Raw genomic sequence first — 449,437 nt, 5'->3', positions numbered from 1 at the left:
GGCCTTTGTGACCTTCGCCAGCGCCCAGATCCGGCGCCCGGTGAAATGGACCTCCTCTCGCTCCGAGGCCTTCGTGTCGGACGCCCATGGTCGGGACCATGTGACCAAGATCGAACTGGCACTGGACGAGAACAACAAGTTCACCGCCCTGCGCTGCGATACCTACGCCAATATGGGCGCGTATCTGTCGACCTTCGCGCCGTCGATCCCCACATGGCTGCACGGCACACTGCTCGCGGGGAACTACACGACGCCGCTCATCTACACCAACGTCAAGGCCGTCTTCACGACCACGACGCCGGTGGATGCCTATCGCGGGGCCGGTCGCCCCGAGGCCACGTTCCAGCTGGAGCGTGTGGTGGACAAGGCCGCGCGGGAGTTGGGCATTGACCCGGCCGAGCTGCGCCGGATCAACTTCATCAAGCCCGATCAGTTCCCCTATGACACGCCCGTGGCGGTCACCTATGACACCGGGAATTACCACGCGACCCTTGAGAAGGGGCTTGAGATGGCGGGTGTCGACACGTTCGAGGCGCGCCGCGCCGAGAGCGCCAAGAACGGCAAGCTGCGCGGTTTGGGTATCGCCCATTTCATCGAGGCTTGCGGGATCGCTCCGTCGAACCTTGTGGGACAGCTCGGTGCACGCGCCGGTCTTTATGAGAGTGCCACGGTCCGCGTGAACGCCACTGGCTCGATCAGCGTGATGACCGGCTCGCACAGCCACGGGCAGGGGCATGAAACCGCCTTCCCGCAGGTTGTGGCCGAGATGCTGGGCATTGATGAGGGTATGATCGAGGTCGTCCATGGCGACACCGCGAACACGCCCATGGGCATGGGCACCTATGGCTCCCGCTCCATCGCGGTGGGCGGATCGGCCATGGTCCGCGCGACCGAGAAGATCATCAACAAGGCCAAGAAGATCGCCGCCCACCTGCTCGAAGCCGCCGAGGGCGATATCGAGCTCAAGGACGGTGCCTTCACCGTGGCCGGCACGGATAAATCCGTGGCTTGGGGGGATGTGACCCTCGCGGCCTACGTGCCCCATAACTACCCGCTCGAAGATATCGAGCCCGGGCTGGAGGAGACGGCCTTCTACGATCCGTCGAACTTCACCTACCCGTCGGGCGCCTATATCTGCGAGGTCGAAGTGGATGCGGAGACCGGCAAGGTCGATGTGCTCGGCTTCACGGCAGCGGATGATTTCGGCAACGTGATCAACCCGATGATCGTCGAGGGGCAGGTCCATGGCGGCGTGGCGCAAGGCATCGGGCAGGCGCTGCTCGAGAACTGCTCCTATGACGAGGACGGCCAGCTTCTGTCGGGGTCCTACATGGACTACACAATGCCCCGCGCCGATGATGTGCCGATGTTCGAGGTCGACCATTCTTGCATCACGCCCTGCACCCATAACCCGCTCGGGGTGAAGGGCTGCGGCGAGGCCGGGGCCATCGGTTCCCCGCCTGCGGTGGTGAATGCGGTGATCGACGCCCTGCACCGGGCGGGCCACACCCATGTGAGCCATATCGACATGCCGCTGACGCCGAGCCGCGTCTGGGCTGCGATGAACGGCGAGAAAGCCGACGGCTGGGCAGAATAAGCGACGGGCTCTGCCTTCGGGCGGAGCTCCCACAACTGGGAGAATGAAATGCACAATTTCGACTTTGTGAAACCAAGCACCGTCGCGGATGCTGTCTCGGCCCTGTCCTCAGAGGATGCGCAGGCGCTGGGCGGAGGGCAGACCCTGCTTCCGACGATGAAGCAGCGACTGGCCGCGCCGGACACCCTCGTCAGCCTCTCGGGCATTGCCGAGATGAAGGGGATCTGCACCAATGATGCGGGCGAGATCTGCATCGGGGGCGGTACGGTCCACGCGGTGGTCGCCGTTGAGACCGCGTCGAGCTATCCGGGCCTCTCGGCTCTGGCGGGCAAGATCGGCGATCCGGCGGTCCGCAATCGCGGCACGATCGGCGGCAGCCTTGCCAATAACGACCCGGCAGCCTGCTATCCGGCGGCTGCGCTCGGCTCGGGCGCGACCATCGTCACCAATGCGCGGGAGATCGCGGCGGATGACTATTTCCAGGGGATGTTCACCACGGCCCTCGATGAGGGGGAGATCATCACCGAGGTTCGCTTCCCCGTGCCGGAAAAGGCCGCCTGGCAGAAGTTTGTCCAGCCCGCCTCGCGCTTCAGCCTCGTGGGCGTCTTCGTGGCCAAATACGCCGATGGCGTGCGCGTCGCGGTGACCGGAGCTTCTGAGGAGGGCGTGTTCCGCTGGACCGAGGCAGAGGCTGCGCTGAGCAGCAACTTCTCGGCCGATGCGCTCGCGGATCTGTCGGTTTCGGCGGATGGCATGATCAGCGATCTGCACGGCACAGGCGCCTATCGCGCCCATCTGGTCAAGGTTCTGACCGGGCGTGCGGTCGCGGCCGCCTAAGGCCCGCCTGACCAATCAAGCAAAGCCCCGTCCGGACCTCCGGGCGGGGCTTTCGCGTGTCAGGGGCCCTCGTTCCCGGGGGGACCGGCTCTTGTGACATGGCGTCTGGATCGGGCCGGGGGGCTGGCCCTGTTACGGCGTCTTTTCTATGACGGAATGAGGTTTGATTCGTGCGGTGCGTGGGGCCGTTGTCTTGGTTTGGGGGATTGTGATGGGCGAAACGCGAGGATTGACGGGCGCAGCATGTGCGGCGGCGCTTTGTCTGGGGCCGGGGATGGCGGCGGGGTTCGAGCTGGACCCCTCCTGGGAGCGGCATCTGACGTTCTTTGGCGCGTCGATGACCGAAAACACCTCCTTCGAGATCCTGCGTTTTGAAGTGGATTGGGCGGATTCCTATCTGATCGGTCTCGCTTTCGGGCTCGAGCGTCAGATCGGCGCGAGCCGGTTCAGCTGGGGCGTGGAGGGGCAGGTTGTTCGCCATTTCGGAGAGATGGACCATTGGGAATTCAACGTCCCCGTCGTGCTGCGCTACACCCCGCCAAACCCCTGGATCGACAGTTTCGAGAGCTTTGCCTACGGCCTCGGCCTCTCCCACGCGACGGAGGTTCCCAGCGTCGAGGTGGAACGGACAGGCGAGTCCCAGCGCAACTTCTTCTATTGGAAGGCGGAGCTGGAGTTCAATCTGCCGAACCCGGACACGTCGCTCCTCGTGGGGATGCATCACCGCTCGGACGGCTATGGCGTGTTTGACGCCGATAGTGGGTCGACCGCGCTCTCGCTCGGGTTCAAGCGGACTTTCTGAGCACCGACGCTTTCGATGGGGCGGCGAGGCCTGAGCGGCCCCGCACCCCCTGAGATCCAACCCGCAAGCGGGCCCGCGATCAGGCGGCCAGATCCGTCTGGATCTTGTCGCCAATGATCTCGGCCGTTGCGGGCGAGAGGGTCCAGCCCAGATGCCCGTGGCCGGTGTTGTAGTAGACACCCGGGCGTTTGCCCGCATCCACCAGCGGCAGCATGTTCGGCATCATCGGGCGCAGCCCGGCCCAGGGTACCGCATGCTCGGTCTCCACATCCGGGAAGTTCCGCTCCACCCACTTCACCAGGGGGCGCACGCGGTCATCGCGGATATCCAGATTGTAGCCGTTGAACTCCGCCGTCCCCGCAACGCGGAGGCGATCCTTGCCGAAACGGCTGGTCACTACCTTGGCTTCATCATCGAGCAGGCTGATCCACGGCGCGGCGGCCTGGCTCTGTTCGTCGTCGAGCTTGACCGTGATCGAGTAGCCTTTCACCGGATAGATGTTCACCCGGTCGCCCAGGATCCGGCCGAACTTCCGGCTGGAGACACCGGCGCAGACCACGACCCCATCGAACCGCTCTTCGGAGCGCGCGCTATCCTCTTCGGACCATTGGATCATATGGCCGTCCTCGACCATGCGGATCCCGGTGACATCGGCGCGGAAATGGAAAGTCGCACCCTTCTTGCGGCAGGCCTCCGACAGTCCCCGGCTGTAGCGGTGGATGTCGCCGGTCATGTCCGAGGGGGTGAAATAGCCGCCGTAATAGGTGCCCACGGTCGCGGGCTCCAGCGCCTTGATCTCCTCGGGTGTGACCGCCTCGCGTACCAGCCCGCCCTCCGCGAGCATCGCGTTCACCTCGGTGGCGTGGTCGAACTCGTATTTGGTGTTGTAGATGTGCAGGATGCCGCGCTCTTCGACGTCAAAGGTGAACCCTTCCTTCTCGGCGGTCGCCTTGAGGTGTTCGCGCGCGGTGATGGCCATGCGGACCGTGTCCACCGTGTTCTGCCTGTAGTCCGGGATATGGGCCATGAACTCGGCCATCCAGGAGTATTTGTGCCAGCTCGGCTTGGGGTTCACCAGAAGCGGTGCGCCGCGCTTGAACATCCACTTCATGCCCTTGATCACCGTGGACCAGCGGTTCCAGACCTCGGCATTGGACGCCGAAAGCTGCCCGCCATTGGCAAAGGACGTATCCATCGCGGCATAGCGGTTCTGGTCAAAAACAGTGACCTCAAAGCCGCGATTGAGCAGCGCATAAGCAGTGGTAACGCCGGTAACTCCGGCCCCGATAACAGCAATTTTTTTCAACGGGACATCTCCCATGGACAGACCAAGACATGGTGCAGCCGCCTGCACCGCTCATCCCCTCTGTCAGAGTACCTGAGAGCTACGCGAGACCCCCTGAGGTGGCCTGCTTTCTCCGTCGGTGGAACCGTCCGAAGACAGGTCCGCTTTCCAGATTGTCGACTTTCGTGCAGTCCATTTGCCTGAGAGTTTCCGGGGGGTTGCTCCTTCGGCGCCAGCGCGCGGCTGATCTCTCCAACACAAAGTCATTAGCGACACTGGCCGATTAGGACGGGTCTTGATTCGGAGCAAGAAGAAGTTTGGACGGGGCGGGGTTTACGGAATTGTAAGGTTGGGCGCAGGGCGCTGTGAGGCAGCTTGCCTAAATCCGGGGCATCAAACTATCGGAGTGCCCCATGCCCAAGAAAACCCTGTTGATCGTCACCGGTCTGATCGCGGCCCATATCGCGCTTGTCGCGCCCTTCACGCCCCTGGCAAGCATTCTGCCCGCGGCGCTCGGGGCGCTGTCGATGACCGCCATGGCGGCGACGCTGATCCTGGCCGCGCGCTGGCGGGTCGTGGACCGGATCATGGGCGGGCCGGACAAGTCCTATGGCGCCCATCGCTGGCTGGGGATCTGTGCCCTGGGCGGCGCGCTGGGGCATTGGGCGCTGGCGGATTTCTCCGGCGCGGGGCTGGTGCCGTTCCTGGCCGACAGTGCCGAGGGCGCAGGCTCGATCGCGGCGACCGGCCTGATTTTCATGACCGCCGCTGCCATGGTCCGCGTGATCCCGTACCACCTGTGGAAAGCGAGCCATATGCTCATGGGCCCGATCTTTGTGCTGGGGGCATTTCACACGCTTTTTGTCGCGAGCCCGCTGAGCCTTGGGACGCTACCATGGGCGGTGATGGTGGTGACCTCCGTGGCGGGCTGCGTGGCCTGGGGACAGACCCTGCTGCGCAAGGTGACACCGACGCGGCTCGTCACGGTGGCCTCGGTCACGCCCTTTGACGGGGGGGTGGATGTGACCCTGCGCGCCGATGCGCCGCTGCCGCGGTTCCGCCCCGGTCAGTTCTCGACCCTCGCGCAGAACGAGGCGCGGGCCGAGGCACATCCCTTCACCATCGCGGGCGGGACCGAGACCGAGCGGCGCTTTGTGATCCGCGCGGCGGGGGATTGGACCGAGGCGTTCGTCAAGAACGTGACCGTGGGCGATCAGCTGCGGCTCGGGCGTGGCGTTGGACGCTTCCTGCCGCAGACCGGAACCACCCGGAGCGAGCAGGTCTGGGTCGCGGGCGGTGTCGGCATCACGCCCTTCCTCGCCGCGCTGGAGAAGATGGAGCCGGACCATGGCCCGCGCGTGACCCTGATCTATTGCATCCGGTCGCGGGAGAGCGCAGGCGCGCTGGAGGATGTGGAGCGTCGGGTTCTGCAACTGCCGCAGGTTGACCTGCATGTCATCTCCGATTGCGGCGGCGGCAAGCTGACCCCGGCGCGGCTGGCCGAGATCCTGCGCGGGGTCGGGACGAAGGCGCAGGTCTATCTCTGCGGGCCCGAAGGCCTGAAGGAGATGGTCGTGACCCAGTGGGCGGCGACGGGCAAGACCGGGCGCATCCATAGCGAGCGCTTCGACTTCCGCGGGGCCTATTGCCTGTCCGAGCTGATCTATCTCGGCAAGCCGGTCATGGAGGCAGCCAGCGAAATGGTGGCCCGCCAACGCGCAACGGTCGCCGGGCGGTAGGTAAGGACGTCCCCCGCTGAAGGGGGGCAAGGCTAGGGCAGGTGGGCCTCGAGATCGCAGATGTCGATCAGGTCCACCTCCCTGGCCAAGAGGCGTTTATAGGCGATGAGTTGGCTTGCGGGCATCACATCGATGGCGCAGCCCAGCACGTCACAGCGCACCGAGACTTCAAAATCGATGACCTGCGGGATCCATGCGCCCGTGACCTTGTCCTGGATCCGGGTATCCTCCGCCGCGCCGATCTCGATCTTTTGCCCGTGGTAGAGGAGCTTGAGATAGGTGAGATTCCATTGCCTCTCGACCACCGCCTCGGGACCCCAGGTCAGATACGGGGTAATCGCGCGCAGGAACTCCGGCCATTTCGGATGGGCGAAGGGCATATAGAGGTCGATATCGTGGAGCGGGCGGGAGCCGCCCTGGGCCAGCGCCGCGAGCCCGCCGCAGACCTGATAGGGCAGGGCGTGTTGCGCCGCCGTGCCGGTGATCCAGCGCAAGGCCTCTGCCTGCTCAGTGTGGGTGGGGGCGGTCATGGGGGCTCCTGCTCTTGGGGCGCAGGGTTTGCGCGCGGCGTCCGGCTGTCAAGCAAGCGCAAACGAAAACCGCCCCGCCAGAGGGCTGGCAGGGCGGTTCGATGGTTCAGACGGGGCGCTGCCGCCCCAACCGGATCACGCGGCGACGAGGCCCATGGATTCCAGCTTCAGCAGCACCTGCTGGGCGCAGTAATCCACCTCGGTCCCTTCGGTGTCGAGCACCAGCTCGGCTGCCGTGGGCGCCTCATAGGGGTCGGAGATCCCGGTGAATTCCTTGATCTTGCCTTCGCGCGCCAGCTTGTAGAGGCCCTTGCGGTCCCGGCGCTCGCATTCCTCGAGGCTGGTGGCCACGTGGACTTCGACGAAGGCGCCGTAAGCTTCGATCATCTCGCGCACGGCCCGGCGGGTCGCGGTGTAGGGCGCGATGGGTGCGCAGATCGCGATGCCGCCATTCTTGGTGATCTCGGAGGCCACGTAGCCGATCCGGCGGATGTTGATGTCGCGATGCTCTTTCGAGAAGCCCAGCTCGGAGGAGAGGTGTTTCCGCACCACGTCCCCATCGAGCAGGGTGACCGGACGGCCGCCCATCTCCATCAGCTTGACCATCAGCGCGTTGGCCACGGTGGATTTGCCCGAGCCGGAGAGGCCGGTGAGGAAGACGGTGAAGCCCTGCTGGGCGCGCGGCGGCTTGGTCTTGCGCAGCTCGGCGACCACTTCGGGGAAGGAGAACCACTCAGGGATCTCGAGGCCCTCGGCCAGGCGACGGCGCAGCTCGGTGCCCGAGATGTTCAGGATGGTGACGTCATCCTTGTCTTTGATCTCATCCATGGGCTCGTACTGCGCGCGTTCCTGCACCCAGACCATGTGTTTGAAATCGACCATCTCGATGCCCATTTCCTCCTGATGCTCGCGGAAGAGGTCCTGCGCGTCATAGGGGCCGTAGAAATCCTCACCGGCGGAGTTCTTGCCGGGGCCGGCATGGTCGCGACCGACGATGAAATGGGTGCAGCCGTGATTGGCGCGGATCAGACCGTGCCAGACGGCTTCGCGCGGGCCAGCCATGCGCATGGCGAGGTTCAGCAGGCTCATGGAGGTGGTGGAGGCCGGGTACTTGTCGAGCACCGCCTCATAGCAGCGCACGCGGGTGAAGTGGTCCACATCGCCCGGCTTGGTCATGCCCACGATCGGATGGATCAGCAGGTTGGCCTGGGATTCCTTGGCCGCGCGGAAGGTCAGTTCCTGGTGCGCGCGGTGCAGGGGGTTGCGGGTCTGGAAGGCCACGACCTTGCGCCAGCCGAGCTTGCGGAAATAAGCGCGCAACTCGTTCGGCGTATCGCGACGGGCGCGGAAATCATAGTGAATCGGCTGCTGGATGCCGGTGATCGCCCCGCCCAGATAGACCGGACCGGCCACGTGGTGCAGGTAGTTCACCGCCGGGTGGGCCAGATCATCGGCGCCAAACACCATTTCGGCCTCGCGGGCCTTGTTGGGGATGTACTTGTCCGAGATCGACAGGATAGCTAGGATCACGCCTTCCTGGTCGCGCAGGGCGATGTCCTGGCCTTCCTCGATGCTGTCGGCGAAGTCCTGGCTGATATCCAGGGTGATCGGCATGGGCCAGAGGGAGCCGTCCGCGAGGCGCATGTTCTCGACCACGCCTTCGTAGTCGTCCTTGCCCAGAAAGCCCTTGAGCGGGTTGAACCCGCCATTCATCAGCAGCTCGAGGTCGCAGATCTGGCGCGGGGTCAGGTCCCAGGAGGGGAGCGACGCGGCCTCGACCTTGAGCTTCTGGGCGCTGTCCGCGGAGACATAGAGCTCCGGAATGGGGGCGAGATTGTTCTGCATCAGAGTGCTCCTGACATTTTGAGGAAGGGGATAGGCTGCCGAGCCCGTGAGCTCGGCATGAAGGGCGGCGTATTCAGAAAACTTACGCGCGAGAAATCGGTCGGTGAGGCGGGCTTTCTCCGCCGCGCCACGAGCGGTGAGCCCATAGGCGAAGCGCTTGCGCCGGTCGCTGTCATTGCGGTCGCTGACCTCGATCAGGCCTGCTTCGGTCGCGGCGCGGAGCTGGGCGTTGAGTCGTCCAAGAGAGACCCCGATCGCCTGCGCGATGGTGCGCTGGGACGCGTCCGGCGCCTGGTCGAGCTGGCGCAGCAGACGAAACCGCAGGTCTTCGTCGTCATCAGCCGAGATCGGGACGGGGTGGAGGGACATGGGGGACGCGACTCAATGTTTGTTCACGCGTGAACGCTTCGCACTATTTTGCACGCGCAGCAAATCCCATAAATGTCGCAGAGTTTAAGTATCCCGCACTGGGTCCCTCGAGCCACACTGCTGCGTGAGGTGGCTCAGGATCATACAGCTCTAGGGGCCGCGCCTGAGGGCGCGGCGGGGGTGTGGACGCAGCAACGCGCCAAATCGGCTCAGAAAAAAGGTTGCTGTTGCGCGGGTCCGCCCCGTGCGTGTCGCACGGGGCCACCGATCCCGGTGGCGCGGATCAATAGATCCGCGCTTGGCGCGTTGCCCTACTCGGCGGCGACGGGTTCCGCGCCTTCCTGCGCGGCAAGGAAGCGCTCGGCCTCAAGAGCGGCCATACAGCCCATCCCGGCACTGGTCACGGCCTGGCGATACTCGTGGTCCGTCAGGTCTCCGGCGGCGAAGACACCCGGGATCGAGGTCGCGGTGCTGTCGGCTTGTGTGACCACATAGCCGCCCATATGGGTCTCCAGCTGATCGACAACCAGTTCCGAGGCTGGTGCATGGCCGATGGCCACGAAGAACCCGGCGCAGGGCACCGTGCGCGTCTCGCCGCTGGCCACATGCTTGATCACCACGCCTTCGACACCGCGCGGGTTGTCGGCGCCAACGACTTCTTCGACCGTGTGATCCCAAATCACCTCGACCTTGGGGTTCTTGAACAGACGATCCTGCAGGATCTTTTCTGCGCGCAGGCTGTCGCGACGGTGCACGAGCGTCACCTTGGAGGCGAAGTTGGTCAGAAACAGCGCCTCTTCCACGGCGGTGTTGCCGCCGCCGATCACCACGACCTCCTTGCCGCGATAGAAAAACCCGTCGCAGGTGGCACAGGCCGAGACGCCAAACCCTTTGAAATGCTCTTCGGAGGGCAGGCCCAGCCATTTCGCCTGCGCGCCCGTGGCCAGGATCAGCGCGTCCGCCTTGAACACCGTGCCGCTATCGGCATAGGCGGTGAAGGGGCGCGCCGAGAGATCGAGCCGGTTGATATGGTCCGAGACGATCTCGGCCCCCATGGCGCGGGCATGCTCTTCCATCCGCACCATCAGGTCGGGCCCCATGACCATGCTGTCGCCGGGCCAGTTCTCAACCTCGGTGGTGATTGTCAACTGACCACCCGGCTGGATCCCCTGCACGAGCACAGGGTCCAGCATCGCGCGGCTGGCATAGACGGCGGCGGTGTACCCGGCAGGTCCGGAGCCGATGATGAGGACCTTCAGGTGGCGGATGTTCTCGGTCGACATGGGGCAGCTTCCTCGCAAATGGTTCACCGCATATAAAACTCCGACGCCGCGAGGGGAAGGGGCCGAAGACAGTCCGGATCGGACATAAATTTATTGCTCAACGGTGAAATATTATTGCGCAGCTAGAGCGTGTCACGTAAGAAACCCCTATGGGAAGGGGCTGCCATGCATGCATCTAAATTAGATCCGATCGATCGCAAGATCCTGGCGGAGCTTCAGGCCGATGGTCGGATGACCAATGTGGAGCTGGCCAAGCGGGTCGGGATCTCGGCGCCGCCCTGTCTGCGCCGGGTCCGGGCGCTGGAGGATGCGGGCTTCATCCGGGGCTACCACGCGGATGTGGACAGCCGGGCCCTGGGCTTTGAGGTGCAGGTTTTTGCCATGGTCGGCCTGAGCAGTCAGGCCGAATCGGATCTCAGCGCGTTTGAAGCCCGCTGCCGGGAATGGCCGCTGGTCCGTGAGTGCCACATGCTCAATGGCGAGATTGACTTCATCCTGAAATGCGTGGCACCCGACCTGTCCTCCTTCCAGAGCTTCCTGACCGGGCAGCTCACGGCCGCGGAAAACGTGGCGAGCGTAAAGACCTCGCTGGTCATCCGCGGCGCCAAGGACGACCCCGGCGTGCCCTTCGACGTCATGGAAGAGCGGCTGAGCCGCACGGCCTGAACCGGCGGCGCGCGCCAGTTCAGTTGCCGAGACGTGCCTTGCGGAAGGGCGAGGAGGTCACGAACCGCTCCCCCGTTCCGGTCGCCAAACCACCCGGCATCAGCTTGGAAAAGGCGGTGGTCACCAAGCCGCTTTGACGGGCGAGGAACGCATCCGGGTCCAGTGTGCGCACCGGCAAACCATTGGCCGAAACCCAACCCGGCGACTGACAGGCGATCTGGAACAGGCGCACGGGTGTGGGGGGCACCAGCGCGGTGATCATGTCGTCATTCGGGTAGCTTTCCAGCGGGCGTGAGCTCTCGGTGAATGGATCGAGCAGGATCTCAGCCCCGGCGCCCAGGATCACGTCGCTGAGCGGGCGGGCGAAGCCGAAGCGTTCGGGCTGCACCCGGCGCAGCCAGGGGGTTTCGAGCGCATCGGGGCGCAGGGTCACCTCGCCGATCCAGGTGATCGTCATCGGGTTGCCATCGGCTCCGGTGACCTGATCCTCAAGCCCCAGATCCTCGATCGAGACGGTCCCGTCGGGCACGCGCATCTGCGCGCCTTGGGCGAAAATCCCGAAAGCGGGCAAAAGCCGTTGTGTGATCTCGGCATTGCGTGCGCAAAGGCTCCGCTCGCCCATATGAATGCAGCGGCTGGAAAACTTGGCCAAGACCGGCAGTTGTGTCGTCGACGATGTTGGCGTGCCCGACCCAACTTGGGCGGACGGAAAACGAACAGGAGCCATACTCGTTACTCTCGGGTTGCTGTACGGCCCCCACCGCTATCAGCCACCCGACGCTCGTTCGTTTGAGTAAAATTGTCAAAGAATTTAAGACGTAAACCTTAACAACCTGCCCCGTGCGGGGCGGGCTTCCCCTATCCGGCCCGGCGCACGGGCAGCTCTTCGACCTCTGGCGGCAGAGCGCGCAAGGTCGCAGGGCGCCGCGTCTCGCGGGCATAGGGTAGGGGCGGGATCTCGTCTTCGGTGGCGCGGATCATCGCGATCAGCCAGCGTGGCGTGGTGGTCATCATGGGTGTCCCTCCGGACTGTGTACTCATTTCACCAGCCAATACCCCGCAATGCGGCTGATTGTTCACACGGTCGCCCGGGAATAAGGCGCTTTCTGGGCCGATTTCGGACATTTTGAGTCAAATTGTGCCGATGTCGCCCAGGGGGAAACTCGTCGAAATCGCTGTTTTTGAACGGGAAACCGGAAAAACTGAGACAAATGCGCCACGCCTCGCCCCGCGGATGGGGCAGAAATGTGGCGGCAATGTGGTCTCAGAGCCGGATGGTGGAGATCAGGCGGCCATAATCCGCCTCGGATTGGTGAACGCTGCGGCGATAGGAAAAGAATCGCGCCGGGTCCGAATAGGTGCAATGGCCTGTCCAGGCCGCGTGGCCGATCCCGGCGGCTCGCAATCGCGCTACGCCATAGGAAATCAGGTCGAACTGGAACTTTTCACCAAAGCCACTGGCGAAGAACCGGCCGTTTTCGGGATCAGCCTCCAGAAACCTCTCGAGAAATTCGGGCCCGACCTCATAGGCGCTCTGCGATATTGAGGGGCCGATCACCGCTGTGATCGCGTCGCGCGTGGCCCCTGCGGCGACCATTTGGTCGATGGTCGCTTCGAGCACCCCGTCCAATGCGCCCCGCCAGCCCGCATGGGCTGCAGCTATGACGCCAGCCTCCGGATCAGCAAAGAGCACTGGCTGGCAATCGGCGGTCAGGATCCCGAGCACGAGGCCCGGGGTCGCCGTCACCATGGCATCCGCCTTGGGTTTGGGGGCGTCCCCGAGGGGCCCGTCGAGCAAGACGACATCCGCTGAATGGACCTGATGCACTGTCGCCAGATGGGGCAGATCCACCCCCATCGCCGCAGCGACCCGGGCGCGGTTCATTTCGACCGCTTCGGATTGGTCCGAGGATCCGGGCCCGCAATTCAGCCCCTCGAACACCCCGGAAGAGGCCCCGCCCTTCCGGGTGAAAAAGCCATGGGTCACCGACAGCGCCGGAGAAGTCAGGATGTCGAGCGTCATGGATCGGCTCCGGCAGAAAGGTCAGGGGCGCGTCCCGGCGAGGGGCGGCGCGTCCATGGGACTCACGCCGAGCACTTTGAACAGGGTTCCCATTTCATCCGGGTGGGTCAAGCGCCGATGTGCGGCGATGTGGCTGTCGAGAGCCGCTCCGCTCAGCCCTTTGGCAAGGGCCTGGGCGCGGGCCGTAATGCCGAGCTGTTCGAGAAAAACCCCCTGAGACAGCAACCGGGCTGGGCGGGCCCCGGCCTCGGACGCGGCGAGGGTGAGCGGCTCGAAATCCACATGGGCCGTCAGATCTGCCTGGCCGGGATGGGCGAGCACCGGGTCTGGAGCATGGTTGCGCACCGCTTGCAGCGTGTCGCCCAGACTGCGCCAGCCACCATAATCCACGAGGATCGCTGCCCCGCCATGGCGGGCGATGCGCGCGGCAATCTCGGTCATGATCGGCAGGGCAGGGGCGCAGGTTTCCACCAGATCCCCTGGCTCTGTATCCTCGCGCCGTGCGTCCAGTTCCGGCCTCGGGTCCGAGGGGCCCAGACCCAGAGACAGCGCGCCCTCGGACACCCCGACCATGCGCTCGGCCCAACCGGTCTCCGTCCGCTGGAACTGCCGGATCGGCAGGGCATCGAAAAACTCGTTGCCGACCAGAAAGAGCGGTGCCTCAGGCAGATCGCTGACGCTGTCATGCCAGTGGGCATCTGGGACCACCTTGGCTTGGATCTTGCGTAGGGCCGGGCTCGCCTCGACCAAATGGGGGCGCAGGCGCGGCCCTCCCGGGATCTGGGCAAAGACCCGCTGGATATCCGCCATGAGCGTGCCGCGCCCGGGTCCGATCTCGGCAAGGCAGGCCTCAGCCGGTGCGCCCTGATCCATCCAGGCCTGCACAAGGGCGAGGCCCAGCATCTCGCCGAACATCTGGCTGATCTCGGGCGCGGTGGTGAAATCGCCCTTCTGTCCGAAGGGCGTCCGGGTCGTGTAGTAGCCATGCTCGGGATGGAGCAGGCAGTCCGCCATATACTCTGCCACGGTGATCGGACCAGTTGCCGCAATCCGCGCCACCAGCAATTCGGCCAGCGGGGTCATGCCGGGGCTGCCGGGCGCAGGCGTGCCCGCGCGATCAGAACCAGACCCAGGGCAATCATCGGCAGGCTCAGGAGCTGTCCCATGGTGAGCCCCCATTCCCCCAGTTGCAGCGCATAGCCCACAGGGTTGCCCGCGCTGACAAACTGCGCGTCCGGTTGGCGCACCAGCTCGACGACAAAGCGCGCACCGCCATAGCCCGCAAGGAAGGTGCCAAAGATCGCGCCGGTCCGGGCCAGCGCCCCGCGCCGCAGAAGGATCCAGAGCACCAGCCCCAACAGCAACCCCTCAAGCCCGGCCTCATAGAGCTGCGAAGGGTGACGCGCACAGAGTTCCCCCAGAGGTTGACCGCAATCCTGCGCGTTGAGCCCGGGGAAGATCACGCCCCAAGGGGCCTCGGTCGGGCGCCCCCAGAGCTCCGCATTGATGAAATTCGACATCCGCCCGAGAAAGAGGCCCGGCGGCGTGGCCAGCGCCAACGCATCCGCAGTCTGCAAAGGCGGCACGCCTTCGCGCCAGCAAAACAGGGCGACCGCCAGCACGACGCCCGCCAGCCCCCCATGAAAGGCCATGCCGCCTTGCCAGACCATCAGGATCTCGGCCGGGTTTCGCAGGTAGTAATCCGGTTGGTAAAACAGCACAAAACCCAGTCGTCCGCCCAGAACCACACCCAGCACGACCCATGTGAGCAACGCCTCCACCTGCGGCGGGGTCATGGGGGCCGGGCGGGCACCCCACAAAGCGGGCCGCTGCACCAGTCGCGTCACGATCCACCAACCCAGCCCGAGCCCGACAATATAGGCCAGCGCATACCAGCGGAGGGCAAAGGTGAAGGTCCCGATCTCGATGCTGAAGAGCTCGGGCGACAGGGGCGGAAAGGGAATGGCGAAGGGCATGGTTGGCTCCGGCGTCTGGGGCGATCTGTCCGGGCTGACCGCGCGGATGTCAACCTTGAGCTTTGGCGGGGGCGGGGCCATATACATCACAGCACAGAGATCACGGAGCGCCCCATGCAGACGCGAAACAAATTGTTCGACGATATCGGCCAGTTGATGACCAACGCCATGGGCGTGGCCCAAGGGGCCAAGGACGAGGCGGAAACCGCGATGAAGGGCATGATGGACCGCTGGCTCGCGGATCGCGACTTCGTCACGCGCGAGGAATTCGACGCGGTGCGGACCATGGCCCAGAAGGCGCGTGAGGAAAACGAAGCGCTCAAGGCGCGGATCGAAGCACTTGAGGCCAAGGGCTGAGCCCGCGCGCACTGCTTGGCGCGGGCGTCTCGCAGGAGATGCCTGATATTTGAGCATTAATCTTTGAGTCGCCCCGCGAGACCTGTCGCGCGGGGCTGCGCCTATGAAATCAGTGGGCTGGCTGCGCGACGCGGCTGCTGTCTCCCCCAGATTTCTTAAGACTTTCGTGAATTCTGTGGATAAGTCCGGCGCAAATGGCCGCCGCGCGCTCTGCCGCGAAAATTCGTCTTTACAGGACGCCCCAAAGCCGGACACCATATCTTGTAAGACGCGGGCCGCCGCGGTCCGGGTCTTGTAATGACACCCAGCCTATAGTGGGGGATGCCCCTGCGACTGGCAAACGAACGGGGCCACAAATGTCACTCATCGAGCAGCACTATGAAGTCGACGATCTGCATCCGATCGACATTGTCGAGACGATTGCAGAACACAACGACTGGGATTTCGACCGGATCGCCGAAGATCAGATCGCCATGGCCGTCGAGGGCCAGTGGCGGACCTATTCGGCGACCCTCGCCTGGTCGGCCTATGATGAGACATTGCGGCTGGTGATGACCTTTGACATGGAACCGCCTGAGCACCGGGTTGCCGCGCTCCATGAGGTTCTGAATGCCGTGAATGACCAATGCTGGACCGGGGCCTTTACCCATTGGGCCAAGCAACAGCTCATGGTGTATCGCTACGGTCTTGTGCTGAGCGGGGGCGCGATTGCGGGCCCCGAGCAGATCGATCGAATGATGACCACGGCCTTTTTGAACTGCGAGCGCTTCTATCCGGCTTTCCAGCTGGCCACATGGGGCGAGCAGGACCCGCAGGCCGCCATTGATGTGGCCATTGCAGAGGCGTACGGGCGCGCCTAACCTGCCCCCGTTGGACGCGGGGAGAAGTCATGAGTTTGGACGATGTAGGCCGCCGGGGGTTGTTCCTTCTGGGATGCGGAAAGATGGGGTCGGCCATGTTGCAGGGCTGGCTCGCCCAGGGGGTCGCGCCGGGCTCTGTCTGGGTCATGGATCCGAAACCGTCGGCGTGGTTGGCCGGGCTGGCAGAGGAGGGGCTGCACCTGAACGAAGGTGTGCCCGAAGCGCCGGCCATCGCCCTTCTGGCGGTCAAGCCGCAGATGATGGGCGATGCGCTGGGCGCGGTGACGGCGCTGGGCGGGGGCGAGACGCTGATCCTCTCCATCGCGGCAGGCACCTCGATCCGGTATTTCGAAGAGGCCTTTGGCCCGGCCACCCCGATCATCCGCGCCATGCCGAACACGCCTGCGGCCATCGGCAAGGGCATCACTGCGATCACCGGCAATAGGGCAGCGCGCGAGGCGCATCTCGCTTTGGCTGAGGCGCTACTGGCGGCGATTGGCCAGACCGTGCGCCTCGAAGGGGAGCATCAGATGGATGCGGTCACGGCGGTCTCGGGCTCCGGCCCGGCCTATGTATTTCATCTGATCGAGACGATGGCGGCGGCTGGGGAGGCAGAGGGGCTGCCCCGGGACCTCGCCCTGCATCTCGCCAAGGCCACGGTTGCGGGCGCGGGGGCGCTGGCGGAGGCCGCCAGCGAGGACCCGTCCCAATTGCGGGTGAATGTCACAAGCCCCGCGGGCACGACCGCGGCGGCGCTGGAGGTTCTCATGGACGAGGCCGATGGCTTCCCGCCGCTTTTGCGGCGGGCTGTGGCAGCGGCGGCCCAACGGGGCCGCGAGCTCGCGGAGTAGCGCCATGGCGGAGATCACCTTTGACGACTTCCTGAAGCTCGATATCCGCGTGGGCGAGGTGGTGCAGGCCGAGCCCTATCCGGAGGCGCGCAAGCCCGCGATCAAGCTCTGGGTCGATTTCGGGGCGCCGCTGGGCGTCAAGAAGAGCTCGGCCCAGATCACCAAGCACTACACGCCGGAGGCCCTGATCGGGCGGCAGGTGATGGCGGTTGTCAATTTCCCGCCGCGCCAGATCGGCAAATTCATGTCCGAAATCCTCGTGCTCGGGGTGCCGGACGCAGAGGGTGAGGTCGTGCTGCTGGCGCCGGACCTCAAGGTTCCGCTGGGGGGGCGGCTTTACTGATGAAACTACTGATTTCCCGGCCCTTGCCGGAAGCGGTGCTGACCAAGGCATCCGCGCGCTTCGACACGACGATCCGCTCCGAGACGACCCCGATGGGGCCGGAGGAGCTGCGCGCGGCCCTGCGGGACTATGATCTGGTGCTGCCGACCCTCGGGGATCTCTTCTCGGCAGAGGTCTTTGCCGATGTGCCTGAGCCACGGGCCAAGCTGCTGGCGAATTTCGGGGTGGGCTACAACCATATCGATGCCGCGACGGCCAAGGCGGCCGGGATCGCGGTGACCAACACACCCGGTGCGGTGACCGATGCCACGGCGGATACGGCGATGACCCTGATCCTCATGGCCGCGCGCCGGGCCGGTGAGGGTGAGCGCATGGTCCGCGCTGGCGCCTGGGAGGGGTGGCACCCGACCCAGATGCTGGGCCTCCATGTGAGCGGCAAGACCCTCGGCGTGATCGGCATGGGCCGGATCGGGCAGGCCATCGCGGCACGCTGCCATTACGGCTTCGGCATGGATGTGGTGTTCCAGAACCGCTCGCCCAAGACGCTCGACATGCCAGCCACGCAGCTCGGCTCGATCCCGGAGGTGATGGCGGCGGCGGATGTGGTCGTGGTGGCCGTGCCCGGGAGCGCCGAGACCCATCACCTGATCGGGGCGGAGGCGTTCGCCGCCATGCGCCCCCATGGGGTCTTCGTGAATATCGCCCGTGGGGATGTGGTCGATGAAGCTGCCCTGATCGCTGCGCTGGAGGCGGGGCAGATGGGGGCTGCGGGGCTCGACGTCTATGAATTCGAGCCCAAGGTGCCCGAGGCGCTGATCGCGCGGGAGGACGTGGTCCTCTTGCCCCATCTCGGCACCGCTGCCCTGGAGGTGCGCGAAGCGATGGGGTTGATGGCGCTCGACAATGTCATTGCCTTTGCCGAGGGCAAGCCCCTGCCCAACCCGGTTTGATCCCAGTCGGGGCGCCTCAGGCGCCGCGCCAAATCAAAACTTTCTTTTTGCGCCCGGCCCCCCGTAAAGTACCGTCCGAGGAACACGTGGAAAGACATTGATATGGACGTATTAACGGCCGCGGCGGTCTATGAGGATATGCATTTGCCGATCATGGGTGTGGGGGGTGTTGTCTTCCTCCTCATCGTCCTTCTACCAACGGCTGCGGTGGTGGGCCACGCGCTGGGACGTCGGCAGCGGGAGCGGACGCTGGCTGCGGGCAAGGAGGTCGACAAGGTCACCGGAGAGACCTCGCTCGGCGCCATTCTTGGCATTCTCGGTCTTCTGCTGGCCTTCAGCTTTGGCAATGCCCTGTCGCTCGCTCAGACCCGCAAGCTCGCCGTGATTGATGAAGCCGCAGCCCTCGGAACCGCGTTCCTGCGCGCGGATTACCTGGCGGAGCCGGGCCGGACCGAGCTGAAGGAAGCGCTCTACGCCTATACCGAGACGCGGATCGTGCCGCCGGCCAGCAAGATGCATGATGCCGCCGGGGTGCGCGCCTTCCTTGAGACCACGCTGAGCGCGCAAGCGGTGCTGTGGCCGATCACGCTCGAGGCGACGGCGGATCCTGTGCCGCGCCCGATCGCGACCTTTGTGAGCGGCGCGGTGAACGAGGCGCTGGATGCCCATCTTTACCGGATGCAGACCTTCGCGGTTCCGGTGGCCGATATCACCCAGGGCATGGTGCTGGCCGCAGCCCTCGCCTCGCTCTTTCTGTTGGGCAACCGATCGGGGATGCATGCGCGCGCGCTATCCTGGCGCACCTTCATGTTCTCGGGCTTCCTCTTCGTGGTGATGATCACGATTGTCGATGTCCAGCGCAGCTCGGGCGGGTTGGTCACCACGGACCAATCGCCTCTCTTCGTGACCCTGTTCGATATGGAGCAGGCCCTGCGCTAGCCCGGGTCGTGATCGCCCATCGCCTCGCGCCAATGGCGGCGGCAGAGCGAGACATAGGTTTCGTTCCCGCCGATCTGTACCTGATCGCCATCCCGGAGAGGCCGCCCATCGGGGCCCTGCCGGATCACCATGGTCGCCTTGCGCCCGCAATGGCAGATCGTGCGTACCTCGCGCATCTCATCGGCCAGTGCGAGCAGAGTGGCAGAGCCCGGGAAGAGCTGGCCGCGAAAATCCACCCGCAGACCGTAGCACATCACCGGCACACCGAGGTCATCCACGGCGCGGGCCAGTTGCCAAACCTGTTCTTCGGTGAGGAATTGCGCCTCATCCACGAAAACGCAGGCGCAAGGGCCGCCTTTGAGGCGGAGCGTCAGCGCGTCAAAGAGGTTGGTGGTCGGCGCAAAGGTATCCGCCGGGGCAGAGAGGCCGATGCGGCTTCCGATCTGGCCTTCGCCCGCGCGGTTGTCGAAACGTGCGGTCATCAGATGGGTCTGCATCCCGCGCTCGATATAGTTGTGCGAGGCTTGAAGCAGGGCAGTCGATTTGCCCGCATTCATGGTCGAGTAGTGAAAGTAGAGCTTGGCCATGGGCTGGCATAACGCGGGGCGGCCGGGCCCGGCAAGGGGCGGCGCGGTGTCCGTGCGCGGCTGTGTTGATCCGGCCCGTCCTGGCCTATTGCTGGGCGCGTGCAGAGCCCTTGGGGGCGGGCTCGGCCCCTAGCGCTCCCCCCGACGGCGACGCCCCGGACGGGGCATCGGTGGCAGGGGCGCCTCGACCCTTGGGCCCGTAGGACGCTGCATCGGGGCGAAGCCCGGGGCCTCCGCGATCTGGGGCGCGACCGCATCTGGCACTGCTTGCGGCATGGGGGACGCCTGGGGGGCGCTCTGCTCCGTTTGCTCCGCATCCGGCAGCAGGTCGAAGGCCGCGTCGAGAGATCTGTGTACCTCGACCGACGTGGCCTCGGGGGGGAGCTCCACAAGGGGCAGCGCGCCCTTGCGGAAAAGCTCCCGCAAGACGGTTTCGCGCAGAAGTGTCGCCGTATGGATGTCCTCGGCATCGGTCTGCATCAGGCCTGCGACGGGCATGCCGCCGGGTTCGGCCAGCACATAGTCCACCTTGTGGCCGCGCAGCACCTCCGTTGCGGCGCGGCCCGCGTCGCCGGTCGAGGTCACTGCAAAGAGCGCTGCCAGATCCACATGCGCAATCACCCGCAGATCCGGCGCGCCGCGCGCAACGGCCCAGGATTGCAGCATGTCGCGGATCTGCGGATCACCCACCATTGGCAGGGCACGCGGCGCCACTTGCAACTGGTCGAGCCGCTCGGCCTGGCGCGCAAAGCTCACCGCCTTGGACGGCGCCCGTGTTCGTGCCCCGCGCGGGATATGCGCCCGCCGTCTGCGCCGCTTGGACCAGCCCATCTTCTCGGAGAGTTTCGCAAGCACCCAGATCCCGCCCACGACGAGCAAGCCGAAGAGGACGATCGCCACGAACAGGACCAGCACGGAGAGGATGTCCGGCTGGGCAGGGGCCTGGGCAGGGGCGGTGGCAATCCCGGGGGTCATGGGGCAACGATCCGTGTCATGGATCCGGTATCCCACGGCAATTCGGCGTGTTTGTGGCACAGGCCGGGCGGGTTTGGTGCGATTGATCGCGTGCGCACCCGATGCGGTGATGACGCAGCGGTAACGCTCGCAGCGGGACAAGGGGCCAATCTTGATCAAATGGAGTGTCCCATGTTGTTGTTCTGCCGTTCTCTTCTGCCCGCAGCTGCTTTTCTGGCAGCGGGATTGAGCCTTCTGCCTGGCGAGGCTGCGGCGGCGGAGTGCCAGCGCAAGCTGAACTTCCTCGGAGCGAATGCCTCCGATAGCCGCAAGCTCGAGGCGCTTCTGATCTGCGCCGAGGAGACCCGGACGGATATCGCAGATCTGCAGATGCGGCTGAGCGCGGTCGAGCGGGATATCACCGCGCTGGAGCGGGCCGACACGCGGCTGCAGACCTCGCTCGACGGCGTGGATGGCAAGATCTCGCGGGCGATCCAGACGAGTGAGCGCAAGACCAGCGGCGAATTGGCGAGCGAAGCGCGGGAGCTGCGGGCCGAGATCCGCGAGGCGGGCGGGTCAGAGGCCGGTGAGCTGCGGGCCCTGAAGACGCAGATTGCCGCCGCAGAGCGCGCGCTGGGCAAGATCACCGGGCGTGGTTGGGAGGAGTTCGGGGTCGCGCAGCGCGGTGTCGGGCGGACCCAGAGCAACGACAAGGATTACCCGATTGTCGTGGCGGCCACGATCAACGTGGCGGAGTCGAACCGCTGTCACGCGCGGATCAAGGTCAATGGGATGACCGTGGCCGAGACCAAGAACAACAATGACAAGTGGGACAAGGCCTGTTTCGTGACGGCGACAGTGCCGCCGGGAGCAAATTACGTGCTGGAATCCGCACCCCATGGCGGTGGTCGCCCGCGGATCTCGAAATGGACTGAGCTGCGCTGAGCGCTGCTCTCCTGCTGTCCAGCACAAGCGGGCGCGGCAGAGGTCGCGCCCCTTTTGCTATCAGATCAGCGGCACCAGCGGCACGCCCCCGCAGGCGGCGAGCAAGGTCAGGGCAGTCAGGGCGGTGAGCAAGCGCAGCATGGGGTCCTCCGACAGAGCGGCGATGGGGTCAGGGTGAGACCGGCGCGGCGGTCGACGCCACCTCGGTCTCGACAGTGTCAGTTGGCGGCAAGCCGAAGCCCCGGTCAAGCACACGGTAGACCTGCGCCCGTGTGGATTTCGCCCGGATCTCCAGAAAGGGGATCCCGGCTTTGCGGAACACCTCGCGCTTGATCGCGTCGCGGAGCACGGCGTCCTTCTGGAAATGGCCGCTGCCCTGATATTCGATCCCGGCCCGTGGCATCATATCTGCCCCGACGAGCAGGAAATCCACGCGTTTGGAGTTATAGGCGCTGTGCCCGGCGCGTCCGGCGGCGCCGCTTGTCGTGACGCGAAAGATCTCGCCCATGGAGACCTGCGCATGGAGCGACAGGGGCGGCAGATCCCGACTTGCCAGCCAGTCGCGGATCATGTCCTGCAGCGCGGCTTCGCTTCGGTTGAGGAGCGGCTGGGGGCGGATCGCAACGCGGGTCAGGGCATCGGCTTGCTGCATGTGCCAGCCGCCTGTGGGCGGGGCGGAAGAGGTCGCGGTGCGGGCGCGATCTGTCCGCGTTCGGCGCGTTTTGCGCGGGCGCGCCTTCCGAACGAACAGTGTGAGAAGGAGCGCGCCGAGGATGAGCAAAATCCCATGCAAAGGGATCTGATCAAAGAGCCCCGTCGCCAAGGACGACGGGGCGGACGCGAACTGAATATCCGATGCCATGGGCGCCCTCGCGATTGCGCGCCCTCTATGGCGGGGGAATGCGGCGCTTCCATGGCGCCCCTCACGGGCGCCCGCGCCGGTCCCGGATCAGCCCTGCAGCGCGCGCACGCCGATGGCGTCTTCGCGCCGCGCTTTCATCGCTTGGGCGGCGGCATGGCTGGCGGCCAGCGTGGTGAAATAGGGGATCCGGTCATAGAGCGCGACCGAGCGGATCTCGCGGCTGTCATTGACCGCTTGGGTGCCTTCGGTCGTGTTCATCACCAGCGCGATCCGCCCATCCTTGAGCATATCGACCACATCCGGGCGCCCCTCATAGACCTTGTTGACCACGGTGGAGGCGATGCCATGGGCCTTGAGGAAGGCCGCCGTCCCGCGCGTGGCCACGATGTCGAGACCGAGCTCAACGAGCGTCGCGGCGGTGTCGACCAGCATCTCGGTTTTGTCGGCTTCCTTGATCGACAGGAACACGGTGCCTTCGGAGGGCAGCTCGGTGCCCGCGCCCATCTGCGCCTTGAGGAAGGCGCGGGGGAAGGAGCGATCCCAGCCCATCACCTCGCCGGTGGAGCGCATTTCCGGCCCCAGGATCGTGTCCACACCCGGGAAACGGGCGAAGGGCAGAACCGCCTCCTTGACCGAGAACCAGGGCGTGTCCGGATGGGCGAGGGTCATCGGATCGCCGATCGGCAAATGCTGATCCTCCGGCGCGTCATGGGGCAGGCGGTCGCGCAGCGGGAAGTTCGACATCGGCTCCCCGGCCATGAGCCGCGCGGCGATGGAGGCGATCGCGCTATCGGTCGCCTTGGCCACGAAAGGCACCGTCCGCGAGGCGCGGGGGTTTACCTCGATCAGGTAGATCTCGTTGTCCTTGATCGCGAACTGCACATTCATCAGACCCTTCACGCGCAGGGCCTTGGCCAGCGCCTCGGTCTGGACGCGGATCTCGGCGAGGATCTCATCCGAGAGCGAATAGGGCGGCAGGGAACAGGCGCTGTCCCCGGAATGGACGCCCGCCTCTTCGATATGCTGCATGATGCCCGAGACATGGACGTTCTCGCCATCGCAGAGCGCATCCACATCGAGCTCCACCGCGCCGGCGAGATAGCTGTCGAGCAGGACCGGGCTGTCGCCGGAGACCACCACGGCCTCGGAGATATAGCGCTCCAGCTGAGGCAGATCGCGGACGATTTCCATCGCACGGCCCCCCAGCACATAGGAAGGCCGGATCACCAGCGGATAGCCGATCTCACCCGCGGCGGCGAAGGCCTCCGCATCGGTGCTGGCGATGGCGTTCTTGGGCTGCTTCAGGCCAAGCTGATTGACCAGCGCCTGGAAGCGTTCGCGGTCTTCGGCCAGATCGATCGCATCGGGCGTGGTGCCGAGGATCGGGATACCCTCAGCCTCCAGCGCATTGGCGAGCTTCAGGGGCGTCTGGCCACCGAACTGCACGATCACCCCGTGAAGCGTGCCGTTCTCCTGCTCGACACGCAGGATTTCCATCACATGCTCGAAGGTCAGCGGCTCGAAATAGAGCCGGTCCGAGGTGTCGTAATCGGTGGAAACCGTCTCGGGATTGCAGTTGACCATGATGGTTTCATAGCCCGCCTCGGTCAGGGCAAAGCAGGCATGGCAGCAGCAATAGTCGAACTCGATCCCCTGGCCGATCCGGTTCGGACCACCGCCGAGGATGACGACCTTCTTGGCCTCCGAGGGGCGCGCCTCGCATTCGGGCTCGCCCATGACCGGGGTCTCGTAGGTCGAGTACATATAAGGTGTCTGGGCCTCGAACTCGGCGGCACAGGTGTCAATCCGCTTGAACTGCGCGGTCACGCCGAGCCGGGTGCGAGCGCGGCGGACCTGACCCTCTTCGCGGCCGGTGATCTTGGCGAGACGGGCATCGGTGAAGCCCATCATCTTGAGCTTGCGCAGTCCATCCGCATCGAGCGGCAAGCCGTCCTTGCGCACGGTGGCCTCGGTGTCGATGATCTCGCGGATCCGGTCGAGGAACCATGGGTCAAAGGCCGTCGCTGCCTGGATCTCGTCATTGCTGAGCCCATGGCGCATGGCCTGGGCGATCACCCGCAGCCGGTCCGGCGTCTGCTTGCTGAGCGCCTTGACCACGGCGGCCTTGTCCGGCGCGCCGTCGATCTCGATCTCGTCAAACCCGGTCAGGCCCGTCTCCATGGAGGCGAGCGCCTTCTGCACGCTTTCGTGGAAGGTCCGGCCAATGGACATGGCCTCGCCCACGGATTTCATCGCCGTGGTCAGGTTCGGCTCGGAGCCGGGGAACTTCTCAAACGCAAAGCGCGGGATCTTGGTGACCACATAATCGATGGTCGGCTCGAACGAGGCGGGCGTGACCTTGGTGATGTCGTTGTCGAGCTCATCGAGCGTATAGCCCACAGCGAGCTTCGCGGCGATCTTGGCAATCGGGAAGCCCGTCGCCTTGGAGGCCAACGCCGAAGAGCGGGACACGCGCGGGTTCATCTCGATCACGACCATCCGGCCATCGGCGGGGTTCACGGCCCATTGCACGTTGGAGCCGCCGGTCTCGACCCCGATTTCACGCAGCACAGCAATCGAGCCGTTGCGCATGATCTGGTATTCCTTGTCCGTCAGGGTCAGCGCCGGGGCGACCGTGATACTGTCGCCCGTATGGACGCCCATCGGGTCAACATTTTCGATGGAGCAGACGATGATTGCATTGTCCGCCTTGTCGCGGACCACCTCCATCTCGTATTCCTTCCAACCCAGCAGGCTTTCATCGATCAGGATCTGATTGACCGGGGAGGCGTCGAGGCCGGATTTGCAGAAATGCTCGTAATCGTCGCGGTTATAGGCGACGCCGCCGCCGGTCCCGCCAAGGGTAAAGGCCGGGCGGATGATCGCGGGCAGGCCGATATCATCGAGCGCGGCCATGCATTCGTCCATCGTGTTGGCGATGGTGGCGCGGGGGTTTTCGAGGCCGAGCCGGTCCATCGCCTCGCGGAAGAGTTTACGGTCTTCGGCCATCTCGATGGCCGCGCGCTTGGCGCCGATCATCTCGACATTGAACTTGTCCAGAACGCCCATCTCCTCCAGCGCGAGGGAGGTGTTCAGACCGGTCTGCCCACCCATGGTCGGCAAGAGCGCGTCCGGGCGCTCTTTCTCGATGATCTTGGCGACAACCTCGGGCGTGATCGGCTCGATATAGGTGGCGTCCGCCAAACCCGGATCGGTCATGATCGTTGCGGGGTTCGAGTTCACCAGGATGACCCGGTAGCCTTCCTCGCGCAGGGCCTTGCAGGCCTGGGCGCCGGAATAGTCAAACTCGCAGGCCTGGCCGATGATAATGGGTCCCGCCCCGATGATCATGATCGATTTGATATCGGTTCTTTTGGGCATCGGGCAGACTCCAGTGGCGCAAATTGTCGGCGTTATACATGGGGGCTGTCCGGGCGCAAGAGCGTGCGACATGGCATACGACTTTGGAAGCCGTTCGCAGCGTGACGGACGGCCCCAATGCAAAAGACGCGCTCCGATCGAAGCGCGCCCCTATGTCGTGGTCGGCCTCTGGGCCGGGCTCAGCTCTTGCGGCGCCGCCGGGCCAATCCGCCCAGACCCGCGACACCGGCCAGCATCATCAGCGCGCTCGGAGGGAGGGGCACCGGCGCCGGAGTGGTGTCGATCGGCGTGACGTCAAACATGATGTTGTCCACGCCCGAGTTGAAAAACTCCGGTGCGATGGTGATCAGGTAGCCATCCTCGCTCGGGCCAAAGGCGGACAGATCGACCTCGGTGGCCTGGACAACGCTCAGAATGTCGACCGCCAGAGCCGTCTCCGTCGCGCCGCCAACTTCGGTGACCGTGACGCCCGTGGTTTGCGCCGTGTTGGAGAATGGCGCGATGTCCATCTTCACCAGCGACACCTCGAACCCGTCCAGCGGCGTGATCAGGAGCGTCCCGCCCCCTCCGCCAGCATTGCCATAGGCCGCATCGACCAGTTCTTCATATCCCAGATTCCAATAGATCCAGGGTTGGAGACCGTTCACGGATTGGGCGGCATCATAGGTCACCTCGACCTCGCCCGCGATATCTCCGTAATCCTGACTGATCGCCTCTCTGTCGGCATTGCAGAGGCCGTCCGCACAGGCATCGCCGTCGAAGGTGAGGGAAACACTCGTCGCATGCGCCGCGGAGGTCGCGAGGAAAAGGGCCGTGCTGGCCGCCAAAAGCTTTTGCATCATAAAGTCCTGACACTTTGAACGCCTAATAATGGTTAATTTTAAGGCAAAATGCGAATCCGGTCAAACCTGCTGTGTCCCGGAATTGGCCGTCGACGGGCTGTCCTTAATCTCGTCAGATTCCTGTGATTGGATTCTCTTTCAACGGTGGGCCCCGCGCCCCCGGATCGCGTGATAGAGGACGACAGAACCCATGGCTGAACGGATCATCGCGTTTCTTCGCACAGAGGACGGCGCCGTCACCGTCGATTGGGTGGTCCTGACCGCAGCGCTGGTGGGGCTGGCGATTGCCGTGGTGGCTGTGCTGGGCCCGGCGGCGACGACAAATTCCGGATCGCTCAACCGGCAGCTGGAGAACCACCAGATCTCCACCGATTTCGACCATCTGGCGCCGACGGACTGAGCGCGCCGCCATTCCTGTGCTGGCGTTGATGTGTGTCAAGGAAAGTTGACATAAATAATGTCACCCTCCGCGAAAGGCAGTGGAGGGTCTCATGCGCATTGTATTCGTTCATCCCAATTACCATTCCGGCGGGGCCGAGATCGCGGGGAACTGGCCGCCCGCCTGGGTCGCCTATCTCGCCGGGTCGCTGAAGGCTGCGGGCTATGAGGATATCCATTTCCTCGACGCGATGACCAATGACATGCCGGAGGCGGATCTGCGCACCCGGCTGGCGGAATTGCAGCCCGACATCGTGGGGACTACGGCCATTACACCGGCGATCTACGAGGCGGAAAAGGTTCTGAAAATCGCGTCGGAGGCCTGCCCGAAGGCCCTGCGTGTCCTCGGCGGGATCCACGGGACTTTCATGTATAAACAAGTCCTTTCGGAGGCGCCCGAGGTCGACGTGATCGTGCGCGGCGAGGGCGAAGAGATCATGACCGAGCTGGCGCGCTGCGTCGATGACGGGCGCTGGCCGGCGGATCAGCGCAAGATCAAGGGGCTCGCCTTTCGAGAAGGCGATCAGATCGTCGCGACTCAGGCTGCCAGCACGGTCAAGAACCTCGATGGCATCGATCCGGACTGGTCGCTGCTGGAATGGGACAAATACATCTATGTGCCCCTCGGCGTGAAGGTCGCGATTCCCAACATGGCGCGGGGCTGCCCTTTCACCTGCTCCTTCTGCTCGCAATGGAAATTCTGGCGCGACTACCGCGTGCGCGATCCCCTGAAAGTCGTGGATGAGATCGAGCGGCTGGTCGAAGACCACGGCGTTGGCTTCTTCATCCTCGCCGATGAGGAACCCACCATCAATCGCCGCAAGTTCATCCAGTTCTGCGAGGAACTGATCGCCCGGGGCCTGCCTGAAAAAATCCAATGGGGCATCAACACCCGCGTCACGGACATCATGCGCGACAAGGAGCTTCTCCCGCTCTACCGCAAGGCAGGGCTCGTCCATGTGAGCCTCGGGACCGAGGCCGCCGCCCAGCTCAAGCTCGACCAGTTCAACAAGGAAACCAAGGTCTCTGAGAACAAGGAGGCGATCCGCCTGCTGCGCGAGGCCGACATCTTCGTCGAGGCGCAGTTCATCGTCGGGCTCGACAATGAGACACCGGAGACCCTCGAAGAGACTTACCGGATGGCCTGGGATTGGCAGCCGGATCTGGCAAATTGGGCGATGTACACGCCCTGGCCCTTCACGCCGCTTTTTCAGGAGCTGGGCGACAAGGTCGAGATCTTTGACTTCTCGAAGTACAATTTCGTGACCCCGATCATGGCGCCGGACCAGATGACGCGCGGCGAGTTGCTGGATGGCGTCATGAAGAATTACCGGCGATTCTACATGCAAAAGGCGCTGTTCCACTACCCGTGGCGCGGCACGGGCTATCGCCGGAAATACCTGCTCGGCTGCCTCAAGGCGTTCCTGAAGGCCGGGTTTGAACGGAAATTCTACGACCTCGGCAAGGCCAATTACTGGGGCCCGCAATCCAAGGACACGGTCAACTTCAACTTCGACCGGACCCGCAAGATCGCCAAGGCCCAGATGGAGGATTGGGAGGCCGCCGCCGACCGCGCCAGCCAGGCCCGCGCCCGGCGCAAAGCGCTCGATACGTCCTTCAAACTGCCCGAGGGGCAGGAGGCGCGCGCACCGGTCAAAGCCTGCGGGGGCGGAGCCCAACAGATGGAAGATGTGTGATGCCACTTGATACGCGCTTGCATGCGGACTGGGCGCCGCCGGATACCAAGGCGCGGATCGGGCCCAATGCGGTCCATCAGCTCCTCGCCGTGCTTGAGGAGGAGGGCGGCCCAAGGCTCGCCGCCCATATGCTGGCGCTGGCGGGGATGTTCGATGTCCCACCCGAAAGTGGCATGATCGATGAACGCCCTGTGGCCCGCCTGCATCAGGCATTGCGGCGGGATCGCCCCGAGACGGCGCCGCGTCTGGCTTGGGCGGCGGGGGAGGCCACGGCGAATTACATCATCGCCCGGCGCATCCCGACGCCGGTGGTCTGGCTCTTGAAACTGCTGCCCGCGCGCCCCGCCGCGGCGCTTTTGCTGAAATCGATCACCAAACACGCCTGGACCTTCGCGGGCTCCGGTCAATTCCGGGTCGTCTCACCCCAACCGATCCTGGTCGAGATCGCCGACAATCCGATCGTGCGCGGCGAGCATGCCCAAAGCGCGATCTGCTTTTGGCATGTGGCGGTCTTCGAAACTCTGTTCCGCCGCCTCGTCGCCCCGGATTACCGCGCCCGCGAAACCACCTGCTGCGCCTGTGGCGATGCGGCCTGTCGGATCGCGCTGACCCGGTCCGGGATCTGACCCGCCATCTTGGCGCGCCCTATCAACCTTAAGTCTCCAAATATCCCCGCCGGAGGCTCCCGTCCGCGCCACGGGCACGCCGCCCGATCCATAAGGCGCAGCCCGTACCGCTTGACACCCAACCGCCCCTGATATGTATGGCCCCAGACCGCCATTTGAGTTCCGGGGACCCCCATGCACGCCTTTCGTACCCATACCTGCGCCGCCCTCACCAAAGAAGATGTGGGCGCGACTGTGCGCCTCTCGGGCTGGGTCCACCGGGTGCGCGACCATGGCGGCGTGCTCTTCATCGATCTGCGCGACCATTACGGCATGACCCAGGTCCTTTGCGACCCGGACAGCCCGGTCTTCGCCGAGGTGGAAAAGGTCCGCTCCGAATGGTGCATCCGGATCGACGGGACCGTGAAGGCGCGGGACGAAAGCCTGATTAACCCCAAGATCCCCACGGGCGAGATTGAGGTCTTTGTGCGCGACCTCGAAGTGCTGGGCACCGCCGATGAGCTGCCCCTGCCGGTCTTCGGCGATCAGGAATACCCCGAGGAAACGCGCCTGAAATACCGCTTCCTCGACCTGCGCCGAGAGAGCCTGCACGACAACATCATCCTGCGCTCCAACGTGGTGAAGTCGATCCGCAAACGCATGTGGGATATCGATTTCAACGAGTTCCAGACGCCGATCATCACCGCCTCCAGCCCGGAAGGCGCGCGCGATTTTCTCGTGCCCTCGCGCCTGCACCCGGGCAAGTTCTACGCGCTGCCCCAGGCGCCGCAGCAGTTCAAGCAGCTCACCATGGTCGGCGGCTTCGACAAATATTTCCAGATCGCGCCTTGCTTCCGTGACGAGGACCCGCGCGCGGACCGCTCGCCCACGGATTTCTACCAGCTCGACCTGGAGATGAGCTTTGTCGACCAGCAGGACGTGTTCGACACGATCCAGCCAGTGATCGCGGGTCTCTTCGAGGAGTTCGGCGGCGGTCGCAAGGTGGATGCGGAGTGGCCGCAGATCTCCTACCGCGACAGCGCTCTCTGGTATGGCACCGATAAGCCGGACCTGCGCAACCCGATCAAGATGCAGGTCGTGTCCGAGCATTTTGCGGGCTCCGGCTTTGCGATTTTCGCCAAGCTCCTGGAGCAGGACGGCACCGAGATCCGCGCGATCCCGGCCCCCACGGGCGGCTCGCGCAAATTCTGCGACCGGATGAACAAGTTCGCGCAGGAACAAGGCCTGCCCGGCATGGGCTATATCTTCTGGCGCGATCAGGGCAACGGCATGGAGGCTGCAGGTCCGCTCGCCAAAAACATCGGCCCCGAGCGGACCGAAGCGATCCGCCAGCAGCTGGGTCTTGAGGTCGGCGACGCGGCCTTCTTCCTCGGCGGCAAGCCCGCGACCTTCGAAGGGGTGGCTGGCCGTGCCCGCACGGTGATCGGCGAGGAGCTGAACCTCGTGGACAAAGATCGCTTCGCCTTCGCCTGGATCGTGGATTTCCCGATGTATGAGGCCGATGACGAGGGGCGGATCGACTTCTCGCACAACCCGTTCTCCATGCCCCAGGGTGGGATGGACGCGCTGGATGGCGACCCGCTCGAGGTGCTCGGCTATCAGTACGATCTGGCCTGCAACGGCTATGAGCTCGTCTCCGGCGCGATCCGGAACCACAAGCTGGAAATCATGTACAAGGCCTTCGAGATCGCGGGCTATGGCAGCGACGAGGTCGAGAAGCGCTTTGGCGGCATGGTCAATGCGTTCAAATACGGCGCTCCGCCCCACGGGGGCTGTGCGGCGGGGATCGACCGGATCGTGATGCTTTTGGCCGATGAGGCCAATATCCGCGAAGTGATCATGTTCCCCATGAACCAGCGGGCCGAAGACCTGATGATGGGCGCACCGTCCGAGCCCACGGGCGAGCAGCTGCGCGATCTGTCCCTGCGGGTCATCCCGCAGGACTGACGCGACGCGCTGGGCCCCGCGAGGGGCCCATTTCAGATCTTAGTCGGGATTGTGCGGCACAAGCGTGCCCTGCACATCTTCGGTGGCGCCGAGATCCGAGGTGATGGACCGGATCGAAATATCTGAGGTGCCGATCAGGATCGCCGCCAACATGGCGAGACCGAGGATGATATTCGCCCCGACAGTGGCCATGGGCCGCTCTGTCCGGGGCGCTGAACGGGCGGTGTTCCAGCGCTTGGGCATCGGAGTGTTCCCTTATTGACTGCTCGAGGTCGTTGCCTTCGAGCTTTCTGCTTAGCGCCATCAGCTCGAATTGGGACCCGTGAGGCGATGATTGGGCCATCTCGTGACACAGGTGTGTCGCAAGTGTGACAAGTTTGCGCTGTAAGCGCTTGATTGCGAGGCAGGTTCCTAGATGGCCACCCGGGTGGCGATTCGGTCTTCGAGCATGGCGCGCACTGCTGTCAGACTGTCCCGGTCCCCTTGCGCGGCGAGGGTCTTGGCGGCTTCGGCAAGTGGCGTGTCCTTGGCCGCCACGGCCAACCCGTGGAGGAATTGCGCCGAATAAGCCCGCTGGATCGGGTCATCCTCATCCAGCAGCAGGTCCTGCGCATGGGCCAGATCATCCTGCAGGGCCAGTGTGTCCGGGCAGATCTCGGTCTCGGTGATCGCGCGGGGGCCTTTCGGTTGGGCGTCCTTCGGCAGATGGGCCAGCACCGCGGCCTGAAACTCCGCGATCCGGGTCAGGGGCTTGGCGAGAAACCCGTCGGCCCCGGCGGCGATGGCGCAATCCTCGCCGCTGAGATCCCCGCTGAACCCGAGGATCGCGGGCAGGCGCGGCTGGGCCTGCGCAAGCTCTGCGATCAGGTCCTCGCCCGCGCCATCCGGCAGGCCGAGATCCACGATCGCCACGGTGGGGCAATACATCCGCAAATGCCGTCGGGCCGAGGCCAGGCAATCGGCACGCCGCAATCGGGCGCCTGAGCGCAGGCACAAAAGGCGCATCGCTTCGGATGCGTAGCGGCTGTCTTCGACCAGCAGAATGGTCACCCCCAGCAGGGGACGGTTGGCTGTCGGTCGGGGCGCAGCGGAGAGCAGGGCAGCGGTATCGTCCATAGGGTCCTCCGAATCTCCCTAAAGACTGCGTCACCTTCCCTAATGAGTGGTAAACGCGACCCTCTGCGCCTTGCTCACAAGGGGGTGACAGGCCATAACCGCGCCAAACCAGTCACAGTTGGAGCCAGTTATGATCGGTCGCCTGAACCACGTTGCCATCGCCGTCCCGGATCTCGAAGCCGCCTCGGCGCAATACGCCAACACGCTCGGCGCCAAGGTCGGCGCGCCTCAGGATGAGCCCGATCACGGGGTGACCGTGGTCTTCATCGAGCTGCCCAACACCAAGATCGAGCTGCTCTACCCGCTGGGCGAGGCCTCTCCGATCGCGGGCTTTCTCGAAAAGAACCCCTCGGGCGGCATTCACCACATCTGCTACGAGGTGGACGACATCCTCGCGGCCCGCGACAAACTGAGCGCAGAGGGCGCGCGGGTGCTGGGCACGGGGGAGCCGAAGATCGGCGCCCATGGCAAGCCGGTGCTCTTCCTGCATCCCAAGGATTTCAACGGCACCCTGGTCGAGCTGGAGCAGGTCTGAGCCCATGCAAATCACCTCGGCGCTCGTTCTGCTGGCTGTCATCTGGTTCATGACCCTGTTCATCGTCCTGCCGATCCGGATGAGGACCCAGGGCGATGAGGGCAAGGTCACCATGGGCACGCCCGCGGGCGCTCCGGCGCGCATCGACATGCGGCGCAAGGTCAAGATCACCTCGATCGTTGCGGTTCTGCTCTGGATCCCGGCGGTCTATGTGATCGTGGCCGGTTGGATCACGGTGGATGATTTCGACCTGTTCAACCGCTTCGGCGGCGGGTTGGAGCGGCTGGAGTAAGCCAGCCTCCCGGAGACGCGAAAGCCTCGGCACAAATCTGGGCCGAGGCTTATTTCATGGGTTGGGGGCAGGAGGGCTCAGACCTCTTGCGCGGCGAGCCGGTGATAGAGATGGGTGAAAGCCGCAGCCCCGATGACCGGGATGATCAGGTTGATGAGCGGCAGGGAGAGCACCATCGCCATGGGCACCCCGGCGACCCAGATCTTCAGCATATGGCGTTTGCGCATCTGCGCGGCGCCTTCGCGCCCGAGCCGCCGCATGGCAGTGACCTGAAAGTATTCCCGACCGAGCAGGAACCCGTTCAACCCCCAGAAGATCAGGGGCGCGAGCGGGATGAACATCAGATAGAGCGCGAAGGCCGCGAGGTTTGCGACCACCAACACGCCGAGAAAGCCGAATGTATCGCGTAACGCCTCGCCGAAGGGCACCTTGGGCGCGGGGCTGAGGCCGGGATAGTGCCGCGTCTCCACCGCATCGGCGATGTCCTCGAGAAAGAGCCCGGTGAAGGCCGAGGCCACAGGCACCATGAGAAAGACCGACAGGCCCAGCATGCTGAGGATGCCGAGGCCCGAGGCCAGATCGTCCAGCCAGGTGATCTCGCCGATGAAGGGAAGGGTCAAGGCGTCGGGCACGAGCCAGCCGAGCACCAGCGTGAAGATCCATGTGATCGCCACCAAGAGCCCGACGGTCGCCCCGATCCCGATCAGTAGCACCCGCCGAAAGGCCGGATCGGGCAGCTGGCCGATCGCCTTGGAATAGATGAGCGGGATCATGAATCCACCCATTTGGTCAGGGCCGCGATATCCGGGCGCGGGCGCTCCGGTGGGGCGACGGTCTCGGTGCCCAGATGGATGAAGCCTGCGACCCGCTCGGTCGGTGCGAGGCCGAGCCCCTCGATCCCGAATGCGGCATCATGGGCCATGAACCCGGTCAGCCAGTTGGCGCCCCAACCCGAGGCAAGCGCGGCATTGACCAGCGCGAGGCAGGCCGCCCCTGCCGAGAGGTCCTGCTCATAGGCGGGGATCTTTTCCGAGGCTTTCGGCGCCGCGATCACAGCCACCACGCAGCCCGCATCGGCAAAGGCGGCCTTGGCCTTGGCGACCTTTTCGGGCTCCTGCCCCAAAGCGGTGCCCCGGGTCTCGGTCAGAGCGGCCAGCCGGGTCAGCGCCGCAGCCTGCAGCACGATGAACCGCCAGGGCTCCAGCTTGCCATGGTCCGGTGTCCGCGCGGCAGCGGTCAGAAAGGTCTCGACCGTGGCCCGGTCCGGATAGGGCGCGCGCAGGGTCTTGGCCGGGCGCGAGCGGCGGGTCAGCAGAAACTCCATCACGTCGGGGCGCGGGCTCAGCGGAGGCAGGGCAGAACTGGTCATAAAGGGCTTTCTCGGTCGGACTGACGGCTTGGGTGGTGGCGCGGGGGAGGCGCGCTCACTCCTCCGTTACCTCGGGGTTTTCGCGGCGCGCTTCAAGGGGGGCACGCAGAGCCGGGGCCAGAAGCGCCACCAGAAGCCCCAGTGCGAGCAGCAGCAGGAACGCGGTCGGGTAGTCGCTGCGCGCTGCGATGAAGCCGATCAGGGGCGGGCCGAGCAGCAAGCCGCCATACCCGATCAGGGCGACCTGGGCGATGGCGGTTCCCGGGGCAATGCGCGGGTCGGCCGCCGCCCGGGCGAAGGCGAGCGGCATGACGAGGGCCGCGCCGCACCCCATCACCGCGAAGCCCCCAAGCACGGGCAGACTGCCGGTGGCGGCCACCACGATCGCCGTGCCGAAGGCGAGGCAAAGCCCGGAGAGCCGCGTTGCCAGCACCGCCCCCAGCCGCGCGACGATCCAGCCACCGCTGAGCCGCACGATCACCATGGTGGTCGAGAAGGCCGCGAACCCGAGGGCGGCGATGGCTGGCGGGGCCTCGTTGACGATGCGCAGATAAACCGCGCTCCAATCCGCGACGGCGGCTTCGCTGAGCCCGGTGCCCCCGGCGATCAACCCCACCAGCAGGAGCGCGCCCGTGGGCAGGATCGGGCCGCGCGCGGGGGCGGTCCCTTGATCCGTTGCCCCGGTCGCCCGTGGGGTCGCGGGCCCCCGCAGGGCAAAGGGCACCGTCAGGATCCCCAGCGCCACCGCGACCAGCGTGAAATGCGCCAGCGGAGTGAGCCCGGCGGCCACGGCCAGCCCGCCCCCGGCGGCCCCCAGCCCGGCGCCGAGGCTGAACACCGCGTGAAGCTGCGGCAGGAGCGGTTTGCCGCGCGCGGTCTCCACCTCCGCCCCCCAGGCATTCATCGCCACATCCATCGCCCCGAAACAGGCGCCGAACACCAAAAGCGCCACCGCCAGCAAGATCGGATCCGGCGCCGCCGCCAGGGCGGGTAGGGCAAGGCAGTAGGCCACGGCGAGGATTTTGCTGAGCTGTTCCGGCCCCTGCCGGTCGATGATCCGTCCTGCAGCCGGGAAGGCGAGGATGGCGCCCCCAGCGAGACAGAGGAGCAGAACCCCGAGCGCATCGGGGCTCAGGGCGAAACGCTCCTTGAAGGCGGGGATGCGCGCGGCCCAGCTGCCAAAGAGCGCGCCGTTGAGCAGGAACAAGGCCAGGACAGCGTGGAGGGCGGGGCGCATGACAGGGTCTCCGGGACGAGTGTCCGGGACTGTAGGCCGCGCCCCGCGCGCCTTGTCAATTCAGCGCATCACGCCGCTGAAACCTTGCGTCACAACCGGCGTTCCGCGCAGGCTCGCCCCATGTCTCAGCCCGATCTCCGCCATCTCGCCCGGCCCGGCGCTCGCCTGACGGTCAAGGCCGTGCCGCGGTCCAAACGCCCCGGGATCGACCTCGAGGCCGACCCGATCCGCGTGCGGGTGACTGCGGCGCCGGAAAAGGGCCGCGCCACGGCGGCGGTCGCACGGCTGCTGGCTGACTCGCTGGGCATCGCGCCGGGGCGCTTGCGGTTGGTGCAGGGACAAACCCACCGGATCAAAGTGTTCGAAATCGCGCCCGAGTGAGGGCGTCAGGCGTCCTGACGCGTGGTCTCGCTCCGCTTGAGCCGGTACACCCCCTCGGGCAGATCGAGGGCTGCGCCCAGATCGTTCAACTGCGAAATCGACAGGGTGATGCGCAGGGTCTCTTCGGTGCGGGGATCATATTGCTCAATCGTGACGCATTCTTCGAACGCATGGACGATCACGTCTTCGGTCAGGGGCGTTTTGCCCTCATCCACCAAGGTCACGATCGTCGAATCAAAGTCGTGTTCGATTGTAAACATGGCTCAACTCTACTGCTGCACCGGTCCATTTCCAGATTTTTCTGCACCTGCATAACGGTGACGCTGGCGGTGGTACAAAATTGGCGCAAGCAGGCGGTCATAGACCAGGCAAGCGACCTGGCGGATACCGGGCAGGCCCACGACCCGCGCCAGCCAGCGATAGCGGGGCATGTCCTGCCAGAGAACGAGGAAGGCGGGAATGCCGCTGAGCATCTCACCGTTCTTGCGCAGATAGAGCCGTCGGGCAGCCTGATCCTGGGTCAGTCCCCAGGGATTGAGATCCGTCTGGTTCAGGTCCTCAAACTCAATGGGCAGAGAATTGTTCTCAGAGTAGCGCTCGTAATGGATGATCTCGAACCGGCAGACGGCGCATTCCGCGTTGTAAAGGACCGCGGTTTCCGGTGTCTCGTCGACGGGTTTGGGGGCTGGGTCAGGCATCTCGGGATCTCCCTTCGCGGCACGAGCTAGGGCGCGGGCAGCGGCGGCCAAGACCCAGTGACAGGCTTTCCGGGCGCCTGCGCGCGCACCACCGGGAGGACCCGCCTGTCCCGGGTGCAGCTGTGCAAAATGGCCCGAGTCTCGGGGTATTGTTGCCGAATCCCCCGGTTGCTGGGCCTGAATACGAGGCGTAAATCAGCAAGAGCCCGCGCGTCAGGGTTGCACCAGTCTGGCGTTGCGCGATGAAATGCCTATTTAGGCAGACGAGTATCGGTTCGGGAGGCAAGAGTGATGCGCATTTTCGGGATCCTGACGGTTCTGGCCCTCGCCGGGTGCAGCGTCGCTCCCTCAGCGCCCCGTGCCCCCTCTTCCCAGGCTACGGATGCGGCGACCCGTCTTTCGGTGGATCAGGCGGTTGCGAATTTCGATGCGGTTGTGCGCCGGGTGGAACCTGTCGCCGAAGCCCAGTGCCGGAGCCGGACGCGGAACACCAATTGCGATTTCCTGATCCAGGTGGATACCCGCCCGGGCCAGCCGGTCAACGCATTCCATACCCTGGACGCAGAGGGCAATCCGCTGATCGTGTTCACCGTGGCGCTGATCGCAGAGGCCCGCAATCAGGATGAGCTGGCCTTTGTCATGGGCCATGAGGCGGCCCACCATATCGCCGGGCATCTGGCCCAGACCGAGGCGAATGCCGGGCTCGGGGCGATTGTCTTTGGCACGCTTGCCTCGATCGCGACCTCGGGGGCCTCGGATTCCGTGCGCCAGGCGGCGGTTGAACAGGCGACCCAGGCCGGGGCCTTTGTGGGCGCGCGGACCTATAGCAAGCAAAACGAGCTCGAAGCCGATGCGCTCGGCACGGTAATCGCCGATGCGGCGGGCTATGATCCCTTGCGCGGCGCGGTGTTCTTCACCCGCATTCCGGACCCGGGTGATCAGTTTCTGGGCAGTCACCCGCCCAATGCGGCCCGAATTGAGGTCGTCCGGCAGGTCGCAGCCACGCTTTAGGGCAACGGGCGCGGCAGTTTGATCTGGCTCAAGGTCGGCAGCAGCGCGACCGGTCAGACTTCGGTCAGTGACAGGAGTCTGACGACATGCAAAACGATCGCGTTCTTCGCAAACATGCCAGCCTTGTGGACCGGATGTCGGACCATGTGGGCGTCGATCTCGAGGAAGCCGTCCTGCGTGGCGAGGTTTCGCCGGACCTGATCCCGGATCTCGTGCTGCGCTGCACCACCTGCACCAACCCTGAATCCTGTGCGCGTCTTCTGGAGACGACTGCCTCGCTCAAGACCGCGCCCAGCTACTGCAGAAACCGCGAAACCTTCGAGAAACTGCAGTAACGCCGCCAGACTGATCCGTCTCACAGGCGCGCAGACGCCAACCCGGGCTCGCCCGGGCTCGACCCATGGGGACCCGCATATGACCGCTGCTCTGAAACTTGCCCATTCCACCCAGGACTCGCCTTGCCCACAGAAACTGGGCGACACCACCGAGCATTTCTGGCTGATCCAGCGGATGGCCAAGACCTCGGGGCTCGATCTGGCCGAGGCCATGCATCAAGGCGCGCTCGATCAAGACGATTGGGCCGCCATGGTCAATCGCTGCCGCGGCTGCGCCTGGGCCGAGGGCTGCCATCGGTGGCTTGACGTGGTGGACCAGAAATCCGATAGCGCTCCGGAACCCTGCCTGAACCGGGCACGGATGACGGAGCTGAAGACGAAGATCGCCTAGCCGAGGCGGTTTTCGGGTCACCGGGAGGATTGATCATGGCGCCCAACGCGTTCCTGTTTCCGGGCGGCGCGGCTGTCCTCCTGGCGGCTTGCTCGATGCAACCGGCTCCTGTGCCGGACACGGAGCTGCCGCTCTTCGGCGGCTATCGCAGTGCCGAGGACGCCTGCCAGCGGGTGGGCGAGACCGCCGCCACCAACACCTATCTCGATGATGCCGCGGATCTCGTGGGATGCCCTGCGGGCAGCCCGGAGGCCGACAGCTTCGCTGCCGAGACCGGTGGGATCCTCCTGACCACTTTGGACGGCTATACGCTCTTTACCGTACCGCGGCGCTAGTCGCTTGTCTCTGTCCGGACCCAGTCGGCCAGCTCATCCGACATCCCGACCTCGGTCCATGTGATCGCTGGCAGGTCATAGGGATGGCCCTGCGCGATCAGCGCGGTGAGCGCCGGGCGGTGCCGCTCCAGCGTCTTGAAACTCAGGATCGCCTCGCTGTCCTCGCAGAGCGTGCCCTGCCACCAATAGAGGCTCGACAGGCCTGGCAGGATATTGGCGCAGGCCACAAGCCGCGCCGAGAGAGCGCGACGGCCCAGGAGCCGGGCGGTCTCCTCATCCGGGCAGGTCACGGACAGGTGCAGCGGGGTATCGGCGGGTCGTGCAGTCTCCGGCATGGGTGCCTCCGGTCAGGATAAGGCCTCGCGCAGACGCGGGGCAGGTCGGTCGGGGCCGGGGTAGGGGCCTAGATCGGGCGCCCCCAAAGATCATATTCCGAAGCTTCCTCCACCTCGACGGTCAGGATGTCGCCGGGGGAGAGCGCCTCGAACCCTTCGTCTATGAAGAGGTTGCCATCGATTTCCGGAGCATCTGCCTTGGTCCGGCAGGTCGCGGCCTCGGCATCCACCTCATCCACGATCACGTCAAGCGTCTGTCCGACCTTGGCGGCGAGCTTGGCTTCGGAGATGGCTTGCGCCTTCTCCATGAAGCGCTCCCACCGCTCATGCTTGACCTCTGCCGGGACGTGATCGGGCAGGGCGTTGGAGCGCGCGCCATCCACATTCTCGTATTGAAAGCAGCCCACACGGTCGAGCTGCGCCTCGTCGAGCCAGTCGAGCAGGGTTTCGAATTCCGCCTCGGTCTCACCGGGATAGCCGACGATGAAAGTCGAGCGCAGGGTGATCTCCGGGCAGATCTCGCGCCAGGCTGAGATCTCATCCAGAGTGCGGGCCGCCGCCGCTGGCCGGGCCATGCGTCGGAGCGTGTCGGGATGGGCGTGCTGGAAGGGGATGTCGAGATAAGGCAGCACCCGACCCTCGGCCATGAGCGGGATCAGGTCGCGCACATGGGGGTAGGGATAGACGTAATGCAACCGCACCCAGGCCCCGAGCGATCCCAGATCGCGCGCCAGATCGGTGATATGGGCGCGGTGGCCGCGATCCTCCGCATGGCGGATATCGACACCGTAAGCCGAGGTGTCCTGGCTGATCACCAGAAGCTCGCGCACCCCGGCCTCGACCAGCTTCTCCGCCTCGCGCAGCACCGCATGGGCGGGGCGGCTCGCCAGTTTGCCGCGCATATCCGGGATGATGCAGAACTTGCACTTGTGATTGCAGCCTTCGGAGATCTTCAGATAGCTGAAATGGCGCGGTGTCAGGCTGACCCCGGAGGCCGGCAGCAGGTCGATGAACGGGTCCGGGCTGGGTGGGACGGCCTTGTGAACCGCATCGAGCACCTGTTCGTATTGGTGCGGGCCGGTGACGGCGAGCACGCTCGGGTGATGGCCGGTGATATAGTCAGGCTCCGCCCCGAGACAGCCGGTCACGATCACGCGCCCATTTTCATTCAGCGCCTCGCCGATCGCCTCCAGGCTTTCGGCCTTGGCACTGTCCAGAAACCCGCAAGTGTTCACGATCACCGCCTCGGCTCCATTGTAATCCGGGCTGATCGCATAGCCCTCCGCGCGCAGGCGCGTCAGGATCCGTTCGCTATCCACCAAGGCCTTGGGGCAGCCGAGGCTGACCATGCCGATGGTGGGTTGTCCCGGGCGCGCAGCAGCGTCGAGCCGCATGGTCGGGGCGAGGTCCGGGCGAAGATCGGGCGGGTTCTGGGTCATGCGGGGGATATATGCCGGTCCGCGCTGGTCGGGAAGGGCTTGTTGACTGCGGGGGCTTTTCCGTGGTCAGGCGTGTTCTGCCTTACGTTAGGTCATTCCGGATCGCGGGGCCTTTTCTCGGCTTTTATCGTGCCGAGCGCACGGCAATTTGAATTGCGCGAACGGTTTCGTTGAACTTTGCCGATTGTTGCAGGCTGCATCTCCGTCGGAGAGTCAGTGCTGTAATAACGGTGTTAACCAAGAAAAACAAATTATTTTCAATCGCATAGTCGATCTTGGCCGGCTCTCCGCGCCGTTGTTTTGCCCAAAGCCAAGGCAGTCCCTGCACGGGTAACCAATCAACGAATAGTTTATTTTGATTTCTCCGAAAATCCTCATAAAGACAGCAAGTGTAGTATGAGTGGAGACAGTAATGAAATTCCTTGCAACCGCGATTGCCGGTGCCGTTCTGGCGGCCTCCGGCGCCCATGCCGCCAATATCGGCTTCGAAGAGTTCAACGCCGGTGACATCCTCAGCGGTCTGAACACGCTCGAAGTGGATGGGATCGGCTACGACATCAGTGTCAACAGCAATGGCGCCTTCGACATCGCCATGGTCTTTGACACGAACAACGCCTCGGGCGACGATGGCGACCTCGCCGCGCCGTTCAATGACGGCATGGGGGGCGTGAGCAACCCGGGCAATGTGCTGATCATTTCCGAGGATGGCGACAGCTCTGACCCCGATGACGAGGGGGCTGGCGGCTCGATCACCTTCGCTTTTGATTCCGCTGTGAACCTGCTGGGGTTCGAGGCCTATGACGACGTGACCCTGACCGTGTCCACCGATCAGGGCGACAGCGTGATGGTGAATGTGGGGGCGGACAACCAGTTCGCTGAAGTGACGACGAACTTCTTCAACGTCACCGAGATCACGTTTGACTTCGGCAACCAGTCCGGCGCCATCGACAATATCCAGGTCTCTGCCGTGCCGCTTCCGGCGCCCGCGCTGCTCCTGCTGGCCGGGATCGGCGGGCTGGGTGTTGCTGCGCGCCGCCGCAAGGCCGCCTGAGCCAGACCCAAGGTGGCCCACATGGGCCATCGATCACTGCAAAACAAAAGGCGCCTCGTGGGGCGCCTTTTTTCGTGGGTATGGGCTGTGCGCGTCCGCGCCGTCGTGTCAGCGACGGCGATCCCGCCGCGAGGACATGGGCTGGAACGCCACGCCCACATGGGCCTCGCAATAGGGCTTGCCCGCCTGCACCGGCAAGCCGCAGAACCAGAACTCATCCGTGGCCGGATCCCCAATCGGCCATTTGCAGGTCCGCTCGGTCAATTCCATCAGGTTCAGCTTTCGGGCTTTCTTTTCGACCTCGCGCACCGAAGCGAGCGCCTCGGGGCTGATCTCATTGGCCGAAGGTTGCGGCGGCAAGGGCTGGCCCGCGGGCACGATTGTTCGGCGCGGCGGGATCGGCGTTGCGGGAGCTTCGGCCGCCGGGCGCGCGGCAGGCTCCGCCTTGGGCGCAGCATTCGCAGGTTCCGGCGTCGGCGCCTTGGCCGCTGGCTTGGCAGGCTTCGGCGCGGCTTCTGCGGTCTCGCGCGGGGCTGGCTCCGCTGGTTTGCTCGCAGCACTGCCGCCCCCGCCATTGCGATTCGACAGACCCAGCCGGTGCACCTTGCCGATCACCGCATTGCGCGTCACACCGCCCAGCTCTTTTGCGATCTGGCTGGCACTCTTGCCTTCGCCCCACATCGTCTTGAGTATTTCAACGCGCTCGTCAGTCCAGGACATATCCACCTCGGGTATGCACAAAGGACGGGGTCGGGCCGAATGACCCAACCCCGCCCCTTGGAGTTTTCCAATCTCCCTCTATTTTAGCCACCGCATCCGAGGATACAAGGACCCGCGACCTGCAACCGCAACGCGACAGGCCCCTGACGCGCAGAAAGGACCCCGATGAAGACGACACCTGATATGGGGACGCGCCGATTTGGCCGCGTGAACTGGCTCGGCGTGGCCACTCTGGCCGAGCGCGAGATGCGCCGCTTCATGGCCGTCTGGACCCAGACCGTGGCCGGGCCACTGGTCACGGCGGGGCTGTTCATCCTGATCTTCAACCTCGCCATTGGTCCCCGGCGCGGCGAGGTGATGGGCGTGCCCTTCATGCATTTCCTGGCGCCGGGAATCCTGATGATGACGGTGATCCAGAACGCCTTTGCCAACACCTCGAGCTCGATCATGGTGGCCAAGGTGCAGGGCAATATCGTCGACACGCTGATGCCGCCTCTTTCGGCGGCAGAGCTTGTCGCGGGCTATGTCATCGGCGGGATCGGGCGCGGGCTGCTCGTTGGTGTCGTGATCCTTTTGGCCATGGTCCTGCTCCTGGGGATCAGCGTCGCGCATCCCCTTTGGGTCCTGGTCTTTGTCCTGCTCGGAGCGACGGTGCTCGGCGGGCTCGGCATGATCGCGGCGATCTATGCCAACAAATTCGACCAGATGGCGGCAATCACCAATTTCGTCATCACACCGCTCAGCTTCCTCTCTGGCACCTTCTATTCGCTCGAGGCGCTGCCCCCGCTCATGCAGACCCTCAGCCATATCAACCCGATGTTCTATATGATCGACGGGGTGCGCTACGGGGTGCTCGGCGTCTCCGACAGCTCGCCCTGGCTGGGGCTCGCGGTCTGCGCCAGTGTGGCCCTCGCGATTTTGGTGACCTGCTGGGCCTTCTTCCGCTCGGGCTATCGCCTGAAACCGTGATCGCCAGATGATTGAGATTTCCTGCAAATCAAGCTAGTCTTAAGGCTCCGGGAGGTATCAGACCCCCAAGGGCGGCTCCCGGTGCGAGGCAGAGCAACTTAATGGCAGGTGAGCAGAATGCGCACGGCACTATTTGGACTATGCATGACTTTGGCTCTGGGCAGCGTGACAGGCGTCACCGCACTGTCCCTGAGCAGCACAGCGGCACAGGCGGGCTCGATCGAGCGGGCCTGCATGTCGTCGGGACGGCGCGCGGCCAATGGCGCGCTTTGCGGCTGTATCCAGAATATCGCGAATATGACGCTCAGCGGATCTGACCAGCGCAAGGCGGCGAAGTTCTTCGCCGAACCCCATCGCGCGCAGGAGATCCGCCAATCGGATCGCGCCTCGGACGAGAAATTCTGGGATCGTTACCGCGAGTTCGGGGCAGTTGCTCAGAACGCCTGCGGCTAGGCGAGGCGCGCCAGCAACCCGCGCGAGGCGTCCGAGAGCATGTCGAACACCTCCGGGAAGTTGTCCTCGTAATAGGGATCGGGCACCTCATAGGGGCCCGCCCCACTCCGTTCGCTGAGAAAGAGCGCGACGGGCGTTTCATTGCCCGCGGGACGCAGCGCCTCGAGATTGGCGATATTGCTGCGATCCATCCCATAGATCAGGTCAAACCGGGTGAAGTCCTCCGGCGTGACCTGACGAGCGCGCAACCCGCTCAGGTCGATCCCCCGGCGGCGCGCCTCGGCTACGGCCCGGCCATCGGGTGGGCCACCCACATGCCAGTTCGACGTTCCCGCGCTGTCACAGGTGACATCCGCGCCCACCGCCTCGGCCAGATGCCGAAACACTCCCTCGGCTGTGGGCGAGCGGCAGATATTGCCAAGACAAACGAAGAGAATGGAAACACTCATGGACAATCGCGCGCGGCGCCCCTTTGCTAGCTCCCGGAGAGGGTAGCGAAGGGAGCAGCCATGCCCAAGCGGATTGTCATTCTGAGCGGCGCAGGTCTGTCCGCGGAAAGCGGGCTCGGGACCTTTCGCGACAAGGATGGGCTCTGGACCAAATACGACCTCTCCGAAGTGGCCACACCGGAAGGGTTCGCCATGGACCCGGCCAAGGTCCACGGGTTCTACAACGCCCGCCGCGCCAATTGTCTTGAAGCACAGCCCAATGCCGCCCATGAGGCCCTATCCCAGCTTCAGGCGGCCTGGGGCGCCGATCTCACTCTCGTGACCCAAAACGTGGATGACCTCTTGGAACGGGCGGGCGCGCGGGAGGTGATCCACATGCATGGCGAGCTGACCAGCGCGCTCTGCGCTTCCTGCGGCCACCGCTGGACCGCGCCGCGGGCGATGGACCCTGCGGACCCATGTCCGGCCTGTGCCCAGCCCGCCACGCGCCCGGATATCGTCTGGTTTGGCGAGATCCCCTACCACATGGAAGCGATCGAGACCGCCCTCCAAATGGCGGAGCTCTTCGTCTCCATCGGCACGAGCGGTGAGGTCTATCCCGCGGCCGGTTTCGTCCAAGAGGCACGCATCGTGGGCATCCCGACCCTCGAGCTGAACCTCGAACCCTCCTCCGGCAGCGGGCTCTTCACGGATGCCCGCTACGGTCCGGCGACCGAGATCGTCCCGGCCTGGGTCGCGGAGTTGCTGGAGGGGAGCTCGGGCTCCTCTTAAGTCTTCAAATACCCTCGCCGAAGGCAGCGCGCCCCGCGCGCTACTCCGCGCGCGGCAGATCCACCGCGATCCGTTGGAGCAAGGTCCCATCCAAGCTGTCAAAGATCAGGATCTCATCGCCTGCTACCACAGCGGTCCAGCCCTGGCCGAACGTCACCGCCTCCGCTGCCACCCCGTCTGGCAACGCGATCGCACTCGGCAGAACGGGGGCCACGGGCGCTTTCAAACGGATGACAAGCAAGGCAATTACCGTTACGACCCCGGCAATCATCACGACCGTCAAGACGGTCACCAACCGCCGCAGGAACCGCAGATTGGCCGGTTCCGGCAGGTCCGGGCCGGGTTCGGCCCCCGAATTGGACGGGTCATCGCGCATGTCAGGCACCTTTGAGGCCAGCGAGGAAATTACGGTAGAGGTCCAGGCCGACCCGCCGTCCCGACTTGATAAGGCCCTCGCGCGGGATGTGCCAGAGGGGCGCGGCCTGTCGCGCTCGCGTCTCGTCAAGCTGATCGAGGGCGGGGATGTGCGGCGCGGGGCAGAGGTGCTCGCGAGCCCCAAGGCGCGGGTGGCCGAGGGCGATGTGTTGACCCTGCGGCTCGGCGCACCGGAGGAGGTCGCGCTCCTGCCCGAAGCGATCCCGCTCGAGGTGGTCCATGAGGATGCAGAGCTGATCGTGGTCAACAAGCCTGCGGGCGTGGTGGTTCACCCCGCCCCGGGCAGCCCGTCGGGAACGCTGGTCAACGCGCTCTTGCACCATTGCGGCGACAGCCTCTCGGGGATCGGCGGCGAGAAGCGTCCGGGCATCGTCCACCGGATCGACAAGGAGACCTCGGGCCTTCTGGTCGTGGCGAAATCCGACCGCGCCCATCAGGGGCTCGCGGCGCAATTCGCCGCCCATAGCGTGGACCGGATTTATGACGCGCTGGTCTATGGCGTGCCGGAGGCGTCGGACCCCCGCTTGCGCGGTCTGCCCATGGTTCGGTTCGAGCCCGGCGGCGTGATGTGCTTGCGCGCACCCATTGCGCGCCACCGCACAGATCGCCAGAAACAGGCGGTCGTGGCCGAGGGGCAGGGCCGTCACGCGGTCACCCGCGCCCGGGTCGAGGCGCGGTTCGGCGCGCCTGCCGGTGCCGCCCATCTGGCCTGTTGGCTTGAGACCGGGCGCACGCATCAGATCCGCGTTCATCTGGCCCATATCGGCCATGCCCTGATCGGGGATCCGGTCTATGGTGGGCGTAAGCGGCTGTCTACAAAGAGCTTTCAGAAAAGCGCTTTGGAGGCCGTCGACCAATTCCCGCGGCAGGCGCTACATGCGCGAACCCTTGGATTCGTCCACCCTGTCACCGGCGAGACCTTGTCCTTCGCCGCCCCAATGCCCGCAGATATGGCCGATCTCCTGACCGCGCTCAGCGCCTGAATTGCGATTGTTACAGGGCTGCACAAGCCGGTGACATCCGGTTTCATGGGCTCGCCCTGACCCGGTCACCGGGTCATATTGCCTGCCAAGCAAGCGGCGTGCCCCTTGAATAATGTTCACGTCGTTAACATATCACCCTGCAAGCGGGCGGGACCCGCGCTGAGACGACACGGAGGCGACCATGGCATCTTATACCAATCTTCCAGCCCCATCCCCGGAGCAGGGTCTGAACCGTTATTTGCAGGAAATCCGCAAATTCCCGATGCTGGAGCCCGAGCAGGAATACATGCTTGCCAAAAGCTGGGTCGAAAACGAGGACACGGATGCGGCGCACCAGATGGTGACGTCTCACCTGCGTCTCGCGGCCAAGATCGCCATGGGCTATCGCGGCTATGGGCTGCCCCAGGCCGAGGTGATTTCCGAGGCGAATGTGGGCCTGATGCAGGCCGTGAAGCGGTTCGACCCGGAAAAAGGCTTTCGCCTTGCGACCTATGCCATGTGGTGGATCCGCGCCTCGATCCAGGAATACATCCTGCGCTCCTGGTCGCTTGTGAAGCTCGGCACAACCTCGGCCCAGAAGAAGCTCTTCTTCAACCTGCGCAAAGCCAAGAACCGGATCGGCGCGCTGGAGGATGGCGATCTGCGCCCGGAAAACGTCGCCCGCATCGCTAATGACTTGAACGTCACCGAGGACGAGGTGATCTCCATGAACCGGCGTCTGTCCGGGGGCGATGCTTCGCTGAACGCGATGATTGGCTCCGATGGCGAGGGCGCCACCGAGTGGCAGGACTGGCTTGAGGATGAAGACGCGGATCAGGCCGGGGATCTGGCCGAAAAAAACGAGATGACCGTCCGCCGGGAGCTTCTGGCCGAAGCCATGGCCGTGCTCAATGACCGCGAGAAGGACATCCTCATGAAGCGGCGGCTGGAGGATAAACCCTCCACCCTCGAAGAGCTCTCCGAGGTCTATGAGGTCAGCCGCGAGCGGATCCGCCAGATCGAGGTCCGCGCCTTTGAGAAGCTGCAAAAGGCCATGCGTGAGCTGGCCCGTGAAAAAGGCCTGATGGCCGGGGCCGACTGAGCCTTTCCCTCCTGCCATGCCCCGGTTTAGGGTCGCGGCAGGAGGATCACCTATGACGACACCACTCCGCTGGGGCATACTCGGAGCCGCCAATTTCGCGCGCAACCAGATGGGTCCGGCCATCCATGCAGCCAAGGGATCGACTCTGGCCGCTTTGGCCACGCGCGACCCGGCCAAGGCCGCGCCCTTTGCTGCCTTTGCGCCGGGGTTGCGGGTGCATGGCGACTATGACGCCCTGCTCGCCGATCCTGAGATCGACGCGGTCTATATCCCGCTGCCGCACCCGATGCATGTGCCCTGGTCCATCAAGGCGCTGGAGGCGGGCAAGCATGTGCTGGCCGAGAAGCCGATTGCCATGAAAGCCGACGAGATCGATCCGCTGATCGCCTTGCGCGACAAGACCGGGCTCCATTGCGCTGAGGCTTACATGATCGTCCACCACCCGCAGTGGCAGCGGGCCCGTGCGCTCCTGCGGGACGGGGCCATTGGCCAGCTGGTCCATGTGGAGGGGATCTTCACCTATGACAATCGCGGCGATCCCGGGAACATCCGCAACACGGCCGGGCAGGGCGGTGGCGGGATCCCGGATATCGGCGTCTACACTTATGGCTGCACCCGCTGGATGACCGGGCAGGAGCCCGAAGAGATCACCCATGCGGATATCACCTGGGAGAACGGGGTCGACGTCATCGCCCGGGTCTCTGCGCGCTTTGCGGGTTTCACGGCCCATTGGGTCAATTCCATGCGCATGGCGCCGTTTCAGGACATGGTGTTCCATGGGGAAGAGGGGGTTCTGCGCCTGACCGCACCCTTCAACGCCCAGATCTTTGGCGAGGCCCGGCTTGAGCTTCACCGGATGAGCGCGGGCGGCGGAGCAGGCCATTCCGTCACGGTTGAGCGGTTCCCGGCTGCGGCGCAATATGTCGAACAGGTCGAGGCCTTTGGCCGGACCGTGACCGAGGGCGCGGCCTATCCCTGGACGCTCGAGGATGCGCGCGGCACGCAAGCCATGATCGATGCGGTCTACGCCGCGGCGGGCTGAGACGGGCCGGGTGGTGCAGCCGGGCCATGGGGCGTTGACAGCCGCCCCTGGCCTGCGCTCCTCTGGGGCCGAGAAAGAGGACAGAACATGGTCGAGAACACGACGCCGAATGACGAAGACAAGGTAACCGGGCGTCTCCATGGCGAGCAGCCGGATCCGGGCGATCCGGACGGGCTCTTCCTGCGGCTGATTTACATGGTGCTGATCGCGCTGATGATCAGCCTGGCGCAGACGGTGCTGACCTTCGTGACGGTCCTGCAATTCGTGATCCTGCTGGTGAACAACAAGCAGCCGAATGAGCGGATCGCCGAATTCGGTACGGATCTCGGGATCTGGATCGCCAAGGCCGCGCGTTACCAGACGGCGGCCTCCGAGGTGAAGCCCTGGCCCTGGACGGAGCTCGACTGAGTTCGGTCGCTGGCGCGGCCCGGGAGCGCGGTGCGCGGGCTCAGTGCAAGGTGGTACGACCGAATGGAAGGCTCTCCATGCGAGCTCTATGTTCTGTCATGAGTTCGGTCACCCGGTTCGGCATCCAATAGCGCCGGGCAAAGCGAAAGGGACTGCAAATGAAAACAAATCCTCGTTTCTCCGCCGTCCTTGTCGCGCTGGCAATCGGTGTCGTCGCCAGCCCAAGTCAAGCGCAGGATTTTAACAAGGGGCGCGTCGCGGCCCTGAACGGCGACTATGGCATCGCTCTGCAAGAGTGGCGTCCTTTGGCAGAACAAGGCGATGCACAGGCACAATACTTCCTGGCATTACTGTATATCGGCGGCCACGGCGTGCCGCAGGACTATGCAGAGGCAGCGAAATGGTATCGTTTGGCTGCGGACCAGGGCTATTCAGATGCGCAGTACGGTTTGGGGGTTATGCATTACAGGGGCGAAGGTGCCCCGCAAGACTTTGTAGCGGCGGCGCGCTTGTACCTGTCGGCTGCGGAGCAAGGGCATCCATCGGCGCAATACAACCTGGCTCTGATGTTGTCCGAAGGGCGAGGCCTTCCGCGCGATGCATTTCAGGCTTTCACGTGGTGTCGCAAGGCAGCAGAACAGGGCCTTCCCGGAGCGCAAACACGGCTCGCGCTGATGTACTACCACGGCCAAGGTGTCGAGCAGGATTTTGCCGAAGCGTTTCAATGGAACCGCAGGGCTGCGGAAGCTGGTGTGGCCACCGCGCAAAACAATCTCGCCGTTATGTATTCCTACGGGCAGGGCGTCCCGCAGGATCAGGCCGAAGCATTTCGGTGGTACCTTATGGCTGCAGAACAGGGGTTCTCACACGCTCAGTTTGCGCTTGCGCAGATGTATGATCGCGGTGTGGGCGTCATTCAGGACCGCGTTTACGCACATATGTGGACCAGCATCGCGGTGTCCCAAGGCGTCCGTGGCAGTCGGGCATTGGCTGAGCAGTTGGCGCAGCAGATGCTTGCAGAAGACATCTCGAAAGCGGAGCAACTTGCACGAGAGTGCGTTGCCAAAGGCTACAAGGGCTGCTGACAAAGGCGGCGCGCTGCTTTGGAGGCGCGGGGCTCTCGGGCTGTCTCGCCCTCTGAGCACCCGTGCCGGTTGGGCGGGTTGGCTCATCACACTAGGTACCTGCGTAGCAAGCACAGGAGCCAGCCCATGTCCGACACCCCGATCATCGCTCAGAAAGCCCCCTATCCCGTCGAGGTGACCGCCGGGAAGACCTATTTCTGGTGCACCTGCGGCCGCTCGGACAGCCAGCCTTTTTGCGACGGCTCCCACAAGGAGACCGGGTTCGCCCCTATGAAATACGAGGCAGAGGCGGACAAGACGCTGTTCTTTTGCGGTTGCAAGGCGACCGGAAACGCGCCGCTTTGTGACGGGGCCCATAACAAACTCTGACCGGGTTGACGGGGGCGCGCGAAACCGCGTCTGCTTGGCCGTGACCGGATGAAAAACGGCGCCTGCCCCTTGTTCAATGGGGTTTCGGCTGTGGTCGTGCTGCTTCATCCTTGCGCCTTGTGGGACGACCGACAATGAGGCGGCTGCCATCTCCGAGGCCATCGTCACAAGTATGGAGACCGCCGAGATCAATCGCGAGTTCAAGGACAGCCAGGATTTCGACCGCATCGCTGAGGAGGCGGTTGCGGGGATGGACCCCTCTGGCCTTGAAGCACTGACCCAGTAGAGACCGAAAGGGCCCGGGATGGAGAACATGAAGCTGGCCGTGCAAACGGCCCTGTCGAATTACGCCACGTTTACCGGGCGCACCGGGCGTCCGGCGTTTTGGTGGTGGGCCCTGTCAGTCTTCCTGCTTTTCGCGGTGTTGAACTTGCTCGATGCCTATTTCGTCGCGCCGCTGCTCGGGTTTGACGCGGCTGTAGAGAATGCAGTCCATCCCCTCGCATTGCTGGCCAGTCTCGCCCTGTTCCTGCCAAATGTTTCGCTCGGGATGCGGCGGCTCCATGACACCGGGCGGAGCGGTTGGTGGCTCCTGCTCGGCGCCCTCCCGGTGATCGGTGGTCTGGTGTTGATCTATTTCTACGTTCAGCCAAGTGACGAGGGCGAGAATGCCTATGGCCCACAGCCGGTCTGGCCTCCTGCCGCGCCGTGAGCATTAACGCCATGGCATCCTTTCCGCGCGATAAGGGCGCATGGCGGATCCCTACTTCTCCGAGATCAAGTATCTGGGCGGGCGTGACCTCGATTTCATCGAGGTTGCGGTTGATCAGGGTGCGGATATCTCGGAGCTGGTGGTCACGATTTACCTGCCCGATGGCACGATCCGGTCCAGCAACCCGCTAGAGGGGCTTGAGCCGACCCAGAGCGGTGGCAGCGATGTCTATATCATCGATACCACTACGCAGGACACGTTCAACGGGCTGGGCAAGACCAATGCGCTGTCGCTCTCTGACGGGTCGGGGGTGCACGCCTTCTATTCCTTCAATGACCGCTCAAACCCGATCACCGCGGTGGAGGGGCCCGCCGCCGGGATGACCTCGACCCAGATCGGGAAGGCGGGCGGGGGCCACTCGCTGGAGACGGAGGATCGCGGCGCGAGCTATCAGGTGCAGACCGACCCGAACCCGGGCACGATCACCTGCCTGACCCGAGGCACGCGGGTGCAGACACCGGACGGGCCGGTCGCGGTCGAAGACCTCCGCCCGGGGCAGTTGATCTGCGCCTATGGCGGGGGCGCGCAGCCGCTGGTCTCGGTATTGTGCCGGACCGTGTCTGCTGCGCAGATGCGCCGGGCGCCGAACCTCTACCCGGTCCGGATCGCGGCGGGCGCTCTGGGTGCCGGGCGGCCCGAGCGGGACCTTCTCGTGTCGCGCCAACATCGGATGCTGATCGCGTCCCCGATCGTAAAGCGGATGTTCTCCGTGGCGGAGGTGCTTGTGGCGGCGATCCGTCTGATCCGCCTGCCGGGGATTTCTGTGGATAGGTCCCTGCGGGAGGTCACCTATTTCCACCTGCTCTTTGAGCGGCATGAGGTGATCTTTGCCGAAGGCTGCCCAACCGAGAGCCTGTTTCTCGGGCCCGAGGCGCTTAAGGCACTGGATCCCGCAGCGCGCGCCGAATTGCAGGCGCTCTTTCCAGACGCAATGATTGGCACTGGCTGCCCCGGTCGGGTGATCCCTCCCGGGGCGCAGCAGAACCGTCTGATCGCGCGGCACGCGGCGAACCGCAAACCGCTCCTGCAAGGGGAGGAGGGGAGGCTTTAGTCCTCCATCGCCTCCAGCTCGTCGATCATGCCGGAGATCATGCTCAGCCCCTTGTCCCAGAAGGCCGGGTCCGAGGCATCGAGCCCGAAGGGCGCCAGCAGCTCCTTGTGATGCTTGGACCCACCGGCCTTGAGCATCTCGAAATACTTGGCCTGGAACTCGGGATCGCCTTCCTCGTAGACGGCATAGAGCGCGTTCACGAGCCCGTCGCCAAAGGCATAGGCGTAGACATAGAAGGGCGAGTGGACGAAATGGGGGATATAGGCCCAGAAGGTCTCATATCCGTCCATGAACTCGAAGACCGGGCCGAGGCTCTCGCCCTGCACGCTCATCCACAGCTCACCGATTTCCTCGGGCGTCAGCTCGCCGTTCTTGCGCGCATCGTGGAGCTTGCACTCGAAATCATAGAAGGCGATCTGGCGCACGACCGTGTTGATCATGTCCTCGACCTTGCCCGCGAGCAGGGTCTTGCGGGTGGTCTTGTCCGGCGCCGCGTCCAGCAGCTTGCGGAAGGTCAGCATCTCGCCAAAGACCGAGGCGGTCTCCGCCAGGGTCAGAGGCGTGGAGCTCAGCAGCTCCCCCTGACCGGCGGCCAGCACCTGGTGCACCCCATGGCCCAGCTCATGGGCGAGGGTCATGACATCCCGCGGTTTGCCGAGATAGTTCAGCATCACATAGGGGTGCACCTCGGCCACGGTCGGGTGCGCAAAGGCCCCGGGCGCCTTGCCCGGCTTCACGCCCGCATCGATCCAGCCCTTGGTAAAGAACGGCTCGGCGATCCGCGCCATCTCCGGATCAAAGGCGCCATAGGCCTCGAGCACGGTCGACTTCGCCTCGTCCCAATCCACGAGCCGCGTGTCTTCCTGGGGCAGGGGGGCGTTGCGATCCCAGACCTGCATCTTGTCGAGCCCCATCCACTTGGCCTTCAGCGCGTAATAGCGGTGGCTCAGCTTGGGATAGGCGGCAACCACGGCATTGCGCAGCGCCTCGACCACTTCGGGTTCCACATGGTTGCTCAGGTGACGCCCGGCCTGGGGGCTGGGCAGCCCGCGCCAGCGGTCGTTGATCTCTTTCTCCTTGGCGAGCGTATTATGCACCCGGGCGAAGAGCTTGATCTGTCCGCCAAACTGGCTGGCGAGCTCGCGGGCCGCCGCCTCGCGCTTCTCCCGGTCCGGCTCGGACAGGAAGTTCAGCGTGCCCTCGATATTATAAGCCTCGCCATCAACCTCGAACATCATGCCCGCGATGGTCTCGTCAAAGAGCCGGTTCCACGCCGCGGCCCCGACGGTCGAGGTGTCGTGCAGGTATTTCTCCAGCTCATCGCTCAGCTGATAGGGCTTCATGGCGCGCAGACGGTCAAAGATCGGCTTGTAGCGCGCGAGATCCGGGTTCTGGTCAAAGAGCCCGTCGAGCTGCTCATCCGGGATACGGTTGATCTCAAGCGTATAGAACACCAGCGGCGTGGTGAAAGTCGTGATCTTGTCCTGGGCATCGGCCATGAACTTGGCCCGCTCGCCATCGGTGGTGTTCTGGTAGTAGCGCAGACCGGCAAAGGACATGATCCGCCCGGCGACGCTGTCGATCCGCTCGTAGCGCTGCACGCAGGTCAGCAGCCCCGACGCATCGAGATCGGCGAGCTTGCCCTCATAATCCGCCGCAAAGTCGCGGCAGGCGGCTTCGAGCCAGTCCATGTCGCGCTTGAGTTCCGCCGCGTCTTCGGCCGTATAGAGATCGCTCAGATCCCAGACCGGCAGATCCCCGAGGTTCTTGCCTCCGCTCTCGGCTGCGGCATCGCGCAACGGGGTCGGCATCGGGAAGGGAAGGGGCAGGCTCTGCATGGGATGTCCTCTTATCTGGTTGGACAAGAGGTAAGGCGGGAGGGGTGGAGGCTCAAGCCGGGAGGTCGATTTTACGGAGCGCGCGGGGGTAAAGAGACCGGCATCGCGCCGGGCGCGGGGCGGCCGAGGTTGATCAGCCTTCTGCAGGCCCCCGGACAAGGCGGCGCAAGCAGATGTCAAAGGGCCGGGTCAGGACCGGCGGGCCAGCGGAGCGGAGACGCCATAGACGCCCGCGCCGACGGCGGGGTTGCGAATAGTCTCCACGAGGAAGCGCGCGAGGCCGCGCCGCGAGACCGAAGATCCATCCTGGGGCAGGGCCTCCACCGACGCGCGGTAGCCCGTCTCCGCCGCATCGGTCAGGAACCCGCAGCGCGCGATGGTCAGGTCGAGCCCCGCGCGCTGCAAGGTCGCCTCCATGCGGGTGGCGCTTTGCACGACATTGTGGACCAAAGCCGTCAAGAGCCGGTCGATCAGGCGCCCGCTTGGAAAAAGCAGCGCGGTTGAGGTCACCGCGACGCTGGTCAGCCCAGCGGTTTGTGCCGCCTCCACGATCGCCTCGGCGGATCGCCAATAGATCGCAGTGGCATGGCGTGTGGGGCGACGCCCCCCGAGGGTCGAGATCACCGCATCTTGCCCGCGAAAGACCCGCGTCAACACGGTCGGGTCACAGGGGTCGCCGATCACGACGGTCAAACGCTCATGATCGAAGGTCAGGCGGCTGGCCTCTGACCGGACCACGGCGGTCACATGGTCCCCTGCCGCCAGTGCATTGCGCACCACATGTCCTCCGGTTCGGCCATTCGCGCCGAGCACAACAAGCTTCATTCCGGTCCCCTCTTCATAGGTCAGCGGGCCCCATGTCGGGCGCCGATGTCTCTGTCAGAGGTGGATGTAGTTCATACGCATATGCTGGTTAAATTGCGTAAAAGTGTTTCTCAAGCATACGAAAATCGCATACATGAGCCGCCATGGAGTTTGACTGGGATCACGCAAAAACCTTTTTCGCGGTGGTGGAGGAAGGCTCTCTGTCCGGGGCCGCGCGCGCGCTCGGCCAGACGCAACCCACGATCAGCCGCCAGATCGCCGCGTTGGAGGCCGCGCTGAACGCGACCCTCTTCGAGCGGACCGGGCGGTCGGTGATGCTGACACCCTTTGGTGCCGACCTGCTGGACCATGTCCAGGCCATGGCACGGGGGGCGGATCTGGTCTCCCTCGCGGCCATGGGTCAATCCCGCTCGATCGAGGGGCAGGTGCGGATCACCGCAGCCGAGCTGGTCTCGGCGCTGGTTCTGCCTGCGCTTCTGACGGAGATATCCGTGCAAGCGCCGCGTCTGGAGATCGATATCGTGGCGGATAACGGCATCCGCGATCTGGTGCGGCGCGAGGCGGATATCGCGATCCGTCATGCCCGGCCGGAGCAGCCGAACCTCTATGCCAAGCGCCTGCGGGACGAGAGCATGCAGTTCTGCGCCAGTCCGCGCTATCTGGAGAGCGCGGGCCACCCGACGCCGCAGACCCTGTCAGCGCATCAGATTGTCAGCTTCGTGGATGCGGATCGTCTGCTCAGCTATCTGGTGCCGGCGGGGATGCCCCTGTCCCGGGCGAATATCCGCTACACCGCCTCGTCCCAATATGTCGCGCTGGAGATGGCGCGTGCGGGACTGGGGATCGCGATCCTGCCGACACATGCGATCGCCGCCTGCCCGGATCTGCGCCCGGTTCTGACCGAGATCGAGGCGTTCAAGCTGCCGACCTGGCTCGTTACCCATAGCGAGCTGAAAACCAGCCGCCGCATCCGCTTGGTCTTTGACCTGCTGGCCGAGCGGTTGTCGTGATCTCTCGGCCCTAGAACTCGGTCAGAAACCGCTCGACCGACACGCCATTGCCGAAATCGACCGGGCCCCCGTCGAAACGCGAGATCTGTGCGGGTTGCTCGATGAAGCTCAGCACGGCGCCCACGCAGGAGACCAGCACGGAAACCGGTTCGCGCGGGCAGTTCTTGAACCGGGGATCCTTGGCGATCTGCTCTTGCGTGATCTCTCCGCTCTGGATCGCCACGAAGGCGGTTTGCGGTGTGATCGCGGCAATCACGTCGCCCTGGGTCGCGGCGAGCACCGACTGGGGGATATCCTCCCCGAGCCGTTCGCGGAGGGTCTCGTTCGCCCAGTCCCGCGCAGAGGCAATTAGCGGATCGGTGGAGATGAACTCGGGCGTGGATGCCACGGAGAGGGCAAGCTCGAACTCCTTGTCCTGTTGCGCGGCCTCTTGCTGGTAACTGCCGACAAACAGGCCGATCATGCCGACAAGGATTGGCACGAAGAGAAGCTTTCCGATGATCTCCAGCTTGTCCCAAATGTCTTTTTGCGCGCTCATGCTGCCCCCCAATTGCCCGTGCCCCGTCTCGCAGAGCCCGAAGTATAGACGCGGCCTGCCTCGGGCAGAAAGGCCGCTCCGCTCGGACATCTCTGCCGGGCTGCTCGGTGGAGCGAGTGTTGGGTCCAGTCTTCCGATCACAATTTGCCTGAGCCCATCGCGCCGGCGCGGGCATTCGCTAGAGTGCAGGTCTGGAATGGGGAGGGACATATCATGGAGACACGGGAAGTCGGACGGACAGGTCTCAGGATCGACACGTTGGGCGTCGGGGGCGCGCCGCTGGGCGGAAACTTCGTCGATCTCGAGGACAGTCAGGCCGCCGCGCTGATCCGGGCGGCGCGGGATGCAGGGCTCCGCTATTTCGATACGGCGCCGTGGTACGGGTTCGGGCGGTCCGAGCGCGTCATGGGCGATGGCCTGCGCGGCAAGGATTATGTGCTCTCGGACAAGGTCGGTCGGTTGCTGAAGCCGGGGGCGGTCGAGAACCCCATGGAGTTCGGGATGGTCGATCCGCTGCCATTCCACGTGATCTATGATTACAGCTATGACGGCATCATGCGCGCCTTTGAGGACAACCTGCACCGTCTGGGGCTGGATCGCATCGATATCCTGCTGGTGCATGACATCGGCGAGATGACCCATGGCGCGGAGAATGCCCGCCATTTCCGCGACCTCACCGAAAGCGGCTATCGCGCCATGGACGAGTTGCGCGGATCCGGGGCGGTCAAGGCGATCGGGATCGGTGTGAATGAGAACGCCGCCTGCGCCGCCGCGTTGGAGATCGGGTCCTGGGACGTGTTTCTTCTGGCGGGTCGGTACACGCTGCTGGAACAGACGGCGCTCGACACCCTTTTTCCCGCCTGTGAGGCTGCGGGGACAACGATCATCTGCGGCGGGCCGTTCAATTCGGGCATCCTTGCCGGGCGCGATACGTGGAACTATGCCAAGGCTCCGGCGGATGTCATGGCAAAGGCCCGGCGTCTCGCCGATGAGGCCGATGCGTTCGGCATCCCGCTGGCCGCGGCGGCGCTGCAGTTCCCGCTGGGCCATCCGCTTGTGACGTCGGTGATCCCGGGGCCACGGGACGTCACGGAATTGCAGCAGATCATCGCGTGGTTCGACATGCCCATCCCGACGGCCTTCTGGGAGAGTTTGCAGGCCAAGGGGCTTCTGGCCGAAGGCGCGCCAGTGCCCGGGGGCGGGGCCTAGGGACAGGGGGGCGGTCGTGTTCCGCCGGTTTGCGCGGGCGGCCTAATAAACGCCCATGCTGATCCCGGCCCCCATGGCCGCCCCGAGATCCCGGCACAGGGACAGCTCTGCCTCGGGGATGGTTTTCTCTGCAAGAATCGCCTCGGGCGTCTGCGCATGGGTGCAAATGATCAGCGGTGGTTGAACCTCCCGCAGGCGCCACCCTTTGGCAATGCGCGCCGTCTGTCTGGCGGCATTCTCCCCATCGGATCCGGCGCAGACCATCTGCGCATAGGGGCGCCCTTCGATCTCGCCAAGCAGCGGATAGTAGCAGCGGTCGAAGAAGTCCTTCATCACCCCCGAGAGCGCGGCGAGGTTTTCCGGCGCGCAGAACAGAAATCCCGCCGCGTCGCGTAGGTCTTCAGGCTCTGCGGAGGAAGCGGGAATGAGCCGCGTGTCGATCTCGCCGCGGGCGGCCTCTGCCGCCGCCTCGGCCATCTGTCGGCTGCCGCCGGTGCGCGAGTGATAGACAATGATCAAACCAGCCATGGGCCACCTGTAGTTCCACCACTCCGCCGCTGCAATGCGCAGCGGATGTCGCGTCCGGCATGCCGGGTCCGTTCAGCCATAGGTCGCGAGCATCTCCTTGAGATCCTCCAGCGTGTTCGCCTCTTGCAGCGGCTTGTCCTTGCGCCAGCGCGACATGCGGGGAAAGCGCAGGGCGACGCCGGATTTGTGGCGGGGGCTGGCTTGAATACCCTCGAAGGCGATCTCGAAGACATGCTCGGGTGTGACGCGCCGCACAGGGCCGAACCTTTCCAGCGTGTTCTTGCGGACCCAGCCGGTGATCTCGCGAAACTCCCCATCGGTCAGGCCGGAATAGGCCTTGGTGAAGGGCACCAGCTCATTCCCGTCCCAGACCGCGAAAGTGTAGTCCGTAAAGAGGTTCGCGCGTCGCCCGTGCCCGGCCTGCGCGTAGATCATCACCGCGTCGATCACCAGTGGATCGACTTTCCATTTCCACCAATCCCCTTTCTTGCGCCCGGCGAGATAGGGGGAGGCACGGCGTTTCAGCATCACGCCCTCGGCCCCGAGCGCACGGGACCCGTCGCGCTGCTCTGCCAGCGCCTCCCAGCTTTCGAATTGCAGCGCGGGGGAGAGGCGCAGGGGCAGCCCCTCGGGCAGTGCTTCGATCATCGTCTCCAGCCGCGCGCGGCGCTCGGCAAGGGGCCTGTCGCGCAGATCCGTCCCCTCCGCTTCCAGTAAGTCATAGGCGCGCAAGATCACTGGCGCTTCCGTCAGCAGCTTTTTCGGCACCGTCTTGCGCCCGATCCGCTTCTGCAGGGCGTTGAAGGGCAGCGGCGCGTCTTCCGCCCAGGCCAGAAGCTCGCCATCGAGCACGGTGCCCTCGGGCAGGAAATCACGCAGGCTGGCGAGCTCCGGGAAGCGGTCGGTCATCAGCTCCTCGCCCCGGGACCAGACGAAATGCTGTCCGCCCCGCAGGATCACCTGACCGCGGATCCCGTCCCATTTATGCTCGGCCTGCCAGTCGTCCGGATCGCCCAGGGTCTCCGGCGCATCCTCCAGCCCATAGGCGAGGTAGAACGGATAGGGCTTCGACAGATCCGCCGCCGGATCGCGGGTCAGGACAAGCGCCTCGAAACTGGTGGTCTCGGGCGTCCAGTCGCCCATCAGGCGGTGCGCGAGCTCGGCCTCGGGGATCTCCGTGGCCCGGGACAGGGCCCGTGTCATCAGCTTGGTCGAAACGCCCATGCGGAAGCCCCCGGTGATCAGCTTGTTGAAGACGAAGGCTTCGGTTGGGGGCAGGCTGTCCCAGGCCGTCAGGATGAATTCCCGGCGGTCCGACTCCTCCAGCGCGGCGAGGCCACGGATCTCGGTGATCCAGTCGCTCAGGCTGCGGGTGCTGGACTGGCTGGGGGGCGGTAGGACGAGGGCGATTGTCTCGGCCAGATCGCCGACAATCGGATAGGCCTCTTCAAAGAGCCAGAGGGGGATGCCCGCCCGCTCCGCCGCCCATTCCCGCAGCCGCGTCGTGGTGACCGTGCGCTTGGGCCGTCGCCCGGAGAGAAGCGCGATGGTCCAGAGCTTGTCCGCCTCGGGGGCTGCGTGGAAATAGTTCGCGAGGGCCGCGACCTTGGGCGTGATCTTGGTGGTCTGATCGAGCGCCGTGAAGAGGTCCGCAAAGCGCTTCACGTGGGGTCTCCATGGCTGCGGAGGAAGGCCCCGAGACGCGCGATGGCGCGATCGGCACTGTGGGAGCGGCCCGCATGGATCTGCCAGACATGGGGCATGCCGGGATAGACCTCCACCGCGACCTCGGCGCCAGCGGCACGCAGAGCCTCGGCGGAGGCCAGCGCATCCTTGGCTAGCGCCTCCCCCTCGGCATATTGGATCAGCGTGGGCGGGCCTGCGGGCAGGGGCGCCGCAAGAGGCGAGGCATAGGGATCGCTCGGGTCATGTCCGTCGAGATAGGCCCCGACCGTGTAGCGGCCCCAGCGTTCGGGGATCAGGATCTCGGTCTCGAGCCGGGTCAGAAAGCCGCCCGCCTCCAGATCCAGATGCCCGATGGGCGACAGAAGCGCGAGCGCACTGGGTTGCGGCAGCCCGGCCCGCGCGGCCCAGTGGAGCAGGCCCAGAGCGAGGCAGCCGCCCGCGCTGTCGCCCGCCACCATGACCGGTCCCTCGGCGCTAAGGGCTGCATAGGCCTCCAGCACATCCTCGGGGGCGGCGGGGAAGGGGTGCTTCGGGGCGAGCCGGTATTCCGGCAACCATGCGGTGCCCCCGGCGGCCCGGGCGATATGGCTGACCATATGCTGGTGGCTGCGGGCGGATCCGATGGTGAAGCCGCCGCCATGGAGATAGAGCAACCGCCCGCTCCCCGAGCCGTCGGGCTGCAAGGCCAGCGTGGGCACCCCACCCAGCGACACGCGGCGCTGGGTGACACCGGGACAACGCTTTTCCCCCAGAAACACGGTCACGTCAAAGATGGCCCGCAGCAGGGTCTGGGAGGGGGTGAAGGCGAGGGTCGGGCGCTGGACATAGCGCGCATAGAGTGGCCAGAGCCGGTCCCCGATCCCCTGCGGTCCGCTGGGCCCGGTCACGCGGAAGCCTCCTCTGAGGCGGGGGCTTCCGCATCCGGCTCGACGCTTTCGCCTTCGAACTGGGTTTCGACGATCTGGGCGTCATAGCCCTGATCCTCCAGCCATTTGCGAAAGACTGAAGTGTAGCCATGGGTGACAAAGATCCGCTCGGCCCCGGTCTCGGCAATCGCCTTATTGAGGCCCGGCCAATCCGCGTGATCTGACATGACGAACCCCCGGTCCGCGCCGCGCCGCCGCCGGACGCCGCGCATCCGCATCCAGCCGGAGGCAAAGCCCGTTTCCGTCGCGCCAAATCGTTTCATCCAGGGGGTGCCAAGGGCGGAGGGCGTGGCGAGCACCAGCGACCCGGGATGGGTCTTGGCGGTGATCTCGGCAGTGACTTGCACCGTCGGCGGGAGGGCGAGGCCCTGTGCCCGCAGAACGGCATTGGTCGCCTCCACCGCCCCATGGGTGAGGATCGGGCCCTGTTCCGGGTCGAGCTGGGCGAGGATCCGCTGCGCCTTGCCCAGAGCATAAGCGCCGAGCACGGCGGTCTTGCCAGCGGCGGCGCAGGCTGCCCACCAGTCCCGGATGGAGGCCACCACATCCGGCTGCGGATCCCAGCGAAAAACCGGCAGCCCGAAGGTGCATTCGGAGATGAAGGCGTGGCAAGGCACGGGCTCGAAGGGCTCCGACAAGCCGTCCTTCTCGATCTTGTAGTCGCCGGAGACGACCCAAACTTGCCCGCGATGGGCGAGCCGGATCTGGGCCGAGCCCGGCACATGGCCCGCGGGATGAAAGCTGACCTCGACCCCGCCGATCTCGCGCGTCTCGCCATAACGGATGGTCTCAAGCGTGATCGCCCCCAGACGGTGGCGCATGACCGGGGCGGCAGCTTCGGTCGCGAGGTAGTGGGCATGCCCGGGGCGCGCGTGATCCGCATGACCATGGGTGATCAGGGCACGATCCACTGGCCGCCAGGGATCGATATAGAAATCGCCCGCCGGGCAATAGATCCCGCGCTCCGTGAAGGTCAGAAGGTCCTTGGCCATGCTCGAGACCTAGCGCCCCCGCGATGCGCCGCCAAGGGTTGCAGCCTCTGCGCCGCTCTGGTCCAGTGCGCTCAGAGCCAGACCGGGGGAGGGGCGATGACAGAGTTCAGGACAAAGATGGAGGCAGGCGCGCTTTTGGCGGGAACCTTCCTCAAGACGCCAGCGATCGAGATGGTCGAGGTGATGGCGCTCTCGGGGCTGGATTTCGTCTGTCTCGATGCAGAGCATGCGCCCTTTGACCGGGGCCGGATCGATGCCTGCCTCGCCGTGGGGCGCGCGTTGGGCTTTCCCTGCCTCGTGCGGGTGCCCGATGCGTCCCCGCCCACGCTGATGCAGGCACTGGATGCGGGGGCGGCGGGGGTGGTCGTGCCCCATGTGGACAGCGCCGAGAAGGCCGCCGCCATCGCCAAGGCCTGCCGCTATGGCGGGGGCGGGCGCGGCTATGCGGGCTCCACCCGCTCGGCGGGCTATGGCACTCAGGCCATGTCGACAGTGCTGGGATCCAGCGGAGAGCCGATCGTCATCGCCCAGATCGAGGACGCCGAAGGTGTCGAGGCCTGCGAGGGGATCGCGGCGACCGACGGAATCGATGGGGTGTTTCTCGGCCCGGCGGATCTGTCTGTGTCCTACGGCAAGACCGACCAGACCTCCGACGAGCTCATGGCCGCCATCGCCCGGGTGGGCGAGGCCTGCGCGGCCACGGGCAAGCCCTATATGACCTTTGCCGCGAATGCCGAGAAAGCCGCGGCCTGGCGCCGCTATGGGTTCACGGTGTTCTTCGTCGCCTCCGAGCATGCCTGGATGCTACAGGGCGCGCGGGCCACGGCGGAGGGGATCGGCGCGCTCGACTGACGGCGCCCCGATCCTGCGCGGTCAGTGCTTGTGGCCGCTATGGTCGCCATGATCGTGCTTGTGGTCGTGTCCGCCATGGGCGGCCTCACGCTCAAGATCGACCGGGATCTCGAGGGTGACCTCACCTGCTTTCTCGAAGACGAGGGTGACGGACACCATATCGCCCTGGGACCAGCTGTCCTTGAGGCCCATGAACATCACATGGTCGCCGCCGCGCTTGAGCATATAGGTCTCGCCGGCGGCGATCGCGAAGCCGCCTTGGACCTCGCGCATCAGCATCACGCCATTGCCATCATCGATATGGGTGTGCAGCTCGACCCGTGCGGCGGCAGGGGAGGTGGCCGAGACGAGGCGGTCATCCTCGGCGCCGTGGTTCATGATCTGCATGAAGGCCGCGCCGGATTTGGCCACCGGCGAAGAGACGCGGGCATAGGGATCCATGACCATGATGGCCTTGTCCATGGCGGCCGCGGGAAGGGCGACGAGTCCGAGGCTCGCCGCAAGCAGAAGGGATTTCAAAGACATGTCGAGAGTCCTGAGAGAAGGGAACTGAAAGGTGAACGGGTTCAGCTCAGGACAGGTGGCGCGCGCGGGGCGCCGCCGGGCTCGGGCGGTTGCGCCCAGAGGCAGGGCGAACGAGCAGGCGCCAGACTGGCCGCGCCATAGGCCGGAGAGGTCGCAAGATCCGCAGCCAGTGCCAGAGCCGCCAGCCCGGTCAGGGCGCAATCGGGGCAAATATGGCTGGCATGGATAGGATTGCCCTTGGCATCGACCAGGAGCGTATCGGTCTCCGCCCCGACGCAGATCACCACCAGCATGCCGGGCTCGGCGGCCATCTGGCCTCGCGCCACAGCCATCGCCCCGCTGGTCCCCACAAGGGTCAGCGCGAGGCAGATCGCGAGGAGGCGGCGGAGATGCGTCACAAAAGACAGGTAGGCGGAGGTGCCGGGCTTGGACAATGGTCGCTTTGTCGCAGCGGCGGACGACGAAGCGTCAGCTCCGCGGCAGCGCGGCACCCCGGGGCTGAACCGCTCGCCGAGCCCGCCATGAAACGCAAAAACGCCCCGTGCGGATCAACCGCCGGGGCGTTTTCACGAAACCTCGGAAGAATCAGGCGGCTGCCTGGGCCTTTGCGATGTCTTTCTTGATCTTCAGCGCCTTCTCGGAGAGCTCCGCGTCCTTCGCCTTGGCGAGGAAGCCGTCCAGCCCACCGCGATGATCGACCGTGCGCAGTGCCGCCGCCGAGATGCGCAGCTTGAAGCCACGGCCCAGGGTTTCGGACATCAGGGTCACATCGTTCAGGTTCGGCAGGAAGCGCCGCTTGGTCTTGTTGTTGGCGTGGCTGACATTGTTGCCAACCATTACGCCTTTTCCTGTCAGTTCGCAGCGGCGCGACATCGGCTCGCTCCTCGTTATCTAGCGGTTCGGGTCGAAAAGGGGCGCGCACGAGGGGGCCCCGGAAACTTGAAGCTGCCGTCTAAGCCGAATGGGTACGGGCGTCAAGCGATTCATTCGCCCCCGGGCGCAGAACGGTGGGGGTTTTCAGATCCCTATCCGTCCGAGATCCCCGCGCCAAGGCTGTCGAGGATATCCGCCGCCGCCTGGCTGGCCGAGAGCTCCCCTCCGGCCACCGCATCCGAGAGCCGATCCATGGCCGCGCGGGTAGCCTGATCCTCGGTCAGCCGGGCCAGAAGGCCTGCGCGCACCTCGGTCTCGAACCAGCCCCGAGCCTGATCGGCGCGGCGACGGTCCCAATGGCTGTTCTCCTTGCGCCAGCTGGCCAGCGCCTGCATCTCGGACCAGGCCTCGGGCAGGCCGGTCCCCGTGACCGCCGACACCATGAGCGCCTTGGGGAAATCCTCCGGGTCCTCGGGCCGTTTGCGCAAAAGCCGCAGCGCGCCCGCGTAATCCGCGCAGGTGCGCGTCGCTGTGGGTTTGAGGTCGCCATCGGCCTTGTTGATCAGGATGACATCGGCGGTCTCCATGATCCCGCGCTTGACCCCTTGCAGCTCGTCGCCGCCCGCTGGGGCCAGCAGGAGGATGAAGAGGTCCGACATCTCCGCCACCATGGTCTCGGACTGGCCCACGCCGACGGTCTCGATCAGCACCACGTCGAATCCGGCCGCCTCGACCAGCGCCACGGCCTCGCGCGTGCGGCGCGACACCCCACCCAGATGCGACAGCGACGGCGAGGGGCGGATGAACGCCCCCGGCGCGCGGCTCAACCGCTCCATCCGGGTCTTGTCGCCAAGAATCGAGCCGCCCGTGCGCGCGGAGCTGGGATCGACCGCCAGCACCGCGACCTTGAGCCCGGCCTCGATCAGCATCATGCCGAAAGCCTCGATGAAGGTGGACTTGCCCACCCCCGGCGTCCCCGAGAGGCCGATGCGCAGAGCCTGCCGCCCGCCGCCTGCCAGCCTCTGCAGGAGGGCCGTGGCCGTGGCGCGATCCGCCGGACGGGTGCTCTCGATCAGGGTGATGGCCCGGGCAAGCGCGCGTCGCTCTCCGGCAGTGATCCGGTCGGCGAGCGTCTCCAGATCCGGGAGGCGGGCATTGATCCGGTCGGCGGGCGCGGGCGAGGTCTGGTCGGTGGGCACGTGGCGGTCTTTCGCTGGGTCGATCTGACATTCCCGTCAGGGCAATTGACGGCTTCGCGGTTTTCTTGCCTTGTCGTCCTATGTCTTGTCCAGACGACAGCGGCGCGCGCCCGCTGTGACAGGAGGCGAAAGTGACGGTGAGTTCGAGAAATGGCCTGCGCTCGGCGCTGTTCGGGCTGGCTCTGTTTGGGGCGGCGACCCCGGTCTCCGCGACCGAGCAGGGGGTTTTTGATGTCTCGCTTGGCGGCGTGCGGGCTGCGGTTGTGCAATACGCGGCCAATAGCGATGGCACCCGCTATGCGGTGACGGGCAAGGTGCGCACGACGGGATTGCTGGGCGCGGTGGTCAAAGCCTCCTACGAGGCGACGGCGCGCGGGCAGCAGACCGGGCCCAATGCCTATCGACCGAGCTCCTTTGTCGAGACACGCAATGCCAGTGGTGAGCGGTCCGAGGCCGAGATGCTCTATCGCGGCGGGCGTCCGCAGGTGAAGGTCTATGACCCGCCGCGTGAGGCGGATCGCCATGCGGTCGATCCCGCGACCCAAGCGGGCACAGTGGATCCAATGACGGTGATTTATGCGGCGCTGCGGGATCAGCCCGAAGCGCGGGTATGCGATCTGACCTTGCAGGTCTTTGATGGCAAGCGGCGGAGCGAAGTGGTCCTGTCAAACCGTCGCGCCGCCGCGAATGGCGAGATCACCTGTCAGGGCCTCTATCGCCGCATCGCTGGCTGGTCACCGCGCAAGCTGGCCGAAAAGACCCGCTTCACCTTTGAGATGACCTATGCACCCAAGGGCGACGGGGTCTATGAGGTTGCCCGGGTGACGACCGACACGACCTTTGGCCGCGCGGTGCTGAAACGGCGCTAAGCCGGGCGGCGCGCGCCTCTTGACCCCGCAGCGGTCGGATGGTTCGGTCCCGCGCAACCCTGTCCGATGCCCGCAAGGACCGCGCGCCCCATGCCCGCTGCCGATCCGCTTCCCATTGATGAGGCCCTGCCTGATCTGCTCGCCGCCATGGCGGGCGAGGGCGCGGCCGTGCTGCAGGCGCCCCCGGGGGCGGGCAAGACCACGCGGGTGCCGCTCGCGCTGCTCGAGGCCGGGGCCGAGGGCCGGATCATCCTGCTGGAGCCGCGCCGTCTGGCGGCGCGCGCGGCAGCGGAACGCATGGCCGCAACCCTGGGGGAGCCTGTGGGCCAGACCGTCGGTTACCGCATGCGCGGGGCGTCGAAAACCAGTGCGCAGACCCGGATCGAGGTCGTCACCGAGGGCATCCTGACCCGCTGGCTGCAGGCCGATCCCGAGCTGCCGGGAATCGGCACGGTTATCTTCGATGAATTCCACGAGCGCTCCCTGAATGCGGATCTCGGGCTGGCGCTGTGCCTCGAGGTCCGCGCCGCTCTGCGCGACGATCTGCAACTGCTGGTCATGTCGGCGACGCTCGATGCCGCGCCCGTGGCCGCCCTGATGGGCGATGTTCCCGTGATCACCAGCGCGGGGCGCAGCTATCCGGTGACCTCCGTCCATCTCGACCGGCCCCTGCCCAAGACCATGCGCTTTCCCAATGCGGTTGCCGATCTGACCCGCAAGGCGCTGGCCGAGGCCGCGGGCAGCGCGCTGGTCTTTCTGCCTGGCGAGGGCGAGATCCGGCAGGTCGCGCGCCTTCTGGAGCCGGATCTGCCCGCGAACACCGTGCTGCGCCCGCTCTTTGGGGCGATGAAACTCGCCGAGCAGCGCGCGGCGATTGCGCCCGCGCCCGACGGACAGCGCAAGGTGGTGCTGGCCACGTCCATCGCCGAGACTTCCCTGACCATCGAGGATGTCCGCATAGTCGTCGATGGCGGGCGGGCGCGACGGGCACGGTTCGATCCGGATTCGGGCATGTCGCGGCTGGTGACCGAGCCGGTCAGCCGGGCCGAGGCGACCCAGCGCGCGGGCCGCGCCGGGCGGGTGGCGCCGGGTGTCTGCTACAAACTCTGGACCAAAGGGGCAGAGGGCGCGCTCGCGGGGTTTGCACCGCCTGAGATCGCGGTGGCGGATCTGAGCGCGCTGGCACTGGATCTGGCGATCTGGGGCACGGGGCCCGCGGATCTGGCTTTGCTCACGCCGCCGCCCGAGGGGGCCTGGGCCGAGGCACAGGCGCTCTGCCAACTGCTTGGGGCCCTTGATCCGGAGATGCGGATCACCGATCACGGGCGGGCTCTGGCCGCGCTGCCGACCCATCCGCGTCTGGCGCATATGCTGCGCGCGGCCGGGGCGCAGGCCGCGCCACTGGCAGCCCTTCTGGCGGAGCGTGATCTTGACCGCAACGCGGGCGTTGATCTGGCGCGGCGCGTGGCCATCCTGCGGGGCGAGGCCCCATGCCCGGATCCCGGCGCCCGTGCGCGCGTGCGGGAGGAAGCCAAACGCCTCGCCCGTGACCTGCCAAAGCGCGCGCTGCTTAGTTTCGGAGCACAGGCCGCGCTCGCCTATCCCGACCGGATCGGGTTGCGCCGTCCGGGGGAGGATCCACGCTATCTGCTCTCCGGCGGCAAGGGCGCCATGATGGAGCCCGCGGCGAGCCTCGCTGGCGCGTGCCTGATCGTGGCCACGGATCTCGATGGCAACCCGCGGGAGGCGCGAATTCGTCAAGCCGTGGAGTTGATCGAAGGGGAGCTGCGCGCGCTCTATGGGGATCAGATCCATTGGCAAGATCATTGCCATTGGTCGCGCCGTCACCGCAGGGTCGAGGCCCGCCAGCAGGAGCGGTTTGGCGCGCTGGTTCTGGCCGACCGGATCTGGCGTGACGTGCCAGAGGACGCCCGGGCGGTCGCCGCACTCGATGGGGTGCGGGATCTCGGCCTCGATGCGCTGGGGGGCAAGGCGGCCTTCGCCCGCCTTCGGGCCCGGGTGGCGCTCTGCCGGGCGGGGGGCATGGACCTGCCGGAGATGTCTGACGCTGCGCTGCTGGAGGCCGCGGAGGCCTGGCTGCTTCCCTATCTCGGTCAGATCCGGAATGCGGACGATCTGCGCGCCCTCGACCCGCTGGAGCCCCTGCGCGCGTGGCTGGGCTGGGATGCGCTCCAAGCGATTGACGCGCAGGCCCCCGCCGCGATCACCACGCCACTGGGCCGTAGATTGCCCGTGGATTACAGTGGGGATGCGCCCGAGGTGTCCGCCCGGGTGCAGGAGTTCTTTGGTGTGACCCGGCACCCGACCGTGGGCCCTGGACGCGAGCCCTTGCGGATCACGCTGCTCTCGCCCGGTCAGAAACCCGTGGCGGTAACCTCGGATCTGCCCGGGTTCTGGACGGGCGGCTATGCGGATCTGCGCAAGGATATGCGCGGGCGCTACCCCAAGCACCCCTGGCCCGAGGACCCGACTCAGGCGGACCCCACGGTGCGAGCCAAGCCGCGCCGCTGAACGTGCGCGGTGCAGATCCCTTAAGTCACTAAATATCCCCGCCGGAGGCAGCTCTCAGCCCGCGCTGGCCATCGGCGTTCTAGCGCACTCGCTGCCAGGTGTTGCCTCGACAGATCGGCCCGATGCAGCCGGACACTTTCAGCAGATCCCCGTTAAGGGACATCTTGGAGCGATAGGTCTTGTCCGCGCCCGGATCCCAGATCTTGCCCTTGCTGTAGTCGCCATCGCCCTGCGCCTGCATGTCCCAGACGATGTTCTTGCCAATATTGTCGGATGCGATGGGCGTGCCGTTCGAGGTGAAAGAGCGCAGAAGCTTGCCGCAGATCTTGCCGCTGCAATCATAGAATTCCACATGCCCCACATTGCCCTCGTCATTGGGGGCCGTCTGGAACACGCCCTTGACTGCATCGGCCGCCGCGGGGCTCGCAAGCGCCGCGCAGGCGGCCAGGGTCGCGAAAAACGATCTCATGTCTTTGTCCTCCTCATTGGTGGGGCAGAGGCTCGCAAATGGGGGCTGAACGGGGCAAGTGTGACGTAACGCCAGCCTGCAAACTGCCGTTGCGTCTTTGCATTCGGGCCCGGCGCCCGCTAGAGACCCGCAACGATATAAGACAGCCGGAGCGCGCGTGATGATCCTTTACCCCGCAATCGACCTCAAGGACGGCCAGGCCGTGCGGCTCTACAAGGGCGATATGGACAAGGCGACCGTGTTCAATGACAGCCCGGCAGCCCAGGCCAAGGCGTTTCAGGAGGCGGGCTGCGAATGGCTCCATCTCGTGGATCTGAACGGGGCCTTTGCTGGCACGCCGGTCAATGGCGCGGCGGTCGAGGCGATCCTGGCCGAGACCTCGGTGCCCGCGCAGCTTGGCGGCGGGATCCGGGACATGGCGACGATCGAGATGTGGCTGACCAAGGGGATCGCGCGGGTGATCCTCGGGACCGTCGCGGTGGAGGATCCGGATCTGGTGCGCGCGGCCGCCAAGGCGTTCCCGGGCAAGGTGGCTGTGGGGCTCGATGCGCGCAATGGGCGTGTAGCGACCCGTGGTTGGGCCGAGGAAACCGAGTTGATGGTCACGGATCTCGCGCGATCCTTCGAGGATGCGGGGGTGGCGGCGATCATCTACACGGATATTGACCGCGATGGCGCCATGCAGGGCCCGAATGTGGACGCCACGGCAGCTTTGGCGCGGGCGACCTCGATCCCTGTGATTGCCTCTGGCGGCGTGTCCTCGCTGGAGGATCTGCGCGCGCTGAAGGCAACGGGCGCACCGCTCGATGGTGCGATTTCGGGTCGTGCGCTCTATGATGGGGCGATTGATCTGGCGGAGGCTTTGGCCGTTCTGAAGGCCTGATAGACGATGGTGGTTGGTGACGTCGCGGGGGCCAGCCCCCGCACCCCCGGAGTATTTCGGGAACAATGAGGGGCAGGGTCAGGGCAGGGGATCTGTCCGCCAGAGCGTGACCTTGAGCCCGCCCAGCGAGACCGCGGGACCTGCGGGGAGGAAGGGCAGACCGGTGGCTTTGGCCAAGCCGCCATCAGAGGTGATGACGCCCACGCGCCAGCCAGAGAACCCCTCCATCAGGACCTTGCCGAGGCTGCCATAGAGCCCGAAGAGCAGTTTGCGGTTGCCGATCCGCGCGCCATAGGGCGGGTTGACCAGCACGAGGCCGGGGCCGGGGACAGGCGGTATGAGATCGGATATGGGTTGCCGCTCAAACCGCGTTGCTGCGCTCACGCCCGCGCGGTCCGCGTTACTGCGCGCCCCTCTGATCGCCCCGTCATCCCGGTCGAAGCCGAATGCCAACGGCTCAGCGCTTGGCGCGTCCGCCGGGTTGTGCTTGCGCGACCCGGCTATGGTGTCTGGATCCGCTGTGGCCAGCGTTTCGAAGGCGAAGCTGCGATCGCGACCGGGGGGAAAGCCCAGGGCGATCTCTGCCGCCTCGATCACAAAGGTGCCTGAGCCGCACATGGGATCCACCAGAGGCTCGCGACCGTCATAGCCCATCTGCCGCAGAAAGAGGGCGGCAAGCGTTTCGCGCATGGGGGCTTTGCCGACGAATTCCTTGTGTCCGCGCCGGTGAAGCGGCGCGCCGGAGGTGTCGAGGCTAATCTGCACCAGATCGTCCTCGATCCGCACGAGGATCCGGACGGCGTCGTCGCCTTTGCCCTCGGGCGCGCCGAGGGTTTCGGTGATGGCGCGCATCACGCGCTGGGCGGCGGCGCGGTCATGATAGATCTTGGAGCGGCGGCAGGTTGCTTCGACGCGCACAGGGATGTCTGCCCGTAGCACATCGCCCCAGGGGAATTTACGTGCGCGTTTGTCGAGCTGTGCCAGATGGAAGGCGCGAAAGCTGCCAAGGCGGACCAGCACGCGCGCCGCGCCGCGCAGATGCAGGTTTGCGCGCCAGATATCGGGCCAACCGCCCTTGGTCTCGACCCCGCCGGGCACAGCATGGGGGTCGGGAAAGCCGTGCGCGGCAGCCTCTGCGGCCAGAACGGGCTCCAACCCCGGCGGGGCGGCGAGAAAGAGATCAAAGGGCGGTGTCGTCATGGGCCGGGCTTAGCGCGGATCGGGGTCCAGCGCGAGGGGCAAGCAAGCAGGGCGGCTTCGCTCTGGGGCAAGGCTTGTTCCAGCACCCCCGGCGCGCTAAGAGGCCCTGAGCCGACCCGAGGACCCTGCCCATGCTGAAAACCCGTGTCATCCCCTGTCTCGATGTGGCCGATGGCCGGGTCGTCAAAGGCGTGAATTTTGTAGACCTCGTCGATGCGGGCGATCCGGTCGAGAGCGCCAAGGCCTATGACGCGGCGGGCGCGGATGAGCTGTGTTTCCTTGACATTCATGCGACCCATGAGAACCGAGGCACCATGTATGATCTGGCCACGCGCACGGCGGAACAATGCTTCATGCCGCTGACCATCGGGGGCGGCGTGCGCACGAGCGAGGATGTGCGGAACCTGTTGCTTGCGGGGGCGGACAAGGTGTCGTTCAACTCTGCGGCTGTGGCAGATCCGGATGTGATCGCGCGGGCGGCGGACAAGTTCGGCAGCCAGTGCATTGTCTGCGCCATCGATGCCAAGACCGTCAGCCCCGGCAAATGGGAGATTTTCACCCATGGGGGGCGCAAGCCCACGGGGATCGACGCGGTGGCGTTTGCAAAGACCGTGGTGGCCAAGGGGGCAGGGGAGATCCTGCTGACCTCCATGGATCGGGACGGGACAAAGCAAGGGTTCAACCTGCCGCTCACAAGGGCTATTTCCGATGCGGTTGCGGTGCCCGTGATCGCTTCGGGCGGTGTGGGTACGCTGGATCACCTTGTGGACGGCGTGACCGAGGGCGGCGCGAGCGCTGTGCTGGCGGCGTCGATTTTCCATTTCGGGGAATACACGATCCGCGAGGCGAAGGAGCATATGGCGGAGGCGGGCATCCCCGTGCGCCTGTCATGAGCGTTCTGGCGGATCTCGAAGCGGTGATTGCCGCGCGCAAAGGGGCGGACCCCGAAAGCTCCTGGACTGCGAAACTGCTGGCCAAGGGGCCGGAGAAATGCGCCGAGAAGTTTGGCGAGGAGGCGATTGAGGCCATCATTGCCGCCGCCAAGGATGACCGCGAGAACCTGACCTATGAGGCTGCGGACGTGCTCTATCACCTGCTGGTGATGCTGGCGGCCCGGGATGTGGCGTTGGAGGATGTCCTGGCGGAGTTGGCGCGGCGGCAGGGGATTTCGGGCATTGCGGAGAAAGCCTCGCGCTGAGCGGTCCGTTCGGGACCAGTTTCAGGCATGGGCCTTCGGCGAGGACATTTGAAGACTTAAGCGGGCCCGCGCGGGTCAGAGCTTGGAGCTGATCACGCCGGTGGCAAACCCGCCCATGCGCAGCTCGCCATAGAGCCGCTGATACTCGATCTTGGGGCAACGGTTCTGGATCACCGTGAGCCCTGCGGCTTCGGCTTTGGCGGCGGCTTCCGCATGGGTGACGCCGATCTGCATCCAAACTGTCCGCAGGTTTGGCAGATGCTCCATGGCCTCGTCGACAATGGCGGGCACGTGTTCCGGGCGGCGAAAGACATCGACCATATCCACGGGCTCCGTGATCTCCGATAGATCTGCGCGAATGGTTTCGCCCAGCAAGGTCTTGCCCGCATGGACCGGATTAACCGGGATCACACGCTTGCCGCGTAGGCCGAGATAGCGGGCCACGTAGTAGGAAGGGCGTACCGGATTCATGGACACGCCCACGCAGGCCACGACCTTGGTCCGGGTCAGGATCTCGCGCAGCAGGTCGTCACTTGGAGTCTCAGTCATGGAGAGAGCCTAGCGCCCCGGGCGGCGGCTCGGAAGGTCTCTTCTGCCGTTGCTGCGCGCGGGTGCAGGCAAAAAAAACGCCCGGGCCGAGAGGGCCGGGCGTGTAGTAACGGAACGAGGGACAGTGAAGTGAAGCACAGGAGTTCCGAGCCCGGCTTCTATGAGAAGTACGTAGGGGCCGTATTCTGGATTGAAAGGAGGAGATCACGATTCTGTGATCTCCTGTCATATCCCCGGGTGCGACGCGCGGATATTGGCCGAAACGCCCTGCCGGCGGACCAGCAGGGCTGCGGCTTAGCCCAGAACCTTCGGCCAGTTGCCGTTGGCGCGGGTGATGTTGCCGGGGATGTCTTTTTCCCAGCGACGCTGCACGCGCTTGGAGAAGTTCATGTAGAGCTTGCCATCGACGATCTTCCAGGCATCCGGGTCGGTCGAAGCGGTGTAGCCCTCGGCCACGGCCCAGGCGCAGTAGCCGCCATATTGCGGGGCGTAAGCCTCGGGGTTGGCGGCAAAGGAGGCGCGGTGCGCATCGGAATCAAAGCGCCACTCGGCTCCGTTCCAGGTATGGGCGTAGGCCGCGTTGCCCTTTGCGGGCTTGCCGTCCTCGAAATAGGCGACGGGGTCATAGCCGCGAATGGCCAGACCACGCTTGGCGTAGATGGCGGGCTCGGCGGCAAGGGCGGGGGCGGCGAAGGGTGCAGCAGCGGCCAGAGCGCCGGTGCCGACCAGGAAAGTGCGACGTGAAATCATGAGGGGTCTCCTGAAGCGTTGATCTGCTCAGGAGGTGGCAGTTGACGTCAAAACCGACAAGAAAAGTGACGTGCTTGTGAGAGAGATGTCAGTCGAAGATGTCTTCGATGAGGTCGACCGCTTCGCCCAAGGCCTTCTTCCACAAGGGTTTCTTGCGCTTCTTCCGGCGCGGCTGAGCATGGGCGGCGCGCTCGGAGGCGCCGCGAAACCCGGCTCCTGTTTCAGGGCCGTGGACGCCGGGGATATAGCCCGTCTCCTTGCGGCGCTTGCCTTTGCCCTTGGGTTTCTTGCCGGGCTGGGGAGGGACCTTCAGCCACTTCATCTCGTGCAGAGGCGCCCCGCAGGATCCGCAGGCCAGCTCATGCCCGTCCCGGGCCGAGGGCACGAGCATGGTGCGCGCGGAGCAATAGGAACAGGTGGCGACTTTGGTGTATTCGGCCATGGCGGTACCTCTCTGTCCCCTAGATAGGCGCGAGGTGCGGGCTTGTCATCCGCGCGCTGCGCCGGGCGCTAGCCCTGGGGTGTCCGACAGGCATAGAGCGCGACCGCCGCGGCATTCGAGACGTTGAGCGAGCCGAAGGCGCGGGCAAATGGGATCTTCACCAGCAGATCGCAGGTCGCCTTGGTCTTGTCGCGCAGGCCAGGCCCTTCGGCGCCCATGACCAGCGCCAGCGGGCGGTCGCGGCGGGTTGCGAGGGCGGTGTCCAGGCTCTCCTCAGCCTCGCCATCGAGGCCGAGCAGGTCGAACCCCATGGCGCGGAGTTCTTCCATCGTGTCGGCGAGGTTGCGGACGCGCAGATAGGGCTGCCGTTCCAGCGCGCCCGAGGCGGTCTTGGCCAAGGCCCCGGTCTCGGGTGCTGCCGAGCGGGCCGTGGCGATGACGGCCGCCGCGCCGAACACCTCAGCCGAGCGCAAAACCGCGCCGACATTATGGGGGTCCGTCACCCGGTCGAGCAGCACCACGAGAGGGGGGCTATCCGTCGGCCCACCGAGGCAGACCTCCGCCACGGGCCCCCAGCTCAGGGGTTTGACCTCAAGTGCGGCGCCCTGATGCACGGAGCCGGGATCGAGAGGGACGGGAAATTTGCGCGGATCGGCGATTTCGGGCTCCATGCCCGAGGCGGCAATGGCATCGGCGAGCTTGTCGGCCGCGTTCCGCGTGACCACCAGCCGCACCCGGCTGCGCGCCGGGTTTTGCAGGGCATCGCGCACCGCATGCAGCCCGAAAAGCCACAAGGTCTGCGCCGCCGCGGCGCGCTTTGCGCGTTCCTTGTCGATCACCCATGTGGGCTTCTTACCGGCCATGGCCTGTCCTTTCGCGCGGATCAAGGCGCGGGGATAGCCGAGGGGCCGCGCCCGGTCAACGCCGTGTCAGGCTGGGGCCGGGAAGGGCCCGTGGCACGCGGCTAAATTCCCGTCGCGCAGCGCGAGTTTTGGTGTTGACGCCCCAGCCCGGCCCGCGTAATCACGCATCCGTTGGGCGACAGGCCGCAAGGTGTGGCAGGGGACTGTAACTCCCTCGCGGAGACGCACGCCTGGTTCGATTCCAGGGTCGCCCACCACTTTTCCTCCATTGCCAGGCGCAGTTTGCGCCGCCGGATCCCTACGGGGTCTTGGGGATTGTGATGGCTCGTCCGGGACGGAGCTTGGATTATGCCTTGCGGTGGTTCTCGCGCGGCTTAGCATATCCTTATCCGAGAACGCGCCGGGGAGGGGCTGTGATGTCGAGGACAAGTCAAGGCACCCTCCGAGGTTGCCGGTGAGCATCCGGTTTTTCTCTGACGCGACGCGGCCCGTGCATCTCGGTCCCTATCCTTTGGAGCGGCTCGCGCGCGGCGCCATGCCGGATCTGTCGCACGTGCCCGACGACATCCCGCTCAGCTTTGCGCGGCCTGAGGCGCCGGCCTCGATCGTCAACGCTATGGGCGAGTATCAGGCGATGATGGATGCGATCCGCGACGGGCTGGTGAACAAGGCGCGGGCGGAGTGTCCGAGCGACCTGGTGGAGCGGGTCAACCATCTGAAGGCCTTTGGCTATTTCTCAGACGCATCCATGGTCGGGGCCTGCGCGCTGCCGCCTGAGGCTCTGCTGGCGCAGCCGCGCCGGAACCCGGATATCGACAGGCTCGCTCATGAGCTGCGCACGCGGCAGACCAAGACGCTGGCCTCGGGCATCGACATGATTATGGCCGATCTCAAGGAGAGCATGGAGGCGCCGCCCTCCACCATCGTGGATCACACCCATGCCATGGTGTTTCTTTACGAGATGCCGCGCGATCCGCGCCCGGATGAACCGGGGGCGGAATGGATCACCGACGCTCAGGCCCACCGCGCCTGCCTGCGCGCCTCCGAGACGGCGGTGGTGCTGGCCAATTACATCCGGCTGCTGGGCTGGGATGCCAAGGCGCATACGGCAACCTCGACGGATGTGTCGCTGAACAAGCTGACCGTGGCTGCGGGGCTCGCGACGATCGAGAATGGCGTGCTCACGAACCCCTATCTCGGGACGCGGTTCGGGGTGGCGGTGTTGACCACGACGATGGAGCTCGCCCCGGATGCGCCACTCGCCGCCACGCAGCCTTGGATGCGGACCAAGGGGCCGGCCTGGTGGTTGGGCACGGCCTCGGCCAAATCGGCCCTGAATGGTGATCCGTTCAAGTCCCGCGACTTCCGCGATGGTCCGCACCCGTTCGAGACGCTGAAGCGGGTCGAGACCCCGACCACCTATATCGACGCGCCCAATGTGGCGCGGGTGCCGAAGCGGACGGATATGTTTGCCCGCGCCCAGTTTGGGGATATGGGCAAGCCCCTGCAGGAGGGGGCGAAGGGAGGCTACTACGCCCGCAAGGCGGCCCCGTCCATGGCGCAGCGGCGGATGCTCGGGGCTTTTGTTCTTTTGCAGGACGGCGTATCGGAGGCGGATCGTGCCGCCCCGGACCCGCAGACCCATGCGGATGCGATCAAGGCGGCGAGCTATTTCCTCGGCGTGGATGCGGTGGGCATCAGCGCTTGCCCGGACTGGACCTGGTATTCCCATGACGCGCGGGGCGAGGTGCTGAACCCGCCCCATGATCAGGCGATCAGCATGATCATCGATCAGGGCTATGAGACCATGGAGGGCGCCTCCGGCGATGACTGGATCTCGGTCGCGCAGTCCATGCGGGCCTATCTGCGGTTTTCGCTGCTGGGCGGGGTGATTGCCAAGCAGATCCGCAATCTGGGCTATTCGGCCAAGGCGCATACGGTGCTCGATGGCGAGGTGTTGCAGCCGCCGCTCCTGCTGCTTTCAGGGCTGGGCGAGGTGAGCCGGATCGGCGAGGTAATCCTGAACCCGTTCCTCGGGCCGCGGCTGAAATCCGGGGTGGTGACGACGGACCTGCCGCTGGCCCATGACAATCCGATCAATTTCGGGCTGCAGAGCTTTTGCGAGGCCTGCAATAAATGCGCCCGCGAATGCCCGTCCGGGGCGATCACCGCCGGGCCAAAGCTGATGTTCAACGGCTATGAAATCTGGAAATCCGACAGCCAGAAATGCGCGAGCTACCGTATCACGACCCTTGGCGGGGCCATGTGCGGGCGCTGCATGAAGACCTGTCCGTGGAACCTTGAGGGGCTCTTTGCCGAAAAACCCTTCCGCTGGGCGGCGATGAACCTCCCCAAGGCCGCGCCGGTGCTGGCAAAGCTCGATGATGCGGTGGGCAATGGCGGGCTCAATCCGGTCAAGAAATGGTGGTGGGATCTGGAGCTTTTCGAGGATGGCGGATACCGGCCCACGCGCCACCCGGTCAATGCGCGCGACCTGCAGCGGGACCTTGACCTGCGCTATGAGGATCAGACGCTGGCGGTCTATCCCGCGCCCCTTGCGCCGCATCCCTACCCATACCCGTTCCCCATGGATCGTGAGGCCGGGATCGAGGCCTATCAGGCGATGATCACCGCCGAGGAGTATCGCGACCGACTGGCCAAGGGCGATGACAGCGTGATCCACCGGCGCGCGGATGCCGGGGAGAGCCCGGTCCTCCAGGTCGTGGTGACCAAGGCCGAGGTCATGACGCCCGAGGTGACGAAATACGAGTTCCGTCTGCCTTCCGGTGGGGATCTGCCGGAGTGGACCGCAGGCGCGCATCTGGACATCGTGGTCGCGCCGGAGTTTCTGCGCCAATACTCCATGTCCGGGGACCCGGCGGATCGCTCCAAATACCAGATCGGCGTGTTGCGCGAGGAGGGCGGGCGCGGAGGCTCTAAGCTGATGCACCGGATCTTTGCCGAGGGGCGGCGGGTCTTCATCTCGCGCCCGATCAATCACTTCCCCCTGACCGAGGAGGCGCCCATGTCCTATCTCATGGGCGGCGGGATCGGGGTGACGCCGATGATCGCGATGGCGCACCGGCTCCACGCGCTGGGCCGGGACTTCGCGCTGCACTACTCGGTGAGTACACGCGCGGCTGCCGGGTTCCTCGACGATCTTGCGGCGATGCCCTGGGCCGAGAAGCTGCATCTGCATATCTCGGATGAGGGCACGCGCGCGGATCTCGACGCGCTCTTTGCGGGCCATCCGGAGGGGGCGCATGTCTATACTTGCGGGCCCGAGCGCTACATGTCCTCCGTGATGGAGGCCGCCGAGCGGCAGGGTGTGCCGGAGGAGGCGCGGCATCTGGAGTTCTTCTCCGTGCCCGAGGTGCCGGAGTATGAGAACCACCCCTTTACCCTGCGCCTCACGCGGTCCGGGCGGGAATTCCAGATCCCCGCAGACAAGACCGCCACGGATGTGCTGACCGAAGCCGGGATCAAGATCGACGTGAAATGTTCGGACGGGATCTGCGGGGTGTGCAAATGCGGGCTGGTCTCCGGCGAGGTGGAGCACCGAGACTACGTGCTGTCCAAGGCCCAGCGGAAAGACGCGGTTATCCTGTGCCAGTCCCGCGCCGCCGAGAAAGACGGGGTGATCGAGGTCGACCTCTGAGCCGCTTATTGCAGCTCGATCTGGCTCCGCTCGAAATTGGCGGTCTGGGTCGAGCCATCCCCAAAAGTCACGGTCACTTCGACGCTGGTCAGGCTGTCGAGCGGGAAGGCCACGTAAGGCAAGTGACTGTCGAGCTTGAAGGCGTTCGGCGCGGGCGTGCCCTCATAGCAGGGTTCCATGAACTTGAAGAGTTGCTCGGGGTCGCCGTTGACCTTGAAGGCGATCTGCTGGACACCGCAGCGCCAGCTCTCGATCTGGGTGAAATAGAGCAGGTCCTGCCCGTTGAACTTGCGCACCGCGACCCAGCTCGACTGTGTGGCCATGAGGATCGGCTTGACCTCGGCGGCTGTGGTGAAACCGGTGGCCATGGCTGGCGTCGCCGCCAGGAGACCAAGGCAGAGCAGCAGGGGACGCGGCATGAGTCACTCCGAATTCTCTGGGCGGGAACGGGTTGTCCCGCAGCTTGATCCCGGCATACTGCAAAAAACCGGGCAGGCCCAGAGATGACCGACTTCCTTCCATTCTTCGCGCGCGGATGCGCCTGATGCAGCGTCCATGAGGGCAGAGGCGCCCCCGGGCCGTGATGTGCTCGCCGTGTTGCAGGGCGGGCGCTTGGCTTATGAGGCGCTGATCTTTGCGGCGTCGTTCCGGGCGGCCAATCCGGATTACGACGGGCGCCTGATCTTTGCCGAGCCGCAGCCCGGGCCGCTTTGGGGCGAGACCGATCCGACGGCGCCGTCCGAGATTCGCAGCTTTCTGGGCACCGAGTATGGGGCCGAGATCCGGCCCTTCGCCTCCGAGGCGTTCGGCGCGCGCTACCCCCATGGCAACAAGATCGAAGCGCTCAAGGTGCTCGACCGCGACCGGCCCTTCGTCTTCTTCGATACGGACACGCTCTTTCTCGGGCCCCTTTCCGAGGTGCCCTTCGAGGACAGCCGTCCCGGGGCCTCCATGCGCCGGACCGGGACATGGCCGGTGATCGAGCTTTATGGGCCGGGTTATACCCAGACCTGGAAGGCGCTCTATGACCGGTTCGGGCTCGATTTCGAGAGCTCCCTCGATCAAACCCACCCGGACGAGTATTGGGAGCGCTACCTCTATTTCAATGCGGGCTGGTTCTTTGGTGGCTGCCCGCAGGTGTTTCACCGCCGGTTCCTGGAGATCGCGCGCAGCATCTGGGACGACCCGCCGCCCGAGCTGATCTGTCAGCCGCTGGAGCCATGGCTAGACCAGATCGCGCTGCCGCTCGTGATCCACGGGCTCGGCGGGGGGCGGGACGCGGTGCCGCCGGGGCTGCTCGATGGGCGGATCAGCTGTCACTACCGGGTGCTGCCGCTGCTCTATGCGCGTGAGGCCGATGAGGTCGTCGAGGTGTTGGAAAGAGTGACCGCCCCGAACCGGATCAAGAAGCTTCTCAAGGGCTCTGAGGCCGCGAAACGGATGATCTATCAGGGCAAGGGCGCCAAGGCGCGGGCGCTCTTTGATCGGGCGGATCTGCCTCCGAAAGAGCAGACCATCCGCAACACGCTCAAACGCAACAAGCTCTGGCTGCGCTGAGTAGAAGCACTGCCCGCCGGGGGGCGGTTTCTTGATCTAGCTTGTCCGGAGAACTTCAACTGGAGCGGGCGATGAGATTCGAACTCACGACCCTAACCTTGGCAAGGTTATGCTCTACCCCTGAGCTACGCCCGCGTCCGTTGAGTGAGCGTGATGTATCCAGCGGCCCCCTTGGCTGCAAGTGAAAAACGCACCGATTTGCGATTTTTTGCTGCGCCCGCCCGTCGCAGGGGAGGGATCCGTGGTGCCGCCTGCTCCTCAGAGGCTGAAGCCGCCTGAGTGGCAGGGGAGGCGGCGGTAAAACCGCCTCTTACACGCGTCGTCAGGGCAGGAGCGTGATCTCGCCCGGGCGCCATGTCTGGTCGAACCAGGGCTCCAGCGGGCCATAGAGCCGCAGGATCGTGTTCCACCCTTTGCCGGGCACGGTCTGCAGCCAATTGCTCTCATGGCCCTCGGGCGGTTCGGGGCCGAAATAGATATCCGTCGAGCCATCGTCGTTCTGCACCAGCCCGGCATCATTGCTGCCAAGGGCCGGGAACTGCTTGTCCGTTTGCAGCATGGAACGGGTCTGGTTGTCATAGAGCGTGAAGGACCAGAAATCCTTGGCGGGCGGGTCGGCGGGCACGGTCAGCTTGTAGGTCTTGCTGCCATCCAGCGCGTTGCCCGCGGCGTCCCGGTAGGTGAAGGCGTATTGCGAGCCTTTGCCGACGACCTTGAGCGCCATGGCCGGGGTCACACCCGTGGCGTAGAAGTGAAAGGCGCTGCGAAAGTCCTGCAGGGTCACGCCATCCAGCACCCAGGTATAGGCCCCGCCCGGAAAGGCGGTCTGCCAGTAGCTCTCGCCCGGATACCAGTAGACCCGCGGGTCGCGGGGTTTGGAGACCAGCGTCTTGACAGTGACAGCGCCCGCCGCCGCGGCGCGCTTGAGGATGCCCTGCATGCGCTCATCCGGGGCGAAGTCCTGCCCTTTTATGATGCCGATGGCGGCGAGATGACCGAGCAGTTCCGGTTCCTCCCCGCTCAGGGGTTCGGACTGCACCACCGTGTTGATCTCCTCGAACATCCGCTCATCCATCACGTGGATCGTGTTGAATGCCTTGCCGGAGACATTGACGAACGTCATCTCCGGCGGCGCATCTGCGGAGGACAAAGGATACATCCGGAACCGGTCCTGCGTGGCCTGAACGGCCTCGGCCGTGGAGCCGTCCTTCAGGTAGCCGCGCCAGAGCACCCAGTGGCCATAGGTGTCCGTGGGCACAACGGCGGTGTAGCCCTCGGTCGGCACGTCGCCCTCATATCCCGGCGGAATGATGAGGAACTTGCCCCCTTGCCCCTCGTCCGGGCCGAGATTTCCGAAATCCATCACGTATTTGAACCAGGCATTGTTGAGAAACCCGAGCACATTGGGCGGTGTCTCGATAATCATGGGTTCATCGCCGAGCTGCAGCCACGCGGTCTGATAGACGCTGGTGGTGTTCGGCGTCAGGAACAGCGCTTTGGAATCCATCAGATCCGCAAATTGCAGAACGGTCGTGTTGGCGGGACCAAAGGCCTCGATCCCGCGCCGCATCGCGTCCATGGAGGCGATCTTCACCCCATCCAGATAGGCCTGATAGGCATGGGTGAAGTCGAGCAGCGTGTATATCTTGTCCGCAGTCTCCGCATCCGGGACGCCGTCAAAGAAGTTGAGCGCGCCGAGCTGCGTGTCGATATTGTCCGGCGTGGTGATCCCGTCCGGGATCTCCGTGGTCATGGCCATTTGTGGCGGGTCTTGCGCCAAGGCCATTGTCCCAAACAGGAGCCCGCATGCGGCAACTCTGAGTGATTTTGTCATTGATTTTCCTCCCCCCGGTTGTGTTGAGCCTAGGAGGAGGGTTGAGACAAAGCAAATTTGAGCGCGGTCAGCGGTCAGGGCTGCGTGCCGCTACGCCCCTCTGGATCCGCATATTGGATGAGGTCCCAGCGGTTGCCCCAGGGGTCGGCAAAGACCGCGACCGTGCCGTAGGGCTCGTTGCGGGGCGGGCTCTCAAAAGGGACGCCCGCCGTACTCAGCCGCGCGAAATCCGCGGCGAAGTCTTCGGTTTCGAGAAAGAGCCAGACGCGCCCGCCGCCTTGCTGGCCAATCACGGCCACCTGGCTTGGTGTGGCGGCGCGCGCCAGCAGAAACTCGGTCTCCGCCCCGGGGGGCGCCACCCGCACCCAGCGCTTGGTCTCCGACAGGCGCGTATCCTCGCGCAGCTCGAAACCCAGGGTCTGGGTGAAGAAGGCAATCGCCCGGTCGTAATCGTCCACGACCAGGCTGAGGGCGGCGAGCCTGCGCGGCATCAGCTGAGCTCGATCAGCAGGTCCTTGGCGTCGATCTGCGCTGCCGGAGTGACGTGCACCGCCGCCACGACAGCGTCGCGTTCCGCGTGGATGCCGGTCTCCATCTTCATGGCCTCGATGGTCAGCAGGAGGTCGCCTTCCTTGACCTTGGCCCCGGGCTGCACCGCGACCGAGGCTACCACACCGGGCATGGGCGCGCCGATATGGTTCGGATTGCCGAGCTCGGCCTTGGGCATCTTCGCGACCGTGGCCGCCGCCTTGCGGTTCGGCACCCGCACCACGCGGGGCTGCCCGTTCAACTCGAAGAAGACCTTCACCTCGCCGTCCTCGTTGGTCTCGGAGGCGGTCTGCATCCGGATCTCGAGGGTTTTGCCCGGGTCAATCTCGGCTTCGATCTCATCGCCGGGCTGCATGCCGTAGAAGAAGGTCCGCGTGGGCAGGGTCCGGACAGGGCCATACTCGCTGTGGCGGGCCATGTAGTCGGTATAGACCTTGGGATACATCAGGTAGCCGTTGAGATCCTCGTCATCCGCCGGTGCGCCGGTCTGGGCCTCCAGATCCTTGCGCGTCGCTTCCAGATCCACGGGCGGCAGGTGTTTGCCCGGGCGCGCGGTGCTGGGTTTCTCGCCTTTGAGGATCTTGGACATGATCTTCTTCGGGAAGCCGCCCGCAGGCTGGCCGAGATTGCCGCGCATCATGTCGACAACCGAGTCCGGGAAGGCCACGTCGCGGTTCGGGTCCTCGACATCGTCGCGGCTCAGGCCCTGGCTCACCATCAGGAGTGCCATGTCGCCCACAACCTTGGACGAGGGCGTCACCTTCACGATATCCCCGAACATCTGGTTCACATCCGCATAGGTCTGGGCGACCTCGTGCCAGCGCTCTTCGAGCCCGAGGGACCGGGCCTGCGCCTTGAGGTTGGTGAACTGCCCGCCGGGCATCTCGTGGAGATACACCTCCGACGACGGCGCCTGCTGGCCGGTCTCAAAGGCGGCGTATTCACCCCGCACGGCTTCCCAGTAATCCGAGATCTCGCGCACGGCCTTGATGTCGAGCCCGGTGTCGCGATCCGTGTGGCGGAGGGACTCCACGACCGTGCCAAGGGTCGCCTGGCTCGTGTTGCCCGAGAGCGCGTCCATGGCGCAATCCACCGCGTCCACACCGGATTCGGCGGCCGCCACGATGGTGGCGCAGGCGATCCCGGCGGTGTCATGGGTGTGGAAATGGATCGGCAGGCCGACCTCTTCTTTCAGGGCCTTGATCAGCACCCGGGCCGAGGCCGGTTTCAGCAGGCCCGCCATGTCCTTGAGGCCGAGCACATGGGCGCCTGCCGCCTTCAGCTCCAGCCCCATATCCACATAGTATTTCAGGTCGTACTTGGACCGCTCCGGGTTCAGGATGTCGCCCGTGTAGCAGACCGTGCCCTCGCAGACCTTGCCGCTTTCGAGCACCGCATCCATGGCGACGCGCATGTTCTCGACCCAGTTCAGGCTGTCAAAGACGCGGAACACGTCGACACCCGATGCGGCGGCCTGACGCGTGAATTCCTGCACGACGTTGTCGGGGTAATTCGTGTACCCGACCCCGTTCGAGCCGCGCAGCAGCATCTGGGTCATCACATTGGGCAGGCCCGCGCGGATGTCCCGGAGGCGCTGCCAGGGGCATTCCTGCAAGAAGCGGTAGGCGACGTCGAAGGTCGCCCCGCCCCAGCACTCCACCGAGAAGAGCTGCGGCAGGTTCGCGGCATAGCTCGGCGCGACCTTGATCATGTCGATGGAGCGCATGCGCGTGGCCAGCAGGGACTGGTGCCCGTCGCGCATGGTTGTGTCGGTGATCAGCAGTTGCTTCTGCTCAGACATCCAATCCGCAACCGCCTGCGGGCCTTTTTCCTCGAGCAGCGTGCGTGTGCCCGGTGCAGGCGCGGCCTTGGGGGCAGGGGCCTTGAGCGCGCGCGGCGTGGCGGGCGGCAAGGCGCGGCCTTCGGTCTCGGGATGCCCGTTGACCGAGATATCCGCGATGTAGCGCAGGATCCGTGTGGCCCGGTCGCGCCGTTTGGGGAACTCGAAAAGCTCCGCCGTCTCGTCGATGAACTTCGTGGTGTATTGGTTGTTCAGGAAGGTCGGGTGCTTAAGCAGGTTCTCGACAAAGGCGATATTGGTACTGACCCCGCGGATCCGGAACTCGCGCAGGGCGCGGTCCATCCGCGCAATCGCGGCCTCGGGCGTGGGGGCCCAGGCGGTGACCTTCTCCAGAAGGCTGTCGTAGTAGCGGGTGATGACCGCACCGGAATAGGCGGTGCCACCATCGAGGCGGATACCCATGCCCGTGGCACCGCGATAGGCGGTGATGCGACCATAATCGGGGATGAAGTTGTTCTGCGGATCCTCGGTTGTGACCCGGCACTGGATCGCGTGACCGCTCAGCGGCACGTCATACTGGCTGGCCACACCCGTGGCCTCGATCAGGGATTTGCCCTCGGCGATCAGGATCTGGGCGCGGACGATGTCGATCCCGGTGATCTCTTCGGTGACCGTATGCTCGACCTGAACGCGGGGGTTCACCTCGATGAAGTAAAACGCGCCGGTGTCCATATCCATCAGGAACTCGACGGTGCCTGCGCATTCGTAGTTCACATGGGCGCATATCTTGCGGCCAAGCTCACAGATCTGCTCGCGCTGGGCGGAGGAGAGATAGGGTGCGGGTGCGCGCTCCACGACCTTCTGGTTGCGGCGCTGGACCGAGCAGTCCCGCTCCCACAGGTGATAGATGTTGCCCATCGTGTCGCCGAGGATCTGGACCTCTACGTGGCGGGCGCGGGTGATCATCTTCTCCAGATAACCCTCGCCATTGCCAAAGGCGGCTTCGGCCTCGCGGCGACCTTCGCGGACCTTCTCGGCAACCTCATCGGAGCCGAAGATCGGGCGCATGCCGCGACCGCCCCCGCCCCAGGACGCTTTGAGCATAAGGGGATAGCCGATGGTTTCCGCCTCGGCCTTAATCGCCTCCATATCATCACCGAGCACCTCGGTCGCCGGGATGACCGGCACGCCAGCCGCGATGGCCACCTTGCGGGCCGAGGCCTTGTCGCCCAGAGCGCGCATGGTTTCGGCCTTGGGCCCGATGAAGGTGATGCCGTTGGCGGCACAGGCATCCACGAAATCCGGGTTCTCCGACAGCAGGCCATAGCCCGGGTGGATCGCATCCGCGCCGCAAAGCTTGGCAACCCGGATGATCTCGTCAATGCTCAGATAAGCGGCCACAGGGCCCATGCCCTCGCCGATCTTATAGGCCTCATCCGCCTTGAAGCGGTGCAGGCTGAGCTTGTCTTCCTCCGCGTAGACCGCAACCGTCTTCTTGCCGAGTTCGTTGGCGGCTCGCATCACCCGGATGGCAATTTCGCCGCGATTGGCAATCAGGATCTTTTTGAAGTCAGTCATCGGGTCCTCATTGGTAAACTTTATTGTCCATGTACGGCAAACCGCTCCAAACCGGAAGCCCCTAGCGTGTTGGGGCCAATTCGTCGCGGAAATCGGCAAGCGAGGCAAGGCCGCACATTTGCATGTTGGTGGTCAGGTCTTCGGTGAGCAGGTGGATCAGGTGGCGCACGCCACGCGGGCCCAGCCCGGCCAGGGCGAAATGCCAGGCGCGGCCCAACATGACGAAATCCGCGCCCATCCCGACTGCGCGCAGGATGTCGAGACCGCCCTCGATGCCGCTGTCATAAATCAGGGGGTAGTCTGGACCAACCGCGCTCCGGATCTGGGGCAGCTGGGTGATGGCGCTGGGTCCGCCTTCGAACTGCCGCGCAGAGTGATCGGAAACCCAGATCGCATCGACGCCTGCATCTTTCAGACGGGTCGCATCCTCCGGGCGCAGTACGCCTTTGACGATGAAATCCCCGTCCCAACCGGCGCGCAAGGCGTCGAGATAGGCCCAATCCGGCGCGCCCCGGATCGCTTTGCCGGCATGGGCCATGTAGCTCGCCGCCCCGGATTTCTCGACATAGCTTTCCGCCAGTTTCAGCGACGGCCGCCCATGCTGCGCCATGCCAAGGGCCCATCGCGGGTGCAGGGCCATTTGTACCACCATCCGCGCAGTGATCTTGGGCGGGATGGTCAGGTTCGCGCGGCGCTGCCGTTCGCGGCGGCTATCGGCGGGGACATCCACGGTCAGAACCAGCGTCTCAAAACCCGAGGCTTTGGCCCGTGCCAGTATATCGTCGCGGATCGCCGGATCCGCCGGTGGATAGAGCTGAAACCAGCCCATCTTGCCCGCCTTGGGGCCCACACGCTCTGGCACCTGGGTGGCCACGGTTGAGAGGCCATAGGGGATCTGCGCCGTCGCGGCCTCCGCGGCCAGCAAGCGCTCCGCATCGGGCCAGATCAGCCCGGACATCCCCACGGGCGCGATGCCAAAGGGCCGGGCATAGGTCCGGCCCAACAAGGGGGTTTCCAGAACCGGGTCCGTCTCTCCATGGAGGATACTGGGCAGCAGATGGATCGCATCCAGCGCCGCGCGGGTCGTCCGCACCCCCACCTCGCGATCGCCGGTGGCACTGTCGAGATACTCGAAGACGAAGCCGGGAATGCGTCGGCGCGCGGCCCGTCGCAGGTCAGAAATCGCCGGATGGGTCGTGTCCAGATCCATGGGCCCTTGCTAAGCATTTCATCTGATTGCGCAATAGAGGAGTCGCGAACAGATGTGGAACATAGCTTTCCCCCCGTGCTGCTTCGCGCTATGTTTGGCCCCATGAACAGCTTCGACGATAATGACGCCTTCGAGGCGGGGGCGAGCCTGTCGCTCTCGGCCCGGGCCATGGGGGCGCGCCCGACGCCCTATCTCGACACGTTGAACCCCGCGCAGCGCCAAGCGGTCGAGGCGTTGGAGGGGCCGGTCCTGATGCTCGCCGGGGCCGGGACCGGCAAGACCAAGGCGCTCACCTGCCGGATCGCGCATCTGCTGACCACGGGCGTGGCGCGCCCGAACGAGATTCTGGCGGTGACCTTCACCAACAAGGCCGCGCGCGAGATGAAGGATCGGGTTGCCAACCTCATGGGCCAAGCGGTGGAGGGGATGCCCTGGCTCGGGACTTTCCACGCGATTGGTGTGAAGCTCTTGCGCCGCCATGCGGAACTCGTCGGGCTGAAGTCGAACTTCACCATCCTCGATACGGACGACCAGATCCGCCTGCTCAAGCAGCTCATCCTCGCGGAGAACATCGATGAGAAGCGCTGGCCCGCGCGCCAGCTCGCCCATATCATCGACGGCTGGAAGAACCGCGCCTGGGCGCCGGATGCGGTGCCTGCGGCGGAGGCGTCAGCGTTCAACTCCCGTGGGGTCGAGCTTTATGCGGCCTATCAGGAGCGGTTGCGCACCCTGAACGCCACGGATTTCGGGGACCTCCTCCTGCATGTGGTGGGGATCTTCCAGAAGCACGAAGATGTGCTGGCCCAGTATCAGCGCTGGTTCCGCTATATACTTGTGGACGAGTATCAGGACACGAACGTTGCCCAGTATCTCTGGCTGCGGCTCTTGGCCGGTGGGCACAAGAATATCTGCTGCGTGGGCGATGACGACCAGTCGATCTATGGCTGGCGCGGGGCCGAAGTGGGCAACATCCTGCGTTTTGAAAAGGACTTTCCCGGCGCGCTGGTGATCCGGTTGGAGCAGAACTACCGCTCCACCCCGCATATCCTCGCCGCCGCTTCCGGCGTGATCGACGGCAATAAGGGGCGGCTCGGCAAGACCCTCTGGACCGAGGCGAAGGAAGGCGAGAAGGTCCGCCTGATCGGCCATTGGGACGGCGATGAAGAGGCCCGCTGGATCGGGGAAGAGATCGAATCGATGCAAGGCGGCACGCGCGGGATGCGGCCCTTCGAGCTTGATCAGATCGCCATCCTTGTGCGCGCCTCGCACCAGATGCGCGCCTTCGAGGATCGGTTCCTGACCATCGGTCTGCCCTACCGGGTGATCGGCGGTCCGCGTTTTTACGAGCGGATGGAGATCCGCGATGCCATGGCCTATTTCAGGCTCGCTGTAAGTCCAGATGACGATCTTGCAATGGAGCGCATTGTCAATGTGCCTCGACGTGGCGTAGGCGATGTCGCCAAGGGCAAGATTTTCTCCCGTTCTAACGAAGATGGCTTTTCGCTTTGCTCTGCAGTGCGGGCCATGGTCCTAGATGGAAGCATCGCTACGATGGGTGGGAAAGCGCGAACCAAAGTACCACAACTGGTGGACCAGATTGGTCGGTGGCATGAGCTAACACGTGATCCACGTCAGAGCCACGTAGAGCTGGCGCAGGTCATTCTGGATGAAAGCGGCTATACCGCCCATTGGCAGAACGACAAGACGCCGGAGGCACCGGGACGGCTCGAAAACCTCAAGGAACTGGTCAAAGCGCTGGAAGGGTTCGAGAACCTGCAAGGGTTCCTCGAGCATGTGAGTCTGGTGATGGACAATGACACGGGCGCGGCGGGACCGCAGGTCTCGATCATGACGCTCCATGCCGCCAAGGGGCTCGAATTTCCGGCGGTGTTCTTGCCGGGTTGGGAGGACGGGCTCTTCCCATCCCAGCGTTCCATGGACGAATCGGGCCTCAAAGGGCTCGAGGAGGAACGGCGTCTGGCCTATGTGGGCATCACCCGGGCCGAAGAGGTCTGCACGATCTCTTTCGTGGGCAATCGGCGCATCTTTGGGCAGTGGCAATCGGCGCTCCCCTCGCGCTTCATTGACGAGTTGCCTGAGGCCCATGTGGAGGTTCTGACGCCTCCGGGCCTCTATGGCGGCGGCTACGGGGCGGCGGCCCCGGGCGGCGGCTTGCCGGATGGGGTGAGGTATGGCTCGAACCTCGAAGAGAAAGCCGCCGAGGCCAATGTCTATAACTCCCCGGGCTGGCGCCGGATGCAGGCGCGCAGTGCCAGCCGTGGCACCAGTCAGCCGCGCGAAAGCCGCAACATGGTGATCGACGCAACGGCGATCTCAAGCCATGCGCTGGGCGACCGGGTCTTTCATCAGAAATTCGGCTATGGCGCGGTGACGGGGATCGAAGGGGATAAGCTCGAAGTCGCGTTCGAGAAGGCCGGGGTCAAGAAACTGGTGGCGAAGTTCGTGGTGGCCGCGGATCAAGCCGGCGATGTGCCGTTCTAGGCCTCTTGGCGCCCGCTAGAGCGCGAAGACGAGGCTGGCTGCAAGGGTTTGCGCCAGGGCAAGGCCTGTGAAGGTCACGACACTGCGGATCAGGATGAGGCGTGCGCTGGACTGCATGGAAGTCTCCGATCTGGATGAGAGTATTGTGACCGGCCCCGCCCGGATGTGCGTCGCAGGGCGGGGCCGGGTCTGGATCAGCGGGTCAGGTAGCCGCCATTGATCCAGAGCGTCTGGCCATTGACCCATTGGCTCTCGGGGCTTGCGAGAAAGCCAAGCAGGGGGACCAGATCCTCCACCGTGCCAAGGCGCTGTTCGGTCGAGAGGCGCGCAGCATAGGCGGCGGATTGTTCGGTCTCTTCTCCGTGGAAGAACGGCGTGTCGATCGGGCCGGGGGCGATGGAATTCACGGTGATCCGGCGCGGCCCAAGCTCCTTGGCGAGCATGCGCGTGTATTCCTCAACCGGCGCTTTGGTCCCGGAATAGATCGTGTAGCCCGGCGCGGCACCTGCCAGCAGCGACGTGCCCGTGTTGATGATCCGCCCGCCATCCCGCATCCGAAGAGAGGCTTCGCGCAAGCTGTAGAAGAGGCCCCGGTTGTTGATCGCGTCCAACCGCTCAAACTCGGCATCGGTGAACTCGGCCAAGGGCTTCTTCAGAATGGCGCCCGCATTGTTGACCACCAGATCCACGCCACCGAAGCTCTGCTCGGCGACATCATACATGGCGCGGACATTGGCGGCCTGCCCCAGATCCCCCATGGTGAGGGCAGCGCGGGCGCCAGCCGCTTCGACCAGACGGGCGGTTTCTTCGGCCTGATCGCGGGTCTCGGCGCGGTGGTAATGCACCACCACATTCGCCCCCATCTCGCCCAGCTTCACGGCAAAGCCGCGCCCGATATTGTTGCGCGCGCCGGAGACAATGGCGGTCTTGCCCGCGAGGGGGCGGGAGGGGGCGGTCTGCGCGCTGGCAGATGTGGCGGCGGCGGCCATCGCGGCGGCGCCAAAACCGGTCAGGGCCGCGCGGCGGGAAAACTCAGGTCCTTTGGTCATGTCAATCTCTCCTGTTCGGGCTGGGCCCTGTTGCGATGAGGCAGAGGTAGCGAATGCTTTTCCCCGGCAGGAGGCGTGGCATTGACATGTCGCTGTAGACCAACGATCTACAGATTATGCGCAAGGCGAGTGAAATGGCATTCCTCAAGACGGTGGAGCTCGGCTCCATACGGGCCGCCGCGCGCGCCCTCGGGCAGGACCCCACTGGCATCTCTCGCCGGATCACCCAGTTGGAGACGCGGCTCGGGGCGAAGCTGGTGGACCGTTCAGGCGCAGCAACGCGCGCGACGGCTCAGGGGCAGCTCTATTTCGACCGGCTCAAGGGGATTCTGGATCAGCTGGACGCGCTGGAGGCCGAGATTGGCGGCGAGACGCTGCATCCGTCGGGCCTCTTGCGGGTCACGGCGGCGATCGATTTCGGGCAGGAGTTCCTCGCGCCCTGGCTGGTTGCCTTTCGTGATGCTCATCCGGATGTGGAGTTCGACCTCGTCCTCGCCAGCGGCTTTGTGGATCTCAGCCAGAACAACATCGATGTGGCCGTACGCGCCGGGTGTCTGCCCGACTCGAGCCTTGTGGCGCGCAAGCTGGCGGATGTGCCTCGCGTGACCGTGGCCAGCCCGGACTACGTGGCGCGGCGCGGGATGCCGCGCAAACCAGAGGATCTGGCAGCCCATGACTTCGTTTTTTTCTCACCGGCCAATCGCGCGCAGCCGCTGGAATTGACCGGCCCGGATGGCGCGGTTGTCCGCGTTCCGCGCCGCCGCGGGGTGGCGATCAACGCCGTGCGCTCGGTCGTGACAGCGGTTCAGGCAGGGCAGGGCGTGCATACCGGGCCGCGCTGGGCCTTTGCCAAACAACTGGCCAGCGGGGCGGTGCTGGAGCTTCTGCCAGAGTACAAGGCCCCGGGCCTGCCGCTCTATGCGGTGCGCCAGGCTTCGGTTGTGGTTCCGGCGCGGATCACCCATTTCATCGATTTCCTGCAGGCCCGTGTGCAGGAGGTGGACGGCCTTCTCCCGGTGCGGCCCACCGTGCCCTAGCCGAGCAGGATCGGGATCAGTGAGGCCATGAGCAGGATGGCCATGGTCCAGTTGAAGAGCCGCAACCGACCCGGGCTCGACAGCCAGCGGGCGACCTGAGTCCCCATCCAGGCCCAGACCGAGACCGACGGGAAATTCGTGGCGCAAAACGCGACGGCCACGAGTAAGGCGCCCAGGGCCCCCGCGCCGGGCGTGGTGTAGACCGTCACCGCCGTGATCCCCATCACCCAGGCCTTGGGGTTGACCCATTGAAAGGCCGCCGCCTGCAGGAAGGTGAAGGGGCGCCCGGCGGTCTCGGCTCCCTCCGGTGCCGCAGCATGGGCGATCTTCCAGGCGAGCCAGGCCATATAGGCGACACTCGCGATCTTCAGCACGTCATGGAACACAGGCCAGGTCACAAAGACCTGCCCAAGCCCCAGCCCCAGGAGCAGCACCATGAACGCATGGCCGAGGCTGATCCCCAGAAGATGCGGCACAGTGCGGCGAATCCCGAAATTCGCCCCCGAGGCCAAGACCATGAGGTTGTTGGGCCCCGGCGTGATCGAAGAAACGAGGGCGAAGGTCATCAGGGCGAGGAGGGTTTCAAGTGTCATTGCGCAACCCTGCCGCACCTTTCGCCGAATGAGATTGCGAATGCGCGGTGATCGCAGCTATTCTTGCAACTTATGACGAAGCTTGATCCCATTAACGAGAAGATATTGCGCGAGCTAAGCCGCGATGGTCGGCTCAGCAATCTTGATCTGGCGGAGCGGATCGGGCTTTCGCCCTCTGCCTGCCTGCGCCGGGTTCAAGAGCTTGAGAGATCCGGCATCATCCAGGGCTATCGCGCGGTGCTGAACCGATCCGCCCTGGGGCAGGGGTTCACTGTCTATATGGCGGTCGGGCTCTCGGAGCATACAAAGGGCGACCAGCAGGGGTTCGAGCGGGCGGTGGCCAATGCGCCCGAAGTGCGCGAATGCCACAATGTGACCGGGACGGTGGAATACCTGCTCCGGGTGGAGGTAGCGGATCTCGCGGCGTTCAAGACCTTCCACACCGATGTGTTGGGCACGCTCCCTCAGGTGTCGAGCCTGACCTCCTATGTCGTGATGGACAGCCCAAAGGATGAGCGCGCCTGATCAAGGTCATAGCGGTTTGAGGAGCAGCGCTTTGGGCAAAAAAAAGCGGCGACGCTAGGGAGGAGGAAAGCGCCGCCGCATATTACAGAAAACCCAGGGAGGAGGAGGGGTCTTCTGATCTGGTGCGCGAGGTCGGTTCCGTGTAAACCGTGTCTCGCTGGGCGCTTGCAGTGGTGCGTCGCCCTCTGTTGAGATTGAATATAGGCAAATGCTGCGCTGCAACAAGAGCCGTCTTGTCAAAACAGTTATGCATTTCCTGCATTGCGCAAACTGCAAAAGGCCACTTTTCGAAATGCAAGCGCTTTGAGATAGGCCAAAGTGTTGAAATCACGAGAACGTCGCAGCATGGGGTCTTGTCAGGCGCAGCGTTGCGCCCACTTAGAGATCAGGCCGTTTGAGGGGAGCCCATGACGCGCGAAGACATTCTTGCTGCACTCGCAAAGGTTGCTGTGCCCGGTGGCGGGACGCTTGGGTCCCGGGATCTGGTGCGGGCGGTGGCCACGGATAAAGGTCAGGTGCGCTTTGTCATCGAGGCGGCTGATGCCGAGGAGGCGCGCCGGTTTGCCGATTTGCGCGCAGAGGCGGAAGCTGCCGTGCGGGCTTTGCCGGGGGTGACCGGAGTTCAGGCGGTTTTGACGGCCCATGGTCCCGCGGCGAAGGCGCCTGCGGCCCCCCAGGGCGAGCCGCCCAGCCTCAAGATCGGACGTCATCCCACCCCGGATCAGGGCAAAGGCCCGACAAAGATCGCGGGGATCGACCGGATCCTCGCCATCGGGTCGGGCAAGGGCGGGGTTGGCAAATCCACCGTGTCCTCGAATCTCGCTGTGGCCCTGGCCAAGCAGGGGCGCCGGGTGGGGCTTCTCGATGCAGATATTTATGGTCCCAGCCAGCCGCGCATGATGGGCGTGTCCAAACGGCCCGCCTCCCCGGATGGCAAGACGATCCTGCCGCTGACCGCCCATGGCGTGACGATGATGTCCATCGGCCTGATGCTGGACCCGGCCAAGGCCGTGGTCTGGCGCGGCCCGATGCTGATGGGGGCCTTGCAGCAGATGCTGGGGCAGGTGGCCTGGGGTGATCTGGATGTGCTGATCGTCGATTTGCCCCCCGGGACGGGCGATGTGCAGATGACGCTCTGTCAGCGGAGCGCGGTCACCGGGGCCATCGTTGTCTCGACGCCGCAGGATGTGGCGCTGCTCGATGCACGCAAGGCGCTGGACATGTTCGCCACGCTCAAGACGCCGGTTCTGGGCTTGATCGAGAACATGTCGACCTTCTGCTGTCCGGAATGCGGGCATGAGGCCCATATCTTCGGGCGCGGTGGCGTGCGCGACGAGGCGCAGAAGCTCGGTCTGCCCTTCCTTGGGGAGTTGCCGATCAGCCTTGATGTACGGATCGCCGGGGATGCGGGCACGCCCATCGCTGCGGGGGATGGCCCCGAGGCGGCGGCCTATGCCCAGCTTGCCGCCGGTCTGGTCAAGGGCGGGATGGCCTGATCCGTCGACTCTGACATGGGCCCGCCTGTGCCACTGATGTCCCGTTGGATCCCGCGTCATGGGACGCCATGGGACATCTGCGGGAAATGGTGCCGGCTCCGGAGCGATTCCGGCCAAATTCGTTAAAAATAAGTTAAAATCGGGGAATCGCACGCGTTGCCGACGCTTCGCTTCACATGCGATTCGCGGTGTTTGAGCCGCAAAAGACGCTTCTCTTTGCCGATCTGGGAAAAAACTTTGGGCCCAAATGGGGACCCATGGGACGGTATGGGTGCGACTACATCTAGGGGCGCACCTCGCATATGTTGCAAAAATCCCGCGAAATATGGTGGCGACGGGGCCCGTGGGCTTGCACCCGACTCCGCTGTGTGAGACGCTCGATGGGTGTTGTTCCCATTTTTTGGCATTGCTTCCCAAGCTTTCCCATGGCATAAAATCTTCATCGAAAGCGACGGACATCAGCGGCACCCAACGACCGCGACCGACAAAAAGACAGGTTTCATACAGGCCGCGCATTTCGAACGAAGATTGACGCACCACGAGCAGACATCCCCCCAGATGGTGGACGCGTCGGTCATCCCAGTCTCTGGGTCGAGTGCGGCGGATCGTGCTATGGCAGCAGCACGATCCGCCGTTTTCATGTCCGGGCCATCGGCGACCGGAAATCGGCAATCACGGGGGGCAGGCAGAGGAGCGGCCCCCGTTGGCGCGCATGTTCCGAGGTGAAAGCGTCCACAAGGTGGACAGCAAGGGGCGGGTCTCTATACCCGCTGGCTTTCGCCGCGTGCTCGAAGACAACGACCCGCGCTGGACCAAGGACCGCAACCCGGAACTGGTCATTGTCTATGGCGACCACCGCCAGAACTACCTTGAATGCTACACTATAGCGGCGATGGAAGAGGTCGACGCCAAGATCGCGCGTCTGCCACGTGGCTCCAAGCCGCGGCGCATGCTCGAGACGCTCTTTACCGGGCAGGCCCATGAAACCTCTGTCGATGAGACCGGGCGTCTGGTAATCCCGGCCAAGCTGCGCAACAAGATCGGCCTGACCGGCGAGGCGCATTTCATCGCCACGGGCGATACGTTCCAGATCCTGTCGCCCGAGGGCTACGGCGCCAAAATGGGTGAGATGGCCGATTGGCTCGACGATCTGGACGAGGATGTGGACCCGCTCACTTTCCTCGATGCCGGTCCCAGCGGCGGCGAGGTCTGATCATGACCGCGTCGGCGCCAGATCCGTCGGATGCGCCCCATATTCCGGTCCTGCTCGGCCCGATCCTTTCTCATTGCGCGCCGATTACCGGCACGTGGCTCGATGGTACCTTTGGCGCAGGCGGCTATGGCCGGGCATTGCTCGAGGCGGGGGCAGAGGGCTTGATCGGTGTGGATCAGGACCCGCTCGCGCTGGAGATGGCGGCAGCGTGGGCTGCGAATTACGGCGAGCGCCTGCGCCTCGTGGCGGGCAATTTCGAACAACTTGATGCGCTGGCAGGTGTGCCATTGGACGGGGTCGTGCTCGATCTCGGAGTGTCTTCGATGCAGCTCGATCTGGCCGAACGCGGGTTTTCCTTCCTGCGCGACGGGCCGCTCGATATGCGCATGTCGCAAGAGGGGCCGTCGGCGGCTGATCTGGTGGCGGAAGCAGACGAGGCCGTGCTCGCCGACATCCTTTTCCATCTGGGCGAGGAACGTGCCGCCCGCCGGATCGCAAAGGCCATCGTGATCGCCCGCCAGAACGCGCCAATCACCCGGACAGCCGAGCTTGCCGAGATCGTCTCGGCCTGTCTGCCGCGTCCGAAACCGGGGCAAAGCCATCCCGCCACGCGCAGTTTTCAGGCACTGCGCATTGCGGTGAATGACGAGCTGGGTGCGCTTGTCCGGGGGTTGGAGGCCGCCGAGCGCGCACTCCGCCCCGAAGGCTGGCTGGCGGTTGTGACGTTTCATTCGATCGAGGATCGGATCGTGAAGCGGTTTCTGACCCAGGCCTCCGGTGGGGGTGGGCGTGCGAACCGCTATGCGCCCGAAACTGTCGAGATCACCCCTCGGTTCCGGTTGAGCCCGCGCAAGGCCATCGCGCCCGACGAGGCTGAGCTTGCCGCCAATCCACGGGCCCGTTCCGCCCGGTTGCGTCTGGCGCGCCGGACCGAAGCCGAGGCCCGCCCCGCAGATTACACAGGCCTCGGCCTGCCGCGTTTCTATTCGCTGACGGAGACACCATGAGGACGTTGCTCTACTTTCTCGCCATTGGCTCGGTGGTCGGTCTGGCCTATTGGGCCTATGAAGAAAATTTCGAGACACAGCAGTCACTTAAGAGATTGCGCGCGCTTCAGGCGCAGATCGGTGACACGCGGGAGGCACTGGCCGTGCAGCGCGCGGAATGGGCCTATCTCAACCGCCCGGACCGGCTCAGCGATCTGGTGGAGATGAACTTCAAGGGGCTCGAGCTCCTCCCGCTGACGCCCGGCCATTTCGGGGCGTTGGATCAGGTGGCCTATCCGCCGAACCCCTCCCTTGAGGGAGAGTTGGTCGAGACCATCGAGGTTAGCGCAGGCACGGGAGGACGGCCATGACCCGCACTCCGCTCCGCCCGCTTGCCCGGATCCTCCATGCCCGCGAAACCGGGGGCAACCCCGACCTGATCGAGCGCGAGAACATCCGCCGCCGCCATGAGGTGATGCGCGATGAATGGCGCGTGATGGCTGAGCAGCGGCTGCTGCTGGCCGCATTCTGCTGTCTTCTGGTCTTTGGCTTTGTCGGCGTGCGCATGTGGGCGATTGCCTCGACCCCAGTCGCCGAGCCCGTCGCCGCCGTCAGCGATGCCCGGATCGATGCGACGCGGGCCGATATCGTGGATCGGAACGGGCGGGTGCTGGCGACCAATCTGGTGACCCATTCGCTTTATGCGCAGCCGCATCTCATGACCGATCCCGAAGGTTCGGCGCGGGCCTTGGCGGCGCTTTTTCCCGATATGGATGGTGAGCGTCTGCGCGGTTGGTTCACCGGTGATCGCAAGTTCATCTGGCTGAAGCGGCGCATCTCGCCCGAGCAGATGCAGGCGGTCCATGACATCGGCGATCCCGGGCTGCAATTCGGCCCGCGCGAGATGCGGCTCTATCCCAATGGCGCGCTGGCCGCGCATATCCTCGGCGGCACCGGGTTTGGACGCGAAGGTGTGCAATCGGCAGAGCTTCTGGGCGTGGCCGGGGTCGAGAAGGCGATGAATGCCCGTCTCAGCGATCCGGCCACAGCGGGCACGCCGCTCGCGCTGTCGATCGATCTGACCATTCAGGCGGTGATCGAGGATGTGCTCGGCTCGGGCATGCGGCTGATGAATGCCAAGGGGGCGGCGGCGGTGCTGATGCATGCCCAAACGGGCGAGATCCGAGCCATGGCCTCCCTTCCGGATTTCGATCCGAACACGCGCCCGCAACCGCTGGTCGAGGGGGAGGCTGGCGATAGCCCGCTTTTCAATCGGGCGGTGCAGGGGGTCTATGAGCTGGGCTCGTCGTTCAAGATTTTCACGGCCGCACAAGCACTTGAACTGGGTCTTGCGAATCCTGCGACGATGATCGACACGACCAGCCCCATGCGCTGGGGGCGCCACCGGATTGGTGATTTCAAGAATTACGGGCCGGAACTGAGCCTGACAGATGTGATCGTCAAAAGCTCGAATGTGGGCACGGCCCGGCTCGCGCTGGAGATCGGTGGCAAGCGGCAGCGAGAGTTCCTCGATGCGCTCGGTTTCCTCGCGCCAACGCCCGTGGAGATGATCGAAGCGCCCGGGGCGCGGCCGCTCTGGCCCGAAAGCTGGGCGGATATCCACACCATGACCATCAGCTATGGCCACGGGATTTCGACCTCGCCACTGCATCTGGCGGCGGGCTACGCCTCGCTCCTGAATGGCGGGACCAAGGTGACGCCCACGCTCCTGCGGCAGGGCGCCCCTGTGGTTGGGCCGCGCCTTGTCTCTGAGGAGACCTCGGCGGCAGCGCGCGAGATGCTGCATCAGGTGGTGGAGCGTGGCACGGCCAGTTTCGGGCGCATCCCGGGCTACGCCATCGGCGGCAAGACTGGGACCGCGGACAAGCCGCGCGCGGCTGGCGGCGGGTATTATGAGGACAAGGTGATCGCGACCTTTGCGTCGGTCTTTCCTACGGATGATCCGGAATACATCCTGATCGTGACCCTGGACGAGCCCGTCGAGACCTCGGGCACCGAGCCGCGCCGCACGGCCGGTTGGACCGCCGTGCCGGTTTCGGCAGAGATCACACGTCGGATCGTTCCGCTTCTGGGCCTGCGCCCAAGCGTTGAATATCTCGGAGATCCTGAGATAACGCTCGCACGCAACTAAGCAGGGGGTGCGGGTCATGGGGGACCGGCAAGACGGCGCAGGCGACGACGGGTACGGACCAAAATCGCTGACCGAGCTCGGCTTTCCAGGGGGCGGCGAGCCGGTCACGGGACTTGCGCTGGACAGTCGCGAGGTGCGCGACGGGTATCTCTTCGCAGCCCTGCCGGGCAGTCGTGTCCATGGCGGCGAGTTCATTCAATATGCATTGCGTATGGGCGCGGGCGCGATCCTGACGGATGCCGAGGGCGCCGAGATCGCCAAGGCTGAACTGGCAGCGTCCGAAGCGCGCTTGATCGTGGCCGAGGACCCGCGGCAGGCCTTCTCCGCCGCCGCAGCCCTTTGGTATGGCGCGCAGCCCGGGATCATGGTCGGGGTGACCGGCACCAACGGCAAGACGTCGGTGTCCAGTTTTACCCGTCAGCTCTGGCAGGGGCTGGGCCATGCCTCGGCCAATATCGGTACCACCGGGATCGAAGGCGATTTCGAAGCCGACCTTGCCCATACCACACCGGATCCGCTGACCCTGCACCGCGCGCTGGCCGAGATGGCCGCAGCCGGGATCACCCATGCGGCGATGGAGGCCTCGTCCCACGGCCTTGACCAGCGGCGGCTTGACGGCGTGCGGCTTTCGGCGGCGGGGTTCACGAATTTCACCCAGGATCATCTGGACTATCACGAGACCTTCGCGGCCTATTTCGCGGCCAAGGCGGGGCTCTTTACCCGGGTCCTTGGGGATACGGGCGTGGCGGTGATCAATCTCGATGACCCGCGTGGGGCGGATATGATGGCGCTCGCGCATACTTCGGGCGCTGAGCTTCTGACCGTTGGGCAGCACAAGGACGCGATGCTGCGCCTGACCGCTCAACGCTATGACGCGGACGGGCAGGAGATGCGCTTCACCTGGAAAGGCAGCGCGCATCAGGCCCGGCTGGACCTGGTCGGCGGGTTTCAGGCGGCCAATGTGCTGGTGGCCATGGGGCTCGCGATGGCTACGGGTGCGCAGGTCACCGATCTGGTGCCGATCCTGCCGCGGTTGCAGACCGTGCGCGGGCGGATGCAGAAAGTGGCGCGCCGGGCAAATGGCGCGACAATCTTTGTCGATTACGCCCATACCCCGGACGCGCTGAAAACCGCGCTGCGGGCGCTGCGGCCCCATGTTCTGGGTCGGCTGGTGGTGGTCTTTGGCGCAGGCGGCGATCGCGATGCCGGCAAACGTCCCTTAATGGGGCAGGCCGCAGCGTCGGAGGCGGATGTGATCTTCGTGACCGATGACAACCCGCGCTCCGAGGATCCAGCCCTGATCCGCGCCCAGGTCAAGGCGGGGTGCCCGGAGGCGACGGAGGTCGGCGACCGGGCCGAGGCGATCCTGCGCGGGGTCGATGCGCTGGGCCCGGGGGATGTCCTCTTGATCGCGGGCAAGGGGCATGAGACCGGACAGACGGTCGGGGATACGGTCTATCCCTTTGATGATGCTGAACAAGCCAGCGTCGCCGTGGCTGCGCTGGAAGGGCGGCTCGCATGACCGCGCCGCTCTGGACATCTGCCGAGGCGGCAGCGGCAACCGGCGGGACTGCCCATGGGGAGTGGAGCGTATCGGGCGTGTCCATCGACACGCGCGAGATGAGACCCGGGGACCTCTTCGTGGCACTCACAGCCGCGCGCGACGGGCATGATTTCGTGGCCAATGCGCTGGCCGCTGGAGCGGGGGCGGCGCTCGTTTCGCGGATTCCCGAGGGGGTCGCGCCGGATGCTCCGCTTCTGTTGGTTGAGGATGTTCAGACCGCGCTCGAGGCGCTGGGCCGTGCCGGACGGGCGCGGACACAGGCCCGCGTGGTCGCGATCACCGGGTCCGTTGGCAAAACCTCCGCCAAGGAAATGTTGCGCGCAGCACTGGACGCGCAAGGCCGGGTCCACGCGGCCGTGCGGAGTTTCAACAATCATTGGGGCGTTCCGCTCACGCTCGCCCGGATGCCGGTCGAGACCGACTATGCGGTGATCGAGATCGGGATGAACCATCCCGGTGAGATCGCCCCGCTTGCGCGCATGGCCCGCCCTCATGCGGCGCTGATCACGACCATCGCCGCGGCGCATATCGAGGCGCTTGGCTCCCTCGAAGGGATTGCCGAAGAGAAGGCCTCGATCTTCGAGGGGCTTGAGCCGGGTGGGCTTGCCATGATCCCCGGAGACCTGCCGCAAAGCCCGATCCTGAGGACGGCGGCAGAGGCGGCAGGGGCGCGGATCAAAACCTTCGGCACCTCCGAGGCTGTGACGCACCGATTGCAGGACCCTCAGGTTGCCGGAGACTGCGCCGTGGCCCGAGGCAGCCTGTCTGGCACACCCGTGGCTTTGAAGATCGCAACGCCGGGGATGCATTTCCTCGAAACCGGGCTCGGGGTGGTGGCGATCGCCGCCGGGATCGGAGCCGATCCTGCGGAGGCCTTGATCGGTCTTGCGCAATGGGCGCCCCCGGCCGGGCGCGGCACCCGCGAAACCCTGCATCTCGACCCGGCCATCGACACACTGACTGCAGATCTGATTGACGATGCGTTCAACGCCAACCCGACCTCTATGGGCGCGGCGCTGGTGATGCTCGCGGCAAGCCAGCCCGCCCACGACATCGGCCGCATCGCCAAGGGCCGCCGCATCGCGATCCTGGGCGATATGCTGGAGCTTGGCCCGGAAGAGATCGCCGATCACGTGGCGCTGGCTGATCTTGAGGCCATGGGCAGCGTGGATCTTGTCCACTGCGTCGGTCCGCGCATGAAGGCGCTCTATGACGCGCTTCCGGCCAGCCGTCAGGGGAGTTGGGTCGAGACCGCGCCCGAGCTTGCGGCGCGCGCCCATGCCCTGATCGATGCAGGGGATGTGGTGCTGGTCAAAGGCTCCAAGGGAAGTCGCGTCAGCCTGGTTGTTGACGCCCTGCGCAAACTTGGGCATCCCACATCGCGGTATGAGAACGAAGGATCCCCATAGATGTTGTATTGGCTGACCTCGATTTCCGATGGCGGGGACGCCTTCAACCTCTTCCGATACATCACCTTTCGGGCGGGGGGCGCGTTCTTCACAGCGCTGATCTTCGGCTTCATTTTTGGCCGTCCGCTGATCAATCTGCTCCGCAAACGGCAGCGATTCGGCCAGCCGATCCGCGAGGATGGGCCCCAAAGCCATCTGGAGACCAAGCAGGGCACGCCGACCATGGGGGGCCTCTTGATCCTCTCGGCCCTGACCCTGGCGACACTTCTCTGGGCGCGCTGGGACAATGGCTATGTCTGGCTCGTGCTCTTTGTGACCGTGAGTTTTGGTCTCATCGGCTTCATGGATGACTTTCAGAAGGTCACGAAAAACTCCCATGCGGGCGTGTCGGGCCGGGTCCGTCTCGCCATCGGCTTCGGCATCGCGGGGATTGCCGGGGTCGCGGCCCTGCTGCTGCATCCTGAGGAACTCTCGGGGCAGTTGGCGCTGCCGGTCTTCAAGGACACGCTGATCAACCTGTCCCTCCTCTTCATCCCCTTCTGCATGCTGGTCATCGCGGGCTCGGCCAATGCGGTGAACCTGACCGATGGACTCGACGGGCTTGCGATCATGCCGGTGATGATCGCCGCGGGTACGCTGGGCGTGATCGCCTATGCAGTGGGGCGGGTCGACTTTACCTCCTATCTCGACGTGCATTACGTGCCCGGCACGGGGGAGATCTTTGTCTTCACCTCTGCCCTGATCGGCGGCGGCCTCGGATTTCTCTGGTACAACGCCCCGCCCGCAGCTGTCTTCATGGGGGACACAGGCTCGCTCGCGCTCGGCGGAGCCCTTGGGGCCATTGCCGTCGCCACCAAGCACGAGATCGTGCTCGTGGTCGTCGGGGGTCTCTTCGTGGTCGAGGCGCTCTCGGTGATCATTCAGGTCGCCTATTTCAAGAAGACCGGAAAGCGCGTCTTCCTTATGGCGCCTATCCACCACCATTTTGAGAAAAAAGGTTGGCAGGAAAGCCAGATCGTTATCCGCTTCTGGATCATTTCTTTGATCCTCGCGCTGATTGGCCTCGCCACGCTCAAGGTGCGCTGAGCGCCCGGGCCGCTCGCGCGCCCTGCCTGTCTTAAGTCTCCAAATATCCCCGCCGGAGGCTCCCGCCACCGCGGCTCTCTCAAGCGTCGATCATAGGGCACGCCCGCCCCATCTTGCCGCGACCGCGCGCCCGGTGCATCTTGCCGCCAATCGCGAAAGGAGCCGCCATGATCCCCGTCCAAGGCTATACCGGCCAATCCGTCGCCGTGCTGGGATTGGGCCGTTCGGGACTGGCCACCGCGAGGGCGCTCAAGGCCGGGGGGGCGATCCCGCTCTGTTGGGACGACAATGAGGAGGCCCGCGCCCGTGCCGAGGCCGAAGGGTTCGAGACTACGCCGCTCAAACGCCCCGAGGCCTGGAGCGGGATCACCGCGCTGATCACCTCGCCGGGCATCCCGCATCTCTATCCGCAGCCCAACCCTGTGATCGCCCAGGCTCTGGCCCTTGGGATCCCCGTGGACAATGACATTGGGCTCTTTTTTCGATCCTTCGCCACGCGCGACTGGGATCATTTCGATCAGCCCCCGCGCGTGATCGCCGTCACCGGGTCGAACGGCAAGTCCACGACCTCGGCCCTGATCCATCATGTGCTGACCGAGGCAGGGCGCTCGGTCCAACTGGCGGGGAATATCGGGCGCGGTGTGCTCGATATTGACCCGGGTGAGGATGGCAGCGTCGTGGTGCTGGAGCTGTCGAGCTATCAGACTGAGCTTGCGCGCGCACTGACCCCTGATATCGCGGTCTTCACCAATCTCAGTCCCGACCATCTGGATCGCCATGGGGGCATGGGCGGGTATTTTGCGGCCAAGCGGCGTCTCTTCACCATTGGCGGGCCGGACCGGGCGATCATTGGCGTGGATGAGGCCGAGGGGCAGTTCCTCGCAAATCAGCTGACGGTTGCGCCGAGCGACGACCGGGTGATCCGGATCACGAGCGCGAAGCCTTCTGGTCCCGGCTGGCTGGTTAGCACCCGCAAGGGCTTTCTCGCCGAACACCGCAAGGGTCGCCAGGCCGGGGCGATCGATCTGCGCGCGATCCCGGGGCTGCCCGGATCCCATAACCACCAGAATGCGGCCTGCTCCTATGCGGCCTGCCGCAGTCTCGGCCTTGCGCCGCGGATCATCGAGGACGCATTCCAGAACTTCGCCGGTCTGCCCCATCGCAGCCAGATCGTCGGGACACGTAACGGGGTGACCTTCGTCAATGACAGCAAGGCCACCAATGTGGACAGCGCGGCCAAGGCTTTGCAGGCCTTCGGGTCGATCCGCTGGATCGCGGGCGGGCTTGAGAAAGAGGGCGGGCTTGGGGCGCTCACCGACCATCTGGGCTCGGTGCGCAAGGCCTACCTGATCGGACGATCCGCGCGGGAATTCGCGCTGGGGATTTCCGAAACTCCCCATGCGATCTGCGAGACCATGGCGCGGGCGGTGGCCGAAGCGGTGGCCGAGGCCGAGCCGGGCGACACGGTGCTGCTCGCGCCTGCGTCGGCGAGTTTCGATCAGTATGACAGCTTCGAAAAACGGGGCGAGGATTTCATGGCCGAGGTGTCCAAGTACCTCTGAGCCTCAGGCTTGAGCAAGGCGTTCGGCCGTTCGGAGGGCCCCGTCGCGCAGAATATCTGCGAGCGCTGTTTCCACAGCCGCGAGCCAGTCCCTGTCCGCAAATAGCGGCTCAGGAAGCAACCCGGGCACGCTGCGCAGGCCAGCGATCACATCCTTCGCTTCACGCGCGCCTCTCAACCCTTCGGCGATCTCTGTCTCGCGCGGATCGCGTAAGGCGTATTCAGCCCCGTCCTCGGTGCGACCCATCAGGTAGCGCAGCCAGGCCGCCGTCGCGAAGGCGTAGGTGTCCCGTGGCGCGCGGGAAATGCGCGCATCCTCTGCCGGGGCAAAAATGCGCTGTGGCATTTTCTGGCTCCCATCCATCGCGATCTGATAGGTGGAATGGGCGATGCTCGGGTTCTCGAACCGCGAAATCAGCGCACGGCCATAAGCGGCGTAGTCCATGCCGGGCAAGGGCGCGAGACCAGCCGCCACCGCCACGAGATGCCGGGTGAGGCAAGCCTTCAGGAGCGGGCTGCCGAGACAGGCGCTGATCGTCTCCAGACCCGCCACATGACCCGCATAGGCCAGCAGGGAATGAGATCCGTTGAGCATGCGCAGCTTCATATGCTCATAGGGCGTCACATCCGGCGCAAAGATCGCGCCTGCGTGCTCCCAGGCCGGGCGCCCATGGGGGAAGTCATCCTCAAGAACCCACTGGCTGAAGGGCTCGCATTGCACCGGGGTTGCATCTGCAAGACCCGTCAGACGGGCAGCCTCATCGCGGTCCGCTTGCGTGGTTTGCGGGGTGATCCGATCGACCATGGTGGCGGGAAAGCGCACGTGATCCTCGATCCAGCCGCTCAGATCCGGCGCCACCTGCGCCGCGAAATCCTGCACGACGCGGCGCAGGACCTGGCCGTTCTCCGGCAGGTTATCACAGCTCAGCAGGGTGACACTGCCCGCGCCGCTCTCCTGCTTGTGTCTCAGACATTGCACGAGCAGGCCGGGCACGCTTTGGGGGGTGTCGGGCGTCTTTAGATCCTGTGCGATCTCGGGATGGGTGAGGTCCAGCCCACCCGTTTGCGGGTCTTGGCCATAGGCTTTTTCCGTGACCGTCAGACTGATGATCCGCGTGTCCGGCGCAGAGAGCTGGCGCAGGATCTGCGCCCGATCCGTACGCAGGGCGCGCGCGGCGGCGAGGCTGCCAATGATACGCGGACGGATGCCCTCGGCCCCACGCTCCAGCACGGTATAGAGCCCGTCCTGTTCGGCGAGGTCCTGCGCGGTTTCCGTGGACCGCATGCTGACCCCGAGGATCCGCCAATCGCCGCCTGCCGCAGCGAGCGCGGTGTCCGTATAGACCGCCTGATGGGCCCGGTGAAACGCGCCGAGGCCGAGATGGACGATGCCAATTCCGTGGGCGGAGGGGGTGTAACCCGGGTGCGCCACGCCATCGCAAATCCGCGCCAGAGTTCCGGCGCTGAGGCGGTCAGCCATGTCCGGTGGCATGGCGGATCCCCCGGATCACACCGCGCAGTTCCGCCAGCCCCTTGAGCCGACCGATGGCTGGATAGCCCGGCTGGGCCTGCCGCGTGTGGTCGTCGAGAATGTTCTGCCCGTGATCGGGGCGGAAGGGGATCGCGTGGTCTCCACGCCCGGCGAGACGGCGCCGTGCCTCCTCGCGCAGGATCGCGGCGATCAGGGCGGCCATGTCCACATCGCCGTCCAGATGCTCGGATTCATGGAAGGAGCCGAAGAGCCCGTCATGCTCCCGCCGCACATTGCGCAGATGGATGAAATGCACGCGGTCCCCGAGCCGTTCCATCATTCCGGGCAGGTCATTGTCCGAGCGCGCCCCGAGCGAGCCGGAGCAGAGCGTGATCCCGTTTGCAGGCAGGTCCACTGCCTCCAACAGGCGCTGGTAATCGGCCTCGGTCGACATGATCCGCGGCAATCCCAACAGGGACACTGGCGGGTCATCCGGGTGACAACAGAGCCGGAGCCCGAGTTCCTGCGCGAGCGGTGCCACCTCCGCGAGGAAATCCGCCTGATTCCGGGCCAGATCCTCGTGGCTGTGTTCGGCGTAGAGCGCCAGATGCGCTTTGATATCGTCGAGGGTGAAATGGTCTGCCGCGCCGGGCAGGCCGCAGACGATGTTCTCTACAAGCTGCTGTTTGAACCTATCGCTCGTGGTCTCGAAGCGCTGTTTTGCGCCCTCCAGTAGTGGGGCGTCGTAGTCGCCCGAGGCACCGGTCCTTGCCAGCACATGGACGTCGAACATCACATAGTCGGTCAGATCGAAGCGCATGCAGGTCGCGCCCGTCTCCACCCGGTGGCTGAGATCCGTGCGGGTCCAGTCGAGGAGCGGCATGAAATTGTAGCAGACCACGTCGATCCCCGCCGCCGCGAGGTTCCGCAGGCTGGTTTTATAGGCCTCGATATGGCCGCGCCACTCGCCGGTCTGGCGTTTGATATCCTCGGAAACGGGCAGGCTTTCCACCACGCTCCAGCGCAAGGGCGGGGTTAGCGCGCCGGATCCAGTGCGAATGGCCTCCTGCCGTGCGCGGATCTCCTCAAGCGGCCAGACAACGCCCGGGGGCAGGTGATGTAGCGCCGTCACGATCCCGCGGGCTCCGGCCTGAACGACGTCGCTGATCGACACCTGATCCTTTGGCCCGAACCATCGCCACGTCTCCTGCATTGCGTCTATCTCCTGTGCGCTTAGCGTTTGCTTGTCCGTGATCACGGGCTTTCTGTCAACATTCTTGTTGACTTGTATGGAAGAATGCAAGAAACACAGCCAAGGAGGAAATTTTGGTCCATCAGCTTTTTATTGACGACAGGTTCGACCGGGATGCTGCGATCACGCCGCAGATCTATCGGATTCTGCGCGAGCGGATTATCAAGAATAACCTGCCGCCCGGCACCAAACTGTCCGAGCCGGAACTGGCGCGCCAATACGAGGTGAGCCGCCAGCCGATCCGCGAGACCTTCATCAAGCTCGCCGAAGAGGGGCTGATCATTGTGCGGCCCCAACGCAAGACGCTGGTCACCAAGATCGACTTCAAGACGGTGATGCAGTCCCGTTTCGTGCGTGAGGCGGTGGAGGCGGATATCGTCGCCCTGTTGGCGGAGGCCGGGGACGGCGACGTGGTGCGCGAGCTGCGCGCGCAGCTTCAGAACCAGCGCAAGGTCGCCCGGAGCTCGCGGTTCGACTTTATCAATGAGGATCTGAAGTTCCACCGCACCCTCGCCGAGGCCGCAGGCAAGGAAATCGCCTGGAAGTTCATCGAGAGCCTCAACAGCCAGATGGACAGGGTTCGATTCCTGAGCCTCGGGCAGTTTCCCGTCGACCAGCTCGTCGAAGAGCACACGCGCGTCGTCGACCATATCGAACAACAAGAGGTGCCGGAGGCCGTTGCCGCCATGCGCACCCATTTGCAGCGTCTGATCGGGGATCTGCCCCAGATCGTGCGCGAACACGAGGATTTCTTTGATCGGTTCGACCCGGATCTGATCGACACATAACCACCAATAAGGAGGAGAAGATGGTGTTCAAGTTCAAGAAACTGGTGGCCGCAGGGCTTCTGACGCAACTGATCGGGGGGGCTGCCTTCGCGCAGGATATCACCCTGAAACTGGGCCATCTGGCCAATGAACAGAATGCATGGCATCTCGCCTCCGTGAAATTCGCCGAAGAGCTCTCGGGTCTGACCGAGGGCCGCATCGCGGTCGAGATCTTCCCCAATGAATCCCTCGGCAAGGAGATCGACCTGATCAACGGGATGCAGCTCGGCACGGTGGATATGACCATCACCGGGGAAAGCCTGCAGAACTGGGCGCCCATGGCGGCCCTGCTCGCAGTGCCCTATGCCTATGCCTCGACCGAGCATATGGATGAGGTCGCGAGCGGCGAGATCGGCGACAAGATCAAGGCCCAGATCGTCGAGAAGGCGCAGATCCGCCCGATCGCCTATTTTGCGCGGGGGCCACGGAACCTGACCTCGAACCGCCCGATTGCACATCCCGATGACCTGAACGGCCAAAAGATGCGCGTGCCGAATGTGCCGCTCTTTGTGGATGTCTGGAACGCGCTGGGCGCAAACCCGACACCCATGGCCTTCTCCGAGGTCTTCACTTCACTGCAGAACGGCACGATCGGCTCGCAGGAGAACCCGCTCGCCTTGATCCGGTCGGCCAATTTCAACGAGGTGCAGAGCCATGTGAACCTCACGCAGCATGTGCGGTCCTGGATCTATCTGACCATCGCGGAATCCACCTGGCAGAAACTCAGCGCCGAGGATCAGGCCCATGTGATGGAAGCTGCCTCCCGGGCGCAGGCCTTTGAACGCGGGCTTCTGGACAAAAGCCTGGCCGATGACCGCGCCCACCTTGAAGCCAATGGCATGACCTTCGTCGAGGTGGACGGCGCAGCCTATGCGGCGGCGGCCAAGGATGCGGTGCTCGCGAACGTCAATGACGAGATCAAGCCCATCGTCGAAGGCCTCTTCAATAGCCAGAACTAGGCCCCGATGACCCTGCGCCTGCCGCCTCCCTCCCGGGCGGCAGGTGCGCCCTTTCCCAAGTGAGACAAGGACAGGACCTCGTGCTGCGGCGCCTCAATTCCTTCATGACCGGCCTGTGCCGCGCAGGTGCGCTGACAGCCTTCGCCGTTCTGATCTTTGCAGTCCTGTTGCAGGTCGTGGGTCGCACCATCGGCACCTCGCCCGTCTGGACCGAAGAGCTGACCCGTTTTGCCCTGATCTATCTGACCGCCTTTGGCGTGGGCGTGGCCCTGTTGACCGGGGATCTGGTCAATGTGGACGCGTTTTGTGACGCGCTGCCGGGTGAGTGGCCCCGCTATTTGCGGATGTTCGCGTCGGCGGCGACGGCGGTGCTCTGCCTCGCGCTGCTGCCGGGGGCGGGGAAATATGTGAAAATCGGCATGTTGCAGAACTCCCCCGCCATGGCGATGCCCATGGAGTTCATTCATTTCAGCGTCTGGCTTTTGCTGGCCATGCTTGCGGCGTTCGGGATCCTGCGCTTCTGCCTCGACTGGGCGCGGATCGACTACCGCCGCCCCATGACCGGCGAGGAGGAGTGACCATGGAGGTTGCGGTTCTCTTCGCAGTATTCATCGCCGGGCTTTTGATCGGCATCCCGGTGACCATCACGCTCGGCCTGTCCTCCATGGCCTATCTCCTGCTGTCGGATATCCCGCTCGTGGTGATGCCGCAGAAGATCTATGCCGGGATCGATGTGTTCGTGTTGCTGAGTATCCCGGGCTTCATCCTTGCCGGGAACCTGATGAACAATGGCGGGATCACCGAGCGGATCATCCGTTTTGCCAATGCGCTGGTGGGCTGGATCCGGGGCGGGCTGGGCCTGACGAATATCGGAGCGTCCATGCTCTTTGGCGGGATCACGGGCACCGCGGTGGCCGATGCGGCCTCGATCGGCGGCGTGATGATCCCCGGCATGAAGAAAGCAGGCTATCCGGCAGATTTCTCGGCGGCAGTGACGGCGGCATCGTCCACCGTGGGACCGATCATCCCGCCCAGCGTGCCGATGATCATCGTCGGCGCGCTCTCGGGGATCTCCGTGGGCAAGATGTTTCTGGCGGGTGCTGTGCCGGGTATCCTGATGGGGGTCGGCATGATGGTGACCTGCTATGTGGTCTCCGTGCGCAAGAATTTCCCCAAGCAGCAATGGCAGGGCGTGGGTGAGATCGGACGGGCCTTTGGCGGTGCCTTCTGGGCGCTGGCGATGACCGGGATCATCCTTTACGGCCTCCTGAGCGGGATCGCGACGCCGACGGAAACGGCCATCGTGGCCAGTGTCTATGCCTTTATCGTGGGCGCCTTCGTCTATCGCGAGCTGCCCCTTCGTCTTGTGCCCAAGATCATCACCGACAGCGCGGTCTCGGCCGCCGCCATCCTCGCGCTGGTGGGCTTTGCAAATGTCTTCGGCTGGATCCTTGTGTCCGAGCGGATCCCCCAGGCGATCGCCGACGGGGTGCTTTCGATCACGGACAACCCGATCCTCGTGATTCTGATGATCAACATCCTGCTCCTCTTCATCGGCATGTTCATGGAGACGATTGCCGCGTTGATCATCCTCTTCGTGCCCCTTCTGTCCCTCGCGACGGCGGTCGGGGTCGATCCGCTCCATTTCGCGACGTTCGCGGTGCTGAACCTGATGATCGGGCTGACCACGCCGCCCGTGGGCGTCTGCCTCTTTGTCTGCGCGGGGATCGCCAAGCTGCCCCTGACGCCCGTGGTGCGCGCGATCTTCCCCTTCCTCTTGAGCAACCTGATCGTGCTATTGATGGTGTCCTACATCCCGGCGCTGGCGACCTGGCTGCCGAACCAGATCCTGCCCTAGGAGCCGCCCATGACCGCCCGGATTTGCCGTTTGCATGCTGCCCATGACCTGCGGGTGGAGACCGAAGCCGTGGCGGCGCCGGGACCTGAGGAGGTCCAGATCGCGATCGCGGCGGGCGGGATCTGCGGCTCGGATCTGCACTACTACCATGATGGCGGGATCGGACAGATCCGCGTGCGCGAACCGATCATCGTCGGCCACGAGGCCGCTGGGCGGATCCGCAAGCTCGGGTCCGGTGTGCACGGGCTGGCGGTCGGCGATCTGGTGGCCGTAAACCCCAGCCTGCCATGCGGGGCCTGCCGGTTCTGCGATCAAGCGGCCTTCAACCATTGCCTGAACATGCGCTTCATGGGCTCGGCTTATCGCATGCCCCATGAGCAGGGGATGTTCCGCGATGTGATCACGGTGCCCGCCCGGCGCGCCCACCGCTTCGCCAATCCGGTGCCGCCCCGGGCCGCGGCCTGTGCCGAGCCCTTGTCCGTGTGCCTGCACGCGGCCTCTCACGGGGTGGCCTTGGCGGGTCAGCGGGTGCTGATCACCGGGGCAGGGCCGATCGGGTCGCTCATGGCGGCGGTGGCCGCGCGGCGCAAGCCAGCGGAGCTGATCGTGACGGACCTGCACGACTTCCCGCTGAACGTGGCCCGCCGGATGGGGGCCCAGCTGGTGGTCAATGTCCTCCGCGCGCCGGAGGCGCTCGCCTCCCTGCGCGCCGAGAAAGGGCAGGTCGATGTGGTCTTTGAATGCAGCGGCGCGCCCGCCGCCATTCGCGATGCGCTCGAGATGCTGCGCCCGGGCGGGACGATGGTGCTGGTGGGCGTGGCGGGGGAGACGCCGCTGCCCCTGAACGTGCTGGTCAGCAAGGAGATCCGCCTTATCGGCACGCACCGCTTTCACCCGGAATTTGCCGATGCTGTGCGCCTGATTGACAGTGGAGAGATCGACGTCTCCCCGATCCTCAGCCATGCCTTTCCCCTGGGCGACGCGGTCGCCGCCTTCAATCTGGCCGGAGACCGGACGCAAGCGGTCAAGGTCCACCTGACCTTCGATGCTGAGGCGCCCTGATGTCGGGACTGCACATCGCTTGTATCGGCGAGGCGATGCTGGAGCTTCTCGTCTCGGATGTGCCCGGGCCTGCGCGGATCGGTGTGGCGGGAGATGTGTTGAACACCGCGATTTATCTGCGCCGGGGGCTCCCCGCGCCGCACCGGGTGAGCTTTGTCAGCCTTGTGGGCCAGGACCGGTTGTCCGACGGGATGCTACGCTTCATCGAGGAACATGGCGTGGAAACCGATCTGATCGCGCGCGACCCGCAGCGTTTGCCCGGCCTCTATGCGATCTCCACAGATGGGGCTGGGGAGCGCAGCTTCTCTTACTGGCGCAAGGACTCCGCCGCACGCCTTCTCTTTCAGGAGAGCTCTTTGTTTGATGAGCTGACAGCGGCGGATGTGATCTACCTCTCGGGGATCACTCTGGCGATCCTGCCCCCCGAGATCCGGCAGCAGCTTTTCACTTGGATCGACAGCTATCGCGCCAGGGGCGGGCGATTTGCGTTCGACTCCAACTACCGCCCGATCCTGTGGGAACGCCCTTCTGTCGCGCGGGAGGTTATGGCCGCCGCCTGGGCGCGCTGCGATCTGGCCTTGCCTTCGGTGGATGACGAGATGGCGCTTTTTGGGGACGCTTCGCCAGCTGAGGTGTTGGCAAGGCTGGGGGCCTTCGGCTCCATGACAGGCGCCTTGAAGCAGGGGGCGGATGGCCCGGTCTCGATCGGAGAAACAGTACCACCGGAGCACTATGAACCGGCTGTGGCCGTGGTGGACACCACTGCTGCCGGAGACGGGTTCAATGGGGGCTATCTCGCGGCCAGATTGACCGGCGCGAGCCAGGCGACTGCGCTTCATGCGGGCCATTCGCTGGCTTGCCGGATCATCGGCCATCCGGGGGCGATCCTGCCGCAAGAGAGGTGAGCCGCCTCATCTGACAGAAACAGGATGTTGCTTTTTCAGCCCTTTGCGCCGACGCTCTGTGGATACACTTATTCATTCAGGGGCGCATTGTGTCAGACCAAAAAACAGTTCCCTCGCGCCGACAATTTCTCGGCATGGCTTCCAGTGCGGCGCTGATCGCGGGCGCCCCATGGCCCGCCCGGGCCAATATCGATCCCCAGGCTGCCTATGCGCCCGCGCCAAGCGGGGCCAGCGTGTCCAAGGTCCGGATCTATCCGGCGCTGGGCATTTGCCGGGTCGGGGGATCGGAGAAATGGTTTCTCGCCCCCGAAGTGCCCGGCCTCCCGCCCATGCCGGAGGATGGCCAGTTCAAGGACGGGCTTGAGAAGATCAAGAAACAGGTCCAGCGCTTCCGGGTCTATGCGTTCGATGCCGAAGACCGGATCATCGGTGAGGTCACTGGCGATGGCATCACATGGGGCGCTCATCTCGCCAATACCAAGGCCAATTGGTACGGGTTCAACAACCCGCTCGACAATGGGGCTCTGGCGCCGGGACTGCCCTCGCGCAAGCGCAACCAGTATTTCGTGTCCAACGCGGATCGCGAGGCGAACCTGCTGATCGACGGGGGCGCGCGGCAAATCTCCGGCGCGGAGACGAATGCCGATGGCAGCGATCCGGCCTATGCCTTTGAGGGCACCTTCTGGGGCGGTCAGCCCGATGCGATCCAGGTCGGGCTGGGGCAGGTGCGCACAGATGCGGAGGGCCGCCTTCTGGTGGTGCCGCCCGATGGCGTGTCAGATTCCCCGAGCAATGCGGGGATCACCAGTTTCGCCGATAATGACGCCTGGCATGACGATTGGTGCGACGGCCCGGTGACCGCTGAGGTCGAGATCGATGGCGAATCCTTCACGGCAGAGCCCGCCTGGGTGGCCTGCGTCGGGCCGAACTTCGCGCCGGAGATCCCGCCGATCACGACGCTCTATGACGTCATCGCGGATATGAACGTGCAGGAGGGTTGGACCGAGGCGCCCCAGCTGCCGCTTTCCTTCATGACCCATATCTATCCCACCTTCCGGCGCGTGGCCTTGATGGCCTGGGTCACCCAGGCGGCCAATCTGCGACAGGGCTGGATGGCCATCGGCGATCTCGGGGATCCGGCCTATGTGGCCCGCCTCGCGGACCCAGCCCCGGAGAATGCGGCCTTCCGCGAGAGCATCTTCGCGCTCTTCCGGGATCCGGAAAATCTGAGTGAGACGGCCTATGTCGAGGAGCGTCTGAAAATCCCCTACATGCTGGGCGATGGGGTGAATTTCGATGGCAGTCCGCTGCAATGGTTCCAGTTCCCCAAGCTGCAATATGACATGCTGCGCGCATGGGCGGCGGGTGACTTCGTCGACGACTATACGGGGCAAGCAGCAGAGGACGTGGTCAGCGACTACACCAGCTTTGATGAAATCCCGCTGGAGCAGCAGCCGGGGGCACTGACCCAGTCCGCGCTCGAACCCTGTTCGGGCGGGGCGTTCCATCCTGGGGTTGAGCTGACCTACTACCTCCGCCTGAAGGAGATGTATGCCCGCAACTATGACGAGGAGGCGGAGCCCTTCCGCATCGCCCATGGCAACCGACCCAGCCTGAACCAGGACCTCGGGCGTCTGCTGACCCCCGAGATCGCCTTTGAGGGGGGCAACGGTGCGCCCCCAGCCATCGGGCCGCAAATGCCTGGGGATCTGACGCGCTGGATGGGGCTGCCCTGGCAATGCGACGCCTTCAGCTGTCAGCAGGTCCTGATGCAGGACAATTATCCGACCGCCGTCTGGTGGCCCGCGCTCTTGCCGATCGATGTGCTGCCGGAGGCCTATTACACCGCCGGGCTGGATGAGGGCCTCAGCGACGCGGCCCGTGCGAAGTTTCTTTCCAACCGGGTGAGCTGGTCGCGGGGCGTGGCGGGGATCGGGTATCACGCCAATGCCAGCTATTGGGACGGGATCACCAACATGATCACCCTGTGGGAGCGGATGGGCTTTGTCGTGCGCAAACCCACGCCCGCCGGGGATGCTTTCGTGGAAACCCAGCGGGATACGGATCTCGAGGCGCGGTTCGACTGGTCACCTCGTCAGGGGATGCTGCCCAATTGATCCATGAGGTCGCCGTGCTCGGGGGCGGGATCGCCGGGGCGGCGGCGGCTTTGCATCTGGCCCGGGCGGGGAAGCGCCCGGTCTGGATCGCCAAGCGCCGCGCAGACGCGTTCAAGCCGGGGGAGCACCTGAGTGCTGCGGCGATCCCCTTACTCAAGGAGTTGGGCTCGGACGCGCTCTTGCGGGCGGAGGTGCATCGGCTCGCTCATAGCACCTATTCGGCCTGGGGCAGTGCGGCGCTGGTTGCGCGCGATGCCATCCTTCAGTTGGACGGGCCGCCCGTTGTGCTCGACCGGACTGCGTTTGAGGCTGCATTGACCGCTCAGGCCATCGCTGCGGGCGCGCAGCGGATCGATGCGGATGTCTCCGAGCTCGCGGTGGCGGAGGGGCATTGGCGTCTCACCACGCGGGCGGGAGAGACCCGCGCGAGCTTCCTCTTCGACGCCACGGGTCGCAAAGCGCTGGTTGCCGCGCGTTTCGCCCGGCGTTTCGCGGCGGATCGCCTGGGTTGCCAATGCGTGCTCTTCTCCCGGGCCGGGTCCGACGCGCCACGGCCTGTGACCCTGATCGAGGCGGAGGCGCGGGGCTGGTGGTACTTGTCGGCGCTGGCCGATGGCAGGGCAGTGGTGAATTTCTACACGGATACGGATCTGCCTGCTGTTGAGAATGCCGAACTGGCGGCCGAGGCGTTTGCGCGCCCTGCGCTGGGGGCTTATCTGGCGGAATACGGCTTTGCGCCATCCGGCCCGGTCCGCCGGATCGCCACGAACAGCACCTGGATCGCCCCCGCGATCGGGGAGGGGTGGGTGGCCATCGGCGATGCGGCGGCGGCGTTCGATCCGCTCTCCTCCCATGGCATGACCACCGCGCTCTGGTCTGCGCTGCAGGCCGCGTCAGCCTTTGTCGCTCAGGACCGGGCGGCCATGCAGACCTATGCCCAGAGTGTCGCAAAAGGTGTGCAGGACTACCTGAACGCCCGGCGAGAGGTCTATGGGCGCGAGACCCGCTGGCCCGAGAGCCCGTTCTGGGCGCGGCGGCATCTGGAACCCGAAACGGCCCCCTTGGCGCAGGCGCTTTAGGCCAACTGGCAAAGGGCCGCGACAGTTTAAGACAAATCTGCAATGTCTGGCTTTGCGCAGCCGCATCGTGTACGCTTTCGCCCAGACCCGGCAAACGGGCGTTTTGACTGAGGCATAGGCGGTAGTTTCGATGACTGAGATGGTGTACGGCACCGTCCGGCCCAGCGCGCGGGAGCCCATTCTCCCGCGGTGGTGGCGGACCGTGGATAAAGGCGTGCTGCTGGCGATCCTGGGGTTGTTTGCGATCGGGCTGTTGCTCGGTCTCGCGGCCTCTCCGCCCCTGGCGACGCGCAATGGCCAGCCGCCCTTTCACTATGTTCAGCGCCAGATGATCTTCGGGACGGCGGCGCTCAGCATCATGCTGCTTCTGTCGCTTTGTGACCCGAAACAGATCCGGCGCATGGGGAGCCTTCTGTTCCTCGGCGCCTTCGTCGCGTTGGCCTTCCTGCCGCTTTTCGGGACGGATTTCGGCAAGGGGGCGACCCGCTGGTACTCGCTGGGCTTTGCCAGTGTGCAGCCGTCGGAATTTCTCAAGCCCGGCTTCATCATCCTGTCCGCCTGGCTGCTCGCCGCCTCGCAAGAGATCAACGGCCCTCCGGGGCGCAGCCTCTCCCTCGGGATCGCGCTGGCGGTGGTCGGGCTCTTGGTGATCCAGCCGGATTTCGGGCAGGCCTGCCTGATCCTCTTTGGCTGGGCCTCCATGTATTTCGTGGCCGGGGCCTCCATGGTTCTGGTCGTGTCGCTCGTGGCCGCGGTCGGGTTGGGCGGGATTGCCGCCTATAACCTCTCGGAGCATTTCCGGCGCCGGATCGACGGGTTTCTCTCGTCGGATCTCGACCCAACGACCCAGCTTGGCTACGCAACCAACGCGATCCGCGAGGGCGGGTTCTTTGGCGTGGGCGTTGGCGAGGGGCAGGTGAAATGGGTCCTGCCCGATGCCCATACGGATTTCATCATCGCGGTGGCGGCTGAAGAATACGGCGTTCTGCTCGTCATGGTGATCATCGCGCTTTATGCCACGATCGTGCTCCGCAGCCTCTGGCGCCTGATGCGGGAGCGGGATCCTTTCGCGCGTTTGGCTGGCACCGGGCTCACCCTGCTCTTTGCGGCACAAGCGATCATCAATATGGGCGTTGCCGTGCGTATGCTCCCGGCCAAGGGCATGACCCTGCCTCTGGTCAGCTACGGCGGATCGTCGCTTATCGCGACAGGGATCGCGCTGGGCTGCCTTTTGGCCTTTACCCGCAGCCGTCCCCAAGGGCAGATCGAGGACATTCTGATCAAGCGAGGACGATAGGCGATGGGACCGGGGGCACCCCTTTTGGTGATAGCGGCAGGCGGCACAGGCGGGCATATGTTCCCGGCTCAAGCCCTGGCCGAGGCGATGCTGCGCAAGGGCTGGCGGGTCAAGCTGGTCACGGATGCCCGCGGCGCGCGCTACACTGGTGGCTTTCCCCATGTGGTCGAGATTGTCGAGAAGTCCTCGGCCACTTTCGCGCGCGGCGGGGCGCTGGCTAAGGCCATAGTGCCGCTGCGGATTGCCGGGGGCGTGGTCTCGGCCCTGGTCGATATGCTGCGCGACCGCCCCTCCATGGTGGTCGGGTTCGGCGGCTATCCGGCGATCCCGGCCATGGCGGCGGCGACGATCTTGCGCTTGCCGCGGATGATCCATGAGCAAAACGGTGTGCTGGGCCGGGTCAATCAGCTCTTTTCCAAGCGCGTGGATGCGGTGGCCTGCGGGACCTGGCCCACGGATCTGCCCGAGGGGGTCGAGGGGCAGCCCACGGGCAACCCGGTGCGCGGTGCGATCCTTGAGCGGGCCGGCGCGCCCTATATCCCGCCGGGAGACTGGCCGCTGAGCCTTCTGGTGCTGGGCGGCAGTCAAGGGGCGCGGATCCTGTCCGATGTCCTGCCCGAGGCCGTTTCGCATCTGCCCGCTGCCTTGAGGGACCGGATCCGCGTGGCCCATCAGGCCCGGGCCGAAGATCTCGACCGCGTGGTGGAGGCCTATGCGGCGGCGGGCATCAAAGCCGAAGTCAAAACCTTCTTCAATGATGTGCCCACGCGTATGTCCGAGGCGCAGCTTGTCGTCTCCCGTTCCGGCGCCTCGACGGTCGCCGACCTGACCGTGATCGGGCGCCCGTCGATCCTCGTACCCTTTGCCGCCGCCGCCGCGGATCACCAGACGGCCAATGCCCGTGGGCTGGTTGAGGCCGGGGCTGCGATCCTGATCCCCGAGAGCAAGCTCGATCCTGCAACACTTGCCGACCAAATCACCCTGATCCTCGACAATCCCGATGGCGCGGTGCAGATGGCCCATGCCGCGCTGGGCGTGGGCCACCCGGACGCAACTGAACGGCTCGTGGATCTTGTCGACCACCTCGCCACGCCACCCGCTCAGGTCGCCGCCTGAGCCTCCGCAACCGCCAGAGACCCAAGGACCGATGAAAGACAGTTTTGTTATGAACGCCGCCACGAAACTTCCGACCCAGCTTGGGGCCATTCATTTCACCGGCATCGGCGGGATCGGCATGTCCGGGATCGCCGAGGTGCTGTTGACCCATGGCTACACGGTGCAGGGCTCGGACCTGAAACCGTCGAAGATCACCGAGCGGTTGGAGCGTCTGGGCGCGCGGATCTTCATTGGGCAGGTGGCCGAAAACCTCGAGGAGGCTGAGGTCGTGGTGATCTCCTCGGCGATCAAACCGGGCAACCCGGAGTTGGAGACAGCGCGGGCCCGGGGCCTGCCCGTGGTGCGCCGGGCAGAGATGTTGGCTGAGCTCATGCGACTGAAGTCGAACATCGCCATTGCCGGGACCCATGGCAAGACGACGACCACCACGATGGTGGCGACCTTGCTCGACAAGGGCGGGATCGACCCGACGGTAATCAATGGCGGGATCATCCATGCCTATGGCTCCAACGCGCGGGCGGGCGCAGGCGAGTGGATGGTGGTGGAAGCCGACGAATCCGACGGCACCTTCAACCGTCTGCCGGCCACAATCGCCATTGTGACGAATATCGATCCTGAACATATGGAACATTGGGGCAGCTTTGAGCGGCTCAAAGACGGGTTTCATGAGTTCGTTTCGAACATTCCCTTCTATGGGCTCGCGATTTGCTGCACGGACCATCCGGAGGTGCAGGCGCTGGTCGGGCGGATCACGGATCGCCGGGTCATGACCTTTGGCTTCAACACTCAGGCCGATGTCCGGGCGGTCAATCTGACCTACAAGGGCGGGGTCGCGCATTTCGATATCCTGCTGCGCAATGAGGGGCAGGTGATTTCGGGCTGCACCCTGCCGATGCCGGGGGATCACAACGTCTCAAATGCCTTGGCGGCCGTGGCTGTGGCCCGCCATCTGGGCATGAAGATCGACGAGATCCGCGCGGCGCTGGCCGGGTTCGCCGGGGTCAATCGTCGCTTCACCAAGGTTGCCGAGATCAATGGAGTGACCATCATCGACGATTATGGCCACCACCCGGTGGAGATTGCCGCCGTGCTCAAGGCCGCGCGTCAGGCGAGCGAGGGGCGCGTGATCGCCGTGCATCAGCCGCATCGCTATTCGCGTCTCGCGAGCCTCTTCGAGGATTTCTGCACCTGCTTCAACGAGGCGGATGTGGTCGGCATTTCCGAGGTGTTTGCGGCAGGCGAGGATCCGATCCCGGGCGCGTCCCGCGATGATCTGGTGGCCGGGCTGACCGCCCATGGCCACCGACATGCGGTGGCGGTGCCCAACGAGGACGCATTGGAAGAGCTTGTGCGGGCGGAAGCCAAGCCGGGTGACATTGTCGTTTGCCTTGGGGCGGGTACGATTTCCGCCTGGGCCCATAGCCTGCCCAAACGGATGGCCTGACCCCTTGCGCCCACGCCCGGTTTGATGGCCTAAAAGGGCATTCGCGGAGACCTGCTGTGCCCACCGATTTCCCTCTGTCGCTGACGCTATTTTGCGTCTGGATCGTGATTGCCACGGTGATCGCCATGATGCCCGGGCGGTACCACTGGCCCGGGGCCTATGGGCTGATGGCGCTACTGGTGCCCTTGCTCGTCTTCATCTGGATGGATCTGGGGCTCTGGTACGCGCTGGCCGGGCTCGTTGCGGCGGCCTCGGTCCTGCGCTGGCCCGTGCGCTTTGCATTCCGCTGGCTGCGCGCCCGCGTGACAGGAGATCCGAAATGACCGATCTGCGCGGCACCCTGACCGAGAACCGGTCCTTGGCCGACCTGACATGGTTGCGCGTGGGCGGGCCTGCGGATGCGCTTTATCAACCTGCGGATGCCGAGGATCTGGCGGCGTTCCTGCGCAGCGATCTCGCGCGCCCGATCTTTGTCATGGGGGTCGGCTCGAACCTGATCGTGCGCGATGGCGGGATCCGGGCCACGGTGATCCGGCTGGGCCGTGGGTTCAACGGGATTGAGATTGACGGCACCAAGGTCCGGGCCGGAGCCGCGGCACTCGACGCCCATGTGGCGCGCAAGGCCGCCGCAGCTGGGGTGGATCTGACCTTCCTGCGCACCATCCCGGGGAGTATCGGTGGCGCGGTGGCCATGAATGCGGGCTGCTATGGCAGCTATATGGCGGATGTGGTGCGCGAGGTGGAACTGATCACGCGGGAGGGCGCGACCCTGCGCCTTGCGCCCGAGGCCCTGAACTTCCGCTATCGCCAGAGCGATCTGCCCGAGGGCGCGGTGGTGACCGCCGTGACGCTGGAGGGGGCACCGGGCGATCCCGTCACGCTTGAGGCGCGGATGGCGGATCAACTCGCCAAACGCGACGCGACCCAGCCCACGAAGGACCGCACAGCCGGATCCACCTTTCGCAACCCGGCGGGGTTCAGCTCGACCGGGCGGGCCGATGACACCCATGAGGCCAAGGCCTGGGCCGTGATCGATGCGGCGGGCCTGCGCGGCGCCATGCGCGGCGCGGCGCAAATGTCGCCCAAGCACCCGAACTTTCTGGTGAATACCGGAAACGCCACCGCCGCCGAGCTCGAATCCCTCGGCGAAGAAGTGCGAAAAAAGGTTTTCCAAGAGACCGGCCATTCGCTACACTGGGAGGTGATCCGCATCGGAACACCCGGGCGGAGCCACCCCGAAAAATAGCCCATCCAAAAGGGCAGGGGTCCGAGCAGTTCACGAAGCCGCAAGAGCTTCGAAAATATGAGGCGGGACGTGTCGAGCAGGACATCGCCCAATGTCGTGATGCTGATGGGTGGCCCATCGGCCGAGCGCGAGGTTTCCCTCGTCTCGGGTCGGGAATGTGCGGCCGCCTTGCGGGGCGAGGGGTTCGATGTCACCGAGCTGGATGCCGGTCCCGATCTCGTCGCCGATCTCAAATCCCTGAAGCCGGATGTGGTCTTCAACGCGCTCCATGGCCGTTGGGGCGAGGATGGTTGCGTGCAGGGCCTGCTGGAATGGCTGCGGATCCCGTACACCCATTCGGGCGTGCTGGCCTCGGCGCTGGCCATGGATAAGGAGCGTTCGAAGGCGGCCTATGCCACGGCGGGCCTGCCCATCGCGACGAGCGGGCTCTATTCCAAGGCCGAGATTGCGGCAGGCCATGTGATGCCGCCACCTTACGTGATCAAGCCGTTCAACGAGGGCTCGTCGGTGGGCGTGCTGCTGGTCGAGGAAGGGACGGAGACCCCGCCGCCCCTGCCCGAGGACATGCCCGAGATCCTGATGGTTGAAGCGTTCATTCCCGGGCGCGAATTGACCGTGACCGTGCAAGGGGACCGGGCGCTCTGCGTGACCGATATCGTGACCGATGGCTGGTATGACTATGACGCGAAATACGTGCCCGGCGGCTCGCGCCATGTGCTGCCCGCGGATTTGCCGCGGGATGTCTATGACGCCTGCATGTCCCATGCCGAGACCGCGCACCGGGTGCTCGGGTGTCGCGGCGTGACGCGCACGGATTTCCGGTGGGATCCCCGACGCAGCCTCGATGGCCTCGCTTTGCTCGAGACAAACACCCAGCCCGGCATGACGCCCACATCGCTCACGCCCGAGCAGGCCCAGCATGCGGGACTGAACTTCGGGGCCTTCTGCCGTTGGATCCTGGAGGATGCTTCATGCGATCGTTGATCCGCCGCCGCAAGAGCGTTGACCGGCCCGATCCCGCGCCGTCGCGGCTGGCCTACCGGCTGCAACGTCTGTTGCTCACGCCCCTCTTTCACTCCGTGCTGCGGGTCGGCATTCCCGCTTTTCTGCTGGCCTTTGGCGCCGGATGGCTCATGCGCAACGAGGCGCTGCGCGACGATATGATGGGCGAGATCCTGGCGATCCGTACCTCGATCGAGAACCGTCCGGAATTCATGGTCGCGGCCATGGCGATCACCGGCGCCTCGGAAGAGCTGATCGAGGATATCCATGAGGTCGTCCCGATCGACTTCCCGATCACCTCCTTCGCGCTGGATCTTGAGGCCATGCGAGAGGTCGTGCTGGGTCTCGATGCGGTGGCGGAAGTGGATCTCTCGATCCAGGCCTCCGGGATCCTCGCCGTGGATATTGTCGAGCGGACGCCTGCCGTGGTCTGGCAGACCCGCCAGACGCTGGAGATCCTCGATGCCGAAGGTCACCGGGTTGGCCCGATCGACTCCCGCGCCGCCCATGCAGCCCTGCCGCTTGTCGCCGGCGAGGGCGGGGACCGGGCCGTGCCCGAGGCCCTGCGCCTGCTGGCCATGGCCGATGAGCTCGAAGGCCGGGTGATCGGCTTGCAACGCATGGGCGCGCGCCGCTGGGACGTGGTCCTGACCGAGGACCAGCGGATCCTGCTGCCCGAAACCGGGGCCGAGCTGGCGCTTGCGCGGGTCATGGCCCTCGACGCGGCCCAAGAGCTTTTTGAACGCGACATTTCGGCGGTGGATATGCGCCTGCCGGATCGCCCGACCATCCGCCTCAATCCCGACGCGCTCGATGCCCTCTGGGACATCCGCGGCCTGTCTACCATCAGGAGCGACCAATGAGAGACCTGTATTCAGCGCAACGTGCCATGCGGAACATGCGGCAGGTGGCGATGCAGCGGGGCGTCGTCGCAGTGCTTGATATCGGCACCTGGAAGGTTGCCTGTCTGGTGCTCAAGTTCGACGGCCCCGAACCCGATAGCGAAAACGACGGTGTCGGTACCATGGCGGGCCAATCGCGGTTTCGGGTGATAGGCGCGTCCCACACGCGCTCGCGCGGGATCCGGTTCGGCGAGATCGACGGGATGGTCGAGGCTGAACGCGCGATCCGCACCGCCCTGCAGGGCGCGCAGAAGATGGCGCAGGTGCGGGTGGATCACGTGATCGCCAGCTTCTCGGGGGCTGAGCCGCGCTCCTATGGTGTCTCGGGACAGGTCGAGATCGCGGGCGAAGCGGTCTCCGAGCAGGACATCGCCCAGGTGCTGGCGCGCTCGAACCTGCCGGAATTCGGGGACACGCGGGAGGTGCTCCACGCCCAGCCCGTAAATTTCGCGCTCGACCATCGTTCGGGCCTGAACGATCCGCGCGGGCAGATCGGCAACCGGCTGGTAGCGGACATGCATGTTCTGACTGTGGAACAGGCGGCGATCCAGAACCTGCTCTATGCGGTGAAGCGCTGCGATCTGGAGCTCGCGGGGCTTGCGTCGTCCTCCTATGTCTCGGGTGTTTCAGCGCTGGTTGAGGATGAGCGGGAGCTCGGCGCGGCCTGCATCGATCTTGGCGCGGGCAGCACTGGCGTGTCGATTTTCCTCAAGAAACACATGATCTATGCGGACAGTGTGCGGCTGGGCGGCGAGCATATCACCTCGGACATCTCCAAGGGGCTTTCCATCTCTCACAGCTTCGCCGAGCGGCTCAAGACGCTCTATGGCGGCGTGCTGGCCACGGGCATGGACGACCGCGAGCAGATCGAGATTACTGGCGAGACCGGCGATTGGGAACATGACCGCCGCACGGTCAGCCGCTCCGAGTTGATCGGGATTATTCGTCCCCGTGTCGAAGAGATCCTCGAGGATGTCCGCGACCGCCTTGTCGCCGCCGGGTTCGAGCAATTGCCCAGCCAACAGATCGTTCTGACCGGCGGGGGCAGTCAGCTTCAGGGCCTCGACGGGCTTGCGGCCAAGATCCTCGGTCCGCAAGTGAGGGTCGGGCGGCCCTTGCGGGTGCGGGGCCTGCCGCAGAGCACTTGTGGCCCGGAGTTTGCATCCGTGGTCGGGCTCTGCCTCCACGCGGCGCATCCCCAGGATGAGTGGTGGGATTTCGAAATGACCCATGACCGCTACCCGGCCCGCTCCATCAAGCGTGCGGTGCGCTGGGTCCGGGACAACTGGTAGGCGCGATCCGGCGCAGGTCCATTGGGAATGCCCTGGAATATCTATTCTTCGAATTGGTGAATGCCCGATTGCGTTTTGGTAAATAGGGTTGGGCGCAGTCATTCCGCGACCTATCCGAATTGCGCCAATAGCAAAGTCCTCGGAGTGCGTCTCGGCAACGCGTCACCCAGCAGGACATTCCCGTAAGAAACGCGTGACGTCGCGCAATGCCTGCGATAGGCTTACGGTAGAGGTTCGAGAAGAACCCGAGAGAGGCAGAGCAGTCGCCCTCTATATCGTTAGCCCGGTCGCTCGCGCGACGCCCACGGAACTGGTCCATCCGGCTCCGGGATAGGCATGCTTTTAACCAAACACCCCAGATCTGGGGGTTCGGGCAAGATGGGTTAAGAATTGGCAGGAATACGCCCATATTTCGCGTCTTGAACGCAGTTTTCGGGTGACGTCGGCTCCTCCAACAGGTACTATCTTGGGTTAATAGAGCCGTGAGCAGGGTTAACGCGCCCTTAAATAAGCGGCAAAAACAACGCAGGCGGACCTCTTTAATGACCTTGAACCTCACGATCCCCGAGCATTCCGAGCTGAAACCCCGCATCACCGTCTTCGGTGTCGGCGGGGCAGGCGGCAACGCCGTGGACAACATGATCGACAAGCAGCTCGACGGCGTCGAGTTTGTGGTGGCCAATACCGACAGTCAGGCGCTGCAGGGCTCCACGGCCCCGGCCAAGATCCAGATCGGCGCGAAAGTGACCGAAGGGCTCGGCGCAGGCGCGCGGCCCTCCGTGGGTGCTTCGGCCGCCGAAGAGAGCATCGAAGAAATCGTCGATCACCTCGCGGGCGCACATATGTGCTTCATTACCGCGGGCATGGGCGGCGGCACCGGCACAGGTGCTGCGCCGATCATCGCTCAGGCCGCGCGAGAGCTGGGTGTTCTGACCGTGGGTGTCGTGACCAAGCCCTTCCAGTTCGAAGGCGCCAAGCGCATGCGCCAGGCGGAAGAGGGTGTCGAGATCCTGCAAAAGGTCGTCGACACGCTGATCATCATTCCGAACCAGAACCTGTTCCGTCTCGCTAATGAGAAAACGACCTTCACCGAGGCGTTCTCCATGGCCGATGACGTGCTGTATCAGGGTGTGAAGGGCGTGACGGACCTCATGGTTCAGCCGGGCTTGATCAACCTCGACTTTGCCGATGTTCGCGCCGTGATGGACGAGATGGGCAAGGCGATGATGGGCACGGGCGAGGCCACTGGCGAGGACCGCGCCACGCAAGCCGCCGAAAAGGCGATCGCCAACCCGCTCTTGGACGAGATCAGCCTGCGCGGGGCCAAAGGCGTTCTCATCAACATCACCGGTGGCTACGACCTCACCCTGTTCGAGCTGGACGAGGCGGCGAACCGCATCCGCGAGGAAGTGGACCCGGAGGCGAACATCATCGTCGGCTCCACGCTGGATACTTCGATGGAAGGGGCCATGCGCGTCTCCGTCGTGGCGACCGGCATCGACGCGCTCGATGTGCAGCAGGACATCCCGACCCCGCGCCGCCGTATGGCCGAGCCTCTGACCCCGCCCGCCGCTGTGGCAGCGCCCGTGGCGGAGCCTGAGCCCGCCCCGGTCTATCAGCCCGAGGTGGCAGCCGCGCCCGAGCCCGTGGAACTGGTGATCGACGAGGCTGTCGAAGAACCCGCCGCGTATGAACCTGCGGCAGAAGCCGCCGACGAGGCACCGGCTGAAGAGGATCTCTTCGCCGGACTCGAGACCCGTCAGGTCGAGACCTTCCGCGCGCAGCCCGACGCGTATGACCCCAACGGGTTTGAGCCGACCGCGCCTGCGGCGGAGTATGTCGCGCCACAACCGCGCAAGCCCGGCACCCCCACGCCCGAGACGCTGGCCCGTCTGCGCACGGCCGTGAACTCCACCAAAAACGTCGGGGCAGCCCCTGCGCGCCCGGCGGCTGAGACGGGGGATCATGGCGAGCGTCGTGGCTTTGGCATCAACTCCCTGATCAACCGCATGACCGGTCAGGCCGGCGAGGGTGCGCCTGCTACCGCGCCTCAGGCCCGCGCGGTGACGCAGCGTGAGGCCCCTCAAGCGGTGGATCCGGAGCAGGAGAAAGTCGAAATTCCCGCCTTTCTGCGGCGCCAAGCAAACTGATTTCAGTCACATCCGACTCGAGAAAAGGTCGCCAAATGGCGGCCTTTTTTCATTATAAAACAATGAATTACCTCGGTGTCCGCAGCGGCTGAGCGGATTTCTGCCACTGCGAAATTTCAATGTTTCACCTCGTTGCAAAGATTGAGTTGAGATACTCCTGAACCAGACCTTAATACACCTAAGCCGACCGCCAGAGGTGGGCATGCGAGGTGTAGAGATGCAGAAAACGCTGAAATACAAAGTGACATTCGACGGGGTCGGCCTTCATGGCGGCAAGCCCGTGCGGATGACTGTGCATCCTGCCTCCGCCGATTACGGCATCTGGTTCAAGCGCACCGATTGGGTTGGCTCCGACAACATGGTCGCGGCCCGCTGGGATCAGGTGGATCGCACCCCCCTCTGCACCAAGCTGCGCAACGAGGCGGGTATGACTGTCTCCACCATCGAGCATGTGATGGCCGCGCTGGCAGGCTGCGGCGTGCATAACGCGCTGATCGAGCTCACCGGCCCCGAGGTTCCGATCCTCGACGGCAGCTCGGCAGAGTTTGTCAGCGGCTTCCTCGGTGCGGGCATCCGCGACCTGCGGGTGCCCAGCCGCATCCTGCGGGTTATGAAGCCGGTCGAAGTGCGCGATGGTGCAGTGACGGCGCGTCTGGACCCGGCCCCCGGGTTCGAGCTGCGCTTCCATATCGATTTCGAAGACACCGCAATCGGCGATCAATCCAAGAAGCTCTCCATGGCCAATGGTGCCTTCGTGCGCGAGCTCTGCGACAGCCGCACCTTCTGCCGTCAGGCGGATGTGGATGCGATGCACGCGGCAGGTCTGGCCCTGGGCGGCACGCTTCACAATGCCGTGGTTGTCGATGGCGCCGAAGTGCTGAGCCCGGGCGGTTTCCGCCACCGGGACGAGGCCGTGCGCCACAAGATGCTCGACGCCGTTGGCGATCTGGCGCTGGCGGGGGCTCCGATCTTCGGGCGCTACACGGGCGAACGGGCCGGTCACACCATGACCAACACCTTGCTCCGCGCGCTTTTTGCGGATCCGACCAACTATGTGGTCGAAACCTGCAGCGAGAAGATGGCCGCGCGTCTGCCGGGCTCCGGCCTGCACCGCACCGATCTGCGCCTCGTCGCGTAAATCAGGATGGTCCTTGCTAAGGGGCGGGGCGCGCCGGGTGGCTCGATCCTGCCCGACAGGATGTCCCAGCAACTTCCGTTTTTAACTTCCGTCAAACGTGTTAAACACCGCTCAGACGCGACCGCTTGGGCGCGCATGTTCGGAAGGTGAGCCGGGGTCAGGATGACACGCTGGGGCAGACTGCGAATTCCACTGCTGGCTGGGGCCTGTGCCCTCGCGCTGGCAGCTTGCGGACAACAGCAACCGGAATTTCCGGCCTTGGAGGAATCGCCCCCGGACGCGATTTTCAACCGTGCCGAGTTTGAACTGGCGTCGGATAATCTCGATGAGGCGGCCCGCTATTTCGGCGAGGTTGAGCGGCTCTATCCCTATTCCGAGTTCGCCAAGCGCGCGCTCATCATGCAGGCCTTCACCTACCACCGGAACCGCGAATATGAGAGCAGCCGTGCCGCCGCGCAGCGCTACCTCGATTTCTATCCGGCAGATGAGGATGCGGCCTATGCGCAGTATCTGCTGGCGCTGAGCTATTACGATCAGATCGACGAGGTCGGCCGCGATCAGGGCCTGACCTTCCAGGCGTTGCAGGCTTTGCGCGCGGTGATCGAGATCTATCCTGACAGCAGCTATGCCAAATCCTCGATCCTGAAGTTTGATCTCGCCTTCAACCATCTCGCCGCCAAGGAGATGGAGATCGGGCGCTACTACCTCAAGCGCGGGCATTATGCAGCGGCCATCAACCGCTTTCGCGTGGTGGTCGAGGATTTCCAGACCACGACCCACACGCCCGAGGCGTTGTTCCGGCTGGTCGAGGCCTATCTCTCGCTCGGGCTTCAGGATGAAGCCCAGACCGCTGGGGCGATTCTCGGCTTCAACTACCAGTCGACCGATTGGTACGAGGACAGCTTCGCGCTCCTGACCTCGCGTGGATTGTCGCCCGATGCCGAGGGTACGGGTTGGCTCAGCACGATCTATCGCCAGATGCTGCGCGGGACCTGGCTCTGAGCCGGGATTGGGTCCGCTAGGGCGGTCGCGGAGCCTTGCGGCAGCGCGCAAAACACGGCACATCTTGAGGGACCGCGCTGGGCGGACACAAGGACAGGGTATGCTGGCGCGCCTCGACATTCGCGACATCCTCATCATTGATCATCTGGTGCTGGAGTTCCGGGGCGGCTTGAACGTGCTGACCGGCGAGACGGGCGCAGGCAAGTCCATCCTGCTCGATGCGCTGGGTTTCGTGCTGGGATGGCGTGGGCGCGCGGATCTCGTTCGACAAGGGGCAGCGCAAGGGGAGGTCACGGCGCTCTTCGAGCTGCCCGCAGATCACCCGGCTTTTGCGGTGCTGGCCGAGGCGGGGTTCCCGGATCCGGAGGGCGAGCTGATCCTGCGCAGGGTGAATACGCCGGAGGGTCGCAAATCGGCCTATGTGAATGACCGGGCCTGCTCCGGTGCCGTGTTGCGCGCGCTCTCCGATGTACTGGTGGAGCTGCATGGGCAGCAGGATGATCGCGGTCTGCTCGATCCGGCAGGCCACAAGGCCTTGCTCGACGATTTTGCCGGGCATGGGGATTTGCTGGCGGCTGTAGCCAGCGCCTGGCGCGCCCGGGCCGCCGCGCGCCGCGCCTTGACGGAGGCAGAGGCGGAGGTCGCCGCCATCGCCGCGGATGAGGAATTCCTGCGCCATGCCGTGGCGGAGCTCGACGCGCTCGACCCGCAACCGGGCGAAGATGCGGTTCTGGATACCGCCCGCCGCCGCATGCACGCCGCCGAGAAGATCCGTGCCGATGTGGCCCGCGCCTTGCAGGCCCTCTCCGCGCCCGAGGGCGGGGCCGAGAGCCTCGTGACCGACGCGACGCGCTGGCTCGATGGCGCCGCAGAGGATGCGGATGGCGCGCTGGATGATGCTCTTGCAGCCCTGTCGCGGGCCATGGTTGAGCTGGGCGAGGCCTCGGATGCGACCGAACGCGCGCTGGACGGTTTGGGCATCGATCCGCTGGAGCTCGAACGCACCGAGGAACGGCTCTTTGCCCTGCGTGGGCTCGCGCGCAAACACAGTGTCGCGCCCGATGAGCTTGGCGCCTTTGCCGAGACCCTGCGAGAGCGTCTCGGCGCGCTGGATGCCGGGGCGGACCGGCTCGGGGATCTGGAGGCCGCGGTGCGCGAGGCCGATCGCACCTATGACGCTGCCGCCGCCGCGCTCAGCGCGTCCCGCGCTGCGGCCGCCATGCGCCTCGATGGCGCCATGGCGGACGAGCTCGCCCCTCTGAAAATGGAGCGTGCCGTCTTCACCACCGACCTGTCCGAGGCCGCCGCCAGCCAAGACGGTACCGATCACGTGACTTTCCGGGTGGCGACCAACCCTGGCGCTCCTGCGGGAGCTTTGAACAAGATCGCCTCGGGGGGCGAGCTGTCCCGCTTCCTGCTGGCCCTCAAGGTCTGCCTGACCGCCGAGGCGCGCGACCTCACATTGATCTTCGACGAGATCGACCGGGGCGTGGGTGGGGCCACCGCCGACGCCGTAGGTCGCCGCCTGCAATCCCTCGCCGAGGAGGGGCAGGTCCTCGTGGTTACCCACTCGCCGCAAGTCGCGGCCCTGGGCGCCCATCACTGGCGCGTGGAGAAAACCGTCGAGGCCGACACGACCCTGTCGCGCGTCGTTCCGTTGGCCCGCACGGACCGTGTCGATGAGATTGCACGCATGATCTCCGGCGATGTGGTCACCGAGGCCGCCCGCGCCGCTGCCCGCGCCCTCCTGAAGGCCGCTTGACCCACGCCAGCGCGCAGGGCTCTGACACGGAACATTGCGGCTCCGAAACATTGATCACCCTTGCCCGGCGCGACAGGGCGCACCCTTGGTCTCGCGCGCGCCACGGCGTAGCCTAGAGCTGTCGTTTCTCCTGCCCGTCGCAAGGACGGTTGCCCGCGTCCCATGTCGAACCCGCCCCAAGGTTTTCTCGCGCAGCAACGCGCGGCGCTGCGCAGCAGCTGGCAGCGCTTGGTGGCCACGGTGCGCCGCCAGGGACCGAGCCAGATCCAGTTCTGGTTCATCGCCCTTGCGGTCGGGGTCGCGGCGGGCTTCGTGGCACTTCTCTTCCGCAAAGGCATCATCTGGCTCCAGACGCTGATGTATGGCCATGAGGACGTGCGCGCGCTCCTCGCCCATGCGGACGGCTTGCCCTGGTACTGGCTGGTAATCGTGCCCACGCTCGGCGGGCTGGCCGTGGGCCTGCTGCTGCATTTTTTCACCAATGACGGGCGCGTTCGTTCGGTCGCCGATGTGATCGAGGGCGCTGCCCTCCATGAAGGCCGGGTCGAAAAGCGGGCGGGCCTCGCCTCCGCTGTGGCGTCGTGGATCACGCTCTCGACCGGCGGCTCGACCGGGCGAGAGGGGCCAGTCGTCCATCTCGCCGCTGTGATCTCCAGCTGGGTGAGCAACCGGATCCATGCAGACGGGATCACCGGGCGCGACCTGCTCGGATGCGCCGTCGCTGCCGCGGTCTCGGCCTCCTTCAACGCGCCCATCGCGGGCGCGCTCTTCGCGCTTGAGGTCGTGCTGCGCCACTTCGCGGTCCATGCCTTCGCACCCATCGTGATCGCCTCGGTCGCAGGGACGGTGATCAATCGGCTCGAGTTTGGCGATGTCACCGAGTTCTCCCTGCCCGACGCCACCGCGCTGGCCTTCTATATCGAGCTCCCAGCATTTCTGCTGCTCGGGCTCGTCTCTGGGGTGATTGCGGTCATCCTGATGAAATCCGTCTTCTGGACCGAGGATCTGGGCAACTACCTGCAAGCGCGCACGGGCCTGCCACGCTACCTCCGCCCGGCTTGCGCGGGGCTTCTTCTGGGCGGGCTCGCGATCTGGTTTCCGCATATCATCGGCGTTGGCTACGAGACGACGACCAACGCCCTGACCGGGCAGCTTCTGCTCCATGAGGCGATCGTCTTTGCGATCCTCAAGGTGATCGCCGTGGCCATCACCATGGCCGGGCGCATGGGGGGCGGGATCTTCTCGCCCTCGCTGATGGTCGGCGCGTTGACCGGGTTGGCCTTCGGGATGATCGCCACCAGCATCTTCCCGGATGTCTCGGGCTCCGAGGTCCTCTACGCCCTTGCAGGGATGGGCGCCGTCGCTGCCGCCGTGTTGGGCGCGCCGATTTCTACCACGCTGATCGTGTTCGAGCTCACAGGCGACTGGCAGACCGGCCTTGCGGTGATGGTCGCTGTGTCGCTCTCCACAGCGCTGGCGAGCCGAATGGTCGACCGCTCCTTCTTCCTGACTCAACTCGAACGCCGCGACGTCCATCTGGCCGCGGGGCCGCAGGCCTACCTGCTCAGCACCGTGCGGATCATCAAGATCATGCGCCCCATGGGCCATCCCCGCGCCGCCGATGAGGCGACCTGCTGGGATCTGATCGGGGAGGGGGTCTATTTTGACGGCAATGCCAGTCTTGAGACCGCCATGCCGGTCTTTGACCGGGCCAATCACGATTTCATCCCCGTGGTGCGCCTCGGGGGCGAAGACACGCCGCCGGAGCTTCTGGGTGCGCTCTTTCAGGTGGATGCGCTCAAGGCGCTCAACCGGGCCTTGGCCGAGACCGCCGCGGAGGAGCACTCGTAGAAAAGGCGCGCCCCGGGGGACGCGCCTTTGGCCTCTGCGCCGGTGGGGCGGCGGTCACCCCACGTGGAACAGAGTTTGGAAGAGCCGCGGGTCGAGGCTGTCGCTGGCGAAGGTCGGCCCCTCGGTCAGCACGCTCACCGCGTCATGGCTGTGCAGGCTTTCCTGATGGCTGGCCACCACGCGGAAATCCCCGATCCGATCATCGCGCTGCAACGCCTGGCAGAAGCTGCGCGCCGCGTCCTCGACGAAGATCGGGTTGGCGGCGTTGAGCTCGGCAAAGGCCTGCTCGTCCTCGCGCTTGACCATCACCTGCGTCTCGGTGGGGATCGCGTCGCGGCAGAGCTCCACCAGATCCTCGAACCACAGGCAGTCGCAGGTCTCGCAGGTCAGCTCCACTGAGATCCGCGCCACCGAGCGCTGGGAATGCGGCGTCGCAAGCTGGCCCCGGAACTGGCGTGCATGCTCCGACAGCTCCAGCGAGCAGGGGCAGGTGGAGGAATAGACATAGTCGAGATGCATGAACTTGCGGCGCGTGCCGTTCACATCCACTACTTCGAGCGCGATGTCGTAATACTGGTACCCCGACAAGCCCGAGCGCAGGCTCTCGACCTGCATCGGGAAACTGAAGCGCATCTGGATCCGCGCATCGAAGCTTTCGAGGTCGGTCTTGTAGGCGTCCAGCGTCCGCTCGATCACATCGAAGCTGAAGGTCTCGTCCGCCTGCTTGTAGAAGGTCCGCATGATCCGGGACATGTTGATGCCCTTCTTCTCGGCCTCCAGGCTGACGGATCCGGTCACGCTGGTCTCAAGCGTCAGGTCGCCATTGTCCCGCGTGTGGAACTTGATCGGCAGGCGAAAGTTCGAGATCCCTACATGCTGGATCTGCGCCTTCGCGCCACGGATCAGGCTGGAGGGCCCGTTCTGCAGATCGGGCAGGCTGTCCTTATAGGCGCTGTCCACCGCGAAATCCTCCGGATAGGCGCGCGCCAGCGCCGGATAATCCGCGGGATCACCGGGCAACAGACGGGCCACGGAGGGATCGAGCGTCTCGATCTCCGCCGCCGAGGCCCGCTCGGCCCAGGCGCGCAACGTGGCCAGCGCATAGGCGGCTTCGTCGCGGTTCGGCAGTCTGTCGATTTCCGGTGTATGAATATTCATGTGGGCAGCCCCTTCGCATCCCAAGTCACGGCCCGTCATTACATGGGGGCCAGCCACCTGTTTTCCAGCATCTTTATGTCAGATATACGCGACAGGAGCGGGGGCGGATCACATAAATCTCTGAATTCTTTCAAAGATCATGCGCCGCGCCCGGCTGGGGTTTCGCGCTGGCCTTAAATTGCGGCCAGAGCGCCCAGAATGTCCTCTGCCAGATCCTCGGCATCTTCGAGCCCCACGGACAAGCGGATCAATCCGTCAGAGATGCCCAGCTCCGCGCGCTGTTCCACGGACAGGCGCTGATGGGTGGTCGTGGCCGGGTGGGTGGCGATGGATTTCGCATCGCCCAGATTGTTCGAGATCGTCACGATGTCCAGCGCGTTGAGGAAGCGGAACGCCGCCTCCTTGCCCCCGGCCAGATCGAGAGACAGGACCGTGCCGCCCGCATCCATCTGCCGCTTGGCGACGTCATATTGCCGGTGGCTCGGCAGATGCGGATAGAGCACCTGCGCCAGCGCCTCATGCCCCTCGAGCCGCGCCGCAAGGGTCGCGGCGGTCTCCGCCTGGGCCCGCACCCGCAGATCCAGGGTCTCCATGCCCTTGAGCATGACCCAGGCGTTGAACGGGCTGAGCGAGCCGCCCGTATGCTTGAGGTACGGCTCCGCCACCTTGCGCACGAACTCCTTCGTGCCGCAGATCACACCACCGAGGCAGCGCCCCTGTCCGTCGATATGCTTGGTCGCGGAATAGACGACCACATCGGCCCCCTGATCCACCGCGCGGCTGAAGATCGGCGTTGCAAAGACATTGTCGACGATCACCAGCGCGCCCACCGCATGGGCGAGCTTGGAGACAGCTTCGATATCGATCACTTCCAGCGTCGGGTTCGAGATCGTCTCGAAGAACACGGCCTTGGTGTCGGGCCGGATCGCCGCCTCCCAAGCCGCCAGATCGGTGCCGTCGACAAAGGTCACCTCGACGCCGTACCGGGTCAGGATTTCCTCCAGGATATAGAGGCAGGATCCAAAGAGCGCCCGGCCCGAGACCACATGATCGCCCGCCCGCAGCATCGAGGTCAGCGCGCCATTCACCGCCGCCATGCCGCTCGCGGTGGCAAAGGCGTCCTCTGTGCCCTCGACCGCGGCGATCCGGTCCTCGAACATCCGCACGGTCGGGTTGCCGTAGCGGGCATAGATGAACTCGTCCTCACCGGCCTCGATGAACCGGGCCTCTGCGGCCTCCGCGGTGTCGTAGACAAACCCTTGGGTGAGGTAGATCGCCTCGGCCACCTCGCCATACTGGCTCCGCCGGGTGCCGCTATGCACCAGCTTGGTCCGGGTCCTGCGTGTCGTCATTGTCGTCGTCTCCTGTCGCGCCGGCGGTCCTGATCCGGGCACGAAAAACCCCCGCAGCCGGACGGGCTCGGGGGATCCGCGTCCTTTTAGCAGCTTGTTTTACGTGGCCTGCAATCCGGCAACAAATCACCACGGTGTCGCGGGTGTAGGGGCGTTGCGTGTGGCGGTCAAGCACCGTCACGGAAGTCTAACGAAAGTTTCACGCGAGGGTCTTAGTCTGAGGTTACCCGCCGTCCACAACATCTTGTGTATCGCAGAGAGAGGGAGCCCCATGCCCGTTCTCAATCTGACCGTGTCCCGTGATGACATCTCCCCCGCCCAGGGGGGCGCCGGTCTCAACTGTGCCCTGTCCCGCGCGGCAGCGCGTGGTGAGGACAAGGCGCCGATCGTGCTCTTGCTCCATGGCTATCGCTACTCGCCCCTGCGGGGGCCGAGCGATCCCCATGCCAGCCTCTATGCCACCGCGCCCTGCGCCCAGAGCCTGCCGAAGCGCAAGGGATCCTGGCCCATGGCACTGGGGTTTCGCGATGCCGATTGCGACCCGGGGCTCTGCCTGCCCGTGGGCTGGGACGCGCGCGGGCGCTTTGCCGAGGCCTTTGGCGCAGCCGATGACGTTGGCGCCCACGTGGCGCGGCTGATCACGCGGCTGCACCGGCAGTTTCCCAAACGCCCGATCCAGATCATGGCCCATTCCCTCGGCGCGCGGGTGGCCCTGTCGGCGTTGGAACGTCTGGCGGGGCCCATGGTGCGCCGGGTCATCCTGCTCGCGCCCGCCGATCTCGCCACACATGCGGAGACTGTGCTGTCCCGCCCCGGCGCTCAAGGGGTCGAGGTGCTGCAGATCAGCCCGACGGAGAACTGGCTCTTCGACCGGTTGCTGGAACAGGCTCTGCGCGGCCATCCGGAGGCGGGGACCGCGCTCGGGCGCCGACCGCCGGAGGCGGAGCGCTGGGTCTCCCTCAGCCTCGGCACCGATGCGGAACTGGCCAATCTGGCCGCGCTCGGCCATGCGGTGGCGCCGCGCAACCACCGGGTCTGCCATTGGAGCGCCTATCTCCGCGACGGAGCGATGGATCTTTATTCTGCGCTTCTGACCGATCGCGGACCGCGTGCCTTGCGCGAATTGGCGCCGCCCCGGTCCCGCCTCGCACCGTCGGCCTGAGCCCACGCAGCCCTTGCCAGCGGGCCGCCCCCTCGCCACAGTCCCCTGGACTGCCACAGGAGGCCCGCGCCATGACCCAGCCCATCGATCTCTATTTCTGGCCCACGCCGAATGGCTGGAAGGTTTCGATCTGTCTTGAGGAGATGGGCCTGCCCTATGAAACCCATCTGGTGAATATCGGGGCAGGGGACCAGTTCAAACCCGACTTCCTTGCCATCGCGCCGAACAACCGGATGCCTGCGATTGTCGATCCGGAGGGGCCTGATGGCGCGCCGATCTCGATCTTTGAATCCGGGGCAATCCTGCAATACCTCGCGCGCAAGACCGGCCAGTTCGGCGGCCCGACCGAGCGCGACCGGATCGCCGTGGACCAATGGCTCATGTGGCAGATGGGCGGGCTCGGCCCCATGGCCGGGCAGGCCCATCACTTCCTGAAATACGCGCCTGCCATGGAGCCGCCCAATGATCTGCCCTATGCCAAGGATCGCTACCGGGCCGAGACCGGGCGGCTTTACGGCGTGATGGACCGGCAATTGGCCAAGCATGAATACCTCGCGGGCGATTTCTATTCGATTGCGGATATGGCGGCCTGGGGCTGGGCATCTCTGTGGGAAGGCCAGCAGCAGACGCTGGAGGACAAGCCGCATTTCGCCCGCTGGCTCGACACCGTGGGCGCGCGCCCGGGCGTGCAGGCGGGCCGCGCGCTCTATGCCGAGAAGCGGGCCGATTTCCGCAAGGAAAAGGACAGCCACGCCGCGCTCTTCAAGACCAAGAGCTGAGCGAAGCCGTTGACAGCGCGCCCGCGCCCGGCCAAGCCTGCGCCCCATGTTTGATCTGCGCCCCGTTGGATATGTGATCGGCCTGCTGGTGGCCGTGCTCGGGGCGTCCATGCTCCTGCCCATGGCGGCGGACATGCTGGCTGGCAACGACCATTGGCCGGCCTTTCTCGAATCTGCGATCATCTCGGCGCTGTGCGGGGGGCTCATTGCCATTGCCTGCTCGAACGGGGTGGGCGAGCGGCTGAACATCCAGCAGACCTTCCTTCTGACCACCGGCGTCTGGCTCGCCCTGCCGATCTTCGCGGCGCTGCCTTTCATGTTCGGCGCCACCGAGGCCCGCTATGTGGATGCGTTCTTCGAGGCCATGTCCGGCCTGACCACCACAGGCTCCACGGTGTTTTCTGGGTTGGAGGATCTGCCCCCCGGCCTCCTCCTCTGGCGCGGGCTCATGCAGTGGTTCGGCGGGATCGGGATCATCGTCGTGGCCATGGTGTTCCTGCCTGAGCTGCGGATCGGGGGGATGCAGATCTTCCGCTCCGAAGGGTTTGATACCATTGGCAAGATCCTGCCCCGCGCCACGCAGATCGCGAGCCGGATTTCGGTGATCTATCTCGGCCTGACCACCATCTGCGCCTTCACCTATCTGGTGCTCGGCATGTCGGGCTTTGACGCGGTGATCCATGCCATGACCACCGTGGCCACGGGGGGCTTTGCCAATTCCGATGCGAGCTTCGGCGCTTTCAGCGGCCCGATGGAATACGCCGCCGTGATCTTCATGCTGCTCGCGGCACTGCCCTTCGTACGCTATGTCCAGATGCTCAGCGGCACCGCGCGTCCGCTTCTGCAGGACGTGCAGGTCCGCGCATTCTTCATGACGATCACCATCGTGGTTCTGCTGATCGCAGCCTGGAAGATGACCATGATCGACCAGCCCAGCGAGACGAGCTTCCGCGAGGCGACCTTCAACACGGTCTCGATCCTCACGGGCACGGGCTATGCCAGTACCGACTACATGCTTTGGGGAACCTTCCCGGTGGTGATCCTGTTCTTCGCCGGGCTGATCGGCGGCTGCGCGGGCTCGACCGCCTGCTCGATCAAGATCTTCCGCTATCAGCTGCTCTTTGCCTCGATCCTCGCCCAGATCCGCCGGATCCATTCCCCGAACGGCATCTTCACCCCGCGCTATGGCGGCAAGCCGATCTCCGAGGATGTGCTGTCTTCGGTCATGGCGTTTTTCGTGATGTTCACCGTGTCTCTCGGGATCCTGTCGGTGCTTTTGGCGCTGACCGGGCTCGACTTCGTGACCTCCGTTTCCGGCGCAGCCACGGCGCTGGGCAATATCGGCCCGGGCCTCGGGGATGAGATCGGCCCGGCGGGCAATTTCGCCGGGCTGAATGACAGCGCGAAATGGATCCTCTCAGCGGCCATGCTGATCGGGCGGCTCGAACTGATGGTGGTCTTTGCGCTCTTTACCGTGCGGTTTTGGCGCGCCTGAACGGGGTTACTCCCAGCAGGAGACGAGCACCGTCAGGTTGCCTGCGAGCATCGCGAGGCGCTCCGGCGGCAGGGAGGGGCCCGCATCGCCCAGAGCAATCTCGACCCCGGATTGACCGAGCCAGCCCGCGATCGCCTCGGCATCCGTGGCGAAATGCACATCCCCCGGCAGGACCCGGCTGCCCGCCTCAGGACGCGGCAGAAGCAGGCCTAGTACATCGCCGCCCGCCCCCAGAACCGGACCGCCCGCATCACCCGGGGCGACCTCAACGGCCAGCCGGTTGAGCTCGGCCTCGCCCTGCAACCCGCGCAGGTCCGCGATCTTGCCAAAGCTTAAGGTCGGCGCGCCCAGCAGGCCCGCATAGGAATAGCCCGAGACCGCGATCTCAGATTGCAGTCGCGCCTCGCCATCGCGGAACCGCGCCACGCTCATGGGCGCGACCCGCTCGCGGGGGGACAGGACCGCAAGGCCCAAGCCCGCATCGGCAAGCCGGATATCGGCTTCGATCTCATCGCCGATGGTCACTCTTCCGCAGGCGCGCAGGGCCGTGTCCGTGGTCAGGACATCCCCGGCCGCAGTGATGAAAAAGCCCGAAACGGCGCGCAAAGGCTGGCGGATCTCCAGCCCGGAGAGCAGGTCGATGCGCTGTTCGGCCTCCGGATCCCCGGCAGCGGGGTCGAGCACGATCCCGTCCTGCGCGGCAAAGCTGCTGCGCATCATCTGGGCGGCCCGCTCCATCAGACGGGCATCTTCCAGGGGCCAGACCAGGGTGAAGCCCTTGATCGCGCCATCCTCCAGCGCAGCATAGGTATAAGAGGCGATCTCGGCATTCGCGCCTCGGATCTCGAAGGAGCGCTCCCGGCGGGCGCGTTCACCGTTGCGCGGGATGACCTCCAGCGTCTGCATGATCTCGTAAAGCCCGGCGAGACCCGCGGGGGAGCCTTCCTGACTGATCAGTAGCGCCTTGCGCGCGCCGTCTCCTTCGTAATGGACGAAAGGCGGCTCCAGCCGGTCGAAAGCCACCATGCCGAGTGGCATGTCGAGGGCGATCCCCGCCTCGGCGCTGACCACGGGGGCCATGCCGAGCGCGCTCAGATCCGCCTGCCAATCGGCCAGAAGCCGCGCGCGCTGGGCGCTGGTCAGGATGCCCGTGACCTCATCGCCCTGGGCGGTCTGATAGGCGGACATGGCGCGCCGCGTGCCCGGGCCGAAGGCGCCATCAATCGTGGAAGTATAATGGCCGAACCATTGCATGGCCTCCTGCAGACGCTCGCGCGCCGGGCGGTCCAAGGCGCGTTCGCTGGCGCGGGCTTCTGCCGGGGTTTCATCGGCGGGGGGCGCCGTCGGCGTCACGGTCAGAACCGGCGCGGTCGGGGCCTCGCCCGGAATGCCTGCACCGCGCAGTTCCAGCGCACGCAGGGGATCGGCGGTCTGGATCTGCCCCTGGGGCCAGAACGCGTCGCGGAACCGGCTGCCATCGGCGAGAAAGCTGTCATTGGGGACATCGCCAAGCGCGCGCAGACGGGTGAGGGTGGCCGCAGCCTGATCCGGGCCATAGGGTCCAAGCGCGATGGCGTACCAGCCCGATTGCAGGCGGTATCCGGTCACGTCCGGCAACTGGCCCGCATAGCTCCGCGCCCGGTCTTCGGCCGCGCTCAGGGTCGGGCGGGCCTCGATCTGGATCCACACCTGTTCCTGGGCCTGGCTGTCCTGGGGCAAAACCGCCGTCCAGAGCCCCACCAAAATCGCTATCGCCAGAACCATCCGTGTCACGCTGTGCCCCGTCTTTCCTGTTGGATTGTCCACATTGTGGCGACAGCGTTACGCATTTTGCCGCGCGGATGCACGCGGAACCGGGGCGGGCCGCGTTGACCCTGCCCGGGCTGTTGCCTATTGAGAACGCGGTTGAGATCAAAGGCGCTTCCCATGGACACCCCACGCTCGTTTCAGGAGATCATTCTGCGGTTGCAAAACTACTGGGCGGCCAAGGGCTGCGCGGTGCTGCAACCCTATGACATGGAGGTTGGCGCGGGCACGTTTCACCCGGCCACGACCCTGCGCGCGCTCGGCGACCGGGCCTGGGCCGCGGCCTATGTACAGCCCTCGCGCCGTCCGACCGATGGGCGCTATGGCGAGAACCCGAACCGGTTGCAGCATTACTACCAGTACCAGGTGATCATCAAACCGAGCCCGCCCGACCTGCAGGAGCTCTATCTCGGCTCGCTCGAGGCGATCGGGATCGATGCCTCCCTGCACGACATCCGCTTTGTCGAGGATGACTGGGAAAGCCCGACCCTGGGCGCCTGGGGGCTCGGCTGGGAGGTCTGGTGCGATGGCATGGAAGTCAGCCAGTTCACCTATTTCCAGCAGGTCGGCGGCCATGACTGCCGCCCCGTCTCGGGCGAGCTGACCTACGGGCTGGAGCGGCTGGCGATCTACATCCTCGGCGTGGATCACGTCATGGACATGCCCTTCAACGATCCGCAGACGCCGATTCCGCTGACCTATGGCGATGTCTTCCGGCAGACCGAGGCCGAGTACTCCCGCTGGAATTTCGATCAGGCGGACACTGCCGTGCTGTTCAAGCATTTCGAGGAGGCCGAGGCCGAATGCGCCGCGGCCCTGAACGCGGCCTATGACGACCCCAAGACCGGCAAGCGCATCGTCATGGTGCACCCGGCCTATGACCAGTGCATCAAGGCGAGCCACCTCTTCAACCTGCTCGACGCGCGCGGGGTGATCTCGGTCACCGAACGGCAGGCCTATATCGGCCGCGTCCGAGCGCTCGCCAAGGCCTGCGCCGATGCCTTCGTGCAGACCGAGGCCGGGGGCTGGACCCCCGCCGCCTCCGCGTCATGACCGGTGGCAAGCTGGTTGGAGGCGCGCTCGTGGGCTTTGCACTGATCTTCGGCGCGGTGGTCTACTACACCCAGGTCTACGCCTATTACCAAGAGGTTGACGCGGAAGAGGTGACCATCCGGCTCACCCCCCTCGGCGGGCAGGACGCACCCGAAGCGATGCTGGCCGAAGGGATCGAGGCGATCGACGGCTCCTCCAGCCCGCTGCGCTTTCGCGCCTGTTTCCGCACGCCCGAGAGCCTCGCGCTGCTGACCGAAAGCTACGAGATCTATGACGCCGCCGAGCCCCTGGTCGCACCGGGCTGGTTCGAGTGCTTTGACGCCGAGGAGATTGGCGAGGCACTGCGCAACGGCACGGCCATCGCCTTCATGGGCGAAAAGAACATCGATTTCGGCGTCGACCGCATCGTGGCCGTGACCGAGGATGGCCGGGCCTATGCCTGGCATCAGATCAACGATTGCGGCGAGAAGACCTATGACGGCACGCCCGTGGGCGATGCTTGCCCGACCCGCGACTAACCGCACCGACACCTCCCGGGGTTCGAACTGGACCCTTACCCCTGCGGTCGTTAAACCCGCCCCGAACAGCCTTGGACGAGACCTATGCCGGACCTCCTGATCGAGCTTTTTTCCGAAGAAATCCCCGCCCGCATGCAAGCGAAGGCGGCTGAGAACCTGCGCAAGCGCGTTACGGATGGTCTGGTCGAGGCGGGTCTGACCTATGCGGGGGCGCGCGCCTTCGCGACGCCCCGGCGACTGACCCTCGTGGTGTCGGACATGCTGGCCGCCTCTGCGCCCGTGCGCGAAGAACGCAAGGGGCCCAAGGCCGACGCGCCGGACAAGGCGATCGAGGGCTTTCTGCGCTCCACCGGCCTGACCCGCGCGCAGCTCGAGACCCGCGAGACCCCCAAGGGCGAGGTGCTCTTTGCGGTGATGGAAAAGCCGGGTCGCCCGGCGGCCGAGATCATCGCCGAGGTGCTCGAAACCACGATCCGCAGCTTCCCCTGGCCGAAATCCATGCGCTGGGGCGCAGGCTCCTTGCGCTGGGTGCGCCCGCTGCACCGCATCCTCTGCATCCTGCAAGGCGAGGACGGAACCGAAGTCGTGCCCCTGGAGGTGGACGGGATCACGTCCGCCGATCTGACCGAGGGGCATCGCTTCCTCGCGCCGGGGGCCTTCAAGGTCTCCGGCTTCGACGATTATGTTGCCAAGCTGCGCCGCGCCAAGGTGATCCTCGATCCCGAAGAGCGCGCGGGTCACATCTGGGCCGATGCCACGAACCAGGCCTTTGCCTCCGGTCTCGAGGTGGTCGAGGACAAGGGTTTGCTGGCGGAGGTCGCCGGGCTGGTCGAATGGCCCGTGGTTCTGATGGGCGAAATCGGCGAAGAGTTCCTCGAGCTGCCGCCCGAGGTGCTGCAGACCTCAATGAAAGAACATCAAAAGTTTTTCTCGGTTCGCGACCCGAAATCCGGAAAAATTGTTCGATTTGTGACAGTCGCCAACAACGAGGCTGCCGATGGCGGGGCCATGATCCTGGCCGGAAACCGCAAGGTTTTGTCCGCGCGGCTCTCGGATGCGAAGTTCTTCTGGGAGAATGACCTGCGGGTGGCCAAGTCTGGCATGCAGACTTGGCGTGACGCGCTGGGCGCCGTGACGTTCCACAACAAACTCGGCAGTCAGGAGGCGCGGATCGCCCGGATTGCGGACCTGGCCGCGGAGCTCGCGCCCCAGATTGGGGCGGAGGCGGAGGCCGCGCGCCGCGCCGCCGGGATCGCCAAGGCCGATCTCAGCTCCGAAATGGTCTATGAATTCCCCGAGCTGCAGGGCCTGATGGGCCGCTACTATGCCGAAGCTGCCGGGCATCCGGCGGAGGTCGCCGCCGTCGCCGAAGAGCATTACCAGCCCCTCGGCCCCTCGGACGCGGTCCCCACCGCGCCGCTCAGCGTGGCCGTGGCGCTCGCCGACAAACTCGACACGCTGACCGGCTTCTGGGCCATCGACGAAAAACCCACCGGCTCCAAAGACCCCTTCGCCCTCCGCCGCGCCGCGCTGGGGGTGATCCGGATCTTGCTGGAGAATGGGCTAAGGTTGAAACTGTCGAAATACTTTGTGTCAGGTCTTATGCTGGATCCAGAGGCCCAGCGACTTCATCTCGATTGGATGGAAGCAGAGCAGAAACTTCACGAGACAGTACCAGATAGCGAAGAATGGACGCGCCGAAACTTGATCTCCTTAGAGATGAATAAGCGAGAGCATGAATTGCATGACCGAAAGGCATCCGATCTCGTCTCCTTCTTCCACGACCGCCTCAAGGTCTTCTTGCGCGACGAGGGTATCCGCCATGATGTGATCGACGCGTGTCTCGCCATGCCGGGCAATGACGATCTGCTGCTCGTCGTGACCCGGGCGCGGGCGCTGTCCGAGGTGCTCAAGACCGAGGATGGCGAGAACCTGCTCCAGGGCTTCAAGCGCGCCAATAACATCCTGACCCAGGCCGAGGAGGCCGACGGCGTCGAGTATTCCTATGGCGCGGATCCGAAATTTGCCGAGACCGAGGAGGAGAAAGCCCTCTTTGCCGCGCTCGACACGGCCGAAGCGGCGATAACACCGGCGCTCGAGGCCGAGGATTTCGCCGCCGCCATGGCCGCCATGGCCGGGCTGCGCGGGCCGGTGGATGCGTTTTTCGAGGCCGTGCAGGTCAATGCGGAGAACGCCATTCTGCGGCGCAACCGTCTCAACTTGCTGAGCCGGATCCGCACGACCTGCGGCGCGGTGGCCGATCTTACGCGGATCGAGGGTTAAGCAGGCCCTACCGGACCGCGCGCCGGTGCCCGACACTTGCCCGACAGATGTCCGACACCTGTCCGACGGGGCGCCGACGCCGGGTCCGACCCCGTTGGGCCGCGCTGACATGCCCACTTTCGGGTAGTTGCAAATGCAACCACGCTGTCTATCGTAGCGCTAACAGGAGGACGCTGCGGTGCAGAAGAGCGCGCCATTTACCGAGATCACCCGGACTGTTGCGCTATCGGCGGAAACGCATGGCCAGCGCGCAAAATGTGTCCAAAGGCTGATCCGTCTCGACATGCCGGTGCCCCATACGGTGGCGCTGAGCTTTGAGACCGTGCGCGCGATCGCGGCGGGCCAAGTGTTTGATATGTCTGCGCTTCTGTCGAGCTTTGGCGCGGATCCTCTGGTCTCCGTGCGGCCCAGCCCCGAGCTGCAGGAATGGGGCGGTCCGTCCACGGTGCTCGATATCGGCATGAACGATGCGATGCTGCTGAGTCTCTCGGAGGTAATCGGCTCCGAGGCAGCGCGCGCAATCTATCTGCGGTTCATCCAGTCCTTCGCCGTTGAGGTGGCCCGGCTTGATCCGGAGCTTTTTGGCCCGACAGAGCCCACCCGCGACGCCCTGACCGAGGCGCTGGCCGCCTATGAAGACGAGATGGAGGAACCCTTTCCCCAGTCTCCCGCCGACCAGCTCGCCGCGGTCCTCAAGTCCATGGCGCGCGCATGGGAGGGGACGTCGGCGCGGCTCCTGCGGCAGGCCAAAGGGGCGCCGCCCGAGGCGGGGCTGGGCCTTGTGGTGCAGCGCATGGCGCTTGGCCTCGGCGCGCCCGAAAGCGGGTCCGGCGTGATCCAGTTTGTCAGCTCGGAGACCGGGCATCCGCAGATCACCGGACGCTATCTCAGCCAGTCCCAGGGCCGCGATGCGCTCGCCCGCCGCAAGGAGGCGATGTACCTGTCGCGCGACCATCGCGGGCGCTCTCTGGAGGAGGCCTGCCCCGAGGCGTTTGCCGAGCTGCAAGCCCTCAGCGATACCCTGCGCAACGGGCTGCGCGAGGAGATGCAGATCGAGTTCACCCTCGATACCGGGCGGCTCAGCGTTCTGGATGCGGTCCGGGTGCCGCGCACGTCTCGCGCGGCGGTGCGGATTGCCGTGGCGCTGGCCGAAAGCGGGATAATCAGCAAGGAAGACGCGCTGTTGCGGATCGAGCCGCGCGCCCTGCCGGAGCTGCTGCACCGGCAAGTAGCGCTGGATGCGGCGCGGGATGTGATGGCCAAGGGCATGGCCGCGAGCCCCGGGGCGGCGACGGGACAGCTCGTCTTTTCGGCGGCGGCGGCGCAGGCCTGCGAAGCCCAGGAGATCCCCTGCATTCTGGTCCGCACGGAAACCTCGCCCGAGGATATCCGCGGAATGCACGCGGCGGCAGGGGTGCTGACCGAACGGGGTGGCATGACCAGCCATGCGGCGGTGATCGCCCGCGGCCTGGGCAAGCCGTGCGTTGTCGGGACGCGGGACATCACCCTGGATACAAAAGAGAAAAAGCTGATCGCGGCGGATGATCGGGTCTTTGCCGAGGGCGACACGGTCACGCTGGATGGGACCGCCGGGACCTGTCTTGCCGGAGCGCCGCAGCTCATGGAACCATCGCTGGACGGGTCCTTCCGGACGCTGATGGCCTGGGCCGATCAGGCGCGCGATATCGGCATCCGCGCCAATGCGGACACACCCGCGGATGCGGAGGTCGCCCGTCGTTTTGACGCCGAAGGGATCGGCCTCTGCCGCACGGAGCACATGTTCTTCGACGAAGATCGCCTGACCGTGATGCATGAGATGATCTTTGCCGACACGCCCGAGGCGCGGGGCGCGGCCCTCGAACGGCTCTTGCCGATGCAGCGCGAGGATTTTGTCCATCTCTTCGAGATCATGCGCGGCAAGCCCGTGACGATCCGGCTGTTTGATCCGCCCCTGCATGAGTTCCTGCCGACATCGCGAGACGGGATCTGGAACCTCGCCGAGGCGCTGGACCTGCCGGTCTCGACCGTGACCCAGCGGATCGATGCGCTCAGCGAGTACAACCCGATGCTGGGCATGCGAGGCGTGCGGCTCGGGATCGCCGTGCCCGAGATCTATGCCATGCAGGCCCGCGCGATTTTCGAGGCGACGGCGGATGTCAGCCTGAAGGGCGCTATCATCACGCCGGAGATCATGCTGCCGCTGGTATCGGCCCGACGCGAGGTCGAGTTGATCAAGTCCAATATCGATGCGGTGGCCGCCGCCGTGCGCACCGAGCGGGGTACGCGGTTCGGCTACCGGCTTGGCGTGATGGTCGAGACCCCGCGCGCGGCTTTGAAGGCCGGTGAAATCGCCGAGATGACCGATTTCCTCTCCTTCGGGACCAACGATCTGACCCAGATGACCTATGGGCTGAGCCGGGATGATGCGGGCCGCTTCATGGGCACCTATGTGCAGCAGGGCGTCTTCTCCGAGGACCCATTTCATACGCTTGATGCCGATGGTGTGGGCGAATTGCTTAACATCGCCGCCGGGCGGGGCCGCTCCGTAAGATCTGATTTGACCTTGTCCATTTGCGGCGAACACGGGGGCGATCCCGATTCGATCGATTTTTGCCGAAAAGCGGGCTTTAACTACGTTTCCTGCTCACCGTTTCGCGTTCCCGTCGCGCGCATGGCCGCTGCCCATTTGGCGCTGACCGAGGTTCCCGCCGAGAAAAAGCCGCGGCGATTCAACATTTTGGGCAGAGTCCTGCGCAGCGGAGGGTGATGCAAAAAAGGCAAAGAACCGCCGACGTTCTTTGTGCCGCATGACCCTGGGGTAGACGCTGCTTCTCCGATCTCTTAACAAACCGTTCGTCAGTGGGCTCATGCTGCGTGTGCGAAGGTTTTCTGCAACTGCACAATGCGCGAGACGGTCCCCTGTTAACGTTACCGTGCATTTTGGGTCTGCTCCCGGAGTGTTGCGGCGCTGCGGATGAGGTTGGGTATGAAGCGCTTTTTGGATGTGAAACAGCTCGTTGCGACGGGTCTCGTCGCCATGTGCGCAACCGTGGCATCGGCAGATGTCACTGTCTCTACCTCCAACGCGCAGACAGCGACCCTCGATCTGGAGCTGCGGGGCCTACTGGGTACCGAAGAGGGCGGTCTCTCGGCTGTGACCCCCACGCGTCTCGAAGAGCTCGCGGCGCCGGTTGAAGTCAGCCCCATGCCCGCCGAGCGGAAATACAGCCGCGAGTGGATCAACTCCCAGCCCAAGGCTGAGGGTGGTGAAGCCTGGCGCTGCCTGGCCGAAGCGCTCTATTTCGAGGCGCGGGGCGAGAGCATCAAGGGGCAGTTCGCAGTGGCTGAAGTGATCCTGAACCGGGTTGAATCGGCGCGCTATCCGAATTCGGTCTGCGGCGTGATCAATCAGGGCACCGGGCGCAAGTATCAGTGCCAGTTCACCTATACCTGCGACGGGCATCCGGAGCGGATCGGCGAGCCGCGCGCCTGGGAAAGCGTGGGCAAGGTGGCCAAGCTCAGCCTTGAGACCGGCGATCGCTCCCTGACCGATGGCGCGACCCACTACCACACGACGGCAGTGCGCCCGAGCTGGTCCAAGAAGTATATCAAGACTGCCGAGATCGGCGTGCATCGCTTCTATCGCCAGTATTACCCGAACCGGACTGCGTCGCGCTGACCGGGTGAAACGGCGCGTTCGGTCTGTCCCAAGCGGATCGGCCTGTGCTAGCCTTGGGGAGACCCCGAGCGCTTGAGGACGCCCCTTCCATGAATGACGAAACACGGCGCGCCTTTGCGCATCCCGAGATCCGCGCTGCGCATCTCGCGGAAGATGGTCGCGACCGCATCTCGCTGCGGGATTACACCCTCGATGTCGAGATTGGTGCCTTTCAGGTGGAGCGGGGCACGCGGCAGCGGGTGCGTTTCAACGTGGTGGTCGAAGTGCGCATGGCCGCCGAGACCTTGGGCGATGATGTGGACCGGGTGTTGTCCTATGACACGATCACCGAGGCCATCCACGCTTCCCTCGCCGAAGAACGTCTGAACCTGCTGGAAACCCTGGCCGAGCGCGTGGCGGACCGGATCCTCTCCGACCCCAAGGCGGCCAGAGCCTTTGTGCGGATCGAGAAGCTGGATCGCGGCCCATTTGCCCTGGGGGTGGAGATCGTGCGCACGCCGGAGGATGCAGATCGGGTCACGGATCCGGTGCCGCAACCGCGGATCGTGCTGCTCTCTGACGCGATGATCGGGGCCAAAGCGCTGGCGGAGCATCTCGACAAATTAGAGCAGGGGGATGCGCCCGTGGTGCTCTGTGTCGGGCCGACGCCGGGGCCCCGCCCGCAGGCCGATCATCCGGCGGCACAGCGGCGGATCGACCTGCTGGCCATTGAGCAAAATGCCTGGATCCTTGCCGGGCGCGATCCGCGCTGCGTGGTGGTGGACAGCCGGACGGAGATCGATTGGGCGCTCCGCCAGGGCCATATGACGGTCTGGGCCCCGGGCAAGATGTTGCTCGATGCGACGGACGGCCCCGTGCCCGAGGCGACCGATACGCGGGGCATTGCCGAGTGGCTCGCCGCGCGGCTGGACGCTCTGGACGTGGTCGCTCTCGAAACCCCATGAGCCAGCTCTACTACCGTCCGATCCCCACCCTGACCCCGAGCGCGCGCGCGCTCCGGCTTGCGGCGGGATGGGTGTGGTTTGACCGGGTCGAGGTCTTGCAGCGGGGTGGCGTGGCGCGCCAGATCCCGGCGGCGGAGCTGCCGGAGGATGTTCGCGCGCGGCTCTGCGATGCGCGGCCGGATGTCGCCGGGCTCTCCATGGCGCGGCCACAGATCATGGGCATTCTCAACACCACGCCGGACAGTTTCTCCGATGGCGGTCTGTTTGATGCACCCGCAGCCGCGCGGGCTCAGGCCGAGCAGATGGTCGCCGATGGGGCGGATGTCCTTGATATCGGCGGAGAAAGCACGCGTCCCGGCGCCCAGGAAGTGGCCATTGCCGACGAGATCGCGCGCACAGCACCGGTGATCGCGGACCTCCGGGCGCGAGGCGTGAAGCTCCCGATCTCCATCGACACGCGCAAGGCTGCGGTGGCCGAGGCGGCGATCGGGGCAGGCGCCAATCTGATCAATGATGTGGCCGCGTTCAGCTTTGATCCCGAGATGGCGGCGACGGCCCGGCGGCTCGGAGTGCCGGCTTGCCTCATGCATGCCCAGGGCGCGCCCGAGACCATGCAGGACAATCCGCAATATGAGGACGTGCTCTTTGACGTCTATGACGCGTTGGAAGGGCATGTGCAGCGGGCCGAGGCCGCGGGGATCGCGCGCGCAGACCTGCTCGTGGATCCGGGGATCGGGTTCGGCAAGACTTTGGAACATAACCTCGCGCTGCTCCGGGGGCTCAGCCTCTTTCACGGGTTGGGCTGCGGGATCCTGCTCGGGGCGTCGCGCAAGCGGTTCATCGGCACGCTGTCGGACACGCCCGAAGCGCGCGAGCGCGTGGCCGGATCCCTCGCCGTGGCACTGCACGGGGTCGCGCAAGGGGTTCAGGTCCTGCGCGTTCATGATGTAAAGGACACCCATCAGGCGCTCGCGCTGTGGCAGCCACTGGCGCGGGTAGAGACAGGTTGAACCGGCAGGGGCGGTCATGACACGAAAATATTTCGGCACCGATGGCGTGCGCGGCACAGCCAATACAGCCCCCATGACGGCGGAGTTCGCCCTGCGCCTCGGTGCGGCGGCAGGACGCTATTTCCGGCGGGATCAATCAGCCGCGCATCGGGTGGTGATCGGCAAGGACACGCGGCTCTCGGGCTACATGTTCGAGACCGCGCTGACGGCGGGCTTCACCTCCACGGGGATGAATGTGCTCCTGCTCGGGCCGACTCCGACACCTGCGGTTGCCCTTCTGACGCAGTCCATGCGGGCGGATGTGGGCGTGATGATCTCGGCCAGCCACAACCCGGCGGATGACAACGGCATCAAGTTCTTCGGCCCCGACGGGTATAAGCTCAGCGATGAGGCCGAAACCGAGATCGAGGCGATCCTCGGCGGAGAGATCGTCCCGGCCCAGGCCAAGAATATCGGACGCGCCAAGCGGATCGATGACGGGCTCGGGCGCTATATCGAACGGGCCAAGCGGACCTTTCCGGCCCATCTGCGGCTCGATGGGCTCAAGGTGGTGATCGATTGCGCCAATGGCGCGGCCTATAAGGCGGCCCCGGCGGTCCTGTGGGAGCTTGGGGCGACGGTGATCCCCGTGGGCGTGTCCCCCAATGGCCGGAATATCAATCTCGATTGCGGCTCGACCGCGCCACGCTCGGCGGCGGAGGCCGTGGTGGCCCATGGGGCGGATGTGGGGATCTGCCTGGATGGCGATGCGGATCGGGTGATGATCCTCGACGAGAATGGCGATCTGGCCGATGGCGACCAGATCATGGCGCTCTTTGCGACGCGCTGGGCGGCGCAAGGCATGCTGCGGGACAACACGCTCGTGGCCACGGTCATGTCCAATCTCGGGCTGGAGCAATATCTGGAGGCGCTGAACCTGCGCCTCATGCGGACCCCCGTGGGCGACCGCTATGTGGTCGAGGCCATGCGGCGCGGCGGCTGGAACCTCGGGGGGGAGCAATCGGGCCATATCGTCATGACCGATTACGGCACCACCGGGGATGGCCTGATGGCGGGGCTGCAATTCCTCGCCGAGATGGTGCAACAGGGGCGCTCGGCCTCGGAGCTGAAGCAAAGTTTCACGCCAGTGCCGCAGCTTTTGAAGAATGTCCGCTACGGCGCGGGGCAGGATCCGCTGGATGCAGCGCCCGTGAAAAGCGCGATCTCCCAGGCCGAGGCGGCGTTGCAGGGGCAGGGGCGTCTGCTCATCCGCAAATCCGGGACCGAGCCCTTGGTGCGGGTGATGGCCGAGTGCCGGGACGAGGTCCTGCTGGAGACGGTCGTCGGAGACGTGGTTGCGGCGGTCGAAGCCGCGGTCTGACCGCGCCCGCTTGCTCAAAAAATCGGCAAGCGCAGCGGATCTGGGCGGCCTCGCGGTGCGCCTCGGGAATCCCATTTGCGCCTCTCTGCCAAACCTGCGACATTTTGGACGGCGGACCTCGGGGGGAGGCGCTCTCGCTGACCGTCTTCGCAACTGGGTAACAGGGAGATACCGAATGTACTTTATCGGAATTGTGCTGCTATTGGCCTTGCTGGCGCTGAGCGTCCTGATGTTCCTCAAGGAAGGCACGGTGGCCATGCGGAACTCTGCGGCGGAGGCCGAGCCCGAACCGGTGCCGGTTGAGACGAAAGAGGAAGGCGGCGACAAGTAACGCGCCCCTGGATACAGAAAACCCGCCGAGATCGGCGGGTTTTTTTTCGTCCCTATGGGGGCTCGATCAGGCGGCGCGTTTCCGCAAGCGGGCGGCTCCGGCCAAGCCAGCGATCCCCGCCCCCAGGAGCAGGATCGGTGCCGGCAGCGGGACCGGCGCCGGATCGGTGTTGTTGTCCGGGTCGATAATCTGCAGCTGCTGCGTGTTCTGATCATCCACCGGGGAGGTCATGTGCAGGAAGGTCCAGTCGAACTCCGAATGCTCCACGAAGGATTCTGAAATCCCGCGGAAGGAGAAGCTCTCGCCGACGGTGGTCGGGGTCCAGCCCGGGGTGATGCAGCTGCCGTTGAAGCACAGCTCGGGCCCGTTCACGAAGCCAGACGCCGTTCCGGCGCGTGTTCCATCGGGCGTATCTTGAAAGAAGTCAGCGCCTTCCGCGAAGGCCGAGGCAACGCCCATCACGCCCACGCCAATGACGAACCAGTTGAAGCTCATGCCGGGCAGAAAGTCGCCATCGTCAATGGTGGTCCGGACCTCGAAATCATATTCGAACAGGCCGTTATCCAGGGGTGAAACGTCATAATTCAGACGCAGGGGCACTGCGTGGGATGCGGTCGCAAACGAAACCGAAAGCACAAAAACAAGCAAGCGGACCATGAGAATCTCCAGTTATGCTTAATTTGTAGCATGTTTAAGAACAAAAGAGAAAGCCCCGGCGGAACCGGGGCTTTCGCAGTGACAAAGCCGAAGCTGCGTCGAATCAGTTCTTCTCTTGGTCGACCAGTTTGCCGGCAGAGATCCAGGGCATCATGCCGCGCAGCTGCTTGCCGACTTCCTCGATCTGGTGCTCGTCGTTCAGACGACGTGTGCCTTTGAAGAAGGGCTGACCCACGGTGTTTTCCTGCATGAAGTCACGCACGAATTTGCCGGTCTGGATGTCGGTCAGAACCGCTTTCATCCGCGCCTTGGTCTCGTCATAGGGCAGAACCCGCGGGCCCGAGACATACTCGCCATACTCGGCGGTGTTCGAGATCGAGTAGTTCATGTTCGCGATGCCGCCTTCGTAGATCAGGTCCACGATCAGCTTCACCTCGTGCAGGCATTCGAAATAGGCCATCTCGGGCGCGTAGCCCGCTTCGACCAGGGTCTCGAAGCCCATGCGGATCAGCTCAACCAGACCACCGCAAAGCACGGCCTGCTCCCCGAAGAGGTCGGTTTCGCACTCTTCGCGGAAGTTGGTCTCGATGATGCCCGAGCGGCCGCCCCCAATGGCGGAGCAGTAGGACAGACCGATTTCCAGGGCGCGGCCGGTGGCGTCGGTGTCCACGGCCACGAGGCAGGGCACGCCGCCGCCTTTGGTGTATTCGCCGCGTACGGTGTGACCCGGGCCTTTCGGCGCCATCATAATCACGTCCACGCCGGGCTTCGGCTCGATCAGGCCGAAATGCACGTTCAGACCGTGGGCGAAGGCAATCGCCGCGCCTTCGCGAATGTTGTCATGGACGTATTTCTTGTAGGTCTCGGCCTGCAGCTCATCGGGCATGGTGAACATGATCACGTCACACCAGGCGGCGGCTTCGGCAATGCCCATCACCTGCAGCCCTTCGCCTTCGGCTTTCTTGGCCGAGGCCGAACCTTCGCGCAGGGCGACGACGAGGTTCTTGGCGCCGCTGTCGCGCAGGTTCAGCGCATGGGCGTGGCCCTGGGAGCCATAGCCCAGAATGGCGACCTTCTTGTCCTTGATCAGGTTCACATCGCAATCGCGATCATAGTAAACGCGCATGTCTCACGTCCTCGTTGTTATTCGTTCTCCGAGGCGCACCATACGGGCTCTGCCCCGGGATGCGAGCAGGGGGAGCATTGAAAAGCCAGGATTGATGAAATTGCTATTCGCAGATTTGGCTGATAGTGATCTGATCATGCAAATCGATGATGTGGATCGCCGCCTTTTGCGGTTTTTTCAGTCCCAGCCCGGGGCGAGCGCGGCGGAGCTGGCTGCTCTGGTGGGGCTGCCCAAGGCGACCTGCTGGCGGCGGTTGGAACGGCTCGAAGCGGCGGGGGTCATCGCCGGGGTCGAAGCGATCATCGACTGGCGCGCCCTTGGCTTCGCCGTGGAGGTCGCCCTGCGGATCACACTCGACAAGACCGAGCGCAACGCCTTTGACACCTTTCTCGCCGCGGCCCGTGAGGTGCCCGAGGTGACCGAGATCCAGACCTTTCTGGGCCGTGTCGATGTGCGGCTCAACGTGCTGGCTCGGGACATGGCCCATTACCAGGAGATCTATCGCAGCCGGATTCTGAACCTGCCTCATATCCTCGATATCCAGCAGCTCATGCTGATCTCGGATGTGAAAACCGATGAGGCGCTGCCCGTATGACCGATCTCGACCAGACCGACCGGCAGATCCTGCGCGAGTTGAGCCGCGACGCGCGCCAGACCGCCGGGGCGTTGGGCCGCAAGCTTGGGCTCAGCCAGCCTGCAACCTGGCGGCGGATCAAGCGGCTGGAGGAGGCGGGCATCCTGCGCGGACGCCGCGTGCGCCTCAATGCGGAGCCGCTGGGTTTTGGGGTGACGGTCTTTCTTGGCGTCAAGCTCGCGACCAAGGGGCGGGTCAGTGTCGAGGATTTCGAAAGGGCCGTGACCGCCATCCCCGAGGTACAGGTGGTCCAGCACGTGCTCGGCGCCTATGACTACCGCCTGCGCGTGGTGGCCCGGGACATCTCGGATTTCGAGCGGGTCCTGCGGCGCCGGATCATGACCCTGCCCGGCGCTGGTGAGGTCGAGGCAAATGTGCTCTTGTCCGAAGAACGCCGGGCTGGGCCGCTCGGCTGAGCCTCGGGGCGCGCGATGCACTACTACGACCTTTACGCGGATGACACGGGCGAGAGCCACTGGCGCGACGTGCCGGTGGCGCTGGCGGAGAAAACCTTTGCCCCGCCCGCCAAGGCGATTGAGATCTCCGAGATCGCCCCGGCCACGGGCATGCTCTTCCTGCGCTTGCGGGCCGGGTGGAACGAGCCGATCCACCCGACACCTGTGGCCCAGTCGCTCATCTGCCTGCGGGGCCGGGTGCGCGTGACCGCCAGCGATGGCGACACGCGCGAGATCGGCCCGGGCGATGTCTGGCGCATGGCCGACACCCACGGAAAAGGCCACCATACGGAAGTGATCAGCGCTGAAGATTTCGAATGCGTGATCACCCAGCATTGGGACCCCGCGGGCTAGGCGTCGAAGAACTGCTCCGCCGCGCGAACCACAGAGGTGGCATAGGCGCTTTTATTCGCCTGCGCGGTCGCGCAATCGTCCGGATTTGAGCCAAAGAACGGCTCCAGCAGGGTCGCCGGGGCGCGTCCCGCCCGCAGGGAGGTCAGGCCGCGCTGCGCCTTTCCCGAGGCTTGAAACGGGGTGACCACGCCGCCCGTGCCCTTCGGCCAGTCGCGCAAACCCAGCGCGCCGGACATGCCTTCGAAGATATGGCCCGCGAAGCGCTTGCCCTTCTTCGAGCCCGGGAAGTAGAGCACCGCCGATCCTGTCGCCGATTTGCTGTCTGCGGAGTTGAAATGCAGCTCCACCGACAGATCCGCGCCCCAGTCATCCGAGGCGCGATAGGCGCCCGAAATCCCCACATGGTCACGCAGGAACACCTTGCGCTCCACCTCGCTATCGACGGTCAGAATGCGGTCGGCCAGATCCTTGTTCCACGTGTATTCCTGAACATTCATCGGAACCGACAGCGCGCCTTCATCCGCCTCTGTATGCCCCACAATAATTGCGAGCTTCATGGCAATCTCCTCGTTTGAAATGGCAAGTTGAAAATGACTTGGAGGCCCAGTTTAGCGCAGCTTGGCGTTATCGCAAAATCAGCGCGATCAACGCCCGAGGCGCGCCGGAGTTTCCGATGGGCGGCACGGGCGCGGCCTGCGACGGAAAATCCCACAGGAAATCCGCGCCTTTGCTCTAAGTTCCGCGTGACAGGCCGGCCCCGGGAGCGCTAGCCAGATCCGATAACGTGGAGGATGAGATGACCGCTTTGCTTGAAACCGTCGATCCGGATGGCCTGCTGGAATACTCGGTGGTGTTCACCGATCGCTCGCTGAACTCGATGAGCGTCGCGTTTCAGGGTGTGATGCGCGACATCCATGGGATGCTTTGCGAGGTGTATAACGCCGATCACGTGGCCGTTGTGCCTGGGGGCGGGACCTATGGGATGGAGGCGGTCGCGCGCCAGTTTGCCACCGACGCCCATGCGCTGGTGGTCCGGAACGGCTGGTTCTCCTATCGCTGGAGCCAGATTTTCGAGGCGGGGGGCTTCACCTCCGAGACCACCGTGATCAAGGCCCGGCAGGCGGGCAATGGTGCCACCGCGCCCTTCGCCCCTGCACCGATTGAGGATGTGGTCGCCCGGATCCGCGAGACCCAGCCCGATGTGGTCTTCGCGCCCCATGTAGAAACCTCCGCCGGGGTCATTCTGCCGGATACTTACATCACTCAGCTTGCAGCGGCGGCCCATGAGGTGGGCGCGCTCATGGTTCTTGATTGCATCGCCTCGGGCTGTGCCTGGGTGGACATGAAGGCCACCGGCGTCGATGTGCTGATCTCTGCCCCGCAAAAGGGCTGGTCCGCATCCCCATGCGCGGGCCTTGTGATGATGTCCGAGCGTGCCGTGGCGCGGCTGGGCGAGACCCAGTCCAACAGCTTTGCGATCGATCTCAAGAAATGGGTGTCGATCATGGATGCCTATCTCGGAGGCGGTCATGCCTATCACGCGACCATGCCGACCGATGCCCTGCGCGCCTTCCGCGACACGATGCTGGAAACCCGGGAATATGGGTTCTCGCGCCTGAAAGAGGCGCAATGGGCGCTGGGCACGCAAGTCCGCAGCCTGCTGGCGGAGCGCGGCTTCCCGTCGGTGGCTGCCGAAGGCTATGGCGCGCCCGGGGTCGTGGTGGTCTATACGGATGACCCCGCGTTGCAGAACGGCTCGAAATTCGCGGCGCAAGGGGCTCAGATTGCCGCTGGCGTGCCTTTGCAATGCGATGAGCCGCCGGAATTCCGGACCTTCCGCATCGGCCTCTTCGGCCTCGACAAGCTCTATGATGTGGACGGTGCCGTGGCGCGGTTCCGCGAGGTGCTCGACAAAGCGACGGCGCCTTTGGCCGACGCGTAAGCCACGGTTCCCGCGTCGGGGTGTTTCTGACGGTGATAGAACTGCGCGCGCCTCATGTGAGGCGCTGCGCGGCTGTTCCCCCAGGATCAGCCCAATGGGGCCTTTTTGCGCTTGCGGCGCATCCGCGTGACGCCAAAGGCTGACAGAGCGGTGGTGAGCAACAAGGCCGAAGAGGCGGGCAAGGGGATGATCGCCACCGACCATGACCCGGGATCGGCGATGTACTCTGCGTCTCCAACCACAATGCTATCGGTGCTCGGTGTGTTGAAATAGTCGGGCGGACCGTCGAGGGTGGAGAAAGACCAGTCAGAGACGTCGCCCGCATCGTCGAAGGTGAAAGATGCATCGGTGGAGACGGTCGGAATGATCGGGATGGTGAAGGTCCACTCGAGGATGCCAAGCGCTGCCAGATCTGCCGGCGTCGTGGTTGAGGTCGTCGCGAAGTCAACGGTCCCGCCGGGAAACCCTCCGGTGATGCTCGTATCCAGGACGATATGCCCAGAGAGGGGCGCGATGGGAAAAACCTCGGCGCCTGGGAAGAGCGGAAAACCGGTGTATTCGTTGCCGCTATAGGTGAGCTTGATCACGGTCGCATGGACCGGGGCGATGGCGCCGAGCGCTGTGAATGCAAGGGCCGCGATGAGTGTCTTCATGTTGATATCCCCTTTAAATTATAGGCAGAGGATAGCACAATCTTGGTTAATTCCGTAGACTGTATGTTAACAACTATTGCAGGTCGCAGTGCGGATGGTGCGGTGTTCTGCCGGTCAGTTACCGACCTTTGGTTCCCAGCCCAGCCTGCATCAGGGATTTGCGCAGAGGGGTGAGGCCATAGAGCGCCTTGAGCCCTTGCGCCCGCGCGTCCCGCAAGGGTTGCGCCGCGGCCATGGAGGCCCGGTTCAGAATGTCGATCCCGGCGATCCGCGTGCGCACATCCGGATAGCGTTTGCGGTGGTACTCGGCCAGCATTTCGGGGCTGCCGAGTGTCTCACGATTGGCCTCCGCCAGATCCAGCAAGAGCCGCAGGTCCGCCAGCGACATGTTCAAACCCTGTGCGCCGATGGGGGGCACCACATGGGCGGCCTCGGCCATGAGCGCTGTGCGCTCTCCGGCGAAGCGTTCGGCGATCTGGCTGATGATGGGCCAGACGGACCGGCGTGAAACCAGTGTGAGCGGTCCCAGCAAACCGGTAGAGCGGGCGTTCATCTCCCCCTCAAACTCCGGCACGGGCAGGGCGGCGAGGCGCTGGACCTCGGGCCCGCGCTCCATCCAGACGATGGCCGAGCGCGGCTGCCCATCGAGATCCGGGAGTGGCACGAGGGTAAACGGGCCGCCCGAGCGGTGGATCTCGGTCGACACGCTGTCATGGGGCAGGGGATGCGTGACCGCAAAGGCCAGGGCCTTCTGCCCGTAACGCGTGGTCTTTACGTCGATCCCAAGCGCCTCGCGCACGGGCGAATTTCGCCCATCGGCGGCGATGAGCAGTTGCGCCGAAACGGAGCTGCCATCGGTCAGGCGCACCCGCGCCTCGGTCGCCCGGGTCAGGACATCCGCCGTCCCGACGCCCGCGCGGAACGCGACATTCGGCAGCTCGGTGACCCGTGCCAGCATCTCTCGCCGCAAGAGCCAGTTCTGCAGGTTCCAGCCAAAGGGCTCGTCCGAGATATCCTCGGCATCAAAGGCCTTCTGCACTCGGGCCACGGGCTCCGTGCCTCCGGCATCGATGATCTGCATGACCTGAAGTGGGGCTGCGAAGGGCGCAAGACGCTCCCACAGGCCGGCCCGGGCCAGCACATCGCGGGAGGGTTGCAAAAACGCCGTCGTGCGCAGATCCGCATCGGCCGCGTCGCCCTGGGTCACGGGCGGGGCGGGGTCCACCACGACCACGTCAAACCCGGCCGTGCCAAAGGCAGCGGCGGCGGACAAACCTGCCACGCCGCCACCGGAAATCAGAATGTCAGTGCGTGTGGGCTGCATGTCCGGACCTCCGTGGTTGAGATACACCTAGGCGTGTCTCTCCCGAGGGCCAAGCGGCAATTCGCCCCGCTGTGCGGGATCAGCCGCGGCTGATCGTGACCAGCACCGCGTACATGACCGCAACCATGGTCAGCGCGCCGATGATCAGACCCGCATAGCCGAAGATCGCCGTGGCACCGCCCCAGAGCGCGATGATGGTCAGCGCGAGGCCGATTGCCTGAAACTCTTCGTTGGAGACCGAGAAGTCAAAGCGCGAGGCTTTCTTTGCCTTTTGCGTCAGGGGCGTGGCGGTCGAAAGCGGCGCGTCGGTCGAAATCGTCGTCATGTCAGGTCTCCGAAGTGTCAGGGTGCACCGTCTATCGCAAACCATTGCTGCACATGCGAGACGGCGTCTTGCCGCAGCGCAGCAAAACATGATGTATAGATATGAGTTTTATGCCGAGATGCCAGCGCCGGGCGGCCTATTCGCTCAAATGTCGCAGGAAGCCACCCAGATCGCTCGTATGGTGGTGGATATGCTCCGCGGAGACCGGATCAGGGGCCACATGCACCGTCTGCATCCCCATGGCATGGGGCACCTCGAGATTGCGGACATCGTCTTCGAACATCGCCCCACGCTGCGGCTGCACACCATCCTTGGCGAAGATGGTTTCAAAGGCGGAGCGCTCGGGCTTGGGGCGAAAGCCCGCATGTTCCACGCCATAGACCGCGTCGAAAATTCCGCTGAGGCCCCTGTGATGCAGCACCTGCTCGGCATAGGGCGCGGAGCCGTTCGTGTAGACGATCTTGCGCCCCGCGAGCCCGCGCACCTGTGCGGCGAGATGGGGATCAGGCTCCAGCACCGAGAAATCGATATCGTGGACATCGACCAGATAAGGGGCCGGATCCACGTCATGGACATCCATCAACCCGGCCAGCGTGGTGCCAAACCGCGCCCAGTACTCCGCGCGCAGGCGGTCCGCCTCGGCCTCGGCCACATCCAGCACGCGCATGACATAGGCCGTCATCCGCGTCTCGATCTGATCAAAGAGGCGCATATGTGGCGGGTAGAGCGTGTTATCGAGGTCAAACACCCATGTGTCCACATGGGAAAAGCGATCTGCAACCATGCGGGATATCTAGGCTTTCCGGGCTGGCGCGGCAATGGTGGTCTTGATCCCCCGGGCCTCGCGCGGCTACGGTTACGCACGGAGGAGACCGCGATGATAGAGCCCAAGCCGGCCCAGAAAGACGCCTATGACATGATCCTCGAGGCGATTGATGTCGGGGTGTACCGGCCGGGGGATCGTCTGGTGGAAAGCGACCTGGCGGATCGCTTCGGGGTGTCCCGCACGCCGATCCGGGAGGCGTTGCAGCGGCTTGAGACGCAGTCGCTTCTGGCGCGGGATGGCCGGAGCCTGATTGTGGCCTCACTGGATCACAGCCAGATGGCCGAGCTCTATGTGGTGCGCTGCGAGCTGGAAGGGCTGGCGGCGCGACTGGCGGCCCGGCATGCGGCCCATGAAGAAATCAAGGTGCTGGCCGAGATGGTGGATGCAGATGCGGCGCTGCTCGGAGATGCGGCGGCCATGGCACGCGCGAACCGGCGGTTCCACAAGCAGATCCATCTGGCCTCTCATAACCGCTTTCTCGTGCAGCAGCTCGACCTCGTCTACCGCTCCATGGCGCTGATGGCGACCACGTCGCTGGCCGCCAAGGGGCGCGGAGAGGAGGCGCTCGAAGAGCATCGCGCGATCATCGGCGCGATTGCGGATCGGGATGAGGATGCGGCCTATGCGGCGCTCAAGGCTCATATCTCGATCGCCTTCGAGACCCGCCTCAAGAGCGACGCGGAAAGCCTCTAGTCGAGATCCACGGTCTCGACGCCCACGGCGACGCCGTGATCGGTCTTGTCCCAGTAGAACGGATCATGGAGCAGCTCGATCAACGCCTTGAGCGCGGCAACGGTCGACATCAGGAAATAGATATGCAGGAGAGGCACCATGGGCATCAGCTTGCGGTGCCGGGGCGCGCGCACGCCAATGGCCCAGATCAGCAGGTTGATCGCTTCGATCCCGAGCATCGTCGGCCCCAGAACCCAAGGCGCTGGGATCGCCATGCTGTGCAGGACCGGCAGCGGCACACCGAGGGACACGGCCCAGATCGTAAACAGAATGGGCAAGGTCAGCGCCCCGAGGATGGAGCCGAGAAACAGGCACTGCATGGAGGCAAAACCCGCCGGGCCCAGATCGCGCCAGAGCTGCACGGGCGTGCGCATATGGACCACATAGGTCGCCATGTATCCCTTGATCCAGCGGGAGCGCTGCTTGATCCAGGGCCAGACCCGGACATTGGCCTCCTCCTGAGTGACCGTATCGATCAGCTGCACGCGGTAGCCGAAGCGGTAGAACCGCATGCCGAGATCCGCGTCCTCGGTCACGTTATGGGCGTCCCAGGGGCCCGTGCGCTCCAGCGCATCCCGGCGCAGGAAGAGGGTCGTCCCGCCCAAGGGGATCGGTAGCCCTAACCGGTCCAGCCCCTGCAGCATCAACCCGAACCATCCGGCATATTCCGCCGTGAAACAGCGGGCCATGAGGTTGTAGCGCGTGTTGAAGAAGTCGAGCCGCCCTTGCAGGCAGGCCACGTCGGGATCCGCATGGCGGAAGCCCTCGGCGACCTTCAGGAGCTGGTCCGGATCCGGCCGATCCTCGGCGTCATAGATCCCGATGACCTCCCCCTTGCAGAAGGGCAGGGCGAAGTTGAGCGCGCGCGGCTTGGTTTGCACGGTGCCTGCGGGGACTTCGAGCATGCGGAAGCTCTGCGGCAGATGGAGCTGCGACAGAGCGTTCTTGGTCACGTCATCATCGGCTTCCACCACGAAGATCACTTCGAGCAAGGCCCTCGGGTAGCGCAGCCGGTCCAGATTGTTCAGCAGCTTCGCCGCCACCTCGGATTCCCGCAAAAGCGGCACCAGCATGGTCATCCGGGGCAGGGGTTTGCCCGTCCCCTTTGGGGCGCCATCCGCCGGTGGTGGCGGGCGCGCCAAGAGACAGGCGAGGGTCAGGATCAGCTTGAAGGCCATGGTGACGGCCAATGTGCCCAGAGTGACCCAGACAAGCGTCGTGGCCAGAAGCCCCGGCACCAGCATCAGGAGCGCCGCCCCCAGGGCCATGGTCAGCAGCCAGAGCGCCGCTTGCGGTGGTTTCAGGCCACGGCAGCTCCATTTTCGGGGAACGGCGCTTTCCGCCGCCGCGATCAGACGGGGAGCATGGGCGCTGCGGATGGCCTCGATCACCTCCTCCATCGGCGCGACGGCGAGGATCGGGCGACCGGCTGAGGCCGGGAGGCTGTCCTTGAGGGTCTCAAACTCTTCGGGCGCGGCGCAGATAAAGACCGTGGCCCCCGAGAGCCGCCGCCACGGCAGGACGCCATGGGTGATGCACCATTGCAGACCGTAATCGTCGATCAGGGCCGGGTCCGCGGGGGTGCGCTCCGGCACGATCCGCGAGGCTTTCATGAGGGTGCACCGGCCCCAGATCAGCGCGTCCTGGCTGAGCCAGCCTTCGGCCACGAGCACCTCAAGGGGTGTTGCCCCGTGAAGCCGCGCCATATGGCTGGCCTGCACCCGCTCCCCGGACGAGATATGTCCGTGGCTCACCAGCAGGTCGAGCAGAAGATCCCGATGCGCACGCGGTTTGGCCGCGCGCCGGGGGCGCGCAGGCGAATTGGAAATCGGCCCCGGCTCGAAAGCGGGTTGGAGAGGCACGACGGACATAACACTCACTCAGCCGAACAACGGCCCGGCTAAAGTGAGAGTTCAGGGTTAAAAAACCGTAAAAAACAGGGCGCAAGGGCTGGCCCATCTGGCCAGCCGGGCAGGCTCAGTCCGCGGCGACCGCCTGATTTGCCTCGATCGCGGCCACGAAACGCTCGAACAGGTAGTAGCTGTCCTGCGGGCCGGGGCTCGCTTCTGGGTGGTACTGCACCGAAAAGACCGGGCGGTCGGTCATGCGGATCCCGCAATTGGAGCCGTCAAAGAGCGAGCGATGGGTCTCGACCACGCCTTGGGGCAGGCTCTGGCTGTCCACGGTGAAGCCGTGGTTCATGGAGGTGATCTCTACCTTGCCGGTTTCGAGATCCTTCACCGGGTGGTTCGCCCCATGATGGCCGTGGTTCATCTTGACTGTCTGGGCCCCGAGGGCAAGCGCCAGCATCTGGTGGCCGAGGCAGATGCCGAAGACCGGCACGTCGCTTTGTTCCAGCACGCCCTGGATCATCGGCACCGCGTAGGCCCCTGTGGCGGCCGGGTCGCCCGGACCGTTGGACAGGAACACGCCCGCGGGGTTTTGGGCCAGAACCTCCTCCGCGGTGGTGCTGGCTGGCATCACCATCACGTCACAGCCCGCCGAAGCGAGGCAGCGCAGGATGTTGCGCTTGGCGCCATAATCAATCGCCACGACCTTGTGGCCGGGTGTCTCGCGCCGGGAATAGCCTTCGGGCCAGGCCCAGCGTTTCTCATCCCAGAGATAGGATTGCGCGCAGGTCACTTCCTTGGCCAGATCCACCCCTTCGAGCCCGGCAAAGCCCCGGGCCTGTGCCACCAACGCCTCGAGGTCAAACTTGCCCTCGGGGTCATGGGCCAGCGCCACATGGGGTGCGCCTTGCTGGCGGATCTGGCGGGTCAGGCGCCGTGTGTCGATGCCCCCAATCCCGATCCGTCCAGTGCGCGCGAGCCAGTCGGTCAGCTCGCCCTGAGCGCGCCAGTTCGACGGCTCCGTCGGATCCCATTTCACCACCATCCCTGCGGCCACCGGATCGGCGGTCTCGTCATCCTCGGCGGTCACGCCGGTATTGCCGATATGGGGGAAGGTGAAGGTCACGACCTGCCCTGCATAGGAGGGATCGGTCATGATTTCCTGATAGCCGGTCATGGCCGTGTTGAAGCACAGCTCCGCCGAGGTCGTGCCGGTCGCCCCGAACCCGCGCCCGTAAAAGACAGTCCCATCTGCGAGAACAAGGCAGGCGGTCGGCGTGTCGGAGGGGGCGGACATGGGTGACTCCTTGAAGGCGGCAAAATTTGGCGGACCCTAAGGGCGGCGCGGGGCCGGGTCAAGCAACCATAGGGCCTGCCGCGACCCCACGACACCGTGCAACCCAAGGTGGTTGTCATGGGCGGAGGCGGCCCCTAGATTATCGGCTCGAACCGTCACACGGGAACAGGTGATATGGATCTGCGAGACAAGATTTCTGCCGAGCTGAAAACGGCGATGAAAAACAAGGAAGCGGCACGGCTGTCGACCTTGCGCCTCATCAGCGCAGCGATCAAGGACAAGGACATTGCCCTGCGAGGTCAAGGCAAATCCGGCGGCGTGGCCGAAGCGGATATCCTTGCGATCCTTGGTAAAATGGTGAAACAGCGTCAAGAGACCGCACGGACCTATGAAGAGGCCGGACGTCTCGAGCTGGCCGAGCAGGAACTGGGCGAGATCGAGGTGATCGAGGCCTTCCTGCCGACGCCGCTGGACGATGCCGAGATCGATACCGCGATCCAGACCACGATCACCGAGCTCAAGGCCGAGTCGATCCGGGATATGGGGCGCGTCATCGGGGCGCTGAAATCGCGTTATACCGGCCAGATGGATTTTGGCCGCGTCGGTCCCATGGTGAAGGAACGCTTGAGCGCCTGACGATGACCACGACCGACGAGCCCGACCTGCCTGCCTTGGACGCGAAGTATCGCCCGCTTCTGGAGGCGGAACTGCGCGAGCTTGATCAAGCCTCCGAGCATAGCTCGTCGGATCGCAAACCGGTCACTCTGGATCAGCAAAGCGTGGGGCGTCTGTCGCGGATGGACGCCTTGCAGGGTCAGGCCATGGCGGCTGCGCTGGAAGTGCGGCGGCGGGGGCGGCGTGCGCGCATCGTGGCCGCGCTCCATCGGTTGGAGACGGGCGAGTTCGGCTATTGCATCGATTGCGGGGCGTTCACCGGTACGGACCGGTTGGATGCGGATCCGACCTGCGCCCGCTGCAGGGACTGCAAAAGCTAACGGGCGCCTGGGCTTTTGGCCCGGGCACCCGCCGCACTGTCACTCATCACTTGCACAGGGTTGCGATACGCACGCAGTCACATAGTCGGGCTGCATCGAGATCACGCGCAAGGGTGGACGCGTGATCTCGCAGCAGGTCACTAAAAAACTCTCTCCAAGGGTCTCCAGACGTGGCACTGGACCGAAGTCCAAATGCCACGCTGGAGTACTCAAGCACCGTTCACACTGAGACCGACCGGGCGGACCCCCCTGCTTGCGCAGTACACGTGGCCCTAAACCAAAACCGAAAACCGGCCGCTCTCTACGTCGCTCCGACCCCGAAGGACCGGAGGTGCAGCTTGGCCATCACTCCGCACTGCACTGGTCGGCCCGAAATTACGGACCTTTTCTCGTACCGGCGGGCGTTTCAGGAAAACCGAAGGTCTATTTCCATCAAATCTGCCGCTCAGCACATGACCGACATTAGGGATTCGGGGGCGTTGGGTATGTGAACTCCCTCACATTCGCCGAAAAAACAGAAAAAAATCGACCGACCCGGATCAGATCTGGTTGGGCTCGGCCAAGGCGCGCATGGCGCCCCGCTCCAGGATCCGCAGAGCGCCGCGATTGGCCTCGATCACGCGGGCGCGCTTCCATTCACCCAAGGTTTTAGAGACGGCTTCGCGCGTCGCCCCAACGAATTCGGCGAGCTGGGCCTGCGACAGGAAGAGTTCGCCATCGGGATTGGCCTCGGTGAGGTAGAGCAGTTTGCGCGCCAGCCGGGTGGAGAGGGGCAGAAAGGCCTGATCCTCGATCTGCGCGCTCATGCTGCGCATCCGCCGTCCGGCCAGATGGATTAGGTCCACGGCGAGCTCTGGTGATTTGCGAATCGCGTTCATCAGATCCGCGTTCTTGAGCCGCCGCAGCCGGGTCCGCCCCACGGCAATCGCGGTGGCCGTACGCACGCCTGGGTCGAACAGCGCGATCTCGCCCAGAAGCGCGCCGGGCCGCATGATGTCGAGCACCAGCTTGCGCCCATCCGGCGAGAGCACGGAGATTTCCACGATCCCTTCGACCACAGCAAAGAGCGCGTCCCCAGGGTCGCCCTGTTCGAACAGGGTTTCGTCATCCTCCAGAGAGCGATCCTGGGCGATGGATTCGAGGAGTTGGCGCAGCTCTGGCGAGATGTCAGCGAGAAACCCGGAGTCGGGCAGGGGGGGGATCAGGGGGGCTTGCATAGATCAACAATAGGGATTGGGTCAGAGATGAGGAAGCCCTGCCGCGCTCGCTTCGGCTGACAACCGCCTGATCGGGCTCAGTCCGGGCGGCGCAGTTGGTTGAGGCGATCCTGCAGATCCGCGTGCAGATCCAGCCGTTCTTCGGGCGACAGAAACGCGCCGAGCTCGACCTCCCGGTCGCTGCCACGCAGGGTCAGGTAGTTCTCGACAGGTCCCTGTTTCGGGTGGAGGCGCAGCTCGACCCAATAGGGGTTCGCCTCCCAATGCTGGTTGTCGCGGCGGGGATTGTGGCGCGTCAGGACGATCCGGTCCTCGGCGAGCACCAGCACCTCATGCAGGCTCAGATCCCGCTGGTTGCGGCGGATGCCGTACCACACACCGCCCAGCACCAGCAGCATGAAAGGTAATAGCCCCCAGAGCACCGCCGTCCCCAGCACCGCGAAGAGCGGCAGGGAGAGCGCTGTGGCCGTGATCCCGATGAACCAGACAAAGCCCTTGGCGGTCAGGGAGCGGTGCGGCCAGAGATGCAGCTCTGCCACGGGAAAACAGGCCCCGGATTGCTCCGGAGCCTGCTCTGTTCGTGTAATCCACTCAAGCGGCATTGCGGCTTAGTGCGACGCTTGCTTGTCCCACATGTCCCGGGTCGGGAGCTGCTCGAACGTGTGCTCGGGCGGCGGGTTGGGCAGCGTCCATTCCAGCGTGTCCGCGTGCTCGTTCCAGTAGTTCTCTTCCTCGACGCGCTTGCCCTTGGTGATCGTGTAGAACACGACGCCGATGAAGAAGAGGAAGGAGGCGAAGGACAGGAAGGCGCCCCAGCTCGACACGTAGTTCCAGAGCGCGAAGGCATCCGGGTAGTCGATATAGCGGCGCGGCATGCCCTGACGGCCCAGGAAGTGCTGCGGGAAGAAGGTCAGGTTGGCACCCACGAAGAAGGTCCAGAAGTGCAGCTTGCCGGCCCATTCCGGGTACTGGCGGCCGGACATCTTGCCGATCCAGAAGTAGATCCCGGCGAAGATCCCGAATACAGCCCCCAGCGACATCACGTAGTGGAAGTGTGCCACCACATAGTAGGTGTCGTGATAGGCGCGGTCGACGCCCGCCTGGGACAGAACGATGCCCGTCACACCGCCCACGGTGAAGAGGAAGAGGAACCCGATGGCAAAGAGCATCGGCGTCTCGAAGGTGATCGAGCCCTTCCACATGGTGGCGATCCAGCTGAAGATCTTCACCCCTGTCGGCACGGCGATGACCATGGTCGCGAGCATGAAGTAGCTCTGCTGGGTCAGGGACATGCCCACCGTGTACATGTGGTGCGCCCAGACGACGAAGCCGAGGCCGCCAATGGCGATCATGGCCCAGACCATCGGCATGTAGCCAAAGATCGGCTTGCGCGAGAAGGTCCCGATCACGTGGGAGATGATGCCGAAGGCCGGCAGGATCACGATATACACTTCCGGGTGCCCGAAGAACCACAGAATGTGCTGATAGAGGATCGGGTCACCGCCACCGGACGGATCGAAGAAGGTCGTCCCGAAGTTCCGGTCGGTCAGCAACATGGTGATCGCACCCGCCAGAACCGGCAGAGCCAGAAGGATCAGCCAGGCGGTGACGAAGATCGACCAGGCAAAGAGCGGCACCTTGAACAGGGTCATGCCCGGGGCACGCATGTTCAGGAAGGTCGTGATGATGTTGATCGCCCCGAGGATCGATGAGGCGCCCGAGACGTGGACCGCAAAGATCGCGAGGTCCATGGAGAACCCGTCTTCATTGGTCGACAGCGGCGGATAGAGCACCCAGCCCACACCGGACCCGGTCTGGCCATTGCCGCCCGGTGCCAGCACCGAGGCCACGGCGAGCGAGGTGCCCGCCACATAGAGCCAGAAGGACAGGTTGTTCAGACGCGGGAAGGCCATGTCCGGTGCGCCGATGTGCAAGGGCATGAAATAGTTGCCAAAACCACCGAAGAGCGCCGGAATGACCACGAAGAACATCATCAGGATGCCGTGGCCGGTGATCAGCACGTTCCAGAGGTGACCGTTTGGGGTACAGACATCGCCTGCGCCCGCTGCGATCAGCCGCGCGCCCTCTGCACACATGAATTGCACGCCGGGGCTCATCAGCTCCATGCGCATGTAAACGGTGAAGGCGACCGAGATGAACCCGGCAAGACCGGCTACCAGGATATAGAGAATCCCGATATCCTTGTGGTTGGTCGACATGAACCACCGGGTGAAGAACCCGCGGGTGTCTTCGTGACCGTGGCCATGGACGGCTGCATCTGCCATGCTGCGCTCCTGTTTGTCGTTCGTCGCGGGGGAGGCCGGCCGAAAGGTCGTTCAGACGGATCTGTCCCGATGTTTCCTGATCGTGTTCTATCCGCCGCTCCCGAGTGCGGCAATGCCGTACACCATGACATACAACAAAAAACGCATATGTTTTTGGCGATCTGGGCGCAAAGGTCGCATTTTGGGCGGGCCGCACGCGACTTTGGTCTGAAGCCTGCGGGGGCGCGCGGTCTCGACGCGCGAGTCAGTTGCTGCCGGCCGGCTGTGGTCGCGTTTTGTGATCACATGCAGGCGATGGCCCGGTGCCAGTCCCTAGTTCACCGCTCCGTCCGGGCGCGGCCATGTGACGAGGCTGACAGAGTTCGGGGTGAAAGAGCGGGTTTTGCGCACGAAATCAAAATGCGCCCCAACCCGCGTCGCCCACCAGCGCGCCGGGCGCACGGTGCAATGGGCGTTCTCGCCATTGGGCAGGATCTCGGCGGCCTTTACGCAGGAGATATTGAAAAACGCATGGGCAGAGATCCCGCGGATCTCCGCCAGCACCCGGTCCACGTCTTCGAGCGGGATATGCTCCATCACATCGGTGCAGATAACGAGATCCGCGCACACCTCCGGACGCTCCGCATGCGCCGGCAACCCCGGGTCATAGCGATAGGCCTCGGCGTCAAAGATCTTGGCGAGCCAATCCACTGTCCGGGCCTGCCCGCAGCCATAGTCGAAAATCGAACGGGGCGCAGGCAGGAACGCCACCTGTCGCAGGATATACCCCGTCAGCAGCTCCGAGGTCTGGCCATAGACTTTGCCCGCATGGACCTTGCGATATTCGGCGATGAGGTCTTCGGATCTCGACAAGATTTATGCTCCTTCGGGCGTAGCGGAGCCTGCGCCACAGGGAGTTGTTAAGCAATAGGCCGGGGTCAAGGGGCGCTACGCGAGGCCTAGCTGGCCTCGATCGGTCCGAACTCCCGCTCGAACGTGGTGCGCAGGGCGATATCCACATCCTCCATGGTGACCGGAAGGCCGAGATCCACGAGGCTTGTCACCCCGTGCTCGGAGATCCCGCAGGGCACGATGCCCGAGAAATGCGACAGATCCGGTTCCACATTGATCGACAGCCCGTGGAAGCTCACCCATTTGCGCAAGCGCACGCCGATGGCCGCGACCTTGTCCTCCGGGGGCTGGCCGAGCGCGGTCAGTGGCTTGTCCCTGCGCTGGACCCAGACGCCGACACGGCCCTCGCGCCGCTCTCCGGTCACGTTGAACTCCGCGAGGGTCGCGATGACCCAGGCTTCCATTTGCGAGACGAACTTGCGGACATCGCGCCCGCGTTTGCCGAGGTCGAGCATCACATAGACCACGCGCTGTCCCGGCCCGTGATAGGTGTATTGCCCGCCGCGCTTGGCCTCATAGACCGGAAAGCGGTCCGGGTCGGTCAGGTCCTCGATCTTCGCGCTGGTGCCCGCGGTGTAGAGCGGTGGATGCTCCAGCAGCCAGATCATCTCCGGCGCGCGCCCCTCCGCGATGGCCGCCACGCGCTCCTCCATGGTGGCAAGGGCGGTCTCATAGTCCACCAAGCCGTCGCTAATGATCCATTCCATGGGCCTCTCCACCGGTTCAGAAGGGTGGTGCCGCAATCGCGCCGCGCGGGCAAGACGCTGCGCGCGGTGCCATGGGCGAAAAATCCGCGCAGGAGGGTGGTTTTCCCTCTTGGCATTGCCGAACAGTCCCGCTAAACCGCGCTTCATTCCTCAGGACGTGCGGTCGTGGCGGAATTGGTAGACGCGCAGCGTTGAGGTCGCTGTGGGGTAACACCCGTGGAAGTTCGAGTCTTCTCGACCGCACCATTTTTCAAAAAATGTGCCGTTTGTCGTCTCGTTGCCTCTAAGGAGAACGGTGTTCGACTGTTCCAGACCTTTGAGATTGGCCGTATGCGCGGTTGGCTCTGGGGCAACGAAAAAGCATCGGGAACCTCCCGCGAAGGCTTACTAAGTCCTCTCTGTTATTGGCTTGTGACATTCTGGGCGCGAGCTCTGGTTTTGACGCAGTCGGTAAAGGGTATGCCGACCATTCACTGTGCTAGGCCTCGCAACGTGCCAACGCTGTTTTATTCCACGCGATCCCCAACCCGGGTCCGCGGGCCGTGAGGGTTCCGTTCACAACCTCCGAGGGCTCCGCGAGGATTTCGCCTGCGACGTCGAGATACTCCAGAAGGTGGCGGTTGGGAGTTGCCGTGAGCGCGTGGGCGCTGGCTTCCACGAAAATGTGGCTCGACACGGGCATGGAGGCAGCATCGGCGAGGGCAGCAGCGCGCATCCAGCCTGTTACGCCACCGATCTTCATGATGTCGAGCATGGCATGGTCGCTCACCCGGGCGTTGATGGCGCGGGCAGCATCGTCTGGGAGCCACCAGTTCTCGCCAGCTTGCAGCGGTGTTCGGGTCTTCTCGCGCAGGCTACGGTAGCCGGCGTGGTCCTCGGCGGGCAGCGGTTCTTCGATCCAGGCGAGTGCGAAACGGTCCTCCAGGGCGCGGATCCGGCGGATTGCTTCTGGCGTTGTCAGGGATTGGTTGTAGTCGACCATCACCTCGACATCCGGGCCCACGATCTCGGTGATCGCCTCCAGCGCGCGCAGGTCCTCCGCTGCCGATCCTGCGCCGATCTTGACCTTCACGGCCCGGAACCCCTCCGCCAAGGAGCGCTCGAGCAGGGCCACGTCCCGAGAGCTCTCGAAGATCCCGTGACTGTCATAGCAGGGCAGGGGCGTGGGGGTGGCGCCGAGCATTTCGGCCACACTCATACCCCGCGCCTTGCCCGCAGCATCCCAGAACGCCATGTCGAGACCAGCCATCGCCATGGCGACGAGCCCTTGCCGCCCCAGCAATCGGAACATCTGCGACAGCTCCTCGAACCGGTCCGTCGGGGAGACACTCTTGCCCGTCAGGGTCGCGCCGATTTCTTCGATCAGCCGGCACAGAGGCCCCATAGCCATAGGGGTGTAGGTGAAGAGATAGCTGTGACCGACCACGCCCTCGACGGTCTCGACATCGATCAGAACCAGAGGCGCGCGCTCGATGGCGGCAACCGCAGTGGTGATCGGGCGCTTGAGGGGGGCGAGAACGGCGCGGGTCTTGATGGCTTGGATGGTGGGGGCGGGCATGGGGCTCTCCTGATCTGGGTGCCCGATCGCTACCGCGCGCGGCCTCGCGAATACATTCACTGTTGGGTATAGAAACCCCATGCCCCGCTCCGCCGCCCCCACCATTCAACGCATCCTGACCGCTGCTTTCCGGTTGTTCTTTCGGCGTGGCTATTCCCGGGTCAGCATGGATGAGATCGCGATCGAAGCCGGGGTTACCAAGCGGACGCTCTACAATCATTTCTCCAGCAAGGACGCGTTGATCGGCGCGGTGATGGATCGGCAGGCAGATCTGACCTTGGAGACGGTTCAAACCTGGTGCGATCCGGAGGCCGAGACTGCGACGCAGTTTCTGGATGGTTTGCTTGTTAAGCTCGCCGATTGGGCGGGGACGCCGGGCTGGACCGGATCCGGTTTCACCCGCCTGACGCTTGAGCTGAGCGACCTGCCGGGCCATCCCGTGCGCGGCGCGGCGGCGCGGCACAAGAGGATGGTGCAAAGCTGGATCGCCGGAGAGCTCGCGGCTCGTAACGTGGCGCGGCCCGAGGCCTCGGCGGAGATGTTCTGTACGCTGCTCGAGGGGGCGCTGGTCCTGACGCTGATCCACGGGGATGTGGGTCATATCCTGCGGCTGCGCCCTGAGGTTGCCCGCCTGCTCTGACTAAGCTCCGACCATCCGATCTTGCCGGGCCTGCGACGCCAAAGCGGGGACAGCCTGTGTTTCCGGGCGTTGTTCCGCTCTGGCCGAGATGGAGTCTTGCCAATCGGGGGACTTGCCGCGACACCTGCGATACGCCAGCCACGCTCGTGCCAACGGCCCAGAGCAGATGAGGAGACCGGACCATGCTTGAGCGTTTTCACCATGTCGCTCTGATCGTCAGTGACTACGCCCACTCCAAGCGGTTCTATACCGAGGTGCTCGGGTTGTCGGTCATCGCCGAGACCCACAGGGTTGAACGGGACTCCTGGAAGCTGGACCTGCAGATCCCGGGGGGCGGGCAGTTGGAGCTCTTTTCCTTTCCCTCCCCACCGGCGCGCCCCTCCCATCCAGAGGCGTGCGGATTGCGGCATCTGGCCTTTCAGGTGACGGATCTCGACGGTGCCATCGCGCGCCTGACATCCCATGGGGTCGAGGTCGAGCCCGTGCGCGTTGATTCCGTGACCGAGGCGCGCTTCACCTTCTTCAAGGACCCGGACGGTTTACCCATCGAGCTCTACAAGCTTGCCCGGTCCTGAAATCCCTTGAGAATTCGGATCTCTTCTTCGATCTGAACTTTTTTCTTGCGAGATTTGGATCGTTCCAATAAAGATCGGCCCATAAAGTGGAACGTTCCAAAACCTAGGGAGGCGGGGAGAGATGAACTGGACCTTTGTCGGAGCAAGCACCATCGCCTCCCAGCACATGATCGGCGCCGTGCGGGCGCAGGCCGGAGGAGAGGTCACTTGGGTTGTCAGCGGCGCGGCAGAGCGAGCGCAGCGTTGGGCCTCGGATCACGGCATCGCCAAGGCGACACAGGATCTGAGCCAGGCACTCGCGGATCCGGAGGTCGCGGCGGTCTATATCTCTTCGACTAATGAAAAGCATCACGCCCAGACCATGGCGGCCATCGCGGCGGGTAAGCATGTTCTGTGCGAAAAGCCGCTGGGTCTGACCCTGGCGGAGGCCGACGAGATGGTCGCCGCTGCCCGCGATGCGGGTGTGGTTTTTGCCACCAATCATCATCTGCGCTGCTCGGGCTCCCACCGGGCCATGCGCGCGCTGATCGCCGAGGGCGCGGTGGGCCGGGTGCTCTCCCTGCGGATCCATCATGCGGTGCACCTGCCGGAGAACCTGCAAGGCTGGCGGATCAATGACGCCTCTGCCGGGGGCGGTGTGATCCCCGACATCACGGTCCATGACGCGGATGTGGCGCGTTTTCTTCTGGAAGAAGACCCGGTGGATGTGGTCGCGCAATTGGCAAGCTCTGGCATGGGACAGGGGGTTGAAGACAGCTGCATGTCGGTCTGGACCATGCCCTCCGGCGCCATGGTCATGTCCCATGAAAGCTTCACCCACCCCTTTGCGGGCAGCGGGCTGGAGATCCACGGCACCGAAGGCTCGATCTTTGCCCGGGACGTGATGACCCAGATGCCCGTGGGTCAGATCACTTTGCGCTCGGCCAGCGGCGTGCGCGAGATCTCCTATTCCGACCACTCGCTCTATGTGCAGGGCGTCGCGGATTTCTATGCTGCTGTCGCAGGCACCGGGACCCCGGCAGCCAGCGGACCGGACGGGATCAAATCCCTGGCCGTGGCCCTGGCCGTGCGCGAGGCGGCCCAGAGCGGTCGCAAAGTCACCGTCGCCTATGGAGATGTGGCATGAGCAAGATCCTCCCCGTTGCTGAGGCTGTCGCGCGCATTCCAGATGGGGCCGTGGTGTCGGTCTCGTCTTCCTCCACCCTGGGGTGTCCGGACGCGGTTCTCGCGGCAATTGGCGAGCGCTTCGATGCGGAGGGGCATCCGCGCGGGATCACCTCGCTGCATCCGATCGCGGCGGGCGACGTCTATGGCGTCAAGGGGATGGACCATCTGGCCAAGGATGGCCTGCTGACGCGGGTTCTGGCGGGGTCCTATCCCTCCGGGCCCTCCAGCGTGGAGATGCCCGAGATCTGGAAGATGATCGTCGAGGATCGCGTGGCCGCGTACAACGTGCCCTCCGGCATCATGTTCGACATGCATCGCGAGGCCGCGGCCCACCGCCCGGGCGTGCTGACCAAGGTGGGGCTCGACACTTTCGTGGACCCCGTACGGCAGGGCTGCGCCATGAACGACAAGGGGGCCGCGGCGCCGATCGTGGACCGGGTCGGGTTTGGTGGCGAGACCTGGCTGCATTTCCCGAACATCGTGCCGAATGTCGCTGTGATCCGCGCGACCACAGCCGATGAGCGGGGCAACCTGACCTATGAGCATGAGGGCGCCTATCTCGGCGGTCTCGAGCAGGCGATCTGCGTGCGCAACAATGGCGGGCTGGTGATTGCGCAGGTCAAGCGCGTCACCGCCAATGGCAGCCTGCGCCCCCATGATGTTCGCGTTCCGGGTCATCTGGTCGATTGCGTCGTGGTCGATCCGGACCAGAAGCAGACCACCGAGACTGGCTATGATCCCGCGATCTCCGGGCAGGTCATGCGCCCCTGGGACAGTTTCAGCCATGCCGAGCACGGGGTCGAGAAGGTCATCGCCCGCCGCGCCGCGCAAGAGCTGCGCCAGGGCATGACCGCCAATCTCGGCTTCGGGATCAGCGCCATGGTGCCCCGCATCCTGCTCGAAGAGGGCCACCCGGATGCGGTGACTTGGGCCATCGAACAAGGCGCCGTCGGGGGCGTGCCGCTTACGGGCTTCGCCTTTGGCTGCGCCTCCAATGCCGATGCTTACGTGCCCTCACCCCAGCAGTTCATCTATTTCCAGGGCGCGGGGTTCGACATGTCCTTCCTCTCCTTCCTGGAGGTCGATGTGGAGGGCAACGTGAATGTCTCGAAGCTGGGCAAGAAGCCTTACCTCACGGCGGGCTGCGGCGGATTTGTCGACATCACGGCGCGGGCGCGCAACATCGTCTTCTCCGGCTGGTTCGAGGCCGGGGCCAAGATCAACCTGACCGAGGACGGGATCGACATCGCGGCCCCCGGGCGTTTCACCAAGATGGTGGATGAGGTCGAGCATGTCACTTTCTCGGGACGTCGCGCGCGGGAGCAGGGGCAGAATGTCCTCTATGTTACCGAGCGCTGCGTGATCCAGCTCACGGGCAATGGGCTGCTCGCGACCGAGATCATGCCGGGCATCGATCCGCAGGAGCATATCGTCGGCGCCTCCGGAGGACGGGTGCAGGTCGCCGAGAACGCCAAGCTCATGCCGAAATCCCTGCTGGCCGACGCGCCCATGGGGCTCACCCTATGAGCGGGGTAAGCTGCACCACCACCGGCACCACAGCGGTGCTGACGCTCGAGAACGGGGCGAAGCTCAACGCCCTGACCACGGGCATGTTGGAGGCGCTGGCGTCGCATCTGGATGCGCTGGACCGCAATCCGGAGATCCGGGTCGTCATCCTGACCGGGGAGGGGCCGAAGGCATTCTGCTGTGGCGCCGATATCGCCGAATGGGGCGCGCTGGGCCCGGCGGAGTTCGCGCGCTACTGGGTGCGGGATGGCCACCGGGTCTTTGACCGGCTGGCGCGGCTCAGCAAACCGGTGATCGGCGCGCTCAACGGCCATGCCTTTGGCGGCGGGCTGGAGCTTGCCGCCTGTTGCGACATCCGGGTGATGACCCCGCGCGCCACGCTGGCGCTGCCCGAGGCCAAGGTCGGGATCGTGCCCGGCTGGTCGGGAACCCAGCGTCTGACGCGCCTGTTGCCCGAGCCTGTGGTCAAGGAAATGGTCCTCTTTGGCCGTCGCATCCCCGCCGCGCGGGCCGAAGCCTTGGGCTTTGTCGCTGCCATCGCCGAGGACACGCTCACCGCGGCGCATGAGATCGCCGCCGATCTCGGCGATGTCTCGCCCCGGGCCAACGAGCTGGCCAAGGCCATGATCCACGGCGCGGTGGGCGAAGACCGCGCCGCCGCCATCGAGGCTCTGGGCAGTGCCGCTGCCGGGGCCAGCGCCGACCGCGACGAAGGGGTCGCGGCCTTCCTTGAAAAACGCAGCGCACAGTTTGACGGGCTCTGAACAGATGAACGACATGACGATCAACACCGCGATTTCCTACGACCTGCCGCCGGTCTTTACCGGTCGCCATCTGATCGATGGGGCCTGGGTCGAGAGCGCCGAAAGCTTCGAGCGCCGCGCCCCCTCCCATGACACGGTGGTGAGCCGCTCCGCGCTGGGCGGTGAGGCCGAGACGGAGGCCGCGATCGCTGCTGCCCGCCGGGCCTTTGATGCGGGGATCTGGAGCCGCATCTCGGGCAAGGCGCGGGCGGAGGTTCTGCTCAAGGTCGCGGACCTGATCGAGGCCAATGTGGACGAGATCGCCGTGCAGGAGACGCTGGAGAGCGGCAAGCCCATCTCACAGGCCCGAGGCGAAGTGGGCGGGGCGGCGGATCTCTGGCGCTATGCGGCCTCCCTCGCGCGGGCGAGCCATGGAGACAGCCACAACACCCTCGGCGAGGACATGCTTGGCATGGTCCTGAAGGAGCCCATCGGGGTGGTGTCGATCATCACGCCCTGGAATTTCCCCTTCTGGATCCTCAGCCAGAAACTGCCCTTCGCGCTGGCGGCGGGCTGCACGGTGGTGGTCAAACCCTCCGAGATGACGCCGTCCTCGACGGTGATGATGGGCGAGCTGCTGATCCAAGCGGGCCTGCCCGCCGGGGTCTGCAATATCGTGCTGGGCTACGGCCAGCCCGTGGGCAGCCTCATGTCCACCCATCCGGAGGTCGACATGGTGACCTTCACCGGGTCGACAGCGGTAGGCAAGATGATCACCGAAGCCTCCTCCGGCACGCTCAAGAAGGTCGCGCTGGAGCTTGGAGGCAAGAACCCGCAAGTGATCTGCCCCGATGCGGATCTGGAGAGTGCGGCGGATGCGGTGACCTTCGGGATCTATTTCAATGTCGGACAATGCTGCAATTCCTCGAGCCGGATCATCGTCCATGAGGATATCGCCGAGGCCTTCGTGGCGCGTGTGGTGGCGCTCTCCAAACAGGTGCGTTTCGGCGACCCGCTCGACCCCACCACCCAGGTGGGCGCGATTGTCACCGCCGAGCATAATGCCAAGATCGACGGCTATGTGCGCGATGCACGCAATGCGGGAGCGAAGATCGCCCTGGGCGGCGGGCCGCTGCAGGTCGAGGGGCTGGGCCCCCAGTTCTACCAGCCCACGGTGGTCACCGGGGTAACGCCGGACATGGCCATCGCCCGCGAGGAAGTGTTCGGCCCGGTCCTGACCGTGCTGACCTATCGCACGTTTGAAGAGGCCATCGCCCTCACCAATGACAGCGATTATGGCCTCTCGGCAGGGATCTGGAGCGAGAATATTCATACATGTCTTGAGTTTGCCCGCCGCGCCGAGGCTGGGACCGTCTGGACCAACACCTGGATGGATGGCTACCCGGAGCTTGCTTTCGGAGGTGTCAAACAATCTGGCCAAGGCCGCGAGATTGGTCATTATGGCTTTGAAGAATTTCTCGAGGTGAAGTCGGTGGTCATGCGTGTGGGCCGCAGCCGGGCACCTTGGGTGACAACACACGCATAAAGCGTGGGCATAAAACCTGAATGCACAATGGGAGGATACCAAATGCGTTCGATCTTGAAGACCAACACAGCCCTTGCGCTCGTCCTGATGATCAGTGGCGGCGCGGCATCTGCGCAGGACAACGGCGTGGAGGTGTTGCACTGGTGGACCTCGGGCGGGGAAGCGGCGGCGCTGAACGTCCTGAAGGAGGACCTTGAGGGTCAGGGCATCGGCTGGACCGACATGCCGGTCGCCGGCGGTGGCGGCGAGCAGGCGATGACCGTGCTGCGCGCGCGTGTCACGGCGGGCAATGCGCCGACCGCCGTGCAGGGCCTCGGCTTTGACATCGTGGACTGGGCCAAGCAGGGCTCGCTCGCGGATCTGAACACCGTGGCGGCTCAGGAAGGCTGGGACGACGTGGTACCCTCCGCCCTGCAGGAATTTGCCAAGATCGACGGCAAGTGGGTCTCCGCCCCGGTGAATGTGCACTCGACCAACTGGGTCTGGGCCAACAAGGCCGTGCTCGATGCCAACGGGATCGCCGTGCCGACCACCTGGGACGAGTTCACCGCCGCGCTGGAAACCCTGAAAGCGGCGGGCATCACGCCGATCGCCCATGGCGGTCAGGCCTGGCAGGATGCGACGGTCTTTGACGCGGTCGCCATGTCTGTGCTGGGTCCGGACGGTTACCAGGCGGCCTTCATCGATCTCGACGAGGACGTGCTCGGCGGAGCAAAGATGCAGGAAGCCTTTGAGCGCATGGATGTGATCCGCGCCAATGTGGACGAGAACTTCTCGGGCCGCGACTGGAACCTCGCCACGGCCATGGTCATCAATGGCGAAGCCGGTTTCCAGATGATGGGCGACTGGGCCAAGGGTGAGTTCCTGAACGCAGGCAAGGTGCCGGATCAGGACTTCCTCTGCTTCCGCTTCCCGGGCACGGCCGAGCAGGTCACCTTCAACGCGGACCAGTTCATGATGTTCGATCAGGGCGGCGCGGTCTCGGATGAGCAGGCAGCACTGGCCTCGGCCATCCTGTCCCCGTCCTTCCAGTCGGCGTTTAACGTGGTCAAGGGCTCGGTCCCGGCGCGCACGGATGTCTCGGACGAGGCGTTTGATGCGTGCGGCAAGAAAGGCATGGCCGATCTCGCCGCCGCTGCAGCCTCGGGCAACCTTTTTGGCTCCATGGCCCATGGTCACGCGGCCCCGGCCTCGGTGAAAAACGCGGTCTATGACGTGGTGACCGCGCATTTCAACGGTGAGTTCGACAGCGAGGAAGCTGTGGCCGAGCTCGTGGACGCGGTGTCGATCGCGAAGTGATCCTCCCCGATGGGGCGGCCCGGCGGGTCGCTCCATCACCCTGCCGTCCCGGCGGCCCTACTCAACAACTCTAAGATCCAAAGGGGGGTGTGATGGCGTTAGAAGCCAACGCGGATTTCAAGACGCGACTACAGGTCTGGTTGCCCAAGCTGATCCTGTCGCCATCGCTGGCGATGATCCTGGTCTTCGTCTACGGGTTCATTCTCTTTTCGGTCTACCTGTCCTTCACGGACAGTCGCCTGCTGCCCTCCTATGGCTGGGTCGGCTGGGAGAATTACTCCAAGCTCTGGCGCCTCAGCCACTGGGAGATCTCGCTCACCAATATGGGGGTCTTCGCGGCGCTCTATATCGGGATCTGCACCTGCCTCGGGCTGGGCCTGGCGATCTTCCTTGACCAGAAGATCCGCGCCGAGGGCATGCTGCGGACCATCTACCTCTATCCCATGGCGCTGAGCTTCATCGTGACCGGCACCGCGTGGAAATGGTTCCTCGATCCGGGCATCGGGCTCGAGAACGTCATGCAGAGCTGGGGTTGGGAAACCTTCCAGTTCGACTGGATCAAGAACCGCGATTTCGCGATCTATACGGTGGTGCTCGCGGCGGTCTGGCAGACCAGCGGATTTGTCATGGCCATGTTCCTCGCCGGGTTGCGCGGGATCGACAACGAGATCCTCAAGGCCGCGCAGATGGATGGCGCCTCGAACTGGAACCTCTATCGTCGGATCATCATCCCGCAGCTGCGCCCGGCCTTCCTCTCGGCCTTCGTGATCCTGAGCCATCTGGCGATCAAGACCTTTGATCTGGTGATCGCGCTCACGGGTGGCGGGCCCGGGCGGGCCACCGAGCTGCCCGCCACCTTCATGTATTCCTACACCTTCACGCGGAACCAGATGGGGATCGGTGCGGCCTCGGCCGTGATCATGCTGATGACGATTGCCGCCATCATGATCCCCTATCTCTATGCCGAATTGCGGGAGAAGAAGTGATGTCTGTCGCAAGCCAAGACACTGCCATTCGCACGGGCCGCGCGGTTCGCACCCTGATTTACCTCGTCCTGCTGCTCTTTGCGCTGTTCTACCTGCTGCCGCTCTACGTGATGCTGGTGAACTCCGTGAAACCGCTGGAGGAGATCACCGGCGGGGGCATGATGAACCTGCCCCAGGTCTTCACGCTGGAGCCCTGGGCCAAAGCCTGGTCCTCGGCGCAGATCGGCGTCGATCCCACGGGGCTCTCGCCGTACTTCTGGAACTCCATCAAGATGGTGGTGCCGGCGGTGATCGTCTCGACCATCCTCGGGGCGCTGAACGGCTATGTGCTGACCAAGTGGCGGTTCCGCGGGGATACGATCCTCTTTGGGCTGATGCTCTTTGCCTGCTTCATCCCGTTCCAGATCGTGCTGATCCCCATGGCGCGGATGCTGGGCCTGATGGGTCTGGCGGGCACCACCTGGGGTCTGGCGCTGGTGCATGTGGTCTACGGGATCGGGTTCACCACGCTCTATTTCCGCAACTACTACGCTGTCTTCCCGACCGAGTTGGTGCGCGCCGCGCAGATCGACGGCGCCGGGTTCTTCCAGATCTTCTGGCGGATCCTGCTGCCCTCCTCGGGGCCGATCGCCGTGGTCTCGATCATCTGGCAGTTCACCAATATCTGGAACGACTTCCTTTTCGGGGCCTCCTTTGCGGATGCCAACTCACAACCCATGACCGTGGCGCTGAACAACCTCGTGCAGTCTTCCACGGGGGTGAAGGAATACAACGTCCATTTCGCCGGGGCGATCCTCGCGGCGATGCCAACCCTGCTCGTCTATATCGTGGCCGGTCGCTACTTCGTGCGCGGCCTCATGGCGGGCTCAGTGAAAGGATAACGCGTTTTTCGGAGGTCGGGACGCGGGTGGAGCCGCTTCCCGACCATGTCAAGATCGTCAACCGTCGGTGCGCAAGCCGACCTCAACACTTGAGGGACACCACAAATGAACAGAATTGCCAAGCTCTCTGTGACCAGTCTGTTACTTTCCACCGCTCTGGCCCAGGCCGAGCCGAATGTGGAGGTGATGCACTTCTGGACGTCTGGCGGGGAAGCCGCCGCTCTGAACGTGATCAAGGACAAGGTCACCGCGAATGGCGTCGGCTGGGAGGATGCCCCGGTCGCGGGCGGCGGTGGCGATCAGGCCAAGACCGCCCTGCAAGCGCGGATCGCAGCAGGCGATCCCCCGGCAGCCATGCTGATGCTGGGCCAGAATATCATCGATTGGGCCAATGAAGGCATTCTGGGCGATGTGAACGCCGTGGCGGAGGCCGAGGGTTGGGACGCCGTGCTCCCCCAGGCCGTGCAGGATTTCAACAAGATCAACGGGGCCTATGTGGCCGCCCCCACCAATGTGCACCGGACGGATATGATCTGGGCCTCCAAGGCGGCCTTCGACAAGATCGGCGCGGCCTATCCCTCCAGCTGGGAGGAGTTCAACGCGCTCGCGCCGCGTTTTGTCGAGGCAGGCATCGTGCCCATCGCCCATGGCGGGCAGGCTTGGCAGGAAGCCTATATGTTCGAAGCCCTGGCCCTCGGCATCGGCGGCGCGGAGTTCTATCGCAAGGCGCTGGTCGATCTCGATCCCGACGCGCTGCAATCGGACGCCATGAAGGCGGTCTTTGCCCAGATGGCCGCGATCCGCGGCATGGTGGACGACAATTTCTCAGGTCGTGATTGGAACCTGGCCACGGCCATGGTGATCAATGGCGAGGCCGCCATGCAGATCATGGGCGACTGGGCCAAGGGCGAGTTCACCAATGCGGGCAAGCTACCGGGCGAGGATTTCGCCTGTATTCCGGTGCCGAAGACCGCCGAGGGCGGGTTTGTCTATCTGGTGAACTCCCTGAGCTTCTTTACCCAGCCCGATGAGGATGCAGCCTCGGCGCAGGCAACGCTCGCCAGCGCGATCATGGATCCGCAGGTTCAGGTGGCGTTCAATCAGGCCAAGGGTGCGATCCCGGCGCGGGTGGATGCGGATATGTCCGCACTCGACGCCTGCGCTCAGGCCACGGCTGCCGCCTTTGCCGAGACCGATGCGGCGGGTACCGCCGTGCCCACCTTCGCCGGAACCCATGCCGCACAGGCCAGCGTCGTTGGCGCGGTCACCGATGTGGTGACGGAGTTCTTCAACACAGACATGAGCCCGGACGACGCGGTCGAGCAGCTTGCCGAAGCCGTCGAACTGGCCCTCTAACCCCAATGGGGCGCGCCCCGCGTGCGCCCCGTCCCAACCGGAGCGAGAGATATGGGTTTTCTTGATATCGACAACACCACGAAGTCCTATGGCGCGGTCGAGGTTCTGCACAAGGTGGATATCTCGGTGCAGGAGGGCGAGTTTCTTGTCCTTGTGGGGCCGTCGGGTTGCGGAAAATCCACGCTTCTCAACATGATCGCCGGGCTGGAAGAGATCTCCAGCGGCGAGATCCGCATCAAGGATGTGGTGATGAACGGGGTCCATCCGTCCAAGCGTAATATCGCGATGGTGTTCCAGTCCTACGCGCTCTACCCGAATATGACCGTCGGCAAGAACATCACCTTCGGGCTCGAGATGCATGGTGTGCCCAAGGACGAGCGGGACAAGGCGATGAACGAGGTCGCCAAGCTCTTGCAGATCGAACAGCTTCTGGACCGCAAGCCCGGTGCCCTCTCGGGCGGCCAGCGGCAGCGGGTTGCCATGGGGCGCGCCCTGGTGCGGAACCCGGATGTCTTCCTTTTTGACGAGCCTCTCTCGAACCTCGATGCCAAGCTGCGCGTGGATATGCGCACGGAGATCAAGAAGCTTCACCAGAAGCTCGGGACCACCATCGTTTATGTGACTCATGACCAGATCGAGGCGATGACCCTCTCGACCCGGATTGCGGTGATGAATGGGGGCTATGTCCAGCAGCTCGGCACTCCGCAAGAGATCTATGACACGCCCGCCAATATCTTCGTGGCGACCTTCATGGGTTCGCCTGCGATGAATGTGGTGCCGGCCAAGGTAGCCATGGAGAATGGCAAGCCCGTGGCGCAGGTCACGCTCCATGATGGCAGCCTTTGCGCGCTGCCCTTCAGTCAGGACAACATGGCCGCCTGGGACGGGCGGGAGATCCTGCTCGGGATCCGGCCCGAGACGATCACGGACGAGGACGCGGCGGATCGGAAATCCTCCAACATCGCGCAGCTGACGAACCGGATCGTGGTGACGGAGCCTGCGGGGTCGGACACTTTCGTATCGATGATGCTCGGCGGCAAGGATGTGATCGCGCGGATGCGCTCGGATGCCGAGGTCAAGCCGGGAATCGATTTCACTTTCGCGGTGAACATGGAGAAGGCCGTGGCCTTCGATCCTGAAACCGAGAGCCGTATCGCCCCCTGATGCAACCGGATGTGGTCATAATCGGCTCCGGCATGGGCGGCGCGACCCTTGCGGCGGCGCTGGCGCCCAGCGGGCGACGGATCCTGATCCTGGAACGGGGGGAGCACCTGCGCCCGTCGCCCCAGGACCGGGATGCGGGCGCGATCTTTGGGGATGGCCATTTTCGACCGGAAGAACGCTGGCTCGATGGGCAGGACCGGCCTTTCAATCCCGGCAATTTTTACAATGTGGGTGGGAATTCGAAGTTTTATGGCGCGGTTCTGATCCGTTACCGGGCGGAGGATTTCGAGGGGCGCGCCCATCCCGGGGGATCGACCCCCGGATGGCCGCTCGTCTACGGCGATCTGGAGCCCGACTATCAGGCCGCCGAGGCGATGTATCACGTTCGCGGCACCCTGGGCGAGGATCCGACCGAGCCGCCCCATTCCGGAACGTATCCGCACGCGCCTGTGCCGGATGAGCCCGACATCGCGGATTTGCGAACTCGGCTGAGCCGGGTCGGGTTGTCACCGGCGAGCCTGCCTTTGGGGGTCGATCTTGCGACCTGGCGGGCTGCGGGGGACACCACCTGGGACGGCTATCCGGACACTTGCGGCGGCAAGATGGATGCGGAGACCTGCGGTCTCGCCGCAGCGCTGGCCCATCCGAATGTGGAGCTTTGCTGCGGGGCTCGCGTCACCCGGCTCGAAGCTGCGCCGGACGGGCGGATCACCGGAGTGACCTTCGAGCGGGCAGGGCAGGTAGAGAGCCTTGCCCCGGGCCTTGTGGTGCTTGCCTGTGGCGCGGTGCAGAGTGCCGCGCTCCTCCTGGCTTCGGCCAATGACGATTGCCCCACGGGGCTCGCCAACCTGTCTGATCAGGTGGGGCGGAATTTCATGAACCACAACTGCTCGGCGGTGCTCGCCCTGCATCCGCTGCGCCGGAACCGCGCGGTCTATCAGAAGACGTTGATGGTCAATGACTACTATCTCGGTGACGGCCCGGACGCACCACCGCTTGGGAATATCCAGCTCCTCGGCAAGATCACCGGGCCGATCCTTGCGGCCAATTCCAAGCTGCCGCGCTGGTTGGCGGGGGCGGTCGCGGCGCGCAGCGTTGACCTCTATGCCATGTCCGAGGACCTGCCCAATCCCGACAGCCGCGTGACCCTGACGGACGGGCAGATCAAGCTCGACTGGCAGCGCTCCAACTGGGAGGCGCATCTGCAGCTGGTCAAGACCCTCAAGGGCAAGCTGCGGCAGGCAGGTTTCCCGATCGTGCTGTCCCAGGCCTTCGACCGGCGCACGCCGTCGCACCAATGCGGCACGGCGCGGATGGGCCGCGATCCGGAGACCAGCGTCGTGGACGTCTTCTGCCGGAGCCATGACCACAAGAACCTGTTCATCATTGACGCGTCGGTCCTGCCCACATCGGCTGCGGTGAACCCGGCGCTTACCATCGCGGCGCTGGCTTTGCGGGCGGGCCGCCACATTACCGAAACGGAGTTCGCGGCATGAGTGGGGTGGCGCTGATCACGGGCGGGCAGCAGGGGATCGGGCTGGCCATCGCGACCGAGCTTGTAGGGGCGGGCTTTGACATCGCGATTGCCTCGCTCCCCGGTCCAAACGACGCGTCCGTGACGCGCGCCCTTGCGGAGCTCGGAGCCCGGGCGCGTTACTACCAGCATGACATCCGCAAGACAGATGCGGTGCCCGCGCTCCTGGACCGGATCGAGGGGGATCTGGGACCGGTCACCACGCTGATCAACAATGCGGGCATGGGGGCGCCCAAGCGGGGCGACATGCTGGAGATGGCACCCGAGAGCTTCGATCTGGTGATGGATGTGAACTTGCGCGGGGCGTTCTTTCTGACCCAAGAGGTGGCGCGGCGTATGTGCGCCCAGCCTGGCGAGACCTACCGCGCGATCATCTTCATCACCTCGGTCAGTGCCGCCATGGCTTCAGTCGAGCGGGCGGAATACTGCGTCTCCAAGGCGGGCGCTTCGATGATGAGCACGCTCTATGCCCTGCGCCTTGCGCCCGAAGGCATCGGTGTTTTCGAGCTGCGCCCGGGGATCATCGCCACAGACATGACCGCCGGGACCCGAGACAGCTACACGCCCCGGATTGAGAATGGGCTCGTCCCCGCCAGACGCTGGGGAGAGCCCCAGGATATCGGCCAGGTGGTGCTGCCCCTGGTCTCCGGTCAGATGCCCTTTGCCACCGGCGCGGTCATTCCCGTCGATGGTGGGCTGTCCATTGCCAGATTGTGAGGGCCAGACATGGCGCAAGGGTATGATTTCATCGTGATCGGTGGGGGCTCGGCGGGCTCGGTCCTGGCCGCGCGGCTCAGCGAGATCCCGGAGGCCTCGGTCCTGCTGCTCGAGGCCGGGGGCGGCGACCGCCACCCGTTCTTTCACCTGCCTGCGGGCTTTGCGAAGATGACCAAGGGCATCGGCTCCTGGGGGTGGTCGACCACGCCGCAAAGGGCGATGCAGGATCGGGTTTTCACCTATACCCAGGCCAAGGTGATCGGCGGCGGCTCGGCGATCAATGCGCAGATTTACACCCGTGGATCCGCGCAGGATTACGACGAATGGCGGCAGATGGGTTGCGAGGGCTGGAGCTATGCAGAGGTGCTGCCCTATTTCAAGAAATCCGAGGATAACGATACCTATGGGGGCGAGTTCCACGGCAAGGGCGGCCCGCTCGGCGTCTCCATGCCCTCGGCACCCCTGCCGATCTGTGACGCGTTTATCGCAGCGGCTGGCGAGCTCGGGATCCCCAAGACCACCGATGTGAATGGCGCCAAGCCCGACGGGGCGGGGTACTATCAGCTGACCCAGCGCAATGCGCGGCGCTCCTCCGCGGCGATGGCCTTTCTCGGCCCCGCCAAGAAGCGACCGAACCTGACGATCCAGCTGCAGGCGCAGGTGCGTCGGATCACGGTGGAGAACGGGCGGGCCACCGGGGTCGAGATGGCCGATGGCACGAAGATCACCGCGGATCGCGAGGTGATCCTGTCCTCGGGGGCAATCGGGTCGCCCCGGCTCCTGCAGCTTTCGGGGATCGGCCCGGCGGAGGCGCTGCGCCCCTTGGGCATCGATGTGGTCTATGACCAGCCCGGGGTGGGGTCGAACCTGCAGGATCATCTCGATCTCTACGCGATTTGCGAAGTGACAGGCCCTCATACCTATGACCGCTTTGCCAAGCTGCATCTTTCGGCGCTCGCCGGGCTGCAATACCTCCTGACGCGGAAGGGGCCGGTGGCCTCCAGCCTCTTTGAGACGGGCGGCTTCTGGTACGCGGACGAAAACGCGCGCTCGCCGGATATCCAGATGCATCTGGGGCTCGGGACGGGGATCGAGGCGGGGGTCGAGGCGATGCCCAATGGCGGTGTGACGCTGAATGCCTGCCATCTGCGGCCCCGGTCGCGGGGCACGGTCCGCCTGCAGAGCGATAACCCCGCCGATATCCCCCTGATCGACCCGAATTACCTGTCGGACCCCTATGATCGCGAGATGTCGATCCGCGGCCTGAAACTGGTGCAGGAGATCCTCGCCCAGGACGCGCTGAGACCCTTCATCCTGGCCGAACGGCTGCCGGGGCCGGGCGTGCGCACGGATGCGGAGTATTTCGATTTCATCTGCGCCCATTCCAAGACCTCGCACCATTGCGCGGGCACCTGCCGGATGGGCAGCGACGCCGAGGCGGTGCTCGACCCGCGCCTGCGCTTCAACGGGATTGACGGGCTGCGTGTGGCCGATGCCTCGGTCATGCCGCAGGTCAACTCCTCCAACACCAATGCTCCATCGATCATGATCGGCGAGAAGGCCGCGGATATGATCAAGCAAGATCAGGGATTTCTGCAATGATCCGACATATCGTTCTGACCAAGTTCAAACCCGAGACCTCCGAGGAAAAGATCGCCGAGATCTATGGCGGGCTCGCCGCGCTGACCGAGAAACTCCCGGGCGCACAGGGCTTCACCGGCGGGCGCTCCGAAAGCCCCGAGCAGATCGAGCGCGGCTATATGCATGGTTTCGTCATCGATTTCGACAGTTGGGATGCGCTGCAGACCTATGCGGACAATCCCGAGCATCAGGCCCTGGGCGGCCAGCTTGTCGAGAACGCCGTGGGCGGGATCGACGGGCTCTGCGTGCTCGATCTGGATGTGTGAGGCGCGCCGATGCTGACCTTGCCAACCACTGAGGGTGGGCTCGCGGCCTATACCCTGCGCGCCACACCGCTGGAGGCGCGTGCGCCCCGCGTGCCCCTGACCCGCACCGCCTTTGCCGCCGCCCATGTGGTCAGTGACCCGCTGCGCGAGCGCAACCCGTGGGACACGCGCCCGGCGGTGGATTGGGAGGCAACCCTGCAATTTCGCATGGGCCTCTGGGATCAAGGGCTGGGACTGGCCGAGGCCATGGACACTGCGCAGCGCGGCATGGGAGTTGATTGGCTCACCGCGAAGGAGCTGATCGAGCGCACCATGGTCGCCGCCAAGGCCCATCCGCTGCGCCCGCGCGTGGCCTGCGGGGCGGGAACCGACCATTGGGAGCTGTCCGAGCTTGCGACGCCCGAGGCCATTCTTGCCGCCTACCAGGAGCAGGCCGAGGCGATCGAGGCCGCGGGCGGGCAGCTCATCCTCATGGCGTCCAAGGCCTTCACGGCGATCAATGCCGCGCCGGAGGCCTATCACAAGGTGTACCGCGCGCTGATCGATGGCGCGCAAGAGCCGGTTGTCCTCCACTGGCTGGGGGAGATGTTCGATCCCGCGCTTGCGGGCTATTGGGGTCAAAGCGATCTGGAGGCCGCGAACCAGTTCGTGCTCGACCTGATTGCCGAGAACCCGGGGCAGGTGGATGGGATCAAGATCTCCCTGCTCGATCAGGCCCATGAGGAGGCGTTTCGCGCGCGCCTGCCTGAGGGGGTCCGGCTCTATACCGGGGATGATTTCAACTATGCGGATCTGATCGCCGGGGATGGCACCCATTTCAGCCACGCTTTGCTGGGGATCTTCGCGGGGATCGCGCCCGCTGCCTCGCAGGCGCTGGAGGCTCTGGCCGAGGGCGATATGGAGCGCTACCACGCGCTCTTTGCCCCCACGGTCCCGCTCAGCCGCGAGATTTTTCGCGCGCCGACCCGGTTCTACAAGGCCGGGATCGCGTTTCTGGCGTGGCTGAACGGCGCGCAGGGCCATTTCATCATGCCCGGAGGGTTCCAATCCAGCCGCGATATCACGCACTATGCCCAGGTGTTCCGGCTGGTCGATCAGGCCAACCTGCTTTTGCAGCCGGATCTGGCCGAGGCGCGGATGACGTCCCTGCTGGCCATTCATGGGATCGATACCTGAGGAGCTGATGGCCCGCCGACCGACTATCCTGGATGTTGCCAAACAGGCGGGCGTGTCGAAATCCACGGTCAGCCTCGTGTTGCAGGGCAGTGAGACGGTCAAGGACAGCACGCGCGACCGGGTGCGCGCGGCCATGGGCGAGATCGGCTATGTCTATAACCGCTCGGCGGCGACCCTGCGCTCGTCCTCCTCTGGGCTGATCGGGTTGGTCATCAACGATCTGCGCAACCCGTTCTTCACCGAGTTCGCCGCCTCGTTGCAGATGCAGCTCGCCGAGGAAGGCTATGCCACGGTCATCGCCAATACGGATGAAAACCCTGCGCTGCAGATCAAGATGATCGCCTCGCTGGTGGAGCATGGGGTCTCCGGGTTGATCCTGTCCCCGGCCTATGGACAGCAGGCCGAGACCCTCGCCGCCTTGCAGGCCGCGGGCACGCCGACGATCCAGGTCCTGCGGCAGCTGGAAGGATCCTGTGGCAGCGTGCCTTTCATCGCGCCGGATTTTCAGCATGGCAGCGCGCTCGCGACGCGGCATCTGATCGAGGCAGGCTGCCAGCGCATCGCCTTTCTCGGTGGGCTCGAAGGGCGTCCGGTCACCCAAGAGCGGATGAGCGGTTACCTCGAGGTTTTGGCCGCCCATGGGCGCGAACCGGTCATCTTCACCGGGCAGGCGACCCGCGCCTTTGGCCGTGCCATGGCCGCCGAGCTTCGCGATCACCATGGGGAGGTCGATGGGGTGCTTTGCTTCAACGATCTCGTGGCGCTCGGGCTCTTGGCGGGCTGCGCGGAGCATGGGCCCCGGGTGGGGTCCGACCTCCGGGTGATCGGGATCGACGATATCGAGGATTGCCGCGACAGCTTCCCGGCGCTGACCTCGGTCAGTTGCAACATCTCGGAGCTGGCGCGCACCACGGCCCGGACCGCGCTCTCCTGGATCAAGACGGGTCTTGCCCCGGCACCCGTGACGCGCATGCCCGTGGCGCTGGTGCGCCGCGCCTCGAGCGGGTAGGCGGACAAGGCCCGCGCCCGTACGCCCTTGGTGCTACATCTTGCGCACCCGCAAGTGCTTGACCGCGCAAATCCGATGACATACGACCTTCATGCTACGCGGGCGTTGTGTAGTGGTAAGACCTTAGCCTTCCAAGCTAATGACGCGGGTTCGATTCCCGCCGCCCGCTCCAAGCACCCGGCCGGATGCGCCGTCTCTGAGCGGAGACAGGCCCGGGCCGAGACCTGAGACTGCTGGCAGCGCCGGGACAGGAGCCCCGATGTGCCAGTGCGGCGGATCCGCCCCTCGGGCAGGCTGTCGTAAGAGTGACCTTCGGGGGACATGCAGCGGGGCGTGGGGCCGCGCACGTGCTCCGCACAGTGTGAGAGCTGCCGCCGATGGCCAGACAACCCGCGCCGACCGCGCCCAATGCCGCTTCCGAAGAGCGCGAGAAATCCAAGAATATCAGCGCGCTGAAGACGCTGTTCCCGTTCATCGCGCCCTATCGCACGCTGCTGGCTGCGGCGGGCGTCGCGCTGGTGCTGACGGCGTTCCTGTCGCTCCTCTTGCCCATGGCCGTGCGTCGTGTGGTCGACGGGTTTGATGCCCGCGATACGGCCCTGCTCGATCAGTATTTCGGCGCAGCGATCGCCGTGGCGGCTCTGCTCGCGATTGGCACGGGCCTGCGCTATTACCTCGTGACCCGGCTCGGTGAGCGCGTGGTGGCCGATATCCGCAAGGCGGTGTTCGACCGGACCCTTGGGATGAGCCCGGCCTTCTTCGAGAAGATCATGACCGGCGAGGTGCTCAGCCGCCTGACCACGGACACGACGCTGATCCTGTCGGTGATCTCGTCTTCGGTCTCGGTCGCGCTGCGGAACTTCCTCATTCTGCTGGGGGGGATGGTGCTGATGCTGCTGACCTCCAGCAAACTGACGCTTCTGGTCCTCTTGCTGGTTCCCATGGTGCTGATCCCCATCGTCGTTTTGGGCCGCAAGCTGCGCAAGCTCAGCCGCGCGAACCAGGACTGGATCGCGGCAAGCTCGGGCAATGCCTCCGAGGCGCTCTTGTCGGTGCAGACCGTGCAGGCCTTCACCCATGTGCAAGAGAGCCGTGCCGAGTTTGACCGGATGACCGAGGCCTCCTTCGACAGCGCCAAGCGGCGGATCGGTGTGCGTTCGATCATGACGGTGATCGTCATCTTCCTGATCTTCACCGGTATTGTCGGCGTGCTCTGGATGGGCGCGCGGGATGTGCGCGACGAGCTGATGACGCCCGGCGCGCTGGTGCAGTTTGTGATCTACGCGGTGATGGTCGCGGGGTCTGTCGGGGCGCTCTCCGAGATCTGGAGCGAGCTGCAACGCGCGGCCGGGGCCACGGAACGTCTGGTCGAGCTGCTGACCATGAAAGACAGCGTCGAGGATCCCGCCGACCCCAAGACCCTGCCCGGCGAATGCGTCGGCCATATCCAGTTCGACGGGGTGAGCTTCACATACCCGGCCCGACCCGACACGCCCGTGCTTGACGGCATCGATATCGATATCCAGCCGGGGGAAACCGTGGCTCTTGTGGGCCCCTCCGGCGCGGGCAAGTCGACGATCCTGCAGCTGCTGCTGCGCTTCTTCGATCCGTCCGAGGGTACGGTGAAGCTCGACGGGATCGACCTGCGCGAGACCGAGCGAGACGCCTTCCGCCGCAAGTTGGCCTTCGTGCCCCAGGATGCCGTGATCTTTGCCGCCAGCGCGCGGGAAAACATCCGCTTTGGTCGCCCGGACGCCACGGATGCAGAGGTGGAGGCTGCTGCCAAGGCCGCTGCCGCCGATGAGTTCCTCACCCGTCTGCCCGATGGCTATGACACCTATGTGGGCGAGCGCGGCGTGATGCTCAGCGGTGGGCAGAAGCAGCGCATCGCTCTGGCCCGTGCGATCCTGCGGGACGCGCCGGTCCTGCTGCTGGACGAGGCGACCTCGGCGCTGGATGCCGAGTCCGAACTCGCGGTGCAGCGCGCGGTCGAACAGCTCTCTGAAGGGCGCACCACCCTGATCGTGGCCCACCGTTTGGCGACCGTGAAGAAGGCCGACCGCATCCTGGTTTTCGAGGATGGCCGGATCGTCGCCGAAGGCACCCATGATGCGCTGGTTGCTCAAGGCGGCCTCTATGCCCGGCTTGCGCGTTTGCAATTCACCGCAGGGCTCGCCGCCGAATAGGCCCGTTTTCCGGGCCTTTGGGCCCGTTGACGTCGCGGCGCGGGCGTTTGGACGTAACGTTGTCGCCATGCGCTACGGGTTGCGTCACTCTGTCATTCGCGTATCTCTGGATCCCAGATCAGCGCCCGGTTGCGGGCAGAAAACAGGCTGACAGGGAAAAACAGGGGGGAAGGCGCGATGGGAGCTTCCATTTCGACGCTTGCAGACAAGGCCGATCTGGAGGCCGCACATCCGTGGGAAACAGCGCAGCCCGCGCAGACCATTTATGAGCTGCTGACCAAGACCAAGAATGCCCATGGGGACCGCAAGGCGGTGACCTTCACGCTCACCTCCGACGCCAAGGATGCGGGCGAGACCCTGACCTGGCGCGAACTCCATGGCAAGGCGACCCAGGCGGCGAACCTGTTCCGAGCGCTGGGCGTGGGCGAGAATGACGTCGTCGCCTATGTCCTGCCCAACACCTCCGAGACGGTCTGGGCCTATCTCGGCGGGGCCGTGGCCGGGGTGGTCAACCCGATCAACCCGCTGCTCGAGGCCGAGCAGATCGGGGCCATCCTGAACGAGACCAAGGCCAAGGTTGTCGTGACCCTCAAGTCTTTCCTCAAGACCGATGTCGCCCAGAAAACTGCCGAGGCCGTGGCCATGGCACCGGGCGTGACCCATGTGCTTGAGATCGACCTGCTGCGCTATCTCAGCCCGCCCAAGAGCTGGATTGCCGGGCTGCTCCGGCCCAAGAACCCGGTTTCGCATCGCGCGACGGTGCTGAACTTCAACACCGAGATCGCCCGTCAGCCCGCTGATGGCCTGACCTTTCCCGACAGTTTTGAGGATCGCGTCGCGGCCTATTTCCACACGGGTGGCACCACTGGCATGCCCAAGGTGGCACAGCACACCTATTCCGGCATGCTCTATAATGGCTGGCTGGGGGCGGAGCTCCTTTTCACCCATGACGATACGCTGATCTGTCCGCTGCCGCTCTTCCATGTCTTTGCCTGCTATCCGGTTCTGATGTCTGTGCTGACCTCGGGCGGGCATGTGGTCTTCCCCACGCCCCAGGGCTATCGCGGCGAGGGCGTGTTCGACAATTTCTGGAAGCTGATCGAGCGTTGGGACGTGACCTTCATGATCACCGTGCCCACGGCGCTCTCGGCCCTGATGCAGCGTCCGGTGGATGCGGATGTCTCCTCCCTGCGCATTGCGATCTCCGGTTCGGCGCCTCTGCCGCTCGAGCTCTATACGCGGTTCCAGAAGGCCACGGGCGTGAACATCGCCGAGGGCTACGGGCTGACCGAGGCGACCTGCCTTGTCTCCTGCAACCCGATCGATGGGGTGCAGAAGGTCGGCTCCGTGGGTATTCCGCTGCCCCATACGGATGTGCGGATCCTGCATTGCGAAGAGGATGGGAGCATCACCTATGAATGCAGCACCGATGAGGTGGGCGAGATCTGCATCGCCAATCCGGGCGTGAATGAGGGCTCGACCTATACGGAGGCAGGCAAGAATCTCGGGCTTTATGCGGATAAGGTCTATCTTCGGACGGGGGATCTGGGTCGGATTGATGATGAGGGCTATCTCTGGATCACAGGGCGCGCGAAGGACCTCATCATTCGCTCGGGTCACAATATCGACCCGGCGGTGATCGAGGAGGCGCTGATGGCGCATCCCGCCGTGGCCATGGCCGGGGCAATCGGCCAGCCGGATTCCTATGCGGGCGAGCTGCCTGTCGCCTATGTGGAACTGGTCGGCGGCGCCGAAGCGACTGCGGAGGAGCTGATGGCCCATGCCGCCGAGGTTGTGACCGAGCGTGCGGCGCACCCCAAACGGGTCGAGGTGCTGGACGAGCTGCCGAAGACCGCCGTCGGCAAGGTCTTCAAGCCCGATCTGCGCAAGCGCGCGATCAGCCTCGTCTATGACAAGGCGCTGAGCGAGGCGGGCCATACAGCCGAGGTTGCCGAAGTGGTCGAGGACAAGAAGCGTGGTCTGGTCGCGCGGTTGCGCAAGACCGGCGATGTGGATGAAGAGGCGCTGGGCCATACGCTTGGCAACTTCACCCGTCCCTGGGAATGGGCCGAGTGAGCGATCCGAACAATTGAAGGTGTTTCGGGCCTTCCGAAACACCTCTCGTAAACCTTCGTTAAGACTCTGGTAAGATTCGTCACGCTACGGTGAACAGGCACCAGCTTGATGGAGGACAGCATGATCTACGCGCTCACGGGAACGGTTTTCGGCGTTCTGAGTGCGGGCGTGTCCCTGGTGCTTGGGGCGCCGCTGCTGATCGCGGCGCTGATCTATGCGGGCACAGGCGCGGCCTGTCTCGCCTTCGGCTTTGCTGCCGCGGCCTTCTGCATCTGGCGCAACGGGCCCGATGACGGGGCCCTGCCGCTGCAGGCCTGATCCACCGTGTTGGCCTAGGCGGCCTCCTCCACCGGGATCATATCCACCCCTTGCGAACTTGTGCCCTGGGCGGCCGTCCTCAGCACGCCCTTGATCGGCGAGACGTCGGAATAATCGCGCCCATAGGCGACCACGATGTGATCCGTCTCGATCGAGAGGTCATTGGTCGGATCATATTCGATCCAGCCCATATCCGCCCCGCACCAGGCGCTCACCCAGGCATGCATGGCATCGGCGCCCTCAAGTCGTGGTTTGCCCGGGGGCGGCAGGGTGCGCAGGAAGCCCGAGACATAGCGCGCCGGGATCCCGAGGCTCCGCAGGGCCGCGATCAGGATATGGCTGAAATCCTGACACACCCCGTGGCGCTTCTCGAACGCCTCGATCATCGGGGTCTCGACCGTGGTGGCGCTGGCGTCGAACTTCATTTCGCGGTGGAGCGCACGCCCCAGCGCGCGCATCTGCGGCAGTGCCCCGCCGCGTGTCTCGGCAACGATCTGGCGGGCGAAGCTGGCCAACTCGGACCGTGCCGGCACCCGCGGCGAGGGCCCAAGGAAGTGATGTGGCGCGTCGGGGCCGAGGGCGGAGACCTGCGCGATCTCCTGGGCCAGCCGCGCGCGATCCGGCGACATGTCGAGCTGCGCTTCCGGGGCCTCGCAGGCCACCCGCGCCTGCATGGTCACGATCATCTCGTCATGGGGGCGGTCGTGGTAGAACACCGTCGCCTCATTGCCAAAGAAGTCGCGAAAGCTGTGCCGCGTGTCTGCGAGCGGCGCGCAGCTGAGCAGGCTCGTGCGCACCACTTGCCGGCCGGGCAGGGCGGCGGGCACCACCCGGGTCAGATGCCGCGCCCCGCTGGCGCGCCCCGAATAGCTGTGGCTCAGCTCCAGCCGGATGTCATAGAGCATCCCGTCCCTCACCGCATATAGGTCTCGGAGAGCAGATCCGAGAGCGTCCAGATCTGCGCCCGCAACGCGCGCAGCTTGGCGGGATCGAGGCTCTCGGCGCTTTGGACCGCGAGATCCGTATGGGCTTGCAGCATGCAACGCGCCACGGGCGAGAGGGTATCGTCCTGCCGGGTCCGGGGGAGGGCGTCGATATGATGCTTGAGCCGCTCCAGATGATAGAGCACCGAGCGCGGGTTCAGGCTATCCAGCGCAAGGATCTGGGTCAGGCTCTCGGGCGTGGCCGGTTTCATGAACCGCCCGCGATGGGCCATGACGCTGTCCCCAAGCTCCAGTGCCAGATCGAGCGCGCCCTCCGGCGCGTCCGGATCGCCGATCCGCGCCAGCGTGGTGCACATGGCGCTGGCCCGCTCAATCGACATGCCCGCGCTCATGAAGCGCCAGCCGGTGGAGCGGTACATGTTCTCATGGACCAGACCGGAAAAGCCCGTGAGCTTGCGCAGGAGGATCCCGGTTGCGGGCGCGGCCTCCTCGATGGCGATGGGGTTTTCCACCAGTCTTTGCACCGCTTTCGACACATCTTTGAGCGCGAGCAGACCATCCACCGAGATCCGGTCGCGGATCCGCGCGCCACAGGCGAGTGCTGCTTCGAGCGGCTCCTGAAACTGTCGCGCCAGGGTCGTCGGATCGCTGGCACTTTCGCGCAGCAGCTCCGACAGGATAAAGGTCGGCAGCTCGGCCTCGGCCACGACCCCCGCCGATAGAAGCCCGAAAAACGCACGATAAGCGCGCATGGCGCCCTCGGCCCGCTCCACATAGCGGCCAAGCCAGTAAAGGTTATCCGCCGCCCGGCTGGGCAGCGAGGCCGCGTGGCCATCCCCGCTCACCCCCGGCGTCGGCGTGGCGATCATCGAGGGTTTCGGCACCGGTCCGTCACTGACGATCCAGACATCCGACACCGCGCCGCCCGCTTGCATCGCGATGGCCGAGGCGTTGTTTTCCGCCGCCACCCGCGCATAGCCGCCAGGCATGACGCGCCAGCCTGTGGGCGTGCGCGCAAGGAAAACGCGCAGGGACATGGGCCGCGGTGCGAGGCGTCCCTCGTCCCAGACTGGCGTAGTCGAGAGGGTCACGATCTCCTGTCCCACAAGGTCGCGGCCCTTGGTTTGCAGAAGCTCGGCGACCCGATCCCCGCCTTCGCTGCGCAGATCCTCGGGGATGCTCGTGCCGCCCGGATCGTCATAGGGCAGGCGCGTGGCGTAGGCCGAGCTGATCATCATCCGGTCGCGATGGGCCAGCACATGGGCGCGCTCGGCCTCTTGCCCGCACCACCAGGTGGCGATGTTGGGCAGGGTCAGCGGCCCGCCTGTCAGGGCCCGTGAGATCCGGGGCAGGAAGGCGAGCATCGCGCGGGTTTCCAGCACTCCGGCCCCGAGGGCGTTGACGCTCGCCACCTGACCGCGCCGCACCACGTCGACAAGCCCCGGCGTCCCGAGGGTGGAGCTTTCGTTCAGTTCCAGCGGGTCGCAGAACTCTGCATCGAGCCGGCGCCACAGGACCGAGATCGGTCGCAACCCGTCTACGGAGCGGACCTTCAGGCGGCCCTGATCCACCGTCAGGTCCTCGCCCTCCACCAGCAGCATCCCGAGATAGCGGGCGAGATAGGCATGCTCGAAATAGACATCGTTCATCTGCCCCGGCGTCAGCAGGGCGATGGGCTCGTCCCGGTCCCGGCGATGGCCGACCAGCCCCTCGCGGAAAGCCTGGAAAAACCCGGCGAGCCGGTGGACATTGGCCTGCGCATAGAAGTTCGGGAAGATCCGGCTGGTGGCGATCCGGTTCTCCAGCGCAAAGCCCGCCCCCGAGGGCGCATCCGTGCGGTCCCCCAGCACCCACCACTGGCCCGAGGGCGCGCGCCCGACCTCAAAGGCGATGAAGTTCAAAAAATGCCCGGAGGCGGGTTTCACCCCGACCATGGGCCGCAGCCAGGCGGGGTTCTGGGCGATCAGCTCGGCGGGCAGATGCCCTTCGGCGAGCAGGCGGTTCTCGCCATAGAGATCCGCGACCACACGCTCCAGCAGGTCGGCGCGTTCGATCAGGCCGGAGGCGATGCGGGTCCACTCCTCCTGACTGAGCAGGACGGGGATATGGCTCAGGGGCCAGTCCCGTTCACTCGCGGCCTCGGCGCCGTATTTGCGATAGAACACGCCCGCATCGCGCAGATACTGCTCGCCGCGATTGAAACGGTTGGCGATCCCGCTCTCGTCGAGCCGCGCCAGATGGCGGACGAAATCGCGCCAAACCGGGCGGATCTCCCCCGCGCTGTCATAGAGCTCATCGGCCACGCCCGGTTGCGGCGCATAGCCCGACAGCAGCGCCTGCGTCTCGATCGGATCGTCCGCAGGCGCGGCCATTGGGTCAGACATTCGGGGGGCGTCTCAAATCCAGGGTCATGGGGAATTCCGGGTGCGGCGTTTCCGCAATCGGGGCGTAGGTCCCGACACTATGACCCTGGGCTTCGAACCGGGCAAGGCGGCGCGCCTCGGCCTCGTTGCCATTGACCGGGAAGGTGTCGTAATTGCGCCCCCCCGGATGGGCCACGTGATAGCGGCATCCGCCCAGGGACCGCCCGGTCCAGGTGTCGAAGATGTCGAAGGTCAGGGGCGCCTGCACCGGCAGCGTCGGGTGCAGGGACTCTGCCGGTTGCCAGGCTTTGAACCGCACGCCCGCGACGGCTTCTTCGGGCGAGGCAGTGGCGCGCAGGGGCACCTTGCGACCATTGGCGGTCACGACATAGCGGTTGGGATCCGCGCCGCTCAGCTTGACCTGCATCCGTTCCACCGAGCTGTCGGTATAGCGCACGGTGCCGCCGATCGCACCGGTCTCGCCGAGCACATGCCAGGGCTCCAGCGCCTGACGCAACTCCAGGGTCATGCCCTCATAGGTGACCTCGCCGCAGAACGGGAAGCGGAATTCCGACTGCGCCTTGAACCATTCGGGATCCACCGGCAGGCCATGGGCGGCCAGATCGCGGCAGACCTCGGTGAAATCCTCCCACAGGAAATGGGGCAGCATGAACCGATCATGGAGCTGCGTGCCCCAGCGCGTCAGATTGCCGGAAAGCGGGGCGTCCCAGAACCGCGCGATCAGGGCGCGGATCAGCACCTGTTGGGCGAGCGACATGCGCGGGTTCGGCGGCATCTCGAAGCCGCGGAACTCTACCAGCCCGAGCCGCCCGGTGGGCCCGTCGGGCGAATAGAGCTTGTCGATGCAGATTTCCGAGCGGTGCGTGTTGCCCGTCACATCGATCAGCGCATTGCGCAGCAGCCGGTCCACCAGCCACGGGGGCGGGGCCTGTCCGGCGCTCGGATCCGGGATATTGGCCAGCGCGATCTCCAGCTCATAGAGCCCATCATGGCGGGCCTCGTCGATGCGTGGGGCCTGAGAGGTCGGGCCGACAAAGACGCCAGAGAAGAGATAGCTCAGGCTCGGATGCCGGTTCCATTGAAGGATCAGGGATTTCAGCAGATCGGGCCGCCGCAGGAAGGGGCTGTCCTCGGTCGAGGCACCGCCCACCACCACATGGTTGCCGCCGCCTGTCCCCGTGTGCCGTCCGTCCACCATGAACTTGTCGGCGCCGAGCCGGGATTGCCGCGCCTCTTCATAGACGGCCTCGGTGATGGCCACGCAATCGTCCCAGCTATGGGCGGGGTGGATGTTCACCTCGAGCACGCCCGGGTCCGGCGCCACGCGGATCACATTGAGCCGGTCATCGCCCGGAGGGGCGTAGCCTTCGATATGAACCGGTTGCTCCAGCGCCGTCGCCGCCGCCTCGGTCGCGGCGAGCAGCTCGAGGTAGTCCGCAGCACTCTCCACCGGCGGCAGGAAGACACAGAGCTTGCCATCCCGCGGCTCGACGCTGATCGCGGTGCGGACCGGGCCCCCGAGCTCGGTCAGGAATTGCCCGGTCTGGGCCTCGCCGGCAGCAGCCGCCGTGGTCTGTGCCGGAGCAAGCTCGCGCCGGTCGCGCAGGCGCTCGGCCTCCCTGGCCACCAGATCGGGCTCGGGCAGCGGGGCCTTCTCGGCATAGGGATCCGCCGGATAGGTATAGGGATAGGCCGCCGGGCTCACATAGGGCAGGGAGCCGAGGGGCAGGCGGTAGCCCACGGGGCTGTCCCCGGGGGTCAGGAAGAGCTGCCCGCGCCGCAGGCTCCAACGCTCCGAATGCCAGCCCGCGCCCGATTTCGCCTGCCAGCGCTGCACGGGCAGGACATAGCCCGAGGGCGTGGTCAGCCCGCGCTCAAAGACTTTGGCGATGCGGTGTCGCTCTTCGGGATCCTTCAGCTTGGAGTTCTCCGGCGTCACGTTTTCCGGCAGCCTGGCTTCGCGCACGAGCCACTCGGCCGGGTCCTCGAAGGCCGGGGTGACGTTCTCCTCCGGCACCTCCAGAGCGGCGGCGATCGCGCCGAGCAGCGCTTGCGCATCCTCGGGGCCCGGGGTCGCGGCGCTTTCTTCCCGCGCGATCAGGTCGGAGTTCGACCAGAGCGGTTTGCCATCGCCCCGCCAGTAGAGCGAGAAGGTCCAGCGCGGCAGGGTCTCCCCCGGATACCACTTGCCTTGCCCGTAATGCAGAAACCCGCCCGGCGCGAAGCGGTCGCGCAGCTTGCGGATCAGCTCATCCGCCAAGGCGCGTTTGGTGGGGCCGACAGCGGCGGTGTTCCACTCGGCGCTCTCGAAATCATCGATCGACACGAAAGTCGGCTCGCCGCCCATGGTCAGGCGCACATCGCCCGCGGCCAGTTTCTCATCCACCTTGTGCCCCAGCGCGTTGAGCGCGTCCCAGGCCTGATCGGAGAACGGCTTGGTGATGCGCGGATGCTCGGCGGTGCGTGTCACCTGCATGTCGAAATCGAAGGTCACATCCGCAGCGCTCGCCATGCCCGCAATGGGCGCGGCGTTGCGATAATGCGGCGTGGCGGCGAGCGGAATATGGCTCTCACCGGCCAGAAGCCCGCTCGTGGGGTCGAGCCCGATCCAGCCCGCCCCGGGCAGATAGACCTCGGCCCAGGCATGCAGGTCGGTAAAGTCGTGATCCGTGCCAGAGGGGCCATCGAGTGCTTTGAGGTCCGGTTTCAGCTGGATCAGGTAGCCCGAGCAGAACCGCGCCGCAAAGCCCAAGTTCCGCAGGATCTGGATCAGCAACCAGGAGCTGTCGCGGCAGGAGCCCTTGACGCTGGTCAGGGTCTCTTCGGGGGTCTGCACCCCGGGCTCCATCCGGATGACATAGCCAATATCATTGGCGATCTTGGCGTTGAGCTGTACGAGGAAATCCACCGTGCGCTCGGTCTCCCGGGGCAGGGTCTCAAGATAGGCGCGCAGCTTGGGACCCACGGGCTCGGGTGTCTTGTAGATCACCAAATCCGGCGCGAGATCCTCGGGGTAGTCAAAGGGCCACTCCTCCGCCGTTTCCTCCACGAAGAAATCGAACGGATTATAGACGCTCATATCCGCGACCAGATCGACCTCGATCTTCAGTTCGCGCACAGGCTCGGGGAAGACGAACCGCGCCAGCCAGTTGCCATAGGGGTCCTGCTGGTGGTTCACGAAATGCCCGCCGGGCGACACCTTGAGCGCATGGGAGATCACGCGCGTCCGGCTGTGCGGGGCCGGGCGGAGGCGGATGATCTGGGGGCCAAGCGTGACCGGACGGTCATACTGGTAGTGGGTCAAATGATAGATGCTGGCGGTAATGGACATGAGGGAATCTCGACCTGTGCAGGGATCTTTCGGTCCTACCCCATGGGCGCGGTATTGCAAGAGAGTGCGCCACACCCCCGGGGCAGCCGGTCGCAGATGGTGGCAAAAGGGGCAGCCTGAGAACGCGCGAACCGGCTCTGCTGGTTTCTGCAGCACAGCATTTTGCGATTTGCGAGGGCAATCCCGTCGAAAACCGGGCAACTGCCCGAATTTCAGCCCGGAATCGCGCATTTGCGGGCGCAGAAACCGCGCGCTGCTCAATTCCGCCGCTCACATCCCCGTGATCGTCCAATTCCCGATCATCGCCCCGGGAATATGCCGCAGCGCGGCTAATCCCTTGGTTGAACCCCGCTCGGCCATGCTACGCCTCAGGTAACCCCGAGACACAGTCGTCTCTTCATGCGGAGCAAGGACGTTCCGTTTCGACTGGCAGCAATGATGCGCCACACGCCCGCCGTCCCCACGGCGTGGAAGGTTCTCTTGCTGCATGAGGATTGCCCCATTGTCCTTGTCCGATCCCGGATTTCTGACCGACCCTGTTTCTGATCCCGCAACACCCGGCGTGGTGGTGGTGGGCGGTGGCCCGGTCGGGGTGCGCGCCGCCAACGAGATCGCGCGGCGCGGCCAGCCGGTCACCCTGCTGACCGCCGAACCCTATCAGCCTTATAACCGCGTGCGCCTGACCCCGCTTCTGGCGGGCGATGTGCAGTTTGGCGAGATCGAGGTGCCCCAGATGGGCGGCGCCGAAGGCGTGACCTGCCTTACGGGCCTGCCGGTGACGGCCATCGACCGCGAGGCAAACCATGTGCGCACCGCCGATGGCGGGGTCTGGCCCTATGCCAAGCTGGTGCTGGCCACGGGATCGCGCGCCTTCGTGCCCTCGATCCCCGGGGCGGATCTGACCGGGGTCTATACCTTCCGGACAGCGGCGGATGCCTCGGCCCTGCTGGCGCGGAGCTTTTCGGCGCGCAAGGTCGTGGTGATCGGAGGCGGCCTCCTTGGGCTTGAGGCCGCGCGCGGGATGCGCCAGCGGCAGGCCGAGGTCACCGTGATCGAGCATGAGGGACGGGTGATGCCGCGCCAGCTCGATGCGGAAGCGGGCGCGCTGCTGGCCCAGAATATCGAGGCGCTGGGCGTAAAGGTGTTCACCGGGGTCGCGGTCAAGGCGATCACTGGGGAAAACGGCAAGGTCACGGGGCTGACCCTCGCCAATGGGACCGAGATCGAGGCCGATACGGTGATCATCTGCACCGGGGTGCGTGCCAATACGCAGATCGCCCTGGCGGCGGGTCTGCCGGTCGGGCGCGGGGTGATCGTCAATGACGCCATGCAAACTGCGGATCCCGATATCTATGCGATCGGCGAATGTGCCGAGCATCGCGGGCAGGTCTATGGCCTGGTCGGGCCGGGCTATGCCCAGGCGGATGTGGCCGCCGCGGTCCTGAGCGGCGGCAATGCGAGCTATGCGGGCACGGCACCGGCCACCAAGCTCAAGGTCATCGGGGCCGAAGTGTTTTCCGCGGGCGAGGTCGAGCAACTCGATGGGCGTCCGGATGTGCGCAGCCATGTCTGGCGCGGGCCCGAAGGGTATCGCCGGATCTTTCTGGTGCGTGGCAAGCTCAAGGGCGCCATGGCCGTGGGCGGCTGGGCGCAGTCGAGCCGGGTGCAGAATGCGGTGCAGGCCGAGGCGCAGGTCCATCCCTGGCAGATCTGGCGCTTTCGCTCCACGGGTCAGCTGTGGCCAGATGAAGAACTCGGGGTCGCGGACCTGCCGGAGGAAGCCACGGTTTGCAATTGCACCGGGGTGACCGCGGGCCGTCTGCGCGCCTGTCAGGCCGCCGGGGCAGGGGACGCGCCCGCGCTGAGCCTCGCCACAGGCGCCGGCACCGTTTGCGGCAGTTGCGTGCCGCAGCTCGAAGAGCTTGCCGATGCGGGCGGGCCGCCCAAGCCCGTGCGCCTTTTCAAGGCGCTGATCGCGCTCTCGGCAGTGGCAGGGTTTCTGGCGCTTGTGCTCGCGCTCATGCCGCGGGTGCCTTACCCGACGAGCTTTGACGCGGCCTCCCTCCGGGACTGGCTCTGGCGCGATCCGATTGTGAAGCAATGGACCGGCTGGACCCTCTTTGGGATTGCCGTCGCGGCGATGATGGTAGGGCTGCGCAAGCGGTTGCGGATCACCGACAGGCTCGGGGCCTATGACTGGTGGCGGGTGATCCATCTCGGCATCGGATTGCTCGCGGCCATCGCGCTTGTGGTGCATACGGGCCTGCGCCCGGGAGCGAACACCAATCTCGCGCTCTTTGTCGCTTTCACCGCGACGCTGGTCATGGGAGCCGTGGCGGGGCTCGCCACAGGCGGAGACCACGCCCTGCGCGCCCGCCGGATCGGCACTGCGCGCAAACCCGCGCGGGCCTTTCCCACATGGCTCCATATCCTCGCGATCTGGCCCCTTCCGGTCCTGATCCTCGTCCATGTCCTGACCGTCTATGCGTATTGAGGAGGCCGTTCGATGACCCGTACACAGCTCCTCTGGACACTCTGGATCATTGGCACCCTTGCTCTGGCCGGGGTGGCAGGCGCGCGGATTTTCGTGACCGGGGATCGCACGGCCTTTCTGCCGGGGCAGACCACCGGCGTGCATCACCAGCTCGAGATCGCCTGCGAGACCTGTCACACGTCGAAACCCTTCGCCTCGACCACGAAGGTGCGCAAGGACATCAACAAGACCTGCGTGACCTGCCACAAGGACGAGCTCAAAGCCGCCGATGACAGTCACCCGAAGAAGAAATTCACCCCGCCGCGCATGGCGCAGTTCTGGGACAAGGTGGATGGGCGCTTCTGCACCACCTGCCATTCCGAGCACCTGCCCGAGGTGACGCTGGCGGGGATGGTCACGATCCAGGGTGACTATTGCGTGGCCTGCCATTCCGAGGGGGAGCAGGATGTGCGGGTCAACCGCGCGAGCCATGCGGATCTGACCTTTGACACCTGCGCCACGGCAGGGTGCCACAACTATCACGACAACCGCGCGCTTTATGAGGATTTCCTCGTCAAGCACGCGGACAGTCCCTGGGTTGCCGAGGATCCGGTGCATGCCGCTTCTGCTGCCGCGCGCCAGCGGCCCAAGCCCGATGCGGAGGCAATCCGCACCTATCTCGCGGCCCTGCCGCTCGCCCCCGCGCCCCATCCGCAGGACGAGGCCATCGCCCATGACTGGGCGGGCTCGGCCCATGCGGCGGCGGATGTGGGCTGCGCCTCCTGCCACGCGCCGAAATCCGAGAGCGCCGAAGAGATCGCTGCGAACTGGGTTGAAAGCCCGGACCCGCAAGAGATCTGTTCCAGCTGCCACAAGGCCGAGGCCAAGACCTTCCGTTTGGGCCGCCATGGCACGCGCTCCCATCCCAAGCTCGGCAAGCCGCGCAACGCCAAGCACATCACCAAGGATGTGGGCTGGAAAGCGGATAAGGAGCTGCTGGCCCAGCTCGACGCCTATCTCAACGACGCCACGCCACCGCCGCTCATGAGCACGGCCGAGGCCCGCGTGCCGCTCCATGCGGATGCCATGGGGCAGGCGTTGACCTGCACCACCTGCCACGGGCCGCACAAGGTCGATGTGGTGAAGGCGCAGGTGGAAAGCTGTACGAGCTGCCATGCGGACGACCATTCCATGGCCTATGAAGGCAGCCCCCATCACCAGCTCTGGCAGGCGGAGCTCGCGGGCGATCTGCCCCCGGGCAGCGGCGTGACCTGTGCCACCTGCCACATGCCCAAGGAGGAGACCTCCAAAGGCGTGGTTTCCAACCACAACCAGAACGACACCCTGCGACCGAACGAGAAAATGATCCGGCCCATCTGCATGGACTGCCATGGCCTGCGCTTTGCCATCGATGCGCTGGCGGATCCGGATCTCGTGGCGAACAATTTCGCAGGCCAACCTTCCCGCACGATCGAAAGTGTCGATTGGGCGGTCCGTCGCGTGGATCAACCGGACGAAGGCTCCAACCAATGACCCGGCTGCTCCACGCTCACCCCACCTCCCGTAGAAAATGAGGACACTCTCTATGTATACCAAAATGCGCAAGTTCAAAGCCGCCGCCCTGCTTGCGGCCGGTCTGTCGGTCGTGGCGCCCGCCACCCAGGCCGAGGACATGGAATATCAGCAGGTCGCGGATCTGCTGCATCTCGTGATGAGCTCGGACCGCACGGTCTATACCCGCATGATCGTGAACCGCCTGGCGGTGAAGGAAGGCGTGATCAAGGCCTCCGAGCATTTCATGGATGACAAGGCTCTGGTGCTGCCGGCGCAGATGTTCCGCTTTGGCGCCGAGATGGTGGCCGAAGAGACCGACGCGTTCTCCTATTCGCTGCTGTCGCTCTGGCCGATCAACAAGCAGAACGCGCCGACCACGGATCTCGAGAAGGAAGGCCTGCAGTACATCGCTGACAATCCGGGCGAGAATTTCTACGGCGAGGAAGAGCTGGGCGGGACCACCTATTTCACCGCGTTCTACCCGGATATCTCCGTCGCCGAGGCCTGCTCGTCTTGCCATAACGAGCACAAGGACAGCCCGCGCACCGACTTCGAAGGCGGCGACGTGATGGGTGGCGTGGTCATCCGCATCCCCGTCGATTGATGCGGGGCTGGCGATGCCACTGGGTGGTGGCCTGCCTTCTGCTTGTGACTGGCGCACAGGCGGGGGCAGAGGGCGTGGCATCGCCAAAGGGTCTGCCGGGGCTGGTGGCGCTCGATGCGCTGCCGGTCCCGGAGGATCCGGTGCTGGCGCTGGGGCGTGAGCTCTGGGCGGAGCCCTGCATGAATTGCCATAACGGCAACCGCTATACGGGCGCGCCCAAGATCACCGCGACCGAGGCCTGGGCGCCGCGGATCGCCAAGGGTCTGCCGCAGTTGCTGGTCCATGCGACCGAGGGCTTCGTGGGCCCGAAATTCACCGAGATGCCCGCCCGAGGCGGCAATCCCGACCTGACCGACCGGCAGGTCGCGGCCGCCCTGGCCTTCATGGTCTGGGCCAGCGGAGGCGCAGAAGACGCCCTGGCCTATGTCCAATCCACAGACTTTCCGAGGGACTGACATGACACCTGATCAAATCAACCTGGTTCAGACCAGCTTCAAAAGCGTGGCGCCGATTGCCGAGACAGCGGCGGATATCTTTTATGCGCGCCTTTTCGAGATTGCGCCGGAAACGAGGGCGCTCTTTCCCGAGGTGATGACGGATCAGAAGAAAAAGCTGATGCAGATGCTGGCCGTAGCGGTGAATGGCTTGACCAATCTCGACGCGATCGTGCCAGCGGTGCAGGAACTGGGCGCGCGGCATCAAGACTACAAAGTCGAGGATGCCCATTACGACAGTGTCGGCGCCGCACTGCTCTACACGCTCGAAAAAGGGTTGGGCGAGGCCTTCACGCCTGAGGTCGAAGCGGCCTGGGCCGAGACCTATGGCACGCTGGCAAGCGTCATGAAGGACGCACAGAAGGCCGTCGCCTGAGCCCCTTCGAGCGGTGATCCAAAGGCGCGCCTGCGGCGCACTCCACGATGCACTGCGTGCCAGAGGGGGCCCCGCCCCCTCCGACGCCTCAGCGGCGTCGCCCCCGGTGCTCAGAGCCCCGCCTGCCCGCAGGGTTGCGCAGGGGTGCATAGCGGAAGGCGTCGTTCCATCTTAAGTCTGGAAATATCCCGGGGGTGCGGGGGCTGGCCCCCGCGGCGTGACAGAGGCAAACGGGGCTAGACTCCCAGCCAGCGCGCGGCGCCTTCCGATGTCAGATCACCCATGTCCCCGGCCCAGACTGTTTTGCCTCGGGCCAGGATCACGGCTCCATCCGCCACCTGCCGCAGCTCGCGCAGGGACTTGTCCACGAGGATGAGGCTCAAACCGCCTTGCGCGCGCAGCTGGGCGACTGCGGCCCAAATCTCCCGCCGGACGACCGGGGCAAGCCCCTCGGTGGCTTCATCCAGCACCAGCAGGCGCGGATTGGTCATCAGGGCCCGACCGATGGCAAGCATCTGCTGCTCCCCGCCCGAGAGGGAGGCCGCGCGCTGATCCCACCGCTCCGCCAGTCGGGGAAACAGGGACGCAACGCGATCCAGATCCCACGGCCCGGGCCGGGCCGTCGCAGTCAGGTTTTCCGCCACGGTCAGGGGCGTGAAGCAGCGCCGCCCCTCGGGCACGAGCCCGAGACCGCGCCGTGCGATCCGGTGGGCGGGCAGGCCCGTGATCTCGGATCCGGCAAATCGAATGCGACCATCGCTTGGGCGTAGCAGCCCGCAAAGCGTCTTCAACGTCGTGCTCTTGCCCATCCCATTGCGCCCCATCAGGGCCAGAGCACCACCCTCCGGCAGGGTCAGATCCACCCCGAACAGCGCCTGAGAGGCGCCATAGCTGGCGGTCACGCCGCGCATCTCGACCATTGGCGCGTTCATGGGTCCTCCTCCCCCAGATAGGCCAGACGCACGGCTGGGTCCGCGCGGATCTCATCCGGTGTGCCTGAGGCGATCACCGCCCCAGCGACCAGCACGGAAATCCGGTCGGCCAGTGCAAAAACCGCGTCCATGTCATGTTCCACCAGCAGGATCGGCGCCTCCACCCGCAACCCGTCCAGCAGCTCTGTCATCGCGGCAGTCCCCTCGAGGCCCAGACCGGCCATGGGCTCGTCCATGAGGAACAGCTTTGGCGAGAGCGTGAGGGCCACGGCCACCTCCAATTGCCGCCTTTGCCCGTGCGACAGGGTCGCGGTGACGGTCTCGGCCTGCTCGGTCAACCCGACCCGCTGCAACGCCGCCTCTGCCACAGCCCGAAGCCCAGCATCGCGCGCAACCGGGCGCCAAAGCGAGAGGCGCCCGCCGCGGGCCCCTTGTGCGCCAAGCAGCGCGTTTTCGAGCACCGTATGCTCCATGGCCAGCGCCGAGATCTGGAAGGTGCGGCCCAAACCACGCCGGGCGCGGGCGGGCGTGTCGAGCGCGGTCACGTCCTCGCCCGCGAGCCAGACCCGCCCGGCATCAGGGCGCAGAGCTCCTGCGATCTGCGCGATCAGCGTGGATTTTCCTGCCCCGTTGGGCCCGATCAGCGCGTGGATCTCCCCCGGGCGCAGCTCAAGGCTCACCCCATCGCTTGCCACCAGCGCGCCGAAGCGCTTGGTGATCCCCTCAAGCGCGAGAACGCTCATATCCGCCCCCGCACCAGCGTGCCCACGAGTCCGCCTCGGGCAAAGAGCACGACGCCGAGCAGGAGCGCGCCCAGATAGATGTGCCAATAGTCGCTCAGCCCGCCGAGCCAATGCTCGAGCAGGATAAAGAGCGCGGCCCCGGCCACCGGCCCAAAGAGCCGCGCGACCCCGCCAAGGATGACAAAGACCATGATCTCGCCGGAGGTTTGCCAGCTGAACATGGTCGGGCTGACGAAACGGTTGAGATCGGCAAAAAGCGCCCCTGCGAGCCCGGTAATCGCGCCGGAGATCACGAAGGCAATCAGGCGCAGGCGGAAGGGCGAGAAGCCCAGGGTCTCGGCGCGGGCGGGGCTCTGCCGCGCGGTGCTGAGGGCCAGCCCGAAGGGCGAGGCGGCGATCCGGGCGCTCAGGAACAGCGCCAGCAGGAGCAGCCCGTAGCAGATCCCGAAGAACTGGATCGGGTCGAGCGTATTGAGGCCCGGAAACCCGTTGCGGACATAGATCGACAATCCGTCCTCGCCGCCATAGGCGGGCCAGGAGATCGCGAAATAGTAAAACATCTGCCCGAAAGCGAGGGTGATCATGATGAAATAGACGCCCGAGGTGCGCAGCGAGAGTGCCCCGACCGCCAGAGCCGCCAGCGCGCTCGTCACCATGGCCACCAGCCAAATCACCGGCATGGATTTCGTCCCTTCGATCAGGAACGGCGCCTCCATCACGGGCGTGTAGGTCTGGGCGTGATGGGCGAGAATGCCCATGGCATAACCGCCGATCCCGAAAAAGAGCGCATGGCCAAGGCTCACCAGCCCGCCGAGCCCCAGCGCGAGGTTCAGGCCCACGCCTGCCAGCGCGAGGATCGCCACTCGGGTCGCGAGCGTGATGGTGAAGGGTTCATCGGCCCAGAGCGCCCAGAGCGGCACCGCCAGCAAGCCCGCCGCGATAGCGGCGTTCAGCAGAGCTTCGCGCGACATATCAGGCCCGCCCGTAGAGGCCCGTGGGCCGCAGGACCAGCACGCAGGCCATCAGAATGTAGATCGCCATGGAGGCGATGGCCGAGCCGACACTCGTGGCCGCCGACGGCTCTAGGAAAGTGCCGAACAGCACTGGCAAGAGCGTCCGGCCCAGGGTGTCCGTCAGCCCCAGCAGGATCGCGCCCACCAGCGCGCCCTTGATCGAGCCGATGCCTCCGATAACGATCACGACGAAGGCAAGGATCAGAACCGGCTCGCCCATGCCCACCTGCACCGACTGGATCGCGCCGACCAGCGCTCCTGCGAGCCCCGCGAGCGCTGCGCCAAGCGCAAAGACCAGCGTGTAGAGCCGGTTGATGTCCACGCCGAGCGCACCGATCATCTCGCGATCTGCCTCGCCCGCGCGGATCTGCACCCCGATCCGCGTGCGCCCGATCAACCAGAAGAGCCCTGCGGCCACGGCGAGCCCCACGAGGATGATCGCCAGCCGGTAGGCCGGGTACTGGATCCCGCCGGGCAGGGTGACCGGTCCCGAGAGCGCCTCGGGGACGTCGAGGAACAGGGGAAACGAGCCGAAGATCCAGCGCGTCCCTTCGGAGAAGATCAGGATCAGCGCAAAGGTCGCGAGCACCTGATCCAGATGGTCGCGATCATAGAGCCTGCGGATCACCGTCACCTCGATCAGCGCGCCCGCAGCGGCGGCGGCCGCGAGCGCTGCGGCGAGGCCGAGCAGGAAAGACCCGGTCGCCCCGGCCACGGCCGCTGCCGCAAAGGCCCCGACCATATAGAGCGAGCCATGGGCCAGATTGATCAGGCCCATCACCCCGAAGATCAGCGTCAGCCCGGCGGCCATCAGGAACAGCATGATCCCGAATTGCACGCCGTTCAGCACTTGCTCGATCAGCAGAACCGCACTCACCGTCTAGGCCACCCCTGGCAGAGGCCCGACCCGAAGGCCGGGCCGTCGATCACATCTTGCACTCGCCTGCATAGGCGTCCGCATGGTCCGTCAGGGCCGCGCCGAGGGTCTTGTTGGTGAAGACATCGCCCTCCTGAATGACCTCGCGGATATAGATGTCCTGGATCGGGTGATGGTTCGGACCAAAGGCGAAATCCCCCCGTGTGGAGGCGAAGTCCGCCTCTTTCAGGGCCGCGCGGAAGGCGTCTGCATCGGCGACGTCTGCCTTGGCCATGGCGCTGAGCAGCAGGTTCGCCGTGTCAAACCCCTGGCTCGCATAGAGAGAGGGCAGGCGACCATACTCGGCCTGGAAGCTCTCGACAAAGGCCGCATTGGTGGGGTTGTCCAGATCCTTGTTCCACTGGCTGGTGTTCTTCACGCCGAGCGCCGCGTCGCCCACGGCCTGCAGAATGCCCTGATCAAAGCTGAAGGCAGGGCCGACAACCGGCAGGTCCACACCCGAGGCCGCGTATTGCTTGAGGAAGGAAATCCCCATCCCGCCGGGCAGGAAGAAGAAGACGCTATCGGCGCCCGAGGCGCGGATCTGCGCAATCTCGGCGGCGTAGTCGGTCTGACCCAGCTTGGTGTAGATCTCACCCGCCAGATCGCCCTCGTAGAAGCGCTTGTAGCCGGTCAGTGCGTCCTGACCCGCCGGGTAGTTCGGCGCGAGGATGAAGGAGTTCTTCAGCCCGGCCTCATTGGCATAGGCCCCGGCGGCCTCGTGCAGGTTGTCATTCTGCCAGGCCACGTTGAAGTAATTCGGATGACAGCCGCGCCCGGCGAGCGCCGAGGGGCCCGCGTTCGGTGACAGGTAGAACTTGCCCTGGGCCGTGGCCGCCGGGACCACCGCCATGGCGAGGTTGGACCAGATGATGCCCGTCAGCACATCGACCTTCTCGGACTGGATCATCTTGTCGGCCAGCTGCACCGCGATATCCGGCTTGCGCTGATCATCCTCGATCACCACTTCGAGCTGCTTGTTGCCCGCCTGTTTCACCGCCAGCATGAAGCCGTCGCGCACATCGATCCCAAGGCCTGCACCGCCGCCCGAGAGCGTGGTGATCATGCCCACCTTGACCGTGCCGCCATGGCCCTCGGCCAGGCCCATCCCCGCAGTCGTCGCCGCCAGAAGCGCCGCCATCAGCGTTGTTTTCAATGTCATATTCTGTCTCCCGTTGGTCTTCGGCGTTTCTCAGAACGCCTTGAATGTCAGTGTGGTCAGCGTCCGCTCGATCCCGTCGATATCCAGCAGGTTCTCGTTGATGAACCGGCCCACATCCGCATCCTGGGGGATGTAGAGCTTGAGCAGCAGGTCATATTCGCCGCTGGTGGAATAGAGCTCGGAGTGGATCTCGCGCAGGGTGATGTCATCGGCCACGCGGTACGCGGTCCCCGGTCGGCACCTGATCTGAACGAACACACAATTCATCGCTTTCCCTCCATCACCGGCGCGCAGCGCGCCCGGGCCAAACGGAAGCGGGTTTTGCGCCGAAAGGCCAGAGGGATCATGCGTTTGGCCGCGATTTTTCTCTGAGTCTCTGCGCATCGGCGTTTCAAATAATCAGCTAATGTGCGCTGGCGCGCGGAAATACCTCTTAATAATTGGCCAATCGCGGTTAAGTTAGAGAGTCTAACACCACAGATCCGATGACTGGGAGGTCTCGATGGTCAGCTTTACGCTTAATGGCGCGCCAACCACGGTCGATGTCGAAGAGGACATGCCGCTGCTGTGGCTCCTGCGCGACGAACTCAAGATGACGGGGACGAAATTTGGCTGCGGGGTGGCCTCCTGCGGGGCCTGCACCGTGCATGTGGACGGGGTGCCGACGCGCTCCTGTCAGATCGCCGTGGGGGATCTCGAAGGGGCCGCGGTGACCTCGATCGAAGGGGTGGACAGCAAGGCTGCCGCCGCGATCCAGGAGGCCTGGGTCGAGCTGCAGGTGCCTCAATGCGGCTACTGCCAGTCGGGTCAGATCATGTCCGCCACGGCGCTTCTGGCGGAAACGCCGAAGCCCACGGATGAGGACATCGACTTCGCCATGGAAGGCAATGTCTGCCGTTGTGCCACCTATGCCCGGATCCGCAAGGCGATCCATCGCGCATCTGAAATCATGGAGGCCTGAGATGCTGCATTATCTGGAACAGGCCCTCACCGCTCCGGCCCCCTCGCGCCGGACCTTTCTCAAACTCTCCGCCGGCACTCTTGGCGGGCTGCTGATCGGCGCCAGCCTGCCACGCACGGCTGAGGCCATGGGCGAGGGCAGCTTCACGCAACCCTTCGTCCATATCACCCCCGACAGCACCGTGACCGTGCTGGTCAAGCATCTGGACAAGGGGCAGGGGGCCGCGACCGGTCTCGCAACCCTCGTGGCCGAAGAGCTGGACGCCGACCCCGCGCAGGTGGCGGTGGAATTCGCACCCTCCAACCCGCAGGTCTATGCCAATACGGCTTTCGGCGTGCAGGGCACGGGCGGTTCGACCGCCATGGCGAACTCCTTCATGCAGTATCGCGAAGCCGGCGCCGCCGCGCGGGCCATGCTGGTGGCCGCAGCGGCAGAGCTCTGGAAGGTGGCGCCCGACGCGATCTCGGTCTCCAATGGCCGGGTCAGGCATGGGGATGACAGCCTCAAATTTGGCGATCTGGCCGAGGCTGCGGGCCGTCAGGCCGTCCCCGAAAGCGTGACCCTGAAATCCGCCGCGGATTGGACGCTGATCGGCAAGGACATGGCGCGGGTCGAGCTGCCGCTCAAGACCCAAGGGTCTGTCGGCATGTTCGGCATGGATGCCAAACCCGAAGGGATCCTGATCGCCGTGACCGCGCGCCCGCCGAAGTTCGGCGCGACCGTGGCTTCGGTGGATGCAGAGGCCGCACTGGCGATGCCGGGCGTCTCAGCGGTACTGACCATCCCGCAGGGCGTGGCAGTCGTGGCCGACAACACATGGCGCGCGATGATGGCGCGCGACGCGCTGGAGATCGAATGGGACATGTCCGCGGCCGAGACCCGTGGCACCGATGCGCTCACCGCAGAATACGCGGCCTTGTTGGAGACCGAAGGCGCCCCCGCCATGGCGCGGGGCGACGCGGCGGGCAAGCTCGCCGGGGCCGCGCAGGTGGTCGAGGCCAGCTATCACTTCCCCTATCTCGCCCATGCGCCCATGGAGCCGCTCAACATGACCGTGCTCTTTGATGGCGAGACGGCGACCTTCTGGGGCGGCAGTCAGATCCAAACCATCGATCACAATGTGGCCGCCGCCGTGCTCGGCATCCCCTTCGAGAATGTGGCGATCAACACCATGTGGGGCGGCGGATCCTTTGGGCGGCGCGCCACGGCGGATGCCCATCTGGTGGCGGAAACCGCGATGATCGGGGCGGCCTGGTTGGCGGAGACCGGCTCAGCTGCGCCGATCAAACTGGTCTATTCCCGCGAGGATGACATCAAGGGGGGGTACTACCGCCCCCTGACCCTGCACAAGGTTCGTGCGGGCGTGGATGCCGAGGGCAAGATCTCAGGCTGGGAGCATCGCATCGTCGGTCAGGGCATCATGATCGGCACGCCGTTCGAGAGCTTCCTCGTGAAGGACGGGGTGGATCACTCGTCGACCGAAGGGGCCGCGGACACGACCTATAGCCTGCCGGATATGGCCATGGATGTGCATCATCCGAGCGTCGGCGTACCCGTGCTCTGGTGGCGATCCGTGGGCCATACCCACACGGCCTATGTGATGGAGACCATGATGGATCAACTCGCCGAGGCGGCGGGGCAGGATCCGGTGGCCTTCCGTCTGGCCCATCTGGGGGAGGATCCGCGCCTGGCGGGGGTGCTCCGTCTCGCCGCCGAAAAGGCGGGCTGGGACAGCCCTGCGCCCGAGGGCATCCATCGCGGCGTCGCGGTCCACAAGAGCTTCAACAGCTATGTGGCAGAAGTGGCCGAGGTGCGCATGCGCGAGGATGGCACCGTGAAGGTCGAAAAGGTCACCTGCGCCGTGGATTGCGGCGTGGCGGTGAACCCCAACAACATCGTCGCGCAGATCGAAGGCGGGCTGGCCTATGGCCTGTCGGGGATCCTGCGCGAGGAAGTGACCCTGACGGAGGGGGAGGTCGACCAGTTCAACTACCCCGACTACATGCCGCTTCGGATCACGGATATGCCCCTGGTGGAGGTGCATATCGTGCCCTCGACCGAAGCCCCGACCGGGGTGGGCGAGCCGGGAACCCCTCCGATCGGTCCGGCCGTGGCGAATGCGATCGCCAAGGCCACCGGGCAGCGTATTACCGAACTGCCTTTTGCCAAGCACGGGCTCGCCTGAGCCCGCGCCACACCACTCACGAACGGCCCCGTCTCACGACGGGGCCTTTTCATTGGCCGAACGTCTCAGTGCCCTGTTGCCCTACCGCAGAGGCCGAGTAGCGTACCAATGCCTTGGTCATCGCACTTACTGCCCCGCATGCCCGTGATCTTGAAAATGCGGCGGCTTACTTTTTGCAACGTGACTTTAAACCGGTTGGTCGGGCCCGCGCGGCCAAACCGCGCTTGGAGTGGCTCAGTTCCATGCACAGCTCTTGCTGCGTGCTCTGGGACACTGCGGAGGTCTCGGGCTCATCGAACGGTAGCCGAGATGACGGACTTCGCACCCATCTAGAGCCTCGCCCTTGCACGAAGGATACTCCGGTGTGCCCTGTAGGTTCCGGGCCCACGTGACGCGCTGGTAGAGCTGGAGGAGGCGGGCTTGACCCTTTCCTTGGGGCTCGCCACCCTCCCGCCAAACCTTGCAGGAGCATCGCCCATGTCCGCGTCAATGTCCGACCCGCAAACCCAGACAGTCTGGCTCCACGGTGCGGGGCTTTCGGCCCAGACTTGGGAGGGCAAGGCCGAGGGTCTCTGCCTCGACCTGCCGGGCCATGCAGGCACGCCGCGGGTGCGCGAGGCCACTGTGGCCGGGTTCGCCGAGGCGCTCTTGCCGCACTTGTCGCCCCGCTGCGCGCTCGTGGGCCATTCCCTGGGCGGCATGATCGGACTGCATCTGGCCGCGACCCAGCCTGAGCGCATCACCCGGTTTGTCTTTGCCGAGAGCGCCTTCACGATGCAAAGCCGCTGGATCGACCGGAAAGGGGCGAAGTTCGCCAGTTGGCTCACCGCCAAGCTCGGTCCCCGAGGCACGGCCAAGCTCGCGGCCATGGGCGAGAAGGGCGCCGCGAAAAAGGCCTATCTGACCGAGGTGGCGCGGATGGATCCCGCTGGGCTCAACGACGCCATGGCGGCGGCACACAGCTTTGACGGGCGCGACCTGATCGACCGGATCCACTGCCCGGTGCTGATCCTGACCGGGCGCCGGAACCCGCGCACCCATAAACAGGCTCTGGATCTCGCCCGACGCCTGCCCGGGGCCAAACACCGGATGCTCGAAGGCGGCCATATGCTCCATAAGGACGTGCCGGGGGCCTTCTATGGCGCGGTGCAAGCCTTTCTGGCGGAGGAGGCGGGCCGCGCCTGACCATGCTGGACAAACCGGTCCGTGCCGGTCAGATCAAAGGGGCGATCCCAGCCCGCAGAGGTACCCGATGACCCCCGCTGATCCCATGCCTGCCGCCCTGCCGCCCGTAATGCGCCCGCGCCCGCCCAAAACCGCGATCCCTGCGGGGGCCTGCGATGCCCATGTCCACATGGTCGCCGACGATATTCCCCTTTGGGACGGGCGGGTCGAGGATCCGGCGCCCGGGGCTTTGCTGGACTGGGTGGCGCGGCTCGAGACCCATCTCGACACGCTGCAGATGGCGCGGGTCGTGATCGTCCATTCGATCCTCTATGGCGGCGACAACACCGTGACCCGGGCTGCTGTGGCCGCCCTCGGAGATCGGGCGCGCGGGATCGGGCTGGTGCGCGATGGCGCGCCGGATGCGGAGCTGGCTGCCCTCGCCGAGGCGGGGGTGGTCGGTGTGCGCCTGAACTATGTCCATGGCGGGATCCTGTCCTGGGAGGGGGTGCGCGAGATGGCCCCGCGACTTGCGGCCCATGGGCTGCATGTGCAGATGCTCATGAACACCCATAGACACATGATCGAACTGGCGCCGGATGTGCCAGGGCTCGGTGTGCCGGTGGTGTTTGACCATATCGGCTGGCCTGATCTGGCCGCGGGCTCTGCGGAACCCGGCTTTGCCGCGCTCTGCCGTCTGGTGGCGGAGGGGCAGGCCTATGTGAAGCTCTCGGCGCCCTACCGGCTCTGCCCTGCGCCCTATGACGGGGCCGCGGCGGCCATCGCCGCGCTGGTGGAGGCCAACCCAGATCGCTGCCTCTGGGGGAGCGATTGGCCCCACCTGATGCTCGCGGATGCGGCCCAGCCTGATGCGGGGGATCTGCTCAATGCGTTTCTGGATGTGGTCCCATCGGACGACCACCGCCGCCGCATCCTCACGGAGACGCCGGCAGCGCTTTACGGGTTCTGAGGACGGAGCAGGCCGGGGGCTTACTCGGCGGCGACCGGGGCCGCGCGGTAGACCTCGAAGGTCAGGGTCAGGCTGTCGGCCGCGCGCAGGGTGCGGACGCGGGTGACGTATTCCGTCTCGGAGACCTGACTTCCTCGTTCACAGGTCCGGCCGGTGCCGCGCGGCGCGAAGAAGGCCGAAGGCTCGAGCTCTTGCAAATTGCGCGCCACGGCTTCCAGCACATATTCGGCGGGATGCGCGGCCTGGGCCTCGCCCCAGCTCCGCCCGTCTGACGGTGGCCGTCCCTTGGGCGTGGCGCGGTCGCGGCTCTGGCGCAGGGGCACGACGGTGCTGCGATGGGGGTCATGGGTCGGTGCCGGCGGCGCGATATAGGGATCCGAGGCGAGGATCTTTGCGGCGCGGTCATGCCAGATCTGGCGCTCCATCTGCAGCCAGTCCTCGAATTCCTCATCGGCCACATCCATCCCTTCGAGCAGCTCGGTTTCCTCACCGATATGCAGGGCGTGAATTTCCGTGGGATCCTCGCTGACGGCGGTATGGTCGATCCAGATCCGATCGAGCCGCAGGGCGATCGAGGTCCGGTTGATCTCGAGAATTTCATCGGCCAGCGGGCCCAGATCCTTGCGCAGCTCGAAAATGGTCTGGCGCAGGGAAGAGGCGGATTTCTGTTCGTCGCTGGTGCTCCAGAGCTTGTCGCGCAGCCAGACCCGGGTGCGCTGTCCCCGCGGGGCCAGCGCCAATAGCGCGAGCAGCCCTTGGGTTTTCTTGCCGCGGGGGGTCAGGTTCCGCTCATCGGCGGAAAAAAGGCCCAGCGGACCAAGCACATAGAGCTTGGCCAGCTGGGCAAGCCCCGTCTGAGATGCCGCACTCATTTCAGCATCCCCGAGCGGGGGGTGCAGAGAAACGGGGTTGGTTTGGGAATGAACCCGCCGCTCTGTTTCCACCGGGAAGGGTGCATCTGAACAGGAATTGGACACATCGAAGTTGAACTCCACACTTTGGTTCTTCAAACGTATCGGGCGGGAACAGTGCCCTTGATTGAAAAGACTAGCTGCTAAAAAATTGCTTTTTTTCAATTGTTTGAAGCCCATCTTACCTGCGTTGATCGCATCCTGCTCAGATGCCTGCTTACCTTGGGTCATTCGGCGTTAGCGATCTGTTAGTGATTGCCTGTTTTGGCGGGGTCTCTGCAGAAATTCTTAACGTTAACGCGTGTTTTCAAGGGCTTGGCGGATTTCGGCGAATTGCCGATTTTTTGTGCGGGGCGCCGCGCAAGGCCGAGCCTGCGAAAGAACCCGGGCCGGCGCGGGATTTGGGCCAGTTTTCGGAGGAAAACCGCCCCACACCGCCGCCCTCAACCCGGCCTGTCGACCGGTCCGGCGGCACCGCAGGGTCGAGCCGCCTGAATTCCGATCAGGGGGTGTCTGGTGCGACGCGCTTGACGCGGGGGCGGCGCATTTCGGCCTTGCGTTCTGCTGCCGCGCGGTCATTCTTTTTTCCGGCGCCTGTCGAGGCGGTCACACAAGATGGCCCCCGGCAGCCCGGCGGATGGCAACCCATGCCCTGCCCGCCGAACCATAACTGGGAGATACGATCCATGAAAAAAACGACCCTTCTGCTGGCCACATCGGCGCTCGTCCTGACGCCGTTGCTTGCCAGTGCTGAATCCCTCCGCTGGGCGCGGGCTGGTGACAGCCTGACCCTTGACCCGCACGCGCAGAACGAAGGCCCGACCCACGCGCTGGCCCACCAGATCTATGAGCCACTGATCATTCGCGACATGTTCGGTCAGTTCGAAGGGGCGCTCGCCACCGAGTGGGGCCCCAAGGCCGATGACCCGACCGTCTGGGTCTTCAAGCTGCGCGAAGGCGTGAAGTTCCACGATGGCTCGGACATGACCGCCGAGGATGTGGTCTTCTCCTTCGAGCGGGCGAAATCCGAAACCTCGGCCATGAAAGAGCTGCTGACCTCGATCACCGAGGTGCGCGCGGTGGATGACATGACCGTCGAGTTCGTGACCGACGGCCCGAACCCGATCCTGCCGAACAACTTCACCAACCTGTTCATCATGGACAAGGGCTGGACCGAGGCGAATGGCGTCACCAAGGTGCAGGACATCGCCAATGGTGAGACCACTTTCGCGGCCACCAACGCCATGGGCACAGGTCCTTTCACCCTGACCAGCCGCGAGCCCGATGTGCGCACGGTTCTGACCAAGAATGACGGCTATTGGGGCGCGTCGGACTTCCCCATGGAAGTGAGCGAGATCATCTACACCCCGATCCAGAACGCAGCGACCCGCGTGGCCGCGCTGCTGACCGGTGAGGTGGACTTCATCCAGGACGTGCCCGTGCAGGATCTGGAGCGCGTGGCGAGCACCGACGGGCTCGAAGTGAGCACCGCGGCGCAGAACCGCGTGATCTTCTTTGGCATGAATTCCGGTGCCGATGACATCGACAGCGACAATGTGGATGGGGCCAACCCGCTTGCGGATGTGCGCGTGCGCAAGGCCATGAACATGGCGATCAACCGCGATGCGATCAAACAGGTCGTGATGCGCGGCCAGTCCGCCCCCGCGGGCATGATCTCGCCGCCCTTCGTCAATGGCTGGACCGAGGAAATGGACGCGGCCTCCAAGACCGATCTCGATGCGGCCAAGGCACTGATGGAAGAAGCGGGCTATTCCGACGGCTTCTCGATCACCCTCGACTGCCCGAATGATCGCTACATCAATGACGAGGCGATCTGCCAGGCCGCCGTCGGCATGATGGGGCAGATCGGCATCACCGTGAACCTCGACGCCAAACCCAAGGCGCAGCACTTCCCGCTGATCCAGAATGGCGAGACCAACTTCTACATGCTGGGCTGGGGCGTTCCGACCTACGATTCCGAGTACATCTTCAACTTCCTCGTGCATTCGCGCGGCGGCGATCGGGGGTCCTGGAACAACACGGGCTTCGCAGACGCCATGGTTGACGAGAAGATCGTGAGCCTCGCCTCCGAGACCGATCTCTCGGCGCGCAACGCGACCATCGGCGAGATCTGGAGCGTGGTGCAGGACCAGCAGCTCTATCTGCCGGTCCACCACCAGGTGTTGAACTGGGGCAGCAAGCAGTCCGTCGATTTCCCGAATGTGGATCCCGAGGACCAGCCGAAGTTCAAATACTTCACCTTCAACTGATCCCGCCGGACCAGTTCACGCAGATATGCCGGGCCTTCGGGTCCGGCATTTTTTGTGCCAAATCGCGCAAGCCGGGCCAGATTGGCGCGGCTCTGATCGGAATGGGCGCAAATTGACCCGGATGGGCGCAGCTCGGCGCTGGCGGTGGGCGGCGGCATCGGCCTAGTCTCGTCCCATGAGCGCAGATGATCAGGAGACCGCGCCGGGTTTTCACATCCGGCAATACCGCCGGGCGCGGTTCGATCGTCTGATCAGCCCATCACCAGCGGTGATCCGGGTCGAGGCGGGCGAAAAGCGTCTGAGCGCGGACGGCTGCACAACCCGGGTGGAGGCGGGCGCGCTGGTCCTGTTGCCCGAGGCGACGCCACTTCTGGTCGAGAACCTGCCCCTTGGCGGCATGCCTTATGCTGCCACGGTGTTGGCGGTGCCGCGACCTCTCTTCGAGGCGGCCTATGCCCGTCTCGGGGAGGGGGCGGTTCGCAAGACGCCCCCCTTGCAATCCTGCCTCGCAATGGGCGCGGTGGCGCAGGCCTTCATCACGGCTCTGACGGATCTTCGCCGCGCGCCGACCCATCCCCGCTCACAGCTCTCCTGCGAGGCTCTGGCGCTGGAGATGGCGCTCGCCGGGGCCTGGGTGTCGCCCGCGCCTGTGGTGGATCTTGCGGCGCAGCTCCGGACGCTCCTCGCCGCAGATCTTGCTGCGCCCTGGACCGCCGAGACCGCTGCAAGGCGCCTCGGTCTCAGTCCCGCCACCCTGCGCCGCCGACTGCGCGTCGAGGGTCAGAGCTTTCAGGAGATCCTGCGCGAGCTGCGGCTCGCCAGCGGTCTGCACCTGCTGCAAACCACGCGCTGGCCCGTGGCCTCGGTGGCCGAGGCCGTGGGCTATCGCTCCGCCTCGCGCTTTGCCAGCCGCTTTCAGGCGCGCTTTGCCCTGTCGCCGCGCGACTTGCGCCGCCCCGTTTCCATCAAGGAGAGTTCGAATGACCGATGAAACATCCCCCAAACCCCTCGCTGCGCTGGCCACGGAAATCCCCCTGCGGGAGGGGAAATCCTCCTATCCCGCAGCCTTTGCGGCCCGGGTTGAAGGACGGGCCAAACGCCAGCTGGGCAATGCCTTCGGGTTGTCCAATTTCGGCGTGAACCTGACGGATCTCGCCCCGGGCGCGGAATCCGCGCTCCTGCACCGTCACAAGACCCAGGACGAGTTCATCTATATCCTCAGCGGTCATCCGACCCTGAAAACCGATCAGGGGGAGGTGCGGCTCGCCCCCGGCATGTGCGCCGGGTTTCCAGCGGGCGGCGTGGCCCATCACCTCGTGAACGAGACCGCCACCCCGGTCCGCTATCTCGAGATTGGCGACCGCAGCCCGGGAGACAGCGGCACCTATCCAGACGATGATCTGGAGGCCCATCTGATCGAGGGCGCCTATGTCTTCACCAACAAAAAAGGCGAACGCTACGAGAGCTGACAGCCCTCGGGCCCCGGGGCAGGGCGCGGGCAAATCGGGCTATCACAGCCCCGTGATCTGCGCGTTTTCGCGATGACCCTGCGACATTTTGGCGTCATGCTGCGCGGGTTGCTGCATAGACCACATAAGGACAGATCATGACGCGATTGCTGACCTCGACCGCGCTGGCGCTGCTTGTCGCGGTTCCGGCTTCGGCCAACGAGTTCCGCTGGGCCTCGACCACGGATCCGCAGACCATGGACCCCCACGCGGTCAACTCCGCCCCGGTTCTGGGCTTTCTCAACAACGTCTATGAGGGGCTTGTCCGGCGCGGCAAGGACATGGCGATCGAGCCTGCGCTCGCCACCGGGTGGGAGCCGATCGGCGATGGCGAGGGCTGGCGCTTCACCCTGCGCGAGGGCGTGACCTTCCATGATGGCGCGGCCTTCACGGCCGAAGATGTGCTCTTCTCCTATCAGCGGGCGTCGGACGAATCCTCGGATACCCGCAGCTGGTTCGCACCCGTCTCCGAGGTGAAGGTCGTGGATGACTACACGGTCGATATCATGACCTCGGCCCCGAACCCGATCTTCCCGGACAGCATCGCGAACTGGATGATCCTCGACAGTGGCTGGGCCGAGGCCAATGGCGCCGCTCTGCCCGACAAGGAGACCGGGAACTACGCGACGCTGAACGCCAATGGCACCGGGGCCTTCCAGGTGACCGCGCGCGAGCCGGGCCTGCGCACGGTGCTGGAGCCCTTCGCGGGCTGGTGGGGCGAGGCGGAGCACAACATCACTCGCGCCGAGTTCACACCGATCCAGAACCCGGCCACCGCCGTGGCAGCACTGCTGTCGGGCGATATCGACATGATCAACCCTGTGCCGATCCAGGATGCCGCGCGGCTTTCGGGTCAGGCGGGCGTGCAGGTGATCCAGGGGATCGAGGCGCGGGTCATCATGCTGGGCTTCCCCCATGAGGCCGAGAGCCTGAAGTATTCGCAATCCGATGATCCGGGGAACCCGTTCACGGATCTGCGCGTCCGCCAGGCGGTGTCCCAGGCGATCAATGTGCCCGCGATCCTGCAGACGATCATGCGCGGCAATGCGGAGCCTGCGAGCCAGCTCGTCAGCCCGGCCATGCGTGGCTATTCCGCAGGCCTCGCGGACCGTCCCGCCTATGATCCGGAGGCGGCGCGCGCGCTGCTGGCCGAGGCGGGCTATCCCGAGGGCTTCTCCTTCGGGCTGAAATGCCCCAATGATCGCTATCTGAACGATGAGGCCGTGTGCCAGGCGGTCACCTCGATGCTGTCGCAGATCGGCCTCCAGCCGGAGCTCGAGACCATGCCCGTCCGGGGCTACTGGCCGCGCCTGCGCGAGGATGATTTCGACATGTACCTCTTGGGCTGGTCCCCGGGCACCTTTGATGCCGAGCATCCGATCCGCTTCCTTGCCTCGACCCCGAATGCCGAGAAGAAGCTGGGCTCGTGGAACTTCGGCGGCTTCTCGAACGCGCGGGTCGATGAGCTTCTGCCGATGATCCAGTCCGAGATCGACGACACCAAACGTCAGGCCATGCTCGACGAGGTCACCGGGATCCTGCAGGACGAGGCGGCCTATGTGCCCCTCTACGTCCAGCCCCTGGTCTGGGGCGCGCGCGACACGGTCAGCCTGACCCAACGCCCGGACAACTTCTTCATCCTGCGCTGGGTGACGATGAACTAAAGCCACTCGGGCTTTGACGGCCTGAAACGGCGCGGTCTCGAACCGCGCCGTTTTTCGTGTTTGGGGCAAGGCGCAAATGGCACCTTGGCCGCCACGGTCAAAAGGCTGGCATGGCGGGTCAAGACCCTGGCCGCCCGCGCATCCTATTCCTTGGTCATCAACTCTCACCAAGGACTACACAGATGCATCTCTCCCGTTTTCAGAAAATCACGCTTGGTCTCAGCGGTTTCACGGCGTTGGCCATCGGCCTCTCCATCCTGCTCATGCCCCATGCGTTCTATGCGAGCTACGGCATCGCCCTGGATCACTCCCCGAACCTGATGAGCGAATTGCGCGCGCCGGGGGCGGGGCTCGCGAGCTTCGGGGCGATCATGCTCTCTGGCGTATGGCGCGCCACGCTCGCGCCGCTCGCCTTCAAGGTGGCGCTGACGGTCTATCTCAGCTTTCCCGCCGGGCGGGTGGTCAGCCTGCTGGCCGACGGGGTGCCCTCGTCGAGCATTCTCTGGGCGCTGGCCATTGAAGTCGCGCTCGCCGGTCTCCTCCTCGGAGCGTTCGGGTGGCGGTCTTCTCCGGGTGCCGGGGGCGCGCGTCTCGCCGGGTAACCCCCTCTGGCGGCACCGGACCTGCGGTGCCGCGCCTCGCGCCGGACTAGACCGCGAGGATTCCGGCGTATTTCGTGCCGCTGATCGGTTTGCCGTCATTGGCCAGCACAAAGCCCGAGATCACCCGGGTCAGGCCCCAGACCACGAGGAAGATCCAGACGAGAACTCCGATCCCGATGGTGAGCAGGATGACTGCCACGATCCCGATCCCCAGACCGATCCAGAAGGTCCGGATCTGGAACGTGAAATGGCTGTCGGCCACCGGATCGGATCCACGGGTGATATAGGCGTAGATCAGGCCTGCGAGACTCGTGAGCCCTACGAAATACCCCACCGCGTAGAGGCCATAGACGATCTTCACCGGCAGAAGCGGGTCCTTTGAGGCCGGTGTCGGTGCCGGCGGAGGTGTCGGGGTCGGGTCTGTCATACTTGTATCATTGTCTATCCTATGAAAGCCCTGCGCCACTCCCGAAAAGACCGAGCGCCGTTGGGCCTATTCGAACTTCACCGTCAGGCTGGGGTTCCCCGGCAGGCCGAGATATTCGACCTTGGCCATGCCTTTGGCCTTCATGGGCGGCATGAGCGGGCCGATGGATCCGACGGAGATCATGTCCCCCTCCTTGAAGGTGATGCCCGTGCTGCGTAGCCAGATGACCGAGCGCAGGGGGTTGCCCAGAACGGCGGCTCCCGGTGCCTCCGACAGGACGGTGCCCTCGGCATCAGTGACGCGCACCTGCATCTCGGCCAGTAGGTCGATCATCGCGCCACCATCCTCAAACGGGATCGCCGGGCCCAGCACACCCGCGCGTGCGCCCACGCCACCCGCGGTGATCGTGGCGCCGGTCAGGGGCTCATCCTTGGCATACATCAGGTCCGGCAGTTCGATGAAGCCATGGACCGAGGCGATGGCATCCATCACATCCGCACCGGTCTCGGCCTCATTGATCGCGGTACTGCCGACGACCAGAACCAGATCCGCCTCGAAAAGCGGCCGCGCCCCGTGGGGGCCGGTCACGGTCGCGCCATCCTCGAGGAACATGTCGCGATAGAGCACACCGGCCACGGGCTCGGAGACGCCGAACGCCTCCATGGCGCGGTCACTGGTCAACCCGGCCTTGTAGCCCACCACCGGACCCATATGGGGCTCGAGCGCCTTGGCGACTTTCGCCTGGGTGCAGAACGCCTCCTCCATGGTGGCGTTCACGCCGAGCGCTTTGGTCGGGGTCTTGGCGAGGTAATCTTCGACAAAGCTGGCGACCTCCGCATCCGTGGCGCAGGTGGCCAGGCCCGCCGAGGGCAGGGCGACAGCGGCCAGTGCGGCCAAGACGGTCAATCGGGTCATGAAAGGGTCCTCCTGAAAAATGGTCCGGCTGGGGCGGGGCAGGGCGCGGTGGCGGATCGCGCGGCCCCCTGCGCGCGGAGTCTGCTCTGAGCATGCCTCCCGCTTGGGCAGGGGGCAACGGTTTTCGCCCCTTGGCGCGCCAGCTGCTGCTTGCCGCAACGGCGCGGGCCCGGGCAGACGACAGAGCCCTTGACCGCGTCAGCCGGTCGCGGGACAACGGAGAGCAGTTTGGGGAGGGTGCATGCTCGCATTTATCATTCGCCGGGTGGTGCAGTCGCTGGTCGTTCTGCTCATCGTCGGTCTGGTCGCATTCTCGATGTTCCGCTTCGTCGGGGATCCGATCGACAACCTGCTCGGGCAGGAGCGCACGCTGGAGGATATCGAACGTCTGCGCGCGCAGCTTGGTCTCGATGATCCCTTCCTCGTGCAATACTGGAACTTCCTGAGCCGCGCCTTCCAGGGCGATCTGGGGATCTCCTACCGGCAGTCGCGCCCCGTGGCCGAGATCCTGCTGGAGCGCGCCCCTGCAACCCTCGAACTGGCCGCCGTCTCGGGCGTGCTGGCCATCGGGTTCGGCATCATCCTCGGCATTTTCACGGCGATCCGCCGCGACGGCTGGGCCGCGAGCATGGTCATGTCCGTCTCGCTGATCGGGGTGTCCCTGCCGACCTTCCTGATCGGGATCCTCTTGATCTATGTCTTCGCCGTGGAGCTCAACTGGCTCCCAAGTTTCGGACGTGGGGAGGTCGTCGATCTCGGCGGCTGGAGCACGGGGTTCCTCACGGCCTCAGGGCTCAAGGCCTTGATCTTACCGGCAATTACCCTCGGGCTCTATCAGATGACTCTGATCATGCGGCTGGTGCGATCCGAAATGCTCGAAGTGCTCCGACAAGACTATATCCGCTTTGCCCGGGCGCGTGGGCTGACCGAGAAGGCGGTGAATTTCCGCCACGCGCTGAAGAACACGCTGGTCCCGGTGATCACGGTCACGGGCTTGCAACTCGGCTCGATCATCGCCTTCGCGATCATCACCGAGACCGTGTTCCAATGGCCCGGTGTGGGGCTTCTTTTCATCAACGCCATCCAGTTCGTCGATATCCCGGTGATGGCCGCCTACCTGATGCTGATCTCGGTGATGTTCGTGGGCATCAACCTGATCGTGGATCTGCTGTATTTCGCGATTGACCCGCGCCTGCGGGTGGATCGCTCCGGGTCCGGAGGACATTGAGATGACGGATATGCCCAATGAAACACCGACCCCGGTGAAAGAACCTTCGCGCCTCGCCGTGGCCTGGCAATCGGATTTCGCCTGGAAATTCCGCCGCTCGCCTGTGGCGATGATCTCTTTCGCGCTGGTCCTCCTCCTGGTGCTGTCGGCGGTCCTGGCGCCGCTGATTGCCCCCTATGACCCGTTCAACCCCGCCTCCCTGAACCTGATGAACGGGTTCTCGCAGCCGATGCAGCCGAACGCGTTCACCGGCGATGTCTTCTGGCTGGGGACGGATGATCAGGGGCGGGACGTGTTCTCGACGATCCTTTACGGCATGCGGATCTCGCTTTTCGTAGGCTTCGCGGCGGTGCTTTTCGCCATGGTGCTGGGGGTCACACTGGGCCTGATCGCGGGCTATGTGGGCGGCTGGGTCGAGACGCTGATCATGCGCGTGGCGGATGTGCAGCTGACCTTCCCGGCGATCCTCGTGGCCATGCTGATCTTCGGGATCGCCAAGGGCATCACGCCCGTCGAATATCGCGATCAAATGGCGATCTGGGTGCTGATCCTGGCCATCGGCCTGTCGGACTGGGTGCAGTTCGCGCGGGTCGTTCGGGGCGCCACGCTGGTCGAGAAGAACAAGGAATACGTCCAGGCGGCGCGCCTGATCGGGCGGGGCTCCGGCGCGATCATGCTGCGCCACATCCTGCCCAATGTGCTCTCGCCGGTGCTGGTCATCGCGACGATTTCGCTGGCGCTCGCGATCATCGCCGAGGCGACCCTGAGCTTCCTCGGCGTCGGCGCGCCCCCCACCCAGCCGTCACTTGGCACGCTGATCCGGATCGGGCAGGGCTTCCTCTTCTCCGGCGAGTGGTGGATCCTCTTCTTCCCGGCGGTCACGCTTCTGGTGCTCGCGCTCAGTGTGAACCTTCTGGGCGACTGGCTGCGCGACGCCCTGAACCCGAGGCTGCGATGACCGCTCAGTGGACGGGCGAGAACCGCGCCAATCGGTCGAGCTGGGGCGCCATGGTGCACCATTCATCATCGGAGGTGAGCACCCAGTGCACGTCCCCGGTCTCGGCGGCCACGATGATCCGTCCGGGATCGGTGGTCACCAGATCCGAGCCGATGACGTTGAGGAACAGGACGAGGGCTTGGGTTGATAGGCACATATGGGGCACTCCTTCAGCAGTCGTTGCGATGCGTCTTCAGCAGCTGGCCCAGACTATGACCCAGCATCATCAGCGTTGCGTCATTGGTGATGCTGCGACGCAGCATTTGCCGCAGCCCGCAACGCCGCCCGCATCCGATTTGCGCGTTTCCGCGACGCTTTGCCGGGAAATCGGGCGGCTTTTCGGGCCTTTTGAGCTGAAAGAACGGAGGGTTTCATGACGGAGCCGGTTCTCTCCATCCGCAATCTGACCGTGGATATTCCGACCCGCTACGCCGTGCTGCGGCCCGTGGACAACGTGTCCTACGATATCGCACCGGGGGAGATCCTCGGCGTCGTGGGCGAATCCGGAGCCGGGAAATCCATGGCCGGGAACGCCGTGATCGGCCTTCTGAACCCGCCCGCCCATATCTCCAGCGGCGAGGTCTGGCTCAATGGCAAGCGCATCGACCAGCTGGGGATCGATGCCCTGCGCCGGGTGCGCGGCAAGGATATCGGCATGGTCTTTCAGGACCCGCTGACCTCGCTCAACCCGCTCCTGCGGATCGGCGATCAGCTGACCGAGACGATGCTGGCCCATCTGCCGATCTCCCGCGCCGAGGCCGAGGAGCGGGCCATCGCCGCCCTCGAGGAGGTCGGCATTCCCGCCGCCCGCCAGCGGGTAAACAGCTATCCCCACGAGTTCTCGGGCGGGATGCGTCAGCGGGTGGTGATCGCGCTCGCGCTTTGTGCGGAGCCGAGCCTGGTGATCGCCGACGAGCCGACCACGGCCCTCGATGTCTCGGTGCAGGCCCAGATCATCGCGCTCCTGAAGCGGCTCTGCCGGGAGCGCGGGACCGCCGTGATGCTGATCACCCATGATATGGGCGTGATCGCCGAGGCGGCGGACCGGGTCGCGGTGATGTATGCCGGGCGTCTGGCCGAGCTTGGTCCCGTGCGCGACGTGATCACCACGCCCAGCCATCCCTACACCCACGGGCTCATGGGCTCGACGCCGCTTGCCTCCAAGGGGCTGGCGCGTCTGCACCAGATCCCGGGCTCCATGCCCCGGCTCGGGCGGTTGCCCGAGGGCTGTGCATTCAACCCGCGCTGTCCCCGTGCGCAGGCGCGGTGCCGTCAGGACCCGCGCCCGGTGATCGAGGCCGGCGCGCGCGCTGCCTGCCTCTATCCGATGGATGGCGCGGCGCCCGAGGGCGACGCAACACCACCGAACGCAGGTGCCCGACACTTGCCCGACACAAGTCCGACAGGGGGCCGACCCGGGGCCGACGCCGGTCTGCAGGGAGGAAACCCATGACAGCCCTTGTCTCCGTCAAGGACCTGAGCCGCCGCTTTGACGTCTCCAAACCCTGGCTGAACCGGGTGCTGGAACGGCTGCCGAAATCCATCCTGACCGCTGTCTCCGATGTCAGTTTCGATGTGGAGGAACGGACCGTCTACGCCCTTGTGGGCGAGAGCGGATCGGGCAAATCCACCATCGGCAAGATGGTGGTCGGCTTGCTCGGACCCTCCGAAGGCGGTGTTGAAATCAACGGGATAGACCTCGCGCGCGAGACCGATGAGGCGGCGCTGGATGCGGTGCGCTCGGACATCCAGATGATCTTTCAGGACCCGTTTGCGAGCCTGAACCCGCGCTGGCGCGTCCGTGACATCATCGCCGAACCCGTCGCCGCCCGGGGCGGCCAGACCCAGGGCCTTGCTGAGCGGTTGCTGGAGCAGGTGGGTCTTTCGGCCGAGGATGCGGGCAAGTTCCCCCACGAGTTCTCCGGCGGTCAGCGTCAGCGGATCTGCATCGCCCGCGCCCTCGCCTCTGAACCGAAACTGATCGTCTGTGACGAGCCAACTTCGGCCCTCGACGTGTCGGTTCAGGCGCAGGTGCTGAACCTGATGTCCGACCTAAAAGATGAGTTCGGGCTGACTTACCTCTTTATTTCCCATGACTTGACCGTGGTCCAACATATGGCGGACCGGATCGGGGTGCTCTATCTCGGACGGCTGGTGGAGGAGGCGGATCCCGCGACCCTCTTCGACACACCACGTCATCCCTATACCCAGATGCTGCTGGCGGCGGCGCCGAAAATGGATGGGTTCGGACGTGAGGTGGATCCGCCGAAAGGCGAGATCCCGGACCCGATCAACCCGCCCTCGGGCTGTGCCTTTCACCCGCGCTGCCCCATGGCCGAGGCGCGCTGCAGTGCCGAGCGGCCCAAGCTGCGCGAGATCGGCGGGGCGCGGGTCGCCTGCCATCTGGCGGGCTGAGCAGACGGGTTACTCCGCAGCCATGCGCGGGGCCTGCCCGCCGATCCGTGCCGTGACCTCGGCTGCCGCGGCGCGCACAGCTTCGCCGAGACCAGGCAGGGCGGCGGGCGAGAACCGCGCCGAGGGCCCCGAAACCGAGATGCCCGCCACAGGTTCCTGAAAGCTGTCATAGATCGGGGCCGCGACGCAGCACATCCCCTCAAACCGCTCTTCATTGTCGAAGGCCCAGCCGCGCGCGCGGGCCTCGGCCAGATCGCTGAGCAGGGCATCGGGCGCGGTCAGGGTCTTGGGCGAGAACTGCTCCAACCCGGTACGCCGCAACAGTTTTTCCGTATCCCCTTGCGCCATCGCCGCCAGAAGGGCTTTGCCAATCCCCGAGGCATGCATGGGCCCGCGAGAGCCGGGACGGTGAAAGGCGCGGATCGGGTTATGGGTCTCGACCTGCCCGATGAAAACCACATGGTCGCTATCGGCGATCCCCATATTCGCGGTCTCGCCGGTCTGCTCCATCAGGGTCCGCATAGTGCTGCGCCCGACCTCCAGAAGGTTCGTGCGCTGCATGAAGCTGGAGCCGACGCGGAACGCCTCAAGGCCCACGCGCCAGGTCTGCGTCGCCTCGTCCATATCCACATAGCCGTGCTTTTCGAGGGTCGCGAGGACGCGGTGCGCGGTCGAGGCGGGCATGCCCAACCGCATGGAGAGATCCGAGAGCGTCCCACCCCCATCCCGCGCGAGCGCGCTGAGTACAGAGAGCCCGCGATCCAGTGCCTGAATGGTGCTGGCCTGCGTGTCAGAGAAGGGGTTTTTCGGGCGCCCACGGCTGCGTCGCTGGGGGGATGTCGAGTCGGTCATGCTCACTCCGGTCTGGCTGTCTAAGAGTATCTCGCAGTGAAAAATATTTTCAATAGTGCGCACATAACTTTCTTTGGAAATTCAAAAACAGTGTAAAAACAGGCGCTAAACTGTATTTTTCCAAAAACGAAAAATGTTTTCGAAAAAATTGGAAAAATAGATCACCCTGTCTATGGTGCTGCTCAAAGGAGGACTGCACCATGTTTGAGCAAAACCCAGTTTTTATCCCCGGGCCGACCAATGTCCCGGATCGTCTGCGGCGCGCCATGGATGTGCAGACCCGCGATCACCGCTCGCCGGAATTCGGCGCGATGCTTCCAGCGCTGTTCGATGGTGTGCGCAAGATCTTCAACACCAAGAGTGCCGAGATCATCACCTTCCCGGCCAGTGGTACGGGCGGTTGGGAAGCGGCGGTGAGCAACACGCTTTCGCCCGGCGACACGGTGCTGATCGCGCGCTACGGCATGTTCAGCCACCGCTGGATCGACCTTTGCGAGCGTCACGGCCTCAATGTCGAGATCATTGAATGCGCCTGGGGCACGGGCGCGCCGGCGGATCTGTTCGCGGCCAAGCTGGCGGCGGACAAGTCTCACCGGATCAAGGCGGTTCTCGTGACCCATAACGAGACCGCGACCGGCGTGCGCTCGGATATCGGGGCTGTGCGCCGGGCCATGGACAGCGCGGATCATCCGGCGCTCCTGATGGTGGATTGCGTGTCCTCCCTGGCCTCCATGCCTTTCGATTTCGACGGCTGGGGCGTGGATATCGCGATCACCGGTTCGCAGAAGGGCTTCATGCTCTTTACCGGCATGTGCATCGTCGCCGTCAGCCAGAAGGCGCTCGACTATCGCGACACGGCAACCCTGCCGCGCACCTTCTTCAGCTTCGACGACATGCTCGCAGCCAACGGCGCGGGCGGCTATCCCTATACCCCGCCGATCCAGCTCATGTTCGGGCTGGCCGAAAGCCTCAAGATGCTGGCCGAAGAGGGGATGGAGAACGTCTATGCCCGCCATTTCCGCCTTGCCGAGGGGGTGCGCCGCGCGGTCTCGGCCTGGGGTCTGAGCCTCTGTGCCGAGCGGCCCGAGCTTTACTCCGACACGGTAAGCGCCATCTACGTTCCCAAGGGCTTTGACAGCAACGCGCTGACCCAGCACGCTTTCGACACCTATGACATTTCCTTCGGGGTGGGTCTGGGCGAGATGAATGGCCGCGCCTTCCGGATCGGCCATCTGGGCGCGCTGACGGATGTGACCATGCTGTCGGGCCTCGCGACAATCGAGATGGCCATGGCCGATCTCGACTACCCGATCGAGCTGGGCTCCGGTGTCGCCGCCGCCCAGCAGTTCTACCGGACCACGGCGGGCGCAAGCCTCGCCAAAGCAGCGTGAGGACGTGATGAAAGACACGATCGACCCTCCGGTGATCCCGACCTATGAGGACGTGGTCACCGCCCATGAGCGGATCAAACCCTATATCCATCGCACGCCGGTGCTGACCTCGTCCTATTTCAACGAGCTGACGGGCGCGGAGCTGTTCTTCAAATGCGAGAACTTCCAGAAGGCGGGTGCCTTCAAGGTACGCGGCGCCTCGAACGCGGTCTTCGGGCTGAGTGACGAGATGGCGGCCAAGGGCGTGGCGACCCATTCCTCCGGCAACCATGCGCTCTCGTTGAGCTATGCCGCCGGGCGGCGGGGGATCCCCTGCCATGTGGTCATGCCGCGCACAGCCCCGGAGGCCAAGAAGGCCGCCGTGCGGGGCTATGGTGGGATCATCACCGAATGCGAGCCCTCGACCACCTCTCGCGAAGCGGTCTTTGCCGAGGTCCAGGCTGCGACCGGGGCCGAGTTCGTCCATCCCTATAACGATCCGCGGGTCGTGGCGGGGCAGGGGACCTGCTCGCGCGAGTTGATGGAGCAGACCGACGGGCTCGACATGGTGATCGCGCCCATCGGCGGCGGCGGTATGATCTCGGGCTGCTGCCTGACGCTCAGCAACATCGCCCCCGAGGTGCAGATCATCGCCGCCGAGCCCGAGCAGGCCGACGATGCCTATCGCAGCTTCAAGGCCGGTCACATCATCGCCGATGATGCGCCGGTGACGATTGCCGACGGGCTGAAGGTGCCGCTGAAGGATCTGACATGGCATTTCGTGTCCAACCACGTGTCGGACATCCTCACCGCCTCGGAGCAGGAGATCATCGATGCCATGAAGATCACCTGGCAGCGGATGAAGATCGTCATGGAGCCGAGCTGCGCCGTGCCGCTCGCCACCATTCTGAAGAACAAGGAAAAATTCGCCGGCAAGCGCGTCGGTGTCATCGTAACGGGCGGCAATGTCGATCTCGACAAGCTGCCGTGGATCATGGGCTAAGGGGAGCCAAGACATGAACGCAGAAGCGAAATTCGCAGAGCTCGAAGTGGGCTACAACATTCCGGCTGCCATCGGCATGTCCGAGGCTGATATCCAGACCCCCTGCCTCGTCGTCGATCTCGACGCGCTGGAGCGCAACGTGGTCAAGATGGGCAACTTCGCCAAGGAGATGGGGGTTCGCCACCGGGTCCATGGCAAGATGCACAAGTCGGTCGATGTGGCCAAGATGCAGATGGAACTGGGGGGCGCCTGCGGTGTCTGCTGCCAGAAGGTGTCCGAGGCCGAGGCCTTTGCCCGCGGGGGCATCAAGGACGTGCTCGTGTCGAACCAGGTGCGCGACCCGGCCAAGATCGACCGTCTGGCGCGGATCCCGCGTCTGGGCGCGCGCGCCATCTGCTGTGTAGATGACATTGAAAACGTCGCGGACCTCTCGGCTGCGGCTACCAAGCACGGTACCCAGATCGAATGCCTCGTGGAGATCGACTGCGGCGCGGGACGCTGCGGCGTCACCACCACCCCCGCCGTGGTCGAGATCGCCAAGGCCATCGATGCGGCCCCGGGCCTGAAATTCTCGGGCATCCAAGCCTATCAGGGCGCGATGCAGCATCTCGACGACTACAATGAGCGCAAGGCCAAGATCGACATCGCCGTGGCGATGGTGAAGGACGCCGTGGACACGCTGAAAACCGAGGGGCTGGAGTGTGACATCGTCGGCGGCGGCGGCACGGGCTCCTACTATTTCGAGGGCAATTCCGGCGTCTATAACGAGCTCCAATGCGGCTCCTACGCCTTCATGGATGCGGATTATGGCCGGATCCTCGACAAGGATGGCAACCGCATCGACCAGGGCGAGTGGGAAAACGCACTCTTCATCCTGACCTCGGTCATGTCCCACGCCAAGGCGGACAAGGCGATCTGCGATGCGGGCCTCAAGGCGCAATCCGTGGATAGCGGCCTGCCCTTCATCTATGGCCGCGATGATGTGACCTACGTCAAATGCTCCGACGAGCATGGGGTGATCGCGGATCCCGATGCCAAGCTCAAGGTCAATGACAAGCTCAAGCTCGTCCCCGGCCACTGCGACCCGACCTGCAACGTCCATGACTGGTATGTAGGCGTGCGCGGCGGCAAGGTCGAAGCCCTCTGGCCGGTCACGGCCCGCGGCCTGGCCTACTGATCTGGCCCACTGACAAGGGCGGGGGTGGCGCGCACCACCCCCTCATTGTTCCTGAAATACTCCCGCCGGAGGCGTCCCCACGCCCGAGGCGGAGCTGCCATCTGAGGGGAGGCACCCATGCTCAAGAAACTGGATACGGACGGGCTCGTCATCGTCACCGAAGAGGTCTGCCAGAAGGTCATCGACCGCGATCTCGCCTTCACCGCCGTGCGCGATGTGTTCGGCGCCATGGCCCGGGACGACGCGTACAACTTTCCGGTGATCCGCGAGGCGATCGGCCATGAGGACGCGCTTTACGGGTTCAAGTCCGGTTTCGACAAGGCGGGCATGGTGCTGGGCGTCAAGGCGGGGGGCTACTGGCCGAACAACATGGCCAAGGGCATCATCAACCACCAATCCACGGTGTTCCTCTTCGACCCGGATACGGGCAAGCTCAAGGGGCTCGTGGGGGGCAACTACCTGACCGCGATCCGTACGGCGGCCTCCTCGGCGGTTTCCATCGACCAGCTCGCGCGCAAGGACGCCAAGGTGCTCGGCATGGTCGGCGCGGGCCATCAATCCACCTTCCAGCTGCGCGCCGCGGTCGAGCAGCGCGACTTCGAGAAGGTCGTCTGCTGGAACCCCCATCCGGACATGATCCCCAATCTGGGCAAGGTTGCTGACGAGCTTGGGATCCCCTTCGAGGCCGCCAGCCGCGAGGAGCTGGGCGCGCAATCGGACGTGATCATCACCATCACTTCGGCCTTTGAGCCGCTGATCGCGGCGGACTATATCAAGCCCGGCACCCATCTGGCCTGTATGGGCACGGACACGAAGGGAAAGCAGGAGGTCGACGCCGCCCTCGTGGCCAAGGCGACCCTCTTCACCGACGAGGTGGCGCAATCCACCACCATCGGCGAGACCCAGCATGCCATCGCCTCGGGCGCGATCACCGAGGCCGATGTCACGCCGATTGGGCGCGTGATCAATGGCGATCACCCGGGGCGGACCTCCGATGACGAGATCACGCTCTTTGACGGGACCGGTGTCGGGCTGCAGGATCTGGCCGTAGCCGCCGTCGCGGCTGAGCAGGCCGTGGCCACCGGAGCGGCCCAGGTCGTGTCTCTGTAACCAAACTGACAACAATCCCTGGAAAGGCCGCCACAGTGTTGGCGGCCTTTTTGCGTCCGAAGGGGCGTTAACCATGTTTCTTAGCGCCTTCCTACGCGAATCCGGTTCGGGCCTGGCGGAAAGCTCTTGGAAAAGAGTATGGAATAACAGGGGTCTACAGAAATTGCTGCGGCTGCATTGCCCTGTATTTCCAACTCTCAATTAAGTGATCATTAACTTGTTGCTTGACCGAAAAGGGCGCGTGATTAATCTTATCAGAAGTTTCAAGGTGATGGAGGATCGCCGTCGGACTGTGTGTTCTGAAGTAACCTGCCGCATATTCAGCGGCTTCTGTGGTTGTCTTGATGTAAATTGTTAATCGCCCTTTTTGGGTGTCAAGATTTTCTGAATTCGCATGAGCGGCGTTTCCTTTCGACGTGTCGAAAAGGACTGACTGCATGAATACCCCGCTGACTCCCGAAGAAATACTCAATGCGTTTCCGGTTTCTGATCAGGACTTGCCCGCGATAACGACGCTGGCCGATGGCCGCTTCGTGGTGACATGGGAATCCTTCGGACAAGACGGGGATCAAAACGGGATTTATGCGCAGGTCTTTTCTGCCCAGGGTGAGCGGATCGGGCTTGAGTTTCTGGTCAATGATACGCGCAGCGGCGCGCAGAGCGACCCGGCCATCGCGGCCACCGATGATGGCGGCTTTGTCGTCGTCTGGGAGAGCAACGATGGCAGCGGCACGGGCATCTTTTCGCAGCGCTATGATGTGAATGCGGATCCGGTCGGGGGCGAGACCCGGGTCAATGACATCGTCAACAGCTCTCAGTTCGATCCGTCCGTCGTGGGCCTGCCCGGCGGCGGTTATGTTGTCACCTTCTATGACGAGGGCAGCGCGGTCGACTTCTTTGACGACATCCGGGCGCAGGTCTTTGACGCGAATGGTGCGCCTGTGGGGGCCACGTTCCGGGTGAACACGACCGGCGCGCTTTCGGGATCCAACGAGTTCCATGCCGAATTGACCGCGATTCAGCCTTCGGGCGATGCGGGCAACCTGGCTGCGGGTGGATTTGTTGTCACCTATTCCAGCGGCAATCAGTCTTTCCTGCAGGTCTATGACCTCACCGGCAACCCCGTTGGCACCGAAGTTGCACTGGCCTCGCCAGCGGCACCGAGCCCGACGGAACCTGTGGTTGCGGGGCTGATCGGGGGAGGCTTCGTTGCGGTCTTCCGGGACGGGCTCGGCGAGATTTCGGCACAGCTCTATTCCGGCGATGGCACCACCATCGGCGGGACATTCCAGGTCAATACCGAGGTCTCATCCACCCAGTCGCAGCCGGAGGTCATCGGGACACCGGATGGCGGCTTCACGGTCGTTTGGGCCTCCCAGGCCAGTGGGTCGGCCGGGGACGGGAGTGGCTTTGGTGTTATTGCGCGCAGCTTCGACGCGACCGGCACGGCCACCACGGGCGAGTTCATCGTCAATGAGCAAACCCAGAGCACCCAGAACCAGGGGGTTGTAACCGCGCTCCCCGATGGCACGCTGGCCTTTGCCTGGACATCCAACTCCTCCGGGGATGCCGGCGATGGCAGCGGCACGGCTGTGGCTGTGCGCCTCTTTGGCGATCCCCTTGTCTTCGCGGCCCCCTCGGCCTCGCCCGAGATTGAGGCCGTCTCCACCGAGCGCACCATGCTCGAGGCGGATCTCAACGCGGCGCCCCAACTGATCGATATCGAAGGGGCGGCGGCTGTGTCCGATGGGGATTCCACGGATTTCGACGGGGGTCGTCTGCTGGTCGGGCGGATCGCACAATCCGCAGATGAAGATGGCTTCCCGGCACAGGATTCCGAGGCGCAGGACGTGTTCGGCCTCAGCACCGCCGGGGCAGTATCCATCAACGGGTCGGATGTGTCCGTCAACGGGACGGTCGTCGGCACAATCGTGTCCAACGGGCAGGGCGGCGCGCAGCTCGAGATCGCGCTGAACGCCGATGCGGATGCGGCAGCCGTGGAAGTGCTGGTCGAGAACCTGACTTATGCCAATGTCTCTGACGATCCGCTCTCCAGCGTGGTGCTCGGGATCCAGCTTGAGGATGGCGACGGCGCCGCCTCAACCCCTGTGGTGGTGACCATCACCATCGAGCCCGAGATGGATGCCGATCCCAAGATCCGGGGCGAAGTTCAGGTCAACACGGTCTTCTCCAACAATCAGAGCGATTCCGACATCGCGGGGCTGGCCGATGGGGGCTATATCTCCGTCTGGACCTCCACCAATCAGGACAATCCGGGCGATTTCAGCGTCGGGGTCTTTGCACAACGCTATGACGCCAATGGCGCGGTGCTCGGGGATGAATTCCTGGTCAACACCACGGTCACGAACTCACAGTCCGATGCTTCGGTCGCCGGGCTCACCGATGGCGGTTTCGTCATCGTATGGGATGACAATACAATCGACAGCATCCGGTTGAGCCGCTTCGACGCGAATGGTGTCGAGACCATTTCGGAGTTGCAGGTCGCCACAGACCAGAGCGGCTCGCAATTCGAACCCCATGTCACTGCGCTCAGCAATGGCGGCTATGTGGTGACCTGGACCAGCAACGGCTCCGGGGGCGATGGCAACTCCAACGCTGTGAAGGCTCAGGTCTATAACGCGGCTGGCAATGCCGTGGGCGGCGAGATCCTCATCAACGAGTTCACCGACGGGGCTCAGGACTCGTCCCGCGTCGCGGCATTGGACAATGGGCGCTTCGCCGTCGTCTGGGAGCAGAATGACGCCACCGATGGGGATGGCAGCGGTGCCTCCGTGTCGGGCCGCATTTTTGAGGCGAACGCGACCCCAGCCGGGGGCGAGTTCCAGGTCAACACCTTTGTCAACAGCACCCAGAGCCAGCCGGATATCGCGACCCTGTCCAACGGGGATATCGTCGTCGTCTGGCGCTCCGAAGCGCAGGACGGCTCCTCCGGCGGCATCTATGGCCAGCGCTTCACGGATCAGGGCGTCGCCGTGGGCGGCGAATTCCGGATCAACGACTTCACCGCCAGCAATGAGCGCGACCCCAAGGTCATCGGGCTCGATACCGGCGGCTTTGTCGTCGCCTGGGAGGGCGATACGAATGTGGGATCGGGCACGGATGTCATCGCGCAGGTCTTTGACGCCGATGGCACCCGGATTGACGGCGAAGTGCTGGTCAACACGCTTGTGGCCAGCACCCAGGACGAGATCGCGCTGACGGCCCTGCCCAATGGCAATTACGTGGTCCAGTGGACCTCGGACAATGGCGATGGCAGCGGCGATGGGATCTTCCAGCAAATCTTTGGCGATCCGAACGAAATCAGCACCTCCGCCGCACCGGCCATCGAGGGTCTGGCGTCGAATATCGAGCTGACCGAGGCCGAGGCCAATGGGGGCGTGCTGCTCTTCCCAGCGGGGGCGGTGAGCCTGACGGATCTGGACTCCGCGGATCTGGATGGGGGACAGCTGCGGGTGAACCGCATTGTCTCCGACCCGCTGCAGGAGCAGTTCAACGACCCTGACGGGCCCGGTCAAGACGCGCTGACCGTCGCCGTTGGGGGCGATATCACGCAGGCTGGCGCGACCCTGTCCGTAAATGGCACGGCCGTGGCCACGGTGGTGTCCGATGGCACCGATGGCGCGTCCCTCGTTCTGGACTTCCTGCCCGGGGCAAGCGTCGAGGCGGTCGAGACCCTGCTCAGCGCGCTGTCCTATCAGAACTCCTCCGACAATCCGCGGGAGAGCCGCACCTATTCCGTGACCCTACTGGATGGGGATGGCGGCGCCACCACACCTTTCGTGTTCGAGATCGATCTGAGTCAAAGCCCGGATCTCGTCGGGCTCGACAAGGTGGGGTCAGAGACACAGGTCAACAGCTTCATTCCCGGCTCTCAGTCGGATCCCGGCATCGCGGTTCTGGCCGATGGCGGCTGGGTCGTGGTCTGGACCTCCGAAAGTCAGGACGGAGCGAGCAGTGGCATCTATGCGCAGCGCTACGCGGCGGATGGAGCGCGTGTTGGCGGCGAAGTGCAGGTCGCAACGACTTTTGCCGGTGCGCAATCAGATGCGGTGGTCACTAGCCTAAGCAATGGCGGCTACGCGATCTCCTGGGAGGGGAATGGCCCTGGGGATGCTTTCGGTATCTTCACCAAACTGTTCGATGCATCTGGCGTCCCGCTCACCGGGGACATTCTCGTCAATACCAGTGTCAGCAGCACACAAGCCGATCCAGCGATCACCGCCCTCGGCACCGGCTTTGTGGTCAGCTACACGACCTTCAATGTGGACGGCAGCTCGGAAGGCATCGCATTCCAGCGCTTCGACGCAAGCGGGGTCCCGCAAGGCTCGGAAACCGTTGCCAACGAAGAGATATCGAGCAACCAGTTCCAGTCTGATATCGTGCAGTTGGCCGATGGGCGCTTTGTTGTCGTCTGGACGAGTGCCACCTCCGGGAGCGCCGGGGACGGCAGCTCCAACGGGGTGTTCGGTCGGATTTTCAACGCTGATGGCACGGCTGCGACCGGCGAGTTCCTGATCAACGAGATCACCCTGAATGCCCAGGGCACGCCCTCGGTCGTGGGCACACCGGATGGTGGGTTCCTTGTGGCGTTCGAAGATAGCTCGAATGCGCTGGACGGCTCTGGCGTTTCGATTATCGCTCGCAAGTTCGACAATACAGGTGCGCCCGAGGACGACCAGTTTGTCGTCAACAGCTTCACCTCCAGCACGCAGTTCCAGCCGGATATCACCGTGCTCGCCGATGGCCGCTTTGTGGTCAGCTATATGAGCAACGGCAATGACGGGGACCGGAACGGAAACTCCGTCATCGCCCAGGTCTATGCCGCGGATGGCAGCCGGATTGACGAGTCCTTCGTCATCAACTCCGAGACGACCGGCGCGCAGGATCAGGGTCAGGTCGTGGCCTTGCCCGGTGGCGGTTTCGTGGTGGTCTGGTCCTCGGTCACCTCCGGCGATGCCGGGGATGGGAATGACCGGGGCATCTTCCAGCAGATTTACGGTGCTCCGGGTGATTTCAACCTGGACGAGGCGCCGGTCATCGTCGGGCTGACAGGTACGCGCACGATCTCCGAGGCGGAGGCGAATGCGGGTCTTGTGGCCCTCGAAGCGGATCGCGCGATCGCGGTCGGTGATCTGGATGCGGCTGACTATAATGGCGGCGTGCTCCATGTGGAGATCGATCAGGTCGCGAGCCTGCTGGATCAGATCCCGGGCATTGATGGAATTGCTCAGGACGAGCTTGGTCTGCTGACCGACGAGGTTGGCAATGGCGCGGTGTCCCTGTCCGGGACCAATGTTCGGGTGAACGGTGTCACAGTCGGGACCCTGACCAGCGACGGGACCGCCGGGCAGCCTTTGACTATTGAATTCAATGGCAATTCCACGGTGGAATCCGTCGAGGCGGTGATGGGCGCTTTGGCCTATGCGAACGCCTCGGACGGCCCGGCCGCGGATCGTCGGATCAAGATCCAGCTGACCGATCCCCAGGGCAATTCCGCTCCGGATCAGTTCATCGAGCTGACCATTGAGCCGAGCGCGGACGGCACTCTTGTGGCGGGTGACGAAACGCGGGTGAATGCGTTCACCCAGGGAGAGCAATCTATCCCGGTGCTCGCCGAACTGACCGGTGGCGGTCATGTGGTGGTCTGGTCTTCGACCAACCAGGACAACCTGAATGTCGAAGGCAATATTGGCGTCTTCGCTCAGCTTTATGACGCGAACGGCGTGCCCGTGGGACAGGAATTCCAGGTCACTACGGCCGTCGATCAGGCGCAAGCGGATCCCAGCGTTGCGGCAACCGCGGATGGTGGCTTCGTCGTGGTCTGGGAGAGCGTCAATCAGGACCAGCCGGGCTTCTTTGACAATGGTGTCTTCGGGCAGCGCTTTGACGCCAGCGGGATCCAGGTTGGCAGCGAATTCCAGGTCAACACCACGGTCGCCGCGCAGCAGTTCGATGCCTCGGTCGCAGCCTTTGCCGATGGTGGCTTCATCGTGGTCTGGAATGCCGATGCGGGCGATGGCAATGGGGATGCGATCATCTCCCAACGCTATGATGCCACGGGCGCCCCGGTCGGCGGCGAGGTCACGGTCAATGTGGACCAGACCACGAGCAATCAGTTCGATCCCGAAGTTGCAACGCTCGTCACTGCCGGTGGCCAGAATGCCGGGCACGCAGTCGTCTTCACGGGCCCCACATCGGGCCCCGATGGGGACGGGGATCGCACCGGTGTTTACCTGCGCGTCTTTGATGCGAGCGGTGCTGCGCTGGGTGCGGAGACCCTCGTCAATACCACGACATTCGAAGATCAATCCGATGCAGAAATCACGGGGCTGAGCGGGGGCGGATTTGTCGTCACCTGGACCGACGATACGGCGGACGGAAGTGCCCGGGGCATCTATGCCCAAATCTACACGAATGCAGGCGTAAAGGTCGGTGGCGAGTTCCGGGTCAACACCAATACCGGCTCGGATCAGTTCAATTCCTCCGTGACGGCCATGGCCGATGGCGGTTTCGTGGTCACCTGGACCTCCGATACGGGCGACGGGTCGGGGCAGGGCGTCTTTGGCCAGCGCTACGATGCCAATGGCGTGCGCATTGACGGCGAGTTCCAGATCAACCAGGAAGTCTCCAGCACCCAGAGCCAGAGCGCCGCGCTCGGCCTCGCCGATGGCGGGCTCATTGTGACCTGGCGCTCCGAAACCAGCTCCTCGGCGGGCGACGGCTCCGGAGGCGCGATCATTCAGCGGGTGTTTGATGCCACGCCCACGGCGGATACATCGCCGGTTCTGTCCGATGTCGAGCGGCTCATCAATGTCGGCGCCGATGACGTGACCGGCGGGTCGGTCGTCCTGCTGGATGAGGGCATTTCGCTCGTGGATCCCAACGGCGGCGATTTCGATGGTGGCACCCTGCGGATCTACTACACCGCAGGTGAGACCGCGGATGATCAGCTCTCCGTGGTGGACAATGGTGTCGTGACGGTCGCGGGTGCTGTGGTCTCGGTCAACGGGACGGCGATCGGCACGATCAACGGCGCCGAAGACGGCGTGAATGGCGTGGCGCTCGCGATCGATCTGAACGCGAATGCGACCGCGACCGAAGTGGCCCTGCTCTTTGAGGCCATCGGCTTCAGCTTTACCGGGGTTTCCGGTGACATCCAGAATACCGATCGCGGGATCGGCTTTACCCTCACCGATGGGGCCGGCGGGCAGACACAGCCGGATTCCATCTTGTTGAACTTCTTCCAGGGCTCGAACAACCCGTTGTTCTTGCTGACGAATTTCGGTTCGGATGAGACCGGGTTTGGCACGGATATCCTGGGCAGCGTGGAGGAATCCGACCTGCTGACAACGCCCGTCCGCCTCGACGCGGCGGTCAACCTGACCAATACCTCGGGCGTGACCTTTGCCTCGGGGCAGGTCACAGTCAGCAACAGTTCGGGCGGGCTCAGCGTCGATATCCTGTCGGTGGCCGATATCGGCAATGGCGCCGGACAGATCGGCTTCAACGGCTCGGATGTGACCTATGAAGGAACCCTGATCGGGACGGTGAACGGCACCAGCAATGGGCAGAGCGGATCCCCGCTTCGCATTGATCTGAACGCCTCTGCGGATGCCGTGGCCATCGAGGCCCTGATCGAGGCCTTCACCTATGCGACCACGGGCGCGATCAACCGCACCCAGCAGACCTTCAATGTCTCTGTGTCCGGGTCCGGTGGCTCGACCTCCGTATCCGCTGTTCTGCTGATCGATGATGATCTGGTCCTGCCCGCCACGGGCGAAGATGAACAGGTCAACAGCTTCATCACCCGTGACCAGTCCAATCCGGTCATCGCGGATCTCAGCACGGGCGGCTATGTCATCGCCTGGACATCGGAGAACCAGGACAACCCGAACGCGGCCTTTGAAACCGGCATTTTCGCGCAGGTCTACAATGCGAACGGGTCTCCGGTCGGGGTCGAGTTCCAGGTCAATGACATCGCGATCCGCACCCAGAACGAACCGAGCATTACCGGGTTGAGCAACGGCAATTTCGTCGTGACTTTCACGGACACCAATGGCGCGCGGGATGGATCGGGCAGCGCAGTCGTCGCGCAGGTTTTTGACAGCAGCGGAGCGCCCATCGGGGCCAACTTCGTGGTCAATGAAGAGACCTCGAGCGCCCAGGACCTCTCCGAGGTGGTCGCGCTCGACAATGGGCGCTTCATGGTGCTGTGGGATTCCGAGACCTCCGGCAATGCCGGGGACGGCAACCGCGAAGGCATCTTCGGCCGCGTCTTTGCGGCCAATGGCACGCCCGAGGGCGGCGAGTTCCAGATCAACAGCACCACCAACCAGATCCAGCGCGAGGTTTCTGCCGCCGTGCTCGACAATGGCGATGTCATCGTTGTCTGGCAGGACAATGGCGGCGCAGATGGCGATTCCATCGGCGTCTTCTCGCAGCGTCTGGATGACACGGGCACGTTGCTGCTGATCGACGGGTCCGCGCCCGGCGCCGATGAGCAACAAGTCAATGTCGAGACCACCGGAGCCCAAGACCGACCCGATGTGGCTGCGATTCCGCCGGGCGGAACCTTGGCGAACGGTGGCTATGTGGTGGTCTGGCAGGGGGCCAGCCCGAATGGCACCGATATCTTTGGACAGGTCTTTGACGAGGCCGGAAATGGGCTGGGAGAGTTCCAGGTCAATACGAGCGAGCGCTCCACCCAGTCCGACCCGCAAGTGATTGCGCGCCCCGATGGGACCTTCACCGTGGTGTGGACGGATGCTAACTCGCTTGATGGCAGCGGAAATGCGATCATCGCGCAGAACTTCTCGGGCCTTGGCATCCCGCTGGGCGCGTCCTTCATTGTCAATTCCGAGGGGGCCTCGACCCAGACCCAGCCGGACCTTGTGGCACTGCCCGATGGTTCCATCGTCGTGGTCTGGACCAGCCAGACCTCCGGCACGGCCGGGGATGGGGATGGCTTCGGTGTTTTCCAGAAGATCATCGACGCGCCTGCCCCCGCAGCGGGCGCGACGGACCCGGTGATCGAAGGGGTCTCCACCGAGATTTCCTTCGCCGAGGAAGACGTCAATGGTGGCCTGCAACTTCTTGAAATCGATGGGGCATTGACAGTTGTTGATGTGGATTCTCCCGATTTCGACGGCGGTCAGCTCTCTGTTGGGCGGATCGTCGGCACAGGCGACGTACTGGCCGCGCAACTTGGCGCTGGTCTGGGCAATGGGCAGGACCAGTTGGGTCTGGTGACCGGCAATGGCGTGAGCATTGTCGGCAATACGGTGGAGGTGGATTCCGTCTCCGTCGGTGTGATCAGCTCCAATGGCGCGGATGGCGCGCTCTTTGTGGTGGACCTCAACGCGAATGCCACCCCGGAACTGATCGAGCGCGTGATCGCGCAGCTCGGCTATGCCAACACCTCCGGCAACCCCACTGGTGAGCGCGAAATCGCCATTCGGCTGAATGACGGCGATGGCGGTGCCTCCGACACGATCCGCATCAACATCACGGTGGAGCCGTTCACGGATCGCACCCAGGTTGCCGTGGGCTCTGAGGAGCAGGTCAACACCACAAGCGAGAATGCGCAAAACGCGCCGGAAACCTCGAAAGTCTTCGACAGCAACGGGGTGCAGGTCGGCTACGTTGTCGTCTGGGATTCTCTGGATCAGGACCGGGTCGCGGATGCGAGTGCTGGTGTCTTTGCCCAGATCTATGACCTGAATGGCGACCCTGTGGGCGTGGAATTCCAGGTCAATACAGAGACGCAATTCACCCAGGATGACCCCCATGTGGCCGGGGTGCCGACCGGCGGGTTCGTCGTCGGTTGGAGCTCCAGCGCGGACAGCAACAGCTATCTGCGCTTCTTCGAGGCAGATGGCACACCGCGCACGGACGAGATCCGGGTCAATGATGTCACGCCCGGCACGCAGCGCCTGACCGATATCGCGGTGCAGGATGATGGCACGGCGATTGCCGTTTTCACGGATAACAACTCGCGCGATGGCAGCGGTTTCGGTGTCTTCCAGGCTCGCTTTGACGATGCGGGCAATGCCCTCGGGGGCAGCAGCCTCGTGAACACCCAGACCTCCAGCACCCAGGACCAGCCCTCGGTGGCAGTGCTGCTCGATGGTCGCTATGTGGTCACCTGGACCTCTCAGTCCAGCGGCAGCGCGGGTGACGGGTCCGGCCAGGGCGTCTTCGCCCAGCTCTTTGAGGCGAATGGCACTCCGATCGGGGTCGAGTTCGGCGTGCCGACCTTCATCGATGGTGGCCAGTCGGATTCCTCCATCGCGGCATTGGCGGATGGCGGTTTCGTGATCGTCTGGACGGACCAGAACGGGCTCGACGGCAGTGTCTGGAGCACGCAGCTGCAGCGCTATGACGCCACCGGGGCCGAAGTCGGGCCGCAGTTGCGCGTTAACGAAACCACAAGCGGCAGCCAGTTTCAGGCCGAGGTCATCGCCTTGGATACGGGCGGCTGGCTTGTGGTCTGGACGGACGATAGTGGCCTCGATGGCAACGGATCGGGCGTCTTTGCTCAGGTTTACGATGCGACGGGCAACCGGATCGACGGTCAGTTCCAGGTCAATACAGAGGTCTCAAGCACGCAGAGCTTGCCGGTGGCAGTGGCGCTGCCCAACGGGGATTTCACGGTCATCTGGACCTCGAACACCAGCAACTCCGCCGGAGATGGCAGCAGCACAGGGATCTTCCAGCAGGTCTTCAGCTCGGGCGGTGTTGGCGGCTCTGCCGCGCCGATCCTTGTGGGTGTGTCCAGTGCGGTGACCTTCGACGAGGCCGATGTGAACGCGGCGCCGCAGCTTCTGGCGCCGGCCATCGCCCTCGGAGACGCGGATTCCGCGAATTTCGATGGCGGTCACCTGGTGCTCGCCATGCTGCTCAATGCGACGGTGCAGTCGCAGTTTGCCGCGCCGGATGAGGCGTCTCAGGATCAGCTTGCCGTTGATACGAGCGGTTCGGTCTCCGTGGTCGGCCAATCGGTCCGCGTGGACGGGACCGAGATCGGCACGATCGTGAGCGATGGCGTCGATGGCGCCCCGCTGCAGATCGATTTCAACGCCAATGCCACGCCCGAGCGGGTCGAAACCCTTGTCGAAGCGCTGAGCTATGGCAATGTCTCTGATGATCCGGAGGCCGCGCGCAAGATCGCCCTGCAGATCACCGACGGAGCAGGCGGGACTGTCCGCGAGGTCATCGATGTGACCATCACGCCCGAGACCGACGGGCTTGAGGCCATTGGATCCGAGCGTCAGACCAACAGCTTCACGATCAACCAGCAATTCGACAGCCAGATCGCGAGCCTGGCGGATGGCGGCTATGTCATCGTCTGGACCTCCACCAATCAGGACGCCACCGGAGATGGCGATAACGGCGTGTTCCTGCAACGCTACGATGCCGCCGGAGCCCCGGTGGGCGGTGAAATCCAGGTCAACAGCACCGTCCAGAACGCCCAGACAGACCCCGTCGTTGTGGGCCTCGCCAATGGCGGCTTTGCGGTCGCCTATGAGGACAATTCCGGCGTCCTGAGCCCGAACAACGATTTCGAGATCCTGCTGCAGGTCTATGACGCCAATGGGGTCAAGGTCGGTGCCGAAACCGTGGTCAACAGCGCTTCGGTAAGTCAGCCCTTCGATCCAGCCATGGCCGCCTTCGACAATGGCAACTTCGTGGTCGTCGCCGACAGCCGGACCGTTGCGACGTTCCAGGAAACGATCAGTGGCCAGATCTACGATTCCGCCGGAGGTCAAGTCGGCGTCGGGTTCGAGATCCCGACCACTGGCAATGTGATCTTCGCACCGGATGTCGCAACCCAGGCCGATGGCACCTTTGCCGTCGTCTATGTGGCGCGGGGCATCGACAACGCGCCGGCCAATGATGACGGTATCCTGTTCCAGCGCTTTGCTGCGGATGGATCGTTGGTTGGCGGCGCGATTGTGGTCAACACCCGGGTCGAGGGCACCCAAGGCGAGCCGTCGATCACGGCGCTCCAGGGCGGTGGCTATGTGGTGGTCTACACCAGCCCCGGCGATGACACGGGCTCGCAGATTGGCGTCTTTGGACAGATCCTCGCGGCCGATGGCACCAAAATCGGTGGCGAGTTCCTGATCAATGAGGAGGTCAACTTCACCCAGAACGAACCGGATGTGGTCGCGCTGGATGGGGGCGGCTTTGCGGTCTCCTACACCGAAAACAACGGCTCCGATGGCGGTGGCGCCGGCGTCTTCGTTCAGCAATATGACGCTGCGGGCAACCGTGTCGACGGAGCTGTTCAGGTCAATGAAGAGACCGAGAGCACGCAGTTCCAATCCTCCATCGCAGCACTGCCCGGGGGCAATCTCGTGGTGTCCTACACCTCCGAGACCTCCGGCGATGCCGGCGATGGTGACAGTCGTGGCGTTTTCCACCGGATCCTTGGCGATCCGGCGGACTTCTCCTTCGGGTTGGAGCCGGTGCTCGACGGGGTCAATGCCGAGGTCAGCTATATCGAAGACGATGTGAACGGGGTTCCGCAGCTGATCGATGCCAATGGGGCCGTGGCGGTCTCTGACCCGGATTCCGCGGATTTCGATGGTGGCTCGATCCTCGTGTCGAACCTCGTCTCCTCGGCGCCTCTGATCGACCAGATCAACCCGCCCGATGACTTGACCCAGGATCAACTGGGTCTGCGGCAAGCGGATGGGATCACCATTCTCGGTTCGGATGTCTCGGTCAACGGCACCCTCGTGGGCCAGATCGTTCAGGGGGGGCAGAATGGCGCGCCGTTCGAGCTGTCGCTGAATGCCAATGCGGATGCGGCGATTGTCGAGTTGCTGGTCGAGAACCTGACCTATCGCAACATCTCGGATGATCCGCTCGAGGTGCGCCAGCTCCGCGTGCAGATCACCGATGGGGATGGCGGGGCGTCCGAGCCCGTGATCGTGACGGTCAACATCACGGCCTCGCCCGATGGCGCGCAGCCCGTGGGCGGCGAGCGTGTGGTCAACACCTCGACCGGAGCGCAGGACAACCCGGCCGTGGCGGAGCTTCCGGGTACGGGCGGTGACTTCATCGTCGTCTGGGAGAATTTCGGGGCCGATGGCGACCGCGAGGGCATCTACGCGCAGCGCTTTGATGTGCTGGGTAACCCGATCGCGCGCGATGGCACCGGTCTGCCCGACGGGGTGACCGACGAGTTCCTTGTGAACTCCACCACGACGACTGATCAGTTCCAGCCGCAGGTGATCGGCTATGCCGATGGTGGCTGGGTGGTTGTCTGGACCGACGACTCCGAGGACGGCTCCGGCGATGGTGTCTTCCTGCAGCGCTACAATCCGGATGGCACGGTCAATGGGGGCCAGACCCAGGTCAACTCCCTCACCAGCTCGACCCAGAACGATCCGGATGTGGCCGTTCTGACCAATGGCAACACGGTTGTGGTCTTCGACGCGCAGACCTCGGGTGGCTCCGGTGACGGCTCCGGCATTGGGATCTCCGCACGGATCTTCGACACCAATGGCAACCCGCTCGCCGCGGAGTTCGTGGTCAACACGGAAACCAGCGGGTCCCAGTTCTCACCGGAAGTCACGGCGCTGAGCACAGGCGGCTTCCTTGTCACCTATGTCTCGCAAACCTCCGGCACGGCCGGGGATGGCAGCGGTAACGGTGTCTTCGCCCAGGCCTTTGACGCCAATGGCGCCACCGTCGGGTCGGAATTCCAGGTCAACTCGACCACCGTGGGGGCGCAGACCGCACCTCAGGTGGTGGAGCTGGAGAACGGCAATCTGGTCTTTGTCTGGCAGGACGACCGGGCCGATCTGAGCGCTACGGGTGTCTTTGCCCAGATCTACGCAGTGGATGGCTCGCCCATCACCGAGGAGTTCCGGGTCAATGACCGGCGTGTGAATTCCCAGTTCGAGCCGGATATCGCCGCGCTCGACACGGGCGGCTTCGTGATCACCTGGACCGACAATGGCGGCGCAGATGGCAGCTCCAACGGCGTCTTTGCCCAGCAATATGACGCCACCGGTGCGCGGCTCGACAGCCAGATCCTCGTGAACACCACGACATCCGGCAATCAGGACCAGCCCAGTGTTGCGGCCCTGCCCGAGGGCGGGTTTGTCATCACCTTCAACGGCTCCGATGCCGACGGGGAGATCCTGCTTCAGGTCTATGGCAATGACGCGCCCATCGTGTCGCCAGTTGCGGCCAACGGGGATGAGGACACGCCGATCGTGCTCGACGCGGCGATCTTTGACGCCGGTTTCAACGATCCCGATGGCAACAGCCTGCAGGCGATCCGCATCGAGAACTTCCCGACGGATGGCACCCTGACCCTATCGGGCGCACCTGTGAGCGTGGATCAGGTGATCAGCCGTGCGGATCTTCTGGCGGGCAATCTCGTCTATCTCGGCGCGCAGGACTTCAATGGGCTCGACAGCTTCCTGTGGTCCGGGTCTGACGGCATCGTCTTCTCGAATGACGTGGTCGCCGCAGAGATCACTGTGAACCCGGTGAATGACGCGCCGGGCCTCGAGGCCGGATCGGATCAGAATCTCCAGGAAGGGCAGAACCTGAACCGGACGATCACCCTGACCGATCCGGACACGGATAACCGCACCTTCACCATCGATTTCGGCGATGGCGACACGCAGGTCTTCAACTCCACCAATCTGAGCGAGGTGCTGAACAAGACCTATGCCAGCGAAGGCGTCTTTACCGTTACGGTGACCGTGGATGACAATGCGGGGGAGGCGAACTCGGTCGAGGTCGACAGCTTTGTGGTGACGGTCCAGAACGCGCCGCCTCAGGCCGGTAATGACTTCGACACCGTGCGGGAGGATGGCCCCTCGACCATGGGCAATGTCCTGACCAATGACAACGATCCGGGCGGCGATCCGCTGACCGTGACCGAGGTCAATGGCGAGCCCACGGATGTTGGCGTGCAGATCACACTGCCCTCCGGCGCCTTGCTGACGCTGAATGCCGATGGCAGCTATGACTACGATCCCAACGAGGCTTTCGAGAGCCTTGGCCGGTTCCAGAGTACGACGGACAACTTCAACTACACGATTGATGATGGGGATGGCGGCACCAGTGAAGGCAGCGTCACCATCCGGATCGACGGGGACAATGATGCTCCCGAAGGTGTGGATGACACATTCGCCACCAATGACACGGATGTGGTGTCGGGGAATGTCCTGACCAATGACGAGGATATTGACAATGGCGATGTGCTGTCGGTCACCGAGGTCAATGGTTCGGCGGCCAATCTGGGCACGCAGATCACGCTCGCCTCGGGCGCGCTTCTGACGCTGAACGGCGACGGCACCTTCGACTATGATCCGAGCGGGGCGACGATCATCGGCGGCATGGACAGCTTCACCTACACGGTGTCGGATGGCCTGGCCTCCGATGGTGCGACGGTGACTCTGAACATCGTGACCAGCAACCAGTCGCCTGTGGCGCAGGATGACAATGTCTCCGCGTCGGAGGATGGGGTCTCCAACGGCAATCTCTTTGCCGATAATGGAAACGGGGTCGACAGTGACCCGGATGGCGATGCGATCGAGGTCAGCCAGGTCAATGGATCGGCCGCGAATGTGGGCAACCAGATCGCGCTTTCGGGTGGCGGGTTGCTGACCGTGAATGCCGATGGCAGCTACAGCTTTGATGCCAATGGCGCCTATGAGGACCTGGCCTTCGGTGAAAGCACGCAGGAGACCTTTGCCTACACGATCATCGACGGCAATGGCGGCAGCAACGCGGCGCAGGTGATCCTCACGATCAACGGCGCCAATGACCTGCCGGACGCTGATACCGACACGGCCACCACGGATGAGGCCACGGCCATCAATGGCAATGTCCTGACCAATGACGACGATCCGGACACGACGGACGCGCTCGAGGTGATCGAGGTCAATGGCTCCAGTCTTGCCGTGGGCCAGTCGGTCACCGGCAGTGCGGGCGGCACCTTCATCATCCAGACGGACGGGTCCTATACCTATGATCCGGCGGGCGCGCTCGAAGGTCTCGATGACAATGAAAGCACGGTCGATATCGTCACCTACCGGATTTCGGACGGCAATGGCGGTGAGGATACGGCCCAGCTGCGTGTCACGGTGGATGGCCTGAATGACGAGCCGGTGGCGCAGGATGACGATATCACCCTGGGCGAAGACGACACGGTCATGGGGGATGTGAAGGCCGATAACGGCAACGGCCCGGACAGCGATCCGGATCTGAGCGATATCGGTGTGATCACCGCCGTCAATGGCGAGGCGGCCAATGTCGGTTCCCAGATCACGCTGGCCTCCGGTGCGCTGCTGGTGGTGAATGCCTCGGGCACCTTCACCTATGACACCAACGGCGCCTTCTTCGCGCTGTCCACCGGCGATACCGCCACGGAGAGCTTCACCTATACGCTCACTGACGATAGCGGCATCAGCGATACGGCGACCGTCACCTTCACGATTGAGGGCAACTCATCCAACCCGGTGGCTGTCGATGACAGCGTGAGCACCGACGAGGACACTGCGGTCAATGGAGCAGTCCTGCCCAATGACAGCGACGGGGATGGCGATCCGCTGGTCGTGTCCGCGGTCAATGGCAATGCCGCGGATGTGGGCTCGCAGATCACGCTGGCCTCCGGCGCATTGCTGACGCTGAATGCGGATGGCACTTTTGCCTATGATCCGAACGGTCAGTTCGAAGGACTGGCGATCACGGAAAGCGACACGGACAGCTTCACCTACACGATCTCCGATGGAAATGGCGGCAGCGATACTGCAACCGTTACCATCGATATCGACGGGTTGAATGATGCGCCGCGCGCCCGAGCCGACACGCTGGCGACCAATGAGGATCAGGCCCTGACCGACAACCTCTTCTCCAATAACGGAGGGGGTGTTGACCGGGATCCAGATCTTTCGGACACGTTCGAAGTGGTCGAGGTCAATGGCGACGCTGGCAATGTGGGAGGGACGATTGCCCTGCCTTCCGGCGCGTTGCTCACCGTGCTGGCGGATGGGACGGTCGATTACGACCCGAACGGCCAGTTCGAGAGCCTCGCGCTGGGCGAAAGCGACACGGACAGCTTCACTTACCGGATCTCGGACGGCAATGGCGGCTTTGACGGGGCGACCGTCACCGTTCTGATCGCGGGTCAGAATGATGCGCCGGATGCGGTCGATGACGAGGTTGCCACGGCGGTCTCGAATGTGCTGAACGGCAATGTGCTGGCCGATAACGGCAATGGTCCGGACAGCGATATCGATGCGGGCGATACGATCTCGGTGAACGAGGTCAATGGCTCTGCGGCGAATGTCGGCACCCAGATCACGCTCGCCTCGGGCGCGCTGCTGACCCTGAACACCGACGGGACCTTTGCCTATGACGACAATGGCGCCTTCGGGATGCTGGGTGCCGGTCAGAGTGAGACCGACAGTTTCACCTATTCCATCATCGATGGTCTCGGTGCGACGGATACGGCAACGGTGACGGTGACCATTGGGGGCGATAACCTGCCCCCGGCGGCCATCGACGATCCGGTGACCACCGATGAGGACACGGCCGTTCAGGGCAATGTGCTCGGCAATGACACCGACCCGAACGCGGATCCGCTGACGGTGACCGAGGTCAATGGCAATGCCGCCGATGTGGGGATGCAGATCGCGCTGGCCTCCGGGGCGCTGCTCACGCTCAACGCGGATGGGACGTTCGATTACAACCCGAACGGCCAGTTCGAGAGCCTGGCCCTGGGCGAAAGCGACACGGACAGCTTCACCTACACGGTCAGCGACGGAAACGGGGGTACGGATACGGCCACCGTGACGGTGACGATCGATGGGGCGAACGACATGCCTCATGCGCGTCGTGACGACCTGACCACCAATGAGGATCAGGCGCTGGCGGCCAATCTCTTTGCCGATAATGGCAATGGGGCCGACCGCGATCCGGATGCGTCGGACATCCTCGAAGTGGCCGAGGTCAATGGCTCTGCAGCCAATGTCGGGACCCAGATCACCCTGGCCTCCGGCGCGCTGCTCAGGGTGCTGGCGGATGGGTCGGTGGAGTACGATCCCAATGGCCAGTTCGAAGACCTCGCCATCGGCGAAAGCACAACCGACAGCTTCACCTATCGCGTCTCTGACGGGAATGGGGGCTTCGACGGTGCCACCGTCTTCATCCAGATCGATGGGCGCAATGACGCGCCGGTCGCCGAGGATGACGACGTGACCACCAACGAAGACACGGCGCTGATGGGCTCGGTCTTTGCGGATAATGGCTCTGGTGCGGATAGCGACGTGGATGCGTCCGACGTGATCACGGTTTCCGAGGTCAACGGCTCTGCCGCTTCGGTCGGCACCCAGATCACTCTGGCCTCTGGCGCGCTTCTGACGCTGAATGCGGATGGGACCTTCGACTACGATCCGAACGATCAGTTCGAGGCCCTGGCCGTGACCGAAGAGGCGACGGACAGCTTCACCTATACGATCATTGACGGGAATGGCGGATCTGACACGGCCACTGTGACCGTGACGATCGAGGGCGTGAATGATGCACCGGTCGCTGCGGATGACGCTGTCAGTACGGATGAAGACACCGCGCTGAACGGATCGGTTCTCGTGGATAACGGGTCCGGTGCGGATAGCGATGTGGACGCCTCCGACACGCTGATGGTGAGCCAGGTGAATGGCTCCGCCGCCAATGTGGGCACCCAGATCACTCTGGCCTCGGGCGCTCTGCTGACGCTGAACGCGGATGGGACCTTCGACTATGATCCGAATGGTCAGTTCGAGGCCCTGGCCGTGGGCGAAAGCGACACGGACAGCTTCTCCTATACTGTCTCTGACGGGAATGGCGGGAGCGATACCGCAACGGTGACGGTGACGATCAACGGGGCCAATGATGCGCCGGTATTCGTCTCGAGCGATACCTTCTCGCTGCCGGAGAACACCACTTTGGTGGGCACGGTGGAAACCACGGATCTGGATGCGTCTGACGATGTGACCTACGAGATCGTGGGCGGAGCGGATGAGCTTCTGTTCAACATCGACGAGGATACGGGCGAGCTCTCCTTCATCAACGCGCCGGACTTCGAAAACGCAGGCGATGCGGGCGGTGACAACATCTACAATGTGACGGTCTCCGCCTTCGATGGCACCGAGACCGTGACCCAGGATATCACCGTGAATGTCACCGATGTGGACGATACCGGCGCGCCCACGATCCTGACCGGGACCAGCGGGTTCGACGTGCTCTTCGGATCGGGCGATGACGAGATCTTCCGCACCCTCGGCGGACGCATCGACCAGAGCTTCGCCGGCGGCGGCGCGGATGTCTTCGAGTTTGGCGACGAGACCAGCAATGGTCAGCGCGAGTTCGACTTCATCTTCGGTTTCGACGGGGATGACGCGCTGGATCTCGGCGATGCCTCAATTTTGCTCGAAGTGAACCGGCCTTTGGCAACCTATCTGGTTCTGGACGGAGATTTCGACATCGTTGTGCTCTTCGGCACGGCGGACTTTGACGAGACGACCCAACTGCTATGATGACAGGAGAGATTGCATGCCAAGGCATAGAGATAAGCTCCCGGTTGTCCGGGCAGGTATTCAAGGAAGAAGCGCAGGGCTGCGCAGGAGTGTATCATGATTAAATCTTTGTTCGCAGCAGCGGCCCTGGCCCTTGGGCTGTCGGCCACAACCTCGCAGGCGGTGACGCTCGATCTGGGCAATCTCCAGCTCGGGCCGGAAATCGTCAGTGTCACAGGGGCGGCGGATATCATCGGGGGCGGGATGATCCCGGCCTCTTTCCTCGGGATCGGGGCCTCGTTTGGCCCGTTCGAGGTGGTCACCGTCACCGGGTTCGATCCGTTCGACGCCGGAGACTTCTCGGTCACCTATGCCGTGCCGTCCACCACCAGCAGTCTCTCGGGGGTCGCAACGGATCTTGTGACGACCGATACCACCATCGAGCTGCTCTTTGACGTGGCCGCGGGCAATATCGGCATTCCTTCCGGCAAATTCGTTGTGGTGATCGAGGATATCGATCCGGTCAACGACTACGGCGCCGACCCTTTCGGGTTTCTTGGCGCCCCAACCCTGGGACCTGACCCGGTTCTGAGCTCCTTCACACTCACGGCGCTTGTTCCGATCCCTCTGCCCGCGGCGTTCCCGCTGCTGGCGCTGGGCCTCGGGACATTGGTCGCCGCGCGGCGACGCAAATCAGCCTGATCAAACCCGGGGTTTCGGCCTCGGGGGCTGATAGCAAGACAAAAGGCGGCGCAGGGGTCTGCGCCGTTTTGCATGTCAGCGCAGCCAGAGCGGATGAGCCGAGGGGACCGCCCCGGTCACCGCCGCATGGGCGCAATCCGCCAGACTGCCAAAGCGCACATCGCGGCCGCTGAGCCCCGGCGCGTAATGGGCGTATTTCCCGGAATTGGTCATGAGCGTCGTGCTGCGCGGTGGAAAGAGCGGCTCAACGATGGAGCACCAGCAGAGATCCGCGTGAAACCGGACGCCCGCGGTGTTCAGTCGCGCGACCAGCCCTTCGGTCCTGGCCTGCTGGTAGATATCGCGGCCCAGAGTGATGATGACCGACATGTTGGGATCCACCCGTCGCCCCTCCATCAGATCCGCGAAGGTCCGTGTCTCCTCGAGCGAGAAATGCGGGCTGCCAAGCGCGATCAGGTTCACTTGCGCAGGCCCGGAATTCAGCTGAGCCCAAGCCTGCGTGAGGTCCGCTGCGCCGATCCGGATCCGGTCGGCGCCGGGCAATGGAGGCAGGGTGCTCTCTGGCGTGATGCCTGCGATATGCAGCATTGGCGCTGCCGAGGTCGTGCCAAAGGCAGCGCAGATCGCGCGCAGGTCATCGCGGCTGGGCGCGGCCTCTGCCAGCCCGGTCAGGAGCGGGATGCGATCCGGGGACAGCCGCCCGGCGACCCAGCCGATCAGAGGCCAGAGCGCATCATCGTGGGGCGCGGGCAGATCCATCTCGAGGATCCGGCCGGGACGCCGCCCTTCGGTCAAATAGACGCCAGTCTCCGGCGCGCGTCCGGTCATGGCGATAAAGAGGTCGAGGTAATCCGGGTGTTTCGCCGTCCGCGCGCCAAGCACCGTATTGGCAAAGATCACTGCGTTGGATTCCGACCAGCCGATATCCTCGCCAAGCGCCGGGCTGTCCTCCAGAAGGTAAGGCGCACAGGTGAAGGTTGGCCGCGCGCCCATCTCCACATAGGCATCGGCCAGGGCGCTCGCCGCGCGTCTGAAATTCGGGGCGAGGGCGGGCGCCGCGCTCGCGGCCCGGTCCACGGAGACCGCGTTGATCGTGGTCGGCACCCCGACCCGCGCGCCCATCTCCGCCATGGCCCGGGCGAAGGTCAGGTTCGCGGGGTGGGCATAGATGCAGCCGTCGATATGCCCGCGCGTGATGTCGCGCAGCCGGGTCGCCCCCTGAGCCACGGCAATCGTCGTGATCACATGCATGGCCAGCGCGACCGGCGCACCGTGCTCCCCGGCGAGCGTGGCCTGATCCTCGACGCTGAGCGTAAGATCCGTTGCCGAGGTGCGGTGAAGCGCGAGTGTGCTCTCCGGCATGATGAGCTGCGTGCCCGCGATCCGGGCGTGTTGCTGCGCGGCCAGCGTCGCGTAGTCCGCAGGCGGCAAGCGCAGAACCGCCAGGGATTTCTCGAACATCCGATGGGCGATCAGCGCGCCGAGGGTGAGGATCTCCTCCTCCTCGCGGAACACAAGCGCGGCGGGCGCGTGGCCGTTCAAAGCAAGCTCCAGCAACACGCCGCTGCCGGAACAGGAGCCACGGCTCGTGGGCATCAGCACGATCTTGTGGGCCAGGGACTGGCCATGCAGCGCGTGATGCGCGTCGATCACCACCCCGGTCTCGGGATCGACACCGCCCCAGAAACTGAGCCCCTCATCGCAGGTGATCACGTCCCCGGCGACATCGGCAGGCAGGATCAGGCGGGCGAGGGGTTCTGTCATGGCGTGGGGACCTGAATGCGAGGAACAGACCGCGGGATGCGGGCTTGGCGCAGCTTGGCGGAGGCGGGCCGGCCTCGGCAAGCGATGATTTCCGCAGGCCCCCTCGCCAAACCCCGTCCGAGCGCGGATAAATGAGGGCGACACCAGCGGGAGGCGCCCATGCGCAGCAGCAAAACCATCCATGTCGTCTCCTGCCATGCGGAGGGCGAGGTCGGTGATGTGATCGTCGGGGGCGTGGCGCCTCCGCCGGGCGACACGCTCTGGGCGCAGCGCAGCTGGATCGCGCAGGATCAGACCTTGCGCAACTTCGTGCTGAACGAGCCGCGCGGCGGGGTCTTTCGCCATGTGAACCTGCTCGTGCCGCCGAAAAATCCCGAGGCGCAGATGGGTTGGATCATCATGGAGCCGGAGGACACGCCGCCCATGTCCGGCTCGAACTCGATCTGCGTTTCGACGGTGCTGCTCGATAGTGGGATCCTGCCCATGACCGAGCCCGAGACCCAATTGGTGCTCGAGGCGCCGGGCGGGTTGGTGCGGGTGCGGGCCGAATGCGCAGACGGCAAGGCCCAGCGGATCCATGTGCGCAACTTGCCCTCTTTCGTGGCGGAGCAGGGCGTGGCGCTGGACGTACCGGGCTTTGGCCCGCTCACCGTGGACACAGCCTATGGTGGGGACAGTTTTGTGATCGTGGATGGCGCAGCACTGGGGCTGAATTTCGCCCCGGAGGAGGCGGGCAAGCTGGCCGAGTTGGGCGTGCGGATCACCAATGCAGCGAACGCGCAGCTGCGCTTCACCCATCCCGAGAACCCGGATTGGACGCATTTCTCCTTCTGCCTCTTTGCCGGTCCACTGACCGAGGCGGCGGGGCGTTTGACGGCGCCCTCCGCCGTGGCGATCCAGCCGGGCAAGATCGACCGCTCGCCTACGGGCACAGCGGTTTCGGCGCGCATGGCGCTGCTGCATGCGCAGGGGCGGATGGCGCTGGGCGATGCGTTCGAGGCACGCTCCCTGATCGGCTCGACCTTCACGGGCCGAATTGTCGAGGAGGCCATGGTCGGCGGCCTCCCGGCGATCATCCCGGAGATCTCGGGCCGCGCCTGGATCACCGGGACGCACCAGCACATGCTCGATCCCGGGGACCCTTGGCCCGGCGGCTACCGGCTCTCGGACACATGGCCCGGGGCTGGCGGTTAGGGCCTACTGCGCCGCCAGCAGAGAGGCATTGCCACCCGCCGCCGTGGTGTCGATGCAGAGATGCCGCTCATGGGTACAGAGATCGGCCATCTGACTTGTCGCGATCAGGGGCAGTAGCGCGCCCTCCCGCGCCGCCAGCGCCTTGCGCACTGCCGTCAGGTCCGCAGTCTCGGACCAAAGGGCGACCGCTGCAAAGCCCTGCAGCGTCTCAAGGGCCGCGCGGGGGAGGTACCCCGACAGGGTGTCCGGCCCCATTGCGCCTGGCGCGATGCCGAGAACCGGGCAACCCATCCGCTGGGCCGTTTCCATCTGCGCCGCGACATCTTCGGCGCTAGGACCAAGGCAGAGGATTGTGCCGCGAGGATAGAGCGACCAGCGGTTTGACTCGCCCGTGGGCCCGGGCATGTCCCGCGTCTCCAGCGGTGCGTCGCTGCCTGCGCCCAAACGGTCCAGCGCCGCCTGCACCTGTGTGGGGTCCACCTCCGCGCCCGTCTGAGGCCCATGGCAGGGCAGGGGACGCCGCTTGAACCGCTGGACATAGGCCGGGCCACCTGCCTTTGGCCCGGTGCCCGACAGTCCCTCGCCCCCGAAGGGTTGCGATCCGACCACGGCGCCGATCTGGTTGCGGTTCACATAGAGGTTCCCGACATTCAGGCGGCTGGTGATATGCTCGACCCGGTCGTCGATCCGTGTGTGCAGGCCGAAGGTCAGGCCATAGCCGCTGCCATTGATGGCCGCGAGGATGCTATCGATTTCGTCGGCCTCGAAGGTGCAGATATGGAGGACCGGGCCAAACACCTCCCGCTCCAGATCGGCGATCCCACCGACGCGGATCACCGCCGGGCCAAGGAACAGCCCGTCCTGCGGCACGTCGAGCTGTTTCAGCAACCGGCCCTCGCGGCGCGCGGTTTCCACATGGGCGGCGATGCCTTGCCGCGCGGTGTCCGTGATGATCGGACCCAGATCCGAGGACAGGCTCCAGGGGTGGGACACCTCCAGCTCGTCCATGGCGCCATAGAGCATTTCGAGGAACCCCTCGGCGATATCCTTTTGCAGATAGAGCATGCGCAGGGCCGAGCAGCGCTGCCCGCAGGAGCGGAAGGCGGAATCTACGATATCCTTGACTGCCTGTTCGGGCAGGGCGGTGGAATCCACGATCATCGCATTCAGCCCGCCGGTCTCGGCAATGAAGGTCGCATCGGGTTCCAGCATCGCGGCGGCGGCGCGGTTGATGATCTGGGCAACCCCGGTGGAGCCGGTGAAGCAGATGCCGTGGATCCTCGGATCCGTGGTGAGCCGCGTCCCGACGACCGCGCCGGTGCCCGGGATCAGCTGCAATGCGGTCTCCGGCACGCCCGCTGCGCGCATCAGACGAATGCCGATCGTCGCTGTGATCGGTGTTGGGTCCGCGGGCTTGGCGATGACGCCGTTTCCGGCGGCCAATGCAGCGGCGATCTGACCCGAGAAGATCGCCAGGGGGAAGTTCCAGGGGGAGATGCAGGTGATGATCCCGCGCGCCGGTTGATCCCCGTGGCGCAAGGCCTCGGACCCATAGTAGCGCAGGAAATCCACCGCCTCGCGGATCTCGGCGATAGCATCCAGCGCGGTCTTGCCGGCCTCGCGGCAGAGCGCGGCAAAGATCTCGCCCGCGTTCTCCTCATAGAGATCCGCAGCCCGGTTCAGGACCCGGCACCGCTCAGTCGGGGGGGTGTCCTCCCAGGACCGCGCGGCGGCGAGCGCTTGTTCGACCGTCTCCGGCGTGCCGAGAGCGACGGTTCCGAGCCGGTCGGCGGGGTCATTCGGGCTGACAACGTCGCTGGCTGCACCCGCCGCCGCGTCCCCCGCAACCATCGGGCCCACCTGCCAGTGCTGCGCCTTAAACGGATCGCGCGCGGCGTGAAACCGGGTGATGTCATCACGGTTCCGCAGGTCCCAGCCCAGGGAGTTCGGGCGCTCCGGCGCATAGAGATCGCCGGGCTTCAGGACCAGATCGCTGGCCTCGGGGGCCCCATTGAGCAAAGTAAACGGGTCGGTGGCAATCTCGGCCGGGGCCACATCCGCATCCACGATCTGGTTCACGAAAGACGAGTTCGCCCCGTTCTCCAGAAGCCGCCGCACGAGATAGGCCAGCAAGTCGCTATGGGCCCCCACGGGCGCATAGATCCGGCAGCGGGTCCCATGGCGGTCCAGCACGATCTTGTGCAGGGTCTCGCCCATCCCGTGCAGCCGTTGGAACTCATAGGCCTCGCGCGGCGCCCCCATCTCGAGGATCGCGCAGACCGTATGGGCGTTATGGGTGGCGAATTGCGGATAGATCCGGTCCGCATGGTCCAGCAGTTTGCGCGCACAGCAGATATAGGAGACATCCGTCGCCGCTTTCTGGGTGAAGACCGGGAAATCCGGGACGCCATCGACCTGCGCCTGTTTGATCTCCGTGTCCCAATACGCGCCCTTCACGAGCCGCACCATGATCCTGCGATCCAGCTCTGTGGCTAGGGACGCCAGCCAATCGATCACCGCCGACGCGCGCTTGCCATAGGCCTGTACCACCACGCCGAACCCGTCCCAACCCGCCAGTTGCGGGTCGCGCAGCACGGTCTCGATCACGTCGAGGGACAGATCCAGCCGATCCGCTTCCTCCGCGTCGATATTGAGACCCATGCCAGCCGATTTCGCCATGAGCGCCAGCTCGGTTACACGCGGCACCAGCTCGGACATCACCCGGTCGGTCTGGCTCAGCTCGTAGCGTGGGTGCAGCGCCGAAAGCTTGATCGAGATGCCCGGGTTCTGTCGCGTGTCCCCATGGACGGCATGGGCGCCGAGCTGCGTGATCGCATCCGCATAGGAGGCGTAATAGACCTCGGCATCTCGCGCGGTCAGCGCGGCCTCGCCCAGCATGTCATAGGAATAGGTGAAGCCCTTCTTCTCCATCCCCTTGCCCCGAGCGATCGCCTCCTGCGTGGTCTGGCCGAGCACGAACTGATGGCCCATCTCTTTCATGGCGCGCTTGACGGCGGTGCGGATCACCGGCTCGCCCAGGCGTTTGACCGCCGCGCGCAGAGTGTCGGCGAGCCCGTGGGCGCCGGGCTCCTGCAGGACCTTTCCCGTGAGCATCAGCGCCCAGGTGGAGGCATTGACCAGGGACGAGCTCGACTGCCCCAGATGCGCGCCCCAGGCCGACGGCGCGATCTTGTCCTCAATCAGCTCGTCAATCGTGGCGGCATCGGGCACCCGCAGCAGCGCCTCGGCCAGACACATGAGCGCAACGCCTTCGTCGGAGGACAGGCCATACTCGGCCAGAAACACCTCCATAAGCCCCGGCGTCCCGCTGGCACGAATGTCCCGGATCAGGCCCTCTGCCGAGGCGCAGGCGGCCCGGCGTGTGGCAGCATCCGGCCCGTGGGCGGCGGCCAAAGCGGTGAGGGTCGCGGTTTCCTCGGCCCTATGCAGGCGCCGGATCTCGGTGCGGACTTGGGACAGCTGGCTCATATCTGCGCTCCTTGGAGGGTGTTCCGCACAGCATATCACCCTTGCGATAGTCAGTTTCCCTTAGTTCTTGAGTTTTAAGGGGATAATCACCTATTTTTGGATCTGTGAAAATCAGGATGACTTCGGAAATGGCCCAGACGAGTGAACTTGACCAAATGGATCGCAGGATCATTGATGAGTTGTCTGTGGACGGGCGCATGACCGTCACGCAACTGGCGCAGCGGCTGGGCCTGTCCAAGACACCTTGCACGGTGCGGCTCAACCGGCTGATCCGCGATGGGTATATCCTCGGGTTCCGCGCCGTGGTGAACCCGGTGAAGCTCGACCGCAGCCATGTGGCCTTTGTCGAGGTCAAGCTCAGCGACACGAAGGAGGCCGCTCTGCGCGCCTTCAACGACGCGGTGCGCGCCCTGCCGGAGGTGGAGCAATGCCACATGATCGCGGGGCCCTTTGACTATCTGCTCAAGGTCCGCTCGCGGGATATTCTGGAGTATCGCCGGGTGTTGGGGGAGCGGATTTCGACCCTGCCTTATGTGTCCAACTCCTCCACCTATGTGGCCATGGAGTCGGTGAAGGAATCCGGCTCCTGAGCCCCGGATCGCGGCTTTTCTGAGCATAGAGCCGAAGCTTCGACCGCTTCGCGCCTCCAAAATACGCTTCAGATCAGCATGTTGCAGGAATGCTGAGGCGGATTTCTGTTTAACTTGATTTGTCGACAAGCTGTATGCAAGATTTTCCCGACTCGGGAAGGGACACGTCATGGAGCGCACGAAGTATCGGAGAGGGTCGGCCGCGACCGAGATCTGCGATCGCCTGCGCACCGAAATCCTGACCCTTCAGCTTGAACCCGGGAGCCCGCTGGACGAGACCGCCCTGTCCGAGCGTTTCGGGGTGTCGCGCTCGCCCGTGCGGGAGGCGTTGAACCGGCTTTTGGTCGAGCGTCTGGTGCAGACCCTGCCGAACCGCTCCACCGTGGTGGCACCGGTGGACCTGCGCAACTTCCCGCAATTCATTCAGGCCTTCGATGTGCAGCAACGCTTTGCGACCCGGCTCGCGGCGGAGCATCGCACGGAAGAGGATGTGACGCGCCTCCGCGCTCTGGCGACGGCCTATAACGAGCATGCGGTTGCCGGGGGTGGGCTCGCGATCATTCAGGCCAATTACGAGTTCCACGCTGCCGTGGGCGCCGCGAGCAAGAACAAGGTCGTGCAACGGCAATATGGGGAGCTTCTGTCGGAGACACGGCGCCTGCTGCATATCCATATCGACTATCTCGACACCAAGCGGGATCGCTCGCTCTTGCGGGATCAGCATTTCGACATCGTGGACGCGATTGAGGCGCAGGACATCGCGCTCGCCGATCAACTGGCCCATGCCCATACGATGCAGTTCCACGACCGCTTCCTCAAGGCGCTGCACCACCAGCCCGAAGAGCGTCTGATGGCGCTCGACATCTGGCCGGAGGGGGCGAAATGAGCCGCATTACGCGTGTCGAGATCCTCAGCCATTGCAACGCTTTGGGCGGCAAGGTCTGGAACCCGGCGATCCGCTGGTCCGACAAATTCGCCGTGTTCCTCGCGGTCGAGGACGATACGGGGCAGATCGGGATCGGGGAATGCTGGTGCTTTGACGCGGCTCCGGATGCCCTGATCGCTTTCCTGCGGACGGAAGTTGTGCCGCAGTTCCTCGGCGCGCCGCTCGATGCGCTCGAAGAGATTTCCGGGCGGATGCTGGACAAGGCCACCCTGACCGCCCGGCACGGGATCCTTTGCTCGGCCCTCTCGGGGTTTGATCTTGCGGTTTGGGATCTGCGCGCGCGCCAGGCGGGCAAGCCCTTGTGGCAGCTTCTTGATCCGGCGGGGCCGGGGGAGGCGCGGGTCTATGGCAGTGGCGGGCTCTATGGCCTCGACAAGACGGCGGCCCATCTGCGGGACGAGATCGCGGGCATGGTTGCGGATGGGCACGACACGGCCAAGATGAAGATCGGCGCGCTGCCGGCAGCGGATGATGCGGCGCGGGTGCTGGCGGCGCTGCAGGCTTTGCCACCCGGCAAGCGCCTGATTGTCGACGGCGTCTACAGCTATTCCGCGGCAGAAGCGCAGGCGCTCTTTGACCGCCTGCCCGGGGACCGGATCCTCGCGTTTCAATCGCCGGTCCCAGCCTCGGATCTCGCAGGCATGCGCGCGCTGACGGATGCGGGCGTGCCCGTCATGGCCGTGGAGGCGGAGTACCGCCCCGAGTTGCAGACGCAACTGGTGGCCGAGGGCTGTGTGCGTTTCCTGCAGGTCGCGCCCATCGCCGTGGGCGGTGTGTCCCGGATCCGGGCGCTCTGCGATCTTGTGACGGAGACGCCGGTTGAGCTGTCGCTCGAGGTTTCCTCGACCGCCTTCGCGTTCCTCGCGGCAGCCCAGATGGCCGCAGCCTCACCGCAGATTGCCCATGTGGAATACCACTATGTCCATCACGTCTTCTTCGACCGGCTCGAGGCGCGTCCCAGCAAGGGCAGCTTTGCTCTGCCGGACCCACCCGGGATCGGCTTTGAGCTGCCCCATGATCAGCTCACGCGGCTCGCGCGCCTCGCGGTCGAGGACGCGACCCCGCTCACCCATCACCTGCCAAGCATCGACGCATAACAACCTGTCCAACTTCAGGAGGACCAAATGATTGGAAACCTATTCACACGACTGACCGCAACGGCGGCTGTCCTCGGGATGGCCACGGCGGCCCAGGCCGCAGACCCGGGCCCGACGGTCGCCGCGATCAAGGAGCGGGGGACGCTTCTCTGCACCGGCCATAATGGCAGCTATCTGGGCTTTGCCGAGGTGGATGATCAGGGCGAATGGACCGGGTTCGATATCGAGTTCTGCAAGGCGTTGGCCACGACCATTCTCGGCTCGCCGGACGCGCTGCAGATCATCCCGGTGAGCTGGGCTCAACGGTTCCCGGCGCTGCAATCGGGCGATATCGACGTCATCATCAAGGTGACCGGCTGGACCCAGAGCCGCGATACCGAGCTCGGCCTGCAATACGGGCGCACCTATTTCATCGGGCCGACCAACGTTCTCGTACGGTCCGATATCGGGGCGGAGAGCACCGCGGATCTCGAAGGTGGTGTCTTCTGCATCAATGCGGGCACTTCGATCGAACGGATCGTGGCGGACTATATGGGCGCGCGCGGGATCTCCTATGAGGCGCTGAACTTCGAAAAGGGTGAGGAGCTGCGTGCAGCGCTCTATGCCGGGCGTTGCGATGCGCTGGCGGGCTTTGGCCCCTTTCTCGCGGCCACCCGTTTCAACGCGCCCAATGCCGACGACTTCACCATTCTCGACGAGGTTCTGGCGCTGGAGCCCGAGGGGATTGCCGCCCGCGAAGGGGATGACGGCTTCATCGACATCATCAACTGGATGGTTTCGGCCCTCCTGATGGCAGAGCAAAATGGCATCACTATGGCCAATGTGGATGAAATCCGCGCCAACCCGCCTTCGGCCTCCGTCGAGCGTCTGCTGGGCGTCAGCCCGGGCGTGGGCGAGCGGCTCGGCCTGTCCGATGACTGGGCCTACAACATGATCAAGGCCGTCGGAAACTACGGCGAGATCTATGACCGCACGGTGGGCGAGAACAGCCCCTACAAACTGCCGCGCGGCAAGAACCACCTCTGGACCAATGGCGGCATGCTCTATCCGCTGGTCCTCGACTAAGAGAGGTGGGGGCGGGCTGCCTTGCGCGGCCCGCTCCCCTCATGCGCCATGGCCCGAACCGCTCCGACCCGCATCAATGTCAAACACTGGCTGATCCAGGGCACCTTCTTGGTGGTTGTGGTCGGGCTGGTGGTCAGTTTCACCGTGATCGCCCGGGATAACCTTCTGTCCCAAGGTATCGCGACCGGCTTCGGCTTTCTCGAGCGGAGCACGGGCTGGCCCATCAATTTCGCGCTGATCGAGGTGACGGACCGCTCCAGCTATGCGCGGATGCTGACGGCTGGGCTGCTCAACACGCTGGTGGTCGGGCTGCTGGGCCTTTGCTTCGCGACCATTCTGGGGGTCGTGCTGGCCCTTGCGCGGATCTCCAGCAATGCGGTGCTGAACTTGATCGGCACGGTCTATGTGGAGGTGTTCCGCAACGTCCCGCTGATCCTGCAGGCGTTTTTCTGGTACGCGGTGATGACCCATCTGCCGCGCCCGCGCGAGGCGATCTCGCTGGGCGGGCTTGGCTATATCTCGAACCGCGGGATCATGCTGCCGGGGTTGGATTTCGGGCTTTGGGATGTACTGCTCTTGGCGGCGGGGCTGGCTCTGCTCTGGGGGCTCTTGCGTCGGCTGACCCTGCAAGGGCAGCTGCGTGCCAATCTCTTCTGGCCTTGCTTGATCGGGCTGGGGTTCGTGCTTTTTCTGGTGCTGCTCCTGACCGGGCGCACACCGGAGACCGCGCTGGTCTCGATCCCGGAACTCAAAGGCCTGCGCTTTGTCGGGGGCTTTGCGATCAAGCCTGAATTCTCGGCGCTGCTGATTGCCATCACGGTCTTTGGCGCGGCCTATGTGGGCGAGATCTTTCGCGGCGGGTTTCTGTCGGTGGATGTGGGCAAGACCGAAGCCGCCATGGCGCTGGGCCTCAGCCCCTGGCAGGTCAACCGGCTGGTCCGCATCCCGCTGGCGATCCGCGCGGTGCTGCCAGCGCTCTCGAACCAATACATCTGGTTGATGAAGGCCACGACGATCGGCATTGCCATCGGCTTCCCGGATTACTTCATGATCGTCTCCACCTCGATCAACCAGAGCGGCCAGACCATGGAGCTTCTGGGACTTCTGATGGCGGGCTTTTTGCTGATCAACCTCTCCATCGGGACCGTGATGAACATCATCAACAAGCGGCTCGCGATCAAGGGACGGGAGGCAGAGTGATGGCGATGATGACCGACACCCCCGCCGCGCCTCCGGTCCAACTGGGTGCGCTCCGCTGGATCCGCCGCCGCCTCTTCGCGACCTGGTTTGATGGGCTGATCACGCTGATCTTCGGGATCGGGGTGGCCTGGGCCCTCTGGCAAGTGCTCGACTGGGCGCTGGTCGACACGGTCCTTGAGGCCGAGTCCGGTGCCGCCTGCCGCGAGGTGAGCGGGGCCTGCTGGGCGGTGATCAACGCTCGCGGACGGCTGATCCTCTTCGGTCTCTACCCCTACGAAGAGCACTGGCGCTCGGCCCTGGCCTGCCTCGCGATCATCCTCGTGGCGGTCTGTTCCTGCATTCCGTGGTTCTGGAAGATGAGCCGTCTGGCGATCCTCTGGGTGCTGGGCTTCGGCACGTTCCTCGCGCTGATGTATGGCGGGTTTCTGGGGCTTGAAGTGGTCACGACCGAGAAATGGGGCGGGCTGTCCCTCACGGTGCTGCTCTTTGCCTCGGCGTTGGTCTTCGGGATGCCGCTGGCGATCTGTCTCGCACTTCTGCGGCGGTCGAAACTGCCGGTGATCCGCAAGGTCGTGGGCCTCTTCATCGACACGATCCGATCGCTGCCTTTGCTGACCCTGCTCTTTGCCGCCGCGGTTGTGGTGCCCTTCGTGGTGCCGGACTGGGCTCAGGGCGACAAGCTCATGCGTGTGATCATCGCCTTCACGATTTTCTTCTCCGCCTATCAGGCCGAGATCATCCGCGCAGGCCTGCAGGCCATCCCCGAAGGGCAGGAGGAGGCGGGCGCCGCCCTTGGCCTGCACTACTTCGGCGTGGTCTTCCTGATCCTGTTGCCCCAGGCCTTCCGCAACGCGCTGCCGGCGACGATCAATCAGGTGGTGATTACCTTCAAGGAAACCTCCATCGTCACCATCATCGGGTTCTTCGAGATCATGGCCTCGGCCAATGCCGCCATCGGGCGGGGCGATTGGAGTGGACAGTTCATCGAGGTCTATGTGTTTGTGGGCGCGATCTACTTCGCGTTTGCCTTCGGCCTCTCGCGCTATGGCGCCTATCTCGAGCAGCGCGCCAAGCGCGCGGACCGATGATGCGGAGGACCCCGACCCCCATGCGAAACCCTATGACTGAGAAAGACCCGTTCCGATGACCGGAGACACGCACACCACCCACACCGCCGAAGACGATATCCGCAACCGCGATATCAAGATCTATGTGAATGGCGCGCTTTTGCACCGGGATGAGGCCAAGGTCTCGGTCTATGACAGTGGCTTCATGCTGGGCGACGGGATGTGGGAGGGGATGCGCCTCTACAATGGGAAATGGGCGTTCTTCGACGAGCATATGGACCGCTTTTTCAATTCCTGCAAAGCGGTCTCATTGGATGTGGGGATGGATGCGGAGGGGATCCTCGCAGCGCTGACCATGACTGCCGAGGCGAACGGGATGACCGACAATGCCCATTGCCGGATGATGCTGACCCGGGGGATCAAGGACAAACCGTTCCAGCACCCCTCGCTCAGCCGGTCGGGGCCGACGCTGGTCATCATCATGGAGCATTCGCGCCCGGTCGAAGCGCTGCAGACCCGGGGCATCCGGCTCGCCACGGTGCCTCAGGCGCGCGGGCTGCCCATGACCCAGGACGCCAAGTATAACAGCCATTCCAAGCTGAACTGTGTGATCGCCTGCTTGCAGGCCGAGCAGGCCGGGGCGGATGAGGGGCTGATGCTGGACCCCCATGGGTTCGTGAACACCACCAATGCCTGCAACTTCTTCATCGTGCGTCGCGGCGAGGTTTGGACCTCCACCGGGGATTACTGCATGAATGGGGTGACCCGGCAGAAGGTGATCGACCTGTGCCGGGCGGATGGCATTCCGGTCTTCGAGAAGAATTATTCGCTTTACGAAGCCTACGGGGCGGAGGAAGCTTTCCTGACCGGAACCTTCGGGGCGCAAACCCCGGTGAGCGAGATTGATGGCAAGCCCATAGGCACCGGCGCGCGCCCGATGACCGAGCGGATCCGCGCGCTCTACAAGGCCGCCATCCAGGAAAATGTTGGAGCAGTCCCATAGCACCCACGACCGATCTGTCCCTTGAGGATATCCACGCGCTGGTTCTCGCCGTTTTGCAGGCCCATGGCGCCGATGCCGCCAATGCTGCCGCCGTGGCTGAAACCGTCACTAGGGCGGAGCGGGACCGGGCCCTGTCCCACGGCCTCTTCCGGGTGCCGGGATATGTGAAGGCGCTGAAGAGCGGCAAGGTGAAGGGCGATGCGCGCCCCGAGCTGAATGCGACGACACCGGCGGTGATGCGCTGCGATGCGCGCAACGCTTTCGCGCCCATGGCCCACAAGACCTGCCTGCCGGCGCTGATCGAGGCGGCCCAGACCTTTGGTCTTGCCGGTGTCTCGATCCAGCGCTGCCACCATTTCGCAGCGCTCTGGCCCGAGATCGAGACGCTGTCCGAGGCAGGGCTCGTGGGCATCACCTGTGTCTCCTACCTGCCTTGGGTCGCCCCCCATGGAGGGCGGGCGCCGATCTTTGGCACCAACCCGTTCGGCTTTGCCTGGCCGCGCCCGGGGCAGGACCCGATCGTGATCGATATGGCGACGGCGTCCATGGCCATGGGCGAGGTGCAGATTGCGGCGCGCGAAGGCCATGCGGTGCCTTTGGGCACCGGACTTTCGCCCGAGGGCGAGCTCACCACGGATGCGGCCGAGATCGCCAAGGGCGTGCTGCTGCCCTTTGGCGGTCACAAGGGTTCGGCGCTGGCGCTGATGATCGAGCTGCTCGCGGGACCCATGGTGGGGGAGGCGTTCTCCTACGAATCCAAAGAGCGCGACAATGGCGATGGCGGCCCGGCGCAGGGGGGGCAGTTCATTCTCGCGATGTCGCCGGATGTGTTTTCCGGCACGGAATGGGCCGCGCAGACCGAGCGTTTCGTGGATCGCTATGGCGATATCGACGGCGCGCGCTTGCCCGGTGCCAAGCGCCACGCTGCGCGCCGCGATCCGGGGCCACGCTCGGTCAACACACCACTTCTCGAAGAGATCCGCGCGCTTCTGCCCTGAGAGGGTCGGTGAGTGCGCCCCGGAAAGCGGGGCGCCACCGCGCGAGTCACCGCCGCGATGCGAGCGAATAACTAGGAGTCCATCGCTGAATTTCTGCGGGTATGTTCTGCGGAGAGGAAGCGTTTCAGATCAACGCGGTACGATCAAAAAATGGCAGCCCGTAGGGGAATCGAACCCCTCTTTCCAGGTTGAAAACCTGGCGTCCTAACCGATAGACGAACGGGCCACTCAGATCGTGGAGAGGTTACTAGGCAAAGCCTTCGAGACGCGCAAGCGGAAAATGCACGAATTTGCGTGGCAAATTTTGCCGCGCCTCAGGAGGCCGGGGCCGCGTCCTCAATCCGTAGCTGTGGCGTCTGCCGACCACCCCAGCTGTTGATCTCGATCCGGCCCGCAAGGTGCAGCGGCGGCGGGTCCAGCGCCGACAGAAACGGGCCGAGCGGGCTGTCGAACGCCCCGAACGCGATGGCGTTCATCCGCGTGCCGCAAGGCCCGGTAAAGGTGACGCGCAGATGGGTGTCACCCACTCGCTTGGCAAAGCTGATCCGCACATTGGGAAGCGCAAAGCGCGGTGCTGCGGCGGCGGCGCCAAAGGGACCTGCGGCCTCGATCTGGGTGATGAGCTCAGGCGTGATGGCGGCAGGCGCAAGCACACCGTCCAGCTTCAGCGCGCTGGGTCCCAGCGCGTCTGCGCCTTGTTGAGCCAGCAAGGCCGAGAGGCGCGCCATGGCCGGGTCAAGCTGCGCGCGGCTGAGGGACAGCCCGGCAGCCATCTTGTGCCCGCCGCCTTTCTCGATCAGCCCCTCCTGGGCCAGCCGTTGGATCGCCGCGCCGAGATCAATGCCCGGAACCGAGCGGCCCGAGCCCTTGCCGTCATCGCCGTCGAACCCGATCACGACCGAGGGGCGCTGCGCGGTTTCCTTCAGGCGCGAGGCCACGATGCCCACGACGCCCGGATGCCAGCCATCGCCCGCCGCCCAGGCCAGGGGCAGGTCCAGCCCGCGCTCCTCTGCCTGCGCGAGCGCCTGGGCGCGGACACTGGCCTCGATCTCGCGCCGTTCCGTGTTGAGCGCGTCGAGCCGCTCCGCCAAAGCGGCGGCTTCATGGGGATCCGCAGTCGACAGCAGCCGCGCGCCGAGATCCGCTGCGCCGATGCGACCCCCGGCATTCACACGCGGCCCCAGAACGAACCCCAGATGATAGGCCGAGGGCGCCGTGTCGAGCCGGGCGACATCCGCAAGCGCTGTCAGGCCGGGGCGCGCCCGGCGCCCCATCACCGAGAGGCCCTGCCGCACAAAAGCCCGGTTCACCCCGGTCAGGGGGGCCACATCGGCCACGGTGGCGAGGGCCACGAGGTCCAGCAGCCCCATCAGGTCGGGGGTGGGCTCCCCCGCTGCGCGCAACTGCCTGTTGGCCTCCACCAGAGCGAGAAACACCACCGCCGCCGCACAAAGATGGGCGAGCGCGCCATCCTCGTCCTGACGGTTCGGGTTCACCACGGCCAGGGCCTCTGGCAGCTCCTCACCCCCGAGATGGTGGTCGAGCACGATGACATCCGCACCCTCAACCGCCGCAATGGGCTCGAAGGACAGGGTCCCGCAATCGACGCAGAGGATCAGGTCATGACCCGCCGCGAGCTTGGTCATGGCCGGGGTGTTCGGCCCATAGCCCTCGTCAATCCGGTCCGGAATATAGAGCGTCGCATCCCGCCCGCGCGCCCGCAGCCAGGACAACAGGAGGGCGGCGGAGGATCCGCCATCCACGTCATAATCGGCAAAGATCGCGATCCGCTCCGACCGCGTCACGGCGGCGTTGAGCCGTGCGGCGGCGGTCTCCATATCTCGCAGGGCGCGGGGATCCGGCAGCAGATCCCGCAGGGTGGGGGCGAGAAACGCCTCCACCTCCTCCGGGGCGACACCGCGCCGGGCCAGCACCCGGCACAAGGCATCGGGCTGGCCGGTGATCTGCACCAGATGCTCGGCCGCGCGGTCCTGCTCGGCGGACAGACCTGTCCATCGCCGACCAGTGATCGACGCGTGAACCCCCAGAAACGCAGGGGCGTCGGTCATGTCAGGCGGCTGTGGTCGGGTTCCGGTAGATCATGCGACGCACGGACCCGGTCTTGGAACGCATCAGGATCGTCTCGGTCGTCAGATAACCAACCTCGCGCTTGATGCCGGACACGATGGAGCCGTCCGTCACGCCGGTCGCGGCAAAGATCACATCCGCGGTCACCAGCTCGTCGCGGGTATAGACGCGGTCGAGATCCTCGATCCCGGCCTTGCGGGCGCGACCGATCTCATCGTCGTTCCGGAAGAGTAGCTTGCCATACATCTGCCCGCCCATGCATTTCAGGGCCGCAGCGGCCAGAACACCTTCGGGCGCGCCGCCGGAGCCCATATACATGTCGATCCCGGTGATCGCAGCCTCGGCGCAGTGGATGACCCCGGCCACATCGCCATCGGTGATCAGGCGGATCGCGGCGCCGGTCTTGCGGATCTCGGCGATGGTTTCTTCGTGGCGCGGACGCTCCAGAACGCAGACAGTCACGTCCTCGGCGGAGCCACCCTTGGCCTTGGCGAGGGCATGGACCCGCTCGGACGGGCTCATGTCAAGGGTCACGGTGTCGGTCGGATAGCCCGGGCCGATCGCCAGTTTGTCCATATAAACGTCCGGCGCGTGCAGCATCGAGCCGCGCGGCCCCATGGCAATCACGGTCAGGGCGTTGGGCATGTCCTTGGCGGTCAGGGTCGTCCCCTCGAGCGGGTCGAGCGCGATGTCAACGGCCGGGCCGGATCCCGTGCCCACTTCTTCGCCGATATAGAGCATCGGGGCTTCGTCCCGCTCGCCCTCGCCGATCACCACCACACCGTTGATGTCGAGCATGTTGAGCTGGTCGCGCATGGCGTTCACAGCGGCCTGATCCGCCGCTTTCTCATCGCCCCGCCCGATCAGATTCGCGGAGGCGAGAGCAGCCTGCTCGGCGACACGGGCCAGGCCCAGGGAAAGCATACGGTCGTTAAAATCGGCAGCGGCGGTCATAGGGTGTCCTTGTCAGCAAAAAAAGTCGCTGGCGTATGGATACCGATGCTGCACTGCAAAGAAAACCCGTGCGCCCGCAACAGAAGCGGGGAATGGCGCATTCGTCACAGCGGCAAATGGTTCGGTCAGTCCGCCTCGATCCGCAGCGCGACCGGGTCCCCCAGTACCACGCCGGTTTTCGGCAGCGCCTCAAGGGCCGTGTCGATGGCATTGCGGGCCGCCTTGTGGGTCACGATCAGCACGGGCGCCGAGGCATCCTCATGCCCGTATTGCCGCATCCGGTCGATCGAGACCCCGGCATCCCCGAGCACGCTGGCCACTTTGGCAAGCGCGCCGGGTTTGTCCTCGAGCTCCAGCCGCAAGTAATAGGGTGCGGCTACTGCCGATTGCGCGCGGATGGGCGTCACAAGGGACGCGGCGGGTTGGCCAAAGGTCGAGATCCGGTCGCCGCGCGCGATATCCATGATGTCCGAGAGGACCGCCGAGGCGGTGGGTCCTTCGCCCGCACCCGCGCCGCGCAGCACGATCTGGCCGACCTCGTCGCCCTCGATCACGACCATATTCGTGCCGCCTTCAAGCTGACCAAGGGGCGATGTTGCCGGGACCAGACAGGGGCGCATGCGCTGCTCCAGCCCGCGTCCGCTGCGCTGGGCCACGCCGAGCAGCTTGATCCGGAAGCCCATATCTGCTGCGTGCCGGATGTCCTCGAGGGTGACCCGGTCAATCCCTTCAAGCTCGACGCCCTCGAAATCCACCTTGGTGCCAAAGGCGATGGAGGCCAGCAGTGCCAGCTTGTGGCCCGCATCGATCCCGCCCACATCGAGGGTCGGATCCGCCTCGAGATAGCCGAGCTTGCCCGCCTCCTCAAAGAGCACGTTATAACCCAGACCCTCGGCCTCCATCCGGGTAAGGATGTAGTTGCAGGTGCCGTTCATCACGCCCATGACGCGCAGGATGTCATTGCCCGCGAGGCCCTCGGTCAGACCCTTGACCACGGGGATGCCCCCGGCCACGGCGGCCTCGAACCGGATCACATGACCCGCCGCTTCTGCCGTCTCGGCCAGCGCCTGCCCATGGATGGCAAGCATCGCCTTGTTCGCCGTGACGACATCTTTGCCTGCCTTCAGTGCGGCTTCGGTCGCAGCCTTGGCCGCACCCGCCTCGCCGCCCATGAGCTCGACAAAGACATCCACGTCATCGCGGGTCGCCAGGGCTACCGGATCGTCTTCCCAGGCATAGCTGCTCAGATCCACGCCACGGTCCTTGTCGCGGCTGCGCGCGGACACGGCGGTGATCTCGACCGGGCGACCGGCGCGTGCGCTCAGCAGGTCGGCTTTGCCGGCTACGATTTTGACGACGCCGGCACCAACTGTGCCGAGCCCGGCGATGCCTAGGCGAAGAGGGGACGTCATGGGGCTGCCTCCGACGGTGAGCGATGAGCAAACAGAATTGGCGTTCTCGTAATCAATCAAACCGCTGCGTGCAACGCGGTAGCTCTATTGCGATGCCGCAGCCCGCCGTTGCAGCGCGGCCCCGCGGTTCAGCAGGCGCTCGGTTTCCTCGTCCGGCGCGGCCTCCTCGGCGCCGGGCAGGTTGAGGGCGCTGCGCGGCAGGAGCTCCGGCGCCGGGTCATTGCGGCCCGCCTCGGTCACTGCCGGGTCGAGAAAGGTCAGATCCGCACAACCGGCAAGCAGCCACGGAAGGAGCGTGAAAGAAAGGAGGAGGCGCCGCATGGCCACAGCTTATGTCGCGCGCCGGGGGCGCTAAAGCGAAACCTTTGGGCAAAGCGAAAAAAGCCGCTGTCAATTGAACGGGCGTTCACCTAGGCTCAGCCCATGGCGCGGAAAACCGGATCCCATTCTGACATCACCGGACCCAAGGTCCGGGCGGCGGCGCAGCAGCTGATCGCGCGCGATGGCTTCGCGGCGGTGTCCATGCGCCAGATCGCCCGCGAGGTCGGGGTGCAGGCGGGCGCGCTCTATCTCTATACGCCGGACAAGCAGACGCTGCTTTTTGATCTGATGCGCGTGCATATGGAGGAGTTGATGGAGGCGGTCTCTGGAGTCGATCTGAGCGGACCGCCACCCGAGGCGCTCGACACGTTCGCGCGCTTTCACATCACCTTTCATTTGGACCGGGCCGAGGCCGTGTTCATCTCCTATATGGAGCTGCGCAATCTGACGCCCGAGAATTTCGCCCATATCGCGGATTTGCGTCTGCAATATGAGACGCTGCTGGAGACGATTCTGAAACGCGGCAAGGCGGCCGGGTTGTTTGCGGTGCCCGATACCAAGCTTGCCACCATGGCGTTGATCGCGATGCTGACGGGGCTGACCACCTGGTACCGGGATGATGGTCGTCTCGACCGGGCGGAGATCGAGCGGATCTACCTCGCCATGGTGCGCCAGATGGTCTCCGACAGCCAAACCGGTCTGGCCGACAGTCTTGCGGTGCCCCTGTGAGCGCGTCGGAGGAGTTCGACCTGCCGGAGCGACCGGTCCTGCACCTGACCCCGGCGCCGTTCAAACGCGGCGTCTCGGCTGCGATGTTGTTCTTGCTGGCGTTCCTGCTGGGCTATGTGCTCGTGCTGCATCCGCCCGCTGCGATGGGCTGGTTGGTGTTTCTGGGGGTGATGACGGCCGGGGCCGGGTGGTTGGGGATCGCCATGGTGCAGGCGCGTCCACAAGGGTTGGAGCTGCGCGAGGATGGGCTTTACCGCGCCGATGGCGAGGTGATTTGTCTGCTCTCCGAGATCGTGTCGGTGAACCGGGGGGCCTTTGCCTTCAAGCCGTCGAACGGGTTTCTGCTGCGTCTCGCGGAACCGAAGGAGCGGGCTTGGATGCCCGGGCTCTACTGGCGGCTGGGGCGGTTCGTCGGCGTGGGCGGCGTAACCCACAAGGCCCAGGGCGATGTCATTGCCGAGACCATCGCGATGACCCTGTCGGCCCGCGACGGCAGCTAGTTCTGGGGCAAGACCACGCGTGGGGCGAAGCGTGGCGAGGTCACCATGTAATTGTTGAACTGCAAGCCCTGGCTCACCCCGACGGAAAAGAGCGTGTTGTAGGTCGACCAGCTTTCGACCAGCAGCACATGCTCGCCATCCACCAATCGCGGCAGCCGGTCGGTCATGCTGGTCAGGTCCGCTGTGGTCAGGTCACCACGGGTGCCCGTGGCGTAGGACCAGTCGACCTCGTATTGCGAACGCGCATCGACCCATTTCAGGGAGGTATAGCGCAGCTCCGCATCGCTGCCGAACTTGATCAGATACTCATAGAGGCCTTGCAACCCGTCGAGGAAGCTTTCATCGATCTCGACCATCTGCCGGGAGAGGATATCGCCCACCGTGTAGGTCGCCTTGATCGAGGCGTTGTATTGGCGAAACCCGTCGAAGATCGCGAAACTCGCCACATACCACCAGCAGAGCCAGCACATGGCAAAGAGAAACTCGGTGATCACGAGCCCCTGTTCATCGCGGACAAAACGTCGGGCAAGCCGGTCGATGCGGAAAGCGTTCATGCTGCGCCCCTCACGGTTCTGCCACAAAGGCCGAGGCGGTGGTCATCTGGTAGCCGCCGCTTTCATCCTTGGAGAGGGCGAGCCCCAGGCCTGTCAGGGGGAACCAGGGATCCACGATTGTACAGAGCCGCACGAGGACCAGCTTGTTCGCCTGGGCCTGGGTATAGGTCACCACCGGGAGGGTGTCGTTGATCCGGTCGGCGCAGGCCGCCCGGGTCGCGGGCCAAGTCCAAACCGGTGGGTTGATCTCGGTCATCTCCACCACGATCGTCGAGCGGCAATCGGCGATCAGCAGGGTCTCCTGACAGATCATGTCCTTCACATCGCTCTCGCTGAGCGGCGTGTCGGCGTTCAGGCGCAACTCCCGGATAGTCAGGTCCAGCGCACGCTCCATCATCGTGTATTTCGCAGTGAGCATTGCTGCCTCGAAGGTCGACATGAAGACCGCGATGATCAGCGGAAACACGATCACGAACTCGACCGTGGCCGTGCCACGCTCGTCATGACACAGGAATTTCCGCAAGGCCCGTCTCACAAGGACAGCCTCAGCTGCTGGATCGTGTTAGCGATTGAGCTGAACGCCTCGGAAATCTCGACGCCCTTCACGTCGAAATAATGCCCGGACGAGGATGCGCAGTATTTCATCAGGGTCTGACCGCGATCCGGCGCCTCAAACCCGATGGTGAAGATCACCACATCCTTGGCCTTGAGCTTGTCACAGAGCACTTCGGTGTAGTCGTCCGCCGTGCTGTTGCCCGTGTAACGGGTTACCGCGTTGCGGTAATCGTTGCGGATGCTGGACTGGCTGTCATTCTCGACCCGGAAGAAATACTCGGACACATAACGCACGCTGAAGGTGCCGAAGAGTTCCGCATGGCTGAGCTGTCGCGCATCGGGGCGCTCGATCTGGGGGTCCCAATCGCCATCCCCGTATTTCGCGTCATTGCCATTCGTATCGCTTTCCGGGCTACGACCCACATCCCACCAGGGCTGCTTGCCCTGATCGGCGCGGTTCTGGAAATAAACAAAGAACTCGTCACTATCCTCATCCCACCAGACCGGCGACATGGTGCCCTTGAACTTGTTCTTCAGGTCGTATTGCGAGGTGTTTTCCCCGTCGGTCATGAGCACCACGACCTTGATCGTCTCGGTATCCTCATAGGCGACCGGTCGCCCGTCCAATGCCGCATCCAAGTGGCCTTCGTCGATGAGATCGGTCACCACATCCTGGGTGCCCGGATCCAGCAGAGCGGCGGCCCATTTCATGCCCAGATCCGTCGCCGTGTTGCCGCTTGCCCCAAGAGAGGCGACTTTCGCGGTCAGATCGTTGAGATTGGTCGACAGGGGCAGGATGGCGCCATAGTCACCCGTCTGGCACCAGGGCCGCTTGATCTTGCGATCCCCGTTCTGGGTGTAGAGGTTGCTGTTATTGCGGTCGAAATGAGCCAGCCGGTCCAGCGCGTCAGTGGTGCTCAGCGAGATCGACTGGAAATCGCTGGGCGCGAACCGCACGCAATTGGTCACTTCCTGCTGCTTCGAGACATTGTATTTCGCCAGCAGGTAATCCGGCACATTGACCACCGCGTGATAGGGGATGATCGAGACCGAGGTGAGCCCGGTGCCATCCTCGGTGATATTGTCATTGGCCGCCATCATCGTGCGGACGAACTTGTCCGCCGCGGTGCGCAGGTTCTGGATCTTGCTGTTGCTGCCCATGGAGCCGGAGATGTCCACGACAAGCGACACTTCGATGTTCTGGATGCGCTCTTCGGCTTTGCTCCGGGCGAAAGCGTTGAGGGTGTCGATCCCGGACATGTTCATGAACCAGGTCGGGATCTCGGCGCTCACCCGCGCCTCCACTTCCTTGTAGTTCAGGCCCTTGGCGACCTGCACCCCCTCAAGATAATCGGCCATGCCGGCTTTCGCGAAGTAATCCTCAACCACCGCAACGGCATCCGTGGTCTGATCGAGATCGGCCGCAGCCAGCACCGCGCGATCCGACGTGGCCTGCAGCCGTGTGCGCACGGCTTCATAGCGCATGATGTCGATCGTCAGCCCTGCGATCATCATCATCAGGATGAAGATATAGAGAGAGAACCCGGTCAGAACCCCGGATTCGTCTTTCCAGAACTGCACCAAGGCGGTCAGAGGGGTCGCGCGCCCCTTGGGGTCTTCGCCATCGCCCAGTCTCATTGCACACCTACTTTCACACGCCATGCGGAACGCAACTCCGCCCCGCAAGTCTCCGCGATATTGCGGCAGAAATCGGGCAAGCTTGGTCAAGAACCGGGACAAGCCGCTCAAATGCCGCCGGTTTCCTGCGCCGTCATTCTCGGCTTCTCTATGCACGCGGTTGAATGAAGGTCCCGTTAAACCCCTCTGGCCGCGCGCAGACCACGTCCATCAAGGGCGTGCATGGGGCGCAGGCTTTGTTAAGCTGCGCCTCAGATCCCGGTCGCAGCCCGAAAAGGCAGGACGCGCATGCGTTATTCGGCATTCGAAATTCTCAAGCAGGGGCTGCGTGGCAATCGCGGCTGGCCCGCCCTGTGGCGCAGCCCCGCGCCGCAGGCCAGCTATGACGCGCTGATCATTGGGGGCGGAGGTCACGGTTTGGCCACGGCCTACTACCTCGCGCGCAACCACGGGATGACGCGGATCGCCGTGCTGGAGAAAGGTTATCTCGGCGGCGGCAATGTGGGGCGAAACACCACCATCGTGCGGGCGAACTATCTGCTGCCGGGGAATTCGGAGTTCTACTCCCACTCCCTGAAGCTTTGGGAGGGGATGGAGGCAGATCTCAATTTCAACGCCATGCATTCCCAGCGCGGAATCATCAATCTGTTCCACTCGGACGGGCAGCGGGACGCGGCCGCGCGCCGGGGCAATGCGATGATCAACCGGGGGGATGATGCGATCCTTCTGGACCGGGCGGCCTTGCAGCGGATGGTGCCCTATCTCGACTACGAACAAACTCGGTTTCCGATCTATGGCGGGCTCTGGCACAAGCGCGGCGGGACCGCGCGCCATGATGCGGTGGCCTGGGGCTATGCGCGGGCGGCGGACCGGTTGGGCGTGGATCTGATCCAGAATTGCGAGGTCACGGGCTTTCGGATCGAGGGCGGCGCGGTCAAGGGCGTCGAGACAACCCGCGGCCCCATCGCCGCGCCCAAGGTCGCCATGGTCGTTGCCGGACGCTCCAGCCAGGTGGCCGAGATGGCCGGGTTCCGCCTGCCGATCGAGAGCCATGTCCTCCAGGCGTTTGTGACCGAGGGGCTCAAGCCCTGCATCGATCAGGTCATCACCTATGGCATGGGGCATTTCTATATCAGCCAGTCGGACAAGGGCGGGCTCGTCTTTGGCGGGGATCTGGATTTCTACGCCTCCTATGCGCAGCGGGGCAATCTGCCCATGGCCGAGCATGTGGTGGAGGCGGGCATGACCCTGATGCCGATGATCGGAAAGGCGAAGATGCTCCGATCCTGGGGCGGGATCATGGATATGACGCCGGATGGCTCGCCGATCATCGATCACAGCCCGGTCGAGGGCCTCTATGTGAATGCGGGCTGGTGCTATGGCGGGTTCAAGGCGGTACCGGCCTCGGGCTGGTGCCTCGCGCACCTGATGGCGACGGAGACCCCCCATGAGGTCGCCCGGCGCTTCCGGCTCGACCGGTTTCGGAGCGGGCATCTGATCGATGAAGAAGGGACGGGCAGTCAGCACAATTTCCACTAAGCGCTGGTTCGCAGCGCGCAGGATGGCGGCTCTGAGCACGGGTATGTGTCCTGCAAAGGGCGCGGTGGGTCCGTACCGGCGCGCTGCTTGGAGGATCTCAAGCGCGCGGCAAGCCCGTCCTGCAAGTCGCAAATCCTTCCATCGAACGACGCCGATCTGTTGTCAGGTTGCGATCAGGCGGCTTTAGTGGCGGTCAGACACCAGCGAAGAGGCAGCCCGAGTGCGCATTTCCTGTCCCCTCTGCGGCGCGCGTGACCTGCGCGAATTCACCTATCTCGGGGACGACACCTATCTCGCGCGCCCTGAGCTTGGGGATGCGGACGGTTATGACGCCTATCTCCACCTGAGGGACAACCCGGCGGGGGAGACCTTGGAGCTCTGGTATCACGGGCTGGGGTGCGGGGCCTGGCTGCGCGTGCGGCGCGACACCCGCTCCCACGAGATCATCGATGTCGCACTCGCGCGCGCCGAGGGCGCAGCATGAGGCTCGCCCAGGGGGGGCTGATCGATCGTGACCGCCCCGTGCGGTTTCAGTTCGACGATGCCTGGATGGGCGGGTTCGCAGGCGACACGCTCGCCTCGGCCCTGATGGCCAATGACATCCGTGTTGTGGGGCGGTCCTTCAAGTATCACCGCCCGCGCGGGCTCTGGTCTGCCGGGTCGGATGAGCCCAACGCCCTGATGCAGGTCGGCCAGTTCGCCCGTCAGGTGCCGAATGTCCGCGCCACGCAGATTGAGCTTTATCAGGGCCTTTATGCCCGGAGCCAGAACCGCTGGCCCTCCCTGCGCTATGACCTGATGGAAGTGACCGATCTCGCATCGCGCTTTCTGGGGGCGGGGTTCTATTACAAGACGTTCATGTGGCCGCGCCGCTTCTGGGAGCGGGTCTATGAGCCGCTGATCCGTCGCGCCGCCGGGCTGGGCGCGCTGTCGGGGCAGGCCAATAGGGAACCCTATGAAAAGGCCTTCGCCCATTGCGACCTCTTGGTGATCGGCGCGGGTCCGGCAGGGCTGATGGCGGCGCTGACGGCAGCAGAGGCGGGCGCGGATGTGATCCTGGCCGAGGAGGACACCACCTGCGGCGGGCGGCTCCTGTCCGAGCGTGAGACGGTGGACGGCCTGTCAGGCTTGGATTGGGTGGCGGAGATAGTCCGCAAGCTGGAGGCTACGGGCCGGGTGCGTCGCATGATGCGCACAACGGTGACCGGGGCCTATGATGGCGGCGTGTTTGGCGCGCTCGAGCGGGTGGGCCTGCACCTGCCGAACCCGCCCGAGGCACTGCCGCGCGAATGCTTCTGGCGCATCACGGCGCGCCGCGCGATCCTCGCGGCCGGAGCACAGGAACGCCCGATTGCCTTTCCCATGAATGACCGGCCCGGGATCATGTCGGCGGCGGCTTTGCGCAGCTATGCCAACCGCTTTGCTGTGGTGCCTGGGCGGCGCGTGGCGGTGTTCGGCAATAACGATGACGCCCATCGCACCGCCCGTGATCTGCAGGTCCAAGGCCTTGAGGTTGTCGCCATGATCGACACCCGGCCGGACGCGCCGGAGGGCGACTATCCGGTGTTGCGCGGGGCGCAGGTTACCGGCTCCAAGGGGCGCCTCGGGCTGGAGGAGATCATAGTGCAGACCGCCAGCGGAGAGACACAGCTGGCCGTGGACGCCCTGGGGGTCTCCGGTGGCTGGAACCCGGCGGTGCATCTGACATGCCATATGAATGGTCGCCCCGTCTGGGATCCGGACCTCGCCGCGTTTGTCCCGAGACCAGGGGCCGTGCCCGGGCTCTCGGCTGTCGGCGCGGCGGCGGGCGTGTTTTCGACCCATAGCGCCTTGAGATCCGGGGCAGAAGGCGCGCTGCAGGCGCTGTCCGAGCTTGGGACGCGCGCCGCGATGCCGCCGATCCCCGAGGCCGAGGATGCGCCCTATGCCATCGCGCCGATCTATGCCGTGGATGGGCCGCGCCCGGGCAAGGATCGCGCCTGGCTCGATTTTCAGAACGATGTCACCGTCAAGGACGTGCGTCAGGCGGCGGCCGAGAACCTCACCAGCGTCGAGCATATGAAGCGCTACACGACCCAGGGCATGGCCACGGATCAGGGCAAGAGCTCGAACCTTCTTGCGCTCGCGGTGCTGGCCGATGCGACAGGGCGCGGGATCAAGGAGACCGGCACGACCACTTACCGCCCGCCCTATACGCCGGTCACCCTGGCGGCGATGGGGGCAGGGGCGCAGAGCAAAGGGTTCGCGCCCGAGCGGCGCATGACCTCTCACACGGCCACGGTTGCAGCAGGCGCGCCGATGCTGGAGGCCGGGCTCTGGTACCGTCCGAGCCACTATCCCCGCCCGGGGGAGCGGGACTGGCGGATCGCTTGCAACCGGGAGGTCTGCTTCGTGCGCGAGGCTGTCGGGATCTGCGATGTCTCCACCCTCGGCAAGATCGAGCTGCGAGGGCCGGATGCCGGGGCCTTCCTCGATTTCGTCTATGCCAACAGGATCTCGAGCCTGCGCCCCGGGCGGTGCCGCTACGGGATCATGCTGCGCGAGGACGGTCATGTGATGGATGACGGCACGGTCGCCTGCCTCGCGCCTGACCATTTTGTGCTGACGACCACCACGGCGGCGGCGGGGCAGGTGATGCAGCATCTGGATTTCGTGCAGCAATGCCTGCGGCCTGAGCTGCGCCTGCGTTTCCTGTCGGTGACCGAGCATTGGGCGCAGTTTGCGATCGCGGGGCCGCGGGCGCGGGAGCTTTTGTGCGGCGTGCTATCGGAAGCCCCCGAGGCGGCCCGCTTTCCCTTCATGTCCTGCGGCGCAGTGGATCTCGACGGGGTGGCGGGTCGGCTCTTTCGGATCTCCTTCTCCGGGGAGTTGGGGTTCGAGCTGGCCATGCCCGCCCGGTTCGGAGCATCTCTTTATGACAAGTTGGTCCTGCAGGCCGAGGCGCTGGGCGGCGGCGCCTACGGGATGGAGGCGCTGAATGTGCTGCGGATCGAGAAAGGGTTTCTCACCCATGCGGAGATGGATGGCCGGGTGACGGCAGGCGATCTGGGGCTCGACCGGATGGTGGCGAAAGACAAGGACTTCATCGGGGCCACGGCACGCCTGCGCCCGGGACTGGCGGATCCGGATCGCCCCCAACTCGTCGGTCTGCGCCCGCTGGATGGGCGCACGGCGCTTCCGGCAGGGGCGCATCTTTTCCCGGCGGGCGCGGACCTTACCCCCAAGACCAGTCAGGGCCATGTGACGAGCAACTGCGTCTCCCCAAGCCTGGGCACACCCCTGGCCCTCGGGTTTCTGCGCGCAGGACGGGGGCGGCATGGAGAGATCGTGCGCCTCGTGGACCACCTGCGCCGCGTAGAGACGGACTGCCGCGTCACCGATCCTGTGGCCTATGATCCGGACGGAGGGCTGGCCCGTGACTGACCTGATCGCAGAAACGGCGCTGGGATATTTGAAACCGGTGCAGATCGGCCCGTGGATCCTGACGGAGCCCGCGCCGGAGCCGATCCATGCCATCCTGCCTTATCCAGGTCAGCTGGCGCCGGCCTCCGAAGCGATGGAAGCCGCGACGGGGTTGGCGCTCCCCGCGCCTGGTCGCTCCGCCCAATCACCGGATCTGCAGCTCCTCTGGGCCGGGCGAGAACACGTCTTTGCCCTGGGCGCGCTGCCCGATGGCGCCGTTCCCGAAACACTTGCGGCCACCGTCGAGATTTCCGATGGCTGGGCGCGGCTGCGCCTGTCCGGGCCCGGGATCGAGGACGTGTTGGCACGGGGCACACCGCTCGATCTGCGCGCGCAGGTCTTTCCGCCCCATGCCACGGCGCGGACCGAGTGGCACCATATGGCTGTTCTGCTGACCCGGCTGCCCTCGGCGATCGAGATCTGGGTCATGCGCTCCTATGCTGAAACCGCTGTCGCACATCTGCGCAAGGACATGACCCAGCTTGCCGCGCGCCACCAGCTGACGCCGCGCTGAGGCATTCTCTGCGCGCGGGCGCTGGACTTCGCGGGGCAGGGCACCGATATTTCCCAGATGAGTCTGCCACCCGGTTTCCTTGATGAATTGCGCGGTCGCGTGTCCATGACACAGGTGGCTGGGCGCAAGCTTGTCTGGGATATGCGCAAATCCCAGCAGGGCAAGGGCGATATGTGGGCCCCGTGCCCCTTCCACCAGGAAAAGACCGCGTCTTTCCATGTGGATGATCGCAAAGGCTATTATTACTGCTTTGGCTGTCACGCGAAGGGGGATGCGATCTCCTTCGTGCGTGAGACCGAGAATGTGGGCTTCATGGAAGCAGTAGAGATCCTCGCCGCCGAGGCCGGGATGACCATGCCCGCCCGCGATCCAAAAGCGGCGGCCAAAGCGGATCGACGCAGCCAGCTGAGCGATGTGGCTGAGCAGGCGGTGCAGTTTTTCAAGCTGAACCTCAAGACTGGTGCTGCGCGGGAGGCGCGGGCCTATCTCGCGGGGCGGGGCCTGTCCGAGGCTGCTTGCGAGCGCTGGGAGATTGGCTTTGCGCCCGAAGGCTGGCAGCATCTCTGGGACCACCTGCGCGGCAAGGGTGTGGCCGAGGACCTGATCCTCGGAGCCGGGCTCGCCAAACCCTCGCGCAAGGAGGGTGGGCGCCCCTATGACGTCTTCCGCAACCGGATCATGTTCCCGATCCGCGATGCGCGGGGGCGGGCGATTGCCTTTGGCGGGCGGGCCATGGATCCCGAGGACGGGGCGAAATACCTCAACTCGCCGGAGACGGAGCTTTTCGACAAGTCCCGGGTCCTCTTCAACCATGCGCGCGCGCGGGAGGCGGCGGGCAAATCCGACATGCTCGTCGTGGCGGAGGGGTATATGGATGTGATCGCGCTGTCGGAAGCGGGCTTTCCGGCGGCGGTTGCGCCCCTCGGCACGGCGGTCACGGAGCCGCAGCTTGAGCTGCTCTGGCGGATCTCACCTGAGCCGATCTTTGCGCTGGATGGCGACCGCGCCGGGCTGCAGGCCGGACAGAGGGTGGTCGATCTGGCCCTGCCGTTGATCGAGGCGGGGAAATCCCTGCGGTTCTGCATCCTGCCGGAGAAGAAGGACCCCGATGACGTGATCCGTCAGGACGGGGCCGATGCGATGGGCACGCTCCTGCGCGAGGCGCAGCCCATGCTGAACCTGATCTGGCAGCGCGAGACCGAAGGGCGTGCGTTTGACAGCCCCGAGCGCAAGGCTGCCTTGGGCAAGGCGCTGCGCATGTCCGTTGCGAAGATCAAGGACCCCTCGATCAAGCAGCATTACGGGCAAGAGATCAAAGCCCGACTCGACACGCTCTTTGGCTATGGCGGCGGTGAAGCGCCGCGTTCTAGCCCCAGTGGCGGGCGCGGTCCCAGTCGGGGCGGAGGCTGGAAATCCAAGGGGCCGGAGCGGCCGACCGCGAACCTCAAGGCCTCGGCCCTTGTGACCTCGAACGCCGATGAGCAGCTGCAGGAGGCGTTGATCCTCGCCACGCTCTGCACCCATCCCATTCTGATCGACGAGTTCGAAACGGCGCTTCTGGATCACCGCTTTGCCTCGCCCGGGTTCAGTGCGATTGCCATGGCGCTGACCGCGACCGATCCCGAAGCCCGAAGCGCGCGGATCACATTCGAGGACCCCGATTGCCGCGAGACCCTTGATCTCATCCTGCGCGAACGCCATGTGCAGATTGCGCCGTCCCTGCGCCCTGGCTGCGACGAGGATATCGCGCGCCTCTCGGTCGCCGGGGCATTCGCCAAGCTTTCGGCGCAGGCCGGATGGCAACGGGAACTGGATGAGGCGATCGAGGATTTCGACTCCGCCTCGAATGAAGAGATTACATGGCGGCTCGGGCAGGCCGCCGAGGCCCGCAATTCCGCGGGACGCGTCGCCCAGGATGACAAGACCGAATACGATATTGCCGAGAACGGTGCGCGAATCAGTCGAGACGAACGCAGCGCCTTTGACGACTTGCTCAATGGCATCAGCTTTGGCAAAGGACAGACAAACGGGGGCTGACCCCGCACGGAAAGTTAAGTAAACACGGATAAAAGCGGGAAGCGCGAATCACTTACGACCTGATTCGCATACGGGGTGGAACAGAACGATGAACCGGCACGCTCCCCTTTAATCAAGGAAACATGAATGGCCGCCAAAGACACTGACGACCGCAAGACCGACGACCAGGACGCCGAGGCCATGCTCGACATGAGCCAAGCGGCGGTCAAAAAGATGATCGCCGAGGCGCGTGCGCGCGGCTACATCACCTACGATCAACTCAATCAGGTGCTTCCTCCGGACCAGGTCAGCTCCGAACAGATCGAAGACGTGATGTCGATGCTCTCGGAGATGGGGATTAACATCATCGAGGAAGATGAGGCCGAAGAGGGGGAAACCCCGGCCTCAGCCTCTACCCAGGTCGTGGAAGCCTCCGGGTCTCGCGAAGTCGCCGTCTCGACCACCTCGTCGGAAGCGCTGGACCGCACCGATGACCCGGTGCGGATGTATCTGCGCGAAATGGGCTCGGTCGAACTCTTGAGCCGCGAGGGCGAGATTGCCATCGCCAAGCGGATCGAGGCCGGGCGCAACACGATGATCGCCGGTCTCTGCGAGAGCCCGCTGACCTTTCAGGCGATCACGATCTGGCGCGACGAACTTCTCTCCGAAGACATTCTGCTCCGCGATGTGATCGACCTTGAGGCGACCATGGGCGGGGCCATGGACGAGGACGAGGAAAGCTCCTCCGTCGTCGAGATGGCCGCCAACAGCCCCAGCGCCCCCTCGGAAAAGGCCAACGAGCCCGAGCTCGACGCCGATGGCAACCCGATTGCCAAGACCGAGGACGAGGATGACGAGGACGATCAGGCCAACATGTCGCTCGCCGCGATGGAGGCCGCGCTCAAGCCCAAGGTGTTGGAGACGCTGGACCTGATCGCACGGGATTACACCCAGCTCAGCGATATGCAGGATCTGCGGATCTCGGCGACCCTGAACGAGGATGAAAGCTTCTCGATCGAGGATGAGGCGAATTACCAGAAGCTGCGCGCGGAGATCGTGCTGCTGGTCAATGAGCTGCACCTGCATAACAACCGGATCGAGGCGCTGATCGACCAGCTCTACGGTATCAACCGGCGCATCATGTCCATCGACTCGAACATGGTGAAGCTGGCGGATCAGGCGCGGATCAACCGCCGCGAGTTCGTCGAGGCCTATCGCGGTTACGAGCTCGACCCGACCTGGGTGGAGCGGATGTCCGAAAAGCCCGGGCGCGGCTGGCAGGCTTTCATTGAACGCTCCAGCAGCAAGATCGAAGAGCTGCGGGCCGACATGGCTCAGGTCGGCACCTATGTGGGCGTCGACATCACCGAGTTCCGCCGCATCGTGCAGCAGGTCCAGAAGGGCGAGAAAGAAGCCCGGCAGGCCAAGAAAGAGATGGTCGAGGCGAACCTGCGTCTCGTGATCTCGATTGCCAAGAAGTACACGAACCGCGGCCTGCAATTCCTCGACCTCATTCAGGAAGGCAATATCGGCCTGATGAAGGCGGTCGATAAGTTCGAATACCGCCGCGGCTACAAGTTTTCCACCTACGCGACCTGGTGGATCCGTCAGGCGATCACCCGCTCCATTGCGGACCAGGCCCGGACGATCCGGATCCCGGTCCATATGATCGAGACGATTAACAAACTGGTGCGGACTGGTCGGCAGATGCTCCACGAGATCGGCCGCGAGCCGACGCCGGAGGAATTGGCCGAAAAGCTCCAGATGCCGCTGGAGAAGGTCCGCAAGGTGATGAAGATCGCCAAGGAGCCGATCTCTCTCGAGACGCCGATTGGCGACGAGGAAGACAGCCAGCTGGGCGATTTTATCGAGGACAAGAACGCGGTTCTGCCCCTCGACAGCGCGATTCAGGAGAACCTCAAGGAAACCACGACCCGGGTTCTCGCCTCGCTCACCCCGCGCGAAGAGCGCGTGCTGCGCATGCGCTTCGGCATCGGAATGAACACCGACCACACGCTCGAAGAAGTGGGTCAGCAGTTCAGCGTGACCCGCGAGCGGATCCGGCAGATCGAAGCCAAGGCGCTCCGCAAGCTCAAGCATCCGAGCCGCAGCCGCAAGCTGCGCAGCTTCCTCGATCAGTAAGCGCGTCGGGCGTGCCGCGAAGGCGCGCCCGCACCGCCCGATCCAGTCATGAGCAGCAAGTTCATCATTTTCGTCCTCGGCGTCGCGCTGGTTGTGTTCTGCGCCTATGTGTTCCGCGACCGTATCCCGAGCCCGACCGTCACGGCCAAGCGCCCCTATTCCGCGCCGAACGGCCACAAGGTCGCGCCGCTGGAACTGGGTCCGGACCAGTTCGAGGTTTGGGATCGACCGGGGGCCATCGGACGGGACTACTTTTGCGCCGCTGCGAAATATGCCGAGGCGGTCCTGCGGGCCGAGCCCTCGGATCATCTGCGCGTGACAACCGGTTTTGGTCCGAGCCAGGTGCGGGACAACCGCCGGGCCGTTGGGTTCGAACTGGTCCCTGCGTCAGAGCTCGGCGATTCAATTTCGCCCAATAATCGGGCGCCGGTCATCGACACCCCCGGGGAAAGCCGATCGATCCTCGTCTCTCGGCGGTTTTGCGCTTAGCCAGCGGCGCGCTGCGGGAAATCCGGCGGTTTCGCGGTGGTCTCTCCCCCCAGCATGGTTACCATGGGTCAACGATCACGCGGGGGGCGACCATGACACAATCTGTTCGACTGCTATGCCTTGTGGGGGCGTGTATGGTGCTCGTGACCGCGGCGGTCATTCTGCCCTGACATCGCCCACCGGCGCACACTCAACCGTTATTGTGCCTGCCGCCCCGCTGGGGATAGGCTGCGAAGGAGTTGAGTGACATGCGGGCCAATCGCGGGCCCGTTCCCAGTGTGGAGAGGGCGATGAGATCTCAGACAAACCTGTGGCGCGGGTCCTGCACGGCTTGGGCCTTGTGCCTCGGCCTTGCGGCGACCCTGATGAGCTCAGCGGCAGAGGCGCGGAGCCTTTCGGAGCGCTACACCCCGAAATCGCCCTATCGCGCGATCAACGAGTTCGGGGTCATTCCCAGCGCGGAGTCGGGCGCGGTGCTCGAGGTCTATGCCAAGCCGGGCGCATCGGGCATGAAGTATTTCTGCGCGGCGGCGGAATTCGCCCAACGCTTCCTGCGCTCGCAACCCAGCGACCGGCTGGTGATCAGCCGCGCAGAGGGGCCGAGTGCGACACGCGCCGGGTCGACCAGTGTTCTCTTCGACATTGTGCCGCGCGCGCAGGCGCAGGGTCTGCCCTCGGGGGGCGTTACCCTCAGCCCGAACCGGGTAGGGGAGAACCGCAGCGTGAATTCGGGCAAGTCCTTCTGCAAGCCGCCAGACCGGCGGCGCGATGATGATTGACCTAGGCCACTGACAGAGGCGAGCGAGGGGGCGCGCAATGGCATTATTCTCAAAACTCTTCGGCAAATCCGAGCCGACCATGCCCGAAGCCGAACAGCATGAAGGGTTCTCGATCACACCGCAATCGGTGAAGGAGGGCGGGCAATACCGGCTGACCGCCCTGATCGAGAAGGATGGCAAATCCCATATGCTGATCCGCGCGGACCATTTCGCAAGCGCGGACGAGGCGAATGCGGCGGCCGTGGCCAAGGCCAAGATGCTCATCGATCAGCTGGGTGACGGTCTGTTCTGATCCGTTTGGAGCGCGCTTCGCCGCAACGGGGTGGACGGAGCCAAGACGGCGCTCTGGCGAGCATCACGCAATTCCAGGCCAGCGCAGCGTTTTCCCTTGCTGCGCAGGCGCATAGGCGGAACACTCCCGCCATGGCGCATCGTATCCTCACCATCTCAACCACGGGCCCGGGCCTGACCGAGTTCACCCGTGACGTCGCAGCATGGGTCGCGGCCCAGAATATGGCCGAGGGGCTCCTGACCCTGCAGATCCAGCACACTTCCGCGTCCCTGCTGATCCAGGAGAATGCGGATCCGGAGGTGCAGACCGACCTCACGGCGTTTTTTCACCGTCTGGTCCCGCCGACCACCGACCCCTCCATGGCCTATCTCACCCATACCTATGAGGGGCCCGACGATATGCCGGGCCATATCAAGGCGGCACTCCTGCCGACCTCCCTCCAGATCCCCGTGTTGGACGGCCGAATGACCCTCGGCACCTGGCAGGGGATCTATCTGGTCGAGCATCGTGACCGCCCGCATCAACGTCGCGTCACCGCTCTCTTGCGGTGATCGAGGCCGAGTGCGGCATTCCGGACTCAGGTTTGACCCAAGATAAGCCCTGTCCAATTGCCCTCTACCCAAGCCATAGAGAGCTACCTATAGTGCCTGTGGATAACTGGGGGCCAACCCCAAGAGCAGGAACACGAGGGAGCAAGCATGCGCTGCCCATTTTGCGGAAATGTCGATACGCAGGTGAAGGACTCGCGTCCGGCAGAAGACCACGTCGCCATCCGGCGTCGGCGGTTCTGCCCGGCTTGCGGGGGCCGCTTCACCACATATGAACGGGTGCAGCTCAGGGACCTGATCGTCATCAAGTCCTCGGGCAAACGTGAGGATTTCGACCGCGACAAGCTCGAGCGCTCGATCCGCATCGCCATGCAGAAACGCCCCGTCGAACCGGATCGGCTCGACCAGATGATCTCTGGCATCGTGCGGCGGCTCGAGAGCATGGGCGAAACGGACATCCCCTCGGCCACGATCGGCGAGATCGTGATGGAGGCGTTGGCCCGGATTGACACGGTCGGATATGTCCGCTTTGCCAGCGTTTACAAGAACTTCCAGGCGGCGGATGACTTCGACAAATTTGTCAGCGAGCTGCGGCCGCCCACCAGCCCGGACAACTGAGCCATGGAGACAGACCTGCGCTGGATGCAGGTTGCGCTGACGCTGGGGCAGCGGGGGATGGGCCGGACATGGCCCAACCCGTCCGTGGGCTGTGTGCTTGTCAGCCCGGAGGGCCGCGTTGTCGGACGTGGCTGGACCCAACCCGGCGGACGCCCCCATGCGGAGGTCATGGCCTTGCGGATGGCGGGACCTGCGGCACGGGGCGCAACGGCCTACGTTACGCTCGAGCCCTGTTCTCACCATGGAAAAAGCGGGCCCTGTTCCGAGGCCTTGATCTCCGCCGGCGTGGCGCGGGTGGTCTCGGCGTTGCAAGACCCGGATCCCCGGGTTTCGGGCCGGGGGCATGCGATGCTCCGCGCGGCGGGTATTCCGGTGACCGAAGGCGTTGGCGCAGCACAGGCACAGCAAGACCACGTAGGGTTTCTGACCCGCGCGACTGAGGGGCGGCCCATGGTGACTCTCAAGCTTGCCTTGACCCTGGACGGGCGCCTGGCCACGGCCTCGGGCGAGAGCCAGTGGATCACAGGGCCTGAGGCGCGCCGGGTGGGCCATGCCATGCGGGCCCGCCATGACGCGGTGCTGATCGGCGCCGGAACCGCGCGCGCCGATGACCCGACGCTGACCGTGCGCGGGCTTGGCGTCACGCAGCAGCCTGTGCGGATCGTGGCGGCGCGCCGTCTGGATCTCCCCTTTCCCTCCCGGCTGAGCGACACCGCGTCACCCGAGGCTCCGGTCTGGATCTGTCATGGATCGGACGCACCGGCGGACCGGATTGCCGAGGCCACCCGGCTTGGTCTGACCTGCATCGCGGTTCCGGAGGGGGCAGGCGGGCTCGATCCCGCCGCCATGCTGGCCGAGCTCGGGGCGCGCGGTCTTACCCGGATTTATTGCGAGGGGGGCGGGGCGCTTGGCGCGTCGCTCCTGCGGTCAAGCCGGGTGGACAGGCTGGCCGTGTTCCATGCAGGCTGCGCCATTGGCGCCGATGGTCGCGCCGGGCTGGGGGAGATGGGGCTCGAAGCCCTCGGGGACGCGCCGCGCTTCGAACGCATGCGGAGCGTGCCCGTCGGGGCAGATCTGCTCTCGGAATGGGCGCGCCTCTAGCGCCAGAGCCAGGATTGTGACGCGAGCAGCCCCTGCAGTTTGGACAGGATCCTGAGTGGCGGCGCGGGGGCTGGCGCGCCTGCCTCGAGCCGATCGAGGATGACCTCCACCGGGCAGGGCAGGTTGGTGACCGGATCGTGATAACGCGGGTAGTCGATCAGCGCGGCCTCGACGAGTGCTGCGAGATCAGGTCGTGCGGTCCGGCGCGCAAAGGCCGGATTGCTGCGGGGCGCCAGATCCTCTGTCAAACCCCAGCCCGCATAGAAAGGCAGGCCCGCGCAAGTGACCGACCGGCCTCGGATCAGCGCCTCAAACCCCAGTAGAGAGGAGAGCGTCCAAACCTCATCCGCGGCCATCACGCAGGCGATCGGGTCCGCCTCCCGCGCCACCGCATCAATCAGAGGGTTCTCCGTGAGGCCGGAGCGCAGGCCAGCCTCCACATCCGGGTGCGGTTTGTAGATCAGATAGCCTTCCGGATGCGCGGCCCGGGCGGCGGCGACAAGCTGCGGGATATCCGTGATCTCTCCGGCCTGTCCTAGCGCGACCGACGCGTCATCGGCGACCTGCCCGACCACCAGAATGCATTTTTGCCTTTCAGGGGCGGTCGGCGGGGCCTCGGTTCCGGTATTGTATTTCGACAGATCGCCGTGTCGGAGCCGCGACAACAAGGCCTGCCCGCGGGCCGACGCGCCTCGGGTCGCAGCGCGGGTGATCAGGGCCTCGAGATCGCTGGGCTGGTGGGGATCGTAGTAGATGCCCGTCCCGTCCCGCACGAGGGACAAGGGCGGCACCAGCGATGCGCCCAGCCCGTTTGATCGTAGGAACCCGTCCTCGACCCGGTAGAGCTGGGTATCTGCATCCGCAGAGATCTCTGGGCTCGCAGCTTGCGCCCAGCTCAGGATCGGTTTGCCGCCGGCCTTCGCAGCAGGGATCGGTGTCTCGGAGAACGACAGCGACCCGCTGCCAAAGACGCGCCGGATCGTGTCGCGCTTCCAGAGGCGCATTCCGTGGGCCACGTAGCCTTGCTGGTCTTCGCGCCAGGCCCGGGCGCGGCTCGCCAGCTGCGGGATAACCTCTTCGACCTCGCAGAGGCGGTCGCGATAGGGGTCGTACCAGACCGGGTAGAGCGCAAGGGCCCCGAGGGCGAGCTGTGGGGCGCTCAGCCGTCGCTGGCGGCGGGGCAGGGGCGCGCGGTCATCGCTGAGCCCCCAGCCCGCGTAGAAGGGTTGGCCAAAGACCTGGGGGCGGTGGCCCGCGAGGATCGCCTCGAACCCAAGTTGTGAGCTGACGGTGTAGACCGACGACGCGTCTGCGAGCAGGGGCCAGACCGCGCAGGGCCCACAGTCATCGGGGCCGAGATGGCCCGCGCGGTCTCCGCTTGCCGCAGGATGACCCTTGATCAGGATCTCGCGCCCGGGATGCTCTGCGCGGGCGGCGGCGAGCATGGTCTCGAACCGGGCGGCATCCGCGCCCCCGTAGCGGATCGAGGCGTCATCGCGCAGCTGATCCACCACCAGCACATAGCCGGGCGCAAAAGCGGTCTGCGGCGCGGTCACCGCATTGTATTTGCTGAGTCCCGCGTCCTTGAGCGCGGCGATGATCGCCTCCCCCCGTGCGCTGTCCTCGAGCGCGTGCGTGGCGAGCAGCGTCTCCAGATCGCTTGGTCCCGACGCGTCATAATAAGGCCGCTGCCGGTCCAGAGTGATCCCGTGGCGAGGGCCTCCGGCCTTGCCCGGCAGCACCGAGCGGAGGAACGCATCCTCGAGATAGAGCGGGGCCGCCCCGCTGCGGAGGGCCATCGCCTCACCGCGTGCGGCCGTGCGTGCCGAACGCCCCCAGATCGCCACATGGCCGCCGGGCCTGGGCATTCCCAGACGCAGGTCGATCCCTGCCAGAGCCAGGATCCGGCGCAGATTGCGATCGGTCAGGTGACTGAGCGAGGAGAGATGCACCGGGGTGCCGGGATGCAAAAAGGGCGCGCGCGGGTCACCGCGCACGCCCTCTGCTCTGTCGCTGTCCCGCGTCAGTTGCTTGTCAGCGTGTCGATATTGGCTGCGGGCTGTACCACAGAACCCAGCAGCAGGCTGACGGTCTTGTTCCAACGGGCGATCGGCGCTTCGGTCACGTAGATCGTGTCGCTGTCCTTCACGAAGAAGTCCTCAGCGGTGAAGAGCCCGGTCGGTTGGGTGAGGTCGAGGACATACACCATGCGCTGGTCGCCTTGCAGCTCCGGACGGCCAAGAACGCGGCGGGCAACCTCTTCTCTCTCGTCCCGCAGGATGAAGACGCCCGTCGGATCCGCGAGGTTGGGGTCGAGGCCCCCGACCTGCGCCAGCGCTTCGAGCGCCGTGAGATCCTGGGAGTCAAAGCGGACCCGTGTCTGGCCGCGGGTGGCCCCCATCGCGATAAAGCTGCGCGGATCCTGTTCAACCACGATCCGGTCGCCGCCGCGCAGGGCAATGTCGAGCTCTGGATTGCTGTAGAGGTCGGTGAGCCAGATCGTTCCGATCTGACCGCTGCGGATGACGCGCACCAGCACTTGCTCGTAATCGGCGAACTCGGCGTTCACGCCGCCCGCCCGGGCGATCATCGAGGACAGGGTCCGGGTCGGACGCTCGATCGTGTAGACGCCTTGGCCGTTCACATTGCCGACCACAGTGACCGCTGCGCCATCACCTGCGATGCGGCGCACGCTGACCTGGGGGTCGGGTGTCTGGGTCTCTAGCTGCCGGGTGATGATCCCGCGCAGCGCCTCGGGCGTATTGCCCGCCGCCATGATCCGACCCGCATAGGGCACAAAGATGAAGCCGGCGCTGTCCACCTGAACCTGGTCGATCACCGAGGCTGCTGCCCCGCCGCGGGCGAGAAGGCCTTCGACCACGTTTTCCCAGATTGTCAGGCTCAGTGTGTCGCCGGGACGGATGGAATCGGGGCTGACGGTGCCAGCGCCGAGGAAGCTGCTCGAAAACCCGAGCTGATCCCGCAGAACTGTCTGCTGGGCGACCGCATCGTTCACCGGGACGATAAAGGCGTCGCCCTGCTGCGTGACCGATCCGTCAAACAGTTCGTTCTTAACCGGGCCGCTGCGCGGTAGACCACAGGCGGCCACCGCACCGGCGACAACCAGCACCATGCTTGCCCGACCAACCCGGGCAATGAGACTTGTTCTGCCGAACATGATGTTTCTGCTCCTCGAGACGCATTGCGTACATTTTTCCGAAAACCCTAGGTATCTGGTCAGACTTTGAAAAGAAGGAACCCGACCCCTGCGCCAAACAGCAGCAGGACCGTGGTTATTTGACAACGCGTAAGGGGTGGCGACGCCGTGGCGCGCCGGTTTCCAGCGCCTCATAGGGGTCTTTCTTCGACAGGATCATGTCCGCGACCTGACGCAGCAGGTGCTGGCGCCCTTCGGCGGAATAGAACCCGCCCGTGACCTGGCTGCTTTCCAGCAGGAAGTGCCGAAAGTTGCGATAGGCGCGCATGTCGGGCGGGATCGGATCCCGAAAGAACTCGGGCAGGGGCTGTGCGGAGACAAGCTCCGGCTTGTCATAGATCGCCCGCCCGAGGCATTTCACCGGCAGACCACGCCAGAGCGCCTGCTGCGCGGCAGTGGAATTCACCGTGAGGACCGAGCGCGCCTGATCAAGGATCCGCGCCAACTTGCCGCCGGGGACGTAATGCACCCGGTCCGAGACCCCGAAACGCTTGGCAATGCGCGCGATTTCCGCCCGGATCTGGGCGCGGCCATCCTCCAGCGGGTGGGCCTTGAAGACGAGATGGTGGTGACCGGGCGCGGATTGAGCAAAGGCCGCGACCACCTCGGCCAGCACTTCGGCCATGGTTTCATACCCGCTATGGGCCTGAAACGCGCTGTCATGGTCGAGCTGCAGCAGAAAGAGGTGATAGGGAAAGCCGCCCACGCGCACACGCCGGGTCGCCACCCAACGCTCCAGCATTGTGGCAGGAAGCTTCAGCAGCACCTTGAGATACAAGAGAAACTCGCGCCTGACGCTGAGCGCGCGATGGGGCTTGAACGCGGCGTAGTCGCCGTTTCGAAAGAGCACATGGAAATGATAGAGGGCGCCGTAGAACACATGCTGGCGCATGTCGCCCCAGCGCGCCGGCGCCGAAGGCAGCTCGGGCATATGGCCGTTCAGGGCCTCGGTCATCTCGCTGATATCAAGCGACATCAGGCGCGAATACCCGTTCGCGCCGCCCCGTTCATAGGTCACCCAGGAGGGACGCAGATAACCTTCCTCGAACACATGGACGCGTAGCCCGCGCCGCTCCGCCGCGCGGATGGCGCTGCGGTGGATCGCGCGGACATCGCCGTAAAGCACCAGATCCGTGATCGCCCGCTCGGTCAGGATCTGGGCGCAGGTCTGGGGCCAGTCCTCGGGCGATCCGTCATAGGGCAGATAGCGCGCCCTATCGGTCCAGAACCTTGCATCCCCCGCATTGAACCCCACGCGCCAGCAGGTCGCGCCGGACCGGGTCAGCAGGTCCGCGAGCTGGGCAAAGAAGGGGCCATGGGGACCCTGCAGAAACAGGATCCGCCTCTGGCCGGAGGATGTGATCTCGATAGGGTGCACCGGTGTTCCAATCCGTCGCCGCGGTAGGTCGCGTCATATCGTGTCCAAGAAGGAATAGAATGGTTTCCATTAAGTAAACGGCAGCCCGCTCCGGGCGGGGTTTGCAGCGAAGTCTTGCCGGATCCGGCGCTTGCCGCTAGCTGTGCGCTACGCGCAGACCATCGGGAGAGTTGGGTTCATGTTCACAGGCATCATCACGGATATCGGCACGATCCGCGCGCTCGAGCAGGAGGGCGACCTGCGCGCCCGCATTGGCTGCAGCTATGATCCCGCGGGGATCGATCTGGGCGCGTCGATTGCCTGCAACGGCGTGTGCCTGACGGTGATCGAGACCGGGGCGGATGCCGAGACGGGCCCGTGGTTCGATGTGCAGATCAGTGCCGAGAGCGTCGACAAGACCAATATCGGTGACTGGACCCTCGGCCACCGCGTCAATCTCGAACGCGCACTGAAGGTCGGGGATGAGCTGGGCGGGCATATCGTGTCCGGCCATGTGGATGGCGTGGCTGAGATCACCGCCATGCGGGACGAGGGCGACAGCACCCGGGTGACCTTTCGCGCGCCCGACGCGCTGGCGAAATTCGTGGCGCCCAAGGGTTCGGTCGCGCTCGATGGCACCTCCCTGACCGTGAACGAGGTGGACGGTGCAGAATTCGGGATCAACTTCATCCCGCACACCAAATCCGCCACCACCTGGGGCGATGTGGCCGTGGGCGACCGCATCAATCTCGAGATCGACACGCTCGCGCGCTATGTGGCGCGGCTCAAGGAATGGGGCTGAGCGGCGCGCGCGCCCCAAGAGACGTCCGGTCGCTCTGGCGCTTCCCGAACGGCTGAGGTATCTGGCGCGCAGCACGATAGGAGCGGACATGGCCGAGATACTTGAGACGGACTTCTCCGACGCGATTTCCAGCGTTGATGAGATCATCGAAGACGCGCGCAATGGCCGGATGTTTATCCTTGTGGACCATGAGGACCGCGAGAATGAAGGGGATCTGGTGATCCCGGCGCAGATGGCGACGCCCGATGCGGTGAACTTCATGGCGACCTATGGCCGGGGCCTGATCTGCCTGACCCTGACCGGTGAGCGGATCGACCAGCTGGGCCTGCCGCTGATGGCCTCCCACAACTCCTCGCGCCATGAGACCGCCTTCACCGTGTCCATCGAGGCGCGCGAGGGCGTGTCCACGGGCATCTCGGCCGCCGACCGCGCGCTGACCGTGGCCGTGGCGATCGATGCCTCCAAGGGCGCGTCGGATATTGCGACCCCGGGCCATGTCTTCCCCCTGCGCGCCCGCGATGGTGGCGTGCTGGTGCGGGCCGGGCATACAGAGGCTGCCGTGGATGTGAGCCGTCTGGCCGGGCTGAACCCGTCGGGTGTGATCTGCGAGATCATGAACGATGATGGCTCCATGGCGCGCTTGCCGGATCTGGTGGCCTTTGCCCAGCGGCACAACCTCAAGATCGGCACGATCTCGGACCTGATTGCCTATCGTCGCCGCAACGACAATCTCGTGAAGGTGACCAAGGAAAGCACGCTGACCTCCGAGTTCGGAGGCGAGTGGGACCTGCGGATCTATACGGACGAAACCCAAGGGGCCGAGCATATCGCACTGATCAAGGGCGATATCACCACGCCGGAGCCGGTGCTGGTGCGGATGCATGCGCTCGACCCGATGCTCGACATCGTGGGCACCGGCGGGGCTGGCCGCGCCGGCGAGTTCGGCGATGCCATGCGCTGCGTGGCCGAGGAGGGGCGCGGGGTCGTGGTTCTTCTCCGTGACACCACCATGAAGCTCGTGGCCGATGGCGAGGTCTCCCCGCAGACCCTCCGTCAGTATGGGCTCGGGGCGCAGATCCTGTCCTCCCTGGGCCTGTCGGAGCTTATCCTTCTGACCAATTCCCCGTCGCCCAAGGTGATCGGTCTCGAGGCTTACGGCCTCACGATCCTGGGCACCCGCAAAATTCCGATGCAGAGATAACCATGGCCCAGTCTGACGCCCATACCGAGCTGCCCACGCCAAGCTTCGACAAGCCCGTGAAGCTGCTGATCGTGCAATCGCCCTATTACAAGGAGATCGCGGATGGTCTTCTGACCGGCGCGAAGGCCGTGCTCGACGCGGCAGGGGCCAGCTATGACGTGGTCCAGATGCCCGGCGCGCTGGAGATCCCGCCGGCAATCCGGATCGCCCATGTGCAGTCGAACTACGATGGCTATGTGGCGCTGGGCTGCGTGATCCGCGGTGAGACCACCCATTACGAGACCGTCTGCAATGACAGCTCCCACGGGCTGATGCTGCTGGGGCTGCAGGGGGCTTGCCTCGGCAATGGTATCCTGACGGTCGAGAACGAGGCGCAGGCGCTGGTGCGCGCCGATCCCGCAGGTCAGAACAAGGGCGGCGGCGCGGCAGCCGCAGCGCTGCATCTGATCGCCCTCTCGCGCTCCTACGCGCAAGAGACCAAGGGCGTCGGCTTCAAGCCCAAATCCGAGACCATCCTCGTGGCGGGCTCCGATGAAGGGGCCAGCACCGCATGAGCAAGGTACCGGCCAAAGTCGCGGCCAAGCGGCAGGCGAAATCCGCAGCGCGCCTCTATGGTGTGCAGGCGCTCTTTCAGATGGAAGTCTCGGGGCAGATGACCGATGACGTGATCCGCGAGTTCGAGGATCACCGGTTTGGCGCGACCTATGACGAGGTGGAGATGGCCGAGGGCCATGTGGATCTCTTTCGTCGGATCGTGCGCGATGCGGTGAACTTGCAGGCCAAGATCGACCAGATGACCGACCGGGCCCTGGCCGAGGCCTGGCCCATTGACCGGATTGACCCGACCTTGCGCGCGCTGTTCCGCGCCGCAGGGGCGGAGCTGACGGATACGGGCACGCCGCCCAAGGTGGTGATCACCGAATATGTGGATGTGGCGCGCGCCTTCTTTCCCGAAGGCAAGGAGCCGCGTTTCGTCAACGCGGTGCTCGACCATATGGCGCGTGAGGCGCGGCCCGAGGCTTTCGCCTGAGACAGCCGCCCGCGCTCAGAGGGCGCGGGCCTGCCGGAACGACACCAGGCGGCGCGAGTTCTCATCCCAGAGATGGAGCCGCGCGCAGCCAAAACTCTCCCACAAAGTCAGACGACTGATTTCCACCAGCGCCCCGTGATCCCGCAGCACCTCGGTCAACCGATAGAACGGGATCCGGCTGTAGAGATGGTGCACATGGTGGATCCCGATATTGCCGGTCAGCCAGCGCAGAGGAGCGGGCAGGTCATAGTGCGAGCTGCCAGCCAGGGCTGCCTCGTGGAGCTGCCACTCCTCCCCATCTTCCCAATGGGTCGTCTCGAACTGGTGCTGCACATAGAAAAGCCAGACGCCCAGAGCCGCCGCCGCGGCCCCTGTGGGCACATAGATTGCCAGCAGGACCGCCGAACCGCCGAGATACCAGATCGTCGCGATCAGGCAGGCCAGCGCCAGATTGGTGCCCATGGCACTGATCCAATAGCGCGCGCCGGCCCGCATCAGGCCGATGGGCAGACGGTGCTGGATGAAGAACTGATAGATCGGGCCGATGCCGAACAGGGTCAGCGGATGCCGATAGGCGCGGTACTTGAGCTTCCCAAGGGCGCCACGGGCCTTGTACTCCGCCACGGTCAGAGTGGTGACGTCGCCGATCCCGCGCGCGTCCAGATTGCCCGAGGCGCTGTGATGGATCGCATGGGTGCGCCGCCAATAGTCATAGGGCGTCAACGTCAGTACCCCGATGCTGCGCCCGAGCCAGTCGGCGAGCTTGCGGTTCTGGAAATAGGAGCCGTGCCCGCAATCGTGTTGGATAATGAACAGGCGCACCAGAAAGATGCCGTTGATCATCGCAAGCGCCATCGCCAGAAGCACGCTGCTCTGCAGAGCCCAGACCGCCAGCGCCCAGAGGGCCAGAAACCCGCCAAGGGTCACGCCCAGCTCGAAAATGCTCCGGGCGGTGTTCGGGGTGCGATAGGCCGCGAGAATGCGGACCCAGTCCTGTGCGCTACGCTCTACCGGGGCTGGCGACGCCAGTGTTGTCTGAAAAGTCATAGTCCATCCGCGTTTCCTCGCAGACCCGGACTATAGAAAAACCCTGATTGCGCAAGCAGAATGCACCTTGCTCGTGAAATAGTCGCGCTGAAAACGCCCGGTTTGGCCGGGCGCCGCGCTGTGCGGGATCAGCTCAGGCAGCCCGGAACGCGGACCAGAGCGCGGGCGCTGTCGTCGAATGTGCCTTCCAGCACCCCGGCGCCGGACTGAGCGACACGGGCCTTCGCGCCGCGGATCTCGGCGCCCGAGACCACCGTGGGGCGGGTTCCCGCGCTGTCATCCACATCGACCGTGAAGGCCGCGTGCTGCATGGGCATCATCCGGTCAAAACGGATCGTGACACTGCGATCTCCGTCGCGCAATTCGCTGATCCCGGCGATGTCCTCGGCCCCCATGATCACGTCAACCGGTTGAAAAACCTCAACACCTGCGCCGCCCTCGGCCACATCAAAGATCAGCGCTCCGTCCGAGCCTTCGAGATCGACGATCACATCTGTCGGGCCCAGCGGGCAGTCGCCGGTGTAGACGATCATGAAGCGATCCTTGGGCGCGCCCTCGTTGAACGCGATCGAGATATCGGCCTGTGCGAGCGAGCCAGACAAGCTCAGCGCGGCGAGGGCGAGGGTGGCGGTCAGACGGGGCGTGGCATGCAGCATGATCTCGGTCTCCTGTGACTGGGAGACAGCTAGAGCGGGGCCGCTGCGCGTCCATGGGCGCCGGGGGCGGGCAATCTGGGCGCGTCCGGTGATTTCGGCTCAATTCCGCGGCACCCTTGGGCAATTCCCCGCAGGACGGCACGCCGCCTCTGGCAAAGCCGGAGGGCGATGCTATTTCTTGCAGGGAAAGGGAGTGCCCCCATGCCCGAGCTCATTCGTCTTTACATCCGCCAGTGCTTCATCGGCTTTGGGATCGCCATCGCCTTTGTCGGTATGCTCTATCTGTTTGATATCGGCGGGCTCTGGACTCTCGTCTCGAACTCCGACGAGGCCATTCTGGTCACCGCGATGCTCGTTTTCTCGAACGCGGTCGTGTTTTGCGGCGTGCAGTTCGCCATCGCGATCATGCGCATGGCCGAGCCCGAGGATAAGGACCGCCCCTCCGGCGGATCGCGCCCCCGCACACCGCGTCTGCAGCCCAGCCCGATCCCGGTCGTGCGGCGACCGCGCAAGCGCGGGCCGGATCTGCACGAACGGCATCTGGTCTGAGGGGATAGGCGGCGGGACCACCCTGTACCGGGGAGGCGTTGAATTCCCGAGGACCTGTATATACAGGTGGGCGCCAGGTAAGTGGACCACGGTCCAAACAGAGCCAGCTCCCTCGGAGTTGCTTAAGGCCACCGGAATTTGGCCCATGTCGAGTACGGCAGTACCCGCCTTGGACGGTACATAGGGCGTGGATCCGCCCCAAACAAGCGCGAAACGTCTGGACAGATGTTCACGACTTGTTCATATTTTCCCCATGCTCGAAGATCTCCAACCCGGCCAGAAACTGGCCCGCGGTGTCAGTCGCCATCTGCGCAGCCTCGATTTCGCTTGTCTCGAGGAATTTGTGCCCGAACGGGGCCTGCGTGTGGATGTGATGGGGCTGGGACCGAAGGGCGAGCTCTGGGTCGTGGAATGCAAGTCGAGCCGCGCGGATTTCACCTCGGATGCGAAATGGGGCGGTTACCTGGAGTGGTGTGACCGGTACTTCTGGGCCGTGGATGGGGCATTCCCCTGTGAGCTGTTGCCCGAGGATACGGGGCTGATCTTTGCCGATGCCTATGATGCGGAGATCCAGCGCATGCCCGCCGAGCATAAGCTGGCCGGGGCGCGGCGCACGGCCCTGACCCGGCGCTTCGCGCGCACGGCGGCCCTGCGCCTGCATCTGGCGCGGGACCCGGAGATGGCGCTGGCCTGAGGGCGGTTGCGCGGGAGCACATCGCTGTCTAACCCTGTGCCAAGACCTGTTTTAGGAGCCCGTCCGCCCATGTCCTCGCCCAGCCCATCCTATCTTGAGACCTCTCAGGGCCGCCGCCTTGCCTTTCACATCACCGAGGGGGAGGGTCCCATGGTGGTGTTCCTTGGCGGGCTGAAATCGGACATGGAGGGCTCCAAGGCGCTCCATCTCGAGGCCTGGGCCCAACGGACCGGGCGCGCCTATCTGCGCTTTGACTATTCGGGTCACGGGCAGAGCAGCGGTGATTTCGTCGATGGCTGCATCGGTGAGTGGAGCGATGATGCGCTTGAGATGCTGAACAATCGGACCGAGGGGCCACTGGTGCTGGTGGGGTCCTCCATGGGCGGCTGGATTTCCCTGCGGATGGCGAAAGCTCTGTCCGAGCGCGTGGTGGGGCTGGTCACAGTCGCTGCCGCGCCGGACTTCACCGAGGATGAGTGGTGGGACGGCATGTCCGAGGCCGAGAAGGCGCAGTTGGACCGGGATGGCTTCATCGCACGGCCCTCGGAATACGAGGACAGCGACTACATCATTACGCGCAAGTTTATCGAGGATGGTCGCCGCAACCTCGTGCTGCGCGATCCGCTGCCTCTGCCCATGGTGACCCGGTTCCTCCATGGCACGGGCGATGAGACGGTGCCGACGCGGCTGGCTTTGAGACTGCTCGATCATGCGGAGGGGCCGGATATGCACCTGACGCTCGTGGACGGGGCGGATCATCGGTTTTCCGATGACCGCTGCCTTGCCCTGATCGAGACAACGGTCGAGGCGGTCCTTGCTGACGCGGCCCCCTCGTGATCGAGGGACGGTCGTGACGGATACCTCCGATCCCATCGCCGCGTTTCGAGCCGCACTCTATCAGGATCTCGCCCAAGGGGCTGAGGCCGGACGCGCCTGTTTCGCGCCGGATGCCGAGATCCATCTCTGCCACCCGCTCGGCGATCTGAGCGGATGGGATGGGCTCTGGTCCGGCGCGCTTGGCCCATTGGCCGCGGCGATCCCCGATGGGGAGCGGCGGGAGTACATCCAGATCCGTGGGACGGACCATGACGGCGCGGAGTGGATCGGCTGCGGCGGGATGTATCTCGGTACCTTCACGCAGCCCTTGCTCGGCATCCCTCCGACCGGGCGGATTGCCCATATGCGGTTCCACGAGTTCTTTCGCATCAAAGAGGGCCGGATCGTCGAGATGCAGGCGATTTGGGATTTGCCGGAACTGATGATGCAGGCGGGGGTCTGGCCCATGGCCCCCAGCCTCGGGCGCGATTGGTGCGTGCCGGGACCCGCTGATGGTAGTGGGCTCGGGCCGCATGGGACCGAAGGGGCGGCCTCCTGCGCTCATGTCGTTGCCATGCTCAACGCGATGATCCGCCATCCCGGCGAAGGCGGGCCGGAGGTCATGGAGCTTGATCGGTTCTGGCATCCGAAAATGATGTGGTACGGCCCCGCCGGGATCGGCAGTGGGCGCGGTAAGGACGGGTTCCGCCGCCATCACCAGATCCCCTTCCTCAAGGCCATGCCCGATCGTGGCGCCTATCCGGAGCGGACCACCCATCACTTCTTTGGGCAGGGCGCTTATGTGGGCGTCACCGGCTGGCCCAACATGGCCCAGACGATCACCGGCGATGGCTGGCTCGGGATCGCCCCATCGGGGCAGGAGGTGACCCTGCGCTCGCTCGATTTCTGGCGCCTCGAGGGCGGGCGCATACGCGAGAACTGGGTGCTGGTCGATCTGCTCGACCTTTATCGCCAGATCGGCGTGGACGTGATGGCCCGCATGGCGGAGCTGCCGCGCCGGTGCGGGATTTAGCGATTATGGCCTGGGATCCGACCCGCATTCCGCGCAAAAAGCCCGGAACCTATGTCGGATTGGAGGATCTGGGGCGCGTGCGCCTGAGTAGATATTTTGCATTTCGGGATTTCTTGGGCTCTGAAATCGCGAATTTCCATCAGATACCCAACATTCCCGACAATCCCGCCCTTGCGATTGAGGCCGGGCGCGCTTTGGCGGTCAATCTGCTCGATCCGCTTGTGGAGACCTTCGGGCCGATCGACATTCGCTCGGCCTATCGCGCGCCGGAGTTGAACCATTTCGGCGCGACCTCGGTGCGTCCGCAGAAATGCGCGGCCAACCCCAAGAACTATGCAGGTCATATCTGGGACCGGCGGGACGCCAAGGGGCGGATGGGCGCTTGCACCAGCCTCTCGATCCCCTGGTTCGCCCGGCGCTATGCGGAGGGGCGGGACTGGCGCGATCTGGCCTGGTGGCTCTGGGATCACCTCGACTTCCACGAGGTCTATTTCTTTCCCAAAACCGCGGCCTTCAACCTGACTTGGCGGGAGGCGCCGCGCAAACGCATCCTCTCCTATATCAGGCCCAAGGGCTTGCTGGCCTCCGCCCAGCACCCGCCGCCGCCGGATAGGGCGTCGCGCTATGCGGATTTCCCGCCGTTTCGGGCCGTAAAATATCCCGACTGAGCCCTCGACAGGGCGCAGCGCTCAGGCTAGCACTTGGGCTTGCATAGGTTTGCAATGAGCGCCCCCATGACCCTCCCCCGTACCCCTTCGTTCCGCTTGGATGGCCGCCGTGCCCTTGTGACCGGGGCGTCCCGTGGGATCGGCCTGGGCTGTGCTGTGGCCCTGGCCGAGGCCGGGGCCCATGTGGTGCTGGCCGCGCGGGGTACGGATGCGCTGGAGGAGGCCGTGGCAGAGATGCGGGCCGAAGGTTGGTCCGCGGAGGCGCAGGCGCTGGATGTCACGGATCTGGAGGCGCAAGCCGCGTTCTTTGCTGCGCAAGATCCGTTTGATTGTCTCGTGAACTCAGCCGGGCTGGCGCGGCATTCGGCGGCGCTCGACACGGATCCGGGTGATTTCGACGCGGTGATGTCTGTGAACCTGCGGGCGGCCTATTTCCTCGCCACCAATGCGGCACGGGATATGCCCGAGGGAGGCAGCATCGTGCAGATCAGCAGCCAGATGGGCCATGTGGGCGGGCTGGACCGGGCGGTCTATTGCGCCTCGAAACACGGTGTGGAGGGGATGACCAAGGCCATGGCGCAGGAGTTCGGGCCGCGCGGCATCCGCGTGAACAGCCTCTGCCCGACCTTCATCCGGACGCCCCTGACCGAGCCGACCTTTGCGGACCCCGAGAAACGCGCCTGGATCATGAGCAAGATCAAGCTGCCGCGGGTGGCCGAGGTCGAAGACATCATGGGGGCGGTCGTCTTCCTTTGCTCCCCCGCCAGTGCGATGGTCACGGGCACCGGCCTGCTGGTCGATGGCGGCTGGACCAGCGGCTGACCATGGCGCGTGACCGGATCACATCAACGGATGTGGCCCGCGCGGCGGGTGTCAGCCAGTCTGCGGTCAGTCGTGTCTTTACACCCGGGGCCTCGGTCTCGCCCAAGACCGCGCGCAAGGTGCGGGATGCTGCGGACCGGCTGGGCTACCGCCCCAATGTGCTCGCGCGCTCCCTGATCACGGGGCGCTCCAAGATCATTGGCCTCGTGGTCGCCTATCTCGACAACCAGTTCTATCCCGACGCGTTGGAGCGACTGTCCACCGCGCTGCAGGACAAGGGCTATCACATTCTGATCTTCATGGCCTCGGGCACCGGGGCGCAGGTGGATCAGGTGATCGGCGAGCTGCTGGATTACCAGGTAGACGGGATCATCACCGCCTCGGTGGGCATGTCCGATGAGATCACGGCCCGCTGCGAGGCGGCGGGGATCCCGGTCGTGCTGTTCAATCGCGGTCAGGATGACGCCCGGCTGTCCTCGGTCACCTCGGACAATTTCAACGGGGCGCGGGAAGTCGCGCGTTTCCTCGTGGCCGGGGGCCATGAGCGGATCGCCCATATCACGGGCTGGACCGGGTCCAGCACCGGGCGGGACCGCGAGGCGGGTTTCCGGGCCGGGTTGGCGGAGTTCGGGCGCGCCCCTTGCGCCGTGCTCGATGGCCATTACCGGCGCGCTGAAGCGGCGGAGGCCGCCCAGAAGATGTTTGCCGAGGCCGCGCCGCCGGATGCGATCTTTGTCGGCAATGACCATATGGCGTTCTCCGTGCTCGACGCGCTGCGCGGCCCGCTGGGTCTGCGGGTGCCGGAAGATGTCTCTGTGGTGGGCTATGACGATGTGCCCTTGGCCGAATGGGGTGCCTACCAGCTGACCACATGGCGGCAGCCGTCCAACCGCATGGTCTCGGAGGCGGTGGATCTCATGCTCGGCCTGATCGAGGACCCGGACCGCCCCCCGGAAAAGAAAGAAATCAATGGGAGGCTCGTGCTGCGCGCCTCCGCGCGTGTGCCGGAAGGATGGCCAAATGCAGGGCTTTGACCCCAAGTTCCAGGATTTCCCCGACTATATCATCGGGATCACCAAGGAAATCTGGGAGGATCGCGGGATCGCGACGCTCCACCAGTACTACGCGCCGGAAATTGTCGTGCGCTCCCCGGCCTCGGTGGTCACGGGCAATGGCGGTGTGATCGCCGCGACCATGGCAACGCTGGCGGAGTTCCCGGATCGGACGCTTCTGGGCGAGGATGTGATCTGGTCCGGCACGCCGGAGACGGGGATGCTGAGCTCTCACCGGATCCTGAGCACGGCCACGCATCTGGGCGATGGCGCTTATGGTGCTGCGACGGGCAAGCCACTGACCTACCGGATCCTTGCGGACTGCCACGCGCGCGACAACATGATCGATGACGAGTGGCTGATCCGCGATCAGGGCGCGATCGTGCGCCAGATGGGTTGGGATCCCAAGGCCTTTGCCGCCGATCAGATCGCGCGCGAAGGCGGACCAGAGGCCTGCACCCGACCGCTCAGCCCGGCGAATGACATCCCCGGGCCCTATCTCGGGCGGGGCAATGACGATCCCTGGGGCGCGCGGGCGGCGGAGATCCTGACCCGGATCATGGGCGCGGATATGGCCGCGATCCCGGAATGCTATGATCGCGCCTGCCAGGTGGAGTATCCGGGCGGTGTGACCGGCCATTCCCATGGGGCAGTGGACCGGTTCTGGATGCCGCTGCGGGCGGCCTTCCCCTCGGCCACCTTCCAGATCGACCACCAGATCGGGCGCGATGATCCGATGATGCCGCCGCGTGCGGCGCTGCGCTGGTCGCTCCACGGGAAGCATGAGGGCTGGGGCGCGTTCGGTGCGCCAACCGGGGCCGAGGTCTATATCCTCGGCATCACCCATCTGGAGTTCGGCAGCCTGGGCGTCGCCGAGCCTCGGGTGCGCCGGGACTACACGATCTATGATGAGACAGCGGTCTGGAAGCAGATCCTGTTGGCGACGGGCTGAGGGGACAGCCCGCGCGGCCACTTAGGGCCAACACTCTCGAGCGAGGAGGAAAGATGGTGGCGATCAAGACAACGCATGTGGGCAGTCTGCCCCGCAGCCAGGAGGTGGTTGATTTCATCTTCGCGCGCGAGCAGGGCGCGGCCTATGACGCGGATGCATTTGCAGCAACCATGACCCAGGGCAGTGCCGAGACGGTGGCCAAGCAGGTCGCCGCCGGGATCGATATCGTGAGCGATGGCGAGACCTCCAAGATCAGCTACGCGACCTATGTGAAGGACCGCTACACGGGCTTTGCTGGCGACAGCAAACGTAACGCGCCTGCGGACCTGAAGATGTTCCCGGCCTTTCTCGAGCGGCAGAAGGATGATGGCGGCACGCCCACCTATGCGCGGCCCATGTGTGTGGGCGAGGTGCGCTCCAAGGGGCAGGGGGAGCTCGAGACCGATATCGCCAATCTCAAGGCGGCGATGGCAGCGGAAGGGGCTTCCGAGGGGTTCATGAATGCGGCCTCCCCAGGGGTGATCTCGCTCTTTCTGCAGAACGATTTCTACCCAACCCGCGACGCCTATCTCGCAGCGCTTGCCGATGCCATGGCCGAGGAGTATCGCACGATTGTCGACGCGGGGCTCTACCTCCAGCTCGATTGCCCGGATCTTGCTCTGTCGCGGCATATGCTCTTCAACGATCTGTCCGACGAGGCGTTCCTCAAGATCGCCGCGAGCCATGTGGAGGCGCTGAACCACGCGCTCTCCGGCATCGATCCGGCGCGGGTGCGGGTCCATATCTGCTGGGGCAACTACGAGGGGCCCCATGTCTGCGACATCGATATGGACAAGGTGTTCAGCACGCTGATGGGCGTGGGGGCGCAGCAAATCTTGTTTGAAACCTCGAACCCGCGGCACGCCCATGAATGGACCGTGTTTCGGGATCGCAAGGCGGAGATCCCCGAGGACAAGATCCTTGTGCCTGGCGTGGTCGACAGCACCACGAACTTCGTGGAGCACCCGGAATTGGTGGCCCAGCGGATCGAAACCTTTGCCGGGATTGTCGGGGCCGAACGGGTGATCGCGGGCTCCGATTGTGGCTTCGGGACCTTTGCCGGCTACGGGGCGGTGGATCCGGATATCGCCTATGCCAAGCTGGCCTCCCTGTCCGAAGGTGCGAAGCGCGCCTCCGAGCGGTTGGGGTGAGGTGTCACCTTAACTGCACTCCGTAATGCCTTGTTTAAAATAAAAAACACCGCCCGGTCTGGGCGGTGTTTTCGTGTCTGGCTGTGCGCGGATCAGCTTGCGGCTGTCCCTGCATTTGTGTTGGCGGCCTTCGGCTCCAGATCGCTGTTGGCGTCGATGAACTCCAGCACCAGAGGTCGGATGTTGTTCCGCCAGGAGCGGCCCGCGAAGATGCCATAGTGACCGGCGCCGGGCTCCAGATGGCTCGCCTTTTTCGACTGCGGCAGACCGGTGCAGAGGTCGAGCGCGGCGACGCACTGGCCCGGGGCCGAGATGTCGTCATCCATGCCTTCGACCGTTTTCACGGCGACGGTTGTGATCTTGCCCAGATCCACCTGCACCCCGTTCACGGTGAAGATATTCTTGGCGATCTCGCGGTTCTTGAAGATCCGCTCCACGGTCGAGAGGTAGAACTCCGCCGTCATATCCATGACCGCGAGATACTCGTCGTAGAAGCGGTTATGGGCGTCGTGGTCTGTCGCTTCGCCCTTGGCCACGCGGACCACCTGATCGGTGAAGGCTTTGGAGTGGCGCTCGGCGTTCATGGACATGAAGGACGCAAGCTGCAGCAGGCCCGGGTAAACGAGGCGCCCGACGCCTGCATATTTGAAGCCCACGCGCTGGATCATGGTGTGCTCGAGCTGGCCCATGGTCACGCGGTTGCCGAAATCGGTCACTTCCGTCGGGGTGGCGTCCGGGTCGATCGGACCCCCGATCAGAGTGAGGGAGCGGGGCTGAGCGTCCGGCTCTTCGCCTGCCAGGTATGCAGTGGCTGCAAGGGTCAGCGGGGCAGGCTGACAGACCGCGATCACATGGGTGTCGGGGCCCATCTCCTTCATGAAGTCGACGAGGTAGAGGGTATAATCCTCCACGTCGAACTTGCCCTGGGAGACCGGGATGTCACGGGCATTGTGCCAGTCGGTGATATAGACTTCGCAGTCCGGCAGCAGGCTCAACACGGTGGAGCGCAGCAACGTCGCGTAGTGGCCCGACATGGGCGCCACGAGCAGCACCTTGCGACGCTTCTTCGGACGACCTAACACGTTGAAACGAATGAGATCTCCGAAAGGGCGCGGGACCACGATCTCGGTCTCGACCAGGTGATCACGCCCGTCTTCTGCCACCACGGAGCGGATGCCCCAATCGGGCTTTGCGACCATCCGGGCGAAGGTCCGTTCGGTCACTTCACCCCAGCCAGCCATCACTTTGAAGAACGGATTTGGGATCATTCCGGTGGCCGGATAAGAGGCCATTGCACGAGCGGTCGCCCCCAGCCACTCATTCGTATTCCGCGCACTTTCCATCAGATCGTATGTCACGAGGTACTTCACGACGTCTCCTTCACTCCCGGTCGACCGGATCAATTCGTCGCTTTGCCCCCCCGTGCAGGCGACGATAGTCTCAGGTCGCGGAACATACGGGGAAAGTGGTGGTATGACAACCGAGTCGAAGGAGCGCAGCGTCGCAGGCGAAGAAATGGGTGAAAACTTAGAGAAATTGAATGCGAATGTTGCGAAAATGGAAGATCTTGCGCAACGATTGGTCCGAGCCATTTCGCAGCGCGAGTCCCACGATACGGGGCTTCAGGGGCCTGGAACAGACGTCTATATGAAGGCGGCATCGGCCTATGTGTCGGAGGTTCTCAACAACCCCGCCAAGCTGATGGAGCATCAGGTTCAGTATTGGGGCAAGACGCTCAAACATGTGGTGGAGGCCCAGCAGATGCTGGCCCAGGGCAAGCTTGCCGCCCCCCATGACGAGCATACGGGGGATCGCCGGTTCAAGAATCCCCTCTGGGACACACATCCCTATTTTAACTTTGTAAAACAACAATATCTGATTTCTGCCGAAAGCATTGAGAAGGCGGTTTCCGACCTCGATCACCTGGAGCCGAATGACAAGAAACGGGTGGAGTTCTTCTCCAAGCAGATCGTCGATCTCTTCTCACCCGCGAACTTCCTGTCGACCAATCCGGACGCCTTGGAAAAGGCGGTGGAGACCAATGGCGAGTCCCTCGTGCGCGGGATGGAGAACCTGGTCCGCGACATTGAGTCCAATCACGGCGAACATCTGGTGACCCTGTCGGATCCGGAGGCTTTCCATGTGGGCCAGGATCTGGCGACCACCGAAGGGTCGGTTGTCTTTCGCAATCGTATGTTCGAACTGATCCAATACGCGCCCAAAACGGAGACGGTCTGCAAGACGCCGCTGATCCTTTTCCCGCCCTGGATCAACAAATTCTACATCCTCGATCTGAAGCCAAAGAACTCCTTGATCAAATGGATCGTGGAGCAGGGCTATACCCTCTTCGTGGTGAGCTGGGTGAACCCGGATGACCGCTACGCGGATGTGAGCCTCGATACCTATGTGGAAGAAGGCTACCTGACGGCGATCGAAGAGGTGAAGAAGATCACCGGCGAGAAGCAGGTCAACGCGGTGGGCTACTGCATCGCCGGGACGACCCTGACCTCGGTGCTGGCGCTGATGAACAAGCGCGGGGACAAGTCGGTGCGTTCAGCGACCTTCTTTACCACGCTGACGGATTTCGAGGATGCGGGCGAGATGGCCGTGTTCCTCGATGATGACTTCGTGGACGGGATCGAGCGCGAGGTGGCCAATAAGGGCTTCCTGCATTCCTTCTTCATGTCGCGGACCTTCTCCTACCTGCGGGCAAATGATCTGGTCTATGGCCCTGCGATCCGCAGCTACATGATGGGGGAGGCCCCGCCGGCCTTTGACCTGCTCCATTGGAATGGCGACAGCACCAATCTGCCGGGCAAGATGGTGGTGCAGTATCTGCGCGACCTGTGTCAGGGCAACAAGCTGGCGAAGGGCGAGTTTGAGCTGTGTGGCGAGACGCTCTCGCTCAGCGATGTGAAGACCCCGGCCTATGCGATTGCCTGCGAGACCGATCATATCGCCCATTGGAAAGGGGCCTATGCCGGGTTCAAGCAGTTCGGCAGCCGCGACAAGACCTTCGTGGTTTCAGAGTCGGGCCATATCGCCGGGATCGTGAACCCGCCGAGCAAGATGAAATACGGGCATTACACGAATGACGGCCCGATGGGTGAGGATGAGGCCTGGCTGGCCGAGGCCGAGTTCCACGAGGGTTCCTGGTGGCCGCGCTGGTCGGACTGGCTCAAGCGGCGCTCCGGGGCCCAGATCCCGGCGCGTGAGCCTGGCGATGCGACTCACCCTGTTCTTGCTGCGGCGCCGGGAAACTACGTGGTTTCCACGCCAACCGACTGATTATTCGCAATTTAAAAAATACTGCACCGCAGCAATCAGGACTTGATTTGCTGCGGTGCAGCACGTATATATTTGTCCAGACGCAGAAGACACCCGGCGGTCGGGTGGAAGCGCCGAGGAGAGAAACAATGGCTAAAGCTGAAGATTTCACCAAATACATGTCCGACCTGATGGCTTCGTTCCCGATGGACACATCCGCCATGACGGACGCCTTCAAGAACTCCGCTGCTCTGAGCGAAAAGCTGTCCAAAGTGGCTCTGGAAGCTGCTGACAAGTCGACCGAGATCTCCACCAAGTGGACCAAAGAAACCATCTCGAAGCTGGGCGACGTCACCGCCGCCAAGACCGAGCCGACCGACTACACCAAAGCAATGACCGATTTCGCCTCCGCACAGGCCGAAATGGCGTCCGAGAACATGGCTGCCTTCGCTGAAGTTGCCAAGAAAGTTCAGATGGAAACCGTCGAGCTGATGCTGGCCGCTGGCAAGGAAGTCCAGGAAGAGACCACCGCCGCTGTCAAGAAAGCAACTGCTGAAGCTACTTCCGCAGCCAAGAAAGTCGCTGCTGCAAAGTAAGCGCCAGTAACAGAACACCTTCCTCCTCCCAATCAGGTGTTCCGTTAGAAGGGGTGGGCCGCAAGGCTCACCTCTTTTTTTCATAGGGGCTGGGGCATAACGCTGCACTGCAGAAGAAACCTGTTGGAGGATCCCACCGCCTTTCCGTACAGTCCTTGCGCGATCTGTTAGGGTCTACCGGGACACAGCTGAGGAAAAGAATATGGTCAAGAACGACGATTTCACCAAGTACATCACGGACATGCTGTCGGCATACAAAATGGACAACAGCGCCATGACCGGCGCCTTCAAGAACTCCGCCGAGCTGGCCGACAAGATGTCTCAAGTGGCACTGGAAGCTGCCGAGCGCGCCAATGAGGTTTCTGCCCAGTGGGCCAAGGATACGCTTAGCAAGATGGGCGACGTGACCACCACCAAGGCGGATCCGGCCGACTACACCAAAGCCATGAGCGAGTTCGCTGCGGCCCAGGCGGAAATGTCTGCCGAGATGATGTCGGCCTATGCCGAGATCGCCAAGAAGGTGCAGATGGAGACGGTTGAGCTGATGATGGGCGCGACCAAGGACATGCAGGAGGAGTTCGCCTCTGCAGTCAGCACGCCCGCTCCGGCTCCCAAGAAAAAGCCGGCCACGCGCCGGAAGACCAAGTAATCGGACGATTGTTTCCGAATTCGGGGCGCGTTCACCAGCACGCCCCGTGATTGGCTCAGCCCCTCTTTCTTTTTCTGCAGCGCTGCCCTAAGCTTCGCTGCACCGCCAAAAGAAGGAGGGGTCTTGTGGCAGAAACTGAGAAGCCGCTGCTGATCAAGCGTTACGCGAGCCGCCGTCTCTATAACACTGAGACGAGCGACTACGTCACATTGGAAGATATCGCGCGGTTCATTCGGGATGGCCGCGAGGTCCAGATTGTCGACCTCAAGAGCGGCGACAACCTGACCCGTCAGTACCTTCTTCAAATCATTGCGGAACATGAGAGCCGCGGCGAGAATGTCTTGCCGATCTCCGTGCTCACGGATCTGGTGCGCAGCTATGCGGGACAGTCCACATCCGTGGTGCCGCAATTCCTGGCCGCCTCTTTCGAAATGCTGCGCGACAGCCAGGAGAAGATGATCAACAACCTTGGGGGAATGCCCAATCCCATGGCCGCCGTGCCCGGGTTTGATCAGATGCAGAAGCAGCAACGCGCCTTTCTCGAGACGATGATGGGCGGCTGGAAAACCTCCAGCACCATGCCCGCAGCCGATGGAGAAGAGGCGCCGAGCGAAGAAAGCTCGGACATCGACGATATAAAGCGGCAGCTGGCGGATCTGCAGAAAAAGCTCTCTGGCCTGAGCTGAACCGGGCGGGAGGATTTCCCCCGCGCAGCCTGCTCTAGAACGGCAGGCGGTCCCCGAGGGCCGCTGCACTCATCGCCCCCATCAGGAGAGGGCCGCGCAAGGCGGGCCCGCCCGGGAACGCCTTCGCCGGGAGCTCGGCAAACCGGTCGAACCGCTCGGGGTCTCCATCGATCGCTTGGGCCATGGCCCGTCCGAGCCAGAGGGACAGGGCAACCCCATGCCCGGAATACCCGCCCGCGCTCAGCACGCGCGCGCTCGGGCGCGCCGCAAAGGGCAGGCGGGAGCGTGTGAGGCCCAGCGTACCGCCCCAAGAATAGTCGATTTCCACATCCCCAAGCTGCGGAAAAATCTGAGCCAGAGGCCGGCGCACCTTCGCAGCGATGTCCCTGGGGAAGCGGTAGCGATAGCTCTCTCCGCCGCCGAAAAGCAGCCGTCGATCCGGGGACAGGCGGAAATAGTTCACGACAAAGCGGCTATCGGCCACCGCGTGATCCTGAGGAAGGAGCGCGTCGGCCAGATCGCCCAGCGGGGCGGTGGCGATCATGTAGGAGTTGATCGGCATGACATGGGCGGCGGTTCTGGGCTCCAGCTCGCCAAGATACCCATTCCCGGCAAGAACCACCTGCTCGGCGGTGATGCTCCCCTCTGCCGTGGTGATCTGCACATGGGCGCCCGCATCTGCGATCGCGGTCACGCGGCTGCCTTCGCAGATCTGCGCGCCCGCCTCATGGGCCGCTCGCGCGAGCCCAAGCACCAGCTTGAACGGGTTCAGATGCGCGGCGCCCGGATCGAGCACGCCGCAGCGATAGGCGGGACTTTTCACCAGCGCGCGTAGCGCCTCCTGATCCAGAGGCGTGGTCTGGTAGTCGTACTGGGCGGCGAGATGCGCGGCCGTCTCCGCGAAGGAGGCGGCGTCGCCGGTCCGCTCGCTGGCATAGATCACCCCGGGTTTCAGGTCGCATTCCAGGCCCTCGGCCACGAGCTCATCCACGAGCGCGCGGGCTTCCCGGGCGCTGTCCCAGAGGAGCCGGGCACGCTCCGACCCGTAGCGGGTCTCGAGCACGTCTTGATCCAGCCTTTGACCAGAGCCCACTTGCCCGCCATTGCGCCCCGATGCGCCAAAGCCGATGCGCTGCGCTTCGAGCACCAGCACATCATATCCCCGCCGCGCCAGATGCAGCGCCGCCGAGAGCCCGGTATAACCACCGCCGACCACGCAGACATCCGTATGAATGCTGCCCTGCGCCACGGGAAAGGGCGCAAGGGCCGGGCTGGTCTGCGCGTAGTAGCTCCGCGGGTGGGTTCCGGCGGCGTCATTGACGTCGAGCAGGTTCACCTCAGACGTTCAGAAGCAGATGCTCCCGCTCCCATGGTGAGATGACTTGCAGGAACTCGCCATATTCATGGCGTTTGACGATCTCATAGACGCGACAGAACTCGGGCCCGAGCACCTCGCGCAGCTCGCCGGCTTCCGCAAAAAGGTCGAGCGCGGCCCCCAGTTCGGGGGGCAGATCGTCGGCCCCGGAATAGGCGTCGCCGATATATTGCGGCTTTGGGATCGCTTGGGCCACGAGGCCGAGATATCCGCAAGCCAGGGACGCGGCGATGCCAAGATAGGGGTTGCAATCCATGCCTGCCAGCCGGTTCTCGACCCGCCGCGCGGCGGGCGAGGCCACGGGCACGCGCAGCCCAGCGGTCCGGTTGTCCCGCGCCCATTCCAGGTTGATCGGCGCTGCATTGTCCGGGACATAGCGGCGATAACTGTTCACGTAGGGCGCATAAAGCGGCACGACGCTCGCCAGATGCTGCTGCAGCCCGGCGATGAAATGTTGAAAGGCCGGGGTCTCGGAGCCGTCTTCGGCGGTGAAGATGTTCGTGCCTGTCGCGCTGTCGATGACCGAGTGGTGGATATGCATGGCCGAGCCCGGCTCATCCTGGATCGGTTTGGCCATGAAAGTCGCGAAACAATCATGGCGCAGGGCGGCCTCGCGGATCAGGCGTTTGAAGTAGAAGACCTCATCAGCGAGGCGCAGCGGATCGCCATGGCGCAGATTGATCTCGATCTGACCCGCGCCGCCCTCCTGAGTGATGCCATCGATCTCGAGCCCCTGAGCCTCGGCGAAGTCGTAGATATCGTCGATGACGGGCCCGTACTCATCCACAGCGGACATGGAATAGGCCTGCCGCGCAGCGGCTCGGCGGCCCGTACGGCCCATGGGCGGCTGGATCGCGATGGCCGGATCCACGTTGCGCGCGGTGAGGTAGAACTCCATCTCCGGCGCGACCACCGGGGTCCAGCCTCGTGCCTCGTAAAGCCCGATCACACGCTTCAGAACATTGCGCGGGGCCACGGGCATGGGCGCGCCGGTCTGATCCTCGATGTCGTGGATAATCTGCAGGGTCCAATCCGCCGTCCAAGGGGCGGGCATGGCCGTGCTCAGATCCGGTTTCAGCACCATATCCGGCTCGGTGAAGCCGTCCAGCGCGGCCTCGGCCCAGCTGCCGGTGATGGTCTGAAAGAAGATCGAGTTTGGCAGGAAGAAGGACATTTGCCGCGCGAATTTGCCCGCGGGCATCGCCTTGCCCCGTGCCACGCCGGCGAGATCCGAGACGATGCATTCCACCTCGTCCAATCGTCTGCCATCGAGATAGTCCCGGGCCGTCTCAGGGACGGCGGTGAGCATCCGCTCAAGCGGCGTTTCGGCCATGATCCGGGGTCCTGTCCAAATGGAAGAAGGCGGCAATCGCGTCGGCGATCTTTGCATTGTCCACCGGTTGATCCACTTGGAGCGCCGCCGTGTCAAGCTGGCTGGCGGGCACATTGTCGATCGCCCGGCGCGAGGTGATCAGCGTGCTCAGCACCTCCGGCGTGAATTCCGGATGGGCCTGCACGCTCCAGGCGCGGGTGTCATAGACCAGCCCTGCATGGGCGCAGAAGGCGCTGGAGACGAAGGTCTCCGCACTGGGCGGGGCTTCGACCACCTGATCCCGGTGCCAGGCATTGAGATAGAGTGTCCCGAGGCTTTCGGAGTAGTAGCCCTGCCGCCCTACGGCCCAGCCCCCGGCAAAGGGCTCGACCCGACCACCCAGGGCCTGGGCGATGATCTGATGCCCGAAGCAGATCCCGACCAGCGGAATATGGGCCGCATAGGCCGCGCGGATGAACCGCTCCAGTTCGGGGATGAAAGCATGGCTCTCATAGGCGCCGTGGCGAGAGCCCGAGACCAGCCAGCCTTGCTGGTCCGAAGGGCTGGCGGGGAAGCGCATATTCTCCACATCATAAGTCGTGAAACGCATCCCCAATCCGTCAAGCAGAGCGGGGTAAAGGGTCTCGTATCCGCCATGGCGAGACAGCACCTCCTCCGGAGGCTCACCGCATTGCAGAATGCCGATATCCATCGTGACCTAGTGTTTCCCTGCGTCAGCCTAGTCGCATTAATCCTAGTGCCGCAAGCATGGTCGAAAGATTAACGGATAAGCTGTGGGCGATATTTCAGTTTTGGGCGCCTTTGCGGGGCCAGATGCCGGTTGAGACGGCGATTCACGAGGCCAAAGCCCGCAATCACGGCAAGCGTGAGCAGGATGAAGTAGAAGGCCACGATCGGATAGGGGATGAACGGGTTGAAGGTCTTGGTCGCGAAATAGTTCGCGTAATAGAGCGCGTCGCCCCGCTGCTGCCAGGCGGGGAAGCCGGCAAAGAAGACCAGCGTCGTGGCATGGAAGAGGAAGATCGCCTCGTTGGTATAGGACGGCCAGGCGAGCCGCAGCATCGTCGGCCAGGTCACCCGGCGGAACTTGGTCCAGCCCGCAAGCCCATAGGCATCCGCGGCCTCAAGATCGCCCTTGGGCACGGATCGCAGGGCGCCATAGAAGATCTCGCCCGCATAGGCGGAGGTGTTGAAGAAGAGCACCACCAGCGCCCCGGCCCAGGCCGAGGTGAAGGGATCGAAAAAGCCGGACACCGATTTCAGCTGGATGAAGAAGAAATAGGCCAGAAAGAACTGGATGAAGAGCGGCGAGCCCCGGAAGACAAAGACGAACCACTCCGCCGGACGGCGCAGCCAGGGCGTGGTGGAGGCCTTGCCGAGCGCCACCAGCGTCGCAAGAAAGAAGCCGAGCGCCAGGGCGCAGGCCCCGAAATAGATATTCCAGATCAGGCCGGAGCCGATCAGGGTGAACTGCTCGCACAGGGTGAAATCCGAGCGCGGCAGCAGACGCTCGCCATAGCCGATGGAGCGGAACGCGTAGTCCTGGATCGTTTGCCAACAACTCATGCCGGGGCCGCCTTGCGCTGGGCCTCACCGGCCATGGTCGCTTGGCCGTGGCTGAGCTTGTGCATCAGACGGCCAAAGAGCCGCTCTGAGATCGAGGTGAGCAGCAGGTAGAAGACCAGCAACCCGAGGAAGTAGTAGAGCCGCCAATCCCCGTGGGGATAATCCGTGAAGCGCGCGGTTTTGGAGCCACCAAGCTCGCGCGCCCAATAGACGATATCCTCCACCCCCAGCAGGAACAGAAGCGGTGTCGCCTTCACCAGGATCTGCCAGAGGTTCGACAGGCCGGGCAGGGCGAAGAGCCACATCTGCGGGACCATAACGCGCCAGAAGCTCTGGCGCGGGGTCATGCCATAGGCCTCGGCGGTTTCCATCTGGGCGCGCGGCACGGCCTGCATGGCGCCAAAAAGGACATTGGCCGCAAAAGCGCCGAACACGACCGCAAAGGCCAGCACGGCCAGCGAGAAGCCATAGACCTCATGCACCCATTGCGCACTGGTCGAGAGCGGCAGCTTGGCCTCGGCGCAGACCACGAAGTCATTGCCTTGCCGGATCGCCTCGGTCCAGTCGGGGCATTTCGCGTGGTGGCGCAGGTATTCGAGGCCCTGATCCAATGCGATCGGCACAAAGAGGAAGAACGCGATGTCGGGGATCCCCCGCACCATCGCCGTGTAGCCCTTGCCGAACCAGCGCAGGGGCGCGACGGTCGAGCGGGCCGCGACGGCGCCGCCAAATCCAAAGAGCAACGCAGCGGGCGCCGTGACCGCCAGCAAGAGCAGGACCGTGCCGAAGCTCGTGTAAAAGGCCATATGCTTCCCGGTCGTCAGGTAGCAGGACAGCCAGGTCAGTCCGGAAAGGGTGGACGGATCAGTGCAGTAGGAAAACATCAAACCCCGCGCGTTCCGGGGCGCCAAATGCGGCGCCCCGAGCTTCACGATGTTCCAGCTTGGGCGGGATTACAACAAATCCCGTGCTGCTAGCGGCGTTTTCTCCGCAGGACGGCGATCCCTGCCACTCCGCTGAGCAGAAGCAAACCGCCTGCGGGCAGGGGGATCGGCATCGGCGTGGTGTTGGTCAAGAGCGTCGCGCCGGAGATCAGCGCGTCGTCAAACAGGACTTCGGCCAGACCGGTGAAACTGGTAGAGCTCTGAGTTTTTTCGACTTCGAAGAGGACGCTGGTCACATTGCTGACGACCATGTCGAAGGTGAAGGCCTGGGACTTGTCCGTGTCGGGCATAAGCGCGACATCGTCAAAGCTTTCGATCACGGTGTTGCCGTTCAAAAGCGTGAGGTCGAAGACCACCGGCTCGTACCCATCATTATTGGCAATGACGTTGGAGCGGTGGTTCCAGATATAGATCCCGCCCAGATCAGACGGTCCGGCAAAGCTCCATTCGATGGAGGCATCCTCGGGATCCGTGCCGCTCGCCGTGGTCCAATGGTTGGTTCGGTCGTAGTCGCTATGGGTTGCGGCGGGGTCGCCCGCTGTCGACAGGCCTGAGCCATCGATTGTGTTGCCGGCATCGAATGAACCGTTGAACTCGCTCGATGCTGATGCGCCGGTTGCCGAGAATGTGGCGGCGTGGCCGGTCGTGGCCATGGCTGCAAAGAGGCAGCCTAAAACAAGCTTCTTCATGAAAGCCCTCCTCAAATCGTACTCCTGTTAACCAAGGCAGCAAAAAAGGGCGCGACCTGTCAAGTCGCGCCCCGGAATGTGGTTGGATTGTTTCCAATCAGAAGAGGGCGGAGCCCGGCAGCCACTTTTCGATCAGTTTGTTCAAGGATCCGTCATCTTTCATGGACTGGATCGCCGCGTCGAGCTTGGCCTTGAGCTCCGGATCGCTCTCGCGGATGCCGATCCCTATGCCGCCGCCGAGGGAGACGTTGTCGCCGATGAACATCAACTCTGCGGATTCCTCCGCGAAAGGCGTCAGGAAGTCCTTGTCGGCGAGCACAGCGTCCACCTCGCCATTGCGCACGGCGGCAATGGTTTCGTCCGGCGTGGCGAACTCGAGCAGGGTCGCGCCCGATTGCGCCACATGGGCGGCCTGGATCGTGCCGGTCTGCGCTGCGATCACCGCGCTGGAGACATCCAGATCCGCGGAGCTGCTGAGATAGGCGGAGGGCACGGGCGGCACGTAGTTCTGGGTGAAATCGATCACCTCATCCCGCTCGGCCGTGATCGACATGCCCGCGATGATCGTGTCGTAGTTGCCGGACACGAGGTTCGGGATGATGGAATCCCAGTCATTGGTGACCCATTCGCATGTCAGCTCGGCGCGGGCGCAAACCTCATCGCCCACTTCGCGCTCCAGCCCGTCGACCTCACCCGCATCATTGATGAAGTTATACGGAGGATAGGCGCCTTCGGTGCCCATGCGGATGGTTGTGCCATGGCCTGCCGCGAATGCAGCTCCCGCCGAGAACGCGAGAAGAGTGGAACCAAGCAACAGGTGTTTCATTTAAAGTCTCCCCTAGGTGGTTGATTATTATAGGTTGGTTAGTGTGGGACCGTCGCGCTCAAGAACTGCTTGAGCCGCGCGGATTTCGGCGCGCCGAAGAGGGCATCGGGCGGGCCCTCTTCCTCGATCAGACCTTGGTGCAGGAACACCACATGATCCGAGACATCCGCAGCGAGCCGCATGTCATGGGTCACGATGAGCATGGTCCGACCCTCGACGGCCAGATCTTTGATGACCTTGACGACTTCCTGTTCCAGCTCCGGATCCAGCGCCGAGGTCGGTTCATCGAACAAGAGCGCCTTGGGCTCCATCGCCAGCCCCCGGGCAATCGCCGCGCGCTGTTGTTGGCCGCCGGAGAGCTGTGCGGGATAGACCTCGCATTTGTCACCGATCCCGACCTTGTCCAGCAGCATGCGCGCGCGGGCCTCGACCTCGCCCGGGTCCTGACCGAGCACGGTCACAGGCGCCTCCATCACGTTTTGCAGGATGGTCATATGGGACCAGAGGTTGAACTGCTGGAACACCATCGACAGGTTCGTGCGGATGCGGATCACCTGTTTCTTGTCCGCCGGCTGGCGCGCACCGCCCGTGCCAGCCCAGCTGACCGGCTCCCCGCAAAAGTGGATATCGCCCTGTTGGCTATGTTCCAGAAGGTTGCAGCAGCGCAGCAAGGTCGATTTGCCCGAGCCTGAGGACCCGATCAGTGATACCACATCCCCCCGTTCCGCCCGGATACTGACGCCCTTGAGCACTTCGAGTGCGCCATAGGCCTTGTGAAGGTTCCGGATCTCGATCACGGGGGCTGTTGTGTCTGTCACGCCGCGCCTCTCATACAATTTGCAAAAGTAGGGCGAAGAACGCGGCGGAATGCAAGCAGGCGAAAGCGCTGACGTATAGGAAAGCGATGTATTTTGGTGCGAATGCCGTCTTCGCGGGCAAAATCTCGTCCAGGGCCGGGGATTGGCCGATGCTGGGGCGGCCTAACCGCGGGCCTCGACCCGTTGCCGGGCCAGAGCGCTGTCCCGGTCATTCACGCCGAGCAGGTTCGCCGTCAGACGCAGGAGAGAGTTCTCTTCCGGGTCGCGCACGCCATCGGCCAGCACCACGCCCCAGAGCGCCTCGATCACCTCGATCCGCTCCTCATAGACCACGCCATCCTTGATCGCGCGCGTGAAGCGCACCGTGTCGGGGGCCTGCGCCTCCAGCGCCTCGGCATCGCCGCGCATCTTGGCGGCCTCAAACGGGGACAGATTGTGGCGGGTGGCCAGGATCTTGTCGATCCGCGCGATCTCTGCTTCGGCGTAGTCGCCATCCGAGCGTGCGATCCGTACCAGCAGCGCGGCCATGGCCAGTTGCGCATCCGGTTCCGGAAAAGGGTCGGCGGCGGGCGTCGTCAGACGTTTGAGCAGATCAGCAAACATGCAAGGCATATAAACCCGGGCAAGCTGGGAGAAAAGGGCGCGACATCGCTGCGCGCCCGGAACTCTTGGGGGGGTGGCTTACGCCAGAGCGAGGTTCGTTGCGCTCTCCCGGCCGTCGCGGCCAGCTTCGATGTCGAAGGTCACCTTCTGGTTGTCCTTCAGGCCGGTCAGACCGGCGCGCTCGACCGCAGAGATATGCACGAACACATCCTTGCTCGCCCCATCGGGTGCGATAAAGCCGTAGCCCTTCGTTTCGTTGAACCATTTCACGGTGCCAGTGGCCATCCGCTTGTCTCCTTAAAGATCGCTGCCCGCGGATCTGCGGCAGCCTCGGCGTCAGATCGTGCAGGTCGAAACTGAAGCCGGTAGTGGAGACAGTGGGTCGAGTGCGCCTCGTTCGCTCATGACATGTGTGGCCGTCCCGAACAAAAGGCAAGGTGAATTCCTGCGCATTCCGCCATTTCAGCGGCCTATTTTTGGGCAGTTTCCCGGGTTTTGGAAATGGGACGGTGTGTTGTTTGGATCTGGCGGGAATAGATCTGCGCGGGGAGGCTGGCGAGGGCGAGCGCGGCACCGGTGGCCAAAGCGATCCAGCCGAAATACCAAAGCTGCCCTGCAAGCGCGTCCTCTGCATATGAGGCTGCGAACGCGATCCGTCCGTAGGTGGCAGTGCCATAGGCCGCGGCGGAGAGGGCGATCCCGCCGAGCAGGCCAAGCCTGCCATGGCCGCGCAGGGTGGCGAGGAGGGCTAGCAGGAGGCCGATCGGCGCGCCGATCCAGAGAACCTGCGTAGCCCAGAAGGGATGCGCCCCGAGCGTGCGGGGCAGACCGGTTTGATTGGCGAGCGCCAGCGCCGCCACGGCGAGGGTCGCGCCGATCAGAACAGGAGAAAGTCGAGGCATATCAGGGTCCTTCCTGGTGATGGACCCCATATGGGGCGGGCACTCGGCCCGCGCCCGTTTGTGTCGCTGCGGTGACGTGGATGTGAGGTTTATTGGGCCGCTTCGGCGATGGCGTCGCCTGCGTCGGAGAGGTCTTCGCCGACGCCTTCGACGGTGTTGCAGGCGGCCAGAAGGAAGGGCGCGGCGAGGAGGATGGCGAGGAAGGGTTTGATCTTCATGGATTCTTCTCCGAGTTGGTGTTGCGGACATTTAGGCGTGGTTTTGCAGGAGGGGCAAGGGCTGGCCGTCGCGCATCACAGCGCAGAGGGGTGCCCGAAGGGTCTGACCCCCTGTCGGCGGGGCGTCTGCCCCCTGTCGGACATGTGTCGGGCAAGTGTCGGGCACGGGCGCGCGGTGGTCTCAGAAGGTGTTAACCAATCTGGGCGAGTTTGACGGCTGCAGACTTTCCCCCGCACCCCGCCCGGAGCCCGCGCCATGCCCAACCTGCCGCCCCATCCGCTCTGGCACGATGCCAAGGGCGAAACCCGGACCCAGCGCCTCGCGCGGGAACGGCTGACCCTGTCGCTCTATGGTCTGTCGCGGGATGATGACTGGATCGGCGAGATCCAGCGGCTGGTGCCGGAGGCGTGGCACACGCTCGAAGCGGATGTGCCGGTCTACGAGAAGAAGGAGAAGATCACCCTGCGGCTCGATACGAGCGTCGCGCAGTTCTTTCGCGCCATGGGCCCGGGATATCAGACGCGGATCAACCGGCTGCTGGCGACCTATGCCCAGATGCGGATCGCGGAGGTCTATAAACAGGAACGCTTTGCGCGCAGCCGCAAGGAAACCCTCGGGGTCAGGTTGCCGGGGGAGTGAGCAGCGGTTCGGCCAAAGGCCGACAAAAGGTCCGGGGGACCTTTTGAGCTGCGAACGCGCGGAGCGCATGCCGGTCCACCATCGCTGGCGGAACGTCCAGTGGAGGCTCCGAGGTCCGCACGCGCGGGGGTGAGGGCCGGTCCGCATAGCGGCAAACCGTCCGGGGGACGGTTTGAGGCGCGAACGCGCGGAGCGCAGTCCGAACCCTACGTTTCACGTGATCCTGCCGCGTGGGGCGGGGTCGGGGCGGGGTCAGCTGGGCAGGCCTGATGGTTTTTGGTGCTGCGTTCGTGTCGTGTGGGGGCGGCGAGTTATGCGACTGAGGTTAGCCCTATACCCGCCACTTCTCGCGTGCTCTCTTCGCCATCGTCTGCCAATCGGTGCGCCCCTTTTTATGGCCGTCGACCAAATACTCCAACCGGGATGCGTAGCGTTCGTTTGTTCCACCTTTTTCCACCTCGCCTCCAGAGGCGAAGTATCGGAGGGAGTTGCTATAGGTTTCCGGTTCGTCCAAGTGGTGAATAACATCAAGGTATTTCTCTGGCATTCCTGCGTTTTGGAGATACTGCACGTGTTTCAGGATGTCTTCTTTGCGCATGTTGGGTTTCCTTCGTGGCCTTGGCTTGATGGTACCGTCGCGATGACGCCCTTTGCCAGTGGTTTGCAGAAAACAGGCCAGATTTGGGTTTTGCTACGGTCGCGAAACAAATCCAGATGGCGGTATGGGGTTTGAACGGGCGGAGCCCCAGGGAAGCGAATGTCACATGTAGCACGGTCGAACCTATGCCAGCGCCCGGCCCGAGGGTGGGAAGCGAAGCGCCCGCCCTGGGGGGCGGGTCGGGCGCTGCCCGCGCTCTGCGCGGGCGTGGTTAGCTTTAACGCTAGCGAGGGGACGAGCTTATGAATTAAGCTAACTAGCTGCCCCTATCGCCCGCCGGTTCGCATCAAAAAGCAGTCAACTACTCGAAGTCTGAACGCTTTTTCGAAACCAGCGGAGAAAGGCTTTTCTGCAGGGAGTGTTCGCTCAAGTAGGTCACTCAACATGTCACCTTGCGCTTCTCGCTGTGCGAAATCCAACAGAGCTTCGTAAGTGCTCCATTTACGAACGCCCAAGCGCTTCAATGCTTCTCGGTTAAAAGAATCACTAGCAATATAATTTTCAGGATCGCGAAATGCAGAAAGTTTAGAAATGAAAGACATATGCTTCTTTTGTAGTTTCAAAGCTTCTTTGAGGTCCTCTGCGTATTTTTCTGGATCGCTTTGTGATTTGAAGCCGGCAAGATGAACTCTAATTCTTTCTCTGGCTAAAGATTCTTCGCCTTGTAAGACACTATACTCTTTCCAGAATTTCCTAAATCTGCTTTCGTCTAGCAGTACGGGAAGTTCGTTCTCAGATCCACACTCAAAATCCGGTTTCCAGCTGAGCCAATTTGCTCCGGCGCGCCAAACATCGATAGCCTTCGGTGACAGCTTCATATCATTCAGTCCCGGATCATTGCTCTTGAACTTGTGCGCTAATTATAGCGCACGTATTTCGATCTAAACAAATCAAAGCACTGCGGTTCGTCGCCGCAAATGGTTCCGCCTCGCAAGGCCGCTTACATCTCGCACTTAAGCGGACCTACGACACGCTCCCCCTAACGGGTGAACTTCTTATACTTCACTCGCTTGGGCTCCAAAGCATCCGGCCCAAGTCTGCGGGCCTTGTCCTCTTCATAGGCCTCGAAGTTGCCCTCGAACCATTCCACATGGGCGTCGCCTTCGAAGGCGAGGATATGCGTGCAGAGGCGGTCGAGGAAGAAGCGGTCGTGGCTGATGATCACGGCGCAGCCGGCGAAATCCTCAAGCGCGTCTTCGAGGGCGCGGAGGGTTTCGACGTCGAGGTCGTTGGTGGGCTCGTCGAGGAGCAGCACGTTGCCGCCGGATTTCAGCAGTTTCGCCATGTGGACGCGGTTGCGTTCGCCGCCCGACAGGAGGCCGACCTTTTTCTGCTGGTCGCCGCCTTTGAAGTTGAAGGCCGAGCAATAGGCGCGGGAGTTCATCTGGGCGTCGCCGAGCTGGATGATCTCACCGCCATCGGAGATCTCCTCCCAGACGGTTTTGCCGGCGTCGAGCGCGTCGCGGGACTGGTCGACATAGGAGAGCTCGACCGTGTCACCATAGCTGAGGCTGCCGCCATCGGGCTCTTCCTGGCCGGTGAGCATGCGGAAGAGGGTGGATTTGCCCGCGCCGTTCGGGCCGATCACGCCGACGATGCCGCCGGGGGGGAGGGAGAAGGAGAGGTCCTCGATCAGGAGCTTGTCGCCATAGGCCTTGGAGAGGCCGTCGATCTCGATCACCTTCTGGCCGAGGCGGGGGCCGTTGGGGATGATGATCTGGGCGCGGCTGAGTTTCTCGCGCTCGGACTGGCCGGCGAGTTCTTCATAGGCGTTGATCCGGGCTTTCTGCTTGGCCTGGCGGGCCTTGGCGCCGGCGCGGATCCATTCGAGCTCGCGCTCGAGGGTTTTCTGGCGGGACTTGTCTTCCTTGGCTTCGCGTTCGAGGCGTTTGGCCTTCTGTTCGAGCCAGGCGGAGTAGTTGCCCTCGTAGGGGATGCCGCGGCCGCGGTCGAGCTCGAGGATCCAGCCGGTGATGTCGTCGAGGAAGTAGCGGTCGTGGGTGACGATCAGGATGGTGCCCTTGTAGTCGATCAGGTGCTTTTGCAGCCAGGCGATGGTTTCCGCGTCGAGGTGGTTGGTCGGTTCGTCCAGCAGCAGCATGTCGGGCGCTTCGAGCAGGAGCTTGCAGAGCGCGACGCGGCGGCGTTCCCCGCCCGACAGGTTCTCGGGCATGGCCTCGTCGGGAGGGCAGCGCAGGGCTTCCATGGAGACGTCGATCTGGGCGTCGAGATCCCAGAGGTTCTGGGCGTCGATCTCGTCCTGGAGCGTGGCCATCTCCTCGGCGGTCTCGTCGGAGTAGTTCATGGCCAGCTCGTTATAGCGGTCGAGGATGGCCTTCTTCTCGGCCACGCCGAGCATGACGTTCTCGCGGACCGTGAGGCTCTCGTCGAGCTGCGGCTCCTGAGGCAGGTAGCCGACCTTGGCGCCTTCGGCTGCCCAGGCCTCGCCGGAGAAATCCTTGTCGAGCCCGGCCATGATCTTCATCAGGGTCGATTTACCCGCGCCATTGACGCCCACGACGCCGATCTTGACCCCCGGCAGGAAGGACAAACGGATGTTCTCGAAGCATTTCTTGCCGCCGGGATAGGTCTTGGAGACGCCATCCATGTGGTAGACGTATTGATAGGCTGCCATGGGTCACTCCGCCCTGAAGGTTCCGGTTTTCCCGGGTTCTATCCAGTCTCGGCGGGCGGGGCAATGGAGGGTGATGGCAGCGCGCCTGCTGGGGATGCGGCTGCGTTTCCGCCCGGGCGTCTCCATCGCGGATCGGTATCTTTGCCGACATGCGCATAGCCGCGAATACCCGAAAAGGGGACGGGGCCGGTCCCGCGCGCGGCTGGCCCCCTCCTGTCGCCGCGCGGCGTCGATCCGGGGGCGCTGTCGATGCGCTGGCTTTGGGATCGCGTCTGTGTTTCGCTCGGGCGGGCGCTATGCTGTGATGCGGAGCAACTGGGGTCGCGAGAGCCGCCCTTATCAACCGGGTGAGGAAGAAACGCCAATATGTCGCTGATCCCGAACACGCCCTATGAGGTGCTGCGGTTTTCAAACCCTCTGCTGAAGCCGGTCGTGCCTGTTTTGCTTTGGGCGGTGGAGCGGCTGGGGCTCTGGAAAACCCCGAGACAGGGATCCGCCAGCGACATCACGCAAATGGGCGTCCTGGATAACCTCTACTGGGTTCATAAGAGCAAGAACCTCGTTCGGCTGCCAGAGGCGGAGTTGCAGACTTCCGACTTCATAACGGCCGGTCAGGCGCAGATATCCCCCGCCGGTTCCGATGAAGCCCAAACCGTTGCTCTGAGTTTTGTCGGCGATATCCTGAGATGCCACCGGGCCGATGTGGTGCCGGATGAGGTCTATGCCGAGGTCGCGGACCTGCTGTCCGCCAGCGATATCACCATCGCCAATTACGAGTCGCCCGTCACAACGCAGCCTTTGGTGGACGAGGTGATCGGGGATGCCGGACCACCAACGGAATGTGCCTCCGAGGCGCAGTTCGATGCGCTGACCCGCTTTGGCGGGCGGCAGTTCGACCTGTTGAATCTCGCCAACAATCACATCCTGGATATGGGCGCCGAAGGGGTGGAGACGACGCTGTCTGTCCTTGAGGCGCGCGGTATTCAGCAGGTTGGGATCCATGAGGCGCGGGCGGATCCGGTGCGCGTCAAGACGCTGGAGCGGAACGGCATAACGATCGGATTTGCATCTTGTACGTTTGGGACCAACGGGCATTCCCTGCCTGAAAACAGTGCGCGGGAGGTGCTGGTCGCAAACCTGTCCTCCAAGCACGAAGCGCCGGATACGGGCTTGCTCAAGCAGCAAATCACTGAGGCCAGGCAATCCGGCTGTGATCTGATCGTGGCGATCATCCATTGGGGCTACGAGTTCGAGATGTTTCCGCGGCGCGCGCAGCAGGAGGCGGCGCAGGACCTGGCCGAGTTCGGCGCCGATCTGATCATGTGCCACCACCCCCATGTGGCGCAGCCGGTCGAGCTCTACCGGACACGGGAGGGGGATCGTACCGTTCCGATCGCCTATTCGCTCGGCAGCCTGCTCTGGGGGTTCGGGCATGAAGCCATTGCGCGCTCTCTTGTTCTGCAGGTCTCCGTGGAAAAGACGGCGGAGCGGGCCAGGATCACGGATCTTGAGATCGTTCCGGTGCGCGCGCGGGCCTATGCGGTTGACGGGCAGGTCTTTCAGAAGGTCGAGAGGTGTTCGGCGAGTGTCGGGCGGTGATGTTCATCGGTTATGAAGGGCGCCGTGCCCGCAGGGTTGGGCCGCTGCATCCCGGTTGGGATGCGCCCATGTTGCAGGTCGGGGGTCCAGCGGTCCAGGGTGCCAGAGCATGAGGGGAGGCGGGCATGTCTGAGCTTCGCGAAATGATGGCGCGGTCTGCGCAGGCAGGGCGGCTCGACTGGATCGGTCTGCGCCCGGCGCGGCGGGCCGAGATGGCGGTGGTCGAGGCGGTCGAGGTAACGACCGCGGGGCTTGTCGGGGATCGCGCGAAACCGGGAAAGCGCGCGGTGAGTTTGATCCAGGCGGAGCATCTGCCCGCGATCGGCGCCTATCTCGGGCGCGGGGCTGTGCCGCCGGAGATCCTGCGCCGGAACCTTGTGGTCTCGGGTCTCAATCTGCTCTCGCTCAGGGATCGGGAGGTGCGGATCGGGGTCTCGGCGGTGCTGCGGATCAAGGGGATCTGCGCGCCCTGCTCGCGAATGGAGGAGGCCTTTGGCCATGGCGGCTACGCGGCGGTGCGCGGCCATGGGGGCATGGTGGCCGAGGTGCTGGTGGCAGGGCGGATCGCCATCGGGGATCCGGTCGATCTGTTGCCCGTGCCGGGATAGGGCGGAGGCTTGCGCCTCGCGCCCGGTCTGTGTTGCGGCTTGCGCGCAGGTCAGGCGGCGCCCGTGCGCCGGCGGGTTACCCAGCCGAGCCCGCCGAGTGCCAGAAGGCCCAGGGGCAGGCTTGCGGGCAAGGGGACGACCGTGGTCGCGACCTCTTCGAAGCGGACGCAATCGTTGCAGAAGAGGAACTGGGAGCTCAAGGATCCTACGACAGCGAAGGTGTTGTTTGTAGATAAGCGGAGCTCGCCATCCGTGCTTTCGAGATTGAACCCGAACTGGAGCACTTGATTGGCATCGTTGATTTGAATGCGGTCAAGCTGCCCATTCGGGTCCATGTCCGCCAGGTCCCAGGTTTTCGTGCCTGTGGTCAGGCTCAGGGACTGCACGATCGGCTGAAGATCGTAGACGCCCGCGCCGGAAAACCCGGAATCGTCAAAGGTCAATGAGCCGGTGACAGTCTCTCCGAGGGAGAGGCCGAAGGGCAGGGTCGATCCGTCCTTATCGAGGGGGCCAGCTGTGAATTCGAGTTGGCGGGTGGCGGCCGATGCGGCCGTTGCGGCCAAGAGCAGGCAGGCTGTTAAAGCGAAAATTAGGTGTTTCACCGGGGTCTCCTATTACTCGTTAAAACGCTTAAAAGTTGCACAAAATTGTCATTTGAGCAAGTCGGCGGGGGTTTGGGGGGGCGGTCAGCGGCTGCAGATGGGCTTTGGCGCTACTCCGAGAGCTCCGTCAGGCGGGTCAGTTCCGGCCAGATCCGCACGGCGCTGGGCGCGTGGTGGGAGATCCAGAGGCCGAGATCCGTGGAGTCGGTCATGGGCACCCGTTTGCGCCATGTGGGCGTGTAGGTGCCGTGGCGGCGCGGGACGCGCAGGTTTTGCGCTCCGCAGGCAGCGCGGTCGGGGATCCCGCTGGCAAAGAGCACAGCGATCACGTGTTCCTCGGGGCCGTTCGGGCCGTCGATTTTGGCCAGAAGGGGGCTGCCGCTATCGCCGGTGAGGATCCGCTCGCCATTGGGGCGCACGGGCGGGAGGGCGACGAGGTTGCAGCGGGTTTTGCTGAACCCGCGCACGGGCCCGGTCTGGCGTACGGAGCCCTTCAACGAGACGCCCTTGGGGGTGCCCCAGCCCGCATGGCGTAGGGTCATGTCGCGCCAGGGGGGCGGCACCTGGCGGTGGGGCGCGAGCACGAGCACGGGGATCGGGCGGGCCACGGCCTCGGGTACGTCATGGGCCAGGCGCAGAAGCGCCATGTCAGCACAACGGGGCAGGCTATAGGCGTCGGCGCGCATGGAGATCCGGCGCGCCTTGCTGTCGGCGCCAAAGCGGGCCATGGGCGCGGCGCGGGCCTCGAACGCGGTCCACTCGAACGGGTCCTCATGGGGCGACTGCGCGAGCGAGTGCTGGTTGGGCAGGGCGAGACAGCGATCCTGGGCCCGGTCATCGGGAGGCTCTTCGCGCAGGGCGGCGGGGATGCAATGGGCGGCCGTCAGGATCACCCGCGGGGTGATCAGCGTGCCAGTGCAACGGCCCAGCGAGACCACCGCGTTGCGCAGGGCCGTGTTGCGGTCGTTCTGGACCTGGGCCATGGCGGGCGCGCTCAGGACGAGGGCGATGAAGCCACTGACAAGAGCCGATCTTATCCATCTCATGGGGACGAGTTTAGGCTGTCCTGCGGTGCGGTCCAGACACTTGATTTGACTTCCCCGGGATCGGGCCGCTAACAGGCCGGAGGCAAAAGGAGAGCCGGATGCGGTCAGGACAGCCCTGGGCCGGGCAGGGGCAGGTCGTGGGATTGCTGGGCGGATCCTTCGATCCGGCCCATGCGGGCCATGCACATATCACCCGCGAAGCCTTGCGGCGGTTCGGTCTGGATCAGGTCTGGTGGCTGGTGAGCCCGGGCAACCCTCTCAAGCCCGATGCTCCCGCGGCGCTGGAGGCGCGTATGGCGCGGGCGCGGGGTGTGATGGATCACCCTGCGGTCCGGATCACGGATCTCGAGGCGGATCTGGGCACACGCTACACCGCCGAGACCCTGGCCGCCTTGCGGACGCGGATGCCTGCGCTGCGCTTTGTCTGGCTGATGGGCGCGGATAATCTGGCGCAGTTTCACCAGTGGGAGACCTGGCGGGCGATCTTTGCGCAGGTGCCCGTGGGCGTGCTGGCGCGGCCCGGGCAGCGCATGGCGGCGCTCAACTCGCCCGCGGCGCGATGCTTTGCCCATGCGCGGCTGCGCGGGGATCAGATGCATGGGCTGGGACGGTCCGAGACGCCCGCCTGGGCCTTTGCGACGATCCCGATGGATCACAGCTCCTCCTCCGCGATCCGGGCCGCGGGCGATTGGGCGTCGCGGCCCTGAGCCGACCCGGTCCACGCCCACAAAGAAAAAAACGCCGCGACCATGCGCGGCGTTTTCCGGGAAGCCTGGGGCCTTGGGGCGACGGGTCAGACCCGGGCGGATGCGGATCCCTTGGGCCCTGCGACCAGCCAGGCGATGAAACCAAGCACCGGCAGAAGCACGATGACGAGGGTCCAGATCACCTTTTCAACGGTGGAGGCAGCGCTCGTGAGCACGCGGTAGATCGCGTAGATATCCGCGATCAAAATCAGAAGTCCGATCAGGCCATATTCCATGGTCCATTCCTTTGCTGCTTTGCTTCATTTTCTGAAGCATCAACCAGCGAGGTCGGATTTCGTTCCGTCTTTGGCGTTTGCGTGCGTCGGCGCGTGCGGCCCGGTGTCAGTCGAGGGTCCGGTGCCGGGCGCTGGCCCCACGCTCGATCGCGGCGGCGCTCAGCCGGTCGATATTCAGCTCGAAGCGGATTTCCTCGAGAAAGCGCAGCTCGGGCTCGTCCAGCTGCCCATCGGCGGCGGCCACGTCACAGGCCAGTGCATAAGCGGTCTCGTTCAGCTCCGCAGGCAGAGCATCGCGCAGAAGGCCAAAGAGCGCGTCGAGGCCATCCTCCTCCTCGAAGAGGTCAAAGACCAGCCGGGTCAGCACGGGCGTGCGATCCGCGTCAAAAGCCGCGAAGATCGGCAGGTGGTTGATGATCTGGGTGATCTTCACAAGCTCCGAGGTCTGGATATCCTCATTGGAGGCGGAAGCGGCGACCATGAGCGCGACAAGGGCGTCTTGCGGGCTGAGAAGCGGGTTCGCGGTCATCTGTCTGGGTCCTTTCGCAGTGCGTAAGGGCTAGATATTGACCCGAGGCCCTGCCCGCAATAGGCAGCGCGGATGCGGGCGCCGGAATGCCCGCCAAGCAAGGAACCCTGACCCCATGTCCGCTTCTTCTTCTGACACCCGCGATCTTGCCATGTCCTCCAAGGCCTGGCCGTTCGAAGAGGCGCGGCGGCTGCTCAAACGCTATGCCAAGGGCGCGCCGGAGAAGGGGTATGTGCTGTTCCAGACAGGCTACGGGCCGAGCGGTCTGCCCCATATCGGCACCTTTGGCGAGGTGGCGCGCACGACCATGGTGCGCCGGGCCTTCGAGGTGCTGTCGGACATCCCCACAAAGCTGATCTGTTTCTCGGATGACATGGACGGGTTCCGCAAGGTGCCCGGCAATGTGCCCATGCAGGAGGAGCTGGCGCAGGACCTGAACCTGCCGCTGACCAAGGTGCGGGATCCGTTCGGCACCCATGCCGGGTTCGCGCAGCACAACAATGCGCGGCTGTGCGAGTTTCTCGACGGGTTTGGCTTCGAATATGAGTTTGCCAGTGCGACCGAGTATTACACCTCGGGCAAGTTCGACGAGATGCTGCTGACGGCGCTGGAGCGGTTCGACGATATCCAGAAGATCATGCTGCCCACGCTGGGCGCGGATCGTCAGGCGACCTATTCCTGCTTCCTGCCGGTCTCGCCCAAGACCGGCCATGTGCTGCAGGTGCCGACGCTGGAGCGGAACGTGGCCAAGGGCACGATCGTCTATGAGGAACCCGATGGCGAGCGCGTCGAGATCCCGGTCACGGGCGGCAACGTCAAGATGCAGTGGAAGCCCGATTGGGCCATGCGCTGGGCCGCCCTTGGCGTGGATTACGAGATGTCGGGCAAGGACCTGATCGACAGCGTCACGCAATCGAGCAAGATCTGTCGTGCGCTGGGCAAGCGTCCGCCGGAGAGCTTGTCTTATGAGCTCTTCAATGACGAGCAGGGGCAGAAGATCTCGAAATCCAAGGGCAATGGTCTCTCCATGGAGGAATGGCTGACCTATGCCGCCCCCGAGAGCCTGCAGTATTTCATGTACCAGAAGCCGAAGACCGCCAAGCGGCTCTATTTCGACGTGATCCCGAAGGCGGTGGATGAATACCACCAGCAGCTGCGCGGCTATCCGGGGCAGGAGCCCAAGGCTCAGCTGAACAATCCGGTGTTCCATATCCACGGCGCGGATGTGCCGGCCTCGAACCTCGATGTGCCGTTTGCGATGCTCTTGAACCTCGCCAGCGTGGCCTCGGCGGAGGATAAGGGCACGCTCTGGGGCTTCATCCAGCGCTATGCGCCGGAGGCCTCGGCGGAGACCCATCCGGATCTGGATGCGGCGGCGGGGTTTGCGGTGCGCTATTACAATGACTTCGTGAAGCCCACGAAATCCTATCGCGCCCCCACGGATCTGGAGCGCGAGGCGCTGGAGGATCTGCGCGACCGGCTCAAGGCCTGGGAGGGTGGGCTTGATGCGGAGGCGTTGCAATCGGAGGTTTTCGCCTGCGGGCGCGAGCGGTTCGATCCGCTGCGGGGCTGGTTCACGGCGCTTTACGAGGTGCTGCTGGGCGCGTCCCAGGGGCCGCGTTTTGGCGGGTTCATTGCGCTTTACGGTGTGGACGAGACCGTGGCGCTGATCGAGGCGGCGCTGGCCGGGGAATTGACCGCGTAAGGCCGGGGGCTAGATTTCCCGGGGATCAGACCCCGGGAGAGACCCAATGCGACCTATCCTTGCCGGCCTGTTGGCCCCTGTTGTCCTTGCTCTGTTTCTGGCCGGTGGCGCGCCCGCCGCGGCTCAGGAGCGCGCGGGGATCACCGACACGATCCAGAGCCAGATCGACGCGTTCCGCGTGGATGATTTCGCTCAGGCCTTCACCTATGCCTCGCCCAACATTCAGGGCATGTTCGGCAATTCCGAGCGCTTTGGGATGATGGTGCGCAATGGCTACCCGATGGTCTGGCGCCCGGCGGAGGTGCAGTATCTCGAGCTCGAGGATCGGGGTGGGCTGCTCTACCAGAAGGTGATGATCCGCGACGGGCAGGGTGGTTTGCACCTGCTGGAGTATCAGATGGTGCGCAATGGCGGCGATTGGCGGATCAACGGGGTGCAATTGCTGCGTATGCCGGGGGTCGGGGCCTGATCTCCGGCGGGGAGGCTGCCCGCCTGAACTGCGTCAGGCGAGCGGCTGGTTTGGTCAGTCGAGACCGAAGCTCTCCAGCAGGTAGCCATTGTCATAGCTCTTGCTGCTCAGTCGCTTGAAACCGCGCGGTTGCGTTGCGCCAAAGAGCGCCACGCCGCCGCCGTAGCAGCAGGGCGCGCGCTTCAGGATCACACGGTCGATCAGGCCCTGATCCAGCGCCCAGCCCGCAAACGCCCCACCGCCGCAGAGATAGATCGGTTTCGTGGCACGGGCCTTCAGGGCACGTAGACGCGCGGTCCAATCCTCTGCAATCACGGAAATCGCGCTGCCCTCCGGGACGCGCAGGCTGCGCGAGAAGACGAGGGTTTCCATAGTCGGATAGGGATTCTGACCGGCCGCCAGCCCATAGGCATAGCCAAACTCATAGGTCTTTCGCCCCATGATCGCGGTGCCGTAGCCCGCCAGCCGGGCCGCGTAATCCTCGACAACGGGTCCGGTCTGCGCGAACCGGGAAATGTCCCCATCGGGACCGGAAATAAAGCCGTCCAGAGAGACGGCCACATCATAGATGATGGGTTGCATGATGCACTCCTGCAGTAAATCCAAATGCCGCTTGGGCGGTGTCGCGGGGATTTACTTGGTCATTGGCAGGGCACTCCTTGGATGCGTTTGTTTTAGGTCATCACGGCGTCCCGGTCCAGAGGCGTGCGCTGGATTGGGCGAGTGCGCAGAAGGGTGCTTGGGGGGCTCGGTTCTTCGCCTATGAGGGGGTGCGCAGTCGATCTGTGTCACGGAGCAACAAGGGGGCGACACCCCCCCTCGGGGAAGCGGGCTGAGGAGAGCCGCGCGCTCAGCTTTGCCGCCGTGGCAGAGCAAGCAGGCCTGCGCCGAGGATGATGCCGATGCCGATCAGGCCCAACGGGCTCGGCCATTCGGCGAAGAAGACCACGCCCCAGGCGAGGCTGAAGATCAGATAGCTGTAATCGAAGGCCGCAACCGTGGCCGGGGGGCCGTTCTGATAGGCGATGGCGGCGCCGAGGCTACCGATGAGGATCAGCACCGAGAGGACCGCGACGGTGCCCAGAAGCTGCGGCGTCAGGGCTTGCCAGGGGCCCAGCAGGAATGACCCGTCGCGCCCGGCAAAGAGGCCAAGGGCCAGGCCGCAGAGAATGAAGCTCACATTCAGGGAGAGGACCAGGGCGATCGGGTCGTCCTCGCGGCATTTGGCGGCTGTGAGTACCATGGCGCAGGCGTAGAGCGCGGCTGCGAGCACGGGCAGCAGCGTGCCGAGGGCAAAGCCCGATGCATCAGGGCGGATGATCAACAGGACCCCGGCAAATCCTGCGACAATCGCGAGGATCACGCGCCCCGGAGGCCAGCGCCGCGCCACGAGCATCGAGAGCGCGACGATGAAGAGCGGGCCTGTATAGATGGCGGCGGCGGCCAGGGAGAGCGGCATCAGGGGCAGGGCCGCGTAGTAGCTGAGCCACATGAGGACCAGAAGGAGGCTGCGCAGCGCGACCCAGCACAGGTTCGACAGGGGACGCGCGCGCCGTCGCAGGGCGAGAAAGAGAAGGAGCGGCACCACGAGGGCCGAGCGCAGGATCAGCGTTTGCCAGAGGGGCAGGGTGAGGCCCGAGCCTTTGATCAGTGCATCGCCGAGCGACAAGGCCGCAACGGAGAGGATGATGGCGAGCACGGCGCGCCGTGTCTGGTAGCTGGGCTGGATGGGGGCCAAGGTCTCTGACTCCGGGATTTCATTGGGTATGGCATTGAAATCATGTATCTTCACATATGAAAAAGGACTTCTGATCCAATTTGCATGAGTAAATGGAATGGATAATCGCGCATGTCCCTGCCGCCCCTGACCCGACTGAGACCCTTTGAGGCGGCTGCGCGCCATGAGAGCTTTTCGCTGGCGGCGGCGGAGTTGGGCATGACCCAGACCGCCATCAGCAAGCAGATCGCCGCCCTGGAGCGGGAGATCGGGGTGCCTCTGTTTGAGCGGCGCAACCGGGCGGTGTTCCTGACCGAGGCCGGGACCCGTCTGGGCCGGGTGGTGAGTGGGGCGCTGTCGGAGATCACCGAGGAGCTTGCGATCTTGCAGGGGCAGCGGCGGGGCGGGGAACTGGTGCTCCATTGCCAACTTTGCGAGGCGTTTTACTGGCTGATGCCGCGGCTGTCGCGGTTCCATGAGCGTCATCCGGGTACGGAGTTGCGGGTGGTAAGCAGTCTGGTGCCCCTGACCGAGAGCCAGGAGACCTTTGATGTGGCGATGCAGACGACGGGGCGGCCTTCGGGCTCGGCGCGGCTGATGTTCACGGCGTCTGACGAGATCTTTCCGGTGTGCGCGCCTGAGCTTGTGGCGGGGCGGGCGCTGCCGCTTGCGCCGCGCGATCTGTTGGCATTTCCGCTGCTGGCGCATCGGGTGGCGCCGCAGGATTGGATGGATTGGCAGGATTGGTTCAGCCGGGTTGGGGCGGAGATGCCGGGACGCCCGAAGCTGACCGCCTTTGACAGCTATCCGCTGGCCTTGCAGGCGGCGGTCTCGGGGCAGGGCGTGGCGCTGGGCTGGCGGCGGACCACGGAAGGGATGATCGCCGAGGGCAAGCTGATCCGGCCCTGTGAGGCGGAGGTGGCGCGGCCGGCGGAGCTGTCGGTGTTTCGCGGGACGGCGCGGCATCTCCATCCCAAGGCGGAGCAGTTGGTTGCGTGGCTGCGGGGGGAGCTGGACGCCTAGCTGCTGGCCAATCGGCTCCAGCGGAGGACGAGATCGTTTTGCAGCTTGCGGGCGCGGCGGGCCCAGGCGCGGCCGCCATCGGGGCGCTCGCGCTCGGCGCGGGTCAGGCGCGCGCGGCGGTCGAGATCGGCGGAGAAGATCGCGAAGGCCAGGGGGCGGCCCGCAGGCGGGGTGATGTAGCCCGAGAGGCCGGAGACGAAGTTCAGCGTACCGGTCTTGGCGACCACATCGGCCGGTTGGACAGCGAGGGTTTTTCCTTGGCTGTCGCGGGTCAGGTAGGTCTTCAGGTGTGGGGCAAGGGCCGGGGCGCTGCCATGGGTGGCCAGGAGCATCGCCATATCCGCGCTGGAGATCCGGGAGCGCGCGCCCAGGCCCGAATGGTCCACAAAGCCCAGCTCGGAGCTGGTGGGCAGTTGCGCGCGGTGCCAGGCGGACATTTGCGCGCCTGAGGCCACGAGGCTGTCCGGGCGCGCGCCGAGGCTGCGCGAGGTGGCGAGGCCCAGGCATTCTGCCGTGAGGTTGGTGGAGTATTTCAGCATTCCCCGGGCGATGTCGGTCAGGGGCGGGCTGAGATGCTCGGCGAGGGTTTGGGCGCCTTCGGGCAAGCTAGCGCTGGTCGGGCCGAGCTTGAGGCGGAGGCCCTGGGCCCCTGCAAGGGTTTGGAACACGTCGGCGGCGTAGCCCGCGGGGTTGCGCACCGGGAGCCAGCGCCCGCCTTCGACCCCGAGCGCGCCGCGGGCGACGGTCCAGTGATCTTCGCTGCCGCGCTGCTCATAGGTGTAGATCGGGACGTCCCGGGGCTGCACCGACATGGACGAGACGCGGACCTGAGGGCGCAGATCCCCGGCGCGGGCGTCCATGGTCACGGCGTATTCGCTGCCGAGGCGGCGCCACTCAAAGTAGACCCGGTTGAAGTTGAGGTTGAGGCCCGAGATCGCGGGGCTGTAGCCCAGATGGTCGGGCTGGCCCGGATCGATGGTGCGGATGGTGGGTAGGGCGCTGTCCACCACGCGGAGGTGGCCCGTGACCTCGGTGATCCCGGCAGTCTTGAGCTGCGCGGCGAGCGCGCCCAAAGCGGCGGTGTCGAGCACCGGATCGCCGCCGCCGAGCAGATAGAGATCGCCGTCGAGCCGCCCGTTACTGATCGGGCCGTCGGCCATGAGCCGGGTGGCAAAGCGGTGGGACGGGCCGAGCACCCGGAGGGCGTAGAGCGCAGTGGCGGCCTTGGCGACGCTGGCAGGCGGCAGGGCGGTGGTGCTCGCATAACCCTCGAGCGGTTGGCCGGTTTCGAGGTCGATCACGGTCAGGCTGGTCTCGCCGCCAAGTCGGGCCTGCCTGACAAGGGTACCCAGCTCGGCAAGGTTCCGCCGCCAGAGCCCGGCGGGACGCGCGGCCGGGTAGGGTGATGTGGTGAGGCCAAGAGCGGGATGCGCGAGCGTGCTCCCGGCGGCGAGGAGGCCACCGAGCAAGCCGCGTCGTGTCAGGGACGTGTGCGGTCCGGTCATGGCGCAACTAAAGCGCAACCGGACCGTTCGGGCAAGCGACATGACGTCCGCTTGTCGGCGTTAACTCTTTGTGTCCTAAGGCAGGTTCACGCCGGACGCCCCCCCGCGCAGAGAGATCGGAGACCCCCATGGCACGCACTGTCGCCATCATGCTTCTGGCCATGAGCCTGATCCCGTTCGGGGATACGGCGGGGAAGATTCTGGTGGCCTCCGGGGTGTCGCCCTTCTTTGTCGGATGGAGCCGGTTCGCGCTTGGCGCGCTCATGGTCTTGCCGTTTCTGGCCCGCTCGCTGGACCTGCGGCTCTACCGCAATCCGAAGATCTGGCTGCGCGGCGCGCTGATCGCGGGCGGGGTGGCGTGTATCCTGTCGGCCCTGCGGACGGAGCCCTTGGCCAATGTGTTTGGCGCGTTCTTTGTGGGGCCGATCCTGTCCTATTTCCTGTCCGGTTTCCTGCTCGGCGAGCGGTTGAGTGCGGCGCGTACTGTCTTGCTTTTGTTCGGGTTTCTCGGAGTGCTTTTGGTGGTCAAGCCTGGTTTTGGCATGACGCCCGGGCTTGCCTTCGCCGTGGCGGCAGGCGTGTTCTACGGGCTCTTTCTGGTGGCGAGCCGCTGGGTGGCGGGGGTGGCCTCGTCGCCCGCGCTGCTTCTGTCGCAACTGGTGATCGCAGCGCTTCTGCTGGCCCCGCTGGGGCTTGCAACGATCCCGGAGTTCACCGCGCCCGTGGCGGGTTTGGTGATCTGGAGCGCCGGGGGATCAATGCTGGGCAATCTGCTGCTGGTCGTCGCCTTCCAGCGCGCAGAGGCCGGACAGCTCGCCCCCTTTGTCTATTTCCAGCTCATCGCGGCCACGGCGCTTGGGTGGATTTTCTTCGGAGATCTGCCCGATGGCGTGGCCTTGCTGGGTCTCGGATTGTTGATCTCGGCTGGCTTCGGCTCTCTGGTGTTGCGCCGGGCGTAAGCGCGCGCAGGGTTTCGAACTCGTTAACACCGCCCCCGTAATCTGCGCGCAATGCCGGTCTCATCCGGCGCAATTTTCCGACAGAGCACAGCCCTGATGATCCCGGCGCGTGGGCGCGCTGGGCGGTTGCGCCTGTCTGCCATGTGAAAGGGGTTCGGATGAACAAGGCGATCACGGATGGATTGGACCTGATGCCGCCGCAATTCGCGGATGGGCTCGAGGTCTGGTCCCAGGGCAATGGCACACCGGCGACGGCAACTTGGGAGGGGGCTTCCAACGCGGCGCTTGTTCCCGCGGATGCGGATTTTGGCGGTTGCCTCGAGATCCAGAAGCTCAACGATCTGACGCGGGTGCGCTACAAGGGGGAGACGCCAATCCTGCCCGGTTGCTATCTGCGTGTCACCGCGCGGGTGAAGGTTCTGTCGGGCGCGCTGCCGAACGCGCGGATCGGTTCCTGGGCCGGGGGGGCCGGTGGCTCCAGCGTTGGCGGGATCGTCGAGGAGGGGCCGCTGGTGCCGATCGATGCCTATGGTCAGGTCTTCGAGATCAGCGCCATCGTGGGCAGCGGCAGCCGTGGGGGCGTGGATCTGGTCTGGGGCACGACGCCGATCTACGGCCATTTCGGAGTGGATTTCACCGGCCCGAATGGTGGTCTGATCCGCATTGACGACATCCGGATCGAGGATGTGACCACGGTCTATCTCCGCAAGATGATGGATTGGGTCGATGTGAAGGATTATGGCGCGCGCGGCGACGGGGTCACAGATGACGCGGATGCCTTCCGCGCGGCAGATGCGGCGGCCAATGGTCGGCGTGTGCTGGTGCCCGAGGGGATCTACCGGCTTGAGAGCCATGTGACCATGACCGCCGAGACACGCTTCGAGGGCACGGTCACCATGCCCGATGACAAGCGTCTCTCGCTTACGCGGAACTTTGATCTGAACGCCTATTACGATGCGTTTGGGGACGAGGTTCTGGCCTTCAAGAAGGCCGTGCAGTGCTATCTGAACTTCTCGGATCATGACGCGCTGGACCTCTGCGGGCGCTCCATCGAGCTTACCGAGCCGATCGATATTCATGCGGCTGTGGGTAATCAGGACACCTTCACCATTCGTCGCGTGATCCGGAACGGGCAGTTCAACTGCTCGGCCAGTTCCGCCTGGGATACGGTTGTGGCGACGTCTCGCGCGACCTATGCCGCGTCGAACCCGTTCGAGCTGAGCGGGGTTGTGAATGTGGCGCAGATCGCCCCCGGCAGCCTTGTTGAAGGCAATGGCGTGGGCCGCGAGGTCTATGTGCGCGAGGTCAATGTGGGGGCCGGGCGCGTGACCCTGAGCCAGCCTCTCTATGATGCTGAGGGCACCCAGACCTTCACCTTCCGCAAGTTCCAGTATGCGCTGGATTTCAGCGGCTTCTCGCGGCTGGCGAAGTTCACCTTGCAGAATATCGACCTGCGCCTGAACGAGCAGGCCTCGGGCATTCTGCTGGCCCCCGATGGGGATGTATTCGCGGTCGAGGAATGCGATTTCACCAAGCCCAAGGATCGCGGCATCACCTCTCACGGGGTGGGCTGTCAGAACCTGCATGTGGATCGTTGTCAGTTCCTGTCGCCGGAGATCGATCTGGACGTGTCCGAGCGCGCATCGATCGGGATCAATATCAACGCCAATGACGCCAAGATCCGCGACAATCGCGCGGTGCGGTTCAAGCATTTCATGGTCGTTCATGGCGCGGGTCATATCTTTACCGGGAACCATTGGTTCCAGGGGGATGGCACTTCGGACGGTCCGCGCACGGCGGGTGTGGTTCTGACCAATCTCAACGTGAAGACCACCTTCACGGGCAACTATCTGGACAACAGCACGCTGGAATGGACCAACGAGCATGATGCGGAGCCGGATTTCGGCGTCGAGCTGTCCTTTGGTGGGCTGACCATCACCGGCAACATCTTCACCGTGAATGATGCGGGCGCGTGGTTCCGGTTCATCCAGATCAAGCCCTATGGGGCCGGGCATTTCATCCAGGGTCTCAGTGTCTCGGACAATGTGTTCAAGTCGATCAACGGGACGATCGAACGGGTGGACGGGGTCGACAGTTCCATCGCGCCGCTGGATGTGAGCCGGACGCGCAACGTGACCTTCGATGCCAATGCCTATAACGCGATTGACCGCATCACGGTGAACCCGGTGACCCTGCCGCTGGAGCAAAACACCGAAGCGCGGCAATGGGTGCTCTCTACCGACGGGTACCTCCCCTTCGAGGGGCGCGCGCGCTTTGTCACCGGGGTGATTGCCGAGGGCAATATCTCCACCGCGTCGGGGCAGCTCGTCTATGCGATGCCGACCATGAACTTCAACCATGGCCCGGACAAGGATCAGGTGCGGCTCAACTGGCCCGAAGAGTGCAAGGGCACCGTCCATGTGACCGTGCGCGCTGACCGTCCGGTCTAATCCGCGCCTCGAGACTGGTTTCGAAGGGGGGTGTCTGGTACCTTGACTGGTGTCGGCACCCTCCCATCGCGATTGTTTCCATGACTGTCCTTCCGGTTGAGAACGTTCAGGACTACCCGCGCCCGCCTGCTCTTGAGCCGGTGGGCGTTCGGCTGCGTGTGATCCTGTCGGGCACGGTGGTCGCCGAGACGCTGGCGGGGCAGCGGGTGCTGGAGACCCACCACGCGCCGACCTATTACTTTCCGCCAGAAGACATCCGACCCGGAGTACTGCAGCCTGCGCCCGGGCGTTCCTTTTGCGAGTGGAAGGGGACAGCGCAGTACTTCGATGTGGGCGTCAACGGTATGGTCAGCCACAAGGCGGCCTGGGCCTATGCCGCGCCCACTGCGCTGTTCGCGGCGATCAAGGACTATGTCGCCTTCTACCCGGAGCGGATGGAGGCCTGTTTCGTCGGTGATCTGCTGGTCACCGAACAACCCGGCGCGTTTTATGGCGGCTGGGTGACGCCGAACCTGCGCGGGACGGTCAAGGGCGGCCCCGGCACCCAAGGCTGGTAGCGGTCAGTCCGGATCTAGGTTGAGGCCCAGATCCGTGGGTGTCAGGGCAAAGGCCTTGCCGAACCCGCCATTAAGCGCGGCACTCTGCACCTCGAAGAGCGCGAAATGGAAATCCGTGAAATCGATATAGAGCTGCGCCTTGGGGTGGGTGGTCAAGTAGTGCTCACGCAGAGCGGCATATGCGGGCGTCCCGTTTTTCACAAAGCCAGCGCGCATCTGCAGCGTGATGCGGGGATGGGTGAGCGGGTCTCCCTTTGGTCCCGGCTCCCCCAGCAGAAGCGAGCACCGGGGATCCGCGCTCAGCGCCTTGGTGTGCAGCGAGAGCTCGGAGATCAGGGTCAGGGGACGCCCATCCGGCGCCGTCCCCACGGCAACCCGGGTCACCATGGGACCCCCGGTTTCGGGATCCACGGTGCCGAGCGCCCCGAAGCGCGCCTCGGCGATCAGTCCCCGCGCGAGGCGCCGCGCGTCGTCATCGGTGGGGCGGATCGGGTTGATCTTGTCGGCCATCGGCATCTCCGGATGATGATTTCAATCAAGGTGCGAGCGAGTCAGCTTTGGTAAAACAGTCTCGAAAGCCAGAGGATGAGACAAGGAGCGATCCCATGTACAAGAACGTTTTAGTCGCGGTCGATGTGGATCATGCGGAAACCGGGCGCGATGCCTTGGCCTTGGCGCGCGCGCTCTGTGCCGAAGGGGCGGAAATCACCGCGCTCTACGTGCTGGAGGCTTTGCCGAGCTATGCCACGCAGTATCTGCCCGATGATCATGGCAAGGCGCAGGTCAAGGAATACGAGACCGCGCTGGCGGCAGAGCTGGGCATGCCCGATGACATCAAGGTCAAGGTCGTCACCGGCCATTCCGGAGCCACGCTCGTCGACTATGCGATTGCGCAGGGCATTGATTGCATCGTGCTGACCTCGCACAAGCCGGGGATCCAGGACTTTTTCCTGGGGTCTACCGCGGGCCGCGTGGTGCGCCATGCGCCCTGCTCGGTGCATGTGATCCGCTAGGGGCTGGCCCGGCGAGATTCTGTGCTAGGATGGCGGGGGAGGAGACCCCGCCATGCCACAGATTTCCAAAACCACCGACCTGCAAACCGTCGTGACCACCTTCGAGGTCACGCCCGGCACCTGTCAGGACCTGCTTGAAGCGCTGACCGACGCCTATGGCAGCTTCATCTCGAAACAGCCGGGCTTCATCTCGGCAGGCCTGCATGTGAATGACGCCCAGACGCGCATCGCCAATTACAGCCAATGGGTCCGGCGCGAGGATTTTCAGGCTATGCTGCGCACAGAAGAGATGCGGGCGCGCAATCGCCAGATCAGTGCGCTTTGCCGGAGTTTCGAGCCGGTGCTCTATGATGTGGCGGCGGTGTTCGACTGACGCTCAGAAACGCGACCAGAAGCCCAGCTTGAACTTGGTGTCCTCGTCGCCGAGGATCGGGATGGTGACGGCCGTTTCCACCTGAAACAGGTCCGAGAAGTGCCAGACATAGGTCGGCACCAGCTTGGCGATCGGGTCCTGATCGTATTCCTGGGACGTCTGCAGTTGCAGATAGGCGAGATGCTTGTTCTCGCGCTGCCAGCCGATGGTGGCATCCACCTTGATCAACCGCCGGCTGCCGAAGCTTTCTTCGTGGCGAAACCGCGCGCTCGCGTCCACATTCGCCCAGCCATTGCCGAAGGGATATTCCAGCCCGCGCCCCCAACTGGCGCCGATCACCCAGAGGGGGCGGGGCGGGCGCACCAGATTGCCCGACGCTCCAACCCCGCCCAGAATGGCAAACCGGTTGGGGCCGTCGTTTTGGAACACCGGATACCGGGCAAAGACATAGCCTTCGGCGACAAAGGCCGTGGCACTGCCGTCAAAGCCCAGGGTCAGGTTCTCGGTCAGACCGTATTCCGCATAGAGCGTGGCGACCCAGTCCTCCTCTTCTCCCGCAGTTTCTTGGGCGGCGGAGACAAAGAGGCGTCCGTCTTCCTGCGGCCACGGGCCAGCCAGGGCCGCAGACGTGCAGAGCACGGCGGGACCGGTTCGTGAGAGAAGGCGCAGGAGCGGTCGGATCATCTCTTGCCTAAAATCCCGACAATTGGAGGTATCTGTCCAGCCCACCCCCATATTTCGCGTGCAGCCCCTCCAGAATCACTGCAAGTTGTGACCGCAAGAGCGCATGGGGGGCAGAATGACCGGTAAAATCTTAACGATTGCTCAACAAAAGGGGGGATCGGGTAAGACCACGCTGGCGGTCAACCTGGCGGTGGCCGGTCTGCGCGCGGGGCAAAGCGTGGCGGTGATCGATACCGATCCGCAGGGCTCGCTCGGGCGCTGGTTCATGACCCGGCTCGAGCTTCTGGACGGGGAGCCCGACATGGAGTTCTCCACCGCCTCCGCCTGGGGCGTCGGGTATGAGGTCGGCAAGCTCGCCAAGAGCTGCGATCTGGTGATCATCGACACGCCGCCCAAGGTGGATAGCGACCTGAAACCGGCGCTCCGGGCGGCGGATCTGGTGGTGGTGCCCGTGGCGACCTCCCATGTGGATCTCTGGGCGACCGAGGGCGTGCTGGATCTGGCGGACCGGGTGGGCAAGCCGACGCTTCTGGTGCTGAACCGGACGCGGGCGGGGACGCGGCTCGGGGCCGAGGTGGCGGAGGCTGCGGCTGAGACCAGCGCGGATCTCGCCGATGCGCAGCTCGCCAACCGGATCGTCTATGCCGAGACCTTGGGTCAGGGCCTCGGCGCGCCCGAGGCCGCGCGCAAGGGGGCGGCGGTGGCGGAGGTCGATGCGCTCTACGCCGAGATCATGGGGATGTTCACCTGAACTTGCGACCTGCCGTTTGATCCCCATCTGAAAGGGGAGCAACACGGAGAGACGCCCATGAAATGCCCGATCGACGGAACCGAGCTTGTGATGACCGACCGCAGCGGGGTCGAGATCGACTACTGCCCGAGCTGCCGCGGCGTCTGGCTGGATCGCGGCGAGCTGGACAAGATCATCGAGCGCTCGGTTCCCGCCTCCGCCCCGAAACCGACGCGGGATTTCGACGACGATTACCCGGGAGGCCGCGCGCCCCGGCGGAAGAAGAAAGAGAGCTTCCTGATGGAGCTGTTTGATTTCTGAGAGGTGGTTTTGCGCCGGGCTACGCCCGTCGCCCCGGCGAGAGGGGCCAGCCCCTCTCGCGCTCTCCCCGGGATATTTGGAGACTTAAGAGGTGAGGCGGTATCGACTTTGACTAATGAAGAAAGAGTGTGAGAATCTCGTTTCTCATAAGGACGAGTGCGAGCGTTGTTGTCGCATTTCGTTAGAAAAGCCGTCTATGGATAGCTCGATCGCTGTGTCATGTTTTGACTTGAGGCCCAAATAAGCCTCGACATGTGTTTAGCGGGGCAGGGGCAATATTGCCTCCCGTCAACGCGCTTTGTGCAATTGAAAGAACTTTTCTGGCGCAGAAAGAAGCCGAAACCCAATCGCAACTATCCACCAGACTACCAAAACTCGTTAACGCGTTGTGATCATAGTAGATGTAAATCTCGCGATCAGCTATAACGCTTTCAGCGCCTAGAACGCCGTTTGCGCTCAAGATGTTTGTAGCTGTCGAAAGGCTTTCCACGCTTGTCACTACTCGCTGCTTGCGACTTGGCCTAACTAGTTTTCCGTGTTTCATTGAGGTAGCTGTATCTCTGAAAATGCGAAAAATTGGATGCTTTTCTGCAAAGCTCTCTCTGTATGCCAAGTCGGTACTATAGTCGCTCTCGACGTTCCGTCCGGATTCCGCCCAATGCACGCCAAAAAACGCGTCTAGACACAGGAATGAGCCGAAGAAAAAGGTTACATTGTCTGGTTCCTTAGAGAACGCTTCGACTTGGGGCTTCGCTATCGCCTCGAGGCAGTGTTTCGCGGTGAACTCAACTATCATTGGTTCTCCTATTTCCTCCGCCGCTTCACATTCCCACCCCGTTGCCCCGGCCTTCCGGCTGTACTCCGGCCCGAGGCTTTGGCGCTTTCTTCAACGGCGGCCTCAACGGCTGACTGGCGCGCCAGCGGGTCGTCGGCGATGGCCAGATCGACCGCCTCCAGCCGTTTGATCTCATCCCGCAGGCGGGCGGCTTCTTCGAACTCCAAGTTCTCGGCGGCCTTGCGCATATCCGTGCGCAGCCCGTCCAGCACCGCCTCGAGATTGCCGCCGTGGAGCGGTTTGTCGATCTTCGCGGTCACGCGGTTCATGTCCACGTCGCCCTCGTAGAGCCCGGCCAGCACGTCCTCGACGTTCTTCTTCACCGTCTCTGGGGTGATGCCATGTTCCTCGTTATAGGCGATCTGCTTGGCGCGACGTCGGTTGGTCTCGGCCAGCGCCCGCTCCATGGAGCCGGTGATCCGGTCCGCATACATGATCACGCGGCCATCGGCATTCCGCGCAGCGCGGCCGATGGTCTGCACCAGCGAGGTTTCAGAGCGCAGGAAGCCCTCCTTATCCGCATCGAGGATCGCGACAAGCCCGCATTCCGGGATATCGAGCCCCTCGCGCAAGAGGTTGATCCCGATCAGCACGTCGAAGGCCCCGAGCCGCAAGTCGCGCAGGATCTCGATCCGCTCCAGCGTGTCGATGTCGGAATGCATGTAGCGGACCTTGATCCCCTGTTCGTGCATGTACTCCGTCAGGTCCTCGGCCATGCGTTTGGTCAGGGTGGTGACCAGCGTCCGGAACCCGTCCGCCGTGACCCGGCGCACCTCGTCCAGCAGGTCGTCCACCTGCATCTCGACCGGGCGGATTTCGACCTGCGGGTCGAGCAGGCCCGTGGGGCGGATCACCTGTTCGGTGAAGATGCCGCCGGTCTGTTCCAGCTCCCACGCGGCAGGGGTGGCTGAGACGAAGACCGATTGCGGGCGCATGGCGTCCCATTCCTCAAACTTGAGCGGGCGGTTGTCCATGCAGGAAGGCAGGCGGAATCCGTGCTCGGCGAGGGTGAATTTGCGTCGATAGTCGCCCTTATACATGCCGCCGATCTGCGGGACCGAGACATGGCTCTCATCGGCGAAGACGATGGCGTTGTCGGGGATGTATTCGAAGAGGGTGGGGGGCGGCTCGCCCGGGGCGCGACCCGTGAGGTAGCGCGAGTAGTTCTCGATCCCGTTGCAGACGCCCGTGGCCTCCAGCATCTCGATGTCGAAATTCGTGCGCTGCTCCAGCCGTTGCGCCTCCAGCAGTTTGCCCTCCGCGACGAGCTGGTCGAGCCGGATTCGCAGCTCCTTTTTGATCGAGACAATCGCCTGCTGCATGGTCGGGCGGGGCGTGACGTAGTGGGAGTTCGCGTAGATCCGGATCCGGTCCACCGTATCGGCCTTCTCCCCCGTGAGCGGGTCGAACTCGGTGATGCTTTCGAGCTCCTCCCCGAAGAAGGAAAACTTCAGCGCCCTGTCCTCAAGGTGCGCGGGCCAGACCTCGAGACTGTCGCCCCGTACCCGGAAGGACCCCCGCTGGAAGGCGGCATCGTTGCGGCGGTATTGCTGGGCCACGAGGTCCGCCATGATCTGGCGCTGGTCGTATTCGTTCCCGGCGATCAGGTCCTGGGTCATCGCGCCATAGGTCTCCACGGAACCGATACCGTAAATGCAGGAGACCGAGGCCACGATGATCACGTCATCCCGCTCCAGAAGCGCCCGCGTCGCCGAGTGGCGCATGCGGTCGATCTGCTCGTTGATCTGGGATTCCTTCTCGATATAGGTGTCCGACCGCGCCACATAGGCCTCGGGCTGGTAATAGTCGTAGTAACTGACGAAGTACTCGACCGCATTGTCCGGAAAGAACCCCTTGAACTCACCATAGAGCTGCGCGGCCAGTGTCTTGTTGGGGGCAAGGATGATCGCCGGGCGCTGGGTCTCTTCGATCACCTTGGCCATGGTGAAGGTCTTGCCCGTGCCCGTGGCCCCGAGCAGCACCTGATCCCGCTCGCCGTCGCGCACGCCCTGGCTCAGCTCGACAATCGCGGTCGGCTGGTCGCCTGCGGGCGCAAAGCTCGTCTCCATGCGAAAGGTCTGCCCGCCCTCCAGTTTGGGGCGGCTGCGCACGTCTTCGGCGATGGCATTCAGAACAGGCTGGTCCATGGGTCGATTCCTTTCTGGACCCCTAAGGTGATCTGTTTTTGTTCTCTTGCAAGGGGGAGGGGCGTCAGAAATCTTTGCAGGATGCGAAGATTGAGGGTTGAGTTCTTGATTGCGGTCAATAATATCGCCCCAGCGCGGCCTGCACCCTAAAAAATCGTCTAAGACCAAGGTCTTGGGCCATAATGCCGCAATTCGGTAATTTTGTTTAAAAATCAGTCAATTGAAGGTGAGTCTTGCGCGAGGGTTTACCGCGCACCTCAACCCGGGGGCGAAAATTCAATTGTATTGAGTGTACGGAGCGCCTACCTTTCTACTGCAAGCAGCAAATGGCTGTCGGTCGGTCTCGCACCACCCACCCCACCCCTCGCTCCCTCGAGGTCGATCGGCAGTCGCTTGTATCCCCCCTCCAAAGCGGTTTGACGAAGCGCGCAACGCGCCAGAGCGGCCGTGCGTCGCATGGTGTTTGGCTTGCATTGGCCCGGGCCTCTGGCAATAGTGCGGCCAAGCAAGGAAAGGGTCGCCCATGCGCGCGCGCATCTATCAGCCAGCCAAAACCGCCATGTCCTCGGGGCAGGCGAAGACCAAGGGATGGGTTCTGGAGCATGCGCCGGACAGCGCGCGCGAGATCGACCCCCTCATGGGCTGGACAAGCTCCGACGATACGCAGAGCCAGGTGAAGCTGCGCTTTGACACCAAGGAAGCCGCGCTGGACTACGCCCGGGACAAGGGGATCGAGGTCACCGTGACCGAGCCCAAGAAGCGCAAGGCAAATATCCGGCCCGGCGGCTATGGCGACAACTTCGCCACCAACCGGCGCACGGTCTGGACGCACTAAGCCGCGCGCCGACCCCCTCACACCCTTACGAGATGATTGTCCCAGGCGAGGCCCTGGACTGAGCGGGCGTACCCGCTCGCACCCGCCGACAGGCTGCGCAGAGCACCGGTGCCTGCCGTCACCGCAAAGCCATCGCGGTGCAGATCTACGCCACTGACATCCTCCAGCGGGATCGCCCGGGTCAGACTGCCTTGGCCAGCGTCATAGAGGTGGATGACCCCACCGCGCGGGGATGTGGCTGCGATCGTCGTGCCCGCCCGGCTCACCGCGACACTGCCAATATAGCCCCGAAGCGCGCGCAGCGCGTCCGGTGGCGCCGCGCAGAGCCGTATCTTCTGCCCCACCCGGTGAAGCCCGACCAGCGCCGGGCTGAGGCCATCGCCTTGCCACTGCATCCCAAAGGCGACGGTGCCGGTCTCGGCCACGGCCAGATGACGGATCGAGTTCATATGCAGGTCCTGGGGCAGGCGCGCTGTGTCGATCACCGCCCCGTCGCGGAGATAGGCCAGGTTCGGCGCCATAGTGGGTAGGTTCAGCTTGGTGCGTCCGGTCTCCGGATGGGTCTCAATGCCGCCATTGGCCACGACCAGCGTCTCCGTTGTCGGAAGGCGCCGGATGTCATGGGGACCGACCCCGCCACTGGCAAAGCTGCCCGCGCGGCGATAGCCCGCCTGCACGTCCCAGACCCCGACCGCGCCGGTGCCGGTCTCGTAGTCATTCTCTGTTGTGAAGAGCCAATCGCCCGAGCGAGAGAACACCCCATGCCCGTAGAAATGCCGCCCCGCGGGCGCCTCCAACCGGGCGGCAGCCGCGCCGGTTCGGCAATCGAGGACGATGGCGAAGGTGCCGGGGCGCCGGGCAAAGGCCACGGCCTCGGGCCGCGAGGGATGTGCCGCCGCCGCATGGCCGCGTGCGGGCAGGGGGAGCTCGAAGAGGATCTCGAGCTCGGCGCTCAGCCCGCAGAGCACGGCCCGACCATCGGGCCGACCCGCCGCGCTCAGATAAGCCGGAGCGCCCGCATCCGCCCAGCTCGGCATGGGCATCGCACCCGCCGCCAGAAGTCCGCCGAGAAAGGCGCGCCGGTCCGGAACCGCCCGGGTCATCAATCGCCATCCAGCGCGTTGAACCCCGCCGCGACGCCCAGTGTCGGGCCGAGGGATCCGCTCACAAGGGCGCGGATTTCCTCGATGCTGTATTGCAGAGCCTCGACCCGGAAGCGACCGGACGGGTCCGCAACGCCAGCAAAGACGGGATCCTCCAGTGCCGCGAGGCGCGCGAGGCTACGCTCGAAATGGGCGGCGAGATCGGCGTTGAGCGCCGGGTCACTGCGCGACAACCGATCGGCCAGATCCGCGAGCGCCTGCAGGCTCAGCGCCACATGCTGCGCGGACCGGCCGGAGCGGCGCGCTTCGGCCCGGGTCGGGCGCGGGCGCTCGAACGTGCCCAGAGGCCGCCCAAGCCGCGTCTCGGACGTGAACTGGAGGCCGGTGGAGAGCGCCTTGAACCCTTCCTGCAGGATCTCGGTCTCGGAGCGATAGATCCCCTCGGCGCTGGGCTCCGAGAAGGCCGCGGCATAGGGCCCGCGCCAGTCCTCGGCCATGGCGCCCGTGTTCTGCGCGATATCGGCACTGATCGTCTGGACGAGTTGGCAATGGACCTCGGGCGTCCCTGCGGTCATCAGTGCGGGATCATAGAGCAGCAGCTCAAGGGCGTAGAACCCCCGCGCGGCGATGGAAACCTGAGCGTAATCCTCCGCGCTCTGGAGGATCGGGTCAGCCTCCGCGAGAAGCCCCGCGAGCGTACGCGGCCCGGTGCCCCGTGGATCGGGCCAGAACGCGAGCGCAAAGGCGCGCTGATCGGTCTCGGACGGTCCAAACCGCAAGTGGCTGACAGCGATCCAGGCATCAAAAGCCGTGCCATAGGCGCGGCGCAGGGCCGGATCCTCGGGGGCGCAATGTGCCTCGGCGGTCTGCGCCAATGCCGTACCGGCATTGGCCAACGCCTCCACCCGCGGAAGGATATGCCCGCTCAACACATCCTCGATCTTCTCCGCTGGCGTGGCTTGAGCCCAAAGCGCGGAAGGTGCGGTCAGGGCGAGACTGGCTCCTAGCAGGGCGGCGAGAAACAGGGGCTGTGTCATAAACTCTCCAGAAACGCGATGAGCGCGTGGCGGTCTTCGGTGGGCAGGGACGCGGCGGCATCGCGCGCGGCTTGCGCTTCGCCGCCATGCCACAGGATCGCCTCCAGCAAGCTGCGCGCCCGCCCGTCATGGAGGAACTGGGTGTGCCCACTGACCTGCTGGGTCAGACCGATACCCCAAAGCGGTGGCGTGCGCCATTCGCGTCCTGTCGCACGGGCCTCGGGGCGGTTGTCGGCAAGCCCGGGCCCCATGTCATGGAGGAGGAGGTCCGTATAGGGCCAGATCAGCTGAAAGCTCTGTTCGGGCTGATTGGGCAGGCGATGGGTGACAAAGCTCGGGCGGTGGCAACTGGCGCAGCCGATCTCGTGAAACACGGCCTTGCCGCGCAGGACCTGAGCATCGCCTGCGTGGGGGCGGGCGGGCACGCCCAGATTGCGGCTGTAGAACACCACAAGCTCCAGAGCGTCTTCTGCGACCTCGAAGCCGCGGATATCCTGATCCCCATGGGGCGCGGTGCGACAGGCGGTTTGCGCCTCGGTGCAGTCGCCCCAGGCCGCCGGGCGCAGCGGGGAGGACAGGCCGATATCGCCGGAAAATGCGTCGGCCACTTGCTCCCGCAGTGTGGGCATGCCCGCCTTCAGGCCGAAGCGGCCCAGCATGGGTTGGTCGAACTCGCTGGACCAGACGATGTTGGGACGGCCGGAAATGCCATCCCCATCCGCATCCTCCGGATCCGCTCCGGCGAGGATATCTGCGGCGGGGATCGCCTCAAGCAGGCCGAGCCCGATCATTTGCGGGGCCACGCGCGGGCTGACCATGGCCTCCGGGTGCAGGGAGCCATAGCGCAGGTCCGCGAGGGCGTAGCTCGGGCGGCGCAGCTCCACGATCTCCCCATCGGGCAGGGTCACGTTGTGCTCGGTATAGGTGACCTCGAGACGGTACTCCCCGGGCTGACCCGCCGTGCCGAGATCCTGAAGCTGACCGCCATAGCTCGGATCGGGGAGGGTCGCGTGAAAGCCCGGGATGGCATGGGGCAGGGGGCTCGGGCTGGCCGGGATCGAGAGCCGCAGCAGCATGGAGGTCGCCGCATCCTCCGGGCCATCCGGCGCATGTCCGCGCCCGTCATTCACATGGCAGCGCTGGCAGGAGCGCGCATTAAAGAGCGGGCCAAGCCCATCCGAGGCGAGCGTCGAAGAGGGGGAGGAGACCCAGAGCTTGGCGAACATCGCGTCGCCCAGATGGAAGGTCATCCGGTCCTCATGGGCAATGTTCGCCGAAGGCCGGGAGAAGGCGGTCTCGCCATCCGTGTGCGGCACGGTCGCCGCGCCGCCGGGCAGGGCTTCGAACCGGTGCGGCGTGTCGAACTGGCTTGGTGGGGCGAGCACGGCGTCGATCCTCGCGGTCTCCGCCGCGCTGCGGGGCGCGGGGGTCAGATGCAGGTCCGCAAGGGCTGGCATCGGGGCGGTTTCGAGACCGGTGGCGCTGCACGGCAAGCCGAGCAGCGCGGTCGCGATCAGTGCGAAACGTGGCATCAGATAGGCTCCGGATCGACAAAGAGGACGCGCATGGGGCGGTCGGATGTGGGAAAGACCGCCCCTGTCGGGGCGGCCCGGATCGTATTGGGCTGCGGGGCGAAAGCCCCGGGCGGCCTTACTCGAAGACGGCGGTGGGGTTGTCGAGGCTGTCGGAGCCTTCGAACGCGATCGAGCTGACACCGAGGGCTGCGACCACCCGTTCGATGGAGCGGGTCTGGTCCACCAGCCCGTTCACCCCGCCCATGACAAGCGCTTCGCCCGCGGCATTGCCCTGCTCCAGCATCATGTCATAGCTGAACCCGGCTTCGGCGGCGGTCTTGATCCGCGCCAGCGCCATCATCGTGGTCGAGAGCTTCTGGCTCATCTCCGCGTCGAGCGCGGGATCCGCCACGGCCACCAGGTCCTGCAGGGACGGGCCATCCACCAGAGAGCCATCCACGCGCACATACGCGCCGAGATAGACATTCTGCACGCCCAGCCCGTCATAATAGTGGCTGTTATGGGTGTTGTCGGAGAAGCAGTCATGCTCTTCCTCGGGGTCGTTCAGCATCAGCCCGAGGCGCATCCGCTCCCCCGCCTGTTCCCCATAGGAGAGCGAGCCCATCCCGGTCAGCATGGCCGAGAGTGCGGCGGTTTCGTCTGCGATCAGTTGGTTGCGGGCTGCTCCGCCTTCCTGCCATTGCGCGGCCATCCACTCGAGATCGGAGACAAGCAACGCCGTTGCTGCTTGGAGATAGGCCGCGCGACGGGCGCAGTTCCCGCCTGTGCAGGTGTCACCCCCCGCGTAATCCGTCCAAGGACGGTCACCTGCACCGGGGCCGTGACCGTTCAGGTCCTGACCCCAAAGAAGAAATTCGATGGCGTGATAGCCGGTGGCCACATTGGCCTCGACCCCGTCCGCCTCGTGGAGCGTGTCCGACAGAAGGGCAGGCGTGATCTCGGTGGCATCCACATCGCTGCCCGCGACCGAGAAGATCGGGGTCGCCACCACGTTGAGCACCGCGAGCTCGTTCTCGTCGGTCGGGCCGCCATAGCCCGCATCCACATAGTCGATCAGACCTTCATCGAGCGGCCAGGCATTCACCTTGCCCTCCCAATCATCGACGATCGCGTTGCCGAAGCGGTAGACCTCGGTCTGCTGATAGGGCACGCGGGCGGCGATCCAGGCGGCTTTGGCGTCTTCGAGCGCCTCGGCCGAGGGCGCCTCGACCAGCGTATTCACCGCATCCAGCAGGCGCTGGGCCGTGGTGAGGCTGTCTTCGTATTTGGCGGCGGCGATATCGGCGTAGTGGGCGACCACATCTCCCTTTTCGACGGCGAGGGCCGGGGCGGAAAGCCCGAGAAGGAGGGTGGTGGAAAGAAGGGCCTGGCGTTTCACTGGTCTGGTGTCCTTTGGATTAGTGAAGTGTCGGAGAGACGGCGGGGCGTCGTGGGTCGGCCGGCGTCTCGCAGAGATGCATCCGCTTGAGCGCATGGCCGAAATCGGCCGCAAGCGCGGCGATGAGCGGGGCCACATCGGGGCGCACCAAGAGGATCGCGATCAGCATCGCATCCTCGCGGTCGCCCTCGGTGGCGGTGGTGATGAACTGGGCGAAACAGGCCTCATCGGCGCCAAGGCAGCGGCAATTCACGGAATGGCACGCCAGGGGGCGGCGCCCATGGCGCGCACACAGGGTGACGAGATCCTCGAAGGCCGACAGAACCTGGCGCCCGTCTTCCTGGCCGAGCGCGCTGGCCAGCGCGTTCCAGATCCGGGCACGGGCCTCCGGACCGTCCCGCCAGAGCCGCAGATAGCAAACGGCCGTGGCCGCTGGGCGGTCGAGATCGGCCACCAGCCCGATCGGGGCGCCGCCGCGAATATGTAGCTGGGGACGGCTCATCGCGGGCCCCCACCGGTTTGCGCGGCGCGCCCTGGGGAGGCCTGGGCGCTCATTCGTCCCGCTCCGGTTGCGCTTGGCGATAGGCCAGCATCCACTCCATGGGGAGGCCCTCGGTCGTGGCAATGCCTTCGATCAGATCGAACGCTTCCGCGCGATCAAAGGCCGGGCATTCGTCGGGGTCTGGGGGCGGCACGGGTCTCGGGGCGGCAAACATCTGGGAAGTCCTCACATAACGATCTGTGTCGGGCTTCCCTGGCCTGTTGGACCCGGGTGGCTTGACTGAGAATAAACTTGAGTGAAACGATAGGGAATGTCAATCCGACAAGTTTTGTCGGAATTAGATATTCTGTCGCATCCGCATGCTTCCGCGCAGGTGGAGAGGCGGGCCAGACCTGGCCCGCCACGGCCCGCAGGGATGTGGGCGCGCGGTCTTCATCTTCAAAGAACGGGAGGGGCAGCGCGGGTCGCGCGCGGCCAGAGGCCGCGCCACCGAACCTCCGCCCAAAATGCCCTAGAGGATCTGAGTCAGCAGCGCGCGCGTGTTCTCCGCCGTCATCTCGATCGGGTTGCCACCCGTGCTTGGATCCGCCAGCGCGCCCGCTACCACCCGGTCCATGTCGAGATCGGTCACCCCAAGCCCGCTCAGGCGGGTCGGAATGCCGAGACTGGCATTGAGCTCATCCACATAGGCGCAGAACCCCTCAAACCCGCCCGCGATGCCGAGATAGCCCGCCGCGCTGTCGAAGCGCGCCTCAATCGCGGGGCGGTTGAACTGCAGTACCGCGGGCATGCAGACCGCATTCGTCGTACCGTGATGGGTGTGGTAGATCGCGCCGATGGGATGGGACAGCGCGTGGATCGCGCCCAGCCCTTTCTGAAACGCCGTCGCCCCCATGGCCGCCGCGGACATCATATGGGCGCGCGCCTCGAGATCCGTGCCATCCGCATAGGCGCGGGGCAGGTAGTCCTTCACAAGCCGCATCCCCTCCAGCGCCATGCCCTGGGACATGGGGTGGTAATGGGGCGAGCTATAGGCCTCGACACAATGGGCGAAGGCATCAAGCCCGGTGCCCGCCGTGATCATCTTCGGCATGCCGACCGTCAGCTCCGGATCGCAGATCACCTGCGCAGGCAGGAACTTCGGGTGGAAGATGATCTTCTTCTCTTCGGTTTCGGAATTGGTGATGACAGAGGCGCGCCCCACCTCTGAGCCCGTCCCAGCGGTGGTCGGCACGGCCACGATGGGCGCGATGGCGTCGGGATCCGCGCGGGTCCACCAATCGCCGATATCCTCGAAATCCCAAAGGGGCCGGGTCTGGCCTGCATAGAACGCCACGAGCTTGCCCAGATCGAGCCCGGATCCGCCGCCAAAGGCCACGACCCCGTCATGGCCGCCCTCCTTGAAGGCGCGCACACCTGCCTCGGCGTTCTTCTCGTTGGGGTTCGGATCCACATCTGCAAAGAGCGCGCGCCCGAGCCCCGCTTCCTCCAAAAGGTCGAGGGTGCGGGTGGTGATCTCCATCTCCGCGAGGCCACGATCGGTGATCAGGAGCGGCTTGGTGATGCCAGCCGCCGCGCAGGCCTCGGCAATCTCTGAAATACGGCCCGCCCCGAACCGGACAGCGGTGGGGTAGGACCAGTTGGCAGTGAGCGACATGGGCGTCAGGCCTTCTTCAAGTGGTAGGATTTCGGTCGGGTGAGGTTGTGGTAACCGATGAGCGACAGGCCGCCGCCGCGCCCGGTATCCTTGCAGCCGGTCCAGCACAGGCCCGGGTCCAGATAATCGGCGCGGTTCATGAAGACGGTCCCGGTCTCGATCTGATCGGCGATGGCCTCGGCGCGGGCGGCATCCTTGGTCCAGACCGAGGCGGTCAGGCCGAAATCGCTGTCATTCATCATGGCAATCGCCTCGGCGTCGTCCTTGACGGGCATGATCCCGACCACGGGGCCGAAGCTTTCCTCGCGCATCACGCGCATCTCATGGGTGACATTGGTCAGGATCTGCGGGGTCAGATAGGCGCCGCCATCATCCTCGGCAAAGGTCGGAATATGGGCCGTGGCCCCGGCCGCCACCGCCTCGACCACCTGACCGCGCACGGTCTCGGCAAAGCGGGCATGGGCCATGGGGCCCAGCGTCGTCTCCGGGTCCAGCGGATTGCCCAGCTTATAGCCCGAGACAATCGCCACGGCCTTCTCGACAAAGGCGTCAAACAGGGCCTCGGCCACATAGATCCGCTCGATCCCGCAGCAGCACTGGCCCGAGTTGAACATCGCCCCGTCGATCAGGGTCTCGGCGGCGGCATCCAGATCCGCATCGTCGCAGACATAGCCCGGATCCTTGCCGCCGAGCTCCAGCCCGACGCCGGTAAATGTCCCTGCCGCCGCGCGCTCCATCGCCTGTCCGCCGGGGACGGAGCCGGTGAAGTTCACAAAGCCAAAGCTGCGCGCCGCGATCAGATCCGAGGTGGTTTGATGGTCGAGAAATACGTTCTGGAACACCGCCTCCGGCACGCCCGCCGCGTGGAAGGCCTGCGCCATGCGCTCACCCACAAGCGGGGTCTGGCTCGCATGTTTCAACACCACCGCATTCCCGGCGATAAGCGCAGGCGCCACCGTGTTGATCGCGGTCATATAGGGGTAGTTCCACGGCGCCACGACCAGCACGACGCCGTGCGGCACGCGCTTGATCACCCGACGAAAGGCATCGCTGTCCTCGACAACGATATCGGCCAGCGCCTCTTCGGCGATCTCGGCCATGTAGCTCGCGCGCTCGTCAAACCCGCCGAACTCGCCACCATAGCGGATGGGGCGGCCCATCTGATGGGCAAGCTCCGGCACGATCTCGTCATTCATCGCGCCCACATTGGCCACGCCCTGACGTACCAGCGCGATCCGCTCGGCCATGGGGCGGGCGGCCCAGTCGGCCTGCGCGGCGCGCGCCCGAGAGACGACGTCGCGGGCGGCCTCGGCGCTCACGGTCTCGCGCTCGGCATAGACCGAACCATCAATCGGAGAGATACAGCGGATCATCATCAGGCCCTTTCAAAGCCGCGGGCGATTTCCCAGTCGGTGACCACGCGGTCAAACTCTTCCTGCTCCCATTCGCAGGCGCGGGTGTAGTGGTCGATCACATCATCCCCCATGGCCGCGCGGAGCATGGCCGAGCCGCGCAGGGTCTCGGTCGCGGCGCGCAGGGTCTGGGGGATGTCTTGCGCGTCGGCGGCGTCATAGACATCGCCGGTGGTGGCCGGGGCGAGGGGCATCTTGTCTTCGATCCCCTTGATCCCGGCGGCGAGCATGGCGGCCTGGGCGAGATAGGGGTTCAGATCCGAGCCGCCGATCCGGCACTCGACCCGCACGCCCTTTGTCCCGTCGCCGCAGAGCCGGAAGCCCGCCGTGCGGTTGTCCACGGACCAGACGGTCTTGGTGGGGGCAAACGTCCCCTTGGCGAACCGTTTATAGCTGTTGATGTAGGGCGCGAGGAAGGCCGTGTAATCTGGCGCATAGGCGATCACGCCGGCCATGTAATGTTCCATCAGCTCGGACATGCCCAGGGGCCGGTCCGCGTCGTAAAACGCAGGCTCCCCATCGCGCCAGAGCGACTGGTGCACATGGGAGGACGAGCCCACCTTCGTGTGGTGCCATTTCGGCAGGAAGCTCGCCGCCACACCATGCTGCCAGGCGATCTCCTTGATGCCATTCTTGGCGATGGTGTGGTGATCGGCGCAGGCCAGCGCCTCCGCGTAACGAATGTTCAGCTCTTCCTGCCCGGTCTCGGCCTCCCCCTTGGAGTTCTCGATCGGCAGGCCCGCCCCGTAGAGCTGGTTGCGGATCGGGCGCATCACGCCCTCTTCCTTTGTGGTCTGGAGGATATGGTAATCCTCGTTATACCCCGAGATCGGGGTCAGATCGCGAAAGCCGCCCTTGCGGATCTCGTCAAAGGATTTCTCGAAGAGGAAGAACTCCAGCTCGGTCGCCATCATCGCCGTCAGGCCCATGGCCTCCAGCCGGGCGATCTGCGCCTTCAGGACCTGCCGCGGGGCGTGGGGCACGGGCGCATGGGTGTGGTGGTCGAGGATATCGCAGAGTACCATCGCCGTCCCCTCAAGCCAGGGGAGCACGCGGATCGTTCCGAGATCCGGGGCCATGATGTAATCGCCATAGCCCTGGGACCAGCTGCTGGAGGCATAACCATCGGGCGTCGCCATTTCCAGATCCGTGGCCAGCAGGTAGTTGCAGCAATGGGTTTCCTTGAACGACGTCTCCACGAAATTCACCGCGTGGAACCGCTTGCCCATCAGCCGGCCCTGCATGTCGGGAAAGCAGGTCAGAACGGTGTCGATCTCGCCCGCGGCGACGGCCTCTTTCAGCTCTTCAAAGGTCATCGGTGTCCCTTATCCATTCTCTATCGTCAGGCCCTCATGGGCGATTTCCAGTGTCTCGATGGCCACTTCATTGCCGTCGGATTTCAGGTCTGTGCCGGTGATTTTCGTAGGAAAGGCATTGATCAGTTTCCAGACCATCGTGGGCTTCCCCTCTTCGTCCAACAGTGAGATCACGACGGCCTCGCGCTTGATCGTGTTCATCTTGATCTGATGGAACCAGTCCCAGAACCGGTTGTCCTTCACACAGACGCCCTTCTTGAGCGTGACGTTGCGCGTTTTGATCAGGCCCGGCATTTTGATGGTGGAAAACACCTTGGAGCCGCCCGCGCGGTACTCGATGATCTGGGTCTCGGTGTCGAGGCCCGAGACCTCCTGGAACGCGATCGCATCGCGCGCGCCGATTTTCACCGAGAAGTAGAATTTCGGCAGGGGCCAATTGGTGTCTTGGGTTTCACCGGACATATCAGGAGGTCTGCATTTTCTGTTGGAAGGTGATCTCGATGAACTCGGCAGGGCGCGTGACCGCGACCCTGACCGTGATCCGCATATAGCCATCGAGGATATCGTTCCCTGTCATGGTCGATCCCAGACCGACGCTGACCTGATAGGCTTCCTCCGCAGTGGTCCCGGCCAGCGCACCGGCCTTCCATTGGTTGGTCAGGAAGTTCTCGATCATCGTCTTCACGGCGAGCCATGTGCCCGCCTCGTTGGGTTCGAACACATAGGCTGCGGCGGCGTTCTCGATGGATTGCTCCAGCATGATCATCGTGCGGCGCACATTCACGTAGCGCCAGTCCTGCGAATTGCCGTTGAGGGTGCGCGCGCCCCAGACCAGGATCCCGCGACCGAGAAAGCTGCGGATCGCGTTGATGGCCTTGCCGTCCAGTGGGATGTTCAAGTTTTCCTGTTCGTTGTCGCTGATCGTGATCGCGGGGGCCATCGCACCGACGATCCCGGTATTGGCCGGAGCTTTCCAAACGCCAATGTTCGCATCGGTCCGGCTCCAGACACCGGCCATCGCGCCGCTCGGCGGCACGATGTTGATCTCATCCGTCAATGCCTCGATCGCAGTTTTGTAGGTCGGGGATATGGACAAGAAGCCTCGGTGAACGCGTGTGGTTTCAGCCTCGGTCAGATCGGCTCGGGTCAACTCTGCCAAATACGTCGCGATCTCGGCCTCAAGGCTGCCCCCTTCGGGCGTGAACTCGGCCTTGATCAGCCCCGAGAGCGTTTCGCGGCTGGCAGCGTCCAGCATCACAAAGCTGACATCCGACGAACTGGAGAGGTTGGTTGCCAGCCATGGAAAGTAAGCCGTGCCATAGCTCGGGTTGTCGCCCAAATCGATCGCGCGGAACCCGCTCTCGCCATTGATCGCCTTGGCTGGCCAGTCGAATTCTTCGGTGGAACCGCCCGCGGGCAGACGTCCATCATACACGTCAATGATCGCCATGCGGTCTTGCAGTTTCTGGCATTCCTGCATCATCCGTTCGGTGATCTTGCGATGATCCTCGCGGGTCAGGGCAACAGCATCGGGCATGACATAGGCGGTGGGCTCGGTCTCTTTCGCCAGTGCCTCCCAGATCGCGTCGCTTGCGTCCGCCGCGCCATAGCTCTCGGCCTCGAACTCACCCAGAGAGACGATCCAGCAGGCGTTACCGCCGTTGTCGAAGAACATCCGCATGGCCAGATCGAGATAGAAGCGCTGCCCGACGGGTGTGAAAAACACGTCCCCGGTCCCTGTTCGGGACATCGCGAAACGTCGCGCCGGGGCCTCGCCAAAGACCGCGAGATACTCGGCATGGTTTGAAATGCGGACCGGAACACCGGTGACATCCTCGGACCCGCGCTGGGCCCGGGCCGTGTAACCGAGAAACGCAGGGACCGCCGTGGGCACTTCGACCACGGAGCTTGGGAAAGAGTTGTTTTCCTTGATATAGACGCCTGGTGTTTTGTACTGCGCCATGTCGGTCCCCGCTCAAAATGTGGACGGGGCGCGTGACTGCGCCCCGCTCCGGTTGGATCAGGTGTACCGGTAGGGCCGTCCGGCCTTTTCCATATCCGCGTTATACTTCTTGAAGATCTCGACCACCTTGCGCTTGGTCTCGCTCTCGGCGGCGATCTCTTCCCAGAATTCGCGGCCTGCGGCTTCGACCGTAGCCCATTCTTCATCGGGGATGGAGGTCAGCTGCATCTTGGTGCCGTTGACGCGCAGGTCGGCCTCACCGCCCCAATACCAGTGCTGGCGGTAGTAATGCGACTGCTCACAGCAGACCTGGAAGAGGGTCTGCAGATCCTCGGGCAGCTCGTTCCAGCGGTCCATATTGGCGAAGAAATGGCCGATCCAGGCGCCGGAGATGTTGTTGGTCAGGAAGTAGTTGGTCACATCCGCCCAGCCGACGGTGTAATCCTCGGTGATGCCGGACCAGGCGATCCCGTCGAGCTCGCCGGTCTGGACCGCGACCTCGATGTCCTCCCAGGGCAGGTTCACCGGCACCACGCCGAACTGGCTGAGGAAGCGCCCGGCGGTGGGGAAGGTGAAGACGCGCTTGCCCTTGAGATCCTCCAGCGAACGGATCGGATCCTTGGTTGCGAAATGGCACGGATCCCAAGCACCGGCGGAGACGTGCTTGACGCCCACGGCGCTGTATTCCGCGTCCCAGATCTCGTTCAGCCCGTAACGGTTGAAGAGCACCGGCACATCCAGCGAATAGCGCGAGCCGAAGGGAAAATAGCCGCCGAAGACCGTCACTTCGGTGGGCGAGGCCATGGAATCGTCATCCGACTGCACCGCGTCGATCGTGCCGCGCTGCATCGCCTGAAAGAGCTCGCCCGTGGGCACCAGCTGATCGGCATAGAAGAGCTCGATCTGCATCCGGTCACCGGCGATCTTGTTGAACATGGCGATGGCCGGATCCACCACCTCGGCGGCCAAAGCGGCGCCCGCATAGGTCTGCATCCGCCACTTGATCGTGCTCTGGGCGAGCGCGGGGGCAGCGAGAGCCGCAGGCGCGGTTGCGGCCCCGGCGATAAACTTACGTCTTGTGGTCATCCCATTTCTCCTTGTTTTCAAAGCGGTGAACCGGTTGGTCCGGTTTCGTGAATTCATTTTCCGTAGACATAATCGGGCAGCCAGGTCGCCAGACCCGGGAAGGCCATGACCAGCGCCAGGGCAAAGATCATCACCAGAACGAAGGGGGTGATCGAGCTGTAGATGTCGCGCAGGCTGATCTCTTTCGGGGCCATGGCGCGCATCAGGAAGAGGTTATAGCCGAAGGGCGGCGTCATATAGGCGATCTGCGTGGTGATCGTGTAGAGGATCCCGTACCAGATCAGATCGAACCCGAGCGCGCCGACCAGCGGCACATAGAGCGGGGCGACGATCACCAGCATCGCCGTGTCGTCGAGAAAGGTCCCCATCAGGATGAAGCTCAGCTGCATCAGGATCAGGATCATCCAGGGGTTCAGGGCCAGTTTCTCGGTGAACAGGCTCTCAATCGCCTTCACCGCACCCAGCCCATCGAAGACCGCGCCAAAGGCCAGCGCGGCGAGGATGATCCACATGAACATGCAGGTGATCCCGAGGGTGTTGCGCACGGAGTTCTCGAAAACCTCCTTGGTCATGCGCCCCTTGAGCACCGCCGCCGCGAAGGCCGCGAGCGCGCCGATGGCGGAGCTTTCGACCAGCGAGGTCCAGCCATTGACGAAGGGCACCATCATCACCGCGAAGATCACCAGCGGCAGCAGTCCCGCACGCAGGAGGCGCAACTTCTCGGCCCGGGGCATGTCGCGGTCCGCATCGTCGAGCACCGGGCCCAGGCTCGGGTTCATGCGGCAGCGGATCGCGATATAGGCGATGAACATCGCCGCCATCATCAGCCCGGGCACCACCCCCGCGAGCCAGAGCTGCCCCACGGGTTGCCGCGCGATCATCGCATAGAGGACCAGCACCACCGAGGGCGGCACGAGGATGCCAAGGGAGGATCCGGCCTGGATCACCCCCGTCACCATACGCTTGTCATAGCCGCGCTTGAGAAGCTCCGGCAGGGCAATAGTGGCCCCGATGGCCATGCCCGCCACTGACAGCCCGTTCATGGCCGAAATCAGCACCATCAGCCCGATTGTCCCGATCGCCAGCCCGCCCCGCAGCCCTCCCATCCAGACATGGAACATCCGGTAAAGGTCGTCGGCAATCTTGCTCTCGCTCAGCACGTAGCCCATGAAAATGAACATCGGCAGGGTCAGCAGCGGATACCATTTCATCAGCTTCATCGCCGCCGCGAAGCCCAGGTCATAGCCGCCCCGATCCCCCCAGAGGAGAAGCGCGGCGATCACCGCGACAAACCCGATGGCGCCAAACACCCTCTGACCCGTGAGCAGCATCAGCATCATGGTCGAGAACATCAGCGTGGCGATCAGCTCATAGGGCATCAGATCTCCTCACCCCGGATCCGCAGGATATCCTTGCAGAGCTCGGAGACGCATTGCAGCAGCATGAGCGTGAAGCCGAGGATCATCACCGCTTTGACCGGCCACATATAGGGCCGCCACGCGGAGGAGGAGCGTTCGAGCCGCCCGACCTCTTCGGTGCCCGTGGCGAGGCCGATGAAGTAGGAAAACGGCTCGGTCTTCCAATAGCCCAGAGAATAGGCCGTCGAGCCCACCGCCCCATAGATCATCACGCAGAGATAGAAAATCAGGAACAGCACCGTGATCGCGTCGAACCAGGCCTTGCGCCGCACGGACCAGCCACCATAGAGCAGATCCATCCGCACATTCGAGCCGAGCTGCAGGGAGTAAGGCCCGCCTAGGATGTAATAGCCCACCATCACGAACTGGGCCATTTCCAGGGTCCAGAGCGAGGGCAGGAAAAACGTCTTCGACACCGAGGACCAGAGCAGGATCCCCATCAGCACAAAGATCCCGTACATCACCACCCGTCCGAGCCGGTAATTCACGGCATCGACGCCGCGGATATAGCCGCGCATCACGCCGTGCATGAGCGGCCTCCGATCTCGGCGCAGGCCGTGGTGAGCCACCCGGCGAGCAGGGCGGCCATATCGGACTGGGCCTCCGGTGTCGTCAGCAGGTCGTTGCGGATCTCGATCATCACATTGGCATGGCCATGGGGCAGGGCCTGATCGCGGAGCGTGTGGGTCACGCCATCCTCGGGCCCATAGGGTTCGTTTCGCGCAACCTTGAAAGCTGTGGTCCCCCCGGCGGCCTCGAGCAGCGCATCCGCCACCCGGCGATCCGCATCATGGAGGATCCCGATCTCTACGTCTCGCATCTTGCCGTGATAGATCGGCGTGAAGCTGTGGATGGTCACAAGGATCGGGTTGGATTTGGCCGTCAGCACATCCCGCAGCGTCTCGCGGAACGGCGTATAGAAGCGGCGGGCGCGGTCCGCGCGCTCCGTCTCGCTCAGATCCTCATTGCCGGGAACGCGGACCACTTCGCTTTGGGCGGGCATGGCGTCAGGCGCCTCTGGCGGACGGTTGCAGTCATAGATCAGCCGCGACACGGTCGCCGCGACCAGCGTCGCGCCCAGCCGGTCCGCCAGCTCCTCGGCCACGGCCAGCGCGCCCGGGTCCCAGACCGCATGGCTCTGGCGCGCCTCGGGCGCGAGGCCGAGATCGGCAAACTCGGCGGGGATATGGGCGCTCGCATGTTCGCAAACCACCACCACAGATCCGTCCGCCTGTGCATTGCGCACGGCGATCGGATGATCGGGCTTGGTGGGGTCGAGATGATTCATTTGCGCTCCTGTGGCACAAAGCTCTTGCCAGCGCCGCGTTCTGTCAACAAAATTGTGAAATAATTATCACCTGATGACGCGCTCTGATATTTCTGTACAAGAAAGAGGCAGCATGACCCCTCCGCCCCAGACCATCGCGGACCGTATCCAGGCCCAGCTCGACACGCTGACACGGGCCGAGCGGCAGCTCGCGCTCTCGGTGCTTGAGAATTACCCGGCCTCGGGGCTCGGCCCGCTTGCAGCTTTGGCCAAGGGGGCCGGGGTCTCGGTGCCGACGGTTGCGCGTATGGTCCAGAAGCTCGGCTACAAGGGCTATGCGGAGTTTCAGGCCGAGCTGCGCGAGGAGCTGGGCGCCATCGGCAAGGGCCCGATCGCCAAGCATGAGACCTGGGCCGGGGCCGCGCCGTCGGGGCATATCCTGAACCGGTTCACGGATGCGGTGATCGACAATATCCGCAACTCGCTCGCCCATATCGACCCCGAAGAGTTCGACCGCGCCTGCGCCCTCGTCGCGGATCCGAACCGGTCGCTCTATATCGTTGGCGGGCGCATTACCCATACCCTGGCGGAGTATCTCTTTCTGCATATGCAGGTGATCCGGCCTGATGTGATCCATGTGCAATCGACCTCGAACACATGGCCCCATGACCTCTTGAATGCGGGGGAGGGGGATGTCTTCGTGATCTTCGACGTGCGGCGCTACGAGAACAACACGCTGAAGCTGGCCGAGATTGCGCGGGATCGCGGGGCGCAGATCATCCTTTTCACGGATCAGTGGCGCTCGCCGGTCCATCGGCTCTCGGATATCTGTCTGTCGAGCCGGATCATCGTGCCCTCGGCCTGGGATTCCCTGGCCACCTGCATGCTCTTGGTCGAGAGCATGATTGCCGCCGTCCAGACCCTGAATTGGGAGACGACGAAGGATCGGATGCAGGCCCTCGAAGAGATTTTCGATCAGACCAAGCTCTTTCGCAAATTCACCTGAGCCTAGCGGGCAGGGTCGATCCGGGCGATGGTCTCGGCGATCAGAGCCCCGATTGCGGCGGAGCCCTGGGCGTTCGGGTGGATCAGGTCGGATGAGAAGAACTGCGGCGTACGCGGGCCCATGACAGGGTCGGCATCGACGAAATGCACGCCAGCCCGCGCGGCGGCAAGCTGGGCGAGCCGCGCGTCGACAATGGCCAGCTCATCGGCGCAGCGATCCGTCCGCCCGCCGCGCCCGGTGGGGCCATAATAGCCCACGATCATCACCCGCGCGGCCCCGCCCGCCTGCAGTCGCGCCACGAGATCGGGCCAGGTGCCGCGCTGCCCGTCTTCTGAGATCATCGCCGCGATCTCGGCGGCGCAGCGGTTGCAGCCGCAATCGCGGTTGAGGTCATTCGCTCCGCCATTCACGACCACCCAATCCCAGCTCCCTCGTCGGAACTGCGCTTGAACCGAGCGCGCGATCAGGCTGCTGCGGGTCAGGCGCGCACCCGCGCGGGCGTTATTGTCCACAGGCTCGCCGAGGATGCGGCCCATCACCTCCGGGATCGCGTTGCGGCCATTCCAGGTCATGACACTGTCGCCGACGATCTGGATGCGCGGGTCCGCCGCGACGGCTCCCGGCGCGGCCATGAGCGCGAGCGCAAGGCTCAAACAGGCCGCCCGGAGCCCGGCCATCCGCGACGCGATCGAGACTGTGACGGTCATGACGGGATCTCCTCCAGCGGACGCAGCAGCGCGCCCGTCTGTCAGATAGGCCGCGACGCCCGTCCTCCCAGCCCCGGTGGCAGTCACGAGCCCGTGCGTTCTTCGACTTGCGCTTGCCCCGACGGCGCGCAACAGTCTGGCCCATGCGTTTGGGAGGATCATCATGACATTTCTGAAGACACTGACTGTGACCGCCGCGGCGGCCTGCCTGCTCAGCAGCGCGGCCTGGGCCGAGACCCGGGTCACCTACAAATCCGCCAAAGCGGGCTCATCCTATTTCCAGATGGCGGTGCAGATCGCCGAGGCCATGAAGGAGGGCTCGAGCGGCGAGATCTCGGTCACGGTCGAGGAAAGCCAGGGCTCCGTGCAGAACGTGATGGAGGTGCGCGCCCGCGGCGGCGATTATGTCTTCACCACGCCGCCCGCGCTCGTGGGCCTCGCCCAGGGCGGGCGCGCCATGTTCGAGGGTAAGGGCAACCCGGCTTTTGACGAGATCCGCGCGCTCTTTCCGATCCCGTCCCTGACCATGCATTTCGTCATGTCCGAAAAGAGCGGCGTCACCAGCTTTGAGGAGATGGCGGGCAAGACCATCCTCCTCGGCAGCGGCTCTTTCGGCGCGCGGGAGGGGGCGAAGTATCTCGATCTCTTTGGTGTGAAGGACGATGTGAAGATCGCCGATAGCGAGCTCTCCAACGCGGTGAACGCGCTGAAGAACGGCCAGATCGACGGCTTCGTAACCGCAGGGTCCTATCCCGCGCCCAACGTGATCGAGGCGGCGGCCTCCACGGGCGTCAAGGTGCTCTCGCTCACGCCGGATCAGGTGGCCGCCTCCAAGCGGACGGAGCTGACCATCCCGGCGGGCACCTATGCGGGGCAGGACGCGGATATCACCACGACCTCCCTGCCGGTGGTGGCCTATACGACTTCCAAGATGGATGAGGACACGGCCTATGCCCTGACCAAGACCTATTGGGAGACCAAGGCCGACATGGCGGGCGACGCCAAGTGGTGGGACGGGGTCTCGGTGGAGATGCTGGCCAATATCACCAGCCAGATCCATCCCGGCGCCCTGCGCTATTACAAGGAAATCGGCGCGGCCCTCAGCGACGCGCATATGTAAGCGCATAAGGCGATGATCGGCACAGACGGGGAGATCCCGGCGCGACGGATCTGGATCGCGCTGGGCACGCTGACAGCGGTGTTCCATCTGGGGCTGATCTTCTACGGGCTGGTCCCCAATCTGGTGGCCCGCCCGCTCCATATGGCGCTGACCCTGCCTTGGGTCTTCCTCTTTGCCGCCACGGGACCGGTGTCGCGTGCCAGCGGCGCGATCCTTGCAGGGCTCGGGATCGCGGGGTGCCTCTGGGTGGCGCTCAACCACCAGATGCTGCGCAACCAGTATGGGTTTCTCGAAAACCAGTTTCAGGTGGGGCTTGCCATCCTGCTCCTCGGCGTCGCCATGGAAGGCGCGCGGCGGGCCATCGGCTGGCCCCTGCCGCTGGTGGCGCTGGCCGCGCTGCTCTATGGCCTTTTCGGGCAGCATATCCCCGGTGAGTTTGGCCATGCGGGCACGCCTTTGCAGAGCTTTCTCGGCACGCTGATCGCCGCTGAAGGTGGGCTCTGGGGCAGTCTCACGGGCGTCTCCGTGGGGGTTGTTGCGATCTTTGTGATCTTTGGTGCGGTGCTCAATGCGGGCGAGGCGGGGCAGGGCTTCATGAATGTGGCCGCCGCTGCAGCGGGGCGGCTCACGGGCGGGGCGGCCAAGGTCTCGGTCCTGTCCTCGGCGCTCTTCGGGTCGATCTCGGGCTCGGCCTCGGCCAATGTCGCCTCCACCGGGGCGATCACCCTGCCGGCCATGACCAAGCTCGGTTATCCCAAGCGGCTTGCGGCGGCGACGGAGGCCGTGGCCTCGTCGGGCGGGCAGATCATGCCGCCCCTCATGGGGGCCGGGGCCTTCGTCATGGTCGAGCTCACGGGCGTGCCCTATTCCGAGATCATGCTCGCCGCGCTCTTACCCGCGATCCTCTATTTCGCGACGGTCTGGCAGGGGCTCAACGCCTTCGCCTCGCGCTTTGACCTGCAGCCCATCCCGGAGGAGGACCGCCCGGCCCGCAAACAGGTGCTGATCACTTCGGCCTTCTTCCTCGTACCTTTCTCGACCCTGCTTTTCGCGATGTTCGCCTTGGGCTACACACCGCAATACGCAGCCGCCTTGGCGATCTTCACCGGGCTTGCGCTCCTCTTCGTGGACATCACCCTGCGTCCGAACCCAGCCCAGGGCTTCGCGCGGCTGGGCGATGCGATGCTCAATGCCGGGCGGCAGGTGGCGATGATCGCCTCGATCATCATCTGCGCCTCGATCATCATCGGTGTGCTGGGGATCACCGGGCTGGGGGTGAAGATCACCTCCGTCATTCTGTCGGGCTCGGGCGGGGCGCTCTGGCCCGCGCTGCTGCTGACGGCGCTCGCCTGCCTTCTGCTGGGGATGGAGGTGCCGACGACGGCGGCTTACGTCATCTGCGTCTCCGTGGCCGGGCCTGCCCTGATTGAACTGGGGCTGGAGCCCTTGCAGGCGCATCTCTTTGTCTTCTGGTTCGCGCTCTTGTCGACCATCACCCCACCGGTCTGTGGCGCGGTCTTCATCGCCTCGGGCATGGTGCAGGAGAACTGGTTGCGCGTGGCGCTCACGGCCATGGCGCTGGGCGTCGGGCTCTACGTGATCCCTCTGGCGATGATCGCCAATGAGGCGCTGATCCAGCTCTCGACCGCGCCCTTTGCGGCGCTCTTGGCCATGGGGATGGTCGGGCTGGGGCTGGGCGGGATCTCCCGCGGGCTGATCGGGCGCGGGCCCTGGTGGCGACGGATCGCTCTGGGAGGGCTGGGGACATCGCTGTGTTTCGCGGGGCTCTGGCTTTAACACAAGGGAGCGGTTGCCAAATCCCCGCCGCGACGTAATGTCATGGGCAGCCCCACATAAATGACGACTGGGAGGAATGTCATGTTGAGGAATACCCTGATCTTGGCCGCGTGCGCGTCCGTACTGGGTTCGGCGGCGATCTCTGCCGAGAAGATGCGGATCTCGCTGCAGCTGCCGCTGACCAGCCATCTGGGCGAGAACCTGACCCTGTTCGAGAAGGAGGTCGAGGAACGCACCGGCGGCAAGATCGACGTGGAGATCTATGACAGCGCCACACTCTACAAGGACAAGGAAGTGCCAGCGGCCGTGGGGTCCGGTGCGATTGAAGCGGGCGTCGCATCCCTGACGCGCTATGTGGGCGATGCGCCCGTGGTGGACGTGTTCTACATGCCGTTCCTCTTCAATACCGAGGACAAGGTCCGCGCGGCTGTGGCCGAAGGCTCGCCCGTGCGCGAGGTGCTGGAGACCGAGATCGCCAAGACCGGCGGCGAGGTCCTCTATTGGCAGGCCTATGGCGGCGCGATCCTGCTCAGCCAGGACGGCCCGATCCGCACGCCTGCGGATATGGAGGGCAAGAAGGCCCGCGTTTTCGGCAAGACGCTCGGTGATTTTGTGACCGCTGCCGGGGGTGCGCCGACGCTGATCTCCGGCTCGGAGCAGTACCTCGCCTATCAGCGTGGCACGGTGGATGTGGGCATGACGGGCGTGTCCGGTGTGAAATCTCGCAAGCTCTGGGAGGTGATGGACACGATCACCAAGACCAACCACGCGAATATCGAGTTCGTCGTGGTGGTGAACAGCGATTGGTGGGCCGGGCTCGACGCTGAAACCCAGGGCCATATCAATGCCGCCGCCAAGGTGGCTCAGGACGATGTGCGCGACCGCATGGCCGCGATCGAGGCCGAGGCCTATGCCGCCGCAGAGGCCAATGGCATGAACATCGTCGAGCTCACTGATGAGGAGCTCGCCAAATGGCAATCCGTAGCTCAGCCGGTCTATGACGGCTATCTCGCGGCCACGGGCGATGCGGGTCAGAAGATCCTCGACGCGCTGGGGGTCGGCTCCGGCTCCTGATCGCATAATCCTGCCAAATCCAAGACCGGACGGTCCTTCGGGGCCGTCCGAACGGTGTCTCCATGTCCCTGATAAGCTCTGTTTCCCGGCTCGCCTGCCTTCTGGGCGCGGTGCTGATGGCCGCCACTGGCGTGATGCTGACCTACGAGGTCGTGGCGCGCTATTTCTTTGTCAAACCAACGATCTGGGCGGCGGAGCTCAGCCAGCTCTGCCTGATCTGGGGCTGCCTTTTGGCCATGGCGCATCTGCTCACCTTGCGGCGCCATATCACCGTGAACGCGGTCACCAGCCTGCTGCCGCCTGCGGCGCAGAAGCTCTGCGCGATGGTGGCCCTGGTGGTGGTGATCCTGTTTTCGGGGATCGTGACCATCTACGGGTTCGACATTTTCTACGACAGTTTTGAGCGCGGGCGGACCACGGGCTCCCTCCTGAACCTGCCGGTCTGGATCGCGGAGGCCTCGGTGCCTCTGGGCTTTGGCCTCCTGACCGCGCAGGCGGTGGTGGAGCTTATCCGGATGCGCCACGGGGATGCGGCCAGCCTCGGAGCGACCCACGAATGACCATTATCCTGATCCTCGTGGCGCTCTTTGTGCTGTTGCTGTTGGGCGTGCCTGTGGCCTTTGCCCTGGGCGGCATGGGGTTGGCCATGCTGATCCTTGGCGGCTTCTCGCCCCTGATGGCGCCGCAATCGATCCTGTCGACGCTGGACGGGTTTATCCTGCTGGCGGTGCCGCTGTTTCTGCTCATGTCGAACCTGCTGCTGAAGGGCGGAGTGGGGCGGGATCTCTTTGCCGCCGTGCAGGCCTGGGTCGGGCATTGGCCCGGCGGGCTGGCCGTTGCAACGATCCTGAGCTGTGCGCTGTTCGCGGCGATCTCGGGCTCTTCGGTGGCGACGGCGGCCACCATCGGGACCGTGGCCATCCCCGAGATGATCAATCGCGGCTATGAGAAACGCTTTGTCTACGGGTTGCTTGCCGCCGGGGGGACCCTCGGGATCCTGATCCCGCCCTCGATCCCGATGATCGTCTACGGGTTCGTGACCGAGCAATCGGTGATCGCGCTCTTTCTCGCGGGGATCGGGCCGGGTCTGGTGCTGGTCACGCTCTTTGTGCTCTTTGCGATGCTCCATGCGCGCCTCTCGGGGCATTACACGCCGGTGCCCAAGGCCACCACGGCTGAGCGGATCGCGGCCTCGAAACGTGCCCTGCCTTCGGTGGCGCTCGCGGCGCTGGTGATCGTCGGGCTCTATTCCGGGGCCTTTACCCCGACCGAGGCCGCCGCCGTAGGCTTTGCCGCAGCCCTGCTGATCACGACACTCTGGCTGCGCACGCTGACCTGGGCGAGTTTCTGGGAGGCGATCCGCGAAAGCGCGATCACCACCGCCGCGATCCTGCTGATCGTGGCCGGGGCGAAGGTGTTCGGTAAGGCCATCGCGCTTTACCGGATCCCGCAAGACATCTCGGCCTTCCTCGCGCAGGTGATTGACGGGCCGATCATGTTCATCATCGTGGTCTCGCTGGTGCTCCTTCTGATGGGGCTGGTCTTCGAGGCGCTCTCGATGATCCTGATCATGACGCCCGTGCTGCTGCCGGCGGCCATGGGGCTCGGCTTCGATCCGATCTGGTTCGGGATCTACATGGTCATCATGGTGGAATGCGCGCTGATCACGCCGCCCGTGGGGCTGAACCTCTATGTGATCCAATCTGTGGCGCGCACGACCCTGTCCAATGTGGCCCGGGGCGTCTGGCCCTTTCTGGCGCTGATGCTGGTGACGGTCGCGATCCTTTATGCGGTGCCCGATCTCGCCCTCTACATTCCTTTTAAATGGTGACCCGATGACGACCCCCGCTCAAACCCTGCGCGCCTTGCTGGCGCAGGACCGCTGCCATGTGATGCCCTGCTGTTTCGATGCGCTCTCGGCCAAGCTGATCGCGCAGGAGGGGTATGACCTGACCTTCATGTCGGGTTTTGCCGCCTCGGCCAGCCGGATCGGCGCGCCGGATCTGGGGCTGATGAGCTATGGCGAGGTGGTGGATCAGGCGCGCAACATTGCCGATGCGATCCCGATCCCGCTGATCGGGGATGGGGATACGGGCTATGGCAATGCGATGAATGTGCGCCGGACGGTGGCGGGCTTTGCCAAGGCGGGCTGCGCGTCGGTGATGATCGAGGATCAGCTCGCGCCGAAACGCTGTGGTCACACCCCGGGCAAGGCGGTGGTTGGGCGCGACGAGGCGTTTGACCGGATCCGCGCCGCCTTGGATGAGCGCGAGGCCTTGCGCGAAGCGGGTGGCGATATCCTGATCCTCGCGCGGACCGATGCCCGGCATGAGCACGGGCTGGCCGAAGCCATCGACCGGGCTGCGAAATTCGCAGAGCTCGGGGCGGATATCCTCTTTGTCGAGGCCCCGCGCAGCGAAGCGGAAATGCGCGAGGTGTGCAGCGCGCTGCCGGGCCCCAAGATGGCCAATATCGTCGAAGGCGGCGATACGCCGGACCTGTCCAATGCGGAGTTGCACGATATCGGCTACGCGATCGCAGCCTATCCCCTGTCGCTCATGGCGGCGGCGATGCAGGCCATGGTTGGCACCTTGCGCAGCATGCGCTCGGATGCGCGCCCGGACCTGATGGATTTTGTCGAACTGCGCGAGCGGATCGGGTTTGACGCCTATTATGACGCCTCCGAACGCTACGCCTCGGCTCGGCGCGACAAGGGCTAGCGGGCTCAGGCCATGGGTCGACCCCGTCGCCAGACCACCGCGCTGTCCCTGCGCTTGAACTGCGCCCAGATCGCGGTGCTGATGAAGACGCTGATATAGGCGATCCCGTCGACCGGGTGGGAGATCACGGTCCGAAGCGCTGCGCGCAGGTCATTGCGGGCGCCGTCATTGATCAGAAGCTCGGGGTAGAGACGGGTGAACTCGCGGTTCCCCTCGTTCCAGCGCAGCCGCACCTTGATCAAGTTGACGAGCCCATCCGGCACGGGCCAGCGATAGGGGGCGGGCACCTTGCGCCGTTCCGCAGGCGTGAATTGCAGTCGCACGAAGCGGTCATCTGAATGGATGATCGGAAAGGCGCCCCAACGTCCGCGCGCCGGGGCCGACACCCCGTATAGCCCCATGCCCGGCACGCCGTCGCGCACGAAGGGCATGGCCAGCATGAAACGGCCATAGGCCCGGCTGACCCAGCTGCGTGCCGGGGCAATTTCGATCCTCGCGCTGCAATAGACGGGTGCGTCACTGAGCAAAAGCGGACGAAGCTGAGCCAGCACCTCCGCCCCCAAGGTGACATCGGCATCCACATAGAGCCGGGGCGCGAACCTTGCGCGCCCATCGGCGATGTTGAGCGCGCGCGCCTTGCCCGGCTCGGGCAGATCTATCACCTGCAGAGTGTAGCCCGCCTGTTCCAGCTGCGGGCGCGCGGCCTCCGCCACGGCACAGGTCTTGTCGCTGCAGGCATTGGCGACGACGATGATCTCGCTGCCATGCGCCCTCGGCAGACCGCTTTGCCCGGCGAGCGAGCTCAGGAGTGCGCCGAGAACCAGTTCCTCATTGTGGCAGGGGATGATCACCGAAATCATGAGCCCGTGCCCTGTCCTTCGAGCTTTGCCAGCCGTGTCCGGATATCCTCCAATGTGTGGCGAAGCCCGTCCTCGAGTGACACGCGGGGCGCCCAGTTCAGATCCGCCTCCGCCCGGGAGATATCGGGGCAGCGCCGCTGCGGATCATCCGTGACGGGGGGCTCGTTCACCAGCGGGCTTTGCGAGCCGGTGAGGTCTCGGATCTTCTCCGCCAGATCGCGCATGGAGATCTCGCCAGGATTGCCGATGTTGTAGGGCCCGGTTTGGGCGTCGCCGCTTTCCATCAGGGCCAGCATCGCCGCCACCGTGTCGCTGACATAGCAGAAGCTGCGGGTCTGCGCGCCATCGCCGTGGAGCGTGAGGGGCGCGCTTCGCAAGGCTGCCACGAGGAAGTTGCTCACCACGCGCCCATCATCGATGGCCATGGCGGGGCCGTAAGTATTGAAGAGACGCGCGACCTTGACCCGTGTGCTGTGCTTGCGCTGGTAGTCAAAGCACAGGGTCTCGGCGGCGCGCTTTCCTTCCGTGTAGCAGGCCCGCGGGCTCGCAGGATCAATCTGTCCCAAGCAGGTTTCCGGCTGCGGATGGCAGTCCGGATCGCCATAAACCTCGGAGGTGGAGGCCTGGATCATCACCGCGCCGCAAGTCTGGGCGACCCGGAGAGCGTGGTCCGCGCCCATCACATTGGTCCGCATCGTGTGGACCGGATCGATCTGGTATTTCCGCGGTGAGGCGGCAGAAGCCATGTTGAAAATCACGTCCGCCTCGACCTCATAGGGCAGGGAGACGTCCCATTTCCGAAAGGCGAAATCCCGGTGATCCAGCAAGTCATGGATCGTTTCCATGCGCCCGGTCAGCAGGTTGTCCATCGCCAGAACACGATGCCCGCGCCCCAATAGGGCCCGGCACATATGGCTCCCCAAAAAACCGGCGCCACCGGTCACCAACACGCGCATCTGCTCAGCGATACCCTTGATTTAATAAAATCGTTTCAGAAGTTCCCTCGACCTGCCAATTCTATTCATAGGTTTTGTGATTGAGCCATAGGGTGGGTCTATTTATTTCGGTGGCCGCGATCTTTATTTAATATCGCGTGTGAAATTAATTGAGGGCATGTGGCGTATCCAATTGTTGTTGCTGATTTTTTCGCATGGGAAAGGGGGTCGAGGTATTGCTGATCCTTGGAAATACCTCAGGAACATCGTGCAATACGAGGAAGGTGCGGTTTTCCTGCTTGGGGCTCAAAGCACTTTGATCTGGAGGGCTGCAGACGGCGCGCCGTTCGGCGCGGTGAGATGCTCTGCGATCCATGTCGAAGGCTTTAAAAATTGCTTTTTATTCTGGTTTTCCCCGATTTTCTGGAGATCACAGGACGTTTGGCAAGCGTAAGCGCTGCTCATATCACGCAGTGGTAACCCGTGGAAAGCGCTGTCGGATAGGTTGCCCTCGGACCATCTTTTCCCCGGCACGCGTCCCGAGGTTTGACCCCAAGCCACTCAGCTTTTCGGCGAAGATGCGCCGAGGGATTGCCCCTATCCTTGTCGCATTGGCGTCAACGTGGTAGATTTCAAGATATTGTTTCTATTTGCCGAACGTTGCGTTTTTTAATGCTGCGCGTTTTTTAATCGGCGATTTGAGGTTCGAATGCGTTTTGATGCGTCCACCGAGTCTGGACCGCTTGAGTCCTGTTTTGCCGCCGCCAAAGATCGCCTGGCCGATCGCGCCGACGGGATCCTGGTGCGGGACCCTCCCATAGATCGCGACGTTCCTAAAAACTCCGATATCGACCTGCTGACCATCGGCGCGCCGGATGACTTTCTGCCCGAGCGGCTGGAGATCCCGGGCGAACGCCGGGTGGATGTCATGTGGGTGCCCCGGAGCTATTTCGACGACTTGCCCTCCCTCGCCGTGCGGGGCTTGATCCCGCACCGGGTGCTGAGCTCTCGGGTGCTGCAGGACCGCAGTGGCGCGTTGGAGGGGCAGTTGGCCGAGCTGTCGCGGCTTTTCGAGACGCCCGCGCTGCGCGCGCGCCGCATCGCCGGGCTGATGGAAATGGGCTTTGCCACGGTGCGCGAGATCGGCGTGAGCTGGGATGCGCCCGCAGTGGCGCTCTTCTGGCTGCATATGGGCCATTCCGCCTGTCTCGCGGCGCTGGCCGACGGGCTCGGGATGCTCTGCCCCAATGTCTACACACGACCAACCGAGACCCTGCGCCGGGTGGATGCGATGCTCGGCAGCTCCGAGAGCCTCGGCATGACCCGCGCCCTGCGCCTCGACGAGGACCTGACGGAGATGATCGCGCGTCTGCGCCGGTTCCACGCGGTCATGACATCGCGCTTCCCCGAGCCGGACTGGCCCGCAGCGATGCGGGAGATGACCCGCTGGGAGTATCGCTATTTCGCCGCGCGGGAGGAGCTCGACTGGCGGATCGCCGTCGCCGAGGAGTTGGCCGCGGGCGGGGATCTGACAGGGGCTATGTTCTATCTGCGCTTTCACGCCTATGCGCTCATCCGCCTGCCGCTGGTCGCGGACCGCGCGGCGGCGGGTGGGGATGAGAACTTCCTGCGCCCCTCCGAACGGGTGGGCCCGGAATTTGCACGGCTCTGCCCCGATCTCGTCGAAGACATGCAATGGCTGCTCGCCGGACCGGATGTCGGACGGGCCGAGGTCGAGGCTGCGCTGGACCATCTCCAGGGGTTTCGCGAGCGCACGCTCGCCACCCTTGCCGCGCGCGGCATCGCCTTGCCCGATCTGCCAGACTGGGCGCCTTTCGTGGCGCCCGAAGCCCCCAAGAAAACGCCCAAGACATACACGGAGGAGACACAACATGCCTGTTCTTGATTTGGTTTGTGACCGCTGTCGTCAGGAGATCGACACCCTTATCGGCGCCGATCCGCGCCAGTCCGAGGTTATCACCGGGGATTTCCCGGTCCATGAATGTTGCTTCATCCGCGACGAGATCCGGTTTCTCAACAATGGGCGGCTGATCTTCGAGCCGCAGAAACGCGATGACAATGAGGGCGATTACTGCCGCGACTACACGGTCGTCTGCCGCAAGCTTGTGGTGGTGGGGGGCGGAGCGCCGATCACCCTCAATCCCTGCGGGCCCGAGGATCCGGGCAACCAGTATACCAACAAGAATGTCATCACATGGCGCCAGCGCCTGATCGTCGATGACCAGCCCATTCCCAACCCGCTCAAGGCGCCGGACGGGCAGGATTTCGGCAATTGGCAGGACCAGGGCCAGGGCAATGGTGGCGTCACTGGCGGCAGCGGCACCAACGGCAATCCGGGCATGAAGGGTCGAAATGGACGTTTTGCGCCGAATTTTGTGCTCATCGCGCTGGAGGTCGTGTTCGAAGGGCTGGATGGTCATCTGATCATCGATTTCGACGGGCAGGTCGGCGGGCGCGGACAGCGCGGCCAGAATGGCGGCAAGGGCGGCAAAGGTATGAATGGCCGTCAGGGTCAGTCCGATAACAGCTGGCCCGGCGAAGGCTGCGACCGCCAGCCCGGCCATGGTGGCGATGGCGGCAGCGGTGGCGATGGCGGCCAGGGCGGTCAGGGCGGCGATGGCGGCGATGCGGGGAATATCATCGTGGCGTCCAGCGCCGATGTGATCGCCTCGGGCATCTTCGTGAACGGCAAGTTCACCTATGTGAATGATGGCGGCAATGAAGGCAGCGGCGGTCTGGGGGGCTTTGGCGGTCTTCCGGGCGGCGGTGGCCAAGCGGGCTTCAAGACCAACCAATGCGACGCAGCCTCCAATGGCGAGACCGGCAATCCGGGCTTCCCGCCCTCGGGCCTCGGGGCTGGCTCCAACGCCAATGAGGGCGGGCTCGGTGCCGCCGGGGCTGCGGGGACGCTGACCTTCGAGACACTGGTCGAGCCCGGCTGCCTCGATGGTCTGTCGCTGAAACCGGTGGTCAACACGGTCGAGCCCACCGTGCTCTGCCGCGGCTTCGCGAGCCCGGCCAACAACGTTTCGGTCAGCCTCTTTGGTCAGAACCTGGCCCAGGTGACATCCGTGAGCACCAATCTCGCCGGGGTCAGCATCTCGATCCAGCCGACGAGCACGGATACGGAGCTCAAGCTCTCGGTGGATATCCTCGGCACCTCGGATCTGGGGCAGGGGGATCTGATCCTGTCCCGGCCGCTTGCCTCTGACGAGATCTTTGGCAACGCGATCGAGGTGCGCCGGTTCGAGGTCACGGCCGTGGCACCGAACTCGGTCGCCCGTGGAGAGGCCGGGGTGCTGAATATCGACGGCAGCTGTTTCGACCCGAGTGCCGCGATCCTGCAGGTGAATGTCTCGGGGATTGGCGTGTCCACGAACTCCGTGGTGATCCTGAACGACACGCAGATCCAGGCAAACTTCGATGTGGGCAACGCGGCCCCCACGGGTCAGCGGGATGTGACCGTGGTCAATGGCACCTCGTCGCACACGCTCGTCAACGGGCTGACCGTGACCCAGTGAGCCGGACCTTGTGAGCCAAACAGCATGACTCAAACTGAGGCGCTGGGCCCGGCGATTGCGCGGGCCAGCGCCTTTCTCAAAGATCAGGCGGCGGAGGGGTTTCCCGAGGCCCATCACCGGATGCGCTTTCCCCGCTGGGCGGGGTTTTCAAGCGCGCAGGCCGAGCAGGTGGCGACCCAGTTCGCCCCGGCTGTGATCGCGGATCTCTTGCTCGACGTGGCGCTCTGCCAAGACAGCGCGGAGGCCGCAAGCTGGCACGAGATTGCCCGCGCGCAGGCGGATCGGCTGGCGCAGGCGCGGCTGTCGGATCGTCCGGGCGGGTGGAGCTATTTTCCCGATCTGCCGGAGCTGCCACCGGATCTCGACAGTCTTGGGGCGGCCATCCGCCTCTTTGCGCGCGCTGCGCCGGAGCATCTGCCGCTGGTGGAGGACCCGATCCGGGTTGCCCTCGCCGGGGCGGAACCGGACGGGGTCTTGCGGACCTGGATCGTTGCGCCGGACGCGCCGCGCAAGGCCCTGAAACGGATGCGCCGCGGGGTGCGCTGGCATTGGGGCGATACCGTGGATCTGGAGGTTTGCGCGCGGTTCTTCCTCGGGCTCTACGATATGGATGCGGCGCGCTTTGCGGCGGAGATCGCCCGTGCCTCCGCTGCCATCGCCGCAGCCCAGGCGCCCGATGGGAGCTGGCCTGCCACCTGGTATGCAGGCCCGGTCTATGGCACCGCGCTCTGCGCCCAGTTGATGGAGGTGACCGGTCAGGACCAAGCGGCCGAGGCCGGACACGCCGCGATGGCGGCCTGCGTCCATCCCGATGGCGGCTGGGGCGCCTGGGACAGTGTGCCGCTCGATACGGCCATGGCGCTCGCCGGCTTGGCGCCGCATGTGACCGTCGGGGTGCAGGACCGGGCCGTCGCGCATCTTTTGAGGTTTCAGAACCCTGATGGGAGCTGGCCCGGTACCCCCTGGATCCAGATGGAGGCCGGGCGCGCGCTGGGCAAGATCCAGCGCCGCATCACCTGGCAGAGCGACACGGTCACCACCGCCTTCGCCTTGCGCGCGCTGGCCATCGTGGCGCAGCAGGCCGAAGCAGAGCAGGCGGAAACCGCTACGCCCATCCCATAAAAGGCCCGCCGGGGGCGATCCCAGCGGGCCCTCATGCGATCGGCTTGCCTTAACCGCGCAGCCGATGGTGCAGGATGATCGGCACGGCCAGCTCCTCCTCATCGCCGAGATGGCGCTGCAGGAAGGCCTCGATCACCTCGCTTGCACCATGGACCCTCCCCGTCTCGTCCCGCACTTGTGCCGGATCCAGACGGGTCAGGTGCAGCACGCGGTTGGCATGGCGGGTGAAATCCGCCAGCACCTTGTCGAGATCCACATGGTCCCGCTCGAGCAGGTCGAGCCCGGCGTCAAAACGCGGATCCGCGGCAGAAAGCTCCGGGAAGTAGCTGTGATCCTCCCAGCCGTGATGCCCGTGGAGGTTTCCGACCAAGCCACCGCCGTAATGGGCCAGCCGGTCGGCATAGGCCTCGGGCGCCAGCGTCTTGTCGAGACAGGCCTCCGTATCCGTGCGGACCTGAGCGGCCACCCGGCGGAACATCCGATGCGCGCCGAGCCAGTGCCGGGTCTTGTCCTTGAAGCCAGGATGCGCGTCCCAGCTCTCACGCGGGTAGCGGTCGAGCAGCAGCCGCATTTCATCGGGCATGTCTGTTGTACGCACGTCATAGGTGTCGAGCATGGGTCATCTCCTTTCCCGATGGACGTGGGGTATCGCGTCACGCGCGGTTAGGGGCGGTGGGTCATGCCAGCTATGCGTATGGTGACGCTAGGGAAGCTGCCGCGCCACCGGAACGGGCGCGCCGAGCGACGAAAGGATTATGAAAGCGTCTGGCTCTATCCTAGAACCGATGGGAGCTTTGGGGGGGAGGCCACGGCATGCTGATCGCGGTCGTTGAAGACAATGAAGGTTTGGCGCAGGCGATCGCGGATGTCCTCACCGATGGCGGGCATGGGGTGGATGTCATGCATAATGGCCATGACGCGGACGAGTTTCTCAGCCGCGAAGAGGTCAATCTGGTGATCCTCGATCTGGGGCTGCCCGGGATCCCGGGGCTCGAGGTACTGACGCGGATGCGGGCGCGGGGGGATTCCACGCCCGTCATCATCCTCACCGCCCAGAGCGATACGAAGGACGCGATTGCCGGGCTCAATGCCGGGGCCGATGACTATATCGGCAAGCCGGTGGAGATTGCCGAGCTGGTGGCGCGGGTCGCCGCGATGCTGCGCCGGAGCATCAAGTTCACGGAGACCGAGCGGTTCGGTGAGATCGATTTTGTCCGCGAGAGCCGGTCGCTGAGCGTCGGGGGGCGGCCGCTCGATCTGCCGCGCAAGGAGCTTGCGGTGTTCGAGTGTCTCGCCAACAGCAAGGGGCGTCTGGTCTCCAAGGAGGCGCTCTTGAGCTTTGTCTATGGCTCGGGCGCCGATGTGAGCGCCTCGGCGATCGAGGTCTATGTCTCGCGCCTGCGCAGCCGGATCGGGCCCCATGGCGTCTCGATCAAGGCCGCGCGCGGCATCGGATACCGGCTGGAGTGCTGAAGCCGCGCAACTCCGTGCGCTCGCTCAAGCTGCGCCTGCTGATCCGGATCGTGATCCCGCTCTTTGCTGTGGCGCTGGCGCTGGGGGGATGGCGGACATGGTATGTGTTCGAAACCGCGAAGGAGATCTTTGATCGCAACCTGACCGCCGTATCGCTGGCGGTCGCGCGGGATCTCGCGTCCTCCGGGGTGGAGCTCTTGTCTCAGGAAACCCTGCTCCTGCTGACCGATGCCAGTGGCGGCAAGATCTTCTACCACGTGCATGGCCCGGATGGGGCCTATGTGGCGGGGTTCGGCTATCCGCCGCGCAGCGCGGGCCATCCGCTTGCGGGGGCTGCGGCGCCGCAGCTATTCGACTCGACCCATCTCGGGCGGCCCGTGCGCGCCGTGGCCCTGGGGCAGCTTGTGAATTCTGCCGGGCTCGAAGGGATTGCCACCATCACCGTCTGGCAAGAGCAGGCCGTCCGGCAGCAATACGCGGTCCGGCAGGCGGTCTCCTCGGCACTGATCATCGTGCTTCTGGTGGGGGCGGTGATTGCGTTCGTCTGGTTCGGGGTAAACTCGGGCCTCGCCCCCCTCAACCAGTTGCGCAGTGCCGTGGGGCGGCGCAGCCCGCAAGAGCTGCGCCCTATTGCCCAGGCCGTGCCGGAGGAGGTGCAGCCTCTGGTCGGCACACTCAACGGCCTCTTTCAGGAGGTGCAGAATTCGATCGATGCGCGCGACCGTTTCATCAGCAACGCCGCCCACCAGCTGCGCAATCCCATCGCCGCGGTGCAGGCCATGGCGGAATCGGCGCTGAACGCGAAGAACGCCGAAGAGATGTCCCGCCGGGTTGAGAAGACCCTGTCCGAGGCGCGCCACACCTCGCAGCTGGCTGAGCAACTCTTGATGCTGGAGCGGTTGCGCCATTCGCCCGAAAGCTTCAAGCGCGAGCCCTTCGATGCGGCAGACAGCCTGCTCTATGTGGCGCAACGCTTCTCCGACCGGGCCATGGATCGGAATGTGGAGTTTGGCTTTGATCACGATGACCAACCCGCGCCATTGCTCGGTGATCCGGAGCTCTTTGGCGAGGCGATCGAGAACCTGTTGGACAACGCGCTCGCCCATGCCGGGCCGGAGTTGCGCAGCATCGCCCTCACCCTCGCCAGCGCCGATGGAGAAGCACTGATCTCCGTCCGCGATGACGGGCGGGGGATCCCCGAGGCGGATCGCGAGGTCATCTTTGAGCGCTTCACCCAGCTCGATTTCGGGCGGGGCAGCGGGCTCGGCCTCGCCATCGCGCGCGAGATCACCCATGCCCATGGTGGCGAGATCCGCGCGACCGCCGGGCTGGGCGAAGCCGGGGCCGGATTTGCCCTCCGCCTGCCTTTGGCCGGATCGCCCGGAAGCTGAATCCGCAACAAGTTTCTTCCATGAAAAGTTGATGAAAGGAACTTGGTGTAGGCTTGCGAAACGCGGGCCATGAGCACTGCGACAGATTAACGAACAAACGGCACAAGCCGTGACTTGGGAGGAAAACATGAACTCAATCGCGAAAGCGGTGCGCCTTGTTGTGGCCGCATCCTGTGTGACCGGGATGACCGCGGCTGGTGCGCTGGCCGAGGTCGATTTTTCCGGCAAGACCGTGGAGTGGGTGATCCCCTTCTCGGAAACCGGGGGCTCGGCCAAATGGGCTAACTTCTTTGCGCCGCTTCTGTCCGAGGCCCTTCCGGGCGCGCCGACCGTGGTCGTGAAATTCATGCCGGGGGCGGGCTCGACCAAGGGCGCCAACTGGTTCCAGCGCGAAGAGCATGAGGATGGCACGCTCCTCTTCGGGACCTCCGGCTCGACCCAGTTCCCGTACCTGCTGGGCGATCCGCGCGTGCGCTACGAATATGGCGACTGGCACGCAGTGATGGCCTCCGGCACGGGCGGAGTGGCCTATCTCAGCGCCGAGGCAGGCGCGATGTTTGATGGCTCTGCCAACAAACTGAAGGACATCGACTTCGTTTATGGCAGTCAGGGGGCCACGCGCCTTGATCTGGTGCCGCTTCTGGCCTGGCAGATGCTGGGCATGACCGTGGAGCCGGTCTTTGGCATCAAAGGGCGCGGCGATGGCCGTCTGATGTTCGAGCGGGGCGAGGCCAATATCGATTACCAGACCTCCTCGGGCTACCTGTCGGGCTCTGCGCCGCTGGTCGAGGATGGCAGTGCGGTGCCGATGATGTCCTGGGGCGCGCTGGACGCAGAAGGCAACATCGTCCGCGATCCGACCTTCCCGGATATCCCGACCTTCAAGGAGGTCTGCGAGGCCACGGAGGGCTGCGAGACCTCGGGCGATTCCTGGGATGCGTGGAAGGCGTTCTTTATTGCGGGCTTCCCGGTGCAGAAGCTGGCCTTCCTGCCGGCGGGCACGCCGCAGGATGTGATCGACACCTATACGGCAGCCTTCCAGGCGGTCACGGAGCGTGCGGACTTCGCTGACATCTCGTCCAAGCGGGTGGGCAAATACCCGGTCTTCGTGGGCGGTGGCGCGCAGGAGGCTCTGGCCACCGCGACCGGTGTGCCGGACAGCGCCAAGACCTTCGTGACGGACTGGCTTCAGGCCGAATACGGCGTCCGCCTCAAGTAACCCATTGAAAAATCGACGACCCGGCGCCTTGCGCGCCGGGAGCGAACCTTGAGCTCTAGGGGAGGGGCAGGATGGAGACGTTGAGTATCGCGTTGCCCGCGTTGAGCGAGGCCATCGGATTGATCACCCAGCCGATTGTGCTCGCCTATCTCGTGCTCGGTGTGGTGATGGGCCTGTCGATCGGGGTGTTCCCGGGGCTCGGGGGGATTGCGGGGCTCTCGCTGCTCTTGCCCTTCATGTTCGGGATGGATCCGGTTCTGGGCCTTGCGCTGATGATCGGCATGGTGGCGGTGGTGCCCACCTCGGACACCTTCGCTTCGGTCCTGATGGGGATCCCGGGCTCATCGGCCTCACAAGCCACAGTGCTCGACGGCTTTCCCATGGCCAAGAAGGGGGAGGCCGCACGGGCGCTCTCGGCGGCCTTTGCCTCCTCGCTCTTTGGCGGGCTGGTGGGGGCGTTGTTCCTCACGGTCTTCATCCTGATTGCGCGTCCTCTGGTGCTGGCCTTTGGCCTGCCGGAAATGCTCATGGTGACGATCCTCGGCCTTTCCATGGTGGCGATCCTCGCCGGGCGCGTGGTCTGGAAGGGTCTGGCCGCAGCCGGGCTGGGCCTGATGGTCGGGACCATCGGCGAGGCGGATGCGGGCGGCAGCCTGCGCATGGCGACCTATGACATCCCCTATCTCACCGATGGGCTGAAACTGGTCATTGTGGGCCTCGGGATCTTCGCGGTGCCCGAGATCGTGTCCCTCCTGCGGCAGGACAGCTCGATCTCCAAGAGCGCCAAGCTGGGGGGCGGCTGGCTCGATGGGGTAAAGGACTGGTTCGCCAATATCTGGCTCAGCATGCGCTGCTCGGTCATTGGCGTGATGGTCGGGGTGATCCCGGGGCTCGGCGGTTCCGTGGTCGACTGGATCTCCTATGGCCACGCAGTGCAGACCACCAAGGACAAGAGCATGTTCGGCAAGGGCGAGGTGCGCGGCATCGTCGGCCCGGAAAGCTCGAATAACGCCAAGGAGGGCGGGGGGCTCGTGCCCACGCTTCTCTTCGGGATCCCGGGATCGGGCTCCATGGCGATCTTCATCGGAGCCATCGCGCTGCTGGGGTCGGGCGATATCGAGGTCGGCCCGGCGATGCTCAAGAACAATCTCGACATCACCTATTCCATTGTCTGGCTGCTGGCGCTGGCGAATGTGGTGGGGACGGTGCTTTGCATCGCCTCCTCGGGGCTGATCGCCAAGCTGACCACGATCCGCTTCACGCTGGTGGCCCCGTTCCTCTTCATGCTGATCGCCTTTGCGGCGTTCCAGTCGGGTCAGAACCTCGCCGATCTCGTGGCGCTCTTTGCCATCGGCTTGATCGGGATCTTCCTGCGCCGCTTCGACTGGTCGCGCCCGGCCTTCCTGATCGGCTTCGTGCTCTCGAACCCGGCGGAGACCTTCACCAATCAGGCCTACCAAATCGCCGCGAGCCGGTTCCGCAAGAGCTTTGAGGAGGGGATCGACTATATCTTCAGCCCGATCGTTATCGTGCTTCTGATCGTCACGGCGCTCTCGATCTTCTTCGGGCTGCGGCAGGCCAAGATGCTGCAGGCGGAGGGCGATGTGCAATCGGGCTCCAAGCGCGCGCCGGTCACCTTCCTGCTGGTCGTGACCGCCTATCTGGCCGTGGCCGTGATCAACGCGTCCTTCATTCCGAACTACGCCTTCACGGACAAGGTCTTCCCGCTCTTTGTGGGCAGCGTGGCGCTGGTCTGCTGTCTGATCCTGGTCTTCCAGATGATGATGCGGCCCGAGGGGGATCTGATCTTTGCCGATAAGGAAGTGCAGGGCGAGGATGCGGACGCGCCCCATGGGCTCTGGTCGACTTTGGCCTGGTTTGCGGGGCTTCTGGTCCTCTCGGCGCTCTTCGGGTTCATCATCGCGCTGGCGATCTTCCTGGTCTCCTTCTTCCGGGTGCGGGCGCAGGTGAGCTGGAACAAGGCCCTGCTGCTGACCGCCTGCGGGATCGGCTTCATGCTGATCATGGCCGGTGCGCTCAACCGTGACTTCCCGCCGGGGCTGCTGCAAAGCCTCGTGGATCTGCCATGGCCGCTGACATGACACAGACCGGGATCCCCTTCGTCTTCATGCGCGGTGGTACCTCGCGCGGGCCCTATTTCCGGCGCGAGGATCTCCCCGAGGATCGCGAGACCCTGGCCCAGGTGCTGGTCAGCGCGGTGGGCTCGGGCCATGCGCTCAATATCGACGGGATCGGCGGCGGGGCCGCCGTGACCACCAAGGTCGCCATGCTCTCCAAGGCCAAGGACAATTGGGCGGATATCGACTACTTCTTCGCGCAGGTGTCGGTCGAGGACGGGCTGGTCGATTTCAAGCCGACCTGCGGGAACATCCTTTCGGGCGTGGGACCGGCGGCGATCGAGATGGGCCTCTTGGAGCCCGATCAGGACGTCACCCGGATCCGGATCAATGCGGTCAATACTGGAGCGCGGATTGAGGCGCGGATCCAGACGCCCGAGGGGCGGCTGACCTATGCGGGGGAGACGGCGATTGCCGGGGTGCCAGGGCAAGCGGCAGCGGTGGAGCTGACCTTCATGGGCGTGGTCGGGACGGCGACCGGAGCGTTCTTGCCTACGGGCGCGCTGCGCGACAGCTTTGACGGGATCGAGGTCACCTGCATGGACGTGGCCATGCCCATGGTCATCGCCCGGGCGCAGGATTTCGGCCTCACGGGCTACGAGACCGTGCAGGAGCTTGACGCCAACACCGCGTTTTTCGCCCGGATGGAGGCGATCCGCATCGCTGCCGGCGAGAAGATGGGCATGGGGGATGTCACGCGTTCTGTCACGCCGAAATTCGGGCTGCTGGCCCCGGCCTCGGGCGGGGGGACCATTGCCGCGCGCTATTTCATGCCCTGGAACACCCATCCCAGCATGGCCGTCACCGGGGCGCAGTGCCTTGCTTCTTGCGCGCTGACGCCCGCCACCGTGGCCGACGGGCTGTTGGAGCGACCCGAAGGCAGCCCGGCGCAGGTCGTGCTGGAGCATCCCTCGGGCACCATCGATGTGCTGGTCGATTTCTCCACCGAGGATGGGTTCGACCTGCGCGCGGCGGGGCTCGTGCGCACGGCGCGCAAGCTCGCCGATGGCAACGTATATGTCCCGTCCCGGATCTGGGCCGGTTTGGGGAGCTAGACCATGAGCATCAGGAACATCCTTGTCGCGTTCAACGGGACCGAAAGCGCGGTCGCAGCCCTGCGCTATGCCGCGGCCATGGCCGAGCGTCACGGCGCCCATGTGACCGCGATCCTCGCCTACTCGACCCATGAGGTGATCAACAGCCATGCGGCCTGGGTCCCGCGCGAGGCGACGCGGATCCTCGCCGATGCCAGCGCGGCCTTTCTCGACGGGATCGAGGCGCAGTTCGAGGCCCTGCGCCCGGAGCTCGGCCTTGGCGCGCGGCTGCATTTCCAGCGGGTGCCCGGCAAGGTCGATACGGTTCTGTCGGACTGTGCGCAGGTCCATGATGTGCTGATCGTGGGACAGGATCAGCCGAGCGAGACCGACGCTCATGTCTCCATCCATAATGACCGCATCGCCCTGATGAGCGGTCGACCGGTTCTGGTGATCCCCCGGAGTGCTGCGCCAGCCCCGGAAGGCGGCCATACCGCGCTGGCCTGGGATGGCGGGCGTGCGGCGGCCCGGGCCATGGCCGATGCGCTGGACCTTCTGGAAGATCACAAGCAGATCAATGTCTTGACCGTGGGCAAGTTGAGCCTTGCCCGCCCCATCGAAGAGGTGCTGGTGCAGCTCTCGCGCCACGGCATCGTGGCCTCCCATGAGGCGTTGTCCGTGACTGGATCCATCGCCGAGACCATCCTCGACTATTGCCGGGCCGAGCGGCCCGCCATGCTGGTGATGGGCGCCTATGAGCATTCGAAATTCCGCGAGGATTTCTTCGGCGGTGTCACCGCACGGATCCTGGTGGAGGCGCCCTGTCCAGTGCTCCTGTCCCACTAGCCCGTTCCCGGCGCAGGGCCTGGCGGGTCAGGTGACCTGAGTGAACGGGGTTTTCACCGTGTGCAGGCGCATATGCCGGATGAAGGCGCGGGCGATGGCCGGGGTCGGCTTGCGATCCGAGGTCACGAAATAGGTGCGATACTCAATTGGTGAGGCGAATTTGCGAAAGACCACCTCCTCGGTCCGATACTGCACCACCGGGAAGGGGTTGACGATGGTCACGCCCAGTCCCGCTTGCGCCAGATCCACCGCCGCGAAAGAGGTAGAGACCTCGGCCACGATCTGCGGGATGCTGCGGCTGTTGGTCAGCACCTTTTCCAGCTGCGCGCGCCGGGAATGGCGGTGGCTGAGCGCGATCAGGGGCTGGTTGTGCAGATCCTCGGGCTGGATCACCTCGCGCGCGGCCAGCGGATGGCCTTGGGGCATGGCGCAGACCGCCTCCGAATAGCGATAGGGCGTCAACTTGGTGCCCTCGCGGGTGATATCGACGCCCGACAGCCCCAGATCGGAGCGGTCATCCTGCACCCGGTTGATCACATCCGCCGAGGAGGCGACCTCGAGGCTGACGAAGAAATGCGGGTTGGCGCGCAGGAAGGTCGCCACATGGCCCACGACAAAGCGATGGGCATAGCTCGGCGGCGCGGTCAGGCGCAGGGTCTCCTGAGTGGGCTCGGTGGGGCCGTCGATCCGGTCCAGCGCTTCGAACAGGGGGTCGAGACGGCGGTTGAGCTGTGCCGCTTCCGAGGTCGGGCGCAGCCGCCCGCCATCCCGCTCGAAGAGGATCCGTCCCAGCCGCGCCTCAAGACTGGCGATGGACCGGCTGACAGCCGATTGCGACAGGCCCAACCGCAGGGCCGCCTTCGAGGTCGTCCCGCTCTCCATCAGCGCGCGCAGCGCTTCGTATTCCGGCAGGCTGTGCCAAGTCCGCTCCGCCATGGGCCCTCTGCAAAAATCTCATCGCTCTATGATATTTTATCATTCACTCAAGGATGGTCTATGAGAAATTATGGACTACGCTGGCCCGGTCGCCACGGCTCCTCGGCGGCGTTTCGGAACGATTTCATGCACCCAGTCATTTTCGATGGGCACAATGATGTGCTCTTGAAGCTTTACAATGCCGGGCGGGCCACCGCCTCCGAGAGTTTCCTGAAGGGACGCGAAGGGGCGATCGATGTCCCCTCGGCCAAGGCCGGCGGATTTGGCGGCGGCTTCTTTGCGATCTTCGTACCCTCGCCGACGGATCTCGACAGCAAGTTCGAAGAGATGACGAAGGATGTCTATGACCTGCCCTTGCCGGACCCGATCCATTGGGAGGACGCCTTTCCGGTCGTCATGTCCCAAGCTGCGATCCTGTTCGAACTGGAAGAGCAGGGCGCCCTCACGATCTGCCGGACCGCAGCCGAGCTGCGGAGCTGTCTCGCCGAGGGGCGAATGGCGGCCGTGCTCCATATCGAAGGGGCGGAGGCGATCGACCCGGATCTCAACACGCTCGACGTGCTCTATCAGGCAGGCCTGCGCTCCATCGGGCCGGTCTGGAGCCGGGAGACGATCTTTGGCCATGGGGTGCCCTTCCGCTATCCCAGCACGCCCGATATCGGGGCGGGGCTGAAGGATCAGGGCCTGCGGCTGGTCAAGCGCTGCAACGAACTGGGCATCATGATCGATCTCTCCCATCTCAACGAGGCGGGGTTCTGGGACGTGGCGCGGCATTCGACCAAACCGCTGGTCGCCACCCATTCCAATGTCCACGAGATCTGCCCCCATGCGCGCAACCTGACGGACAAGCAACTCGCCGCAATCGCCGAGAGCGACGGGATGGTCGGGCTGAATTTCGCGGTCGCTTTCCTGCGCGCCGATGGCAAGATGCTGTCGGATGTGCCGCTGGAGCAGATGATCCGCCATCTCGATCACCTGATCGAAAAGCTGGGCGAGGACCGGGTGGGATTCGGCTCGGATTATGACGGCGCGGTCGTGCCGGAGCTGCTTAACTCCTGCGCTGGACTGCCGAAATTGCGGGCAGCCATGCGCCAGCACGGCTATGACGACGCGTTGATGACGAAACTCTGCCATGGAAACTGGCTTAGGGTTCTTGAGAAAACCTGGGGCGCATAACCCAGGTTCGCAATCCTGTTCTGACAAGGAGGACGACCAAAATGAATACCTTTGCGAAACTGCTCAGCGGGGCCGCGCTTGGCCTCGCGGTGGGTGTGACATCCTTCTCGGCCTTTGCCGAGACACCGGCCAACATGCTGGTGATCGCCCATCGAATTGACGATGTGACCACCATCGATCCGGCGGAAAGCTTTGAATTTGCCGGCTCCGATATCAGCCGGAACGTCTACAGCCGGCTCGTGAATCTCGACCCCAATGACCTGGCGGCGGGCTACAAGCCCGATCTGGCCGAGAGCTGGGAAGTCTCCGAGGATGGCAAGACCATCACCTTCACCATGCGCGAAGGCGTCAAGTTCCATTCGGGCAACCCGGTGACCGCCGAGGACGCGGCGTTCTCCCTTCAGCGCGCGGTGATCCTGAACAAGACGCCTGCCTTTATCCTCACGCAGTTCGGCTTCACCGCAGAGAATGCGGCCGAGACGATCCGCGCCGAAGGCAACAAGCTGATGATCACGACGGACAAGCGCTATGCGACCTCCTTCGTGCTGAACTGCCTCACGGCGACGATCGGCGCGATCGTGGACATGAAGACCGTCATGGCCAATGAGGTCGATGGCGATATGGGCAATGAGTGGCTGAAGACCAACTCTGCCGGGTCCGGCCCCTACAAGCTCGACAGCTGGAAGCCGAATGAGAGCGTCACCCTCTCGTCCAATCCGGATTACTATGGCGGTGCGCCCGCAATGGAGCGCGTGATCGTGCGCCACGTGCTGGAAAGCGCGTCCCAGCGCCTGCTGCTGGAGCGTGGCGATATCGACATCGCGCGCAACCTGAACCCCGAGGATATCGCCGGGGCCTCCGCGGCGGATGGGGTGGTCATTCAGGACGAGCTTAAGGGCCGTCTGATGTATCTGGCCCTGAACCAGAAGCATCCGGAGCTTTCCAAGCCCGAAGTCCGTCAGGCGTTCAAGTATCTGATCGATTATGAAGGCATGCGCGACAGCTTCCTGAAGGGTCAGTACACGATCCATCAGAACTTCCTGCCCGCCACCTATCTGGGCGCCTCCGAGGAAAACCCGTTCTCCTACAATATCGAGAAGGCCAAGGAGCTGCTCGCAGCTGCCGGGGTCGAGAACCTCGAGATCGAGATCGGTGTGCGTGAAGCCCAGGAGCGGATCGAGATCGGCCAGAGCTTCCAGAATGCTGCCGCGCAGGCCGGGATCACGGTCAACATCACGGTCGGCACTGCCAAGCAGATCCTCGCCCGCTACCGCGCGCGCGAGCTGGACGTCTATCTCGGCGCATGGGGGCCGGATTATCCCGATCCGCAGACCAATGCGGGCACCTTCGCCTATAACCCTGACAACTCGGACGCGGCGAACGCCACCGGTCTTCTGGCCTGGCGCAACAGCTGGGACACCGGTGGGCTGACCGAAAAGGTCGAGGCGGCTGTTGTCGAGAATGACCGCGAGATGCGCATCAAGATGTACGAAGAGATCCAGGCGGAGTTCCGCGAGACATCTCCCTTCGTCGTCATGTTCCAGCAGATCGAGCAATCGGCCATGCGCGACAACGTCACGGACTGGTCCACCGGTCAGGCGGTCACCGCCGCTGCCTATTGGCAGGTTACAAAGTAAATGGCCCTCTCCGAGGACAACGGGAAGGGGCGCGCGCGCGCGTCCCTTCCGCCATGGATCAAGACGACGGCCCTGACGCTCGGCTCCATTGCGGTGACGATGCTCGGGCTGCTCTTCATTACCTTCATTATCGGGCGTGTGATGCCCATCGACCCGGTGCTGGCCATCGTTGGAGAGCGCGCATCGCAATCGACCTATGACGCGGTTTTTCTGGAGCTTGGGCTCGACAAGCCGCTGATCGTGCAATTCGGCTATTACATCTGGGACGTGCTGCATCTGGATTTCGGCACCTCCCTGCTCAACGCGCGGCCTGTCTCCGAAGACATTGCCCGCGTCTTCCCCGCCACGCTGGAGCTTGCCACCCTCGGCATCGTCATCGGTGTCGTGATCGGCGTGCCCCTGGGTGTGGTCGCGGCGGCCCGCAAGGGATCCTGGATCGATCAGGTCGCCCGGGTGCTGGCGCTTGTGGGCTATTCCATGCCCATTTTCTGGCTCGGCCTGATGGGGCTTTTGATCTTCTACGGCATTCTCGGCTGGGTCGGTGGCCCGGGCCGGGTGGGCATCTTCTATGTGGATGTGGTTCCCACGGTGACCGGGTTGATCCTTGTGGATGCGGCCCTTGACGGCAATTGGGACGTCTTCAAGGACGCCTTCAGCCACATCATCCTGCCCGCCTCGCTGCTGGGGTATTTTTCGCTGGCCTATATCAGCCGGATGACGCGCTCCTTCATGCTGGAGCAGCTCAGCGCGGAATACATCACCACCGCCCGGGTGAAGGGCATGTCGGAATGGGATGTGATCTGGAAGCACGCTTTCAAGAACATCCGCGTGCAGCTCATCACGGTGATCGCGCTGAGCTATGCGAACCTGCTCGAAGGCTCGGTTCTGACGGAGATCATCTTCTCCTGGCCGGGGATCGGCAGCTACATCACCACGGCCCTTCTGAGCGCGGATATGAACGCGGTGCTCGGCGGAACTGTGGTCGTGGGGCTGATCTTCATCCTGCTCAATATCTTCTCGGACCTGCTCTACAAGGTCTTCGATCCGAGGGCGAAATAATGGCCGATCAAACGCTTCGGCAATGGCTGCTGACGGATACGCCGACCTCGCGCCGTCACGCGAAACTCTCGGCGCTGTATCAGGGCTGGCTGTCCTTCCGGTCCAACACCATGGCGATGATCGGCCTCGGGATCCTCGTGGCGCTGGTGCTGATCGCGGCGGCGGCGCCCCTTTTGTCACCCCATGATCCGTTCGTGCAGGATCTCGGCAACCGCCTCGCGCCGCTGGGCTCCGAGGGGCATCTCCTCGGGACGGACAGCCTCGGGCGCGACATCCTCTCGCGGCTGATCTATGGCGCGCGGATCACGCTCTATATCGTGGCGCTGGTTGCGCTGATCGCGCCGGTGGTGGGGCTGCTGGTGGGGACGGTTTCGGGCTATCTCGGGGGCTGGATCGATATCGTGCTGATGCGGATCACCGATATCTTCCTCGCCTTTCCGCGGCTCGTGCTGGCACTCGCTTTCGTGGCGGCGCTGGGCGCCGGGATCGAGAATGCGGTGATCGCGATCTCGCTCACGGCCTGGCCTCCCTATGCAAGGATCGCCCGGGCCGAGACCCTGACCATCCGCTCCTCCGACTATATCTCGGCAATCAAGCTGCAGGGGGCAGGGGGGCTGCGGATCATCACCAAGCATATCTGGCCGCTCTGCATTTCGTCGCTGATCGTGCGGGTCACGCTCGACATGGCGGGGATCATTCTGGCCGCAGCCGGGCTCGGCTTTCTCGGTCTTGGCGCGCAGCCGCCCAGCCCGGAATGGGGCGCGATGATCTCCGAAGGGCGTCGGTTCATTCTGGACCATTGGTGGGTCGCCACCATGCCGGGGCTGGCAATTTTCACGGTGTCGCTCGCGTTCAATTTGCTGGGCGATGGGTTGCGCGATGTGCTCGACCCGAAGGCAGGTGAGTGATGGATACGCTTCTGGATGTTGAAAACCTCTGGGTGAAGTTTCCCACCCGGAAGGGGATCTTCGACGCGGTGCGGGGCGTCTCCTTCACCCTCGGGCGCGAACGGCTGGGGATCGTGGGCGAGAGCGGCTCGGGCAAATCCATGACCGGGCGCGCGATCCTGCGCCTGATCCGGTCGCCGGGGATGGTCGAAGCCGACCACATCACGCTGGATGGCGAGAACCTGCTGGATAAATCCGAGAAAGAGATGCGCGCCGTGCGCGGGCAGCGGATCTCCATGGTGATGCAGGACCCGAAATTCTCGCTCAACCCGGTGATGACCATCGGGGATCAGATCGTCGAGGCCTACCGGCTCCACAACAAGGCGTCGAAACCGGAGGCGCAGGCCAAGGCGCTGGAAATGCTGGAGGCGGTGTCGATCCGCAATCCCGAGCGCGTGATGCGCGCCTATCCCCACGAGATGTCCGGCGGGATGGGGCAGCGGATCATGATCGCCATGATGCTGATCCCGAACCCCGAGATCCTGATTGCGGATGAGCCGACCTCGGCGCTCGATGTGTCGGTGCAGAGGCAGGTGCTCGACATCATGGACAAGCTCGTCAAGGAGCGGGGGATGGGCCTGATCTTCATCAGCCACGACCTGAACCTCGTGGCGGATTTCTGTGACCGGGTGCTGATCATGTATGCCGGGCGGATCGTCGAGGTCTGCGATGCGGACAAGCTCCGCGAGGCGCAGCATCCCTATACCCGGGGCCTGCTGAACTCCCTGCCGCGGCTCGATGCGCCGCGCGACCGGCTCGAGGTGCTGACCCGCGCGCCGGAATGGTCCGAGGCCCCAAGCGTGAGTGGCCGGATATGAGCATGTTGGAGATCGAAGGGCTCGACGTCTGGTTCGGGCGGGACCGCGACCGGGTGGATGCGGTCAAAAAAGCCAGTTTTCAGGTGGGTGCGGGCGAGAGCTTTGGCCTGGTGGGCGAGAGCGGGTCGGGCAAATCCACCATCCTGCGGGCGATCACGGGGCTGGCTCCGGCCTGGTCCGGACGCATCGCCGTGGCCGGGCGCGAGATCGACATCAAGCGCCCGAAGGCCTTCTACAAGCAGGTGCAGATGGTGTTTCAGGACCCCTATGCCTCGCTCCATCCGCGCCACTCGGTGGATGCGGTGCTGGGTGAGACGCTGCATCTGCACGGGTTCCGGGATATCGACGCGCGGGTCGTGAAGCTGCTCGACGATGTGGGGCTGGGCCAGAAGTTCCGCTTTCGCTATCCGCACCAGCTCTCGGGGGGGCAGCGTCAGCGGGTCGCGATTGCCCGGGCGCTCGCGCCGGAGCCGGAGCTTTTGCTGCTGGACGAGCCGACCTCGGCGCTAGATGTTTCGGTGCAGGCCGAGATCCTGAACCTGCTCGCGGATTTGCGGCAGGAGCACGGGCTGACTTACCTCATGGTGTCTCATGATCTGAGCGTGGTGGGCCATATGTGTGACCGGCTCGCGGTGATGAAAGACGGTGAGATTGTCGAGATTATGGATGTGGCGGCGCTTCGGGCCATGGAGGCCTCCCATCCCTATTCGCAGCATTTGCTCCGCGCTTCGATCTGAGGCGCGAGCCAACAAGGGGGAAAACATGTACCATTCGACCAAGACCTTACTTGCCAGCGTCGCAGTGGCGGCCCTGGCGGCCGGGCCGCTCTGGGCAGCGACGCCGGACAACATCCTGGTGGTGGCTCAGAATATCGATGACATCGTGACCATCGATCCGGCCTCCGCCTATGAGTTCAGCTCGGGCGAGTATGTGGCCAACACCTATGACACGCTGGTGCGCTATGACGCCATGGACACCACGGTGCTCGCCCCGGCCCTCGCCACGGAATGGGAGATTGACGGGGACAGCAAGACCGTCACCTTCACCCTGCGCGACGGCGTGACCTTCCACAGCGGCAATCCCCTGCGCGGCGCGGATGTGGTCGGCTCCTGGAAGCGGGTCGTGACCCTCGACAAGGCCCCGGCCTTCATCCTCAAGCAGCTCGGCTGGACGCCTGAGAACATCGAAGAGATGGTCACCGCTGACGGCAACACCGTCACCGTGCGCTATGAGGGCGAGTTTGCCCCGTCCTTCGTACTGAACGTGCTTGCGGCGCGGCCAGCCTCCATCGTGGATATGGAAACCGTCATGGCCAATGAGGTCGATGGCGATCTGGGCCATGCCTGGATGAACAAGAACTCGGCGGGGACGGGGCCCTTCAGCCTCGGGACCTACCGTCCTGCGGATATCCTCTCGCTCACCGCGAACCCGGATTACTACCAGGGCGGTCCGGCCATGGAGCGCGTGGTCATCCAGCACAACCCCGAGGGCGCGACCCAGAGGTTGCAGCTTGAGGCAGGGGATATCGACCTCGCCAAGAACCTCGATCCGGGTCAGATCGCTGGCCTCGACGGGGCCGAGGGCGTCCGGGTGGAGACCTATCCCCAGGCCGCCGTCCATTGGGTGTCCTTCAACCAGAAGACCGAGAGCCTGACCGATCCCGCGGTCTGGGAAGCGGCGCGCTATCTTGTGGACTACGAGGGCATGGCCGAGGGCATGCTCAAGGGGCAGATGAAGGTGCATCAAGCCTTCTGGCCCGATGGCTTCCCCGGCGCGCTGACGGATACGCCTTTCGGTTTTGATCCGGCCAAGGCGCGTCAGATCCTCGCCGATGCGGGTGTCGAGACGCCGATCAATGTGACCATGGATGTGATCTCGGCCCCGACCTTCGTGGAGATGGCGCAGGCCTTGCAGGCCTCCTTCGCCGAGGGTGGCATCAATCTGGAGATCATCCCGGGCACCGGCGCGCAGGTCATCACCAAGTACCGGGCGCGGACCCATGAGGCGATGATGCTCTATTGGGGCCCGGACTTCATGGACCCCCATTCGAACGCCAAGGCCTTTGCCTATAACGCCGACAATTCGGACGACAAATACGCCTCCACCACCACGTGGCGGAACGCGTGGATGCCGCCCGAAGAGATGAACAAGAAGACCATGGCCGCGCTGGCCGAGCAGGATGCCGACACCCGGCTCGACATGTACATGGACCTGCAGAAAGCGACCCAGGCCGAAGCGCCTTTCGTCATCATGTTTCAGGCGATCAAACAGGTGGCCATGCGCGACAACGTGCAGGGCTTCGTGAACGGCGCGACCTCGGATTACGTGTTCTACCGTCTCGTCGAGAAGGAATGACCGCGCCGCGCTCCGCCGATGCGGTCTTTGCCGATCTGCACAAGGTCATCGGCGGGCGCCTTTTCACAGTGACCGTGCTGGACCGGGCCGCAGGGCTCGCCCGGCGCGCCTATAGCTCCGATCCCGAGGCCTACCCGGTCTCGGGCACCAAACCCATGGCCCAGGGTGCCTGGACAGGGATGGTGGTGGAGCGGGGCGAGACATTCGTGGCCAATACGGTGGCCGAGTTTGCGATTTACTTCCCCGACCATGCACTGATCGAGAGCCTTGGCTGCCAATCGGCCCTGAACGTCCCGGTGCTGGAGGGCGAGGTGATCGGGACGGTGAACATCCTCGACGCGGAACATGCCTTCACACCCGCGCGGGTCACAGAGATCCAGGGGATCCTCTCTGCCCAGTCCGTGGATCTGGTGAACGCGCTGCGCCGCGTCCAACTGTGATCCGGTTGCCCATGGGCGCGGCGGGTGGTGTGCCCACATGCTCGGTGCCGTTCGCAGAGTGACCCGCCGGTGCAGAACCCCGTTTGGCGCTACAGATGCAGGGCACGCGCAAGCACGGCCGGGATCAGCAGATCCTCCTCATCATAGGTGTGACGAAAGAGGATGCGGCGCAGCGTTCTGGCCTCCTGCAGGGCCTGATCGATCGCGGTTTTCCGGCTCTCCGTTGGATCCAGCGCCTCGAAGGATTGGCGCGCTCTCTGAAGGCTCGCGTCCAGGACCTCATGGTCGTTCTCCAGGAGCGCCACGCCCTCGGACAGGTCCGGGCATTGCGCGAGGATGCGCGGCAGGACGGTGCTGTCCTCATAGGCGTGATGATGGGAGACGCGCGCCACAAGCTCCACGCCCAGATGGTGCATGCCGGTCAGGCCAAGCAGGTCTTGCGCGCTGCTTTCCGGTTCATCAAGCAGCGCCTCCAAGCCCCTGACCAGCCGGGTGCTGGCCTCGGTCATCGTGGCGTGCACCCGCTGAAACTGCGCGGGCCATCCGAGGAAGTGCGGCGTCTCGTTCCACGCTGCGCGCTGGGCTGGCCGCATCCCCGGGATCAGATCCGGGGACACGCCCTGGCGCCTGCGCAGATCCAGCGCCGGTTGGTCATAGGCCATGGCTGGGCTCAGACCGCGGCCGGGGCAGGGGTGCCGGTGGCGTAGGCATAGGATTGGGCCACGATCCGCGTCACGGTCTCGAGCTCTGCCACATCGCGGGGCGAGAACACCATGATCAGCCCCGGCGGATAGTGGCCTTGGGTCACCAGATAGTGATCCTCCCCCCATCCGGCCTCGACCACGGTCTTGGCGTCCTCCGCCGCAAGTTTCACATGCATGGAGCCGCTATCGGGATGCGGATGAATATGTGCAAACTCCCGCCCCACCATGAAGGCGTCATGGTTGCAGTCCGTGCCCTCATGCAGCACCAGAGCGCGCGCGCCGGGCACGGAGATGCCGCTTGGGTCATTGGCCACGCGGGGCAGGGCGAAGCACCAGTCATGCAGTTTCCGGACGATGTCGTCCGGCCCATGCTGGGTCACCTGCGAATGGGGGAGTTGCCGCGTTGTCTCCGGGGCGGGGCCGCGGCGCGGCGGCAGGCTCAGCTTGGCCATCTCGATCTCCTTTCGGTTGCCTGAGACCAAGATGGGATCGTATTCTTGCAAAGAAAATGCGGTTCTCTGCAAGGAAGTATTGCATGAAAGCACAGAGATCGCGGGCAGATCAGAACCTCGAATGGGCCGACATGCCCTATCTCCTGTCGGTTTGCGAGGCGGGCAGCCTTGCGGGGGCCGCGCGCATCATGGGGGTCAACCACTCCACGGTGTTTCGCCGGGTCGAAGCGGTGGAGCGTCGGCTGGGCGTGCGCCTCTTCGAGCGTCTCGCGCGCGGCTATGTCATGACCCCTGCCGGGGAGCGGTTCTATGCGCGAGCCACTGTGCTCTGCGAGGGTATGGATCAGATCGAGCGCGAGCTCGGGGAGCAGGATCTGCGGCTGGAGGGGGTTCTGACCGTGACGACGACGGATTCCCTCCTCCATTGTCTCGCGCCGGTGCTCGCGGGGTTTCAGACGGACCACCCGGATGTGGAGCTGCGGCTTCTGTCGGATGTGCGCGCGCTCGACCTGATGCAGCGCGATGCGGATATCGCTTTGCGCCCCACCAGCACACCGCCGGAGCACTGGATCGGGCGGCCGCTCGCGCCTCTTTCCTTTGCCACTTATGCCCACCGGAACTATTGGGCGGCGGCCCAAGATCTGCCCCCGGAGGAGCTGCGCTGGGTCATGCTCGGGGATGACCTGAACCAGTCGCCCATGAGCAAGCTCACCTTACGATGCAAGCATGCGGAGGCGAAGGCCACCGTGTTGAACACGATGATGAGCGTGTTTGATCTGGTTGTGTCCGGGTTCGGGCTGGCCGCGATGCCCAGCTATCTTGGCGAGACCGCGCCCGACCTGATCCGCGTGCATGACCTGGATGACAGCGCGAACTGGCAGCTCTGGCTGCTGGCCCATCCCGATGTCCGGCGCAGCGCGCGGGTCAATGCGTTCTACGAGTATGCGACGGCGCGGATCACCGGGGACTTCTTGGGGCAGCCGGAAGACTAGGGTCCGCGCACCGCTCAACTCTTGCCCCGCGGAACCCACGAATCCCACAGTGTCCGGGCTCCCGGTTGGTCTGCCCGAGGCGCTATTCTTTCGGAAACACCGATCGAAAGACCCGTTTCGGCGAGACGGCGGAGAAGACGAGCAGCAAGGCGGCGACGGCCAGAAGCGCTGCGCTGCCCGGGCGTTCGACAAAGATCATCGGATCTCCGCGGGACAGGAGCATGGCGCGGCGGAAGAACTCCTCCATCATCGGGCCCAGCACGAAGCCGATCAGGAGGGGCGCGGGCTCGAACCGGAAGAGGCGCAGCACGTAGCCGAGGACACCGAAGGCAAGTGTCGCCCAGACATCCGTCAGCGAGTTGGAGATGCCGTAGACCCCGACGCAGATCATCATGATGACGGTCGGATAGAGGTAGTAGTGCGGCACGCGGAGGAGCCGCACCCAGAGCCCGATCAGGGGGATGTTCAGGATCAGCAGGAAGAGGTTGCCGAACAGAAAGCTGACGATCAGCCCCCAGAACAGGTCCGGGTGTTCCGATATCAGGCGCGGGCCCGGCGTGATGCCGTGGATCATCAGGGCCCCGATCATCAAGGCCATGGTGGTGGAGCCCGGGATTCCGAGCGTCAGGGTCGGAATGAAGGCTGTCTGGGCCGCGGCATTGTTGGCAGCCTCGGGCACGACCACGCCCTCGATGGCGCCTTTGCCGAACTCCGCCTTGTTCTTGCTGATCCGCTTTTCCAGTGCGTAGCCCACGAAGCTCGCCACGGTTTGTCCGGTCCCTGGAAGCGTGCCGAAAAAGGACCCGGTGGCCGAGCCGCGCAGGGCCGGGGCGAGGCTGCGTCTCCACTCGGACCGCGTCGGGAAGAACCCGCGCCAGGACAGCTTCGCGCCCGCATAGCTTTGTGTGGCGCCGCGCAGGGAGACCATGACCTCCGACACGCCGAAGAGTCCCATGGCCACCACGACGAGCGAGATCCCATCGCGCAGCTCCGGGATCCCACCGGTGAAACGCGTCTCGCCGGAATTCACATCAACGCCGATCGTTCCCAGAAGGATGCCGAGGCAGACCATCATGAGACCGCGCACCGCGCCGGTTGAACTGACGATCGAGGCGGCGACCAGACCGAGCACCATGACAGAGAAATACTCGGCCGGTTGGAACAGGAGCGCGAACTCCGCCAGCTTCGGCGCGAGCAGGACGATGACAAGGACGCCGATGATCGCTCCGAAGAAGGAAGCCACCGATGTCGCGAACAGAGCGAGCCCCGCACGGCCTTTGCGCGCCATCGGGTAGCCGTCGATGCAGGTGACCGAAGAGGAGGGCGTGCCCGGGATGTTCAGCACAATGGAGGCGATGGAGCCGCCATATTCCGCCCCGTAATAGACGCCCGCCAGCATGACCAGCGCCGTGGCAGGTTCCAGATAGAATGACACGGGCAGCAGCATGGCGACGGCGGCCAAGGGCCCGACACCGGGCAGGACGCCGATAAAGGTGCCGAGAAAAACGCCGACAAAGCAGTAGAGCAGGTTGGCCGGTGTAGCCGCGGTTTCCAATCCGAGGGCGAGGTTTGACAGAAGTTCCATCTCACGGCCACCGGATGGGGACAAAGGGCATGCCGAGCCCTTGGACGAAGATCAGCCAGACCCCGAGGGCGACAGCGCCAGCGAGCGCCAGCCGCAGCGGCCAGCGGAAGTTCGGGATGGCCGATCCGGTGGCGAAGACCGCGACGGCCGTGGCGGGCAGAACCCCCAATAGCGGTGTTAGAAAGGCGAATGCCGAAACGCCTGCGAAGACGCCCAGAACGGCGATGGGATCGGCCTTTTCCGTGTCCAGGGGCGCGCGCAGGCTCTGGAAGACGCCAATCAGCGCGAGCAGCGCAAGGATGCCCCCCACGAGGAGGGGGAAGGCCCCGGGCCCCATCCGCCGAAACGAGCCGAGGTCGAGCGTGACGACCGCACCAATGGCAAAGCCCAGACCCGCCACCAGCATGATGAGCGGTCCGGTCAGAATGATCATTGTGGTGCGTCGCATGGCATCTCATCCAGGGTGAACTCCGCGCCATCATAGGCTCGGGGCAAAAGGATCCGACCCCTGCGGATCCCGTCCGCAAAAGCGTCGATTTCGGAGGCAAGGGGGGCGGGAATGTCTGCCCCGAGGGAGAGAGCCACGAACTCCCCCTGCGCCAATCCGAATTCGACAATGTGACCCGGCACTTCGCCCGCCACCATATCCTCGATCGCGCGGCGAACGCCGGTATCGATCCGAGCGATGGCGGAGGCGATGAAGACCTCCGGATCACGCTCCACCCAGTCCAGTGCATTGCCAATCTGTAGCATGCCGCGTTCCCGGCAGGCGCGCACCGCGCCCGCGCGGGCACCGTTCAGCATGGTGAAGAGGATATCCGCGCCTTGCTCGATCTGCGCAGATGCCCAGCGATAGGTCACGGCGCTATCGTCCTGAGTGCCGCAAAACCCCGTCAACACGCGCACCGAGGGATCCGCATGGGCCACACCGGCGGCAAAAGCCGCGCGACCCTTGAGGCCTGGCGGCACGCGATGCCCCGAGAGATGCGCGACCGTGCCGGTCTTGGTGAGGCGCGCCGCGAGGCAGCCCGCCAGAAAGGCCGAGTCCTCCTGTCGCACATCGTAGGAGGCGAGGTTCGGTCCCGTCTGACTGCCCTGCACCAACGCGAAACGCTTCTCCGGAAAGGCCGCGGCCATGTCCGGCGTCGCGATGTCCCCTTGTCCCCCGATAAAGACCAACCCGTCCTGCTCGGGCAGAATGGCGGTCATCCGTTGTCGGATGTCCGTTTGGTCATAGCTGGCCCCGGATACGATGGTGATCTCGGCCAGCCCGTCCGCAGCGGCCGCCTGCGCCCCGGCCAAAGCACTCGCATTGAAGCCGGCATCATGGATTTCACCGACGAAGAAGACCGCGATCTTCATGGCTTACTCGAGCGCCGAGGTCACAAGCGGCGTCCATTGCGCCAATTGGGCTTCGACATAGTCCGAGAATTCCGCGCTGGTCTTCGGGCTGCGTACCAGACCCCAGGTGTCGAATTGCGCCAGAACCTCCTCGGAGGAGAGAGCCTCGGCCAGGGCTGCATCAAGCTTCGCTTTCACCTCGTCCGGAACCCCGGCAGGTGCGCTCACCCCGAGCCAGTTCTCGGCCACCACATCATAGCCCAACTCACGGAATGTCGGCACATCGGGCAGAGACGACAACCGCTCCGTCGCGCTGACGGCGAGGGGAATGGCCGTTCCCTCTTCGACGGACGGCAGGTTTTGCGGCACCGCGTCGAAGATCGCCGGGACGACACCGCCGCGGAAATCCAGTCGCATGGGGCCCGACCCTTTATAGGGTACGTGGAACAGCGCGGTCTCGGAGACATTCTGGAAATGCTCCGCAATGACATGCCCCCATGAGCCCACACCGGAACTGCCATATTCGTATTTCTCGGGCTCTGCCTGCGCGGCTTCGATCATCGCATCCAGACTGGTGATTTCCAGCTCCGGTGAGACGAAGAGCGCGAGGTTTACCGTCCCGATATAGGTGATGTGGTCAAAGTCGGCGATGGGGTCATAGGGCGTATCGGGGAAGCGGATCGGCGCCACGTTGAAAGGCGTGAGGTTCGACAGCATGAAGGTATAACCATCCGGTGCCGCCTCCTGCAGAGCAGTCGCGGCGACCGTGCCCGCCGCGCCGGGCTTGTTCTCGACCACAAATTGCTGACCCAGCGAGGCCGACAGCTTTTCGGACAGGAGACGCGCCACCAGGTCGCTCGACCCGCCAGGCGGGAAGGACACAAGGATGCGCACGGGTCGTTCGGGCCAATCCGTCTGCGCAAAGCCAGGGCTGGCGAGGGAGGCAATCGACGCAGCGGTCACAGCGAGAAGCGTTCTACGTTTCATCAGTGGTCTCCATGACTGTTTGTGAAATCACGGTGCCATTTGAGGGTATTTGACGCAAATAAAGAAACCAAGATTTCATAGATTCTCTGCACCACAGAGTCTGCTGGCTTAAATTTTGGACGGATTCCGCAACCATATGATCGGATTTTGCTCAGGAAAGCGCAGGAATCGATTCAAATCCCGTGGCTGCACAGGGTGACCCGCAGACATCCCGCTTGCACGAAACCGCGCGTCGGCGCAGTCTCCTGCTATGAAACCAGAGTTTCACAACGACGGGTCGTTTCTCAGCAGGGTCAAGGCCGCTCTGCCCGAGCTTCACCGCGCAGAACGCACGCTCGGAACCTTCCTTTTGGACTTTCCCGGCGATCTTGCCTCCTATGACGCGCAGGAATTGGCGCGGCTCAGCGGGGTGTCCAAATCGACCGTGTCCCGCTTTGTCAGGCGATTGGGGTTCGAAAACTACGAGAGTGCCCGACGCGCTGCGCGAGAGGAGCGGCAAAGCGGGTCCCGGCGGTTCCTGGCCCACTCGGAAAGCGTTCCCCCGGAAGAGCAACTCGCCATCAGCCTTCAGGAAGAGCTCGACAACGTCTCGCGCACCTTTGAGCGTATCGACATGGCGAAACTGGATGCCCTCGCCGAGGCTATCGTGACGTCACGCAAGGTCTGGGTGGCCGGGTACCGGATCAGCCACAGCTTTGCGTCTTACGTCTATTGGCAACTGATCAAGGTCGTCCCCGAGGCTGCGTTGATCCCCCAAGGCGGGGAAAGCCTGGGCGAGCATTTCGCGGCCATGCAGCCCGATGATCTCGTGATCTGGATCGCCCTGCGTCAGAAGATGGCGAAGACCGATGCAGCACTTCGGCAACTGAACCGGCTCGGCATTCGGACCGCTTTGATCAGCGATGATGGCAGTGACACGGACCATCGCATGGCATGGCATTTCCGCTGCCGGATCGAGACCTCGAGCCCGCAGTTCAACCACGCCTCCGTCACCTCCCTGTGCCATCAGATCGTCACCCGCGCGACCTTGCGCGCCGGTCTCGATGCCCGCACGCGGCTGCGGCGCATCGACGAGCTCAATCAGGATCTGGGCGAGGTTTAGGCGCAGACGGTCAGCGCGCTTATTGCGGCGCGCGGGGCAGTCGCAGGTGTTTTGAGTGCATCGTCGTCACCCGACGCTTAGCAAGGTGCGCACAAGGGCGGTTTGGGAATTGACACCCGTCTTCGCATAACCTTCCTCGTAAGTGAGAGAGGACAGCCTTACACCGCCAAAAGTGTAGGAAATCGATTCAAGAAATGCTGCCTAGAAGCAGGCATAGGTAATCGTTCACTGCATGGTCTCAGAAAAGCTGCTGCTGCCCGACTAGCCGAGGAGGGATGTACTGAGCAGGAGATTATGGCGATTACGGGCCATCGCACTTCGAAGGAGATTACTCGCTATACTCGAAGCGCGCGTCAGAAGAAACGAGCCGAAAGCGCACTCACTCGTCTGTCCGATCACTCGACTGAGGAACGGCAGTAGAACGAAAAAGTCCTACTTTGCACGCAAGTTAGCCTTAGTGGGACTTTTCACGCCCTCAACGACATAAAAACAAAGGATTTTTGTAATATGATGGTGCCCGGGGGCGGAATCGAACCACCGACACGAGGATTTTCAATCCACTGCTCTACCCCTGAGCTACCCGGGCACGGGACGGCTGGGCCGTCTCAGGGTGGGAGCGTTCTAGACGTGAGGACCGGGAGTGTCCATAGGGTCTGACGCAAAAAAAGCAGCTTCAATGTCGCGTTTTTTTCGCACCCTCGAAGGCCGGGTCCATCGGCGTGCCGGACGGGGTTTCTCCAAGCCTTGCCATGGCTTGCTCGGCCTCTTCGGTATTCTCGTCCCGCTCCGACGCGATAGCATATCCGCCGGTCATCCAGCGCCCCAGATCCACATCCGCGCAGCGTTTCGAGCAGAAGGGCCGATAGCGTTCGGCAGCATCCTTCTGGCAGATCGGGCAACTCATGGCAGGTCTCTCCGGCGCAGGGGGATGCGGTCGCGTTTGCGCTGCAACTCGTAGTGTCCAAGAGGGGTCCATCCCACCAGCGATGTCTCGGTCGCGTCCTGACGGAAGGCCGTGCGCAGCGCTTGCTCTAGCGCTTTGCGGTCCTTCTTGGGCATGGGCGCAAAATCCACAGTGATCTGCCCACCGAGCCCACGGAGGCGCAGCTGTCGGGGCAGGGCCCGCGCGGCGGCGATGTTCGCCTTCATCCCCGCAGCGGGGGAGGTGTCCGCTCCGGTGTTCACGTCCACGGCGATCAGGGCGCGGGTCGGCTCCACAACAAGGCTGCCGCCGCCGGGCAGCGGCGCATCGGGCTCGGCCAAGTCTGCGAGCGCGTCCAACACGCCCAGATCCTCGAACCCGCCGGGGCGAGTCACGATCTCGGCGGGGGTTGGATCGCCCCAATCGCGCCAAGCCAGGTGATGGGCGTCCGGGGCGTCGAGCAGCAGATCCGCCGCCTCGCCCTTGCTTTCCGCGCTGATCGCATCTGCCAAGGCGAGGGTCTCCGAGATGTCCTCGGACAGATCCTCATCCGACGCATCGGCCGCTGCGGATCGGAGAATCATGCCCGTCTTGGCCTCCGGGGCCAGATCCTCGGCGAGAATGCGCAGACGCGCGCGGGTTTCCTCGTCGCGAATTGAACGTGCGATGTTCAGCCCTGGCGCGCCGGGGCTGACGATGACGTAGCGGCTCTTGAAGAGCACGCGATCCGTGACCGGGATTGCCTTGCCGGGCTCTGCGACGCCGGAGACCTGCACCAAGAGAGATTGTCCGGGCCGTCGTCCCGCGCCGCCGCGCAGGAACCCTTGAACCCCTCCGAGCTTGACGAAGGCGCCGCCCTGTCCCTTGACGGGACGGTCGACAATGGCGCGGAAGATCGCGCCGGGCAGGGGCGGGTCCGTGTCGCCGGGATCCAGAATGAAGTCATCGAGCACCCCATCCACCATGCGCGCTGCCGCCCGCCGGTCGTTCAGGTGATCCAGAACAATCACGCAGCCTTTCATGGGCGGCTCCCTTGGCTCTGCTCCTGTCCGGAGGGGGCAGGTGCGGTGATGCCGGCATGGGTCAGAAGGGCCGCGGTTTCAGCCAGTGGAAGCCCCACGACCGCGGTGTAGGAACCGCTGATCCAGGGGATAAACGCCGCGGCGGCCCCTTGGATGCCGTAGCCACCGGCCTTGCCCATCCAATCATTGCTGTCGAGATAGGCGGCGATGTCCGACGCGCTCAGATGGCGCATGCGGAGCGTCGTCTTGACCTCGCGCGTCACGAGACGGTCGCCATGGCGCACGGCAATCGCTGTAATCACCGCGTGGCGCCTCCCGGACATCAGGGTGAGAAAGGCCTCGGCCTCTGCCCGGTCCTCGGGCTTGCCGAGGATCCGCAGCCCGACGCTGACGGTGGTGTCGGCGGTGAGCAGCACCTCATCCGGCGCAATCTCCAGCGCTTGGGACTTCTCGACCGCCATCCGGCGCACATAGGGCAGGGGGCGTTCGCCCGCCCGCGGCGTCTCGTCGATATCAGCGGCGCGTACGGCATCGGGCACCAGCCCAATCTGGGCCAGCAGCTCCAACCGCCGGGGCGAACCCGATCCCAGGATCAGGCGGGGCCGGGGCGGCACCGTTACTTGAAGCGGTAGTTGATCCGACCCTTGGTCAGATCATAGGGGGTCATCTCGACCTGCACCTTGTCGCCGGCCAGAACGCGGATGCGGTTCTTGCGCATCTTGCCTGCCGTATGTGCGATAATCTCATGGCCGTTCTCAAGCTCGACCCGGAATGTCGCGTTCGGCAGGAGTTCCTTCACGACGCCGGGAAATTCGAGCAATTCTTCCTTGGCCATGGTGTCTCCAACTAAAACTGCCCGCTCATCGACGGGCGCGCCAGCATATGCGCCCAAATCCCGAAGTTTTCAAGCGTGTTTCTGCGCAAAGGGCGTGAGCTGTGCCAGAATGTGCTGCGTGTCCCACGCAGCTGTGATGTCAACGTCGCCCTTGGGGCGGGGTTTGAGCGTCGCGCGCGCCCATCCCGGGCGGTCGGCAGCGGTCTCTGCGAGGATACCATCGCTCGGCGCGTGTCCATCTGGCGCGGCATAGATCCCGGCCCGTCCACGAGAGCGGTCGAGATAGGCGGAGACCGCGCAATCCCCCACGGTCTGGGCGAGCACCACATGGCCGCCGCTTTCCAGCGCGCGGGTACGGGCGGCGAGGCGGACGCGGGTCGCTCCGGCCGGACCCTCCGTAGCCGAAGGCATCAGCAGGAGCCCGGCGCCAGCCTGTCGGATGGCGCGGGCCTGCAACGGAAACTCCCCGTCATAGCAGATCAGGACGCCGAGCCGGGGCAGGCCCGGCGGATCGAAGACCGGCAGGTCCCTTCCGGGGGAGAGCGGGGTCTCTGCCTGTTCCCAGGGTGTGAGCTGCCGCTTGTCGATAAAGGCGATCTCCCCGGTTCGGGTGATCAGCGCTGCCCGGTTCACGAGCGCGCCGGTCGCGTTGCGGGCAGGGAGGGAGCCACCGAGCAGGGTCGTGCGCTGCGCCTGCGCGATCTCCGCCAGCATTTGCCAGTAGCGTGGAGCGGCCTCTATCGCGCGTGCGGTCTCCTCCGCTGCGCTGAGCGGGGTTGTCGCGCCGATCAAAGCCGCATCCAGCCCGGCATATTCGGGAAAAACCGCGAGCTCTGCATCCGCCTCAGCCACCCAGGTGGTGAGCTTGCGGTGCAAGGCGTCCCAATCGGGCAGGGCTTCGACCGGATAGGCGGCAGCAGCGATCTGCATGTTCAGACCCCACCCACTATCGCGCCGCACCGGCTCACAGGGCCCGCATCCAGATCTGCAGCGGCTTTGCGCTCTCCTCTGTTGCGCCGAGATCGCGCCAGCTCATCTCCAGCACGGCGCCCGGCACAGGGGCGTAGCCGCGCTTGCGCCAGAACGGATGGAGGTCCCGGGCCCCGTCCGGGCGCGCGGGATGGTCTGCAGGCCGCGTGACCGCGCAGAAGCTCGCATGGGTCGCGCCGAGATCGCGGGCATGGGCCTCGCGCGCCTCGAAGAACCGATGCCCGGCGCCGAGCCCGCGATACTCCGGGCGCAGGACCGATTCCGCGCAGTAAAAGATCTCCATCCCTGGCCTGGAGAGCGAGGCATAGGCTCCGGCCACATCCGCATGGTCTCGGGCGGGCATGCCCGTGGCGGCCCCGACGATTTCGCCGTCCGAGTTTTCGGCCAGTACCACAACCGAGCGTGAGCAATCGCGATAGCTCTCCAGATAGCGCGCCTCATAGGCCTCATCCCCGTCATAGAGATAGGGCCAGTCGCGAAACACGTCGATCCTCAGCTCGGCCAGCGCCGGGATCGCGTCGGCGACTTCGGCGCCACGCAGGGTGCGAAAGCGCAGGCTCACGCCACGTGCCCCGGTGGCCCGAACCGGTCGAGCATGCGGTCCCGGATCTGATCCCGGGTCTGGCGATAGCTGCGCAACTTCGCCTCGCGGGTTTCGGCCATGCCTGCCGGGTCCATGATCGGCCAGTATTCCACATCCAGATGGAAGAGCCGCGTCAGCTCCAGCGCCTGACGCTGGCTCGCGGGCGAGAGCGCGACGATCAGATCGAAGGAGGAGAGGTCATCGCCCCAATTGTGCATGTCCTCGAAAGACCGCGTGCGATGGGCCTCCAGCGTTACGCCAATCTCGTTGCACACGGCCACCGCGAAGCCGTCGATGTCGAGGTCGTTCTTGACCCCGGCCGACTGGATATAGGCGCGCTGGCCGTAGAACTTCTTCATCATCCCCTCCGCCATGGGGGATCGGATCGCATTGTGATCGCAGCAAAACAGGACGGAGGAGGGGAAGGGCATAGCCTAGCCGCCGAAATGCAGCACGCAAATCAGGGTGAAGAGGCGTCGTGCGGTGTCGATATCCACCTCCGCCTTGCCTTCGAGCCGTTCCTCCAGCAATCGGGCACCCTCGTTGTGGATCCCGCGCCGGGCCATGTCGATGGCCTCGATCTGGCTGGGGGGGAGGCGTTTGACCGCGTCGAAATAGCTCTCGCAGATCTGGAAGTAGTCCTTCACCACCTGCCGGAACGGCCCGAGCGAGAGGTGGAACTCCGCCACCTGCTGCGCCTCGGCGTCGGAGAGGTCAAAGACCAGCCGCCGGTCGCGGATCGCCAGAAGCAGACGGAACGGCCCGGGGGGCACATCGCGATCCTCACGCGGGGGCAGCTTGAAAGCGTTGTCCTCCAAGAGGTCAAAGATCGCGACCTTGCGCTCCTGTTCGATCTCCGGCGTGGGCGGGGGCAGGGCGCTGTCGTCAATGGCGATGTCGATCAGGTAGCTCATAGGGAGGCCTCCGCGAGTTGCGCTTGTTCCCAGTCCGCGAAAGAAAGTCCGCTGCCCTTGAGCCGCCATTCGATCCGACCGTTGGCCGGACGCCCGTTCATGACTGCAGCCGCGGCCGACGGGCTATTGAAGGCATAGGGCCTTGCGAACACAGCGTGGGTATCGGTGACCTCAAGGACCCCCTCCTGCACGAGTTTCTCATGGAGCAGTTTGTAGCCGTAATCATGCACGCCTTTTCCAGCCCAACTCTGGCGAGCAACACTGCCCTCAAGCACAAGAAAGTCCGATCCTTCGAGCCGCGCAAGACCATGGATCGCGTTCTTTGGCGTTTCGAGCTCAAAGAGTGGGATGGTGGTTTCTTTGGGCTGTGGACGGTGGTCGGAGAGACGCTTCCCTGATCGGAAAGCCTCTACTCCGATCGCGGGAAGTACCAGATCGAGTGTATCCAGAAAGGTCTCCATATTTGCCTGTGCGGCCTCGTTGATCGAGCTGCCCTCCGGGCGCGTGGCGTTGGTGAGATGCATTGTGTTTGCATCGGAGGCTTTCTGTATTAGCCGCGCCTCTAGATATTTCACATGCGCCTTGTTCAGAGAATTCGCGCTTGCGGTAATGAAGACAGCGTCTTGCCACCAGTCCTTCTGTGCATCATGGTCCCTGATCCTCCGCGCGACGCTCTCGGCTTCTCCAATATAGATGGAGGGGACCCCATCCTCTGCACCAAGCAGCAAGTACACCCCGGTGAACGCAGCTTCTGCGCGTTGCAGGGCATCCTTCAGCCGCAGCCGCGGCGCTTTCAATATGTGTCCGGTCCATCCAAAGACTTCCGCAGTCAGGATGCCGTCTGGAGTGCCATCTGCAAAAAAGAGCTCTAGCGAGCGTCCCCGGCTCATTCTGCGGCCTCCCCGCGGTTCAGACGGTCGAGGCGGGCGCGGACGCTGAGGCCGTGGGCCTCGAGGCTTTCGGAGATCGCCAGTCGCTCGGCAGCAGGGCCGATTTCGGCGAGGGCCTCGGGGGTCATCTTGGCGAGTGTCGTGCGCTTGACGAAGTCCATGACTGACAGGCCCGACGAGAACCGCGCCGAGCGCGCCGTGGGCAGCACGTGGTTCGGGCCGCCGATATAGTCGCCGATGGCCTCGGGCGTCCATGCGCCGAGGAAGATCGCACCTGCATGGGTGATCTTCTCGGACAGCGCGTCGGGGTCGGCGACGCAAAGCTCGAGATGTTCGGGGGCCACGCGGTTCGAGAGGGTGGCGGCCTCATCAAGGTCGCGCACGGTGACGACCGCCCCGAAATCGCGCCAGCTGGGTCCTGCGATTGCGCGGCGTTCCAGGGTTTCGAGCCGCGCCTCGACAGCTGCAGCCACTGCGCGCCCGAACTCCGCATCATCGGTGATCAGGATGGATTGCGCGCTCTCGTCATGTTCGGCCTGGCTCAGAAGGTCCACGGCGATCCAATCCGGGTCATTGTCCCGATCGGCGATCACAAGGATTTCCGACGGTCCGGCGATCATGTCGATCCCCACGCGGCCAAAGACCCGGCGCTTGGCGGCGGCCACATAGGCATTGCCGGGCCCGGTGATCTTGTCCACGGGGGCGATGGTCTCGGTCCCGTAGGCGAGCGCGGCAATCGCCTGTGCGCCGCCGATCCGGTACACGGTCTCGACCCCCGACAGCCGCGCGGCCAGCAGCACGAGCGGGTTCACTACGCCGTCCGGTGTCGGGGCGCAGATCACCAGCCGCTCGACCCCGGCCACCTGGGCAGGGATTGCGTTCATCAGGACCGAGGACGGGTAGGAAGCGAGCCCCCCTGGCACATAGAGCCCCGCGGCCGAAACCGGCGTCCAGCGCCAGCCGAGCTCCGCCCCGGTCGGCTCGGTCCAGCGGGCATCCTCGGGCATTTGGCGCGCGTGGTAGGCGCGGATGCGCTCGGCGGCGAGCTCAAGCGCTGCGCGCTCATCGGCGGGGACCTTGGCGATCTCGGCGTCGATCTCGGCGGGCGAGAAGGCCAGCGTCTCGGGCGTCAGCTCAAGGCGGTCGAATTTCGCTGTCAGCTCCAGCACCGCCGCATCGCCCCGGGCCCGGACATCCGCGATGATCGCGGCGACCGTGTCATCCACATCCACTGCATCCTCGCGCTTCATCGACAGAAGCTGCGCAACTTGCGTTTCGAACTGCGCGTCGGTGCTGGACAGGAACATCGGCATGGGGCTCTCCTTTATGGGGCGCAGACATAGCCGCCGCCGCCGGTCACCTCAAGCGCGCGCGTTACGGGTGGGAGGGGGATTTCCGCGAGGGCGCGAGATAGGGGCGCGTCACATCCTGCAAGGTGACGTTCACGCATTCCACCGACAGGGCAATCGCCCCATCCCCCGCGAGCGTCAGCTCGAGCGTGCCCGCGCCGTCTTCGCCCGCCGCAAAGGAGAGCGACAGGACCGACAGGATCGTATCCGCATCCCCGCGCATCACGCCCGCGCTGCGCACGGTCAGCGCGTCATCGATGACCAGCATGGATTGCACCCGCTCCACCGGGCGACCACGGGCCTCGGCCCGGGCGCGATCCTCCCAACGGAAGCGGTTGATCAGCAGGGCAAAGCGCCGCTCGGATTTGCGCCAGGTGATCTCGCTGGCCGGGAAAACCCCATCCTGGATCAGTGCTGAAATGACCTCCAGATCCTTCTCGTCCTCTGCCTTCAGGCGCAGGGGGCGTTCGCCACCGTCTTCGAATGTCGCGTCTTGGCTCATTGCTCTTTCACCCGCTCGATGCTCGCCCCGCAGGCGCTCAGCTTTTCCTCGACCCGTTCATAGCCGCGATCCAGATGGTAGACCCGGCTGACCACGGTTTCCCCTTCGGCCGCGAGCGCCGCAAGGATCAGCGAGACACTGGCCCGCAGATCCGTCGCCATGACCGGCGCACCCTTTAGGCGCTCCACCCCGGTCACCGTTGCGGTGCCGCCATGGACGTCGATCTGAGCCCCCATGCGCATGAGTTCCGGCGCATGCATGAAGCGGTTCTCGAAGATCTTTTCCTCGAGCACGGAGACGCCCTCTGCCGTGCAGAGCAGCGCCATCATCTGCGCCTGCAGATCCGTGGGAAAGCCCGGGAAGGGCTCTGTCACCACATCCACTGCGCGGACCCGACCATTGGCGCGCGCGACCTTCAGGCCGGCCTCGGTCTCGGTCACGCTGATGCCAGCGGCGTCGAGCTTTTCTGCAAAGGAGGCCACGAGATCCATGCGCCCCCCCAGAAGCTCCACTTCCCCGCCGGTGATGGCCGGAGCCAGCATATAGGTGCCAAGCTCGATCCGGTCGGTGACCACCGGATGGGTCGCTCCATGGAGGCGGTCCACGCCTTCCACGGTGATGGTGGAGGTCCCAGCGCCCTCGATCCGCGCCCCCATCTTGCTCAGGCAAGCGGCGAGGTCGACGATTTCCGGCTCGCGCGCGGCGTTCTTGAGCACCGTTGTCCCCTTGGCGAGGGTTGCCGCCATCAGGATGTTTTCAGTCGCGCCGACGGAGACAAAGGGAAACTCGAAGACCGCGCCCTTCAGCCCGCCGGGGGCCTTGGCGTGCACATAGCCCTCGCGCAGTTCGAGCTCGGCCCCGAGCGCCTCCAGCCCCTTGAGATGCAGATCCACCGGGCGCGCGCCAATGGCGCAGCCGCCGGGCAGCGAGACCACCGCATGCCCATCCCGCGCCAGCATGGGCCCGAGCACGAGGATCGAGGCCCGCATCTTGCGGACGATGTCGTATTCCGCCGTGTGGTTGTTGATGTCATGGCTTGACAGGGCAAGGACCTTGCCCTCCTGCAGGCTGCTGACCTCGGCCCCGAGCGAACTGAGCAGCGCCGTCATGGTCGCGATATCGCTCAGCCGCGGCGCATTGGTCAGGGTCAGCGGCTCATCGCTCAGGAGCGTCGCCGGCATCAGGGTCAGGCAGGCATTCTTCGCCCCCGCGATCGGGATCGCGCCCTGCAAGGGCGCACCGCCCCGAATAACAATCTGGTCCATCTTTGCCTGTCCTTCTGCCCGTCCTCAGGTCCGGCCGGTGGTGTCGGTCGGCGGGGTGTCTGCCGCTGGGTCTGTTGCCTTTCGTGCGCGCGCCTGTGCCTTGCGTCGCTGCATGTTTGCCTTCAACGCATCCTTGAGACGCGCCGCACGCGCATCCTTTTCGGTTGGCTTGTCGCCCGAGCTATGTCCAGAGTTTTTTCGCCCCATGCAGGACGTCTTATCGCAGCCGGAAAAAAGGGTCCAGATTGCGCTTGCGCCGCTCTGCGTTTGGGCGTAATCAGCCGCCCATCGCGAAGGTCACTTCGCAGGCTGCTGCTGTAGCTCAGAGGTAGAGCACTCCCTTGGTAAGGGAGAGGTCGAGAGTTCAATTCTCTCCAGCAGCACCATTTAAGGCGATGTTACATCATGATGTCAGCATTCCAGGTGATTGCATTTGCTCGCACCTCAATTTGAGCCCATCGCAAGCTTCCAGTGATCCATTAAATCATGAACGTCTACCGCGCCGGTCGCGACTGCCTACATGCTGAAACACTGGCCATCGATGCTGCTAAATCAGATGATCGTTGTATGCGCTTCGCGACGGTAGCGAAAAGCAACAATGGCGGAGAGCGTGAATTCTCTGCGATGCGCCGGGAATCTGAACGGGCCGCGAATGCAGACCTTTGTCACCCAGATCATAGAGGCTTAGCCGATTTCCGGGGCAATTAGGGTGGCTAAAGTGCTTTCGTTCAAAGGTCACTCTGTCTCTAGCGCCCGGGCGTCTCGTCAAGGCGGACCCCGCCGCTGTCTTGGCTGTTTTAATGGCCTGTGGATTCCTGAGTGTTATTGAAGCCGCGCTGGCCGCCTTCTTACTTGCTGCCTTCTTGCTTCGCACCAGTGTCAGAGCAGACCTCGCCCCCAATTCGCGGCTTTGCTAGCGGTACGGCTCCCGAGCGTCTTGCTTGCCGCAGATGCGGCGCGTTTGCCGATCTTCAGATCGCGTTCTTCTAGGCATTGCTGGAGGTCTTCGTTGTTGTTGGTGAGCGGGCGTTCTTTTGCTTGTCCTTTCCAATGTTGGATCAACTATTGTTCGGAACAAAATCTTCGTTCGTTTATATAGGTGCAGCGTCCAATCACCCTGCGGGACGGAGCGCGGTGTGTGGTCCGACTGCGATGGCAGCGCCTGCTTATGCCAAGAGGATTTCCGGCGCGCATCCCGCCCTCGAGCTGCTGCGATCTGTTCGTCAGTCCAGTCGCCCGCCTATTCGACGCGGTAGTCCGCCATCAAATCGTGAGATCGGCATGGGAAGTCCCGGTACCCCAAGGACGGCCATCTTGTGATGGTGTTTCCGTTGAACCGCAGCCTCCAAGCTGTTGGATGGAGCGGAAGCACGACCTTCTCACCGCATTGGCATCCGGATCCGCGGCGATGGGCAGTCCTCGCGTATGCAATCAGGGCATAAGACCGGTCGCGGGACGCACAAAAGTGCCTCCGGTTGCGACGCGCACAGACTACGGAAGTATCTGCGCCGTCATTTCTTCCATCGCTGGAATACGTGTTGTCTGCTCCAAAACGGCCGAGCAGATTGCGTCGCGCTCGAGGTCGAAGAACGCCATGGCTGCCTTCAAGTTGGGGTGGAACGGATCCTTGACCGTTCCGTTGGCGCGGCGACGAAAGAAGGATGCGTTGCCCTGGTGGGAGGCAATTGTCGCCTCAGTGGCCCCCGGGACAAAACTGCATTGGCTGCCCGTCACTTCAAACGCGAATTCGAGGTGGTCTTGGGCCCGTTTCCTGCGTTCGACGATCTTGGATTTGTAGGCCGGTTGCGTGGTCATGAAGATGCATCCCATGCCGTCTGGCAGTTGCGCGTTCAGCCGATCCACATCTTCAATCGCCGCATCCACGCTATTGGCCCAACGGGTGGTGGAATTGCCCAGAAACGTCATCAGGGTCAGTTTCGGCGTGTAGTAATCCGCCCGAAACATTGTCTCAAAGGCGGATTGGTTCGGCTCGCAAAACTGATAGGCTTCCCCACGCCCGATTTGGACGTATTTGTTTTCGGAGGTGTTGATGACACCGAAGGCCCCTGCATTCACGTTCCATTTCGGATCGACGTCACACAGCGCCGATTTCCCTTTGCGGCTGCGTGTGAGCCATGTTGGCAAAGAGGTGGAACGCACACCGATCGCCGCCACCCGGCTCTCGCCGAGTTTCTTCAATTCCAGAGCTTGTGTCGCCGTTGCGTTGCACGAGGCTGCGAGGTCCGAGAAAAACTCGACAAAGGCGGGGCCAGATCCAAAGGGCAACTGGCTGTCACCGAGAACCAGGATCTCGGGCGAGTCGAAATTGTCCGCGGCTGCCGGTGCAATCCCTTGCGCCAAAGCGATCCCTGCTAGGGCTGCCACCAATGATCTTTTGAGTGTTTTCATGTCCCTCGGTGTCCCAGTGACGGGAGGCCCATACCGCTAGCATGGCGCTCTTCACACCAACAAATAACCTTTTGGTGCGCGGTTCGTGATCGTCGAAAGACCGCGGCAGCTGCGTGAAAGATTTCAATTTCCACACTCTCGAACACGGCGGATCACGCATTGGAGAGGGGGCATATCGCGCTCGGAATGTTCTGTGTAACGTCCCGCCACCATCACCTTGCCAACCCAGGAGCCCCCGATGAAAACTCTCTTTGCCTCTGTCGCGGCGATCGCCGCATCCGCCACATTCGCCTTCGCCGGCGACCAGTATATCGACGGGACCGGCTTTGCGGTGTCCGGCTATGATGTCGTGGCCTATTTCGGTCTTGAACAGTCGCCCGTGGGCACAGCCCAGCTAGAAGCGGTCCCCGGGAACCAGAACATCACGGCGGAGTATAACGGCGCGACCTTTGCCTTTTCGACCGAAGCCAACCGCGATCTGTTCCTTGAGGAGCCCGCAAAATACGCGCCGCAGTTTGACGGCCACTGTGCCTATGGTGTCTCCAAAGGCGGCAAGGTTCCTGCGAACCCCAACCTTTGGCGCATCGTGGACGGCAAGCTCTATCTGAACATCACCAAGAACGTGGTGGGGTTTTGGGAAGAGGATATCCCGCAGAACATCAGCCTGGCCGACGGCAATTGGAGCGGCCTTGAGCCCAAAGAGGCCTCCACGCGCGCAATTCCGAGCTTTTCGTCTGCTGCACCTCTGAAGTAAGTTCGTGCCATGATGGTTTCCCGCCGGTCCTGCCTCATCCTTGGGGGTCTCACCCTGGTGAGCGGGGCGGCGGCCTTTGGCACAGTCTATCTGGCGCGCGCTGACACTGCGCGTGTCCTGTCTCCGCCCGAGGCGCTGGAAGCAGCGTTGTCGGGCGAGATCCTGTTGGTGGATATACGTCGCCCGGATGAATGGGACGCAACGGGGATGCCCCAAGGGTCCATCGGCATTGACATGCGCCGCGACGATTTTCTCGAGGCTGTTCTGGCTGCACGCGCCACACCCGCCCAGCCCGTGGCCGTGATCTGCATGCGGGGTGTGCGGTCGGCGCGCGTCACGCGCATGTTCGAGGCGGCCGGGATCACCTCGATCATCGACGTGCCCGAGGGCATGCTGGGCTCTCTCGCAGGCCCCGGCTGGCTCAAGCGCGGCCTGCCAGTCATGCAACCATGATCCGAGCCCTCGCCGTTTCAGCGTTGCTCGGCCTGACTGGCACCACGTCCGATGCGTGCTCCCAGGATACGCCATGCGCCGTCGACGCACGAAATTACTACATCGCCATGCCACAAGAGAGCGCCCCGATTGGGGCCCTCATGTATCTGCATGGGTGGGGGGGCTCAGGCCAAGGCGCGTTGCGCAACGCTCGGGTTGTCGATGGATTTCTCGCGCGAGGCTATGCTGTGATCGCACCCGATGGCGTTCCGCGCGAAGGACGCAATGGCCGATCCTGGAGGTTCCATCCCACATCGCCTTCGCAAGCGGAGGAAGTGGCCTTTCTCGAGGCCGTGAAGGGCGACGCCGTTGCCCGTTTTGACCTGCCACCGAGCCGCGTCATCCTCGGCGGTTTCTCAATCGGCGGATCGATGGCGGCTTATGCGGCGTGCCTGTCCCCGGATGCCTTTGCCGCCTACGCCCCTATCGGTGGCAACTTCTGGCGCCCGCACCCCGAGGACTGCGCGGGCCCGGTGCGCATGATCCATACCCATGGTTGGACTGACACAACCGTACCCCTGGAGGGTCGGGTCGTGAATCGCGTGCCGATCACCGACCCACAAGCTTTTGCGCAGGGTGATATTTTTCATGCCCTGCGAATCTGGCGTGAAACCAATGGCTGCGTGCATCTGCGCGCCGATCGCTTTGTCACCGACGGGCCCTATATGCGGCGGGCCTGGGACAGGTGCGATCCCGGCACGGCGCTGGAGTTGGCCATCTTTCCCGGTGGACACCAGGTCCCAGCGACATGGCCCGACCTCGTTGTCGATTGGTTTGAAGGGTTGGACTAGATGTTGGTTGCTGGCATGTCGGTACTGGCGCTTGGCCTCGCCTTTGCAATCCCACTGAGATGGGGCGTGATCGGGTATCTCGCGGCGGCCGCCATGCTGTTTGTCCTGCAGTTCGGCGTCAACGCGGCGTCAGGGTTTGAAGGTGCCAGCATCGAAGAGAGCCTGCTACTCTTCAACGGGTCCCTCCTGTCCTATCTGGGCTTCAACGTGCAGATCACCTACCGCGCCTTTGCGCTGCCTCTCTTGGCGCTTGGCGCAGCGATGGTGCTGCGCGCCTCACTCCGCCGCGATTGACGTCGGCTGCTCCGTCAGCGTCGCCCGGAACTTGGCGCGCTCGGCCCGCGCGCTCAGCACAATCGCGGGCTCGCGCAGGGAGAGAGGCGTGTCGAGCCGCAGCGTGCGCGACGTCGCATTGGCCACCCGCATCCCGCTGAGCTTTGACAGTGGCACAGCGCCTGCCAAAGACACCGCGACGAGCAGGATCAGGGCCGAGATCTGACCCGCGACCACCCCGGCCAGGAGGACCAGGCCCAGAACGGTCTCGACCCAGTGAAAGCGCAAGGTCTCCATCCAGCCATATGAGACGTTTGTGCGGTTCTGCGGCGTCCAACCGGACGACCACCCCACAAGCGCACGCGCCGTGGCAATTGTATGCTGGATCATCGTGATCGGCGCATAGAGCACGGACAAAAACAGCTCGAAACAGATCGTGCTGACATAGACGAGGCCCGAGCCATAGGCCACGCGCGTCCGCGTCCGCATGCCATAAAGCGCGGCACCAATGAGCTTGGGAAAGAGCAGCATCCCGTAGACAAAGAGCAAAAAGAACCAGCCCAGACGTTGATCTGTCGCCTCGGGCCAAATCACCTGATGCGGGTGTGCCAGCGAGAAATACTCGGGCGCCGCTCCGCTCTCCGGCACCCCCACCAGCGCCCAGAGCACCAGCGCGGCCAGCCACGCTGGCGACATCAGAAACGCCAAGGCCCCTTGCAACAAATGCAGGCGCGAAATTGGGTGGAAACCGCGCGCCGCCAGAATGCGCAAATGCTGCATATTGCCCAGACACCAGCGCCGATCCCGGAGCGAGTAGTCGATCAAGGTCAGCGGCGTTTCCTCATAGGATCCCGCCACACGCGGCAGCAAACGCACCCGCCAGCCCGCGCGGCGGAGCATCGCGGCTTCGATGAAATCGTGGCTCATGATCAACTGATCCTTGCCCCGCAGGCTCCGAAGATGCGGCAAGCGGGAGCTTTCGGCAAAGGCACGGGTGCGAATGATCGCGTTATGGCCCCAGTAGTTGCCCTCATCCTGCGACCAGCTTGCGACGCCCTCCGCGATAAGCCAGCCATAGGCGGTATTTGCGAATTGCTGAACACGCCCAAAGAGCGTCTCCGCCCCGATCAGCACCGGACGGCTCTGGATCAGCCCGGCATCGGGATCAGAGGCCAGCGCGTCGGCCAACTCGCGGATGGCCTGACCGCTCATCAGGCTGTCAGCATCCAGCACGAGCATGGCGTCGTAGTCGGCCCCCCAGTTTTCAATCCAATCGGTGATGTTGCCGACCTTCTTGGAGGTGTTGTGCCGTCTGCGGCGGTAATAGACGGGTGCGGCGCCACAGAACTCGGCCTGAAGCCGCGCAAAGGCGCGCTCTTCAAGTGCGGCAATCTCGGGGCTTTGGGTGTCGCTCAGGATGAAGAGACTGAAGCTGTCGCCCTGGCTTCGCTGTAGGTCGCGCATCATGGCGGAGGCATTGCCGAACACGTCCCAAGGCGTCTCGTTATAGATGGGGAGCAGCAGCGCGATGGTCTGTGTCGGGATGTCTTCCCGGGCCAGTTTCACGTCCCGTTGGATGGCATAACGGACCATGCCGAGGCACGCCGAAGAGACCGCGAAAAAGAGCCAGACCGTGCTCAACACGATTACGCCCAAGGCCATGGCCTCGATGACTGAGACGCCGCCTTGCGCAAGGTGATCCGCCGCGTAAGAGCAGATCACGGTCGCCACGATGGCCGTGGGCAAAAAGGCCGCCGCCCGCCAAAGCCAGTTTTGCCTCCCGCGTCCCTGCGCCACGCCGCGTGGCGGGGCGGCGACCTTGCCAAAACTTTGCGGGCGCATCTCCAGCGGTGCGCGCGGGGGCATCATGGCGGCCGCGTAAGGCGTCATGCCGTCCACCGATAGAGCCAGACTTCTGTCAGCGGCGCGCCCGCGTGGTAGAGCTGGGCTCGAAACTCGATCAGCGTTTCATCGGCGGGGTGGAAGGTGAAGGCCAGCCGCGGACCGCCCGTCTCAGGGTTCCGCTGCACGATGCCATTGGAATGCGCGCCCGCGCTGGCGTTGATCCGAATGTCGAGCTCCGTGAGGTCTTCTGGCACGTTGACGCCATTCTCAAAATCGATGGCAACGACGATCCCGTGATTGTCGAAGCCCGAGCCGATCATGGTGTTCAGAACGCTCAGACCAGCCCCGTAAGAACACTCAGCACCCCATGTCAGCCGGTATTGATACACCGTCTCGGACCCGGCGGCGAGCCCCTCTTTGGGGCGCCAGTAGCAGACGATATTGTCAAAGACCTCCGACGGTGTCGGGATCTCAACCAGGATGACCGACCCTGCGCCCCAATCGCCCATGGGCTCCACCCAGCCACAGGGCCGGCGGTGGTAAAGCGCTTGCAGATCGGCGAAATCGCGATACTCCCGTGCGCGCTGCATGAGGCCAAACCCTTTGGGATTGTTGTCCAAAAAGGCGCTGATTTGCAGAGTTTTGGGATTGGCCAGTGGCCGCCAGATGGTCTCGCCCGCGCCGTTGTTGATCAACAGGCCGTCACTGTCGTGAACGGCCGGTCGCCAGTCCGAGAACCGATTGCGATTGGTCTGGTCGTATTGGAACATCGACGTCAGACAGCCAAGGCCCACATTGCTCAGATCGCGGCGCGGCAAGATATGCGCCGTGATCTCCATCACTTGTGGCTGGCCATGGGTGATCTCGAACCGGTATGCGCCTGCGGCGCTGGGGCTGTCGAGCAAGGCATGGACGACAAAGGTGCTGGATCCCGGCGCTGGCTTCTCGACCCAGAACGACCGGAACTCGGGGAACTCCTCGCCCGCAGTTGAGGCGGTATCGATCGCCAAGCCCCGGGCCGAAAGGCCGTAGATATCGCCTGTCCCAATGGCCCGAAAGTAACTCGCGCCCTGAAAGACTGCGAATTCCTGATAGATGCCGGGTTTTTCAAGCTCCGCGCGCAGGCGCAGGCCGGAATACCCCAGCGTGTCATCGACGGGCAGGTCGGGGAATTTATCGGTCTTGTCGAAGACGTCAAAATCAAAGGCCAGAGGGCGCGCGGCGCCATCTTCGACGATATGGATGCCGACAGGGGTCGGAAAATACAGCCCTGGCGAAAAGACATCGAGCCGCAAGGGCGTGTCCGCTTTGCCATTCCAAAGCGCGTTGCGCGCATCAAACCAGATCGACACGTAGTCTTCGTACTCGATCTTGGTCCAGTCGTCGGGGATGCGCGCGGGCGGCACGTAAGGTGAGGCGGCCAGCTTTCGCGCCATGTCGAGCACGGTGTCGGACCCAAACGGGGTGCCGTCCCCATCCACCAGTTGAAGACCGGGTTCAACTGCGGCTGCCGCCGCGCTGCTGTCTTGCGCAAAGACGGGCGAGGCGACCAGAGCCGCGAGACCGCTGACAAACTCACGCCGCAGCATTGACGCCCCCCTTCACGCGCCAAGGCTGGGACTTCATCCAGCTGGCGAGATAGGCGGTGGCCACGAGAAGCGCCATGCCAAAGAGATTGACGAGCAAGACGGTCATCGCGCTCCGGCCAACAAGATCCAGCACGACACCGTTGAAACGACCTACGATGATCGAGACCACGAAGACCGCCAGCGATTGCTGTCCGACCTTCAGCAGGAGCGCCAGGATCGGCGCCCAGAGCCGACCGAGTGTGCTGGCCGTGGCGCGGATGCGCGCGCCTTTGTCCCCGGCGATCACCCAGGCCAGATAAGCCAGCGCCAGGAACTGTACAAAGCGCAAGACGCCGAAGTCTGTCTTCGAGAACCATTGACGGTGCGCGCTCCGCCACTCGCGGGCAAATTCAAAGTCAAACTCGCGCACGCCAATGTTGGAGAACGGGATGTTGATCAGAACAAGGGCCGCCGCCAGCGCAATCAGCCAGGCGGTCACCGGCGGTTTGGGCAACCAGCCGCGCATGAAGGCAAAGCCCGTGAAGAAGATCAGCTGCCAGCCGAACGGGTTCAGGAACCAGCGGCGCTGCCAATTGTCATTGCCCAGCCACGGCTCTGCGGTGAAGTTCAGGTAGGGCAGCCCAAAGGCTTCGGTCAGGCTGCGCTGCGCGAGCAGCCACATCAAAAGGCTTGCCGCCACAACCAGCCCAAAGTGCACCCGTGCCAGCATGATGACGACCGGCATCATCGCCAGGATAACCATGTACATTGGCAGGATGTCGAACAGGTTCGGCACCCATTGCAGGGTCATAAAGCTGAACAGAATGTTGGGATTGTCCCACATCTCGCTTTCGACAAAGAGCATCCAGAGGTTCAGGTTGCCCCAGTAGTTTCGCGACGTGATATCGAGATCGGTCAGAAAGACCATCAGCGCGACGGTCGCAAAAAACAGCCCCACATGCGCCCAATAGACCTGCCAGATGCGGTAGGCGACGCGCATCGACCCCAAGAAGATCCCGGCCCGATCAAAGGTCGCGCCAAAGGCGATGGCGCTCGCCATGCCGGAGCAAAAGACAAACATCTCTGTCGCGTCGGAAAATCCCCAGCGGGCGGGGATCCAGAGCGTCCATGGATTTCCGGGCGTGTGCGCAAACAGAATGATGAACATCGCAATGCCCCGGAAGAAATCCAGACGCAGATCGCGTTCTTTCTTGGGGCGCGGCGCGGTCACAGCCTGGGGAGCCGACACAGCGGACATGGAAAATGCATCAGTGGAAGTCATGGTCTTGGGGCGCGCTTACTCGGCAGCAGTCATCAAGGGGTCACCGGAGCGCAGATCCGAGATCCGCGCCATGCGTGTGGCTGCGAAACTGTCCTCGCGGTGTCCGCGCAGCGCCGTGCGCGCCTTGAGCAACCGTTCGGTCTCATCCAGGCGACCGGCGCGCAGCCCTGCTTCGATGGTCAGACGCTCGAACACGTCGCGTTGGGCATGGCTGCCCCCCATGACCTGAAACTTCGTTTGCGCGGCACTGAGATGGGCAAAGGCGCCGACATAGTCGGCCTCCCCAAAGGCTTCGAGCCCTTGCGAGAGCGAGACCCCCGGCATGGCCATGACGCACCCGACATCATCGTCGGTCTTTGCCGCAGCGATCACCCGCTTGGTCAGACGCGCGGCGCCCGCTTCCGACGTGTCTCCCATCAGCGCGAGCATGTAGTGCATATCCGCAAAGGTGAGGCAGCCGTCATCGCTGCGTTTCTTTGCGAGGGCAGAGAGTTCGTCCCAACGATCGCCCACATTGATCCCTTCGAGTTGCAACCGCACCAAAAGGGAGCTGGCATTCGAGAAGTCCCGATAATCATCGGTCTTCTCATTGCGGATCTTGGTGTCGTAGAGGTCCAGAACCGTGTCGATCTCGCCCTTGTCCAGATGCAGAAGCGCTTTGTGCCACCAGACATGGAAGCGGAAGTTGTTACAATGCGACCAGGCATCGGGGAAATTATCGATCAGCGCGATCCCCTGACCTGTGAGATGGGTCATGTCATAGACATGGGCCACCGCGTGAAGGCCCCACGCATCATCGCGGGCAAAGTCTAGCCCGCGCCGCCCGGTCTGTTCCGCCTCTGCGTAGCGCCCGACCTCTTCGAGAGCGAAGGCACGGCAGCCGAGGGCGTAGCCATACAGGGGGTGGTTTTCGTCATAGGCCGCAATCGTCCGCTCAACCGAACGCAGCATGCCGAGATGATCGCCCAGCATGAAGCGGATGCCATGGGACAGTTTCATGCTGATCGTATCAGCCGGGTTCAGGCGCAGCGCCTCTTCCATCCGCGCGATGGATCTGGAGGGCTGGCCGGCAAGCCAGTCTTCCAAGGCCAAACACCAGAGCCGTTCCCGCTTGGTCGCGCCGCCCTGCGCCAAGGCTGCGTTCGCCGTGTCCTTGGCCTCTTCCGCGACGCTGATCAGCTCGCGCCGTCCCAGCATCAAACAGGCGAGCCCTTTCATCGCATGCGCCATGGCAAAATCAGGCGCGCGCGCGATCAAGGCATCGAGATGATCCCCTGTCGCACTGCCGTGACACAGGACGCCATGAATGACACCATTCCAATGCTCAAGAGCGGTCTTGTCATCCAAGCTCACACGGCTCGTACTCAGGTCTGTTTGCATCCCGGGGCCTTTCACAATCACTTCGGCAGCACCGGCATAGCTCACGCTCACGCCTGTTGACCCATCACCTGTCCGTGACCACGAGAGAGTGTGAACACAGTTGAGATTATTGTGATTTCCCGCGTTTTCTGTGCTTCGACAGCAGCGTGTCGACGGCGCCTGTGTCTTGACCAAATCGCGGCGGAGCCTTCGCGTAGTGCACCGGCGTTTTTGAGAATTTGAGCGGGTTTCCCAAGAGCTCCACCTGGCCAGAAACCGTTGCTGCGCTTACAGGAACGACCGCGCCACGCGCTTTGGCCTGGTCCGATGAAAGGGCTTGCTGGATTGTGTGAATCGGGCCGGCGGGCACGCCGGCTGCGTGCAAACGCTTTAGGATCTCCTCCGAGGGAAGCGCGGCAAATGTTGCAGAAATTGCCTGTGTCAGCCGCTCACGGTGCGCGATGCGCAGCAGATTTGTTTCAAAATCCGGATCGGCACCGAGATCCTCACGCTGCATAGCGTTACAAAAGGCCTGAAACTGACCGTCATTGCCCACCGCAAGGATGATATGACCGTCCGCCGTCGCAAAAACATCGTAGGGTACAATGTTGGGATGGGCGTTGCCCCGGCGTACAGGCTCACGGCCCGAGGCCAGCGTATTGGTGCCTTCGTTGATCAACCAGGCCATCTGACTGTCGACCAGCGCGAGGTCTATTTGCTGGCCTTCCCCCGTCGCCTCGGCGTGCCGAAGTGCTGCGAGAATGCCGATCGTGGCATACATCCCGCACATGACATCCGCGATCCCGACGCCCACCTTTGTGGGCGGCCCGTCCGGATCGCCGGTGATCGACATGATCCCGCCAAAGCCCTGCGCCATCAGATCATAGCCTGGCCGGTCCTTGTTCGGTCCGGTCTGACCAAACCCCGAGATCGAGCAATAGACCAATCGCGGGTTGAGGGCGGCCAAGCTCGGATAGTCGAGCCCGTATTTTGCCAACCCGCCGGGTTTGTAATTCTCGACCAGGATATCGGCCTGTGACGCGATCTGTTTTACGAGAGCCTGCCCCTCTGGCGTCGAAAGATCGGCGGCAACCGAGAACTTGTTGCGATTGGCCGCGAGGAAATACGCGCTCAGATCAGACTTGCCATCAGGTGTCTCGACATAGGGCGGCCCCCAACGGCGCGTGTCATCTCCCCCGCTTTTGGGGTTTTCGATCTTGATCACCGTCGCGCCCAGATCGCCCAGCATTTGCGTCGCGGTCGGCCCCGCCAGAATGCGTGAGAGGTCCAGAACCAGAACCCCATCCAACGCTTTTGGGGTCTCAGAATGTGCCATCATAGGCTCTCTTGTCGATTTCCACCGCAATGACGGAGAAGGTGTCGGCCTCGATGGCGGCGTGGAGCGCTGCGCGCAACGCTTCTGCGTCGGACACGGAGACGCCATTGCCACCAAAGGCTCTGCCCACGGCAGCAACGTCCGGGCGATCAAAGTCCACGCCGACATTCTTCATTTGCCGCCCGCGTTGCTTCAACTCGATCAACGCCAGAGACGCATCGACAAAGACCACGAAGATCGGCGCAATCCCTTGTTCCGCCGCGGTCGCCAATTCGCCCACCACCATCAGGAACCCGGCATCGCCGGAGAAGGACACCACTGTGCGATCCCGCTCGACCAGCTTTGCGCCAATCGCCAGCGGCACCGCGCAGCCCATCGTGCAAAACCCCGAAGACTGCGTCAGCGCGCGGGGAAAGCGACAGGTCCACATCTGGCTCAGCAAAATCCGATGCGCGCCACTGTCGGCGGTGATCAGCGTGTCGTCGGGCAACACCTCCTGGCAGATCGCGATGGCTTGACCGGGCCCCCAAGTCTCTGCCGGAGCAAACCCCTCTCGCAGCGTGATGCGCGCCCTCTCTGCGGCGTCGCTATCCCAGCCGGGCAAGGGCGTCTGGGGCAAAAGCACCCGCACCGTCTCAATCGGGTCCCCGATGATGTTGTGCGTCGCGTGGTGCATGTAGTGGGTGTTGGGGACCGCCGTGACATCAATGACCACCTGGGCGGCCGGATCCCACGGATTTGTCCAGCCCTGCCGCATCTCAATCGGATCATAGCCGATGCACAAGATCACGTCCGCTTCGGCAATCAATGGCAAGAGGGCCTTGTCTGCCTTCGGCGACAGGCCTGCGCCACCGAGCGCGAGCGGATGGTCCTCCGGGATCAACCCCTTTGCCTTGTAGCTGGTGATGACCGGCGCCTGCAGCATCTCTGCAGCCTTGGTCACGCACGCCGCGCCCTCTTCGGACAGAACGTCAAGACCGGTGATGATCAGCGGGCGCTTGGCCTCGGCCAGCGCGGTCTTCGCGATGTCCAATGCAGGTCCGGTCGGCACAGCGGGCAAGGCCTCAGGGCGCAGCACGCCTTCGCCGCTTGCCTTTGCCTCCGCCACCGAAATGGGCACATCAATATGAACTGGGCCGGGGCGGCCTTCGGTGGCAATGCCAAGGGCCTTGTCGATGATCACATGGGCCGCGCCCGCGTTCAGAGTAAAGCTGGCCTTCGTGATCGGACGAAAGACCTGCGGCTGATCCAGCACTTGATGGGTGTAAACCTGAGCCACATCGGCATCGACACAGCCCGTCAGGACAACCAGCGGCACGCGGTCCTGGCGCGCATTTTCCACGACGTTTATGCCGTTCAGCGCGCCGGGCCCGACGGTCGCCAGCAAGATCCCCGGGACCCCTGTCCGGTGGTAGGTGGCCTCGGCCATAAAGCCAGCCGCATTTTCATGGCGGCACATCACGAAGGTGATCCCCGCGCGGTCCAGCGCATCCAAAAGGGTGAGCACCTCACCCCCAGGCATCCCAAAGGCCCAGCGACATCCCTGTTCATAGAGACGTTTTGCGACAACATCTGCAGCACGCATGGCTGATCCACTTCCTTGGTTGCAGGCGCGATGTCGCGTTACGTGCACCAAGGGGTCATACCAGCACAAGCCACCCCACGAATTCGTTAGAATTGCGGAGCAAAACGTTAGGGTCACCTGTAACGCGCGAATTGTTTCGTTTGAGGCCGGTGTGATCTGGAGTCGTCTAGTTGGGTTTCCGTGTTGGGCGGCCGCGTGGAGATCGCAAGAGTCTTAAGCTCTGGCGTGGTGGTTCTCGTCAGAAATTCTGTTGGGGAATGGTGTCCGACCGTCGAATTTGAGCGCTTGGACTGCCGTGGGATTTGGGAAATTGAAACCGCAGACGCGCTATCTCTACTTTGGTCAGACAGACGAGGTCGAACATGCTCCCTCCGCGCGCTTCGAACGTTGACTTGCGCCTACCACCGGAGATCGACGGATCCTGATCTCAAGTCTTAAACTTCAAGGTCTTTGAAGAGCCTAGCCATCATGCGCTCGAGTGACGCCAGTTCCTATCATGTTTGTTTGGCCTTGCGTGTGCGAAGGCCGTTTTTGAGGGCGTTTGTGTTTCCTTTGGATGGACCGGGCGAAGTGCCCCCGCCCATTCGGTATAGCCGTTTGACATCGCCAGCGCGCTGCCGGCCGTACCGATCCTCGTCTGGGCCACGCATCTCGGGTTCTGGTGCATCCGCAACTTGCCTTGCATGGGGTGATTCCTCCGAGTTCCGCACACCCTCACCTCAGCCTCATTCGCGGCGAGCGCACTCTTGGCAAGCCGTGATCACCAGCGGGAACACCATTTGTCACAAACAACAGACTACAGGGGCTTTCTTGGACCTACTGGGCGCTCGGCGGGATCTGTGACTGCTTGTTTTGAAGGTGCTCCAGCAGTACCACTTTCGACCGATCTCAATTCCATCGTTAAATCGAAGACCGACCTGGGTTTTGCGGTTCGGTGTGCAAGGCGTTTGTTGAATGTCCGGGGGAGGCAGAAGGTTCGCGCTGACCTCTGGACCGTGTCTTCAGTCTTCTTGGCCTTCGCTCGGCTCACGTGAGATTCGGTTGGCAAGCATCTGGGTTTGCCCGACCACCATGTGATTTGCGTCAGAGCAGCGAGAGCCGACAGGCGTTCTGGTTGTGTCGCGTTTTCCGCTGCAACCTGTGTTGCCGAGGCGGTTGCTATTCACAGCTGGAAGCACTGCGCGCGTGATTTGGTGAAACACGCGATGGAAAATGCCGGACGGCGTTGGGCCGCCCGGCATAGGTTGTTTTAGGCAACCAGATCGAAGCGATCTGCGTTCATGACCTTGGTCCAGGCCGCCACGAAGTCCTTGGCGAACTTCGCGGCATTGTCGTCCTGGGCGTAGACTTCCGCATAGGAGCGCAGCACCGAGTTGGAGCCGAAGACCAGATCCGCGCTGGTCGCGGTCCACTTGATCTCGCCCGTGGCCCGGTCGCGGAGTTCATAGGTGCCGTCATCCAGCGCGTGCCAGCTGTTGGCCATATCCGTCAGGTTGACGAAGAAGTCCGTGGTCAGCGCGCCTTCGCGGTCCGTGAACACGCCATACTTGTTGCCCGCGTGGTTGGTTCCCAGAACGCGCAGGCCTCCGAGCAGGACGGTCATATCCGCCGCCGTCAGACCCATGAGCTGTGCCCGGTCGAGCATCATCTCTTCGGCGGAGACGGCATAGTCGTCCTTCTGCCAGTTGCGGAACCCATCGGCGACGGGCTCCAGAACCTCGAAGCTGTCCGCATCGGTCTGATCATCCGTGGCATCGCCGCGGCCCGGGGTGAAGGGCACGTCAACCGCATGGCCACCGGCCTTGATCGCCTGCTCGAGGCCGACATTGCCCGCCAGAACGATCACATCGGCCACCGAAGCGCCTGCCTCTGCTGCAATCGGCTCGAGGATGCCGAGCACCTTGGCCAGACGGTCCGGCTCATTGCCGGCCCAGTCCTTTTGCGGCGCCAGACGGATCCGTGCACCATTGGCGCCGCCGCGCTTGTCCGAGCCGCGGAAGGTCCGCGCGCTGTCCCAGGCGGTGGCGATCAGCTCGGCGGAGGTGAGCCCGCTGCTCGCGATCTTGTCCTTCAGCGCTGCCACGTCGTAGCCCGTGGGGCCCGCCGGAATCGGATCCTGCCAGATCAGGTCCTCGGAGGGCACATCCGGGCCGTAATAGTTGGCGCGGGGGCCCATATCGCGGTGGGTCAGCTTGAACCAGGCGCGGGCGAAGGTGTCCTTGAAATACTCCGGATCTGCGCGGAAGCGCTGGCAGATCTCATTGTAGATCGGGTCGACCTTCATGGCCATGTCGGCATCGGTCATCATGGCGCGGCCATGACCCTCTTCGCCGCCCGCCAGCGTCGGCTTTTCGCTGTCCGGCATGTCGACGGGTTCCCACTGCCAGGCGCCTGCGGGGGACTTCTTCAGCTCCCACTCATAGCCGAACAGGTAGTCGAAATAGCCCATGTCGAACTGGATCGGGTTCTTGGTCCAGGCGCCTTCGATCCCGGAGGTGAAGGCCTTGGTCGCAGTGCCGCCCTGATCGGGGTTCGTCCAGCCAAAGCCCTGGTTCTCGAGACCACCGGCCTCGGGCTCCACGCCGATATTGTCGCCTGCCAGACCGCCATGAGCCTTGCCGACCGTGTGACCACCGCAGGTCAGCGCTGCGGTCTCTTCATCATTCATGGCCATCCGCGCAAAGGTCTCGCGCACATGCAGCGCCGTATGCGCCGGGTTGGGCTGACCGTTGATCCCCTCGGGGTTCACGTAGATCAGGCCCATATGGACCGCCGCCAGCGGGTTCTCGAGGGTCGAGGCCTCGTCGATATCGCTATAGCGGTTCTCGGATTTGGCCAGCCATTCCCCTTCGGAGCCCCAATACACATCCGTCTCGGGTCCCCAGATGTCTTCGCGGCCAAAGCCGAAGCCGAAGGTTTTGAAGCCCATGGATTCATAGGCCATGTTGCCCGCGAGGATGATCAGGTCGGCCCAGGAGAGGGCATTGCCGTATTTCTTCTTCACCGGCCAGAGCAGACGACGCGCCTTGTCGAGGCTCGCATTGTCCGGCCAGGAGTTCAGGGGCGCGAAGCGGATATTGCCCGAGCCTGCGCCGCCGCGGCCGTCCTGCATCCGGTAGGAGCCGGCGGAGTGCCATGCCAGACGGATCATCAGGCCGCCATAGTGACCCCAATCCGCAGGCCACCAGTCCTGGCTCTCGGTCATCAGGGCTTTGACGTCGGCCTTGACCGCCGCGTGATCGAGGCCTTTGACGGCGTCACGATGGTTGTAGTCCGGGTCCATCGGATTGGTCCGGGCCCCGTGCTGGTGCAGGATGTCGAGGTTGAGGGCGTTGGGCCACCACTTCGTCACCGGCTTTTCCATCGACGTGTTGCCACCGTGGTTCACGGGGCAGCCGCCGAGGCCTGGCATTCTGTTACCGTCCATAGGTCTCTCCTGGAATTGTCTCGGTTAACCTTATGGCTCTGACCTAACCTTGCGTTTCCATAGTTTCCAATTGGAAATAATTTTGGTTCTGATAACTACAGCCTATGATCAACTTCACGCTCAAGCATTTCAGGTACTTCGACGCTCTGGCGCGTCTTGGACATTTCGGGCGCGCGGCGGAAGCCTGCTCCATCTCGCAGCCCGCCTTGTCGGCCCAGATCAAGGAACTCGAATCGATGTTGGGCGCGCCCCTGGTGGAGCGCACGGCGCGGCAGATCCGGCTGACCACGCTGGGCGAGGAGTTTCTGGTGCGCGCCCGCAAGGTGCTCACGGATGTGGAAGAGATGTCCGAGCTCGCGCGTCTCTCTGACGGGCCCCTGTCGGGGACATTGAAGATGGGGATCATTCCGACCGTCGCGCCGTATCTTTTGCCCAAGATCATCAGCGCGCTCTCCGAGAAATTCCCCGATCTCGAGCTGCATCCGCGGGAATCGATCACCCAATCGCTGCTGGAGGATCTTCTGCAGTCGCGGCTGGATTTCATCGTCGCGGCCCTGCCTGTCTCAGAACCGGCTCTTCGGGAGTTTGCGCTCTTTGACGAAGAATTCGTGCTCGTCCGGAACCAGAAGGATGCGTCAAAGCCTGTGCCGGAGCCGCACCGGTTGCAGAACATGAAGCTCCTGCTGCTGGAGGAGGGGCATTGCTTCCGCGATCAGGCCTTGTCCTTCTGCGATTTCCGGAAAAGCGCGCCGACGTTGTTGATGGAGGGGTCCTCCCTCTCGACCCTGGTCCAGATGGTGGATGCGGGGCTCGGGCTGACCCTGATCCCGCAAATGGCCTTGCGGCTGGAAACCCAGGGCACAACGGTCGCCGTGGACCGGTTTGAAAAGGACCGCCCGACACGCACCATCGGCATGATCTGGCGCAAGACCAATCCGCTGGAAAAGCAGCTCATGGGGCTCGGCGCGGTGGTCCGTCAGGTGGGGCAGGCGCAGTTGAGCAAGACGCTATAGGCAATTGCGTCGCGGGCCAGGGTGGTTGCGCACAAGCACCCCACGGATCATCCGCGCCGCGCCGCGCCGCGCCGCGCAGCGCAGCGCCGACCGCCCGCCGATCCTTCGCCCAAAGACTCCGCTCGGGCACGAAACGCTTGCGATGCGCGCGCCCGCGTTCTTCTATTGCGCCATTGATTTATGCATTGGAGACACCCATGAGACTGAACGTCACCAAGGAGAAGGCCGTCGATCTCGAAGAGCTTGACGATGTGGGCGGGACCGGGCGCCATGGGCGCGAGTTCGGGGTGAGCGTCGGAGAGGATTCCGCGCGCCTGAGCGAGCTGATCAACAACGCCGCCCATTCCCATTTCGAGATGCCCCATGGCCGTCGCCTCGTCGAGGAGGGCAGCGAGGCCAGAGCCGCCGCCGACCGGGTGCGGCCCGCCCTGTTCCGGGAGAGGGACAGCCAATTGCTCCGGGTGGTCTACAAGGAGATCGTGGTCGAGTTCACCGAAGGCGCCGAGGCTGCGACCCGCAAGGCCATTCTGGAGAAATACGGCCTTGAGGTACGCCGGCGGTCCGGCTTCAACCCCAATCGTTTCGTGGTGACAGATCCCAAGCGCAGCACCATGGCGCAGAAGACGGTCGAGGTTTCGAATGACCTGATGCAGTTGGAGGAAGTGGAAACCGCCTCGCCGAATTTCGTGTCGGAGTTTCCGCGCCGTGCGGCTCCGGTGCCCTCACGCTTCCAATGGCATCTCAACCACCAGTCGGGTCAGAGCCATGATCCGGCGGCCGATGTGGATATTCGCGCCGCCTGGCAGATGACCCAAGGGGCGCCACAGGTGGTCGTTGCCGTGCTCGATGATGGCGTTGATGTGGAGCATCCCAACCTGCGTGAGAACATCCTGCGCCGCCCGGATCCGGACGAGCCCCGGGATGTGAACGGGCGGGACTTCTACATCGCCGACAATGACGATCCGGAGCATTACAATCCGCGCCCGAAGCTCTTTCGACATCCCTATGACCAGATGCCGGGTAACGACATTCACGGCACGCCCTGTGCCGGGGTGATTGCCTCCACAGGGCGGCTGAGCAAGGTGTTCGGCGCGGCCCCGTTCTGCAGCATCCTGCCGGTAAAGATCTTCCACGCGGACTTTCTTGCGGCCGAGAGCCGCGTGGCCGATGCGATCACCTATGCGGCGCTCTTTGCCGATATCCTGTCCTGCTCCTGGAGCGGCCCGGACAGCGCGCTGATCAACCAGGCCTTGCGCCATGCAGCAGGCGGTTCGGCGGAGTTGAAGCGCGGCGTGCTCGGCACACCCTCCTTCTTTGCGACGGGCAATTCGTTCAGCCACAGCGTCGCCTATCCGGCGGCGGATGAGAGCACCATCGCCGTGGGCGCCACGACCGATCAGGCGCGGATCGCGGGCTATTCCAATCAGGGCCCCGAGGTCTGGGTGACCGCCCCGTCGAGCGGTGGGCAGCGCGGGATCATGACCACGGATGTCAGCTACAACCGTCGCGGCTTCAATCTGGGCGCCCATGCGGATGGCGGCACGGACGGGTTTCACACCAATGATTTCGGGGGCACGTCCTCGGCCACGCCGCTCGTGGCCGGGGTGGCGGCACTCATGCTGTCGGTGGCCAGTCATTTGACAGTCGATCAAGTCAAAGCGATCCTCCGGGACACCGCGGATCCGATCGGCACGGGCTATACGGGCGCGCCGCCGCACAGCCCTGCCTATGGCTATGGGCGCATCAATGCGGGCGCGGCCGTGGCTGCCGCGATGCAGGCCTGACGCGCCATGTATCAGAGACCCACACGGAACGGGTAATGGAGGAGTTCGGTTCAATGGACGCGCAGCGCAAACCGGTTCAGGGCGAATTCCTCGTCTATTTCGAGGCCGATGACGCAGCCGAGCGGCAGCTCTTTCCGTCGGAGGATTTCGTGGTGGAGCGGGTTCCAGATCTCTCCAGCGCCTATCTCGCCCGCAGCAAGGATGCCGAGGCCCCTGAGGAGGTCGCGGTGGAACGGCTGCGGCAGGCGGCAGGCGAGACCTGCCGGATTTTCCCGGTGCTGGAGGACAATGAGGGCCATAGGCTGCTGCCCACAGGGCATATCAACCTGCTTTTCGGGAAAGGGTTGGCGGAGGCCGATCTCGGGGCGTGGCTCGACCATCGTGGCCTTGCACTGGTGTCGCGCAGCAAGCTGCGGCCTTCTGCGTTGACGGTGTCGCCGGTGTCGCCTGCGGACCGTCTGGAGCTGGTCGTGCGTCGGCTCAGGGAGGACCCGGAGGTCGAGTTTGCCGAGCAGGATGTACTCATGCGGTTCCAGCGGGAGTGATGCGCGTGTTGTGCTGCTGCGCGAGGCGCGGGGTCGAGAATGGCTGCTGCGGTCAGGCCTCTGACGTCGCTCTGGGGGCTAACGCAGGCCGTTTCACCCAGCAGGCGCCGGGCGCACCCGGGACAGATCCGGGGCCAGTCGCACAGCCTCCGACGCGCGCGTGAACCCATATCGGAGCCCGAGCATCCCTGCAGGCACCCGGGTTGCGGCGGCTAGGGCCTCGGCGAGGTCCAATCCCACCTGTTCCACCATCACCCGCACCGCTGTGGCGAGGTCGAGATCCGCACCCGCCAAGGTCCCATCCGCCAGGGTCAGCACCCCGTTCCTGCGTGTGATGCGGCGCCCGCCCAGCTCAAACTCTGTCGCATCCGACCCGGCCACCGCCATCGCATCGCTCACCAGAAAGATCCGGCCGGGCCCGGACTTGGCCTGCCATGCCGCGCGGATCGTCTGGGGATGCACATGCACCGCGTCCGCGATCAGCCCGGCGGAGACAGCGCCACTGGCCAGGGCCGCGCCGACCAGCCCAGGCTCCCGATTGCCAAGCTGGCTCATGGCGTTGAAGAGATGTGTGACGCAACGCGCGCCGGCGGCAAAGTAGCGGCGACAGGTCTCGTAATCCGCATCCGTATGGCCGATGGAGATCAGCGCCCCCGCATCGGCAAGCGTCGCAACCTGATCCTCCGTGACGCTTTCCGGGGCCACGGTGATCTTGAGCAGGGGCAGCGCCTCGGCAGCGGCGCAGAGCCGCGCGAGATCTGCCTCCTCCATCTGTCGGATCAAGTCGCCATCATGGGCACCCTTGCGCGCCACTGACAGGTGCGGCCCTTCCAGATGCAGGCCGACAATCCCCGGCACGCCCAGGCGCACCGCCTCCGCCGTGGTGGCGATGGCGGCTTCGGTCTTGTCGGCGGTATCTGTGATCAGTGTCGGCAGGAAGGCCGTGACGCCCAGGCTCCGATGAGCGGTCGCCATCCGCCGTAGGGTATCCAGCGAGGGGGCCGCGTTGAACAGGATCCCATCGCCGCCATTTACCTGCAGATCGACAAAACCCGGGAAGAGGATGTCTCCTTCCAAATCGATCTCGGGGCCAGAGCGGGGCAGGGCGCTTTCCGGCGCGAGCGCCGCAAACTGCCCGTCCTCGAAGCGGACCCCATGCCCCTCCAGCAGGCGCACGCCATCGAAAACCCGCCCATTGCGATATGTCAGCGTGCCATGCGTCATACGGTTTCCGTGACCTTGTTGAGGTGCCGGGGCGTGTCCGGGTTGATGCCCCGCGCCAGCGCGACCGTTTCGACCATGGCATAGAAGGACACGATGGCGGGGATCGGATCGCAGAGCCAGTGATCGGTCCGGATATGGGGCAGGGGTGTCGCGCGCGTGGTCTGGTCGGTGACCGCAAAGACCCGCGCGCCCTTTTCGGCCAGCGCATCGGCGGTCTCGGCAAGGCTCGCCTCGGCCTTGTCGCGCGCCGCGAAGGCGATGACCGGAAAGCCGCCTCCGACGATCGAGACAGGCCCATGGAGCACTTCGGCCGAAGAATAGCTCTCGGCATGGATCAGGCAGGTTTCCTTGAACTTCAGCGCCGCCTCGTTGGAGATCGCCCAGGACGGTCCCCGCCCAATGGTAAAGAGCGAGCGTCCGTCCATGGCCGCGGCAGCCTCGGACCAATCGCACCGCGTGGCTTGGTCCAGAACCTCTGGCAGGGCGTGGATGGCGGCGATCAGGCCAGGGTCCTGCTTGATCTCCGCCAGAAACCAGAGCCCCGCCACCAGCGAGGTCACGAAGGTCTTGGTCGCCGCCACGCTGAGCTCCGGACCCGCATGGAGCGGCAAGGTCGCGTGCGCAGTCTGCGCCAGACGCGAAGTCGCGTCATTGGTGATCGCCACGGTCAGCGCGCCGCTCTCGCCCAGAGCCTTGGTCAGGCGCACGATGTCCGGGCTCTGCCCCGATTGCGACACGGCGATCCCGACCGCGTCGCGCGCCTCCGGAGTCACGCCGTAGATCGAGCTCACGGAGGGGCCGACCGAGGCCATGGGACGCCCCAGCAGCAGCTCGCTGGCGTATTTCAGATAGCTCGCGGCATGGTCGGAAGACCCCCGCGCGATCGAGATGAAATAGCGCGGATCCGCCGCGCGCGCGTCCTTGGCTGCCCGCTGGATCGCAGCGCCGCCTTGACTGAGAAGCCGGTCCACGGCTTGGGGGATTTCGCGCACCTCTTGGTGCATCAGGGTTGGGTCCGGTGACATCTCTGGAAGCCTTTCGATCACAGGCGCAATTCGGCGACGAAGTCATAGGCATCGCCGCGATAGAGCGAGCGGGTGAGCTCGGCGACGCGCCCATTGGCGAGGTAGGAGGTGCGCGCGATGGAGAGGCCTGCCGCCCCTTCGGCGACCCCGAGGAGATCCGCCTCCCGCGCTTCGAGATTGATCGCCGAGATCTTTTGCACCGCCCGCACCGGGCGTAACCCGCGCTGGCTGAGCACCGCATAGAGCGATGTGGTGACCTCGAGCGGATTGGGCAGGATATCCAGTGGCAGCGAGGCGCGTTCCAGCGCCATGGGCCGCTCGCCCGCCTCGCGCAGGCGGTAGATCCGCGCCACCTCCGCGCCCTCGGGCAGATCCAGCGCCTTGGTCTCGGCAGGCGTCGGCAGAAAGACCCCACGCTCCAGCCAGCGCGAGGTGGTGTCCATCCCGCGCCGGGCCATGTCCTCGGTGAAGGAGGTGAGGTGCGAGAGCGATTGCTCCATCCGGTTGATCGGCTCGCGGATGAAGGAGCCGGAGCCCTGCCGCTGTTCGATCAGGCCTTCGCGCACGAGCTCCTGTATGGCCTTGCGAACGGTAACGCGGGAGAGCTCGGTGATCTCCGCGATTTCCCGCTCGGGCGGCAGGGAGGAGTTGGGCGGCAGGACGCCGTTTTCGATCCCGGTTTCGAGCCGCTGGCGCAGCTGCACATAGCGCGGGCCGCCGGTCTCTCCGAGCCAGCCTTCCGGGCGCAGAAACTCCGTCACACTCATGGGGTGACCCCGCGGGCGAGATCGCGGGCCAGGGACAGGGCGCCGTCGAGCGGGGTGCCTGTGGGCGCTGCAAGAGCGGCGCGCAGGGCCTCTGGCAGATAGGGGGCGAATTCGGGTCCGATGCCGCCGGTCAGGCAGATCGTCTGTCCCGCCTTCCAACCGATCTGCGGCAGGCTGCGGGCAATCTCCGCCGCGCCTGCGGTCATGATATCGCGCGCAAGGCTGTCGCCCTCCCGTGCCTGGGCCGTCACGCGGGGGGCCAATTGGCCGAATTCCGCAGGATGCGCTGCGCCCGCAAAACGCACGATGCCCGCCGCGCCGCCATGTTCTGCGAGCAGGATCTCCGCGAGGCGGGAGGAGGGGCGGCGTCCATCCACGGTTTCGAGGGTCCGCGCCAGTGCGGCGCGCCCGATCCATTGGGCGGAAGCTTCGTCGCCAAGCACCGGTCCCCAGCCACCTGAAAACCGCATGCGCCGGTCTCGTTGCGCCCCGTAGAAGGAGCCCGTGCCGCAATGGGCAATCACGCCATCCGCCGAACCGAGAGCGCCGCGCAGGGCGGCGGGGCGGTCGTCCGAGACGTGGAGGGTCGCAAAGGGCAGCGCCTCTTCCAGCCGATTGGCGATCTCCGGCCCCGTGACGCCCGCGAGCCCCACAAAGGTCGGGAGGGGGCTGAGGCTGTCCGTCGTCGTGCCGAGCTGCGCGGCGAGCGCCTGCAGACCGGTCTCGATCTGCGCCACGCCGCCGTCGAAATCCGTCGACACATTGGCAGACCCGCTTTCGACCATTGTGATGTCATCGCCCGCGCCAAGCGCGATCCGGCAGCGCGTGCCGCCGCCATCAATAGCAAGAACATTGGTTTCGTTCGGCTGTGTCATGAAGATACCATTACAATACCTTTTGTGGAATAGAAAGGCCTAAACCATACCTAAGCCGAGAAATCGGACCCTATCAGGCGAATTCTCCTTGTATATCTTAACGAAAACGAAATTCTGGACAAAAGGTATTATAATGGTATGTTGATCGGAATTGCAGGGGGAATCGCATGCTCACAGCCAGAACCGAAGCTTTGCACGCCAGCGCAGGGGGCTTGGATGCCCGACCTCTGGCGGAGGCTGCGGCGCTTCTGGCGGAGGGGCAGGCGGCTGCTGCGCGCGCGGTTCAGGAGGCTGCGCCCGAGATCGCGGTGGCGGCCGCTGCCATGGCGCAGACCATCCGCACGGGCGGGATGCTGCATTACACGGCGGCCGGGTCCTCTGGGCTCATGGCGGCAGCGGATGCGCAGGAGTTGGGGGGCACTTTTTCGATCCCCGCTGCGCAGCTGCGCATCCATATGGCCGGGGGCTTGCCCGACGGGGTCGAGATGCCCGGCGGTACCGAGGATGACACAGGCGGTCTGGCCGCAGCTCTGTCCGATCTGACGCCCCGCGATACGATGATTGCGGTCTCGGCGAGCGGAACCACGCCCTTCACCCTGGCGGCGATCGCGCTGGCCCGGGCCACCGGTGCGACGGTGGTGGGGATCGCCAACAATGCCGATTGCCCGCTGCTGGCGCAGTCCGATCACCCGATCCATCTGGCCACGCCGCCCGAGCTTCTGTCGGGGTCGACCCGGATGGGGGCGGGCACGGCCCAGAAGATCGCGCTCAACATGCTGTCGACCCTGATGGCGATGGATCTGGGCCATGTGCATGACGGCATGATGGTCAACCTGCGCGCGGACAATATCAAGCTGCGCGCCCGTGCCGCCGGGATGGTCGCGCGGATCGCCGATGTGGACGAGGCCGCCGCGCGCGCGGCGCTCGACACCACGGAGGGGCAGGTCAAAACCGCTGTTCTCGTCGCATTGGGGCGCGCCCCGGATGCGGCCCATGCTCTTCTTCGCGAGACCGAAGGAAACTTGCGCGCCGCCCTGGCGCGGCTCAACGAAACAATCCAACGGGAGTAACTCATGACACGCAAAAGACTGGGAGCGGCGCTGCTGACCACGGCGCTTGTGGCGACAGGCGCGCAGGCGCAGGACGTCACCCTGACCATCGAGAGCTGGCGCAATGACGACCTGACGCTCTGGCAGGACAAGATCATTCCCGCCTTCGAGGCGCAGCATCCGGGGATCAAGGTCAATTTCACCCCTTCGGCCCCGGCGGAATACAACGCCGTGCTGAACTCCAAGCTCGATGCGGGCTCGGCGGGGGATCTGATCACCTGCCGTCCCTTTGACGCCTCTCTGGCCCTGTTCGAGGCGGGACATCTTGCGGATCTCAGCGATCTTGGCGCCATGGACAATTTCTCGGATGTGGCGAAATCCGCCTGGCAGAGCGATGATGGCAGCGCGAGTTTCTGCGTCCCCATGGCCTCGGTGATCCACGGCTTCATCTACAACAAGGAGGCCTTCGCCGAGCTTGGGATCGAGGTCCCGACCACGGAGGCCGAGTTCTTTGCCGCGCTCGAGACCATCAAGGAAGATGGCAGCTATATCCCCATGGCCATGGGCACCAATGACCAGTGGGAAGCGGCCACCATGGGCTACAACAATATCGGCCCGAACTACTGGAAGGGCGAGGAGGGTCGTCTTGCTCTGATCGCCGGCGAGCAGAAGCTCACGGACGAGGCCTGGACCGCGCCCTACGCCACCTTATCCCGCTGGGGCGCCTATCTGGGCGATGGCTATGAGGCACAGACCTATCCCGACAGCCAGAACATCTTCACCCTCGGGCGCGCGGCGATCTATCCGGCCGGGTCCTGGGAAGTGTCGGGCTTCAACAACCTGGCCGATTTCGAGATGGGTGCCTTCAAGCCACCCGTGCAGAACGCGGGCGACACCTGCTACATCTCGGATCACACGGATATCGGCATCGGCATGAACGCCGCATCCGAGAATGCCGAGGCCGCCAAGACGTTCCTGGCCTGGGTCGCAAGCCCGGAATTTGCCGAGATCTTCGCCAACGCGCTGCCGGGCTTCTTCCCGCTCTCCTCGACCCCGGTCGAGATTTCCGACCCGCTCGCGGCGGAGTTCGTCAGCTGGCGCGGCGAGTGCGAAAGCACAATCCGCTCCACCTATCAGATCCTGTCGCGCGGCACCCCGAACCTCGAGAACGAGACCTGGGGCGCCTCGGTCGCGGCGATCAAGGGCACGGCAAGCCCCGAAGAGCTTGGCCAGGAGCTGCAGACCGGCTTGGCCAGCTGGTACGAGCCGCAACAGTAAGCCACCACTGCTGCACGCAACCCCGGGCGCATCTCAGCGCCCGGGGGACTTCCTCCCGGAGATTGACCCATGCAACGAGCCCGCTTCCGCTGGCATATCGTGGTGTTTCTTGCGCCCGCTGTCCTTGTCTACACCGCGGTGATGATCTTCCCGCTGTTCAACACGCTGCGGCTCGCGCTTTACACGCGGATCGAACAGGAGCGGGTCTTTGTCGGGCTGGAGAATTTCCGGACGCTGTTCTTCGATCCGATCTGGGCGGAGCAGTTCTGGAACGCGCTGGGCAACAACTTCTGGTTCTTTGTGATCCATATGCTGGTGCAGAACCCGATCGGGATCGCGCTGGCCGCGCTGCTCAGCCATCCGCGCCTGCGCTTTGCGGCCCTCTACCGCTCGGCGATCTTCATCCCCACGATCCTGTCCTTTGTGATCGTCGGTTTCGCGTGGAAACTCATCCTGTCGCCGATCTGGGGCATCGCGCCCGGCATGTTGGATGCGGTGGGGTTGAAGTCGCTCTTTGCGCCCTGGCTTGGCAAGGAGGAATACGCCCTGACCACGCTGGCACTGATCTCGGTCTGGCAGTTCGTGGGCATTCCGATGATGCTGATCTATGCGGCCTTGCTGACGATCCCAGAGGAGATCCTGGAGGCGGGCGAGGTTGATGGCATCACCGGCATGTCGGCCTTCTGGAAGATCAAGCTGCCGCTGATCCTGCCATCGATCGGGATCATTTCGATCCTGACATTCGTGGGTAATTTCAATGCTTTCGACCTCATCTACGCGGCTCAGGGCGCGCTGGCGGGGCCTGACTTTTCGACCGATATTCTCGGCACCTTCATGTATCGCACCTTCTTCGGCTTCCAGCTGCAGCTTGGCGATCCGCATATGGGGTCGGCCATCGCCGGGGCCATGTTCGCGATCATCCTGCTGGGGGTCTGTATCTACCTCTTCGGCATCCAGACCCGGATGCGCCGCTATCAGCTCTGAGAATCCGGATCATGACCACAGCCCGTTCCAACCCGCTCAACGCCGTGCTGATGCACGGGGCGCTCATCCTCTACACGCTGATCGCGCTCTTTCCGGTGTTCGTCATCCTGATCAACTCCTTCAAGGAGCGCCGCTCGATTTTCCGCGAGCCGCTGGCCCTGCCCGATGCCGAGAGCTTCTCGACCATCGGCTATGAGACGGTGATGAAGCAGGGGGACTTCTTCCTCTATTTCCAGAACTCGATGATCGTCACCGTGGCCTCGCTGTTCTTTGTGCTGCTCTTCGGGGCCATGGCCGCCTATGCGCTCAGCGAGTACCGGTTTCGCGGCAATATGCTGATGGGGCTCTATCTCGCGCTCGGGATCATGATCCCGATCCGGATCGGGACCGTCGCCATTCTCGAGATGATGGTGGCGACGGGGCTGGTGAACACGCTCTGGGCGCTGATCCTCGTCTACACGGCCCAGGGTCTGCCGCTGGCGGTGTTCATCCTCAGCGAGTTCATGCGGCAGGTCTCCGATGATCTGAAAAACGCGGGCCGGATTGACGGGTTGAGCGAGTACACGATCTTCTTCCGGCTTGTCCTGCCGCTGGTGCGTCCGGCCATGGCCACGGTGGCGGTGTTCAACATGATCCCGATCTGGAACGACCTTTGGTTCCCGCTGATCCTCGCCCCGGCGGAGGAGACCAAGACGCTGACCCTCGGCAGTCAGGTTTTCATCGGCCAGTTCGTGACCGACTGGAACGCAGTCCTCTCGGCGCTCTCCATGGCGATCCTGCCGGTGCTGGTGCTCTATGTGATCTTTTCGCGGCAGCTGATCCGTGGTCTGACTTCGGGAGCGGTCAAATGATCCGGGTGCTGGTGGCCGGGCTTGGGAATATGGGGCTGAGCCATGCGCTGGCCCATCACCACCACCCTGAGGCGCAGATTGTCGGGCTCGTGAACCGCTCCGGCGAGGTGGATCACCCGGATCTGGCGAGCTATCCGATCTTCACGGATTTCGAGACAGCCCTGACCGAGACCGCGCCCGATCTCGCCGTAATCGCGACCTACACGGACACCCATGCGGATTACGCCGTCGCGGCCATGGAGGCGGGCGCCCATGTCTTTGTCGAAAAGCCCCTCGCCATGACCGTGGCCGAAGCGCGCCGGGTGACAGAGACAGCCGCCCGGACCGGACGCAAGCTTGTGGTGGGCTACATCCTGAGACACCATCCGTCCTGGGTCCGTCTGATCGAAGAGGCGCGCGGGCTGGGTGGACCATATGTGTTCCGCCTCAACCTCAACCAGCAAAGCTCCGGCGCGGAATGGGCGGTCCACAAGGCTCTGATGGAGACGACTTCGCCCATCGTTGATTGCGGCGTCCATTACGTGGATGTCATGTGCCAGATCACCGATGCCGCGCCGACCCGGGTTCACGGAATGGGGCTGCGGCTCAGCGACGAGATCGCGCCGGATATGTATAATTACGGCCAGTTTCAGGTGACCTTCGCCGATGGCTCGGTTGGCTGGTACGAGGCGGGCTGGGGTCCGATGATGTCCGAGACCGCGTTTTTCGTGAAGGACATCATCAGCCCCAATGGCGCGGTTTCGATCACCGATGGCAATCCCGGCGCCTCGTCGGATATCGATGGTCATACCAAGGTCGGCGGCATCCTCGTACACACGCTCGAAGGCGACCGCCGGGTCGAGATGCCCGACGAGCCGGGCCATCAGGCCCTCTGCGATGCAGAGCAGGCCTATATGCTGCGCGCCATTGCCGAAGATATCGACCTGACCCGCCATATGAGCGACGCCGTGAGCTCGCTCGCCATTTGTCTTGCCGCCGATGAAAGCATCCGGACCGGCCAGCCCATTTCGCTTGAGGAGACCTGATATGACGGCGCTGTCCCTGAGAAACGTGAACAAGTCCTTTGGCGCGGTGCATGTCCTGAAGGAGATCAGCCTCGAGGTGGAGGAAGGCGAGTTCGTCGTCTTCGTCGGCCCCTCCGGCTGCGGCAAGTCCACCCTGCTGCGCGTGATCGCGGGGCTCGAGGATGCAAGTTCCGGCGAGATCCATATCGGCGGCGCGCAGGTCAACATGACCCCGCCCTCCAAGCGGGGCATTGCCATGGTGTTCCAGAGCTATGCGCTCTATCCGCATCTGAATGTGCGGGGGAACATGACCCTCGCCCTGAAGCAGGAGCGTCAGCCGAAATCCGTGATCGAAGAGCGGGTGGCCAAGGCCTCGAGGATGCTCAATCTCGAGCCCTATCTGGACCGCTACCCCTCCGAGTTGTCGGGCGGGCAACGCCAGCGCGTGGCCATCGGGCGCGCGATCGTGCGCGAGCCGCAGCTTTTCCTCTTTGACGAGCCGCTCTCCAATCTCGACGCCGCCCTTCGGATGAACACCCGGCTGGAGATCGCGACCCTGCACCGCCAGCTTGGGGCCTCGATGATCTATGTCACCCATGACCAGACCGAGGCGATGACCCTCGCCGACAAGATCGTCGTGCTGCGCGATGGCAGGGTAGAGCAGATCGGCAGCCCGATGGAGCTCTATAACAACCCGGCCAATCAGTTCGTCGCGGGGTTTCTCGGTGCGCCCTCGATGAACTTCTTCCCGGCGGACCTGCTGACCCAAGGGGATACGCGCACCATGGGGATCCGGCCCGAAGACCTGTTCGTTGCCGATGACGGACCGCTTGCGGTGCAGGTCAGCCATGTGGAGCATCTGGGCGGCGACACCAATGTCATCGCCCATAAGGACGCACACCAGATCACCGCGCGCCTCTTTGGCCAGCATCAGGTGGCGGCGGGCGAAACCCTGCGCCTTGGGTTCAACCCCGAGAGCACTTATGCGTTTGATCGCGACGGTGCGCGCCTGCCCTGATCGGCGCGCGCGCTTGGTGCGGCGCTAGGCTGTAGGGCCGAAGGTCTCCGCGTGAATATGCGCGGGAGAAGTCCCTGTGGCCTCCAACCCGGCGCGGATCTCGGACACAAACGCTGCAGGGCCGCAGAGCATGTAATGCGCTGCCGGACCCGCGCGCAAATCGCGCAAAGCCTGCGCTGTCACGCGCCCTTTCTGGTCGTAGTCTGTCCCGAGCCGGTCTGACCCGCGCGGCTGGCTATAAAACGTCCGCGTCCGCAGTCCCGGGAGGCGCGCCGAAAGCCCCGCCACCTCGTCCTTCATGGCATGATGCGCCCCGTCCCGCGCCCCATGGACATACCAAAGCGGGCGGTCGGTTTGCGCCAAGGCTGCCGCGTGCAGCAGGGACAGCATGGGGGTCAGGCCGACGCCGGCACTGACAAGGACCAGAGGATCTGTCCCCGCAGGGGCCGTGAAGTCCCCGGCCGGGCGGCGCGCCTTGATCCGGTCGCCGATCCGCAAGCTGTCATGCACATGGCGGGAGGCCAGCCCGCGCGCCTCGCGCTTGATGCTCAGCCTGTAATGTCCCGCCCCCGGCGCACCGGAGAGCGAATAGCTCCGCAAGGCCGCGCCCCGATGGCCGGGGATGTCCAGTTCGACCGGCAAGTACTGCCCGGCCTCGAACTGGGGCAGGGGCGCCCCCTGGGGGTCCGCCAGATAGAGCGAGGTGATCTCCGCCGTCTCCGGACGCTTGTCCAGCACCACGAGGCTTCGCAGATCCGCATCATCCTTGTGCCAGCGCAGGGACAGGGCCTCGGGCCGGTCGAGCACGCCGGTAACCTCCACGTCGATGAGCCGCTGCGCCCCGGGATCATCGCTGCCTCGCGCGTCCCAGTCGATCCGTGCCCGCCCGGTGAGATGCAGCAGGCCACCGGTCTCGAAATCCACGAAGACCAGCCCGATCGCGGGGTTTTCCAGAAGGTTGCCGATCGTGTTGAAGAAGTTGTTCCCGGCATAATCCGGGATGCGCAGATGGGTCGGGTCGAGGACCTCGACAAAGCCGGGCGCCCCCCCCCGGTGGGAGGCGTCAAACCCGTCTGAAGCCGCGCCCGCCACGCCCGCCTGTCCCGTGCCCAGAAAGAGCGTATCGGCGGCGCGGATGCGGGCAGTCTGCGCTGGGCTCAGCGCCTGAGCGGCGCGCGCGCGCGGCGCGGGTCGCGGGGCGGTACGATGCCAGCGGCGCTCATGGATGTATTGCGGGCAATTGCCATAGCTCTGCCGGACCTCGATCTCGAAGCCGGTTGCGCTCTGGCGCATGCGCCCGCTCATCCGGTTGCGGCGGCGCGTGGCCAGTTCAATGCCGAGCACCCCGATATCCGCACCGCGCCCCAGCGTCTCGGCCAGCGGGTCCTGCGGATCCGGCCGCGCGGCGATGGCGAGGCTTGTCGGGTCGGGCGAGGTGATGAACCCCTCGGGTCCGTCAAGCAGCGTCACCCAATGCTGCCCCTCCGCATCCGCCCCGGCGAGCACGAGAAAGGGTTGCGCGGCGAAGAACGCGCGATGCTGCTCCGGCATGAAAGGGCGCACGAAGCCTGCCACGCGCTGGGCGAGACCGGTGATGCCCACACGGGCCTGGGCCGCGCGCTCACCCGCATGGAAGGGAGATTGGTCCGTCAACATCGCACTGTCCTTTCAGATCGGAGGGGCGCACGGCCCATCGCGGGCCGTGCCGGGGGCGGCTCAGGCCGCGGCGGGGATCGGCGATTTCGCCATTCCGATGAAGTTCGGCAGTGCTTCGATCCGCGCGATCCAGGCGGCGATGTTCGGATAGTCGTCCAGCGCGACCCCACCTTCGGGCGCATGGGCGACATAGCTATAGGCCGAGATATCCGCGAGCGTCAGACGTTCGGCCACGAGGAAACTGCGCCCATCGAGGGCCGCGTTCATCACCTCAAAGAGCTTGTGCGCCTTGGCTTGGGCCGCGCCGTGATCGAGCGGGGCGCCAAAGACCTTGACCAGACGCGCCGCGGCGGGGCCGGAGGCGATCTCACCGGCGGCAATCGAGAGCCAGCGCTGGATCTCCGCCTTCTCGACCGGGGTTTTGCCGGTCCAGGTCTCGGCGTCGCCATAGCGGTGGACAAGATAGGTCAGGATCGCGTTCGAATCCGACAGGATCGTCCCATCGTCGTCAATCGCGGGAACCTGCCCCATGGGGTTCAGGGCGAGGAAGTCGGGCGCCTTGTGGGCCCCGTTGGCCATGTCGAGATCGACGGTCTCATAGGCGACGCCGAGCAGCGCCATCATCAGTTCGACCCGGTGGCAATGGCCGGATTTCGGATTGCGGTAGAGCTTTACGGAGGAGGTCATGGAAGGGGTCCTTTCGTCCAGAGGAAGGGTGAGCGGGGGTCGTGCCACGCCGGGGGTCTGGCGGCGCAGCATGGGATCCGGGCTCTGTGTGGTGCGAGGGCTCTGCCGTGTCGGCCCTTGGGGGCGGACAGGCAGAGCGGTGTGTGCGTCTCGTCAGGTTGCGTTGCAGGCCTGCTTGGCCTGTGTTTGCAAGCTAGATTGCGCTGAATGGCAAATGAATATACGCATTTCAAAATAGATTATTTCGTCAATCAATGTGAATGGCCTGATGGACCGCTTGCAAAGCCTCGAAGTTTTCATTGCCGTCGCCGAGGCCGAGAGCTTTGCCGGAGGTGCCCGCAGCCTTGGGCTCAGCGCGCCTTCGGCCACGCGCGGCGTCAATGCGCTGGAGGACCGGCTCGGCGCGCGGCTCTTTTCGCGCACCACCCGGCGGGTGCGCCTGACGGAGGTGGGCAAGGCCTATCTGGAGGATGCGCGCCACATTCTGGCGCAGATGCAGGCGGCGGATGACGCGGCGGCGGGCGCGGCTCTGAGCCCGGTTGGCACGTTGCGGATCACCTGTTCCAACGAATTCGGACGGATCTATGTCTCGCCCGTGTTGACCGAGTTTCTCGACACCTATCCGGATGTCTCGGCGCAGGTGCTGATGGTCGATCGGATCGTCAACATGATCGAAGAGGGGTTCGATGTGGCCGTGCGGATCGGCCCCTTGCCCTCCTCGGGTCTGTCAGCGGTGCGGGTGGGCAGTGTGCGGCGCATCGTTTGCGGCGCGCCCGCCTATCTGGAGCGTCGGGGCGTGCCCCAGAGCCCCGCCGATCTCGCCGCCCATCAGATTGTCGCCGCCGCCCCCGTCAGCCCGGTCACCGATTGGCGTTTTGGGCTGGACCAGCAGCAGGCCGTGCGCGTGCGGCCCCGCCTGACGGTGTCCAGCGCGGCGGCGGCGATTGCCATTGCGCGCGGGGGATGGGGGCTGACCCGGGTTCTGTCCTACCAGATCGGGCCGGATTTGCAGGCGGGCAGCCTCCGGACCGTGCTCGAGGACTACGAGCCGGAGCCTTTGCCCATCCATCTCGTCCATGTGGAAGGGCGGCGCGCGCCTGCCAAGATCCGCAGCTTTGTCGATTTCGCCAAGGCGCGTCTGCGCGCGATTTCCGTACTGAACTAGGGGCACTCCGTCTCGTTCAACGCGATCCTGCCGGGACGAAGGCGAGCAGACCGGCTCGGCGCCTGCCAGTCCCCGGCGCCGGAGGATACCCGCGCGCCAGCCCCGCTATTTCGGCGCGAAGAGCAGCTTCAGATAGGTCCGGAACAGCATGATCTGTTCGGCGGCATTGTTGTGCTCGCGCAGGGCGCGTTGCAGCACAAGCCCTCCCTCGACCACGCCCGAGACCATATCGCCCAGAGCGTCCATGTTCACCGGCTCGCGCGGGGCATAAATCTCGGCAATTTCTTCGAACATCCCGCGGAACCGTTTGCGCCACCCGAGAATGGCCTGTCGGTTGAGTTCCCGCACCCCGTCGTCGAACAGCCGGTCCTGATAGGCGGTCGAGGCGATCACGCAACCCGGATGCCCGGTCGGCATTTCCTCGAGCATTTCGGCCAGTAGCTTCAGCCCGATCAGCATGCAGTGGAGCGGATCGTCATTGAGCTCCCGCGCGCGGGCAAAGAGATCGTCATAGAGCGCGTTCTCCACCTCGATGTAGCGCTCCAGAAGGGCGCGGGCCAAGGCGTTCTTGTCCTTGAAATGGTAAAAGAACCCGCCCCGGGAAATCCCGGCCCCCGCGACGATCTCGTCTATGGAGGTCGCCTCGAACCCTTTTTCGAGCACGGCGGCCTCGGTGATGTCGAGGATTCTGCCGCGGGTGTCGATTTTCTGATCCATCTTCTCAATCCCGACTGTACTGCGAGTCCAGTTGACAGCGACCCGCGCGCGCGCCGGATCGCGGACCCGCCACTGAGGCACTGAAATTACGTCGAAAATCTGCATCTGGCAACCGGACCACGCGGCAACTATCGCGGTCGGCACGCGCCGGGCTACTCCCTTCCCAGCAACGGAAAAGGAGAGCGTGGATGCGAATTCAACAGCTTGGCACGACAAACCGGTTCTTCCTGACGGATGGGGGACTGGAGACCTACATGATTTTCGACAAGGGCTATGAGCTGCCCTGTTTCTCGGCTGCGGTGCTTTTGGACACAGCACAGGGATGCGCAGATCTCACCGCCTATTTCGAGCGGTTCATCGGGATCGCGCGGCGCAGCGGACGAGGGTTTATCCTCGATGCGCCCA

The 449,437-nt window shown here is 64.5% G+C and carries 419 protein-coding genes, 7 tRNA genes, 1 other RNA gene, 1 pseudogene and 2 riboswitches (2 of these 430 cut by a window edge); of the genes and pseudogenes, 244 read left to right on the top strand and 184 right to left on the bottom strand.

The genetic code is table 11. The annotated features are described in order from the left end of the window. The 3 genes from ACP153_RS12035 to ACP153_RS12025 form a co-directional block, all read left to right on the top strand. A protein-coding gene (locus ACP153_RS12035) for a xanthine dehydrogenase family protein molybdopterin-binding subunit (protein WP_424971234.1) crosses the window boundary here: on the top strand, positions 1 to 1,597 show its 3' portion. It extends 800 nt beyond the left edge of the window; the window shows 1,597 of its 2,397 coding nt (coding positions 801–2,397); its start codon lies off the left edge, out of view; its stop codon occupies positions 1,595 to 1,597. A 48-nt stretch (positions 1,598 to 1,645) separates the two neighbouring features. Next, positions 1,646 to 2,434, top strand: a complete 789-nt coding sequence (locus tag ACP153_RS12030; RefSeq protein WP_424971233.1) for an FAD binding domain-containing protein — start codon at positions 1,646 to 1,648, stop codon at positions 2,432 to 2,434. A gap of 211 nt (positions 2,435 to 2,645) precedes the next feature. Further along, positions 2,646 to 3,236: a hypothetical protein gene (locus ACP153_RS12025; RefSeq protein WP_424971232.1), complete on the top strand. Its 591-nt coding sequence runs from the start codon at positions 2,646 to 2,648 to the stop codon at positions 3,234 to 3,236. 79 nt (positions 3,237 to 3,315) lie between these two features. Here the strand turns inward: ACP153_RS12025 and ACP153_RS12020 are convergent, their stop codons facing one another. Next, a complete protein-coding gene (locus ACP153_RS12020; RefSeq protein WP_424971231.1) occupies positions 3,316 to 4,542 on the bottom strand; it encodes a D-amino acid dehydrogenase in 1,227 nt (408 codons plus the stop codon). Between the two features lie 157 nt (positions 4,543 to 4,699). Continuing rightward, positions 4,700 to 4,787: riboswitch (glycine riboswitch) on the bottom strand. 147 nt (positions 4,788 to 4,934) lie between these two features. On the opposite strand from ACP153_RS12020, the gene ACP153_RS12015 reads away from it, so the two are divergent. Then, positions 4,935 to 6,260 carry a ferredoxin reductase family protein gene (locus tag ACP153_RS12015; RefSeq protein ID WP_424971230.1) on the top strand — a complete coding sequence of 442 codons (1,326 nt, stop codon included), beginning with the start codon at positions 4,935 to 4,937 and terminating at the stop codon, positions 6,258 to 6,260. 32 nt (positions 6,261 to 6,292) lie between these two features. On the opposite strand, the gene ACP153_RS12010 is transcribed toward ACP153_RS12015, so the two are convergent. From ACP153_RS12010 to trxB, 3 genes are all read right to left on the bottom strand, one after another. Then, the gene (locus ACP153_RS12010; protein ID WP_424971229.1) at positions 6,293 to 6,790 is read right to left on the bottom strand and encodes a hypothetical protein; all 498 of its coding nucleotides are present in this window, start codon (positions 6,788 to 6,790) and stop codon (positions 6,293 to 6,295) included. Between the two features lie 135 nt (positions 6,791 to 6,925). Then, positions 6,926 to 9,004: a bifunctional sulfate adenylyltransferase/adenylylsulfate kinase gene (locus tag ACP153_RS12005; RefSeq protein ID WP_424971228.1), complete on the bottom strand. Its 2,079-nt coding sequence runs from the start codon at positions 9,002 to 9,004 to the stop codon at positions 6,926 to 6,928. A 311-nt stretch (positions 9,005 to 9,315) separates the two neighbouring features. Beyond that, positions 9,316 to 10,287, bottom strand: a complete 972-nt coding sequence (gene trxB / locus ACP153_RS12000) for a thioredoxin-disulfide reductase (protein ID WP_424971227.1) — start codon at positions 10,285 to 10,287, stop codon at positions 9,316 to 9,318. 165 nt (positions 10,288 to 10,452) lie between these two features. On the opposite strand from trxB, the gene ACP153_RS11995 reads away from it, so the two are divergent. Next, entirely contained in the window at positions 10,453 to 10,953 is a 501-nt protein-coding gene (locus ACP153_RS11995) for an Lrp/AsnC family transcriptional regulator (protein ID WP_424971226.1), read from the top strand. A 19-nt stretch (positions 10,954 to 10,972) separates the two neighbouring features. Here the strand turns inward: ACP153_RS11995 and ACP153_RS11990 are convergent, their stop codons facing one another. The 5 genes from ACP153_RS11990 to lgt form a co-directional block, all read right to left on the bottom strand. Then, positions 10,973 to 11,575, bottom strand: a complete 603-nt coding sequence (locus ACP153_RS11990) for a Hint domain-containing protein (RefSeq protein WP_424971225.1) — start codon at positions 11,573 to 11,575, stop codon at positions 10,973 to 10,975. A 236-nt stretch (positions 11,576 to 11,811) separates the two neighbouring features. After that, entirely contained in the window at positions 11,812 to 11,967 is a 156-nt protein-coding gene (locus ACP153_RS11985) for a hypothetical protein (RefSeq protein WP_424971224.1), read from the bottom strand. A 250-nt stretch (positions 11,968 to 12,217) separates the two neighbouring features. Further along, complete coding sequence (gene pgeF / locus ACP153_RS11980; protein WP_424971223.1) at positions 12,218 to 12,976, bottom strand: peptidoglycan editing factor PgeF; 759 nt, start codon at positions 12,974 to 12,976, stop codon at positions 12,218 to 12,220. Positions 12,977 to 12,997: 21 nt separating this feature from the next. Continuing rightward, positions 12,998 to 14,059, bottom strand: a complete 1,062-nt coding sequence (locus ACP153_RS11975) for a class I SAM-dependent methyltransferase (RefSeq protein WP_424971222.1) — start codon at positions 14,057 to 14,059, stop codon at positions 12,998 to 13,000. Then, positions 14,056 to 14,952, bottom strand: a complete 897-nt coding sequence (lgt, locus tag ACP153_RS11970; protein ID WP_424971221.1) for a prolipoprotein diacylglyceryl transferase — start codon at positions 14,950 to 14,952, stop codon at positions 14,056 to 14,058. Before lgt ends, ACP153_RS11975 begins: the two co-directional genes overlap by 4 nt. A 114-nt stretch (positions 14,953 to 15,066) precedes the next feature. Here lgt and ACP153_RS11965 point away from each other — a divergent pair, with 114 nt between their 5' ends. The 6 genes from ACP153_RS11965 to ACP153_RS11940 all read left to right on the top strand — a co-directional run bounded on the left by ACP153_RS11965 (position 15,067) and on the right by ACP153_RS11940 (position 19,252). Then, complete coding sequence (locus ACP153_RS11965) at positions 15,067 to 15,309, top strand: accessory factor UbiK family protein (RefSeq protein WP_424971220.1); 243 nt, start codon at positions 15,067 to 15,069, stop codon at positions 15,307 to 15,309. 356 nt (positions 15,310 to 15,665) lie between these two features. Then, positions 15,666 to 16,169 (top strand): YbjN domain-containing protein, encoded by a 504-nt coding sequence (locus ACP153_RS11960; RefSeq protein WP_424971219.1) that lies wholly within the window; start codon positions 15,666 to 15,668, stop codon positions 16,167 to 16,169. Positions 16,170 to 16,198: 29 nt separating this feature from the next. Further along, positions 16,199 to 17,020: a pyrroline-5-carboxylate reductase gene (gene proC / locus ACP153_RS11955; RefSeq protein WP_424971218.1), complete on the top strand. Its 822-nt coding sequence runs from the start codon at positions 16,199 to 16,201 to the stop codon at positions 17,018 to 17,020. Between the two features lie 4 nt (positions 17,021 to 17,024). Next, positions 17,025 to 17,363, top strand: a complete 339-nt coding sequence (locus ACP153_RS11950; RefSeq protein ID WP_424971217.1) for a tRNA-binding protein — start codon at positions 17,025 to 17,027, stop codon at positions 17,361 to 17,363. Then, complete coding sequence (locus tag ACP153_RS11945) at positions 17,363 to 18,313, top strand: 2-hydroxyacid dehydrogenase (RefSeq protein ID WP_424971216.1); 951 nt, start codon at positions 17,363 to 17,365, stop codon at positions 18,311 to 18,313. Before ACP153_RS11950 ends, ACP153_RS11945 begins: the two co-directional genes overlap by 1 nt. Positions 18,314 to 18,415: 102 nt before the next feature. Further along, positions 18,416 to 19,252, top strand: a complete 837-nt coding sequence (locus tag ACP153_RS11940) for a hypothetical protein (RefSeq protein WP_424971215.1) — start codon at positions 18,416 to 18,418, stop codon at positions 19,250 to 19,252. Here the strand turns inward: ACP153_RS11940 and ACP153_RS11935 are convergent. After that, the gene (locus ACP153_RS11935) at positions 19,249 to 19,839 is read right to left on the bottom strand and encodes a thymidine kinase (RefSeq protein WP_424971214.1); all 591 of its coding nucleotides are present in this window, start codon (positions 19,837 to 19,839) and stop codon (positions 19,249 to 19,251) included. The two genes, ACP153_RS11940 and ACP153_RS11935, sit on opposite strands and share 4 nt — an antisense overlap. 129 nt (positions 19,840 to 19,968) lie before the next feature. Further along, positions 19,969 to 20,814: a hypothetical protein gene (locus ACP153_RS11930; RefSeq protein WP_424971213.1), complete on the bottom strand. Its 846-nt coding sequence runs from the start codon at positions 20,812 to 20,814 to the stop codon at positions 19,969 to 19,971. A 225-nt stretch (positions 20,815 to 21,039) separates the two neighbouring features. Here ACP153_RS11930 and ACP153_RS11925 point away from each other — a divergent pair, with 225 nt between their 5' ends. Then, a complete protein-coding gene (locus ACP153_RS11925) occupies positions 21,040 to 21,738 on the top strand; it encodes a hypothetical protein (RefSeq protein ID WP_424971212.1) in 699 nt (232 codons plus the stop codon). A gap of 169 nt (positions 21,739 to 21,907) precedes the next feature. Here ACP153_RS11925 and ACP153_RS11920 read toward each other — a convergent pair whose 3' ends face one another. The 3 genes from ACP153_RS11920 to ACP153_RS11910 form a co-directional block, all read right to left on the bottom strand. Then, positions 21,908 to 22,390: a DUF2726 domain-containing protein gene (locus tag ACP153_RS11920; protein ID WP_424971211.1), complete on the bottom strand. Its 483-nt coding sequence runs from the start codon at positions 22,388 to 22,390 to the stop codon at positions 21,908 to 21,910. A 297-nt stretch (positions 22,391 to 22,687) separates the two neighbouring features. Next, positions 22,688 to 25,981: a carbamoyl-phosphate synthase large subunit gene (gene carB / locus ACP153_RS11915; RefSeq protein ID WP_424971210.1), complete on the bottom strand. Its 3,294-nt coding sequence runs from the start codon at positions 25,979 to 25,981 to the stop codon at positions 22,688 to 22,690. Between the two features lie 179 nt (positions 25,982 to 26,160). After that, positions 26,161 to 26,820: a VPLPA-CTERM sorting domain-containing protein gene (locus ACP153_RS11910; RefSeq protein WP_424971209.1), complete on the bottom strand. Its 660-nt coding sequence runs from the start codon at positions 26,818 to 26,820 to the stop codon at positions 26,161 to 26,163. A gap of 193 nt (positions 26,821 to 27,013) precedes the next feature. On the opposite strand from ACP153_RS11910, the gene ACP153_RS11905 reads away from it, so the two are divergent. From ACP153_RS11905 to aspS, 4 genes are all read left to right on the top strand, one after another. Then, positions 27,014 to 27,223 (top strand): Flp family type IVb pilin, encoded by a 210-nt coding sequence (locus ACP153_RS11905; RefSeq protein ID WP_424971208.1) that lies wholly within the window; start codon positions 27,014 to 27,016, stop codon positions 27,221 to 27,223. A gap of 91 nt (positions 27,224 to 27,314) precedes the next feature. After that, positions 27,315 to 28,958, top strand: a complete 1,644-nt coding sequence (gene bchE / locus ACP153_RS11900; protein ID WP_424971207.1) for a magnesium-protoporphyrin IX monomethyl ester anaerobic oxidative cyclase — start codon at positions 27,315 to 27,317, stop codon at positions 28,956 to 28,958. After that, positions 28,958 to 29,584 carry a bacteriochlorophyll 4-vinyl reductase gene (gene bchJ / locus ACP153_RS11895; protein WP_424971206.1) on the top strand — a complete coding sequence of 209 codons (627 nt, stop codon included), beginning with the start codon at positions 28,958 to 28,960 and terminating at the stop codon, positions 29,582 to 29,584. The genes bchE and bchJ overlap by 1 nt, the downstream gene beginning before the upstream one ends. Positions 29,585 to 29,758: 174 nt before the next feature. Continuing rightward, positions 29,759 to 31,531 carry an aspartate--tRNA ligase gene (gene aspS / locus ACP153_RS11890; RefSeq protein WP_424971205.1) on the top strand — a complete coding sequence of 591 codons (1,773 nt, stop codon included), beginning with the start codon at positions 29,759 to 29,761 and terminating at the stop codon, positions 31,529 to 31,531. A 39-nt stretch (positions 31,532 to 31,570) separates the two neighbouring features. Here aspS and ACP153_RS11885 read toward each other — a convergent pair whose 3' ends face one another. Further along, positions 31,571 to 31,723: a hypothetical protein gene (locus tag ACP153_RS11885; protein WP_424971204.1), complete on the bottom strand. Its 153-nt coding sequence runs from the start codon at positions 31,721 to 31,723 to the stop codon at positions 31,571 to 31,573. 219 nt (positions 31,724 to 31,942) lie between these two features. Continuing rightward, positions 31,943 to 32,647, bottom strand: coding sequence for a response regulator (locus tag ACP153_RS11880; protein ID WP_424971203.1), 705 nt, complete (start codon positions 32,645 to 32,647; stop codon positions 31,943 to 31,945). Positions 32,648 to 32,777: 130 nt separating this feature from the next. Between ACP153_RS11880 and mce the strand changes: the two genes are divergently transcribed. Together mce and ACP153_RS11870 are read left to right on the top strand one after the other, a co-directional pair. Continuing rightward, on the top strand, positions 32,778 to 33,182 hold the full coding sequence (gene mce, locus ACP153_RS11875) for a methylmalonyl-CoA epimerase (RefSeq protein WP_424971202.1): 405 nt from the start codon (positions 32,778 to 32,780) through the stop codon (positions 33,180 to 33,182). Between the two features lie 4 nt (positions 33,183 to 33,186). After that, positions 33,187 to 33,474 (top strand): DUF1467 family protein, encoded by a 288-nt coding sequence (locus tag ACP153_RS11870; RefSeq protein ID WP_424971201.1) that lies wholly within the window; start codon positions 33,187 to 33,189, stop codon positions 33,472 to 33,474. A 77-nt stretch (positions 33,475 to 33,551) separates the two neighbouring features. Here the strand turns inward: ACP153_RS11870 and ACP153_RS11865 are convergent, their stop codons facing one another. The 3 genes from ACP153_RS11865 to ACP153_RS11855 are packed head-to-tail and all read right to left on the bottom strand — an operon-like array spanning position 33,552 to position 36,080. After that, positions 33,552 to 34,247 carry an EI24 domain-containing protein gene (locus tag ACP153_RS11865; protein ID WP_424971200.1) on the bottom strand — a complete coding sequence of 232 codons (696 nt, stop codon included), beginning with the start codon at positions 34,245 to 34,247 and terminating at the stop codon, positions 33,552 to 33,554. Further along, entirely contained in the window at positions 34,244 to 34,843 is a 600-nt protein-coding gene (locus ACP153_RS11860; protein ID WP_424971199.1) for a nitroreductase family protein, read from the bottom strand. The genes ACP153_RS11865 and ACP153_RS11860 overlap by 4 nt, the downstream gene beginning before the upstream one ends. A 55-nt stretch (positions 34,844 to 34,898) precedes the next feature. Beyond that, positions 34,899 to 36,080, bottom strand: a complete 1,182-nt coding sequence (locus tag ACP153_RS11855) for an MFS transporter (RefSeq protein WP_424971198.1) — start codon at positions 36,078 to 36,080, stop codon at positions 34,899 to 34,901. 120 nt (positions 36,081 to 36,200) lie between these two features. Here ACP153_RS11855 and ACP153_RS11850 point away from each other — a divergent pair, with 120 nt between their 5' ends. Continuing rightward, complete coding sequence (locus ACP153_RS11850) at positions 36,201 to 36,461, top strand: DUF167 domain-containing protein (RefSeq protein WP_424971197.1); 261 nt, start codon at positions 36,201 to 36,203, stop codon at positions 36,459 to 36,461. Between the two features lie 5 nt (positions 36,462 to 36,466). On the opposite strand, the gene ACP153_RS11845 is transcribed toward ACP153_RS11850, so the two are convergent. After that, complete coding sequence (locus tag ACP153_RS11845; protein WP_424971196.1) at positions 36,467 to 36,721, bottom strand: hypothetical protein; 255 nt, start codon at positions 36,719 to 36,721, stop codon at positions 36,467 to 36,469. A gap of 9 nt (positions 36,722 to 36,730) precedes the next feature. Beyond that, positions 36,731 to 37,159, bottom strand: a complete 429-nt coding sequence (locus tag ACP153_RS11840) for a thiol-disulfide oxidoreductase DCC family protein (RefSeq protein WP_424971195.1) — start codon at positions 37,157 to 37,159, stop codon at positions 36,731 to 36,733. A gap of 291 nt (positions 37,160 to 37,450) precedes the next feature. On the opposite strand from ACP153_RS11840, the gene ACP153_RS11835 reads away from it, so the two are divergent. The 4 genes from ACP153_RS11835 to ACP153_RS11820 all read left to right on the top strand — a co-directional run bounded on the left by ACP153_RS11835 (position 37,451) and on the right by ACP153_RS11820 (position 39,231). After that, entirely contained in the window at positions 37,451 to 38,170 is a 720-nt protein-coding gene (locus ACP153_RS11835) for a M48 family metalloprotease (RefSeq protein WP_424971194.1), read from the top strand. A gap of 86 nt (positions 38,171 to 38,256) precedes the next feature. After that, entirely contained in the window at positions 38,257 to 38,505 is a 249-nt protein-coding gene (locus ACP153_RS11830) for a DUF6455 family protein (protein WP_424971193.1), read from the top strand. A gap of 79 nt (positions 38,506 to 38,584) precedes the next feature. Then, positions 38,585 to 38,896 carry a DUF6455 family protein gene (locus ACP153_RS11825; RefSeq protein ID WP_424971192.1) on the top strand — a complete coding sequence of 104 codons (312 nt, stop codon included), beginning with the start codon at positions 38,585 to 38,587 and terminating at the stop codon, positions 38,894 to 38,896. 35 nt (positions 38,897 to 38,931) lie between these two features. Beyond that, entirely contained in the window at positions 38,932 to 39,231 is a 300-nt protein-coding gene (locus tag ACP153_RS11820; protein WP_424971191.1) for a hypothetical protein, read from the top strand. On the opposite strand, the gene cutA is transcribed toward ACP153_RS11820, so the two are convergent. Beyond that, the gene (gene cutA, locus ACP153_RS11815; protein WP_424971190.1) at positions 39,228 to 39,566 is read right to left on the bottom strand and encodes a divalent-cation tolerance protein CutA; all 339 of its coding nucleotides are present in this window, start codon (positions 39,564 to 39,566) and stop codon (positions 39,228 to 39,230) included. The genes ACP153_RS11820 and cutA overlap by 4 nt on opposite strands. Before the next feature lie 68 nt (positions 39,567 to 39,634). Further along, positions 39,635 to 41,005 carry a 30S ribosomal protein S12 methylthiotransferase RimO gene (gene rimO, locus ACP153_RS11810; protein WP_424971189.1) on the bottom strand — a complete coding sequence of 457 codons (1,371 nt, stop codon included), beginning with the start codon at positions 41,003 to 41,005 and terminating at the stop codon, positions 39,635 to 39,637. Positions 41,006 to 41,417: 412 nt separating this feature from the next. Between rimO and ACP153_RS11805 the strand changes: the two genes are divergently transcribed. After that, complete coding sequence (locus tag ACP153_RS11805) at positions 41,418 to 42,056, top strand: VPLPA-CTERM sorting domain-containing protein (protein ID WP_424971188.1); 639 nt, start codon at positions 41,418 to 41,420, stop codon at positions 42,054 to 42,056. A 108-nt stretch (positions 42,057 to 42,164) separates the two neighbouring features. Here the strand turns inward: ACP153_RS11805 and ACP153_RS11800 are convergent, their stop codons facing one another. Further along, a complete protein-coding gene (locus tag ACP153_RS11800) occupies positions 42,165 to 42,776 on the bottom strand; it encodes a GcrA family cell cycle regulator (protein WP_424971187.1) in 612 nt (203 codons plus the stop codon). A gap of 165 nt (positions 42,777 to 42,941) precedes the next feature. Between ACP153_RS11800 and ACP153_RS11795 the strand changes: the two genes are divergently transcribed. After that, positions 42,942 to 43,745: an ABC transporter permease gene (locus tag ACP153_RS11795; protein WP_424971186.1), complete on the top strand. Its 804-nt coding sequence runs from the start codon at positions 42,942 to 42,944 to the stop codon at positions 43,743 to 43,745. A gap of 144 nt (positions 43,746 to 43,889) precedes the next feature. Next, complete coding sequence (locus ACP153_RS11790; RefSeq protein ID WP_424971185.1) at positions 43,890 to 44,198, top strand: hypothetical protein; 309 nt, start codon at positions 43,890 to 43,892, stop codon at positions 44,196 to 44,198. Here ACP153_RS11790 and ACP153_RS11785 read toward each other — a convergent pair. Beyond that, positions 44,195 to 44,647: a low molecular weight protein-tyrosine-phosphatase gene (locus tag ACP153_RS11785; RefSeq protein ID WP_424971184.1), complete on the bottom strand. Its 453-nt coding sequence runs from the start codon at positions 44,645 to 44,647 to the stop codon at positions 44,195 to 44,197. The genes ACP153_RS11790 and ACP153_RS11785 overlap by 4 nt on opposite strands. A 60-nt stretch (positions 44,648 to 44,707) precedes the next feature. On the opposite strand from ACP153_RS11785, the gene ACP153_RS11780 reads away from it, so the two are divergent. Beyond that, positions 44,708 to 45,418, top strand: coding sequence for an NAD-dependent deacylase (locus ACP153_RS11780; protein WP_424971183.1), 711 nt, complete (start codon positions 44,708 to 44,710; stop codon positions 45,416 to 45,418). A 40-nt stretch (positions 45,419 to 45,458) separates the two neighbouring features. Here ACP153_RS11780 and ACP153_RS11775 read toward each other — a convergent pair whose 3' ends face one another. Further along, a complete protein-coding gene (locus ACP153_RS11775; RefSeq protein WP_424971182.1) occupies positions 45,459 to 45,794 on the bottom strand; it encodes a DUF6476 family protein in 336 nt (111 codons plus the stop codon). On the opposite strand from ACP153_RS11775, the gene ACP153_RS11770 reads away from it, so the two are divergent. The 9 genes from ACP153_RS11770 to ACP153_RS11730 all read left to right on the top strand — a co-directional run bounded on the left by ACP153_RS11770 (position 45,793) and on the right by ACP153_RS11730 (position 52,644). Then, positions 45,793 to 46,836, top strand: coding sequence for an RluA family pseudouridine synthase (locus ACP153_RS11770; RefSeq protein ID WP_424971181.1), 1,044 nt, complete (start codon positions 45,793 to 45,795; stop codon positions 46,834 to 46,836). The two genes, ACP153_RS11775 and ACP153_RS11770, sit on opposite strands and share 2 nt — an antisense overlap. A 181-nt stretch (positions 46,837 to 47,017) precedes the next feature. Next, complete coding sequence (gene rpoH / locus ACP153_RS11765; RefSeq protein WP_424971180.1) at positions 47,018 to 47,917, top strand: RNA polymerase sigma factor RpoH; 900 nt, start codon at positions 47,018 to 47,020, stop codon at positions 47,915 to 47,917. Positions 47,918 to 47,969: 52 nt separating this feature from the next. Further along, complete coding sequence (locus ACP153_RS11760; RefSeq protein WP_424971179.1) at positions 47,970 to 48,959, top strand: Gfo/Idh/MocA family protein; 990 nt, start codon at positions 47,970 to 47,972, stop codon at positions 48,957 to 48,959. A gap of 87 nt (positions 48,960 to 49,046) precedes the next feature. After that, positions 49,047 to 49,367, top strand: a complete 321-nt coding sequence (locus tag ACP153_RS11755; protein WP_424971178.1) for a DUF4389 domain-containing protein — start codon at positions 49,047 to 49,049, stop codon at positions 49,365 to 49,367. A gap of 158 nt (positions 49,368 to 49,525) precedes the next feature. Next, entirely contained in the window at positions 49,526 to 50,452 is a 927-nt protein-coding gene (locus tag ACP153_RS11750) for an SEL1-like repeat protein (protein ID WP_424971177.1), read from the top strand. Positions 50,453 to 50,578: 126 nt separating this feature from the next. After that, on the top strand, positions 50,579 to 50,821 hold the full coding sequence (locus ACP153_RS11745; RefSeq protein WP_424971176.1) for a CDGSH iron-sulfur domain-containing protein: 243 nt from the start codon (positions 50,579 to 50,581) through the stop codon (positions 50,819 to 50,821). 76 nt (positions 50,822 to 50,897) lie between these two features. Next, complete coding sequence (locus ACP153_RS11740) at positions 50,898 to 51,107, top strand: hypothetical protein (RefSeq protein WP_424971175.1); 210 nt, start codon at positions 50,898 to 50,900, stop codon at positions 51,105 to 51,107. 18 nt (positions 51,108 to 51,125) lie between these two features. Beyond that, complete coding sequence (locus tag ACP153_RS11735; protein ID WP_424971174.1) at positions 51,126 to 51,533, top strand: DUF805 domain-containing protein; 408 nt, start codon at positions 51,126 to 51,128, stop codon at positions 51,531 to 51,533. A 40-nt stretch (positions 51,534 to 51,573) separates the two neighbouring features. Beyond that, positions 51,574 to 52,644, top strand: a complete 1,071-nt coding sequence (locus ACP153_RS11730) for a Hint domain-containing protein (protein WP_424971173.1) — start codon at positions 51,574 to 51,576, stop codon at positions 52,642 to 52,644. On the opposite strand, the gene ACP153_RS11725 is transcribed toward ACP153_RS11730, so the two are convergent. Further along, positions 52,641 to 54,482, bottom strand: a complete 1,842-nt coding sequence (locus ACP153_RS11725) for a M3 family oligoendopeptidase (protein ID WP_424971172.1) — start codon at positions 54,480 to 54,482, stop codon at positions 52,641 to 52,643. The genes ACP153_RS11730 and ACP153_RS11725 overlap by 4 nt on opposite strands. Before the next feature lie 189 nt (positions 54,483 to 54,671). Continuing rightward, positions 54,672 to 55,307 carry an NAD(P)-dependent oxidoreductase gene (locus tag ACP153_RS11720; RefSeq protein WP_424971171.1) on the bottom strand — a complete coding sequence of 212 codons (636 nt, stop codon included), beginning with the start codon at positions 55,305 to 55,307 and terminating at the stop codon, positions 54,672 to 54,674. A 143-nt stretch (positions 55,308 to 55,450) separates the two neighbouring features. Here ACP153_RS11720 and ACP153_RS11715 point away from each other — a divergent pair, with 143 nt between their 5' ends. After that, positions 55,451 to 56,317, top strand: a complete 867-nt coding sequence (locus ACP153_RS11715; protein ID WP_424971170.1) for a LysR family transcriptional regulator — start codon at positions 55,451 to 55,453, stop codon at positions 56,315 to 56,317. A gap of 10 nt (positions 56,318 to 56,327) precedes the next feature. On the opposite strand, the gene ACP153_RS11710 is transcribed toward ACP153_RS11715, so the two are convergent. Next, positions 56,328 to 56,855 (bottom strand): hypothetical protein, encoded by a 528-nt coding sequence (locus ACP153_RS11710; RefSeq protein ID WP_424971169.1) that lies wholly within the window; start codon positions 56,853 to 56,855, stop codon positions 56,328 to 56,330. 213 nt (positions 56,856 to 57,068) lie between these two features. On the opposite strand from ACP153_RS11710, the gene ACP153_RS11705 reads away from it, so the two are divergent. Further along, on the top strand, positions 57,069 to 58,064 hold the full coding sequence (locus ACP153_RS11705) for an aldo/keto reductase (protein WP_424971168.1): 996 nt from the start codon (positions 57,069 to 57,071) through the stop codon (positions 58,062 to 58,064). A gap of 42 nt (positions 58,065 to 58,106) precedes the next feature. On the opposite strand, the gene ACP153_RS11700 is transcribed toward ACP153_RS11705, so the two are convergent. The 4 genes from ACP153_RS11700 to ACP153_RS11685 all read right to left on the bottom strand — a co-directional run bounded on the left by ACP153_RS11700 (position 58,107) and on the right by ACP153_RS11685 (position 62,196). Continuing rightward, entirely contained in the window at positions 58,107 to 58,592 is a 486-nt protein-coding gene (locus ACP153_RS11700; RefSeq protein WP_424971167.1) for a flavodoxin family protein, read from the bottom strand. A gap of 72 nt (positions 58,593 to 58,664) precedes the next feature. Continuing rightward, positions 58,665 to 60,257 (bottom strand): ATP-dependent DNA ligase, encoded by a 1,593-nt coding sequence (locus tag ACP153_RS11695; RefSeq protein WP_424971166.1) that lies wholly within the window; start codon positions 60,255 to 60,257, stop codon positions 58,665 to 58,667. Beyond that, the gene (locus tag ACP153_RS11690) at positions 60,254 to 61,165 is read right to left on the bottom strand and encodes an alpha/beta hydrolase (protein WP_424971165.1); all 912 of its coding nucleotides are present in this window, start codon (positions 61,163 to 61,165) and stop codon (positions 60,254 to 60,256) included. The genes ACP153_RS11695 and ACP153_RS11690 overlap by 4 nt, the downstream gene beginning before the upstream one ends. Continuing rightward, positions 61,162 to 62,196 (bottom strand): ligase-associated DNA damage response exonuclease, encoded by a 1,035-nt coding sequence (locus tag ACP153_RS11685; protein WP_424971164.1) that lies wholly within the window; start codon positions 62,194 to 62,196, stop codon positions 61,162 to 61,164. Before ACP153_RS11685 ends, ACP153_RS11690 begins: the two co-directional genes overlap by 4 nt. Before the next feature lie 96 nt (positions 62,197 to 62,292). On the opposite strand from ACP153_RS11685, the gene ACP153_RS11680 reads away from it, so the two are divergent. Beyond that, positions 62,293 to 63,048 (top strand): HpcH/HpaI aldolase family protein, encoded by a 756-nt coding sequence (locus tag ACP153_RS11680; RefSeq protein WP_424971163.1) that lies wholly within the window; start codon positions 62,293 to 62,295, stop codon positions 63,046 to 63,048. 21 nt (positions 63,049 to 63,069) lie between these two features. Here the strand turns inward: ACP153_RS11680 and ACP153_RS11675 are convergent, their stop codons facing one another. The 4 genes from ACP153_RS11675 to meaB all read right to left on the bottom strand — a co-directional run bounded on the left by ACP153_RS11675 (position 63,070) and on the right by meaB (position 65,606). Continuing rightward, positions 63,070 to 63,573, bottom strand: coding sequence for a copper chaperone PCu(A)C (locus ACP153_RS11675; protein ID WP_424971162.1), 504 nt, complete (start codon positions 63,571 to 63,573; stop codon positions 63,070 to 63,072). A gap of 41 nt (positions 63,574 to 63,614) precedes the next feature. Continuing rightward, positions 63,615 to 63,971 (bottom strand): hypothetical protein, encoded by a 357-nt coding sequence (locus ACP153_RS11670; protein WP_424971161.1) that lies wholly within the window; start codon positions 63,969 to 63,971, stop codon positions 63,615 to 63,617. A 187-nt stretch (positions 63,972 to 64,158) separates the two neighbouring features. Beyond that, complete coding sequence (gene rpmB / locus ACP153_RS11665; protein WP_424971160.1) at positions 64,159 to 64,446, bottom strand: 50S ribosomal protein L28; 288 nt, start codon at positions 64,444 to 64,446, stop codon at positions 64,159 to 64,161. A gap of 152 nt (positions 64,447 to 64,598) precedes the next feature. After that, on the bottom strand, positions 64,599 to 65,606 hold the full coding sequence (meaB, locus tag ACP153_RS11660; protein ID WP_424971453.1) for a methylmalonyl Co-A mutase-associated GTPase MeaB: 1,008 nt from the start codon (positions 65,604 to 65,606) through the stop codon (positions 64,599 to 64,601). Positions 65,607 to 65,776: 170 nt separating this feature from the next. Between meaB and ACP153_RS11655 the strand changes: the two genes are divergently transcribed. Beyond that, the gene (locus ACP153_RS11655; protein ID WP_424971159.1) at positions 65,777 to 66,514 is read left to right on the top strand and encodes a DUF3108 domain-containing protein; all 738 of its coding nucleotides are present in this window, start codon (positions 65,777 to 65,779) and stop codon (positions 66,512 to 66,514) included. Between the two features lie 90 nt (positions 66,515 to 66,604). Continuing rightward, positions 66,605 to 69,046, top strand: coding sequence for an ATP-dependent helicase HrpB (gene hrpB / locus ACP153_RS11650; RefSeq protein WP_424971158.1), 2,442 nt, complete (start codon positions 66,605 to 66,607; stop codon positions 69,044 to 69,046). A 79-nt stretch (positions 69,047 to 69,125) separates the two neighbouring features. Here hrpB and ACP153_RS11645 read toward each other — a convergent pair whose 3' ends face one another. Then, positions 69,126 to 69,515, bottom strand: coding sequence for a DUF2147 domain-containing protein (locus ACP153_RS11645; protein ID WP_424971157.1), 390 nt, complete (start codon positions 69,513 to 69,515; stop codon positions 69,126 to 69,128). Between the two features lie 160 nt (positions 69,516 to 69,675). Between ACP153_RS11645 and hisA the strand changes: the two genes are divergently transcribed. Then, a complete protein-coding gene (hisA, locus tag ACP153_RS11640; RefSeq protein WP_424971156.1) occupies positions 69,676 to 70,398 on the top strand; it encodes a 1-(5-phosphoribosyl)-5-[(5-phosphoribosylamino)methylideneamino]imidazole-4-carboxamide isomerase in 723 nt (240 codons plus the stop codon). 78 nt (positions 70,399 to 70,476) lie between these two features. On the opposite strand, the gene ACP153_RS11635 is transcribed toward hisA, so the two are convergent. Continuing rightward, positions 70,477 to 71,598, bottom strand: coding sequence for a THUMP domain-containing class I SAM-dependent RNA methyltransferase (locus ACP153_RS11635; RefSeq protein ID WP_424971155.1), 1,122 nt, complete (start codon positions 71,596 to 71,598; stop codon positions 70,477 to 70,479). Positions 71,599 to 71,729: 131 nt separating this feature from the next. Between ACP153_RS11635 and hisF the strand changes: the two genes are divergently transcribed. Together hisF and ACP153_RS11625 are read left to right on the top strand one after the other, a co-directional pair. Then, positions 71,730 to 72,491 (top strand): imidazole glycerol phosphate synthase subunit HisF, encoded by a 762-nt coding sequence (hisF, locus tag ACP153_RS11630; RefSeq protein ID WP_424971154.1) that lies wholly within the window; start codon positions 71,730 to 71,732, stop codon positions 72,489 to 72,491. Next, complete coding sequence (locus ACP153_RS11625) at positions 72,488 to 72,796, top strand: phosphoribosyl-ATP diphosphatase (RefSeq protein ID WP_424971153.1); 309 nt, start codon at positions 72,488 to 72,490, stop codon at positions 72,794 to 72,796. Before hisF ends, ACP153_RS11625 begins: the two co-directional genes overlap by 4 nt. 75 nt (positions 72,797 to 72,871) lie before the next feature. On the opposite strand, the gene ACP153_RS11620 is transcribed toward ACP153_RS11625, so the two are convergent. The 4 genes from ACP153_RS11620 to rlmB all read right to left on the bottom strand — a co-directional run bounded on the left by ACP153_RS11620 (position 72,872) and on the right by rlmB (position 75,400). Further along, entirely contained in the window at positions 72,872 to 73,345 is a 474-nt protein-coding gene (locus tag ACP153_RS11620; protein WP_424971152.1) for a CoA-binding protein, read from the bottom strand. 294 nt (positions 73,346 to 73,639) lie between these two features. Then, entirely contained in the window at positions 73,640 to 74,095 is a 456-nt protein-coding gene (locus ACP153_RS11615) for a YHS domain-containing (seleno)protein (protein WP_424971151.1), read from the bottom strand. Between the two features lie 88 nt (positions 74,096 to 74,183). After that, positions 74,184 to 74,537 (bottom strand): hypothetical protein, encoded by a 354-nt coding sequence (locus ACP153_RS11610; RefSeq protein WP_424971150.1) that lies wholly within the window; start codon positions 74,535 to 74,537, stop codon positions 74,184 to 74,186. A gap of 68 nt (positions 74,538 to 74,605) precedes the next feature. Then, positions 74,606 to 75,400 carry a 23S rRNA (guanosine(2251)-2'-O)-methyltransferase RlmB gene (rlmB, locus tag ACP153_RS11605; RefSeq protein ID WP_424971452.1) on the bottom strand — a complete coding sequence of 265 codons (795 nt, stop codon included), beginning with the start codon at positions 75,398 to 75,400 and terminating at the stop codon, positions 74,606 to 74,608. 173 nt (positions 75,401 to 75,573) lie between these two features. Here rlmB and ACP153_RS11600 point away from each other — a divergent pair. Beyond that, positions 75,574 to 75,657: transfer RNA gene (locus tag ACP153_RS11600), tRNA-Tyr, on the top strand. Between the two features lie 197 nt (positions 75,658 to 75,854). Then, on the top strand, positions 75,855 to 79,058 hold the full coding sequence (locus ACP153_RS11595) for a 2Fe-2S iron-sulfur cluster-binding protein (RefSeq protein WP_424971149.1): 3,204 nt from the start codon (positions 75,855 to 75,857) through the stop codon (positions 79,056 to 79,058). Between the two features lie 5 nt (positions 79,059 to 79,063). Here the strand turns inward: ACP153_RS11595 and ACP153_RS11590 are convergent, their stop codons facing one another. Further along, positions 79,064 to 79,477 carry a hypothetical protein gene (locus tag ACP153_RS11590; protein WP_424971148.1) on the bottom strand — a complete coding sequence of 138 codons (414 nt, stop codon included), beginning with the start codon at positions 79,475 to 79,477 and terminating at the stop codon, positions 79,064 to 79,066. A gap of 136 nt (positions 79,478 to 79,613) precedes the next feature. Here ACP153_RS11590 and ACP153_RS11585 point away from each other — a divergent pair, with 136 nt between their 5' ends. Continuing rightward, positions 79,614 to 80,615, top strand: a complete 1,002-nt coding sequence (locus tag ACP153_RS11585; RefSeq protein WP_424971147.1) for a hypothetical protein — start codon at positions 79,614 to 79,616, stop codon at positions 80,613 to 80,615. Between the two features lie 60 nt (positions 80,616 to 80,675). Here the strand turns inward: ACP153_RS11585 and ACP153_RS11580 are convergent. From ACP153_RS11580 to ACP153_RS11560, 5 genes are all read right to left on the bottom strand, one after another. After that, positions 80,676 to 80,750, bottom strand: a tRNA-Gly gene (locus tag ACP153_RS11580). 187 nt (positions 80,751 to 80,937) lie between these two features. Further along, entirely contained in the window at positions 80,938 to 82,374 is a 1,437-nt protein-coding gene (locus ACP153_RS11575) for a DUF1254 domain-containing protein (RefSeq protein WP_424971146.1), read from the bottom strand. 149 nt (positions 82,375 to 82,523) lie between these two features. Beyond that, a complete protein-coding gene (locus tag ACP153_RS11570) occupies positions 82,524 to 82,940 on the bottom strand; it encodes a VOC family protein (RefSeq protein WP_424971145.1) in 417 nt (138 codons plus the stop codon). Next, entirely contained in the window at positions 82,940 to 86,377 is a 3,438-nt protein-coding gene (locus tag ACP153_RS11565) for a pyruvate carboxylase (protein WP_424971144.1), read from the bottom strand. The genes ACP153_RS11570 and ACP153_RS11565 overlap by 1 nt, the downstream gene beginning before the upstream one ends. A gap of 61 nt (positions 86,378 to 86,438) precedes the next feature. After that, positions 86,439 to 87,587 carry an alpha-hydroxy acid oxidase gene (locus ACP153_RS11560; protein ID WP_424971143.1) on the bottom strand — a complete coding sequence of 383 codons (1,149 nt, stop codon included), beginning with the start codon at positions 87,585 to 87,587 and terminating at the stop codon, positions 86,439 to 86,441. A 102-nt stretch (positions 87,588 to 87,689) separates the two neighbouring features. Between ACP153_RS11560 and ACP153_RS11555 the strand changes: the two genes are divergently transcribed. After that, the gene (locus ACP153_RS11555) at positions 87,690 to 90,089 is read left to right on the top strand and encodes an ATP-dependent helicase (RefSeq protein ID WP_424971142.1); all 2,400 of its coding nucleotides are present in this window, start codon (positions 87,690 to 87,692) and stop codon (positions 90,087 to 90,089) included. A gap of 194 nt (positions 90,090 to 90,283) precedes the next feature. On the opposite strand, the gene ACP153_RS11550 is transcribed toward ACP153_RS11555, so the two are convergent. Continuing rightward, complete coding sequence (locus tag ACP153_RS11550; RefSeq protein WP_424971141.1) at positions 90,284 to 91,138, bottom strand: SDR family oxidoreductase; 855 nt, start codon at positions 91,136 to 91,138, stop codon at positions 90,284 to 90,286. 134 nt (positions 91,139 to 91,272) lie between these two features. On the opposite strand from ACP153_RS11550, the gene ACP153_RS11545 reads away from it, so the two are divergent. Next, complete coding sequence (locus ACP153_RS11545; protein WP_424971140.1) at positions 91,273 to 92,175, top strand: LysR family transcriptional regulator; 903 nt, start codon at positions 91,273 to 91,275, stop codon at positions 92,173 to 92,175. On the opposite strand, the gene ACP153_RS11540 is transcribed toward ACP153_RS11545, so the two are convergent. Further along, positions 92,172 to 92,768 carry a LysE family translocator gene (locus ACP153_RS11540; RefSeq protein WP_424971139.1) on the bottom strand — a complete coding sequence of 199 codons (597 nt, stop codon included), beginning with the start codon at positions 92,766 to 92,768 and terminating at the stop codon, positions 92,172 to 92,174. The two genes, ACP153_RS11545 and ACP153_RS11540, sit on opposite strands and share 4 nt — an antisense overlap. 72 nt (positions 92,769 to 92,840) lie before the next feature. On the opposite strand from ACP153_RS11540, the gene ACP153_RS11535 reads away from it, so the two are divergent. From ACP153_RS11535 to murD, 10 genes are all read left to right on the top strand, one after another. Then, positions 92,841 to 93,293, top strand: a complete 453-nt coding sequence (locus tag ACP153_RS11535) for an Lrp/AsnC family transcriptional regulator (RefSeq protein WP_424971138.1) — start codon at positions 92,841 to 92,843, stop codon at positions 93,291 to 93,293. A gap of 407 nt (positions 93,294 to 93,700) precedes the next feature. Continuing rightward, a complete protein-coding gene (locus ACP153_RS11530) occupies positions 93,701 to 94,789 on the top strand; it encodes an Mrp/NBP35 family ATP-binding protein (RefSeq protein ID WP_424971137.1) in 1,089 nt (362 codons plus the stop codon). Between the two features lie 703 nt (positions 94,790 to 95,492). Beyond that, a complete protein-coding gene (gene mraZ, locus ACP153_RS11525; RefSeq protein WP_424971136.1) occupies positions 95,493 to 96,002 on the top strand; it encodes a division/cell wall cluster transcriptional repressor MraZ in 510 nt (169 codons plus the stop codon). Positions 96,003 to 96,004: 2 nt separating this feature from the next. Continuing rightward, positions 96,005 to 97,009, top strand: a complete 1,005-nt coding sequence (gene rsmH, locus ACP153_RS11520; RefSeq protein ID WP_424971135.1) for a 16S rRNA (cytosine(1402)-N(4))-methyltransferase RsmH — start codon at positions 96,005 to 96,007, stop codon at positions 97,007 to 97,009. Next, positions 97,006 to 97,359, top strand: coding sequence for a cell division protein FtsL (ftsL, locus tag ACP153_RS11515; protein ID WP_424971134.1), 354 nt, complete (start codon positions 97,006 to 97,008; stop codon positions 97,357 to 97,359). The genes rsmH and ftsL overlap by 4 nt, the downstream gene beginning before the upstream one ends. Further along, a complete protein-coding gene (locus tag ACP153_RS11510; RefSeq protein WP_424971133.1) occupies positions 97,356 to 99,140 on the top strand; it encodes a peptidoglycan D,D-transpeptidase FtsI family protein in 1,785 nt (594 codons plus the stop codon). The genes ftsL and ACP153_RS11510 overlap by 4 nt, the downstream gene beginning before the upstream one ends. Positions 99,141 to 99,156: 16 nt before the next feature. Next, positions 99,157 to 100,662 carry a UDP-N-acetylmuramoyl-L-alanyl-D-glutamate--2,6-diaminopimelate ligase gene (locus ACP153_RS11505; RefSeq protein WP_424971132.1) on the top strand — a complete coding sequence of 502 codons (1,506 nt, stop codon included), beginning with the start codon at positions 99,157 to 99,159 and terminating at the stop codon, positions 100,660 to 100,662. Then, positions 100,659 to 102,113, top strand: a complete 1,455-nt coding sequence (locus tag ACP153_RS11500) for a UDP-N-acetylmuramoyl-tripeptide--D-alanyl-D-alanine ligase (protein WP_424971131.1) — start codon at positions 100,659 to 100,661, stop codon at positions 102,111 to 102,113. Before ACP153_RS11505 ends, ACP153_RS11500 begins: the two co-directional genes overlap by 4 nt. Next, the gene (mraY, locus tag ACP153_RS11495; RefSeq protein WP_424971130.1) at positions 102,114 to 103,199 is read left to right on the top strand and encodes a phospho-N-acetylmuramoyl-pentapeptide-transferase; all 1,086 of its coding nucleotides are present in this window, start codon (positions 102,114 to 102,116) and stop codon (positions 103,197 to 103,199) included. It abuts the gene before it with no gap. Between the two features lie 167 nt (positions 103,200 to 103,366). After that, a complete protein-coding gene (murD, locus tag ACP153_RS11490; RefSeq protein WP_424971129.1) occupies positions 103,367 to 104,761 on the top strand; it encodes a UDP-N-acetylmuramoyl-L-alanine--D-glutamate ligase in 1,395 nt (464 codons plus the stop codon). Between the two features lie 3 nt (positions 104,762 to 104,764). On the opposite strand, the gene ACP153_RS11485 is transcribed toward murD, so the two are convergent. Further along, positions 104,765 to 106,240, bottom strand: coding sequence for a mannitol dehydrogenase family protein (locus tag ACP153_RS11485; protein WP_424971128.1), 1,476 nt, complete (start codon positions 106,238 to 106,240; stop codon positions 104,765 to 104,767). Further along, positions 106,233 to 107,444 (bottom strand): mannonate dehydratase, encoded by a 1,212-nt coding sequence (uxuA, locus tag ACP153_RS11480; RefSeq protein ID WP_424971127.1) that lies wholly within the window; start codon positions 107,442 to 107,444, stop codon positions 106,233 to 106,235. Before uxuA ends, ACP153_RS11485 begins: the two co-directional genes overlap by 8 nt. Before the next feature lie 113 nt (positions 107,445 to 107,557). Here uxuA and ACP153_RS11475 point away from each other — a divergent pair, with 113 nt between their 5' ends. From ACP153_RS11475 to ACP153_RS11375, 21 genes are all read left to right on the top strand, one after another. Beyond that, complete coding sequence (locus ACP153_RS11475; protein WP_424971126.1) at positions 107,558 to 108,271, top strand: GntR family transcriptional regulator; 714 nt, start codon at positions 107,558 to 107,560, stop codon at positions 108,269 to 108,271. Between the two features lie 20 nt (positions 108,272 to 108,291). Further along, on the top strand, positions 108,292 to 109,269 hold the full coding sequence (locus tag ACP153_RS11470) for a TRAP transporter substrate-binding protein (RefSeq protein WP_424971125.1): 978 nt from the start codon (positions 108,292 to 108,294) through the stop codon (positions 109,267 to 109,269). Positions 109,270 to 109,349: 80 nt separating this feature from the next. Further along, complete coding sequence (locus tag ACP153_RS11465; protein ID WP_424971124.1) at positions 109,350 to 109,847, top strand: TRAP transporter small permease; 498 nt, start codon at positions 109,350 to 109,352, stop codon at positions 109,845 to 109,847. Between the two features lie 2 nt (positions 109,848 to 109,849). Beyond that, the gene (locus ACP153_RS11460; protein WP_424971123.1) at positions 109,850 to 111,127 is read left to right on the top strand and encodes a TRAP transporter large permease; all 1,278 of its coding nucleotides are present in this window, start codon (positions 109,850 to 109,852) and stop codon (positions 111,125 to 111,127) included. Between the two features lie 9 nt (positions 111,128 to 111,136). Beyond that, positions 111,137 to 112,189 (top strand): L-idonate 5-dehydrogenase, encoded by a 1,053-nt coding sequence (locus ACP153_RS11455; RefSeq protein ID WP_424971122.1) that lies wholly within the window; start codon positions 111,137 to 111,139, stop codon positions 112,187 to 112,189. Then, positions 112,189 to 113,094, top strand: coding sequence for a sugar kinase (locus ACP153_RS11450; RefSeq protein WP_424971121.1), 906 nt, complete (start codon positions 112,189 to 112,191; stop codon positions 113,092 to 113,094). The genes ACP153_RS11455 and ACP153_RS11450 overlap by 1 nt, the downstream gene beginning before the upstream one ends. An 89-nt stretch (positions 113,095 to 113,183) precedes the next feature. Further along, positions 113,184 to 115,211 (top strand): CTQ-dependent glycine oxidase GoxA, encoded by a 2,028-nt coding sequence (gene goxA / locus ACP153_RS11445; protein ID WP_424971120.1) that lies wholly within the window; start codon positions 113,184 to 113,186, stop codon positions 115,209 to 115,211. Continuing rightward, positions 115,208 to 116,290 carry a glycine oxidase maturase GoxB gene (gene goxB, locus ACP153_RS11440; protein WP_424971119.1) on the top strand — a complete coding sequence of 361 codons (1,083 nt, stop codon included), beginning with the start codon at positions 115,208 to 115,210 and terminating at the stop codon, positions 116,288 to 116,290. The genes goxA and goxB overlap by 4 nt, the downstream gene beginning before the upstream one ends. Positions 116,291 to 116,420: 130 nt before the next feature. Further along, entirely contained in the window at positions 116,421 to 117,587 is a 1,167-nt protein-coding gene (locus tag ACP153_RS11435; protein WP_424971118.1) for a peptidoglycan glycosyltransferase FtsW, read from the top strand. Between the two features lie 3 nt (positions 117,588 to 117,590). After that, the gene (locus ACP153_RS11430) at positions 117,591 to 118,703 is read left to right on the top strand and encodes a UDP-N-acetylglucosamine--N-acetylmuramyl-(pentapeptide) pyrophosphoryl-undecaprenol N-acetylglucosamine transferase (RefSeq protein WP_424971117.1); all 1,113 of its coding nucleotides are present in this window, start codon (positions 117,591 to 117,593) and stop codon (positions 118,701 to 118,703) included. A 31-nt stretch (positions 118,704 to 118,734) separates the two neighbouring features. After that, complete coding sequence (gene murC, locus ACP153_RS11425) at positions 118,735 to 120,147, top strand: UDP-N-acetylmuramate--L-alanine ligase (protein ID WP_424971116.1); 1,413 nt, start codon at positions 118,735 to 118,737, stop codon at positions 120,145 to 120,147. Positions 120,148 to 120,203: 56 nt separating this feature from the next. Then, positions 120,204 to 120,470, top strand: coding sequence for a DUF2484 family protein (locus ACP153_RS11420; protein WP_424971115.1), 267 nt, complete (start codon positions 120,204 to 120,206; stop codon positions 120,468 to 120,470). Continuing rightward, entirely contained in the window at positions 120,467 to 121,393 is a 927-nt protein-coding gene (murB, locus tag ACP153_RS11415) for a UDP-N-acetylmuramate dehydrogenase (RefSeq protein WP_424971114.1), read from the top strand. The genes ACP153_RS11420 and murB overlap by 4 nt, the downstream gene beginning before the upstream one ends. A gap of 57 nt (positions 121,394 to 121,450) precedes the next feature. Next, positions 121,451 to 122,377 (top strand): D-alanine--D-alanine ligase, encoded by a 927-nt coding sequence (locus ACP153_RS11410; RefSeq protein ID WP_424971113.1) that lies wholly within the window; start codon positions 121,451 to 121,453, stop codon positions 122,375 to 122,377. Beyond that, positions 122,365 to 123,258, top strand: a complete 894-nt coding sequence (locus ACP153_RS11405; RefSeq protein ID WP_424971112.1) for a cell division protein FtsQ/DivIB — start codon at positions 122,365 to 122,367, stop codon at positions 123,256 to 123,258. The genes ACP153_RS11410 and ACP153_RS11405 overlap by 13 nt, the downstream gene beginning before the upstream one ends. Beyond that, positions 123,255 to 124,589 carry a cell division protein FtsA gene (ftsA, locus tag ACP153_RS11400; RefSeq protein WP_424971111.1) on the top strand — a complete coding sequence of 445 codons (1,335 nt, stop codon included), beginning with the start codon at positions 123,255 to 123,257 and terminating at the stop codon, positions 124,587 to 124,589. Before ACP153_RS11405 ends, ftsA begins: the two co-directional genes overlap by 4 nt. Positions 124,590 to 125,131: 542 nt before the next feature. Beyond that, positions 125,132 to 126,739: a cell division protein FtsZ gene (gene ftsZ / locus ACP153_RS11395; protein WP_424971110.1), complete on the top strand. Its 1,608-nt coding sequence runs from the start codon at positions 125,132 to 125,134 to the stop codon at positions 126,737 to 126,739. Positions 126,740 to 126,956: 217 nt separating this feature from the next. Further along, a complete protein-coding gene (lpxC, locus tag ACP153_RS11390) occupies positions 126,957 to 127,877 on the top strand; it encodes a UDP-3-O-acyl-N-acetylglucosamine deacetylase (protein ID WP_424971109.1) in 921 nt (306 codons plus the stop codon). A gap of 162 nt (positions 127,878 to 128,039) precedes the next feature. Then, a complete protein-coding gene (locus ACP153_RS11385) occupies positions 128,040 to 128,879 on the top strand; it encodes an outer membrane protein assembly factor BamD (RefSeq protein ID WP_424971108.1) in 840 nt (279 codons plus the stop codon). Between the two features lie 100 nt (positions 128,880 to 128,979). Continuing rightward, the gene (recN, locus tag ACP153_RS11380) at positions 128,980 to 130,641 is read left to right on the top strand and encodes a DNA repair protein RecN (protein ID WP_424971107.1); all 1,662 of its coding nucleotides are present in this window, start codon (positions 128,980 to 128,982) and stop codon (positions 130,639 to 130,641) included. A 162-nt stretch (positions 130,642 to 130,803) separates the two neighbouring features. After that, positions 130,804 to 132,492, top strand: coding sequence for a chloride channel protein (locus ACP153_RS11375; protein WP_424971106.1), 1,689 nt, complete (start codon positions 130,804 to 130,806; stop codon positions 132,490 to 132,492). A gap of 54 nt (positions 132,493 to 132,546) precedes the next feature. Here ACP153_RS11375 and folE2 read toward each other — a convergent pair whose 3' ends face one another. Continuing rightward, the gene (gene folE2 / locus ACP153_RS11370) at positions 132,547 to 133,650 is read right to left on the bottom strand and encodes a GTP cyclohydrolase FolE2 (RefSeq protein ID WP_424971104.1); all 1,104 of its coding nucleotides are present in this window, start codon (positions 133,648 to 133,650) and stop codon (positions 132,547 to 132,549) included. A gap of 173 nt (positions 133,651 to 133,823) precedes the next feature. Then, a complete protein-coding gene (gene metZ / locus ACP153_RS11365; RefSeq protein WP_424971103.1) occupies positions 133,824 to 135,002 on the bottom strand; it encodes an O-succinylhomoserine sulfhydrylase in 1,179 nt (392 codons plus the stop codon). Positions 135,003 to 135,068: 66 nt separating this feature from the next. Next, a riboswitch (SAM riboswitch) is annotated at positions 135,069 to 135,145 on the bottom strand. Positions 135,146 to 135,273: 128 nt separating this feature from the next. Between metZ and ACP153_RS11360 the strand changes: the two genes are divergently transcribed. From ACP153_RS11360 to ACP153_RS11350, 3 genes are all read left to right on the top strand, one after another. Then, positions 135,274 to 136,164 (top strand): alpha/beta hydrolase, encoded by an 891-nt coding sequence (locus ACP153_RS11360; protein ID WP_424971102.1) that lies wholly within the window; start codon positions 135,274 to 135,276, stop codon positions 136,162 to 136,164. A 71-nt stretch (positions 136,165 to 136,235) separates the two neighbouring features. Further along, positions 136,236 to 136,943 carry a glutathione S-transferase N-terminal domain-containing protein gene (locus ACP153_RS11355; protein ID WP_424971101.1) on the top strand — a complete coding sequence of 236 codons (708 nt, stop codon included), beginning with the start codon at positions 136,236 to 136,238 and terminating at the stop codon, positions 136,941 to 136,943. A gap of 46 nt (positions 136,944 to 136,989) precedes the next feature. Next, on the top strand, positions 136,990 to 138,438 hold the full coding sequence (locus ACP153_RS11350) for a TrkH family potassium uptake protein (RefSeq protein WP_424971100.1): 1,449 nt from the start codon (positions 136,990 to 136,992) through the stop codon (positions 138,436 to 138,438). A gap of 6 nt (positions 138,439 to 138,444) precedes the next feature. Here ACP153_RS11350 and ACP153_RS11345 read toward each other — a convergent pair whose 3' ends face one another. Beyond that, complete coding sequence (locus tag ACP153_RS11345; protein ID WP_424971099.1) at positions 138,445 to 140,202, bottom strand: serine protease; 1,758 nt, start codon at positions 140,200 to 140,202, stop codon at positions 138,445 to 138,447. Positions 140,203 to 140,364: 162 nt separating this feature from the next. Between ACP153_RS11345 and ACP153_RS11340 the strand changes: the two genes are divergently transcribed. From ACP153_RS11340 to ACP153_RS11300, 9 genes are all read left to right on the top strand, one after another. Beyond that, the gene (locus tag ACP153_RS11340; protein WP_424971098.1) at positions 140,365 to 141,297 is read left to right on the top strand and encodes a glycine--tRNA ligase subunit alpha; all 933 of its coding nucleotides are present in this window, start codon (positions 140,365 to 140,367) and stop codon (positions 141,295 to 141,297) included. Further along, on the top strand, positions 141,294 to 141,815 hold the full coding sequence (locus tag ACP153_RS11335; protein WP_424971097.1) for a DUF6446 family protein: 522 nt from the start codon (positions 141,294 to 141,296) through the stop codon (positions 141,813 to 141,815). The genes ACP153_RS11340 and ACP153_RS11335 overlap by 4 nt, the downstream gene beginning before the upstream one ends. Positions 141,816 to 141,899: 84 nt before the next feature. Continuing rightward, a complete protein-coding gene (glyS, locus tag ACP153_RS11330) occupies positions 141,900 to 144,098 on the top strand; it encodes a glycine--tRNA ligase subunit beta (protein WP_424971096.1) in 2,199 nt (732 codons plus the stop codon). 178 nt (positions 144,099 to 144,276) lie between these two features. Then, a complete protein-coding gene (gene ppdK, locus ACP153_RS11325) occupies positions 144,277 to 146,865 on the top strand; it encodes a pyruvate, phosphate dikinase (RefSeq protein WP_424971095.1) in 2,589 nt (862 codons plus the stop codon). A gap of 219 nt (positions 146,866 to 147,084) precedes the next feature. Further along, positions 147,085 to 147,777, top strand: a complete 693-nt coding sequence (locus tag ACP153_RS11320) for a cell wall hydrolase (protein ID WP_424971094.1) — start codon at positions 147,085 to 147,087, stop codon at positions 147,775 to 147,777. A gap of 89 nt (positions 147,778 to 147,866) precedes the next feature. Then, on the top strand, positions 147,867 to 148,721 hold the full coding sequence (locus ACP153_RS11315; RefSeq protein WP_424971093.1) for a dihydroneopterin aldolase: 855 nt from the start codon (positions 147,867 to 147,869) through the stop codon (positions 148,719 to 148,721). Next, positions 148,718 to 149,731, top strand: coding sequence for a dihydropteroate synthase (folP, locus tag ACP153_RS11310; protein WP_424971092.1), 1,014 nt, complete (start codon positions 148,718 to 148,720; stop codon positions 149,729 to 149,731). Before ACP153_RS11315 ends, folP begins: the two co-directional genes overlap by 4 nt. Before the next feature lie 16 nt (positions 149,732 to 149,747). Continuing rightward, positions 149,748 to 151,091 (top strand): phosphoglucosamine mutase, encoded by a 1,344-nt coding sequence (gene glmM, locus ACP153_RS11305; RefSeq protein WP_424971091.1) that lies wholly within the window; start codon positions 149,748 to 149,750, stop codon positions 151,089 to 151,091. 175 nt (positions 151,092 to 151,266) lie between these two features. Next, positions 151,267 to 151,422 carry a hypothetical protein gene (locus ACP153_RS11300; RefSeq protein ID WP_424971090.1) on the top strand — a complete coding sequence of 52 codons (156 nt, stop codon included), beginning with the start codon at positions 151,267 to 151,269 and terminating at the stop codon, positions 151,420 to 151,422. 66 nt (positions 151,423 to 151,488) lie between these two features. Here the strand turns inward: ACP153_RS11300 and ACP153_RS11295 are convergent, their stop codons facing one another. Both ACP153_RS11295 and ilvC read right to left on the bottom strand, forming a co-directional pair. Then, a complete protein-coding gene (locus ACP153_RS11295; RefSeq protein WP_424971089.1) occupies positions 151,489 to 152,079 on the bottom strand; it encodes a hypothetical protein in 591 nt (196 codons plus the stop codon). A 103-nt stretch (positions 152,080 to 152,182) separates the two neighbouring features. Next, positions 152,183 to 153,205, bottom strand: coding sequence for a ketol-acid reductoisomerase (ilvC, locus tag ACP153_RS11290; RefSeq protein WP_424965783.1), 1,023 nt, complete (start codon positions 153,203 to 153,205; stop codon positions 152,183 to 152,185). Between the two features lie 136 nt (positions 153,206 to 153,341). Here ilvC and ACP153_RS11285 point away from each other — a divergent pair, with 136 nt between their 5' ends. The 3 genes from ACP153_RS11285 to ACP153_RS11275 are packed head-to-tail and all read left to right on the top strand — an operon-like array spanning position 153,342 to position 154,648. After that, positions 153,342 to 153,800 carry an Lrp/AsnC family transcriptional regulator gene (locus ACP153_RS11285; RefSeq protein ID WP_424971088.1) on the top strand — a complete coding sequence of 153 codons (459 nt, stop codon included), beginning with the start codon at positions 153,342 to 153,344 and terminating at the stop codon, positions 153,798 to 153,800. Continuing rightward, positions 153,797 to 154,255 (top strand): Lrp/AsnC family transcriptional regulator, encoded by a 459-nt coding sequence (locus tag ACP153_RS11280; RefSeq protein ID WP_424971087.1) that lies wholly within the window; start codon positions 153,797 to 153,799, stop codon positions 154,253 to 154,255. Before ACP153_RS11285 ends, ACP153_RS11280 begins: the two co-directional genes overlap by 4 nt. Positions 154,256 to 154,270: 15 nt before the next feature. After that, positions 154,271 to 154,648 (top strand): cupin, encoded by a 378-nt coding sequence (locus tag ACP153_RS11275; protein WP_424971086.1) that lies wholly within the window; start codon positions 154,271 to 154,273, stop codon positions 154,646 to 154,648. Here the strand turns inward: ACP153_RS11275 and ACP153_RS11270 are convergent. Then, positions 154,645 to 155,205, bottom strand: a complete 561-nt coding sequence (locus ACP153_RS11270) for an N-acetylmuramoyl-L-alanine amidase family protein (RefSeq protein WP_424971085.1) — start codon at positions 155,203 to 155,205, stop codon at positions 154,645 to 154,647. The genes ACP153_RS11275 and ACP153_RS11270 overlap by 4 nt on opposite strands. Before the next feature lie 239 nt (positions 155,206 to 155,444). Here ACP153_RS11270 and ACP153_RS11265 point away from each other — a divergent pair, with 239 nt between their 5' ends. Further along, entirely contained in the window at positions 155,445 to 156,590 is a 1,146-nt protein-coding gene (locus ACP153_RS11265) for an aminotransferase class V-fold PLP-dependent enzyme (RefSeq protein WP_424971084.1), read from the top strand. A gap of 86 nt (positions 156,591 to 156,676) precedes the next feature. Here the strand turns inward: ACP153_RS11265 and ACP153_RS11260 are convergent, their stop codons facing one another. The 4 genes from ACP153_RS11260 to ACP153_RS11245 all read right to left on the bottom strand — a co-directional run bounded on the left by ACP153_RS11260 (position 156,677) and on the right by ACP153_RS11245 (position 159,676). Then, positions 156,677 to 157,243, bottom strand: coding sequence for a hypothetical protein (locus ACP153_RS11260; RefSeq protein ID WP_424971083.1), 567 nt, complete (start codon positions 157,241 to 157,243; stop codon positions 156,677 to 156,679). A gap of 118 nt (positions 157,244 to 157,361) precedes the next feature. Continuing rightward, entirely contained in the window at positions 157,362 to 158,567 is a 1,206-nt protein-coding gene (locus ACP153_RS11255; protein ID WP_424971082.1) for a UbiH/UbiF family hydroxylase, read from the bottom strand. 79 nt (positions 158,568 to 158,646) lie between these two features. Further along, positions 158,647 to 158,892 (bottom strand): hypothetical protein, encoded by a 246-nt coding sequence (locus tag ACP153_RS11250; RefSeq protein ID WP_424971081.1) that lies wholly within the window; start codon positions 158,890 to 158,892, stop codon positions 158,647 to 158,649. A 136-nt stretch (positions 158,893 to 159,028) separates the two neighbouring features. Then, the gene (locus ACP153_RS11245; protein WP_424971080.1) at positions 159,029 to 159,676 is read right to left on the bottom strand and encodes a pyrimidine 5'-nucleotidase; all 648 of its coding nucleotides are present in this window, start codon (positions 159,674 to 159,676) and stop codon (positions 159,029 to 159,031) included. A gap of 93 nt (positions 159,677 to 159,769) precedes the next feature. Between ACP153_RS11245 and ACP153_RS11240 the strand changes: the two genes are divergently transcribed. Further along, positions 159,770 to 160,411, top strand: a complete 642-nt coding sequence (locus tag ACP153_RS11240; RefSeq protein WP_424971079.1) for a GntR family transcriptional regulator — start codon at positions 159,770 to 159,772, stop codon at positions 160,409 to 160,411. Here the strand turns inward: ACP153_RS11240 and ACP153_RS11235 are convergent. Beyond that, a complete protein-coding gene (locus ACP153_RS11235; RefSeq protein ID WP_424971078.1) occupies positions 160,408 to 162,321 on the bottom strand; it encodes a glycosyltransferase family 2 protein in 1,914 nt (637 codons plus the stop codon). The two genes, ACP153_RS11240 and ACP153_RS11235, sit on opposite strands and share 4 nt — an antisense overlap. Before the next feature lie 106 nt (positions 162,322 to 162,427). Next, entirely contained in the window at positions 162,428 to 163,597 is a 1,170-nt protein-coding gene (carA, locus tag ACP153_RS11230) for a glutamine-hydrolyzing carbamoyl-phosphate synthase small subunit (protein ID WP_424971077.1), read from the bottom strand. A 174-nt stretch (positions 163,598 to 163,771) separates the two neighbouring features. Here carA and ACP153_RS11225 point away from each other — a divergent pair, with 174 nt between their 5' ends. Together ACP153_RS11225 and ACP153_RS11220 are read left to right on the top strand one after the other, a co-directional pair. Further along, the gene (locus tag ACP153_RS11225; RefSeq protein ID WP_424971076.1) at positions 163,772 to 164,233 is read left to right on the top strand and encodes a GatB/YqeY domain-containing protein; all 462 of its coding nucleotides are present in this window, start codon (positions 163,772 to 163,774) and stop codon (positions 164,231 to 164,233) included. A 2-nt stretch (positions 164,234 to 164,235) separates the two neighbouring features. Continuing rightward, complete coding sequence (locus tag ACP153_RS11220) at positions 164,236 to 164,592, top strand: TraR/DksA family transcriptional regulator (protein ID WP_424971075.1); 357 nt, start codon at positions 164,236 to 164,238, stop codon at positions 164,590 to 164,592. Positions 164,593 to 165,131: 539 nt separating this feature from the next. On the opposite strand, the gene ACP153_RS11215 is transcribed toward ACP153_RS11220, so the two are convergent. The 5 genes from ACP153_RS11215 to lipB all read right to left on the bottom strand — a co-directional run bounded on the left by ACP153_RS11215 (position 165,132) and on the right by lipB (position 169,839). Next, on the bottom strand, positions 165,132 to 165,809 hold the full coding sequence (locus ACP153_RS11215; protein WP_424971074.1) for a Crp/Fnr family transcriptional regulator: 678 nt from the start codon (positions 165,807 to 165,809) through the stop codon (positions 165,132 to 165,134). 77 nt (positions 165,810 to 165,886) lie between these two features. Beyond that, positions 165,887 to 166,411, bottom strand: coding sequence for a DUF2244 domain-containing protein (locus ACP153_RS11210; protein ID WP_424971073.1), 525 nt, complete (start codon positions 166,409 to 166,411; stop codon positions 165,887 to 165,889). A 6-nt stretch (positions 166,412 to 166,417) separates the two neighbouring features. Continuing rightward, on the bottom strand, positions 166,418 to 168,094 hold the full coding sequence (ctaD, locus tag ACP153_RS11205; protein WP_424971072.1) for a cytochrome c oxidase subunit I: 1,677 nt from the start codon (positions 168,092 to 168,094) through the stop codon (positions 166,418 to 166,420). A 312-nt stretch (positions 168,095 to 168,406) separates the two neighbouring features. Beyond that, positions 168,407 to 168,946, bottom strand: coding sequence for a methyltransferase domain-containing protein (locus ACP153_RS11200; protein WP_424971071.1), 540 nt, complete (start codon positions 168,944 to 168,946; stop codon positions 168,407 to 168,409). An 86-nt stretch (positions 168,947 to 169,032) separates the two neighbouring features. Next, the gene (gene lipB, locus ACP153_RS11195) at positions 169,033 to 169,839 is read right to left on the bottom strand and encodes a lipoyl(octanoyl) transferase LipB (RefSeq protein WP_424971070.1); all 807 of its coding nucleotides are present in this window, start codon (positions 169,837 to 169,839) and stop codon (positions 169,033 to 169,035) included. Positions 169,840 to 169,851: 12 nt separating this feature from the next. Here lipB and ACP153_RS11190 point away from each other — a divergent pair. After that, positions 169,852 to 169,938, top strand: a tRNA-Leu gene (locus tag ACP153_RS11190). A 232-nt stretch (positions 169,939 to 170,170) separates the two neighbouring features. Here ACP153_RS11190 and ACP153_RS11185 read toward each other — a convergent pair. Continuing rightward, positions 170,171 to 171,250 carry an enolase C-terminal domain-like protein gene (locus ACP153_RS11185; protein ID WP_424971069.1) on the bottom strand — a complete coding sequence of 360 codons (1,080 nt, stop codon included), beginning with the start codon at positions 171,248 to 171,250 and terminating at the stop codon, positions 170,171 to 170,173. A gap of 79 nt (positions 171,251 to 171,329) precedes the next feature. Here ACP153_RS11185 and ACP153_RS11180 point away from each other — a divergent pair, with 79 nt between their 5' ends. From ACP153_RS11180 to ACP153_RS11080, 21 genes are all read left to right on the top strand, one after another. Beyond that, a complete protein-coding gene (locus ACP153_RS11180) occupies positions 171,330 to 171,890 on the top strand; it encodes a TetR/AcrR family transcriptional regulator (RefSeq protein WP_424971068.1) in 561 nt (186 codons plus the stop codon). Between the two features lie 182 nt (positions 171,891 to 172,072). Beyond that, positions 172,073 to 172,465 (top strand): VOC family protein, encoded by a 393-nt coding sequence (locus ACP153_RS11175; protein ID WP_424971067.1) that lies wholly within the window; start codon positions 172,073 to 172,075, stop codon positions 172,463 to 172,465. 121 nt (positions 172,466 to 172,586) lie between these two features. Beyond that, positions 172,587 to 173,591 (top strand): Gfo/Idh/MocA family protein, encoded by a 1,005-nt coding sequence (locus tag ACP153_RS11170; protein WP_424971066.1) that lies wholly within the window; start codon positions 172,587 to 172,589, stop codon positions 173,589 to 173,591. Next, positions 173,588 to 175,159 (top strand): acyl CoA:acetate/3-ketoacid CoA transferase, encoded by a 1,572-nt coding sequence (locus tag ACP153_RS11165; protein WP_424971065.1) that lies wholly within the window; start codon positions 173,588 to 173,590, stop codon positions 175,157 to 175,159. The genes ACP153_RS11170 and ACP153_RS11165 overlap by 4 nt, the downstream gene beginning before the upstream one ends. Next, positions 175,156 to 175,923, top strand: coding sequence for an enoyl-CoA hydratase/isomerase family protein (locus tag ACP153_RS11160; RefSeq protein ID WP_424971064.1), 768 nt, complete (start codon positions 175,156 to 175,158; stop codon positions 175,921 to 175,923). Before ACP153_RS11165 ends, ACP153_RS11160 begins: the two co-directional genes overlap by 4 nt. A 4-nt stretch (positions 175,924 to 175,927) precedes the next feature. Further along, the gene (locus ACP153_RS11155; RefSeq protein WP_424971063.1) at positions 175,928 to 177,448 is read left to right on the top strand and encodes an aldehyde dehydrogenase family protein; all 1,521 of its coding nucleotides are present in this window, start codon (positions 175,928 to 175,930) and stop codon (positions 177,446 to 177,448) included. A gap of 42 nt (positions 177,449 to 177,490) precedes the next feature. Then, the gene (locus tag ACP153_RS11150) at positions 177,491 to 178,747 is read left to right on the top strand and encodes an ABC transporter substrate-binding protein (RefSeq protein WP_424971062.1); all 1,257 of its coding nucleotides are present in this window, start codon (positions 177,491 to 177,493) and stop codon (positions 178,745 to 178,747) included. Positions 178,748 to 178,839: 92 nt separating this feature from the next. Beyond that, on the top strand, positions 178,840 to 179,733 hold the full coding sequence (locus tag ACP153_RS11145; RefSeq protein ID WP_424971061.1) for a carbohydrate ABC transporter permease: 894 nt from the start codon (positions 178,840 to 178,842) through the stop codon (positions 179,731 to 179,733). Next, positions 179,733 to 180,614, top strand: coding sequence for a carbohydrate ABC transporter permease (locus tag ACP153_RS11140; protein WP_424971060.1), 882 nt, complete (start codon positions 179,733 to 179,735; stop codon positions 180,612 to 180,614). Before ACP153_RS11145 ends, ACP153_RS11140 begins: the two co-directional genes overlap by 1 nt. A gap of 105 nt (positions 180,615 to 180,719) precedes the next feature. Next, on the top strand, positions 180,720 to 181,970 hold the full coding sequence (locus ACP153_RS11135) for an ABC transporter substrate-binding protein (RefSeq protein WP_424971059.1): 1,251 nt from the start codon (positions 180,720 to 180,722) through the stop codon (positions 181,968 to 181,970). A gap of 51 nt (positions 181,971 to 182,021) precedes the next feature. Beyond that, complete coding sequence (locus ACP153_RS11130) at positions 182,022 to 183,134, top strand: ABC transporter ATP-binding protein (protein WP_424971058.1); 1,113 nt, start codon at positions 182,022 to 182,024, stop codon at positions 183,132 to 183,134. Next, positions 183,134 to 184,630 (top strand): FAD-dependent oxidoreductase, encoded by a 1,497-nt coding sequence (locus ACP153_RS11125; RefSeq protein WP_424971057.1) that lies wholly within the window; start codon positions 183,134 to 183,136, stop codon positions 184,628 to 184,630. The genes ACP153_RS11130 and ACP153_RS11125 overlap by 1 nt, the downstream gene beginning before the upstream one ends. Then, entirely contained in the window at positions 184,627 to 185,385 is a 759-nt protein-coding gene (locus ACP153_RS11120; RefSeq protein WP_424971056.1) for a 3-ketoacyl-ACP reductase, read from the top strand. Before ACP153_RS11125 ends, ACP153_RS11120 begins: the two co-directional genes overlap by 4 nt. A gap of 9 nt (positions 185,386 to 185,394) precedes the next feature. Further along, positions 185,395 to 186,987: a GMC family oxidoreductase gene (locus tag ACP153_RS11115; RefSeq protein ID WP_424971055.1), complete on the top strand. Its 1,593-nt coding sequence runs from the start codon at positions 185,395 to 185,397 to the stop codon at positions 186,985 to 186,987. Further along, on the top strand, positions 186,984 to 187,292 hold the full coding sequence (locus ACP153_RS11110) for a Dabb family protein (protein ID WP_424971054.1): 309 nt from the start codon (positions 186,984 to 186,986) through the stop codon (positions 187,290 to 187,292). The genes ACP153_RS11115 and ACP153_RS11110 overlap by 4 nt, the downstream gene beginning before the upstream one ends. A 9-nt stretch (positions 187,293 to 187,301) precedes the next feature. Continuing rightward, positions 187,302 to 188,468, top strand: coding sequence for a dihydrodipicolinate synthase family protein (locus ACP153_RS11105; protein WP_424971053.1), 1,167 nt, complete (start codon positions 187,302 to 187,304; stop codon positions 188,466 to 188,468). Beyond that, positions 188,452 to 189,477 carry a LacI family DNA-binding transcriptional regulator gene (locus tag ACP153_RS11100; protein WP_424971052.1) on the top strand — a complete coding sequence of 342 codons (1,026 nt, stop codon included), beginning with the start codon at positions 188,452 to 188,454 and terminating at the stop codon, positions 189,475 to 189,477. Before ACP153_RS11105 ends, ACP153_RS11100 begins: the two co-directional genes overlap by 17 nt. A gap of 98 nt (positions 189,478 to 189,575) precedes the next feature. Continuing rightward, positions 189,576 to 189,649: transfer RNA gene (locus ACP153_RS11095), tRNA-Gly, on the top strand. Between the two features lie 205 nt (positions 189,650 to 189,854). Next, the gene (locus tag ACP153_RS11090; RefSeq protein ID WP_424971051.1) at positions 189,855 to 191,663 is read left to right on the top strand and encodes an ABC transporter transmembrane domain-containing protein; all 1,809 of its coding nucleotides are present in this window, start codon (positions 189,855 to 189,857) and stop codon (positions 191,661 to 191,663) included. 177 nt (positions 191,664 to 191,840) lie between these two features. Beyond that, entirely contained in the window at positions 191,841 to 193,739 is a 1,899-nt protein-coding gene (locus tag ACP153_RS11085) for an acyl-CoA synthetase (protein ID WP_424971050.1), read from the top strand. A gap of 120 nt (positions 193,740 to 193,859) precedes the next feature. Next, positions 193,860 to 194,057, top strand: a complete 198-nt coding sequence (locus ACP153_RS11080) for a hypothetical protein (RefSeq protein WP_424971049.1) — start codon at positions 193,860 to 193,862, stop codon at positions 194,055 to 194,057. 14 nt (positions 194,058 to 194,071) lie between these two features. Here the strand turns inward: ACP153_RS11080 and ACP153_RS11075 are convergent, their stop codons facing one another. From ACP153_RS11075 to ACP153_RS11065, 3 genes are read right to left on the bottom strand one after another with little or no spacing between them, the layout of a single operon-like run. Next, the gene (locus ACP153_RS11075) at positions 194,072 to 194,962 is read right to left on the bottom strand and encodes a transglutaminase family protein (protein ID WP_424971048.1); all 891 of its coding nucleotides are present in this window, start codon (positions 194,960 to 194,962) and stop codon (positions 194,072 to 194,074) included. An 8-nt stretch (positions 194,963 to 194,970) separates the two neighbouring features. Further along, positions 194,971 to 197,385: a circularly permuted type 2 ATP-grasp protein gene (locus ACP153_RS11070; RefSeq protein ID WP_424971047.1), complete on the bottom strand. Its 2,415-nt coding sequence runs from the start codon at positions 197,383 to 197,385 to the stop codon at positions 194,971 to 194,973. Then, positions 197,378 to 200,716, bottom strand: a complete 3,339-nt coding sequence (locus ACP153_RS11065) for a DUF2126 domain-containing protein (RefSeq protein WP_424971045.1) — start codon at positions 200,714 to 200,716, stop codon at positions 197,378 to 197,380. The genes ACP153_RS11070 and ACP153_RS11065 overlap by 8 nt, the downstream gene beginning before the upstream one ends. Before the next feature lie 508 nt (positions 200,717 to 201,224). On the opposite strand from ACP153_RS11065, the gene ACP153_RS11060 reads away from it, so the two are divergent. The 5 genes from ACP153_RS11060 (at position 201,225) to ACP153_RS11040 (ending at position 206,217) form a co-directional block, all read left to right on the top strand. After that, positions 201,225 to 203,210 (top strand): FAD-dependent oxidoreductase, encoded by a 1,986-nt coding sequence (locus ACP153_RS11060; protein ID WP_424971044.1) that lies wholly within the window; start codon positions 201,225 to 201,227, stop codon positions 203,208 to 203,210. Between the two features lie 12 nt (positions 203,211 to 203,222). Further along, positions 203,223 to 204,722 carry a cytochrome c3 family protein gene (locus ACP153_RS11055; RefSeq protein ID WP_424971043.1) on the top strand — a complete coding sequence of 500 codons (1,500 nt, stop codon included), beginning with the start codon at positions 203,223 to 203,225 and terminating at the stop codon, positions 204,720 to 204,722. 52 nt (positions 204,723 to 204,774) lie between these two features. After that, positions 204,775 to 205,347, top strand: coding sequence for a Tll0287-like domain-containing protein (locus ACP153_RS11050; protein ID WP_424965829.1), 573 nt, complete (start codon positions 204,775 to 204,777; stop codon positions 205,345 to 205,347). 74 nt (positions 205,348 to 205,421) lie between these two features. After that, positions 205,422 to 205,802, top strand: a complete 381-nt coding sequence (locus ACP153_RS11045; protein WP_424971042.1) for a c-type cytochrome — start codon at positions 205,422 to 205,424, stop codon at positions 205,800 to 205,802. A 1-nt stretch (position 205,803) separates the two neighbouring features. Then, positions 205,804 to 206,217, top strand: a complete 414-nt coding sequence (locus ACP153_RS11040; protein WP_424971041.1) for a globin family protein — start codon at positions 205,804 to 205,806, stop codon at positions 206,215 to 206,217. Between the two features lie 236 nt (positions 206,218 to 206,453). On the opposite strand, the gene ACP153_RS11035 is transcribed toward ACP153_RS11040, so the two are convergent. From ACP153_RS11035 to ACP153_RS11010, 6 genes are read right to left on the bottom strand one after another with little or no spacing between them, the layout of a single operon-like run. Then, the gene (locus ACP153_RS11035; RefSeq protein WP_424971040.1) at positions 206,454 to 207,149 is read right to left on the bottom strand and encodes an ABC transporter ATP-binding protein; all 696 of its coding nucleotides are present in this window, start codon (positions 207,147 to 207,149) and stop codon (positions 206,454 to 206,456) included. Next, on the bottom strand, positions 207,146 to 207,892 hold the full coding sequence (locus tag ACP153_RS11030) for an ABC transporter ATP-binding protein (protein WP_424971039.1): 747 nt from the start codon (positions 207,890 to 207,892) through the stop codon (positions 207,146 to 207,148). Before ACP153_RS11030 ends, ACP153_RS11035 begins: the two co-directional genes overlap by 4 nt. Next, positions 207,889 to 208,863, bottom strand: a complete 975-nt coding sequence (locus ACP153_RS11025; protein WP_424971038.1) for a branched-chain amino acid ABC transporter permease — start codon at positions 208,861 to 208,863, stop codon at positions 207,889 to 207,891. Before ACP153_RS11025 ends, ACP153_RS11030 begins: the two co-directional genes overlap by 4 nt. A gap of 1 nt (position 208,864) precedes the next feature. Continuing rightward, entirely contained in the window at positions 208,865 to 209,782 is a 918-nt protein-coding gene (locus tag ACP153_RS11020) for a branched-chain amino acid ABC transporter permease (protein WP_424971037.1), read from the bottom strand. A gap of 49 nt (positions 209,783 to 209,831) precedes the next feature. Further along, entirely contained in the window at positions 209,832 to 210,983 is a 1,152-nt protein-coding gene (locus tag ACP153_RS11015) for an ABC transporter substrate-binding protein (protein ID WP_424971036.1), read from the bottom strand. A 30-nt stretch (positions 210,984 to 211,013) separates the two neighbouring features. Next, a complete protein-coding gene (locus tag ACP153_RS11010) occupies positions 211,014 to 211,250 on the bottom strand; it encodes an Lrp/AsnC ligand binding domain-containing protein (protein ID WP_424965837.1) in 237 nt (78 codons plus the stop codon). 235 nt (positions 211,251 to 211,485) lie between these two features. On the opposite strand from ACP153_RS11010, the gene ACP153_RS11005 reads away from it, so the two are divergent. The 4 genes from ACP153_RS11005 to ACP153_RS10990 all read left to right on the top strand — a co-directional run bounded on the left by ACP153_RS11005 (position 211,486) and on the right by ACP153_RS10990 (position 216,263). Further along, on the top strand, positions 211,486 to 211,944 hold the full coding sequence (locus ACP153_RS11005) for a (2Fe-2S)-binding protein (RefSeq protein ID WP_424971035.1): 459 nt from the start codon (positions 211,486 to 211,488) through the stop codon (positions 211,942 to 211,944). Between the two features lies 1 nt (position 211,945). Then, positions 211,946 to 214,129 (top strand): molybdopterin cofactor-binding domain-containing protein, encoded by a 2,184-nt coding sequence (locus ACP153_RS11000; RefSeq protein WP_424971034.1) that lies wholly within the window; start codon positions 211,946 to 211,948, stop codon positions 214,127 to 214,129. A gap of 477 nt (positions 214,130 to 214,606) precedes the next feature. Further along, positions 214,607 to 215,314: an alpha/beta fold hydrolase gene (locus ACP153_RS10995; RefSeq protein ID WP_424971033.1), complete on the top strand. Its 708-nt coding sequence runs from the start codon at positions 214,607 to 214,609 to the stop codon at positions 215,312 to 215,314. 67 nt (positions 215,315 to 215,381) lie between these two features. Further along, a complete protein-coding gene (locus ACP153_RS10990) occupies positions 215,382 to 216,263 on the top strand; it encodes an amidohydrolase family protein (RefSeq protein WP_424971032.1) in 882 nt (293 codons plus the stop codon). Positions 216,264 to 216,283: 20 nt separating this feature from the next. On the opposite strand, the gene ACP153_RS10985 is transcribed toward ACP153_RS10990, so the two are convergent. Then, positions 216,284 to 217,135 carry a hypothetical protein gene (locus tag ACP153_RS10985; protein ID WP_424971031.1) on the bottom strand — a complete coding sequence of 284 codons (852 nt, stop codon included), beginning with the start codon at positions 217,133 to 217,135 and terminating at the stop codon, positions 216,284 to 216,286. A 725-nt stretch (positions 217,136 to 217,860) separates the two neighbouring features. Between ACP153_RS10985 and ACP153_RS10980 the strand changes: the two genes are divergently transcribed. From ACP153_RS10980 to ACP153_RS10960, 5 genes are all read left to right on the top strand, one after another. Further along, on the top strand, positions 217,861 to 219,444 hold the full coding sequence (locus ACP153_RS10980) for an ABC transporter substrate-binding protein (protein WP_424971030.1): 1,584 nt from the start codon (positions 217,861 to 217,863) through the stop codon (positions 219,442 to 219,444). Between the two features lie 175 nt (positions 219,445 to 219,619). Continuing rightward, entirely contained in the window at positions 219,620 to 220,435 is an 816-nt protein-coding gene (locus ACP153_RS10975) for a helix-turn-helix transcriptional regulator (protein WP_424971029.1), read from the top strand. After that, entirely contained in the window at positions 220,425 to 220,913 is a 489-nt protein-coding gene (locus ACP153_RS10970) for a cupin domain-containing protein (protein ID WP_424971028.1), read from the top strand. Before ACP153_RS10975 ends, ACP153_RS10970 begins: the two co-directional genes overlap by 11 nt. 137 nt (positions 220,914 to 221,050) lie before the next feature. After that, entirely contained in the window at positions 221,051 to 222,616 is a 1,566-nt protein-coding gene (locus tag ACP153_RS10965; protein WP_424971027.1) for an ABC transporter substrate-binding protein, read from the top strand. A 182-nt stretch (positions 222,617 to 222,798) separates the two neighbouring features. Continuing rightward, positions 222,799 to 223,218 (top strand): DUF4345 domain-containing protein, encoded by a 420-nt coding sequence (locus tag ACP153_RS10960; RefSeq protein ID WP_424971026.1) that lies wholly within the window; start codon positions 222,799 to 222,801, stop codon positions 223,216 to 223,218. A gap of 46 nt (positions 223,219 to 223,264) precedes the next feature. Here ACP153_RS10960 and ACP153_RS10955 read toward each other — a convergent pair whose 3' ends face one another. Together ACP153_RS10955 and ACP153_RS10950 are read right to left on the bottom strand one after the other, a co-directional pair. Beyond that, on the bottom strand, positions 223,265 to 223,645 hold the full coding sequence (locus ACP153_RS10955) for a DUF4870 family protein (RefSeq protein ID WP_424971025.1): 381 nt from the start codon (positions 223,643 to 223,645) through the stop codon (positions 223,265 to 223,267). Positions 223,646 to 223,711: 66 nt separating this feature from the next. Further along, positions 223,712 to 224,560, bottom strand: coding sequence for a 2-keto-4-pentenoate hydratase (locus ACP153_RS10950; RefSeq protein WP_424971024.1), 849 nt, complete (start codon positions 224,558 to 224,560; stop codon positions 223,712 to 223,714). 241 nt (positions 224,561 to 224,801) lie between these two features. Between ACP153_RS10950 and ACP153_RS10945 the strand changes: the two genes are divergently transcribed. Together ACP153_RS10945 and ACP153_RS10940 are read left to right on the top strand one after the other, a co-directional pair. Further along, positions 224,802 to 225,788, top strand: coding sequence for an ABC transporter permease (locus ACP153_RS10945; RefSeq protein WP_424971023.1), 987 nt, complete (start codon positions 224,802 to 224,804; stop codon positions 225,786 to 225,788). Position 225,789: 1 nt separating this feature from the next. Beyond that, positions 225,790 to 226,746, top strand: coding sequence for an ABC transporter permease (locus tag ACP153_RS10940; protein ID WP_424971022.1), 957 nt, complete (start codon positions 225,790 to 225,792; stop codon positions 226,744 to 226,746). Between the two features lie 4 nt (positions 226,747 to 226,750). Here the strand turns inward: ACP153_RS10940 and ACP153_RS10935 are convergent, their stop codons facing one another. Continuing rightward, positions 226,751 to 226,942 carry a hypothetical protein gene (locus ACP153_RS10935; protein WP_424971021.1) on the bottom strand — a complete coding sequence of 64 codons (192 nt, stop codon included), beginning with the start codon at positions 226,940 to 226,942 and terminating at the stop codon, positions 226,751 to 226,753. A gap of 216 nt (positions 226,943 to 227,158) precedes the next feature. On the opposite strand from ACP153_RS10935, the gene ACP153_RS10930 reads away from it, so the two are divergent. Next, complete coding sequence (locus ACP153_RS10930) at positions 227,159 to 228,238, top strand: ABC transporter ATP-binding protein (RefSeq protein WP_424971020.1); 1,080 nt, start codon at positions 227,159 to 227,161, stop codon at positions 228,236 to 228,238. Continuing rightward, positions 228,235 to 229,200, top strand: coding sequence for an ABC transporter ATP-binding protein (locus ACP153_RS10925; protein ID WP_424971019.1), 966 nt, complete (start codon positions 228,235 to 228,237; stop codon positions 229,198 to 229,200). The genes ACP153_RS10930 and ACP153_RS10925 overlap by 4 nt, the downstream gene beginning before the upstream one ends. Positions 229,201 to 229,209: 9 nt before the next feature. Here ACP153_RS10925 and bhcR read toward each other — a convergent pair whose 3' ends face one another. Continuing rightward, on the bottom strand, positions 229,210 to 230,052 hold the full coding sequence (gene bhcR / locus ACP153_RS10920; protein ID WP_424971018.1) for an HTH-type transcriptional regulator BhcR: 843 nt from the start codon (positions 230,050 to 230,052) through the stop codon (positions 229,210 to 229,212). A gap of 200 nt (positions 230,053 to 230,252) precedes the next feature. On the opposite strand from bhcR, the gene bhcA reads away from it, so the two are divergent. The 4 genes from bhcA to bhcD all read left to right on the top strand — a co-directional run bounded on the left by bhcA (position 230,253) and on the right by bhcD (position 234,712). Next, positions 230,253 to 231,443 carry an L-aspartate--glyoxylate aminotransferase BhcA gene (bhcA, locus tag ACP153_RS10915; RefSeq protein WP_424971017.1) on the top strand — a complete coding sequence of 397 codons (1,191 nt, stop codon included), beginning with the start codon at positions 230,253 to 230,255 and terminating at the stop codon, positions 231,441 to 231,443. Positions 231,444 to 231,450: 7 nt separating this feature from the next. Then, a complete protein-coding gene (gene bhcB / locus ACP153_RS10910; protein WP_424971016.1) occupies positions 231,451 to 232,425 on the top strand; it encodes a beta-hydroxyaspartate dehydratase BhcB in 975 nt (324 codons plus the stop codon). Positions 232,426 to 232,438: 13 nt separating this feature from the next. Continuing rightward, entirely contained in the window at positions 232,439 to 233,602 is a 1,164-nt protein-coding gene (gene bhcC, locus ACP153_RS10905) for a 3-hydroxy-D-aspartate aldolase BhcC (RefSeq protein WP_424971015.1), read from the top strand. A 117-nt stretch (positions 233,603 to 233,719) separates the two neighbouring features. Continuing rightward, a complete protein-coding gene (gene bhcD, locus ACP153_RS10900; RefSeq protein ID WP_424971014.1) occupies positions 233,720 to 234,712 on the top strand; it encodes an iminosuccinate reductase BhcD in 993 nt (330 codons plus the stop codon). Between the two features lie 154 nt (positions 234,713 to 234,866). Here bhcD and ACP153_RS10895 read toward each other — a convergent pair whose 3' ends face one another. Then, positions 234,867 to 235,151, bottom strand: a complete 285-nt coding sequence (locus ACP153_RS10895) for a hypothetical protein (protein WP_424971013.1) — start codon at positions 235,149 to 235,151, stop codon at positions 234,867 to 234,869. On the opposite strand from ACP153_RS10895, the gene ACP153_RS10890 reads away from it, so the two are divergent. Together ACP153_RS10890 and ACP153_RS10885 are read left to right on the top strand one after the other, a co-directional pair. Then, entirely contained in the window at positions 235,150 to 254,283 is a 19,134-nt protein-coding gene (locus ACP153_RS10890; RefSeq protein WP_424971012.1) for an Ig-like domain-containing protein, read from the top strand. The genes ACP153_RS10895 and ACP153_RS10890 overlap by 2 nt on opposite strands. Positions 254,284 to 254,379: 96 nt before the next feature. Then, entirely contained in the window at positions 254,380 to 254,964 is a 585-nt protein-coding gene (locus ACP153_RS10885; RefSeq protein WP_424971011.1) for a VPLPA-CTERM sorting domain-containing protein, read from the top strand. 75 nt (positions 254,965 to 255,039) lie between these two features. Here the strand turns inward: ACP153_RS10885 and ACP153_RS10880 are convergent, their stop codons facing one another. Next, on the bottom strand, positions 255,040 to 256,728 hold the full coding sequence (locus ACP153_RS10880; RefSeq protein ID WP_424971010.1) for an aconitase X: 1,689 nt from the start codon (positions 256,726 to 256,728) through the stop codon (positions 255,040 to 255,042). 159 nt (positions 256,729 to 256,887) lie between these two features. On the opposite strand from ACP153_RS10880, the gene ACP153_RS10875 reads away from it, so the two are divergent. Continuing rightward, on the top strand, positions 256,888 to 257,922 hold the full coding sequence (locus ACP153_RS10875; protein ID WP_424971009.1) for a trans-3-hydroxy-L-proline dehydratase: 1,035 nt from the start codon (positions 256,888 to 256,890) through the stop codon (positions 257,920 to 257,922). 3 nt (positions 257,923 to 257,925) lie between these two features. Here ACP153_RS10875 and putA read toward each other — a convergent pair whose 3' ends face one another. Next, on the bottom strand, positions 257,926 to 261,411 hold the full coding sequence (putA, locus tag ACP153_RS10870) for a bifunctional proline dehydrogenase/L-glutamate gamma-semialdehyde dehydrogenase PutA (RefSeq protein ID WP_424971008.1): 3,486 nt from the start codon (positions 261,409 to 261,411) through the stop codon (positions 257,926 to 257,928). A 116-nt stretch (positions 261,412 to 261,527) separates the two neighbouring features. Here putA and ACP153_RS10865 point away from each other — a divergent pair, with 116 nt between their 5' ends. The 8 genes from ACP153_RS10865 to ACP153_RS10830 all read left to right on the top strand — a co-directional run bounded on the left by ACP153_RS10865 (position 261,528) and on the right by ACP153_RS10830 (position 269,377). Next, positions 261,528 to 262,001, top strand: a complete 474-nt coding sequence (locus ACP153_RS10865) for an Lrp/AsnC family transcriptional regulator (RefSeq protein WP_424971007.1) — start codon at positions 261,528 to 261,530, stop codon at positions 261,999 to 262,001. A 169-nt stretch (positions 262,002 to 262,170) separates the two neighbouring features. Continuing rightward, on the top strand, positions 262,171 to 262,887 hold the full coding sequence (locus ACP153_RS10860) for a GntR family transcriptional regulator (protein ID WP_424971006.1): 717 nt from the start codon (positions 262,171 to 262,173) through the stop codon (positions 262,885 to 262,887). Beyond that, entirely contained in the window at positions 262,884 to 264,044 is a 1,161-nt protein-coding gene (locus tag ACP153_RS10855; RefSeq protein ID WP_424971005.1) for a mandelate racemase/muconate lactonizing enzyme family protein, read from the top strand. Before ACP153_RS10860 ends, ACP153_RS10855 begins: the two co-directional genes overlap by 4 nt. 27 nt (positions 264,045 to 264,071) lie before the next feature. Further along, positions 264,072 to 265,109: a transporter substrate-binding domain-containing protein gene (locus ACP153_RS10850; RefSeq protein WP_424971004.1), complete on the top strand. Its 1,038-nt coding sequence runs from the start codon at positions 264,072 to 264,074 to the stop codon at positions 265,107 to 265,109. 48 nt (positions 265,110 to 265,157) lie between these two features. Then, a complete protein-coding gene (locus tag ACP153_RS10845) occupies positions 265,158 to 266,309 on the top strand; it encodes an ABC transporter permease subunit (RefSeq protein WP_424971003.1) in 1,152 nt (383 codons plus the stop codon). Next, positions 266,309 to 267,397: an amino acid ABC transporter permease gene (locus ACP153_RS10840; protein ID WP_424971002.1), complete on the top strand. Its 1,089-nt coding sequence runs from the start codon at positions 266,309 to 266,311 to the stop codon at positions 267,395 to 267,397. The genes ACP153_RS10845 and ACP153_RS10840 overlap by 1 nt, the downstream gene beginning before the upstream one ends. A 55-nt stretch (positions 267,398 to 267,452) precedes the next feature. Then, complete coding sequence (locus ACP153_RS10835) at positions 267,453 to 268,379, top strand: aminotransferase class IV (protein ID WP_424971001.1); 927 nt, start codon at positions 267,453 to 267,455, stop codon at positions 268,377 to 268,379. Then, entirely contained in the window at positions 268,376 to 269,377 is a 1,002-nt protein-coding gene (locus tag ACP153_RS10830) for an Ldh family oxidoreductase (RefSeq protein WP_424971451.1), read from the top strand. The genes ACP153_RS10835 and ACP153_RS10830 overlap by 4 nt, the downstream gene beginning before the upstream one ends. A gap of 151 nt (positions 269,378 to 269,528) precedes the next feature. Here ACP153_RS10830 and ACP153_RS10825 read toward each other — a convergent pair. From ACP153_RS10825 to ACP153_RS10805, 5 genes are all read right to left on the bottom strand, one after another. Beyond that, positions 269,529 to 269,603, bottom strand: a tRNA-Glu gene (locus tag ACP153_RS10825). 88 nt (positions 269,604 to 269,691) lie between these two features. After that, complete coding sequence (gene recJ / locus ACP153_RS10820; RefSeq protein ID WP_424971000.1) at positions 269,692 to 271,446, bottom strand: single-stranded-DNA-specific exonuclease RecJ; 1,755 nt, start codon at positions 271,444 to 271,446, stop codon at positions 269,692 to 269,694. A gap of 1 nt (position 271,447) precedes the next feature. After that, the gene (glpX, locus tag ACP153_RS10815; protein ID WP_424970999.1) at positions 271,448 to 272,419 is read right to left on the bottom strand and encodes a class II fructose-bisphosphatase; all 972 of its coding nucleotides are present in this window, start codon (positions 272,417 to 272,419) and stop codon (positions 271,448 to 271,450) included. Positions 272,420 to 272,544: 125 nt separating this feature from the next. Further along, the gene (locus ACP153_RS10810) at positions 272,545 to 273,831 is read right to left on the bottom strand and encodes a homoserine dehydrogenase (RefSeq protein ID WP_424970998.1); all 1,287 of its coding nucleotides are present in this window, start codon (positions 273,829 to 273,831) and stop codon (positions 272,545 to 272,547) included. An 84-nt stretch (positions 273,832 to 273,915) separates the two neighbouring features. Beyond that, positions 273,916 to 274,152, bottom strand: a complete 237-nt coding sequence (locus ACP153_RS10805) for a hypothetical protein (RefSeq protein WP_424970997.1) — start codon at positions 274,150 to 274,152, stop codon at positions 273,916 to 273,918. 102 nt (positions 274,153 to 274,254) lie between these two features. Between ACP153_RS10805 and ACP153_RS10800 the strand changes: the two genes are divergently transcribed. Beyond that, positions 274,255 to 274,881 carry a TetR/AcrR family transcriptional regulator gene (locus ACP153_RS10800; RefSeq protein WP_424970996.1) on the top strand — a complete coding sequence of 209 codons (627 nt, stop codon included), beginning with the start codon at positions 274,255 to 274,257 and terminating at the stop codon, positions 274,879 to 274,881. Beyond that, a complete protein-coding gene (locus ACP153_RS10795; RefSeq protein WP_424970995.1) occupies positions 274,878 to 275,381 on the top strand; it encodes a hypothetical protein in 504 nt (167 codons plus the stop codon). The genes ACP153_RS10800 and ACP153_RS10795 overlap by 4 nt, the downstream gene beginning before the upstream one ends. On the opposite strand, the gene ACP153_RS10790 is transcribed toward ACP153_RS10795, so the two are convergent. Genes ACP153_RS10790 through ACP153_RS10780 form a run of 3 tightly spaced genes read right to left on the bottom strand, consistent with a single transcriptional unit; the run spans position 275,378 to position 278,128 of the window. After that, positions 275,378 to 275,935, bottom strand: a complete 558-nt coding sequence (locus ACP153_RS10790; RefSeq protein WP_424970994.1) for a TadE/TadG family type IV pilus assembly protein — start codon at positions 275,933 to 275,935, stop codon at positions 275,378 to 275,380. The genes ACP153_RS10795 and ACP153_RS10790 overlap by 4 nt on opposite strands. A gap of 10 nt (positions 275,936 to 275,945) precedes the next feature. Next, positions 275,946 to 276,470, bottom strand: coding sequence for a TadE/TadG family type IV pilus assembly protein (locus tag ACP153_RS10785; protein WP_424970993.1), 525 nt, complete (start codon positions 276,468 to 276,470; stop codon positions 275,946 to 275,948). Next, entirely contained in the window at positions 276,467 to 278,128 is a 1,662-nt protein-coding gene (locus tag ACP153_RS10780) for a pilus assembly protein TadG-related protein (protein WP_424970992.1), read from the bottom strand. The genes ACP153_RS10785 and ACP153_RS10780 overlap by 4 nt, the downstream gene beginning before the upstream one ends. A gap of 288 nt (positions 278,129 to 278,416) precedes the next feature. Between ACP153_RS10780 and ACP153_RS10775 the strand changes: the two genes are divergently transcribed. The 12 genes from ACP153_RS10775 to ribD all read left to right on the top strand — a co-directional run bounded on the left by ACP153_RS10775 (position 278,417) and on the right by ribD (position 291,628). After that, entirely contained in the window at positions 278,417 to 279,667 is a 1,251-nt protein-coding gene (locus ACP153_RS10775) for a sarcosine oxidase subunit beta family protein (RefSeq protein WP_424970991.1), read from the top strand. A 220-nt stretch (positions 279,668 to 279,887) separates the two neighbouring features. Next, positions 279,888 to 280,151 carry a sarcosine oxidase subunit delta gene (locus tag ACP153_RS10770; protein ID WP_424970990.1) on the top strand — a complete coding sequence of 88 codons (264 nt, stop codon included), beginning with the start codon at positions 279,888 to 279,890 and terminating at the stop codon, positions 280,149 to 280,151. Then, positions 280,148 to 283,090 (top strand): sarcosine oxidase subunit alpha family protein, encoded by a 2,943-nt coding sequence (locus ACP153_RS10765; RefSeq protein WP_424970989.1) that lies wholly within the window; start codon positions 280,148 to 280,150, stop codon positions 283,088 to 283,090. The genes ACP153_RS10770 and ACP153_RS10765 overlap by 4 nt, the downstream gene beginning before the upstream one ends. Then, positions 283,083 to 283,643, top strand: coding sequence for a sarcosine oxidase subunit gamma (locus ACP153_RS10760; protein WP_424970988.1), 561 nt, complete (start codon positions 283,083 to 283,085; stop codon positions 283,641 to 283,643). Before ACP153_RS10765 ends, ACP153_RS10760 begins: the two co-directional genes overlap by 8 nt. Before the next feature lie 57 nt (positions 283,644 to 283,700). Next, on the top strand, positions 283,701 to 285,680 hold the full coding sequence (gene dnaG, locus ACP153_RS10755) for a DNA primase (RefSeq protein WP_424970987.1): 1,980 nt from the start codon (positions 283,701 to 283,703) through the stop codon (positions 285,678 to 285,680). A gap of 126 nt (positions 285,681 to 285,806) precedes the next feature. Beyond that, on the top strand, positions 285,807 to 287,801 hold the full coding sequence (gene rpoD / locus ACP153_RS10750; RefSeq protein WP_424970986.1) for an RNA polymerase sigma factor RpoD: 1,995 nt from the start codon (positions 285,807 to 285,809) through the stop codon (positions 287,799 to 287,801). 48 nt (positions 287,802 to 287,849) lie between these two features. Further along, positions 287,850 to 288,290, top strand: a complete 441-nt coding sequence (locus ACP153_RS10745; RefSeq protein ID WP_424970985.1) for a hypothetical protein — start codon at positions 287,850 to 287,852, stop codon at positions 288,288 to 288,290. A 290-nt stretch (positions 288,291 to 288,580) separates the two neighbouring features. Further along, positions 288,581 to 289,069, top strand: coding sequence for a hypothetical protein (locus tag ACP153_RS10740; protein ID WP_424970984.1), 489 nt, complete (start codon positions 288,581 to 288,583; stop codon positions 289,067 to 289,069). A 37-nt stretch (positions 289,070 to 289,106) separates the two neighbouring features. Next, positions 289,107 to 289,361 carry an HlyU family transcriptional regulator gene (locus tag ACP153_RS10735; protein WP_424970983.1) on the top strand — a complete coding sequence of 85 codons (255 nt, stop codon included), beginning with the start codon at positions 289,107 to 289,109 and terminating at the stop codon, positions 289,359 to 289,361. A gap of 131 nt (positions 289,362 to 289,492) precedes the next feature. After that, positions 289,493 to 289,912, top strand: coding sequence for a secondary thiamine-phosphate synthase enzyme YjbQ (locus ACP153_RS10730; RefSeq protein WP_424970982.1), 420 nt, complete (start codon positions 289,493 to 289,495; stop codon positions 289,910 to 289,912). 147 nt (positions 289,913 to 290,059) lie between these two features. Further along, positions 290,060 to 290,527, top strand: coding sequence for a transcriptional regulator NrdR (gene nrdR, locus ACP153_RS10725; protein ID WP_424965898.1), 468 nt, complete (start codon positions 290,060 to 290,062; stop codon positions 290,525 to 290,527). A 3-nt stretch (positions 290,528 to 290,530) separates the two neighbouring features. Further along, positions 290,531 to 291,628, top strand: a complete 1,098-nt coding sequence (ribD, locus tag ACP153_RS10720; protein WP_424970981.1) for a bifunctional diaminohydroxyphosphoribosylaminopyrimidine deaminase/5-amino-6-(5-phosphoribosylamino)uracil reductase RibD — start codon at positions 290,531 to 290,533, stop codon at positions 291,626 to 291,628. Here the strand turns inward: ribD and ACP153_RS10715 are convergent. The 3 genes from ACP153_RS10715 to ACP153_RS10705 all read right to left on the bottom strand — a co-directional run bounded on the left by ACP153_RS10715 (position 291,625) and on the right by ACP153_RS10705 (position 296,214). After that, positions 291,625 to 293,625 (bottom strand): capsular polysaccharide biosynthesis protein, encoded by a 2,001-nt coding sequence (locus tag ACP153_RS10715; RefSeq protein ID WP_424970980.1) that lies wholly within the window; start codon positions 293,623 to 293,625, stop codon positions 291,625 to 291,627. The genes ribD and ACP153_RS10715 overlap by 4 nt on opposite strands. Positions 293,626 to 293,651: 26 nt before the next feature. Further along, positions 293,652 to 294,806 carry a polysaccharide biosynthesis/export family protein gene (locus tag ACP153_RS10710; protein ID WP_424970979.1) on the bottom strand — a complete coding sequence of 385 codons (1,155 nt, stop codon included), beginning with the start codon at positions 294,804 to 294,806 and terminating at the stop codon, positions 293,652 to 293,654. A gap of 115 nt (positions 294,807 to 294,921) precedes the next feature. Next, positions 294,922 to 296,214, bottom strand: a complete 1,293-nt coding sequence (locus tag ACP153_RS10705; protein WP_424971450.1) for a capsule biosynthesis protein — start codon at positions 296,212 to 296,214, stop codon at positions 294,922 to 294,924. Between the two features lie 187 nt (positions 296,215 to 296,401). Between ACP153_RS10705 and ACP153_RS10700 the strand changes: the two genes are divergently transcribed. From ACP153_RS10700 to nusB, 4 genes are all read left to right on the top strand, one after another. Beyond that, a complete protein-coding gene (locus tag ACP153_RS10700) occupies positions 296,402 to 297,004 on the top strand; it encodes a riboflavin synthase (protein WP_424970978.1) in 603 nt (200 codons plus the stop codon). Between the two features lie 88 nt (positions 297,005 to 297,092). Next, positions 297,093 to 298,205 carry a 3,4-dihydroxy-2-butanone-4-phosphate synthase gene (gene ribB, locus ACP153_RS10695; protein WP_424970977.1) on the top strand — a complete coding sequence of 371 codons (1,113 nt, stop codon included), beginning with the start codon at positions 297,093 to 297,095 and terminating at the stop codon, positions 298,203 to 298,205. A 2-nt stretch (positions 298,206 to 298,207) separates the two neighbouring features. Next, positions 298,208 to 298,759, top strand: a complete 552-nt coding sequence (locus ACP153_RS10690; RefSeq protein WP_424970976.1) for a 6,7-dimethyl-8-ribityllumazine synthase — start codon at positions 298,208 to 298,210, stop codon at positions 298,757 to 298,759. Continuing rightward, the gene (gene nusB, locus ACP153_RS10685; RefSeq protein WP_424970975.1) at positions 298,756 to 299,235 is read left to right on the top strand and encodes a transcription antitermination factor NusB; all 480 of its coding nucleotides are present in this window, start codon (positions 298,756 to 298,758) and stop codon (positions 299,233 to 299,235) included. Before ACP153_RS10690 ends, nusB begins: the two co-directional genes overlap by 4 nt. A 15-nt stretch (positions 299,236 to 299,250) precedes the next feature. On the opposite strand, the gene ACP153_RS10680 is transcribed toward nusB, so the two are convergent. Together ACP153_RS10680 and ACP153_RS10675 are read right to left on the bottom strand one after the other, a co-directional pair. Then, positions 299,251 to 300,282, bottom strand: a complete 1,032-nt coding sequence (locus tag ACP153_RS10680; protein WP_424970974.1) for a fatty acid desaturase — start codon at positions 300,280 to 300,282, stop codon at positions 299,251 to 299,253. Positions 300,283 to 300,410: 128 nt separating this feature from the next. Continuing rightward, on the bottom strand, positions 300,411 to 300,938 hold the full coding sequence (locus ACP153_RS10675) for an aggregation factor core (RefSeq protein ID WP_424970973.1): 528 nt from the start codon (positions 300,936 to 300,938) through the stop codon (positions 300,411 to 300,413). Between the two features lie 201 nt (positions 300,939 to 301,139). Between ACP153_RS10675 and ACP153_RS10670 the strand changes: the two genes are divergently transcribed. Further along, entirely contained in the window at positions 301,140 to 301,487 is a 348-nt protein-coding gene (locus tag ACP153_RS10670) for a hypothetical protein (RefSeq protein WP_424970972.1), read from the top strand. 10 nt (positions 301,488 to 301,497) lie between these two features. Here ACP153_RS10670 and ssrS read toward each other — a convergent pair. After that, a non-coding RNA gene (ssrS, locus tag ACP153_RS10665) (6S RNA) lies at positions 301,498 to 301,654 on the bottom strand. Between the two features lie 86 nt (positions 301,655 to 301,740). On the opposite strand from ssrS, the gene ACP153_RS10660 reads away from it, so the two are divergent. From ACP153_RS10660 to ACP153_RS10625, 8 genes are all read left to right on the top strand, one after another. Then, a complete protein-coding gene (locus tag ACP153_RS10660) occupies positions 301,741 to 302,181 on the top strand; it encodes an MmcB family DNA repair protein (RefSeq protein WP_424970971.1) in 441 nt (146 codons plus the stop codon). Between the two features lie 69 nt (positions 302,182 to 302,250). Then, the gene (locus ACP153_RS10655) at positions 302,251 to 303,018 is read left to right on the top strand and encodes an alpha/beta fold hydrolase (protein WP_424970970.1); all 768 of its coding nucleotides are present in this window, start codon (positions 302,251 to 302,253) and stop codon (positions 303,016 to 303,018) included. A gap of 13 nt (positions 303,019 to 303,031) precedes the next feature. Beyond that, positions 303,032 to 304,030: an ester cyclase gene (locus ACP153_RS10650; RefSeq protein WP_424970969.1), complete on the top strand. Its 999-nt coding sequence runs from the start codon at positions 303,032 to 303,034 to the stop codon at positions 304,028 to 304,030. Positions 304,031 to 304,035: 5 nt separating this feature from the next. Further along, positions 304,036 to 304,698 carry a hypothetical protein gene (locus tag ACP153_RS10645; protein ID WP_424970968.1) on the top strand — a complete coding sequence of 221 codons (663 nt, stop codon included), beginning with the start codon at positions 304,036 to 304,038 and terminating at the stop codon, positions 304,696 to 304,698. A gap of 66 nt (positions 304,699 to 304,764) precedes the next feature. Next, on the top strand, positions 304,765 to 305,520 hold the full coding sequence (locus ACP153_RS10640; protein ID WP_424970967.1) for an SDR family NAD(P)-dependent oxidoreductase: 756 nt from the start codon (positions 304,765 to 304,767) through the stop codon (positions 305,518 to 305,520). 2 nt (positions 305,521 to 305,522) lie between these two features. Next, positions 305,523 to 306,554: a LacI family DNA-binding transcriptional regulator gene (locus ACP153_RS10635; protein WP_424970966.1), complete on the top strand. Its 1,032-nt coding sequence runs from the start codon at positions 305,523 to 305,525 to the stop codon at positions 306,552 to 306,554. After that, positions 306,541 to 307,524, top strand: a complete 984-nt coding sequence (locus tag ACP153_RS10630) for an ester cyclase (protein ID WP_424970965.1) — start codon at positions 306,541 to 306,543, stop codon at positions 307,522 to 307,524. Before ACP153_RS10635 ends, ACP153_RS10630 begins: the two co-directional genes overlap by 14 nt. A gap of 53 nt (positions 307,525 to 307,577) precedes the next feature. Then, positions 307,578 to 308,714, top strand: coding sequence for a cobalamin-independent methionine synthase II family protein (locus tag ACP153_RS10625; protein ID WP_424970964.1), 1,137 nt, complete (start codon positions 307,578 to 307,580; stop codon positions 308,712 to 308,714). Between the two features lie 92 nt (positions 308,715 to 308,806). Here ACP153_RS10625 and phaZ read toward each other — a convergent pair whose 3' ends face one another. Continuing rightward, positions 308,807 to 310,084, bottom strand: coding sequence for a polyhydroxyalkanoate depolymerase (phaZ, locus tag ACP153_RS10620; protein WP_424970963.1), 1,278 nt, complete (start codon positions 310,082 to 310,084; stop codon positions 308,807 to 308,809). 103 nt (positions 310,085 to 310,187) lie between these two features. On the opposite strand from phaZ, the gene ACP153_RS10615 reads away from it, so the two are divergent. From ACP153_RS10615 to phaR, 4 genes are all read left to right on the top strand, one after another. Then, entirely contained in the window at positions 310,188 to 312,002 is a 1,815-nt protein-coding gene (locus tag ACP153_RS10615) for a PHA/PHB synthase family protein (RefSeq protein WP_424970962.1), read from the top strand. Positions 312,003 to 312,130: 128 nt separating this feature from the next. After that, positions 312,131 to 312,577, top strand: coding sequence for a Phasin (locus ACP153_RS10610; RefSeq protein ID WP_424965920.1), 447 nt, complete (start codon positions 312,131 to 312,133; stop codon positions 312,575 to 312,577). 202 nt (positions 312,578 to 312,779) lie between these two features. Further along, positions 312,780 to 313,226 (top strand): phasin, PhaP, encoded by a 447-nt coding sequence (locus tag ACP153_RS10605; protein ID WP_424970961.1) that lies wholly within the window; start codon positions 312,780 to 312,782, stop codon positions 313,224 to 313,226. Between the two features lie 125 nt (positions 313,227 to 313,351). Next, entirely contained in the window at positions 313,352 to 313,912 is a 561-nt protein-coding gene (gene phaR, locus ACP153_RS10600) for a polyhydroxyalkanoate synthesis repressor PhaR (RefSeq protein WP_424970960.1), read from the top strand. Positions 313,913 to 313,946: 34 nt separating this feature from the next. Here phaR and ACP153_RS10595 read toward each other — a convergent pair whose 3' ends face one another. The 12 genes from ACP153_RS10595 to ACP153_RS10540 all read right to left on the bottom strand — a co-directional run bounded on the left by ACP153_RS10595 (position 313,947) and on the right by ACP153_RS10540 (position 323,186). Beyond that, positions 313,947 to 315,248, bottom strand: a complete 1,302-nt coding sequence (locus ACP153_RS10595; RefSeq protein WP_424970959.1) for an NAD(P)/FAD-dependent oxidoreductase — start codon at positions 315,246 to 315,248, stop codon at positions 313,947 to 313,949. 1 nt (position 315,249) lies between these two features. Continuing rightward, positions 315,250 to 316,620, bottom strand: a complete 1,371-nt coding sequence (locus tag ACP153_RS10590) for a glutamine synthetase family protein (protein WP_424970958.1) — start codon at positions 316,618 to 316,620, stop codon at positions 315,250 to 315,252. Continuing rightward, positions 316,601 to 317,209 (bottom strand): type 1 glutamine amidotransferase, encoded by a 609-nt coding sequence (locus ACP153_RS10585; RefSeq protein WP_424970957.1) that lies wholly within the window; start codon positions 317,207 to 317,209, stop codon positions 316,601 to 316,603. The genes ACP153_RS10590 and ACP153_RS10585 overlap by 20 nt, the downstream gene beginning before the upstream one ends. A gap of 170 nt (positions 317,210 to 317,379) precedes the next feature. Continuing rightward, positions 317,380 to 318,186, bottom strand: coding sequence for an ABC transporter permease (locus tag ACP153_RS10580; protein WP_424970956.1), 807 nt, complete (start codon positions 318,184 to 318,186; stop codon positions 317,380 to 317,382). Further along, the gene (locus ACP153_RS10575; protein ID WP_424970955.1) at positions 318,183 to 319,070 is read right to left on the bottom strand and encodes an ABC transporter permease; all 888 of its coding nucleotides are present in this window, start codon (positions 319,068 to 319,070) and stop codon (positions 318,183 to 318,185) included. Before ACP153_RS10575 ends, ACP153_RS10580 begins: the two co-directional genes overlap by 4 nt. Before the next feature lie 89 nt (positions 319,071 to 319,159). After that, positions 319,160 to 319,819, bottom strand: a complete 660-nt coding sequence (locus ACP153_RS10570) for a VPLPA-CTERM sorting domain-containing protein (protein WP_424970954.1) — start codon at positions 319,817 to 319,819, stop codon at positions 319,160 to 319,162. 97 nt (positions 319,820 to 319,916) lie between these two features. Further along, positions 319,917 to 320,645, bottom strand: coding sequence for a transporter substrate-binding domain-containing protein (locus tag ACP153_RS10565; RefSeq protein ID WP_424970953.1), 729 nt, complete (start codon positions 320,643 to 320,645; stop codon positions 319,917 to 319,919). A 38-nt stretch (positions 320,646 to 320,683) separates the two neighbouring features. Beyond that, entirely contained in the window at positions 320,684 to 321,463 is a 780-nt protein-coding gene (locus tag ACP153_RS10560) for an ABC transporter ATP-binding protein (protein WP_424970952.1), read from the bottom strand. Between the two features lie 162 nt (positions 321,464 to 321,625). Next, positions 321,626 to 322,066 (bottom strand): TerB family tellurite resistance protein, encoded by a 441-nt coding sequence (locus ACP153_RS10555; RefSeq protein WP_424970951.1) that lies wholly within the window; start codon positions 322,064 to 322,066, stop codon positions 321,626 to 321,628. A gap of 78 nt (positions 322,067 to 322,144) precedes the next feature. Next, positions 322,145 to 322,351, bottom strand: a complete 207-nt coding sequence (locus ACP153_RS10550) for a cold-shock protein (RefSeq protein ID WP_424965932.1) — start codon at positions 322,349 to 322,351, stop codon at positions 322,145 to 322,147. A gap of 185 nt (positions 322,352 to 322,536) precedes the next feature. After that, positions 322,537 to 322,968, bottom strand: a complete 432-nt coding sequence (locus tag ACP153_RS10545; RefSeq protein ID WP_424970950.1) for a hypothetical protein — start codon at positions 322,966 to 322,968, stop codon at positions 322,537 to 322,539. Positions 322,969 to 323,057: 89 nt separating this feature from the next. Next, positions 323,058 to 323,186, bottom strand: a complete 129-nt coding sequence (locus tag ACP153_RS10540; RefSeq protein ID WP_424970949.1) for an entericidin A/B family lipoprotein — start codon at positions 323,184 to 323,186, stop codon at positions 323,058 to 323,060. Positions 323,187 to 323,442: 256 nt separating this feature from the next. Between ACP153_RS10540 and ACP153_RS10535 the strand changes: the two genes are divergently transcribed. Further along, a complete protein-coding gene (locus ACP153_RS10535; RefSeq protein WP_424970948.1) occupies positions 323,443 to 323,826 on the top strand; it encodes a BrnA antitoxin family protein in 384 nt (127 codons plus the stop codon). 331 nt (positions 323,827 to 324,157) lie between these two features. Here the strand turns inward: ACP153_RS10535 and ACP153_RS10530 are convergent, their stop codons facing one another. Beyond that, the gene (locus ACP153_RS10530; RefSeq protein WP_424970947.1) at positions 324,158 to 324,424 is read right to left on the bottom strand and encodes a hypothetical protein; all 267 of its coding nucleotides are present in this window, start codon (positions 324,422 to 324,424) and stop codon (positions 324,158 to 324,160) included. Between the two features lie 56 nt (positions 324,425 to 324,480). On the opposite strand from ACP153_RS10530, the pseudogene ACP153_RS10525 reads away from it, so the two are divergent. Then, positions 324,481 to 324,699: pseudogene (locus ACP153_RS10525) on the top strand (hypothetical protein); the annotation flags it as partial. A gap of 51 nt (positions 324,700 to 324,750) precedes the next feature. Here the strand turns inward: ACP153_RS10525 and ACP153_RS10520 are convergent. Together ACP153_RS10520 and ettA are read right to left on the bottom strand one after the other, a co-directional pair. Further along, on the bottom strand, positions 324,751 to 325,302 hold the full coding sequence (locus tag ACP153_RS10520; RefSeq protein WP_424970946.1) for a hypothetical protein: 552 nt from the start codon (positions 325,300 to 325,302) through the stop codon (positions 324,751 to 324,753). A 161-nt stretch (positions 325,303 to 325,463) separates the two neighbouring features. Beyond that, positions 325,464 to 327,119 carry an energy-dependent translational throttle protein EttA gene (gene ettA / locus ACP153_RS10515; RefSeq protein ID WP_424970945.1) on the bottom strand — a complete coding sequence of 552 codons (1,656 nt, stop codon included), beginning with the start codon at positions 327,117 to 327,119 and terminating at the stop codon, positions 325,464 to 325,466. Positions 327,120 to 327,485: 366 nt separating this feature from the next. On the opposite strand from ettA, the gene ACP153_RS10510 reads away from it, so the two are divergent. Together ACP153_RS10510 and ACP153_RS10505 are read left to right on the top strand one after the other, a co-directional pair. Further along, positions 327,486 to 328,718 carry a CapA family protein gene (locus tag ACP153_RS10510; RefSeq protein ID WP_424970944.1) on the top strand — a complete coding sequence of 411 codons (1,233 nt, stop codon included), beginning with the start codon at positions 327,486 to 327,488 and terminating at the stop codon, positions 328,716 to 328,718. A gap of 125 nt (positions 328,719 to 328,843) precedes the next feature. Next, positions 328,844 to 329,326, top strand: coding sequence for an MOSC domain-containing protein (locus tag ACP153_RS10505; RefSeq protein ID WP_424970943.1), 483 nt, complete (start codon positions 328,844 to 328,846; stop codon positions 329,324 to 329,326). Positions 329,327 to 329,376: 50 nt separating this feature from the next. On the opposite strand, the gene ACP153_RS10500 is transcribed toward ACP153_RS10505, so the two are convergent. Continuing rightward, entirely contained in the window at positions 329,377 to 329,928 is a 552-nt protein-coding gene (locus ACP153_RS10500; protein ID WP_424970942.1) for a PEP-CTERM sorting domain-containing protein, read from the bottom strand. A 110-nt stretch (positions 329,929 to 330,038) separates the two neighbouring features. Continuing rightward, complete coding sequence (locus ACP153_RS10495) at positions 330,039 to 330,974, bottom strand: trypsin-like serine peptidase (RefSeq protein ID WP_424970941.1); 936 nt, start codon at positions 330,972 to 330,974, stop codon at positions 330,039 to 330,041. A 98-nt stretch (positions 330,975 to 331,072) separates the two neighbouring features. Between ACP153_RS10495 and ACP153_RS10490 the strand changes: the two genes are divergently transcribed. Continuing rightward, positions 331,073 to 331,681 carry a nicotinate-nucleotide adenylyltransferase gene (locus ACP153_RS10490; RefSeq protein WP_424970940.1) on the top strand — a complete coding sequence of 203 codons (609 nt, stop codon included), beginning with the start codon at positions 331,073 to 331,075 and terminating at the stop codon, positions 331,679 to 331,681. Positions 331,682 to 331,767: 86 nt separating this feature from the next. Here the strand turns inward: ACP153_RS10490 and ACP153_RS10485 are convergent, their stop codons facing one another. Together ACP153_RS10485 and ACP153_RS10480 are read right to left on the bottom strand one after the other, a co-directional pair. Next, positions 331,768 to 331,956: a PLD nuclease N-terminal domain-containing protein gene (locus ACP153_RS10485; RefSeq protein ID WP_424970939.1), complete on the bottom strand. Its 189-nt coding sequence runs from the start codon at positions 331,954 to 331,956 to the stop codon at positions 331,768 to 331,770. 106 nt (positions 331,957 to 332,062) lie between these two features. Beyond that, a complete protein-coding gene (locus ACP153_RS10480; protein WP_424965945.1) occupies positions 332,063 to 332,485 on the bottom strand; it encodes a tellurite resistance TerB family protein in 423 nt (140 codons plus the stop codon). Between the two features lie 115 nt (positions 332,486 to 332,600). Between ACP153_RS10480 and ACP153_RS10475 the strand changes: the two genes are divergently transcribed. Next, on the top strand, positions 332,601 to 334,190 hold the full coding sequence (locus ACP153_RS10475; RefSeq protein ID WP_424970938.1) for a lysine--tRNA ligase: 1,590 nt from the start codon (positions 332,601 to 332,603) through the stop codon (positions 334,188 to 334,190). Positions 334,191 to 334,236: 46 nt separating this feature from the next. Continuing rightward, a complete protein-coding gene (locus ACP153_RS10470; protein WP_424970937.1) occupies positions 334,237 to 334,659 on the top strand; it encodes a DUF4864 domain-containing protein in 423 nt (140 codons plus the stop codon). 54 nt (positions 334,660 to 334,713) lie between these two features. Here ACP153_RS10470 and ACP153_RS10465 read toward each other — a convergent pair whose 3' ends face one another. Together ACP153_RS10465 and ACP153_RS10460 are read right to left on the bottom strand one after the other, a co-directional pair. After that, on the bottom strand, positions 334,714 to 335,241 hold the full coding sequence (locus ACP153_RS10465; protein ID WP_424970936.1) for a dihydrofolate reductase family protein: 528 nt from the start codon (positions 335,239 to 335,241) through the stop codon (positions 334,714 to 334,716). A gap of 268 nt (positions 335,242 to 335,509) precedes the next feature. Further along, on the bottom strand, positions 335,510 to 336,397 hold the full coding sequence (locus ACP153_RS10460) for a DMT family transporter (protein WP_424970935.1): 888 nt from the start codon (positions 336,395 to 336,397) through the stop codon (positions 335,510 to 335,512). Positions 336,398 to 336,508: 111 nt separating this feature from the next. On the opposite strand from ACP153_RS10460, the gene ACP153_RS10455 reads away from it, so the two are divergent. Further along, on the top strand, positions 336,509 to 337,399 hold the full coding sequence (locus ACP153_RS10455) for a LysR substrate-binding domain-containing protein (RefSeq protein ID WP_424970934.1): 891 nt from the start codon (positions 336,509 to 336,511) through the stop codon (positions 337,397 to 337,399). On the opposite strand, the gene dacB is transcribed toward ACP153_RS10455, so the two are convergent. Continuing rightward, the gene (dacB, locus tag ACP153_RS10450; protein ID WP_424970932.1) at positions 337,396 to 338,904 is read right to left on the bottom strand and encodes a D-alanyl-D-alanine carboxypeptidase/D-alanyl-D-alanine endopeptidase; all 1,509 of its coding nucleotides are present in this window, start codon (positions 338,902 to 338,904) and stop codon (positions 337,396 to 337,398) included. The two genes, ACP153_RS10455 and dacB, sit on opposite strands and share 4 nt — an antisense overlap. A gap of 128 nt (positions 338,905 to 339,032) precedes the next feature. Here dacB and ACP153_RS10445 point away from each other — a divergent pair, with 128 nt between their 5' ends. The 3 genes from ACP153_RS10445 (at position 339,033) to ACP153_RS10435 (ending at position 342,870) form a co-directional block, all read left to right on the top strand. Continuing rightward, positions 339,033 to 339,863, top strand: a complete 831-nt coding sequence (locus ACP153_RS10445) for a DMT family transporter (RefSeq protein ID WP_424970931.1) — start codon at positions 339,033 to 339,035, stop codon at positions 339,861 to 339,863. Positions 339,864 to 340,021: 158 nt separating this feature from the next. Next, entirely contained in the window at positions 340,022 to 342,313 is a 2,292-nt protein-coding gene (locus ACP153_RS10440) for a glycosyl hydrolase family 28-related protein (protein ID WP_424970930.1), read from the top strand. An 80-nt stretch (positions 342,314 to 342,393) separates the two neighbouring features. Continuing rightward, entirely contained in the window at positions 342,394 to 342,870 is a 477-nt protein-coding gene (locus ACP153_RS10435; protein WP_424970929.1) for a DUF427 domain-containing protein, read from the top strand. A 3-nt stretch (positions 342,871 to 342,873) separates the two neighbouring features. Here ACP153_RS10435 and ACP153_RS10430 read toward each other — a convergent pair whose 3' ends face one another. Then, the gene (locus tag ACP153_RS10430; protein WP_424970928.1) at positions 342,874 to 343,380 is read right to left on the bottom strand and encodes a HugZ family protein; all 507 of its coding nucleotides are present in this window, start codon (positions 343,378 to 343,380) and stop codon (positions 342,874 to 342,876) included. A 95-nt stretch (positions 343,381 to 343,475) separates the two neighbouring features. On the opposite strand from ACP153_RS10430, the gene ACP153_RS10425 reads away from it, so the two are divergent. Both ACP153_RS10425 and ACP153_RS10420 read left to right on the top strand, forming a co-directional pair. Next, entirely contained in the window at positions 343,476 to 343,883 is a 408-nt protein-coding gene (locus tag ACP153_RS10425) for a universal stress protein (protein ID WP_424970927.1), read from the top strand. 52 nt (positions 343,884 to 343,935) lie between these two features. After that, positions 343,936 to 344,256, top strand: coding sequence for an antibiotic biosynthesis monooxygenase family protein (locus ACP153_RS10420; RefSeq protein ID WP_424970926.1), 321 nt, complete (start codon positions 343,936 to 343,938; stop codon positions 344,254 to 344,256). A gap of 3 nt (positions 344,257 to 344,259) precedes the next feature. Here the strand turns inward: ACP153_RS10420 and ACP153_RS10415 are convergent, their stop codons facing one another. After that, complete coding sequence (locus tag ACP153_RS10415) at positions 344,260 to 344,940, bottom strand: hypothetical protein (protein WP_424970925.1); 681 nt, start codon at positions 344,938 to 344,940, stop codon at positions 344,260 to 344,262. 115 nt (positions 344,941 to 345,055) lie between these two features. Here ACP153_RS10415 and parA point away from each other — a divergent pair, with 115 nt between their 5' ends. Together parA and ACP153_RS10405 are read left to right on the top strand one after the other, a co-directional pair. Next, entirely contained in the window at positions 345,056 to 345,691 is a 636-nt protein-coding gene (gene parA / locus ACP153_RS10410) for a ParA family partition ATPase (RefSeq protein WP_424970924.1), read from the top strand. Positions 345,692 to 345,748: 57 nt separating this feature from the next. Beyond that, the gene (locus ACP153_RS10405) at positions 345,749 to 345,991 is read left to right on the top strand and encodes a zf-TFIIB domain-containing protein (RefSeq protein WP_424965960.1); all 243 of its coding nucleotides are present in this window, start codon (positions 345,749 to 345,751) and stop codon (positions 345,989 to 345,991) included. A 217-nt stretch (positions 345,992 to 346,208) separates the two neighbouring features. Here ACP153_RS10405 and ACP153_RS10400 read toward each other — a convergent pair whose 3' ends face one another. Both ACP153_RS10400 and uvrB read right to left on the bottom strand, forming a co-directional pair. After that, on the bottom strand, positions 346,209 to 346,787 hold the full coding sequence (locus ACP153_RS10400; protein WP_424970923.1) for a hypothetical protein: 579 nt from the start codon (positions 346,785 to 346,787) through the stop codon (positions 346,209 to 346,211). An 8-nt stretch (positions 346,788 to 346,795) separates the two neighbouring features. Then, a complete protein-coding gene (gene uvrB, locus ACP153_RS10395; RefSeq protein WP_424970922.1) occupies positions 346,796 to 348,973 on the bottom strand; it encodes an excinuclease ABC subunit UvrB in 2,178 nt (725 codons plus the stop codon). Positions 348,974 to 349,496: 523 nt separating this feature from the next. On the opposite strand from uvrB, the gene ACP153_RS10390 reads away from it, so the two are divergent. Beyond that, the gene (locus ACP153_RS10390) at positions 349,497 to 349,808 is read left to right on the top strand and encodes an ETC complex I subunit (protein ID WP_424970921.1); all 312 of its coding nucleotides are present in this window, start codon (positions 349,497 to 349,499) and stop codon (positions 349,806 to 349,808) included. A 17-nt stretch (positions 349,809 to 349,825) separates the two neighbouring features. Here the strand turns inward: ACP153_RS10390 and ACP153_RS10385 are convergent, their stop codons facing one another. The 15 genes from ACP153_RS10385 to ACP153_RS10315 form a co-directional block, all read right to left on the bottom strand. Next, positions 349,826 to 350,911: a DUF1513 domain-containing protein gene (locus ACP153_RS10385; RefSeq protein WP_424970920.1), complete on the bottom strand. Its 1,086-nt coding sequence runs from the start codon at positions 350,909 to 350,911 to the stop codon at positions 349,826 to 349,828. Then, positions 350,911 to 351,948: an imelysin family protein gene (locus ACP153_RS10380; protein WP_424970919.1), complete on the bottom strand. Its 1,038-nt coding sequence runs from the start codon at positions 351,946 to 351,948 to the stop codon at positions 350,911 to 350,913. Before ACP153_RS10380 ends, ACP153_RS10385 begins: the two co-directional genes overlap by 1 nt. Then, positions 351,945 to 353,480, bottom strand: coding sequence for a di-heme oxidoredictase family protein (locus tag ACP153_RS10375; protein WP_424970918.1), 1,536 nt, complete (start codon positions 353,478 to 353,480; stop codon positions 351,945 to 351,947). The genes ACP153_RS10380 and ACP153_RS10375 overlap by 4 nt, the downstream gene beginning before the upstream one ends. A gap of 118 nt (positions 353,481 to 353,598) precedes the next feature. Then, the gene (locus ACP153_RS10370) at positions 353,599 to 354,861 is read right to left on the bottom strand and encodes an imelysin family protein (protein ID WP_424970917.1); all 1,263 of its coding nucleotides are present in this window, start codon (positions 354,859 to 354,861) and stop codon (positions 353,599 to 353,601) included. Between the two features lie 19 nt (positions 354,862 to 354,880). Further along, positions 354,881 to 355,363 carry a hypothetical protein gene (locus ACP153_RS10365; protein WP_424970916.1) on the bottom strand — a complete coding sequence of 161 codons (483 nt, stop codon included), beginning with the start codon at positions 355,361 to 355,363 and terminating at the stop codon, positions 354,881 to 354,883. Between the two features lie 49 nt (positions 355,364 to 355,412). Next, a complete protein-coding gene (locus ACP153_RS10360; protein ID WP_424970915.1) occupies positions 355,413 to 355,556 on the bottom strand; it encodes a hypothetical protein in 144 nt (47 codons plus the stop codon). A gap of 318 nt (positions 355,557 to 355,874) precedes the next feature. Further along, a complete protein-coding gene (locus tag ACP153_RS10355) occupies positions 355,875 to 357,020 on the bottom strand; it encodes an iron-containing alcohol dehydrogenase (RefSeq protein WP_424970914.1) in 1,146 nt (381 codons plus the stop codon). Between the two features lie 5 nt (positions 357,021 to 357,025). Continuing rightward, complete coding sequence (locus tag ACP153_RS10350) at positions 357,026 to 358,396, bottom strand: aldehyde dehydrogenase family protein (RefSeq protein ID WP_424970913.1); 1,371 nt, start codon at positions 358,394 to 358,396, stop codon at positions 357,026 to 357,028. Continuing rightward, the gene (locus ACP153_RS10345; protein ID WP_424970912.1) at positions 358,396 to 359,748 is read right to left on the bottom strand and encodes a glutamine synthetase family protein; all 1,353 of its coding nucleotides are present in this window, start codon (positions 359,746 to 359,748) and stop codon (positions 358,396 to 358,398) included. The genes ACP153_RS10350 and ACP153_RS10345 overlap by 1 nt, the downstream gene beginning before the upstream one ends. Before the next feature lie 9 nt (positions 359,749 to 359,757). Then, positions 359,758 to 360,210, bottom strand: coding sequence for a phage tail protein (locus ACP153_RS10340; protein ID WP_424970911.1), 453 nt, complete (start codon positions 360,208 to 360,210; stop codon positions 359,758 to 359,760). A 1-nt stretch (position 360,211) separates the two neighbouring features. Next, a complete protein-coding gene (locus ACP153_RS10335; RefSeq protein WP_424970910.1) occupies positions 360,212 to 361,711 on the bottom strand; it encodes a phage tail sheath family protein in 1,500 nt (499 codons plus the stop codon). A gap of 57 nt (positions 361,712 to 361,768) precedes the next feature. Then, positions 361,769 to 362,797 carry a TRAP transporter substrate-binding protein gene (locus ACP153_RS10330; RefSeq protein ID WP_424970909.1) on the bottom strand — a complete coding sequence of 343 codons (1,029 nt, stop codon included), beginning with the start codon at positions 362,795 to 362,797 and terminating at the stop codon, positions 361,769 to 361,771. A gap of 53 nt (positions 362,798 to 362,850) precedes the next feature. Further along, positions 362,851 to 364,176 carry a TRAP transporter large permease gene (locus tag ACP153_RS10325; protein ID WP_424970908.1) on the bottom strand — a complete coding sequence of 442 codons (1,326 nt, stop codon included), beginning with the start codon at positions 364,174 to 364,176 and terminating at the stop codon, positions 362,851 to 362,853. Beyond that, positions 364,176 to 364,745 (bottom strand): TRAP transporter small permease subunit, encoded by a 570-nt coding sequence (locus tag ACP153_RS10320; protein ID WP_424970907.1) that lies wholly within the window; start codon positions 364,743 to 364,745, stop codon positions 364,176 to 364,178. Before ACP153_RS10320 ends, ACP153_RS10325 begins: the two co-directional genes overlap by 1 nt. Continuing rightward, positions 364,733 to 365,503: an N-formylglutamate amidohydrolase gene (locus ACP153_RS10315; RefSeq protein ID WP_424970906.1), complete on the bottom strand. Its 771-nt coding sequence runs from the start codon at positions 365,501 to 365,503 to the stop codon at positions 364,733 to 364,735. The genes ACP153_RS10320 and ACP153_RS10315 overlap by 13 nt, the downstream gene beginning before the upstream one ends. Positions 365,504 to 365,615: 112 nt before the next feature. On the opposite strand from ACP153_RS10315, the gene ACP153_RS10310 reads away from it, so the two are divergent. Then, positions 365,616 to 366,488 (top strand): MurR/RpiR family transcriptional regulator, encoded by an 873-nt coding sequence (locus tag ACP153_RS10310; protein WP_424970905.1) that lies wholly within the window; start codon positions 365,616 to 365,618, stop codon positions 366,486 to 366,488. Positions 366,489 to 366,490: 2 nt separating this feature from the next. Here ACP153_RS10310 and ACP153_RS10305 read toward each other — a convergent pair whose 3' ends face one another. Then, the gene (locus ACP153_RS10305) at positions 366,491 to 367,195 is read right to left on the bottom strand and encodes an SGNH/GDSL hydrolase family protein (RefSeq protein WP_424970904.1); all 705 of its coding nucleotides are present in this window, start codon (positions 367,193 to 367,195) and stop codon (positions 366,491 to 366,493) included. Between the two features lie 163 nt (positions 367,196 to 367,358). Here ACP153_RS10305 and ACP153_RS10300 point away from each other — a divergent pair, with 163 nt between their 5' ends. The 6 genes from ACP153_RS10300 (at position 367,359) to ACP153_RS10275 (ending at position 373,906) form a co-directional block, all read left to right on the top strand. Next, positions 367,359 to 368,315, top strand: coding sequence for a TAXI family TRAP transporter solute-binding subunit (locus tag ACP153_RS10300; RefSeq protein WP_424970903.1), 957 nt, complete (start codon positions 367,359 to 367,361; stop codon positions 368,313 to 368,315). Between the two features lie 12 nt (positions 368,316 to 368,327). Then, on the top strand, positions 368,328 to 370,112 hold the full coding sequence (locus ACP153_RS10295; RefSeq protein ID WP_424970902.1) for a TRAP transporter permease: 1,785 nt from the start codon (positions 368,328 to 368,330) through the stop codon (positions 370,110 to 370,112). Between the two features lie 81 nt (positions 370,113 to 370,193). Then, entirely contained in the window at positions 370,194 to 371,186 is a 993-nt protein-coding gene (dctP, locus tag ACP153_RS10290; protein WP_424970901.1) for a TRAP transporter substrate-binding protein DctP, read from the top strand. 62 nt (positions 371,187 to 371,248) lie between these two features. After that, on the top strand, positions 371,249 to 371,746 hold the full coding sequence (locus ACP153_RS10285; RefSeq protein ID WP_424970900.1) for a TRAP transporter small permease: 498 nt from the start codon (positions 371,249 to 371,251) through the stop codon (positions 371,744 to 371,746). Next, a complete protein-coding gene (locus tag ACP153_RS10280) occupies positions 371,743 to 373,017 on the top strand; it encodes a TRAP transporter large permease (RefSeq protein ID WP_424970899.1) in 1,275 nt (424 codons plus the stop codon). The genes ACP153_RS10285 and ACP153_RS10280 overlap by 4 nt, the downstream gene beginning before the upstream one ends. A gap of 4 nt (positions 373,018 to 373,021) precedes the next feature. Further along, positions 373,022 to 373,906, top strand: a complete 885-nt coding sequence (locus tag ACP153_RS10275; RefSeq protein WP_424970898.1) for an isocitrate lyase/PEP mutase family protein — start codon at positions 373,022 to 373,024, stop codon at positions 373,904 to 373,906. 5 nt (positions 373,907 to 373,911) lie between these two features. On the opposite strand, the gene ACP153_RS10270 is transcribed toward ACP153_RS10275, so the two are convergent. Next, a complete protein-coding gene (locus tag ACP153_RS10270; RefSeq protein WP_424970897.1) occupies positions 373,912 to 374,766 on the bottom strand; it encodes a glycosyltransferase family 2 protein in 855 nt (284 codons plus the stop codon). Beyond that, complete coding sequence (locus ACP153_RS10265; RefSeq protein WP_424970896.1) at positions 374,763 to 375,722, bottom strand: UDP-glucuronic acid decarboxylase family protein; 960 nt, start codon at positions 375,720 to 375,722, stop codon at positions 374,763 to 374,765. The genes ACP153_RS10270 and ACP153_RS10265 overlap by 4 nt, the downstream gene beginning before the upstream one ends. A 688-nt stretch (positions 375,723 to 376,410) precedes the next feature. Between ACP153_RS10265 and ACP153_RS10260 the strand changes: the two genes are divergently transcribed. The 3 genes from ACP153_RS10260 to ACP153_RS10250 are packed head-to-tail and all read left to right on the top strand — an operon-like array spanning position 376,411 to position 380,365. Then, the gene (locus tag ACP153_RS10260) at positions 376,411 to 377,607 is read left to right on the top strand and encodes a hypothetical protein (protein WP_424970895.1); all 1,197 of its coding nucleotides are present in this window, start codon (positions 376,411 to 376,413) and stop codon (positions 377,605 to 377,607) included. Next, positions 377,594 to 379,243 carry a hypothetical protein gene (locus ACP153_RS10255; RefSeq protein WP_424970894.1) on the top strand — a complete coding sequence of 550 codons (1,650 nt, stop codon included), beginning with the start codon at positions 377,594 to 377,596 and terminating at the stop codon, positions 379,241 to 379,243. The genes ACP153_RS10260 and ACP153_RS10255 overlap by 14 nt, the downstream gene beginning before the upstream one ends. A gap of 24 nt (positions 379,244 to 379,267) precedes the next feature. Continuing rightward, positions 379,268 to 380,365, top strand: coding sequence for a prenyltransferase/squalene oxidase repeat-containing protein (locus ACP153_RS10250; protein ID WP_424970893.1), 1,098 nt, complete (start codon positions 379,268 to 379,270; stop codon positions 380,363 to 380,365). A 49-nt stretch (positions 380,366 to 380,414) separates the two neighbouring features. Here ACP153_RS10250 and ACP153_RS10245 read toward each other — a convergent pair whose 3' ends face one another. Beyond that, the gene (locus ACP153_RS10245) at positions 380,415 to 380,981 is read right to left on the bottom strand and encodes a hemerythrin domain-containing protein (protein ID WP_424970892.1); all 567 of its coding nucleotides are present in this window, start codon (positions 380,979 to 380,981) and stop codon (positions 380,415 to 380,417) included. 197 nt (positions 380,982 to 381,178) lie between these two features. On the opposite strand from ACP153_RS10245, the gene ACP153_RS10240 reads away from it, so the two are divergent. The 6 genes from ACP153_RS10240 to ACP153_RS10215 all read left to right on the top strand — a co-directional run bounded on the left by ACP153_RS10240 (position 381,179) and on the right by ACP153_RS10215 (position 388,466). Beyond that, positions 381,179 to 381,838 carry a response regulator transcription factor gene (locus tag ACP153_RS10240; protein ID WP_424970891.1) on the top strand — a complete coding sequence of 220 codons (660 nt, stop codon included), beginning with the start codon at positions 381,179 to 381,181 and terminating at the stop codon, positions 381,836 to 381,838. Continuing rightward, positions 381,832 to 383,229: an ATP-binding protein gene (locus tag ACP153_RS10235; protein ID WP_424970890.1), complete on the top strand. Its 1,398-nt coding sequence runs from the start codon at positions 381,832 to 381,834 to the stop codon at positions 383,227 to 383,229. The genes ACP153_RS10240 and ACP153_RS10235 overlap by 7 nt, the downstream gene beginning before the upstream one ends. 184 nt (positions 383,230 to 383,413) lie before the next feature. Then, positions 383,414 to 384,448 (top strand): tricarboxylate transporter, encoded by a 1,035-nt coding sequence (locus tag ACP153_RS10230; protein WP_424971449.1) that lies wholly within the window; start codon positions 383,414 to 383,416, stop codon positions 384,446 to 384,448. Between the two features lie 71 nt (positions 384,449 to 384,519). Further along, positions 384,520 to 386,550: a tripartite tricarboxylate transporter permease gene (locus ACP153_RS10225; RefSeq protein ID WP_424970889.1), complete on the top strand. Its 2,031-nt coding sequence runs from the start codon at positions 384,520 to 384,522 to the stop codon at positions 386,548 to 386,550. Continuing rightward, complete coding sequence (locus ACP153_RS10220; protein ID WP_424970888.1) at positions 386,547 to 387,641, top strand: 4-oxalomesaconate tautomerase; 1,095 nt, start codon at positions 386,547 to 386,549, stop codon at positions 387,639 to 387,641. The genes ACP153_RS10225 and ACP153_RS10220 overlap by 4 nt, the downstream gene beginning before the upstream one ends. Positions 387,642 to 387,644: 3 nt before the next feature. After that, on the top strand, positions 387,645 to 388,466 hold the full coding sequence (locus tag ACP153_RS10215) for a universal stress protein (RefSeq protein WP_424970887.1): 822 nt from the start codon (positions 387,645 to 387,647) through the stop codon (positions 388,464 to 388,466). A gap of 27 nt (positions 388,467 to 388,493) precedes the next feature. On the opposite strand, the gene ACP153_RS10210 is transcribed toward ACP153_RS10215, so the two are convergent. Then, positions 388,494 to 389,402, bottom strand: a complete 909-nt coding sequence (locus ACP153_RS10210; protein WP_424970886.1) for a LysR substrate-binding domain-containing protein — start codon at positions 389,400 to 389,402, stop codon at positions 388,494 to 388,496. A gap of 126 nt (positions 389,403 to 389,528) precedes the next feature. On the opposite strand from ACP153_RS10210, the gene ACP153_RS10205 reads away from it, so the two are divergent. Genes ACP153_RS10205 through ACP153_RS10170 form a run of 8 tightly spaced genes read left to right on the top strand, consistent with a single transcriptional unit; the run spans position 389,529 to position 397,834 of the window. Continuing rightward, the gene (locus ACP153_RS10205) at positions 389,529 to 390,578 is read left to right on the top strand and encodes a dipeptidase (protein WP_424970885.1); all 1,050 of its coding nucleotides are present in this window, start codon (positions 389,529 to 389,531) and stop codon (positions 390,576 to 390,578) included. Positions 390,579 to 390,619: 41 nt separating this feature from the next. Next, positions 390,620 to 392,215, top strand: coding sequence for an ABC transporter substrate-binding protein (locus tag ACP153_RS10200; RefSeq protein WP_424970884.1), 1,596 nt, complete (start codon positions 390,620 to 390,622; stop codon positions 392,213 to 392,215). Beyond that, a complete protein-coding gene (locus tag ACP153_RS10195; RefSeq protein WP_424970883.1) occupies positions 392,216 to 393,274 on the top strand; it encodes an ABC transporter permease in 1,059 nt (352 codons plus the stop codon). Continuing rightward, a complete protein-coding gene (nikC, locus tag ACP153_RS10190; RefSeq protein ID WP_424970882.1) occupies positions 393,274 to 394,182 on the top strand; it encodes a nickel transporter permease in 909 nt (302 codons plus the stop codon). The genes ACP153_RS10195 and nikC overlap by 1 nt, the downstream gene beginning before the upstream one ends. After that, positions 394,182 to 395,039 (top strand): ABC transporter ATP-binding protein, encoded by an 858-nt coding sequence (locus tag ACP153_RS10185; RefSeq protein WP_424970881.1) that lies wholly within the window; start codon positions 394,182 to 394,184, stop codon positions 395,037 to 395,039. The genes nikC and ACP153_RS10185 overlap by 1 nt, the downstream gene beginning before the upstream one ends. Next, a complete protein-coding gene (locus ACP153_RS10180) occupies positions 395,036 to 395,776 on the top strand; it encodes an ABC transporter ATP-binding protein (RefSeq protein ID WP_424970880.1) in 741 nt (246 codons plus the stop codon). The genes ACP153_RS10185 and ACP153_RS10180 overlap by 4 nt, the downstream gene beginning before the upstream one ends. A 25-nt stretch (positions 395,777 to 395,801) precedes the next feature. Continuing rightward, the gene (locus tag ACP153_RS10175) at positions 395,802 to 397,394 is read left to right on the top strand and encodes an ABC transporter substrate-binding protein (protein WP_424970879.1); all 1,593 of its coding nucleotides are present in this window, start codon (positions 395,802 to 395,804) and stop codon (positions 397,392 to 397,394) included. Continuing rightward, a complete protein-coding gene (locus tag ACP153_RS10170) occupies positions 397,391 to 397,834 on the top strand; it encodes a GAF domain-containing protein (protein WP_424970878.1) in 444 nt (147 codons plus the stop codon). The genes ACP153_RS10175 and ACP153_RS10170 overlap by 4 nt, the downstream gene beginning before the upstream one ends. An 89-nt stretch (positions 397,835 to 397,923) precedes the next feature. Here the strand turns inward: ACP153_RS10170 and ACP153_RS10165 are convergent, their stop codons facing one another. Together ACP153_RS10165 and ACP153_RS10160 are read right to left on the bottom strand one after the other, a co-directional pair. Beyond that, positions 397,924 to 398,496 (bottom strand): hemerythrin domain-containing protein, encoded by a 573-nt coding sequence (locus ACP153_RS10165; protein ID WP_424970877.1) that lies wholly within the window; start codon positions 398,494 to 398,496, stop codon positions 397,924 to 397,926. Positions 398,497 to 398,504: 8 nt separating this feature from the next. Next, a complete protein-coding gene (locus ACP153_RS10160; protein ID WP_424970876.1) occupies positions 398,505 to 398,990 on the bottom strand; it encodes a hypothetical protein in 486 nt (161 codons plus the stop codon). Between the two features lie 83 nt (positions 398,991 to 399,073). Here ACP153_RS10160 and ACP153_RS10155 point away from each other — a divergent pair, with 83 nt between their 5' ends. Beyond that, positions 399,074 to 399,982 (top strand): LysR family transcriptional regulator, encoded by a 909-nt coding sequence (locus ACP153_RS10155; RefSeq protein WP_424970875.1) that lies wholly within the window; start codon positions 399,074 to 399,076, stop codon positions 399,980 to 399,982. Between the two features lie 82 nt (positions 399,983 to 400,064). Here the strand turns inward: ACP153_RS10155 and ACP153_RS10150 are convergent, their stop codons facing one another. From ACP153_RS10150 to ACP153_RS10135, 4 genes are read right to left on the bottom strand one after another with little or no spacing between them, the layout of a single operon-like run. Beyond that, a complete protein-coding gene (locus tag ACP153_RS10150; protein ID WP_424970874.1) occupies positions 400,065 to 401,567 on the bottom strand; it encodes a tripartite tricarboxylate transporter permease in 1,503 nt (500 codons plus the stop codon). A 1-nt stretch (position 401,568) separates the two neighbouring features. Continuing rightward, positions 401,569 to 402,015 carry a tripartite tricarboxylate transporter TctB family protein gene (locus tag ACP153_RS10145; protein ID WP_424970873.1) on the bottom strand — a complete coding sequence of 149 codons (447 nt, stop codon included), beginning with the start codon at positions 402,013 to 402,015 and terminating at the stop codon, positions 401,569 to 401,571. After that, positions 401,997 to 402,929: a BMP family ABC transporter substrate-binding protein gene (locus ACP153_RS10140; protein ID WP_424970872.1), complete on the bottom strand. Its 933-nt coding sequence runs from the start codon at positions 402,927 to 402,929 to the stop codon at positions 401,997 to 401,999. The genes ACP153_RS10145 and ACP153_RS10140 overlap by 19 nt, the downstream gene beginning before the upstream one ends. Positions 402,930 to 402,932: 3 nt before the next feature. Beyond that, positions 402,933 to 403,895 carry a Bug family tripartite tricarboxylate transporter substrate binding protein gene (locus ACP153_RS10135; RefSeq protein WP_424970871.1) on the bottom strand — a complete coding sequence of 321 codons (963 nt, stop codon included), beginning with the start codon at positions 403,893 to 403,895 and terminating at the stop codon, positions 402,933 to 402,935. Positions 403,896 to 404,145: 250 nt separating this feature from the next. Here ACP153_RS10135 and ACP153_RS10130 point away from each other — a divergent pair, with 250 nt between their 5' ends. Continuing rightward, entirely contained in the window at positions 404,146 to 404,997 is an 852-nt protein-coding gene (locus tag ACP153_RS10130; protein WP_424970870.1) for a MurR/RpiR family transcriptional regulator, read from the top strand. A 102-nt stretch (positions 404,998 to 405,099) separates the two neighbouring features. Then, a complete protein-coding gene (locus ACP153_RS10125) occupies positions 405,100 to 405,417 on the top strand; it encodes a tyrosine-type recombinase/integrase (RefSeq protein ID WP_424970869.1) in 318 nt (105 codons plus the stop codon). A 91-nt stretch (positions 405,418 to 405,508) separates the two neighbouring features. On the opposite strand, the gene ACP153_RS10120 is transcribed toward ACP153_RS10125, so the two are convergent. The 13 genes from ACP153_RS10120 to murA form a co-directional block, all read right to left on the bottom strand. Further along, a tRNA-Phe gene (locus ACP153_RS10120) sits at positions 405,509 to 405,583 on the bottom strand. An 87-nt stretch (positions 405,584 to 405,670) separates the two neighbouring features. Further along, positions 405,671 to 405,901, bottom strand: a complete 231-nt coding sequence (locus ACP153_RS10115) for a DNA gyrase inhibitor YacG (RefSeq protein WP_424970868.1) — start codon at positions 405,899 to 405,901, stop codon at positions 405,671 to 405,673. Further along, positions 405,898 to 406,941, bottom strand: a complete 1,044-nt coding sequence (locus ACP153_RS10110; RefSeq protein ID WP_424970867.1) for a ribonuclease E/G — start codon at positions 406,939 to 406,941, stop codon at positions 405,898 to 405,900. Before ACP153_RS10110 ends, ACP153_RS10115 begins: the two co-directional genes overlap by 4 nt. Further along, on the bottom strand, positions 406,938 to 407,555 hold the full coding sequence (locus ACP153_RS10105; RefSeq protein ID WP_424970866.1) for a Maf family protein: 618 nt from the start codon (positions 407,553 to 407,555) through the stop codon (positions 406,938 to 406,940). The genes ACP153_RS10110 and ACP153_RS10105 overlap by 4 nt, the downstream gene beginning before the upstream one ends. A gap of 2 nt (positions 407,556 to 407,557) precedes the next feature. Beyond that, complete coding sequence (gene infA, locus ACP153_RS10100; RefSeq protein ID WP_007205486.1) at positions 407,558 to 407,776, bottom strand: translation initiation factor IF-1; 219 nt, start codon at positions 407,774 to 407,776, stop codon at positions 407,558 to 407,560. 69 nt (positions 407,777 to 407,845) lie between these two features. Next, positions 407,846 to 408,706: a nitrilase-related carbon-nitrogen hydrolase gene (locus ACP153_RS10095; protein ID WP_424970865.1), complete on the bottom strand. Its 861-nt coding sequence runs from the start codon at positions 408,704 to 408,706 to the stop codon at positions 407,846 to 407,848. A gap of 34 nt (positions 408,707 to 408,740) precedes the next feature. Then, complete coding sequence (locus ACP153_RS10090; RefSeq protein ID WP_424970864.1) at positions 408,741 to 409,328, bottom strand: GNAT family N-acetyltransferase; 588 nt, start codon at positions 409,326 to 409,328, stop codon at positions 408,741 to 408,743. Next, entirely contained in the window at positions 409,325 to 409,780 is a 456-nt protein-coding gene (locus ACP153_RS10085; RefSeq protein ID WP_424970863.1) for a low molecular weight phosphatase family protein, read from the bottom strand. The genes ACP153_RS10090 and ACP153_RS10085 overlap by 4 nt, the downstream gene beginning before the upstream one ends. A 3-nt stretch (positions 409,781 to 409,783) precedes the next feature. Further along, on the bottom strand, positions 409,784 to 410,263 hold the full coding sequence (locus ACP153_RS10080; protein ID WP_424970862.1) for a UPF0262 family protein: 480 nt from the start codon (positions 410,261 to 410,263) through the stop codon (positions 409,784 to 409,786). Further along, positions 410,260 to 411,153 carry a GIY-YIG nuclease family protein gene (locus tag ACP153_RS10075; RefSeq protein ID WP_424970861.1) on the bottom strand — a complete coding sequence of 298 codons (894 nt, stop codon included), beginning with the start codon at positions 411,151 to 411,153 and terminating at the stop codon, positions 410,260 to 410,262. Before ACP153_RS10075 ends, ACP153_RS10080 begins: the two co-directional genes overlap by 4 nt. Further along, complete coding sequence (gene hisD, locus ACP153_RS10070) at positions 411,150 to 412,466, bottom strand: histidinol dehydrogenase (RefSeq protein ID WP_424970860.1); 1,317 nt, start codon at positions 412,464 to 412,466, stop codon at positions 411,150 to 411,152. Before hisD ends, ACP153_RS10075 begins: the two co-directional genes overlap by 4 nt. A 61-nt stretch (positions 412,467 to 412,527) precedes the next feature. Then, entirely contained in the window at positions 412,528 to 413,004 is a 477-nt protein-coding gene (locus ACP153_RS10065) for a DUF2948 family protein (protein WP_424970859.1), read from the bottom strand. Continuing rightward, positions 413,001 to 414,269 (bottom strand): UDP-N-acetylglucosamine 1-carboxyvinyltransferase, encoded by a 1,269-nt coding sequence (murA, locus tag ACP153_RS10060; protein WP_424970858.1) that lies wholly within the window; start codon positions 414,267 to 414,269, stop codon positions 413,001 to 413,003. The genes ACP153_RS10065 and murA overlap by 4 nt, the downstream gene beginning before the upstream one ends. A gap of 311 nt (positions 414,270 to 414,580) precedes the next feature. Here murA and ACP153_RS10055 point away from each other — a divergent pair. Beyond that, a tRNA-Thr gene (locus ACP153_RS10055) sits at positions 414,581 to 414,655 on the top strand. Between the two features lie 854 nt (positions 414,656 to 415,509). Here ACP153_RS10055 and ACP153_RS10050 read toward each other — a convergent pair. Together ACP153_RS10050 and ACP153_RS10045 are read right to left on the bottom strand one after the other, a co-directional pair. After that, positions 415,510 to 415,701 (bottom strand): DUF6527 family protein, encoded by a 192-nt coding sequence (locus tag ACP153_RS10050; protein ID WP_424971448.1) that lies wholly within the window; start codon positions 415,699 to 415,701, stop codon positions 415,510 to 415,512. Between the two features lie 59 nt (positions 415,702 to 415,760). Then, positions 415,761 to 416,678, bottom strand: coding sequence for an SGNH/GDSL hydrolase family protein (locus tag ACP153_RS10045; RefSeq protein ID WP_424970857.1), 918 nt, complete (start codon positions 416,676 to 416,678; stop codon positions 415,761 to 415,763). A gap of 238 nt (positions 416,679 to 416,916) precedes the next feature. Between ACP153_RS10045 and ACP153_RS10040 the strand changes: the two genes are divergently transcribed. From ACP153_RS10040 to ACP153_RS10025, 4 genes are read left to right on the top strand one after another with little or no spacing between them, the layout of a single operon-like run. Then, positions 416,917 to 417,432 (top strand): YHS domain-containing (seleno)protein, encoded by a 516-nt coding sequence (locus ACP153_RS10040; RefSeq protein WP_424970856.1) that lies wholly within the window; start codon positions 416,917 to 416,919, stop codon positions 417,430 to 417,432. Positions 417,433 to 417,441: 9 nt separating this feature from the next. After that, the gene (locus ACP153_RS10035; protein ID WP_424970855.1) at positions 417,442 to 417,885 is read left to right on the top strand and encodes a rhodanese-like domain-containing protein; all 444 of its coding nucleotides are present in this window, start codon (positions 417,442 to 417,444) and stop codon (positions 417,883 to 417,885) included. Beyond that, complete coding sequence (locus ACP153_RS10030; protein ID WP_424970854.1) at positions 417,882 to 418,715, top strand: alpha/beta hydrolase family esterase; 834 nt, start codon at positions 417,882 to 417,884, stop codon at positions 418,713 to 418,715. The genes ACP153_RS10035 and ACP153_RS10030 overlap by 4 nt, the downstream gene beginning before the upstream one ends. Continuing rightward, entirely contained in the window at positions 418,716 to 419,009 is a 294-nt protein-coding gene (locus ACP153_RS10025; protein WP_424970853.1) for a hypothetical protein, read from the top strand. Here the strand turns inward: ACP153_RS10025 and mdoH are convergent. The 7 genes from mdoH to katG all read right to left on the bottom strand — a co-directional run bounded on the left by mdoH (position 418,992) and on the right by katG (position 431,390). Continuing rightward, the gene (gene mdoH, locus ACP153_RS10020; RefSeq protein WP_424970852.1) at positions 418,992 to 420,878 is read right to left on the bottom strand and encodes a glucans biosynthesis glucosyltransferase MdoH; all 1,887 of its coding nucleotides are present in this window, start codon (positions 420,876 to 420,878) and stop codon (positions 418,992 to 418,994) included. The two genes, ACP153_RS10025 and mdoH, sit on opposite strands and share 18 nt — an antisense overlap. Further along, positions 420,875 to 422,422: a glucan biosynthesis protein gene (locus ACP153_RS10015; RefSeq protein WP_424970851.1), complete on the bottom strand. Its 1,548-nt coding sequence runs from the start codon at positions 422,420 to 422,422 to the stop codon at positions 420,875 to 420,877. Before ACP153_RS10015 ends, mdoH begins: the two co-directional genes overlap by 4 nt. After that, positions 422,409 to 423,683, bottom strand: coding sequence for an OpgC family protein (locus ACP153_RS10010; protein ID WP_424970850.1), 1,275 nt, complete (start codon positions 423,681 to 423,683; stop codon positions 422,409 to 422,411). The genes ACP153_RS10015 and ACP153_RS10010 overlap by 14 nt, the downstream gene beginning before the upstream one ends. A 15-nt stretch (positions 423,684 to 423,698) precedes the next feature. Then, the gene (locus tag ACP153_RS10005; protein ID WP_424970849.1) at positions 423,699 to 425,063 is read right to left on the bottom strand and encodes a tetratricopeptide repeat protein; all 1,365 of its coding nucleotides are present in this window, start codon (positions 425,061 to 425,063) and stop codon (positions 423,699 to 423,701) included. Between the two features lie 106 nt (positions 425,064 to 425,169). Next, positions 425,170 to 426,381: a CaiB/BaiF CoA transferase family protein gene (locus tag ACP153_RS10000; RefSeq protein ID WP_424971447.1), complete on the bottom strand. Its 1,212-nt coding sequence runs from the start codon at positions 426,379 to 426,381 to the stop codon at positions 425,170 to 425,172. Next, complete coding sequence (locus ACP153_RS09995; RefSeq protein WP_424970848.1) at positions 426,365 to 427,963, bottom strand: thiamine pyrophosphate-binding protein; 1,599 nt, start codon at positions 427,961 to 427,963, stop codon at positions 426,365 to 426,367. Before ACP153_RS09995 ends, ACP153_RS10000 begins: the two co-directional genes overlap by 17 nt. A 1,249-nt stretch (positions 427,964 to 429,212) precedes the next feature. Beyond that, entirely contained in the window at positions 429,213 to 431,390 is a 2,178-nt protein-coding gene (katG, locus tag ACP153_RS09990) for a catalase/peroxidase HPI (protein WP_424970847.1), read from the bottom strand. Positions 431,391 to 431,494: 104 nt separating this feature from the next. On the opposite strand from katG, the gene ACP153_RS09985 reads away from it, so the two are divergent. The 3 genes from ACP153_RS09985 (at position 431,495) to ACP153_RS09975 (ending at position 434,732) form a co-directional block, all read left to right on the top strand. Next, on the top strand, positions 431,495 to 432,403 hold the full coding sequence (locus tag ACP153_RS09985; RefSeq protein WP_424970846.1) for a hydrogen peroxide-inducible genes activator: 909 nt from the start codon (positions 431,495 to 431,497) through the stop codon (positions 432,401 to 432,403). Positions 432,404 to 432,600: 197 nt separating this feature from the next. After that, on the top strand, positions 432,601 to 434,187 hold the full coding sequence (locus ACP153_RS09980; protein ID WP_424970845.1) for a S8 family serine peptidase: 1,587 nt from the start codon (positions 432,601 to 432,603) through the stop codon (positions 434,185 to 434,187). A gap of 53 nt (positions 434,188 to 434,240) precedes the next feature. Then, positions 434,241 to 434,732, top strand: a complete 492-nt coding sequence (locus ACP153_RS09975; RefSeq protein ID WP_424970844.1) for a hypothetical protein — start codon at positions 434,241 to 434,243, stop codon at positions 434,730 to 434,732. A gap of 93 nt (positions 434,733 to 434,825) precedes the next feature. Here ACP153_RS09975 and nagA read toward each other — a convergent pair whose 3' ends face one another. Genes nagA through ACP153_RS09955 form a run of 4 tightly spaced genes read right to left on the bottom strand, consistent with a single transcriptional unit; the run spans position 434,826 to position 438,623 of the window. Beyond that, positions 434,826 to 435,956 (bottom strand): N-acetylglucosamine-6-phosphate deacetylase, encoded by a 1,131-nt coding sequence (gene nagA, locus ACP153_RS09970; protein WP_424970843.1) that lies wholly within the window; start codon positions 435,954 to 435,956, stop codon positions 434,826 to 434,828. Next, on the bottom strand, positions 435,953 to 436,981 hold the full coding sequence (locus ACP153_RS09965) for an SIS domain-containing protein (RefSeq protein ID WP_424970842.1): 1,029 nt from the start codon (positions 436,979 to 436,981) through the stop codon (positions 435,953 to 435,955). The genes nagA and ACP153_RS09965 overlap by 4 nt, the downstream gene beginning before the upstream one ends. A 17-nt stretch (positions 436,982 to 436,998) precedes the next feature. Further along, entirely contained in the window at positions 436,999 to 437,748 is a 750-nt protein-coding gene (locus ACP153_RS09960) for a GntR family transcriptional regulator (RefSeq protein ID WP_424970841.1), read from the bottom strand. Continuing rightward, on the bottom strand, positions 437,745 to 438,623 hold the full coding sequence (locus tag ACP153_RS09955; RefSeq protein ID WP_424970840.1) for a BadF/BadG/BcrA/BcrD ATPase family protein: 879 nt from the start codon (positions 438,621 to 438,623) through the stop codon (positions 437,745 to 437,747). Before ACP153_RS09955 ends, ACP153_RS09960 begins: the two co-directional genes overlap by 4 nt. A 167-nt stretch (positions 438,624 to 438,790) precedes the next feature. Between ACP153_RS09955 and ACP153_RS09950 the strand changes: the two genes are divergently transcribed. From ACP153_RS09950 to ACP153_RS09925, 6 genes are all read left to right on the top strand, one after another. Further along, the gene (locus tag ACP153_RS09950; RefSeq protein ID WP_424970839.1) at positions 438,791 to 439,693 is read left to right on the top strand and encodes an N-acetylmuramic acid 6-phosphate etherase; all 903 of its coding nucleotides are present in this window, start codon (positions 438,791 to 438,793) and stop codon (positions 439,691 to 439,693) included. 3 nt (positions 439,694 to 439,696) lie between these two features. After that, positions 439,697 to 440,950: an ABC transporter substrate-binding protein gene (locus ACP153_RS09945; RefSeq protein ID WP_424970838.1), complete on the top strand. Its 1,254-nt coding sequence runs from the start codon at positions 439,697 to 439,699 to the stop codon at positions 440,948 to 440,950. A 69-nt stretch (positions 440,951 to 441,019) separates the two neighbouring features. Beyond that, entirely contained in the window at positions 441,020 to 441,934 is a 915-nt protein-coding gene (locus ACP153_RS09940; protein WP_424970837.1) for a carbohydrate ABC transporter permease, read from the top strand. An 11-nt stretch (positions 441,935 to 441,945) separates the two neighbouring features. Next, the gene (locus ACP153_RS09935) at positions 441,946 to 442,785 is read left to right on the top strand and encodes a carbohydrate ABC transporter permease (protein WP_424970836.1); all 840 of its coding nucleotides are present in this window, start codon (positions 441,946 to 441,948) and stop codon (positions 442,783 to 442,785) included. After that, complete coding sequence (locus ACP153_RS09930) at positions 442,782 to 443,810, top strand: Gfo/Idh/MocA family protein (protein WP_424970835.1); 1,029 nt, start codon at positions 442,782 to 442,784, stop codon at positions 443,808 to 443,810. The genes ACP153_RS09935 and ACP153_RS09930 overlap by 4 nt, the downstream gene beginning before the upstream one ends. 1 nt (position 443,811) lies before the next feature. Continuing rightward, positions 443,812 to 444,807, top strand: a complete 996-nt coding sequence (locus ACP153_RS09925; protein ID WP_424970834.1) for an ABC transporter ATP-binding protein — start codon at positions 443,812 to 443,814, stop codon at positions 444,805 to 444,807. A 24-nt stretch (positions 444,808 to 444,831) separates the two neighbouring features. On the opposite strand, the gene ACP153_RS09920 is transcribed toward ACP153_RS09925, so the two are convergent. Together ACP153_RS09920 and ACP153_RS09915 are read right to left on the bottom strand one after the other, a co-directional pair. Continuing rightward, positions 444,832 to 446,463 (bottom strand): pyridoxamine 5'-phosphate oxidase family protein, encoded by a 1,632-nt coding sequence (locus ACP153_RS09920; RefSeq protein ID WP_424970833.1) that lies wholly within the window; start codon positions 446,461 to 446,463, stop codon positions 444,832 to 444,834. A gap of 60 nt (positions 446,464 to 446,523) precedes the next feature. Beyond that, entirely contained in the window at positions 446,524 to 447,150 is a 627-nt protein-coding gene (locus tag ACP153_RS09915; protein WP_424970832.1) for a glutathione S-transferase family protein, read from the bottom strand. 268 nt (positions 447,151 to 447,418) lie between these two features. Between ACP153_RS09915 and ACP153_RS09910 the strand changes: the two genes are divergently transcribed. Beyond that, the gene (locus ACP153_RS09910) at positions 447,419 to 448,315 is read left to right on the top strand and encodes a LysR family transcriptional regulator (RefSeq protein WP_424970831.1); all 897 of its coding nucleotides are present in this window, start codon (positions 447,419 to 447,421) and stop codon (positions 448,313 to 448,315) included. A gap of 105 nt (positions 448,316 to 448,420) precedes the next feature. Here the strand turns inward: ACP153_RS09910 and ACP153_RS09905 are convergent, their stop codons facing one another. Next, positions 448,421 to 449,032, bottom strand: coding sequence for a TetR/AcrR family transcriptional regulator (locus tag ACP153_RS09905; RefSeq protein WP_424970830.1), 612 nt, complete (start codon positions 449,030 to 449,032; stop codon positions 448,421 to 448,423). Between the two features lie 188 nt (positions 449,033 to 449,220). On the opposite strand from ACP153_RS09905, the gene ACP153_RS09900 reads away from it, so the two are divergent. Further along, positions 449,221 to 449,437: the 5' end (the start) of a homocysteine S-methyltransferase family protein gene (locus tag ACP153_RS09900; RefSeq protein ID WP_424970829.1), read on the top strand. The gene runs 728 nt beyond the window's last position; only the first 217 of its 945 coding nucleotides appear in the window; its start codon is at positions 449,221 to 449,223; its stop codon lies off the right edge, out of view.

The sequence above is a fragment of the Dinoroseobacter sp. S76 genome (genome assembly GCF_049801095.1).
In the GTDB taxonomy this organism is placed as follows: Bacteria; Pseudomonadota; Alphaproteobacteria; order Rhodobacterales; family Rhodobacteraceae; genus Dinoroseobacter.
This window is presented reverse-complemented; position numbering and strand designations above follow the sequence as displayed.

Excerpts from the sequence above, each read along its gene's own strand:
- ACP153_RS12030 (WP_424971233.1), top strand. The coding sequence starts at position 1,646 with ATGCACAATTTCGACTTTGTGAAACCAAGCACCGTCGCGGATGCTGTC.
- ACP153_RS12025 (WP_424971232.1), top strand. The coding sequence starts at position 2,646 with ATGGGCGAAACGCGAGGATTGACGGGCGCAGCATGTGCGGCGGCGCTT.
- ACP153_RS12015 (WP_424971230.1), top strand. The coding sequence starts at position 4,935 with ATGCCCAAGAAAACCCTGTTGATCGTCACCGGTCTGATCGCGGCCCAT.
- ACP153_RS12010 (WP_424971229.1), bottom strand. The coding sequence starts at position 6,790 with ATGACCGCCCCCACCCACACTGAGCAGGCAGAGGCCTTGCGCTGGATC.
- ACP153_RS12005 (WP_424971228.1), bottom strand. The coding sequence starts at position 9,004 with ATGTCCCTCCACCCCGTCCCGATCTCGGCTGATGACGACGAAGACCTG.
- trxB (WP_424971227.1), bottom strand. The coding sequence starts at position 10,287 with ATGTCGACCGAGAACATCCGCCACCTGAAGGTCCTCATCATCGGCTCC.
- ACP153_RS11995 (WP_424971226.1), top strand. The coding sequence starts at position 10,453 with ATGCATGCATCTAAATTAGATCCGATCGATCGCAAGATCCTGGCGGAG.
- ACP153_RS11990 (WP_424971225.1), bottom strand. The coding sequence starts at position 11,575 with ATGGGCGAGCGGAGCCTTTGCGCACGCAATGCCGAGATCACACAACGG.
- ACP153_RS11985 (WP_424971224.1), bottom strand. The coding sequence starts at position 11,967 with ATGATGACCACCACGCCACGCTGGCTGATCGCGATGATCCGCGCCACC.
- pgeF (WP_424971223.1), bottom strand. The coding sequence starts at position 12,976 with ATGACGCTCGACATCCTGACTTCTCCGGCGCTGTCGGTGACCCATGGC.
- ACP153_RS11975 (WP_424971222.1), bottom strand. The coding sequence starts at position 14,059 with ATGACCCCGCTGGCCGAATTGCTGGTGGCGCGGATTGCGGCAACTGGT.
- lgt (WP_424971221.1), bottom strand. The coding sequence starts at position 14,952 with ATGCCCTTCGCCATTCCCTTTCCGCCCCTGTCGCCCGAGCTCTTCAGC.
- ACP153_RS11965 (WP_424971220.1), top strand. The coding sequence starts at position 15,067 with ATGCAGACGCGAAACAAATTGTTCGACGATATCGGCCAGTTGATGACC.
- ACP153_RS11960 (WP_424971219.1), top strand. The coding sequence starts at position 15,666 with ATGTCACTCATCGAGCAGCACTATGAAGTCGACGATCTGCATCCGATC.
- proC (WP_424971218.1), top strand. The coding sequence starts at position 16,199 with ATGAGTTTGGACGATGTAGGCCGCCGGGGGTTGTTCCTTCTGGGATGC.
- ACP153_RS11950 (WP_424971217.1), top strand. The coding sequence starts at position 17,025 with ATGGCGGAGATCACCTTTGACGACTTCCTGAAGCTCGATATCCGCGTG.
- ACP153_RS11945 (WP_424971216.1), top strand. The coding sequence starts at position 17,363 with ATGAAACTACTGATTTCCCGGCCCTTGCCGGAAGCGGTGCTGACCAAG.
- ACP153_RS11940 (WP_424971215.1), top strand. The coding sequence starts at position 18,416 with ATGGACGTATTAACGGCCGCGGCGGTCTATGAGGATATGCATTTGCCG.
- ACP153_RS11935 (WP_424971214.1), bottom strand. The coding sequence starts at position 19,839 with ATGGCCAAGCTCTACTTTCACTACTCGACCATGAATGCGGGCAAATCG.
- ACP153_RS11930 (WP_424971213.1), bottom strand. The coding sequence starts at position 20,814 with ATGACCCCCGGGATTGCCACCGCCCCTGCCCAGGCCCCTGCCCAGCCG.
- ACP153_RS11920 (WP_424971211.1), bottom strand. The coding sequence starts at position 22,390 with ATGCAGCAAGCCGATGCCCTGACCCGCGTTGCGATCCGCCCCCAGCCG.
- carB (WP_424971210.1), bottom strand. The coding sequence starts at position 25,981 with ATGCCCAAAAGAACCGATATCAAATCGATCATGATCATCGGGGCGGGA.
- ACP153_RS11910 (WP_424971209.1), bottom strand. The coding sequence starts at position 26,820 with ATGCAAAAGCTTTTGGCGGCCAGCACGGCCCTTTTCCTCGCGACCTCC.
- ACP153_RS11905 (WP_424971208.1), top strand. The coding sequence starts at position 27,014 with ATGGCTGAACGGATCATCGCGTTTCTTCGCACAGAGGACGGCGCCGTC.
- bchE (WP_424971207.1), top strand. The coding sequence starts at position 27,315 with ATGCGCATTGTATTCGTTCATCCCAATTACCATTCCGGCGGGGCCGAG.
- bchJ (WP_424971206.1), top strand. The coding sequence starts at position 28,958 with ATGCCACTTGATACGCGCTTGCATGCGGACTGGGCGCCGCCGGATACC.
- aspS (WP_424971205.1), top strand. The coding sequence starts at position 29,759 with ATGCACGCCTTTCGTACCCATACCTGCGCCGCCCTCACCAAAGAAGAT.
- ACP153_RS11885 (WP_424971204.1), bottom strand. The coding sequence starts at position 31,723 with ATGGCCACTGTCGGGGCGAATATCATCCTCGGTCTCGCCATGTTGGCG.
- ACP153_RS11880 (WP_424971203.1), bottom strand. The coding sequence starts at position 32,647 with ATGGACGATACCGCTGCCCTGCTCTCCGCTGCGCCCCGACCGACAGCC.
- mce (WP_424971202.1), top strand. The coding sequence starts at position 32,778 with ATGATCGGTCGCCTGAACCACGTTGCCATCGCCGTCCCGGATCTCGAA.
- ACP153_RS11870 (WP_424971201.1), top strand. The coding sequence starts at position 33,187 with ATGCAAATCACCTCGGCGCTCGTTCTGCTGGCTGTCATCTGGTTCATG.
- ACP153_RS11865 (WP_424971200.1), bottom strand. The coding sequence starts at position 34,247 with ATGATCCCGCTCATCTATTCCAAGGCGATCGGCCAGCTGCCCGATCCG.
- ACP153_RS11860 (WP_424971199.1), bottom strand. The coding sequence starts at position 34,843 with ATGACCAGTTCTGCCCTGCCTCCGCTGAGCCCGCGCCCCGACGTGATG.
- ACP153_RS11855 (WP_424971198.1), bottom strand. The coding sequence starts at position 36,080 with ATGCGCCCCGCCCTCCACGCTGTCCTGGCCTTGTTCCTGCTCAACGGC.
- ACP153_RS11850 (WP_424971197.1), top strand. The coding sequence starts at position 36,201 with ATGTCTCAGCCCGATCTCCGCCATCTCGCCCGGCCCGGCGCTCGCCTG.
- ACP153_RS11845 (WP_424971196.1), bottom strand. The coding sequence starts at position 36,721 with ATGTTTACAATCGAACACGACTTTGATTCGACGATCGTGACCTTGGTG.
- ACP153_RS11840 (WP_424971195.1), bottom strand. The coding sequence starts at position 37,159 with ATGCCTGACCCAGCCCCCAAACCCGTCGACGAGACACCGGAAACCGCG.
- ACP153_RS11835 (WP_424971194.1), top strand. The coding sequence starts at position 37,451 with ATGCGCATTTTCGGGATCCTGACGGTTCTGGCCCTCGCCGGGTGCAGC.
- ACP153_RS11830 (WP_424971193.1), top strand. The coding sequence starts at position 38,257 with ATGCAAAACGATCGCGTTCTTCGCAAACATGCCAGCCTTGTGGACCGG.
- ACP153_RS11825 (WP_424971192.1), top strand. The coding sequence starts at position 38,585 with ATGACCGCTGCTCTGAAACTTGCCCATTCCACCCAGGACTCGCCTTGC.
- ACP153_RS11820 (WP_424971191.1), top strand. The coding sequence starts at position 38,932 with ATGGCGCCCAACGCGTTCCTGTTTCCGGGCGGCGCGGCTGTCCTCCTG.
- cutA (WP_424971190.1), bottom strand. The coding sequence starts at position 39,566 with ATGCCGGAGACTGCACGACCCGCCGATACCCCGCTGCACCTGTCCGTG.
- rimO (WP_424971189.1), bottom strand. The coding sequence starts at position 41,005 with ATGACCCAGAACCCGCCCGATCTTCGCCCGGACCTCGCCCCGACCATG.
- ACP153_RS11805 (WP_424971188.1), top strand. The coding sequence starts at position 41,418 with ATGAAATTCCTTGCAACCGCGATTGCCGGTGCCGTTCTGGCGGCCTCC.
- ACP153_RS11800 (WP_424971187.1), bottom strand. The coding sequence starts at position 42,776 with ATGTCCTGGACTGACGAGCGCGTTGAAATACTCAAGACGATGTGGGGC.
- ACP153_RS11795 (WP_424971186.1), top strand. The coding sequence starts at position 42,942 with ATGAAGACGACACCTGATATGGGGACGCGCCGATTTGGCCGCGTGAAC.
- ACP153_RS11790 (WP_424971185.1), top strand. The coding sequence starts at position 43,890 with ATGACTTTGGCTCTGGGCAGCGTGACAGGCGTCACCGCACTGTCCCTG.
- ACP153_RS11785 (WP_424971184.1), bottom strand. The coding sequence starts at position 44,647 with ATGAGTGTTTCCATTCTCTTCGTTTGTCTTGGCAATATCTGCCGCTCG.
- ACP153_RS11780 (WP_424971183.1), top strand. The coding sequence starts at position 44,708 with ATGCCCAAGCGGATTGTCATTCTGAGCGGCGCAGGTCTGTCCGCGGAA.
- ACP153_RS11770 (WP_424971181.1), top strand. The coding sequence starts at position 45,793 with ATGTCAGGCACCTTTGAGGCCAGCGAGGAAATTACGGTAGAGGTCCAG.
- ACP153_RS11775 (WP_424971182.1), bottom strand. The coding sequence starts at position 45,794 with ATGCGCGATGACCCGTCCAATTCGGGGGCCGAACCCGGCCCGGACCTG.
- rpoH (WP_424971180.1), top strand. The coding sequence starts at position 47,018 with ATGGCATCTTATACCAATCTTCCAGCCCCATCCCCGGAGCAGGGTCTG.
- ACP153_RS11760 (WP_424971179.1), top strand. The coding sequence starts at position 47,970 with ATGACGACACCACTCCGCTGGGGCATACTCGGAGCCGCCAATTTCGCG.
- ACP153_RS11755 (WP_424971178.1), top strand. The coding sequence starts at position 49,047 with ATGGTCGAGAACACGACGCCGAATGACGAAGACAAGGTAACCGGGCGT.
- ACP153_RS11750 (WP_424971177.1), top strand. The coding sequence starts at position 49,526 with ATGAAAACAAATCCTCGTTTCTCCGCCGTCCTTGTCGCGCTGGCAATC.
- ACP153_RS11745 (WP_424971176.1), top strand. The coding sequence starts at position 50,579 with ATGTCCGACACCCCGATCATCGCTCAGAAAGCCCCCTATCCCGTCGAG.
- ACP153_RS11740 (WP_424971175.1), top strand. The coding sequence starts at position 50,898 with ATGGGGTTTCGGCTGTGGTCGTGCTGCTTCATCCTTGCGCCTTGTGGG.
- ACP153_RS11735 (WP_424971174.1), top strand. The coding sequence starts at position 51,126 with ATGGAGAACATGAAGCTGGCCGTGCAAACGGCCCTGTCGAATTACGCC.
- ACP153_RS11730 (WP_424971173.1), top strand. The coding sequence starts at position 51,574 with ATGGCGGATCCCTACTTCTCCGAGATCAAGTATCTGGGCGGGCGTGAC.
- ACP153_RS11725 (WP_424971172.1), bottom strand. The coding sequence starts at position 54,482 with ATGCAGAGCCTGCCCCTTCCCTTCCCGATGCCGACCCCGTTGCGCGAT.
- ACP153_RS11720 (WP_424971171.1), bottom strand. The coding sequence starts at position 55,307 with ATGAAGCTTGTTGTGCTCGGCGCGAATGGCCGAACCGGAGGACATGTG.
- ACP153_RS11715 (WP_424971170.1), top strand. The coding sequence starts at position 55,451 with ATGGAGTTTGACTGGGATCACGCAAAAACCTTTTTCGCGGTGGTGGAG.
- ACP153_RS11710 (WP_424971169.1), bottom strand. The coding sequence starts at position 56,855 with ATGAGCGCGCAAAAAGACATTTGGGACAAGCTGGAGATCATCGGAAAG.
- ACP153_RS11705 (WP_424971168.1), top strand. The coding sequence starts at position 57,069 with ATGGAGACACGGGAAGTCGGACGGACAGGTCTCAGGATCGACACGTTG.
- ACP153_RS11700 (WP_424971167.1), bottom strand. The coding sequence starts at position 58,592 with ATGGCTGGTTTGATCATTGTCTATCACTCGCGCACCGGCGGCAGCCGA.
- ACP153_RS11685 (WP_424971164.1), bottom strand. The coding sequence starts at position 62,196 with ATGGCCAAGGACCTTCTGACCTTCACGGAGCGCGGGATCTATTGCCCG.
- ACP153_RS11680 (WP_424971163.1), top strand. The coding sequence starts at position 62,293 with ATGACAGAGTTCAGGACAAAGATGGAGGCAGGCGCGCTTTTGGCGGGA.
- ACP153_RS11675 (WP_424971162.1), bottom strand. The coding sequence starts at position 63,573 with ATGTCTTTGAAATCCCTTCTGCTTGCGGCGAGCCTCGGACTCGTCGCC.
- rpmB (WP_424971160.1), bottom strand. The coding sequence starts at position 64,446 with ATGTCGCGCCGCTGCGAACTGACAGGAAAAGGCGTAATGGTTGGCAAC.
- hrpB (WP_424971158.1), top strand. The coding sequence starts at position 66,605 with ATGCCCGCTGCCGATCCGCTTCCCATTGATGAGGCCCTGCCTGATCTG.
- ACP153_RS11645 (WP_424971157.1), bottom strand. The coding sequence starts at position 69,515 with ATGAGATCGTTTTTCGCGACCCTGGCCGCCTGCGCGGCGCTTGCGAGC.
- hisA (WP_424971156.1), top strand. The coding sequence starts at position 69,676 with ATGATCCTTTACCCCGCAATCGACCTCAAGGACGGCCAGGCCGTGCGG.
- ACP153_RS11635 (WP_424971155.1), bottom strand. The coding sequence starts at position 71,598 with ATGACGACACCGCCCTTTGATCTCTTTCTCGCCGCCCCGCCGGGGTTG.
- hisF (WP_424971154.1), top strand. The coding sequence starts at position 71,730 with ATGCTGAAAACCCGTGTCATCCCCTGTCTCGATGTGGCCGATGGCCGG.
- ACP153_RS11625 (WP_424971153.1), top strand. The coding sequence starts at position 72,488 with ATGAGCGTTCTGGCGGATCTCGAAGCGGTGATTGCCGCGCGCAAAGGG.
- ACP153_RS11620 (WP_424971152.1), bottom strand. The coding sequence starts at position 73,345 with ATGACTGAGACTCCAAGTGACGACCTGCTGCGCGAGATCCTGACCCGG.
- ACP153_RS11615 (WP_424971151.1), bottom strand. The coding sequence starts at position 74,095 with ATGATTTCACGTCGCACTTTCCTGGTCGGCACCGGCGCTCTGGCCGCT.
- ACP153_RS11610 (WP_424971150.1), bottom strand. The coding sequence starts at position 74,537 with ATGGCCGAATACACCAAAGTCGCCACCTGTTCCTATTGCTCCGCGCGC.
- rlmB (WP_424971452.1), bottom strand. The coding sequence starts at position 75,400 with ATGGCCGGTAAGAAGCCCACATGGGTGATCGACAAGGAACGCGCAAAG.
- ACP153_RS11590 (WP_424971148.1), bottom strand. The coding sequence starts at position 79,477 with ATGCCGCGTCCCCTGCTGCTCTGCCTTGGTCTCCTGGCGGCGACGCCA.
- ACP153_RS11585 (WP_424971147.1), top strand. The coding sequence starts at position 79,614 with ATGAGGGCAGAGGCGCCCCCGGGCCGTGATGTGCTCGCCGTGTTGCAG.
- ACP153_RS11575 (WP_424971146.1), bottom strand. The coding sequence starts at position 82,374 with ATGGCCATGACCACGGAGATCCCGGACGGGATCACCACGCCGGACAAT.
- ACP153_RS11570 (WP_424971145.1), bottom strand. The coding sequence starts at position 82,940 with ATGCCGCGCAGGCTCGCCGCCCTCAGCCTGGTCGTGGACGATTACGAC.
- ACP153_RS11565 (WP_424971144.1), bottom strand. The coding sequence starts at position 86,377 with ATGACTGACTTCAAAAAGATCCTGATTGCCAATCGCGGCGAAATTGCC.
- ACP153_RS11560 (WP_424971143.1), bottom strand. The coding sequence starts at position 87,587 with ATGGATCTGGACACGACCCATCCGGCGATTTCTGACCTGCGACGGGCC.
- ACP153_RS11555 (WP_424971142.1), top strand. The coding sequence starts at position 87,690 with ATGAACAGCTTCGACGATAATGACGCCTTCGAGGCGGGGGCGAGCCTG.
- ACP153_RS11550 (WP_424971141.1), bottom strand. The coding sequence starts at position 91,138 with ATGACCAAAGGACCTGAGTTTTCCCGCCGCGCGGCCCTGACCGGTTTT.
- ACP153_RS11545 (WP_424971140.1), top strand. The coding sequence starts at position 91,273 with ATGGCATTCCTCAAGACGGTGGAGCTCGGCTCCATACGGGCCGCCGCG.
- ACP153_RS11540 (WP_424971139.1), bottom strand. The coding sequence starts at position 92,768 with ATGACACTTGAAACCCTCCTCGCCCTGATGACCTTCGCCCTCGTTTCT.
- ACP153_RS11535 (WP_424971138.1), top strand. The coding sequence starts at position 92,841 with ATGACGAAGCTTGATCCCATTAACGAGAAGATATTGCGCGAGCTAAGC.
- ACP153_RS11530 (WP_424971137.1), top strand. The coding sequence starts at position 93,701 with ATGACGCGCGAAGACATTCTTGCTGCACTCGCAAAGGTTGCTGTGCCC.
- rsmH (WP_424971135.1), top strand. The coding sequence starts at position 96,005 with ATGACCGCGTCGGCGCCAGATCCGTCGGATGCGCCCCATATTCCGGTC.
- ftsL (WP_424971134.1), top strand. The coding sequence starts at position 97,006 with ATGAGGACGTTGCTCTACTTTCTCGCCATTGGCTCGGTGGTCGGTCTG.
- ACP153_RS11510 (WP_424971133.1), top strand. The coding sequence starts at position 97,356 with ATGACCCGCACTCCGCTCCGCCCGCTTGCCCGGATCCTCCATGCCCGC.
- ACP153_RS11505 (WP_424971132.1), top strand. The coding sequence starts at position 99,157 with ATGGGGGACCGGCAAGACGGCGCAGGCGACGACGGGTACGGACCAAAA.
- ACP153_RS11500 (WP_424971131.1), top strand. The coding sequence starts at position 100,659 with ATGACCGCGCCGCTCTGGACATCTGCCGAGGCGGCAGCGGCAACCGGC.
- mraY (WP_424971130.1), top strand. The coding sequence starts at position 102,114 with ATGTTGTATTGGCTGACCTCGATTTCCGATGGCGGGGACGCCTTCAAC.
- murD (WP_424971129.1), top strand. The coding sequence starts at position 103,367 with ATGATCCCCGTCCAAGGCTATACCGGCCAATCCGTCGCCGTGCTGGGA.
- ACP153_RS11485 (WP_424971128.1), bottom strand. The coding sequence starts at position 106,240 with ATGGCTGACCGCCTCAGCGCCGGAACTCTGGCGCGGATTTGCGATGGC.
- uxuA (WP_424971127.1), bottom strand. The coding sequence starts at position 107,444 with ATGCAGGAGACGTGGCGATGGTTCGGGCCAAAGGATCAGGTGTCGATC.
- ACP153_RS11470 (WP_424971125.1), top strand. The coding sequence starts at position 108,292 with ATGGTGTTCAAGTTCAAGAAACTGGTGGCCGCAGGGCTTCTGACGCAA.
- ACP153_RS11460 (WP_424971123.1), top strand. The coding sequence starts at position 109,850 with ATGGAGGTTGCGGTTCTCTTCGCAGTATTCATCGCCGGGCTTTTGATC.
- ACP153_RS11455 (WP_424971122.1), top strand. The coding sequence starts at position 111,137 with ATGACCGCCCGGATTTGCCGTTTGCATGCTGCCCATGACCTGCGGGTG.
- ACP153_RS11450 (WP_424971121.1), top strand. The coding sequence starts at position 112,189 with ATGTCGGGACTGCACATCGCTTGTATCGGCGAGGCGATGCTGGAGCTT.
- ACP153_RS11435 (WP_424971118.1), top strand. The coding sequence starts at position 116,421 with ATGACTGAGATGGTGTACGGCACCGTCCGGCCCAGCGCGCGGGAGCCC.
- ACP153_RS11430 (WP_424971117.1), top strand. The coding sequence starts at position 117,591 with ATGGGACCGGGGGCACCCCTTTTGGTGATAGCGGCAGGCGGCACAGGC.
- murC (WP_424971116.1), top strand. The coding sequence starts at position 118,735 with ATGAAAGACAGTTTTGTTATGAACGCCGCCACGAAACTTCCGACCCAG.
- murB (WP_424971114.1), top strand. The coding sequence starts at position 120,467 with ATGACCGATCTGCGCGGCACCCTGACCGAGAACCGGTCCTTGGCCGAC.
- ACP153_RS11410 (WP_424971113.1), top strand. The coding sequence starts at position 121,451 with ATGAGGCGGGACGTGTCGAGCAGGACATCGCCCAATGTCGTGATGCTG.
- ACP153_RS11405 (WP_424971112.1), top strand. The coding sequence starts at position 122,365 with ATGCGATCGTTGATCCGCCGCCGCAAGAGCGTTGACCGGCCCGATCCC.
- ftsA (WP_424971111.1), top strand. The coding sequence starts at position 123,255 with ATGAGAGACCTGTATTCAGCGCAACGTGCCATGCGGAACATGCGGCAG.
- ftsZ (WP_424971110.1), top strand. The coding sequence starts at position 125,132 with ATGACCTTGAACCTCACGATCCCCGAGCATTCCGAGCTGAAACCCCGC.
- lpxC (WP_424971109.1), top strand. The coding sequence starts at position 126,957 with ATGCAGAAAACGCTGAAATACAAAGTGACATTCGACGGGGTCGGCCTT.
- ACP153_RS11385 (WP_424971108.1), top strand. The coding sequence starts at position 128,040 with ATGACACGCTGGGGCAGACTGCGAATTCCACTGCTGGCTGGGGCCTGT.
- recN (WP_424971107.1), top strand. The coding sequence starts at position 128,980 with ATGCTGGCGCGCCTCGACATTCGCGACATCCTCATCATTGATCATCTG.
- ACP153_RS11375 (WP_424971106.1), top strand. The coding sequence starts at position 130,804 with ATGTCGAACCCGCCCCAAGGTTTTCTCGCGCAGCAACGCGCGGCGCTG.
- folE2 (WP_424971104.1), bottom strand. The coding sequence starts at position 133,650 with ATGAATATTCATACACCGGAAATCGACAGACTGCCGAACCGCGACGAA.
- metZ (WP_424971103.1), bottom strand. The coding sequence starts at position 135,002 with ATGACGACACGCAGGACCCGGACCAAGCTGGTGCATAGCGGCACCCGG.
- ACP153_RS11360 (WP_424971102.1), top strand. The coding sequence starts at position 135,274 with ATGCCCGTTCTCAATCTGACCGTGTCCCGTGATGACATCTCCCCCGCC.
- ACP153_RS11355 (WP_424971101.1), top strand. The coding sequence starts at position 136,236 with ATGACCCAGCCCATCGATCTCTATTTCTGGCCCACGCCGAATGGCTGG.
- ACP153_RS11350 (WP_424971100.1), top strand. The coding sequence starts at position 136,990 with ATGTTTGATCTGCGCCCCGTTGGATATGTGATCGGCCTGCTGGTGGCC.
- ACP153_RS11345 (WP_424971099.1), bottom strand. The coding sequence starts at position 140,202 with ATGGTTCTGGCGATAGCGATTTTGGTGGGGCTCTGGACGGCGGTTTTG.
- ACP153_RS11340 (WP_424971098.1), top strand. The coding sequence starts at position 140,365 with ATGGACACCCCACGCTCGTTTCAGGAGATCATTCTGCGGTTGCAAAAC.
- ACP153_RS11335 (WP_424971097.1), top strand. The coding sequence starts at position 141,294 with ATGACCGGTGGCAAGCTGGTTGGAGGCGCGCTCGTGGGCTTTGCACTG.
- glyS (WP_424971096.1), top strand. The coding sequence starts at position 141,900 with ATGCCGGACCTCCTGATCGAGCTTTTTTCCGAAGAAATCCCCGCCCGC.
- ACP153_RS11320 (WP_424971094.1), top strand. The coding sequence starts at position 147,085 with ATGAAGCGCTTTTTGGATGTGAAACAGCTCGTTGCGACGGGTCTCGTC.
- ACP153_RS11315 (WP_424971093.1), top strand. The coding sequence starts at position 147,867 with ATGAATGACGAAACACGGCGCGCCTTTGCGCATCCCGAGATCCGCGCT.
- folP (WP_424971092.1), top strand. The coding sequence starts at position 148,718 with ATGAGCCAGCTCTACTACCGTCCGATCCCCACCCTGACCCCGAGCGCG.
- glmM (WP_424971091.1), top strand. The coding sequence starts at position 149,748 with ATGACACGAAAATATTTCGGCACCGATGGCGTGCGCGGCACAGCCAAT.
- ACP153_RS11300 (WP_424971090.1), top strand. The coding sequence starts at position 151,267 with ATGTACTTTATCGGAATTGTGCTGCTATTGGCCTTGCTGGCGCTGAGC.
- ACP153_RS11295 (WP_424971089.1), bottom strand. The coding sequence starts at position 152,079 with ATGGTCCGCTTGCTTGTTTTTGTGCTTTCGGTTTCGTTTGCGACCGCA.
- ilvC (WP_424965783.1), bottom strand. The coding sequence starts at position 153,205 with ATGCGCGTTTACTATGATCGCGATTGCGATGTGAACCTGATCAAGGAC.
- ACP153_RS11285 (WP_424971088.1), top strand. The coding sequence starts at position 153,342 with ATGCAAATCGATGATGTGGATCGCCGCCTTTTGCGGTTTTTTCAGTCC.
- ACP153_RS11280 (WP_424971087.1), top strand. The coding sequence starts at position 153,797 with ATGACCGATCTCGACCAGACCGACCGGCAGATCCTGCGCGAGTTGAGC.
- ACP153_RS11275 (WP_424971086.1), top strand. The coding sequence starts at position 154,271 with ATGCACTACTACGACCTTTACGCGGATGACACGGGCGAGAGCCACTGG.
- ACP153_RS11270 (WP_424971085.1), bottom strand. The coding sequence starts at position 155,205 with ATGAAGCTCGCAATTATTGTGGGGCATACAGAGGCGGATGAAGGCGCG.
- ACP153_RS11265 (WP_424971084.1), top strand. The coding sequence starts at position 155,445 with ATGACCGCTTTGCTTGAAACCGTCGATCCGGATGGCCTGCTGGAATAC.
- ACP153_RS11260 (WP_424971083.1), bottom strand. The coding sequence starts at position 157,243 with ATGAAGACACTCATCGCGGCCCTTGCATTCACAGCGCTCGGCGCCATC.
- ACP153_RS11255 (WP_424971082.1), bottom strand. The coding sequence starts at position 158,567 with ATGCAGCCCACACGCACTGACATTCTGATTTCCGGTGGCGGCGTGGCA.
- ACP153_RS11250 (WP_424971081.1), bottom strand. The coding sequence starts at position 158,892 with ATGACGACGATTTCGACCGACGCGCCGCTTTCGACCGCCACGCCCCTG.
- ACP153_RS11245 (WP_424971080.1), bottom strand. The coding sequence starts at position 159,676 with ATGGTTGCAGATCGCTTTTCCCATGTGGACACATGGGTGTTTGACCTC.
- ACP153_RS11240 (WP_424971079.1), top strand. The coding sequence starts at position 159,770 with ATGATAGAGCCCAAGCCGGCCCAGAAAGACGCCTATGACATGATCCTC.
- ACP153_RS11235 (WP_424971078.1), bottom strand. The coding sequence starts at position 162,321 with ATGTCCGTCGTGCCTCTCCAACCCGCTTTCGAGCCGGGGCCGATTTCC.
- carA (WP_424971077.1), bottom strand. The coding sequence starts at position 163,597 with ATGTCCGCCCCCTCCGACACGCCGACCGCCTGCCTTGTTCTCGCAGAT.
- ACP153_RS11225 (WP_424971076.1), top strand. The coding sequence starts at position 163,772 with ATGGATCTGCGAGACAAGATTTCTGCCGAGCTGAAAACGGCGATGAAA.
- ACP153_RS11220 (WP_424971075.1), top strand. The coding sequence starts at position 164,236 with ATGACCACGACCGACGAGCCCGACCTGCCTGCCTTGGACGCGAAGTAT.
- ACP153_RS11215 (WP_424971074.1), bottom strand. The coding sequence starts at position 165,809 with ATGCAAGCCCCCCTGATCCCCCCCCTGCCCGACTCCGGGTTTCTCGCT.
- ACP153_RS11210 (WP_424971073.1), bottom strand. The coding sequence starts at position 166,411 with ATGCCGCTTGAGTGGATTACACGAACAGAGCAGGCTCCGGAGCAATCC.
- ctaD (WP_424971072.1), bottom strand. The coding sequence starts at position 168,094 with ATGGCAGATGCAGCCGTCCATGGCCACGGTCACGAAGACACCCGCGGG.
- lipB (WP_424971070.1), bottom strand. The coding sequence starts at position 169,839 with ATGAAGCGCGGTTTAGCGGGACTGTTCGGCAATGCCAAGAGGGAAAAC.
- ACP153_RS11185 (WP_424971069.1), bottom strand. The coding sequence starts at position 171,250 with ATGCCCGCCCCCACCATCCAAGCCATCAAGACCCGCGCCGTTCTCGCC.
- ACP153_RS11180 (WP_424971068.1), top strand. The coding sequence starts at position 171,330 with ATGCCCCGCTCCGCCGCCCCCACCATTCAACGCATCCTGACCGCTGCT.
- ACP153_RS11175 (WP_424971067.1), top strand. The coding sequence starts at position 172,073 with ATGCTTGAGCGTTTTCACCATGTCGCTCTGATCGTCAGTGACTACGCC.
- ACP153_RS11170 (WP_424971066.1), top strand. The coding sequence starts at position 172,587 with ATGAACTGGACCTTTGTCGGAGCAAGCACCATCGCCTCCCAGCACATG.
- ACP153_RS11165 (WP_424971065.1), top strand. The coding sequence starts at position 173,588 with ATGAGCAAGATCCTCCCCGTTGCTGAGGCTGTCGCGCGCATTCCAGAT.
- ACP153_RS11160 (WP_424971064.1), top strand. The coding sequence starts at position 175,156 with ATGAGCGGGGTAAGCTGCACCACCACCGGCACCACAGCGGTGCTGACG.
- ACP153_RS11155 (WP_424971063.1), top strand. The coding sequence starts at position 175,928 with ATGAACGACATGACGATCAACACCGCGATTTCCTACGACCTGCCGCCG.
- ACP153_RS11150 (WP_424971062.1), top strand. The coding sequence starts at position 177,491 with ATGCGTTCGATCTTGAAGACCAACACAGCCCTTGCGCTCGTCCTGATG.
- ACP153_RS11145 (WP_424971061.1), top strand. The coding sequence starts at position 178,840 with ATGGCGTTAGAAGCCAACGCGGATTTCAAGACGCGACTACAGGTCTGG.
- ACP153_RS11140 (WP_424971060.1), top strand. The coding sequence starts at position 179,733 with ATGTCTGTCGCAAGCCAAGACACTGCCATTCGCACGGGCCGCGCGGTT.
- ACP153_RS11135 (WP_424971059.1), top strand. The coding sequence starts at position 180,720 with ATGAACAGAATTGCCAAGCTCTCTGTGACCAGTCTGTTACTTTCCACC.
- ACP153_RS11130 (WP_424971058.1), top strand. The coding sequence starts at position 182,022 with ATGGGTTTTCTTGATATCGACAACACCACGAAGTCCTATGGCGCGGTC.
- ACP153_RS11125 (WP_424971057.1), top strand. The coding sequence starts at position 183,134 with ATGCAACCGGATGTGGTCATAATCGGCTCCGGCATGGGCGGCGCGACC.
- ACP153_RS11120 (WP_424971056.1), top strand. The coding sequence starts at position 184,627 with ATGAGTGGGGTGGCGCTGATCACGGGCGGGCAGCAGGGGATCGGGCTG.
- ACP153_RS11115 (WP_424971055.1), top strand. The coding sequence starts at position 185,395 with ATGGCGCAAGGGTATGATTTCATCGTGATCGGTGGGGGCTCGGCGGGC.
- ACP153_RS11110 (WP_424971054.1), top strand. The coding sequence starts at position 186,984 with ATGATCCGACATATCGTTCTGACCAAGTTCAAACCCGAGACCTCCGAG.
- ACP153_RS11105 (WP_424971053.1), top strand. The coding sequence starts at position 187,302 with ATGCTGACCTTGCCAACCACTGAGGGTGGGCTCGCGGCCTATACCCTG.
- ACP153_RS11100 (WP_424971052.1), top strand. The coding sequence starts at position 188,452 with ATGGGATCGATACCTGAGGAGCTGATGGCCCGCCGACCGACTATCCTG.
- ACP153_RS11090 (WP_424971051.1), top strand. The coding sequence starts at position 189,855 with ATGGCCAGACAACCCGCGCCGACCGCGCCCAATGCCGCTTCCGAAGAG.
- ACP153_RS11085 (WP_424971050.1), top strand. The coding sequence starts at position 191,841 with ATGGGAGCTTCCATTTCGACGCTTGCAGACAAGGCCGATCTGGAGGCC.
- ACP153_RS11080 (WP_424971049.1), top strand. The coding sequence starts at position 193,860 with ATGATCTACGCGCTCACGGGAACGGTTTTCGGCGTTCTGAGTGCGGGC.
- ACP153_RS11075 (WP_424971048.1), bottom strand. The coding sequence starts at position 194,962 with ATGCTCTATGACATCCGGCTGGAGCTGAGCCACAGCTATTCGGGGCGC.
- ACP153_RS11070 (WP_424971047.1), bottom strand. The coding sequence starts at position 197,385 with ATGTCTGACCCAATGGCCGCGCCTGCGGACGATCCGATCGAGACGCAG.
- ACP153_RS11065 (WP_424971045.1), bottom strand. The coding sequence starts at position 200,716 with ATGTCCATTACCGCCAGCATCTATCATTTGACCCACTACCAGTATGAC.
- ACP153_RS11055 (WP_424971043.1), top strand. The coding sequence starts at position 203,223 with ATGACCCGTACACAGCTCCTCTGGACACTCTGGATCATTGGCACCCTT.
- ACP153_RS11050 (WP_424965829.1), top strand. The coding sequence starts at position 204,775 with ATGTATACCAAAATGCGCAAGTTCAAAGCCGCCGCCCTGCTTGCGGCC.
- ACP153_RS11040 (WP_424971041.1), top strand. The coding sequence starts at position 205,804 with ATGACACCTGATCAAATCAACCTGGTTCAGACCAGCTTCAAAAGCGTG.
- ACP153_RS11035 (WP_424971040.1), bottom strand. The coding sequence starts at position 207,149 with ATGAACGCGCCAATGGTCGAGATGCGCGGCGTGACCGCCAGCTATGGC.
- ACP153_RS11030 (WP_424971039.1), bottom strand. The coding sequence starts at position 207,892 with ATGAGCGTTCTCGCGCTTGAGGGGATCACCAAGCGCTTCGGCGCGCTG.
- ACP153_RS11025 (WP_424971038.1), bottom strand. The coding sequence starts at position 208,863 with ATGTCGCGCGAAGCTCTGCTGAACGCCGCTATCGCGGCGGGCTTGCTG.
- ACP153_RS11015 (WP_424971036.1), bottom strand. The coding sequence starts at position 210,983 with ATGACATTGAAAACAACGCTGATGGCGGCGCTTCTGGCGGCGACGACT.
- ACP153_RS11010 (WP_424965837.1), bottom strand. The coding sequence starts at position 211,250 with ATGAATTGTGTGTTCGTTCAGATCAGGTGCCGACCGGGGACCGCGTAC.
- ACP153_RS11005 (WP_424971035.1), top strand. The coding sequence starts at position 211,486 with ATGGTCAGCTTTACGCTTAATGGCGCGCCAACCACGGTCGATGTCGAA.
- ACP153_RS11000 (WP_424971034.1), top strand. The coding sequence starts at position 211,946 with ATGCTGCATTATCTGGAACAGGCCCTCACCGCTCCGGCCCCCTCGCGC.
- ACP153_RS10995 (WP_424971033.1), top strand. The coding sequence starts at position 214,607 with ATGTCCGCGTCAATGTCCGACCCGCAAACCCAGACAGTCTGGCTCCAC.
- ACP153_RS10990 (WP_424971032.1), top strand. The coding sequence starts at position 215,382 with ATGACCCCCGCTGATCCCATGCCTGCCGCCCTGCCGCCCGTAATGCGC.
- ACP153_RS10985 (WP_424971031.1), bottom strand. The coding sequence starts at position 217,135 with ATGAGTGCGGCATCTCAGACGGGGCTTGCCCAGCTGGCCAAGCTCTAT.
- ACP153_RS10980 (WP_424971030.1), top strand. The coding sequence starts at position 217,861 with ATGAAAAAAACGACCCTTCTGCTGGCCACATCGGCGCTCGTCCTGACG.
- ACP153_RS10975 (WP_424971029.1), top strand. The coding sequence starts at position 219,620 with ATGAGCGCAGATGATCAGGAGACCGCGCCGGGTTTTCACATCCGGCAA.
- ACP153_RS10970 (WP_424971028.1), top strand. The coding sequence starts at position 220,425 with ATGACCGATGAAACATCCCCCAAACCCCTCGCTGCGCTGGCCACGGAA.
- ACP153_RS10965 (WP_424971027.1), top strand. The coding sequence starts at position 221,051 with ATGACGCGATTGCTGACCTCGACCGCGCTGGCGCTGCTTGTCGCGGTT.
- ACP153_RS10960 (WP_424971026.1), top strand. The coding sequence starts at position 222,799 with ATGCATCTCTCCCGTTTTCAGAAAATCACGCTTGGTCTCAGCGGTTTC.
- ACP153_RS10955 (WP_424971025.1), bottom strand. The coding sequence starts at position 223,645 with ATGACAGACCCGACCCCGACACCTCCGCCGGCACCGACACCGGCCTCA.
- ACP153_RS10950 (WP_424971024.1), bottom strand. The coding sequence starts at position 224,560 with ATGACCCGATTGACCGTCTTGGCCGCACTGGCCGCTGTCGCCCTGCCC.
- ACP153_RS10945 (WP_424971023.1), top strand. The coding sequence starts at position 224,802 with ATGCTCGCATTTATCATTCGCCGGGTGGTGCAGTCGCTGGTCGTTCTG.
- ACP153_RS10940 (WP_424971022.1), top strand. The coding sequence starts at position 225,790 with ATGACGGATATGCCCAATGAAACACCGACCCCGGTGAAAGAACCTTCG.
- ACP153_RS10935 (WP_424971021.1), bottom strand. The coding sequence starts at position 226,942 with ATGTGCCTATCAACCCAAGCCCTCGTCCTGTTCCTCAACGTCATCGGC.
- ACP153_RS10930 (WP_424971020.1), top strand. The coding sequence starts at position 227,159 with ATGACGGAGCCGGTTCTCTCCATCCGCAATCTGACCGTGGATATTCCG.
- ACP153_RS10925 (WP_424971019.1), top strand. The coding sequence starts at position 228,235 with ATGACAGCCCTTGTCTCCGTCAAGGACCTGAGCCGCCGCTTTGACGTC.
- bhcR (WP_424971018.1), bottom strand. The coding sequence starts at position 230,052 with ATGACCGACTCGACATCCCCCCAGCGACGCAGCCGTGGGCGCCCGAAA.
- bhcA (WP_424971017.1), top strand. The coding sequence starts at position 230,253 with ATGTTTGAGCAAAACCCAGTTTTTATCCCCGGGCCGACCAATGTCCCG.
- bhcB (WP_424971016.1), top strand. The coding sequence starts at position 231,451 with ATGAAAGACACGATCGACCCTCCGGTGATCCCGACCTATGAGGACGTG.
- bhcC (WP_424971015.1), top strand. The coding sequence starts at position 232,439 with ATGAACGCAGAAGCGAAATTCGCAGAGCTCGAAGTGGGCTACAACATT.
- bhcD (WP_424971014.1), top strand. The coding sequence starts at position 233,720 with ATGCTCAAGAAACTGGATACGGACGGGCTCGTCATCGTCACCGAAGAG.
- ACP153_RS10890 (WP_424971012.1), top strand. The coding sequence starts at position 235,150 with ATGAATACCCCGCTGACTCCCGAAGAAATACTCAATGCGTTTCCGGTT.
- ACP153_RS10895 (WP_424971013.1), bottom strand. The coding sequence starts at position 235,151 with ATGCAGTCAGTCCTTTTCGACACGTCGAAAGGAAACGCCGCTCATGCG.
- ACP153_RS10885 (WP_424971011.1), top strand. The coding sequence starts at position 254,380 with ATGATTAAATCTTTGTTCGCAGCAGCGGCCCTGGCCCTTGGGCTGTCG.
- ACP153_RS10880 (WP_424971010.1), bottom strand. The coding sequence starts at position 256,728 with ATGACAGAACCCCTCGCCCGCCTGATCCTGCCTGCCGATGTCGCCGGG.
- ACP153_RS10875 (WP_424971009.1), top strand. The coding sequence starts at position 256,888 with ATGCGCAGCAGCAAAACCATCCATGTCGTCTCCTGCCATGCGGAGGGC.
- putA (WP_424971008.1), bottom strand. The coding sequence starts at position 261,411 with ATGAGCCAGCTGTCCCAAGTCCGCACCGAGATCCGGCGCCTGCATAGG.
- ACP153_RS10865 (WP_424971007.1), top strand. The coding sequence starts at position 261,528 with ATGACTTCGGAAATGGCCCAGACGAGTGAACTTGACCAAATGGATCGC.
- ACP153_RS10860 (WP_424971006.1), top strand. The coding sequence starts at position 262,171 with ATGGAGCGCACGAAGTATCGGAGAGGGTCGGCCGCGACCGAGATCTGC.
- ACP153_RS10855 (WP_424971005.1), top strand. The coding sequence starts at position 262,884 with ATGAGCCGCATTACGCGTGTCGAGATCCTCAGCCATTGCAACGCTTTG.
- ACP153_RS10850 (WP_424971004.1), top strand. The coding sequence starts at position 264,072 with ATGATTGGAAACCTATTCACACGACTGACCGCAACGGCGGCTGTCCTC.
- ACP153_RS10845 (WP_424971003.1), top strand. The coding sequence starts at position 265,158 with ATGGCCCGAACCGCTCCGACCCGCATCAATGTCAAACACTGGCTGATC.
- ACP153_RS10840 (WP_424971002.1), top strand. The coding sequence starts at position 266,309 with ATGGCGATGATGACCGACACCCCCGCCGCGCCTCCGGTCCAACTGGGT.
- ACP153_RS10835 (WP_424971001.1), top strand. The coding sequence starts at position 267,453 with ATGACCGGAGACACGCACACCACCCACACCGCCGAAGACGATATCCGC.
- recJ (WP_424971000.1), bottom strand. The coding sequence starts at position 271,446 with ATGACCGACGCCCCTGCGTTTCTGGGGGTTCACGCGTCGATCACTGGT.
- glpX (WP_424970999.1), bottom strand. The coding sequence starts at position 272,419 with ATGACCGCCGCTGCCGATTTTAACGACCGTATGCTTTCCCTGGGCCTG.
- ACP153_RS10810 (WP_424970998.1), bottom strand. The coding sequence starts at position 273,831 with ATGACGTCCCCTCTTCGCCTAGGCATCGCCGGGCTCGGCACAGTTGGT.
- ACP153_RS10805 (WP_424970997.1), bottom strand. The coding sequence starts at position 274,152 with ATGCGGCGCCTCCTCCTTTCTTTCACGCTCCTTCCGTGGCTGCTTGCC.
- ACP153_RS10800 (WP_424970996.1), top strand. The coding sequence starts at position 274,255 with ATGGCGCGGAAAACCGGATCCCATTCTGACATCACCGGACCCAAGGTC.
- ACP153_RS10790 (WP_424970994.1), bottom strand. The coding sequence starts at position 275,935 with ATGAACGCTTTCCGCATCGACCGGCTTGCCCGACGTTTTGTCCGCGAT.
- ACP153_RS10780 (WP_424970992.1), bottom strand. The coding sequence starts at position 278,128 with ATGAGACTGGGCGATGGCGAAGACCCCAAGGGGCGCGCGACCCCTCTG.
- ACP153_RS10775 (WP_424970991.1), top strand. The coding sequence starts at position 278,417 with ATGCGTTATTCGGCATTCGAAATTCTCAAGCAGGGGCTGCGTGGCAAT.
- ACP153_RS10765 (WP_424970989.1), top strand. The coding sequence starts at position 280,148 with ATGAGGCTCGCCCAGGGGGGGCTGATCGATCGTGACCGCCCCGTGCGG.
- dnaG (WP_424970987.1), top strand. The coding sequence starts at position 283,701 with ATGAGTCTGCCACCCGGTTTCCTTGATGAATTGCGCGGTCGCGTGTCC.
- rpoD (WP_424970986.1), top strand. The coding sequence starts at position 285,807 with ATGGCCGCCAAAGACACTGACGACCGCAAGACCGACGACCAGGACGCC.
- ACP153_RS10745 (WP_424970985.1), top strand. The coding sequence starts at position 287,850 with ATGAGCAGCAAGTTCATCATTTTCGTCCTCGGCGTCGCGCTGGTTGTG.
- ACP153_RS10740 (WP_424970984.1), top strand. The coding sequence starts at position 288,581 with ATGAGATCTCAGACAAACCTGTGGCGCGGGTCCTGCACGGCTTGGGCC.
- ACP153_RS10735 (WP_424970983.1), top strand. The coding sequence starts at position 289,107 with ATGGCATTATTCTCAAAACTCTTCGGCAAATCCGAGCCGACCATGCCC.
- ACP153_RS10730 (WP_424970982.1), top strand. The coding sequence starts at position 289,493 with ATGGCGCATCGTATCCTCACCATCTCAACCACGGGCCCGGGCCTGACC.
- nrdR (WP_424965898.1), top strand. The coding sequence starts at position 290,060 with ATGCGCTGCCCATTTTGCGGAAATGTCGATACGCAGGTGAAGGACTCG.
- ribD (WP_424970981.1), top strand. The coding sequence starts at position 290,531 with ATGGAGACAGACCTGCGCTGGATGCAGGTTGCGCTGACGCTGGGGCAG.
- ACP153_RS10710 (WP_424970979.1), bottom strand. The coding sequence starts at position 294,806 with ATGTTCGGCAGAACAAGTCTCATTGCCCGGGTTGGTCGGGCAAGCATG.
- ACP153_RS10700 (WP_424970978.1), top strand. The coding sequence starts at position 296,402 with ATGTTCACAGGCATCATCACGGATATCGGCACGATCCGCGCGCTCGAG.
- ribB (WP_424970977.1), top strand. The coding sequence starts at position 297,093 with ATGGCCGAGATACTTGAGACGGACTTCTCCGACGCGATTTCCAGCGTT.
- ACP153_RS10690 (WP_424970976.1), top strand. The coding sequence starts at position 298,208 with ATGGCCCAGTCTGACGCCCATACCGAGCTGCCCACGCCAAGCTTCGAC.
- nusB (WP_424970975.1), top strand. The coding sequence starts at position 298,756 with ATGAGCAAGGTACCGGCCAAAGTCGCGGCCAAGCGGCAGGCGAAATCC.
- ACP153_RS10680 (WP_424970974.1), bottom strand. The coding sequence starts at position 300,282 with ATGACTTTTCAGACAACACTGGCGTCGCCAGCCCCGGTAGAGCGTAGC.
- ACP153_RS10675 (WP_424970973.1), bottom strand. The coding sequence starts at position 300,938 with ATGCTGCATGCCACGCCCCGTCTGACCGCCACCCTCGCCCTCGCCGCG.
- ACP153_RS10670 (WP_424970972.1), top strand. The coding sequence starts at position 301,140 with ATGCCCGAGCTCATTCGTCTTTACATCCGCCAGTGCTTCATCGGCTTT.
- ACP153_RS10660 (WP_424970971.1), top strand. The coding sequence starts at position 301,741 with ATGCTCGAAGATCTCCAACCCGGCCAGAAACTGGCCCGCGGTGTCAGT.
- ACP153_RS10655 (WP_424970970.1), top strand. The coding sequence starts at position 302,251 with ATGTCCTCGCCCAGCCCATCCTATCTTGAGACCTCTCAGGGCCGCCGC.
- ACP153_RS10645 (WP_424970968.1), top strand. The coding sequence starts at position 304,036 with ATGGCCTGGGATCCGACCCGCATTCCGCGCAAAAAGCCCGGAACCTAT.
- ACP153_RS10640 (WP_424970967.1), top strand. The coding sequence starts at position 304,765 with ATGACCCTCCCCCGTACCCCTTCGTTCCGCTTGGATGGCCGCCGTGCC.
- ACP153_RS10635 (WP_424970966.1), top strand. The coding sequence starts at position 305,523 with ATGGCGCGTGACCGGATCACATCAACGGATGTGGCCCGCGCGGCGGGT.
- ACP153_RS10630 (WP_424970965.1), top strand. The coding sequence starts at position 306,541 with ATGCAGGGCTTTGACCCCAAGTTCCAGGATTTCCCCGACTATATCATC.
- ACP153_RS10625 (WP_424970964.1), top strand. The coding sequence starts at position 307,578 with ATGGTGGCGATCAAGACAACGCATGTGGGCAGTCTGCCCCGCAGCCAG.
- ACP153_RS10615 (WP_424970962.1), top strand. The coding sequence starts at position 310,188 with ATGACAACCGAGTCGAAGGAGCGCAGCGTCGCAGGCGAAGAAATGGGT.
- ACP153_RS10610 (WP_424965920.1), top strand. The coding sequence starts at position 312,131 with ATGGCTAAAGCTGAAGATTTCACCAAATACATGTCCGACCTGATGGCT.
- ACP153_RS10605 (WP_424970961.1), top strand. The coding sequence starts at position 312,780 with ATGGTCAAGAACGACGATTTCACCAAGTACATCACGGACATGCTGTCG.
- ACP153_RS10590 (WP_424970958.1), bottom strand. The coding sequence starts at position 316,620 with ATGGCCGAAACGCCGCTTGAGCGGATGCTCACCGCCGTCCCTGAGACG.
- ACP153_RS10585 (WP_424970957.1), bottom strand. The coding sequence starts at position 317,209 with ATGCGTTTCACGACTTATGATGTGGAGAATATGCGCTTCCCCGCCAGC.
- ACP153_RS10580 (WP_424970956.1), bottom strand. The coding sequence starts at position 318,186 with ATGAGTTGTTGGCAAACGATCCAGGACTACGCGTTCCGCTCCATCGGC.
- ACP153_RS10575 (WP_424970955.1), bottom strand. The coding sequence starts at position 319,070 with ATGTTTTCCTACTGCACTGATCCGTCCACCCTTTCCGGACTGACCTGG.
- ACP153_RS10570 (WP_424970954.1), bottom strand. The coding sequence starts at position 319,819 with ATGAAGAAGCTTGTTTTAGGCTGCCTCTTTGCAGCCATGGCCACGACC.
- ACP153_RS10565 (WP_424970953.1), bottom strand. The coding sequence starts at position 320,645 with ATGAAACACCTGTTGCTTGGTTCCACTCTTCTCGCGTTCTCGGCGGGA.
- ACP153_RS10555 (WP_424970951.1), bottom strand. The coding sequence starts at position 322,066 with ATGTTTGCTGATCTGCTCAAACGTCTGACGACGCCCGCCGCCGACCCT.
- ACP153_RS10550 (WP_424965932.1), bottom strand. The coding sequence starts at position 322,351 with ATGGCCACTGGCACCGTGAAATGGTTCAACGAAACGAAGGGCTACGGC.
- ACP153_RS10545 (WP_424970950.1), bottom strand. The coding sequence starts at position 322,968 with ATGCCTCGACTTTCTCCTGTTCTGATCGGCGCGACCCTCGCCGTGGCG.
- ACP153_RS10540 (WP_424970949.1), bottom strand. The coding sequence starts at position 323,186 with ATGAAGATCAAACCCTTCCTCGCCATCCTCCTCGCCGCGCCCTTCCTT.
- ACP153_RS10535 (WP_424970948.1), top strand. The coding sequence starts at position 323,443 with ATGCCCAACCTGCCGCCCCATCCGCTCTGGCACGATGCCAAGGGCGAA.
- ACP153_RS10530 (WP_424970947.1), bottom strand. The coding sequence starts at position 324,424 with ATGCGCAAAGAAGACATCCTGAAACACGTGCAGTATCTCCAAAACGCA.
- ACP153_RS10520 (WP_424970946.1), bottom strand. The coding sequence starts at position 325,302 with ATGAAGCTGTCACCGAAGGCTATCGATGTTTGGCGCGCCGGAGCAAAT.
- ettA (WP_424970945.1), bottom strand. The coding sequence starts at position 327,119 with ATGGCAGCCTATCAATACGTCTACCACATGGATGGCGTCTCCAAGACC.
- ACP153_RS10510 (WP_424970944.1), top strand. The coding sequence starts at position 327,486 with ATGTCGCTGATCCCGAACACGCCCTATGAGGTGCTGCGGTTTTCAAAC.
- ACP153_RS10505 (WP_424970943.1), top strand. The coding sequence starts at position 328,844 with ATGTCTGAGCTTCGCGAAATGATGGCGCGGTCTGCGCAGGCAGGGCGG.
- ACP153_RS10495 (WP_424970941.1), bottom strand. The coding sequence starts at position 330,974 with ATGAGATGGATAAGATCGGCTCTTGTCAGTGGCTTCATCGCCCTCGTC.
- ACP153_RS10490 (WP_424970940.1), top strand. The coding sequence starts at position 331,073 with ATGCGGTCAGGACAGCCCTGGGCCGGGCAGGGGCAGGTCGTGGGATTG.
- ACP153_RS10485 (WP_424970939.1), bottom strand. The coding sequence starts at position 331,956 with ATGGAATATGGCCTGATCGGACTTCTGATTTTGATCGCGGATATCTAC.
- ACP153_RS10480 (WP_424965945.1), bottom strand. The coding sequence starts at position 332,485 with ATGACCGCGAACCCGCTTCTCAGCCCGCAAGACGCCCTTGTCGCGCTC.
- ACP153_RS10475 (WP_424970938.1), top strand. The coding sequence starts at position 332,601 with ATGTCCGCTTCTTCTTCTGACACCCGCGATCTTGCCATGTCCTCCAAG.
- ACP153_RS10470 (WP_424970937.1), top strand. The coding sequence starts at position 334,237 with ATGCGACCTATCCTTGCCGGCCTGTTGGCCCCTGTTGTCCTTGCTCTG.
- ACP153_RS10465 (WP_424970936.1), bottom strand. The coding sequence starts at position 335,241 with ATGCAACCCATCATCTATGATGTGGCCGTCTCTCTGGACGGCTTTATT.
- ACP153_RS10455 (WP_424970934.1), top strand. The coding sequence starts at position 336,509 with ATGTCCCTGCCGCCCCTGACCCGACTGAGACCCTTTGAGGCGGCTGCG.
- dacB (WP_424970932.1), bottom strand. The coding sequence starts at position 338,904 with ATGACCGGACCGCACACGTCCCTGACACGACGCGGCTTGCTCGGTGGC.
- ACP153_RS10445 (WP_424970931.1), top strand. The coding sequence starts at position 339,033 with ATGGCACGCACTGTCGCCATCATGCTTCTGGCCATGAGCCTGATCCCG.
- ACP153_RS10440 (WP_424970930.1), top strand. The coding sequence starts at position 340,022 with ATGAACAAGGCGATCACGGATGGATTGGACCTGATGCCGCCGCAATTC.
- ACP153_RS10435 (WP_424970929.1), top strand. The coding sequence starts at position 342,394 with ATGACTGTCCTTCCGGTTGAGAACGTTCAGGACTACCCGCGCCCGCCT.
- ACP153_RS10430 (WP_424970928.1), bottom strand. The coding sequence starts at position 343,380 with ATGGCCGACAAGATCAACCCGATCCGCCCCACCGATGACGACGCGCGG.
- ACP153_RS10425 (WP_424970927.1), top strand. The coding sequence starts at position 343,476 with ATGTACAAGAACGTTTTAGTCGCGGTCGATGTGGATCATGCGGAAACC.
- ACP153_RS10420 (WP_424970926.1), top strand. The coding sequence starts at position 343,936 with ATGCCACAGATTTCCAAAACCACCGACCTGCAAACCGTCGTGACCACC.
- ACP153_RS10415 (WP_424970925.1), bottom strand. The coding sequence starts at position 344,940 with ATGATCCGACCGCTCCTGCGCCTTCTCTCACGAACCGGTCCCGCCGTG.
- parA (WP_424970924.1), top strand. The coding sequence starts at position 345,056 with ATGACCGGTAAAATCTTAACGATTGCTCAACAAAAGGGGGGATCGGGT.
- ACP153_RS10405 (WP_424965960.1), top strand. The coding sequence starts at position 345,749 with ATGAAATGCCCGATCGACGGAACCGAGCTTGTGATGACCGACCGCAGC.
- ACP153_RS10400 (WP_424970923.1), bottom strand. The coding sequence starts at position 346,787 with ATGATAGTTGAGTTCACCGCGAAACACTGCCTCGAGGCGATAGCGAAG.
- uvrB (WP_424970922.1), bottom strand. The coding sequence starts at position 348,973 with ATGGACCAGCCTGTTCTGAATGCCATCGCCGAAGACGTGCGCAGCCGC.
- ACP153_RS10390 (WP_424970921.1), top strand. The coding sequence starts at position 349,497 with ATGCGCGCGCGCATCTATCAGCCAGCCAAAACCGCCATGTCCTCGGGG.
- ACP153_RS10385 (WP_424970920.1), bottom strand. The coding sequence starts at position 350,911 with ATGACCCGGGCGGTTCCGGACCGGCGCGCCTTTCTCGGCGGACTTCTG.
- ACP153_RS10380 (WP_424970919.1), bottom strand. The coding sequence starts at position 351,948 with ATGACACAGCCCCTGTTTCTCGCCGCCCTGCTAGGAGCCAGTCTCGCC.
- ACP153_RS10375 (WP_424970918.1), bottom strand. The coding sequence starts at position 353,480 with ATGCCACGTTTCGCACTGATCGCGACCGCGCTGCTCGGCTTGCCGTGC.
- ACP153_RS10365 (WP_424970916.1), bottom strand. The coding sequence starts at position 355,363 with ATGAGCCGTCCCCAGCTACATATTCGCGGCGGCGCCCCGATCGGGCTG.
- ACP153_RS10355 (WP_424970914.1), bottom strand. The coding sequence starts at position 357,020 with ATGTCGCTCACTGCCAACTGGTCCTACCCCACCGCTGTCCGGTTCGGG.
- ACP153_RS10350 (WP_424970913.1), bottom strand. The coding sequence starts at position 358,396 with ATGATGATCCGCTGTATCTCTCCGATTGATGGTTCGGTCTATGCCGAG.
- ACP153_RS10345 (WP_424970912.1), bottom strand. The coding sequence starts at position 359,748 with ATGACCTTTGAAGAGCTGAAAGAGGCCGTCGCCGCGGGCGAGATCGAC.
- ACP153_RS10340 (WP_424970911.1), bottom strand. The coding sequence starts at position 360,210 with ATGTCCGGTGAAACCCAAGACACCAATTGGCCCCTGCCGAAATTCTAC.
- ACP153_RS10335 (WP_424970910.1), bottom strand. The coding sequence starts at position 361,711 with ATGGCGCAGTACAAAACACCAGGCGTCTATATCAAGGAAAACAACTCT.
- ACP153_RS10330 (WP_424970909.1), bottom strand. The coding sequence starts at position 362,797 with ATGACCACAAGACGTAAGTTTATCGCCGGGGCCGCAACCGCGCCTGCG.
- ACP153_RS10325 (WP_424970908.1), bottom strand. The coding sequence starts at position 364,176 with ATGCCCTATGAGCTGATCGCCACGCTGATGTTCTCGACCATGATGCTG.
- ACP153_RS10320 (WP_424970907.1), bottom strand. The coding sequence starts at position 364,745 with ATGCACGGCGTGATGCGCGGCTATATCCGCGGCGTCGATGCCGTGAAT.
- ACP153_RS10315 (WP_424970906.1), bottom strand. The coding sequence starts at position 365,503 with ATGAATCATCTCGACCCCACCAAGCCCGATCATCCGATCGCCGTGCGC.
- ACP153_RS10310 (WP_424970905.1), top strand. The coding sequence starts at position 365,616 with ATGACCCCTCCGCCCCAGACCATCGCGGACCGTATCCAGGCCCAGCTC.
- ACP153_RS10305 (WP_424970904.1), bottom strand. The coding sequence starts at position 367,195 with ATGACCGTCACAGTCTCGATCGCGTCGCGGATGGCCGGGCTCCGGGCG.
- ACP153_RS10300 (WP_424970903.1), top strand. The coding sequence starts at position 367,359 with ATGACATTTCTGAAGACACTGACTGTGACCGCCGCGGCGGCCTGCCTG.
- ACP153_RS10295 (WP_424970902.1), top strand. The coding sequence starts at position 368,328 with ATGATCGGCACAGACGGGGAGATCCCGGCGCGACGGATCTGGATCGCG.
- dctP (WP_424970901.1), top strand. The coding sequence starts at position 370,194 with ATGTTGAGGAATACCCTGATCTTGGCCGCGTGCGCGTCCGTACTGGGT.
- ACP153_RS10285 (WP_424970900.1), top strand. The coding sequence starts at position 371,249 with ATGTCCCTGATAAGCTCTGTTTCCCGGCTCGCCTGCCTTCTGGGCGCG.
- ACP153_RS10280 (WP_424970899.1), top strand. The coding sequence starts at position 371,743 with ATGACCATTATCCTGATCCTCGTGGCGCTCTTTGTGCTGTTGCTGTTG.
- ACP153_RS10275 (WP_424970898.1), top strand. The coding sequence starts at position 373,022 with ATGACGACCCCCGCTCAAACCCTGCGCGCCTTGCTGGCGCAGGACCGC.
- ACP153_RS10270 (WP_424970897.1), bottom strand. The coding sequence starts at position 374,766 with ATGATTTCGGTGATCATCCCCTGCCACAATGAGGAACTGGTTCTCGGC.
- ACP153_RS10265 (WP_424970896.1), bottom strand. The coding sequence starts at position 375,722 with ATGCGCGTGTTGGTGACCGGTGGCGCCGGTTTTTTGGGGAGCCATATG.
- ACP153_RS10260 (WP_424970895.1), top strand. The coding sequence starts at position 376,411 with ATGCGTTTTGATGCGTCCACCGAGTCTGGACCGCTTGAGTCCTGTTTT.
- ACP153_RS10255 (WP_424970894.1), top strand. The coding sequence starts at position 377,594 with ATGCCTGTTCTTGATTTGGTTTGTGACCGCTGTCGTCAGGAGATCGAC.
- ACP153_RS10250 (WP_424970893.1), top strand. The coding sequence starts at position 379,268 with ATGACTCAAACTGAGGCGCTGGGCCCGGCGATTGCGCGGGCCAGCGCC.
- ACP153_RS10245 (WP_424970892.1), bottom strand. The coding sequence starts at position 380,981 with ATGCTCGACACCTATGACGTGCGTACAACAGACATGCCCGATGAAATG.
- ACP153_RS10240 (WP_424970891.1), top strand. The coding sequence starts at position 381,179 with ATGCTGATCGCGGTCGTTGAAGACAATGAAGGTTTGGCGCAGGCGATC.
- ACP153_RS10230 (WP_424971449.1), top strand. The coding sequence starts at position 383,414 with ATGACCGCGGCTGGTGCGCTGGCCGAGGTCGATTTTTCCGGCAAGACC.
- ACP153_RS10225 (WP_424970889.1), top strand. The coding sequence starts at position 384,520 with ATGGAGACGTTGAGTATCGCGTTGCCCGCGTTGAGCGAGGCCATCGGA.
- ACP153_RS10220 (WP_424970888.1), top strand. The coding sequence starts at position 386,547 with ATGACACAGACCGGGATCCCCTTCGTCTTCATGCGCGGTGGTACCTCG.
- ACP153_RS10215 (WP_424970887.1), top strand. The coding sequence starts at position 387,645 with ATGAGCATCAGGAACATCCTTGTCGCGTTCAACGGGACCGAAAGCGCG.
- ACP153_RS10210 (WP_424970886.1), bottom strand. The coding sequence starts at position 389,402 with ATGGCGGAGCGGACTTGGCACAGCCTGCCGGAATACGAAGCGCTGCGC.
- ACP153_RS10205 (WP_424970885.1), top strand. The coding sequence starts at position 389,529 with ATGCACCCAGTCATTTTCGATGGGCACAATGATGTGCTCTTGAAGCTT.
- ACP153_RS10200 (WP_424970884.1), top strand. The coding sequence starts at position 390,620 with ATGAATACCTTTGCGAAACTGCTCAGCGGGGCCGCGCTTGGCCTCGCG.
- ACP153_RS10195 (WP_424970883.1), top strand. The coding sequence starts at position 392,216 with ATGGCCCTCTCCGAGGACAACGGGAAGGGGCGCGCGCGCGCGTCCCTT.
- nikC (WP_424970882.1), top strand. The coding sequence starts at position 393,274 with ATGGCCGATCAAACGCTTCGGCAATGGCTGCTGACGGATACGCCGACC.
- ACP153_RS10185 (WP_424970881.1), top strand. The coding sequence starts at position 394,182 with ATGGATACGCTTCTGGATGTTGAAAACCTCTGGGTGAAGTTTCCCACC.
- ACP153_RS10180 (WP_424970880.1), top strand. The coding sequence starts at position 395,036 with ATGAGCATGTTGGAGATCGAAGGGCTCGACGTCTGGTTCGGGCGGGAC.
- ACP153_RS10175 (WP_424970879.1), top strand. The coding sequence starts at position 395,802 with ATGTACCATTCGACCAAGACCTTACTTGCCAGCGTCGCAGTGGCGGCC.
- ACP153_RS10170 (WP_424970878.1), top strand. The coding sequence starts at position 397,391 with ATGACCGCGCCGCGCTCCGCCGATGCGGTCTTTGCCGATCTGCACAAG.
- ACP153_RS10165 (WP_424970877.1), bottom strand. The coding sequence starts at position 398,496 with ATGGCCTATGACCAACCGGCGCTGGATCTGCGCAGGCGCCAGGGCGTG.
- ACP153_RS10160 (WP_424970876.1), bottom strand. The coding sequence starts at position 398,990 with ATGGCCAAGCTGAGCCTGCCGCCGCGCCGCGGCCCCGCCCCGGAGACA.
- ACP153_RS10155 (WP_424970875.1), top strand. The coding sequence starts at position 399,074 with ATGAAAGCACAGAGATCGCGGGCAGATCAGAACCTCGAATGGGCCGAC.
- ACP153_RS10150 (WP_424970874.1), bottom strand. The coding sequence starts at position 401,567 with ATGGAACTTCTGTCAAACCTCGCCCTCGGATTGGAAACCGCGGCTACA.
- ACP153_RS10145 (WP_424970873.1), bottom strand. The coding sequence starts at position 402,015 with ATGCGACGCACCACAATGATCATTCTGACCGGACCGCTCATCATGCTG.
- ACP153_RS10140 (WP_424970872.1), bottom strand. The coding sequence starts at position 402,929 with ATGAAGATCGCGGTCTTCTTCGTCGGTGAAATCCATGATGCCGGCTTC.
- ACP153_RS10135 (WP_424970871.1), bottom strand. The coding sequence starts at position 403,895 with ATGAAACGTAGAACGCTTCTCGCTGTGACCGCTGCGTCGATTGCCTCC.
- ACP153_RS10130 (WP_424970870.1), top strand. The coding sequence starts at position 404,146 with ATGAAACCAGAGTTTCACAACGACGGGTCGTTTCTCAGCAGGGTCAAG.
- ACP153_RS10115 (WP_424970868.1), bottom strand. The coding sequence starts at position 405,901 with ATGAGTTGCCCGATCTGCCAGAAGGATGCTGCCGAACGCTATCGGCCC.
- ACP153_RS10110 (WP_424970867.1), bottom strand. The coding sequence starts at position 406,941 with ATGAAAGGCTGCGTGATTGTTCTGGATCACCTGAACGACCGGCGGGCG.
- infA (WP_007205486.1), bottom strand. The coding sequence starts at position 407,776 with ATGGCCAAGGAAGAATTGCTCGAATTTCCCGGCGTCGTGAAGGAACTC.
- ACP153_RS10095 (WP_424970865.1), bottom strand. The coding sequence starts at position 408,706 with ATGCAGATCGCTGCTGCCGCCTATCCGGTCGAAGCCCTGCCCGATTGG.
- ACP153_RS10085 (WP_424970863.1), bottom strand. The coding sequence starts at position 409,780 with ATGCCCTTCCCCTCCTCCGTCCTGTTTTGCTGCGATCACAATGCGATC.
- ACP153_RS10080 (WP_424970862.1), bottom strand. The coding sequence starts at position 410,263 with ATGAGCTACCTGATCGACATCGCCATTGACGACAGCGCCCTGCCCCCG.
- ACP153_RS10075 (WP_424970861.1), bottom strand. The coding sequence starts at position 411,153 with ATGAGCCGGGGACGCTCGCTAGAGCTCTTTTTTGCAGATGGCACTCCA.
- hisD (WP_424970860.1), bottom strand. The coding sequence starts at position 412,466 with ATGCCGATGTTCCTGTCCAGCACCGACGCGCAGTTCGAAACGCAAGTT.
- ACP153_RS10065 (WP_424970859.1), bottom strand. The coding sequence starts at position 413,004 with ATGAGCCAAGACGCGACATTCGAAGACGGTGGCGAACGCCCCCTGCGC.
- murA (WP_424970858.1), bottom strand. The coding sequence starts at position 414,269 with ATGGACCAGATTGTTATTCGGGGCGGTGCGCCCTTGCAGGGCGCGATC.
- ACP153_RS10045 (WP_424970857.1), bottom strand. The coding sequence starts at position 416,678 with ATGAAAACACTCAAAAGATCATTGGTGGCAGCCCTAGCAGGGATCGCT.
- ACP153_RS10040 (WP_424970856.1), top strand. The coding sequence starts at position 416,917 with ATGAAAACTCTCTTTGCCTCTGTCGCGGCGATCGCCGCATCCGCCACA.
- ACP153_RS10035 (WP_424970855.1), top strand. The coding sequence starts at position 417,442 with ATGATGGTTTCCCGCCGGTCCTGCCTCATCCTTGGGGGTCTCACCCTG.
- ACP153_RS10030 (WP_424970854.1), top strand. The coding sequence starts at position 417,882 with ATGATCCGAGCCCTCGCCGTTTCAGCGTTGCTCGGCCTGACTGGCACC.
- ACP153_RS10025 (WP_424970853.1), top strand. The coding sequence starts at position 418,716 with ATGTTGGTTGCTGGCATGTCGGTACTGGCGCTTGGCCTCGCCTTTGCA.
- mdoH (WP_424970852.1), bottom strand. The coding sequence starts at position 420,878 with ATGACGCCTTACGCGGCCGCCATGATGCCCCCGCGCGCACCGCTGGAG.
- ACP153_RS10015 (WP_424970851.1), bottom strand. The coding sequence starts at position 422,422 with ATGCTGCGGCGTGAGTTTGTCAGCGGTCTCGCGGCTCTGGTCGCCTCG.
- ACP153_RS10010 (WP_424970850.1), bottom strand. The coding sequence starts at position 423,683 with ATGACTTCCACTGATGCATTTTCCATGTCCGCTGTGTCGGCTCCCCAG.
- ACP153_RS10005 (WP_424970849.1), bottom strand. The coding sequence starts at position 425,063 with ATGCAAACAGACCTGAGTACGAGCCGTGTGAGCTTGGATGACAAGACC.
- ACP153_RS10000 (WP_424971447.1), bottom strand. The coding sequence starts at position 426,381 with ATGATGGCACATTCTGAGACCCCAAAAGCGTTGGATGGGGTTCTGGTT.
- ACP153_RS09995 (WP_424970848.1), bottom strand. The coding sequence starts at position 427,963 with ATGCGTGCTGCAGATGTTGTCGCAAAACGTCTCTATGAACAGGGATGT.
- katG (WP_424970847.1), bottom strand. The coding sequence starts at position 431,390 with ATGGACGGTAACAGAATGCCAGGCCTCGGCGGCTGCCCCGTGAACCAC.
- ACP153_RS09985 (WP_424970846.1), top strand. The coding sequence starts at position 431,495 with ATGATCAACTTCACGCTCAAGCATTTCAGGTACTTCGACGCTCTGGCG.
- ACP153_RS09980 (WP_424970845.1), top strand. The coding sequence starts at position 432,601 with ATGAGACTGAACGTCACCAAGGAGAAGGCCGTCGATCTCGAAGAGCTT.
- ACP153_RS09975 (WP_424970844.1), top strand. The coding sequence starts at position 434,241 with ATGGACGCGCAGCGCAAACCGGTTCAGGGCGAATTCCTCGTCTATTTC.
- nagA (WP_424970843.1), bottom strand. The coding sequence starts at position 435,956 with ATGACGCATGGCACGCTGACATATCGCAATGGGCGGGTTTTCGATGGC.
- ACP153_RS09965 (WP_424970842.1), bottom strand. The coding sequence starts at position 436,981 with ATGTCACCGGACCCAACCCTGATGCACCAAGAGGTGCGCGAAATCCCC.
- ACP153_RS09960 (WP_424970841.1), bottom strand. The coding sequence starts at position 437,748 with ATGAGTGTGACGGAGTTTCTGCGCCCGGAAGGCTGGCTCGGAGAGACC.
- ACP153_RS09955 (WP_424970840.1), bottom strand. The coding sequence starts at position 438,623 with ATGACACAGCCGAACGAAACCAATGTTCTTGCTATTGATGGCGGCGGC.
- ACP153_RS09950 (WP_424970839.1), top strand. The coding sequence starts at position 438,791 with ATGCTCACAGCCAGAACCGAAGCTTTGCACGCCAGCGCAGGGGGCTTG.
- ACP153_RS09945 (WP_424970838.1), top strand. The coding sequence starts at position 439,697 with ATGACACGCAAAAGACTGGGAGCGGCGCTGCTGACCACGGCGCTTGTG.
- ACP153_RS09940 (WP_424970837.1), top strand. The coding sequence starts at position 441,020 with ATGCAACGAGCCCGCTTCCGCTGGCATATCGTGGTGTTTCTTGCGCCC.
- ACP153_RS09935 (WP_424970836.1), top strand. The coding sequence starts at position 441,946 with ATGACCACAGCCCGTTCCAACCCGCTCAACGCCGTGCTGATGCACGGG.
- ACP153_RS09930 (WP_424970835.1), top strand. The coding sequence starts at position 442,782 with ATGATCCGGGTGCTGGTGGCCGGGCTTGGGAATATGGGGCTGAGCCAT.
- ACP153_RS09925 (WP_424970834.1), top strand. The coding sequence starts at position 443,812 with ATGACGGCGCTGTCCCTGAGAAACGTGAACAAGTCCTTTGGCGCGGTG.
- ACP153_RS09920 (WP_424970833.1), bottom strand. The coding sequence starts at position 446,463 with ATGTTGACGGACCAATCTCCCTTCCATGCGGGTGAGCGCGCGGCCCAG.
- ACP153_RS09915 (WP_424970832.1), bottom strand. The coding sequence starts at position 447,150 with ATGACCTCCTCCGTAAAGCTCTACCGCAATCCGAAATCCGGCCATTGC.
- ACP153_RS09910 (WP_424970831.1), top strand. The coding sequence starts at position 447,419 with ATGGACCGCTTGCAAAGCCTCGAAGTTTTCATTGCCGTCGCCGAGGCC.
- ACP153_RS09905 (WP_424970830.1), bottom strand. The coding sequence starts at position 449,032 with ATGGATCAGAAAATCGACACCCGCGGCAGAATCCTCGACATCACCGAG.